Origin of the sequence: Apibacter sp. B3706, from assembly GCF_011082725.1 — a bacterium.
GTDB lineage: Bacteria > Bacteroidota > Bacteroidia > Flavobacteriales > Weeksellaceae > Apibacter.
In genome coordinates, this window is the sequence record NZ_CP049715.1 from 1787812 (window position 1) to 2249184 (window position 461373).

The following is a 461373-nucleotide window of genomic DNA, read 5'->3' on the forward strand; positions in this document are numbered from 1 at the left end:
AAAAAACACATAAAAAGGATGCTTTACCACTTATTTGATTATTTAAATGTAAATTATTATATACCCGGAAGCGGTTTATATAGATATATTACATTCCGAGCCTTAGCAGCGGTATTTACATCTCTATTTATCTCTTTAATTATTGGTAAAAAAATTATCAATTTCCTTCGTAGAAAACAATTAGGTGAAACAGTAAGAGAACTGGGACTTAGCGGACAAAAAGAAAAAGAAGGTACTCCGACTATGGGAGGAATTATTATCATCTTGGCAACGTTGATTCCGGTACTTTTATTTTGTAAATTAAACAACATCTATATTATTATATTGGTCATATCAACCATTTGGATGGGAATTATTGGCTTTTTAGACGATTTTTTAAAAATTCATAAAAAAAATAAAGTCGGATTAAAAGGTAAATTCAAAGTTTTAGGTCAGATAAGTCTCGGTATTTTTGTGGGAGTAGTTTTGTATACGAATAAAGATATTGTAATCAAAGAAAAAATTGAAGGCTCACATAATATAGAATTCGCAAAAGATTTCTATCCCAGAGAAAAAACATTTAAAACTACTATTCCATTTTTTAAAAACAATCAATTTGATTACGGAAAAGTTCTCAAATGGATAGGAATGGATGAAAAAGAATCAGAAGATTTAGTATGGATCATTTTAATTCCGGTAGTTATAACTATCGTTACTGCAGTTTCTAACGGAGCCAACCTCACCGATGGAATTGACGGATTAGCAGCTGGAAGTTCTGCAATTATTGTTACCACTCTAGCTTTATTTGCTTATGTATCCGGAAATATAATGATGGCGGATTACTTAAATTTGATGTATATCCCTAATTCGGGCGAAATAGTAATATTTTCGGCAGCCTTTGCCGGTGCTTTGATCGGCTTTTTATGGTATAACACGTATCCGGCTCAAATATTTATGGGAGATACGGGAAGTCTTACTATCGGAGGCGTTATCGCAGTTTTAGCTATAGTTTTAAGAAAAGAATTACTAATCCCTGTATTGTGTGGAATATTTTTAATTGAAAATCTTTCTGTAATACTCCAGGTAATTTATTTTAAATATACTAAGAAAAAATACGGAGAAGGAAAAAGAATATTTTTAATGTCTCCCCTTCATCACCATTTTCAAAAATTAGGATATCACGAAAGTAAAATAGTAACCCGTTTTTGGATTATTGGAATTATGCTGGCCATATTCTGTATCATAACCCTAAAAGTAAGATAAAAAGAAATGAAAAGGCTAGTTATATTAGGAGGTGGAGAAAGTGGCGTAGGTGCAGCCATATTAGGAAAAAAAGTTGGATTTGAAGTTTTTCTTTCCGATATGGGTTCTATGAAGGATGAATATAAAGCGATTTTATCTGAAAAGGAAATTCCATTTGAAGAAAAACAACATACAGAGGCATTAATACTCAATGCTGATTGGATCATAAAAAGCCCGGGGATCCCTAAAAAATCACCCATAATTCAACAAATTAATGAAAGACAAATTCTTATTTCATCAGAAATTGAATTTGCCTCGCAATATACCGATGCTACACTTATTGCAATTACCGGTTCAAATGGTAAAACAACCACTACCTCATTAACCTATCATATGTATAAAAAAGCAGGTTATTCAGTTGGATTGGCAGGAAATATCGGTAAAAGCTTTGCTTGGCAGGTAGCTGAAGAAAATTTTGATTATTATATACTTGAAATTAGCAGTTTTCAGTTAGATGACATTCAAAACTTCAAACCCCATATAGCCATGGTCTTGAATTTAAGCCCTGACCATCTCGATCGATATGAATACACCTATCAAAAGTATATCGATGCAAAATTTACAATAACTAAAAATCAAGATACTAAGGATTATTTTATATATAATGAGGATGATCCAATGACTACTAATTGGTTTCAAAATCACAATACCAAAGCGCAAAAGCTTCCTTTTTCTTTACATATGAAAATTGAAAACGGAGCTTTCAGCGATCATGAAAATATAAACTTCCACATTAACTCAGATACTTTTAAAATGAAAATCAACGAATTAGCACTTACAGGAAAACACAATATTGCCAATTCCATGGCAGCAGGAATTGCCGGAAAACTATCTAAAATTAAAAATGATTTCATAAAACAAAGTTTAATGGATTTTGAAGCGGTAGAACACCGTTTGGAATTTGTTTTAAAAATTAATGGAATTAATTTTATCAACGACAGTAAGGCGACCAATGTAAATTCTGTTTATTATGCTTTAGAAAGTATGAAAACACCTGTGGTATGGATTGTGGGAGGAACCGATAAAGGAAATGATTACAGTGAACTTATTCCATTTGTTCAAAGAAAAGTCAAAGCCATAGTTTGTTTAGGTGTTGATAATAAAAAGATAATTGATACTTTTCAGGATATAGTTTCAAACATTGTTGAAACTAAATGTATGAAAGATGCCGTAAATGCAGCCTATAGTTTAGGCTCAAAAGGAGATTCTGTTCTTCTTTCACCCGCTTGTGCAAGTTTCGATCTATTTAAAAATTATGAAGATCGAGGAAATCAGTTTAAGGAGGAAGTTAGAAAACTTTAATAAATGAGAAAATTAAAACAATACTTTAAGGGAGATATAACTCTTTGGGCAGCGATATTACTGATTTCGTTAGCTTCCTTCTTACCCGTATATTCTGCCAGTTCGAATTTGCAATATGTAGTCGGACAAGGATCTGTTTTGGGACATTTTGCCAAACATGCCGGGTTTATCATAGTCGGAATAGGTATTGTTTTTATTTTTCAAAAAATTGATTATAAATATTTTGGCGGATTTTCCAAATTATTATTACCGGTAGTTATTTTTTTATTGATACTTACTTTAATGCAAGGAAAAAGTATTGATGGAGCGAATGCTTCTCGTTGGTTGAAACTTCCGGGGGTTCCGTTTGCCTTTCAAACCTCTGTTTTTGCTGCATTAGTATTAAATATATATGTTGCCCGATATCTTGATAGAAATAAAGATAAAGAAATAACTTTCAATAATAGTTTTATACCCATTTTACTACCTATTTTTATGGTAGTCGGACTTATATTTCCTGCAAACGGATCAACGGGAATTTTAATTTTTTTGATGGTTTTAGCTTTATTGTTTATCGGGGGATATCCTATCAAAATATTACTTTCAATTATCGGGGTTGGTATAATTGTGGCTATTCTTTTTATAACAATCGTGTTGGAATATCCGGATATGTTTCCCGGCCACAGGGTACATACTTGGAAGAGCAGAATTGAAAACTTTGCAGGAGAAGATGGAGAAGAAAGTTACCAGGTACAACAAGCTAAAGCAGCTATAGTTCAGGGCGGTATTATACCCAGAGGACCGGGAAAAAGCGCTTTTAAGCAATCTTTACCTCAATCTTCTTCGGATTTTATATTTGCTATTATAGTAGAGGAATACGGTTATGCAGGTGTGTTTTTATGTTTTTTCCTTTATTTACTTATACTTTGGAGAATCATTGTTATAGCCACTAAGGTAGAAAATATATTCGGTACTTTATTAGTGGTGGGTATTGGTTTACCGGTTATATTTCAGGCATTTTCCAATATGGCTGTAGCCGTAAATTTAATTCCGGTTACCGGACAGCCTCTACCCATATTAAGTTACGGAGGAACTTCCATGTGGGTAACTTATATGGCTTTAGGGATTATTATTAGTGTAAGTCGTGATATTGTTTCAAATGAAAACACAGTTAAAGAAAATAATAAAGGAGATATGAATTATGAGATCGCCTAGATTTATAATAAGCGGAGGTGGAACCGGTGGACATATTTTTCCTGCAATTGCCATTGCAGATGAAATAAAACATCGTATTCCTAATGCAGAATTTCTGTTTATTGGTTCGGAAAATAAAATGGAAATGGAAAAAGTACCTCAAGCCGGTTATGCTATTGAAGGATTATGGATCTCAGGAATTTCACGATCGTCCATGCTATCTAATTTTAAATTTCCTTTTAAAATTATTTCGAGCCTGGTAAAATCACGGAAAATTATTAAATCTTTCCAACCAAATGCAGCGATAGGTACCGGCGGATATGCATCCGGGCCTGCTTTATATGTTGCGGCTCAAGCAAACATTCCCACTTTTATACAGGAACAAAATTCGTTTCCCGGTATTACCAATAGAAAACTTGGAACTAAAGCCAAAGGAATTTTTGTTGCTTATGAAGGCATGGAAAACTATTTCCCAAAAGATAACTTATATGTTACGGGAAATCCTGTTAGGAAATCTTTATTTGGAACTATAACTCAAGAACAAGCAAAAAAAGAATTAGGACTCGATCCATCGAAATTGGCAATTTTATCTATAGGAGGGTCTTTAGGTTCGAGAACTATCAATAATTTTTGGAAGGAAAATTCCAAGATAATTGCTGATACCAATATTCAAATCATATGGCAAACCGGAAAATTGGATTATTCTGACATTAAAGCCAATAACAACTTAAAACACAACAATATATTTATTTTTGAGTTTATAAAAGATATGTCCGTTGCTTACGCTGCCGCTGATATCATTATATCTAGAGCCGGAGCAATAGCCATATCGGAATTAACCTTAGCCGGAAAGCCAACAATACTTATACCTTTCCCCTTTGCTGCAGAAGATCATCAAACTAAAAATGCCCGGCAATTAGTTAACGCAAACGCTGCAAAAATGGTAAAGGATTCAGAGGTTTCTCAAAAATTATTAAGCGAGATACAAAATCTTTGTAACGATAAAAAAGAAAGAGAACTATTGTCTGAAAATATTGTTAAATTGGCTAAGCCCAATGCAACTGAAGAAATTGTAACTCATATATTAAATGAATTGAAAATTTACTAGTCTATGAAAGATATTCATACATATAAAAATTATTACTTTATAGGAATTGGAGGAATAGGAATGAGTGCTTTGGCTCGTTATTTCAAATTTTCCAATGCAACTGTGTATGGATATGATAAGACTCCTACTAAACTGACTCATAACCTGGAAAAGGAAAATATATCCATTATTTATGAGGATACGATTTCATTACTTCCGAAAAATATTTCCAAAGAGGATACGGTAGTAATTTATACACCTGCTATACCTGAAAATTTAAAAATTAAACACTATTTTATTGAAAAAGGATTTACACTTTTCAAACGATCCCAAGTTTTAGGTGAAATCACTAAAAGTACTCTGTGTTTAGCTATTGCAGGAACTCATGGAAAGACGACAACTTCAACCTTATTAGGACATATTTGTAAGTATGCAAATTTACCTGCTACTGCTTTCTTAGGCGGTATTTCTGCCAATTATAATTCTAACTTCATTTACAATGGGGCCAAGATTTCCATTGTTGAAGCTGATGAATTTGATCGGTCCTTCTTGTCTCTTTCTCCAAACATGGCAGCTATAACATCTACAGATTCAGATCACTTGGATATTTATGGAAATCATGAAAATATTATTGAATCTTTTAATCAATTTGCAAACTTAATTCCCGAAAACGGATTTTTAATAGTTAAAAAAGGGTTACCCATCAATGCAAAACACCTTACTTATTCAGCTTATGAAAAGGCAGATTATTATGCTGAAAATATACAGATAATCAATGGGCAATTCCATTTTGATTTAGTAACGCCTCATCAAATTATAAAAGATTTTATTGTACCCATACCCGGAAAACACAATGTTGAAAATGCAATAGCCGCTTTAACAATCAGCTTACAACTGGGTATTGAAGCCGATATACTTCGTAAGGCTTTAATTGATTTTAAAGGGGTTTTACGAAGATTTAATAAACATATATTTGAAAATAATAAAATTTACATCGATGATTATGCCCATCATCCAACTGAAATCAATGCTGTTATCGATACAATTAGAAATTTGTATCCTACCAAAAAATTACTGACAGTATTTCAGCCTCACTTATATTCAAGGACCGCTGACTTTGCAGAGGATTTTGCTAAAAGTCTCAGCAAAACAGATACGCTTATTTTATTGGACATCTACCCGGCCAGAGAAACTCCTATCGAAGGAATAACTTCGGAATGGTTGGCAGATAAAATACAACTTGACGACAAGGAAGTATGCTCGATTGATAATGTTTTAAAAAGTATTAAGACAAAAGATTTTGATGTGCTCTTAACCATAGGAGCCGGTAATATTGATACCTTATATGATCCCATTATAAATTGGCTTAATGAAATTAAAATATAGATTAATTAAAATTTTTTTATTACTAATAGTACTAGGATTTTTGATGAACTTTGCAGTTCGAAGACATAATGATAAAAGTATAGATAACGTCAGTATTCTAATTGATAATTCTGATTATATACATTTTATCACCAATGCCATGGTTTATGACATTGTCAATCGATCATCAAAAAATGAAAAGAAAGCAAGTAAAATAAAAGATATTGATATTTCAAAAACCGAAGAAAATTTGGATACCATACCGTTTATTTCAAACAGTAATGTTTATATAGACTTAAATGGTTCCCTAAATATACATGTGAGTCAAAAAATTCCAATTGTTCGAATTAAGACTCCTAATGATGAATTTTATTTGGATCAAAACGGTACGAAATTTCCTTTGTCCCAAAACTTTTCATTGCCTTGTTTACTTGTAAGTGGTGATATTAAAGCAGAGGAATATAAAAAATTAGTAAAATTATCTCAATTAATAAGTGAAGATAAGATATTAAAAAATCACATTATAAGCATTGATAAAGACAAAAAAAATAGTTATAATTTACTTTTAAATGTAGCCGGAGTATATATAGAATATGGTGATCTTAAAAACAATCATCAGAAACTTACAAATCTAAAAGAATTTTACAAACAATATCTAGATTATGTAGGTTTTGGCGTTTATAAGAAAATAAGTTTAAAATATGACAATCAAATAGTTGCAACAAAGAGATAAATATGGACAACAACAACAATATTGCAGTAGGTTTGGATATAGGCACAACAAAGATTGTTGCTATAGTTGGGCAAAGGAATGAACATGGAAAATTGGTTATTCTGGGAATGGGAAGAGCTAAAAGTTTAGGCGTTCATCGGGGTGTAGTAAATAATATTACTCAGACTATTGATTCAATAAAAAAAGCAATTTCTGAGGCTGAAAAAGCAGCAAATTACAAAATTACCGATGTTACTGTTGGAATTGCAGGACAACATATTAGAAGTCTTCAACACAGCGATTATATTTCCAGACCTAACTTTGAAGATGTTATTGACGATACGGATATTGAAAAGTTAAAAGAACAAGTACATAAACTAGTCATGCTTCCGGGAGAAGAAATTATACATGTTCTTCCTCAAGAATACAAGGTTGATTCTCAATCTGAAATTATTGAACCGAGAGGTTTCCACGGTAGCAGATTGGAAGCTAATTTTCATGTAGTAGTTGGTCAAATTTCTTTAATTAGAAATATTGCCAGATGTGTTAAAGAAGCTGGGTTAAATTTAGTAGGTATAACATTGGAACCCCTTGCCTCTTCGGATGCGGTTTTGAGTCAAGAAGAAAAAGAAGCCGGAGTTGCTTTGATCGATGTAGGAGGAGGTACAACCGATATTGCCGTTTTTAAAGATAATATTATTCGTCATACAGCGGTAATACCTTTCGGTGGAAATGTGATTACTGATGATATCAAATCAGGTTGTTCAATTATTGAAAGACAAGCAGAAATTTTAAAAGTTAAATATGGTTCTGCCTGGCCATCTGAAAATAAAGAGATTGAAGTTATCAGTATACCTGGATTGCACGGAAGAGAACCCAAAGAAATTACCGTTAAGAAATTATCTCAAATTATACATGCAAGGGTTGAAGAAATTATTTCCTTAGCTTATTTAGAATTAAAAAATTACGGATGTGAGGAGCAAAAGAAAAAGTTGATTGCAGGAATCGTAATGACGGGAGGAGGCTCTAAGTTAAAGCATTTAAGGCAATTAACAGAATATACCACAGGTATGGATGTTCGCATTGGTTATTGTAATGAACATTTAGCCGGAGGACAGCCTGAAGAATTAGCCAGTCCTGAATATGCTACTGCCATAGGATTATTAATGACAGGGCTCAATAATCTTGAACTAAAGAAAAATAAAATTCAACAGGAAACTAAAAATATAAAGAAACCTGAAGTTTCTTCAGATATTCCGACTGAAAATTCTAATACAACTACCCTAAATATTGAGCAAAAAACTTTGAAAGAAGAAAAGAAGAAAAGTAAAGAAAAGAAAAAATCTATATTCGCTTCTTTTCAAGAAAAATTTATTAAATATATTAACGATACAGAATAAACAGATAGAATACAATGGATAATACAGAGAACAATAAGCTATTTTTTGAGCTGCCCAAAAATAAAACTTCAGCCATCAAGGTAATTGGTGTCGGAGGTGGAGGAAATAATGCTGTTGGTTATATGTATGATCAAGGCATTACCGGTGTAGATTTTATAATTTGCAATACGGATGCACAGGCATTAATCAATAATCCTATCCCAAATAAAATTCAGTTGGGAAATACCATTACGGAAGGTTTAGGTGCCGGAGCTAATCCTGAAATCGGAGAACAGGCTGCTTTAGAGAGTATAGATGACATTAAAAATGCTTTAGGTGATCAAACTAAAATGGTTTTCATTACCGCAGGAATGGGAGGAGGAACCGGTACAGGAGCAGCGCCTATTATTTCGGGTATTGCAAAAGAAATGGGTATTCTAACTGTTGGTATTGTCACTATTCCTTTTTCTTTTGAAGGTAAATCGCGATTGGAACAAGCAGAAAAAGGTCTTGAAAAAATCAGGAAAAACGTTGACTCTTTAATTGTCGTAAAAAACGATAAGTTGAGAGAATTGTATGGAAACTTGGGTTATAAATCCGGATTCTCAAAATCCAATGAGGTGCTAAGCACAGCTGCTAAAGGAATTGCTGAAGTTATTACCAAAAATTACTCCATTAATATAGATTTACGTGATGCTAAAACCGTTCTGGCAGATAGCGGAACTGCCATCATGGGATCTGCTGTTTCTTCCGGACCTAACAAAGCCCAGGATGCTATCATGGCTGCCTTGGATTCTCCTTTGCTTAATGATAATAAAATTACGGGGGCTAAGAATGTATTATTGTTAATCGTATCCGGCGATGATGAGATAACAGTAGACGAAATAGGTATCATTAACGATTATATTCAATCTGAGGCCGGTAATAGTACAAATATTATTATGGGTATCGGTGAGGATGAAAGTTTAGGAGATAGTATCAGAGTAACTGTCATTGCAACCGGTTTTCCTGTAGACGATGAAAGAAACAGCGGTAAAGAAAAAGAGAAGATCGTACATACGTTAACTGATGATTTTCCAACTTCTAATCCCTTGAATTTAGGAAATGCAAAAGCTGCAAATTTCAATAGTCATAAAGATAATAGATCTGATGAACCACAAATAATTTCTTCAGTTAATAAAGGAAATTATGTTCAGGAAAAAAACGAAGAAAAAACGATTCAAAAAATAATAACTCTAGAAGATGAAGAAGAGGTAACCACTTTTGGAATCTCTAACAGAAAAGATCCGATTGTTCCCTCTTTTCCTATTGATGAGGAAATAAATATTATTAAAAAGGATGTATATCCTCCCCAAAATAATGAAACAACTTTATTTTCTAATACAGAAAATACATTTAAGGAAATCAAAGAAGATAAACTTCCCGAGCCTCCTGTAAACCAATCAACTATATTCACTTTAGATGAAGCTGAGGATTTTACTCAAAAAGTAAATTTTCAAACGGAAACCGAAGAATTTAGTTCTTATAATAACAAGTTTCAGCTTCCTGAAGAAAAAAAGGAAATTTTCACAGAAGATCAAACCGTTTCTGAAGATAAAAATTATTCTTCAGAATCCTTGAATGAGCTTATGGAGAAAAAAATCCAAGAAAGAAGAGAACGATTGAAAAAACTGAACAGCAAATTTCAAGGATTATCTAAACAAAATGTTGATGAAGTAGAAAAAGTTCCTGCTTATAAAAGACAAGGCATTAATTTAGATGAAAATATAGATTCTAATAAAAGTTCGGATATGTACTTTAACAAAAATTCTAATGAAGTTCAAATCCGACCGAATAATTTTTTCCATGATAATGTTGATTAGTCCCTAACTAAAACAAATAATTATGAGCTTAGAAACTAAAATAATGGAAGCGATGAAAGTCGCCATGAAAGATAAAGATAAAGTAGCATTGGAATCATTACGAGCTATTAAATCTCAATTATTATTACTTAAAACAGATGGTAAGACGGAAGATATTTCTCCGGACCAGGAAATTGCTTTATTACAAAGATTGGTTAAGCAAAGAAAAGAGGCTTATGAACAATTTTTAGCTAACAACAGGAATGAATTGGCTGAAAATGAATTAGCACAAGCAAAAGTCATTGAGCAATTCCTTCCGACACAACTTACTCCTGAAGAATTAGAAAAAGAACTTCGAGAGATTATAGCCGAAACCGGTGCTCAAGATATCAAAGATCTGGGAAAGGTTATGGGCATAGCTTCAAAAAAATTACAAGGAAAATCCGAAGGAAAAACAATATCAGAAACTGTTAGGAAGTTGTTGTCCTAATTTATCTTTTGTATGTAAGCCGATAATATCAGTCGGCTTTTTTAAATTAAAAAAGACATTCGTAAATGAATGTCTTTTCTATTTTGTATTGTTTATAAGCAAACTCTTTATCGATCTGATTCATTGTAATTCCTTAACATAATCCAACCGGTAAATTCTCTCCCGTCGGCAATTGTAATTATGTACCAATAGGAAGATGTCGGCAGATTTCTGCCTAAATGTTTTCCGTCCCATACAAAACATGTATTAGAGGTTTCTTCAAAAACTTGTTTACCGTATCGGTCAAAGATTTTAACTTGAGAATTTTCGCCTTTAAACAAATCTAATCCGCATACTCTCCATGCATCGTTATAATTATCACCGTTGGGAGTTATCACATTATTAATTCCGAAAATTATTCCTTTGGATGTTATAGCATCACAAGAATTGGCAACAGAACGTACATAGAATGTATAAATTCCTTGTTTTAAATTAGTAAATGTGTTACTTCTTTGCCAATTTATCTTATCGATGGAATATTCCAACGGAGCCGGTCCATTTGCTATTACGGTTATATAATCTTTTCCTTGCTGTAATTCAACAATAATCGGTTCTTCCAATAATTTAACTTCTATTTGATGCGTAGTAGTACAGCTGATATTATAATTTAAAATTTTAGTATGTTCAACCGTATAAATACCTATGTCTCTAACATTTTCCAGATATTGACCGGTCCCAACTAATTTTCCTTTGAAATACCATCGGATTTGATCGTATCCATCATCTCCTGCGTCTAGTGTTGCAGCATATCTTGGACAGATATAAACTATTTCATTAGGAGGCGTTGGAGAAACATAAGGAATCAACTCTACTTTTGCTACCGATGGACAAAAATCATCATCTATATTATCCACACGAACATATACATATCCTTTATTACTTTTATAATTAGATAATTCGGGTTCTTGTATTTGTTTTGAAGGTTTACCCATTGCTTCATCTTTCAAGGCATTATTTGCATCCCTTTCGGTTCTATAAAAACGAATTGTTGAATTGGGTTGATTTTTAAATAAATGTTCAACTAACGGAAGTTGAAAATACGCGTATCCGTCTTTATCTCCATCACAAGCATATAGGGTAGCATCATTAAGTTCTACAGGATCATTGGTTTCAAATTCTATTTTTGTAATGCCGATACATTCGGTTTGAATATTTTTAATTCTACAATAAATTGAATCGGATAAATTAAAATATTTGTTTTTATCTAATACCCCTGTTCCGTTCAATGCTTTTTTATATCCTTCATGATAGGTAATTTCATATACGCGTTGATCTAAATAATTATGTCCTGATTTATCTTTAATTTTAGGATCAAGGTCTTTGAGTAACAGGTCATCATATTTTCCATTATTGTCTCCATCACATACAAATTGAGGTATCAGTTGTGGACGTGGCGTTTCTTTTTGGGTGATTATAATCGTTCCTTCATTTCCACATCCATTCTCTTTGTTTTCGAATTTGACTTTTATTTCTACTTTGTTTTCTCCTACAGGGGGTTCGTAATCGGTTAAAGCATTAGGTATTGCTCCTGATGTGTCTTCTACTCTGCCAATCTCTACTCCTTTGCTGTCTTGGAAAATTATTCGCATATCTTGTAAGAAGCTTTTTATTCTTGCTTCTTCTCCATTGGATGATAACATTGGATAAATCGAACTCCATAAATCTACTCGGGTTTTAATGCCTTGCGGTTCGTATTCACAAATGATCGGTTCGTCTTTTGCTACTTTTAAATATGGATATACGTAGAGTTTTACTTTCGATACTTCATCACAATAATTGCCTTCTTCGTCTTTTACTCTTACATAGATTTCATCTACTAGGTATAATCCTTCTTTATATAATTCTCTATTGGTATAGTTACTTATTTCAGGTTCGGTCAGGTGTGTATATATCCCTTTTGCTTCATTTTTAAAGGCTTCTTTGGCATCTGATTCATTTCTGTAATAACGATAATTGCTTGTCGGATAATTGCCCAGTAATTGTTCTGATTCATGTAGATTAAATATTTCTTTTGAATCGTCTTGGGAATCATCGCATTTTATTGATAAGCGTACTTCTTTGGGGATCGGTACATGGTTGGGATTTTTCTTAAACCATACTTCATTTATGCCTATACAACCACTCTCTTGGTTTAGTACTCGTACGTATAACGGGTTCAGGAAGTCCACAGTAAAGTACGTTTGTTTGTCTATCGGAATTATCATCGGATCATTTACTGCTAAGGCTTCGGACTGAGTGCGGTAATAGGTAATTTCTTGTTTCGCTGACGGGGCAATTACCAGATTATCTAAATCTTTTAGTAATACGTCATTATATTCTCCGTCTAAGTCTTCATCACACAGGGTATAGGTTACCTTATTGGGACGTGGCGTTTCTTTTTGGGTGATTATAATCGTTCCTTCATTTCCACAGCCGTTCTCTTTGTTTTCGAATTTGACTTTTATTTCTACTTTGTTTTCTCCTACAGGGGGTTCGTAATCGGTTAAAGCATTAGGTATTGCTCCTGATGTGTCTTCTACTCTGCCAATCTCTACTCCTTTGCTGTCTTGGAAAATTATTCGCATATCTTGTAAGAAGCTTTTTATTCTTGCTTCTTCTCCATTGGATGATAACATTGGATAAATCGAACTCCATAAATCTACTCGGGTTTTAATGCCTTGCGGTTCGTATTCACAAATGATCGGTTCGTCTTTTGCTACTTTTAAATATGGATATACGTAGAGTTTTACTTTCGATACTTCATCACAATAATTGCCTTCTTCGTCTTTTACTCTTACATAGATTTCATCTACTAGGTATAATCCTTCTTTATATAATTCTCTATTGGTATAGTTACTTATTTCAGGTTCGGTCAGGTGTGTATATATCCCTTTTGCTTCATTTTTAAAGGCTTCTTTGGCATCTGATTCATTTCTGTAATAACGATAATTGCTTGTCGGATAATTGCCCAGTAATTGTTCTGATTCATGTAGATTAAATATTTCTTTTGAATCGTCTTGGGAATCATCGCATTTTATTGATAAGCGTACTTCTTTGGGGATCGGTACATGGTTGGGATTTTTCTTAAACCATACTTCATTTATGCCTATACAACCACTCTCTTGGTTTAGTACTCGTACGTATAACGGGTTCAGGAAGTCCACAGTAAAGTACGTTTGTTTGTCTATCGGAATTATCGTCGGATCATTTACTGCTAAGGCTTCGGACTGAGTGCGGTAATAGGTAATTTCTTGTTTCGCTGACGGGGTAATTACCAGGTTATCTAAATCTTTTAGTAATACGTCATTATACTCTCCGTCTAAGTCTTCATCACACAGGGTATAGGTTACCTTATTGGGACGTGGTGTTTCTTTTTGGGTGATTATAATCGTTCCTTCATTTCCACATCCGTTCTCTTTGTTTTCAAATTTGACTTTTATTTCTACTTTGTTTTCTCCTACAGGGGGTTCGTAATCGGTTAAAGCATTAGGTATTTGACCTGATGTGTCTTCTACTCTGCCAATCTCTACTCCTTTGCTGTCTTGGAAAATTATTCGCATATCTTGTAAGAAGCTTTTTATTCTTGCTTCTTCTCCATTGGATGATAACATTGGATAAATCGAACTCCATAAATCTACTCGGGTTTTACTGCCTTGCGGTTCGTATTCACAGATGATCGGTTCGTCTTTTGCTACTTTTAAATATGGATATACATAGAGTTTTACTTTCGATACTTCATCACAATAGTTGCCTTCTTCGTCTTTTACTCTTACATAAATTTCATCTACTAGGTATAATCCTTCTTTATATAATTCTCTATTGGTATAGTTACTTATTTCCGGTTCGGTCAGGTGTGTATAAATCCCTTTTGCTTCATTTTTAAAGGCTTCTTTGGCATCTGATTCATTTCTGTAATAACGATAATTGCTTGTCGGATAATTGCCCAGTAATTGTTCTGATTCATGTAGATTAAATATTTCTTTTGAATCGTCTTGGGAATCATCGCATTTTATTGATAAGCGTACTTCTTTTGGGATCGGTACATGGTTGGGATTTTTCTTAAACCATACTTCATTTATGCCTATACAACCACTCTCTTGGTTTAGTACTCGTACGTATAACGGATTCAAAAAGTCTACAGTAAAGTACGTTTGTTTGTCTATCGGAATTATAGTCGGATCATTTACTGCTAAGGCTTCGGACTGAGTGCGGTAATACGTAATTTCGAGTTTCGCTGCCGGGGCAATTATCAGATTATCTAAATCTTTTAGTAATACGTCATTATATTCTCCGTCTAAGTCTTCATCACACAGGGTATAGGTTACCTTATTGGGACGTGGCGTTTCTTTTTGGGTGATTATAATCGTTCCTTCATTTCCACATCCATTCTCTTTGTTTTCGAATTTGACTTTTATTTCTACTTTGTTTTCTCCTACAGGGGGTTCGTAATCGGTTAAAGCATTAGGTATTTGACCTGATGTGTCTTCTACTCTGCCAATCTCTACTCCTTTGCTGTCTTGGTAGATAATTCGTAAAGAATTGAACATTCTATTTAAACGTGTTGGATCAGGAATGCCATTTGATTCAAGCATTGACCGGGATAATTCCCAAAGATTAATTTTTGATTTTGTAGCATCCGGTTCGTATTCGCAAATATCAACGGATTGATTTTCTACTTTTATATAAGGATATACTTTTATTTTAATCTTTGCTATACTATCGCATTGAATTCCTTTGCTATCCTTTACTCTGACAAATACTTCATCAAATGTATAAAATCCATCTGTAGTTATCACTCCGGTTTGGTAAGCATTTGGATTTGCAACAGCATTACTGATCTCTCCTTTTCGTGCTTGATTTTCATCTTTATAATATTCAAATTGAACATCGGAAGAACTACTAATCCGGTTAGAAACAGAAGTTAGGTCAACGAAGGATTTATCCTGACCGTCCATACATCCTATTATTTCAACTTCCTGTTTATCCAGCGATAGGCGTGGATTTACATTTACCGAAATAGCAGTAATGGTCGGACAAGTTTTATCTTTTTTATCTATTCTGACATATATTGTATAAAAGGGATTGTCTGGAGGAACACTGGTAAATTCATTATGTTTGATGGTAAAGTTTACAGGCGATACCTCATTCTTATGTTCTTCTGCATCTTGTTTCGTTCTATAGTAAGTAAAATCATATTCCGAATTGATAAAGGACAAAGATTCTCCGGTAATAATATTAGTTTTGTAATCATCTAAATTGCTGATTACATACTTGCCGTCTATGGTTCCATCGGTTTCATCACAAATATCTATAAAGTGTACATTGGCTTTAGGAACTAAAGAAATTAAAAATTCTACTTTACGGATAATTAAACACCCTGTTTTATGGTAAATAAACTTAACCCAAACTTCATCTCCTCCTGAAACTTCATATTCTTCTAAATTTGCCTCAGGTATATCTATCCCATAAATTGCGTTGTACTTACTTGCATGATAGGAAACAGTAAAATCACTCAATGTATATGAACTTCCAATCATTTGAGATGGATAATCCTTTAAGTTAACTTTTACCTTTTTTTCTTCATTACATAATAAGGTAGCAAAATGATTTACCTCTAATTCAGGATATGCTTCAACTTCTATAGGGGCAATTGAAAAACAGTTACTTTTTATATTTCTTACTCTAACCCAAAAAGTGGTTGGAAATCGGGTAACCGAAGCACTCCCCCAAATACGATTTTGATTTTTAAGTGCATCATCCTCGCTAGTAAAATAAATAAATTCAAAATCCTTACTATTTATGTTGGAATCAAGAAAAAGGCTATTATAATTTCCCAATTGAATATTTTCATAGATGCTGTCTTGATCATTTTTTGTGTTATTATTGCATATGGTAACACTTACATTTTGCTTTAAAATGGGAGATTCAATTAATGAAAAATTTAACATAAAATAATCAGAACAATCTTTGGTTTTAATCTTTACCCAAATTTTTGTGGAGTTGGTTACATCAAATTCACTAACCGGATTAGTCCCATTTTTTGCATCATTTTCTGTTACATAATATTCATAATCCATTTGATTCGTCAACTTTGAATTATTGGATATAAGTGGGGCCGTTACCAGTTGATATAAATTTGATGAATTGATTTTTTCTGTTCCGTTATTTCCAAAATCACATATATAGATGTTTGGATTACTAACTGTCGGTACAGGAATTAAGTTTATTGTAACTCGAATAATCTTAAAACACTTAGTTACCGGATCCTCCACTCTCATGCATATCTCATTATTGGTAATATTTGTTGTCGTATTTACCAGATACTTTATTGGAGTATTGCTATTCGTATACGTTCCTAACAATTCACCGGGAGCATCTATTTCATATTCCGCATCGTATATCAACCGATAAAATTGAATGGTTGTCCCTTTTGAATCAAGTATGATTTTAGACAAATCTACTTCTTCTTTATAGTCATCCCCTATGTCACAAATCTCTAAGTCTGTATATTCAGGCAATTGTACGGAGGGCACTAAATTAAATTTAATCTCTACAATAATGGGACATTGGTTTTTAAATTCTAATTTGACAAATGCCGAAAAAATTCCTTGTCCAATTTGAAATTTAGCAGGATTTGTAATCGTTGCTTTACCCCCGTCGTGTGCTTCATTTTTGGTTTTATAATACCTTAAATTTTTTATATCTTTTATAGGAGTTTTTAAACTTGATAACTGATCTTGAGTAAGAAGTTCTTCCAGCTTGTTTGGATCAGTCTTTTTAGAACCTTTTATAAATTCTAATATATTAACAACCTCAATTCCATCATCATTAAAATCACAAATAGTATGCGGACCCAATACTTTTTCTTCAATTGTTATCAAATTGAATTTCAAATCATAAGCATAGCTGCATCGATTATATCGGACTGCAGGATATATTATTTTTGGATTTTCAGCCGAAGTTAGATCAAAACTCTTTTTAATCATTCCTTTTTCATGTTTAGGATCTGCCAAATACATATCCCGATCGTGCTGATTGTCAAAAAATACAATTTTATCATCTGAATCATTTCCAAAGGATGGATGTGAATATGAATAAGTATAAAGATCTTTAAGTAAATCTTCGTAATCTTTTAAGTATATTTTCTCGACACGATCATTGTATGTGTCGCATATATCAAATTCCCTCTTATATAATGTTTGATTTTTAGATACGAAGATAGTTATTGAGCTTACTGCTATAATTCCGCTTTTTTTAATCTTATATTTTAAATAAATAGTTGGTTTAGCCGGTGCCTCTACACTATAGATATAGCCGGGTGATGATTCCTTTAATTTAAGTTTATCCGTACATGCCAAATCTTTATAAAAACCTTCAATCTCAATATCTTGAGGAGTTAATGAAGTACCGGACAAAAAGTTAGGAAGATACGATTCTAAATTTACTTCTTCAGTATCATTGGCATTACATATAGTTGGATAAGGCAATCCATCTCCGATGCCGCCGCCACCGCCGCCGCCGCTATCGCTACAATCTCCGATGGCTCTTAAAACCAATTTTGTTTTTACTTCTCCACAAAAATCCGGATGAGTCGCTTTGATGTAAATAGTGTTATTTAATCTCAACATACAATTATCCGGATTTACAATTTCGTTGCTGTAATAGGAATCTTTATAGTATTTCCATTTTACGGTAGTATGTGAAGGATTGATCGGAGAATTTGTTAGTAAGTTAGAGTTATATTTAGTTAGATCCAACATCACGGATTGACCTTCTCTAACATTGCAAATTTCAGCTAAATACTCTTCTAACTCTAATTTTTTAACCAATTTTACAGTAAATGCGATTAAGGTATAACACGACTTATCCCTTATGGATTTATTCCATGCTTTAAGGTAAAACTTTACGCTATCATCGTCAGTTCCTGATAAATCAATCGGGTAATTACGTATAACAACATCGGGCAATTCTCTCATCTGATCATCCAGTATTATATACTCTGTAGTCCGTTTATTTATTCCGTAATTAAAATTATTCAGGTTCACATTCTCTATGTCGTCATTTCCTTCATCGCAAACAATGAATTGCTGGTTATCTTTTAAATCAGGCCTCTTATTTAATTTAAGATTTATCTCTGTAGAAACAAAACAAACTCCGCTTTTCAATACTTTTACATAGACCGTCATATCATCAGAAAAAGTAAAGGATTTTGCTTCTTCATCTGAAATCTGATTAGTTAAATTTTTATACCTGTAATAGGTAAATTTTAAAGTTGGATCCGGGTTTATCAGTTGCTGATATGAGGTTAAATCAACTGTATAACTTTCTCCTTTATTAATACAAAAAGGTGGGGGTGATTGTTTTACTGCCGTAGGATATTCTTTGCTAAACTTCACCTGTAGGGTATCCGTAAGTGAAAAACTATTACATCCATTATAAGTAACCTTTGCTATAAAGTAATTGTTGGTGGTGGATTTGACTACCCAAGTATCACCCCAATTACTTGGACTTGAAGAATTTCCTTCATACCAAGTAACAGAAATATCCGTATTTCCATTCGGTGTAAATCTCCATGCTTCTTTTTTTGCTTCCCAATCTCCCCTATTTCTTCCCGGGGGAGAAACTCCAATGTATCCATTGGAATTGATGATCCCTATTAAAGCGTTTTTATCTTTAGTGGTCCTGGGGTTTTTACTTTTATTTCCAACATATATATCTATGATATTAAAAGTTTCATACAAAACAATTTGTGAAGATGAATAAATCCGATCCGGTCCGTATTGTTTTAAATTATCAAAATTAATAATGAATTTTCTATAGGGAGCTTTCCCTTCATAAGCAACTTTTACCTTGCTCGGTGTGGTATTATTCATGTCGTGATAAACACCAAATATTGAATTTTTAGGTAATCCGGAATTTGGATTATTACCTGAAATAATATACGGGCATTCTTTATTTTTTTGCGACAGGTCAAAGCTGACTACTCCATTATCACTGACAATAATTTGATTATAACTTTTTCCATAAAAACAAAAATTAAAACCTATATCGATGATATCGTTACCAAAAACATCATCGTTTTTACCATTGGAGTTACCGGTTGATACCGGAGTACCCTTGGTAAAATCTACATTTGAAGGATATTGAATGGAAGAAACTTCATATTTATTGGTTTGTTTGATTATAGGATAATCTACACTTAGTTTAATGTTTTTATTTCTAAAAAACTTATAATCACAGTCAACATACACAGTATCTGAATTTCCATTATGATCTTTGATCGAGATCTTGGGTTCTTTAAAATCCTGTGAAAAAATTTTACCAATAAAAAATATTAAAATAACGAACGAATAAAGGTTTTTCATTTTTTAATTTTATTTATATTATTTAACTAAATAATACCCTATTAAATCAGATTTTATGATAAATACGGATAATGAATGGATAAAGATATTAATTCTTATTTTTTTTTACTACTATTAGAGCAATAATTATATAATTTAAAAGTTTTGAAGTGTTTTATATTTATATATACTTTTTATTTTATGTGATAAAAATATAGTATATGTATTTTAAAAAATTAAAATAATTATATAATCTATAATAGAACCTATATTTTTATCCAAAGATCTTTTATTAACCTTTTAATCAATTTAATCAATCATAGATAATTGTATTCTCTTTCGTTCCTTATCTATATCGATTATTTTTACTTCTACATGTTGATGAAGATGCACGACTGTGCTAATGTCTGTTATGAAATCATTGCATACTTTAGAAAGATGAACTAATCCATTCTCTTTAATTCCTATATCTACAAAACAACCGAAATTAGTGATATTATTGATTATTCCGGGAACTTTCATTCCAGGTTTTAAATCATCGATGGTTTTTAAAGAAGGATCGAAAGTAAACATTTTTACTTGTGTTCTTGGGTCTAGACCGGGTTTTTCCAATTCTTTACAAATATCTTCCAAAGTTAAAATCCCTACTTCTTCGTTTACGTAATTGTTTAAATTTATTTTTTGAATTAGTTCTTTATTTCGGATTAAATCTCCCAATTTTACTCCTAAATCTTTCGCCATTTTCATAACTAGTGAATAGCTTTCGGGATGAACAGCGGAATTGTCTAAAGGATTTTCAGATGTCGGAATTCTTAAGAATCCGGATGCTTGTTGAAATACTTTTTCACCAAGTCTGGGAACTTTTTTCAGATCTTGTCTGGTTGAAAATGCTCCCATTTCCGAACGGTACTGAACAATATTTTCTGCCATCTTTTCTCCTATCCCCGAAACATAAGACAATAAGGATTTACTGGCTGTATTAAGGTTAACCCCTACACTGTTTACGCAAGATATAACAACTGCATCCAGTTCTTTTTTCAATAATGATTGATCTACATCGTGTTGATATTGTCCCACTCCTATGGCTTTAGGTTCTATTTTTACCAATTCGGCAAGTGGATCTGACAACCTTCTTCCTATGGAAACTGCTCCTCTTACCGTAACGTCATAGGATGGAAATTCTTCCCGAGCCAATTTAGATGCAGAATATACGGACGCCCCGGCTTCATTTACTACAAAAACTTTTAGGGTACGATCAAAAGCTATGGATTGTATTAATCGTTCTGTTTCTCGGGAGGCTGTACCATTACCTATGGATATGGCTTCAATTTTATAGGCATTAATTAAAGATTTAATTTTTTTTATTGATTCTTTGGTTTCTTTTTGGGGAGGATGAGGATATATGGTATCATTGTGTAATAAATTACCATTTTCATCTAAACAAACCAACTTACAACCTGATTTATATCCGGGATCAATTGCCAGTATCCTTTTTTCCCCCAAAGGAGATTGCAGTAATAATTGTTTTAAATTGGATGAAAACACTTGAATGGCTATTTGGTCGGCTGACTCTTTGGCTTTCTGGAAAACTTCATTACTTAGCGCCGGTTCTAATAAGCGTGAAAAAGAATCTTTTATTGCTAAAAGTAGTTGATCTTTAATTATTTTTTCATGAGTTTTAATTATATATTTGCTTATTATATGTAAGGCTTCCTCTGAGTCAACTTTAACTTTAACGCGTAGAATTCCTTCCTTTTCCCCTCGTAAGATTGCTAAAAACCGATGTGATGGCGAACGTTTTAAATTTTCAGAAAATTCAAAATAATTTGAAAATTTTTGTGCTTCTTTTTCCTCCTCTTTTCCTTTAATCAGCTTAGATTCCAATACGGCATTTTGTTGAAAAAAACGTCTTAAATTTGAACGTACATAATTATTTTCGTTAATCCATTCCGCAATAATATATCCGGCACCTTGAAGAGCATCATCTACTGACAATACCTCATCTGAGGTGTATTTTGAAGCTAATAGGGTTAAATCTGAAATCGGTTTTTGCGCCATTAAGATTTTTGCTAAAGGTTCTAAACCGTTTTCAATTGCAACAGACGCCTTTGTTTTTCTTTTCTTTTTATAGGGTAAGTAATAATCTTCTAAAAGAGTAAGTTCGAAACAATTTTCTATTTTTTTCTTAAATTCTTCGGTTAATGCTCCTTGTTCGTCAATACTTTTTAAAATAAATTCCTTACGTTTTTGAATTTCTTCAAAATCTGTTTTTAACTTAGATATATTGAATAATTGAACTTCATCCAGATTTCCGGTCATTTCCTTTCTATAACGGGCAATAAAGGGTATGGTATGATCTTCGTTTAATAATTTTACCGTATTTTCTATGCTTTTTTGAGAGATATCAATTCGTTTCTGAATGAAGGAAATCATATTTATAGTAATTATTTTATATTTAAGTAGTGTAGGTTCGTTTTTTATTTTATAAAAATAGGTAATATAAATTAATTGTCGAATCAAAAATAACTTGCTTTCAAAATAAATTATAATTTATATTAATAGCATTCCAATTAAATTTTATCTTTACCATCTGATCTTTATAAATTTTGTTTAATGACTTTAAAAAGTCTTCTTCTTACTCTTAAACCCTTATTTTTGTTGTAATAAAAGCAAATGTCTATTATAAAATAGAGTCTTATATTATTAAAACTTATATTTTTGTATATCTATTAATACCCATGACAAACTTAATACAAAAGTATTTTCCGGAGATAACTGAAAAACAATTGCATAGTTTCGAAAAACTCCCTGATTTGTATTCAAATTGGAATGAAAAAATCAATGTTATATCAAGGAAAGATATAGATTCTTTACTTGAAAAACATGTCCTTCATTCTTTGGGAATAGCAAAAGTAATGCAGTTCGCTCCTTCGACCAAAGTTTTGGATATTGGTACAGGTGGCGGATTTCCGGGGATACCTTTAGCTATACTTTTTCCGGAATCTCAATTTACTTTGGCCGACTCCATTGGAAAAAAAATTAGGGTTGTTAATGAAATTGCACAAGAATTACAGTTAGAAAATGTCATTGGTATTCATACACGAGCCGAAAAAATTAAAGAGAAATTTGATTTTGTAGTAAGCCGAGCGGTTACCCAAATGCCTGTTTTTATGTCTTGGGTTAAAGGAAAATTTACATCTAAGAATATCAATAGTTTACAAAATGGCGTTTTATATTTAAAAGGAGGAGATCTAACTGAAGAATTGAAAAATTTTCCCGAGGCTACACTCTATGAGTTAAAAGATTATTTTGAAGAGGAATTTTTTAAAACTAAAAAAGTCGTTTATATTAAAAATATGCACTAAAGTTATGCGAAAAAAAATCCAATGGCTTATCCCATTATTAGGAGCAAATTTATTTGTGAATGCTCAATTATCTGAAATTTATTATAACAATTACCAGATAAGCAACGCAAAGGAATTATATGAAAATGAAGCCTATAGAGGAACTCAATATATAATTAATGATTTAATTAACTTTTCTAATCTGAGATCTTATCAATTGGAAATTGCCAATTTTTACGATGCTCTGATAAGCCTCATCTTACAAGATGAAGAAGCAGAAAAGAAATTTGATGCTTTTACCAATAAATATCCGCAAAGCGTATTAACTGAAAGAGCTCACCTCCAATTGGGAAATTACTATTTAATACATCAGGATTATTTTCGCGCAGCAGAAGAACTCTCTAAAGTAGCTATAGATAAACTTCCTCCTAATAAAAGAGCCAATCAATACATCAAACTCGGGTATGCTCAATTTATGAATCAGGATTTTGAAAATGCTGAAAAAAACTTGGAAAAAGGATCCTATAGCAACCAATACAAAAATCAAATAGACTTTTTGTTAGGTCATATAGCTTATGCTAACGGTGAGCATATTGAAGCTAAGAAAAAATTCACATCCTTATTAAATCAACCGGAATTTACCGAAAAAATCAAGCCTTATATGGTTCAGATTTATTTTAATGACGGTGAATATGATTCTGCCATATCAACCGGTAAAACTTTATTAGCTTCTAATCAATATCCTGAGTTAAAAAACGAGATAATAAAAATTATAGGAGAAAGCTATTTCAAATTAAAAAAGTATGCCGAAGCCGAACCCTATCTTTCATCTTATATAAAAAATAGTGCTTCTCCAACTTTGAGCGATTATTATCAAATGGGATATGTTTTGTATCAAGCCAAAAAATATGAAGAAGCAGTTACTTATTTTAATAAAATAACTGTTGGAGATATTTCTCCCATTTCGCAAAATGCATATTACCAATTGGGAAATTCATACCTGAAAACAAATAAAAAGAAAGAAGCTTTAACGGCTTTCAAAGCTGCTTCTGAAATGGATTTTGACAAAAAAATTCAAGAAAATGCCTATTTAAATTATGCGAAATTGAGCTATGAAGTAGGTAATCCTTATAAGCCTGTTTCCAAAGTTTTAAATACCTATTTAAAAAGATATCCTGCTTCCAAGCATCAATCGGAAATCAATGAATTGTTGGTTAAATCATATATTAATTCCGGAAATTTCTCAGAAGCCTCTCAACTTCTATCTTCCATACCCAATAAATCTTCGGAGTTGAAACTTAAAGAGCAAGAAGTTGCTTATGCCTACGGAGTACAATTATACAATCAGGGCAAAATAGAATCGGCTTCTCAAGAATTCGAAAAAGCCATACTTTTAAAAAATAATTCTCAATTTTATGCTCGTTCACTCTATTGGTATAGCGATTGTCAATACCAATTAGGAAATTATCAAAATGCTATTGATAAATTACAACTTTTGCAAAATTCCGGAATTACCATACCGGAAAGTTCGCAAGTGATGTATCAAAAAGGATATTCTTATTTAAAATTGAAGAATTTCGATTTGGCAGCAGTTTCATTTCAAGAATATCTTAAAAATCCAAAGCAAGAATTTAAAGCAGATGCAGAATTACGTCTTGCCGATGCATTATTAGGCAGCAATCAGCTTAACCAAGCAATTCAAATGTATGATCAAGCGTATACCTCTTCTATCGAAGACAGAGAATATTCTCAATATCAAAAAGCTATTGTATATGGTCTGCAAAAAGATTATAAAAATAAAATTGTTGAACTTGAAAAGTTCATTAAAGCATATCCAAAATCGGAAAAAATTAACGATGCTTATTTTGAATTAGGTACAGCGTACGCTGAAACTGAAAATTACCAGAATTCTAATAATTATTTTCAGAAAGTTATCAGTTCTTCCAAAAATAATGACTTAGTGGTTATGTCATATCTCGGTATTGCTGATAATTTGACCAGTTTAAAAGAATATCAAAAAGCTATTGTAAATTATGGAACTATTGCCGATAATTATCCTAAAACCGATTATGCCCTCCAAGCTATTACCGGAGCTAAAACTGCATTTATTGAAAGCGGTAAAGAAAATGAATATATTGACTGGGCATATAGAAAAGGCTATAATATGGACCGTGCGGAAGCTGAAGAATTATCTTTTATGTCTGCTCAAAAGAAATTTTTATCTAAAGATTACTCTGCAGCCTCTCAAGAATTTGCGACTTTTTTAACTAAGTTTCCAACTACAAATCGTAAAATAACCTCTCTCTATTATTTAGGAGAAAGTTATTTTCAGCTAACTAATTATAATCAAGCGTTAGAGGCATTAAAAGAAGTTTCAGAATCATCCAATGAATTCCAGGAAGATGCTTTGGTTAGACTTTCTCAAATTTATATAAAACAAGAAAAAGACGAAGCTGCTCAAAATTCACTAGAATCTTTGTATAAAATTACTTCCAATCAGAACTATAAATCTTTCGCCGAATTAGAATTGATGTATATCTATTCCGATCATAAAGAATATACTAAGGCTAATGAAATGGCTATAAAAGTAATGAATAATTCCAAAAATCCTTCTACTGTAAAAGAACAAGCCACTTTGATAAAAGCACGCAGTTTATACAATTCGGGAAAAATAAATGACGCAAAATCAGTATTTACAACTCTTGAACAATCTAAAAACAATGCGGTAAAAGCTGAGGCCTTATACTATAATGCATTATTTAAAAATAAAGATAAAAAATACGATGTTAGTAATTCCGTAATATTTAATTTAACATCTAAATATTCTGATCAGCAGTATTGGGGAGCTAAAGCTCTTCTTATAATGAGCAACAATTATCTAAACCTTAAAGATAATTATCAGGCTACTTATATATTGGAGCAAATTATAGAAAATTATAAAGAGTTTCCGGATGTTGTTCAAGATGCCCAAACTCAACTTAACCATATTAAATAATTATATCTCGTTTTGAAGTTTATGAATACTCAATATAAAATACTGATTTTAATTTTAATAGCAACTATTTCAACCACATCAGGATATTCTCAAATTAAAGAAGAAATATTAACCATTGGAAAAAAGAAAAATCCGAATGTTAATGTAAAAAATATTGAGAAAAAGAAAACAGATCCGGATAAATATCCACCGTCTAATGAAAAAAACTCAGTAAAAAAAGATTCACTGAATTATACAATTATTGATGTTCCTGCTGTTTCTGAATTTCAAACGTCTCAACTGCCTCCCCAATCCTTAAACACTGATTTTACTAATTCATATTATGACAATCATGCTAAGTTAGGTTATGGAACCAGAAATACAGTACTGGGGGATTTATATTTTAATTATCCGATAAATAATAATTTGACCGGTATCAAATTGTCTGCACTTTCTACCGATGGTCCTAAAAACAAATACGATTGGAAAACTTCTTCTTCAACAATTGATGCAGAAGCTTTTTACATTTTTAAATTAAAAACGGGAAAATTACATTTTGCGGGAAATTATACCTATAATGGAACTAATTATTACGGTCTTAACACACCGGAAATACATGCAACTCCCCACATGAATTTAAGGCAAAATACCAATCAACTTACCTTTAAATCCGATTATGACATGTATAGTAATAATTATTTAGACAAAGCTTCTTTAAAAGCCGGATATATGTGGGACAAATTTGATTCAAATGAAACTTTTGTAGACTTAAAAGCAAAGCTGGCTAAGAGTTCCGAAAATGCAAATCTTATGCTTCCCGGTTTAAATTTTGGCGTGGAAGCAGATGTATTATTTAATTATACTTATACGCATTTTGGATTGGACACAAAAGATAAATATTCATTTTTAACTGCCGGATTTTCTCCTGTGTTACGAATTTCCAGTCAAGGTTCTTATTTAAAAGTGGGTGCTAATATTGCCTATAATGGCGAATTGGAAGGTAATAATACAAAAATTTTCTTCCATCCCAAAGCTGAATTTTTATTCAATGCTGCCAGAGAAATTAATGTATATGCCGGTATTGATGGCGGTTTAAAACTTAATAATATGTCCGACTTATTTTCGGAAAATCCGTATTTATACTCCAATCAATTGTTAAGACCTACCAATATATTATATAAAGTTTATGGAGGGGTTAAAGGGGATATAGATGAAAGCATTAAGTACGAAGCGGAAGGATCATTCAGTAAAGCCGAAAACCTTTATTTTTTCATGAGAAATCCTTATGACCTTACCTTGCCTTCTGTATTAAAGGCCTATAACCGATTAAATACCTTTAATGCTGTGTACGATGATGGTAATATTATTACTGTTAAAGGTGCTTTACAATATTTTTGGACCGGAGATTTGACTATTGGATTGGAAGGAGAATATCATAATTACAATCTGGATGAGCTTAAACATGCTTATAATTTACCAAATTTTAAAGTAGGGTTAGATAGTAATTATAAAACTTTAGAAGATAAATTAAAATTAGAAGCAAAATTATTTTTTACCGGTGAGCGTAAGAGTAATTATTTTTATTACGATCCTGCTTCTTCATCTGTTAGGGAGGGAATAACTACTTTAGACAGTTATGTAGACCTTAATCTTTCGGCTTCATATAAATTATATAAGAATTTTTCACTATTTGTTAATGGAACTAATTTATTCAGTAAAAATTACGAACGCTTTCAAGGTTATAAAGTCTTAGGAGCTCAAGTATTGGGAGGTATTTTGGTTCAATTTTAGCGAATTGATAATAGTAATTAAAAAATTGTAATTTTTTACTTTAGATGAATTAATTTAATAAATACTTTTTTATGATAGAAAAATTACGCACCCTATTTGAAGCAAACGGATTTGAAGTAATTTCACGTGTATCGGAAAAATTCGGAGTACGGGCGTCTAAATTAAGACTTTTATTTATCTACTTGTCATTTATTACTTTAGGTGGAATTTTTGCTTTATATCTTACCGGAGCATTTTTTCTATGGATTAAAGACAGCATTATCACTAAACGACCTTCGGTTTTTGATCTATAGTTTCTCTTGATTTTTCAAAGAATCTATTTCATCTTCGTGATGGACATTGTCTGTTTTATTTATCTCTGAAGTCGGATCAGATTTCGAAGGGTCTTCTTCATGAAAATATTCAGGATATTCCAATTGATATTTTTCCCAAAGTTTTTCATCATCAGAATGATCATATTCATCCTTATCCCATTGAGGTTTCTCTCTTTTTTTGCCTATTCTTCTCAACATATAAGCTAATATAAACCCGGTTACTGCTCCCGACAGATGACTTTCCCAGGAAATAGGCCGATCATCGTATATGCCTAAAAGTTCTCTGGGAAATATTCCCCAAACTAAACTCCCATATAAAAAAACGACAATCAATGAAACTGCCAGTAAGGTTTTTTCATGCCTGAAAATTCCACTAAAAAAAAGAAATGAAGCCAAAACATAGATAATACCGCTGGCTCCTACATGGCAAGATAAAACGGAAGAATTTAATAAAGAAAAATTAGGTAGTAACCAAACCACAAAACCGGATATAATCCATCCATTTAGTAAAACGAAATATGCCAATTTTTCATAAAACTGAAAAGTAAAAAATGTTAATACAAATAAAGGAATAGTATTACTGAGTATATGGGTAAGGTTTCCATGAAATAACGGTGATAGTAGTACTCCTCTCAACCCTTTTAGATTAAGAGGTATGATTCCATAACATTCTTTGAAAACCAATAAATTTTGCAATAGAAATACCAACCATATGGCACCGACTAATACGATCGGAATAATAATAGCTTCTTTATGGATCGGAAATTTATGCATTTACCTTATTTATAAATACAAATTTGAACAGATTGTAAAATCCAAAAAATTTATCTTCTATAAATTATATACTACTAAAAAACGGTAAGAAATCTCTTACCGTTCTGATTTTTTTTTAACATTAATATTTTATAATATTTTTTTCCATTCTTTAATAGATTCGTTATTTAATCTAATGTAATCTTTATTACCTTCTTTTTGAGCTCCATCTAAAGATTTCTCAGCTGAATCTATTGCCCCTTTTATATCTCCTAACTTAGCTTGAATTTGCGATTTAACTCTGTAATACCAATAAGGGGATTCTCCTTGCTTTAAATCAATGGCTCTATTGATCCAATTTAAAGCTTTCTTCATATCTCCATTAGATTGTAAATAATAATTGGCTGAAGCATAATAGGCATTAGCATCTGCTCTTGGGTTGGATAATATACCGTCAATACTTGCATTTGCTATTTTTTGTGTCGGTACATGGAAAGTTACATCTACCAAAACCTGATCCCACATAAATTGTAAATGTGCGGAATTATCTGAAAGATTATTTATTCCTATAGTAAATGATTCCACTGATTCTGCCAATTTTTTAACCGGTACCGTTGTTTTTAAAACCACTTTTTTATCGTCCCATTTTTCAGGTGTTCCCCAATTTTCTGAATCGGAATAAAAAATTACATCCCAGCTATCTTCACGGGGGATTGTATATATTGCATATTTACCTTTAGGAATAGTTTTTCCATCAATCTCAACATCATCCCCAAACTTAATGGTTGTATTTTCATTAGCCCCTGTTCTCCAAACTTGGCCGTAAGGTACCAATCCGCCAAAAATTACCCTTCCTTTTTTATTAGGTCGAGAATATTCATATTCAACATCTGTTAAACCTACCATTTGTTCAACCTCCGCTTTTAAACTTGCTGCCGGAGTTTTTACTTGTTGAGCTTCACTGAAAAGTGAAAAAGAAGAAAGAGCAATTAAAAAGATTATTTTTTTCATAATTTAAAACTTTATTTATTAGCGATTTTCGCCCAGGTATCTTTTAATGTTACAGTTCTGTTAAAAATTAGATGATTTTCTGTTGAATCGTCATCGACTGCAAAATACCCAAGTCTTTGGAATTGATATTTTGTTCCAATTTTTGTACCATTTAAGCCGGGTTCTGCAAAACCATGAATAGTTTTTAAAGAATCCGGATTTAAAAAATTTAAAAAGTCACCTTCTTGTGTATCCGGAGATTCTTCTTTAAATAATCGATCATAGATTCTCACTTCTATAGGTAATGCGTGTTTAACGGATACCCAATGCAAAGTACCTTTCACTTTTCGCATGCTTTCTTCTGTTCCGCTTCCGCTCTTACTTTTATCGTCATACGTGCAATAAATGGTTTGTATTACACCGTTTTCGTCTTTTTCTACAGATTCTGCTTTAATTATATAAGCTCCTTTTAATCGGACTTCTCCTCCTAAGGTCAATCGGAAAAATTTCTTAGGAGCTTCTTCCATAAAATCTTCTCTTTCTATATATATTTCTCTTGAGAAAGGAACTTCTCTTTCTCCTGCTTCCCTATTCTCCGGATTGTTTTCAATAGTAACATTTTCTTCTGAGTTTTCCGGATAATTAGTGATTACAACTTTCACCGGATTGACCACAGCCATGACTCTTGGAGCAATCTTATTAAGATGATCTCTTACCGTGAATTCTAATAAAGCAAAATCAATAATGTTGTCTCTTTTAGCCACTCCTACTCGTTCCATAAAATCTTTAATAGCTTCAGGAGTATATCCTCTTCTTCTCATACCCGATACGGTAGGCATTCGCGGGTCATCCCAACCGGATACATAATTTCCTTCTACTAAACGCAATAATTTTCGTTTACTCGTAATCGTATAACTTAAATTTAATCTTGCAAATTCACGCTGCTTACTTTTAACTTTTGATGGATCGTATACTTGATCCAAAAACCATTCATATAAAGGTCGGTGATTTTCAAATTCAAGAGAACATAAAGAATGAGAAACCTGCTCTATGTAATCTGATTCTCCATGTGTCCAATCGTATAAAGGATATATACACCATTCGTTACCGGTTCTTTGATGATGTTTTTTTAAAATACGATACATTACCGGATCCCTCATATTCATATTCGGGGATTTCATGTCTATTTTTGCGCGAAGTACACAACTTCCTTCCTCAAATTCTCCTTCTTTCATTCTTTGGAAAAGATCAAGGTTTTCTTCGATACTCCTGTTTCTGTAAGGACTTTCGATACCTTCTTCAAAAGGATTTTTTTTCTGCACATTCATCTCTTCCGAAGTCTGATTATCAACATATGCTTTTCCTTCTTTAATTAATTTTATAGCCCAATCATATAACTGTTGAAAATAATCAGAAGCATAACATTCCTTATCCCAAGTATATCCCAGCCATTCTACATCCTTTCTAATCGCGTCAACATATTCTTGATCTTCTTTAACCGGATTAGTGTCATCAAATCGTAAATTAACGGGTACATTATATTTCTGACCCAATCCGAAATTTATCCAAATGGCTTTGATATGGCCTACATGAAGATAGCCGTTAGGCTCAGGTGGAAATCTAAACCTTAATTTCTCTTTAGGAAAACCATTTTCTAAATCTTCTTCAATTATCTGCTCTAAAAAATTTAAAGATTTTTTTTCTTCTTGGTGCATAATATAATATAGTTATAGACGTACAAATTTAAATCATTTTTAAAATTATTCTCCATATAATATTTTAAACGTACTAAATATTTCTTTAGCTTTATTTTTAATCAGATAAGATTTTAAAAATATTGAAAATTTTCGATATGTCTTAAATTTCATCGGTTAAAATGATTAATTTTGTACTATGAAGGAACGTTTCATCCCTATTTTATCGGGATTAATGACCATTTCCCTTATAGTTTTTGTGGGATTGCAGATTTTTTGGCTGAAACAAGCTATAGATGCAGGTGAACAGGATTTTTCATCTCGTGTATACAAAGCACTAAATAATTCTTCCAAAAAAATTAATACTATAGAGATTAATAAGTTTTACAAACCGTTTACTAATTTCTATCAAGACATTAATAATCAAAAAGATTCCAGCACCATCCAAACAGCCATGAGTGTTATTGACTCACAGTCTGTTAAATACATCATTTATAAAAAAACAATCGTCAATAAAAAGCCTCTTATCATTCCTTTTTCAAAAAAAGATACTTTAAAAATCACCAATTTACTAACGGATGAAGGCGTATTAAAAATTAAAAAAGATTCTCTTCAAACCAATATTAGACCGATTGAAAAAAATATTGAAAATAGTTTTGTAAGCCCTAAATTTACCTTGGACGAATTTGCAAGATTGAGTGTAAACCAGATGAGTTTGGAATCCAGGATTAACATGCAGTTAATAGATTCAGTGGTTAACTTAGAGCTTAAAAAGCACAATATTAATACTGAATTTAAATGCGGAGTGCTCAACAATAAACTTAAATTAACTAAAATCCATAGTGATGACTTTATCTTAAGTAATAAGTTTACTCAAAATTACAATGTAGTTTTATTTTCTGACGGAAAAGATAATACCCAATATTATTTATCCGTTTATTTCCCTTCTAAACAATATTCCGTACTAAATCCTATTTTGGGAGCTATTGGAGTAACCATAGCCTCTACTTTGGTTATTATTGCTATATATATTGCTTCCATATATTATATGTCCCAGCAAAAAAAGATTTCTGAAATAAAAACTGATTTCATAAATAATATGTCTCATGAATTTAAAACTCCTATAGCAACCATTAATATTGCTACGGATGCGCTAAATTCGGAGAAAGTTCAATCAGAACCGGAAAAGATGAAATTCTATACTTCTTTAATCAAGCAAGAAAATGATAGAATGAAAAAACAGGTAGAGATGGTTTTGAGAATGTCGAAACTTGAACGAAATGCACTTCAACTGATCCGAAAAGAAACAGATATTCGACAAATCCTGAAAAACAGCATTAAAACTGTTCGGGTACAAGTGGAACAACGAGGGGGAACAATTAAAGAAGAGTATTTAGCAGATAAATATATTGGAAATGTGGATGGATTTCATCTCACCAATGCTTTTGTTAACATATTAGACAACGCGAACAAATATTCATTAGAAAAACCTGAAATCTCGGTAAAAACTTACAACGATAAAAATGATTACGTAGTTGAAATTTCAGATAAAGGAAAGGGTATGTCTGAAAACGTTATAAAAAAAATATTTGAAAAATTTTATCGGGAAGAAACCGGAAACATACATAATGTAAAAGGTCACGGATTAGGCTTGACCTACGTAAAAAATATCATTAAGTTACATAATGGTGGTATTAAAGTTGTTAGTAAATTACATAAAGGAACCACTTTTATTGTACGTATTCCTCTAAATTAAAAATATCATGGATAAAAAAGTAAAGCTATTATTAGTAGAAGATGATCCAAGTTTTGGTGCTGTTTTAAAAGATTACCTCTCTATTCACGATTACGATGTAACCCTATCTGTTGATGGTGAGGATGGGTTAGAAAAATTTAAAGCAGACAATTTTGATATTTGTCTCTCCGATGTAATGATGCCGAAAAAAGACGGCTTTACATTAGCTAAAGAAATTATTGACATTAATCCGGATGTTCCGATTATCTTTTTAACAGCTAAAAATATGCGTGAGGATATTCTTACCGGATATAAACTTGGCGCTAATGATTATATAACTAAACCATTTGATTCTGAAGTTTTATTGTATAAAATTAATGCCGTTCTTCAAAGGAATTCCAATTCTTCCGTTAATTCTGAAAATGAAGACAAAGAAATTTATGAAATTTCCAATTTTAAATTTAACACCAAATTACGTCAATTAGAGGTTAACGGTAAAATGCATAAATTATCTCCTAAAGAGAATGAGCTGTTAAAACTTCTTTGCAAGTATAAAAATGATCTTATGCCAAGAGAAGAAGCCTTAACTAAAATTTGGCATAATGATAATTATTTCACTTCTCGCAGTATGGATGTTTACATTGCTAAAATCAGAAAATTACTTAAAGATGACGACAATGTAGAAATCGTAAATATTCATGGAGAAGGTTTTCGCTTATTAGTGAAAGATTAATCTTTCTCAAAAACTATATGGAATAGATTATTAATCTTCATAAAAAAGATTAATAACCTATTCTTTTCCTTTACTTAACTAACTATTTATTAAAAAACAGACGATCTTAATTATTACGAATGGAGGCTATAGATAAATCTCAAAACATCTCAGAGCTGGAGAATGAAAAACCCGGCAAACTTATTTGGAAATATGCCGTTCCGGCTATTATAGGAACTATAGTAATTGCTTTATACAATATCATTGACAGTATTTACATAGGTCATGGAGAAAATTTGGGAGATCATGCTATAGGAGGACTGGGAGTTCTTCTTCCCATAATGAACCTTATCTCAGGAATAGGTATGCTGGTTGGAGCCGGTGCGTCTACACGTACCTCAATTTTTCTAGGCCAAAAAGATATGAAATCTGCCAATATTGTATTGGGAAATTCCATCTTATTAGCTACCGCATTAACTTTCTTGTTAATCATAGGTATGTATGCCTACATGGATCCGATACTTATTGGTATTGGAGCTACTCCTCAAACATTCCCATTTGCAAAAGAATTTTTACTCTATTATCTTCCGGGAAATATATTTTTAACGGTTAATTATGCTCTCAACAGTATCATGCGAGCATCAGGATATCCTAAAAAAGCCATGTATATGATGCTTATAGGAGTTGTCGCCAATATTATTTTGGCTCCCATCTTTATATTTGTATTGAAATGGGGAATGAAAGGTGCTGCCATAGCAACCAATATTTCCATGGCGATAGGCTTGGGTGTCGTTTTAAAACATTTTTTTAATTCTAGTTCCATTGTATATTTTCACTGGAAAAGTTTAAAACCCAATTATAAGATCATTTGGTCCATAATTAATGTGGGGTTTGCTCCTTTTTTCATGTTAATTGCTGCATCTGTTGTTGTTTTATTCATAAATAACAGGCTTAATGTTTACGGAGGCAGCACAGCCATAGAAGCTTATACCATAGCCAATCGCCTAATCATGGTATTTATAATGGTATTAGTAGGTTTAACTCAAGGAATGCAGCCTATTATAGGTTATAATTTCGGTGCTGAAAATATGAATAGAGTTAAGGACACGTTAACTTACAGCCTTAAAACCGGATTTTTTATTGGATGTCTAGGATTTTTATTCGGTTTTTTATTCCCTGGACTTGTTGTTCAACCTTTTAATCCTTCCCCAAAATTAGCAAAAGAAGCATCTTTAGCTTTACAAATAATGACCATTACATTACCATTAAGCGGCATACAAATGGTTATTTCGAATTTTTTTCAATGTATTGGAAAAGCTGTTATTGCTTTTATTTTAAGTATGAGCAGACAATTCTTACTACTTGTACCCTCATTATTTATTCTACCTAACTACTTAAAATTAAACGGAGTGTGGTACTCCATTCCATTATCCGATACAATCTCTACTATTTTAGCTATAATCATCTTTATTTGGCAGGTTCGCAAGATCAAAAACTTAATATAAATTAATATTAACAAAATGTTAAAATTATTTTTTTTTGATTATATTTGCGATTCGATTTCCCCCCTTTAATAACACGGGGAATATGTTTAGTTAATACTATATGATCCTAGATTATCTTAAGTAGTAAAAAACATTGATAAGTTAAATATTTACTAAATACAATTTTTTTAAGCCATGCAAGAAAAAAAAGAGTTATTTGTTCTTTCTCCTTTTGAATTACCTGACGTTGATCTAGCCTTAAAAACTATTAAAACCGGGGCTTTTCCAATTCTACATTTAGGAAGAGATAAAAACAAAGCTATTCAAAGTTTAAATGAACTTTCTGAAAAAACAAGAGAATCATTTGGTGTATGTTTTGTGTCAGAATCAATGGCTGACCTTACACTTCCTGAAAATGTAACAAAAATATTTATTCCTTTTAATTTTAAAATTTCTGTTAAAAAAAATATAGAAATTTTTCATCAAGTTCACTCATTGGATGAAGCAGAAGAAGCCATCAAAAAAGGGGTAGAATCAATTATATTAAAAGGAAATGAAGGAGCAGGAAAAGTGGCTTATGAATCCTCATACGTTCTTTTTCAAGGAATCAAAAACAAGCACAAAAAATTAAAAACTAAAATTTACATACAAGGAGGAATGGGTATTCATACCTCTGCTGCTGCCTTAGCAATGGGGGCACAAGGTATCATATTGGATAGTCAAATCGCTCTTTTTCCAGAATGTAGTATATCTAAAGATTTAAAAAATATTTTTAACAAGCTGAGTGGAAGCGAAACTGTTATTATCGACAATTTCAGAATTTTACTTAGAAAAAATTCACCGGAATTACCAATACAAGCAAAATATGAAGATATTTTACCTTTTTTAGGCGGCCTGGATCTTTCTCAAAATATAATTCCTATGGGACAGGATATTTGCTTATCCGTGGATTTTGTAGAACGATACAAAAAGCTTGAAAATTTAATTATAGCTTTTCAAGAAGCTGCCTATGGGCATTTATTGCAAGCTAAAAATTTAAATATAATCGGAGAGAACAGCCCTCTTGCGAAAGAATTAGGAACCAGATTTCCAATCGCTCAAGGTCCTATGGCTCGAGTTAGTGACGTACCTGAATTTGCTGAAAAGATTGCCAATGAAGGTGGGGTTCCATTTATTGCAATGAGCTTAATGATTGGACAAGCAGCTAAAGATGCTGTTGAAAAAACACATGCACTATTAAAAGATAAGGCTTGGGGAGTAGGTATCTTAGGTTTTGCTCCGGCGCCATTGCGTGAAGAGCAAATGAAATACATCCTCGAAAATAAACCTCCTTTTATTATCATTGCAGGTGGAAGACCTTCATTAGCTAAACCTTATGAAAAGGAAGGTATCAAAGCATTTTTACATGTACCATCTGTATCATTACTGGACATGTTCTTAAAAGAAGGTGCCAGAAATTTCATTTTTGAAGGAAGAGAAAGCGGTGGACATGTTGGCCCTTTACCTAGTATGGTTCTTTGGGAAAAACAAATCTATCGTTTATTAAAAGACGACCAACCAAGTACATTAAATATATTCTTTGCAGGAGGAATTCACGATGCATTTTCTTCCGCATTTATCTCTATTATGTCTGCATCCTTAGCAGCAAAAGGAGCTAAAATTGGTATACTGATGGGAACTTCTTACTTATTTACAAAAGAAGCTGTTGAAACGGGTGCTATTTCAGATGAATATCAAAAACAATCCGTAGCACATGATAAAACCGTTTTACTAGAAGCGGCTCCAGGTCAAGAAACCAGAGCTCTACCTACCCCTTTTACCAAATTATTCGATCAAGAAAAACAACGATTATTTGCGGAAGGTTTAGATTCCAAAGAAGTTTGGTTGAAACTTGAAGAAATGAACTTGGGACGTCAAAGAATTGCTGCAAAAGGAATTGAAAGACAGGGTAAAGAACTTATCAAACTATCCAATGAAGACCAGTTAAATAAAGGGGTATTTATGATTGGACAGGTTGGTGCTTTAAGAGGCAATTCAACTACCATAAAAGAACTCCACAAAGACGTAGCAATAGAAAACAATAAAGTTCTTTCAAAATTAGATAATCTTACAGAACCAACTAAAGAACCTAGTGGTTCTAAATTGGCAATTGTAGGTATGGCAGGTATTTTTCCTCAAGCCCAAACGTTAGAGGAATACTGGAAAAATATTTTGTCCGGTAAAGATTGTGTTACCGAAGTTCCTGATGACCGATGGAATAAAGAACTTTTCTATAATCCCGACACCAGAGATACTGATTTCGTTTCCTCTAAGTGGGGTGGTTTTATACCAACCATAGATTTTGACCCGTTAGAATTTGGTATCCCTCCTCAATCATTAGCTTCCATAGAACCGGTGCAGTTATTAAGCCTTTTAGTAGCTAAAAGAGCATTGGAAGATGCCGGTTATGACATGAAAACTTTCGATGGAGAAAATACATCTGTTATTATCGGTGCAGAAGGAGCAACCGAATTAGCTTCAAGTTATGGATTCAGAGGATATGCAAAACAAGTTTTCGGAGATCTTCCTGAGGAACTTAAAAATATGCTTCCTAAACTTAATGAAGATTCCTTCCCGGGGGTTTTATCCAATGTGGTGGCAGGTAGAATTACCAACAGGTTAAATTTAGGGGGTACCAACTATACTGTTGATGCTGCCTGTGGTGCATCTCTTGCAGCAGTAGATATAGGATGCCAAGAATTACAAAATTATAGAACAGACATTGCCATCATAGGGGGAGCAGATTTACATAATGGTTTAAATGACTTTTTAATGTTCTCTGCAACACATGCCTTATCAAGAAAAGGAAAATGTGCTTCCTTCGATGCTAATTCTGATGGAATTGCTTTAGGAGAAGGAATTGGAATGATTGTGGTTAAAAGACTGGAAGATGCAGAACGCGATGGAGACAGAATCTATGCCGTAATAAGAGGAACAGGTGCCAGCAGTGACGGTAAAAGCTTAGGTATGACCGCTCCAAATAAAAGAGGTCAGATGAAAGCTCTACAAAGAGCCTATAAACATGCAGGTGTTTTGCCTTCAGAAGTTGAATTAATTGAAGCTCATGGAACAGGAACTGTTGTAGGTGATAAAACAGAATTAAGCGCATTGACTGAAATGTTTTTAGAGTCCGGAGCTTTAGTGGGACAAACTCATTTAGGGTCTGTAAAAACTCAAATCGGACATACTAAATGTGCTGCCGGTATGGCCGGATTGATTAAAACGGCTTTAGCAACCTATTACGGTATTCAACCGCCGACCATCAATTTAACTAATCCGAATGCTTTTTATAACAAAGAAAGCAGTCCGTTTAAATTTAATACTAAAGCGGGAATCTGGAGCAGTGAAAGAAGAATATCCGGAGTAAGTGCGTTTGGTTTTGGTGGAACCAATTTCCATGTTGTAATGGAAAATTATAAATCAGAAATTCCTACTACAAGCAGCTTAACTTCTTGGCCTTCCGAATTATTTGTTTTCAAAGGGGATAACTTACAAGAAGCCAAACAAATTGCTCAAAAAGTTAAAAATTTAATTGAAATAAACAGTTCTCTAAACTTAAAAGATATAGCTTATAGTTTAGCAACTGATAACAATAAAAATATTCAAGCTTCTATAGTAGCTTCCAATACTATTGAATTAAAAGATAAAATTGAATCTCTTCTTTCCAATAAAGAAGAAGCGGGGATTTATCTAAGGGATCCTAAGGAAGGTAAAGTTGCCTTTTTATTTTCAGGACAAGGAAGTCAAAGAATTAATATGGCTCGTGATCTTTTTGTGGCATTTCCTACTATGAGATCCTTATTAATTCAAAATAAAGAGGTTGAAAAAATATTATTCCCTCATGCGGTTTTTGATGATGAGAGTAAGAAATTACAGCAAACTACCATCACAAAAACTCAAAATGCCCAGCCATCATTAGGTATCGTTGATTATGCGATCGCCAGTTTTTTACGATCTTTAGAAATTGAACCGGATATGGTTGCGGGACACAGCTATGGAGAACTTCCTGCGCTTTGTTTTGCAGGAGTATTCAAACCTGAAGAATTAGTCTCTTTAAGTAGAAAAAGAGCCCATGCAATTTTAGATGCTGTTGGACAAGATAAGGGTAAAATGATTGCATTAAATCTACCGGAAGTAGAAATAAAATCATTACTCGAAGGAGAAAAAGAAGTTTGGGCCGTAAACTTCAATTCTATCAAACAAACCATTCTTGCCGGTTCTACTGCTGCAATGACTGAGTTTATGAAGAAACTTACGGATAAGAAAATCACTTACAGAGAATTGGCCGTAGATTGTGCTTTCCACAGTCCACTATTGAATAAATCTACAGATTTATATTTGAAAGAGCTTTCTTCTGTTGATTTTACTTCTCCGACGTTGTCCATATGGTCTAATACAACTGCAGAATTATACCCTTCCAAACCTGAAGAAATTAAAAATCGTTTAGCTGAGCATTTAATTAATCCTGTATACTTTACCAAAGAGGTTACGAATATGTATGCAGAAGGTGCGCGAATATTCATTGAAACCGGTCCGGGTAAAGTTCTCATAAATCTTGTTCAATCTACTTTAGGTGCTCAAGAAATTACTACAATTCAAACCGAAGAAAAAGAAAAAGAAGGAATTACCTTTTTACTTAATGCATTAGCTAAATATATTGCTACCGGAAGAAATATAAATCTTGAAAAACTATTTGAAGGTAGAAAAGTTACTTCTATAAATTTTGATGAACCGGAAAAATATAAAAAGAGAGCTACAAACTGGCTTATCAATGGCCATTATGCTATTCCTTCCGTAGGAAGCCTTCCTCCTAACGGAGCACTTCCAATTAGCAAACCGATAAATTTAAATTTTGGAGCTATTTCCGATACTTATACCATGAATAACAATCTTACACAAGCGGATCATGTTATCCTTGAATATTTAGGAAACATGAGATCTATGATACAAAACCAAAGAGACGTCATGTTAGGATACTTTGGTCAAAATCCAACAACTATTGCTGCTCCTCAAGCAACAACAACTATTCAAGTGCCTACTCAAAGCAATCAAATTGCTACTCCTCAACCAACGGTGGTTGTTCCGGCTCAAGTCGCCGTACCGGTACATACAGTTGCTCAAAGTTCAGCTCCTGCATTATCAATTCAAGTAATCAAAGACACTTTGCTTGATACAGTAAGTGAAAAAACCGGATATCCTATTGATATGCTAGGTTTAGACATGGATCTGGAGGCCGACTTAAGTATAGATTCCATTAAAAGAATGGAAATAATTGGAGCTTTAAAAGAAAAATTAAAAATCAATGCTGATTTTGAAGAATCTGAAGATGCTATCGAAAAAATGGCTTCTATTAAAACACTTAGCGGGGTTATCGGATGGGTTGAAGAATTAGTAAAATCAGATCAACCCGTATCTCAAGAAGTTACTGTAGCTACAAATATATTACCTGCAGCAACTCCAAGTGCTAAGAAAGAAGCCCTTTCTTTGGAAGTGATTAAAGATGCTCTCCTTAATACCGTAAGTGAAAAAACAGGATATCCAATTGATATGTTAGGTTTGGATTTAGATTTAGAAGCTGATTTAAGTATCGATTCCATTAAAAGAATGGAAATAATTGGAGCATTACGAGAAAGATTAAATATTACTTCTGATTTTGAGGAATCTGAAGATGCTATCGAAAAAATGGCCTCTATAAAAACATTAAACGGGGTTATCGGATGGATTGAAGATTTAGCAAATGGGGATTCTTCAGAAAAAACAGACAAGCAAATTGCAGCTTCACCGGCTGTAAATGAAATATCTTTTGATGCTGAATCAATTTCAGAATTAGAAAAAAACCTTGATTCAGCTAAAGACGAACCTCTTTTAAGAACTCGTTTTGAACTTGAAAAATATCCAATTAATGGATCAGATAAAATACAAATAGAAGGCAAAAAATTTGCAATTACTGATGATGGAAAATCTATGGCTAAAGATCTTAAAAAAGCTTTAGAAGCAAAAGGAGCTACAGTAGATATCATTTCAGACAGTAATACAAATCTTTCAAACTACGACGGTCTTCTTATTCTAGAGGTTTCAGAATCATCTAGGCATTATACTATTAAAGATGCTTTTACTCTTATAAAAAGTGCTGATATGGATCGTATTCAATGGATCTATAGCTTCAGTGACCTGATGGGTGATTTAGAAGGTAAAAAAGATATCAAAGAATTAAAGAAAATTCAAGGTTTTCCGGGATTAATCAAAAGTTTAGCTCGTGAATATTCTAAAATAAATTGTAGAGCTATTATATCTAATACTGTATTTACTTCTAAAAATTTAACGGAAATAGTTTTAAATGAAATACAAGCAAAAGACATTTCTGCTGAAGTCATTTATAAAGATACCGAACGTTTTCGTCTTAATTTAGTACCTGAAGCTCTTGCTGTAAATGGAAGCTCTAAATTAGACCTGGATAAAGAATCTGTAGTACTTGTTTTAGGAGGTGCTCAAGGAATTACCGCTGAATTAACTAATCAACTTTCTTCTGAATATCCTTGTCATTATATTTTGGTAGGACGTTCCGCTAAACCTACTGAGGAAGATAAAAAATACATTTCATTAAAAGATAAAAATGAAATCCGTAAATATCTTATCAATGAAGAGCAAATGAAAACTCCTACTGAAATAGAGAAGAAAGCTCAAAAAATTGATAAAACCAATCAAATTATACAAACCATAGCCCAAATTGAAAAGTCAGGTTCTAAAGTAACATATGTTTCTTTAGATGTAACAGATGAAAAAGGACTAAGGAAATTTATAAAAGATACGTACAAACAATACGGTAGAATTGACGGATGCATTCATGCAGCAGGACTTTTAGTTGATAAGTTATTTACACATAAAACCCTTGAAGCATTCGAACAAGTTTATTCTACTAAAATAAATCCTTTACACGTACTGTTAGACGAACTTCATAGTGATATTAAATTCATTATTTTCTTCAGCAGCATCGCTTCTGTATACGGTAACAGAGGACAAACTGATTATGCTGCAGCCAACAGCGTGTTTGACATGATTTCGTGGGCTATCCAGGGAAAAACCAACGCCAGAGTTTTAGCTATTAATTGGGGACCTTGGAAAGGAGCAGGAATGGTATCCAGCTCTTTGGAAAATGAATTTAATAAAAGAGGTGTTGCTATGATTCCTTTAAAACAAGGAGCTCGTGAATTCGTTAACGAATTAAAATATGGTAATGATAACCAAGTTTTAATTATGGGAGGAAGTGATCAAGGAGTTAAACAATTTTTCGGAATCTGAGTATAACTATGAAAGATACAGATATTGCAATTGTAGGAATGTCTTGTTTCCTTCCAGGAGCAAATAATATCAATGATTTTTGGAACAATTTATTGAAAGGAACTTCTTCCATAACTGATGTTCCTGAAGAAAAAATTGATTCAATCTACTTTAAAAATAATTTAAATAAATTAGATCATATTTATTGTAATAAAGGAGGATTTATTCCTCCTATTACAATTGATCCATCTAAAATAGGAATAACACCGGAACAGGTACAGCACTTAGACCCTACACAACTTTTAGTAATAAAATTAGTCTATCAAGCATTAGAGGATGCTTCTGTATTTGAAAAAAATATTTCTTTAAAGAAATCTTCGATTATAATCGGAAAAGAAAATTACATTAGTTCCAATGACTTAAAATGGATCGATATTGTTCGTACCAGCGAGCAACTTGCTTTAGCCATTAAAAATATACTTCCGTCCATTTCCGATCAAGACATTGAAAAAGTTAAAGAGGCTTTTCAAAAGGATAAAGGGGCTCAAGAAAATAAATTACAACTTGAACATACGACAAAGTCAATTGCGGGAATAGTTTCCTCTCATTTTAATACTGAAGGTACTGCCTATACCATCGATGCATCCGAAGTAAGTTCATTACTTGCTGTTGAACAATCAATACAGGAATTACTTGCTAATAAGGTCGAAATTGCAATCGCAGGAGGTATGCAATTTAGCCAAAACTCTCCTTATTGGAGTATGTTTTCAAAATCGGGTTTATTATCTCATAAACAAGAAATTAAACCTTTTAATGAAGATGCTGACGGTATTTTATTAAGTGAAGGAGCCGGATTTATTGTACTAAAAAAATTAAGTAAAGCTCTTTCCGATAATGATCGTATTTATGCTGTAATTAAAGGGGTGGGAATTGCTTCCAATAGAAATAATTTTTCAAACGGACAAAAAACTGCTATTCAGGAGGCTTGGAAAAATGCAAAAGTTAAATCTGAAAATATCGGATATATAGAGGCTAACGGCACAGCTATTAAAAACGATGATAAAATTGAGATTGATGTGCTTTCTGAACTATTCAAAGATGGAAAAGTTTTAATCGGATCGGTAAAATCAAATATCGGACATACTCTTTCTGCGTCCGGTATGGCCGGTTTAATTAAAACTGCACTTTCTTTATATAATAAGAAAATTCCTGTAACTCTGAATTGTGAAAATCCTAATAATTCACTTAAAAATACACAAATTACACCCGTTACCGAAATAATCGATTGGAATGAAAAAGAAATTCCATTACATGCAGGGGTTAGCGCATTTGGTATTGACGGAATGAGTGCACACGTTGTTTTACAGGCACATAGTCATTCCGAGGAAAACAACTCTTCAATTCCGGTTTTTGACAACGAAGCGATAGCTATTTCCGCTTCATCTAAAGAGGCGTTAATTAAAGCTTTAGATAAAAGAAATTTTTCCTTATCTGATCCAAACGGTACTTATCGATTAGTTCTTTTTAATCCGACATCGGATCGTATTGAAAAAGCTAAAAAATTAATTTCAAAAGATAAGCCTTGGAAAGGAAGACAAGATATTTGGTTCTCAAACAAACCACTTTTAAGAAATAATGAAAAAATAGCTTTCTTATTTCCGGGATTCGATCCTTCATCTAATCCGGAAGTAGAAAGTATTGCAAAATATTTTGGGTATAAAATACCTAAAGAAAGAATTACAGGTAATTTATTACTTGACCAGTCTTTTAAACAATTTCACGGAGGTGAAATTATAGACGGAGCGTTAAAAAAAATGGGTATAATACCCGATTTAACTGCAGGGCATAGTTTAGGAGAATGGTTCGCAGCAAAATCAGGTGGTCTGGTTTCTGATGAATCCGTTGAAAATTTATTAAATTCAATGGATCCGGAAAAATACAATATGGACGATGTGTATTTTATCGCCGTAGGCGCCGGTACAGAAACAGTAAATCCCATTTTAGATGGAATCCAGGATCTTTACCTGTCTAATGATAATTGTCCCAACCAAGTTCTTTTGTGTGGAACAGAAACAGCAAAAGATCAATTAATACAAATCTTAAAATCTAAAAGTATATTTTATCAAGTTTTAGATTTTAAATCGGGCTTTCATTCACCATTCCTAAAAAAGAAGCTTTATTTACTGGACGATCTTAATTACATTAAGATTGAAAAAAATGACATTCCGGTTTGGTCGGCCACTACCCTAGATGTTTACCCGCATGATTTTGAATCTTTCAAAGAATTAACCATGCAACATCTAACTCAAGCCGTTCTTTTTCGTGAATTAATTGAAAAATTATATGAAAAAGAAAATGTTAGATTTTTTATACAAATAGGAAGTGGAAGTTTAATTGGTTTTGTGGATGATATTCTTAAAAATAAAGAATATGCTGCAATATCGGCTACAGTTCCTAAACTTTCAACTTTGGAACAATTGAGAAGGGTACTTTCTTTATTATTCATTGAAGGTAAAGAAATTAATACTTCTTTCATAGGTCTTAAAAATAAGGAAACTTCTTCTATCGAAGAGATTCAAGTTTTTGAAAACCAATCTTTAGTAAAAAACTTTCCTTTATTACAGGAATTATCCAATAAATATAAAATTCATACTACCGAATCAGATTCTATAAATTCTCTTTTCATTAAATCCAATCATCCGGTTATTCAAGCGATGAATGAGTATACCCAAGAACTTATTCTCATGCAAAAGGAATTTACTGAAATGGTTGAAACAAGAAAAGCATTTGCATCAAATTCTGATTATTTAGTTACTGATTTTGTACCCTTAAAAGAATATGCTCCTCAACCAATTATTCCAAATACGGTTACTCAAGAGATAAAAGTTGGAAGTTCTTTTGAAGAAAAATTAGATATCGACTTAAAGAATTATCCTTATATAATAGATCATTCTTTATTCAGACAACCTAAAAATTGGAAAGTTGTTGAAGATATGTGTCCGGTTATACCTATGACCATGACTTTTGAACTATTAATAGAAGCAGCTCATAAACAAAACTTAAATAAAAAGGTTCTTCGTTTGGGTCCTGTAAGTGTTTTCCAATGGATGAAAGTATATAAACCTTTCCAACATACCATTGAAGGAACTTGGAAAACTGAAAATGTAGTTTCTTTGAAAATCAAAAATTTCGCAAATGGAGATGTAACTTTAGGCGATGCATATCCAAGTGCAGACCCTGCTTATCTTGAAAATATTGATTTTGGAGAAAATGCGGTAGCTCTCCCTACTCCGGAAATTATTTATAAAGATCATATGTTCCATGGTCCCGGATATCAAGGTATTTTAGAAGTTACAAACATTTCTAAAAAAGGATTAAGAGCCATTGTTAAGAAATCCTTTGGTAAAGGTTCTTTAATGGATACTATTGGTCAACTTTATGGCTTATATCTTCAATTGATGTTAGAGGGAGAATCTAAAGTTAGTTTTCCGGTAAAAATTGAAGAAATTAATTTCTATCAAGATGTAGAAGATCAAGAAGGAATTTTTGAATGTATTTGTCTTCCTACCTCCTATGTAGATAAATTGGCAACTGCCGATATTATCATGAAACGCGACGGAAAAATTTGGTGTATAATTAAAAATTGGAAAAATCAAATATTTGAAGGTTTTGACACCAGGCTATGGAATACGAATATGAGTCCGGCGGATCATATTTTGGCAAATGAAATAGCACCGAATGTTTATTTCTTCGATGACCGATATAAAAAAGCTGTTAATCAAGATTTCTTGATGCATATATATTTAAACACTGAAGAAAAACGTCGATATGATTCTTTAATGTTAAATAAGAAAAAAGATTTCTTAATCAGTCGTGTATGTGTAAAGGATAGTGTTAGAGATTACATCAATAACCAAAATGGTATAAAATATTTCCCTATAGAATTTTCTATTCAGCATGACGAAAAAAATAAGCCATCCATACACGGGGTTCCGGAAACTAAGTCATTAGAAATTTCAATTGCTCATAAAGGAAGCAATACGGTAAGTATGGTATCTAATAAGCCGGTAGGGATTGATATAGAAACCATTGAGGAACGTGACAAAGGCTTTTTAGATATTGCATTCACAGATAAAGAACTTACTCTTATTAAATCAAAAGAAAATATAGCAGAATGGAGCACTCGTTTTTGGGTAGCTAAAGAAGCCTATGGAAAAATGCTTGGTGTTGGATTAAACGGAAATCCTAAGCAATATGAAGTAACATCTATTGATGGTGAAAATTTAACTATCAATGAAACTATAATAAAAACAATTAAACATAATAATAAATTCATAATCGGATGGACTCTATAGAAAAACAAAAAGAAACTATTTTTGAATCACTTAAAAAATTTATTACTGAAGTAATTGGCGAAGACGTAGCGGAAGAATTAACTATTGAACCGGAAAGTGTTTTTACCAGAGATTTGGAAATGGACAGTATTGAAATTGTTTCATTTGCGGAGAAAGTAAAAGCTACCTATGGTGACAATATAGATTTTAATGGCTGGTTATCAGGTATGGATATGGATCAATTAATCAATTTATCAATCAACGATGTTGTTAATTATATTGTAGATGCCAATAATTCAGATAAATAACAGAAAAACTCACATCTTAGAACTCAATCCGGAAGCTTCCGAAACAATTGTAATGGTTCATGGTATGTTTACCAATTTATCCATATTTTATTTTAATATAGCTCCGGAACTTGCTAAAAAATATCACGTGGTTATGTATGATTTACGTAGCCACGGCCTTAGCGGCAAAATTGATAATGGGTATGATTTAGAAACTCTTTCTAATGATTTGATGGATCTTTTAAATCATTTAAATTTATCAAAAGTTGATCTTGTAGGCTATAGTTTTGGTGGTTTAATAGCTTTATATACTGCAATTCACCATCAGGATAAAATAAAAAAACTTGCTATTATCGATTCTCCTATTACAGATAAAAATGGAGATACAGAGCAAATTCTTGAAAAATATGGTAATGAGTATATCGAACACTATATGAAAAATTATAGTATTTCAACAAATATTACTCCTAATAACAAACAGCTTGAAAAAAGTAAAAAATTATTTGATTTTCTACTTCATGAAACTTCGATGCCTCAAGATTTAATAAAGGATAAGAATTTTTCAACAGAAAAAAATATGAGTCTCATAAAAAATAAAACATTATTACTTTATGGGAATGAATCGGATTGTTTACCGGATGGGAAGTTATTAAATACCTATATTCCTGATTCAACCTTATTTTCAGGAACAGGAGATCATAACATTCCAATTCAAAACCCTGAATGGATTAACGAAAAACTGAGTGAATTTTTTACTTAATAAATTAATTACTAGATGGCAAAATTTACTTTCATAGTTCCTCCCCTTACAGGTCATATTAATCCAACATTAAGCCTTGGAAATGAACTTTTAAATAGAAACCATGAAGTTACCTGGTATAGTTTAGATGCTAATTTAAAAGCTCAATTGCCTGAAAAAGGCCAATTAGTTGTTCTTCCTTTAGAAATGGATGAAATGGCAAAAAAAAAGCTTTTTGAACATGCTCAAGAGCTTCAAAAAAAGAAAGTATATGGAATAGACAGTCTTAAATTTTTATATGAAGAAGTTCTCACTCCCATGAATTCATTAATGATGAATGGGATTGAAAATGCATTAGATGAATATAAACCGGATGTGGTGATTTCCGATCATCAAATTTTTGCCGGAGCTGTTGCTTCATTCAAAAAAAATATTCCTTATGCTACTTCCGTTACTGCACCGGCATCAATTAAAGTTAATCCTTCGTTTCCAAAAATTCATGAATGGGAAGGTGAACAGGTTATAGCTTTTCAAAATAAATACGGTGTTTCCGGATATGATCGTCTTGATTGTTCTAAATTATTAACTTTGGTATACACCTCAAGAGAATTTTTCGGTGAAACCGATTTGCCATCCAATTACAAATTTATAGGACCTGTACTATCACCACGCACTCAAAAAATTAATTTTGATTGGGAAAAACTAGAAAAAATGGGTCAAGATCGTCCCAAGATTTTAGTAAGTATAGGAACCACATTTGATCATACACAAAAGAAACAATTTTTCAGTAAAGTTGTTGAGGCTTTTGGGGGAGAAAATATTACTGTTATTGTAGTATCCGATCCTGATTTATTTGAAAATATTCCAGATAATTTTATTATCCAAAAGAATATACCCCAACTTGAAATAATTCAACAGATGCAAGCAGTGGTATGTCATGGAGGAAATAATACGGTCTGTGAATCTCTGTCTTACGGTATTCCTTTAGTAGTTATTCCCATTGCTTACGACCAATCTTTTGTATCCAGTTGCGTTACAGATAGTGGTGCAGGTATACGTTTAAATTTTAATCGTTTTAAAACTTCTCATCTAAAAGAAGCTGTTGAATCACTATTAAATCAGAAATCATTTAGTGAAAATGCAAAAATGATTCAAAGTTCATTTGAAAAAGCAGGAGGAGTGAGTAAAGGAGCAGACTATTTACAAACATTAGTAAAAAATTAAACATTATGTCAAAATTCTTATTTGTTGTCCCTCCTTTTTTTGGGCATATCAATCCCAGTCTAAGTATAGGTAGAACTTTATTAGAAAACGGTCATGAAGTCGCATGGGCCGGATTAACCGAAATAAAACCTGAAACTATACCCGCAGGCGGTACTTTTTTTATATTAAAAGAATCATATCAAGAAAATAAAGAAGAAATACAAGATATTATTAAACTACAAGACAGAGGGGCTAAATTACCTGCTTTGGAAGCATTAAAATTGGGACTTCAGGGTACTTATATTCCTTTTGCCAGAATAATGTATGCCGAGCTTTCTAAGTTAGTAGATACTTATAAACCGGATGTTATAATCAATGACTGTATTACATTTGCGGGAGCATTTGTAGCTCATGTTAAAAAAATTCCATTGGCTACGATCACTCCTGTTACCCCAAATACACTTCATGATCCGGGGACAGCACCAAAAGTAACTCAATGGGTGCATGATTCAATCATAAATTTGCAAAAATCCTTAGGTATATCGGGTGATGAAGAATTAATTTCTTCTAAAGAAGTTAATATGTTTTATACCTCTCAAAAATTTGCAGGATATAATGATGGAGAATATCCTTCGTATATGAAATTTATCGGAGCTTTAACCGGTCGCCCGGATAATACTCCTTTTGATTGGGACAGATTGAATAAAGATAAAAATCCTAAAATATATATATCTTTAGGTACTGTCCTGGTAGATATCAGAAAAGAGTTTTTCACTAAAATGATTGAGGCTCTTAAAGATAAAAACGTAACTGTTGTTGCGGCAACAGACCCTTCTATTATAGAAAAATGGCCGGATAATTTTATTGTACAAAGTTATGTGCCACAACTTGAACTTTTAAAGCATATTGATGTAGTAATTGGTCATGGAGGATTAAATACCGTTTGTGATACTTATATGAATGGTATTCCAATGCTCATAATACCTATAGCTTTTGACCAATCTCATACAGCCACTTTAATTGAGCAATACGGATGCGGCATACGGCTAAAATACAAACGTATGAGAATTATTGATATAGAACATGCGGTTGACGAATTATTATATAATGAAAAATATAAAAAAGCAGCAAAAGAAATTCAAGAATCTTTCATTGAAGCCGGAGGAAATAAAAAAGCTGCAGAGCTCATCGAAAATCTAGTTATTAAGAATAAGATATAAGTAAAATATTTAATTTTTATAAAATGGAAAAAACTTCTGAAAGAAATATTTACTTTTTGCTATTTATATATGTATTAAGTGTTTTATTCATATGCTCAAAGATGTCCCCTCTTTATACTACAAATGAATGGGCAGATCCTAACATTTATTTTAATGTTGCAAAAGGAATGGTTAATGGAAGGGCTTTATATACTGAAATTTTCGATCATAAAGGGCCTTTCATATTTTTTATTTATGCAGCCGGATATATAATTTCCAATGAAAATTTTTTCGGGATGTTTTTAATTGAATTAGCCTCCTGGTTTATTTTAGCATTGTCTTTATATTCTTCTTCTAGATTATTCTTAGGTAAATTCATTTCTTTTGTAATTACCACCGCATTCTTTATTTTTATAATTAAAATTATGAAAGCGGGAGGTTCTGCTGAAGAATTTATTTTATGTATGGAAGGGGTCACCTTATACTTATTTTTTAAATATTTTAAATCTGACAATCCTATTCACAAGCCTATATATATGTTTATTAATGGTTTGTTAGTAACTGCTGTGTTATATACTAAAATAAATCTTATAGCATTTTGGATTTTCCCACTTTCAGCGATATTTATTAATATTTTATACCATAAAGAATATAAAAACTTTTTATACAATATTTTAGCATTTATTTTAGGGTTTTTATTCATTAGTATTCCTGTTATTGGATATCTATACACACATAATTGTTTAGAAGAGGCTTATAAAATATATATTGAGTTGAATAGTGCTTATGCAAAATTAGGAACTCCTAAGGATATTGTTTTAAGACTATTGGCAAGAATTCTTTATTTATTTTTAGAACCCACCTGTTTGTTTTTACTTGCTTTTATGGGAATATTTTTATTTCCATTCAAGCACATTAAAAATATATTTGCTAAACTTGGAATAGTATTTTCCGGATTTATTTTGTATTCGGTAATATTTATGGGTAAATTTCAATATTATTATCCTATACCTTTTTTAATTTTCGGGTTTATAGGTTTTATATATGTTGGAGCCATATTCCAAAAATGTTTTGGCTCATTTTATATAAACTCAAGTAAAACATTATTTTTTACTATGTTGGTATTCGTATTTACCTGTGCGGGCATGTCAGGACTTGATAATACGCGCATAGAAGAATGGATATTAACGGATGAAAATTATGACCGAAAAGCTTTAATGACCATGAGGTTAAAAAAAGAAATTATGAAAGAAAATAATCCTACTTTATTAAATTTAGGATTTGGTCTGGCAAATAATCTTTTTACTACATGTAATATAGTACCTAATATTAAGTATTTTGTTACTCCTAATCTTTCTCATAAATTTTATCCTCAATTAAGAGACGAACAATTTCAATATTTAAAAGATAAAAAAACGGATTTTGTTATCATACAACAATACATTCCTAGTAATGGATATTATGATAAAATGGATTCTATTGATACGCCGTATAGTTTAAAACGAAATCCATTCTTATTGGAAAATTATAAATTAATTCTTACCGATACGATCATTAATACAATTGATGAAAGATCAGTTGATATTTATTTTCTATATAAGAAAAAACCCTAAATATAATTTTAGGGTACAACAAAAAAGAGTTCAGTTTATAACTGAACTCTTTTTTATGGTAAAAATTTAAATATGTTAAATTTGGGTAAGGCGTAATGTGTTTGTCAAACTATTCGCAAAAGAAGGCATTGCATTTAGGTTAATTACAAAATCACCTGATTTAATATACCCTTTTTGCTTAATATTATTGTTAACCTCAACAACTGTTTCATCTGTACTGTTCGCTCCTTCATATAAATACGCTTTAACGCCCCATAGTAAGCTTAGCATATTGATTATTCGTTTATTGGATGTATAAACTATAATGTTAGCTAGTGGACGATGAGATGATATTTGAAATGCTGTATATCCTGATTGAGTTAAAGTAATAATAGCTTTCGCTCCTACTTGTCCAACCATAACTGCAGCATTGTAGCAAATCATATCAGTTATATAACGCTCACTGCCTTTTTTTGGATAATGCAAAGGTATTTGAATACGGTGATCATCCTCTACGCTTAAAATAATTTTAGACATGTTCTCAATTACTTCAACCGGATGCTTACCTACGGAGGTTTCTCCACTTAACATAACCGCGTCAGCGCCATCTAGTACAGAATTAGCCACGTCATTAACTTCCGCTCTAGTAGGTGTTAACCCGTCAATCATGCTTTCCATCATTTGAGTTGCTATGATCACAGGTTTACAGTGAGTTTTACATATGCTAACCAAATTCTTTTGAATTAAAGGAACTTTTTCCATCGGAATTTCAATTCCTAAATCTCCTCTGGCTACCATGATTCCATCGACAACATGAACTATTTCTTCAATGTTAGTTATAGCTTCCGGTTTTTCAATTTTTGCAATAATTGGGATTTTATGATCACAATGTTTCTTAATTAAATTTTGTAAATCTATAACATCCTCTTTATGTCTAACAAAGGAAAGCGCAATCCAATCAAATTCGTATTTAATTGCAGTTATCGCATCTTTAATATCCTTTTCAGTTAAAGCAGGTAAAGAAATTTGAGTATTCGGTAAGTTAACTCCTTTTTTAGATTTTAAAGGACCTCCTTGAATAACTTTTGCTACTACTTTATCTGTTAAATTAGTTTCTAAAACTTCAAAAATTAATTTTCCGTCATCCAAAAGTATTCTTTCTCCCACTTTGACATCTTTAGCAAATTGGGGGTAACTCATATAGACCTGTTTTGCGTCGCCTTCTATATTTTCATTGGTAAACGTAATTGTATCTCCAGCATTAACAATTGTTCCTTCTTTAACAATACCTACTCTAAGTTTAGGCCCTTGTAAATCGGCTAATAAGGCTACGCTAAAGCCATGTTCTTCATTAAGGTCTCTAACTGTACGTACCCATTTTTCAACAACTTCTTCTTCTGCATGAGAGAAATTCACTCTAATTACATTTACGCCTGCTTGGAACATCTTTAATAATGTATTCTTATCTTCAGATGCAGGACCAATAGTAGCTACTATCTTCGTTTTTTTTCTAAATCCACTCATTATGTAGGTAATATCAAATTTTCTAAATTTTTTATTTTAATTTTATCTATATTTATTTCACTAAATTTATAAATATTTTTAAGATTTCCCAAATTTATATAGAATTCTTCATCTAATATGACATCTGATTTTAAGAAATAATTGTAATATTTATATTCAGGGATTAAAATTTTAACTTTTTCGATCTGGTCAAAAAAACTTTCGTTTTCATGTATGGTTTGAGGAAAGGAGAAGTTACTTATTAATTCTAATTTTTGTTTAGTCTTTTCGTGGAAAAACCTATAAATTGAGAAAATATAAGTAATCCCATCTTCTATTATTTGCTGGTCATTGACTCGCTTAAAATTAAGGTTACAATTCTTATTTAAATAGAATACAAAATCATAATCTTTATTAATACAGGTTTTAAATCCTAATAAATTAAAATCAAATATTGGATCATTTACTTCCCAATCTAAAGAATATGTTTTTAGTATACTCATTTATTTTGCAGAGAATTATAATACTTGCTAAGACTATGATAGGCTCTTCTGGAAGCGCTCTCTTCGGCTTTTTTCTTAGAAGTAGCTCTTCCTTTAGCAATAATCTTATTATCCAGTTGAATTATAGAATTAAAGATTAATGATTCTTCTGCATTTTCTTCTTGAAAAGTATTAAAAATAATTTCGAGTTTATTTTTTTGAGCCCATTCAATAATCAGACTTTTGTAACTTGCAATTCTTTTTTCAAGCTGTTCAAAGTTTTCTTGCTTAATGAGTGTTTCTTTAATAAAATTTCGACAAAATTCAAATCCACTATCTATATAAATTGCACCAACTAACGCTTCATATAAATTTCCATTTATATTTTCGCCCAAACTTGTATTTTGCCTCTTTTGAAGAAAAGAGGTTAATTTTAAATCTGCTCCTAAAACATTTAAGGATTTTCGACTTACCAGTTTGGATCGCATCTGAGTAAGATAACCTTCTTTTTTATCAGGTGCTTGATGGTATAAATAGTCAGATACTATACTTGATAATATGGAATCTCCTAGAAATTCTAATCTTTCGAAATTCTTATTATCATTTGTATTAATTGAGGAATGAGTAAAGCACTCATAGAAAATCGACAGGTTGGATGGTTTATATCCAATAAGATTTTCAATTTTCTTATTAAAAGTTATTTCCTCTTTTTTTTTAGAATTTTGTTTAAATAAATATGAACATAAAAGTATTTTTTTCCAAATACTCATTTGTTAGTAATCTCTTATTTTAAAATTTCTTTAAAATAACACATGCATTATGACCTCCAAAACCAAAAGTATTACTCATTGCATAATTTACTTGTTTTTCTTTTGCTACATTAAAAGTAAAATCTAATCTTTTATCAAACTCTTCATCGTCAGTAAAGTGATTGATTGTAGGCGGAACTTTATTTTCTCTGATAGCCACAATACAAGCCAAGGCTTCAATAGCACCTGCAGCACCCAATAAATGACCGGTCATTGATTTGGTTGAATTGATCTGGATGTTATACGCATGTTCACCAAATAATTTTAGGATAGCTTTTGATTCAGCTAAATCTCCCAATGGTGTTGAAGTCCCATGGACATTAATATGGTTGATATCTGTTAATTCTATTCCGGCATCCTCAATAGCATTTTTCATAACATTATATGCTCCTAATCCTTCAGGATGCGGGGCTGTCATATGATAGGCGTCGGAACTTAATCCTCCCCCAACTACTTCGGCATAAATAGTAGCCCCTCTTTTTACTGCATGTTCGTATTCTTCTAGAATAAGGGTTCCTGCTCCTTCTCCAAGAACAAATCCATCTCTATCCTTATCAAAAGGTCTAGAGGCAGTTTTAGGATCATCATTACGAGTAGACATAGCGTGTAAAGCGTTAAAACCACCAACACCACTTGCTACTATCCCGGCTTCGGAACCTCCTGTTATAATTACATCTGCCTTACCTAATCTTAATAGCATTAAAGCATCAATTATAGAATTGGAAGAAGAAGCACAAGCTGAAACAGTTGCATAATTCGGCCCTCTAAATCCATATTCGATTGAAATAAGACCTGCGGTCATATCTGCAATCATTTTTGGAATGAAGAATGGATTAAATCTAGGGGTTCCATTTCCTAAAGCATAAGCGGTAATTTCTTGCTCAAAAGTGTTTAAACCACCTATTCCGGATCCCCATACAACTCCTACTCTATCTTTATTTAAATCAGAATATTCTAATATTTTACTATCGATTACTGCTTCTTTGGTAGAAATTAACCCAAATTGAGCACATCGATCATATTTGCGAATATCTTTTTTTTCAAAATAATCCTCTGGATTATAATTCTTTACTTCGCAAGCGAATTTTGTTTTAAAATTTGTTGCGTCAAATAGAGTAATTGGACTAGCCCCACTAACTCCGCTTAATAAAGCTTTACAGTATTCTTTAAAATTATTTCCGATTGGAGTTATTGCACCCAGTCCAGTTACTACTACTCGTTTTAAAGCCATACTTGAATGTGTCTTTGTGTAAATTATTGTTTGTTTACTTCTTCAATATAAGAAATGGCTTGACCAACTGTTGAAATCTTTTCTGCTTGATCATCAGGTATTTGAATATCAAATTCCTTTTCAAACTCCATGATTAATTCTACTGTGTCTAATGAATCTGCCCCCAAGTCATTTGTAAAACTTGCTTCTGGTGTAACTTCGCTTTCATCTACTCCTAGTTTATCTACGATGATAGCTTTTACTCTTGATGTAATGTCAGACATAACCTTTTATTTTTTTATTATAGTTCAGTCGGCAAATATAAAAATTTTTTTACTATAATAATATTTTTTAATACTTTTTGATTGAAATGCTCATTCTTCAAAGAATTTATTGCAATTTTATTAACCTTAAAATCAACACATTAAAATGCATTTAAATAGTACTTTAAATTATTAATAATTTTTATGTTTTTCTGTCATATTTTATTAAATTATAGTTAACAATTACAATAAAGTATCATTTAAAAAATTTTCTTTCAATGTAATTTAGCGAATCATAAACTCCTTTTCCATACTTATATGAAGAAATATAATGTGCTTTTTCTTGTAAAGATTTTACCGCATTGTTTACTGCACATCCAAAAAAAGAATTTGTAATCATTTCCAAATCATTATAAGAATCGCCAAATGAAAAAATTCTACTTTCCATATTTTTTACTACCTCTTCTACTGCTAAATATTTATTTATATTTGAAGAAAATATTTCTATGTAAGAATTTGATGAAGTAGTTATGTGAACCCCTTTAAGATTGTTTTTTAAATCTTCGGTTACTTCTTTTAAATTTTTTTCTTCAACAATTAATATTTTTAATACCTCTTGAAAATTATAATCTTTTAAAGGCAATGCCTGATGATTAACTCCTTTTACTTCTTTGCAGTAAACTTCTGTTTCTAAAGATGATGCATACCAAGCTTCTTCTGTGTAAAACCATAAGTTTAAATATTTCTGCTTGACTTGCAAAAAATATTTTATGATATCAAGAGATATGGGATAGGTTTTAAATGTCTTGTTTTTATATAAAATATGTGCTCCGTTTAATGCAATTATATAATCAATGATAAGGTCTTCCGGTGAATACATGCTTATAATTCCTTGAAAAGGGCGGCCGGATGCTAATATAACTTCACCTAATTTTAAAGCTTTTTGTAAAGCTTTAATTCCATAAGCATCTAAGCTAGGTTTGCATGGGGCAGTTAATGTTCCGTCAATATCTGTAACAAATATATTTTTCATAATATTTTACTATTTCTTAAATTTAATCAATATTATCTGAATTATAAGTTTTGATTACCTTTGAGATATTAAATATTTAGTATGTTATCTTCTATACCCTTAAAACAAATTTTATTTCTTGATTTGGAAACCGTTCCTCAACATGAAAATTGGAACGAATTATCTGAAAGAACTAAAGTTTTATGGGAGAAAAAAACTCAATTTCAAAGGAAAGAAAATGTTTCCCCGGAAGAGTATTATTATGAAAGAGCAGGAATACTTTCTGAATTTGGTAAAATTATATGTTTATCTTGTGGATTAATTATCGAGGATAAAAAAATTCGTATTAAAAGTTTTTATGGTGATTACGAAGAAAAAATATTAATCGAATTTAATGAATTATTAAAATCAAATTATTTTAAATCCAATTTGATTTTATGTGCTCATAACGGTAAAGAATTTGATTTTCCTTATCTCGCCCGGCGAATGATGATTCATCAAATAGAGCTGCCTAAAATTTTAAGATTTCACGGTAAAAAACCATGGGAAATTCAACATCTTGATACTATGGATTTGTGGAAATTCGGAGATTATAAACACTATACATCCCTGGATTTATTATCTCATGTTTTTGGATTGCCTTCTCCTAAAGATGACATGAATGGCAGTGAGGTATCTGATGTATATTATAAAGATAAAAATCTAGAACGTATAAAAACATATTGTGAAAATGATGTGATAACGCTTATAAATGTATTTCGTAAAATGAGATATGAATCCGTTCTTGAAAGAGAATAAATTTGTTTATTTATTTTCAACCCGCAATTTATTGTTTTCCAAAAAATAGAAACATGTCTGATAATTAGCTATTGCTTCATCAGCTACAGAAGTATCAATGGATTTTGATTTTTTCATTTGAGTTCCTTCTATCACATTATATTGTTCAATTTTTTGGTTAGGTGATAAAACAATTAATTTATTATCTTTTAAATATCCTAATTTCTGATAGGTTGCGATTAATGCTCGTGGTTGATAAGTAGAGTCAAATACATCTTGCCCATAAAAACGTGATGAATAGGAAAAATGTAATTTTCCAAAAAGTGTAGGCATAAGATCAATTTGGGAAACCAGCTTAGAAAACTTTTCCGGTTTAATAAATCCAGGAGAATATATAATTGCAGGTATTTTGTATTTATCCAAAGGTATATCTTCTTTACCGGCACTTGAGGCACAGTGATCTGCTACAAACACGAATACTGTATTGGGAAACCAAGGACGTTTTTTTGCTTCTTCGATAAATCTACCAATAGCATAATCCGTATATTTTACTCCTCCTTCTCTGGATTTACTGGTATTAGATATATCTATTTTCCCTGAGGGATAGGTAAATGGCCTGTGATTACTTACTGTCATAATGTGTCCGAAAAAGGGAGACTTATGTTTACTATTTTCATCAAATACATGGATTGCTTTCATAAACATATCTTCGTCACATACTCCCCATATATTAGCAAAAGTTATCTCATCTTTTTTAAAAGAACTTCTATCTATAACATTATATCCATTTCCTTCAAAAAAAGTATTCATATTATCAAAATATCCATATCCACCATAAAAATATTGAACCGTATATCCTCTGCGTTTGAATAAATACCCCGTAGAAAACATATGATCATTGTTATTTCTTTTTATTAAACTTTCACCGGGTGATGGCGGGATACATAGGGTAACAGATTCTAAACCTCTAACGGTTCTATTTCCGGTAGCATACATATCAGTAAAAAAAAGTCCTTCTTTTGCCAATTTATCTAAGTTTGGTGTCAAATGTTGAGTATTTCCAAATTCCTTTAGAAAACCGGCACTCATACTTTCTATGGTTACAAGAATAACGTTTTTATGAAGTTCCGGGAGAGTATCCTTTATAATTTTGGTATTATTATTTGCAGACCATTCATTATCATAAATTTTATTGATTAGTGAAAATGCTTTTTGTAAGGGCAATTTTGCATAAAATTTATCATAGTTTAAGGAACTGTCGCTATATGCATTACAAAATCGAACTAATCCGTTTGCTTGTAATTCATTTACAAAGGCATTATCTGAATTTTCATACTTTTCATTTACTTTTAAAAGAAAAATTGCACCTACAAATAGTATTATATAAACTATACTGTTTATTAATTTTGTTTTAAAATTAGGTAAATCTTCAAAATAATTTTTGGATTTTTTGAGATAAAATATAGTAATCAATACTGAGATTACTATTAATGCAGAAAACATGGGAATAATGGGATAGGATTCTAAAATATTCCCGATTACCTCATTGGTATATATTAAATAGTCAACAGCTATAAAATTATATCTTACCCCGAATTCATTCCAAAATAAAAATTCACTGATTACATTGAAATTAATTAAAAAAATGTATAAAAAGAAAATAAAAAAGTATATGCAATAACGCCATGTTTGCCTTATTTTAGGGATCAATAGTAATATTATATATGATGAGGCTTTTATTAACACAAATGTTTTTATTATTTTAGGAACAGCACTTCCATAATCATCAAAAACCGTTTTAAAAAGAAACAAATAACCAATTAAAATCAAAAAAAGACATAATATAATGTATTTTAAAGGTGATTTAAATTTTGAATCGGTAATGAAGATTAGATGTATCCAAAAAAAAACAAAAATTAAAATTGATACACAAAAATCATTAAGTAGACCAACAGAAAATATTTTTAAATAGTCAATAAATGAAAAATTTGAATCAGTAACAGGTGAAAAGAGGAGAACAATTCTTAAGATTAAACCAACTATTATGTAAAAACTTGAAATCTTTATAAATGGCGCTACTAACTTTTTCATTAATTATTTATCGTATTTTCTTTAGTTTATTTGTTATTTATTAAATGAAACGTATTAATTTTTTTTATACTATTTAAAATAACGAAAAAAAATTATCAATAGTATAATCAACTAATAATTATTATTTTTTCTCAATTATTGTAAATAATCAAATATATAAAATTATTATAATTCACAACTTGTTTGAAAAATAATTATGGAATTTTTAAATTTTAATTTAAGCATTGCTTGAATTATTTATTTAATTATTAAGCTTATTTTTAAAAATATCTTTTTAAGACTTTTTTCTTTACTGATTAATATTCTCTATTATTATAATTATAAACTTCTTTAAATAAAAAAGGGTAAATTAATTTACCCTTTTTTATCAATTAAATTTATCCATTTTATGGATTAGTAAATGATTTATTCTTCTATTCTAAAAAGAAATCTAAAGAATGAAAAAAATTTAATTCTTATTGTATGAAAATTTATTTAGCATTTATCCACAAAAATTTTCTTTTACTTCCAATAATTCCATTGTAAACCATCAAAAATCGCTATACATTGACTTGCAGTATCATAACAAATCATTCCCGGATGTGGACTTTTTACATTTAAATGAGGATCGGAAATTTTTGGCAAAATTAAAGCTTTATCGGCCGCCTCTAAGACTAATACTCCTTCGGGTGTTGAACTCGTATAATCTCCGATGACAACCCCATTTCCTTTTTCAACTGAATCATTAAACTTTACATTAGAAACATTACCTGTTCCGGTTAAATCCATCCAACTATCATTTATTTTCACCTTAACTACTGCATCTTCTTTATCCATTATAAAAGTTCCATCAACCGCTTTCTCCGGTAACGTTTCAACGATAGGCAATAGTATACCTTTAGTAGTCCCTTGACTAAAATCTAAAATTCCACCTTTATCCACCTTCTTTTTACCAATAGCAACTTGCGCGTTTGAAGTTACTGTCAGAAGCAATATAAATAAGATCAATATTTTATTTTTCATATCATTTTTCATTTTTGTGAGTTATTTTCAATTTTGCTCGTCAAAAAATTATTGAGGACAAGTTCTTTCTATACAATGCCACTCCTCACCATTATACAATTTAATACATTTATCCGTAGTATCGTATATAACCATCCCCTCTACTAATTTTTCCTGAGGAATTAAATCAGAACTTGTTCTTGTAATTACAAAACCTTTATTTTTTGATTCCAAAACTATAAATCCATTGTAGATATTAAAAGGCCATCCTTTCAACTCTTTTTCAAGAGTGGTAATTCCTATTTTAGAAACTTCAGTTGAAGGTTCCAGGTTAGGATCTAATGTACAAAATGGAACAGGTGTACAGAATGAAACCAAAACAAAGTTGTTGCCGTCTATATCAATGGAGGCACAATCAATTTCGGAAGATGTCGTCATATCTATATTTATTTCCATTTCCGTAAAATTATTAGGCAGAATTTCAGGCGCTTTAATTTTAAAGCTTAACGTATGATTTCCATTCGGTAAGCTAAAGTCTTCTATTTCGAACTCATTATCTTCAATATCTTCTGTGTTAATTGTACCGTCCGTCATAATAAATGAAGATTTTAAACTTCCTTTAACATATTTGAAACCTTCACTAAATGATGCATTTAAGGTTACATTATCCAATAAAGAATTAGGATTGTTTATATCCATTGTAACTAAAATGGTATCGTCTTCTGCAATACAAGTTTTATCAACTCTAAGATCGCTTATTATAACCGGACTAGGCAAACCTGCTGCAACTGCATTTACAGTGGTATTACCACAACCATCTATAACATCACAACTTTCATAGGATACATTTTCATTATTACGATTTAAATATTTTATAGAAGCCCTTGTGAAATAGGATGTTGTTTTATCTTCTGTAAATTTTGCTCTTGCCGTAATAATAGTTGTAGTCCCACCGGGAACTTTTATTCCTTTTATTGAAAGCAAATCACTGTCTCCATATTCTTTAGTTTCAGTAGTAAACTCTCCGTCTTCAATATTTAAAGATTCTTTCACCCACTGCATACCTTGCGGTAGTTGATCCGTTAATTCTATTATTTTGGATTCGCAATTGGTATTCATGATTTTAAATATAAAAGGCACCTCTTCACAGGTAAGGGTGGATTCAGCAACTTTAAGCGTAAATGCTAGACCATCTTCATTAACTTCCACCGGCTTTGGACAATATAGCTTTATAGCTCCAATACCTATCATTTGTGATCCCGTCGCAGGACGTCTATTATAATGAACTTTATACTCAATAACTATCTTCTCGACAGCTACGGAAAAATCTACTAAAACTTTTCCTCTGGCAGCAGTATATCCTGAAGATCTATAACCACCCGTAGCTTTTGCTGTTGCTATATTTTTATCAATAGTATAAGAACTTTTCTTTTTAGGTGCTACGTGCATAAGCTTTGGTTTAACAATTCCTCCTCCGCAAATTCCGTAAACATTAATTTCATCTGACCTGTACGCTTGGGTATCAATATCAAATATTTCAAACATTGCAGCAGCGGCTCCTCCGTTAAATGAAATGGTAGTAGTGATAGGTTCTTTATCTTTATCAAAATTTCCATATCGGTAAAATTGCAAGGTTTTACCACTTCTTCTCGGGTACTTATATCGTAGAACTTTGCCCGGATCTGAAATATTAATATTGGCAGAGAAATCATCTCCTAAATCAACCGTTTTATCTAGCTGACCATTATTTGCCGCTCCCTTCCAAATTTGCGGTAGATCAATGGTTTTATATCCGCTGAAGCTGCAATTCGTACAAACTCCATCTGACTTAACAGCCCCAAAGGTAAAATAGGTAGTATCTTCTGTAAATTTATAATTAAATTGAACTTTGTTATCTACCCATTCGCCGGGTATAGTATAAGCCCAATTTTCATTTTTAATATCATCATCAGAATTAGCAATTAATAAATAAACTCTATAATTTTGATTAAAAACAAATTCATCTGCAGACTCATCAGCTGATAAAATAACCGATTGTTCATCTAAATTGGTTTTATTTACTAACCATATTCGATTCATTCTTCTGTCTAATCCTCCACAAATAGATTGTGAAAGCTCACTTAAATCTGTAGTTCCCGTATCTCCGTTATGTCCCCAAAATAATCCACTTAGATCATTTTTTAATACAGACTTTTGTCCTTGTCCGCATTCCGTACTTTCACCGGCTTGAATAGTTACAATTGACTGAACATCAGTAGATCGAGCTTTGTTAACATATATATTTGAATTATCATCACGTACCAAACCGGCTACATTTCTATGATAGTCAGAATAAGGCCGTGTTGATCCTTTCCAAACTTTAGTTTTAATGTCTGATAATATGTAATCAGTCGGTTGTTTTTGTAATTGCACTGTTTCCTCACCCATAGTTATATACTTAGTTGTATATAAAGTAATAGCATATTTCATTGCTAAATAGGTTTGTATACGAACTTTTTCATCTTTACTTAACTTTCTTTCATAAAAAAACAATTCGGAAATTAATCCATCAAAAAGCCCGGAATTCAAACTGGCTGCACCTATAGTTCCTCCACTAGCCATTAAGAAATCCGAACCAAAGTTAGATTCCGGCCTAGATAATGTATCAACAATACCTCCAAAATCATGTTCGATTAAAGGAAATTTCGGATCTATACCTTTATAAGCTTTACTAAGCCTGGTCATATGCAAGGCTGTAGCTCCAAATTCGAATCCTTGTACTGTACCTTGAGTTACAGCTATGGAAGTTGCTATTCTTCCTGTTCCATGATTTGGATTGAAACCTACCGCCGGGTGTCTGGATTTTACCGTAACTGGATCCACTCCACCAAAGCCGTGGGTGTAGGTTCTAACTGATGATGGAGACGCGAAGCTATTATAAATGATGAAAGAAGTGGTATGTTCCGGCGCATTAGTACTCATAGGCCCCTTATTTATAGCAAGTGCAGAATTTTGACTAAAATATATGCTTGGAAAGAAATTCATTTTACTATTACATGAATCATACACCGGCTCTATTTTATTTTTATTATCCACTAATGAAAAATAATAATCGTTTTCATTAACGGTTTGGTCTTTCCAAATCAATAATTTAGAACTTTCCCCATCAAACACTAAACTATTCTTATCATCTGCTTTTAACCACAATCTTAATCCATTCAATACTCCCCCCGGAGCAAATCCGTATAAAGCATAACTTATATAATCTCCATCATTAATTTCAACATTTTTGGCAACTTTATTTTCCACCACATAAAATCTGGTATTTTTGGGCTCAAATTTTCCATCAGGAGAAACTAACATGATCTTTGCCGTCAAACTTGGTTGTATATTTACTACGTAGGAACCGGATCCTGATGTCTGTGCTTTTAAAGTCACCTGATTCCTATAATCGATTCTAAATGGCAATTTACCGTTCGCATAAGCAGTGCCTTCAAGATAATTATAATCTAATAAATAATCTTCTAACCCATTAGAACCTAACATCAAATAATCTTTGTTTTTCAAGGTTCCGTTACCTAACTTATTCATATCTGCGACTTCATTACCAACAAAAATGGTCATAAGGTCTCTATCGTAACTTACAGATTGCTTTTGATATAAATCAGAACTATCATCTCTGGCTATACCAAAAATATCATGATTAAATCCTGCATTTATTTTACCATCCCAAACTTTGTTCCCATAAGAGTCATAATAATTCGGTTCAGATTCACTATGTAATGTAATTCCATATTTAATCGCTAAATAAGAATTAATTCTATTAAAGTCTTTGGAATCTATGGGGGTTCCTTTATTTCCAGAAAGAACAATTATTTCCTGAACATTTCCTACAAAAGGATTGAAATTATTTAAAGTTTTAGTATAGAGTTGTCGAGCTCCGATAAGACTTATCGCCGGAATTTTATTTTCCATATCATATCCGTAAAATGTATTGGAAATACCATTGAATATAATTCTTTGTTCAACATATTTATCATTGGTTCGTTCAACTGCTACTACTCCATACGTTTTATTTATACTATTGTAATGTGTTTGAACAGTATTAGACGGATTATACCCATTGGTTAATGCGGGATTTCCAAAATACCATCCTTGGTTATTATCATTATTGGTATTACTATAATTACTGTTTAAAGCATATAATACAGATAATCCGCTAGTATTTATTTCGGATACATAGAATATGTAGTAAGATTTATCTGAACTAAAAAAACTTGGAGCTGTCAATACCGGAATTGTAGAATTTGACTGACCGGTATTAGTAAATTGCAAATGTGAATGATAATTCATTAATCCTTTTTGATTACGAATAATAGGTCCTGTAAACTCTTTAGCATCAGTAATGACCGAGTGGTCTCGTTTATATACTGAAATATCTTGCCAAGTACTAATTTCAGTACTATCTTCTTCAGTGCTTGGTATATCATCAGCTCGTAACCAAAGTTCTGTTAGTAAATTTACACCTCCCGGATTAGGTCGTCCACTGGTAAAAGAAACGTAATCATCATTCTCTATCTCAACTCCTTTAACGATTCCGTCATTAACAGGATAAATACGAGTTTTTGAAGGATCAAACGTTTCAACAGAACTAACTATAACATATTTAGCATCAACATTTAATTTCATGTTGACAGTTAGACTTTTAGTTCCTGTAACCTTCGTTTTTAAGGTTCTTTTTAATTTAAAAAATATATCTTCACTCAATATGCTGTTAGAATATTTTTCTCCTTGCAAATGTTCATACCGTTCTACACCAATCTCATCATTAGATCCAAACATCAAAAAAGTGTTATTGGTTAAAGTTCCATTATTGTTATCATTTAATTCTGTTAATTCATCTCCAACATAAGCGGTTAAAGTTGATAAATCAAAATTAGTTGATTGTTTTTGATATAAACCGTATTGATCATCTCTTCCTAAACCAAATACATGGTTTTGATAGGACATGAAATTTTCTCCGTCCCAAATTTTTTCACCTTTTGAATTAACATAATTTGGAAATGATATCTCGTCAGCTGATTCTAAAGAAATACCATATTTAACGGATAAGTAAGAATGAATTTTTTGTAAATCCATATCTGTTAAATAGGTATTTTGAGGGGCAGATAATACAATTATTTCTTGTATTTCACCTTCAAAAGAATTTAGATTTTTTACATTTCCAGCTCCCACCACACTCTGTCCATCTCCCAGCTTTATTGAATAGGATCTAAATGTGTTTTCGGGAATAGAGTTGAAATAGAGCATCTGGGTTAAAGTTGTACTATTAGGACGAATTATCCCGACTATACCATAATTTTTACCTTGACTGATTTTACTTCTATAAGTTCCGCCCGCTGTAGTAAAATATGGAAACCCGGTAGACCAACCCGAATAATTATTTCTCGCAGAATTTAATGAATAAACGTAATGTATACCTGTAGGTTTATCTAATATTGATACATAAAATACATAATACGCTTTACTTGCAGATATTTTTAAATCCGGCCCCGCTAAAAAAGCTTTAGATCTTGGTTCAAAATACATAGACGGTTGAAAATTCATTAAATCTCCGGTTTTTTTATACACCGGCAAATTTTCATTAACTTTCTTATGATCTCTTCCATTACCGGATACATCCTTCCATAAATCCACCGGTTGATTATCCATCAATGAGCCGACTCCCCCTTCTTGAGGCCGGTCTGCTTTTAACCATAACTCTACATTGCTATCAAACCCACCGGGACTTTGTCCCAACAAAAGCACGGGTATTACAAAATAAAATAAAAATGAATAATAAGTAATTGATCCATAACTAGCTTTTCTTTTCATATAATTTAGTTTTTTATACAGTTATAATTCTATTGATTTAGATAGAATTTTAGCCATACATCAATTCATTATAGTAATATATTTTAAAAAATTATTTAGGGCTTAATTTATCTTCTATAATAAACAATGATTTATTATTTATTATCTGCAAAGAATAAAAATGATATTAACAATATATTATCTAATCAATTATAATGTATGTTTTTTAACCTGCAAATGTAACAAAGTATTAACAAAGAAAATAAGCATTATACACATTAAATGTACATTATATCTCATTTAAAATTATAAGTAGTTAATTTTAAATACCTTAGTTTTTAACGCTTATTTAATATTTTATTAAAATAATTTTAAAATATGAGATATATAAATTTTTATTCTGCTTTAGAAACATATTTATTTTAAATAAATAAAAATTTAAATTGCACAATCAAAAAAAACAACTTATCTTTGTAGGATTTTAAAAAAATCGATTTAATAAAAAAGTTTGTATAATCACACTAATTAAATCTTTTGAATAACTCTGAATCATTACCTAAAACAATAAACAAAAAAGGAAGAATTCCTTTTAACAAAAAGTTTATCCCTCTACTATTCCAGATTCAGGGCAAGAAATCATCTTTAGAAGATACCGGAAATATTTTTTTTAAATATTCATTTAAAACATCTTATTATATAAGATGTTTTTTTTTATTTTTAAAAAGCAATAATAAAAATTACACTATTATAACACCAATTAAACTAATATATAAATAATGAATCATTTTATCACTTTAGAAAATCTTGATCTAAGTTTGATTGAGGAATTAGTGGATGATGCGATAAGCTTTAAAAAGAAAAAAGCTTTTCCAAATCTGTCTAATCATTATATATCCAACCTTTTTTTCGAGAACAGTACTCGAACCAAACTCAGCTTTGAAATGGCTGAGAAAAAAACAGGAATGGAAATTATATATTTTGATGCAGAGAGTTCAAGTGTTAAAAAAGGTGAAACTCTTTATGATACAGTTAAAACTTTAAATTCCATAGGGGTTGAATGTTTTGTTATAAGACATATGCAAGATAGATTTTATGATGATTTAATTACAAAAATAGAGGTGCCCATCATTAATGCCGGTGATGGTTGCGGAGACCACCCTACCCAATCTTTATTAGATTTAGTAACCATATATGAGGAATTCGGTACTTTTAGAGATCTGAATATAGTAATTGTTGGCGATGTGATACATAGCAGAGTAGCTCATTCAGATGCTAAAATTTTAAAAAGACTGGGATCTTCTATAACATTTGCGACTCCGGAATTTTGGAGAGATTCCAGCATGACTATGGGAACCTATGCTTCTCTTGATTCAGTAATACAAGAAGCAGACGTTGTGATGTTATTAAGGAATCAAAACGAAAGACATGCGAAACAATATGACGAAAAAAATTTTTTAGAATTATATGGATTAACAAAACAGAGAGCCGATAAAATGAAATCCTCGGCAATCATTATGCATCCGGCACCTATTAACCGTAATGTTGAGATTGATGAGAATCTTATCGAATCTTCAAAATCAAGAATATTTACGCAGATGACGAATGGAGTTTTTGCCAGAATTGCTGTGCTTAACTATGTTTTTAATTCATAACCATATTCAAACCACTATAATAAATTAACAACCCTTGAAAAGAAAATTAGTATTAGAAAACGGATTAGTATTTAATGGCGAAGGCTTTGGGAGCGACCAATTCACAATCGGTGAAGTTGTTTTTACCACAGGTATGACCGGTTACCAAGAAACCTTATCAGATCCTTCCTTCCACAAGCAAATTATTGTTTTCACCTATCCATTAATAGGGAATTATGGAATTAATTCCAGCGATTTTGAATCCCTTAATTCTTTTGTAGGTGGAATTATCGTTCATGAATACGCTGAAACAGAATCTCACTGGAAAAGCCAAATGAACATCGATTCTTTTTTGAAAAAACAAAATATTCCCGGTTTAAGCGGTATTGATACCCGCGCCTTGGTAAAAACCATACGAACCAAAGGCAGTATGAAAGGTAAATTCTGTGATGAAAATGAAAACATTGATGAAGTAATTAAATCTCTACAAGAGACCAAGTTAGGACATCACGTTCCCGAAGTTTCTACACCAAGAGCCTATAGTGCTCCAGCAGAAGGACACAGAATTGTATTGATAGATTATGGAATGAAAAAAAGCATTTTAAAAGAATTATGCTTACGAAATTGTGATGTAGTGGTAGTACCTTATAATACAGATTCAAGCTCTATATTAGAATTAAACCCCGATGGAATTATGCTCTCCAATGGTCCCGGTAATCCGGAAGAATTAACCGAATCTATAAACACTATAAAAGAATTGAGCGGAAAAGCCCCGATATTCGGAATTTGCTTAGGTCACCAATTATATGCCCTTGCACACGGAGCTAAAACTTTTAAAATGTTATTCGGACACAGAGGTGCAAATCATCCGGTAAAAGAACTTGCCACTAACAGAGTGTATATAACTTCTCAAAATCACGGATATGTAGTTGATGAAGAATCTTTACAAAACACAACTTTAGAAGTAACGCATCGAGCTTTAAATGACGGAACTATAGAAGGATTACAGGATAAAAAGAATTGGGCATTTACTGTCCAATACCATCCCGAATCCAGTCCGGGCCCTCATGATAACGAATATTTATTTAACCGCTTTATGTCTATGGTAGAAGAATTTAAAAATAAATAATAAAATTCTTTATATCCGAATAGTTAAGCACTATCGAATTATTACTAGGTTAAAAAGGATTAATGTAAAAGAATTAGTAAAAATTCATATAAACTGAAGTCACTACTTCAAACTAAAAATTAAAAAAACAACATGCCAAAACGCACAGATATAAATAAAATTCTTGTAATAGGTTCAGGACCTATCATTATCGGACAAGCTGCTGAATTCGATTATGCGGGAACCCAGGCTTGTCTGGCTCTTAAGGAAGAAGGATACAAAGTCGTTCTTGTTAATTCGAATCCTGCAACGATCATGACCGATAAAGAAATTGCCGATAAGGTATACATGGAACCGTTAACATTAGATTTTCTTCAACAAATTATTGCATTAGAGCGTCCCGATGCGTTGTTACCATCTTTGGGAGGACAGACCGGACTTAATCTTGCCGTTGAATTAGCTAAAGCAGGTACGCTAGCCCAATATGATGTTGAAATTATCGGAACCAAATTATCTTCCATTGAGCAGGCCGAAGACAGAGATTTGTTCAAACAATTAATGGAAAACATTAATGAACCTATTGCAGAAAGTATAATTGTTAATGACGTGGAGTCATCGGTGGAATTCGCTAATCAAATTGGTTATCCGATAATTGTTAGACCTGCTTTTACTCTGGGAGGCACCGGAGGTGGAATAGCAGAAAATGAAACCGAACTAAGGGAAATTACTGATTCCGGATTAAAATACAGTCCGGTTCATCAATGTCTTATAGAGAAAAGTATTGCCGGATATAAGGAAATTGAGTATGAAGTAATGAGGGATGCCAATGACAATGCCATAGTAGTTTGTAATATGGAAAATTTTGATCCGGTTGGAATACATACCGGAGATTCCATTGTTTTCGCTCCTAGTCAAACATTAGCAGATCAAGAATATCAATTACTTAGAAATTCTGCATTAAAAATAATCCGCGCTTTAAAAATTGAAGGAGGTTGTAATGTTCAATTTGCTTTAGATCCTTCTAGTAGAGATTATATAGTCATCGAAGTAAACCCAAGAGTTAGCCGTTCGTCTGCATTGGCCTCTAAAGCTACCGGATATCCGATTGCAAAATTGGCGGCTAAAATTGCGGTAGGATTAACTCTGGACGAAATGAAAAATCCGGTAACTAATACTACTTATGCTTGTTTTGAACCTTCGCTGGATTATGTTGTTGCCAAAATCCCTCGATGGCCTTTTGATAAATTTCAAAGTGCCAACAGGCATCTAGGAACTCAGATGAAAGCCACCGGTGAAGTTATGGCTATAGGAACTTCAATTGAAGAATCATTATTAAAGGCTGTACAATCTTTGGAAATAGGTTGTTTGCATTTAACTAAAAAAGATATGACGCCGTATGATTCTACGACATTGGAAAAGAGACTTAAAAATGCCGATGATGAACGTCTGTTTTTAATTGCCGAAGCTTTACGAAACGGTGTAAGTATTCAAAAAATACATGAAATAACCAAGATAGACCTATTCTTCCTGGCTAAAATATTACATATCATCAATATTGAAAATGAAGTAAAAGAAAAACCAAAAAATATTGAGGTTTTAGCAAAAGCCAAAAAATACGGATTTTCTGATTGGGAAATTGCCCAATTATGGAGCATGGAAGAAAAGCAAGTGTATTCTTTGAGAAAGGAAAACTCTATTATTCCGGTGTATAAAATGGTCGATACGTGTGCTGCTGAATTTATATCCACAACCCCATATTTTTACAGTACTTACGGTATTGAAAATGAATCGGTACGTTCTGATAAGAAAAAAGTGATTGTATTAGGTTCCGGACCTATACGAATCGGACAAGGGGTGGAATTTGATTATGCTACCGTACACAGTGTTTTAGCCCTTAAAGAGTCAGGATATGAAGCTATTATCATCAACAGCAATCCGGAAACCGTTTCTACAGATTTCAGCATTTCTGATAAACTTTATTTTGAACCTCTAACCAGAGAATCCATCACTTCTATTATAGATTTAGAAAAACCGGACGGTGTTTTAGTTCAATTTGGTGGTCAAACGGCCATTAACTTGGCTCAAGCTGCCATAGATGCCGGAGCAAAAATATTGGGTACTACGCTGGAAGATATAGATCGAGCTGAAGACCGTAAAAAATTCGAAGAACAATTAAACGAATTAAATATCGCTCGTCCTAAAGGCGATACAGTATTTACGTTAGAAGAAGCCTTACATGTAGCTAATTCCATTGGGTATCCGGTTGTTATTCGTCCTTCTTATGTTTTAGGAGGAAGAGCCATGCAAATTGTATATCAAGATTCTGAATTGGAACGATATATGAAAGAAGCGATCAATGTTCATGAGAAACAACCTATTCTAATTGATAAATACTTAATTGGAAAAGAAATTGAAGTAGATGCAATTTCCGATGGCGAAAATGTTTTTGTTCCCGGAATTATGGAACACATTGAAAAAGCCGGAGTTCATTCCGGAGATTCTATTGCTGTATATCCTTCCCAAACATTAACAAAAGAAGAAAAAGAAGAAATTATCAGACAAACCCAAGCATTAGCCAGAGGATTTAAAATCATTGGATTAATGAATATACAGTTTGTTTTAATGAGCGGAAAAATATACGTTCTGGAAGTTAATCCGCGTTCCAGCCGAACCATTCCATTCATGAGCAAAGTAACCGGTATTCCTTTAGCAAAAATAGCAACAAAAGCTGTTTTAGGCCAATCTTTGAAAGAGCAAGGGTATGCTATGGATTGTTATTCGGAACCTCGCAATATATACATTAAAGCTCCTGTTTTTTCATTTGCTAAATTACGTTCTGTAGATATTACGTTAGGCCCTGAAATGAAATCGACCGGTGAGGTTATTGGAAAAGATACTACTTATGAAAGAGCTCTTTATAAAGCTTTAAGAGCGGGTCAAATCAATATACCTATTTTAGGAAATGCCATATTTACAGTAGCAGACAAGGATAAAGCCGAGGCTCTCCCATTAGCGAAGAGATTCTATGATATAGGTTATACAATTATGGCTACCGAAGGAACTGCCAAGTATTTCCGAGATTATAACATTCCTGTTGTTGAAATTAACAAGATTGAAAGTGAGGACAACAATATTGTTAAAATTATGCAACAAGGAAAAGCTCAATTTGTTATTAATACACTTTCTAATGACGGTACGGCTCAAGAAGACGGCTTTTTAATTCGACGAAATGCTGTTGAAAACAGTGTGGCTTGTTTTACTTCTTTGGATACTACCGCCGCCGTAATTCAAGTATTAGAATCAATAGTATTTGATATTAAACCTTTTTAAATTTAAATTTTATAAAATATTCATACAAAAAAGCCCTGTAAAAACAGGGCTTTTTTGCATTTATAGTTTTTCGATGTTTGTTTTTATTTCTTTAATAGTATCTTTTCATATCTGATTACGACTAATATAAATACACAATATGGTAAAAGTATCGCTTATTCAAGCTCTATTTTTATCTAGTAAAATACATTTTATACCACTTAATTACGTTTATCGTAAAACTTATTGTAATACATTTTTTACTATAATAAATTTGATTTTATTTACAAAAGATACAGAATTTATGAAATAAAAAATTTATTTTTGATCAAATTTACATTATAATTATGGCTAAAGAATTGAATTCTGATCTTGGAAAACTCCTATTACGTGTTTCAATAGGCGGATTAATGGTCTTCCATGGAATATCTAAATTATATCATGGACACGATTTTATAAAAGGAATGCTTACTTCAAAAAATTTGCCTGAATATCTCTGGCTTGGTGTTCCTTTAGGGGAAGTCTTTGCTCCTATTTGTATCTTATTAGGGGTTTTTACAAGGATTTCATCCCTTTTAGTAGCATTTACTATGCTTATGACTTTTTATTTGGTGCATGGGATGGAAGGTTTTTCACTATCACAAACCGGAGGTTTAAAAGTTGAACTTAACCTATTTTATTTATTAACCTCATTAGCGCTTTTCTTCTTAGGTTCAGGAAAATATAGCGTATATAAAGGAAACAAAGGAATTATGATATAAATGATTTCTTTCAAATTTTTGTTCATTATTTTTTTTACTACTATATTAATCCATACATGAATTTTGAAAAAATATTTGCCCACAATGAAACATGGATAGCAGAAAAGTTATCTATCGATAAGGAGTATTTCCATAAGCTATCAGAAGGACAGAATCCTGAAGTTCTTTATATTGGTTGTTCTGATAGTCGGGTAGCAACAGAAGAGTTACTTGGAGCTAAACCCGGAGAAGTTTTTGTCCATAGAAATTTAGCCAATATGGTTATTAGCACAGATTTTAATGTTCAATCTGTAATAACATATGCTATCGATCATTTAAAAGTTAAACAAATCATTGTTTGTGGACATTATTATTGTGGCGGAGTTAAAGAGGCTATGGAGGCTAAAGACCTGGGACTTTTAAATCCGTGGTTGCGAAATATCAGGGACGTTTATAGAATTCATAAAGATGAATTAAATTTAATTACCGATTCAGAGGAAAAATACAATCGGCTTATTGAATTGAATGTGGAAGAACAATGCATTAATTTAATTAAAACCGCTGCTGTACAAAAAGCTATTATAGAAAGTAATCTAAAGGTTCATGGCTGGATTTTCGACATACGATCCGGAAAATTAATTGACATGAAAATTAATTTCAAAAAGATTCTAAAAGAGATTATGGAAATATATAATCTTTATGAAGGGAAAAGTTTATTTTAATATATGAAAACAAACCAACGGGTCAATTACCTTTCTCTACTAAATTAAAATGTAATTTTATTTCCAATAAAAACATTTATAAAAATAATGGGAGAGTTAACTATTTGCTAATCTCTCCCAAAATAAAAATAATAAAGTAATTGTTTATATTTTAGTCCATTCGATACCAAAAACCAAATAAGCGATAATTAAGGTAAATACAACATTAAAAGTTTGTGCTCCTAAAAATACTAAAGTAGCTTTTCTGTTTTCTTTATTAATTAACGTTTTAAAATTAGTTTCTAATCCTATGGAGGTAAACCCTAAGGCAAACCATAATCCTTGAAATTTCTTCAATACACCAAGAACCGGTTTATATTGCTCAGTTGGAATAACAAATGAGAACAACAAAGAAGCTAAGATAAAACCTATAACAAATTTAGGAAATCGATCCCAAATTACTTTTAGATTAGGTTTATCAGCAAACTCATTCCCTTCTTTTTTAGTATAACTCCAATAAACAGCTATTAAAAAGGCAGCAATACCTAACAATACATTTTGTGAGAACTTAACTATTGTACTAATTTTAAGTGCTTCTTCTCCATAAACGGCTCCGGTTGCAGCAACTGCTCCGGTGGTATCAATTGTTCCACCAATCCATGCACCGGCCATTACTTCTCCTAATCCTAATAATTTAGCTAATGCCGGCATAATGATAATCATAGGTACAGCGACTACTAAAACTAGTGATACTACATAAGATAATTTTTTAGAATCTCCTTTTATTGCCCCTGCCGTTGCTATAGCAGCTGAAACTCCACAAATGGATACCGCACTGGAAAGCATCATAGACATTTCCTTATCTATATTAAATTTTTTGCACAGCCAGAAAGAAAAATACCATACAGAGAAAACTACTACTACCGATTGTATTAATCCCAAAGCACCCGCCTGCATAATATCTTGAAAAATAATGGTTGAGCCTAGAAAGATCAATCCTATTTTCACATACATTTCAGAAGATAAACATCCTTTCATCCACTGCGGAGTACCTATAAAGTTATTAATAACTAATCCTATAAGCAAACAAAATATTACGGTTTCAAATCCCCAATAATTCATTACCGAGTTTCCGCCAATTACCATGGCAACTATAGTAAGAATAAACAGTAAGGGAAACCCTTTTGCTGAACTCATAGGTTTTCCTTGTAACAGATCTGCCAATAGTAATAAAACATAAGAAACAATAAAAATGATAAAAATATTTATAAAATTTTTACCTGTTAAAACATTGGACAATAAATCGTCACCGGTGCTCCATTTAAATGTAGGCCAACTTAGTGTATACCCGAATGAAGAATATAAAATAATACCTAATACTATGACCAATCCACCAATAATTGTGGCTGTCCAATCCTCTGTTAAACTCAGTTTTTTCATTTCTTATTTTTGATGTTCTTTAAAAAAGTTTTTTAGTTTTATTTTAGATCAAAACTCCGCAAATGTAATAATTCCTATCGAAATAATAGGAATTCAACTAAAATTTTTTACCCAGATTCGCAGTTTGTAGCAAATACACCCTTATATTGTTTATAAAAAATGTATTTTTGCACTATTGTAGAAAATATGAAGAACATAAGAAATTTTTGCATTATTGCCCATATAGATCATGGCAAAAGCACTTTAGCAGACAGACTTTTACAACAAACCAAAACTATTTCTGATCGCGAACTGCAAGAACAGACCTTAGATGATATGGACTTAGAACGCGAACGGGGTATTACTATAAAGAGTCATGCTATTCAAATGGAGTATGAATATAAAGGGGAAAAATATGTTTTGAATTTGATCGATACTCCCGGGCATGTTGATTTTTCTTATGAAGTTTCTCGTTCTATTGCTGCCTGTGAAGGTGCCTTATTAATTGTTGATGCAGCACAAAGTATTCAGGCACAAACCATATCCAATCTTTATTTAGCGTTAGAACACGACTTGGAAATTATTCCAGTTTTAAATAAAATTGACCTACCTTCTGCAAATCCTGAAGAAGTTACCGATGAAATTGTAAATCTTCTCGGTTGCAAACCTGAAGACGTTTTACGCGCCAGTGGAAAGACCGGAGCGGGGGTTGAAGAATTGTTGGAGCAAATTGTGGAAAGAATCCCGGCACCATCCGGAGATCCTAATGCTCCATTACAAGCCTTGATTTTTGATTCTGTTTTTAATCCTTTTCGAGGAATAGAGGCCTTTTTCAAGGTTGCAAACGGCAGCATATCTAAAGGTCAAAAAGTGAAATTTATGGCTACCGGTAAGAGCTATGATGCCGATGAAATAGGAACTTTAAAACTAAATCAAGTTCCAAAAAATGTTATACATTGCGGTGATGTGGGATATATTATAAGTGGTATTAAAGAAGCTCGTGAAGTTAAGGTAGGTGACACCATCACATCGGTTGAACGCCCTGCATCTGAAGCTATTGCCGGATTTGAAGAAGTAAAACCAATGGTGTTTGCCGGAATATATCCGGTGGACACAGAAGAATATGAATTGTTGCGCTCTGCATTGGAAAAGCTTCAACTTAATGATGCTTCTCTTGTTTTTGAACCGGAATCATCCGCTGCTTTAGGATTTGGCTTCCGTTGCGGATTTTTAGGTATGCTTCACATGGAAATCATTCAAGAGCGTTTGGAACGAGAATTTAAAATGACTGTAGTTACTACCGTTCCCAATGTATCTTATAATGCCTATTTAAATAAGGATCCTGAAAAAGCGATTGTAGTACATAATCCTTCGGAACTTCCGGAACCTACGTCTTTAAATCGTGTGGAAGAACCTTATATCAAAGCTTCAATCATCACCAAATCAGATTTTATTGGTTCTGTAATGAACCTTTGTATTGATAAAAGGGGCGAACTGACTAACCAATCGTATTTAACTACAGACCGAGTAGAGCTATTTTTTGAAATGCCTTTAGCTGAGGTGGTTTTTGACTTTTATGATAGACTCAAAACTATTTCCAAGGGATACGCTTCTTTTGATTATTCACCTTGCGGAATGAGAACTTCCAAGCTGGTAAAAGTTGACATCCTTATAAATGGTGAACCTGTGGATGCTTTATCTGCTTTGATTCATCAAGATAATGCCTATACTATAGGTAAAAAAATGTGTGAAAAGTTAAAAGAATTAATTCCAAGACAACAATTTGACATTCCTATTCAAGCAGCACTTGGTGCTAAGATTATCGCTAGAGAAACTATTAAAGCTTTACGAAAAGACGTTACTGCCAAATGTTACGGAGGGGATATATCTCGTAAAAGAAAATTACTGGAAAAACAAAAAGAAGGTAAGAAACGAATGCGACAAATTGGTCGAGTGGAAGTCCCGCAATCTGCATTTTTAGCGGTATTGAAACTGGATTAAAATTGTTTACTATTGAAAGATTATAGGCTATAATTTATGCTTATTGTATTTTTTTATAGGAGTATCATATTACGATAATTGATTGGATTATTGATTTATTTACCTTCTATAATTATTTTGTACCTTAATAAGTTATAGTATATATACTTGCATATATTTTTTCTAGAAGGTAAACACATTTATTTCCTAGCTGTTATCTTTTTTATATAAATTAAACTTCTAATTATTATTATTTTATATTCATTATTTAGTACTTTTATCTATAAAAATAATTTGAACACTACTTTTTATGTTTTTATATCTATTTAAACATTTATTAAAGTTATATTCTAAGAGTTTTTAAATAATTTATATAGTATTTATAATCTAATTATATTTAATTTTTATGTAAAATTCGAATTCCATTAAATTTTAAATAGACAAACAAATTGTTTATTATTTTTGCATAATTTTTTTATAGATTAATTTTCGTAACCAATCCTAATAATATACTACAAATAGTAAAAAGGGATTCAGTGTTCTTTACCATTTAATACAGTTAAGACAATGTATTTATAAAATTTTAACATCGGTTATATTATTGTTTTCTATCTCTATTAAAAAAATAGTGAGGAGAATTCTTACCAAGTAGCATAATTTCATAAATAACATTCTTACAATTAAATGGATATTGTATTACATATTTTAAAAATTTTTACATAGCGATTTAAAAACTCTTATATACTATGATTTTTGAAAAAATATTGGAAGAAATAAACGATGTAGTGCCTATTTCCAGAGAGGAAAAAGAGTATCTAAAGTCTATTTTAAAATTTAAAAAGTTAAACAAAAGAGATTCTCTTTTGCATCAAGAAGAGGTTGAAGATAATTATTATTATGTACTTTCCGGTTGTTTACGAAGTTATATTAACGACAAAAAAGGATTGGAGCAGGTTCTTCAATTTTCATCTAAAGGTTGGTGGATTGCAGATAATGAAAGTATTATATACAATCAACCTGCTAAATTCAATATTGTTGCAGATTTAGATACTGAAATACTTATTTTATCTAAAAAAGCAAAAGAAGAATCCGTTAAAAGGTTTCCAAAATTAGAACTTTATTATAATGAAAGTTTAATCCGTTCTGTAATTTTCTTACGTAATCGTTTATATGAAATATTAAGTTTATCTGCAGAAGAACGGTATAGAAATTTTTGTATTATGTTTCCTGAATTAAAAAATTCAATATCTCAAAAACATATCGCCTCATACATTGGTATTACTCCTGAATTTTTTAGCGCTATGAAAAAAAAATTAAAAGACAAGCAAACATGCGTTGAGGAATTTTAATTATATATTCTTAAGTTATTTAAATTTGTGAAAATATATTTCAGCTTTAAAAAAGGAGATAAAGATAGTTGATAAATAATGTATTTATTTTAAATTTACTTTATGGACCTAATAAAATATTGCATACTATTATTACAAGAAACCAATCAAGTTACTTTACCTTCTTTTGGAAAATTTGAATTAAAATTTAATTCGGTGAGAGAGGATCAGGAAACTAATCAACTACTCCCCCCCTCCTATTCCCTTTCTTTTACTCAGCAACATAACCTCAATGATATCGCTTTAGCCAGTGTAATTGCTGAATTGAATTCAATAGATGTTAAGAGAGCTAAAGATTTTGTTTATCAGACAATTAAGGAGTGGAAAAAAAATTTAAAATCGGAAACATATTTAACCATTGAAAATTTAGGAACATTTACAGCTGAAAAAGAAAAAATTATTTTCAGTTTGAGTGAAAAGAGTTTTGTTACTTACAAAAATTTTGGTCTACTTCCTCTATAATTGAATTGAAATTCATGAAAGCTAAAACTCCCTCTGATTCAAGAACCATAATGACCACCATTGTGCTAACGAATGAAACCAATGCTTATAATAATATGTTTGGTGGGGATTTACTTTCTTTAATGGATCGAGCATGTGCCATAGCCGCTCAAAGACATGCGGAAGCTAAAGTTGTGACTGCTTCTGTTAATCATGTTTCCTTTTCAACACCTATTCCATTAGGAAGCACCGTAGAAGTCATAGCTAAGGTTTCTAGAGCTTTTGGATCTTCTATGGAAGTATTTGTCGATATATGGGTGGATGATGCAATAAATCATACAAAGACCAAATCCAATGAAGGGATATATACTTTTGTAGCTTTAGATGAATTTATGAAACCTAAAAAAATACCTGACTTAGTACCTGAAACTGAAGAAGAAATAGTTAGATATAACTCAGCCCTTCACAGAAGGGAATTATCTTTGCTGCTATCCGGAAGAATTACACCGTCAGAAGCTGTTGAATTAAGAAAAATATTTACGATGGATAAATAAAATTAAACTGTTTCTGTAAAAGTCTGTAAATGCAAATGATCTCCATCGAAAACGGCATAGGTATAATACGAAATCCAATCCCCTAAATTTACATAGTGGCTGTTTTTATCTTCACCAATTAATAAATCCATAGGTAAATGACGATGCCCGTAAATAAAGTAATCATAATGTTTTTCATTCAATTTTTCTTTAGAAAAGACAATCAGCCATTCATTATCTTCCCCTAAGAATTTAATATCTTCCTCCCCGCTAATTAATTTATTTTTTCTTGATAAATAAGTACCTAAGGCTATTCCTACATCCGGATGCAACCATCTGAAAAACCATCGAGCAACAGGATTCGTAAAAAGTTTTTTCATTCTTTTATACCCTCGATCTCCCGGTCCCAATCCATCTCCATGAGCAATAAAAAAACTTTTGTTGTTGATGATAAATGTTTGTTCCTCATTAAAAACTGTTATTGCTAATTCTTTTTGAAGATAATCTCTCATCCATAAATCATGATTTCCGGTAAAAAAATATATTTTAACCCCTGAATCTGAAAGTTCAGCTAATTTTCCTAATATTCGAACAAATCCTTTGGGTACAACGGTTTTATATTCATGCCAAAAATCAAATAAATCCCCTAATAGGAATAATACTTGAACATCAGGTTTAATTTGTTCTAAAAATTTTACGAAAATCTTTTCTCTTTTTCTGGATGAAACTTCATCAGGTGCTCCTAAATGCTGATCTGAGGCAAAATAAACTTTTTTGCCTGCCATAAGATTAATTTCTATTGGTCTTCCCTTATCCATTCACCATATGACGTTTCGGTTTCATATAATTTAAGCTTCGCTAATAAAATATTTTCAGGAAGCTCTGATTGTATCTTTTCGGCAAAATCCATCAACATATTCTCACATGTGGGCTGATAATTCATAAAAATAACTTTATGCCCTTGATTTTGCAATTGCTCTCCTAATTGTTTATGTTCTGTTTGAGCGTTTAAAATAATGGCATGATCTAAAGGATTTATAATTAATTTTTTTACAATAGATTTTAACTCTCCAAAATCCATAACCATTCCATTTTTAACATGGTGAATATCATTACACGGCTCTCCTTTTACAGTAACATACAATTTATAAGAATGCCCATGAATGTTTTTACATTTACCATCATATCCCCACAGAGCATGTGCTGTTTCAAATGTAAATATTTTAGTCAGCCTTATCACAATAAATAAATTTGTTTATATTACGCAAAGATAATTGAAAAATACTCATGTGGCAAGAAATACTCTCTACCCTGTTTCCTAATAGATGTATTGGTTGTGAAACAATTATTTCTTCATCACAACACTATGTATGCGAAAGGTGTAAAGCTCATTTACCTTTTACTTATATTCCTTTTGACAACGCAAATTCAATTCACAGCCAACTTAACAATTCTGCGAAAATAGAATTTACATCTTCCTTATTATTTTTCTCAAAAGAAAATATTACACAACAATTAATTCATCATTTAAAATATAAAAATAAACCGGAAATCGGTTCATGGTTAGCTGAGATTTGGTTTATGCAAAATGAGAACAATCCTTGTTTAAAAGAAGTAAAAACCATTGTTCCGGTCCCTATTCATTCGAAAAGATATAAAAAAAGAAACTATAATCAAATTTTGCTCTGTTGCAAAAAATTAGCAACTTTAATGAATTGCAATTTCGACGAGCATGTTCTCCGACGAATTTCTCATACGAAATCTCAAACCCAGTCCAACAGAGAAGAACGTATAAAGAAAATGGAAAACGCTTTTATAAGAAATTCAAATTGTTCGAATCACTATCTATTGGTTGATGATGTCTTAACAACGGGTGCTACCTTAATTGCATGCACTCAAGAACTGTTAAAAACCAATGATTCTCAAGTAAGTATATTTACTTTGGCAACAACAATATAAATATAAAATATAGAATAATTCAGAAAAAAGCCCTTAAGACAAAACTATTGAAGATAAGATAATTGAATATTATCTTTATTCCCAAATAAAAATAAAAATAATTTAATGAAAAGTTGTAAAGAATATTTTTTTTTTATAATTTTATACATTAATTTTAAGTACATAAAACTATCATTTTATCAAGGAAATTTTCATAATTTTTAGATATAAATTGCTTATGAAGAAATTTTTATTTTTTATTACGTTGCTTTTTTCAATTAACCTGGTTACTGCAAAAGATTTTCCGGCTAATATTTTAATGAACTTTTATTTACAAGAGCAACCTTATACTAAATCAAAATTATATCCTAACCCGGCAGTAAATTTTATACTTGTTAAGAATTCAAGTTCTTATAAAATCGATAATATTTCTGTTTTATCCATGGTCGGTACCAATTTAATCGATAAAGATATAATTGACTCCAATCTTAATCAGGAAATTAATATTTCAAAACTTCCTACAGGAAGATATTTTGTTAAAGTTACTTATTCCGATGGAAGCAGAGAAATTCTAACCCTTATCAAGTTATAATTCTAAGCTTTATTAGCAATTATAGTAATTTTTTATTTGGCATATTAATTGACCTTAGTACACGTACAAACTTTGGAGGATACGGCATTTCTAATTAATAATCAATACTATACCCATTTAAGATTTAAAAAAAGCAGTTTTCTTTTTTTAGATATCTGAAAGTTTGTCATTAAATCTTTAATACGAAACATTATGAAGTTTGACATATTGTCATTAGATCAAGTTATGCAAAATGATAGTGAATTTATTCCTTTATTAAGCCAGGATGAAGAAGATAAAATGATGAATGAAACTTTTCCTACAGTTTTACCCTTACTTCCGGTAAAAAATGTAGTTTTATTTCCCGGGGTTGTTATACCAATTACTGCCGGAAGAAATAAATCCATCAATTTATTACAAGATGCTCAACAAAACGATAAGATAATAGCAGTCATTACACAAAAAGATGTAAATGCAGATAATCCGACTATAAATGATATGTACTCAGTAGGTACTATAGGTAAAATATTAAAATTACTTAAAATGCCTGATGGAAGTACCATGGTAATTATTCAGGGGATACGTAAATTTTCTATTAATAATATACTTGAGGAGGAGCCTTATTTAAAAGCAGAAATTACATTATTGGAAGACAAAAGAAAGGTTTCCAATAAAAATAAAGAACATTTTAATGTTTTATTGGAAAGCCTTCGTGAAACAGCCATTAAAATTATTAATGAAAATCCGGCTATCCCTTCAGACGCTTCTTTTGCTATTAAAAATATTGAAGGCAGCTCCTTGTTGGTAAATTTTGTTGCTTCCAATCTTGATTTGCCGTTAGTAAAAAAGCAGGAATTACTGGAAGTTAATAGTTTGTTAGATCGTGCTTCCAAAACGTTAAAGTACCTGAACGTTGAGCTTCAAAAAATATCTTTAAAAAATTCCATTCAGGATAAGGTTAACTCTGACCTCAGCAAACAACAACGTGAATATTTCCTACACCAGCAAATGAAAACCATTCAGGAAGAGTTGGGAGGCGTTTCTTATGAAGCTGAAGTTCAAGAAATGAAAGAAAAAGCTTCGAAAAAAAAATGGAGCAAGTCTATAAATGAACACTTTGAAAAAGAACTTAATCGCTTAGTTCGCATGAACCCGCAAACACCCGATTATGGTGTTCAAAGGAATTATTTAGAATTAATGTTGGATTTGCCTTGGGAAAAATATTCTAAGGATAATTTTGATATTAATCATGCCGAAAGAGTTTTAAATAAAGACCATTTTGGTTTAGAAGATGTTAAGGAACGAATCTTAGAGTATCTCGCAGTCCTAAAACTTAAAGGAGATATGAAATCTCCCATCATTTGTTTATACGGTCCTCCCGGAGTCGGTAAAACTTCATTGGGTAAATCCATTGCTTCTGCTTTAGGAAGAAAATACGTTCGTATATCATTGGGAGGGTTGCATGATGAATCGGAAATTAGAGGACATCGTAAAACTTATATTGGGGCTATGCCGGGGAGAATTATTCAATCCATAAAAAAGGTTGGAACATCTAATCCCGTTATTGTTTTAGACGAAATAGACAAAATTAGCACCAGTGGACACGGTGACCCGTCATCTGCTTTACTTGAAGTTTTAGACCCCGAACAAAACAGTACTTTCCATGATAATTTCCTGGATGTAGATTACGACTTATCTAAAGTATTGTTTATTGCTACCGCCAACAATTTAGCCACCATACAACCGGCGTTGTTGGACAGAATGGAAATTATTGATATTTCCGGATATACTATTGAGGAAAAAGTAGAAATAGCTAATAAATATCTTTTACCAAAGCAAATCCTCGAACATGGACTTACCAAAAAAGATATTTCAATAAGTAAGAAAGAATTGGAATTTATTATCCAAGCATATACTCGAGAATCCGGTGTTAGAGGCTTAGAAAGGAAGATATCAAAAATTGTAAGGAATATTGCTTTACAAATTGCTCGCAATACTGAATACAATAAAAAATTGAGTCAAAATAAAATTATCGAAATCTTAGGTCCGCCTATGATGCCTGAAATGTCTGAAACTAATAAAGTTCCAGGAGTTGTTACAGGATTAGCCTGGACTCAAGTAGGAGGAGATATTCTTTTTATTGAAAGTATTCTTTCTAAAGGCAAAGGAAACTTAAGCATGACCGGAAATTTAGGTAATGTAATGAAAGAATCGGCTACTATTGCTTTGGAATACATAAAATCTAATTATAAAGAATTCGGTATCGATCCGCAAAAAATTGAAGAAAGTAATATACACATTCACGTTCCTGAAGGTGCAACCCCTAAAGACGGACCATCTGCCGGTATAGCTATGCTTACTTCTCTTGTTTCCTCTTTTACCGGTAAAAAGGTTAAGTCTAAATGGGCAATGACCGGTGAAATTACGTTACGGGGAAAAGTTCTTCCGGTAGGCGGCATTAAAGAAAAAATATTAGCTGCGAAACGGGCCGGTATAACCGATGTTATATTATGTGAAGAGAATAGAAAAGATATTGAAAAAATCAATCCCGATTATATTAAAGGCTTAAAAATACATTATGTAACTCAAATGTCTGAAGTGATTGATTTAGCTCTATAATAAAATTATAATAATTATAAGCCTGATTTTCATCAGGCTTTTTTATTTCTAATTATAATATATTTAAAATGCTACATTTATCAAATAATAAAATTTAATTTTTTTTGCTTACTGTTAAAATTTGAAAGTAAAGTACTATTAGATATATATAGACTTTAAAATTAGCTATTTTATTTTGTTTACCTTTGATATCATGAAAATAAAAGATATTGAACATTCATACCGTTCTCTTATTAATAAAGAGATTTCAACGGTACAATCACTTAAAAAAAAGATATTTATTATTGCTGCTTTAAGATTATCAGTAGTTCTTATTGCTGCTTTACTTTGTATTTTTACTTGGAAAAACAGCTACCTTACCGGCGGTATCATCTTTGTATCTTTTTCAATATTTATCTTGTTATTAAAGTTACATCAAAAACTGTTTTATAAAAAAAATTATTCAGATTCATTAATAACTTTAGCAGAAAATGAATGTAAAGCTCTTAATTACGATTTTTCATCTTTTGATGGAGGCCCAGAATATATCTCGACTGAACACAGCTTCAGCTACGATTTAGATTTATTTGGAGATCGATCGCTTTTTCAGGCTATTAATCGAACATGCACCTATCAAGGTAAAAAATTTCTTGCCTATCTGTTCCTTACTCCCTATTTAGACAAAAAAACAATTGTGGAAAATCAGGAAAGCATCCAAGAATTAACTTCAAAACAAGGTTGGGTAAACCATTTCCGAGTTTTAGGGTCTTTAAACGGAAAATTAGAAAATAAAGAAAATTTTGATTCAAATACATTTCCGGAAACATTTTTATTGCATAAAAATAAATTCTGGGAAATAATGATAAATATTATTCCCTGCTTGTATTTAATCTTACTTGTACTTACAGCTTTTAATTGGGTATCTGCATTATATTTTATTCCTTTATGGATCATAACTTATGCAATTAATGCCTTTGCGAGTAAGCATGTAAATAATATAGTAAATAACATAGATAAAAAAACAGATGTTTTAAACACCTATACCTCACTTTTTAATGCCATAGAAGAGCAAAACTTTGATAGTTATTTGTTAGAAAAAAATCGTAAAATCCTTATCAAGAAAACTTCTGCATCAAAAGCTATCTATAAATTGAATAGATATTGTTCTCAATTAAATATGAGTATGGCTTATCCGATGATTTTATTTTTCAATCCGGTCTTATGTTGGAGTGTACGTTATGCTATTAAGATAGAAAAATGGTTAGATATCTATAAAAAGTATCTACCGAATTGGTTTGATTCTCTTTCTCATTTTGATGCTTGGTGCTCCCTGTCAACATATGCATATACTCACCCGGGATATTCATATCCTAAAATAAATACTGAACATTTTATATTTGATGGGAAAGAATTGGGCCACCCTCTACTTAACCGTTCCTCTTGTGTAACCAATGATGTTAAAATTTCAAAAGAAAATTATTTTTTAGTAATAACGGGAGCTAATATGGCAGGTAAAAGTACGTATTTAAGAACTATAGGGGTTAACCACGTGTTAGCCTGTATTGGTGCTCCGGTATACGCTAAGTCATTAGAAATATTCCCTGGAAATTTGGTAACTAATTTAAGAACTACAGATTCCTTAGTTGATCATGAATCTTATTTTTTCTCTGAATTAAAACGATTGAAAATGATTATTGATAGACTTCATTCCGGAGAACATTTATTTATCATTTTAGACGAAATTTTAAAAGGTACCAACTCTGAAGATAAGCAAAAAGGATCTTTAGCGCTTATGAAACAACTTATTTCGTTAAAAGGAAATGGCATTATTGCTACACATGATTTAGTACTAGGCAACTTGGAAGCAAATTATCCCGAAAATATAAAGAACTATCGTTTTGAAGCAGAAATTGCTCAGGATGAATTAGTGTTTGATTATAAATTAAAAGAAGGTGTAGCTCAAAATATGAATGCCACTTTTTTAATGAGAAAAATGGGAATTACTGGTATTGAATAAAAAAATACCTGCCTATTCGGCAGGTATTTATATAGTTAAATTTACATTTTCTTAAAAAGAATTTTCATCAATATCTAAACGAATAGCAAAGAAATAAACTCCTACTTCAAGATTGCCACCATTATTACCTGAACCACGTAATGCTGATCTGGTTTCCAATACTTGATCACCATTTAAACTGGTACTAAAAGTTAATGCAATTTCATGCTCATATCCCGGATCACCCGGTCTTAGTTTTTTACCTGGATTTAATGGATCGTCAGATTTAATTACAGCTATATAATTGACATATGGAGTGGTATATCCTTGGCTTTTTGCTTCAGGATAAGTTCCTACCACAGTCATTGCATATTTTGAAGGGTTTCCACCTAGTCCGTTACTTGCTAAATACCAATTTAAATTGTAGCCACCACCATTACAATTATTTTCAGGAAGGGCTCCATCAATTAGACAAGGTTTACGCTTATCACGTAGATGATTATTATCTACGGGTAAAGTGGTAAGATCATCTAAATCATGCAAATAGGTCCAAAACAAATTACCTCTATCATCCCCATTATTATAAACCATATATTTAGCCATAATCATCCAAATGCCCGGAGTTAATTTTAAACCTTGTCCGGTTATGGAAATTTCTCTATGGTCATTTGCGTTTCTTTTGAAGGGAACGCTCATATTAAAATCTTTCCTAAGTTCTGCTTGTTTTATGGTGAAAGGTTTGGGAACCCAGTTAACTATTCCCGTATTATCCTGAAACATAAGCATACTTCCTTTTCCTTCCGATTGATCACTGATACGGATTCCATTCGTTGATCCATCCGTTTTAATATGAACTTTAGCCGTTGGTGCTATGGTTCCTACTCCTAAATTTCCGTTATTATCAACTATTACATCATCGGACGTATTTGAAGATCCGTTGGTATCTCCCTTTGCATCTACATGAAAAGGTCCTTGCGGGTTAGTTGTATTTACTCCAACTGACGGAGCTGTTTGTGCAAAAGATTTAGTAAAACCTACACCTCCCGCTATAATTATATATAATAAAAATAATTTTTTCATATAATAAATTTAAAATTCATATGTATTAATTTAATTGTCTAAAAGTTCTGCATCTAATCGAACGGCGTAGAAATAAGATCCTTGAAAGTCGTCATTTGTTGTAGTATATGCGAATTCTTTATTACTTGTACTTCCAAATACTCTATATTCAAAAGTTTGTCCTTTAGGTATATTAACAAGAGCTGCTAATTGTGGCGTCCCAACTTTAGCTCCCGCTTGTTCTACCGGTATCCCCAAAATAGTATTATAAACTTTATCGCTAACTAATGGGTGCTTAGTAACATTTTTTAAATATATCCATACATTATTTCGAGGTTTTAAATCGTCGTTAACATGTTGGGTAGCTTTAACTACAAATTTAGAAAGAATCAACCATCTTCCTTGGGTAAGATGTAAAGGTTTTACTGTTAAATCTATAGCACTTTCATCTTGTGGCAACTGTATACCACTTCCAATTTCTCCGTTTTGAATATATGGTCTGGCAGGAGCTATCCATTGGGCATTTCCGAGTGAATCTGTACTAACTAATATATTATTATTAACTTGAGTTCCATCTTCTAATCGTATGTTCCCATTAACATCTAAGCCCGTATCCGGATTAACTTTTCCAACACCTAAATGACCATAGAGCTTTGCAGTCGGATCTGAGGCATTATTTGTACCGGGTTTGAAAATTACATCATCTGATGTATTTACTGGGACAGATATATTCCCATTATCTTTTTTAGCATCTATATGAAAAATAGCTTTAGGATTATCTGTGTTAACTCCTACTTGTGATAAACTAATTCCAATTGCTAATACACAAAAATTTATTGATAATATTATTTTTTTCATGACATGATTTTAAATATAAAAATTATAAGAATAATAAAGATCTTAATTTCACCCTCATTAATTAAAACTATCTATACGAATAGCTCTAAAATATGGTTTACCGGTGGTAAATGAATCATAATCACCATCTACAAATACTACTGTATTATGCCATATACTGGTACTTGCATAGGCACTAACTGTCATAGTTTGTCCCGTATCAACTTTTACGACATGAGTTAACTGAGGTGTACAAGCACAAGCTCCATCGCGTTCCGTAGCAAAACCAACAGTGGTTAATACAGCTTTTTTGAAGTCTGGCTCATTTTCATTATATAGTAACGTCCAAATATATTGATCAAAGCCATTTTCCTTTCCACAAAATTCTTGAAAATTAGATCCATTTCCTCTTGTTGTACGGGTGGTGTATTTAAGCTGAATCAGCCATGTACCTTCAGTCAGCTCTAATGACTTATCTGAAATTTTTACAGCAGGTTTTTTTCCGGCAGGTAAACTTGGATCACCGGGAATAATTGGATTGGAATCTATCAAATTAGGGGCTGTAGTTGAAGTTGCATCAAGTCTTGTATGAATTTGAATGATTGAACCTTCTCTTAGTTCCGGCATAGGTCTGGTAGAGACTACAAAATTACCATCTGCATCAGATGCAATAATTTTTCCTTTATCTATAGATCCCGGAGGAGTTACCCGCAATCCTTTACCTTTAGTACCTATAATTTCTAGCTTTGATTTAGGAGTTCGAGTACCTATACCCACATTTCCATTTGCATCTACAATAAAGTCATCTTGACTTAAATCTTTATTGGTTCCATTAATATGGAAAACTCCTTGAGGATCTTCCGTATTAATTCCCACTCTTTGGCTTTGAGAGAAAGAACAAACGGAAATCACTCCGAGTAATGAACATAATAAAATTCTCTTTTTCATAATGAATTATTAATTAACTTATTAACACTTAATTGATTTTCTATTTTTTTTATTTTAAAAAATCTATTCTATTTTTAATGATCTCCTCTCTTATTTCATTATAAAAATTTTATTGCTACAATGGCATTAAAAATAGATGAACACTTAATTTTTTAAATTTTAAAACACTTAAACACTAACTTTATGGCGGTAAAGATAAACAAAAAAAAATTACAATCATAAAGTTTATATAACATTAATTGCCTTTATCTTCTTACATTATCTCAAGGCTCCTAAACAAGATTTATAACATATAATGTTGGTTATTTTTATTTTTTCAGAATAAATTAGCCATCCATTTATATATATAAAACATTTATATAATTTCAATAAATTCTTGAACTATTAATTTAAAAAATCAATATTCTTATTTAAAATTAATTTAGCAACAATAAAGTTTACCTTTAAAAATATATAGATCAATAATTTTTAAATTTTACAGGATTAATTAGATACAGAGTATTTAAGCCAAGAAATTTAACTAGTATCATTAATTTTTTAAAATAGGAATTTTATTTTAAACTGCAGGTTATGATTTAAATTATGATCAACAATGAAATATTTTGTATTAAGATTATTATAATCATTTATTTAATAAGGCAACTCTCAATGAAGATAGTAATTTTCATTAATTCATAAGGAATAACTCTTATCCTTTTCATAGTGAAAAATTCAGATTTAAGAAATTAAGTTGATTAGCCTGAAATTTTCTTATGGTACTCTTTTATAAACCTTTCCCTATTACTAATTATTGCTTTTAACGCTTCTATTGCATCCATCTTTTCTCGTGAAAAACGAGCTCTTACATTTTCAGGGGTTATATTTAATAATTTCGATGCCAAAATATAATCTCCCACTTCAATTTTTCTTTTTATTTGTTCTACTGTCATAACAATAATGTATTTTTTGATATCTTTGTTTTATCTCAACACAAATATATATACATTTTGTTTATTTTAAAATTATTTTACACAAAATGTATATTTTTTATATTGAACATGGATAAAACTATCATTCTAAACGAAATTAAAAAATACTATGGTTTTACTAAAGATTCTCAATTAGTGAAACATTTAGGCATAACCTCACAAATATTGTATAATTGGAAAAGAAGGAATTCGTTCAATATTAAACTTATTTATACAAAATGTGAAATTTTTAATTATGAATGGTTGTTAACCGGAAAAGGTCCTATGTTGAAAAAAGATAATATCGGACAATCTAATATTATTTCAATAGCAGAAGAATCTGGATATAGTTCCTATAAAGGCAAAAAAAATCATATCCCTTTATATAATATAGATCGAAATGGTGGATTGAAAAATATATTTAGCAAAAAACATCATCAAGAAAATATTATAGATTTTATAAAAATGCCGGATCTGGCTGATTGCGACGGTGCTGCTTATGTAAAAGGGAATTCCATGTTACCAACTATACAAAATGGAGACATAATTATTTTTAAAACTATTTCTCTTAAAGACCTGTTTTGGGGTGAGCTTTATTTAATTGAGATATGTATGAATGATGATTCTTATTATATGTTAATTAAATATATTCAAAAATCTGAAAAAGGAGAACAATTTATTAAACTATTAGGACAAGACAACACAAACGCACCTCAAGATATTCCGGTTTCTAAAATTAATGCTATGGCTCTAATACGCGGAAGTATTCGAACCTTTTAAATTTTTATTTCATCAATTACTAATTCTTATCTCCTATATAATTTATATTATTCTATTCTTTATATTGTTTTTACGGTAATAATATAACATTGTTGTGACAATATAATAATTTTTAGTATATTTGTCTAATTATCAAATAGATATATAAACATACTGTTTATATAAAATTTATTTGAGTTTTAATTTTTATAACTACAATCTATGGAAAAAACTACCATATTGAATAAAATAAAGTTATTTTATGGATTCAAAAAAGATTCTGAATTAGCCAGATATCTTGGTATTTCTCCCCAAACCTTTTCGAATTGGAAAAAAAGAAACAGCTATGATTCTTTATTGATCCATACCAAATGTCCCGAAATAAATTTAGAATGGCTTCTCACTTATGAAGGCCCCATGTTAAAATCCCCAATTTTAGATAAAGATTTTCCAATGTCTGTATTGGAGGACCCCATGTTTAAATTACAAGAAAAAAATAATACCCATATCCCTCTTTATAATTTAGATTCTAATGGTGGATTAAAAAATATTGTTCATAAAAAATCAGAAAATACATTCATTTCAGGTTTTTTAAAAATACCTAATTTATCAGACTGTGATGGAGCTATTTATATAAAAGGAGAATCTATGCTTCCTCTTTTAAAAAATGGTGATATTGTTATTTTTAAAAATGCATCCATAGATAATATATTTTGGGGAGAATTATATATAATTGAAATTGCCTTATCTGAAGATTCCAATCATACCTTTGTTAGACACATCCAAAAATCCAGTTTAGGTAACGATTACATAAAATTAGTCAGCGCTAATTCTATGTTTGAATCTAAAGATGTTTCTTTAGATTCCATAAATGCTATCGGCATGATACGTGCAAGTATCCGATATCATTAAATATTACATAAAATCTATAATTTATTTATATCATATTATACATCTGTAATTTTTTAAATTATATATGAATTTCATGTAATTTATTTTAAAGATGTAGTAATCAAAAAGACAATCCAATCTTTTAATGAGCAAACAACCATGACATTGTGTCATTAATTTTAGTTACAACAATACAAAATAATGTCATATTGTCTCGTTTTATTCATTTATTCCCTTACATATTGATTATAAAAACCTATCCATGATTTTGGTTTATATTTTGCTGAGAAAAAATGTAAGAGATTAAATAAAATGGATTTTAATAAATTAACCATCAAATCACAAGAAGCCTTGCAACAATCTCAAGTGATTGCACAAGGATTAGAAAATCAGGCTATTGAACCTGCACACCTACTTAAAGCTTTATTGGAAAGCGAAGCCAGTGTGATTACTTTCATATTGAAAAAACAAAACTCAAATTTAGCATATATTAACTCCGAACTTGATTCTATACTAAATTCTTTACCTAAAGTTAGCGGCGGACAAATTTATTTGTCCCAAAATTCTAATAAAGCTTTAAATGAAGCCCAATTAGAATCAACTAAGATGAAAGATGAATTTATAAGTTTAGAGCATATTTTCTTAGGACTGCTTTCCGTAAACGACAAAACCTCGCAACTATTAAAAAATCAAGGGGTCACCAAAGAAGGCGTAATTAAAGCGATCGAAGAAATCAGAAAAGGAGAACGAGTAACTTCTCAATCTGCAGAAGATACCTATAATTCATTAAACAAGTATGCCAAAAACCTTAATGAATTAGCTCAAAACGGTAAACTAGACCCTGTAATAGGAAGAGATGACGAAATCAGAAGAGTTTTGCAAATTCTTTCTCGAAGAACAAAAAACAATCCCATATTAATTGGAGAGCCCGGTGTCGGAAAAACTGCAATTGCCGAAGGAATCGCTCATAGAATCATTAACGGGGATGTTCCTGAAAATTTAAAGGATAAAACTATTTTTTCTTTAGATATGGGAGCTTTAATTGCAGGAGCAAAATATAAGGGTGAATTTGAAGAACGTCTAAAAGCAGTAGTTAAAGAAGTAACCGCTTCTAACGGAAATATTATTTTATTTATTGATGAAATTCACACATTAGTTGGTGCCGGAGGAGGAGAAGGAGCCATGGATGCTGCGAACATTTTAAAACCGGCATTGGCACGTGGCGAACTTCGTTCAATTGGAGCAACAACATTAAATGAATATCAAAAATATTTTGAAAAGGACAAAGCGTTGGAAAGACGTTTTCAAAAGGTGATGGTTGAAGAACCCGATGTGGATGATGCCATAGCTATATTACGTGGAATTAGAGAAAAGTATGAAGCCCATCACAAAGTACGTATTAAAGATGAAGCCGTAATTGCATCAGTTGAACTTTCCAATCGTTATATTTCCGACCGATTTTTACCGGACAAAGCCATAGACTTAATGGATGAAGCATCGGCAAAACTTCGTATGGAAATGAATTCCAAGCCTGAAGAACTGGATGCCTTAGACCGTAAAAAAATGCAGCTTGAAATTGAATTAGAGGCGGTTAAACGAGAAGCGGAAAGTCCTACTTCCAATGAAAGCATTAAACAAGCTAATGAGAAAAGGTTAGAAAATGTTAAAGAAGAATTAGCACAACTTAATGAAAAAAGAAATGAGCTAAGCGCTTCCTGGAAAGCAGAAAAAGAAAGAGCGGATAAAGTTCAAGAAATCCGTAAAAATATTGAAGAATTTAAGATTGAAGCTGAAAAAGCAGAAAGATCCGGTGATTATGGTAAAGTTGCTGAATTACGTTACGGAAAAATAAAAGAACAAGAGGCTGAACTTGCTAAAGCTGAAGCCGAACTTTCTGATGATCGACCTAAATTAATCAAGGAAGAAGTTGATTCTGAAGACATTGCTGATGTAGTAGCCAAATGGACCGGTATTCCGGTTACTAAACTGGTACAAAGTGAACGAGAAAAGTTATTAAATCTGGAATCTGTTCTTCACAAAAGGGTTGTCGGACAAGAAGAAGCAATTGAAGCAGTAGCAGATGCTATACGCAGAAACCGCGCGGGATTAAACGATGAAAGAAAGCCTATCGGATCATTCTTATTCTTAGGAACAACAGGTGTCGGTAAAACCGAATTAGCAAAAGCCTTAGCCGAATTTTTATTTGATGATGAAAATTCAATGACCCGAATTGACATGAGTGAATATCAAGAAAAACATTCTGTTAGCAGATTGGTAGGTGCGCCTCCGGGATATGTGGGTTACGATGAGGGTGGTCAGTTAACCGAAGCCGTTAGAAGAAGACCTTATTCTGTTATCTTATTGGATGAAATCGAAAAAGCTCATCCGGATGTTTTTAATATTTTATTACAAGTATTGGATGATGGTAGGCTTACAGATAATAAAGGAAGAACCGTTAATTTTAAAAATGCGATTATAGTTATGACATCCAATTTGGGATCTCATTTAATTCAAGAAAATTTTGAAAAACTGGAAGGAAATAATTACAAAGAAATTTTAGAATTGACCAAAGAGCAGGTTATGGGACTGTTAAGGAAAACCCTTCGTCCTGAGTTTTTAAACCGTATCGATGAAACTATTGTATTTAAGCCTTTAAATAAGAATGAAATAAGAAGTATAATAGATATCCAGTTAGATTCTCTTAATAAAATATTAGATAAAAAAGGAATTCGCATGAGCATGACCGATGAGGCTAAAGATTATATAATGAGCAAAGGCTATGATCCTACTTTTGGCGCAAGACCTTTAAAAAGATTGATTCAACATGAAATTTTAAATCAATTATCTAAGGAAATTTTAGGTGGAAAAATTAATGACAATGATACCATCGTTGCAGATTATTTTCCTGAAACCGGTCTAGTTTTTAGAAAAGAAAATTAATAAGAATACATAAATCATAATACATTATAAAATTAAAAACAGGGTATAATAATTTATACCCTGTTTTTGTTTCAATTAATAAAAGCACTTCATATTATTTTTATTTTATATTTACTTCTTATATTTAGTATTCAACACTTACTATCTTAATTAATAATACATAAATTTAAAGATGATGATATCATTTAGAATTAATTAGTTTATTATCATATTTGACGATAGATCTATAATTAAAACCTGATAAAAAATGTTTTTAGATAAGTTTGTAACAAAATAAATAATTATTCTACTTATAATACTGAAAATTCATTTACATAAGAATGAAACTAAACAACAGTATAATCGCTTTTTTCATAGTCGGATTTATTTCAGCGCAAAAAGTATGGTCTTTCAATGATTGTTTATCTTACGCCAGAGAAAACAATTTGCAAGTACTTGCTTCTAAACTAAATGAACAAGTTCAAGAAAGTAATTTAAAAATTGCTAAAAAAGAAAAACTACCCGATCTTAAAGGTACTATAACTAACGGTATAACTTTTGGTCCATTGGCTACACAAAAGGTCACCCAAGATGGTGTAACAGATTTTGCCATTGACTCCTATTATAAATATACAGAAGGATATCAGAACAATCTTGCTCTTGAATCCTCCATGATACTTTATAACAACAGACGTTTACGATTAACCGAGGAAAAAAACTCTTTTTTGGTTCAACAAAATCAATATACCACTGAAAAAATCAAAAATGATATCTCACTACAATTAGTAGGAAATTATTTAACCGTTCTATTGAATAAAGAGCTTTTAGGAGTTCAATTAAATTCCATGGATACTCAAGCAAAAGATAAAGACAGGAATGAAAAATTATATAATGCCGGTAGTATACCTTTAAGCACTTTATATGAATCAAAATCCAATCTTGCGAATGCTAAACAAACGTATGAAAATGCTAAAATTGAAGTAGATCGTTCACTAATGGTTTTAGCCATGTTACTTCAAAAAGATTATCGAGACTTTCAGATAGAGGATGTTAAAGTTTCCGATGATATAGGAATGCCTCTTATCAATTTGGATGATATCATCAATTATGCTTTTAATAATCAACCGGTTATTAAATCTGCCGAATTAGGGGTTGAATCAGCAAAGAAAGATATTGATATTGCTAAAACCGCTTTTTACCCTTCAATTACCGGCGGATATAAAGTAAGTACTTTTTATCAGGATTATTTCGATCGTTCCAGTAAATCTATAGACGACCAATGGTATGACAATCACTCTCAAATGGTATCTGTAGGGGTTAACATTCCCATATTTAGTAAAGGAACAAATAAAATAAAAGTTCAACAATCTCGAATTAATCAATTGATTCAAGAAAACCAGCTCGACCAAGAAAAATTAAATTTAAAGCAAAATATACAAACTTCTTATTTTGACGTAAATTCTGCTTATCAAACATTTACCTCTGCAAAAGAATTGGTAGAATCCACCGAATTATCTTATGAATTTGCACAAAAGAGTTTCACTGCAGGAAAAATTAATATATACGATTTAAATACTGCAAGAAATAATTATTTCAACGCATTATCTCAAATGCTTCAAGCTAAATATTCATTTTTATTCAGATTAAAAATTCTTGATTTCTATATTGGTAAACCGTTAGAAATATCTTCTGATGAAAATACTAATTATAATAATTTAACTCCTGGTAAAGAAACGGTACAGGCAATAAATGATTTAACTTCAACTGATGTGGAAATTAAAAAACCGGAAGTTATAAAATCAAATAATATTATTCAGGAAAGAAAAAATGCAAATCTTTCAACCCCAAAAACAACCGTTATAAAACCTGAAAATATTAGCAATGCTAAACCTAAGCCTTCTGTAAAATCTAAAGATGAAGTAAAAACTAGTACCGTTCCTGTTACGGCTCCTGTTAAAAATAATAATGCATCTCAACCCATAAAAACAGAAACGGTGAATAGTAAAAATATTCCGGTTAAATCATCAAATGAAAATTCGACAGTAAAACCATCAACTAAAAATGATGCTGATGCTAAACGGGAAGCATTAATTAAAGAAAGAAGATTAAAATATAGTCAAGGCGCCAAACCTAAATTCCAGAATGATGCTCAAAGAGAAGCCTTAATTAAGGAAAGACGAGCTAAGCTGAGTAAAGGAATATATGACTAACTACTATGAAATAAAAAGACCTTTGCCAATTGGTAAAGGTCTTTTATTTTGAATTAAGTTTTTTTTTACTTATATAAACCATACAATTTCTGTATATACTTACCAATAATATCAAATTCTAAATTTACTTTATCTCCAATTTTCAGATATTTAAAATTTGTATGATCCCATGTATACGGAATAATTGCAACTGAAAACTCATTATCCTTACTATCTACCACCGTTAAACTCACTCCATTCACAGTGATTGAACCTTTTTCCACGGTGATTTGTTTATCTGCATAGGTAAAAGTTAATAAAAAACTTCCTTCTTGATTTTCTATCGATTTCAATTCCCCTACTTGATCTACATGTCCCTGTACAATATGTCCGTCTAATCTATCTGATACTTTAACACATCTTTCCAGATTAATATGATCACCAATGGTAAGAGTTGAAAAATGAGTTTTTTTTAATGTTTCAGCAATAGCTGTTACCGTATAAAATTCCGGATTTATATCTACAACTGTTAGACATGTTCCATTATGAGCTATACTTTGATCTATTTTTAATTCATCAATAAATGAAGCAGATATTGATATGGAGAGATTTTCATCTATTTTTTCCATATTAACTATCTTTCCCATTTCTTCTACAATACCTGTAAACATATTCAATTTTTATTCAAAAGTACCATTTTATAATTTTTTTTAAATAGTCTATTGGCAATATTTAAACTCTCTAATATTTTGTTTTTAATTTATAATTATTGTTGATTTATAAATTAAAAAGCTTTATTTAATATAGCAATATTTCTATTTTATTAAATTATTATAAATTAAGTATATATTTTTTTCTACTTTTGTTATAATAAATTTCACAGTTCATATATGAGCGTTAAAAATAATAAGCTAAAAATAGGAATTAGTATAGGAGACCCTAACGGTATAGGAATTGAAGTAATATTGAAAACCCTTCAAAATAAAGAAATCTTGGATTTCTTTACACCGGTTATTTTTGCATCTACTAAATTATTATCCTATCAAAAAAATATTTTCGGATTAAATTCTATCTATTTTCAAGGTATATTTAAAGCTGAAGAAGCTATTCAAGGAAAAATAAACGTTGTGAATTTATGGAAAGAAAATGTTTCTATTAGTTTTGGCAATTCAACCGAAGAAGGTGCCAAAATAGCTAAAACTTCTTTATTAGCTGCTGTTGACGCTTTAAAACAAGGTTCCGTGGATGTTTTGGTTACTGCTCCTCTAAATTGGGAAAGCATGCAAACCCAAGGATTAAATTTTTTAAATCATACGGAATATCTTGAAAATACTCTTAAGGAGAAAGCCCATTTACTTTTAGAAAACAACGATTTAAGGATTGCATTTGCTACGTTTAATACTCCAATATCCAAAGTCTCTGAACTATTAAGTAAAGAGTTAATTAAAAAGCAAATTAAAGCTTTACATACCACTTTAATTCAAGACTTCTGTATTGAAAAACCTAAAATTGCGGTTTTAGGATTAAATCCACATGCTGGAGAAAATGGTCTATTGGGAAGAGAAGAAATTAATTGTATTGAGCCGGCGGTTAAAGATTCTTTTGATCGAGGCATTCTCTCCTTTGGTCCTTACTCTGCTGATAGTTTTTTCTCGCCTTGTATTTATACTTCTTTTGATGGAATATTAGCAATGTATCACGATCAAGGGCTTATTCCTTTTAAAACTCTAGCTTATGAATACGGCGTAAATTTTACCGGTGGATTATCTGTAGTTCATACTGAACCCAATCATGGAACAGCTTATTCGATAGCCGGACAAGGAATTGCGGATGCAAAATCATTTGAACAGGCAATTTTTGATGCCATAAAAATTTATAAAACTAGAAGAGAATATGTGAAATTAAAATCAAATGCCCTTCAAAAAACAAAAATTGAGGGTATTGATATTACTGTTGATGAAGATCTTCCCGAAGAAGGAGATGTATAATCGGATTGAAGTATAAATTTGAATATTGTTATAATCTAAAATAAAAAAAACTTTAAAATTAATTTTAAAGTTTTTTATTTTTATCTATTAAGTAAACAGTCTACCTGGCTATATTAACAGCTCTCGTTTCTCGAATAACAGTTACTTTAACCTGTCCCGGATATGTTAATTCATTTTGAATTTTTTCACTTATTTCAAAAGACAATTGTGATGCTTTCTGATCGTCTATTTTTTCACTTTGAACCATTACGCGTAATTCTCTACCGGCTTGAATTGCATAAGCTGTATTAACGCCATCAAAACTTAATGCTACATTTTCTAGGTCTCTAAGTCTTTGAATATATGATTCTACTACTTGTCTCCTTGCTCCCGGTCTTGCACCGCTAATTGCATCCGCTACTTGAATAATAGGCGCAATCAAACTCTTCATTTCAATTTCATCATGGTGGGCACCGATGGCATTAACAACGGTTTGATTTTCTCCATATTTTTCCGCCCATTGCATCCCTAATATTGCATGAGGATACTCGGATTCTTCTTCAGGAACTTTTCCAATATCATGCAATAATCCGGCACGCTTTGCGATTTTTGGATTAAGCCCAAGTTCGGAAGCTAAAATTCCTGCTATATTAGCAACCTCTCTTGAATGCTGTAAAAGGTTTTGTCCGTAGGAAGAACGATATTTCATTCTACCGACCATTTTTACTAATTCAGGATGTAATCCATGAATTCCTAAGTCGATAATGGTCTTTTTACCGATCTCTATAATTTCTTCTTCTATCTGTTGCTGGGTTTTAGCTACAATTTCTTCAATTCTTGCCGGATGGATTCTTCCGTCGGTTACCAGTCTATGTAAAGATAATCTGGCTACTTCTCTCCTAACCGGATCAAAACAAGAAAGTAATATTGCTTCAGGAGTATCATCAACAATAATTTCAACCCCTGTAACTGCTTCTAAGGCCCGAATATTACGCCCTTCTCTTCCTATAATCCTACCTTTTATTTCATCTGATTCTATATTAAAAACAGATACCGAGTTTTCAATTGCTTGTTCAGTACCTACCCTCTGAATGGTTTGTACAATAATTTTTTTGGCTTCCGCCTTTGCATTTAACTGCGCTTCTTCAACAATGGCTTGAATTTGAGCTTGAGCTCTGGATCTTGCTTCCTGCTTTAGCGCTTCCACCAATTCAGCTTTTGCATCTTCAGCAGAATATCCTGAAATTTTTTCTAATATTTCTACCTGCTGTTCATGCATTTGATTTAATTCAGCTTGTTTTTTGGTTAGCGTTTCCGCTTTAATCTGATTATCATTTATGGCTTGATCTAATTGCTTTTTCTGAATATTATTCTGATGCAATTCGTCATTCAGCTTCGTTTCTTTGTCTTTAATTCTTTTTTCCACTTCAAGCATTTTCTTTTCTCTTTGATTAATTTGCTCTTCGTGTTGTAATTTTAATTCTAAGAATTTTTCTTTTGCTTGAAGCATTTTTTCCTGCTTAATGTTTTCGGCCTTAAGCTCTCCTTCCTTTAAGATCGCAGCAGCTTTGTCTTCTGCTTCTTTTAATTTATTTTCTCTATATTTATTTAGAGAACTTTTCGATAAGAAGTATCCTATAAATCCCCCAATAAAAAGGGTGGCGATTAACTCAAATATTATCGTTACATTCATACAATTAATTTATATAAAAAAACCTACATCAATCCTATTAAACTTTGATTTAAGTAAACTCCAATAAACAGGATTCAAGCTATGCTTTTTTCTCTGTAATCTGCTGTTGATATTGCTATCAAATCATCTGAAAAGATGAGAGGCAGCCCGCCATTAAAAAAAACAATCACTCAGTCAGTCAATTCGTGTTGAGTTTACTAAATTGAGTTAGAATCAATGTAGGTTATATCTTTGTTCTACATTTAATTTTAAATTCTATGATCTATTTGGAAATGCGTTACTTTATCTATAACAATTTTTTTATTTTCTTTATTTTAAGCAAAATTTCATTTTGTTCTTGAGATTTTTCCCTTAAAATGTTTTCTAATTCTGAAGCTAGTTGTAAAGCCGCCATAGCTAAAGCATCTTGTTTTTCAGAAATGTTATAGTTTTTTTCAAAAGTATTAATGTATTTTTCTATTTTTTTTGCAGCAATTCGTAATATCTCTTCTTCCTCACTTTGTACTACTAAGGGGTAATTTCTTCCCGCTACTCGTATATTTACTTTTTGAGACATTTTTATTTATGAATTCTGCAATTCTGAAATACATGCATCTATTTCTTTAATCATTCTATTCATCTGCAATTTCATCAACTTCTTATATTCTCCACTTCCCGAAATTGCATTAATAACTTTCAATCTTTTATTAAGCTCTTCAAGTTCTTTATATTGTTTTTCTTTCTGAATAAATTTATCTTCATTTTTTAAAAGAGAATTTTCTAGATATTCATTTTTTCTTTTCAATTCTTCATTTTCCTTCTTTAATTCGAGAATCTTATTTTCCAAATCATTAATTCCCTGAATAATCTCTTCCATATTAGAATGAAAAATTTACTATTCTAACTCTCTTGCAAATATATGAAATTCTTTTTTAAAAAAGTTAATATCCTAATATAATAGTTTATCCAACAAAATTTCATCAACATTGTTTTAATTAACAAATCCCTGCAGTAAAATTTAAAATTTTATATGATGTTTTTAAGTTAATTATACTGAATTATTTCAACAAGTTGTTGATAAATTGAAATAACTCCATTTTAACTTTTAATTTATTATATGCCGATAAATTAGCAGAAAAAAAGAATCGGCAGACCAAAATAGCTAAAATTTTAAATAATTAATAACAACAAAAAACGGTATAAAAAAAGATTTAAAAATGATTATTCGAATTTAATTGAAAAGACGACAGCTCTGGTATGTATCGACTTTAATGCACCTGCCCAGTACGGAGGAGTTCCCGGATTATCTGCAACTAATTCATTATTGAAAAAGAATATTCCCCTTACTGAAGGAGTCATTTTAAATCGCTTAAAGTAAAGCTCTATACCGGCTTCTAATTGATAAGAAAAGTTATTAGTTTTCATTCGGAAGATTTGATCGGTATTATCCTTTTCTTTTTTCTCATTACTTTGTAAGTTTATTAACCAACTTAAACCGGCCTGTACATAAGGTCTGGAATTATACCATCGGTCCCCGTGAAAATTTAAAAATAACGGAAAATCTAAATATGTAGATTTTACATTTCGTTTGACATCTTGTTCTGTGTAAGTAGTTTCCAGACCATTGGCAATTTCTTCATCGATGATCTTTTGAACATTATTAAAAATTAAATCGCGTTGTGTGAAGTGCATAGCCGGTTCCAACCTCAAATCAACGTAGTCATGAACTTTCATTTTACCAATTAAGCCTACAGTAAATCCTCCTTTAGAATCCACATCAACTAAATATCTGCCGGTATGTTCTAAACCTTCTTTGTTGGGATGAATTTTTAAATCAAAATAATTCATTGCTAAATAATACCCCCAGGAAAATTCCTGATCATCAAAATCAGTATACCTTTCCATAACGTCTCTTGAACGGAACTGCGCATTAACTCCACAATGTATTACTATTAATAATAAAACTATGACTAATTTCTTCATAGTAGAGAAAACGATTTTTTTATTTATTTATTTTATTCCCTCATAGACAGTGGCTACTCCAAATGTCAATCTTCTAAAGCTTGCCTCCTTAAATCCATTTTTAAGGATCAAGTTTTTCATATTTTCCCCATAGGGCATAGCATCAACGGAATTGGGTAAATATGTATACGCTCGTGAATCTCCTGAAATTATTTTTCCTATGCCGGGTAATATATTTTTAAAATAGAACATAAAAAAAGGAGCAAAAAAACCACTAGGTTTTGAAAATTCTAAGATTAACAATTTTCCTCCCTTTTTAAGTACTCTTCCCATTTCAGAAATACCTTTTTCTAAATTTTCGAAATTACGAACTCCGAAGGATACTGTTACAATATCAAATTCTCCTTCTTGAAAAGGTAAATTTTCAGCGTCTCCTTTAACTAATTTTATTCTGTCTTTCAGCCCTTTTTTATTTATTTTAGCTTGACCGTAATCCAACATTTTTTGGGACAAGTCTAAACCGGTAATTGAAGCTTTTGTTTTTTTAGCATGTTCAATTGCCAAATCAGCCGTTCCTGTAGCAACATCTAATATTTTTTCGGGGTTATATGCCACCACTTTTTTTTCTAATTGATTCCGCCAATAAACATCAATGTTAAAAGATAACAATCTGTTTAAGAAGTCATAATTTTCAGATATATTATCAAACATCTGTTCAACCTGTTTCTTTTTACTTTCTGTTTCGTTATATGGCTTTACAATATTTGGCATATTATTAATTTGCTGTTCTCAACTTACAAAAGTAACTGTTTTATTCAAATGTAGACCGATAAAACTCTAAAAATTGGTTTTTTCTGAATAATTTAATCCTTGATTCTATGGAATCTACTTTATTAATTATTTTAGGAAAATTTTGATTAATATTATAATAGAAATCTTGTATTACTAATTGGTTGTATTCGCCAATTTCACCTATAAACTCTTTTCCATTGATATTTTTTCGATGGGCTCGATATATGGAGTCTCTGTTTTTTATATGACCATAATATCTTCTAAAAGTGAAATAGGTTGCTAAAGAAGGATTAATAAGCCCCCTTTTATTTTTAGTTATTACAAAAAAAGTATCTTTTAAAATAATATTCCCCTGTTTATTTTGACATGAAATTGTATTCTTACCCGAATTAACAGGAATTGACAGAGATTGTCCTCCCGCGAGTAAATAACTTTTTCCATTTAAAAATACTTTAATTTCTTCCTTGTTGGGATTATCCAACAAAAATTCATCATTCTTTTCAATATAAAACTTGTATATAAAAAATGAAATTAATCCTATAAATAACGCTATCAATAATCCTTGTAAGGAATTTTTATTCAGCATATAACCTTACTTTGATGCACAAAGGTAACAATATAATAGATTTTTTAGTAATTATTACATAAATTTGTCAAATTATTATCAAGAATAATATCACAAATTTAATATGTTGCAAAGTATTATAACTGGCTCTGGATCGTACTTACCTAAGAAAGTCGTTCCAAATAGCAATTTTGAAGGAATTACTTTTTATGATGAAAACAGGGAACCCATAACGAAACCGACTCCAGAAATTATTAAAAAATTTGCAGATATCACTGAAATAACTGAAAGACGTTACGTTGACGATGACAATGTGATGAATTCTGATTTGGCAGCTGAAGTAGGTAGATTAGCAATTGAAAACGCAGGAATAAATAAGGAAGAACTCGATTATGTTATCGTAGCTCACAATTTTGGAGATATCGATGCTAATGAAAGACAAGTAAGAATTATGCCTTCCATAGCCGCTTTAACCAAGAAAAAGATTGGTATCAAAAATATTTTGTGTAAGCCCTATGATATGAACTTTGGATGTCCGGGATGGAATGAAGGGATGATTTTAGCCGACCAATTATTAAAAGCAAAAGTGGCAAAGAAAATATTGGTTATAGGTTCTGAAACTCTATCCAGAACTGTTGATCCTTATGACAGAAATTGTATGATTTTTTCTGATGGAGCAGCAGGTGTAATACTTGAATCCAGAGAAACCGATAAACCGGTAGGTATTCTTCATCATTATACCAGAAGCGATAATGGAGAAGAAGTATCTTATATTGCTACAGACTCCTCTTTAAATCCTAATTATGTCGGATCGAAAGCTAACATCCGAATGAAAGGAAGAAAAGTATATGAATATGCCCTAACTTACGTTCCTCAAGTCGTAAAAAAAGTGATCGATGATGCCGGATACACCATATCCGATATAAATAAGGTACTTATCCATCAAGCGAATGCAAAAATGGATCATGCTATATTAGAAAGAGTTTTTAAATTATATAAATTAAAGGTAACCGATATTCCGGAAGGAATTGCTCCCATGACTATACAAAAATTCGGTAATTCTTCTGTAGCAACCATACCCACGATGTATGACATGATGGTTAAAGGTAACTTTTTAAACCAAACTTTGAAATCCAATGATTTGGTCATATTTGCCTCAGTAGGTGCAGGGATGAATATCAATGCAATTTTGTATAGAATGCCATAAAATTTAATTACTGAAAATTCAAAAATACATTGGGCTCTATAATAGGAATATTATTTATTGTATCATTAATTGTTGAATATTATTGCTATCAAGCTATTAAAGTATTGACAACTAATAAACTTTTTAGAAAATACTGGTTAGGTTTTTCAATTAGTGCTTTATTGATTATTCTTATTTGGTCCATTTTTATTGATAGAAATAACAAAGGGCAAGTTCATTTTTTATTAGGTTTTTTTATGATTGTTTTCGTTCCGAAATTTGTTTTGGCAATAACGATCATTTTTGAGGACCTCATAAGAATGCTGACTTTTTTAGTTAGAAAAGTTACATCAAAACCATCTGCAAATGACGCATATTTACCTGAAAGAAGAAAGGCTATAAGTGCTATTGGTTTAGGACTTGCAAGTATTCCTTTTTTATCTATTATTGAAGGTATTGTTTGGGGTAAATTTGATTTTAGAGTAAGAAAAGTTACCATAAAATTTCCTGATCTACCCGAAAATTTTGACGGGTATAGAATTGCTCAACTTTCAGACATTCATTTGGGAAGTTTTAACACTAAGGATTATGATAAGGTTGCCAGAGGAATAAAACTTCTAAATGACCAAAATGCAGATTTGTTTGTCTTTACTGGGGATTCTGTTAATAATCTGGCGGATGAAATGGAACCGTGGCTTCCTTTGTTAAAAACCATAAAAGCAAAAGACGGCAAATATTCTATTTTGGGTAATCATGATTATGGGGTTTATGTTTTTGGAAAGAATGAAATTGCTCAACAAAAAAATATTGATCAATTAAACGAATATCATAAATCCATTGATTGGAAATTATTAAGAAATGAATCTATAAGACTTTATAAAGATAACCAATTCATTAACATTGTAGGAGTTAAAAATTGGGGAGCAGGACATTTTCCTAAAGATGGAGATATAGAAATTGCTTCTCAAAACATTAAAGATGGTGAATTCAATATTTTATTATCACATGATCCCTCCCATTTTGATGCTATTGTAAAAAATTTCTCAAAGAAAATGCATCTTACCTTATCAGGCCATACTCACGGAATGCAGTTTGGAATAGAAATTCCCGGCGTTATAAAATGGTCTCCTATCAAATATAGATACCCTAAATGGGCGGATTTATATCAAGAAAAGGATAAATACCTTTATGTAAACCGTGGATTTGGTTTTATAGGATTTCCGGGAAGAGTAGGAATTTGGCCGGAAATAACTATAATTGAATTAAAAAAAGGTTAATTTTGCAGTTCTTTTAATTGCAAACTACATTTAAATTAACTACGCTTAGTTATAACCATATTTTTATTAACTATGTTACAATCAATGACTGGCTATGGTAAGTCAGAAGTCAATACAGAAAATTTAAAAATTTCAATTGAAATTAAAACCCTTAACAGTAAATCACTTGATTTATTTGTAAGGATATCGCCTAGATATAGAAATAAAGAGCTGGAATTAAGAAAAATTATCAGAAATAAATTAGTAAGAGGAAAAATAGATTTTTCTATAGTTATTGAAAATTTAGGTGCAGAAAATAATTCTCGAATCAATGTAAATGCTGTTAAAAATTATATTTCCAATTTGGAAGAATTACAAATAGAAGGCACACCCTTGGATTTCCTTAAGATGGCTATAAGAATGCCTGAAGTATTTACTAATCAAGAAATCGAAATTAGTGATGATGAATGGATTTTGGTTTTAGAATGTCTAAACGCTTCTATTGAAAAAGTAAACGATTTTAGAGCTGAAGAAGGAAAGTCTTTAGAAAACGTTTTAAAAAAATACACTCAAAATATTCTCATTTCATTATCTGAAATTGAAAAATACGAACAAGAAAGAGTGGATTCCGTAAGGCAGAAATTAGAAAAACTATTATCTGAATTGAAAGTCCAATTTGATGAACAGCGTTTTCACCAAGAACTTGTATATTATATTGAGAAATTAGATATTAATGAAGAAAAAGTACGCTTAAAACAACATTGTGAATATTTTTTTAAAGTAATTGAAGAAGAAGATCAAGCCGGAAAAAAATTAGGTTTTATTGCCCAAGAAATGGGAAGAGAGATCAATACTATTGGTTCTAAAGCCAATCATTCTGAAATTCAAAAATTAGTCGTACTAATGAAAGACGAACTTGAAAAAATAAAAGAACAAACTAATAACGTTTTATAATTAATTCATGGGGTTAATCTATCAAAAACCGGGAAATGATACGTTTCAACTAAAAGAATTGCTTCCGGGAAAGCCTATGGAAGGCAAATTAATTATTTTTTCAGCTCCTTCCGGTGCCGGAAAAACAACCATTGTTCAATATCTTTTATCCATATTTCCTGAAATTTCATTCTCTATTTCCTGTACAACACGTCCTAAAAGAGAAAATGAAGTTGATGGAAAAGATTATTATTTTCTTACTGAAGAACAATTTCAGGAAAAAATAAAAAATAATGAATTTATTGAATATGAAGAGGTTTATAAAGGACGATATTACGGGACTCTTCATTCAGAGATAGAAAGATTATGGAACCAAGGGAAGCATGTTATTTTCGATATTGATGTAAGGGGTGGACTTAATCTTAAAAAACAATTTAAAGATAGAGCATTGGCAATTTTTATAGCGCCTCCTTCTTTAAAAGATCTTGAAGAACGTTTGAAAAATAGAAATACTGAAAATTTAGAATCCTTATTAACCAGAATTCAAAAAGCGGATGAAGAGCTTTCTTTTGCCAAAGATTTTGACGCTGTTATTATTAATGATAATTTGGAAAAAGCTCAAAATAAAGCTAAAACGTTAGTAAAGAATTTTCTCGATATAAAAGAATAAACTAATTACTTTCTTCCACCTCGAAAAATAATGCCATTATCATTCCGCTAATTATACATATTGTTTAAAAAATAGTATCATAAAACTATAGGGTTTAAAAATATGAATTTTTAAGAGTTTAATTTACTTAAAAAATTTCTTGGGAAAGCACAATTTACCTAGACATTTTTTTTAATTCATGTAGCATTTTTTAAATTTGAATAATCTTATTTCAAATGAACTAAATAATTCATAATTAACCAACTACTATTTTTTTTATATTTTCATGAAAGGAAGAATAAACAAGAAAAACAGTAAAAAGGAAATTCCCTATAAACTCTATTATTGGCTAACGGGTATAATTATTTTTTTATCTGTTCTTTTCTTTTTTAGAACTTCACTCATTATGTATTATTACATTATAAAAGAAAAATTAGCTATCGGTGAATTCGGAAATGTAAATTTCCAAAAGAGCATTAAAATATCTGAAGCCGAAAAGATTCAGGCTGTTTTTAAAAAATATAAAAATTATGCTTTCGGGTTGGATATAAGTCAACATCAAGGTAAAATTCTTTGGGATAGCGTTCAAGACATTCATAAAGATATTCCTGTCTCCTTTGTTTTTGTTAGAGCAACCCGAGGTGCTTTTACTCAGGATGCTTTTTTCAAAAAAAATTGGAAAAATCTTACGAAAAAAAAAATACTCAAAGGCGCATATCATTATTATGATGTGAACAGAAATTCTACCCTACAAGCAGAAAACTTTATTAAAACCGTAACTTTGGATAAAGGTGATTTGCCTCCTGTACTTGACGTGGAAGATCTGCCCAAAAATCAATCGTTGGAATTATTGAAATCAGGACTTATCAATTGGTTGAACTTAGTTGAAAAAAACTATAATGTAAAGCCCATTATTTATTCTAATGATTCATATTTTATCTATCATATTTCGGATCTTGATTTAAGTGAATACATTATATGGACAGCAAACTATAACCCTATAGAAAGTCCTTTGCACCAAAAATGGATTTTTTGGCAATTTACTGAAAAGGGGATTGTCAAAGGATTTACACAAAATTTTGTAGACATCAATGTATTTAATGGAAGCATAGAAGAGTTACAAAGACTTACTCTTTAAAAAAATAAGGGTAGAAATATTTCCACCCTTATTGCTCTAACTAAGTATAAATTTATTTGAAAGAAATTTACTTTAAAAAAAATTAATTTACTTTTAAATTATATGATACCAATAAAATCTAGAAATATTATTCTATCATGACTAAATAATTAACATTTACTATTTTATCAATAAAACTTATAATTTAAGTTAATATTTTCAAAAAACTTGCCAAAAAGTCCTTTAGATAAAGAGCATACATAAATAAATACTTGACTTTAGGGGTATGCTTATTGTATATTTGTAATCTAAACATAATTTTAATAATGAAAACTTCAGATTTTGATTTTAAATTACCTCCTGAACTTCTTGCGGATAGACCTTCCAAAAACAGAGATGAGGCAAGGCTAATGGTGGTACATAAAAATACAGGAGAAATAGAACATAAATTATTTAAAGATGTCATTGATTATTTTGATGAAGGAGATGTATTTATTTTAAATAATACAAAAGTATTTCCGGCTCGTTTATATGGTAACAAAGAAAAAACAGGAGCTCAAATAGAAGTTTTTTTATTAAGAGAGCTGGATGCAGAGTCAAGAATTTGGGATGTATTGGTAGATCCTGCAAGAAAAATAAGAATTGGAAATAAATTATTTTTTACAGAAGATGACAGTCTTGTAGCTGAAGTTGTAGATAATACTACTTCTCGAGGAAGAACCTTACGTTTTTTATTTGACGGATCTTATGAAGAATTCAGAAGAAAATTAAAAGAATTAGGAGAAACTCCTCTTCCAAAATATATTAAAAGAAAACCTGATTCAGAAGATGCTGAAAGATATCAAACTATCTATGCAAAAGAAGAAGGTGCAGTTGCTGCTCCAACGGCAGGTCTACATTTTTCAAAACATCTGTTAAAAAGATTGGAAATTAAAGGTATTGAATTTGCTGAAATTACTTTACATGTAGGATTAGGTACTTTTGCTTCAGTAGAAGTTGAAGATCTTTCCAAACATAAAATGGAAAGTGAACAAATTTCCATTTCTGAAAAAACTTGCAAAATAGTAAATCATGCCATTGAGACCAAACACCGTGTATGTGCTGTGGGTACAACTTCCATGAGAGCTATTGAAACTTCAGTTTCTGCTAATAAGCGATTAAATCCATACGAAGGATGGACCAATAAATTTATTTTCCCTTCTTACGATTTTGGTATTGCTGATTCCATGATTACCAACTTTCACACTCCTAAATCAACTTTAATGATGATGGTTTCAGCTTTTGCCGGATATGATTTAATTATGAAAGCTTACAAAGAAGCTATTAAAGAAAATTATAAATTCTACTCCTATGGAGATGCCATGTTAATCATTTAATTATAGCATTATAGTAACTTTGAATCAAAATAAGAAAGATATAAGAGCCTTAAGTTTACAAGAACTTGAGGCTTATTTTTCCTCAATAGGAGAAAAACCTTTTCGAGCCAAACAGGTTTATGAATGGCTCTGGAATAAAAATGCTCATTCTCTTTCAGAGATGACCAATCTTTCCAAATCTTTACGTGAAAATTTAGAAAATCATTTCTCGATCAAGCCGGCAGAGATCCACGTCATGCAAAGATCTATCGACGGAACTATTAAAAATGCCGTAAAATTACACGACGGAAATGTTGTGGAATCGGTTCTGATTCCTACCACTAAACGGACTACGGCTTGTGTTTCTTCGCAAGTTGGATGCAGTTTGGATTGCACTTTTTGCGCTACGGCACAATTAACACGAATGAGAAATTTAACTGCCGCAGAAATCGTAGATCAGGTAACCTTAATTGATAAACAAAGCAGAGAATATCATCAAAAGCCTCTTTCCAATATAGTATTTATGGGAATGGGAGAACCTTTACTCAATTATTCTTCTGTAACGGATGCAATCCGAAAGATCACGGAGGACAAAGGATTAGGAATGTCTCCCAGAAGAATTACCGTTTCTACTTCCGGAATTCCTAAACTGATTGAAAAACTAGCAGATGAAAATTTAAAAGTTAAATTAGCCTTATCCTTACATTCAGCCATTGAGGAAAAACGCAATCAATTAATGCCATTTAGTGTTAAATTTCCTCTAACAAGTATAATGGAATCCCTATCCTATTGGTATCAGAAAACTAAAAGTAGAATTACACTGGAATACATTATTTGGAAAGGAATTAATGACGGCAATGAAGATATAAGAGCATTAATAAAATTCTGTAAATCAATACCGTCAAAAGTTAATTTAATACAATACAATTCCATAGAAGGTGGAAAATATTCTCAAGCCAATTCAAACATAATTCAAAACTATGTAACTGCTTTGGAACAAGAAAATATCATTGTTAAAATAAGAAAAAGTAGAGGGGATGATATTGATGCAGCCTGTGGACAACTCGCTAACAAGCATTAATATATAATTAAGTTTTGAAGAAAGTTTAACTTAAATACGAAGTTTACTTACCTAATAATTATTTTTTTAATCTGCTGCATTATTTATCAGAATTGGTATACCATTTATATATTCCTACTAGCGCATTTATTTCATATAATATGGATTGAACAGCAAAAATATAATTATGCGAAATCAGATTTAATGATAACCAAACTAAATTACTAACACTCCACAAAACCCAGGAAAAAGGTTGTCTCATGATCATAGTAAATTGATCAGACACTCCTATCATAAAAGCAATACAATTAAGTAAAAGTATGTAAGGAGAAGAATCTTTTTTAAAAAAATAATCACCCAAGAAAAACATAAGAATTATTCCTATTATACAGAATAAGATCGTACATATTAAGGCTTTTTGATTCATTTTTGATACTTTGATTTTTCCTTCTTGATCTTGATTTTTTTTCTTAGTCCATAGAATCAGCCCGAAAATATGAGTTATAAAATAATATAGATTGCTACATGCCATACCAACATTTCCAAATAACAGATGGGTATATATCTCGCCAATATTTGCCGACATTCCCAATAAATTGGATATTATCGGCGATCTATATACCAATACATTAACACAAACATAACCAAGCAAAGCGGTTACGGTAAAAATTAGTATATGGGAAAGTGTTTCTGCATTGTCTTTCCACATAGCATATCCCAAGTATATGGTTAAAAAAAACGCAACAATAAACCAGGTAATTCTAAGTATTTTTTCAAATTTCTTTGTAAACATTTTACTTAATTATTATATTTTAATTTTGTTTTTCTTTTAATTGTTACTCCGTTCTCTGATACATACACCCCCGATAAAATACATACGGTACCTAGAAAAGTAATCATCGTTATACGTTCCTTTAAAATAATTGATGCCGAAATGATTGCTATCAACGGTACTAAGTAGATATAATTGGTTGTTTTAATAATTCCAATTTTCTTTATTGATAAATTCCAGGTAAAAAAACATACCATAGATGCTATAATTCCTAAAAATAAAAGATTAAAAATTACCGTAGGAGTTAGCAATAAATCTTTTTGAAATTTGAAAGGAGCTATTAAAATAAAAGGTATTATAGTTACTATTCCATAAAAAAATAATTTACGGGTTATAAAAAGTATGGAATAAGTATTACTGAGCTTATTTAAAATCAAAGTATAGATTGTCCAAGAAAGTACTGCCGTTAAAGCCAATAAATCCCCCCAAAAGTTTATCTCGAGTATGAAACTACCATTAAATATTACTAAAAAAACTCCAAATAAAGCTAATAAAGAACCATATACTAAATTTTTGGTTACTTTTTCTTTTTTATTTATTAGTATAGTAAAAAAAGCGGTTACTATGGGATTAGTAGACAATATTAATGATACATTAGAAGTTAAAGATAACTTCAAAGCTATATTTTCTGTTATAAAGTATATTGTTCCTCCAAATAATCCGATTAACAAGAACAGAAATTCATCTTTATAATTTTTTGAAAAAATTACCTTCGGAGAAAAAAACCATATACATATATAAGCTAATAAAAAACGGTATAAAAAGATCTCTACCGGACTTAATCCGTCATTCATTAATACTTTGGTTGAAATAAAGGTAGTACCCCATATACAAATCGTTATTATAGCTAAAATATGATATTTTAAATTTTTATTTTTCATACATTTAGTTAGTATTACAATAAAAAAGAACTGATAGCTTTATAAAACTATCAGTTTATTCCAAGATTAAAAAATATACTAGTTTCTTAAAAATTCATCTATATGCCTAGCCGTTTTTCTTCCGGAAGCGATGCTTGTTACCACCAAAGATTGACCGCTCACACAATCACCTGCTGCAAAAATTTTATCCACATTGGTTTTTCTAGTTTCATCGGTATGAATATTTTTTCTTTCATTCATGATGATCTCCATTTCTTCTAAAAAACCTTCTTGAATGGGATTGACAAATCCAAGCGCCAAAAAAGCCAAGTCAATTTTTAATATTTCGGGTTCTCCCACTTCTTTCATAGTAAATTTTCCTGATGAATCTTTTTCCCATTCAACTTCTACTACTTCCACTCCGGTTAATTTCCCCTCTTCTCCGATAAATCTTTTGGTATGTAATGACCATCTTCGCTCACATCCTTCTAAATGTGAAGAAGAAGTTTTTAAATAGACCGGAAAAGGTACGGGCCATCGGTTTTCAACTTCTTTTAACTCTTTAGGCTTAGATAGTATTTCAATTTGTATAATATTAGCAGCTCCTTGTCGATTAGCCGTTCCTATACAATCGGAACCGGTATCTCCTCCTCCGATTACCAAAACATTTTTTCCTTTTGCATTAATAAATTCTTCTTCGGAAATGGTTTCTTTAGCAACAATCTTGTTTTGCATTTTTAAATATTCCATTGCGTAATGAACTCCTTTGAGTTCCCTTCCCTCAATTTTCAAATCTCTGGGCGACTGAGACCCGATGGCTATACAAACGGCATCGTAATTTTTTAAAATCTCTCTTCCTTTTATATCTTTGCCTACTTCAGTGTTGACTATAAATTCAATGCCCTCCTCCTTCATCAAATCAACACGTCTTTGAACTACATTTTTGTTTAATTTAAAATCGGGAATACCATAACGAAGCAATCCGCCGATACTGGTATCTTTTTCATAAACTGTTACAGTATGTCCTTTTTTATTGAGTTGATTGGCTACTGCCATTCCTGCAGGACCGGATCCAATAACTGCTACTTTTTTTCCTGTTCGTGCAGTTGGAATTTGTGGCTTCATGAATCCCTCGGAATAGGCGTGTTCCATCACGGCTGCCTCATTTTCTCTAATGGTAATAGGCGAATCTTCAATCGCCAATACACAAGTTTTTTCGCAAGGTGCCGGACATACTCTGCCTGTAAATTCAGGAAAATCGTTGGTAGATTGTAAACTTCGAGCAGCTCTTTTCCAATTTCTTTTATAAATTAGATCTTGCCATTCAGGCATTTTATTTCCTAATGGACAACCGTATTGACAAAATGGAACTCCGCAGTCCATACATCTAGATGCTTGTAAAAATCTATCTTCTGTATTTAATGTCTGCTCTACTTCTCCATAATCCGAAATTCTTTCATGTCTAGGGCGATACCCTGCCTCTTTTCTGTTTATTGTTAAAAATGCTTTAGGATTTCCCATTTTATACTTTATAATATCTTAATAATCGTATTCTAGTTTTGAAATTTTCTCATTTATTGCGCGAATTTTTTCTTCTTGCAAAACTCTTTTATATTCTATTGGAGTAACTTTAATAAAAGAATTTACTTCGTTTATCCAATTATCCAATAACCTTTTAGCTAATGGGCTTGAAGTGTGTTTGTAATGATTGCTAATAAGATCATTTAATTCACGTATATCGCTAATATCTTCAATTAAGGAAAGTTCAACCATTTCCATATTGCAATAGTAATCGAAATCGCCATCTGGATTGTATACATATGCTATACCGCCACTCATGCCGGCAGCAAAATTTCTTCCTGTTTTACCCAGCACTACCGTTCTTCCTCCGGTCATATATTCACAACAATGATCTCCTGCTCCTTCAACTACCGCAAGAGCTCCACTATTTCTTACACAAAAACGCTCTCCTACCTGACCGTTAATATATACTTCGCCTGAGGTCGCACCATATAAAAGTGTATTTCCCGCTATAATGTTGTTTTCAGGCATAAAGTTAGATGAATCGGGAGGCAACAAAACAATCTTACCGCCTGACAATCCTTTTCCCAAATAGTCATTTGCATCCCCTTTTAATGTAAAAGTGATTCCTTTGGATAAAAAAGCTGCGAAACTTTGACCTGCCGATCCTTTAAATGTGCAATGAATGGTATTATCCGGTAATCCGTTGTTACCGTATTTTTTTGCCACTTCTCCTGACAGCATCGCTCCCACTGCTCTATCCGTATTTTGAATCGTACGTTTCAATGATACGGGCATGGATTGATCTATGGCATTGCGACAAGTGTTTATTAATTCTCTATCTAAAACTTTATCTATTTTATGATCTTGAAGTTTATTGTGTTTTAAAGAATTTTTATTTTTTTCGGGATAATATAATATTCTGCTTAAATCTAATTTTTCAAATCTAGGATTTTGAAGAGAGGATTTGGACTTTAACAGATCTGTTCTTCCCACAATATCGTCTAATTTGGTAAATCCCAGTGAGGCTAAATGTTCTCGTACTTCTTCTGCTAAGAAAGTAAAGAAATTTATAAGATAATCACTTTTGCCGCTAAATTTTCCCCTTAATTGCTCATTTTGGGTTGCTACTCCTACCGGACAAGTATTCAAATGACATTTTCTCATCATAACGCAACCCAAAATAATCAAAGCACTGGTTGCAAAACCAAATTCTTCGGCTCCCAGCATTGCGGCTATGACAATATCCCTGCCTGTTTTTAATTGTCCGTCTGTTTGAAGGCGAATGTTACCTCTAAGATTATTTAACACCAATGTTTGTTGGGTTTCAGCTAATCCGATTTCCAGCGGTAATCCGGCATGTTTAATAGAGCTTAACGGACTGGCACCCGTTCCTCCGTCGCACCCGCTGATTAAAATTAAATCTGCCTTTGCTTTTGCCACACCGGCAGCTATGGTTCCTACACCACTTTCTGAAACCAATTTTACGCTAATTATAGCTTTCGGATTTACATTTTTTAAATCATAGATTAATTGTGCCAAATCTTCAATAGAATATATATCGTGATGAGGTGGAGGGGAAATCAATGAAATACCGGGTATGGAATGTCTTGTTTTGGCTATAATTGTATCAACTTTAAATCCGGGCAATTGTCCTCCTTCTCCCGGCTTTGCTCCTTGAGCTACTTTAATTTGAATTTCATCTGCATTTACTAAATATTCCGTTGTAACTCCAAATCTTCCAGAAGCTACTTGTTTGATCGCTGATCTAGCATTAGTTGAAAAACGTTCTTTTAGTTCTCCTCCTTCTCCTGTATTACTTTTTCCCCCAATTGTATTCATAGCAACCGCTATGGCTTCATGTGCTTCTTTACTGATTGATCCGAACGACATAGCACCTGTAACAAAACGCTTCATAATTTCTGATGCAGGCTCGACTAAATCTATATCAATGGGTTGGGAAGTATAATCGATAAAATCTCTTATAAATATTTTATCTTCTTTGTTATCTACTTCTTGTGTAAATTCTTTAAATTTATTGTAATCTCCGGTTCGTGTGGCAATCTGAAGTTTTGCGATGGTTTCCGGATTCCAAGCATGGGCTTCTCTTCCTTTTCTCCATGCATACATTCCTAAATTGTCGTATATGGTTGAATCATGTACCCCTTCGAATGCTTCTTTAAACGATTGGATGGTATCGTATGCTATGTCTTCTAAATCTATACCTTCTATTTTTGAAATGGTGTGACCAAAATAATCGGATAATACTTTTGAACTTATTCCGATCGCCTCAAATACTTGAGCTCCTATATAACTTTTAAGGGTAGATATTCCCATTTTTGAAAGAACTTTCAATAATCCTTTATGTATGGATTTCATGTAATTTCTTTCCGCTGTTGAAAATACCATTTGTATTTCTCCTTTTTCAACCAAATCATTCAACATGGCAAATGACAGGTATGGATTTACTGCATTGGCTCCGTATCCAAATAATAAGGCAAAATGCATAACCTCTCTCGGTTCTGCTGATTCTACCACCAAATCAATTTGCATACGTTTTCTCTTTTTGATCAAATAATGATGGACAGAAGAAACTGCTAATAATGAGGGAATAGCGATATGGTCCAGGTCAGCTTTTCTATCACTTAAAATAATATAATTGCTTCCTTTGTCCACTGCTTCTTCCGCAGTTTTACAAAGTTCTTCAATACCTTTTCTCAAACCGTAAGCATATTCATCCGGTTGATACATAAAGGTTATAGGAATCACTGTCGATTTAAATCCTTTATAATCTAAATTTTCGAGCAGATCCAATTCTTTATTGGTTATAATGGGATAGGCCAGTCCGACCATTTTACAGTGTTCGGGCATAGGCTCTAATATATTTTTATGTAAAGAACCTATGTATCCGGCTAGGGACATTACTAATTCTTCTCTTATGGGATCAATGGGTGGATTGGTTACCTGCGCAAAATGTTGCCTGAAATAGGAAAATAAACGATTGGGTTCTTTGGATAATATGGCCAAAGGGGTATCGTTTCCCATAGAGCCCACCGGTTCTTTACCGTCTATAGCCATCGGAATTAAGAGTTTCTCTATATCTTCACGATAATATCCATATGCTGATAACATGACATCCAAATTCGGAACTTTATATTTCACGCTTCTTCCCGAAGATATATCATCTAAAGAAATTCTGTTTTTATCTAACCATTGTTTATACGGATAAGCATTTGCCAATTCTTCTTTTAATTCTTTATCATACTGAACAGTACCATTTACAGTATCAATTAATACCATTTTTCCCGGTTTTAATCTTCCTTTTTCCCTGATTTCTGAAGGATCAAAGGTAACTACTCCTGTTTCCGAAGCTACTACCATCATATCATGATGGGTAATGAGATATCGTGCGGGACGTAATCCATTTCTATCCAACAATCCCCCGGCATACCGCCCGTCACTGAATAAAATGGTCGCCGGTCCATCCCACGGTTCCATAAGAATGCTGTGGTATTCATAGAAGGCTTTCAGTTCGGATGAGATCGGGTTTTTATCATTCCATGATTCCGGAACCATCATGGCCAATGCATGAGGCAATGACTTGCCCGACATTACTAAAAATTCTAATACATTATCAAAAGATGAACTGTCGCTCATACCCTGCTGCACAATCGGCCATATATCTTCTATATTTCCTATTTTTTCTGATTTTAAAACGCTTTCACGTGCTTCCATCCATAACCTGTTTCCTTTAATGGTGTTGATTTCTCCGTTATGCCCGACTAAACGAAAAGGCTGAGCTAAGTCCCAGGTTGGAAAAGTATTGGTACTGAATCTTGAATGAACCAAAGCAATGGCGCTGGTAAAATTAGGATGTAATAAATCAGGAAAATAATGTCTTAGTTGTAAAGATGTCAACATTCCTTTATATACAATGGTTTTGGTTGACAAACTTACTATGTAGCATCCGCGCTTATTTTTTATATCTGATTCTAATAGTGCTTTTTCAAATTTTTTTCTAAGTAAATACAGTTTTAATTCTAATACTTCTTGTGAATATTCTTCTCCTTTTATGAATATCTGCTTTATAATCGGCTCATTTGCCATTGATATTTCTCCAAGTATATCACTATTAACAGGTACATCCCTCAAGGCTAAAAAACTTAATCCTTCTTTTTTGATTAATTCGGACAGTAATTCAAATGCCTTTTTTTCTTCTTCTTTTTCTTTAGGAAAAAATAACAACCCGCTCCCATATCTGCCCTTTTCCGGAACTGCTATTCCTTGAAGAAGAACAAATTCATGAGGTATTTGCACCATAATTCCGGCTCCATCTCCGGTTTTATTATCGGCGCTTTCAGCTCCTCTGTGGGTCATATTTTCTAAAACTTGAAGTCCGTTTTCAACAATTGAATGGGATCTGACACCTTTGGTGTGGACTATCATACCTACTCCACACGCGTCATGCTCAAATTCCGGATCATATAATCCTTTTTTACAGTATTCACTTTTCCACATAATTTTTACTCAGAATTTTTTAAGTTATAAAAGTAATAATTATAAATATAAATTATTGCATAAATTGCATTATAATTTAATATTAATAAATTATAAACATAAATTATCTAGTATTTTATACCTTAAAACGCATAGGAAGATTCGATATTATCAATTGATTTTTGAAAAATTAATATCTATCGGAGTTTTTAACTGAAAATAAGATATATTAATATTTTTATATTTTACAATTAATTTAACATTAATTTAAAAATAAGACAACTTTCATGTACTATATTTGCGTTATAAATTCAATTAACACAATTTTATTAAGATAATCGTAAAACAATCACTATGTCATTTAAAGCGAAATTAGAAGTAGAAGGGAAATCATATAATGTTTTGAATATTAATTACTCTTTAGCTCAAGAAACAGATCCAACCGGTCGACCGTCTTCTCAAACCAGAGGGGGAAGGATTGAAGTTTCAATTGAATCTACCGGTGAAACTGACATTTTTGAGTGGATGACAAATAGCTTTGAAAGAAAAGATGGTAAAATAGTATTCATTAAAAGAGACAACAATTCTACTTTAAAAGAATTATATTTTTTTGATGGATATGTTGTGAAATATAAAGAAAATTTTGATTCTTACGGTAAATCTCCTCTAACGGAAACTTTTACTATTTCTGCTAAGAGTATTAAAATGGGAACCGGAGAGCATATTAATGAATGGATTTAAGATTAAAAATCTTTTAATTGGAATTAATTAAATTAAATTTACGCGTATTGTATGGTATTTTTATTTAATTAAGAAATTCTAATATCCTTTTTGATAAGATTTGTAAGTGCTTTCGGATTTAAAATTTCTAATTTTTAAAAATATTTATTTCTTATAAAAAATAAAACGATGAATTTCAAGAAATTCATCGTTTTTTTATGAGTGTTATAATTAATAACTATTTTACATATTATTGTTCCGCCAATTTTTCTTTAATGCGGGTTTCAATTTCCTCTAATAGTTCCGGATTATCTTTTAATAACTGCTTAACAGAATCTCTTCCTTGTCCAAGCTTCGTATCTTGATAGCTGAACCAAGATCCGGATTTTCCGACAATTCCCATTTCAACTCCTAAATCCAGGACTTCTCCTACTTTGGAAATTCCTTCTCCGTACATAATATCGAATTCTGTTTGACGGAACGGTGGAGCTACTTTATTCTTAACGACTTTCACTTTCACTCTGCTTCCTATTGCATTATCACCATCCTTGATCGGTGAGCCTGATTTACGTATATCAATTCGTACTGAAGCATAGAATTTTAATGCATTTCCTCCGGTAGTTGTTTCCGGGTTTCCAAACATTACTCCAATTTTTTCTCTAAGCTGATTGATAAATATTACGGTACATTTAGTTTTACTAATGGTAGCGGTTAGTTTTCTAAGAGCCTGAGACATTAGTCGTGCATGAAGACCCATTTTAGAATCTCCCATTTCTCCTTCTATTTCTGCTCGAGGAGTTAATGCTGCTACTGAATCGATAACTACAATGTCAATAGCACCTGATCGAATCAGATTATCGGCGATTTCCAATGCTTGTTCTCCATCGTCCGGCTGAGAAATAATCAGATCGTCCAAATTGATTCCCAGACGTTGAGCATAGGTTGGATCGAATGCGTGTTCTGCATCAATGAAGGCTGCTATTCCTCCTTTTTTCTGAGCTTCTGCTATTGCGTGTAACGTAAGTGTTGTTTTACCCGATGATTCCGGACCAAATATTTCAATAATTCTTCCTCGTGGATAACCTCCGACCCCTAAAGCCAAATCCAAACCGAAAGATCCGGTAGGAATTGTGTCTACTTCTTCAACAGGCTTATCTCCCATTCGCATGACTGATCCTTTACCATAGGTCTTGTCTAATTTGTCTAAAATTAGATTCAACGCCTTCTTCTTTGCTTCTGAATTGTTTGCGTCTTTGCTTTCTTTTTCTGCCATTATTTGTTTTACTTTTTATATATATTTAATTTTTCAATTGTTTTTAATCCTTTAAAATATTCGTCGTTTACGAAATATCTAAGTTAACTAATGTTTATCTTAAAGATTCATAGTTTTAAGGATTTGTTCTGCATGATTCTTTGTTTTTACTTTGGTAATAATATTTTTAATTATTCCATTTTCATCAACTATATAGGTATATCGTAAGATGCCTTCATATTCTTTTCCCATAAATTTTTTCTTACCCCATGCTCCAAATGATTCTATTATTTTTTTATCAACGTCTGCTATAAGCGGAAAAGGAAATGAATATTTATCATGAAATGATTTTTGTTTATCTACTGAATCTTTACTTATTCCTATGATTTGATAGCCTTCTTTTTGAAGAGTTGCATAATTATCTCTAAGATTACATCCTTCAGCTGAACAACCCGGAGTATTTGCTTTGGGATAAAAATATATGATAAGTTTTTTTCCTTTAAAATCTGAATATTTAATTATTTTTCCTTCTTGGTCAAGTCCTTCAAAATCAGGAATCTTATCCCCTATTTTTAACATCGTTTTGGGTTTAAACTTTTGGTTATGTAAAGATATTCATAAAAAATATAAGTATCAATTTTTTCAAAACTCTAAATTATATATCCTTACCAACTACCAACCTAAGCAATTATATATCAAACCATTAAGCATCCAAATAATTCTCAGCTATAAATTTTCCATTTCTTTCAATTAAGTGTAAGTAAATATCATGAAATACTGAAATTTTAAATGCTATAGTATAAGATCCTTGTAATTTTTGATTACTTCATATCCTTTGTTTTTGAAATAGGTTTCCGAACATTCTAATTTTTCAGCCATAATAAAATCTCCTCCCCAAGCTCCCAGACTCTTAACAAACCCCGGATAATCACTGAATAAAACTTTTTTTACTGTATCTATATTGATAAACTCTGAAATCAATTGTTCATGTTCTGAAATAAGAATCCTAAATTGATTAAAGGTAATTTTTGGGTCAATAATTTCTCGGGTTATATTTGAAATGGCATCTATGAGATGTTCCGACTTCGTTTTTTGTTTATAATGCTGTATTCCTTCTCTTGAATTTTGTTTTTGATTCAAATAAATAAATAAAAGATTTTCCGTTATTGCGGAAGATATTTCTACCTTTTCAATTTTCTTTACTTCATTTTCTTTTAGTTGATAGGTAATAGGCGTATGGGCTTCGGCACAGGCTATATCATAACCGCTTCCTCCAAAAGTTTTTTCTAATAATTTATAGGGATTTACTTTTGTCCATTGTGCTACATTATTGATTAAGGTTGAACTGGTTCCCAAGCCCCAATTTTCGGGAAAGTCCAACCGAGTTATACATTCGTATCCAACTTTATTTTCAAATTTCGTGCTTCCTAATTTTTGTACTTCTTGGAAAATATGGAGTAATTGTTTTGAAAAATTTAAATTCGTCGTTTCATCGATTTTATTGCTGTTAATATCTAAAACGGTTTTAAACCATAATTTTCCATCACTTTTATAGGCAGTCCATACCAATTTATTAGAAAATTCTTGAGTTTGGTGTATTTGAAGAGATTGTCCTAATCGAGTGGGTACGGCTAAACTTACGGCACCATCCAGTACCGTATATTCTCCGGTTAAAAGTAATTTACCGTTACTTTTAAATTTTTGTAAAATACTCAAATTATGAGAGTTTATTCTGTTTATTTTTGAAGGTATTTAGCAAATGATTCATCTAATAGCGCCGGCATACTTACACGTCCATTGACTACACTTACTACTTCTGCTTTTGCTTCAGAACATACTTTGTTGTCGGACTTGCGTATAATTTTTTGATTAAATATATAACGGATTCCTTCTTTTTCCAATGAATCTATGGTACATAAAAATTTTTCTCCTCCTTTTAGTGAACTCATATAGCGTACATGAATGCTTATTAATACTAAATCGATTCCTTTTTGGTGTAAATCATAGAAATCTAGCCCATTATGTTCTAGAAATTCATGACGGCCTACTTCATAATAGTGTTGATAATTTGCATTGTTCACGATGCCTTGTGCATCACATTCATAATCTCGTACTTTTAAATCGATTTCAAAAAGAGGAGTATTCATAATTTAATTTTTTATACGTAATAGTAAACTCTAATTTATGAAAAATTTCGCTTATAAAAAAGGAATTGTAAGATTTTTATTCATGGTTTTTAGGTGAATATATACCAGAGTATTCCTATATTTAAACGAAAATCTGTATATGGATTGAGTGGTGAACTGTAGAATTTGTAACCACTAAAACTGGAGTTGAAATGTTGCCCTTCCAGTATAATCAACATTCTTTTGACTTTAAAATGCAGAAATAAATCTAATACGGGATATTCTCCGATATTATAATTTTCTGTTTTTGATTGTAATCTAAACTCGTTGGTTACCGGTAAAAAGAGTCTGGATTGGAATTTATTAAAGTAATAAGCATTTAATCCTAATTGGAATTCTGCATTATTTTTAAATGCTTTTGATTGGTAATAAATGGTAGCTCTACCAATGAAATCCGGCAAGGGTAAGAGTTGTTTATTACTGGTAACATTTTGATATGCTAAATTAGTTTCCAAATGGAATTTTTTATATTGAAAACTGTTTTTCAAACCTACTTGTACTATATCAACCGAAGAACCGGCTTGTTTAGGAAGATAATCACTATCTAAATAGGTATAATTTTTTATATTATAAAATTGTGTAAAAACTCTTGTATTATAAGGTTTTGTATGTAATTCTCCTCCCGCTTGAACTGTTCTTTCTTTTTTAGGGTCATCCATAAAATAATTCATGGATTTATAAAAACTTTGATTATACAGCAAGTTTAATGACGGTATCTGAGATTTAACTCCTACATTAGCTTCTAAATAATAATCTTTTAAAGGACTGACTATTAAATGATTGTCTAAGTAATACGAATTTTTAAATTCATCTCCCGTCATTGCCTCTCCTTGTGATTTTAAAACAATTTCTTTCTTCCAGTTAAATGCAAGCTTTCCGGCTATTCCCACTCGATTGTCTTTGAGATTTTTGGGAAAGGAAATACTTGGATCAACTATTCGGTCAAAATTAAATTCTAAATGTTCATATTTAAGTCCTGTTTCCAAATGTAATTTATCGCTCCAATCAAAAACTGCCATGGATTGATTGGTAATCTTTCTAAGTTTTTTTGTATTGTAATGACTTTTCAAATTGTCTACATCAAAAATACCTTGTTTATCTGAAAAATAGGTATTTAGATTTTTAAATTCTTCATAGGTAAAGTGGGAAGATTCTGCCGAAAAAATATTTTTTATAGATAACGGATAGGTGTTATGTCCCGAATTAAGAATTCCTAATTGTTGACCGACATAAAATCTTCTTCTTCCATATTTTGATTGCGCTCCTGTAAGGTTTACTTCCATTCGGTCCCGATCTTTAAATCGGCTGTCTCCATCTTCGAAATTTTTTGGAAATTGAATTCCTCCGTTTTCTTCATCGTCTACATTAGCTGTTATATAGTGAGTCCACAAATTATATTTTTGATTTTTGGTATGATAAGCAAGTGTGAATAAAAGTGAATTATTGGAAGCTAATTGTTCTAAATATTTTCCTTCTGAACGTAATCCTCTGTATTGTATGGAATAATTTAGTCTTGAATTGATATTATGTGTAAATAAACTTGATAATGAATGGCCTTGTTTATATCCATTGTTGTATTGGAATTCGGTCATCGGGGTCTGAACATCAAAATATCTTACTTCATCTGCTTCTATTAGGTTAAAAGATTTTCCCGTAGGAATTAAATCTATTCCCGAGTTAATTTTAGTTGAAAATAATAAAGGATTAAAAGTATGTCCAATATTGGAAAACGGCATGGCGCCAAAACTATCTTTGTGATTGTACATTTTATTGCTATAGTATTTATCTATAGTTAAAACGGTATCAAAGATTTTTTTCGCATGGTCTTCCGTCCAATATTTATAGGATTGTATGGTTGGGTTATAAATTTTAATTGAATCAGAAGAGATAGTTTTACTGTTTGTTACAGGCATTTCGTTTGTTTTCCCTTCTGAAACCTGAGCAAAAGAAAATATTGAAACTATGCTTGAAAATAAACAGATAAAAAATATTCTAATTCTACTCATGTATGTAAACAATATGCAAATATAAAAATAAAAAAACGGCAAAAAAACCGACTGTTTATTCTATATGTTATATTATTCTTAATATCTGTTAAAATAATGCCGAATATCATTATTTACGTTCTGTATTTAAAATTATTTTAGTGTTTAATAAAAAGCTATTTATAAAAAAACCACCTTAAATAAGGTGGTTTTTTGTGTATATAATCTATTAATACCCTTTATTTTGTTGATCTTTGTTCATTCCTGCATTATTATCAATTTCGGATTGCGGTATCGGAAAAGCTAATCTGAAGTCTCCAACAGGGAAAGTAATATCTTGTTCTCCTGTTAAGTCTATTCTTGTTAAGGTTTTATTCCATCTTAACAAATCCCAAACCCTGAATCCTTCTCCTACTAATTCTTTTCTTCTCTCTTCTTTTACATCATCCATGGTTATTGTTGTTAATGGAGTAATTCCTCTTTGGGCTCTAATGCCGTTTACTAATTCTAAGGCTTCAGCAGTAGAACCTCCTCCTCCCATTAATATGGCTTCTGCCTGATTTAAGGCTATTTCTTCATATCTTACTAACTTTTGATTGGATTCTCCTGTTAATAACGGATATTTACCTTCAATATAGGTTGCATTTTTGGAAGAATTTTGACGCAACATTCCGGTTTTGTCTTTACTATCTTTTTTGATTTTAGCTCTGATATCTTCAGGGTCGTATGCTGCAACTAAACTTGGGTTTAATCGGGTATTGGCATATCCTTCTGATGAAAAAATATAACCTACACTTGAAGTACCAATAGCCCCTGCAACGCCATAAGCTAATTCAAATATTGAGTTAAGCCCTTCTATTCTCCAACTGGTTACATATAAACCTTTGTCAATAGGTGCATATTGAGCCGTAACTTCACCGGCATATTTATATACATTAGTATAGTCTTCTTTGTATAAATAGTATCTCGACATTAATCCGGCTATCGCTCCTTTAGTTAATTTTTGTTTAACATCAATGTTATATACTGATTTTTCATAGGCTTGTTGAAAATCAGATTCGATTTGAGCATAACATTCATCTAAGGTTGCTCTTGATACAGCGAATGTTGCCGGATTGGTTGTATTGTCTAAAATTAAGGGAACACCTAAATTTTTATCTTGTGTATATTTTTGTCCAAACAATTTTATGAGATCGAAATATGCCCAAGCTCGGATTGCATAGGCTTGTGATTTAATTTCGTCAATTTTTTCTTCCGAAGTTCCATCTGTTATAGTTGCGTTTATGACAATATTTGCATTGGATATTACTCGATAGATTCTTTTCCATGTTTCACTTGCATAACTGTCGGTTGCATTCATGGTAAATTGAGAAACTGTCTGATATCTTCCGGAAGAACCTGTTGAGAACATTTCATCACTTCCTCTAACTTCTCCGAAAACTACATAATTACATCCGTAATAATATTGGGATCTCATTAAGGCATAAGTTCCGTTCATAAATGTTTCCAGCTGACCCAAAGTAGTAATGGGCGTTTCATCTATTACATCGGTTTGTTGCAATTGTGGGTCTGTAAAATCATCTGAGCATGATACGGTTGAAATTAATGATGATAAAACAGTTGCTAATAATATAATCTTTTTCATGGTTATCTTCTTAATTTTTAAAATCCAACATTAACTCCAACAGTAAATGTTTTTAATATAGGTTGTTCAAAGTTACTTCCTCCTCCATTGACATTTTGTTCAGGTTCTATTTTCAGATGCCTTACTTTACTGTCAAAACAATAGGTCCAAATATTGGTTCCTCGTAGATATATTTTAAGGTTAGTTAATCCTATATCATCCAATACTGATTTTGAAAAAGTATATCCGATGGTTAAGTCTCTTAATCTGATGAAATCGCCATCATATAAAAATCTGGTTGATGAATAGTTGGATTTTGAAGAATTGGTAAGTATTGGTTTTGGATTTGAAGCATGAGGATTATCCGGCGTCCAGAAATCGCCTTGTTCTTCATATCCTCCATATATATGTATATATTGTCCGTCACTCGTAGTGTAATTTCTCCATCCATCATATATTTTATGTCCGAAATTACCACTGAAGGTTGCAGATAAAGATATTCTTTTATAAGATAGATCTGTTGAAATCCCTGCCATGTATTTTGGAAGTGTAGTTCCTTGAACGGCTCTTTCTGCTTTATTATAATCGGTAGTTACTTCTCCTCCTTTTCCATTTACATACCATTGTCCTTCTCCTGTAGTAGGGTTAACTCCCGCCCATTTCCTCATATACCAACTTTTTACGGCTTCTCCTTTTCTAACAATATTTACCCCTGTAATAGATTCACCTAACGGAAGATTTGTTACTTCATTTTTTACGTAAGTGAAATTACCGGATAGATACCAGTTGAACCCGTCAGGGGTATCTGATTTGATTATTGTTCCCCCTAAATCTAATTCAATCCCTTTGTTTACCATATCTCCGGCATTAACTAATACGGTAGAGAATCCTGTGGTTAATGATATACCTTTAGGGAATATTAAATCTTTTGTCTTTTTGTGAAAGTATGAAGCTGAAAAATTCAATCTGTGATTAAAAAATTCAGTTTCGAAACCTGCATCAAACTGTCTGATTTTTTCCCAAGTGAAATCTTTATATCCTAATTGATAGATATATCCTCCCGCAGCATCATTATAATTTAAATCATATCCATATTGTGCAAATGAATTTAAATCGTCATATAGTAATTGATTTCCTAATTCTCCATATGATGCTTTGATTTTTAACAAATCAATGGATGATCCGATTAAAAATCTTTCATTGGAAATATCATAAGCCGCTCCTACAGACCAGAATGTCCCCCATTTATTACCTGAACCAAAGTTATTTAATGCTTCTCTTCTTATCGTTCCATCCAGAAAATACTTTTTACTGTAATCGTAACTTACATTCGCTGCATATGCATTTCTAGTAGCGATATAGCCATTTCCGGTTGTTTCTTCATTTTTAACAAAATTATCTGTAGAATATAACCCCAGTCTTCCTAATGTAGTATTTGAAGTGCTTAAGTATTTATAGTCTTTTTTATAAGCTTCTTGTATAATTCGTGTATCAAAGTGATGGTTTTCTCCTACTGTGAAAAAGTAATTTAAAATATTCTGAACATTCCAGTTAAAATATCGCACTCTTTCATTAATCATTCTTCCGTTTGTATTTGCTCCGTCTCCATGAATTGGATTATCATATTTATCTCTTTCCATGTTTATATACTCCGGTGCAAAATTTATTACATATCTTAAATTATTAATAATCTTGTACTCACCTTGTATATTAGCAAAAACTCTGGCTGTTTTAGTGGTTATGTAGTTATTTTCCAATAAATACGCGGCATTAAACATACCGTTAAACATTCTTCCGCCTTCTCCTAAATTGTAACTTCCATCCGGATTTTTAGCAGGGTCAGTTGGCAGCATAAAGTATTTAGTTAATAATGGATTTGAAAAATATCCTCCGTTTAAAACACTATTTTGTTTGGTATAAGCCGCATTGATATCTGTACGGATGGTTAATTGATCTGTAGCTTTATAATCAGTTGCTAATCTCCCACTTACTCTATCAAAGTCTGTACTTCTTACAGTACCTTCTTGTGAGAAATAATTAAGAGACGAAGCATATTTTAATTTATCTGAACCTCCGGTTACTCCAATATTTAGACTGTTTTGAGAGGTATAATCTCTTTCCACAAGTTTAGTCCAATCAGGAACCTCAGTTTTACCATCCCATAACGGCAAAGTGGTTTCTTTTGGAGCCAATTCATTGTTTATATAATCGATGGCTTCTTGTTCTGTTAAATTTCTTTTATTTTTAACCGCTTCTGTTAAAACTCTGTTCCATGTTCCCGGAGTGATTGATTTTGGGCCTTTTACCGCTTTTTTTCCAAAACCTCTTTCCAAGTCAACTGAAAATTTAGCTTTCCCGTTTTTTCCTTTTTTGGTAGTTATCACAATAACCCCAGCTCCTGCATCAGCACCATACAAAGAGGTAGCTGCTGCATCTTTTAAGACCGTATAAGATTCTATATCATTGGGATTTATAGTTGCTAAAACATTCGTTGAAGGGTCTGTTTCGGATTTGTTACGGTTATTGGTTAAATTACCTGAAGAAATTCTTACCCCGTCAATGATGTAAATCGGATTGTTATTTCCGTTCACAGAGGTAACTCCTCTCAATCTTATTTGTGCAAGTCCACCCGGCTGACCTGTAGAGGAGTTTACTGATAAACCTGAAACTCTTCCTGCTAAGGCTTTATCAAATGATGCAATCGGGGCATTTGATATGTCAGATCCTTTTACCACAGATGCTGTTCCTACCACATCTTTAGCATCTCTTATTCTACCGAATCCTAAAACAACTACTTCTTCAATTTCCTTTTCGTCTTTTTTCTCGATTTTTTTAGAAAATTTAAATGCTAAATCATCTTTTGCTATTACTTCTTCAGATTCTTCTTCTAAATTCGTAATTACTAAAACATCCCCAACTTTTCCTGCTGATAATTCAAAATTACCGTCATCATCGGTTCTTGTAAAAGTATTCGTTCCCTTAATTTCGACCTTTGCTCCTATGGCAGGTTCACCATCAGCCTCTTGTACATTTCCTTTAATTTGCCCAAAAGCAAATTGACCGGATAAGCACAATCCTAGCACACTTAAAATTTTAAGTTCTTTCCTCATACAATAATATATACTTAGTTAAACAACAAAATTCTAACATTTTTTTAATATATCCAAAAATAATATTAAATTATCTTAAAATAATAGCTATTTGTTATAAATATAGTTAAATTATTACATATATATTAAATAATGAAAAAATTATACTTAATTCTTTGAAAGAACACTATAATATAAGATGGTTGGGAAATAAAAAAAGCTGTATGAAATTTTCATACAGCTTTTATATTAGTTAAATTTAATTTTAAATTTAAATCTTCAATTTTTTCTTAACTTCTACTTCTTCGTATACTTCCAATAAATCTCCTATCTGAATATCATTATAATTCTTAATATTCAATCCACATTCGTATCCTTTGCTTACTTCTTTTACATCATCTTTAAATCTTTTTAAGCTTTCAAGCTCACCGGTATATACTACTATGCCTTCTCTAATGATACGTATTTTAGAGTTTCTGTTAATAGTTCCATCTAAAACCATACATCCGGCAATAGTACCCACTTTGGAAATTTTAAAGGTTTCTCTGATTTCAACATTTCCAATAATTTGTTCTCTGATTTCAGGAGAAAGCATACCTTCCATAGCTTCTTTAACATCGTTAATTACGTCATAGATAATGGAATAGGTTCTAATTTCGATTTCTTCTCTTTCTGCTAATTCTCTGGCACTTTGGTTTGGACGAATGTTAAATCCAATTAATATGGCATCTGAAGCTGCCGCTAATAAGATATCAGACTCTGTAATCTGTCCAACTCCTTTATGGATGATATTGATTTGTATCTGATCATTAGATAATTTTTGTAAAGAATCTGTTAATGCTTCTACTGAACCATCTACATCTCCTTTCAGGATAATGTTTAATTCTTTAAAATCACCTAAGGCAATTCTTCTTCCAATTTCATCTAAGGTGATATGTTTTTGAGTTCTTATGGATTGTTCTCTGATTAATTGCTCTCGCTTGTTAGCAATTTGTTTTGCTTCTTTCTCATCCTCAAATACCCTAAATTTATCCCCTGCAGTTGGCGCTCCATCTAAACCTAAAACCGTAACGGGAACTGATGGACCGGCTTCTTTCATCGGTTTTCCTCTTTCATCCATCATGGCTCTTACTTTCCCGTGATTTTTTCCCGCCAAAATGTAGTCTCCAACACGTAAAGTCCCATTTTGTACTAATATGGTTGATACATAACCTCTTCCTTTATCTAAGGCTGCTTCAATAACCACTCCATTAGATAAACGGTTAGGATTGGCTTTTAAATCCAATATTTCAGCTTCTAATAATACTTTTTCAAGTAGAATATCAACATTGGTTCCAAACTTAGCGGAAATTTCTTGGGATTGAATATTACCTCCCCAATCTTCTACTAATAAGTTCATTTGCGATAATTCTTCCTTGATTTTATCAGGGTTGGAATTAGGCTTATCAATTTTATTAATTGCAAATATCATAGGAACTCCCGCTGCTTGAGCGTGACTGATCGCTTCTTTGGTTTGAGGCATCACATTATCATCTGCTGCAACTACGATAATTGCTAAATCGGTTACTTGAGCACCCCTTGCACGCATGGCGGTAAAGGCTTCGTGTCCGGGTGTATCTAAAAATGTGATTTTTTGCCCATTGGAAAGCTTAACATTATAAGCCCCTATATGTTGTGTAATCCCTCCGGATTCACCGGCAATTACATTGGTATTTCTTATATAATCCAGCAAAGAAGTTTTTCCGTGGTCCACATGTCCCATCACTGTAACGATTGGAGCTCTTGTAACCAAATCTTCTTCTTTATCTTGTTCTTCTTCAATAGCAGAATCATCTACTTCAGAATCGGTAAATTCAATTTTATAACCAAACTCATCGGCTACCAATACCATGGTATCAGCATCTAACCGTTGATTCATGGTTACCATAACACCTAAAGAAAAACATGCAGAAATAATTTCAGTTGCTGCAACATTCATTAGACTCGCCAACTCGTTAACAGTGATAAACTCAGTTACTTTTAGGGTGTTATCTTTTCTTTCTTGTTCGTGTAATTCAGCTTCTTGCTCTCTTCTTTGAATTCTTTTATCTCTTCTGAATTTTGAACTTTTAGATTTTCCTCCTTTGGAGGTTAATTTTTCTAAGGTTTCTTTTATTTGATTTTTTACTTGTTCATCCGTTAATTCTGCAGGACGAACATTTCTGTTTCCTCCGCCTGAATTTGGACGTCTGTTTCCTCCGCCTTTTTTAAAGTTTTTATTTTGTCCTTGACCTGATCCGCCTTTTTTATCTCCGTTGTTGTTTATTGATTTAGCAACCGCATTTACATCAACTTTAGAGTCTTTAACAATTCTTTTTCTTTTCTTTTTCTCAGAATTTGAATTTTCTTTATTGACTTTTTTAGGTTTTTGAAATTGTGTTAAATCAATCTTTTGACCTGTAATTTTAGGTCCGTCCAACTTTTGGTATTGGGTTTCTAACTTTTCAGGTTCGTCGTCTTGTGATTTTTTTTCATTCTCTTCAACTACCGGTGGAGAAGAAACGACCTGTGGTTTTTCTGATTTTTTTTCTTCTTTAATTTCCTGTTTCGGCTGCTCTTCTGCATTTTTCTCTTTCTGTTTTTTAACCGGATGTGTAGGTTCCTTAGCTCTTTGCAGGTCTTCAGGAGATATTTTTCCAACTATTTTAATACCCGATTTTTTTTCTTCTACAGGTTTAGCTTCTTTTTGCTCAACATTTTGAGAGGAAGTTACTTTTTCTTCTTCTTTTTCTTTCTCTTTTCTAAAATCTTTTTTAGTCTTTCTATGAGCATCTAGGTCTATTTTACCTATTGTTTTAGGTGCAGCTATTTCATCGGCTTTAACCTTAAATATTTCCGGTTGCTCCACCTTCTCTTCCTTTCTTCTTTCCGGAATTTTGTTTATGACCACATCTAAAGACGCATCTTTTTTCATTTTATCTTCTGAGAATTCAGTAACTAAGAGCTGATACGCTTTTTGATCTAACTTTACGTTAGGGTTTTTCTCAATCCCGACATTTTGAGAATGTAAATATTCTACTGCTCTGTCAAGAGAGATATTAAGGTCTTTTAATACTTTACTTAATCGAATACCCGACATATTATACTTTGTTGTTATTCTATTTTTTTTACAAATATGATAATTTATTGAAAGAAATTTACATTATTCTTCAAATTCTTCTTTTAAAATACGGATCACATCTATAATGGTTTCTTCTTCTAAATCCGTAAGTTCTAATAAATCATTTACATCTTTTTCTAATACAGATCGTGCTGTATCTAATCCTACTTTTTTCAATTCTTCAATAATCCAGCTTTCTATTTCATCGGAAAATTCTGTCAATTCAATATCTTCTTCTTCCGGCTCATCTCTTCGTACATCAATCTCATATCCTGTTAACCAACTAGCCAATTTAATATTTTGTCCACCTTTACCTATCGCTTTAGACACTTCTTCCGGTCTTAAGAAAACTACTGCATGTTTGTTTTCTTCGTCTAATTCCATGGAAGATACTTTTGCGGGACTTAAAGCTCTTTGGATAAATAATTGCTGATTGTTGGTATAACTGATTACATCTATATTTTCATTTCTCAATTCTCTTACAATTGAATGGATTCTAGATCCTTTCATACCGACACATGCTCCTACCGGATCTATTCTGTCATCATAGGATTCTACTGCTACTTTGGCTTTTTCTCCCGGTATACGAACTGTTTTCTTAATGGTTATTAATCCATCATATATTTCAGGAATCTCAAATTCAAACAGTTTTTCCAAAAATTTAGGTGAAGTTCTTGAAAGGATAATTAATGGTTTTCCTCCTTTAAAGCCTACTTCTTCTACCACGGCTTTTACGGTTTCTCCTTTTCTGAAGAAATCGGATGGTATTTGATTTTCTTTGGGAAGTATCATGTCATTTTGATCTTCATCCATTAAGATAACCTGCTTATGACGAATATAATGGACTTCACCGCTTACAATTTCTCCTTCTATTGATTTGAATTTTTCATATAAATTAGAGTTATCGTATTCGGCTATTTTTGTGTTCAATACTTGTTTGAATGCAAGAATATTTCTTCTTCCTAATTCGTTTAATTCAATCTTTTGGGTATATTCTTCTCCTACTTCAAAACTTGGATCAATTTTTCTAACTTCACTGATTTCTATTTCTAACAAATCATCTTCAGACATTTCATCTTCAACGATTTTTCTATTTAAATATATCTCCAAGTCCCCTTTATCCGGGTTAACAATAACATCAAAATGATCATCTGAACCATATCTCTTTCTTAAAACGGTTTTCATTGATTCTTCAACGATTGCCATTAAAGTAATTCTATCTATATTTTTCTCGTCTTTAAAATCTGCAAATGATTCTATTAACTCTATACTATCCATCGGTCCGTTCTAATTTAAATTAAAATTTTATATTAATTGTTGCTCTTTTTATATTGCTGTAAAATATTTCTTCTTTGACTTCTATAGTTACTTTTCCTTTACCTACTTCTTTAGCCCTTCTTTCCTTCCATGTAAGAACTACTTTTTCTTCGTCTGCATCAACTATAGTTCCATTTAGCTCTCTATTTTCTATAGTAATAATCTGTAGATCCCTTCCCTTATTTTTCACATACTGTCTTGGATATAATAAAGGATTGGTTATACCGTAAGAATAGACTGACAATTCAAAATCTTCTTCTTCTCTGTCTAAGTTATTTTCAATTGCTCTACTGCAATCTAAACAATCTTGCACAGAAACTCCTTCGTCTCCGTCTATGGTAACTTCTATTTTATTAGTTTGAGAAACTTTACAAGATATTAAAAACAAATCTGCTCTAGTTTGAAGAAATTCTTCTAATAATACATTTACTTTCTCTTCCAATGCCATAATAACACCCTCTAATAAACAACTAAATCTTAACAATAATTTACTATACTATTTTTTCTAAGAATAAAGTACAAAAAAAAGCCCTTGTAGATAGGCTTTTAATAATCTTTTAAATCCCAAAAACTTTACAAATGTAATACTTATTTTCTAAATAATAAAATTATACTCTCTATGTATAAGATAATTACAGTTTTATATTTTATAAGATTATTTAATAAACTCAGCCATATCGATTTTAACTGAAAATATATTAGAATATAATGCGACTGAAGAATTTCCGATATTAGTTAGTGCATAATCTACCGTTACTCCTTTATAACGAAACCCTATACCTGCATTGGGCTGAATTGTTAATTTTCTTGAATCGTCAAAACGGGTTTCATATTGCATATTATTTAAACCCGCTCGTACAAAAACCACATGATCATAATCTAATTCTATCCCTAAAGATGGGGACATACTTAACGCTTCTGATGAAAGCCAATCATTATTTTTATCAAATTCAAAATTTAAATCTAACTCAGCCAACAGCCCGAATTTATCATTTAAATCGAATTTTTTGGCTGCGCCTAATTTTAATTTAGGCATGGTTAACTCTATTTTATCTTTAGGCGCTTCATTAAGTGTTTCTCCGTCTAATTCTAATTTATTTAATTTTTTTTCATTTACGGACCAAGCATTAAAAGTGGTTGTTATATCTCTAGCCATAATTCCAAAATAAAATTGGTCTTGGGTTCGATATTGTAATCCCGCGTCTAATCCAAAACCGAATGCATTGGCAAATTTACCGATATGCCTATATACTATTTTTGCATTTGCTCCTATTGAAAGATTAGGGTCATTGAATAAATTACCGGCATAGGAGGCCATAAAAGCATAATCTGCCGTTGAAAATCGACTTATTTTATTGTAATCTATATTCCCTTGATTATCGATCAATTGAGTAGTATTCATAATATCATCAACCGCAAATCGGTAGAGTGAAAAACCAAACGTTCCTTCCGTTCCACTGTTTAAAGGAATTGCTGCCGCAGCATATTCATATTTGGCGATGGATTGAAAATATTCTGCATGCATCAAAGCTCCTTGCCAAGCATCTCTGACTTCCGTCAACCCTGCCGGATTCCAATATCCTGCATTTACATCCGATACACTAGCTATCACTGAATTTCCCATCCCAAATGCACGAGCATCTGCTCCTATATTTAGAAATTCATTTGAATACTTTCTAAATGCTTGCGCATGAAGATTTATATTAAAATGAACAGCCCAAATGATGAAGCTTAAAGTAATTTTTTTTAAAATTTTCCCTTTCAACAAATAGTATTTTTTTGTATAAACAAACTATCGTATAAACGTTGAAAACCGTTATTTATTACTTGCGCTGCCTCGGATTTTTAAAAATAATTATTACTTTTATAACTTAATTTGCTTTGTATTTAACAATACATTATTCATAAATACCTGAGAAAATGAAATATCTTCCTAATACACTAACTCTTGCTAATTTACTTTGTGGTAGCATTGCGTGTATTTTAACTATAATAAAAGCTCCCATTGAATATATTTTAATCCTGCTTTTATGTTCTTTGATTTTTGATTTTTTCGATGGTTTTGCCGCCCGTCTTGCAAAGGTTTCCGGACCTTTTGGTAAGGAACTTGATAGTTTGGCAGATATTGTAACGTTTGGCGTATTGCCCGGCTTATTTATGTTTACCATGTTGGGAGGAGATGATTTTTATTCTCGTATAAGTACGTTTTCAAACGGATTTATACATAATAAATACATCGTTTTATTTCCATTTTTTGGATTGTTGATTACTTTATTTTCCGCTCTGCGTCTTGCTAAATTTAATTTAGATGAGGAACAAAGTTATTATTTTAAAGGATTGCCTACTCCTGCAAATACTATCTTGATATTTTCATTATACTATTTACATCAAAATCATACGTATTTATTATTGGATAATTCTTGGTTTCTATTATTCATTACTGCCTTATCAAGTTATTTACTGGTTGCCAATATTCCCTTATTGGCTTTTAAATTTAAAAACTTAACCTGGAAAGATAATTCTCTTGTATACTCTTTCCTTATAATTTGCATAGTATTATTAATTTTCCTTAAAATATCAGCTATACCAATACTTATATTAATTTACTTAATTTTATCAATTATATTTCGAAAAAAAATTATTTCAAATGGAACTAAAACTACATAAATCAATCTGCTTTTTCGATCTTGAAACTACCGGAATAAATATCAGCAAAGACCGGATAGTTGAAATTAGTATATTTAAAGTAAACCCTGACCAATCAAAAGAGAGTAAAACTTGGAGAGTTAATCCTGAAATTCCAATTCCAAAAGAATCGTCTTTAATTCATGGAATTTATGATAAAGATATTGTCGATGCTCCTACTTTTAAAGAAATTGCTCCTCAGGTTCTCGAAATGATTAAAGATTCTGATCTTTCAGGATATAATTCCAACCGATTCGATATCCCATTACTTGCGGAAGAACTTTTGCGAAACGGGTTTGAATTTGACATAAAAAAACACCGCCCGATTGATGTTCAAGTAATCTTTCATAAAATGGAGCCCAGGAATCTTTCCGCAGCTTATAAATTTTATTGCGATAAGAATTTAGAAAATGCTCATTCTGCTTCTGCAGATACTTATGCTACGTATGAAATATTAAAGGCTCAACTTGAAAAATATGAGGATATTCAAAACGATGTGAAATTCCTTCATGAGTTTACCATGCAAAATAAAAATGCTGATTTGGCAGGATTTGTTGGAATAGATAAGGATGAAGACGAGGTTTTCAATTTTGGAAAATATAAAGGTAAAAAATTGAAAAATGTGTTTTTAAGTGATTTAGGATATTATTCCTGGTTAATGAATGCTGATTTTCCTTTATATTCGAAAAAAATTTTTACAAGAGCAAAATTAAAAAGTGTTTTATGAAATTTATCTGTGTAGGAAGAAATTATAGCAATCACGCGAAAGAATTAAACAATGAAATACCTAAAGATCCGGTTTTATTTATTAAACCGGATACCGCTTTAGCCAGACCCGGTGATGATTGGTATATTCCAGAATTCACTGAAAACCTTCAGCATGAAGTAGAGGTTCTTATAAAAATTTCTAAAGTTGGGAAATACATTCAACCGGAATTTGCCGGAAATTATTACTCTGAAATTGGACTTGGCATTGATTTTACTGCTAGAGATTTACAAGATCGATTAAAAGAAAAAGGGCTTCCCTGGGAAAAATCCAAGGCTTTCGATCGATCTGCTTTAATTGGAAATTTTGTAAGTAAAGAGAAGTTTAATTTAGATAATTTGAATTTTTCTTTAGTGAAAAACGGCAATATTCAGCAAAAAGGAAATACTTCAGAAATGATTTTTTCATTTGATTACCTCATCTCATATATTTCTCAATATTTCACTTTAAAAATGGGCGATATTATTTTTACCGGAACGCCATCGGGAGTTTCAAAGCTTAATGAAAATGATTTTTTGGAAGGTTTTATTGAAAATGAGAAGTTTTTTGAGATTAAAATCAGGTAATAGTTTTAATCATTAACCTTCAATTTATAATCTTGACTTTTTGGTACAATAAAAAATTTATTCGGAGACCACTGTGCAATGAAAATTTTAGATACATCATCATATCCTTGTTTTCGTAATTCATTTTTTAGCCAATCTTCTGTTTTATCAATTCCTTCTAAATAGACATGGTTAATTTTGCCATCAATAACCAGTAAGACTGCGTATTTATCATAATCATCTGTAAATGCGGTAATGGAACCGTCTTGTTCCATTTGAGCAAAATATACTTTAGATATATCGTATATACCATTATTTTTTAGTACACTGGCATAAGTCATTATATCAATCTTTGCTTTTTTAAATCCTTCTATATTAAATTTTCCTTTTAATACTAAAGGTATAATAGGACCTTCTACTAACCCTCTTAAACGACTATATTTTTTTGTGAGAAATGCTATTAAATATACAATGAATGTCCAAATAAACAACACTAAGGCAAATTCCATAATAGAAATATTCGGATTATATATAATTCCACCTACCAAGCCCCCTAAGACTATATTCTGAATTAGATCAATTCCGGAAACTTGGTTTAAAATGGTTCTTCCTACTAATTTAATGTAAATTAAAACGGCGATAAATGCTACTACTAATTTTATCGATATAAATATGTTATCATATATATTGAAGCTTCCGAAAACTGCATTTTTTAAATCCATGATATTCTATATTTGTAATTTAGTGTTATATACAAAAATATAAATTAATTTAATACATTAATGTATAATTATCAAAATGTTTCTTATTTTATTTTAAAGAAATATATACATATAATATTATAATAAAATGAAAATAAGCTGAAAGCTTAATGCTTTCAGCTTATTCCTAACACATAAAATGTATAATCAACTTTTGTTTCTTATCCTATTTTAGCTATTTAAAATTAAAATATTACTTAGACAATTATGATTTTCTTTTAATAAATCAATTTTAAGTTTTAATTTATCGAACTCTAATATCTATTAAATTTTCAAAACATTCTAACCCTTTGTTTAAAAAACTTTTGAGAAGTTACGATCATATTTAAAACATTTATACGTATTATACCGACCGATACTAAAAAGATCGTTTAGTATTGTTCTCGCATTTCTGTTGCTGCTCCTACCATTTCGATTAATGCTTTTTCTGTTTCTTCCCATCCTCTTGTCTTTAGTCCGCAATCCGGGTTAATCCACAATTGCTCTACCGGTATACTTTTAATTGCTTTTTTCAATAAGGAAACCATTTCATTTTTGGACGGTATTCTCGGAGAGTGTATATCATAAACACCCGGACCAATATCGTTAGGGTATTTAAATTCTGAAAAAATGTTTAACAACTTCATATCTGACTTAGAGCATTCTATGGTAATTACATCCGCATCCATATCTGCTATGTTTTGAATGATATCATTAAATTCAGAATAACACATATGAGTATGAATTTGTGTTTGATCTTTTACCCCACAGGATGCAATTCTAAATGCTTTTATAGCCCACTCTAAATAGGTTTGCCAATCTTTTTTTCGTAACGGCAGCCCTTCTCTTATGGCCGGTTCATCTATTTGAATAATTCGTATTCCCGCTTTTTCCAAGTCTACTACTTCTTCTCTAATGGCTAATGCAATTTGGAAACAGGTATCTTTTCTCGGTTGATCGTCTCGTACAAAACTCCATTGCAATATAGTTACCGGTCCGGTCAACATACCTTTTACATTTTTATTTGTTAACGATTGTGCATAGGAAGACCATTTCACAGTCATAGGATTAGGCCTGAATATATCGCCATAAATGATGGGTGGTTTCACACAACGGCTTCCATAACTTTGTACCCATCCGTTTTTGGAAAATGCAACTCCTTCTAATTGTTCTCCAAAATATTCCACCATGTCGTTTCGTTCAAACTCCCCGTGAACCAATACATCTATACCTATTTTTTCTTGGAATCGTATTGTTTTTTCAATTTCCTTTTTAATCAGCTCTTCATATTCTAAAGGTGTTATCAATCCTTTTTTTAGTTTAGATCTCCAACTTCTGACTTCGGATGTTTGAGGAAATGAGCCGATCGTAGTTGTTGCAAATAAAGGCAACTGCAAGGCTTCAGATTGTTTTTTCTTTCGTTCTGAAAATACGGAATTTCTTTTATCTTCTACTTTTTCAATATTCCTTATTTTTTCTTTTACTTTTTCGTTATGTATTAAAGCTGATGTTTTTCTGCTGGTTGCAGCCGCTATATTTTCCTGTAATTTTTTTTGTAAATCCGGGGAATCTTCTTTAGACGCAAGCTTTTTTAAGGTTACTACTTCATCGATTTTCTGTTTTGCAAAAGCCAACCAATTTTTAATTTCCGATGAAAGGGCTTTTGTATCTGTTTCCAATTCCAAGTCAACCGGACTATGAAGAAGTGAACAAGAAGGAGCTATTAAAATTCGGTCTTTACCAATTTTGGAAACAGCTTTTTGAATAAGTTTCAAAGATTTTTCAAAATCATTTTTCCATATATTTCTTCCATCAACGATCCCTAAAGAAAGGATAAGTTTTTCCGGAATTTTATCTAAAACTTCATCTAATTGTTCCGGACAACGTACCAAATCTATATGTAATGCTTGTACGGGTAGATTAAAAGCAAGTGCTAAATTGTCTTTCAATCCGTCAAAATAGGTAGTTAGTATTTTATTTATATAAGGAAATTGTTTATGTATTTCTTTATAGGCATATTGGAAGGAGTCTTTCGCTTTTTCATCCAAATCCAAAGTTAAGAAAGGCTCATCAAACTGCACCCATTCAACACCTTCTGCCTTTAATTTATTTAGGATTTCTATATAGACAGGAAGAATATTTTTTAGTAAATCCAGCTTATTGAAGTTTTCCTCTTTTTCTTTTCCCAACAACAAATAAGATACAGGGCCTATTATAACCGGCTTTGTATGGATTCCCGCATTTTTAGCTTCTAAATATTCATCAATAATTTTTGTTGAAAACAAGGAAAATTTCTGATTACTTTCAAATTCAGGGACAATGTAATGATAATTGGTATCTAACCATTTGGTCATTTCCATGGCTTTTATATCAATGCCTTCTTTTTGATGTCCTCTGGCCATGGCAAAATATAAGTCTAATTCTGTATTTGATTTATCCAGTATTACCTTATTATATCTTTTAGGGATAGCTCCGACCATTAGTGACATATCAAGTACCTGATCGTAATAAGAAAAATCATTAGATGGGATCCAATCAATCCCTAATTTTTGTTGAGTTACCCAGTTTTGGTGCCGGATATCTTTACTTGTTATCATCAGTTCTTCGACTGACGCTTTACCTGCCCAATATTTTTCACAGGCTTTTTTAAGTTCTCTGTCACTACCAATACGCGGATAGCCAAGATTGTGTGTTTGCATTTTTATAACTTTTTAAACGATTATATTATAAAAAGCTCTTATTGCTAAACTTCACAATGCTCTCTTTCTTTGTTAAATAAAATCAAATTTCAAAACAATTTTTGACATACAAGTAAACTAATTATTCTAATGATCTTAAAGTTTCTTGTAGTCAAATTATATTTTTTGTGATCTTGCTTTTACTCGCGAAAGCATTGTCAATTAAGAATAGGCAGGTCTCCTGGCTTATAACATTTTATCTACCTTCTCACCGTTTAAATCGGCAATGGTTTTTATTGATAAAATTTTTTTTAGGTTACTTACAGTTGCGCGTCAGCTCATGATTCACACATGATTCCCTATTAAGTCGTTTTTACACAGCACCTTATTCTTGTTGATAAAGAAATTAAGTAAAGAACTTATATATACAAAGATAAAAAACCTTTGCTTTTATTTCTTTATTAAAATAAATAAAAATTAAAACTTGGTTTTTGTTTTTATTTTACTACTATTTTATGTTTTTATTAGTATAATTCTTTAAGTTGATCTTTAGAAAATCCTTTAAATTCAGATAAGTTTCCATTTTTAATTTTTAATACCCATTCAGGATCTGCAAGTAACGCTCTTCCTACTGCTATTAAATCAAATTCGCCTGCATCTAATCTTCTATTTAATTCGTTAAGAAAATTATCAGAAGCCTCAAAACTTTGTCCTTTGAATGCGCCTAAGAAATCTCCGGTGAGCCCCACAGATCCAACACTTATGGAAGGTTTGCCCGTTATTTTTTTTGCCCATCCTGCAAAATTTAAATCAGAATTTTCAAATTCGGGTTCCCAAAATCTTCGTTGTGAGCAATGAAAAATATCAACTCCGGCATCTGATAACGGTAGTAACCATTCTTCCATTTCTTCCGGTGTCTTTGCCAATTTAGCGGAATAATCTTGTTGTTTCCATTGTGATAAGCGTAAAATTATAGGAAAATCTTCTCCTACCGCATTTCGAACCGCTTTTACAACTTCAATGGCAAAACGACTCCTTTCGGCCAGGGTAGCTCCTCCCCATATATCATTTCTTTTATTGAGCTTATCCCAAAAAAATTGATCGATCAAATATCCGTGCGCTCCATGCAGTTCCAGGGCATCAAAACCAATTTTTTTGGTTTGGTAAGCTGCTTCTGCAAAAGCCTCAATTGTATTTTCAATATCATTTTCGCTCATTTCTTTTCCGGCTTTTGTTTCCGGATTTAATAGCCCGGATGGTCCCTCAAAAGGCTCTGATGGTTTCCAGTTTTTATGGGCCGGTATTATTCCCATATGCCAAAGTTGCGGAGCTATTTTACCACCTTTAGCATGAACTTCTTCAACCACCTTTTTCCAACCTTCTAAGGCTTGTTCTCCATAAAATACAGGTATATTGGGGTCATTGGAAGATGCCGCCCTGCGAACAACGGTTCCTTCTGTTATAATTAAGCCCACTTCGGCCTGTGCTCTTCTTTGATAATAATCAGCTATTTGTTTTCCGGGTATTCCATCATAAGCAAATGATCGGGTCATAGGCGCCATGACTATTCTGTTTTTTAATGACAGTTTTTTTGATGTAAACGGTTGAAATAATTTATGTACCATTTTAATTTATATCGTAGTTATTATTTAATTTCATATTCTAAACGAATGGTAATGCTTGCTGTTTTTTTCTTGGATGATACATTAAATGCTCCTCCCCAAGAGTAATCATCTTCAGATGAATTTTGAGCAGTTATTTGAAAAACCCCTTGATTGGCATTCTTTAATTTGCCTAATTTACAACCGGCGTTAATTGCTATTTCTTCTGCTCTTTTTTTTGCATCTTTGGTTGCATCTGAAATCATCTGTATTTTTAAATCAGATAATTTAGTATAGTAATATAAAGGCGATCGGGAATAGAGTTCTACTCCGTTATTAATCAATTCTGTAATTTGACGGGAAAGATCTTCTACTTTTTTCACATTTTTAGATTCTATGGTTATGGTTTGATTTAATTCATACCCTGTAAATATATTTTGATTTATTCCTTCTTTGTATCTACTATCATATTGTTTACTTATTTCTACTGAGGAAAAAACTATTTCTTTATCGGAAAATCCTTTGGAAATCAGATATTCTCTTACTTTTTTTCTATCTGCATCTAATTCGGCATAGGCTTGTTTTAAATCGAGATTTTTCTTTGAAAAATCGGCTTTCCATACTATTAAATCAGATTCAAAATCTTTTGTGCCTAATCCTTTTACTGTTATTGTATTGGATTGATTTCTTTTTTGGTAAGAATTACCTAAAAAATATGCAGCAAGAACGATTGAAATGGACGCTAGTAATGTTGATACTATTAGATAATTTTTCATACTCTCTTTTTTCCAAATATACAAAAAAAGCACCTCAAATAAAGGTGCTTTCATTTTTTATAAATAAAATTTATATTTTTTTACTATAATGTATTGATATTATTTAAATCTTCAAAAGCTTTTTCCAATCTTTTTGAGAATCCTTCTTCACATTTTCTCATCCAAACTCTTGGATCATAGAATTTCTTATTAGGTGCTTCATCTCCGGTTGGATTTCCTACTTGAGTTCTTAAATAATCAATATTTTTTTCTACATAATCTCTAGCCCCTTCGGTATAAGCAAATTGTAAATCTGTATCAATATTCATTTTAACTACTCCGTAGCTTATGGCTTCTCTTATATCTAACAAGGAAGAACCTGATCCTCCATGAAATACAAAATTAATCGGTTTTGAAGGTCCGCCCACTTGTTTTTGAACGTATTCTTGTGAGTTGTGAAGTATTTTAGGCTCTAATTTAACATTTCCCGGTTTATATACTCCATGTACATTACCAAATGCTGCTGCAATAGTAAAATTAGGACTTATTGCGCTTAATGCTTTATACGTTTTATAAACATCCTCAGGTTGTGTATATAATTTTGAGCTTTCTATATCTGAATTGTCAACTCCGTCTTCTTCTCCACCTGTTATCCCTATTTCAACTTCTAGGGTCATTCCTAATTTTGCCATTCTTTCAAAATATTTAGAAGAGATTGCTAAATTTTCATCTAAGGGCTCTTCTGAAAGATCTAGCATGTGTGAAGAGTATAGTGTTTTTCCTTCTTTTTTATGGAATTCTTCACAAGCATCTAATAAACCGTCAACCCAAGGTAATAATTTTTTTGCACAGTGATCTGTATGTAATATTACAGTTGCCCCATAGGCTTCTGCCAACGTATGGACATGTTTTGCTCCAGCTATAGCCCCTAAAACATCTGCTCTAAGGGAAGAGTTTTTATATCCTTTGCCTGCATTAAATTGAGATCCTCCGTTTGAAAATTGTATAATTAATGGAGCATTTACTCTAACAGCTGTTTCAAGAGCTGCATTTACATTGCTAGACCCTATAACGTTACATGCCGGTAAAGCAAACTGATTTTCTTTAGCATAATCGAATATTTCTTTTACTAGCGAACCGGTTGCTACTCCTGCTGGAAATTTTCTGCTCATGATTTTATAATTTTTTTTGTTATACTTTTTTTAAATTGTAAATGTAAAAACTATTTATATCTCAAAGAGTTATTTTATGTTGAAATTTCTCATGTTTTATTTTTTTTAACAAAAAGTTATAATTTTATTGAAATTATCGGTTTAATTTCTCATTATACATTTAACGTTTTATAAAAACTTTAGTACTTTTTTAGAATTTACCATATTTTTTTTAAAATATAAATTTTGGTTACTATTTCAACAGTTAGTACCTTTATTTACTTTACATAGAATTCAAAAAATTAATATTCTCAATTATCATACTAATCTTTCATTTTGAGAAATTAGATAAAAATATAAATGCCTCATATTTGAAAAATACAAGGCATTTCTTTTTCTTGATAAATTTTTTATTTTAATATAGCTGTTACTTTTTCATAATTAGGCTCATGAGTAGTTTCAGCTATTTGTTCTTCATAAATAATTTCTCCTGACTCATTAAGAACAAGTACTGCTCTGCTAAGTAATCCTTTTAACGAGCCATCAGCAAATTCTAAATTATATACCTTACCAAAATCTGAACGAAAGGCAGAAAGCGGGATAACATTATCTAAACCTTCTGCGGCACAAAAACGTTTTTGAGCAAAAGGAAGGTCTTTTGAAATACATAAAACCACAGTGTTTTTCATTTCAGATACTTTTTCATTAAATTCTCTGACAGACATAGCGCATGTGTCTGTATCCACACTTGGAAATATGTTTAAAACAACTCTTTTTCCTGTATAATCCGATAATTTTTTTTCTGATAAATCCGTATCCACTAATATAAAATCTGGAGCCTTACTTCCTATTGATGGTAGGTTTCCCAATGTATGGACTTCATTTCCTTTTAATGTTATTGTTGCCATTGTATTATTTTTATTTACGGTTAATTATTACTATGAAAGATTTACAAAGACTAATGTATGAAATAATATTAATTTTGATAATTTGTAAAATATTATATTATATAATTCTTTTATTAATAATTTCTATTTAAATGTTACTATTTATTTTGAAAAGAATTTTCTATTATTTTCATATAAAATAGTTTTCGATAACTATATTTTTAAAATACTTAATTAAATTTGGGTATTAAAACTTATGTGATATGCAACCCATTTTCAAATTCTGCCCAAATTGTAAAAGTGATCATTTAGAATATCCGCATGGATCAAAAATTGTATGTTTAGATTGTAATTTTGAATACTATCACAATACAGCCGGAGCAACCGCTGTGGTTATTCAGAAAAATGACGAAATATTATTTACTATTAGAAACAAAGAACCTAAAAAAGGCTTTTTAGATCTGGCAGGAGGATTTATTGAAGCCGAAGAAACCGCTGAACATGGAAGCTTTAGGGAATTACAAGAAGAATTAAATATATCGATTGATTTATCTAAATTAGAATATATATGTTCCCATCCTAATACTTATTTGTACAAAAACATCCTATACAATACCATTGATTTATTCTTTCTTTATAAAGATGAGAATTTATCTATCGGAGATTATGATCCGATTGAATTAAAAGGATATGTATGGAAAAAATTATCCGATATAGATCTTAATGAAATTGCTTTCGACAGTCACAAGAAAACGCTAACCCTCTTGAAAAATAATTTAAAGGGATCTTAAGTATACTTGTTTTTTTGTAATTTATGAAAGCGTATAGGTATTTTGATTATTAATTTTATATTAAATTTTAAACCACTATAATTTAAAAACAAGTCTAAAAAAGAAATGATTCTAATTAAATTAGAATCATTTCTTTATTTTTACTTTCAAATTTAATAAAAAACAATAATTATTTATAGAAAGTAAAAATCTCAAATTCTCATTTTTTTTGATATGTTTGAAGCCTAAACTTCCTGTTCTGCTAATTTAATAAATTATATTTTATATATAAAATTTAAAGCAAATAATTTAATAATAATCAATAAATTTTATTCTTTACTTGTAAATTTACTAATAGAAGAACACAAAACGTATTATCTTTTTTTCTTACTTTTCAGTACTCAAAATGTTTTAAAAAAATTTAGTTGCAACGCATTTTATTTGCTTACACTAGTTAATTATTGAAAATTATTTTTTTCATTTATTCCATGGAATCTACCAATTTTTATGAAAGGGTATATGAAATTGTACGAAAAATACCTTACGGTAAAGTAACCACTTACGGACATATTGCTGCTTATTTGGGAGTTAAAAGTTCCTCCCGAATGGTAGGTTATGCCATGAATTCTTCCCATTCAATATCAGACATTCCAGCTCACAGAGTTGTAAACCGAAACGGAATGTTAACCGGAAAGTTTCATTTTCCCACTCCAACACTTATGGAAGAACTTTTAGAAAATGAAGGAATCCCAATTAAAAACGATAAGATCATTAATTTTAAAGATTATTTATGGATACCTGAAAATGATTGATATTAAATTTTACAATGCAAAAATTTTATTTAAATTTGCAAATATTAGAAAAGCCTAACAATTGAGTAAGAAATCTCTTCAAGAAGTTCATGAAAGTATTAATACCGAAAATCCAAAAAGATGGAAAAGAATACTTTCTTTTTTCGGGCCGGCTTACCTAGTAGCCGTTGGATATCTTGATCCCGGAAACTGGGCAACTGACATTGCCGGGGGCAGCAAATTTGGATATGCTTTAATCTGGGTTCTATTAATGAGCAATATTATGGCATTATTGCTTCAAGCATTAAGTGCTCGTTTAGGTATTGTTCGCGGATTAGATTTAGCTCAAACTAACAGGGAGTATTATCCGAAATGGATGAACTATATTCTATATGGTTTTGCTGAAATAGCGATAGCTGCAACAGACTTAGCCGAAGTTTTAGGAATGGCCATTGGTTTACAGCTTCTTTTCGGACTTGATCTTATTTGGGGTGTTTGGTTGGCTGCGTTGGACACATTGCTGTTACTTGTTTTACAACGGTTTGGTATACGAAAAATGGAAGCGTTTATCATCGCTTTGGTGGCTATTATAGGAGGTTGTTTTCTTATTGAAATGTTTTTAGCTAAGCCTGATCTTATTGCAGTTTCTAAAGGATTTAAACCTACTCTTCCCAATACTGAGGCTTTATATATTGCAATTGGAATTATTGGGGCAACTGTTATGCCGCATAATTTGTATCTTCATTCCGCTTTGGTTCAAACCAGAAAAATTAAACGAGATTATGAATCCATAAAACGAGCCATTAAATATAATTTTTTTGACAGTCTCATCGCATTAAACATGGCTTTTTTTGTAAATGCTGCCATTTTAGTGCTTGCTGCTTCAACTTTTTATAGTGCCGGATTACATGATATAGAAGGATTACATGATGCATATAAAATGCTATCCAATTTATTAGGTCCTCTTTCTCCTGTTCTTTTTGCTATTGCTTTAATTGCTGCCGGTCAAAGCTCTACCGTAACCGGAACGCTTGCCGGTCAAATTGTTATGGAAGGGTACTTGCACTTTAGAATGAATCCTGCTTTACGAAGGTTATTAACACGTATTATAGCTATTATACCGGCTGTGATTGTAATAAGTCTACTGGGGGAAAGTTCCGTTGATGAAATGCTTATTTTTAGTCAAGTGCTTTTAAGTATGCAATTAGGTTTTGCCGTAATCCCTCTAATCCATTTTGTTAGTGATAAAGAAAAAATGGGAAAATTTGCTATTAAATTACCTTTAAAAATTATATCTTGGATTGTATGTACAATCATTATCCTGTTAAATATCAAGTTAATTTACGATGAAGAAATTAATGTTTACTACAATGAGGATATAATTTTAAGTGTAAAAATTATTTTGGGAATTATATCTTTAGGCTTATTATTATTCTTGATTTGTATTGTTTTATATCCTTGGATAAAAAAGTCCCAAAAAATAAATTTTGGTATTCACCAATTACCTTCTGAAAAGAGTATAGATAAATTGCATCCATTTAAAGTTATTGGCATAGCATTGGATTTTACTAAAGGCGATCAGCGGGTTTTGAATTACTTACCAATTTTCGCTGATATTAATTCACGTATCGTATTGTTTCATGTTACTGAAAGTGCTTCTGCGAACTATAACGGAAAATTAGCGAATGATTACGAAGTGAAGTTTGATCAAAATAAATTGGATGATTATAAAAATTTTCTACTTAAGGAAGGATATATGAATGTCGAGACTAAATTAGGATTTGGTAATCCTACTATTTCACTTCCTAAATTAATTAATGATACTAAAGTTGATGTCTTACTAATGGCAAAACATGAATATAAAGGAATCCCTGATTTTACGTTTGGTATAATGTCTAATCGATTAAGCAATAAAACAAACGTTCCTATTTTAGTAGTATAAATTTGAATTTAGATTATTTTTACTTCTATATTTAGCTTTATAATGATCATTTCAAACATCAAAATACATGGTTTTACAATTATTTAAATCAATTGTAAAATGAACTCTAACTTTTCATCCTACCTTATAAAATTTATACACGAGTTAATCTTTAATAAATTTACTATTCATGAGAATATTTTTTAATTTAATACTTATTTTTTTGGTGTTTTTCAGTATTGGTACAGAAACCTATAATTACGTCTACGGTGAAATACATCCATCGATCTTAAATGAAAAATCCAAATTCAATCGATTGATTTATTATTACAGCTATTTTACTGTTCAATCTAATATTGCGGTTGGTATTAGCTCTTTATTCTTGCTTTTCAAACCTGATTATTCTAAAAAATGGTTTCGCATTTTAAGAATAGACGGTATTATTTGTATAGTTATTACATGCATCGTTTATAATTTAATGCTCAGGCATGATCATAATGTAAAAGGTATTATGCGATTTACCAATGAAGCTTTGCATGTATTCATACCTTTTTTGGCTGTATTGTATTGGTTATTATACGGTCCTAGAAAATTATTAGATAAAAAAACTACTTTTTTTGCAATTATTCCTCCTTTAATTTATGTTATATATATTTTTATAAGAGGTCATTTCACCAATATGTATCCTTATCCATTTTTGGACGCCGATGAAATAGGCTTACTACAAGCTTTATTGAATACCGGGACTATTGTGTTGTTATTTTTATTTCTAGAATTTATCCTTATTTATATAGATAATTTATTGATAAAAAAGGATCAATCTTAAATTAAAGTTTTACATTTTAGAATTGTGGAAGGTACTTATTTAAAATAAAAAAGACTGCATAATGCAGTCTTTTTTATATATACTATTTTGAAATTATAATCGTATAAATCCGGTTATTTTAACTTCAGGATCAATTGATTTTACATAATCTTCAACTGAAGTTTTTTCACCCATAATATAATCTTGTTTTAACAAAGTGTTATCTTTAAAGAACTTGTTAAGTTTTCCTTTGGCTATATTTTCAAGCATAGCTTCCGGTTTTCCTTCTTGACGTAATTGATCTTTAGCAATTTCAAGTTCTTTTTCAATTACACTTGAATCCACCTGAGTTTCATCTAATGCAATAGGATTCATAGCTGCAACTTGCATAGAAATATTTTTAGCTACTTCTGCTGCCTGATCAAAAGACTTTGATAAACCAACTGCTGAAGCTATTTTATTTCCCGCATGTATATAGGAACCTACAAATGGAGCTTCCAAAGTTTTAAATCCGGATATTTCAATTTTTTCACCGATTACACCTGTTTGTTCTATAAGCTTTTCACTTACAGGAATACCATTGAAATCGGCAGCTAATAATTCTTCTTTTGTATTGAAATTTAAAGCAAGATTTGCAAAATCCTTAGCTAATTTAACAAAATCTTCGTTTTTTGCAACAAAGTCAGTTTCACAACTTAATTTTATTACAACAGCTTTTGTATTGGATTCGTTAACTGCAGCTATTACAGCTCCTTCAAGATTTTCTCTATCAGCTCTGTTTGCAGCAACTTTTTGTCCTTTTTTTCTTAATAAGTCAACCGCTTTGTCGAAATCTCCTTCAGCTTCAACTAAAGCTTTTTTTGAGTCCATCATTCCTGCTCCTGTAGCATTTCTTAGTTTTGCTACATCAGCTGCTTTTGGTGAATATGACATCTTTATTTTTATTTAAATTTAACTTTATTCTGCGTTATTTTCTTCTTGATTATCAGAAACTTCAGAATCATTAGTGTCTTGTACTAAAACATCTTCTTCTTCTGCAGCACCTTCTTCTTTAGCTTTCGCTTTTTCTGCTTTTCTTACACTTAACCCTTCTTTAATAGAGTTAGTAACAGTTTCTAAAATCAAATCAATTGATTTAGATGCATCATCATTTCCGGGAATTGGGAAATCAACCAATTGAGGATCTGAATTCGTATCAACGATTGCAAAAACAGGAATACCTAATTTTTTTGCTTCTGTTACAGCGATATGTTCTCTTAGTATATCTACTACGAAAAGAGCAGATGGTAAACGAGTCATATCAGCAATAGATCCTAAGTTTTTTTCAAGTTTAGCTCTTTGACGATCTACTTGTAATTTTTCTTTTTTAGATAGAGTTTCAAAAGTACCGTCTTTTTTCATTCTATCGATAGAATTCATTTTTTTAACAGCTTTTCGGATGGTAACAAAGTTTGTTAACATTCCTCCCGGCCATCTTTCTGTAATATAAGGCATATTTACAGATTCTGCATGTTTTGCAACAATGTCTTTTGCTTGTTTTTTGGTTGCAACAAACAAGATTTTTCTTCCTGATGTAGCAATTTTTCCTAAAGCGTTTGATGCCTCATCTAATTTTACAGAGGTTTTGTGCAAATCAATAATGTGGATTCCATTTTTCTCCATAAAAATGTAAGGAGCCATATGTGGATTCCATTTTCTGGTAAGGTGACCAAAATGCACTCCGGCATTTAAAAGGTCTTTTACATCTACTTTTGCCATACTTTTTTTAGTTTACGTTCCGCAGTTTTTGCAATCAACTTAAAGTTTAACTTTAAAGTTTGGATGCTAAACTAAACGGCAAGTTTAAATTATTTATAAAATTGTTATTTTTTAATATAAAATAACCACTACAAAATAGTGGTTATAAGTATCGTTATTAGTCAGATTAACGTTTAGAGAATTGGAATCTTTTACGTGCTTTTTTCTGACCGAATTTCTTTCTTTCAACCATTCTAGGATCTCTAGTTAGAAGACCTTCTGGTTTTAAAACTGTTCTGTTTTCTTCATTTAAAGAAACTAAAGCTCTAGATATTGCTAATCTGATAGCCTCAGCTTGTCCTGTTACTCCTCCTCCATATACATTTACTTTAATATCATACTGACCTAAAGTTTCAGTTAATTGGAAAGGTTGTGCAATTTTGTATTGTAATACTTCTGTAGGAAAGTAAACTTTATAGTCTTTTCCGTTTATGGTAAACTCTCCTTTTCCTTCAGAAAGATATACTCTTGCAACAGATGTTTTTCTTCTTCCTATTTTATGTGTAACTGCCATTATTTTTTAGATGAAAGCGTTAATATCAAATGTTTTAGGTTGTTGAGCTGCTTGTTCATGCTCTACTCCTTCATATAAGTATAAATTTTTAAGTACTTTTCTTCCTAATTTATTTTTAGGAAGCATACCTTTCACTGCATACTCCAACAATCTTCTAGAATCCTTTACCTTAACTTCGGCAACACTTGAAAATTTTTGTCCACCGGGATATCCTGTATGTCTTACATATTCTTTTTGATCTGTTTTATCTCCGGATAAAACAACTTTTCCTGCATTGATAACAACAATATTATCACCACAATCTGCATGTGGAGTAAAATTTGTTTTGTGTTTCCCTCGCAAAATTTTAGCTATTTTAGAAGCTAAACGACCTAATTTTTGTCCTTCTGCATCAATAAGTAACCACTCTTTATTTGCAGTCTCTTTATTTGCCGATATGGTTTTGTAACTTAGTGTATTCACTTTTCTTATTTTTCCTTTATTAAAAAATCGCCCTAAATAGGGTTGCAAATTTAAAAAATATTTTTAATTTAACAAATATCTCCTGAACATTTTATCGTTTTATTTAAGTTATTGTATATACCTCTAGATCAATGAGTCTTCAACTCCTCTAATTTTCCCGCTTTATAAAGTAAATATCTTAAAATTTTAATTATGTAAAATTCTGTTTTAATTTAAAATAATCTTAATTTTATTTTCTAACTTATTATAATGCACAAAAATAATTGTTATTTTTCAAGGTTGATTCTTTTCAATTTAAATTATTATTTATTACTCCTATTGTTTCATGAAATTTTACTGATTTGAAATTTCTAAAATTCAAAGATTATAATTCAATTTTATTTTTAAATAAAATAAATCTGTTATGAGATATTTTTCCCATAAATCTATTAATTTTACAAGCATTACATATAATTTCTATGAAAAAGCTTAGTTTTTTAATTTTATTAATTTTTACCGGTCTTTGCAATAGTCAAAATACCAGATGGAAAGATTATTTTTCTTATTTTAATATTAAAGCTATTCAAAAAGTTGACAATCTTATTTTCAGTGCAACTCAAAACGGTTTGTACTCTTATAATGAATCAACCGGGGAAATTAAGAAATTTTCAAAAGCTAATGGTCTTCACAAAGTTAATATTACTGCTTTCGCTTATAATTCCGATAATAAAGCTTTACTCGTTGGTTATAAATCCGGTAAATTGGACATAGTAAAGCAAGACATGATCCATTTAATTGTGGATATTCCTTTTGATCGAAATTATCAAGGAAATAAAAGAATTAATCATATATATACTGAAGGTGATTATGCGGTACTTTCCATGGACTTTGGAATTACTTTATTCGATTTAAAGAAGCTTGAATTTAAAGAAACTTGTTATTTTAAACAAGGTCTTAACTATTATAAAGTACAGGAAAGCGTAATTGTTAATAATAAAATATTTGCCGCTTCAACTAATGGGATTTATTCTCATCCTATAGATCATTTAATTCCAAATTTTACTGCTTGGAATCTTACCAATTCCGGAAATAATTTTAATCAAATAATTAAAAATAATACAACTTTACTTATAAGCTCCAACCAAACCATTTATAAAAGTGATGATGAAGGGATTAGTTGGCAAAATAAAGGCAATTACATTGATTTAAAAGATATTATTTCTATTGATGAGGGCTTTTTATTGATTCAAAAAAATAAATTGGTTGTATTAAATGAATCTTTTCAAGTTTTAAAATCTATGAAATTTTCAGATGACCTTACTACCGGTTTTTACTCTAATGGAATTTTTTATGCAGGAACTCAATTAAAAGGCCTTATTAGAAATAACGCATACCTGGTTCCGGACGGCCCGTTTAATAACCGTTCTTATTCATTAACTATCTATGATAATCAATTATGGGTAGCACCAGGAGGAAGAAATATTGATAATTATTTCGAATTGAATCCCAACTCTTATGGTTTTTATCATTTTAACGGTCAAAAATGGAATCATATAGATTCTAAGAGTATTAACGATGAAAGTTATATTATGAAAGTTATACCTAATATTAACAATATTCATGAAGTTTTCATTATTTCCTATAGTAATGGGTTGATAAAAATGGTAAATGATCAGATGAAAATTATTTATAATCGGACCAATTCACCTATAATTGAATACGAGCGATTAGTTGGCGGTGACTTTGATTCCAATGGTAACTTAATTATGGTTCAATCATTTGCTGCGGAATCTAACAACGGTTTTAATAATGCCATTATCATAAAAACGCCTAATGATCAATTTAAATTTTTAAGTCTTTTACCTAAAAGATTTAACTTGGCCGGAGGAGCTATGAATCCTTATATAGATTCCCAAGGATATATATGGGTTCCTTCTCCAAGAAATAATGGATTGGTTGTATATAAATATAACCGAACTCCGCTTACTACGTCTGATGATAAAATTTATTTATTAGATTCCAATAAAAATAGCGGGAACTTACCTTCTAATAATATATTATGCGTAGAATTAGATAAATTCGGAACTGCTTGGATAGGAACCGACAGCGGTCTTCGTATTTTTAGAAATCCTTATCAATCATTAGAATCAGGAAATTATAATACCGAAAGAATTATTATTACTCAAAATGGTTTAGGTGAAGAAGTTTTACGAGAAACTAAGATTACGGCAATAAAAACCGACGGTGCTAACAGAAAATGGATTGGTACACATAGTTCAGGTGTTTTTTACTTATCGGAAGACGGAACAACTCTTTTAAATAGGTTTACGGAAGAAAATTCTCCTTTACCTTCAAATCTTATTACGGATATACAAATCGATAAGACCGGTGAAGTTTATTTTGTTACTCCTTCAGGTATTGTTTCTTACAGAGGAGACATTATTGATTCTGGAGATGATTTTGGAGAAATTGTAGCCTATCCTAATCCGGTTAGACCCGGTTATACAGGAAATATCACGATACGCGGATTAGCCCATGATGCTTTTGTTAAAATTACTGATGTAGCGGGTAACCTGGTATATGAAACTAAAGCACCCGGAGGTGTTGCAACCTGGAATGGAGCTAATTTTAATGGAAAACCTGTTGCTTCAGGGATTTATTTAGTTTTAATGAGCAATTCTGAAGGAAAAAAACATGCTACAACCAAAATTGCAATTATTCGTTAAGTTTAAAAGAAATGATTGAAACTACTAAAGCTATCGTATTGTCTTTTTTAAAATATGGAGATTCTTCCCTTATTGTAAAATGCTATACCGAAAATTTTGGTTATAAAAGTTTTATTTTAAAAAATTCTTTTTCTAAAAAAAATAGAAAAAGCCATTTTATCTTTTTATTTAATGAAATTGAAGTTACTTTTTATTCTAAAAAAAACCATTCTTTAGAATTGATTAAAGAAATTCATCAAGCTCATATTTTCAATACTATTCATACAAATATTATCAAGTCTTCGATAATAACGTTTATTGGAGAAATGGTGAACCAAACGCTAAAAAACGAGGAAGCACAGGACACATCTTTATATAATTTTATTAAAAGCAGTTTAATTAATTTAGATACAAAAGACAGTTACTTTTCTGATTTCCATCTTTATTTTTTACTGCATTTTTCGAAATATATTGGGTTTTATCCCTTAGAAAATGATTCAGAATTTCCTTATTTTAATATTAAAGAGGGTATTTTTTCTTTAAAAGCTGATACTGTTTCAAGGGAAGAAAATGCTCATTTATGGAAGCAATTACTTTCTTATGATTTTAACTCTTTAAAAAATTGCTTTACTAATTCAGAGCGTAAACAGATGCTTTCAGAAATAATAACTTATTTTGAAATGCATTTGTCTAATTTTAAAAAACCTATTTCTTTAGATATTTTAAAATTAATTTTTGATTAAATATTACTAATTAAAATCAAGAGATTACTCCGCTTCCGATTAATTCATCTTCAACATACCAAGCCGCAAATTGCCCTCGGGTAATTGCTGATTGCAAATTTTCAAATTCAATGAAAATTCCTTCTTCAAATTGATACAAAACTGCCTCTTGCAAAGATTGTCTATACCTTATCCTGACTCGAACTCTCATCGTTTCTCCTATCTTCATTTGTAGGTCATCTCTAACCCAATGCACTTCTTTTTGATCTATAAATAGAGCTTTTCTAAATAATCCGGGATGATTTTTACCTTCACCTACATAGATTGTATTGTTTTGTACATCGGTATCTAATACAAAGCATGGCTCGATATGCCCTCCTATTCCTAAACCTTTTCTTTGACCGATGGTATAATAATGCGCTCCTGAATGTTCACCGATCACTTTGCCATCCTCTATAGTATATTGAAAAGGAGTTGACAAATAAATCAATTCTTCTTTTTTAGTTGAAAATGATTGTTCTTCTTTTTTATATATAGGATTATCTGAAAAAATTTCAACCAACTTTCCTTTTTTAGGTTTTAATTTTTGTTGTAAAAAGTCAGGTAATCTTATTTTCCCAATAAAGCATAATCCTTGAGAATCCTTTTTATTTGCAGTAACTAAACCAATTTCACTTGCAATTTTCCTTACTTCCGGCTTGGTTAAATTTCCTATAGGAAATAAGGTTTTGGAAAGTTGGTATTGATTAAGTTGACATAAAAAATAGGATTGGTCTTTGTTGGAATCTATACCTGCTAAAAGCTGATAAATTGTTTGGCCTTCGTTATTCAATGATTGAACACGGGCATAATGACCGGTTGCTACTTTATCTGCTCCTAAAGATAAAGCCGTTTTAAGAAATATATCAAACTTGATTTCTCTGTTGCATAATACATCCGGATTAGGGGTACGTCCTGATTCGTATTCATGAAACATGTAATCAACAATTCTTTCTTTATATATTTCAGAAAGGTCTATGACTTGATAGGGAATATTAAGTTTTTGAGCTATTAGCAATGCATCATTGCTATCTTCTACCCATGGACATTCATCTTCCAGTGTAAATTCAGAATCGTTCCAATTCTTCATGAATAGACCTATAACATCATGACCTTGTTGTTGCAATAAATATGCTGCAACACTTGAATCTACTCCTCCCGATAAACCTACTACTACTTTCATTTTATATAATTAAAAAGCATATTCTATATACCATAGAATATGCCTTATGATTTATTTATAATCGTTTATTTCTTTGCAGGTGCATTTTCCGGATATCTCGCTATAGACAATTCTCTGGAAATTGCTGATTTTTCGATTTTTATTTTTCCCGCCATAGTTTCAATAATAAGTCCATCATCCATTATTTCCGCAACTTTTCCATGAATACCGGAAGTGGTAACTATTCTTGTTCCTTTAGCTATATTATCTTGAAAATTCTTTTCTTGTTTTTGTCTTTTTGTTTGCGGCCTAATAAAAAAGAAGTAAAACACCACAAATAGAAGGACTAGGGGAAGGAATGCTCCTGCTTGTTCCATAAAACCTCCTTTTGCTTGTAAAATTATTGTTAACATTTTTATTTAAATTTATTTTTAATTAACTTTTGCTTGAAATTTAATTACTTTAGTTTCAAAATTTCCTGAAACAGCTATTGTTTTAAGTACTTCTCCTTCAAAATTTGAAGAATCAAAAGTAACTGTAATTTCACCTTTCTTGCCCGGATATACGGGTTCTTTAGTATATTTTGGAGTGGTACACCCACAGGAAGGACGTACTTCTGAAATTAATAAAGGACGTTTTCCAACATTGGTAAATTTAAAAACATGGGAAACTTCTTGCCCTCTTTTTATATCCTTAAAATCATACGTATCTTCATTAAATTTTATAATAGATTCTTCGGTTATTTTGGATACCCCATGAGTATTTTTAGTATTCGTATTATCCTGTACGGTACTTTTGATTTGCTTTTGAGAAGAATTATCTTTTTTGCAACCGATGGTGAATAACATACCTATTAATAAAAATATTACTGCTGACTTTTTCATTTTTCAGGATGTTTAAACTTTATTCATATCTCTAGCATATCTGTCTAAAATACCATTAATAAATACATTACTTTTAGCGCTAGAATAAACTTTTGCTAATTCAATACATTCATTAATAACAACTTTAGCCGGAACTTGAGGGAAATAATTAAGTTCTGTAAATCCCATTGCCAATATGATTTTATCTATTTCCGCAATTCTATCCAACTCCCAGTTATTTGATCTTTTTTCAATTAATTTTAAACTTTCCGGATAGTGTTTAACCGTGGTCCTGAATAAATTTTTTGCAAATAAAATACCCTCATCCGATTTTAAAACTTGAATTAATGTATCAAAGGGTGCTCCTTCCTCAATAGACTTGATAGTCTTCAGGGTCATATTATTGGCAATATGAACATCATCTGCCCAAGAAAGTTTTAATTCCTCAAACCATTCATACATGATGTCATTATCTGCTATATGCTTTAAAAACAGTTTAAGCAATACTTTTTTTTCCGACTCAAAATCTGTTTCTTTACTTTGCATATACTCTAAATAACTTCGCGATGTTTGAAATTTTTTAAAGATAATTGCCGGATAATTATTATTTAAATGCCACGATAATTCTAAATGTTTGTCCGAATACTCTTTTCTAGCTTTGTTTTTCTCTAACAGCTCAAATATCTTATTATTAACAAACTTAAGATTAGGATTTTTTTCCTCATCTGTGGCAAAACGTTTTTGCTTTTTCCTTTCTATTACTTCAAGAGCATAATCTCTCACAGCCAATAGAAGATTTAGTTGATATATATATAAATCATATATCTCATCTATAGACTGGAACATTCTATTTTCAACATATTCTAACTCATTCCCACTTATATTATACGCATACAGAACCTGTAGAATTTTTTCTCTAATTTGCCTTCTTCCTAACACAACAATAAATTTTTAAGAACTTTGTTAATACTATATTTTTAGTGTTAATTATTACAAGTATATTTTACTTAACGTTAGTTTTAGGCAAAGCCTGTTCTTGTTGAGGGGTTGAAGACTGTTTTGAGTTTTGGGTTGGAGTTGATGTATATATAGTTGGCTTTGCAATCAATACCGATGCAAAAATTGACAATACTACTATTACTCCTCCTAAGGTCCAAGTTGCCTTCTCCATAAAATCATTTGTTTTCTGAACACCGAACATTTGTGTTCCACTACCTCCGAAAGTTGAACTTAAACCTCCTCCTTTTGGATTTTGCGACAAAACAACTAATATTAGCAAAACGCATGCGATAATGATAAATATCATTAGTATTCCATATACTGCTGTCATATTATTTTGAATTTTTTATCTTTTTTATTCTTCTTATTTCCGAGGCAAAATAACTACTTTTTTCTGGATATTTCAAACTTAATATCTTAAAAGCTGTTAATGCTGTATCATATTTACCTTGCTCTACATATAATTGAGCTAAGGTAATAGTCATTAAATTTGCAATGTCCTGAATTTCTTCTTTTTTAAATTCTACGTCTTTACTATATTTCGTGTCTTTTGCAACCGGTTTTATCTTGGGATTATTTTCAATAAAATTTGAAATAATGCTATTTTGTTTTTCTTGTTGTGGTATTACTTTTTCAGATTTTAAAGCTTTTTTTTGCTTGGAAAGTGAGATCCATTGATTAAAAGTTAATTTGTCCGATTCCAAAGTAATTTCCTCTTGTTTGTTTTCAATACTTGGTTCGCTTAACTGAATTTCATTGATTTCATTACCAACCAAATCTTCCTTTACTTCTTCTTCAATTTCCGAATGTTCAATTTCAGTACTTTCTTCTTTATTCTCGAAATTTTCTTCATTTTCTTTTTCTAAGCTTGAAGTAAATAAATGTGATATTCCTAACTTTTCTATATTGGTATAGGATACATCATTGTTTAAAAAGATTTTCTTATTATCCTTATCATCTCCATTAGTTAAAAGTAATTGAATTTTAGAATGATCTTCTATACGTTCAATTTCTATATTGTTGTTATTTACTAAGTCTTCGGATATTTTTTGTTCTTTTATAATTTCAGAATTTGAATCTATTGCTTTCAAATGGGTTAAACTGCTATCCTCTTCCATAAATTCATTACTAACAATATTTTCAAAAACTATAGTTTCTTCAAATTTATTATTATCTGCTTGTAAAATTTCATCTTCTTTTTTATCGATCAATTCCTCTGCTGTAATTGGTTCTACTAACTTCTTGTTAGTATCAATGGATTTTTTTATTAATTCTCGATAATTCGTATAAATTGAAACCTTTTTAATATCTTCATTAGTTAACGGTTCTGATACATATCTATTTTTCCAATTTAAATAAATTAAATGAAGCGATTGAGAAAATGGATAGTGAGTTATTAAATCTTCCACATAATTCTTATCGGAAAATTTAAGTTTTTCAGGGTTTTCTATTAACTGTATAATTCTACTATTATCCATAATTTACCAATCGGCTACTATCGCTAAAAATATTTGATCAATAATTCTTTGATTGATTTTCTGGGCAAGATCATCTTGAACGTTAATCAATAATTCTTTGCTAGAATAATCTTCATAATCGGAAAAAGTTTTTTCGAAACTCTTTTCCGGCTGCTTTTTATTTTCGTATCTAACAGAAACGCTTATCGTCAATCTGTTTTGCGTTGCTTCGTCGGAATTACTTTGTATATTTACCGGACTGGTTGAAAAATTTGTTATTTCACCTTCTAAAATGATATCCGGATCTATATTAGTCTCTACAAGCTTCGTTCTTTGATTAAATCTACTTTGTAAGGCGGTAGTAAAATCTACACTTAAATTCGGGCTTTGATAAGCTGAATAATTAGGAAATGATTTTATTTCTATAGTTTTTATATCGGGATCCAAAGAAGCCCCTGTGAATGAATAACATCCGGACAAAGATATAAAAAAAATTCCTATTAAGAGTAATATGATTTTATTCTTCAATATCATATTGTTTTATTTTTCTATATAATGTTCTTTCCGAAATTCCCAACTCTTTTGCTGCTAATTTACGTTTTCCATTATACTTTTCTAAAGCTTTTTTAATAAGTTCCTCTTCCTTTCTTTGTAAAGATAAAGATTCCGAATTGTTGGACACATCTTCATATTCGTAGTCATCCAAAATTTCGTGATAATCATTAACTGATGAAGGAACAGTCGGTATGACGGGTTTTTCATCATAGTAAACAAGAGAATCTCCCGATTTAGGAATATCATAATCTTTATATACTCGTTGGAAAAGATCCTGATCATTTGAGTTTAGCATCAAATCGCCTTTATTTTTAATGAGTTCTAAAGTCAACGCTTTCAAATCGTTGAGATCTTTTTTCATATCAAATAAAAACTTATATAATATTTCCCTTTCACTGGAAAAATCGGAATGATTTTCATTTTGCTTTGAAAAGTTTACTAAAGACGTGGTTTGTGGAATATCTTTTAAATATTCTTTTACCTTATCTATAGACAAATTTCTGTTGGTTTCCACCACCGTAATTTGTTCGGTAAAATTTCTTAATTGACGGATATTTCCCGGCCAATAATAATTTTGAATATAGGACATGGCTTCTTCCGATAAACTCACTGAAGGCATTCTATATTTTTCTGAAAAGTCAACTGCAAATTTTCTGAAGAGTAAAGGAATATCATCCTTCCTTTCCCTTAAAGCAGGTATATCAATTTGTACTGTATTTAACCTGTAATATAAATCTTCTCTGAATCTGCCTTTTTTAATTGCTTCTAATAAATTAACATTAGTCGCAGCTACAATTCTTATATTTGTTTTTTGAATAGTAGATGATCCGACTTTCATAAATTCACCACTTTCCAACACTCTTAATAAACGAACTTGCGTTTGCAAAGGCAATTCTCCTACTTCATCTAAAAAAATGGTTCCTCCATCTGCTACTTCAAAATATCCTTTACGAACTTTATCTGCTCCCGTAAAAGCTCCTTTTTCGTGACCAAAAAGTTCTGAATCTATGGTCCCTTCAGGAATTGCTCCACAATTAACAGCAATATATTGTTTATGTTTTCTTGGTGAAAGATTATGAATTATTTTAGGAATAAACTCTTTTCCTACCCCACTTTCTCCAATTACCAAAACAGAAATATCTGTAGGTGCTACTTGCGTAGCTTTTTCTAAAGCCCTGTTAAGTGCAAGGTTATTTCCAATTATTCCGAATCTTTGTTTTATTGCCTGTAATGAATCCATAATATTTATGTTACGCGATCTCTCCTATCAAGGTAGCTGAAGTGCAATCATTTACCAATACATTAACAAAATCTCCAACTTTTGTTTGATCTGTTTTAGTAAAAACCACCACTGCATTTTGAGAAATCCTTCCGTACCATTGATCTTTACTTTTTTTACTGGTTCCCTCTATCAAAACTTCGTGTACTTTGTTAGTATACGTTTTCATTCTTTCTAATGAAAGTTCTTGTTGAAGATTTATAATTTCTTTAAGTCTTCTTGACTTTATTTCCGCAGGCACATCGTCTTTCATTTTTTTATGAGCTAACGTACCGGGACGTTCTGAATAAGCAAACATGTATCCGAAATCGTATTTTGCATATTTCATTAGAGATAAGGTTTCTAGATGCTCTTCTTCCGTTTCCCCACAAAAACCTGCTATGATATCATGTGAAATCGCGCAGTCAGGTACGATTTCCCTTATTTTATCCACCAAATTAATATATTCTTCACGTGTATGTTGACGATTCATTCGCTGCAAAACTGTAGTGCTCCCACTTTGAACAGGTAAATGGATGTATTTGCAAATGTTATCATGTTTAGCCATTACGTGCAATACTTCTTCATGCATGTCTTGCGGATTAGACGTTGAAAATCGTATTCTAATTTCAGGACAAGCTTCAGCTACCATGTTCAATAATTGTGCAAAATTTATCGCTGTTGCCCTTTGCAATTCACTAGCTTTTAAGAAATCTTTTTTAGGACCTCCTCCATACCATAAGTAACTATCTATATTTTGTCCTAAAAGTGTAATTTCTTTATATCCGTTTTCTCTCAACTCTTTACATTCTTTAAGAATTGAATGTGGATCTCTACTGCGTTCTCTTCCTCTTGTAAAAGGAACCACACAGAATGTACACATATTATCACATCCTCGGGTTATGGACACAAAAGCTGTAACTCCATTTCCGCCTAAGCGTATCGGACTTATATCTGCATAGGTCTCTTCTTTTGATAAAAGTACATTAATGGCATTTCTTCCATCATCCGTATTTTTCAATAAGTTCGGAAGATCTCTGTATGCATCGGGACCTACCACTAGATCAACCAAATGCTCTTCTTCCAAAAACTTTGTTTTTAATCTTTCTGCCATGCAGCCGAGAACGCCTATAACCAGATCCGGCTTTTTTCTTTTTATTGCATTAAATTGAGAAAGTCTTTTTCTAACCGTTTGCTCCGCTTTTTCACGAATAGAGCAAGTGTTGAGAAGAACTAAATCTGCTTCTTCCAGTTGAGAGGTGGTATTATATCCTTCGTTACTAAGTATTGAAGCAACTATTTCACTATCGGAAAAATTCATTTGACAACCATAGCTTTCTAAAAACATTTTTTTGTTGTTTTTAATAGAACTTTCTTGTATTAAGATTTCTCCTTGTCTTCCTTCTATAATTTCTTTTTCCATATTTAAACATTCCCTACGAAAAAAAGTACCGGGATATTACTAAATCAAAATAAAAATAGTCTGCAAAGATAAAACTTTATATGCCAAGTTGACAGATTATTGTTTTAAATATTTCTTAAAATATATGTTAAGTAAATATAATTTTATTTATCTGCTTGTTAAGACCATCTCAAAATACCCCGTAAAATTTTGCAAAAATAACACCCAAGCCATGATTACTACAGTTCCTACTATTGCGGCATAAAAACCTCCAAAATAAAAGTCTGATTGTTTAAGCATTCCTGTACTGTATACTATTGCATTGGGAGGTGTTGACACGGGCAGGAATAATCCGCATGAAGCACAAAGACCAATTACTAAACCGATCGGCAGTATTTGTTCCGGAGGAAGTACCACCGCAGCAATATTTATGACGATGGTTGCTGTAGCCGTACTACTCATTATGTTAGAAAAAATCACAGTCACTATAGCAAAAATCATCATCATTAAATATTCATTAAACGATGCATCTCCCAATAATTCGGAATAATAGGGCGCCAGCAATTCCTTTATTGCAATCCCTAGTGATAATCCACCGGCGACCAACATTAAGGTATCCCACGGAAGCTTTCTTATATCTTCAGCCGTTATAATCCCTAACATAGGAAGGAAAACAATGGGAATTCCTGAAGTGGCTGCACTTGGGATTTTCAATTTTGAACCCATCATCCAAAAAAAAACGGTTATAAATAAAATTAGTATCACAAAAAACCTTTGTAATCTAATCTTTTTGGGAATTGGGGCTAATTCTTCTAAGAAATTTAAATTAATTTTTTCAACTTTAGAAGTATATTTTTGCTTAAGCAAAATCCAAAAAAACAATAACAAAACTATAGCTACGGGCAAACCCAAGATCATCCAATCAAAAAAAGAAACTTCAATGCCTTTGGATTTTAAAACATCTACCACAATCAAATTTGGAGGAGAAGATATTAAGCTGCCCATTCCTGCAAAAGTTGCCGAAGCCGGTATACTTATTAATATTGCTTTTGTCATGGGCGAATCTTTACCTTCTCTGTCTAAAAAAGGCATAACTGCTGCCAAAATCATGGCTGATGTTGCCGTATTGGATATAATTAATGATAAACAGGAAGTAGTTAGCATAATTCCTAACAACATATGCGAGGGCTTACTACCAAAAATAGATATGGTACCCCTAAATAAAGAAATATCTATTCCTGTTTTTCTCATACTTTCACTAAGAAAAAAACCGCCCAAGAAAATCCATATAACACTATCAGACCATGTATTAGAAATAGTTTTCGGATCAATTGTTGATCCTTCTATATTCCCCATGGTATAAATGAGAAAACCTGTGATCAGTATCCCTACGGCAAAGGGAGGGATTGCTTCTGTAACCCATAAAAATATTGAAAACATCAGAATGAACAGGGTGTATTCTTGAGCTTTAGTAAATTCTTGAGGAGAAAGAAAATAAGTACCTAATAAAGCAATACCTAATGAAAAAAAGAATAAACCAACTTTAGTTTTTATATTCCAAACATCTAAAGATTTTTCTATAAGAAGATCACTATAGACTCTAATATTCGTATTAATCTTTTTAAAATCTTTATTAATTCTATGAAAATCAAAATCCATATATATAGCCCTAAATTAAATTTTATCTACTCTTGAAAACTTTGCTTACCTTAATGACACATAGCAAAACTCTTTATAAATTTACTATTTATTTCTAATAGTTTACCCTTAATTGAGAAATTAATTTTTAAATTTGTATCCTAATTCTCACATTAATAATACAGGTAAAGTTTACCTCTAACATAAATTATGAATAATTTTTCTAAGCTCTGGGTTTTTCAATCTAGAAGATTTCTTACCCTTGAAGAAATTCAAGATATCACCAAAATTCTTACTGATTTTTTGAAAACATGGGCGGCACATGGTGCTGATTTAAAATCTGAGCTTACGATTATTAAAAATAAATTCATAATTATAGCGGTTGATGAAAATCAAGCGAAAGCCACCGGATGTTCTATCGATAAATTGAATCAATGCATTAGACAAATCGATCAAAAATATCAATTAGAACTTTTAAACCGATTATGGGTAAGCTATGAAGACAATAAAGGGGAAATTACTACTGTTCCTATGAATTCTTTCAAGGAAAAAATCAAATCCGCTCAAATTTCTCCTGAAACCTATATTTATAACCTTGCTATAAGTACTTCTAAAGAATTCGATGAAAAATTTAGACTTCCTCTTAAAGAAAGCTGGGCAAGAATATTTATGTAATTTTTATTTATAAAAGGTTTTCATTTTATTAAAACGCGATATTAGTTGCTTCTCAATAAATAATTTCTCTTTTTAAAATAATTTAAGATTCCACAAACCTTATTTTTAATAAACAAACTAATTTTATCTTATAAAATTAAATACTTTCATTTATTGACTTCATTATGTTATTTATCTTGATAATTTTGTTTTATACTATAAATCAAAAACCCTGTTTTTCATTTCATCTCTTTTTTAAAAACTGTTAATAGTAAAATTATAATTTATAATTTTATAGTTAATAATCATAAATAAACATCAATATTATTGCTTATTAATTTATAATGTATATTTTTGTTTTTATAATAACATAAAAAAATAGAAATACATGAAAATTTTCTTATTAATTATTAGTGTTTTTATGTTCAGTATTCCTCTTTCAGCACAAAATTATTGGAAGAGAACAAGCTTAACAGGTAAGAAGATAAAAAGTGAAAATATCAATTTACCCATTGAAGAGCTATATACCGTTGATTTTTATTCTTTGAAAAAACAATTAAATTCGGCCGCATTAAGAGGAACTAACCATACTCCTATCATAGTATACGTTCCAACATCCGAAGGAAAAATAGAAAGATTTTCGGTTTATCATGCTCCTGTAATGGATGAAGAAATTGAAAATACATACGAATTGTATTCATACGCAGGAATCGGTATAGATGATACGAACAAATATATTCGATTTAGTATTTCTCCCAATCAATTCAATTCAATGATTATGGATAATACGGGTATCATTCAGCTCATTGATCCTTATACAACCGATGGAGAAGTTTATTCAGTTCGTATTAGAAAGGAAAATATATTTAATGATTTTAATTGTAATACGGTTGATGAAATTAATTCGGAAGAATCAAGTTCCTATAAAATTATATCGAGTGATCGAAAATTTCGCACATATAGATTAGCTCTTTCAGTAACCGGTGAATATACTCAACATTTTGGTAGCGTAACCGGAGCTTTACAACAAATAAATATCACCTTAACCCGAGTGAATGGTATTTTGGAAAAAGATCTAGCTGTAAATCTTAAAATGATTAATAATATTTCTCTTATTTATGAAGATCCAAATACGGACCCTTATTCCGATTCTTCTTTAATGGATATCTGGAATATTGAACTTCAAAGAACATTAACAGCTGTGGTTGGAGAAAATAACTATGATATTGGCCATCTTTTTGGCGGTAATGGTGGAGGAGGAAATGCCGGGTGCATAGGGTGTATTTGTGTCAGTCCTTTGATGGATCAAAATGGAATTCCCACTTCTTTAGGAAAAGGTAGTGGGATAACTTCTCCCTCAAATAACAATCCGTCAGGAGATCATTTTGATATTGATTACGTAGCTCATGAAATGGGACATCAGCTGGGAGCTAATCATACTTTTTCGTGTTGGCTTGAAAATAAAGGGGTTAATATTGAACCGGGAAGCGGAAGTACAATAATGGGATATGCCGGTATTACATCTGCCAATGTACAATTAAGTTCGGATGCTTATTTTCATTCTGCAAGTATTCAGCAAATTAATAGAAATCTACAGCGTAAAATCTGTGGAACAATCAATCAAATTCCTAATCACCCCCCCGTAGTAAATGTAGGTCCCTCTAGTGTGACCATTCCTATAGGGACACGGTTTTACTTGGATGCAGAAGGAACAACAGATCCTGACGGGGATGAGCTGACTTTTTGTTGGGAACAAATTGATAATGCTCGTAAAAATGTTATTCGAGTCGATTCTTCACAAAGATCCGGTCCTATATTCAGATCTTTTATACCGACATCATCTACCAGAAGATATTTTCCCGCTTTAACTACCAATAGTTACTCTCCAAATACTTGGGAGACTGTTTCTAACGTCAAAAGAGTCCTAAATTTTACTGTAACCGTGCGTGATAATAATCTTAATAAACCTCAGACTAAGATTGTTACTAAAGAAGTTATGGTTTCTGATAGCGGGGGGCCATTTATCGCAACATTTCCTACCGCTGATTATATTGCTAAGAAAGGAAGTTCAATTAAAGTAGCATGGAATGTTGCTAATACAACAGCACAGCCATTTAATACACAATATGTGAATATTTCATTAGTTACGGATGAGGGGCAAACTATTACTCCTCTGGCTGATCATATTCCTAATTCGGGAAATGCAACTGTGGATTTACCTGTTGATCTTGTTGCTAAAAAAGCAAAATTAATGATTGAGGCTAGTAATAATATTTATTTTGCCTTAACCGAATATTTTTCAATAGGGTATGAATCGGAAGTAATTTGTAAAAAATATATGCCAAACTTTTCTCCGATTCCGATTCCTGACGGAAATGGTGATCATTTAAATTCTGATTTTGCTACCATGGGAATTATTATTCCTGAAAATGAGAATTATGATGAATTAATTAATTTACAGGTATCTGTTGATATAGATCATCCAAATATTAATGATTTATACATCGTTTTACAAGACCCCGGTCCGGATTATAAATCAACTGTTTTATGGAATCATTCATGTGAATATTATTCAGATTTAAAAGTTACTTTTGATGATAACGGAGCTGCCGTAAACTGTTCTTCTCCTACTACAGGTACGATTAAACCTCGTAATGCAATTCATTCACTTTATAAGAAAAAATATAGCGGTGAATGGCTATTAGGAGTAGCAGATCATTATGCTAACGATGTTGGTACATTAAATTCTTTTTCTTTGAATTTATGCAGTTTGAATTATAAGCAACTCCAAACCGATGAAAATTTTTCAGAAACCTCAACATTTAAAGTTTTCCCTAATCCTTCTGAAGGAGTTTTTACTATCGATTTAGGTGTTATTCAATTTAGAGGAAATACAAGTCATGTTAAAGTTTATAATTTGGCCGGTAGCTTATTATTTTCAAAAGTTGAAAAAAATAAGCTTTTTTCTATAGATCTTACTAATTATCCTGCGGGTATATATACCATAAATATTACGGGGAATGGTAATTCTATATCCAAAAATGTAATTAAGAAGTAATCCTTTAAGCTAAAATAAATAAAGCACTCTTTTATATATTTATGAGAGTGCTTTAAATTTTTCTTTATTCTTAAAATTTAAATTCTTTTTCAGGAATGATCTTGTTAATTTCAAGCGATTTAAATACAAGAATAAATTCTGAGTCATCCTCCTTGTTTTTAACAACCAAACGATACGGAAAGATTAGTCCGGAGACTAATTTAAAGTTTGAATATAATTTACTTTCATTTGAAGTATCTTCTCTAACTAATTGATAGCTGGTTTTATCAAAGTAATAAATTTCTGATTCTCTGTTATTAGTTAGTTTAATTTTATAACAATTCTTATTATCAATACGTTCTTCTCCGAGAAATATAGGAAGAAACCCTTTTGCAGAATAATCAATTAAATCTGATTCAAATGCTTCAGGAACGTAATTATTATCTTCTTCAAGGGAATTCGTTTGAAAGTTATATTGTATAGCTTTCTTTCCGTTGTAAGCATTTAAAATAATTTTTTTTCCTTGTATTTCTATACAAGTTTTATTAAGATTCGGTCTCTGCTGATAAATTTCTATAGGATATGACTCATTTAATCCTAAAATTATATCTCCTTTAATTATTATTGAATTCAATTCTTTCCAATGATCTGTTCCTCCGGTAACTTCCAAATGCTTTTTAATTATTTCTTCTACCGTCTGAGAATAACATATGTTCAAAAGGAATATCAGCAAAACAAAAAAAAGTTTCTTCATATAAAAATTAAAATGGGTTGACTGTAAAAAAATTCCAGGCAACTATAAAGTTATCCTGGAATTACATTTTTCTTCAATTTATATCTTTGCATTAATTGAATTATTATCTTTCGAGTAATGGTATTACATTTCTTCGTAAAGTGCTCTTAATTTTTCTTTAGTCATTATTTTCTGCCAATCTTTACCTAATGCATTTTCCCAAAGCGGAGCCATTCCATAAGAAACATTAATCATGGTATTGAATTGTTCATCAGATAATCCTTTGCATACACCTTGTGGAATTTCAATCTGATTTTTTTCAACCATATATTTAAATTCCTTAACTCCTTCAGGATAATACTCTTCTAATCGGTCAAAAACAATGCAATTACCTACTCCATGATGAGTTCCTAGTAAATAAGAAAGTCCGTAACTCACCGCATGAGCAATTCCTACTTGTGAATAAGCGATGCTCATTCCTCCATGCCAAGATGCCATCATTAAATCTTCATCAGACTCATCATCCCATTCAGATTTATGAACATATACTTTTTGGCAAAGTTCTAATGCTTTTTCTCCATAACTTTTGCTGAAAGCATTAAGATATGTTCCTGTTAAAGACTCAATGCAATGAATATAACAATCCATACCGGTAAAAAAAGCTTGATTTTTTTCTACTCCTTTTACTAAAGAAGGATCCAATATGACTTGATCAAAAGGGGTAAAGTCTGAATTAATACCTAATTTTCTTTCCGGTCCGGTTAATATACAAGTTCTGGAAACTTCTGCGCCTGTACCACTAATTGTTGGTATACCTACATGATATACAGCCGGATTTTTCACTAAATCCCACCCTTGATATTGCGAAGAAGACCCTTCACTATTCATCATGATTGCAACAGCTTTTGCCGAATCCATTACACTTCCTCCCCCTATACCAATAACTCCGGAAACAGTTCCATATTCCTCTTTTAATGAATCTCTAATCGCATCAATTCCTTTGGTTTTGGGTTCATCAGTAGTATCTATAAATATAATTTTATCTTTTCCTTTTAAGGGAATTCTTTTTTCTAATTCTTTTCCTTCAAACACTTTATCTACTAAAAAAATAAATGGATAATCTTTATTTCTTTTTTCTTCAATAATTTCTGAAGTTTGATCAAAGCTTCCACGTCCATAAATTACACGGGGAACCATTGGGAAATTTCTGAATTTCATATTTTTAATTTTTCTCGTTTATCTGTTTTTTTAATATTTCATTTGCTTTTTCCAAATCCTCCGGAGTGTCTATTTCAACTCCTACAAAATCAGTCTCTATTACTTTAATTTTCATGCCATATTCTAAATATCGTATGCACTCAACCTTTTCTGCTTGTTCGTTTTGTAACATCGGTAATTTTGCAAAATCTAGTAAGGCTTGTTTACGAAAAGCATATACGCCTACATGCTCATAGTAATCCGCCTGAAATGATTTTTCTCGAGGATATGGTATAACTGAACGCGAAAAATATAGTGCAAAGTCATTTTGGTCTTTAACTACTTTTACATAATTAGAATCTTCAATTAAATTCCAATCGTCCATTTTACGAATCAAGGTAGCAACATCTATTTTATTTTCTTGATCTTTCTTAAATACTTCAATTAGCCTTGCTAACGGTTCGGTTTTTACAAAAGGTTCATCTCCTTGTATGTTTATGATGATATCGCAGTCTAAATTTTCAACAGCTTCTGCAATTCGATCACTTCCTGTCTCATGTTCCTTTTTACTCATAATGGCTTTACCTCCGTTTCTGGTAATTTCATTATGAATGATTTCGGAATCAGTTACTACAAATACATCTGAAAAAAGATTGGTTTTGATTGCATTTTCATAGGTTGACCGAATGACTGTTTTTTCCCCTAACATACCCATCAGCTTTGCAGGGAAACGAGAGGCTGCATATCTTGCAGGAATAACTGCTATTATTTTCACGTTATTTATAATTTAATTACAAAGTTAACTAAAATAGATTTTGTTAACCGGTATTATCCCTATTAAAAAAACATTTTAAATGAGCTTATTTTTTATCTTTAAAATATCTTTAACAGCTATTATTTTTTTATAAATCATTTTAAATGTTTGTATAATTCTATAAAGCATTTATAAGTAATTAATAAAAAAAGTCATCCAAGATTTGGATGACTTTTTTATTATAAAAGTTTGTTTAGTAAATTATCTTCTTCTGTGACTAGGAGTTTTTACTTTAACTTCTTCTGTAATTGATACTTTTGAACCGGTTTGATCTAAGATCACAACTCTTCTGTTTTCTCTATCACAAGTTTCTTGATCCGGATAAAGAATATTTCCTTTATCGTCTTTCTTAGCATTGATATCATGTTGTTTACATAACAATTCTGATTTACCGAATCCTCTTGCTATCAATCTATCTTTGCTTACTCCATTTTTAACTAATTCGTTAACTACAGATTGTGCTCTTTGTTTTGATATTCTATTGTTTACGGCTACAGATCCTACTCTGTCGGTATGTCCGTCTACAAAGAATTTTTTACCATCAAAACTTCCGTCATTTAACATTTTTGCAGCATCGTTAACTAATGGTAAAGATTCTGCTGTTAATTTAGAGCTGTTAAATTCAAAGTTGATATTTTTTAATTTGAATGTAACGTCTTTAGTTTCCCAAGGACAACCATTATTATCTACTGGTCCTTTTACTGTTGGACAATTATCATCAATATCAGGGATACCGTCTCCATCTGTGTCAGGACATCCTTGGAATTGTGCAGGTCCTGCTGCATTCGGACATCTGTCTTGATCGTCCGGAATACCGTCTCCATCTGTATCAGGACATCCTTGGAATTGTGGTAATCCAGGTGTATCCGGACATCTGTCTTGATCATCTGGTATACCGTCTCCATCTCTATCGCTCGGTGCTACCGGAGGTGGTGGTAATGGTTGTTCTTTCTTAGCTCCAAATTTAAATATTAAAGATGCTGAGTGTTGAAAGAAGTCAGAATAATCTTTTGATTGATTAGTTACCCAGTTATATTGAGATTCTATGTTTAAACCAAAGTTTCTGGTAAACCAAAAGTTAATACCTACACCACCGTTTAACACAAACATATCATCTTTTCCTGTAAATTTACCTCCTAACTTATAATTTTTATCTGAGTTATAATCATCATCATAAGCGTCTAAGTGAGTAGATGGGTCATCCTCAACAATTTTAATTCCTTTATAAGAATATTTGTGATAGTTTGCACCTACTCTCACATATGGGTCTAGCCATCTTAATGATTTTGACTCACTAAGTGGAGTAAATCTAAGACCTAAACCTGCTAAAACAAAAAATTCGTCTTTTATTTTTAATCTTTTGTTATCCATATCACTTATTGAAGCTTGTAAATCAACTGCAAAGTTTTTACCAATACTTCTTGCTACAGTTAATTTTGATAATGGAAAAGAAAAACTATAATCATCGGTATCAAAATATCCGTCAAAGATACCACGCACTGACGTATGGTCAGTAGCATGCATCCCTATCCCTACATACCACTTTTCTGTAGTATTTTGAGCTTTAGTTACAATGGCCATTATAACAGCTCCTATTGTAATCAATAATTTAAATTTTTTCATATTAATTTCTTACTACTATGATTTATTTTATTCTACTAAACAAATTCTATTCCAATATATAAAAAAACCATCCTAATAAGGATGGTTTTTTTATTTGTAGATCAATTATTTCTTAATTTTCACTTCTTTTGTTACGGAAACTTTATCTCCTGCTTGATCTAAAACTACCACTCTTCTATTAGATCTGTCACAAGATTCTTGGTCAGGATATAGTATATTTCCTTCTTCGTCTTTTTTAGTATTGATATCTGCTTGTTTACATAATAATTCTGTTTTTCCAAAGCCTCTAGCTATCAATCTATCTTTTTCTACACCTTCATTAACTAATTCGTTAACTACGGATTGTGCTCTTTGTTTTGATATTCTATTGTTTACGGCTACAGATCCTACTCTGTCGGTATGTCCGTCTACAAAGAATTTTTTACCATCAAAACTTTCATCTTTTAATAATTTAGCTGCATCTTTTACTAATGGTAAAGATTCTGCTGTTAATTTAGAACTGTTAAATTCAAAGTTGATATTTTTTAGTCTGAAAGTAACGTCTTTAGTTTCCCATGGACAACCGTTGTTTTCAATTGGTCCTTTTACGGTTGGACAACCATCGTCTACGTCAGGGATACCGTCGCCGTCTGTATCAGGACATCCTTGGAATTGTGCTGGTCCTGCTGCATTCGGACATCTGTCTTGATCGTCCGGAATACCGTCTCCGTCTGTATCAGGACATCCTTGGAATTGTGGTAATCCCGGTGTATCCGGACATCTGTCTTGATCGTCAGGGATACCGTCCCCATCTCTATCACTTGGTGCTTCAACAGGTGGAGGCGGCGGAAGTGGTTCTTCTTTTTTTGCTCCAAATTTGAATATGATTGAAGCTGAATGTTGGAAGAAATCAGAATAATCTTTTGACTGATTGGTTACCCAGTTATATTGTGACTCAATGTTTAGACCAAAGTTTTTAGTTAACCAAAAGTTAATACCAACACCACCGTTTAACACAAACATATCATCTTTTCCTGTAAATTTACCTCCAAGTTTATAATTTTTCTTTGGATTATAATCATCATCGTAAGCGTCTAAGTGAGTAGTTGGATCGTTTTCAACGATTTTAATTCCTTTATAAGAATATTTGTGGTAATTTGCTCCTACTCTAACGTATGGATCTAACCATTTTAAAGATTTGGATTCACTTAATGGGGTATATCTAATACCTAATCCTGCTAAAACAAAGAATTCATCTTTAATTTTTAATCTTTTATTGTCTATTTCTCCAATTGAAGCTTGCAAGTCAACTGCAAAGTTTTTAGCTATGCTTCTAGCTACTGTTAATTTAGACAACGGTGGTACAATACTATAATCATCGGTATCAAAATATCCGTCAAAGATACCACGAACAGAAGTATAGTCTACCGCATGAGCTCCAATCCCGATATACCACTTATCCGAAATGTTTTGAGCAAATACAGTAGTTGCTAACGTTGTAGCCAATCCTGTAAGTAACAAATTGAACTTTTTCATATATAAAAATCTAATTTTTAGGTTGCAAAGTAACATTTTTATTATCTAACTCCCAAGAAAAAATTAATATTTCTTTACCATTCTGTTAATATTTCGTTTGGATTCTCTTTCTTTTATCGCTTCTCTTTTGTCATATAATTTTTTCCCTTTCGCTAGATATACTTGGATCTTCGCGATTCCTTTTTCATTGATATACAATTTTGTAGGAACAATCGTTAATCCTGTTTCTTTAGTTTTTCTTAACAGTTTGTTAATTTCCTTTTTATGTAATAACAGTTTTCTTTCCCTTTTTATTGTATGATTATAACGAGTTCCGTAATAATATTCGTCAATGGTCATATTTATTACATATAATTCACCATTAATAATCTGACAAAAACTCTCTGCAATACTTGCTTTCCCTAATCTAATAGATTTTATCTCAGTACCATGTAAAACTATTCCTGCCTCATATTTATCTAATAATTCATAGTTAAATCTAGCTTTTCTATTCAGTATATTTACTTTATTTTCAAATTTCATAATCAAAGTTTTTCTTACTACTTTTGTACAAATTTATTAAAGTATATGCTTACAGTATCAAATTTATCTTTACAATTTGGAAAAAGAGTACTCTTTGATGAGGTTAATGTAAAATTTACGAAAGGAAACTGTTATGGAATTATTGGAGCTAATGGAGCAGGAAAATCTACATTTTTGAAAATTCTATCCGGCGATGTTGAACCGACTACAGGAAGTGTAAGCCTTGAAACAGATAAAAGGATGTCTGTATTGGAACAAAATCACTTTGCTTATGATGCATATCCTGTACTGGAAACGGTTATTAAAGGGAATCAGAAGCTTTTCCACATAAAGGAGGAAATGGATGCTTTATATGCCAAACCTGATTTTTCTGATGAAGATGGAGTTAAAGCGGGAGAACTAGGTATTATTTATGAAGAAATGGGGGGATGGAATGCTGAGTCTGACGCAGGAACTTTATTATCTAATCTTGGAATAAAAGACGATGCACATTATAAAATGATGTCTGAATTGGAAAATGCTGACAAAGTAAGAGTATTACTTGCTCAAGCTTTATTCGGAAATCCTGATGTTCTTATTCTTGATGAGCCTACGAATGATTTAGACATTGAAACCATATCTTGGTTAGAAGATTTCTTGGCGGGATATGAAAATACTGTAATTGTTGTTTCGCACGACCGTCACTTTTTGGATGCAGTTTGTACTCATACCTGCGATTTGGATTTCGGAAAATTAAATTTATATACCGGTAACTATTCTTTTTGGTATGAGGCCAGTCAATTAGCTGCCCGTCAAAGAGCTCAACAAAACAAAAAGGCTGAGGAAAAAAAGAAAGAACTTCAAGAGTTTATTTCCAGGTTTAGTTCTAATGTTGCTAAAGCTAAACAAGCCACGGCTCGTAAAAAAATGATCGAAAAATTAAACATTGAAGATATCAAGCCGTCTTCTAGAAGATATCCGGCAATTATTTTTGAACAAGAACGTGAAGCAGGGGATCAAATATTGGACGTTAAAGGATTGGAAAAAACTAAAGATGGTGAATTGTTATTCAGCAATATTGACTTGAACCTAAAAAAGGGGGATAAAGTTGCCGTTCTATCCAGAAATTCTTTGGCTATTACTGAATTTTTTCAAATATTATCCGGAGAGTCAGAACCCGATAAAGGGAGTTATTCTTGGGGTATAACTACTAAGCAAAGTTACCTTCCTTTAGATAATACTAAATATTTTCAATCGGACGATAACCTTGTAGATTGGCTTCGTCAGTATGTGAATACAGATGAGGAAAGGCATGAAGAATATATCCGAGGATTTTTAGGTAAAATGCTTTTCAGTGGTGATGAAGCTTTAAAATCTTGCAAAGTTCTTTCGGGAGGTGAAAAAATGCGTTGTATGTTTTCAAGAATGATGTTATTTAAAGCTAATGTTTTACTTCTTGATGAGCCTACCAACCATTTAGACTTGGAAAGTATTACGGCTCTTAACAACTCGTTAACCAATTTTAAGGGTACTATTTTACTTTCTTCTCATGATCATGAATTATTATCTACTGTTTGTAACAGAATCATTGAATTAACCCCTAAAGGTATCATTGACCGCTATATGAGCTATGATGAGTACTTATCTGACGCAAAAGTTAAAGAACTTAAAGCGCAATATTATAGCTAAGAAATTATTGGGCGAAATTTAAATCGTAAAGATTTTTATTTCACCAAAATGATAATACTATAAAACCTTTTAATCTTTAAGATGATTAAAAGGTTTTTTTATATAATAAACTTCGAATTATCCGGCTGGCAAGCGTGTTATTCTAAACAATATTTTTACTTTAACTTAAAGAATCCTTTGTGCTTTTTTAAATTTATTTTTCCAATAAGTTTCTTCGAGAGAACTAATTATAACCCCTTTAGATGTTGAGGCATGTATGAATGTTATTTCGCCTGAACCGGATATGTTATAGACTATACCTACATGATTTATTGAGCTCCCCCCTGTATTAAAAAACAATAAATCGCCTTCTTTTATTCGAGAGATACTTACATCTTTTCCTGCATTAGACATATCTATGGAACGTCTTGGTAATTTTACATCTATTCTTTGGTAAGCATTGCAAACTAAACCGGAACAATCTATGCCACTGAAAGTATTTCCTCCATATTTATAAGGAGTCCCTTTATATTTTTCTGCTTCTTTCAAAACCAAAATAACATCCGTAGATTTTATATTTTTATGAACTCCGTATTTTTTTGATTCTGAATTCGAATCTTTCTTTATCGGTTTGGAAATATGGGGTGATTTATGCGATGGTTTTGAGTTTGAAATATGTTTATTTGTTTTATTGGAATTATAAGTATATCTTTTCGAATGAGAATGTTTTGGTTTTTTATATGAAGAAGTTGCCTCGTAAGATACACAAGATGTTATAAATGAAAAAAACATCAATCCGAACACATAGATTACCATTTTACTTTTCATATATCTTATTTTTTAATAATCTTTGTGCTAATTTATTAAATTATGAACATTTTTTTAACACGTTATTTACTAATTTATTAACAAATTATTTTTCTAACGGTTAGACTATTTAATTAAAAAATATTATTGTTATCTGATATAAGATTTTCATACCCTATATCAATGGACAGATTTTCTCCTTTAGCTGCAGCAGTTGCCAACTGATCCGCCTTTTCATTGTAAAAATGCCCATGATGACCCTTTACCCAGTGGAAAGTTACTTTATGTTTTCTGTATATTTTAATAAATCGAATCCATAGATCTGGATTTTTAACTTTTTCAAATCTTTTTTTCTCCCAACCATAAATCCATTTATTATTAACGGCATCGACTACATATTTTGAATCAGAATATATTTCAACTTCTTGATCGGGTTTATTAATTTTTTCCAAAGCAATAATCACAGCCAATAATTCCATTCTATTGTTGGTAGTTAAGCGAAATCCTTCTGAAAAGTTTTTTTCATATGAAGTTCCTTTCAGCTTCATTATAATGCCATACCCTCCTTTTCCCGGATTTCCGGAAGAAGCTCCGTCTGTATAAACCTCAATCATAATATCTATTTAAAAGATATTTTTTAATTCTAACAAATTTTCAATTATGGGAATTTCTGCACTTTTATGATGCTCTTCTTTTTTGTAATTAAAATAGACCGGATGCATCCCTATTTTTTGAGAACCTAATACATCTGCCTCCCAATCATCTCCGATAAACGCGGATTCATTCACTAATGCATGGGCTTTTTTAAGACCTAATTCAAATACTTCTTTAGCCGGCTTTCTTTTATTTATTTCTTCTCCGCTGGTTAGGGTGGTTATATAATCTTTAATACAAGTTTCTTGAACTTTTTGTTCGGTTTGTTGTATAAAGCCATTGGAAACAACATGTAATTGGTAACCATTTGTTTTTAGATATTTCAAAATTTCCTCTGCATACTCAATTAAATTATTGTTTTCCATGATCTGAGTTAAAAAATTGGCATTAAAATAATCCCAAATTTCAGGATCATTTATACGAAATTCCAAAAACGTATCCTTAAATCTTTTTTCCAGTATATCTGCCTTGCTTACCTTATCTTGCCTATATAAGGACCATAGATTTTCATTCCTGTTGTAATAACTTGTATAAAAATCTGAAAATTGTAATTGATACTTTTCTTCAATTTTTAAATTTTCATAAATATTTTTAAGAGTTAACTTTGAATTTTTATCCGTATCCCAAAGTGTATTATCAAGATCAAAGAATATGTGTTTTATGTTATTTTTCATGTATAGTTTTTTTTAAAGACTTAATCCCATTCCAAAGAAAACGGAAAAACATAAGGCTAACAATGCTGTAGGTTTTAAGTATAAATCTAAATCTTTGGGGTTTTGGGTGTAAAGAATTTTTCTGCGTACTATAGTATTCGGAATAAATAGTATAAAGAATAAAAATGGTTTTAATGATGACCAACTATCTAATTTTATAACAAATTCTTTCTGATGTATTAACAGGAAAATGAGACAAAGTATAAAAGGAAGATTCATTAGTACCATTTGATAATACTTAGCATTTTGAAATCCTAATCGTAATGCCAGCGTTTTTTTATGACTGATTCTATCCGATTCAATGTCTCTCATATTATTTAGATTCAAAACGGCTACACTAAATAAGCCAATTGCAGAGGCGGGAAGCAAATTATCCCAAGTAAAAGACTTTGTATAAAGAAATTCACTTCCTAAAACAGAAACCCATCCAAAAAAAATAAAAACAAAAAAATCCCCTAATCCCATATATCCGTAGGGCTTTTTTCCCATAGTATAAAATATAGCTGCCAATACACAAGCAATTCCCAAACCAATGAATATAAAAAATTCACTTTTATAATTGGGGATAAAAGCATACCAAAGAAGAACTACCGAAGAAAGTAGGGACAGAAATACAGTAATTAAAATTGCACGAAACATGGATTGTTGCGTAATAGCTCCCGATTGAATAGCACGGACCGGACCAACTCGTAACTCATTATCGGTTCCTTTGGTTCCATCTCCATAATCATTGGCAAAATTGGACAAGATTTGAAATAATATGGTTGTAAGACAAGAAAGTCCAAAAATAATTCCATCAAAATTTCCTTTCCATTTGGCAAGTAATCCTCCTAAAATAATTCCACTTAATGAAAGCGGTAACGTTCTTAATCTAGCGGCCTCAATCCAATTTTTCATCTGTTTTTCTTCTATTTTTTAACTTTTTACAAAAATACACTAATTATATGATAGATTTAACGCATCTTGAATTGGATAATAATTGCGTCAAAATATACAGAATTATACCTTTCTTTAAGATCCCCGATTTATCAATATATTAAGGAAAGAAATTCATCAAGTGTGATTTTCCCAAAATATGCTGATAGATCAATATCTTTTAATGAATCGGCAACGGAAGCTTTTGTGTATTTTTTTCCTAATAATCTGTTCTCTATATCTTCAAGGTCTCCCACTCCGAAGAAATCTCCGTATATTTTAATTGCAGTAATGTTTCCTTCTTCTACATTTAATTTTAAATCGATGGAACCTATTGAAAACCGTTGACTTCTTTCCATATAAAATTTGGGAGAACGTCCATAATTCCAATCCCAATTTGAATACCTTTGATGTGAAATTTTATTTATTTGTTCCCAATCTGTTTCCGTCAATTCATATTTATTGACATCTTCTGTTTTATCTACATTAAAAATTGAAAGTAGTAATTTATCTCTAAATTCTTCTATGGTTAAATCTGTTGTGACAAAATCAGATATATTGGCTACTCTGCTTCTGATTGATTTAATTCCTTTCGATTCAATTTTATCTTTTCTTACCTTTAAAGAGTTAACAACTTCATCCATGTTGCTGTTGAATAATAGTGTTCCATGGGTAAACATTCTTTTGTTAGTGGCAAATTGAGCATTTCCGCTTATTTTCTTTCCTTCCACTACTATGTCATTCCTTCCCTTAATTTCCGCATTGACTCCCATTTGCTTCAACGCTTCTAGTACCGGATGTAAATATTTTTGATAATTTGAAAAACTATTACCATCATTTTTGGTAATAAAACTAAAATTTAAATTACCTCTATCGTGATACACAGCTCCTCCTCCCGATAACCTCCTAACTACTTTTATGTTTTTTTCTTCTACATATTCATTATTGATTTCTTCTATAGTGTTTTGGTGTTTTCCTATGATTATGGAAGGATCATTTATATAGAAAAGAAGATATGAATCTTCCTCAATTGGCAAGTTCATTACAAGATACTCTTCAATAGCTAAATTAATTTCGGGATTGTAATTGTTTTTATTATCTACAAATAACATTCTCATTTTTTTTTGGATCAAAAATACAATAAATAGTTTTTACGCCTTCTTTGCTGAATATACAGCGGCTCATGAATATTCATTATAAGTAAATCAATGTGATATTAAATATTATAATATATATTTAATTTGTTTAGTTAAAACCGTAAAAAAAGTATAATTTATGCTTATAAATGGAACATATTCATCGAAAAATTATAAATTTGCCTGTTGAAAAATCTAACATATGAATTCTTTTATTGAAGAGTTAACTTGGAGGGGATTAATTCATAATATAATCCCGGGAACAGAAGAACAATTAAATAAGGAAATGACGCTGGGTTATATTGGTTTTGATCCGACTGCAGATTCTCTTCATGTAGGAAGCCTGGTGCCTATCTTACTTTTAGTTCATTTTCAAAGACATGGTCATAAGCCTGTTGCTTTAGTGGGTGGTTCCACAGGTATGATCGGTGATCCATCCGGAAAAAGCACAGAGCGCAATTTACTGGATAGTGAAACTTTACAAAAGCACATTTTAGGAATAAAATCTCAATTAGAACGATTTTTAGACTTTGACAGTAACAAGTCAAATTCTGCCATACTGGTTAATAATTATGACTGGATGAAGGATGTTACTTTTTTAGACTTTGCGCGTGATATTGGAAAGCACATAACTGTTAATTACATGATGGCTAAAGATTCCGTCAAAAAAAGATTAAACGGTGAATATCAAGAGGGTATGTCTTTTACAGAATTTACATATCAACTTTTACAAGGTTTTGATTTTTATCATTTATACAAAGAAAAAGGGGTTAAACTTCAAATGGGAGGTTCCGACCAATGGGGAAATTTGACTACAGGAACTGAGCTCATTAGAAAAAAAATCGGTGAAGAAGCTTTTGCTTTAACTTGTCCACTAACTACAAAGTCTAATGGTACTAAATTCGGTAAAAGTGAGGGAGGTGAAAATGTTTGGTTAGATGTAAATAGAACTTCCGTTTTTAAATTTTATCAATTCTGGTTAAATATAACAGATATTGATGCTGAAAAATATATAAAAATTTATACATTCCTCTCCAAGGATGAAATTGAATCATTAATTAGAAATCATAATGAAAACCCATCCCTTAGGATTTTACAAAAAAAATTAGCTGAAGAGGTCACCCGTTGGGTTCATGGTAAGGAAGAAACGGATAAGGTCATAAAAGCTTCCTCTATTTTGTTTGGAAAATCAACTAAGGAAGATTTCCTATCTTTAGATGAAACTACTTTTTTATCTTTATTTGAAGGGGTTCCGCAAAAAGAAGTTTCTTTAAATATTCTTAAAAACGGAATTTCAATTCTTGATGCATTATCAGAAATAAGCGGTTTTTTATCTTCAAAAAATGAAGCTAAAAGAGCTCTAAAGGAAAAATCAATTTCTATTAATCAAGAAAAAGTTAACGATGATTTTATTATTAATGAATCAAATTTAATTCAAGGAAAATACGTTTTACTTCAACGAGGAAAAAAATCATATTTTATCCTTAAAGGAATTGAATAAAATAGTTTTTATTTTAAGTAAATAAATTTTATAAAATAACACAATATATATTTTTGCAACACGTTATATAACAAATAGATGAAAGGGCTTATTAAGTTTTATCATCCTGATGAAACCTTAGTGTATCACATCAGGAAATGTTTTTGTAAGGTTGTTTTTCTTAACAAGAAAAATACATTAGTAGTTGAAATAGAATCAGATGATGATTTAGATCACGTAGAAGAAGACTCATATCAAAATGAATACCCGCAAGTGTCTTTTTCCATTGAAGACTTCGAAATTCCAGTAAAAACTATACAGCAACTTTGCGGAAAATCATTTCAAATACCTTCGTATGAAGAAAAAGAAAATGAAAATGGCGAAGTAGAAGAATTATACTATACAAATCTGAATTTAAATGATGAAGAGGATTTGGAAACTGACAATAATGAATTGAAATTCGGTAAAGATGAACAGGGTAATTTAAAACTTATATGGCAAGGCTATTGTGAAGATTTTATTACTCAAGAAGAACCCTTACGATTTAAAGTATCTTGCTCATTTATCAACGATATCTTAGAAATAGACGAATAACCTGAACCATATATAATGAAAAAATTAATAGTACTTTTTTATTTTTTAGGGCTGATTTCCTTTACCCATGCTCAGAGTTTTAGAGGTATAGGAGATCAAAAAGTACAGTTAGGAATTAATGCGTTCGGATATGGAACCGGAATTACTGCTACTTATGATTACGGAGTAATGGATTGGATTTCCATTGGTGGGGGTACCGATTTTTATTGGAGCGCCGATGATGATAATTTTTTTATTTATGGACGGGCTAATTTTCATTTAAATGACCTATTAGACCTTCCTCATACTATGGACTTATATCCCGGAATAAATATAGGAGGAAGAAATGACGGTTTTGGTATAGGTGCACATATTGGGTATCGTTATTTCTTCGATGATAAATTTGGTGCATTTGCAGAGCTAGGCAGCCATGGTTCTATTGGAGTTACTATAAACTTATAAAAATATTCAGCATATCGGATTAAATCAGGAATTGTACTAATAGATTTTTTTTCTGAACTTTCTACATTTTTATTCAAAATGACGATAAAAAGGATCTGTCGCAAGTTCTAACATATTTTTATCTCCTTTACTATCTCCAAATGCGTATATTTTGGAATAATGGGCTAATTGTATTTCACTAATTATTCTAACTACTTTCTGTTTATAATTACAATTAGGTGTAGCAAATTTACCGGTAAATACTCCATCAATATATTCTGCCTCTGTAGAGATCAAACGTAATCCTAAATATTTTGCGAAAGGTTTAACCCATAGATCTAAGGAAGCTGTGACGATATATTTATTGGGTTCTCTTGATAACGCTCTTATGTATTCCAATGCCTTGGGGCTGATAATAGTATTTTTCCTACTTTCAAAATAACATTGAGCTAATTCTTCTAATTCTGAACGTGTTTTACCTTTTAAAAATTGAGAGATAAATTTTTGCTTAATTTTTCCTGCATCGAATATCTTAAATCTTACCAATATAAATAAAGGAATAAATTTAATAAAGACTTTTTTGTATTTATGAGGAAAAGAAAAATGTAAAAAATCAAATAAAGTATCTTTGTTTGTTAACGTTCCATCAAAGTCAAAAAGATATAATTTTTTTTCATCCATTGAAAATATGATTTGTTTAGCATTTGTTTTAAAAGTGTATTATATTACATCTTTAATTTTTTAAATATAAATTCCGGAATATTCCTTACAACTAGCATTATATATCTCCAGATGCCCGTTATATATATTTTATTTTTTTTCTTCTTATATGCTTTATAGATAATGTCTGCGGCTTGTTGCGGTGAAGCGGTTAGGAGTTTGGGTAATGCCATTCCCAAAGTCATTTTGGTATCCATAAATCCGGGAAGAACGGTCATAACATGAACATTTTTATGATAAAGATAATTACGCAAACCGTCTAAATAAACCATAAATCCGGCTTTCGAACTTCCGTAAATAAAATTACTTTGCCTACCCCGTAGTCCGGCAACAGATGATAATCCGATGATAGTTCCTGATTTTTTATTTTCAAATTTTTGAGCAAAATAATTTACTAATGGTACAAGTTTAGAATAATTTATTTCAAGAATCCTTTGTGTATTATATTCATCATATAATCCCGCTTCTGTATTTTTTCCTAAAAAACCTGTCGCACAAAATAATAAATCTGAATCAATAGAATCAAATACAGAATAATCAACATCTTTAGTTAAATCAAAATTTATAATTTCGGAATCTTGTTTAAACTTAATTAAAATATGCTTTGATAATCGTTGGGTTTCTTCCGGGTTTGACGTTATTAAATATATTTTGGGATATCTGTTTATATTGTCAGATAATAATTTATTAATAAATGCTTGAGAGATATCTGAAGTTGCTCCTAGAATTATCATTTTATTTCAGAATTGTATAATATTAAACTTTTATTCGTAATTGAATTATCTTTTTGAATGGTTTGGATATCAGGATTAATTGATCTTACAATATTAGAATTTATATAACCTGATTGTAAATAAGGATGAAAGTATTCAAATTTTTTATTAAGTAATGGAATTTTATATATGGAAACATGATCTTTACCCGTATCATTTAAAAAATATTTTAGATTTTTTCTTTCTTTTAAAATTTTTATCACTTTTGATCTATTAGAAAGGTAATTTACAGGCGATTTCAGTTGATATATTATATTTATTGCTAACGATAAAATACTTAACATAAAAATATAATGCAATTTGCTGGGATAAGTTTTAAAAAATAATATTAAAAATGAAAAACAAAAACAAAAAGATGCCGGAGCCAACATTCTTGTGTTTAATGATTCTATTCCTTGTGTAAATTCTGACATAAACATTAAAATGAGATATACACATCCTATAGTCAGTAATAATTGATGAAATGTGGTAACCTTACCTTTAAAAGGCATTCGATAAAACCATATATAGGATAGTAGGAAGAATAAATCTATTAACAATATACCTATCATTAAAAAAATTAATACCGTCGTCGGTTCCAGTATTTTAATTGAAAATATAGGATTAACAACATTTAGTACACCTAACAAATTATCTAATGTATGTTTCCATAGGCTATCTAAAGAGGGAGCTGATCTTATATGCTCACCAAAAAAACTTCCAAATTCCAAGTAATTATAGATTAAATATATACCGATTCCTAAAGATGAAAATAACAAATAATAAAAATAATTTTTATAAATAAGTTTATCGAAGAGATTATATTTAATTGTATAACATATAAAGTATATTGTTATTGCTATAAAAATATATAAGCCTGTATATCGTACTAAAGTTAAAAATACAGTTAAGATAACTGCCGGATAAATAATTTTAAATTTTAACTTGTTTTCTGTCAAAAATTTATTTAAATAAAAGATTAAAATATAAAAAAATGTTAAGAAAATACTTTCAGAAATAGAAAGAATATAGAGAGAAATAATAAATTTAAAAGTAACCAGTAAAGCCGTCTCCTTAAAATAAAATTTTTTAAAATATGAGAAGCTAATTATAACAGCAAAACTTAGGCAACTAATAATTCGAGAACTAAAATAAAACTCATTTGTAATAAAATATCCAATTCTTAAAACTATTGGATATCCGATAGGAAACAAATTACTTTTACCATTGGGTATATCCTTTGCAATCTTAAAATAAGACAATGAATCAGGTGTAATACCACCAAAAGGCAAAAACAAAGGTAATAAAGCAATACTTATTAATGTAATTATGATGAGAATCCAATATTTAACTTTCTTATAATCCACCATTATCAAGATAAATAATTGGTAATTCTTTTTCTTTGTAAGGAATCAAATTTACCTGTTTCAGGAACTTTGACATAGTCTATAAGTGATTTTTTGGACATGGAATCTTTGGCTAAATAAATCCTTCCCCCATAATGTTCCACTATTTCATCTAATTCCTTAACTAAAAATGGTAATTTTTTATTGATTTTAAAATCCAATGCTAAACTGTATCCGTCAATAGGAAACGAATTATGAGCATTTATATTTCCTTTTTTATATAATTTTAAAACTGCAAGGAATGAACCTTGGCCACTTTTTGCTATGGTTTTTAAAATCTCCGTCATTCCCTCTTTACCAACCTTTTTAGGTATTATAAATTGATATTGTATAAACCCATTTTTACCATAAATTCTGTTCCAATTGTTGATCGCATCTAAAGGGTAGAAAAATGTATCATAGTCTACTACATTACTTATGATTTTTTTTCTTTGTTTCAAATAATATAAAAAATTAAAAGCCTTAACAGACCATGTATTCAACACAAATGACGGAAAATCAAAAGGAACATTTAAATTTAATTTTTTCTTAGTTTGTAATGGATTTTCTTTCCATTGAGTGGGTAATTCAGACAACTTCGCATGTTCTCCCACCATTAATATTGATCTCCCCATTTGGTTGCCTTTTTGTAGGCAATCAATCCATGCTACACTATACGTCCAGTTTTCACATTCCTCGAAAAATTTAAAAATTTCCTCAAGGTTTTCAGCCTTTAAAACTTTTTGTTTAATATAAGCCGTCTGTATTCTTTTTAAAGTAAATTTAGCTGAAATGATTATACCTGTTAATCCCATACCTCCAATGGTATTCCAAAATAAATCGGAATTTTCCTCACGGGAGCATTTTTTTATTTCTCCATCTTGGGTGATTATTCTGAAATCAATCAAATAATCTCCAAAACAACCTTCTGAATGATTATTTTTTCCATGAACATCAGATCCTATAGCTCCTCCAACCGTAATTAATTTAGTACCCGGAGTTACAGGTAAAAAATAACCTTCGGGAACAATTACATCAAGAATATCAGACAAAATAACTCCGGATTCACATTCAAAAATACCATTTTCTCTATCAAAGGATAAAAATTTATTTAATCGCAGAGTAGATAAAATATGATCGCTGTTTAACGAATTATCGCCATAAGACCTTCCGTTTCCCCTTGCAATAATTGAAGTACTATTTTTTATTATATTTACTATTTCTTTTACGTCAGATGTTATATGAAAATTAGTTTTAACTACCGGATATTTCCCCCAATTAGTTATATTTATTTTATTTTCAATTTCACTCATCTTTTTAATTTAAATATTTTAGTATAAAAATCATCACGATCCAAATTGCTAAGTCTATTTGGAGAAATAGGTCTCTGTAAATCATCTTGGTAGGAGATTCTGTTTTATTATATACAAAAGTTAATTGTAAATATCTTAGAATACCAATTACTGCAAACAAAGAAGTATACACAATGTAATAATGGAAGTTCATTTTTATTACAGGGTCTAAGGTATACATAATATAGCAAACGACAAAAGAGGTAGAAACCATCGTAATTGCAATATCTATAAATTGTAGATTATATCCGTCTAAAGCTTTCCTAGTTTGACCTGTCAATTGAACGTTAATTAATTCACCTCTTCTTTTTCCAAGAGCCATTACTAATGCCAAGAAAAATGTAATTAATACAGCCCAAACTGATATGGGTAAATTAGTTGCAAATCCCCCCATATAAATTCTCAGTAAAAAACCTATAGCAATAATTGATACATCAATAATGGCGATATGTTTTAAATTAAAGCTATAAGCTAAATTCATTATAAAGTAAACAGAAATTATTAAAATTACCCCCCAAGAATGAGTAAAATAACCAAAAAAATAGGATGCAATGACTAGAAATAGAAATACTATAATTGCATGATTAATTGGTATCTTGCCGGCTGCTAGAGGTCTATTTTTTTTTTCAGGATGCATCCTATCTTTTTCGATATCTGTATAATCATTAATTATATAAATAGAACTTGCTATAAATGAAAACGAAAAAAAGGCGATTATTGAATTTAACAATAAATTCAAATCTAATATTTTACCTGCAAAAAATATAGGAAGAAATACAAAAACATTTTTTAGCCATTGCTTGACCCTTATTAATCTTAAATAACCCACTTTTATTTTATCCCATTGATTTTATAAGTCGTAAAGATATAACATTTATGTTAATTATATATTCACAGGAATTAGCTAATAATTTTCTAATTCAGAAATTTAAGGATAATTGTTCGTCTAACAGTTTAAAAGTCTTTCTATGAAGATAAGTAATTCCATAATTTTTTATTGCTTGTCTATGAGCAGTCGTTGGGTATCCCTTGTTCTTTTTCCATAAATAATCAGGAAATTCTTCATGGAATTTATCCATTAAAAAATCTCTGTGATTTTTAGCCAAGATAGATGCAGCAGCTATATTCATATAATTAGCATCACCCTTTATAGCACAAAAATGCGGTATTTCTTTATATTTATGGAACCTATTTCCATCAACTAATAAAAATTCCGGTTGAATTTTTAATTTATCCACAGCTAAATGCATAGCTAAAAAGCTGGCATTTAAAATATTAATTTCATCAATTTTTTGTGGGGAAACTTCTGCAATTGCATAATCAATTGCATTTTGTCTAATAATACTATCTAATTCTTTTCTTTTCCTTTCACTTAGCTGTTTGGAATCATTGATTTCTTCATTAAAAAAGTCTTCAGGAAAAACGACTGCTGCTGCAACTACAGGACCTGCCAAACAGCCCCTCCCTACTTCATCCAGTGCAACTTCAAATTTATATTTTGAATATTTTAATTTCATTTAGAATATTCTTCTGATAAAACGCAACTGATGCGTATGTTTATTAAGATCTGAATTAAAAATTCCTGTATAATCTAAATTGTCAATGCGTACTTTTCCGTGGGCATGTAGAATTTTCTGATCAGGAAGTATAAACCCAACATGTATAATTTTTCCATCCTGATTTTCAAAAAAAGCAAGATCTCCCGGTTCTGCTTCTTCTATAAAACTTAATACTTGCCCTTCTAATGCTTGTTGACCGGCATCTCTTGGTAATTTATACCCGGCTAATTTATAAACCATTTGAACCAAGCCACTGCAATCAATACCATAGGTTGTTTTCCCCCCCCACAAATAGGGAGTATTTATGTATTTAAAAGCCAATTCTAAAATTTGATCTTTTTTTTGTTTTCCTTTTAACAAAGTTTCATCAATAAAAAAATGTTTATCGGGAGCTAATTTAAAAACGCTATTTTCAATAGCACCGTGAACCTCTGCACCAATAGTAACCGGAAAAGGTTGATTATTTAAAATTAATAGGCTGAAAGGCTCTGATATATATGAATGATCTTGAGAAAAATTAGCAAATTCTATCTCACTGAGAATGGAAACCTGTTTATAATCTACCCATCCTTCATAGCCATCAAAATAGATTTTAATTTTAACCCATTGTTGTTTCACTTCTAAAATCTCACATAGCTCACCAAACAACAATTGAGTAACCATTTCTGAAGAATCAGACGGTTCTTTTCGTACTGGGGCAACACTTACCTGACAAATAGATTTACTCATAAATGCAAATTTATTTTTTTCTAACAATACTTATACCATCTCTAATAGGTAAAATTAGCACTTCTAGTGATGAATCCGATCTTATAAAAGAATTGAATTCCCTTATACATTCCGTTTTTTTGTCTTTAAAATCTTGAACTACCTTTCCCTTCCATAAAATATTATCTGCTATTATTATTCCCCCTGAACGCAACTTTGGCTTAACTATCTCAACATACTTACTATAATTCTTTTTATCGGCATCCAGAAAAATCATATCAATTTCCTGATTAATTTCTTGTAAAACATTTATAGCATCATCCAAAATAAAATTAATTTTTTGGGAGTATTCTGATTTTAAAAAGTATTTTTTAGGTATATATGCCGTTTCGCGATTATTATCTACTGTTATTATTTTACCGGACTCTGAAAGTCCTTCAGCTAAACATAATGTTGAATATCCGGTAAAAGTTCCTATTTCAACAATTAAATGGGGAGAAATTAATTTCGAAATCATACTTAACAGTCTTCCTTGCAACAAACCGGACAACATATGTGGTTGTGTCGTTTTTAAAAACGTTTCTCTCCTTAATTCTTTTAATAAAGTCGGTTCTTCTGTACTGTTTTTTTCTATATAATCTTCAAGTAAAGGGGTTATCTCCATTATTTTATATTATTCTTTACAAATATAATTCGTTTCTAAAAATTCGTTACCATTAAATGGCAGTATATCTAACTAATAATTAGGATATTTAAACATAATAACATTTATATTCTATTATATAAAATGCCTTATATAAAGCAAATTATAAACAAAATTCTTTTATCAAAAATTTAATTACACATATTTTTAATGAATTTAATAACATAAATTATAATAACTTTTTAACAGTATAACATAATTTAGAAAAAACAATATTTTTATACACACAAAAGTTACAAAGAAAAAATATAACCATTAAGTATATATAAGATAAACTAAAATCATATAAAATTGCATGCAACTGGTGAAAAATGCAAAAATGTCAGTATACAATTTTGTGTACATCATTGTAAAAATTATCTTAAAAAATGTTAAAATTTAAATTATAAATTTTATTCAAAATAAGCTACAATCCTTTATTTTAGCCTATCCTATGAAATTATCACATTTTTTATCTATTGTTAAAAAATACAGAATAGTTTTGTTTATAAAATAATGGCATGATTTTTTCCTACCTTATGCCATATTAACACTAAATAGTATAACAATATGTTTGAAATTTTCAAAGACAAAGAAGGAGCTTTTTTCTTTAGATTAAAAGAAAAAAATGGTCAAATTATTCTTGAAAGTGATGGATATACACAAAAAACAAATTGTCAAAAAGGAATCAGTTCAGTAAAAAGAAATTCCAAAAATGAAGATCGTTTTGAAGTGAAACAAGCTTCCAATAAAAAATGGATGTTTAGTTTAAAATCCGGAAACGGACAATTAGTAGGGACCAGTTCTTATTTTGATTCTGAAACCGATGCTAAAAACGGTATAAGAACAGTAATGAAAACTGCACCTGTATCCGAAACAGTTGACTTGTCAAAATAATAGATTCCATAAATTGTTATCAAAAAATGAAAAAACCATCCGGTGGATGGTTTTTTTTTATAATTAATACGATACTAATTACATTTTTAAAAAATTATTTATTTCCCTACCTTTGTATATACTATATTTATAGTAAAATAGCGTTACTTTTCAATTTAGCTAATCAAATACAAACTTTTGAAAACAAATAATAAAATTAAAACACATCCAGATCAAGATGTGGTTTTCATAAAAAATGCACATCTTCATAATCTTAGAAATATAGATGTTTCCATTCCCAAAAATAAATTAACCATAATAACAGGTGTATCCGGAAGTGGAAAATCTACCCTGGCTTTTGATACCTTATACGCAGAAGGTCAAAGACGATATGTGGAAAGCTTAAGCTCTTATGCGCGGCAATTTTTAGGAAAATTAGAGAAACCTCAAGTAGATGACATTAAGGGACTTGCTCCGGCAATTGCCATTCAACAAAAGGTTATTTCAGGAAACCCTAGATCAACCGTAGGAACTTCTACTGAAATTTATGATTATTTAAGACTATTGTTTTCTCGTGTAGGTAAAACCTATTCGCCCGTATCAGGACAAGAAGTAAAAAAAGATGAGGTTACAGATGTTATTGATTATATACTCTCTTTAGCGGAAGGTGGTAAATACATCTTATCTGCTCCGATTACTACAGTAGATAAAGATTTTAAAGTATTTTTAAATACTTTGAAAGGCCAAGGATATGTCAGGTTGGAAGTTGGTGGAAATATTGCTACTATTGAGGATTTGGAAAGTTTTGGATTTGTACCGGATAGCAATACCCCTATAAATTTAGTTATTGAACGTTTTTCCGTTGAACATAATGAGGAATTCTTACAAAGATTTGCTGATAGTGTTCAAATAGCTTTTTACGAAGGCAAAGGCTCTTGTTCCATTAAAAATGTTGACACCCAAGAAATTAAAACCTTTTCTAATGCATTTGAACTGGACGGAATTAAGTTTTTGGAGCCTACCATACATTTTTTTAGTTTTAATAATCCTTATGGAGCTTGTCCGGTTTGTGAAGGATATGGAAAAATTTTAGGTATTGATGAAGACCTGGTAATTCCTAACAAAAATTTATCAATCTATGAAGATGCTGTTGTTGCTTGGAGAGGAGAAAAAATGAGTGAATGGAAAGATGATTTTATTAAAAAATCATCTAAACTCAACTTTCCCATTCACAAACCGTATTTTGAATTAACAGATAAACAAAAAGATATTTTATGGAAAGGTACAGGGGATCATAGTTTTCCCAGCCTGAACCATTTCTTCAAAATGGTTGAAGAAAATACGTATAAAATTCAATACAGGGTTATGCTTTCCAGATATAGAGGCAAAACTATTTGCCCAGAATGCAAAGGAAAACGTTTACGACCTGAAACCAATTACGTTAAAATCAATGGATATTCGATTAACGATTGGATTGATTTACCTATTGACCAGTTACACGGTATAATAAAAAATTTAACGCTTAATGAATATCAACAAAAAATTGCTAAACGATTACTTTTTGAAATTAATAGCAGAATTGAATTTCTTTTAGACGTTGGCTTGGGATATTTAACTTTAAATCGAGCTTCTAATACCCTCTCAGGCGGAGAATCTCAACGAATTAATTTAGCAACTTCATTAGGAAGCAGTTTAGTAGGATCTATTTATATTTTAGATGAACCTAGTATCGGACTACATGGAAGAGATACCAACCGCTTAATCACTGTTCTGGAAAAATTAAGAGATCTGGGAAATACCGTGGTTGTAGTTGAACATGATGAGGATATTATGAAAGCTGCCGATTATTTGGTTGATATTGGACCAAAAGCCGGTAGTCTGGGAGGAAATGTCGTATTTTCTGGCACTTATTCGGAAATGATGCAAACCCATACATTAACCGCCGAATATTTAAATGGTGAAAAGAAAATTGAAATACCTAAAACTCGAAGAAAAACTAAAGAATTTATTGAAATAACAGGAGCCAGACAAAATAATTTAAAAGGGATTAATGTTAAATTACCTTTACACTGCTTAACGGTTATAACCGGAGTAAGCGGTTCAGGTAAAAGTACTTTAATGAAAAATATCTTAACTCCTGCATTACAAAGAAAATTGGGAATAAACGGTGATAAGCCCGGTAATTTTTCTGAATTAAAGGGAAATTGGAAGGAAATTAAACATCTAGAACTGATTGACCAAAATCCAATTGGAAAATCTTCTCGATCCAACCCGGCCACCTATGTTAAGGCTTTTGACGATATACGCGATTTATTTTCCAAGCAAAAACTAAGTAAGCTTAACAATTTTAAACCGAAACATTTTTCATTCAATGTAGAGGGCGGACGTTGTGAAACTTGTTTAGGAGAAGGATTTATAACTGTTGAAATGCAGTTTATGGCAGATATTGAATTAGAATGCGAAACCTGTCATGGCAAAAGATTTAAGCAAGATGTTTTGGAAGTAAAATATGAAGGTAAAAATATTGCTGACGTCTTAGAAATGACCATTGACGAGGCCATAACCTTTTTTAATGAACACAATCAGGATAAAATTGCAATTAAATTGCAACCCTTACAAGATGTGGGCTTAGGTTATTTGGAATTAGGACAATCATCCGGTACACTATCCGGAGGAGAAGCTCAACGAATTAAATTAGCTTCATTTTTAGTAAAAGGTAATTCTTCCGAAAATACCTTATTTATTTTTGATGAACCAAGTACCGGCTTGCATTTTGATGACATAAATAAATTACTAAAATCATTTAATGCATTAATTGAGAAAGGCCACAGTGTTATGGTTATTGAACATCATCCGGATATTATAAAATGTGCAGATTATCTGGTTGATATCGGACCGGATGCCGGAATTAACGGAGGAAATATTGTCTTTCAAGGTACTCCTGAAGAAATTATTAAATGCAAAGAATCTTATACCGGACAATTTTTAAAAGAAAAGTTTAACTAATAATGATACGTACACCTTGTTTACACGTTTAAATGTTTATTTAAAAATGACAAAATTTCAGTAATCAATCATTATATTATTAAAAAAAAAAACACCGGAATAAACCGGTGTTTTTTTATGATTGTTTTTTTATTTTTTATTAAATCTTACCCTCATTTTTCTTAATTAAATTTAATGCTGAACCTGCTTTAAACCATTCGATTTGTCCATTATTATAAGTATGATTAGCTATGATATTTTCTCTAGTTCCATCAGAATGAACTAATTCAATAGTAATAGGTTTTCCGGGAGAAAATTGATCTAAATCTAAAAAATTAAATAGATCATCTTCCTGAATTTTATCGTAATCTTCGGGGTTAGCAAAAGTTAAAGCTAACATCCCCTGCTTTTTTAAATTTGTTTCATGTATTCTTGCAAAGGATTTAACCAAAACGGCTCTTACTCCTAAATGACGAGGCTGCATAGCAGCATGTTCTCTTGATGATCCTTCTCCATAATTATAATCTCCTACCACTATAGTAGGAACTCCATCTGCTTTATATTTTCTTGCCGAATCAGGAACAGCCATATATTCTCCTGTATCTTCATTCTTAACTTTATTAGTTTCCATGTTAAAAGCATTTACAGCACCAATCAAAGTATTATTTGAAATATTGTCTAAATGCCCTCTGTATTTTAACCAAGGTCCGGCCATAGAAATATGGTCTGTAGTACATTTTCCATAAGCTTTAATCAGCAATCTCATTCCGGTAATATTTTTACCGTCCCATGCAGGGAAGCTTTCTAACAACTGTAATCTTTCTGAAGTAGGTGAAACTTGAACCTGTATTTCGGAACCATCTTCGGCAGGTTTTTGATATCCCGGATCATCTACTTCAAATCCTCTCGGTGGAAGCTCAAATCCTTGCGGTTCGTCCAACATAACCTCTTCTCCTTGATCGTTTATCAATTTATCTTTTCTAGGATCAAAACTTAGATCTCCTGCAATAGCCAATGCAGTAACTAATTCCGGAGAAGCTACAAATGCATATGTATTAGGATTTCCATCTGCTCTTTTGGCAAAATTTCTATTGAAAGAATGTACAATAGTATTCTTTTGTTGTTTTTCTGCCCCTTCTCTAGCCCATTGTCCAATACATGGTCCACATGCATTTGCAAAGACTTTGCCTCCAATTTTATCGAAAACAGCTAAATATCCGTCTCTTTCTACGGTATAACGTACCAATTCCGATCCCGGTGTTATGGTATATTCTGCTTTAGGACTAATCTTTTTATCTGCTGCTTGTTTCGCTATCGAGGCTGCTCTTGAAATATCTTCATAAGAAGAATTGGTACAAGAACCTATCAATCCGACATCTACTTTTAAAGGCCATCCATTTTTTTCAGCTACTTCTTTAATTCGAGATATAGGTGTTGCTATATCCGGAGAAAATGGACCATTGAGATGAGGCTCTAAAGAAGTTAAATCAATTTCAAAAACTTGGTCATAATATTTTTCCGGGTTCTCATAAACTTCTTTATCGGAACGAAGTTCCTCTTTAATTTTATCTGCCATGTCTGCAACTTCAGTACGTCCGGTAGCTTTTAGATACTTTGACATATTTTCGTCGTAAGCAAATATTGAAGTAGTTGCTCCTACTTCCGCTCCCATGTTACAAATAGTTCCTTTTCCGGTAGCCGATAATGATTCTGCTCCTTCTCCGAAGTATTCTATGATACATCCGGTACCTCCTTTTACGGTCAAAAGACCTGTTACTTCCAATATGATATCTTTAGGTGCAGTCCAGCCATTGAGTTTACCTTTAAGATGAATTCCAATTAATTTTGGAAATTTTAATTCCCAAGACATTCCCGCCATAACGTCGACCGCATCAGCTCCTCCAACTCCAATGGCAACCATTCCTAAACCACCTGCATTCGGAGTATGGGAATCAGTTCCTATCATCATTCCTCCCGGAAATGCATAATTTTCAAGAATTACCTGATGTATAATTCCCGCTCCGGGTTTCCAAAATCCTATATTGTATTTGTTGGAAACAGACGATAGAAAATTATATACTTCATTATTTTTATTGATTGCCTCTTGCAAGTCTTTATCGGCTCCAACTCTGGCCTGAATTAAATGATCGGCATGAACGGTAGAAGGCACCGCTACCTTTTTCTTACCGGCTTGCATAAATTGTAATAAGGCCATTTGCGCAGTAGCATCCTGCATAGCTACTCTATCCGGTGCAAAATCTACATAAGATTCTCCTCTTTTATATGCTTCAGATGGATTTCCATCAAACAAATGTGAATATAATATTTTTTCAGAATATGTCAGAGGCCTCCCCACTACTTTTCGCGCCATTCCAACCTTTAACTGAAAGCGATTATATACCGCTTTTATCATATCTAAATCAAAAATCATATAGTAAATTTATTTTTTGCTTTGTTAATTTTATGTAACATTTAAATTTTACTTTACTATTGCTGTTTAATGACAGCCTTTTAATAAAACAAGTATTTTTAAAGGAAAATTTATCTGCTAGGTTTTTAAATATACAATTTTAAAATCAATATATACGATGTTTTAATTTTTTGACAGATATTTATAAAGATTCTAAATAATTTTAAGATATATTACAGGTATTATATTAAATAAAGCACTTTATATATAAATTTATTTGATATAAGAATTTATTTTTTTTATTCAATTTATACACATTTATTAATATTTAAATATAACTAATTAAATATATTGTAAAACTATTTATAATTTAAAGAAAAGAGGCTGTTATTAACATATGTTTAAAATTATTCAAGTGTTATAAACGGAATTATTTGCCTATAAATTTAAAGCTTTAAACAAAGAATGAGAATATAAATTTAATCGATTAAATTTTAAATGGATTATCAATTAAAAGCTCCCTTTTTTAAAAAAAAAGAGAGCTTTAACTACACTAATTAGTTGTTTACATATAACAATAGGTGCTTAATAATATTATAAAATTTGTACGAGGCAAAGATATTCTATTATTGTAACATTAAATTGAGGAATCCCGTAATTATAATTTTTTTTATAATAAAATTTTTAAAAATTAAAATTTATGAATCTCTAATAAATTATAATATCTTCTTAAAACTCCTTATAATGCTTAAATAATTCATCATAAATTTATTTTACAAGTATATATTTACAGATAAAAAATATATTTTTATGAAATAAATCATATCTAAAAAATCTCAATAAATATGTAAAGAGATATGGATTTTAGTTAATTACTTATGTATAAATACGATTTTTCTTACTATTCGATAATTAAAAATACAACAAAAATGAATAATATTATATTTAGATAAATATATTATTTTTAAAAAACAATTATCATATAATTTTATAATATTTACATATATTGCAAATTATATTACCATATATTTTTGTAATTGCTATTACAATTATATTAAAAATTGAGATTATATATTTATTTAAACGGTTAAACTTGTCTCTGGTTTTTCATCTTTATAAATATTATTTCAATTCTGACAATTATTTATAATTTAACTTTATTTTTTCATTTATATAGATTTTATATTTCAGATGTTTTTATGATTATAAAAAATTTTATTTTTAAGATTGAAATAATATTTTACCTTATATATAACTAATAATAATGATTGTTTACTATTTTTTTACTATATGATCGTTTTGTCTTTTTTAAAATCTTTTTATGAAAACAGATGTAATAATATTATTCGACGCATATAATTGTTACCTTATTTAGGCTGCAAAATGAAAAATTTAAATTTATTATCCTGAACTTGATGATATTCTTTTTGTATAGGATTTAATTTATTCGAATATTTTAACAACTAGCAGCAGTATATATTATCGATAAAATGGAATAGAATATAAAATATTACCTTTTAAATTAAAAATCCCCGCTAAAATATTCTTTATCGGTAACCGGATGAAGCCACACAGCCCCGCCTAAATTGCTATTAGTTCCAATGGCAACATGTGTCATGGACTGATCTTTTGAAGCTCCATGCCAATGCTCAATATCACGCGTACATTTTATTACGTCTCCTTTTTTAATAATTTCAACGGGCTTACCTTTTTCTTGATACCATCCTTCCCCTTCAGTTATCAATAATATTTGGCCTCCAGGGTGATAATGCCAATGAGTTCTTGCTCCCGGCTCAAAACTTACAGAACCAATTACAACATTATAAACGCTATCGGATGGAGCTAAATATGTTAACCATACGTTTCCTGTAAAATGCTCATTGGAAACCTTAGTTCCTTTAGGAAAAATCGCCGACACTTCCCGTGCTTCCAATCTATTACTTTGTTGGGTACTCCTACACGCAATTAATAATAAAGTACATAAAAGTATTCCTTGAAAAAATGAGCTCCTAATTTGATTCATGGTTTATTAAATTTTAAAAAAAACTCGATGATTTATCCACTAATTTTTAAAGATTTTTCTTATAAAATTCAACTAATTTATTTACTGCTTGAGATACATATTCAGGCTTCCAATAGGTTTGTATATGAGTTGCCCCTTCTATTTGGAATAACTCCTTATTTTTTGCATTAATAGCCTTAGAAAAAGCTTCTTCGGTCATGTATTTGGTATCTGCTTTACTTCCTGCAATCATTACTAATGGCTGATTAAGTAATTCTATTTGATCGGTTGCATCCCACGCCATTAAATACATAAGGCTACTAGTAGTATAAAGAAAAGTTGAATTGGGATGTGCATGAGTTCTATAATAATATACATATCCTTCACGATATAAATCCGTAGAAGTTTTATTAATCTCTTCATCCGTAACACTAGCTACTCCCGAATACAAAATTTTTCCTCCGGATGCTTCTTGGGCTCGAGCCTCGGATGCTTGTTTTAAACGTTCTTGAATCGTACTGACTTGTGAGTTTTGGAATCCATTGCGTCGTACTTCTCCCGAATTAAACATACTAAGAGTGGCTATAGCTTTTAATCTTTTATCTGTTTGAGCCGCCTTAAGTGTATACCCACCACCCCCGCAAATTCCCAGAGCTCCGATACGATTGGCGTCAACTCCGGGGTATTGAGAAATGTAGTCTGCCATGCCATGAATATCTTCGGTGCGATAGGCCGGATTATCCGTATGACGAGGCTCTCCCCCACTGGCTCCTTGATAGGCAGCATCGGCAGCTATGGTAATATAACCTGCTTCTGCCAATTTTTGCGCATAAAGTCCGGCAGTTTGTTCTTTCACTCCCCCGTTAGGATGGGCTACAACTACAGCCGGATATTTTTTTGATGAATTGTAATGGGCCGGAGTATAAACATTAGCCGCTATTTCAATTCCATGTAATTTATAGGTAACCGGATGTATATTTACTTTTCCCGGTTCATTTTTTTGGATCGCACCTTCATAAACTAAGGTAAACTGATTTTGTTGATCGTTTTTATGAGACGATTGTGCTTGTATTGCATCAGCCCCTACTAATGATGTTGCAATAGCTAATATTGAGGTTAATTTATTCATGATTAAAATGTTATGTATTTTTTTCTTGCTGTTCAACTATTTCATTTACAATTTTTCGCACAGAGGAAGCTTCTTTTCTTTTTAAAGTTGTTTTTATTATAGATGTAAATTGTTGAAGTTGTCGGGGAGACCATCCTACATTAAGACAGATATTTAAATGGGAACGAAGCATAGGTTCTGCTTTTCCTATTGCACTAATAGCTGAAATGGTTACTAATTCCCTTTCAGCATAAGTAATAATATCTCTTTCAAAAATATCGGCAAATAAATGTTCTTTCAAAAAGGTATCAATTATCGGAGCAAATGCTGAATAACCACTAAGTTTTTCAGGTTGTTGGGTTTTAGTCAATTCTTCCAGTATCTTTTTTCCTCTTTCATATTTGTTTTCGTTCCTTTTAAGGGGAGAAATATCTTTTCCATCTATATCTTTTATGCCTTGATTTTTACGATCCTCAATCACTTCCATAAAGGTTTGTAATCCCCGAATACTGCGCGGAAATCCACAATAAGCATATAAATGTACCAAGATCTCTTTGATTTCATTTACTGTCAAACCGGAGTTAAGCCCATTATTTAACGCTTTTTTAAGTTGAGATAAGTCTCCTTTAGCTGTATAGCTCGATATAATTATTATACTCTGCTGCCTGGAATTCAAAAGAGGATCCTGTATTTTATTGTTATATTGTGATTTAAGATGGCTAACCATACCAATGACAATAAATAAAAACAGTATGGTTTTATGATATATTATTTTCATCATTTAAATACATGCAGTTGTTAACATGGATCTTTTAAAATTTAATTATTTCATCTCTACCCATACTATAATTGCAATGATTATACCTTTATAAATTTTTAAATCGTTGATAAAGACACCGATGGTATTCTTTAAACTGTTTTTAAATTATTTTAATAATAATCATGTTTATTAACATTGATAGAGCTAATGTAAATTTCTGATTTTAAACCACGTTAATTTGTATATCTATTACCTTTATTTCTACCAATATAACTGATTTTTAAATGGATTGATTTTCAAAAGAGAGGAGGTAATTACTTATAATAGATGTAGAAATAAGAGTTATTAAAAAATAAAAGCACCGAATTATTTTTTTGGTGCTTGTTTAAATTTATTTCCTTTATTGTGGAGCTGATGGGGCTCGAACCCACGACCTTTAGACTGCCAGTCTAACACTCTAGCCAGCTGAGCTACAGCCCCGAATTTTCGATCACAAAGATAACTTATTTTTCTTTTTTGCCAAACTTGCTAAGGTTGTTTTTCTATATATTTCTAAGGTTGCATCTCGAACTTCTATAAATACATCGCGTATAGTACAAGTATCTTCTGTTGTACAAGTATCACACGGCTGATGATACATAATCGACACACAAGGCAATAAAGCTATCGGCCCATCCATTAATCGAATCACTTCTATCAAGGTTACTTTTTCGGGGTCTTTATTCAATCGATACCCTCCTTTTGCTCCTCTTCTACTGGTTAAAAATTGTGCATTCTTAAGGTCTCTTAAAATATTCTCCAAAAACTTTTTGGGAATATTTTCATCATTAGAGATTTCTGTCGACAATATACTTTTATCCTTATCTTGTCTTGCTATATAAATCAAAGCTTTTAAAGCGTATTTACACCGGTTGGAAATCATAAATCTAAAGATACTTATTTTCCTTCAATTAGTAAAACTATTTCCCCTTTCAAAGGCTTTTCTTTGCATATTTTTACTATTTCGCCTACCCTGCCACGCAACGTTTCTTCATACATTTTGGTAAGTTCCCTGCTTATGCTAACTCTTCGATCTTCTCCGAAGATTTCAGAGATTTGTTCCAAAGTAGTATTTATTTTATGGGGGCTTTCATATAAAATAATAGTTCTGCTCTCTTGAGATAGCTCTTTAAGTTTTGTTTGCCTTCCTTTTTTGGCCGGTAAAAAGCCTACAAAAATAAATTCATGAGAAGGAAGACCTGAGATAGCCAGGGCAGGAACAAAAGCCGTTGCTCCCGGAAGGCATTCTACCGATATATTTTTTTCGATGCACGATTTTACAAGCATATATCCGGGATCCGAGATTCCCGGCGTTCCGGCATCGGTGATTAAAGCAATGACACGTCCTTCAGAAATTTGCTGAGTATACCCCGCTGTTTTTTGATGTTCATTAAACATATGATATGATTGCATAGGCGTTTGGATATCGTAATGCTTTAAAAGCTTACCGGAAGTACGAGTATCTTCAGCCAAAATTAAGTCTACTTCCTTTAAAAGCCGTAAAGCCCGCAGGGTTATATCTTCCAGATTTCCAATAGGAGTTGGAATTAAATATAGCTTTCCACTCATATACTTTTATACTTTATAAACTTTTAAGAATCAAACCTGTGAACTATTAAACCGGATAGACGTTCCACATATTCTTCTTTGTTTTTCCAATTGTATTTTACGAACATTTCTTCCATCCATCTTTTTGCTTCTTCTATGGTTTGGGTTTGGTTTAACTGAGCAAATTCAGCATCCATATCTGATTTGCTGCCATTAAACAATTGACTGATAAATGCTATGGAATCATTAAAATCTAAATTAATTGGTCGCACAATTCTATTCTTTTCTTGAGGTTTTATTTCTGCAATTTGGATATTCAGAGAATCCATTTTTTTTAAATTTTCTTCCTCTGATTTTCTCATCTCTTCAGTTGTATCAACTGCTTCTACAAAAGGATCCTCAACTTTTTGTTCTTCTGTGATTACATTGTTTTCAACCTTATCATTTTTTGTTGAGTTTATAGGATCAGACACTTCACATACTTCCTCTTTGTCCGTTTCATAAAAATCTCTAACCTCTACTTTTTTTTCCTGAACTTTTCCATTACTTTCTAAATTTTCAAGAATCTGCTGATATTTAGAAGTAGATAATTGTTTTAAAAAAATAAATTTTTCGTATAAATTTTGAATTTTCTGCTGATGCGACAAAAGACCTGAAAAGCTTTGCACACGGCTAATTTCTCCGGCAATGGATTTTATTTCCTCTAGAACTTCCTTTTGAAATATTTCTTTAGCATTCATAATTTGCTTTTTAATATGTTCGTTAATTTCTACTTTTGTAAAAATTTTTATTAAAGACCCGAAATTTACAAATGTTTCTTGAAAATACAACAAATAGCACTCAACAAACTGGCTGGATTGAAGTAATTTGCGGTTCCATGTTCTCCGGTAAAACAGAAGAACTTATACGCAGACTTAAACGTGCAGAATTTGCAAAACAAAAGGTTGAAATTTTCAAACCTGCCATGGATGTAAGATATGATGAAACATTGGTGGTTTCCCATGATCAAACTTCTTATCCCAGCACTCCTATTGATAATCCTTTAGAAATTCCTCTTTTGGCAGCCGATTGCGATGTTGTAGGAATCGATGAAGCGCAGTTTTTTAGCGATACTATAGTGGAAGTTTGCAATCTACTTGCCAATCAAGGCAAAAGAGTTATAGTTGCAGGTTTGGATATGGATTTTAAAGGCAGACCTTTTGGACCGATGCCCTTTTTAATGGCTACCGCCGAATACGTAACAAAAGTACATGCTGTTTGCGTAAAAACCGGAAATTTAGCTAATTATTCCCATAGAATTTCATCCGGTGAGAACTTGGTGGAATTAGGAGAAAAGGACAAATATGAACCTCTAAGCAGGCAAGCTTTTTGGGAGATAATGAATAAGGAAAAAGTACAGAAAAAGGATGAAATTTAACTAGAGATTCTACGATGAAATATTCCGCATCTCAACTGGCCCGAATTATCGATGCCCAACTCATCGGCAATCCTGATAGAATAATTAAACATGTTTTCTATGACAGCCGAAATATAGTATCTCCTGCCGATGGTACTTTTATTGCATTTAAAGGAGTTCGTGACGGACATACTTATATGGAAGATGCCTATAATAAATCGGTTCGAATTTTTATAACGTCACATATTCCCTCAATGCATCACGATGCTACATATTTGATAGTAGATGATACGGTTTCTGCATTGCAAAAATGGGCTCGTCATCACGCAACTTCTTTTCCTAATCTTCTAACCATAGGCATTACCGGAAGTAATGGTAAAACCATACTAAAAGAATGGCTTGACCATTGTTTATGGGATGAATTTTCAATAATAAAAAGTCCTAAGAGTTTTAATTCTCAAATTGGACTTCCCTTATCTCTATTACAAATTACTTCTAAACACAATTTAGGAATTTTTGAAGTCGGAATTTCCAAACCCGGTGAAATGGATAAACAGGAAGATGTTTTGCACCCTTCGATTGGAGTTCTCACAAATGTACTGGCGGCTCATTCCGAATATTTTAAAGATCGGGAAGAGCAAATTGTAGAAAAAATTAAACTTTTTAAACACTCACGGGTGATTATTTATCCAAGTGATCCGTTTATTTCAAAAATAATTCAAAAAACGTATTCCAATAAAAAATTAATTTCTTTCGGAAAGGAAAATTCAGACATCCAATTAATAGATTTTTCTCTTACCGGTAATACAACAGAATTGAACGTCTCCATTTGGGGGGAAAAGAGAAAATATACTATCCCATTTACTGATAATGCCTCTATTCAAAATGTATTATGTTTAGTAGCCGTACTTTCTGAATTGGGCTGTAAATACGATTTTATACAAGAAAAAATTTTTCATTTGCAACCGGTATCGATGCGTTTAGAACAAGTATCGGGAATTAACAATTGTACTATCATAAACGACACCTTCAACTCGGATTATCAATCTTTGGAAATAGCCTTACAGTATCTTTTTCAGCAAAATAAACCTAAAAAAGTATTGGTACTATCAGATATTTTCCAATCTCGTCTTCCTGAAGCTGCATTGTATAAAAAAATTGCTGACTTAGTTAATTCTTTTCCTTTACATCATGTCCTTTTAGTAGGAGAAAAAATGCACCAATATCAAAGCTTATTTAATGCTATGTTAAAAAGCTTTTTGTCCACGGCAGAAGTTATTAAGTTTTTAGAAAGTCGATCTATAAAAGATGCTGCCCTATTAATTAAAGGGGCCCGTGCATTTGAATTGGAAAAAGTTGCTCAATTACTGCAAGTTCAATCTCATGATACCATACTGGAAGTTAATCTGAATTCACTTTTGAATAATGTAAATTATTTCAAAAGTAAATTAAAACCGAAAACTAAAATTATTGCCATGGTTAAGGCTTTTTCTTACGGTTTGGGAAATTTTGAAATTGCAGAAGTTTTACAATATTATCATATAGATTATCTGGCAGTAGCTTATGCGGATGAAGGTATTAATTTAAGAGACCGGGGGATTTATTTACCTATTATGGTTATGAATCCTGAAATCAGCAGTTATAATCGTGTCATTGAATATAACTTGGAGCCGGAAATATACAGTTTTAGGGAACTTGATTTATTTACACAAAAATTAAAAGAAAAAAGCGTATCGGATTATCCTATACATATTAAAATAGATACCGGAATGCATCGCTTAGGCTTCCAACCCGATGAAGCTCAAAAATTAGGTGACTTATTAAAAGATAATATTTATGTAAAGGTAAAATCGGTTTTCAGTCATTTTGCAGTGTCCGATGTGTTAGAGCAAGAAGAATTTACCAGATTACAAGCGACGAGACTGAAATATTCATTTGATCTATTAGTTAAAATATTAGGTTATCGACCTCTTCTTCATATAGCAAATTCAAACGGTATTCTTAATTATCCCGAATATCAATTTGACGCCGTTCGTTTAGGTATTGGTATGTATGGATATATTGATAACGAAAAGGCTTTAAAAATGCTGGAAAATGTAATTACTTTAAAAACTGTTATCTCTAATATTCACAATCTTAAACCCGGAGAAACAGTCGGATATGGCCGACATTATGTTGTTGAAAAAAATTCTTCTATTGCAACTTTACCTATTGGCTATGCAGATGGTATTCGTAGAATCATAGGAAATGGTAAAGGATATGTAACGATACATGGAATGAAAGCTCCTATCATTGGAAATATTTGTATGGATATGATGATGATTGATGTAACGGGGATTGCTTGCAAAGAAGGAGATCCAGTCATTATAATTGGTGAAAATCCTAGTTTGAAAGAATATGCTGACTGGTATCAAACAATTCCTTATGAAGTCTTAACCTCTATTTCGCCCAGAGTAAAGCGCATCTATTACAGGGATTAATATATTCTTTCCTAATATATTTGTGGATCATCTATATTCTTATATAATTTTGAATTAATAAGCCTATAATTACTATTGGCAACAATAATATTTATTTATAAAAAATTTATAATATCTACAGGTTTAAAAAAACGGTTAAAGTAAAAAAAGTTACTTTATGAAGTTTACAAATAAATTTTACTTAACCGTATAAAATCTCAAACGTATTAAATATTGTAATTTAATTATGCAACCGTATACTTGCTCGTATTAAAGCAATAGCATTTATATGCTCCATTAACATATCTTTAGGCTGATGATGTTGATTCTGTGAAACCAGCTTTATATAATTGTCTCCTAATTCGGATTTTTGGACAAACTTAACGGTAATATATTCACTCCAGTCATCAATTTTTATAGATAGTAAATACATTTCTCCCCAAAAAATTTTATCTAAAGTTATTTCTTTATATAATACTATATCACCACTTTTCAGTAATGGATACATGGAATCTCCTTTCACATATACTCCTCCATCGCAATTAGCTATACCCGGTATACGAATTCGATCCAGAACCGCTTCACTGGAAGTCCCCTTAAAAAGCTCAACCAAACCGGCTGTAGCTTCTAAATCATATAATGGGACATCTTGTATTTCTCTAACAGGATCCGCCGTTTTACGGTGCACATTTATCGGAACAGTAATAATTTCTTTTCCTCTCGGAAATACTGATCCTCTTTTTAACATAGATTCTCTTCCGGTAAGAAGCCAATTTACATTTATTTCATCAAACTTATTGGCAATATCTTCTAATATGTCATAAGAAGGTTTAGTTCCTTCCCTTTTTAATCGGTTTAATTTTTCCGAAGAACTATATCCCAACCCATTAATTGCAAAATCATGAACACTTCTAAATCCTTTATATTTAATGATCTCAGCTATTCTTTCAAAGAAATTTGTGTTATTTTTCATATTTTATTTATTTTTTGCAAATATGTTTGTATGTTTGCTTTGTATTATAACGTAAATATACATTAATTTTTTAAAAACCCATATAATTACCAGAAAATTAATTTATTAGATATCGAAACTTTTATTTCGATTTACAAACAAACAAGAAAGATGTTAACTAAACAGGAACTAATAAATGATTATATGAATATTAAGAACAAAATACCATTTTTAAGATTGATTCCACGAATTATAACGGTTTAGTTAAATATAGTTCGCGAATTTAGAATGATCCAATTATTAATATTCAATTATAACCCGATTTATCCTGATCTTAATTAGCAATTAAAAAGAATTAATTTACCAATTAATACACCATACCATGAGAAAAAGAAAATTAAACATCCATGATTTAAGAACCTGTTTAAGCTATGATTCTGAAGTTCGAAAATTTCTTAGTTTAAAGGAAAGATGTATCATCCATCATAATCAAATTAAAATTTTAGAGTGGTCCTACCCTTTAGAAATACCCGTCGACCTCATTGATAAAATTGAAGATAAATTAGATGAAATACGTCGAAAAAGATGGAAACGACCTGAGTTTCATTTTGAAAGAGAAAGCAACCATATTACGAGAATACAAATAAAATGAAAGAAAATATTCTTTTTTTATGATTTATCTATTGATATGTTACCGATTTCATTTTGTAAGAATTTCCTTTTTTTATTCTTTTTTATTGAAAGCTTCTTTATTATTAGCTTTTCTTATCCCTTAATTTTCAAGAAGTAATAAGCTAATAATTTTTGTTATCGAAACTAGACACTTTAAAAATTAATATTTTATATGATATAATTAAAGTGTATTTCATATTAAAACCTTAAATAACAACCTTTAAAAAGCCCATATGATATCTTATTGTAAAGAAATTAACGAAACACTATTTGATTTTTTTATCCAAAACAAAGGTTTGATCTTTGTTACTGTGATTAGTATGATCGCTCGTTCCTTATATAAAGGAACTTCTGTATGCAGACTTCTTATTAAAACACCCATTTCCATAATAATAGGAATTTCCATGGGGATACTGATGCAAGAATTTACCGATGTATCCCACAATACTATATACGTATTATGTATGCTTACCGGTGCATATACGGGAGAAATTTTAGATGGCATTGAACAACTTTTAAAGTGGATTCCATCGGCTTTAAAGAAAATTATAAGTAAAAAACTGGATATTGACGATAAAGACCCTTAATTTAAAGAAAATCAACATCAATTGAATTCATTGAATTTATTAAAACATACTTTTTTAAATAAGAAGTATTTTAAAATGAGAGATTTTCTGTGAAATATTCCATTTAATAGGAAACCTTTGCATTAGTAAGTCTTTGAAAAATATTTATTTAAATAATGTTAATCAATTTTGAAATCAATAAAATTTATAACCTATTTTTTACAGCAGTTATAAAGGTAGTATATTTGTTTTTGAATAAGTTTAAGATAATATACGATAAAAATGCTTTCAATAAAAAATTTGCACGCAAGAATAGGAGAAAAAGAAATACTTAAAGGAATAAATCTTGAAATTAATAAAGGAGAAGTACATGCGATTATGGGTCCTAATGGAGGGGGAAAAAGTACGCTTTCCAATGTAATTACCGGAAGAGAAGATTATGAAGTTACCAAAGGTTCTATTCTTTTAGATGGAAAAAATTTGTTAGACCTTGCTCCTGAAGAAAGAGCCAATGCCGGTATATTTATGTCTTTTCAATATCCCGTGGAAATTCCGGGTGTTAGCGTTTCCAACTTTTTAAAGGCAGCCATAAATGCTAATCGCAAAGCTCGAGGACAGGAAGATATTTCGGCACAGGAATTTTTACAAAAAGTTAAAGAAAAATCTGAAATGCTTGAAATTAGAAAAGATTTTCTTTCCCGATCTCTTAATGAAGGATTTTCAGGAGGTGAAAAGAAAAGAAATGAAATTTTCCAAATGGCTATGTTAGAACCTAAATTATCCATTTTGGATGAAACGGATTCAGGGCTTGATATTGATGCATTACGTATTGTTTCTAACGGGGTTAATAAATTAAAAAATAAAGATAATGCCGTTTTAGTTATTACTCATTACCAACGCTTATTGGATTATATCGTTCCTGACTTCGTACATGTTTTAATGAACGGAAAAATTATAAAATCGGGAACTAAAGAATTAGCATTGGAATTAGAAGAAAAAGGTTACGATTGGTTATAATTTTCAAATACGCCAATCAGTCATCCTCTTAACTAAAATTAGTAAAATGAATATTCCACAACATACAGAATTAGTAAAAATTATAAAACAAGCTCAACAAACATTAGAAAATAGCAGTCTTCCAACCTCAAAAAATGAAGATTGGAAATTTTCAAAAATAGCAGATTTTAATCCGGAAACCTATGAAGCTGCAAAAAATAATCCTGTTTCTAAAGAGATTATAGAGAGTATTTTAGGTAATGAATCGAATTCTTTTAAAATAGTTTTGATTGATGGAATCATTTCACCAATGTATTCCAATTACCCACAGGATTCATGGAAAGTGCTTCCTTTTTCTGAAGCTTTAAAAAATGAAACATATCAAACAATTATTCTCTCTAAGCTAAATTCCATTTCTAATAATGAGAATTATTTTAACGTATTAAATACGGCATCATATCAAGAAGGAACTTTTATTTATGTACCTAAACAAACAATAGAGAATCAGTTAATTGAATTAATCTATATAAGCTCAAAACAAGAATATAAGGCCATTAGCAACCTTCGTAATTTATTTGTCATTGAAGATCAGTCTCAAATTCAAATTTCTGAAAGAATTCATACGCTTTCTGAATTGGACATCTTTCATAATATAGTTACAGAAATTTTTGTTGGAAAAAATACGAATTTCAGCCTTTATAAAATTCAGGATGATAAACATTCCTCTTGTTTAATAGACTCTACCTATATTGAACAAGAAAAAGACAGCAACGCTTTTGTGCATACTTTTTCTTTTGGCGGCAAAACGGTTCGTAATGAATTATCTTTTGATCACAAAGGAGAAAATATCAATTCAACGTTAAAAGGTGTTACTCTTATAGGAGAAGGACAAGAAGTGGGAAATCATACACTAGTCAAACATAACCAACCTAATTGTGAAAGCCATGAACTTTATAGAGGTATATATCAAGATTCTGCACATGGCGTATTTAACGGAAAAATCAAAGTAAATAAAATAGCTCAGAAAACGAATGCTTTCCAGCAAAATAATAATATTTTGTTGTCTGAAAACTCAAGCATCGATACGAAACCTCAGTTAGAAATTTTTGCAGACGATGTGAAATGTTCCCATGGATGTACCGTAGGGCAACTCGATGATGATGCCTTGTTTTATATGAAACAAAGGGGAATTCATGAGAAAGAAGCTAAAGCTTTACTTATGTTCGCATTCTGTGCGGATGTAATGGAATCTGTTTCCATTCCTTATTTGAAAAATAAAATAAACAAGATTATTGCTCAAAAATTAGATGTAAATTCTGATTTTGAAATATAAAAAATATATATAATTTTTTTCAAAGGTTAGGATTAATTCCTAACCTTTCGTATTTAAATAAGTTAAATTCAACGTTTAAACATCAATCTTTTTTAATAACTTAGCTACATCGCTAATAAATTTTAAATGAAAATACTTCTTTCTCCGGCAAAAATTATGAGTTTGGAAACCAATTCAAGCTGGAATCAACACACTCAACCCGAATTCATTGATTATAGTAAAAAATTACAACTTGTTTTAAAGGAATATTCTCCATCTGAATTAGAAAATTTATTGAATATTTCATCAAAATTGTCCGAAGAAAATTGGGAAAGAATTCATAAATGGACTCCCAATCCTGTAAAAAAGGAGTGCGTACAGGCTATTTTTGCATTTAAAGGAGAAGTTTACAGAGGGCTAGATGCCGAATCCTTATCTAAATCCGCCTTAGATTATTTACAAAAAAATTTATTAATTCTTTCAGGCCTTTACGGTTTGCTTCATCCTTCAGATGATATTATGTTATATCGATTAGAAATGGGTAAAAAACTTAAAACCGAACGAGCCAACGATTTATATGGGTTTTGGAAAGATATATTGACTACTTATTTGAATAATTTACTTGAAAATGATGAACCTATACTAAACCTTGCGAGTAAAGAATATTTTAAAGTAATTGACTTAAAAAAGTTGAAAGGTCAAGTTATGGATATTGAATTTAAAGATTATAAAAATGGATCTTTAAAAAGCATTATGATGTATTTTAAAAATGCCCGTGGAAAGATGACTCGTTGGTGCGCTGAAAACTCTATAACCCATTGGGAGGATATCAAGACGTATAATGAGGACGGATATGAATATTCAGATCAATTATCTACAGAAAAAAGTTTAGTATTTGTTAGGTAATTAAAGTAAATTTTTTTAAGATAAAAGCTTACGTGCTCTCATCAAGCTTACTTTTACATTAGCTAAAGATAAACCGGTTTCTTCAACTATATCTTTAAGCTTTTTTCCCTCTACATATCGAGAATAAATTAATTTTCGATAATTTTCAGGAAGATTATTTAATCTTTTTTCAAATGCTTCTAAATTTTGTTTATCAATAAACAACTGCTCAGGCGATGGTTCCCAATCTCTTGGTTGTTGATAGTCATCATCTAAAAATTTATTTTTATCCTTATTTTTTTTTCTTAAAAAATCTATGGCTGAATTATGTGCAATGGAAGTAACCCAAGTTCTAAAATCAAAATCAGAATTGTATAAATTTAACTTGTTTAGAACTTTTGTAAAGGTTTCAACAGTGAGCTCTTCTGAATAATTTTCATCTTTCACTAAAGAAAAAATATAGGATTTAATATCACTCCAAAATAAATTTACTATTTTACTTTGAGCCTGTTGCCTGGAATTTTTTGCTTCTTCGATTAGCTGTAATAGATCTAATTTATTTTTCAATTTGAAATTATTCTCTTTTTTAGTTGACAATCTACAATAATAATACCTAATTAAAAAAATAAAAATTTAATAGTTACACTTATTATATGGACACTTACCAACCTTTATTTCATTTGTATATAACAATTTCATGGCATTATTTTTGAAATTATCTTATCCTAATAATTACATAAAATTTATATGAAATCTTTTATAAAAAATTGGTGGATTATGCTCCTTTTAGGCATATTGTTCATTTTAGCAGGTATTATAGTAATGGTGTCTCCTACTCCATCACTAATTTTCTTAACAACATTTTTTTCTGTCTCTTTTCTGGTTTTTGGTATTTTCGAAATTGTTTTTTCATTAAGTAATACTCATACCAGCAATTGGGGATGGTATTTGGCCGGTGGTATTTTAGACTTATTGGTAGGGATTATATTAATATCCTCCAATATATTTACTCAAATGGGAATCTTATCTTTCTTTATTGGCTTCTGGCTGTTATTTAAAGGAGTTAGTTTAATTGGCCACTCGTTTGATATTAAGAATATGGGGTTAAGTAATTGGGGATGGCTATTAACTTTAGGCATACTGGAAGTTATCCTTTCTTTTGTCATAGTGGTATTCCCTCCAATCGGATTAGCCGCTTTGCTAATATGGGTTAGCATATCTATGTTGTTTTTAGGCATTTACTACATCAGTTTATCTTTTAGTGTTAAAAAAATAAAAAATAATATAGTTTAATTTTAAATTATCTATACTTCATTATAGACCTTTGATATTTTTATTTTATCAAAGGTTTTTTCATTTATACATAACATTTTTAAACGTATTTCAAACTTATAGCATTGTATTACAAATACTTATTTATAAAAATAAATACCCCACTTAAACAATATATATAAGTCATCTGACACCTTGACGCGTTTACTTTCTTTTTGTCATAAAACTTTTATTTGGCATATTTTTAGAAAAAAGAAAAGGGTATTACCAATTAGTTTAAAAAAATAATATAAAAATTAAAAATAATAGATATGTCAGAACTATCAATTAAACCATTGGCTGACCGTGTAGTAGTAGAGCCGGCAGCTGCTGAAACAAAAACAGCTTCAGGAATCATTATCCCTGATAGTGCTAAAGAAAAACCACAAGAAGGGGTTATAGTTGCAGTAGGAGCCGGAAAAAAAGACGAACCGTTAACTGTTAAAGTTGGTGATAAAGTTTTATATGGAAAATATTCCGGAACTGAACTAAAACTTAATGGAAAGGATTATCTTATAATGAGAGAGTCTGATATTTTAGCAATTGTTTAATTAAACCAAATACTCAAATCTTAAAAAAATTAAAATGGCAAAAGATATAAAATTTAATATTGAATCTAGAGATGCCCTTAAAAAAGGGGTAGATGCTTTAGCTGATGCTGTTAAAGTTACTTTAGGACCTAAAGGAAGAAATGTAGTTATACAAAAATCTTTCGGAGCTCCTCATGTAACTAAAGACGGTGTTACTGTTGCAAAAGAAATTGAATTAGAAGAGCCTATTGAAAATTTAGGAGCTCAAATGGTTAAAGAAGTTGCTTCTAAAACCAATGATGTTGCCGGTGATGGAACAACTACAGCAACTGTATTGGCACAAGCTATTGTAAGAGAAGGATTAAAAAATGTAGCTGCGGGTGCAAATCCAATGGATTTAAAAAGAGGGATCGATAAAGCTGTAGCTGCTGTTGTTGAAGAATTAAAAAAACAATCTCAAGAAGTTGGTTCTGATTCAGAAAAGATCAAACAAGTTGCATCAATTTCTGCAAATAACGATGATACTATCGGTTCACTTATTGCTGAAGCTTTCGGTAAAGTAGGAAAAGAAGGTGTTATCACTGTGGAAGAAGCAAAAGGTACTGATACTTACGTAGACGTAGTAGAAGGTATGCAATTTGACAGAGGATACCAATCTCCTTACTTTGTGACTAATACAGATAAAATGATCACTGAGCTGGAAAATCCATATATTTTATTATGCGATAAAAAAATATCCAGCATGAAAGATTTACTTCCAGTGTTAGAACCAGTTGCACAACATGGTAAATCTTTACTTATTATTTCTGAAGAAGTAGATGGTGAAGCATTGGCTACTTTAGTAGTAAATAAGTTAAGAGGGTCTTTAAAAATTGCTGCTGTTAAAGCTCCGGGATTTGGAGACAGAAGAAAAGCAATGTTGGAAGATATCGCTATTTTAACAGGTGGAACTGTTATTTCTGAAGAAGCCGGATTAACTCTTGAAGGAGCTACATTAGAAATGTTAGGTACTGCTGAAAAAGTATCTATCGATAAAGATAACACGACTATTGTTAATGGTGCAGGAAGTGATGAAAACATCAAACAAAGAGTAGCTCAAATTAAAGCTCAAATTGAAAATACTACTTCTGATTACGATAAAGAAAAACTTCAAGAGAGACTTGCTAAATTAGCGGGAGGAGTTGCTGTTTTATATGTAGGTGCTGCTTCAGAAGTTGAAATGAAAGAGAAAAAAGACCGAGTAGATGATGCATTACATGCAACTCGTGCTGCTGTTGAGGAAGGTTTTGTTGCCGGAGGTGGTGTCGCTTTAGTTCGCGCAATTAACGGAATTGAATCTCTTAAAGGTATTAATCAAGATGAAGAAACCGGTATCAAAATCGTTAGAAGAGCTATTGAAGAACCACTTCGTCAAATTGTTGCTAATGCCGGTGGTGAAGGTTCTGTTGTAGTTAATAAAGTTAAAGAAGGAAAAGATGATTTCGGTTACAATGCCAAATCTGAACAATACGAAAATATGTTCAGTGCTGGAATTATTGACCCTACTAAAGTAACTCGTGTTGCATTAGAAAATGCGGCTTCTGTTGCCGGAATGTTATTAACTACTGAATGTGTAATTACTGATATTAAAAAAGATGAACCTGCAATGCCTCCAATGGGTGGAGGAATGCCGGGAATGATGTAATAATCACATTTTTTCTTTATAAAAATAAAAAAATCCCGGAATTCCGGGATTTTTTTATTTTATTTTAAATTATTCAATTAATTTTTAGAATATTCTTTTCTTTATATTTATACCGTTATTTATTGAATTTATTTTCCCCCATACATTACAACTAGTTAACTTCTTATTTAAAAAACCGCCTACAACAGGTTAACTTACTAATTAGGTGATTAATAGCAATTACATCCAAACCTAAAAAACTAATGATACGTATGCAATATCCCAAAATTTGTATATAAATTAAGTTAATGTTTTAATCTCTGAAAAAATTAATGCCAACTTTTTCATTATCAGCATGAATATTTTGTTTTTATATCCATTGGATTTAAATAGTTTTTAAAATTAGAAACTTTCAAAGGTTTATAAAAATATTAGTTAAATTTTAATTACAAAATTAATATAATGTGTAAATTTGTAATGTTTTTTGAAGAATATATAAAATATGAAGCATCCTTTATTTTATGCAAAAATTTTACTCTTTGGAGAATATGGAATTATTGAAAATTCAAGAGGGTTAACCCTACCCTACAATGCCTATAAAGGAACTTTACAGTTTTCTTCAAAACTTAATAAAATTGAATCAAAATCAAATAAATCATTGCATAAATTTGCAGATTATTTGAAAACTTTATCATTACCTGAAAAATTTTCGATTAATATTTCTCAGCTTGAAAAAGATATTGAAAAAGGAATGTTCTTTGATTCTAATATTCCTCAAGGATATGGGGTTGGTAGCTCCGGTGCTCTGGTAGCTGCTATCTTCGATAAATATTCTGTAAATAAAATTTCATCTGATAAGATTCTAAAAACTGATTTAAAAGATTTAAAAAACGTTTTAGGACAAATGGAATCTTTTTTTCACGGAAAAAGTTCAGGTATTGACCCTCTTATCTGTTATATGAATATCCCGTTATTAATTCAGCCTAATGCAGATGTTGACAAAATAGGATTAACTGAGAGTAAAGATGGAAAAGGAGCTGTTTTTTTAATTAATTCCGGTATGCCCGGTGAAACAGAACCTATGGTTCAGATTTTTTTCGAAAAACTTAAAAATGAAGGTTTTAGAAAAACTTTAAAAGAAGAATTTATAAAATATAATAACAATTGTATAGATTCTTTCCTCAATAGGGACATGGGATCCTTTTTTCAAAACTTGAAACATCTTTCTCTGTGGGCCTTAGATCATTTTACCCCCATGATCCCTCGAAAATTTTTAAAAATTTGGAAAAAGGGTATTGATACTAATACCTATTATTTGAAACTTTGCGGATCGGGAGGAGGCGGATATATATTAGGTTTTACCCAGGATTATGAAGCTACTGAAAAAATGTTAAAAAATTATAAAAAAGAAATCGTATATCGTTTTTAATTATAAATCCCATAATTTTTTTTGTATTTTTACCTGATTAATATCCTTAATGGATGTACTCTTCAGGAAAAAAAATATTTTTAATTAACCTTTCTTTTTTGGTTAGAGTTAGAATTTTTAATGTAATTATGCTAATTCTAGCCATGTATATTTCTGCTATCTATTTATTTGGTGATGAAAAAAATATTGTCGAAAATTTAAAAAATATAAAGCTTCATGGTATTATCTTATCCTCCTCACTAAGTGCCATGGCTGGTTATATTATAAATTTTTTTTACGATCAGGAAAAAGATATGATATATAGACCGATAACTTCTATATTGCAACGATTTATCAGTAATGGAATAGCTTTACGATTTTACATTTTTTTCAATTTCGTATCTTTAACTATTGCCATAGTGTTATCTTATCGTATTTTTATTTTTTTTCTAATTTATCAATTTATCATTTGGTTTTACAGCCATAAACTTAGTCGAATAGTTTTTATCAATAATTTGACTAATTCTGCAATCATGCTTTTTCCTTTTTTAGCGCTGTTTTTATTTTATGAAAATTTTTCTTCTTACATTTTATATCTTTCTGGATTTTTATTCTTTATCATATTCATAAAAGATATTTGTAAAGATCTTCTCTCCTATAAATATGATCATCTATTTAACTACCATACTTTGCCTAATACTTTAGGTATTATACCTACCAAAATTATATTAAATATATTATTTTGTTTATTATTAGGTATTTCCTTTCAATTAAGTTGCGAACCTCATCTTTATGAAATACGACTTTATTATTTACTAACCATACTATTATGCGTTTGTTCGATTGTGGTTATCTGGTTAAGTAAACCTCAATATATTCAGATATTAATATTTATGATCAAATTTTGGATTTTTTTAGGCACTATTTCTCTAGTATTTATTGATGGGAATCCCTTAACTTTGCACTTTTAATGAAGTTTGTTTAAAAATAGCTTTCTACCCATTTATATTCACATATATCATAAAGGTATATTAACATAGATTTGTAACAGATGAAAAATAATAAATCATACGACAGAAGAGGCTCTGGAAGAAATGAAAAGTCTCATAAAAAAGAATATTTCAAAGCCAATGATAAAAAGGAAAATAAACCCGGTAAAAAAAATAAATTCGAGGATAAAAAACGATTTGCATCAACTGCTCCATTTAGAAAAAGATTACCTAAAACTCCTAAAGAAAATGACGGAACAAGACTTAATAAATATATAGCAAATTCAGGAGTTTGCAGCAGAAGAGAAGCGGATATATTTATTCAAAATGGAGTTGTTGAAGTTAACGGAAAAATTATTACAGAATTTGGGTATAAAGTACAACCGGGCGATGAAGTATTTTTTGACGGGAGATATATTCGTCCTGAGAAAAATGTATACGTACTTTTGAATAAACCCAAAGGTTATATTTCAACCACTAAGGATGAAAAGGCCAGAAAGACCGTATTAGATCTAGTTGCCAACGCTTCTCCTTATCGTTTGTATCCTGTTGGCCGATTGGATAGGCAAACCACCGGTGTACTTCTTTTAACCAATGATGGAGATCTTACTAAAAAATTAACCCATCCTTCCCATGAAGTTAAAAAGATTTATCATGTCACATTAAATAAAAAAGTTTCGGTTGAAGATTTTGGAAAATTGTTGGATGGTTTACGATTTGAAGAGGGTATAGCTAAGGTTGACAAGATATCCTATATTGAAGGAGCTCCAAAAAACGAAGTAGGGGTTGAAATCCATATCGGGTGGAACCGTATAATTCGAAGAATGTTTGAAAGGTTAGGATATGAGGTAGAAAAGCTCGATCGGGTTATGTTTGCCGGACTAACTAAAAAAGCATTAAAACGAGGTTACTGGAGAATTCTCACAGACCTCGAAGTTAATACTTTAAAAATGCTTTAATTATTATAATATTAAACTTTCCTATTGGAAAGTTTTTTTCTTTATAGCTATCTTATTAACAATATTGTCAACTAATTTTTGCCAAATATACGCCAAAATAATTGTTACAATAAATGCGCAAATATCTTGAATATTTGAAGGCAAAAACAGATAAAATAAGAATAAGATTTTTTCGTGGAAAATAAATAAGGTAAGACTGTGAATTCCAAAAAAAGTGAGAATAGGAAATTTATACGACTTAAATAAAGAAAAGAAATAACATAAGAACATACACAATGGGAATGTTATAAGAATAAAAGGAGCCACATAAATTCCATATTGTTCAAAATAGGGAGTATAATAATAAAAATAATAAAGAAAGCTTACTCCTGCTATTAGACTTAATGCACATAAAACTATTGTAAATTTGTTTAATTCATATTCCTTATTTCTAATTAAGAAATCGGCTAACCAAAATCCTATTACATAATGAGGAATTCTAAAAGTTAAATTATAAAGATAATCATAATTCCCATTAGTAGAATAGCTAAAAACATATGCTGCTATAATAGCAAATATAGTAGTAACATTCTTGTTAATTTTAAAAAATTTATAATATAATGGCGTTACCAAATATAAAAATATAAGTGCCGGTATATACCAATCGTATATTTTTCCTAAACCCACATTTCTCCAGTAGCCTAAGGTAGTTAAATTATAAAATAATGAATCTGTATTCCAAATTCCCAATTTTATCGCTATAATAGTTACTATTATAACAATTGGATAGTAATAAGGTAATATACGTAACGCTCTTTTTTTATAAAAATGTCTTATTGAATCATCATTATGGATTGAAAAATAGACTCCAAAACCGGATACTAATATAAAAATATCCACCCCTCCATAACCTATACGCTTAAAGAATTCAAAAAATGTTGATGTACCTACCTGCACATGCGAATGGAAAAACATGACCCATAAAATGGCAACACCCATCAATAAAGTTCTATACTTACTAAGCAAATTTAATTTCATAATATTTATTTTAGTTTATTTTGATTGAGTTTAACCATTCTATATATGCTTTTGCATTTTTCATATGTTCTTCCGGTTTTGAAGTAAAGGCATGTCTGCCGGTATTTCTAATAGCGCACATATATAAATATTCAGTTTTAGCCGGATTTAAAACGGCATCGATTACAAAATCATTAGGAATACAAATAGGTAAAGGAGGTAAGCCTTTATACTTATAGGTATTATATGGAGAATCAATAGATACATTTTTTACTCTCTTGATTTGAACCTTAAAACCATATACCTTTCTTTCTGCATACTGAACGGTAGGATCCGATTGTAATTTCATATTTTCTTTTAAACGATTAAGATATAAGCTGGCAATGATGGGCAATTCTTCTTTATTTACATATTCCCTTTGAACTATGGAAGCTAAGGTATAAACTTCTAAAATAGACAACCCTAAGTTATCGGCTTCTGCCTTTCTTTTTTCATTCCAAAAACGGTTATGAATAGTTTCAAATCTTGAAAATAATAGTTCCGGCGAAGTATTCCAGTCCATATAATAGGTTTCCGGAGTGAAATATATTTTCAGTTCTTCTACATCATTATATCCTTTTAATGATGCTTGTTTTTTAAAATAATTTATAAAATGTAAAGAATCGTCCTCTAAATTTTTACCTAAGTCGGAAGCCAATTCATAAATGTCATCATATGATTTAATTCTTAAATGAACTTCATCTTGTTTGCCCAATAATAAACGTCTGATTAAATCTTTATTATTTTCTCCTACATTTAATTTATATCTCCCGGCTTTTATTTTATTCGGATATTTTTCGGCATAAGCTACTTTGTCAAAAGATTCAATGTCTTTAAGATAAGGAGCGATCATTTTTTTTACCTGATGGTAACTAGCTCGAGTTGGAATATATATAAGCTTTTCCTGTATAACATTTGAGCTGTAATATTTTTTGTAATAAGGAACGCCTACAATAATTAATCCCAACGAAAATAATAAAAACAAAATTATTATGACAATAATTATTTTTTTCATATTCGATTACTTGGTTCGATAAACATCCAATATGGATTGAACGCTGCAAAAATACATATCTTTATTTAATTTGTATAATATAAACTCGGGTTTTTATATATTTGTTAGTAACTTCAAGTTTAAAAAAATATGATTTTAGGTTTATTAGGAAAAAATATTTCTTATTCTTTTTCCAAAAATTATTTCACGGAAAAATTTAAACTACAGGGATTAAAAGATTTTTCCTATAAAATATTTGATATTCCTTCCAAAAATGATATTTCAAAACTTTTTAACACGCCAGATTTACTCGGTTTTAATGTTACCATTCCTTATAAAAAAGATATACTAGATTTTCTAGATGAATTAAGTCCTGAGGCTGAAAAAATTGGGGCTGTTAATACGGTTAAAATTAAAGGTAAAAAAAGGATTGGTTATAATACCGATGCAATCGGTTTTAAAAACTCATTAGTTCATTTATTAAAACCTCATCACCAATCGGCTTTAATTCTCGGTAACGGTGGAGCTTCACAAGCGGTCGCTTATATTTTACACCATCTTTCCATACCTTATACAATCATCTCCCGAAACGGAATAAATACTTATAGCTCATTAACCCAAGAAATAATTTCATCTCACAATTTAATTATAAATACAACACCGGTAGGAACTTATCCTAATATAGATGATTGTCCCCCTGTACCCACTCATTTTTTTACCCCTGAACATTTAATTTATGATTTGATATACAATCCGGAAGAAACTAAATTGTTACAACTGGGAAAAAAAGCAGGTTCACAAACTAAAAATGGATTGGAAATGCTCCATTTACAAGCTGATCATGCCTGGAATATCTGGTATGAAAATAAGTAACTAAAAAATTATTTTCTGTCAAATAACGTTCCGGAAGCTTGAGCTTTCGGAAATATGGTCACATCCGCAATTTGTACATGATCAGGTCTTGATACTGCATAATAGATAGCGTCCGCTATATCTTCTGCGACTAAAGGCTCAAATCCCTGATATACAGCATCTGCCCTTTTTTGGTCTCCTTTAAATCGAACCAAGGAAAATTCAGTTTCAACAGCACCCGGAGCAATATTGGTAACCTTTATCCCTTGAGTTAACAAATCCATTCTCATTCCTTTACTGATTGCTTCCACGGCATGTTTGGTAGCACAATATACCGTTCCTTTTGGATAAGTTTCCTTTCCTGCAATAGAACTTATGTTTATTATATGTCCTCTTTTGTTGGCAACTAAAATAGGAACGACGGCTTTGGATACATACAGAAGTCCTTTAACATTCGAATCGATCATCGAATCAAAATCATCAATTGAAGAATCCAAAAATGTGTCTAATCCATGGGCATTTCCTGCACAATTTACTAATATATTTATATCTTTCTTATTTTGATCCGACAAACTTTCTATTGCAGAAAATACCGCTTCTCTATTTCCAACATCAAATGAAAGAGTGGTTATTTTCACTTTATCTTCCAATGCTTTTTTTATATCGTCCAATCTACTTTTTCTTCTTCCACAGAGTATAAGATTGATTCCATTTTCAGCGAATATTTTCGCCGTAGCTTGACCTATACCTGAAGTAGCCCCTGTAATTAAAGCTGTTTTTTGCATATACTATTTTTAAAGAATTTACCTACTAAATATACAAAATTATTCCAATTAAAATAGTTTATAAAAAACAGTTTGTATATTATTTGACTTTATTCAAAATTCGGAAAATTCTCAACCAATTCAATATCATCAACTCTAAAACCTCTATCATTACTTGCCGCTTCACTAATCAATTCTAAGGTTGAAATTTCTTTTAAAATTTCATCCGGAATTCTGATCATTACGCCTTTATATTTGTTTCTATTGTTGAAGGCATTGAGTTCAATATCGGGTAATGTCAGCTCTTTCTCATTAAATCTAATCCTTAGCTTGTTTGTATTAGAAATTTCATCTGAGTTATAAATGTTTGCATTGAAATTATATCTCAAGGCTATATTTTTTCGGTTTCCTAATGGAATATGACTTATGATTAAAGACGATTCTTTGTTTGCCGGGAACCATATAAAAAATTCTTTCTTGGCAATTTCACTGGTCCCGTTTAATTTTCTTATATCAGCCAGTTTAAATGAATCCGAATAAACTGCTCCTACTGCTTCTCCATCAAAATTAGTAACCGCAGATATTTTAGGCCATGGACTTGAAATAATTAATCCTCCCTTGACTTTAGTTACCTTATTAAAAGTTTCTTTAAAAAATCCGCTTGGAGGAATTGGGGGCGTTGAGTAGTCATCATTATCAACACAGGAGATAAGAAATCCCTTAACCACTAATCCAATTATTATAAGTGAATATATGTATTTTAATTTCATCATTTCAATAATTAATCTTCCAATTGTATCGTATCAATCCTAATTCCTTTTTTATTTTTACTTGCTGATCCAAAAAATTCAATTTTTTGAGTATCATCCGGAATAGGAATTCGCACAGTATAAAATGTATTTTTATTATTGCTTTTATCTAAAGCAATATGGGGCAGCTCTACTTCAAAATCATTACATTTAACTATTAGATCATCCACAAAGCCGATATCCAATGAATCAAAAATGCCTACATTAAGTTTAAAGGATAAAATCATTTGTTTATGACCTGATGTATTGATATGGTCTATAATTAATGAAGCATTAGTATTTGCCGGAAACCAAACTAAAGGGGAAGGAAATGAAGTTCCAGAAGTCCTAATATCTGCTTTTCCATAAGGATCACTATAGGTGACCGATTGAGAATTATCAAAACCGATTGCATTATTTATTTTAGGTCTTACGGATACATTTGAAACCTTATTAAAAGTTTCAATAAAAAAAGGTTGAGTAAGTGGAAAATTTTTGACATCTTCTATAGTTCTCAGGTTCAATCTATAGGTTTTATACATCCCATCATATCGGGTCATAATTCCTCTCAATTTACCCTCTCCATAGGGAATTTTATATCCCGCAAAAGAAGCATAATTACTTATAGGTACAGTAAAATAATTGAGATTTATATTATTTACCTGATTGTCAGTGCTTGAATTGTTTCTTACAAATGTCTTACCCGGTTCATTAAATTCTACTCTGCTAATTTCAACCAAGGTACACAAATATGTTTCGTTATTATTGACCTCTTTAGCCGTTAATAATTTACCGGCTGAATTTCTTTTAATAACCAATTCTTCTTCATTTTTTTGATCTTTACCCAACATAATATTCGATTTCATAATTGAAGGAGATATTTGATCGACGATATATTTTTCCGGCTGTGTAGGAAGCATACCAATCTGAACCATACCGTTTTGCTTTCCATAATAAAGATTATCTAATTTAATGTATAGTTTAGACCCAAGCGGATAATAAGTATATAAGCTGGATTTATTAATGCTGAGTACAATCCCTTGAGTTCCGTCTTCAGTAACTAAAAATAAATTTTTATAAATATTTCCGGCATGATCTGATGAAATAACATAGCCCTCTAAAATTTCGCCATTTGTAAAAGCCTGTGCTTCTATACCATTTTTTCCGGTAAATACAGGAGCTGTTTTTAAAAGATCGGAAATGTATACAGTTGCTTGCATTAGCCGACCTTGATTTACTGAAGGATTTTTATAATCATCATCATGTACACAAGCCAAGAGAAACCAAGATATAAATATAAATAGTACACTATTTTTAATCATTTTTTCAATTTTAAAATTTATCGTTTATTTCAGCATTAATTTAAAATCTAAAAGAAACGTTTATGAAATACGATCTGCCTCTATCGTAAAAAAGCTTATTGCCAAAAAGCGGATAGGCCAACGATTTATCTTTTTCCAATTGTTCATAACTGGAATATCTTCCTTGCTCAAATGATCCGGTAACATAACCTCTTTCATTTAAAATATTATTTACCGAAGCACTTAAACTCAAGGAATACTTACCCATTTTAAGAGATTTACCCAAAGAAGCATTTAACATAAAAACATCTTGAAATTGCTTCTGTTTTACTATAGATTTAACATTTTCTTGAGTAGCTCCCTCATAAGGAAAAGCATCATCTTTCATTATAAAATTTTTGGTTCTTGATAGAGAAGATATATTCGAATAATTATCTTGTAAGAAATTACCACTAACTCCTACCCACCAATAGTTAGGCGAATCATATTTAATACCAACTACATATGCTTTTTGTGGAGTTCCGGAAATCTTATAATTTTTAATGAAAGAAGATCCGTAATCATGTACACCCGGTGAATTATCACTAAGTATGTACAAATTAGGATTATTTTTATATGTAAATTGCCCTACAGATGCTATTCCGGAGAGGATTAAAGATGGTGTTAATTTCCATTCCAATCCTATTTCAGAACCCAAATATTCTTTTTCAACACCTGCTAAAACTTCTGAAACAAACGCGTCTTCACTTTCATCTAAACTAACTCCTTTAGCATAATAACGTGTTATTTCTACCGCATCTTTTATCTTTGTATAGTATCCGGTAATCCTGGCTTTCACAGAAGGAGACTTTAAAATATATGTTAAATCATTAGTATTTATTCTTTGATTAGATATATGAGGTGTTATATCATTATTTAATCGGGAATTCACAAAAATTTCATTTAAAGTTGGTGAAGACTCAAAATAGGCGGAGTTTACTATAACGAAATTTCTTCCATTAATCTTATAAGTTATTCCTGTTCTAAGACCCAATTCTGTAAAATTGGCTTTATTAGATTTTCCGCACGAATTATTCGGATATAATCCGTGTTTAAATTTTCCGTTTCTATAGGCTTCATCCCAGCCGAATAATAATGATACTGCCATCTCCCAATGGCTTAACGTTACTCTTGAGGTAGCATTTCCCGTTATTTCCTGCCTGAACATTCGGTAATCATATTCCGTTTTCTCGCCTTTCCTTGCTACACTACCCGGTTTTAAGCTGTTATAATCATCGGTAGATGAACCGGAACCATCACCCTTTATAAATGAACTTTTATTTACGACAAAATCTGCTCCCAATAAATCATTTACCTCTCTATAATTATCTGAAACTAAATTTTGATAATTTAAATTGAGAAATAATTTCCAATTATCGCTCAAAAAAGTCTGCAAATGAGTGGCAGCATTAAAGGTTTTATCTTTATAAACATCATCCACCAGGAAATAGGAAGCCCTTCTGCCTATTTGCCCGCTGTAGGGATCTTGATATGTTGGAGCATGATAATTTGTATTATATAAATATCCCCAATCGAGTTGAGTCACGTTGAGATCATTAGTCTTCCAAGCATGAAGAAAATTTTCATATTCCGTCATATTTTCCTGACTAAGCCAGTAACTAGGTAAATTTTTATAATAAGTTGGAGTTGGATTATCAGCTTCATACCTATTTAGACGGGAACTTTTATTATATCCAAATTGATATGAGGCTGTAGTTGTTATCTTTGATTTATCGCTTAAATTCCAGTAATGAGTTAACATAAATATCGGCTCAAAAATTCTTTTTACCCTTTCATTTCTTTTATCTCCATCTTGCCAGCCCCAATATGAATTATAATTCTTACCTCTTAGGTCATATACTTCTTGTGTATTAGGACTCATTCCTGTTTTTCTTGTAGGAGCACCGAATGCAGTAAGATTTAGTCTGTGGTTATCATTAATTTTTTTCTCAAGAGATGCGAAGTACGCATATGAATTGTTATAGGTCCCATCAATTACTCCTTCTTCCATCCATCTTCTGGAACCTGAAAAAGTGAAAGCCCATCCCGATGGTAGCATTCCCGAGGAATACGTTGTCATGATTCTATGTTGATACGTACGATTTGAAAAAGAATAGGTTAGCTGAAATCCTTTCCTGTAAGAAGAAGAACGTGTATCGTAATAAGTTGTTCCTCCCAAATTGCTGAAAGAATAATCAGAGATGGTATTATTTTCCGCTAATTCGTAAGGATATTTAACAACATTATTTAAACCACCCCAATTTCCAAAATCAGGTTTTCCTGTATGATTTTTAGACATCGGAATACCATTAAACATAATATTTGCATAACTGTTATCAATTCCCCTTACTTTGAACCAGTAAGATCCTAATTCAAAAGAGGCGGTTTTAGAAAATACATCTTTAGATGATTGTAATAACCCAATTCCGCTCATAGATTGAGAACTCTCTTCATCCGGCGAAAAATCATCTTCCATCAAAGTCAATAAACCTTCATCCTCTTGAGAAGGATTATATTCTAATTTTATTACTCCTAAATCTTTCCTCGTTTCTTTAGGAAAAACTTTTACCGTTAGAGTTAAAGGCACATAGCCTACTTTATTAATGATGATTAGATAAGTTCCTGCAGCTACATCTTTAAATTGAAAATATCCTACCCTATCGGATTTGGATTGTATCAAACGATCTTCACCTAAGCTAACGACAGCCTGGTCTAAAGGTTTATCTTGACCTCCTTTGAGATAACCATAGATCATAGTTTGCGCAAATATTACCTGATTTACAAAAAGTATCCAATACAATAACTTAAATTTCATCATCTTTTAGTAATTTCAAGAAGCCTATTGAAGCAAATATAATTATTTATTTTTAGTTTTGTTAATATAAAAAAAACGGATCTATGCGTATATTTTTAAAAAATATATTTGTTTTTATTTTTTTATTACTTGATAATACCCCCATTGAAGCACAAATACGATATAAATCAGCAACCGTCATGTTTTATAACGTAGAAAATCTCTATGACACCATTCCATCTGCTGATCTTATTAACGGCACCCTGGATCCTAACGATCCAAAGTATCAAATAAGCGTATCCGAAGATGAAGCTTTACAATCCGGATATGAGGTGTACCGAGATGAACTATCCTTCAATAAACTAAAAGGAAAAAAAGTAGTCAGAAAGCATATTTTAACCGATGAATTCCATTATAAAGGACCAAAACGCTGGAATACAAAAAAATATAAAGAAAAAATCAATAACATCAGCCGAGTTATATCCGAAACCGGAAAAGCAGAAACTCAATCTATGCCGGTAATTATCGGTTTATGTGAAATTGAAAATGAGCATGTATTGAATGATCTATGCGAAGCCATCAATAAAAGAGGAGGAATTTATGAATTTATTCATCTCAATTCTTTCGATGAAAGAGGCATAGATGTTGGCTTATTATATAACAAAACAAGGTTTATCCCCCTAAATAAACAAAAGCTGTTAATAAATTTACCCAGACAAGAAGGTTATAAAAATTATACACGCGATATACTACTGGTAGAAGGTCTGTTAGAAGGTGAAAAAATGTATTTTTTGGTCAATCATTGGCCTTCCCGACGAGGAGGTGAACAAAGAAGCCTTCCCAAAAGGATGGCGGCTGCCAAAGTCTTAAAACAAGCAATGGACAGCCTCATAAGCATCAACCCAAAGGCAAAAATAGTAGCTATGGGTGATTTTAATGATGATTGTACCAGCCCCAGTATTAAAAAAGGATTAAATACGGTATCTAAAAAGGAAAACGTAATAACCGGTTCTTATTATAATCCCGCAGAGAACTTATTTAAAAAAGGATTAGGAACAATTGCCTATCAAGATTCATTTAGCTTTTTCGATCAACAAATTATGTCTCCTGCCCTTATTATAGATAAGGAAGGCTATCACTATTACAAAATGAATGTGTTTGCCCCTATTTATTTAGTTACTCAAGAAGGTCCTTACAAAGGCTATCCTTTCCGTACTTTTTCTAATGATAATTATACCGGAGGATATAGTGACCATTTTCCGGTTTATACTATTCTTATTAAAGAAATTAAATAAATGTAATTTAAAATAAATTATTCTATATAATTATCCTTATAAAATACCATCTACTATAACAGCATAAAATTGCCTAGACACCAATAAAAAAAGCGAGATAATTCCCGCCTTTAATGTTTTCACAACGGAATAATCCTTATTGTGAATTGCTTTCAAATTTTATTCGCTTCAAATATAATTAATAAATTAAACTAATTCATCATAAATATACATTTTTTTTATTTCTAATTAGTTTATACTTTTATTGAATAATTACTAAAACCAAATAGATCATTATGTCTTTTAAGAAAATTCTTGGCCTGAACGTAGGAATATCTTCTATTGGCTGGGCTGTTGTCCATGAAAATGAAGAAAATCCAAATTTAAATACTATTACCAAATTAGGGGTGCGGGTGATTCCTATAACCAAAGATGAAAAAAATAATTTTGAGAAAGGATTGTCTGTAACACCCAATGCAGAAAGATCTTCAGCAAGAAGCGCTAGAAGAAATCTTCAACGTTTTAAGCTGAGAAGAAATAACTTAATCGCATTGCTACTTCAAAACCAAATTATTTCATCCAACTCTTCTTTGACAGAAAAAGGTAAATTTACCTCTTTCGAAACTTTAAAAAATCGAGCAAAAGCAACAAAAGAAAGAATAGAGCCGGAAGAATTAGCCAGGGTTTTACTTCATATAAACAAAAAGAGAGGGTATAAAAGCAGTCGAAAAGTAAAAAACAATGAGGATGGGAAGGCAATAGACGGAATGGAGATTGCTAAGCTTTTATATGAAAAAAAGTTAACTCCCGGACAATATACTTACCAACTTATTAGAAAAGGGAAAAAACAAACTCCGGACTTTTACCGCTCTGATTTAGAAAAGGAACGGTCAGTATTATGGGATTTTCAAAAAAAATATTATCCCGATATTTTGACCGAAGATTTTAAAAAAGAGCTGGAAGGAAAAGGACAAAGAGCAACTGCCGCTTTATTTTTAAAAAAATATGGAATCAGAGTCGCCATAAATAAAGGGAAAAGAGATGATAAAAAGTTACAAGCCTTTAAATGGAGAAACCAAGCAATCTCGGAAAAAATAACCCTTGAAGAAATAGCCTATGTTTTGGCTGATATAAATAACCATATTGCTAATTCCAGCGGATATTTAGGCGCAATTAGTGATCGAAGTAAAGAGCTTTATTTCAACCAACAGACAATAGGCGAAAATCTTTTTTCCCAAGTAGAAAAAAATATTCACACCAAATTAAAAAATCAAGTATTTTTGAGACAAGACTATCTTGATGAGTTTGAGCAAATATGGGAAACTCAAGCGCAATTCCACCCTCAACTTACTCCTGAGCTAAAAAAAAAGATTCGAGATTCCGTTATCTTTTACCAACGTAAACTTCGTTCCCAAAAAAGATTAATTAGTCTTTGTGAATTTGAAAACCAAGAAATTGAAATAAATAAAAACGGAAAAAAGAAAAAGAAAAAAATCGGTTTGAAGGTTGCCCCTAAGTCCTCCCCTCTTTTCCAACAGTTCAAAATATGGCAAAGCCTTGGTAATGTACTCATCAAAAGGGAAGGAAACGATCGTCCGTTGACGTTAAAAGAAAAAGAATTACTATTTACAGAACTGAATATTAAAGGAAACCTATCCGGACCAAAGGCTTTATCCCTATTAAAATTGCCCTCTAAAGAAACTAAAATCAATTTTACAATCCTGGAAGGAAATCGAACTCAAGAACAGCTTTACCGAATTTATCTTAAAATTTTAGATATGGAAGGATATAATGTTTTTGAACTTTTAGATATATCGGAAGACCAAGAAGAATTAAAACCGGGAGACAGTAAAATCCCTGCTTCCGAAATCAAAGAAATAGTAAAATCTGTTTTTGAAACATGTTCTATTTCTACGTCTATATTAGATTTTGACCCGTTGCTTCCAAATCCTGAATTTGAGAATCAAAGCGCATATCAGCTTTGGCATCTAATATATTCTTATGAAGGGGACAATTCTACCTCGGGAAATGATAAATTGTTGGAACTGTTAACTACTAAATTCGGATTTAAAAAGGAATATGCACAACTGTTTGCTTCTATCTCATATGATTCAGAATATGGTAATTTAAGTAGTAAGGCAATGCGAAAAATTTTCCCCTATTGTAAAGAAAATACTTTTAGTGAGGCTTGCATATTGGCGGGATATCAACATTATTCTAAACATTACCTATCTCGTGAGGACAGTAATAACCGCAAATTAAAAGATCGACTCGAAATTTTACCTAAAAATTCTTTGAGAAGTCCTGTAGTGGAAAAAGTCATAAACCAATTAATTAATCTGGTAAATTCATTAATGGATGAATATGGTGCTTTTGATGAAATACGCCTTGAATCAGCAAAAGAGCTCAAAAAAAACGCTAAAGAGCGAGAGAAAATTTCAAAAAATAGGGATGCTGCTAAAATTCGATATCAAAAATATGCAGAAATACTAAAAAAAGAATTTAATATTTCGAGCCCCTCTAAGAACGATATAATTCGCTATCGATTATATTTAGAATTGGAAGCGAATGGTTTTAACGATTTATATACTCATAACCCGATAAATAAAGATTATCTTTTTACAAACAACTATGACGTTGACCATATCATCCCGCAATCCAAAATATTTGATGACAGCTTTTCCAATAAAGTACTGGTACCCAGACAAGCAAATCTTGACAAAAGTAATTTAACTGCTTTCGATTACTTATCAAATCAAGGAAAAGAGAAAGAAGAACGCTTTCAATATGTAATTTCAGAATTATATAAGAAAGGTGCTATTTCCGAAACCAAATATAAAAACTTACGTAAAAAAGGATCTGAAATAGGAGAAAGTTTTATCTACAGAGAGCTGAAGGATACACCATATATTGCCGGAAAAATTAAGGAAATCCTCTTTGAAATTACTCCCGATGTGGTTACTACTAGTAGTAATATTACTTCTAAATTACGTAAAGATTGGAACTTAACTGGTCTTATGAAAGAGTTGAATATTGAAAAATTCCGTAATGCCGGACTTACAAAGTTGGTTGAAAATTCAAGAGGTGAAAAAAAAGAAATGATCATCGATTGGGACAAAGGAAATGACCATCGTCATCAAGCTCTCGATGCTATACTTGTTGCTTTTACATCCCGAAATCATATTCACTATTTAAATTATATAAATGCTCGAGACGATGAAAAACATAAACGACATGCAGCTATTATTGCTATTGAAAAGAAAATCAAATACAAATACAACAAAATTAATGAAAATGAAAGCAGCCCCTCTCGATTTACTTTTCCAACTCAAAATTTTCGACAAGAAGTCGAAAAGCAATTAAAAGAAATTTTGGTTTCATACAAAACTAAAAATACGGTAGCCACTGTAAACTTAAATAAACCTAAGAAAAAAGGCGGATATTCGCCCAAGCTTGAACTTACGCCAAGAGGCCCTTTACATAAAGAAACCATTTATGGGATGTCAAAAATTTCCCGGACTAAAGAAATAATGATTTCTTCAAAATGTAACTATGAGACGGTATCAATGATTCAAAATCCTATATACAAAAATGCTCTATTAAAACGATTGAATGATTATTTCAATGATCCTAAAAAAGCTTTTTCCGGTAAAAATTCAGTAACTAAAAAACCTATTTTCTTAAATGCTTATTCAACCGATACTATTCCTGAAAAAGTTACCATCCAATGGTTTGAAAAAGTTTATACTATAAGAAAAGCTATTACCCCCGAAAATTTTAAAAATGAAAAAACTATTGAAAAAGTGTTGGATCCTACCATCCAAAATATACTAAAAAATCGATTAAAAATAGCACATGGAAATGCTAAAGAAGCCTTTTCAGATTTGGAAAAAAAACCAATCTGGCTAAACAAAGAAAAGGGAATCTGCATCAAAACAGTTACTATAACCGGAGTTAATATTGTGGAATCGCTACATACTAAAAAAGACCATTTCGGAAATGAACTTTTAGATATAAACGGCAAACCTATTCCGGTAGACTTTGTAAGTACGGGAAATAACCATCATGTAGCTATTTATGAAGATGCAGAAGGAAACCTACAGGAAAAAATTGTCAGTTTTTTTGAGGCGGTCGAAAAAGTAAATCAAGGACTTCCAGTAATTGACAAGTTTTATAAGGGAAATCAAGGTTGGAAATACCTTTTTACCATGAAACAAAACGAGATGTTTTTATTTCCTTCAGAAGATTTCAATCCGAATGATATTGATATCAATGATGAAAAAAACTTAAATCTAATTTCCCAACATCTATTCAGAGTCCAAAAATTAGCTTCTAAAGACTATTATTTTAGACATCATTTGGAAACCGGCATTGAAATTAATGATGCAAATTTAAAAAGAATAACCTGGAGGAGGGAAAGACCTAGTGGGGTTAGGAATATCGTTAAAGTTCGTTTGAATCATATAGGTAAAATTGTTCATATAGGTGAATGAAAAGAATTATGAAGACTCATTCCCTTTATTTCGTTTTATCTCATACTTAAAGATTTATTTACATCCTAAAAGTAAGACCGCTATTTAAGGAAACGGATCGTGTACGTCTTTAATTGAATTGGTGAATAATTGTATAAAATAGTTAAGCGGTCCTACAATTATTCTCGTGATAGCTAAATATCTCCGACATTAAAAAGCAGTTTTACTAATTTATTAGAATAAAAACAGATATACTATGGAGTAAAATTACAATAATATTTTAATAATTAGCAAAAGCTTTAAATAATAATAAAGATAATTTTAAATTAGATACTTGTGCTCAAAAAGCTCATTTTTTAGCACCATCTCGATAAGAATCAGGCTTAGATTTAAAAGGAGCCTTAGAAGTTGAAAGTTTAAATTATGTTGCAAAAATTATCATTATACTTGAGATAGTTCAGGCTGGGCATAGGAAGTTTTTAAATGAGTTCCAAAATAAAAAAATAATTTTATTAATTAGAAACTACTAAAATAAGTTAAAAAATAAAAAACACAGGATTGACTACATTACACATAAATGTAAACCGAATCTGATGGATGAATTAATTGAAAGCTAAATTGACCTATAAGGGTACTATTCAATCAGTTTTGAGAACAATAAAAAAAAATAAAATACCCGTTTAAAAGTCAATACTATATTTCTATATCTAATAAAATTTGAAATCAATTCACAACATTACATATTTTCCAACCCTTAGGGGTACTTGCGATTTGATTTATACCATTATGATTTAAATTACCTAAAAGCAGTTCACAACATTCTCACATCAAGTTGTTCACTAGTTGTTATTATGAAAACTCGGTATATCTAATCTAATAAAATTTGAAACAATTCACAACACTAAGTATACTTCATTGTAATAATTAAAGTTGTGAATGATCGATCACTAAAACATCATATTAAAAAAGCTTTATCAGCATGACATCATCAATCTTTTAAATGAAAAATGATTACATTTTTACAAATATATAAAAATTATCATTCTTTATCCAAGAATACTCTATTTAATTAAATATCAAACCCAACATTTAAAAAGCAAAATAGTCAAAATTAACAGGTTATCTTAAATGTTAAAAAACATCCTTTTTTAGAATATTTTTTAAATCAGTTTATATATTTGCATTTATGTTTTTTAGTAGTAACGTTAAAGATAAAAATTCTAAAGCAAGAGCAGGTATTCTGCAAACCGATCATGGAAAAGTAGAAACCCCTATTTTTATGCCGGTAGGAACGGTTGGATCAGTAAAATCAGTACATCAGAGAGAACTAAAAGAAGATATTAAAGCCCAAATCATTTTAGGAAATACTTATCATCTATATCTTAGACCGGGTACCGATATATTATACAAGGCCGGAGGGTTACATAAATTTATCCATTGGGATCGTCCTATCCTTACAGATAGTGGAGGTTATCAAGTATTTTCTCTTTCTCAAACTCGTAAAATCCAAGAAGAAGGAGTAAAATTTAAATCGCACATTGACGGATCGTATCATTTTTTTACACCTGAAAAATCTATGGAAATCCAACGATATATCGGAGGGGATATCTTTATGGCGTTTGATGAATGTACCCCCTATCCTTGCGATTATTCCTATGCTAAAAATTCATTGGAAATTACGCATAAATGGCTTAAACGTTGTGTGAAATGGTGTGATGAAAATCCGGAATTTTATAATTATAAACAACATTTATTCCCTATTGTACAAGGAAGTACCTTCGATGATTTACGCAAATTTTCAGCAGAATTTATTTCCTCTGTCAATGCGGATGGTAATGCTATTGGTGGGTTAAGCGTTGGAGAACCGGAAGAAGAAATGTATCGTATCACCGATTTGGTAACCGATATTTTGCCTCTTGAAAAACCGAGATATTTAATGGGTGTAGGTACTCCATGGAATATTTTGGAATCCATTTCTTTAGGTATTGATATGATGGACTGTGTAATGCCTACTCGAAATGCCCGAAACGGTATGCTATTTACCTGGGATGGCGTTATTAATATTAAAAACAAAAAATGGGCGGATGATTTTTCCGAACTGGACCCTAAAGGTACTGCTTTTGTTGACCATGATTACTCCAAAGCCTATCTAAGGCATTTGTTTTCTGCTAATGAATTTTTAGGAAAACAAATTGCTTCTGTACATAATCTTGCTTTTTATTTAGACTTGGTTAAAACCGCTCGTAAACATATTGTAGAAGGTGATTTTACAAGTTGGAAAAAATCGGTCATTCCGCAGCTAAGAAACAGATTATGATTACTATTTTAGACCGGTATATTATTCGAAACTTTCTGGGAACCTTGTTTTTCATGCTGCTTCTTTTAATTGCTGTTTTTGTGATTATTGATATTCAAAGTCATTATCAGGAATTCAGCGAAAACGGATTTTCCGTATTGGATACCCTAAAATTATATTATCCGTTTTATGTTATTTGGGCAGTAAATGTTTTTGCATCCATACTGGTTTTTATTTCAGTAATTTATTTTACCTCTCGAATGGCAAATAATACGGAAATTGTTGCCATAACCAGCTCAGGGACCAGTTTTTTCAGATTTTCACGACCCTATTTTATCGTGGGAATCATGATTGCGTTAGGTTCTTTTATGACCAATCATTTTCTTCTTCCTTGGGCAAACATTAAAAAGAATGAGTTTAATGTAAAAATTCTTACCGGAAACAAAAAAGATGCCTATATGGCCAATCAAAATATATCTGCACAAATATCTCCTACAGAATATATTTTCGTTAACAGTTATAATCGTCAAATGAAGAGAGGAACGGGATTTTTATATCAGAAATTTAATGAAAAAAGAATATTGCTGCATGAATTACGTTCTGCTGAAATTTATTGGTCTGAAGAAGACAATACTTATGTCTTAGGCAACTATTACGAAAAGGAAATGTCTTCTAATGGAAATATAGTATCTTTAAAAAACGGAAATACGTTAAAAAAACATTTTAATTTTACTCCTGATGAATTACTGCCTGAAGCCTTTGTAGCAGAAACTATGAATACTCCTGAATTAAGAGAATTTATAAAAAAAGAAAAGATGAGAGGTGCTAATAATGTAAATATCTATCTTAATGAGCTTCATCAAAGAACCAGCTCATCTGTAGCTGTAGTTATTCTTACCTTCCTTGCCTTATCTCTTTCTTCAACCAAAAAAAGAGGCGGATTAGGAATAAATTTGGCGATTGGTATATCCTGTGCTTTTTTATATATATTTTCTTTCCAAGCCTTACAAGTATTCTCTTCCAAAGGAATTTTACCTTCTTGGTTTGCAGTATGGCTCCCTAATATTATTTTTGGTATAATTACTTTAGTCTTGTATGTAAAACGCGCATACGCATAAAAAAATAAGTAAAACTACTATTACGATGAAAAAAAAGATTGCAAATTTTATAGCATTTATAATTGGTATTTATTTTATTATCCGTTCGTTTTTCTGGTATAACCGCTCGCAAGGTGATCCCTCACAAAATAATTTTTTTGCGATCGTTTATTTTTGCATTGGAATAGTTGCCATTATCATTCAATTAGTTGTAAATTACCGTAAGAAAAAGAAAAAACAGTAATGGCAATCAACATTCTTCATATAGAAACCTCTTCAAAAAACTGTTCGGTAGCGATTGGAACTGACGGTAAAATAAATTCATATTGTGAAGAAATATCCCAAGATTATAAACATAGCGAAAATCTTCATTTATTTATTCAATGGGCTCTTGAAGGTGCAGAATTAGCACTTTCAGATATCCACGCCGTCTCTGTAGGAAAAGGCCCCGGATCTTATACGGGTTTACGTATAGGATTAGCATCAGCCAAAGGGTTTTGTTTTGGAAATGATATCCCACTAATCTCCATAAACTCTTTATATATTTTAGCCGTTCCCTATTTAAATTCCGAGTATGATTATATTATCCCTGTTATTGATGCGAGAAGGATGGAAATTTACACGTCAGTCCTAAATAAAAAAGGTGAATATCTAATTAAGACTCATGCTCATGTTTTAAATGAAAAATCTTTTGAACAAATAAGTTCAAAGAAAGTACTCTTTGTTGGAGATGCTGTTGAAAAAACTGAAAATTTCTTGAAAGAAACTTCATTTCCTTTGGAAAACGCTACCTTTATTAATGCTTATCCTCAAGCAAAAAATATGGTTGATCTCTCATATAAAAAATTCCAACAAACTATATTTGAAGATGTTGCCTATTTCGATCCTTTGTATTTAAAAGATTGGAAATAGTTTTCTCAAATTACTATTCCAAACTAGATCTTTATACTTTTAAAGTAAAGTTGATTGTAATAACTTATCTAATTACATTTACTCTATACTAATATAGCCCAATAATTTATAAAATGTGATTTTAATTTTAAAATTATTTCTACAATAAGATTAAAAATTATTTTTTTATAAAATTGTTTTTATAAAATATAATCTATTATATAATTCTTATATTTTTAGTTTATATCTATTAACAATTATTCATCTAATTATAATTAATTTTATTATATAAAAAGTAATTTTATACAAAAATTAAGATAAACACCTTAATAACAATATAGAAATATTTGTATTTTTGCAAAATTGTGTGTGTGTAATTAGTTTTAGTTTATGTTGTTTAAATAGTTTTTTAATATAATTTTATTGCATTTTTCCATATAATTCTATTTAAATATTATTTATTAATAAGATTACTTCATCCACTTTGATAATTTAATTAATTATTTAATTTTTTTGATCAATAGTTGATTTATGAAACATCTATATTTTGTTCTTATTTTACTGCAAACTATAGGCATTGGGTCCTTTTATTCGCAAGAAAAAAATTCAATACTTACAGAATCTTCTCAAACACTAAAAGAGAGAACCTACCAACACCTAATTATGTATGGACAAAGTTTGTCCACCGGAGCTCAATCGTATCCCGCTCTATCTACCGAAAATATTGAGGGAAACTATATGATAGGAGATCAAGTCTGGATCGAGCAAGGAAATACCAATTTCACAGAATTTAATCCGCTGAAAGCTTCCACTGCCATAATGTACCAAAATTATCCTAAAAACAGAGCATCCATTACTTTAGCGGAAACTCCTTTAGTTGGCCTGGTAAACCATTTACAATTAAAGCAACCCAAAGCAGGGATTAAATATCTGGCTTCATCCGATGGAGAAAATGGAAAAAGCATTGAAGCTTTATCTAAAAAAGGGTATTTTAAAACTAATTATTATAACAATTATTTTTTAAAATCAGTTGAATCTGCTGCAAATATTGCCCGATCTAATGGTTATAAAATGGTCACTCCGGCTATTTTTTGGCTTCAAGGAGAATACAATTATTTTACTCTTCATGATGATAATACTAGTGGTGCTACTCTTGACAAATACGGTTATAAAAAACTTCTGGTTGAATTAAAAAATGATATGCAGAAAGATATCATGAATGCTTATGGGCAAACTAAAAAACCGGTATTTATTACCTATCAAGTAGGATCGTTACGAAATGATGATAATCTCAATATTGGACTCGCTCAATTAGAATTATCAAATACATATGATGACATTATAAATGCCGGCCCAATTTATCATTTGCCACACAGAGGAATTCATATGGATGCCAACGGATACAGATGGTATGGTGAAATGTTGGCAAAAGTGTATTATAAAACCCAAGTACTAGGCGAAGATTTTAAACCTCTACAACCTAAACAGATCTATCGTATATCTTCGAATTCAGTGGGGATTATATTTCATGTACCTCAACCACCTCTGGTATTTGATACCAATCTTGTGCAAGCACTTCCCAATTATGGATTTAAAATAAAGAATAACGGGGTGGAACAAAATATATCTGAGGTAAAAATCGATTCGAATAATAATACGATAATTATTTCTTGTACAAATGCTATTACCGGAAATGTAGAGGTCATATACGGACAGCAAAATATATATCTTAATAATAAATTATTGATTAAAGCCGGAAATCTAAGGGATAGTGATAACTATCCTGCTTTTTTTACTTATGTAGATTTGGATGCTAAAAAGGATGGCGAATATATCTATCCAAGAGAAAAATCAGAAACAACCTTAAGACCGGACAATGAACCTAAAGATAAGGACGGGAGTTTTTTACATGGCAAACCTTATCCGTTGTATAATTTTAGTGTAGCTTTCAGTTACACTCTGGATGCTAATAGAAATTCAGTTTTTATGCCCGGTTTCAGATCCAAACAAGACATTTTATATGTTAAAAAAGGTAGTAATGGAGATGGAAGTTCTTGGGAAAATGCTTTGGGAGAATTAGCTGATGCTTTAAAAATTGCCGAAGAGCAGAATATGGGTAATGAGATACAGGTTAACCAAATATGGGTTGCTAAAGGTTCTTATTCTCCATTATATACTGCAGGTGATGGAGGAAATGCTAATGATCGTTCATTTGTATTACCAAAAAATGTAGAAATTTATGGTGGATTTACTGGAACAGAAACATCCGTTAGTCAAAGAGATTGGAAAAATAATAGTACTACGCTCCAAGGGGATAATGTTTACCATGTTGTTATTTCATCAGGAGATGCCGGAAAAACAGTTCTTGACGGTTTCACTATAAAAGGAGGTAATGCAAGTCTAGCTACTAAAGCATGTAATAAATGGCCATTTAATACCCTTTGTCACATTATGCTTAATAATAGTTGGATTTTTACAGGATACGGAGGAGGAGTTTATCTTTCCAATTCATCGCCCAAACTAAAAAATTTGATTATTGAAGAAAACAAAGCAGCGGATGCCGGAGCCGGTTTAATAATTGATGTATCTAGCCCTTTATTAAGCAATGTTACAATAAAAGATAATATATTAAAAGGTAATGAGGTAATTGGTGGTGGCGGCGTTTATAATTATAAATCATCACCTAACCTAGTTAATGTTACCATTAATAATAATAAAATTGAAGCAACTAATAGCACTGTTGGTGGCGGAATATATAATCATGAATCAATACAACCCAAACTAACTAATGTACTAATTGCTGATAATTCAATTACTATTTATTCCAAAAATAAAAATGTAATTGGTAGAGGTGGAGGTATTTTTAATAAAAACTCCGGTTTATTATTAACTAACTCTTTAATTGTTAGAAATAAATCCCACGTAGGTGGAGGTATTTATATGGAAGGAACAGATGGATCTAAATTTACAAATGTTACTGTTTCAGACAATGAAGTTTTGGCTAATAGAGGAAGTGGTTTATATTGTAATTCTGCTGACCCAATAATTTACAATAGTATTATTTGGGGCAACAAACCCAATACAACCTTTAATGATGAAGGTCAAAAACCTATTTTTAATTATAGTTTAGTTCAATATAATTTTTCCACCGATAATTTTAATTTAAGCGGTCAAACAGATCCTTTATTCGAAGACGGATATAAATTAAATCTAAACAGTCCGGTTATAAATAAGGGCAATAATGAGTATATAACTGCAACGAATAAAGACTTAGACAACAACCCTCGAATTGTTAACAAAACCGTAGATATAGGTGCTTATGAATATCAAAATGAAGCTTTATGTAACAGCTTTAATGATATTACGATTAAAGACACAGAAGTAACTTATGATGGAACACCTAAAGAAATTATTTTAAATGATCTTCCGGATCATATAAGTGCAGAAATCAAATATAAAGGTATCGGGAATACTTCTTATAATGAAAGTTCTGACGCTCCTATTGATGCCGGAACTTATTTAGTAATCGTTCAATTAAAAAATAATTCTGAATCAACTGATTGCGAAACAACTCTTACAGCAAATTTGACTATCAATAAAGCTATAACTGAAATTGTTTCGGATGATTTATATACCTACATTTACGATGGAAAAGAAAAGAAAGTATTCGCTTCCCATAATCATACTGATTCTTCAATTACTTATGAACCCCAACAAGAATATGTAAATGCCGGTGGGTATACCATAACAGCAAAATCTGCTGAAACAAAAAATTACCTTGCCGCAAAAAAAGATATTATATTAGTTATAGAAAAAGCAAACTTTACTAATATTTCATTACCTGAAATAAGTGTTACTTATGATGGTTTAGAAAAATCTGTTGAGATTACCGGAACTGTACCGGCAGAAACCGATATAGTGTATGAATACGAAGGCATTAATGCAACATCCTATCCTAAACAAAAAAATAAACCTGTAAATAGTGGTACTTACCTTGTAACGGCAACAGTAAGTAACCCTAATTATAATACCCTGTTGATACAAGGTAAATTAATAATTAATAAGGCAAATTTTAACGGTATTAAACTTAATGAGAAAGTTACTACTTACAATGGTGATAAACATAATAATGTTATCACTGTTTCAGATAAACTCCCCAACAATACCGAAATAAAATATGAATACGAAGGAGTTAAACATACTTCATATCCTAAAAATACAGAAGAACCGATCAATTCCGGTACATACAAGGTGACAGCCACTATAACAAACAGTAATTATAATACACTGATTCTAAACAACAACCTTATAATAAACAAAGCTGAAGCAATTATTATAGCTGAAGACGAACAAAGTTTTATTTATGATGGTAATGAGAAAAATATAAGTGCCACTCTTAATCATTCGGAAAGCCAACTTCAATATTTACCTAACAATACATATATTAATGCAGGAGACTATGAAATAAAAATTGAAGCTCCGGAATCAGATAATTACCAAAAGGCCAGTAAGAAAGTAATATTAAAAATTAAAAGGGCAAAAACTGTAATTACAGCCCAAAGTATACAAATATATACATATGATGGCAAGGAAAAAACTGTTACCGGCTCTATTAATCATAAGGAAACCACCATTGATTTTCATCCCCAAAAAGGATATATTAATGCCGGAGAATATTCAATAACATTAAAAACAAGACAAACCAATAATTATGAAGCAGCATCATTAGATGTAAAATTGATTATTGAAAAAGCACAATCCATAATTTCTGCTGATGATATACAAACATTTTTCTATAATGGTAAACAAAGAAACATTTCTGCAACTTTAAACCATAATGAGGCAGATTTAACCTTTAGCCCTCAAAAAGGCTTTACTGAATCAGGTTCTTATGATATTGTTATAAATGCACCCGCTTCAACAAATTATGAATCCGGTTCAAAGAAAGTTAAACTTATTATTAAAAAAGCGGAGGCTTTAATCACCGGTAACGAAATTCAAACATATACTTTTGATGGGACAGTAAAAAATGTAGTTGCTCAATTAAACCATGACGAAGCCACACTTACCTATTCTCCACAAAGAGGATATACAGATGCCGGCTCCTATAAAATTATCGTTAGTGCTCCTTCTACTTCTAATTATGAAGCTGTTACTAAATCCATTACTTTAAATATTAATAAAGCTGTTTCTTATCCATCAACGATTAAATTAGAAAGTAAAACATTTACTTATGATGGAAATCCACATAGTTTATTTGTTGAAGATTATCCGGAAGGCACACAAATTAATTATGAAAATAATGATAAAATTAAAAGTGGAACATATACAGTTACCGCCACTTTAATACATAAAAATTACAAAGACGTTCAATTATTCGCTCAATTAATCATTAATAAAGCTCCTTCAATTATATCCGCTGAAGATTTACAAAATTTCACTTATGATGGTAAAGAAAAAGTTGTAACGGCTTCTCTAAATCATAATGAGACATCCTTATCTTATTTTCCACAACAAGGATACAGTCAGGCGGGTAAATATACAATTACCGCTAAAGCTGCAGAGTCTAATAATTATAAACATTCTTCAAAACATATTGTTTTAAACATTGAAAAAGCTAATGCTGAAATTACGGCCGATGAGGTACAAACATTTACTTATGATGGAAATTTAAAAAAGATATCAGCTACACTTAATCATAATGAAACCGAATTAACCTTTTCACCGGTAAATGGATTTACAAATGCCGGAGAATATACAATTACCATTTCCGCTAAAGCAACTAATAATTATAAATCTGTTACTAAAACTGTAATTTTAAGAATTGAAAAAGCAGAGGCTTCCATTATTGCTGATGATACGCAAATATTTACATATGATGGTTCTGTTAAAAATGTAAAGGCTATTTTAAATCATAAAGAAGCTCATGTAACATATAGTCCTAAACAAGGATATACTGAGGTAGGATCCTATGCTATTACAGCTAATGCTCCTGAAACATCTAATTATAAAAAAGTTTCTAAGGAAATTACACTGAAAATTAATTATCCTAACAAATTCCCGACTTCTGTGAAGTTGGAAAATAAATCTTTCACATACAACGGAGAACCTCATAGATTAGTAATTTCCGGATTACCGGAATCTACCCAAGTTTCATATCTAAATAATGAACATATAAAGGCGGGTACATACTTGGTTACAGCGATATTAACTCATCCTAATTATGGTAAAGCAGAGTATACCGCAACCCTAACCATTGATAAGGCTAAGGCAATTATTTCCGCTGATGATGTACAATCATTTATCTATGATGGTTTAGTTAAGAATGTGACAGCTACCCTTAATCATACGGAAACTGATTTAATTTATCCACAAGGTTACATTAATGCCGGGGAATATACTATAACAGTGAGTGCGCCTGAATCTGATAATTATAAAGAAGCTTCTAAAATAATCACTTTAAAAATTGAAAAAGCTACTACATTAATTTCAGCCGAAGAGATACAAACTGCCACCTATGATGGAACAGTTAAAAAAGTTAATGCTTACCTAAATCACAACGAAACAGCAATCAATTTTGTCCCTAATGAAGGGGGCTATATCAATGCAGGAACTTATAAAATTACCATTGAAGCTCCAGCCACTCAAAATTATAAGGCAGCATCCAAAACTGTAACATTAAAAATTAATAAGGCTGATGCTGAAATTATGGCTCCAGAATTCCAAACATATGATTATGATGGAACCGTGAAAAAAGTTACTGCCAGACTTAATCATGACGAAGCTGTAATTTCCTATGAACCTCAACAAGGATATACAGATATAGGAATTTATATAATTACGGCCAGTGCTCCTGAAACTACTAATTACAATAAAGTTTCAAAAGATATTAAATTAAAAATTGTTGCAACTAATTCATTTCCGGCTTCTGTCTTATTGGAAAGTAAATCATTTATATATGATGGCAAACCACATAGTTTATCGGTTACAGGTATACCGGAATCAACTCAAGTTTCTTATGAAAACAATGGTCATACAAATGCCGGTTCTTACTTAGTTAAAGCTAAATTAAATCACCCTAATTACGGTTCTGCGGAATATACGGCTACTCTCACCATCGATAAGGCTCCGTCCATTATTTCCGGTTCTGATACGCAAACATTAACTTATGATGGTTCTGTAAAAAATGTGACAGCTACCCTGAACCATACAGAATCAAATTTAATTTATAGTCCACAAGAAATTAGAAATGCAGGAGAATATGTTATTACCGTTTTTGCTCCGGGGTCCAAAAATTACAAAGAGGCCTCCAAACAAATAACTCTAATAATTAAAAAGGCAGTGGCAAACATTTCTGCTGATGAAACTCAAAAATTTACATATGACGGTTCTGTAAAAAATGTAACAGCTACTTTGAATCATACGGAAACTAATTTAATTTATACGCCACAGAGCTTTATTAATGCAGGTATACATAAAGTAACCGTAAGTGCTCCTGAAACTCAAAATTATTTGGAAGTATCTAAACAAATATCTTTAATAATTGAAAAGGCTAAGTCTGTTATTTCTGCTGATGACACACAAACTTTCATTTATGACGGTTCGGTGAAAAATGTTCAAGCCAATTTAAATCATACAGAAACTAATTTAATTTATTCTCCTCAACAAGGATATATTGAAGAAGGTTCTTATGATATTATCATTATAGCTAATGAAAGTTCAAATTATTTAGCTTCATCTAAAAATGTAAAACTAGTTATAAATAAAAATTCACTGGGAGTAGATGATATTACGGTAGAAAATAAAGAAATCAAAATAGCACCGAATCCGGTTTCAACTATTTTAAAAATAGCTTTCTCAAAACCACTGGTTAAAAAAGAAGTAATAAGCATCTATGATCTAATGGGTAGATTAATTATGAAAACCACCATTGCTCCGGGAGAAAAAATTAAAGAAGTCGATTTTAACGGTTATTATTCCGGTGTTTATATTTTAAAATATAAAAACAAAGTATTCAAAATCGTTAAAGAGTAAAATAGTTTTCAAATAATTACAAAAAAAGGATTCCTAAATTAGGAATCCTTTTTTAATTCTTCAACTATCAGTTTAGCCGTTCGAGAAGAAGCTCCGGAATCTCCCAACTTATGCCTGAGCTCTATATAGTTCTTTTTAATTTCTGCTGCATTTTCGGGCTCCAATATTTTAGTTAATTCACTCTTTAAATTATTGTAATTTAAATCATCTTGGATAAGCTCGGTTACTACTTTTCGATCCATGATTAGATTAACTAAAGAAATATACTGTATATGCTTAATTAATCTTTTGGCTATTTCATAAGAAATTCTACTGCCTTTATAACAAACCACTTCAGGCACGTTCAGTAAAGCAGTTTCCAGGGTAGCTGTTCCGGAGGTAACTAAAGCAGCTTGAGAGATCCTCAATAAATTATACGTTTGATTGGAAACGATCTTTACATGTGAATTCAAAAATTGTTGATAAAACTCTATTTCAATAGAGGGTGCACCTGCAATGACAAACTCATAAGATAAAAAATCTTTTTCCACCGATAACATTTGAGATAACATCTTTTTAATCTCTTGTTTTCTACTACCCGGTAGTAATGCTATTATAGGCTTATCCGAGAGACCATGCTCTTTTCTGAACTTATTTTGATCTAGTTCAGGTAATGAATTTAAAGCATCTAATAAAGGATGTCCCACAAAATCCACCGGATAATTATATTTAGCATAAAAATCTTTCTCAAAAGGAAGAATTACAAACATTCGATCAATATATTTTTTAATAATCTTTACCCTTCCGGATTTCCATGCCCATAATTGAGGAGATATATAATAAAATGTTTTTATCCCTAATTTTTTCACACTTTTACAAATGCGAAGATTGAATCCGGGATAATCAATAAAGATCACACAATCCGGTTTATATGCAGTAATATCTTTTTTACACAAGTTAATATTACCCAGTATAGTACCTAAATTAGCCACTACTTCAAGAAATCCCATAAAAGATAAATCCTTATAATGTTTAACCATTATTCCCCCTTGAGCTTGCATTAAATCTCCTCCCCAGAAACGAAATTCTGCGTTTTGATCCTCTTTTTTAATTTCTTTCATGAGGTTAGAACCATGTAAATCTCCTGAGGCCTCTCCCGCAATTATGTAGTATTTCATATTATTTAAAATTTAAGGTAGAAAATGTTCGATCCATCCTTCTTACTCTTGTAAAGATACGTTCTTCCCCCTTTCCAATAATCAATCTGTCTCCAACGTATATTAAATTTCTCTTATACTAACTTTTATAATCCTTAGATTAGAATGTACGTGTTAACAATTTCTTCTTATAACTTAAAAGCGGATAAAATCTTTATAAATTAAGACTGAAGAAAAGTGCTTACAGTTTCATAAAAAACTGTAGGATTATCTACTTGAACCCAATGCCCTGCATGGGGGATAACAACCGTTTTTTCATTTGGAAATTGTTGACGTATCGAAAATTCATCTTCCTTTAAAATATAATTAGACTTTTCTCCGGCAATAAATAAAGTAGGACCTTCATATTTTCCAAAAGAAATTGTATTATTTATTAACTGATTGTATTTCTCTTTTAAGGTTTTTAAATTAAAACGAAAGTCGAAACGGTTATCTTCCGTTCTGTAAACATTTTTCATTAAAAACATTAGTATTCCGGCATCACTTATATGCTGAGATAACATATTTTCAACATCTTTTTTTTGATTTGCCTTTGAAAAATCAACGCTTTCCAATGCCTTGAAAATTTGCTGATGATGTGGAGGATACGCTTTAGGTGCCATATCAACAACTATTAATTTTTCAACAAGATCAGGGTGTTTAATAGCGCATTCCATTACAGCCTTTCCTCCTAAAGAATGCCCTAATAAAATGGCTTTATCTAATGAATAATGTTTCATGTAATTAACAATATCATCAGACATGGTTGTGTAGCTCATTTCATCTGAATGAAAACTCCTACCGTGATTACGTAAATCGATAAGGTGTACTTCATTGGTTTCAGAAAATTTTTTTCCTAAAGTCCCCCAATTGTCCAACATTCCAAATAAACCGTGAAAAATCAATAAGGGCATTTTTCCGGGTTTTTCAAATATTTTTGAATTTAAGACACGATTTTCCATTGAATTATCTTTTTTACAAAAATATGGATATTCTTAAATATACTTATTTTTTAAATAGAAACACAAATAGGTTTTAATTTATATGTGAAACTTCATAAAAAAATGTAATTTTATACTATATTTTATCAACAAAACAATTAATTATTACATAACTAAGAAAAAAATTGAACACATGAATAATTCCAACAATCAGTTAAAAAGGAGTTTAACTAACAGACACATACAGCTCATTGCTATTGGAGGAGCTATCGGAACGGGATTATTTATGGGTTCGGGAAAAACCATAAACTTGGCCGGTCCATCAATTTTATTGGTGTATACCATTATAGGTTTTATTTTGTTCTTTGTCATGAGAGCCATGGGCGAATTGCTCCTTTCCAATCTTAACTATAAATCTTTTGTCGATTTTACTACCGATTTATTAGGCCCTATGGCTGGTTTTTTTATGGGATGGACATATTGGTTTTGCTGGATAGTTACCGGAAGTGCTGATTTAATCGCTATTTCCGGATATGTAGAATATCTTTTTCCGAATATGGTTGCACCCTGGATTCCAGCCTTAGCTTGTATAATATTATTCTTATGCTTAAATCTGTTAACGGTTAAGCTTTTTGGAGAAACAGAATTTTGGTTTGCCATAATTAAAATTATTGCCATAATCTCCCTTATTGCAATCGGTATACTATTCATAATTAATCATTTCAAATCTCCATCCGGAGTAACTACCTCGCTTTCCAATATATGGAACGATGGCGGATTTTTCCCTACCGGTTTTACCGGATTTGTTGCGGGATTTCAAATCGCCGCTTTTGCATTTGTTGGAGTAGAATTGGTAGGAACGACAGCTGCTGAAACTAAAGATCCGGAAAAAACTCTTCCCAGAGCCATTAATGCCATTCCTGTTCGAGTTATTCTATTTTATGTACTTTCTTTAGCCGTAATCATGTCGGTAATGCCTTGGAGAACTATAGACCCCGACAAAAGTCCTTTTGTTGTTTTATTTTCTTTTGCCGGAATAACTGCTGCATTCAGTATAACTTATTTTGTAGTACTTACTTCCGCTGCTTCTTCTGCTAACAGCGGGATATTTTCAACCAGTAGAATGTTATACGGTCTTTCGTTAAGTAAAAAAGCACCTGTTTATTTCCGAAAACTTTCCAAAGCTTCAGTTCCTTCCTATGGATTAACGTTCTCCTGCATCTGTTTGCTCCCTGCCGTACTAATCCTTTGCTATGGAAACGAAAATATAATGTATGCTTTTACATTGGTAACTACAGTTGCTACCGTACTTTTTATTTTTATTTGGTCTATGATCCTCATATCCTATATTTCATTCCGAAAGAGAAAACCCGAACTTCACCAAAAATCAAATTATAAAGTTCCCGGAGGTCTTCTATCCATTTATTTATCCTTATTGTTTTTCTTATTTCTCATTGTGGCTTTTTGGTTTAAAGAAGACACAAGACAGGCTCTCATTTTTACTCCTTTATGGTTTATATTATTGGGAATTTGCTACTCAATAATTCCAAAACAAATAAAAAACCAGTGGAAAGCACATTTTTAGAATTTTATACCTTTTATCAAGTAAAAAGATTTTCTAAAATCAATTAGTTCAAACAAAAAGTGATCTTTACTAATCATTTAAGATTTTAAATTGTTTGTAGAGTTAAATTAAAAAGCGTTGTCCGTTATCCTCAAAATTGCCATAGTTTGGTGGTAAAACACAAGCAGTCTTAGTACTCATACTTTTATAATAGGTATTAAATACCTAAATTTGAAAAATATCAACGAAAATAAATCTAATACAATATGGCTAGAAATTGGGAAACCATAAAAGAATACTCTGATATTTTATTTGAATACTGGAACGGAATTGCAAAAATAACTATTAACCGACCGGAAGTTTATAATGCTTTCCGACCGGAAACCAATTTTCAAATGATTGAAGCAATGGAATATTGTCGAGAGCATCCCGAAATTGATGTAATTATTCTAACCGGAGCGGGAGATAAAGCCTTTTGCAGCGGAGGTGATCAAAATGTGAAAGGTGTTGGCGGCTACGTAGGAGAAGATGGAGTGCCTAGATTAAATGTATTGGAATTACATAAAAAAATAAGGGAAATTCCTAAACCGGTAATTGCTATGGTAAACGGATATGCTATCGGAGGAGGACATGTGCTTCATGTCGTTTGTGATTTAACAATAGCTTCCGAAAACGCTAGATTTGGACAAACCGGTCCGAAAGTTGGAAGCTTTGACGGTGGTTTTGGTTCATCGTACCTTGCCAGAAGTATTGGTCAAAAAAAGACAAGAGAAATTTGGTTCCTATGCCAACAATATACCGCTGAAGAAGCTAGAGAAATGGGAATGGTAAATAAAGTTGTTCCTTTGGAACAACTTGAAGACACCACCATAGAATGGTGTGAAATTATGCAGCAACGAAGTCCAATGGCATTACGTATGATAAAACGTTGTTTAAATGCTGAACTCGATGGGCAGCATGGTCTAATGCAATTAGCCGGAGATGCTACCCTTATGTATTATTTAATGGATGAAGCCCAAGAAGGTAAAAAAGCTTTCTTGGAAAAACGTAAACCCGATTTTAAAAAATTCCCTAAATTTCCTTAATAATATTAAAAAAGTTCCTTAATCAAGGAACTTTTTTATTTGAATATGAAAATACTTCGTTTTATATCGTTCATACAAAACAATGTCATTTTAAAACTTCAACAATAATTTTTAACTATTAGCAACCTTATTTTAAATGATGAAATAATTTCATTGATTATCAAGTCTCTTAGTTCTATATACTCTATCTTTCATTTTATAATTGGTAAAGATAGTATACAAAAAAATACAAGTCCATTAAATCTATTTTATTTTCCATTATTAAAAAAATCACTATTTCTCCCTTATAAAATTTTACCATTACTTACGTTTTAAAACCGCTTTTTCAGATAAAAACAAAAGTAATAGTAGACCCTATTAGAAAATTTTTCTAAAAATTTTCATCATAATAATTTGTAAATAAATTTTAATTAATTAAAACTTTTACAATTAATTAAGTAATAATTAATCTAATTCATCAATCATATATTGATAAAAAAAATTATCTTATCTGTTTTTAAAAAAAATGATTAATATCAGAATAGTAACTCCATATTGTTTCGTTTTCTTTCGTAATTTTGCTACTAAAATAAAACCAAACATTTGTGAAAACAGAATTATCTAATTCTAGTAAAACTAACACTTGGGATGTAATTGTTATCGGAGGAGGTGCGACCGGTGCCGGAACTGCCCGAGATTGTGCAAGGAGAGGATTGCGTACGCTTATGTTAGAGCGTCACGATATAGCTACAGGAGCTACGGGAAGAAATCACGGATTACTACATAGCGGCAGCCGTTATGCAGTTACTGATAGAGAATCCGCTGAAGAATGTATCAAAGAAAATATGATCTTAAAACGTATCGCCAGCCATTGTGTTGAAAAAACAGACGGTCTTTTTTTAACCTTACCGGAAGACGATATTGCTTTTCAATCTAAATTTATAGAGGCTTGCCATACTGCAGGAATTGATGCTAAAGCCATCGACCCTAAAGAGGCATTACATTTAGAGCCTTCTGCGAATCCTTCTATAATCGGTGCAGTAGTTGTACCGGATGGAACTGTAGATCCGTTCCGTTTAACTCTTTCTAATATAGTAGATGCTAAACAACATGGAGCAACCATTGAAACCTACCATGAAGTTTTAGGATTAATTAAAGAGCAGAACAGAGTTATCGGAGTAAAAGTTTATGATCATATAACTAAACAGGAAAAAAATTTATATGCTTCTGTAGTAGTAAATGCCGGAGGAATATGGGGTCAAAAAATTGCGGAGTATGCTGATTTAAAAATAAAAATGTTTCCTGCTAAAGGATCGCTTCTTATTTTTGGACACAGAGTTAACAATATGGTATTAAACCGTTGTCGTAAACCTGCGGACTCTGATATCCTCGTACCCGGAGACACCATTTGTTTAATAGGTACAACTTCCACCCATGTCCCTTACGAAGAAATTGACAACATGTATGTTACTCCTGAAGAAGTAGACATCTTAATCCGTGAAGGTGGAAAACTATCCCCTACCCTGCTTCAAACCCGAATATTACGTGGGTATGCAGGAGTGCGACCATTAGTAGCTTCCGATGATGATCCTACAGGACGTAATGTTAGCCGAGGTATCGTTTTATTAGACCATGCTACAAGAGATGGCCTGGAAGGTTTTATCACCATTACCGGTGGTAAATTAATGACGTACCGATTAATGGCTGAATGGGCTACAGACTTAGTATGTAAAAAATTAAACAATACAACTCCTTGTACAACCGCTGAATCCAATCTTCCGGGATCTCAACAAAGTACTGAAGAAATAAATCAAAAAATGACTTCAGTACCAACTACCATACGTAAATCTGCCATTTATAGATTGGGAGATATGGCAGAGAATTTAAAAGCAAAAAAGGTTACGGAAAATAGTTTAGTTTGTGAATGTGAGGAAGTATCAGTCGGAGAAGTCGAATATGCTATTAATGAATTACATGTCAACAATCTAATTGATCTTCGTAGAAGAACTCGTGTTGGCATGGGAACCTGTCAAGGAGAACTTTGTGCCTGTAGAGCAGCCGGATTAATGAACCATTATCAAGTTTTAAGCCCGGATAAATCTAAAGAAGATTTAACCATTTTCCTTAATGAAAGATGGAAAGGTATACGTCCTATTGCCTGGGGAGATACTTTAAGAGAAAGTGAATTTACCAGTTGGGTTTATGAAGGAGTATGCGGATTAGATATGACACAAGAACAAATTAAAAAAGCAAAAGATGAAATTTGATACAGTAATAGTAGGAGGTGGTTTAACCGGATTGGTTAGTGGAATTAGATTAATGCAGAAAGGGCAAAAATGTGCTATTATCTCTTCCGGACAAAGTGCTTTACATTTTTTTTCAGGTTCCTTCGATTTGTTAAACAATCTTCCGGACGGAACGCCTGTTAATAACCCGGAAGCTTCCCTATTAGAACTTTCTAAACAAGCGCCGAATCATCCATATACCAAAATGGGCGAATCTAAATTTAAAGAATTAGCCCAAGAAGCTAAAAATTTTCTAAATGAAATTGGAATAAAAATCCAAGGGTCTTCAACTAAAAATCATTATCGAATTACCCCTATGGGTATGATAAAACCCACTTGGTTAACCATGCCAAATTTTGCTTTTTTTGAAGATGGAAAATTTCCGATTAAAAAAGCAGCAATTATAAATGTTGAGGGATTTTTAGATTTTAATCCTGATTTTATTTCCGAAGCATTTGAAAAAATAGGTGTGGAAACTACCATCAACTATTTCAACTTACCGGAATTAAATACAATCAGAAAAAATCCGAGCGAATTTAGATCTACTAACCTCTCCTTTGTATTTGACAAAGAAGATAACCAAGATCTTCTGGCTAAAATTCTCACTGAAAAAAGTCAAGGATGCGATGCTATTATTTTCCCTGATTGTATTGGCTTTAGAAATTCGGATGTATTACCTAAACTCATTCAAAAGGTAGGAAAACCTATATATTTAATACCGACCTTCCCTCCTTCCCTAGTAGGTGTTAGTACTCAATTATATCTAAAAGATTATTTCACAAAATTGGGCGGTATTTTTATGCTGGGAGACAGCGTAACCCATGCCAACATTGAAGGAAATCAAGTTACCGAATTATATACACTTAACCACGGAAATATTCCAATTTCTGCCAAAAACGTAATACTTTCTTCCGGAAGCTTTTTTAGTCAAGGATTATTAGCTGATAGTAAACAAGTTTATGAACCTGTATTTGACCTCGATACGGATTATTTACAAGATCGAGCAGATTGGTATAATCGTAATTTATTTGAAAAGCAAAATTATCAACAGTTTGGTGTTAAAACTGACAAAAATTTTCACGGTATAAAAAACGATATGCCTATCGATAATCTATATGTGGCAGGTGCCATTCTTAGTGGATTCAATCCATTAAAAGAAGGATGCGGTGCAGGTGTTTCCTTTTTATCCGCATTATATGTAGCTGAACAAATTTTAATCAAAGAAAAGACCTATGAACCTATTGCTCAATAAAAGTGAAAATAATTTCGAACAATGCATTAAATGTACGATCTGTACGGTGTATTGTCCCGTATCCAAAGTAAATCCCGATTATCCGGGACCAAAACATTCCGGCCCTGATGGAGAAAGATTACGTTTAAAAGACCCTGAATTTTATGACGAATCTTTAAAATATTGTATTAACTGCAAAAGATGTGAAGTTGCTTGTCCATCTAACGTTAAGATTGGTGATATAATCCAGATAGCTCGCATTAAATACAGCAAGAAAAAACCTATTTTAAGAGATGTAATTCTTGCTCACACGGACTTTATGGGTACACTGGCTACTCCATTTGCTCCTATTGTGAATGCAATGACTTCTTTTAAACCGGTTAAAAGCTTAATTGAACCTATCTTAAAAATAGATAAGAGAAGAAGCCTTCCCAAATATTCATTCGGTACGTTCAGAAGTTGGTACAAAAATGTTGCTGAAGAACAAAAAAAATATCCAACACAAGTATCTTATTTTCACGGTTGTTACGTAAATTATAATAATCCGCAGCTTGGAAAGGATATGATCAAAGTTCTTAACTCATTGAACATAGGGATTCAACTTCTTGAAAAAGAAAGATGTTGTGGTATTGCTTTAATATCAAACGGTTTTATAGATAAAGCTAAGAAAAACGCGACTATCGATGAAGCAGAAATTCGCAAATCCGTAATAGACAAAAAACTTCCGGTAATCACTACTTCTTCTTCCTGTACGTTTACTGTACGTGATGAACATTCTCATCTTTTGGGAGTAGATAATAGTTCCGTTAAAGATCAAGTAGAATTAGCTACTCGATACATTTACCGATTACTGAGTTCTTCTGACACTAAACTTAAGTTTAAAAATAAACCTTTAAAAATTGCGTATCATACCCCTTGTCACATGGCAAAATTAGGATGGACGTATTATTCCGTTGAATTGTTAAAACTTATACCAAATGTAGAAGTAACCGTTTTGGAATCTAATTGTTGCGGAATTGCCGGAACTTTTGGATTTAAAAAAGAAAATCACGAAGTTTCTAAAAAAATTGGTGATCCATTATTTAATCAAATAGAAACGGGAGGTTTTGATCTTGTTGCAACCGATTGCGAAACTTGTAAATGGCAAATCGAAATGTTTACCACTAAAAAATGTGAACATCCCCTTAGTATAATTGCCAATGCATTAGAGGATTGATATTATATTTTCAGTAAAAAACCCTTATGAAAAATCATAAGGGCTTTTTTTATAAACAAATCAAAATTTATTTGGCTACAATTACTTCTATTCCATTATCTTCTAAAGTGGTAAGATCTTTTTCCGTAATATCATTATCTGTAATCAAAACATCTACTTTATCCAGAGAACAAATCTGACCAAACCCTCTTTTATTTATTTTAGTTGAATCTGCCAAAACAATGACTTTCTCCGATTGCTCTATCATTACTTTATTAAGATGGGCTTCTGTTGAATTGGAGGTTGAAAGACCAAAGTCCAGGTCTATGCCATCTATTCCCAAAAACAATTTATTACATGAAAATTTTTTTAATTCGGACTCTGCTAAAGATCCTATTACGGAAATGGAGCTTTTCCTTAGATTTCCCCCCAGCTGAATTACATCAATAAAAGAATCCTTACTCAACTCCATAGATACACTTAACGAAGAGGTAATGATCGTTAATTTTTCATATCCTGAAATGATTTTTGCTAAATAATATACAGTAGTTCCTGAAGCTAAAATAATAAAATCCTGATCGTTAACGAACTTAAGTGCAGCTTTCGCTATTTTTTGTTTTTGCATTACTTGCACAAATTCTTTTTCGTTAATATTTTTTTCGAAAGCATAGAGAGGCTGCTTACTTGCTCCACCATGTGTTCTATATAAAAGACCGGTATTTTCCAAATATTGAAGATCCTTTCTGATAGTAACCGCCGAAACATTTAATTTTTCACAAAGCTCATTAACTTTAGTGAAATTATGCTCATCTAATTCATCGATAATAAGTTGCTGCCTTCTATTAAGCTTAATCATGATCAGGAATTTTTGAAAGTTTAAAGTTAAGAATAAAATCTAAATCTTTATTGCATTTTATCAATATGTCAATTAAATTATCATTAACAACTATACAGCCAATAAATTATTTTATTTTTATTCCATTAATTAACAGCCTGCACCTTTATTTTATCAAATTTTTAACTAAAATTTATAGGAATTTCAACAGAAAATTGTATATTAAAAAATTTCATACTGTTTCGTATTGTTTTTTTTGTAATTTTACCGACAACAGAAAAGAAGCAAAAAACAATTAAATTAAAACAAAATGAAACGAAGTGATCAATTATCAAAACTAAATACAAATTCTGAATGGGATGTAATTATAATTGGTGGCGGTTCAAGTGGTTTGGGAGCAGCTGTAGATGCAGCAACAAGAGGATATAAAACCGTTTTATTTGAAGCTCATGATTTTGCAAAAGCAACATCAAGTCGTTCTACAAAATTACTTCATGGAGGTGTTCGATATTTAGCACAAGGAGATATTGCCTTAGTAAAAGAGGCACTAAGAGAAAGAGGTCTTTTGGAAAGAAATGCCAGTCACCTTGCGAAAAAACAAGTTTTTGTTATACCTAACTATAAATGGATTGATGGTCCTTTTTACACCATTGGGCTAAAAATATATGATATGCTTTCGAAAAAACTTAGCTTAGGAAAATCCGAGCATATCAGTAAAAGCAAAGCGCTGGAAATGCTACCTACTGTAGAACCTAACGGTCTACATGGAGGGGTAATATATTATGATGGACAGTTTGACGATTCTCGTATGGCTGTAAATCTTGCCCAAACTGCTGTAGAAAATGGGGGAGCCATCTTAAACTATATGAAAGTAACCGGTTTAATCAAAGATGATAAAAACCAAATTACAGGTGTAAAAGTTAAAGACGAAATTAACGGTACCGAATACGAAGTAAAAGGAAAGGTAGTATTAAATGCCACCGGTGTATTTACTAATGATATTCTTAATATGAATGACCCTAACCATAAAAAAACAGTTGTTCCAAGTCAAGGGATCCACTTAGTATTAGACAAATCATTCTTACCGGGAGATAATGCTTTGATGATTCCTAAAACCAGCGACGGAAGGGTATTATTTGCCGTTCCATGGCATAACAGACTAGTGGTAGGTACCACAGATGTATTAGTTGATCACCCAAGTTTAGAGCCTAGAGCTTTGGAACAAGAAATTGAATTTGTACTTAATACAGCATCTCAATATCTTATTAAAAAACCTACTCGAAAAGACGTATTATCCATCTTTGCGGGACAAAGACCATTAGCGGCTCCTGACAAAGAAGGAGGAAGCACTAAAGAAGTATCTAGAAATCATAAAATTTTAGTTTCAGAAACCGGATTATTAAGTATAATCGGTGGAAAATGGACAACCTTCCGACAAATGGCAGAAGACTTTATAGATAAAGCCATAGAGACCGGAAAAATTGATCGTAAACCTTGTAAAACAGTTAATCTTTCCATTCACGGGAATATGCCGGCAGATCAAGTTGACAGAACCAATCATTTATATGTTTATGGTTCGGATATACCGGCTATCAAAAAACTTCAGCAAGAAAATCCTGAATATGCAGAAAAAATCCATCCAAACCATGACTATACAAAAGCTGAAATTGTATGGGCTGTTAGACAAGAGATGGCGCAAAAAGTTGAAGATATATTAGCCCGAAGAGTTCGACTATTATTTGTTGATGCGCGCGCTGCTATAGATGCAGCTGAATCGGTAGCAAAAATTATAGCTAACGAATTAGGATATGATGACAATTGGGTTGCTAAAGAAACTAAAGAGTTCCAAGATTTAGCCAAAGGATATTTATTAGTTAATTACTAAAATAAGTTGTCTATCATTTTTTCATTAAAAAAATAATTAACTCTATTATAAATTTAAAAAAATGTCAAATTTTTTAGCTCCACCTAAGCCTATTGAACGTAAGCCGGAATCGGAAGTTAAATCTTCCTATACGCAATTGAGGCTTCAGGTCTTCATAGGAATATTTATAGGATATGCCGCCTATTATCTTGTTAGAAAAAACTTTTCATTGGCTATGCCTTATTTAGTTGAAATGGGTTTTTCTAAATCAGACCTCGGAATTGCCTTTTCATTCAATGCTACTGCGTATGGTTTATCTAAGTTCATTATGGGTGGTATTTCAGATAGAAGTAATGCAAGAAAATTCCTTCCTTTAGGATTAATTTTAGCTGCGGTTTCAACCATTATAGCAGGAACTTCCATAGGAATGTATAATATTACCGTAATGGCCGTTTTCCAATTTTTAGTGGGTTGGTTCGGGGGTATGGGTTGGCCTCCCTGCGGACGTGTGATGACTCATTGGTTTTCTGTTAAAGAAAGGGGAACAAAAATGGCTATATGGAATTTAGCTCACAATGTTGGTGGTGGATTATTAGGTCAGGTAACCAAATGGGGAATTCTTTTCGCTTCATCTCTTAGTATGAGTGTTCTAAGCTGGAAAGTAGGAATGTTTTGGTTTCCTGCAGGAATTGCCATCCTAATCGCTATAATTTCTTATATTCTTATTCGTGACAATCCTCAAGCATGCGGCTTGCCGAGCATTGAAGAATATAAAAATGATTTCCCTCCTAATTATTCTAAAGATTCCGAAAAAGTATTATCGACTAAAGAAATATTTTTCAAATACGTTTTAAATAACAAAATGCTTTGGTTCGTTGCATTCGCTAACGCCTTTGTTTACTTTATCCGATACGGAGTACAAGACTGGGCTCCAACTTATCTTTCAGAAGTAAAAGGATATTCCCAAAGTGATATCAGCAATGCCTATACCTATTATGAATTGGCTGCTATACCGGGAACCTTATTATGTGGTTGGGTTAGTGATAAGATATTTAAAGGGAAAAGAGCCATGACTACCATTATATTTATGTTATTGGTAATTGTATCAATAGTTGTGTATTGGCAAAATCCGGACAGTAAATTAGTTGATTTAATCGCATTAACTTCAATTGGATTCTTTATCTATGGTCCGGTGATGTTAATAGGTGTTCAAGCATTAGATTTAGCTCCTAAAAATGCTGCAGGAACTGCTGCAGGTCTTACCGGTTTCTTCGGTTATTTTATCGGTACTTCATTACTTGCTAATATAGTTATGGGAAAAGTAGTTGAATCCCTTGGATGGTCGGCAAGCTTCCAATTGTTAATTGGCAGCGGCATTTTATCCATTATATTTATGGCTTTCACTTACAAAAAAGAACAAGAATTGGATAAAAATAAATAACAATATAAAAATACATTCTTTTTCTGTTTTTAATAAGTTTTGATTGTGATAAAATTTTTTGGAATGAATTACAAATGGATGTATAAATCCATTACTGAATAAAAGCTCTGATTTAATTGAAAATTATTTGAAAAAATAATGATTGATAAAAGATAAAACTTGAGTTATAAAATAAGAGTTAAAAATTCTGTTTTAGATATGATGTAAATAGAGCCACCAATAAAATTTTTCACAATCAAAACCTATTAGCATTTAAAAGAAATACCATCAAGTAGCAAGATATCTCAAAAATTAAATTCAAACTAAATTCACTTTTTTATAATAGTTATATGAGAAATAATAAGCTGGTTACATTAGCATGTTTAAGTATGATAGCTTTATCATGTAGTAGCGATGATAACGCATCCACAAACAGTAAAGAAGAAGTTCTTCATTTATCTCCTGAAATGCAAAAAGTAAGGGATTACGTTCCTGAAAATGCCGTAATAGGTCACAGAGGAACCTCTTATTGGGCACCGGAGTCTACAGAGTCCGCATATAGATGGGCACGAAATATGGGAGCAGATTATTTGGAAGCTGATCTTCAAATTACCAAAGACAGCGTAATTTTAGTAGTGCATGACAATGTACTGACCCGAACGTCCAACATTAAAGATATCTATCCGGACAGAGCAACTCAACCTGCCTCTACCTTTACTTATGAAGAATTATTAAAGTTGGATGCCGGTACTTGGTTTAACCATGATAAAAATACATCACCCGACAGAGCTAGACCAAGCTTCTCCTCTCAAAAACAATATATCAGCACCTTGGAAGACTTACTAATGTTTGCACAAGGAAAACGTTTAAAAAGAGATGCTAACGGAGAAAGAATTTGGAAAAAAACAAACGGAAAATATACTTTTGAATATGAAAATGATCCGGCAGATAATGGAAACAGACCCGGAATTTATATTGAAACTAAAGAGCCCAGTTTAAATCCCGGAATAGAGCATGCTTTAGTAAAGGAATTGAATCGACATGGATGGAACATTATTGAAAAACCGGCTACAGAAACCGCCCATTTCAAAAATGGTAAAGTAAATGTCGGAAATACCAATGGAAAAGTTGTATTACAGACTTTTTCTCATAATAGCTTACTGATTTTAAAAGATTTATTTAAAGGAAAAATTCCAACCGCTTTATTATTTTGGAAAGGTACCGGTCCGGATGATATACATGATGACCAACAAGCCACTTATATAAAGCATATTAATTTCGGAATTGAAAATTTAGCACAGTTTATTGGTCCTTCTATTGCCGGAGGAACTCCACCCGACAATTGGCCGGAATTATTAAATCCTTGGCAAGCAGAATTAATACACCAATCAGGCATGAAAATACATCCTTACTCTTTCGATAATGAGGGACAAATGATTAAATATTTTTCTTTTTATGATGGAATGTTTACCAATCAATCGGATCTAACAATTCGTTTCTATCATGAAAAGCAACTCAGAGAAGGAGGACCGGCTTATCAAGATGCTAAAACTATATTGACAGATTTAGGCTACTAAACAAAAAAATTATAGGTTATTTTCAATTTTATTACTTCGATATAGTTTAAATGTTGTTTTCTTAAGAAGTTTAACAAAATTGAAAATAACCCTTTCATCAAACAGTAAAAAACTACTTATCAAAATTTCACCTAATTAAAATTTTAAAATTAGATACGCGTCAATTGTTTACTATTACATTTCATTTTTTAATTAGATCCTACTAATAAAAATAATCTTATAAAAAAACACGAAGTAAAAAATCTAGCCATTAGTTAATCAATAAAAAATAAATAAGTCAAAATAAAAAATAAAATAAATATTAACATTACAAAAAAAAGATCATGAAAAAACTAATACTTGCACTATTAGTAGTTGGATTCACTTCCATGAATGCTCAAAAATTAGCAAAATCAGGGAGTAGCTACAAACTAAAAAAAGTTATTCCTGTTGAAGGAAGACAAGGTATTGCTATAGACAAAGATTACTACTATGTATCAAGCAGCACAGCTTTATTCAAATACGATAAAAATGGGAATCTAATTACAAAAAACGATAAACCATTTACCAAATTTGAAAAACAAGTAAATCATTTCGGAGATATCGATATTTATAATGGAGAAGTTTATACCGGAGTTGAATTTTTTGATTCAGGAGTTGTACGCAACATTCAAATTGCCGTTTACGATGCTGAAACTTTAGATTATAAATATTCTATAGACTTTGGAGAAATTGAACAACCGGAAGTTAGTGGTATTACCATTGACAGAAAGAACAACATTGCATGGATGTCTGATTGGACTTCCGGATGGTATGTATACAAATATGATTTAAAAACTAGAAAATATATTGGTAAAGTTCATTTACAACCCTCTCCACAATGGCAACAAGGGGTTTATCATATTGATGGAAAACTTTTAATAACTTCTGATGACGGGGATTCCGATATTCCGGAAGCAGATAATGTTTATATTGCTGACGTAAGCGATCCGAACCAAACTCGTGCGGAAGTTTCTTTATTTAGATCAATTCCTGAATTTAAAAGAGCCGGAGAAATTGAAGGTCTTTCAATTGATCCTGTAACCAATGACCTTGTTATCCTTAATAATAGAGGAGCAATCATTAAAATGGGTATGCCGTCCGGATTCTACCCGGGCTATGACAGAGAAATTCACGAATTGTATATTTTTGAAAAAACTAAAAAATAATTCTCTTTCGTTCCACTTATTAACAGAATAAGATAAGGCAAAGCATTAAATACTAAATCTTTGCCTTATTTCAACAACTACATTACGAAACCAATTAATTACTAAACAAAAACAACTAACATGAAATTTAAACGCAGTTTATCTCTTTTCTTTACGGCAGCATTTATTTTAGGCTATGGCCAAAAAGCCTCCCTGGATAAATTCCAACAAGACAGCGATTCTATTAAAAAAAGACCTTCACTTGTGGAACGTATGAACAGCGATAGCTCCCAGCTTTCTCAAGGTATTAAGTTAAATTTTATTAAAGAATTAACGGGAGGAGATGAAAATAGCTTTACTCCTACTCTGAAATACGGAATCGGTATGGTTCTGGAAACTATTTACCAACAAGTTCCTAGTGAAAAAGGACCTCATAAAGAAGCAAATTCAAGCTATAATTTTCAACCGGCTGCATTCAAAATAGGATTCTTACATACAGATATGGCTATATCTACTAAATTGAGCGCCAGCATAACTTGGAACCTACACGCAAGCAAAATTTCTGATGCTTTCATTAAATATAACTTCCATCCGTTGCTTAATTTACAGTTAGGACGTTTTAAAGGAGCCGGAAACAGAGCTGCTAATGAAACATCTGCTTATGACTTAGATTTAGCCGACTTTACTTATACATCTGAAAATCAAAGTGCAGCTCAAGGAGCTCCTGATTTAAGACATTATGGTATTAACGTTTCAGGTAACGTTAAAAATTTTGTACGATATGCCTTCTTTTTGCATAATAGCGACAGCAATCGAGACAGATATTGGTCTTCATTCAACGATGGTCCATCGGAAGGACAAGGAAACCACGGTTTAGAATTTAAAAGCTGGGATGCATCCCTACGTTTTTTCCCTGTAAAAAATGTCGAATTCGGTGGTCATATGGGTGCTGTTAATCTTCCGGGAATGGGCTTTAAACAAGCTTGGGCTTATTCAGGGTTTTTATATTATATAAATCCTAACAAATACAAATTTAAATTTGATTATGGTACTTACAAAAATGTACGATTTACAAGCGTTGATGAAAATGGAAATACTATATTTGTAACCCCTAACAATATGGATTATACTAAACATGATTTTGTTAAGGTTAATAAGTTAGGTTACTCTTTATTAGCAGGATTTAATATTACTCCAAAAATTGAACCTGTTGCAAGATTTGAATATTTCAATCAAGGAAATAAAGATATTTCCGGATTTGACTATGAAAAGCTTTACTTATATACTGCCGGGGTAAATTTCTATTTATACCCTAACAGTCCAAGAATGGCAAAAATAACAGCGTTCTATCAGCATAGAGCGGAAACCGGTGGACCAAGCATTGCTAATGATTGGTTCGGGTTGAGTTACCAAATCGTATTATACAATAATACGAAAGGAGTTTTTTAACATAATAAAAAACATATAAAATTTAAAATACATTTAAAAAAAGATCTTTAAATTACTAATCATCCTATTTTAAATGTATTTTTTGTTTTATTTTATACGGACAAATTAAATAACTAAAATCAATAAAGATGAAAGAAAAATTCATTTTAGCTTTAGATCAGGGAACTACATCTTCCAGAGCTATTTTATTTAATCATGGAGGAGAAATAGTATCGGTTGCACAAAAAGATTATACCCAATACTTTCCAAAACCGGGATTAGTGGAACATCACCCTGAAGAAATTTGGTCTTCGCAAATGTCTGTTGCTGCCGAAGCAATAGCTAAAAAAGGTATATCCGGATTGGATATAGCTGCGATTGGTATTACCAACCAAAGGGAAACCACAATTGTATGGGACAGAGAAACCAGTGAAACCATTTACAATGCTATCGTTTGGCAAGACAGAAGAACTTCCAAATATTGTGATGAACTTAAAGAACAAGGTTTAACTGATATGATCCGAGAAAAAACCGGTTTAATACTGGATGCGTATTTCTCAGGTACAAAATTAAAATGGATATTGGACAACGTTCCGGGAGCAAGAGAAAAGGCTGAGCAAGGAAAACTTTGTTTTGGTACAGTAGATACTTGGTTGGTATGGAAACTTACCAGAGGAAAAATGCACGTTACCGACGTTTCTAATGCTTCTCGTACCTTATTGTTTAATATTCATACTTTGGAATGGGATGAAGATTTATTAAAATTATTCAACATTCCTAAATCTATGCTTCCTGAAGTAAAACAAAGCAGTGAAGTGTATGGTGAAACCTCCACTACTCTATTCTCAACAAAAATTCCTATTTCAGGTATTGCCGGAGATCAACAAGCTGCTTTATTCGGTCAATTGTGTACAAATAAAGGAATGGCGAAGAATACATACGGTACAGGGTGTTTCTTATTAATGAATACAGGTGAAAAACCGGTTTTATCTAAAAATAATTTATTAACTACTATTGCGTGGAAAATTAATGGTAAAACTTATTATGCGCTTGAAGGTAGCGTTTTCGTTGGTGGAGCGGTAGTACAGTGGTTAAGAGACGGAGCTAAAATTGTTAAAACCTCTGCTGACACTGAAAATTTAGCTAAAACTGTTTCTGATAATGGTGGGGTATATTTTATTCCTGCATTAACGGGCTTAGGTGCTCCGTACTGGGATCCCTATGCTCGTGGAGGAATTTTAGGAATTACTAGAGGAACTACCGATGGACACATTGCCAGAGCTACTTTAGAAGGTATTGCATACCAAGTGTATGATTTAATAAAAGCTATGGAAGCTGACTCCGGCGTTCATGAAATTGAACTTCGAGTTGACGGGGGTGCTTGTGCTAACAATTTAATGATGCAATTCCAATCTGATATTTTCGGATTTAATGTAATTAGACCTAAAACATTGGAAACAACTGCTCTAGGTGCTGCCTATTTGGCCGGATTAGCTGTTGGTTATTGGAAAAGCATTGATGAACTTCAAGCTCAACGATCTGTAGACCGTGTATTTACACCTGAAATGGATAAAGATAAAGCCGAACATTATTTAAAAGGTTGGAAAAGAGCGGTAAGCAGAGTACTTAATTGGGTTGATGATGAAGACAAATAAAGTTTTCACGCAAAGACTTTCATTTACTATAAAAATTATATAAAGCAAATTAAAGAAGTAATTAATTAATTGCTTCAACAAGTCAAGTTCTTAGCGTTGGTTTTTGTGATTTTTTGTAAAACTAATTACAATTAGAAACAGTAACTAACAATATAGTTTCTATGGATTGATTAATCATACCCGTAGCATATTTATAGATGGTTTTACTGATGCTAATTCTGAACCTAAATTTCAAATTTTTGCAGAATTCGGCATCTGTAAATCTATCTATAAAATATATTATAAAATTTAGACAAGATAATTATCAGCTTTATAATAATCTCTAAAATATTTGTACTAAATATCCTATTTTTTTAATCTAATTGATACAAAAGTTTCAATATGTTTCCGAATAATTAGCAAGAAATTATATATTCCGATAGAATATTTATATTTTTACACTCAAATTTCAATGCTGATTTAAAATAAAAAACAAACTAAAATCCATTAATATGAAAAAAATTCTTATTTTACTTACACTTCTTATATCTTCTATTTCATTATATAGTCAAGAAATAGAAAGATTAGATTTCAATCTTAGTTTACGATCCAACCACTTTTGGAGAGGTATAACTGTAACAGACGGTGCAATGGCCGACGTAGACATAAATTATGCTTTAGATCATAAAAAATATCTAAAATTGGGAGTTTGGGGCGGTATAGGTCTCGGGGATACAAACGGACAACACTATCATGAAATTAATTACTATCTACACTATAGTACGGGAAAATGGGGTGTCGGTGTATGGGATGTATTCAATTCTACCGGAAGATTAAAAGATGCTAAGGATAATGACATTTGGAATTATGATCACAAAACAACCGGACATCGATTTGATTTCAGAGGATATTTTGTTTTCTGTGACAGCTTTCCTTTAAAACTGGATTATGGAACTTCTTTTTACGGAGCAGACAGAAATGAAAAAGGAGATCAAAGATGGTCTACTTATACCGGACTAAATTATCCTATTATAAAAGGTAAAGTGGTGGATCTAGATATATTCTGCGGTGCTGCTTTTGGTCTTGCAGGAAAATCTAGCTTTTACGGTAATGAAAAACACGATTTCGACATTGTAAATGCCGGAATTACAGCTTCTAAAGATGTTACGGTTCTCGGATATAAATTACCTGTTTCTGCCACAGCCATGTGGAATCCTTCTCGCAAAGAAGCAAGAGTCCAAATCGCCACTTCATTATTTTAAAAAAAATTTTTAATTCAGATATAAAAAAAGCCGGTTTATAATAAATCGGCTTTTTTAGTTATTAAAATACTTTAAACCATTTTCGTATAAAAAATAATTTTATAAATTTACGTTTTCAGTACAAGCTAAAAATTCGGATTTTTTAATCAATTGAAGCAAAAAAGATTATTTCTATAAATGCAAACATCTATAAGAAGCTACTTAGTTCTATTATTTTTTCTCTTTTTTTCTCTACATCTTTTCTGTCAAATACACATTAAAATTGTAAATATTGAAACCAATCTACCTGTTGAAAAAGCTTTTATTTACAATGAATCAAATAGCCTGTTAGGATTTACCAATGCAGAAGGAATGATTACTTTAGATAGTAATATAAATAAAATAATCATTCGTGTTGATGGTTACTTGCCTAAAATAGAAATGATCGGCAAACTGGATAAAACTATTTATTTATTTAAAAAAATTAAAAAAAAGAGTGATCCAAAGGCTGTATCTATACTAAAAAAAGTATGGGAAAAGAGCAGTAAAAATAATGCTGATCATCTCAATGCGTATAAGTTTGATTCGTATGTAAAATTTACTTTAGACATGCCTTCTGATTCCGTTACTTATATTAATCATCCTAAAAGAAAACTGGATACTTTAAACAATAAATTAAAAGGATTTTTAGAAAAAAGCATGGTTTTCATTGGTGAAAGAACTATGCTTTATGAATATGATAAAAAATATGGTAAAAAAGCCATTGTAACAGCTTATAAAGCAGGAGGATTTAGTAATCCACAATTTTTTAATTTTTCCATTGCAAAATCAATGGTCAATGATTATCCTGAAATGCTTAAGCCCAGGGAAACGCAGGGAACTATATCCCGATTGGTAGACAGTGTCTATATTAACAACAGAAAAACATATGTTATCTATACCTATTCTCATGGAAAAAGTGAAGCTCAATTTTACAAAAATCTAACAGTTTTTGTAGATTCTGAATCGTATGCGCTCGTAAAATTAATTGGCAATAATTCGAAAATCTCCAATATATATTACGAAATAACTTATGCTCCCTATGAAGGAATTTGGTATACAGAAGATGAATATATGAAGACAGAAATTTTAAGCAGTAATTTCATCAAAAAAATAAATAAACTACTGCCTAAGGGATTGCATTCTATAACTCGATTAACTACTACGGCAACCATAGATTCTCATGTAACCAATTTCACTAACGATGTTTCTTATACTGCTAATGACTTCAAAGGATATGAATATGTTATCTCAAAAGAAGTTTCCCACAATGCAGATGAAAAAATTTCAGCACTGCGAGACGATTCTTTAACTCATCGCGAAGCTACTACTTATAATGAATTATACCGAATATCAAAAGAATACAAACTGGAACCTAAATTACGATTTTTAAGAAAACTTACCGAGGGGGATCTGGAATTGGGATTTTTTAATTTTGATATATACAGTATATTTAGTCATAACCTGTATGAATCTTTCCGTTATCAACTAGGAGGGCATACAAACCATAAATTCAGTAAAAATACTCGTATTGGAGGGTATATAGCTAAAGGAACCCGAGATGAGGAAGTTAAAGGAGGTGCAGATGTAACATTTTTTGTTAATAAGCACCAAGGTGGAGAATTATCTATAAAAGCAGAAACCGATGTGCTGCCGGTGGGAAGAACCAAAATTAAGTATTTAACTCCAAAAGATGAGCTTACGGCTAAAACCAATAATATTTACAACGGTGATTATTTTAGCTATAGGAAAGTAGAATTATCGTATCAACAAGATTTTTTAAAAAATATTGATATTACTTTTGCGGTTGATTTCCAAAGACAACGGGTGAATTTTCATTATAAATTTAAAGATTACGATGAAAGTACTTGGTTTAACTATGTTAATACTGCCATACGTTTACGATATGCTCCCAATGTAAAATATATCGAATCAAATAACGGAAAATATACATTACAAGATAAGCCTCCTTATTATTATTTTACTTACGCTAAATCTTGGAAATTATTTGAAAACAGTACAGGTATTCATCGTTTATACCTCTCGGCTTTATATACTTTTTTGTCCAAATTAGGTAAAACTGAAATTATCGGGAATATAGGAGCCACTTTCGGAGATACTCCAATTATAAATTCTTTCGAGGGCAACGGGGTTGCGAAGCACGGAAACAGTATTTGGGGAAGATTTGCTTTTAAAGGCTTTCAAAGTTTTGAAACTATGAGACCTTCCTCCTTTTTTTCAGATAGATTTATTTCTTTCCAATTTACCCACCATTTCCGTCCTTTACGCGTAAGTGAATTTAAATCTCTACATTTTGCCGTATTATACAATGGTCTTATAGGATGGATGCCGAATAAAGATATTCATTCGCTTTTTGAATTCGATGTTCCTAAAGATTATTACCAGGAAGTTGGTTTTGAAGCAAATAAGCTATTATTAGGCCTGGTAGGTGTTGGCGTATATGCTCGTTTAGGCGCTTATAAAGTTGGGAATTTAGATCAAAATATGTCTATTAAGTTAACTATGGAATTATAATTTTCAAATAAACACATATTGATTTTACAAGCTCATACATTACTATAAATCAATATAATATTTTAATTATTTATATACTTCGGGATTAACGACACAAGGTAATTTTTCTCCTTTTAAACCGGCAATAATATTTTTAGCACACAAAGCCGACATCGCATTTCGCGCTTCTATAGTTGCTGATCCGATATGAGGCGTAACCGCAACATTTTCCATGCTTAATAAAGGGTTATCTGCTTTCATGGGTTCGGGATCTGTTACATCTAAACCGGCTCCCCAGATTTGACCTTCTTGGATGGCCTGTATTAAATCTTTTTCATTAACCATGGGACCTCTGGCCGTATTTATTAAAATAGATGTTTTCTTCATTTTTTTAAACGCCGTGGCATTAAAAATACCTTTATTTTCATCTGTTAAAGGCGCATGTAAACTTATTACATCCGATTGTTCCAATAATTCTTCAAAAGAAACATAATGCGCTCCTAATTCTTTTTCGGCATCTTCTTGTTTATGCCTATTATTATAAAGTATATTCATCCCATATGCATTTTTACATTTTTGAGCCATTTTGATTCCTATACGTCCCATACCAAATATGCCTAAGGTCTTTCCATTTAATTCTTGCCCTAAATATTCTACTGATAAAAAACCGGGCTTCCAATTTCCTTCGATTATCCTTCGATAATTAAAAAAAGCTTTTCTGGAAACATTCAACAGTAACAAGAAAGCAATGTCTGCCGTTGCATTACTGAGAACATCCGGGGTATTTCCCACTGGTATGCCCAAACGTGTGGCTGCTTGGATATCGATATGATTATAACCAACCGAAAATGTGGAAATAACTTTCAAATTTGTAACTTCTTTAAAAAAACTTTCCGGCACAGGAGACATCACATTTATATATGCGTCGGATTGTTTACATTTATCTATTAATTCTGCAAGGGTAATAGGTTCCGAATTTGTCCACATTTCGACCTCATAACCTGCCTTTTTCAGCATGTCTACTCCTACTTCCGGTATTTTGCCGGATATAAATACTTTCATATATTTTAAATGTTAAAATAATAAAGTCCGGTATATTAGCCGGACTTTATCTATGGGTTTATAATTTTAAGGATTGGTTGACCATAAAGATGCATTTGCCAACAAGGCTCGTTTATTTAACTTAAGAATATCAACCACTAATTCTGCAAAATCTTCCGGCTGTAAAACTTTTTCCGGATTTCCATCCGTAATTTTTAATAATTTTACAGACATGTCTGATGCAATGGTACTTGGTGTAAGAGTTGTAACTCTTATGTTGTGCTTCCTCATCTCATACATCAATGATTCCGACAAGGATATTAAACCGGCTTTTGAAACACTATAGGCTGAAGTGTTTGCGCCCCCTTTTAATCCAGCCGTGGATGAAACATTAATGATATCTCCTCCTTTTTTTTCAATCATTGCAGGCAAAACTGCTCTTGACATGAAATAAGGTCCGAAAAGATTGGTTTGTACAATATTTTGCCACTGATCAACAGGCATATCCAAAAAACTTTGAAATGCTGAAATTCCCGCATTGTTGATCAAAATATCAAAGGATCCGAAACTGTTTTGTAATTTTTCCATTTCCGTTTCAACTTCTTTTTGATTGGAAACATCAAAAATTGAATATGCAGCTTGTATTCCTTTTCCTTCTAATTCCTTTACAGTTTCCTTAACTGTTTTTTCATCTCTTCCTGTAATAGCTACATCTACCCCTTCAGCAGCCAGAGCTAAAGCCACTGCTTTTCCTAATCCTCTGTTTCCACCTGTAACTATTGCTTTTTTACCTGTCAGTTTTTCCATAATAATTCTTTATATGATTTTATAATTTTGCTAATTCCGAATCGATAAAATCCATTTGTTCTTTGCTGATTTTTACTTCAGCAGCTTTTGCATTTTGTTTTGCTTGTTCTGCATTTCTTGCTCCGGCCAAGGCTATGGTAATACCCGGTTGTTCAGCAGTCCATTTTAGTACTAACTGAGCCAGTGTTGCTCCTTGATCATCTGCAATATGTTTAATTTTAGCCAAGAAATCATCAATTCTTTTAATACTATCCGGTTGGTACATCTTCATATCCCTTCGGGCATCACCTTCTTCAAATTTATGATCCGGTTTAATTTTGCCGGTTAATAATCCTCTTTCCATTGGACTATAAGCTAAGATAGACTTTTTATTTTTAATACAGTAAGGAACTATATCTTTTTCTATTTTACGATTTAACATGCTATAAGGAACCTGATCGGAAAGTATTTTGCATGCTTTATTTGCTGCTTCAATTTGTGAAGTGGAGCAATTACAAACGGATGCATGACGTACTTTTCCTTGCTCGATTAATTTTGCAACTGCTTCAAACGTTTCTTCAATGGGTGTAACGGTTTCCGGCCAGTGCAGTTGATATAGATCTATATAATCGGTTCCTAAACGTTTTAAACTTTGTTCGCATTCATGGATAACACTTTCCTTTCCAGCATATTTATATATATCGATATCTTTTCCTGAATTGTCTTTACTGTGCATGGCTAAATCTCCTTTAGCTAAATCCCAACGCATTCCAAATTTAGTTAAAATTTGGACTTTATCTCTAGGAATTCCTTTTATAGCTTCTCCTACTATAGATTCACTGGTTCCTTGTCCATATATAGGAGCTGTATCGATAGATGTTATTCCTGCATCGTGAGCTGATTTGATTGCTTCAACGGCAACTTTTCTTTCTGTTCCTCCCCACATCCAGCCTCCGGCAGCCCAAGCTCCAAAAGTTATTACCGATAAAGATAAATCTGAATCGCCTATTTTTCTATGTTCCATGTTTTTTAGGTTTTTGATTAATTTTAATTATTGTTGTTATTTTTATCTTTTTAATCTTATCTTTTATAAGATTTATTTAAAATTATTAATGAAAATATTATACCAACGCAAGATTTTATAAACAAAAATTTTACAATTATCCAGTTTTTATAATTATTTTAAATATTCTATCTTTTCAATTCTGTTTCTCTAATTTTATTTCATATAAAAACCGTATTAAAATATTTTATCCACAATACAGTGAAAAATTTATCCATTCGTAACATATTACAAGTTAAATATTTATTCATAAATTATTTTTCTTTCTTTTATTATTCTTAATAGAGCCCGATAAATAATAAATGAATATAAAATAATTTATTTTTTTTATACATTTTGTTTTTATGACATTCTCATATTAAAATACTTATTACTTGTTTATTTTATTTTATTTATTAAAATTGAAGTTTTTTTTTGATAATATGTTAAGAATTCAATGAATGATTTTTAATAAAATTCTTTTAATTGTGTGTAAAAAATAAGGGTTATTTGATTTATTTTAATATTATAATTATATTTACCCTCTAAAAAAAATACCTTTTATGTCAACATTACGTTTTTATGCTTTAAAAAGGCTTCCTTATTTACAGCCTAAACATATAGAAATTCCAAAAAAATTATCTGAGCTATATTGCGAAAATGTCTTTTCAGAATCCACTATGCGCGAATATCTGACTAAAGAAGCTTATCAAAGCATTTTAGATGCGATAAAATATGGAAAGAAAATCACAAGAGAGATTGCAGATCAGGTTGCTGTTTCCATGAAAGAATGGGCTATGTCTAAAGGTGCTACCCATTATACTCACTGGTTTCAACCTTTAACGGGAGAGACAGCTGAAAAGCATGATTCTTTTTTTAATCCAATTGGAGAAGGTCGAGCCATTGAAAGATTCAGCGGTTCTTTATTAATTCAGCAAGAACCGGATGCTTCCAGCTTCCCTAATGGTGGAATACGTAATACATTCGAAGCAAGAGGTTATACCGCCTGGGATCCAACTTCACCTGCTTTCATTATTGATACAACCTTATGTATTCCTTCTATTTTTGTTTCTTATACCGGTGAGACTTTAGATTATAAAACTCCACTATTACGAGCATTACAATCGGTAGATGAAGCCGCTACTGAAGTGTGTCAAGCCTATTTTGATAAAAATGTTAGCAAAGTTTATTCTACTTTGGGTTGGGAACAAGAATATTTTTTAGTGGATTCTTCTCTTTTTCAAACTCGTCCGGATTTGGTTTTAACGGGAAGAACTCTTCTAGGTCACGCCCCTGCTAAAGGACAGCAACTCGAAGACCATTATTTCGGCTCTATTCCAACTCGCGTAAGAAATTTTATGAAAGAGTTGGAAATTGACTGTATGAGATTGGGTATACCTGTAACAACCAGACATAATGAAGTTGCTCCGAATCAATTTGAATTAGCTCCATTATTTGAAGAAGCAAATTTAGCGGTAGATCACAATTCATTATTAATGGATGTCATGAAAAAAGTAAGCCGCAGACACGGTTTAAGCATTTTATTTCATGAAAAGCCCTTTGATGGTGTTAACGGAAGCGGAAAACATAATAACTGGTCGCTTTCAACAGATACCGGAGAAAACTTATTGAGTCCCGGAAAGAACCCTAAGAAAAATCTCCAGTTCCTTACTTTTTTCATCAATACTATTAAGGCTGTACATGACTATGGTGACTTATTGCGTTCTTCAATTGCATCGGCTGGTAATGATCACAGGTTAGGTGCTAATGAAGCTCCACCTGCTATTATTTCTATATTTATTGGATCTCAGTTAACCGCTGTTTTAGATGAGTTGGAAAAAGTTACTAAAGGAAAACTTTCCCCGGATGAAAAGACTGATTTAAAATTAAATATTGTCGGAAAAATCCCTGAACTATTACTTGACAATACAGACCGTAACAGAACTTCGCCTTTTGCATTTACCGGAAATAAATTCGAATTCAGAGCTGTCGGATCTCAAGCTAATTGTGGTGAGCCTATGACCGTTTTAAACACTATAATGGCTTATCAATTACAAAAATTCAAAAAAGAGGTTGATGAATTGATTGCTAAAGGACTTAAAAAAGATGAAGCAATATTTAATATTCTTCGTGACTATATTACTGAATCAAGATCTATATTATTTGAAGGAGACGGTTATAGTGAAGATTGGGTTAAAGAAGCGGAAAAAAGAGGATTGGAAAATAAAAAAACTACTCCTGAGGCATTAAAATTTGAATTAAACAAAAAATATATTGAGCCATTTGAAAAGCTAAATATTTTATCTCATAAGGAAATTGAAGCCAGAAATGAAATCAAATTGGAAAAATATTCTAAAATGATCTCAATTGAAGCAAAGGTATTAGGAGATATGGCTCGTAATCACATTGTTCCTGTGGCTGTTGATTATCAAACTAAATTGATTGAAAATGCAAAAGGCTTAAAAGATATTTTTGGTGAAAATGAAATGAAGTCCATGTGTAAAGAGCAATTGGATCTTATTAAAAATATCTCTTCTCATATTACAGAAATTAAAAGCGGAGTAGATATATTGTTTAAAGAAAGAGACAAGGCCATCGCTATTTCAGATCCTGCTAAACAAGCTGAAACTTTTTGTAATAAAGTTAAGCCTTTATTTGATAAAATCAGAGAACATTCTGATGCATTGGAAATGCTGATAGACAACGAAATGTGGCCATTAACAAAATATAGAGAATTACTTTTTACGTTAAGATAGGCTAAATTGATTTAATTTTCAATAAATATTTATTATAGAGAGGGTTGAAGAATTATCAACCCTCTTTTTTTAATCTTTTTCTAAATATTTCTCTTATAAAATTATAAATATAAACCACTATTGAAAAAAATGTTTTTTCTTTATTTATAATGATTATAAATTTCGTACTAGTCTTTAAAAGCGGTAAATGTCATGTTTTATAAATCTATTAATCTATAATTTTAGCGCTGTTAAATTTATAAAACTAGGCTTACTATATGGCAACACCGGATTTTAAGTATCAAGAAACTTTTGAACAAGGAAAAGATCTTACAGAATACTATTTACTAACTAAAGATTATATCTCAACCTCTACATTTGAAGGAAAAGAAATTCTTAAAATAGAACCGGAAGGTTTAACTTTGCTGGCTCAACATGCATTTCATAATGTTGAATTTTTACTTCGTCCGGAACATCAAAAACAAGTAGCAAGTATACTATCAGATCCGAGCGCCAGTGAAAACGACAAGTTTGTGGCTCTTACTTTTTTACGAAATTCTGAAATCTCAGCTAAAGGAATTCTTCCTTTTTGTCAAGATACCGGAACAGCGATTATTATGGGAAAGAAGGGCCAACTGGTATGGACCGGTGGAAATGATGAAGAAGCTTTATCTAAGGGAGTATACAATACTTTTACATCTGATAATCTGCGTTATTCTCAAAATGCTCCTTTAGACCTATATAAAGAGGTGAATACAGGAACCAATCTTCCCGCTCAAATTGATTTATATGCAGTAAACGGACAGGAATATAAATTTTTATTTGTTGCAAAGGGAGGAGGTTCGGCAAATAAAACTTATTTATATCAAGAGACTAAAGCATTATTAAATCCCGATAAATTATTTCCTTTTTTAGTAGAAAAAATGAAATCGTTGGGTACTGCTGCTTGTCCTCCTTATCATATTGCTTTTGTAATTGGAGGAACATCGGCTGAAACTAACTTGAAAACAGTTAAGCTTGCTTCTACTAAATATTATGATAACTTGGCAACATCAGGAAATGAAGGCGGGCGTGCTTTTCGGGATCTTGAAATGGAAAATAAGCTATTGAATGCCGCTCGTGAATTAGGGTTAGGCGCACAATTCGGGGGTAAATTTTTTGCACATGATATCAGGGTTATACGACTACCAAGACACGGAGCATCTTGTCCGGTTGGAATGGGCGTTTCTTGTTCTGCCGATCGAAATATTAAAGCAAAAATAAATAAAGACGGTATTTGGATTGAAAAATTGGAAGATAATCCAGCCCGATTAATTCCGGAACAATATCAAAAGGCGGGAGAAGCCGGAGGTGTTAGGATTGATTTAAATCGGCCGATGAAAGAGATTCTTTCCGAATTGTCCCAATATCCTGTTTCTACTCGGCTATCTTTAACCGGAACTATTATTGTAGGACGGGATATCGCTCATGCGAAACTGCAAGAAAAATTGGATAATGGAGAAGAGTTACCGCAATATATAAAAGATCATCCTATTTATTATGCCGGACCGGCTAAAACACCTGCCGGGTATGCTTCGGGATCTATGGGGCCCACTACTGCCGGAAGAATGGATTCTTATGTGGATTCTTTCCAATCCCATGGAGGCAGCTTAATTATGATTGCAAAAGGAAACAGAAGCCAACAAGTTACAGACGCTTGTCATAAATACGGCGGTTTTTATTTAGGAAGTATAGGGGGACCTGCTGCAATTCTTGCACAAACTAATATTAAACATTTAGAATGTTTGGAGTATCCCGAACTGGGAATGGAAGCTATTTGGAAAATAGAGGTTGAGAACTTTCCTGCTTTTATTCTCGTAGATGACAAGGGTAATGATTTCTTTCAACAGATAAAAAATACTTCGTGTAACTGCTAATTAATTTTATCTTTATATTTAAAAAGCAGCTTAATAATATAAGCTGCTTTTTATCTATATAGAGATAAGATTAGTGTATGCTAATTGATTGTTTGATCTTCTATAAAAGTGTTACTGTTTATCGATTTGTCCTGTTTGAATTTTTGAAATTCTTCTAAATCATATACCGGACATGCTCCTATGTGATTGGTTATAAACGCCCCCAAAGCTATTGCTTCTTTCATAGCATCTAAATTTGAGAACCCTTGAGCTCTTTTAGCTAAAAATCCGGCCAGAAAAGAATCACCACTACCGACTGTATCTTTTATTTCAACTTGTATGGCTTCTGAATATATATATTGATATTGATCACAATATACCGCTCCTTTACTTCCTTTGGTTACAATTAGTCCATCTAAAGAGAATGTTTTACGAATATATTTTACGGCATCTTCTTCAGATGTATATTCTTTCCCCACCCATTCTAACAAAAGCCTTAATTCTGCCTTATTCATCTTTACTAAATCAGCTTTTTTCATAAAATCGATAATCGATTCTTGAGAAATATATGGAGGTCGTAGATTGATGTCAAAAACTTTATATGGCGCAACTTCAATTAATTTTGACAAAGTGTTTTTGGATAAATTATTTCTGCTTCCTAAACTTCCAAATACAAATCCTTGTGAATTCTTTACTAAATTTTCATATTCATCTTTCCATTCTATAAAATCCCAAGCTACGGGTTCTACAATGGTATAATGAGCTTCGTTATTTTTATCTATTTCTGCTATTACAGTCCCTGTGTTGTATTTATCGCTTATCTGGCATTCTTCTGTCGGAATCGCTGCTTCTTGTACTTTGTTAAGCAATTCTCTGCCTAATTCATCATTTCCAACACAACTAATCATTCTTCCATCAACACCCATTTTATTAAGATGATATGCAACATTAAATGGAGCTCCTCCTATTTTCTTTCCTGATGGGAATATATCCCATAATATTTCTCCAAAACAAATGATGGGCTTCGTATTCATATTATTTTTCATTATGTATCTTATTAAGAAGATTGTTTTATTATTAATTTGGAGTTGTACACTCTCGGTTTGAATTTTAAATTTTTATCTTCAATCATGCCGGTAATTATTTCTACAGCTTCTTTGGATATTTCATACAAAGGTTGTTTTATATGACTTACCGGTACTTTAAAAATGTCAAAGGCTTCTGATTCATCAAAAGTAATTAGTGCTAATTCTTCGGGTATTTTTATGTTTAAAGTCATTAGTTTTTTAAGTCCTGCCAATGCTAATTTATTTGTTGCAAAAAATAAGGCATCAATGGGTTCTTCTTTTGATAGTAATTCATCTATAGCATGGGAAACTTCTATATCTATTTTCGCTTCATTAATGTATTTTATATTTTCTGATTTAATAGTTAAACCTCTATCCAACACAGCTCTTTTATAACCATTTACTCTTTCATTTATATGAATTAATTCCGTTTGAAATGATAGTATACCTATGTTCTTTTTTCCTTTTTTTATTAAATGTTCTGTGGCTTGATAGGATGCTCCGTAATTATTAGTAGTAATTACGGGTATTTCCATATTATTATTAAAATATCTGTCTATTAAAACTATCGGAGCATTGGTTTTAGCTAAATCCAATATATACTTTTCTGAGCCTTCTACCGGTAGAATTATAAAACCATCTACCTGTCTGGTAAGAAAAATATCTATTAATTGCTGCAATTTTTCTGCGTTTTCATCGGAACTTCCAATTAATATTACATATCCTTTGCTGCTTATCTCATCTTCAATAATCCTTGCTATTTGAGAAGCAAACGGGTTGGCAATATCTGCAACCAACAAGGCAATGGTATGAGTTTTTTTGGCTTTGAGACTTCGCGCTATGCTATTGGGTCGGTAATTCAGTTCTTTAGCTGCATTTTTTATTTTTTCTGCTGTTAGTTTACTTATTCTATCGGTATGACGACCGTTCAAAACATATGAAACCAACGCAGTCGAAACCCCTGCTTTTAAAGCAACATCTTTAATTGAAACTCTTTTCATAGTAATTGTATTTTATAGCTTAGTCAATAAGCCCTAATTCTTTTTCAATTTGTTCTAAAGATTTTCCTTTGGTTTCCGGAATCCAAAATTTAACAAAAATAAAGGCAATTACAGTAAATATTCCAAAAATTCCAAATAATGCACTGTCTCCTAAATTTGCTCGTATAATTGGTGCAAAATATACAGTTAAAAATGTACAACCCCAGCTAACAGCAGTTGAAAAAGACATTGCTAATCCTTTAATTCTATTAGGATAAATTTCGGATATAATTACCCACATTACCGGAGCAAAGGATGCAGCAAAAAAGGAGATATATCCTAATAAGGCTATTAAAACTCCCATACTATTTTTTTCAGGTTGTAAGAAAGCATATGTCAAATATCCTAAAGAAACAGCCATTCCAAAAGCTCCCCATAATAAAAGAGTTTTACGACCTTTAGAATCAACTAATTTCAAGGCAACTATAGTCATTAATACATTTACAATTCCCACGATCATGGATTGAAGTAAAGCTGTATCACCACCTACTCCGGCAGAACGGAAAATATCCGGTGCAAATATTAATACAGCATTTATACCGGTAATCTGCTGGAATGCTGCTATAAGGGTTCCTATTGCAACTATTTTGCCAGTCTTTCCGTTAAATAATTCTTTACTGCTGGCTTTTTCTTTGTTCTTTTCAGCATTTATGGATTTTTCCATTTCAGGAAGTTCGTTTTTAACATAACTATCTCCTCCTATTTTATTAAGAATTTCTACGGCTTCGTCTTTTTTCCCCTTAGCTAAGAGCCAGCGCGGACTTTCCGGAAATGAGAATACTAAATATAGTAAAAAAATGATCCCGAATAGGGCTGGGACTCCCAACATATACCTCCAACTTTCTTGACCTAAATTAATCAAGAAATAATCAAAAACATAGGCTAAAAAGATACCGATGGTTATTGCAAATTGATTGAATGATACCAACGTTCCTCTTTTATTGGCCGGGGAGATTTCTGAAATATACATGGGGCCCACTACTGAAGTAGCTCCTACAGCGAAGCCGGAAAGAACCCTAAAAATAGTTAATCCTATAAAGCTGGTTGCAAAAGCACAACCTAAAGATGAAATTATATATATAATTGCTGTAATGATCATAACATTTTTACGGCCATATTTTTCAGCTATACTACCTGTAAAAAATGCTCCAATTAAGCAACCTATCATTAAAAAACTGGCAACCGTACCTAATCCGCTATCGCTTAAACTGAAATCTTGCTTTATGAGATCATTGGCTCCGGCAATTCCTGCCATATTTAAACCGAATAATAGACCTCCGTTTACAGCAACGAAAGTAATCCAATATAGATATTTTGTATTCATATTACATTTATGTTTGTGGTTTCATGCAGTAAAATTATATCATTTAATCGATTAAATGATTTTATTTGAAATGAGTTATATCATATTAAAAAATGATAATATTTTTATAGGTGTGGAGATTGATAGTATGAAATTATATTTCTTATTTTTTCAAATGATTCAAAAATAATTTTATTAAATGTAAACGAAAATGAATTCTTAAATTTAAATATTGTTAGGTTGAAAAAAATGATTCATTAACTTTAAAAAGATTTTTAGTTTAAAAAATATAAATCTTTTATCTTTCTAAATTTATTGTTTAAACGTTTAAACATGTTTTAAAATTCTTATATGTAAAAGCATCATACAAACTTATTTAAGAAAGCAATATAATCTTTACTTAATAATTCTTTATACTAATCATAGATATAAATATAGGGGTTTATATCATTAAATTCAAACTAATTGTAATAGTTCGTTTTGCTTGGTTTGGATTTTCTAATTTTCTTAGGCGGATATTTCTTAAACAACAAATTAATTGATGAATTATAAAAGGAAGCTCTAGAAGCGGTAGAGGTATTAAAAGGTTTAGAATCTACAACTTTTGATGTCCAAACTAAATTCTTGGTTTTTGCATCATCAAAATCGACTTTAAACGAATAATTAACAATTTTACTATTATTTTTTATGGGTATATCTACATTAGTACCTAATCCAAACCAACCACTTCCTCCTCCAATTCCTAAATTGACCGAACTATTGGCAGGGTGTGTAAGTTGGGTATAAACTTCCACGGCTACATAAACATCGGGGTTATCAACATCTTTTGTTAAACCTTTGGAAAGCAACACCGCATCCAGGTTTTTCATAAAATTTGTACTGTCTATTTTATTATTAAGTTTTACTTTATTATCTGCATAATAATTATAGGTTTTTACTGTAGAAAAATTATATCCTGAATCATAATCTACTGATAGATTATTGGTTTGACATGAAACCAATGTAATTAATAAAATAAATAGCAGCCAATGAGATTTCATATATTTATATAATTTACATTCAACATAAGTAACAAATTTACTAATATTTTAGTCATATTTTACTTGCCTATCTAAATTATGTCCCTTTTATGTGATTGTTATCAGGTTTACGTTATTTTATCTCAAAACTCTACTTCCTTGTTATAATTTTACACCTGTTAATTAATACTTCTTTATGACTGATACTTCAATTGAAATAAAATTTGTAAGCGAAGTTATTTCAGATATTGCTATAAGCCTTATCATGAATGGTGCTAATACTTCGCGAACATTAAAAAATACGCAAAGAATAGCCGGGGCTCTTGGTTATGAAGCTGATTTATTTTTTTCGTTATCAGGCGTTGTACTTAGTGTGAGAGATAAGAAAACTCATGTTATGCATACTATAGTTCGTGCTATACCTCATATTGGAGTAAATTTTGAAATTGTTTCTGAAATCAGCATATTATCATGGAGAGTGATTCATGAACAAATGGATGTGAATGCCGTAAATGAACAATTTAATTCTATAAAGAAAATTAATCATTACCCGAAACCCGCCATTTGGTTTTTTGTAGGTCTTGCCGGAGCCAGTTTATGCAGGATTCTTAATGGTAGTTGGATTGAGTTTTTTATTACTTTCCTTGCGACTGTTTTTGGAATCCTTTCCAGACAATTTTTAACTCAAAAAAAATTCAACATTTTTATAATTTTTACTATTGCTTCTTTTACTGCCGTATCTGTTGTGAATATTTTTAGATTAATCACCGGCCTTGATCTTAAAAGTGCTTTTGCTGCCAGTGTTTTATTTTTAATACCGGGTGTGCCTTTAATTAATTCTTTCATAGATATTTTAGAAGGATATGTTACACAAGGTATTGCCAGGGGAATACACGGATCAATGTTAATTTTTGTTATCGCTATGGGCCTATTTTTATCATTATTTTTATTTGGATATGGATTTAATTAATTTTTTTACCGTTTGTGAGAATGTAACTATTTGGGAAAAAATATTTTGGTCTATGTGGGTATCCATAGGCTTTGCCGTTATATTTAGAACGCCTTACCGTTCGATGTGGGTGGTAGCTTTGTTAGGAGCTATGGGATTTAGCTGCCGAGCTGTTTTATTACATTATTTTGTAAATCAAATCGTATTTTCAAGTTTTGCCGCTGCCAGCTTAGTAGGTATATCAGGCGTTTATTTCGCTCATAGAGTACACACCCCTCCTATTGTATTTACGATTCCCGCTGTCATTAATATTATTCCCGGTAAAATGGGCTATGAGTTTATGATTTCTTTGATCGAGGTTATGACTTTAAAAGAAGGGGAACCACTGCAATTTAATTATTTAGTAGAAATGCTTGAAAAAGCTACTCGTACGGGGTTTACTTTATTATCACTCGCATTTGGCGTTGTTTTTCCTTTATTAATTTTTAAAACCAGATCAGTTAAACAAACTAATCTTAATCAATTATTATTTAATAAACTGGTTCATATTAAAAAGAAAAATGAATAAATGATTTGTTAAACATATTGATAGTCTTATGATAAAATAAATTATTTAACTGATTATATTTAATTTATCTCCATATACTTAATTGAGCATAAAGAATGTCAAATTCACCCATTTAATTTTTTAATTAATTATTTTTCAATTAGTTTTTGTTAGTTTATACTATTAAGTAAAAAAAACAATCATATAGTTTTATATGATTGTTTTTTCGATAATAACTTTTATTTATTAATTATCTTTTTATTTTTTGAAAAAATCATTTCAATTAATTTCAACGGATTCATTATTAATTGAATAATTTTTAGCTTAGTTAAAAACAAACATACTAAAGTAATTGTTATAGCAGCTAAAATATCAATTATAAGTGGTATATGACTGAAATGTTTTGTAACTATCCCCCAATATATTGGATATACAATCATAATATGTAACAAAAGGATGCCCAAACTAGCGGAACCAAATTTATAGAAGGTATCCGGAATAATATTAAAAAATGCTGCAGAACTGAATATGGCAAAAACAAGAAAAATCAACCTTTGAATCAATCCATCGGTAATAGTAGGAAATACACTATAGGAGTATCCACCAAATGTGGTGAATGCATGATAGCTTGTTCCGTATAAACAAACCCAGATACCAAAAATCGTAAAAAATAATACGGAATATATTTTTTTAATATTTTTTATTCTAGACCAGATATCTTGTGGGGCATAATATCCTACAAAAAAATGGGGTATAAAAACCAAGATTCTTAGTGCAGAAACATAATCAGGATGCAATATAGGATCTATCTTTATAAATCCAACAGATAACGAAATAACCGTTGAAATTAGTAAGCTTGCCCATGCCGGTATATTAAACTTTTTTATTAGTATTATAAAATATCTCCAAAGTATTAATCCCGCAAGATACCAGAGAGGACCTATGGGTAATAGTATATATCGTACGATATTGAAATGCCCGGCAGCCATGGAGGGGATTGAATAAAAAAGTTGAAATAAATAATATACTAAAACAAAGCCTAAGAAGAATTTTTTAAACTTATCCCATGTTAAATTTTTTGAGAAATAACCTGAAATGATTATAAATAAGGGTATTGTAAAGGTTGAAGAAAAAATGTAAATCAAAAGTTTGATTTTAGATGTAAATAAATCATATTCACAGGTATGTGCTAATACAACAAAAAATATTAAAATGAACTTAGCGGAATCTAAAGATTTATTCCTTTCCATAAAAAAATAAAATTATTTAATAATAAACTATTTGTATAATAAATGCAATTTAAAATATAATGATCTGTTTATAAACATATAGATCCGACTGTTAATTATAAATTTAAATGTTCTTAAAATTTATAAAAATCTCCAACTTCATATAAATAAAAATTTAACTTTATTTACCAGCATTCCCAAAGGTTAAAAGCATCTATACTTTTATAAAAATTGGTCAAATATACACATAAAATGTTAATACAATTCATATAATAATCATGAGTGAAAAGTAATGATAAAAATCACATTAACAAATAAAAATCAAAAAAAAGTTTATTTTATATTAATAATATATATTTTTAAATAAAATTTAAAACTGATCATACTATGAATTATATTTATTTTTATATAAGATCAACACCATTTGTTGTTTATTTTTTTTTATTTCTTTTTCCCTCAACTCCTATCTTTTCTCAAAAAATACAGCGGCAACAAAGTATTGGTGGAAACCAAATTAATTATACCGATATTGAACCTATTGAAATGGTAGGTAATAATTACTTTTTACCGGGTTATATATCCGGTGCATACCTTAATGCAGTAGCAAGTGGTCAATATGGAAGATATAGCCCTAATAAGCCGGATGCATTTAGTTTCAGCTAGGGATTTTCTTTTCAAGGAATCTTTGGAGAAGCAAGCTTAAGTATTGGAATTGCAGTAGCCAACGGTGATGCGGCTTTAGTTGTGGGAACTGGAGGTGGTCTGGGAATAAAACCGAGCAAACCGGGGGTAAAAACCGGGGCTCAATTTGCTTTTCATGATAACTATGGGGATAATAAAGATGTTTTAAAAGGTCTTTCCGGAACGGATGTTAGCTGGGGAGGCTCCTTTTTGGTAGGAGGTGTTTATTCAACGTCTGTATTTAATGAAGATGGTAAACTTAAATATGATCCAAGCGGAGTACGAACTATTGGAATAAATGCCGGATTGGGGTTCGGAGCGGGTGTTGCTGTTTCTAAATCCGAAACTTTTAGATTAAGCAATGGTATTCGTCAGTTAAGTAATTGGTTTAACAATAAATAAAAAGATAATGAAAAAGATAATTATTTTATTATTGGGAATTAGTTTATTACGTTCTTGTTTAAAAATTGATTGTGAAAAAAATGCTGATTTACATAGAGATGAAGAATGTATTATGATCTTAGAGAAAGAGCCCTCAACAAGTCAAGCTTATTTAGATTTATATGGAGTGGATATGAATATGGGAAAACCCTGTCATTGTAAAGCTAACAGTCGTTGGTGGTTAACATTTAGGGATGATATGTCTGTAGGAGATACGTTAATTAAACGAAAAGGGGAATTAATTTTTTATATCCATAAAAAAGATACTATTGTAAGTTTTCCTTGGGAATGTGAGGGTAAAGTGTATCAATAAATTTTATTACTTCTATTTTAAAAGAATGTGCTACTGTTTTTTGCTGATGATGAAACTTTAAAGGTGTAAACATAACAAAAAATATCAGTGAATGTTTTATTGTTCAGAAAATCGAAAGTATTTTAAATAAAAAACCCTCATAATTCTATATGAGGGTTATAATTTTGTAGCGAGGAGCAGACTTGAACTGCCGACCTTTGGGTTATGAATCCAACGCTCTAACCACCTGAGCTACCTCGCCAATTAATTCGAGGTGCAAATATAACGGGATTTCATTAATTTACAAAATTATTTAATAGTAAAAGCCGATTTTTAACTTTCTGCTTTAGGTAAAAATATTTCTGCTAACATACATCGTACGCCACCGCCGCCATATTTTTCAATTGTGGGAATATCAAATACCAATATTTGACTGTATTTATTTATGGCATTTATTTGACCTGCATTCAAGGATTGATAGGCTGTATTGGACATTACTAAAAATCTTTCTTTTTTATCGTTTTCCAGTTGTAAGGTATTTCCTAAAAAATGATTCATTTGTTCTTCTGAAATGATAATTACCTCCTTTTTCGTAGTTTGTAAAAAGTCTATTACTAGTTTTCTTTCTTTTACATCTTGGATAGATTCTTTACAAATTATGGCGAAATCTTCTGCCACGCTCATCATTACATTGGTATGATACACCGGGTATCTTTTACCATTTTTTTCTTGTGTAGAATGAAAAACTACAGGTGAGAATTCCAAATCTTCACAAAACTCTATAAAAAGTTCTTCGTTGGTTCTTTCTGAAATGGCAGCATAGGCGATTTCATTAGTACGATCCAATACCATGCTTCCGGTTCCTTCTAAAAAAATATCTTCCTCTTCAGCCCGGCTGTAATCTATTATTTCATTAATTATAAATCCTTCCTTCTCTATACTATCCAATATATCTTCTCTTCTTTCTACTCTTCTATTTTCAGCATACATAGGATAAAGCACTACTTTACCGTCTGAATGAAAAGAAATCCAGTTATTTGGAAAAATTGAATCCGGTGTATGCGGTTGCTCCGTATCTTTAACAACCAAAACATTTATTCCGAATTTTCTAAGTTTTTCAACCATATTTCTGAATTCTTCCTTTGCTTTTTCTTGAATAGATTCTACGGAAACCGAATCGTTTTGTTGGAAGAAATTATTTTTTGCTGTTTGATAATTATACCCAAAGGAAACGGGTTCTATCATCAATACGGTATTTGTTATCTGCTTATTACTCATTTGTACGTATTAAAGGTAAAGTGGAACATCTTAGAAGGCCTCCCATTTTTGATATTTCATGGTAAGGAACTTTTTCTACTTTTATATTCCATTCGTTTTCCATAAAATTATTAAGCCTTTCAAATTTATTTTCCGAAATAACCACTTCCGGTGAAATGGAAAATACATTAGTGTTCATGTAATACAATTCTTCGTCCGTTACTTCAAAGACATTATTTGTGCCAAAAAAATCAAGTAAGAAATGATAATCTTTTTCATTTGCAAAACCTCCTTTGTAAAGAATAGCTTTATCTTTTCCAACAGGCATAAAGGTGCAATCGAGATGTAAAATTCCGTTTCTCGGATTTTTATCATCTTTTTTTAACGGTAAATTTATAAAGGTTTTATTAGGAAATAAATCTTTTAAGTAATCTATAGCATATTGGTTTGTTCTCGCTGTTTTAATATTCGCAAAGTCTTTTCCTTCATAAGCTCCGCAAAAAACAACATCGTTGTGAGGTATAATATCCCCTCCTTCAACTTTTGCTTTTTTAGGAAGATTATAAATATTCTGAAAATATATGGATTTGAATATTTCTTTATAAGCATAGAGTTCTTCTGCTCGATCTGCAATCATATTAGATATAATGATCTTATCTTCTATAACAAAGGCTACATCTCTTGCAAATACTTGGTTATAATCTTTTAAAATTTCGGGAGATAAAACCGTAACATCATATTTTTGAAGAGCATTTTTAAATTCCTTCATTTCATGTATTACGTCTTCTTCTATAGGGTAACTGTTGTTTTTTACATTTTCATAAGACTTTGCATCATAAGTTTCATTTAGTTCCGGTGTTTTTCCCATAGAACAGGGTTGACCTAGAACAACCACTTTCAGCTTTGATGTTTCATTTTTTATGTTGAGCTGCATAATATTTCATCTAGTTAATTGATTAAAAAAAATCAAAGTTAGTTCAAATTTACAGAAAATTTATTTTTAAGGAGTTTTACTTTATGTTAACGGGCTTTATTCGCCTAATTTAGTTTTTATTAGCTTCCAAAATTTTTTCATATTGGTGTATGATCTTATCTTTTGAAAATCTATTTTTTATGGAATTTTTTATACGATTTTTATCGTATTTTTTACTTAATGTTATTTTTATCTCCTCTGCAAAATTTTTATGATCTTCAATGGAAATAATTCTTCCGTTGATGTTTTCTTCAATTATTTCATTGATTCCCCCTTTACAATTATTTGCTAATGAAAATGTTCCGGTAGCTCCTGCTTCTAACAATACATTGGGAAAACCTTCATATCTGGAAGAGAGGATAAATAAATCTGCATTTTTTAAATATGGATAGGGATTAGTTATTTTTCCTAAAAATTTTACATTCTTAATTTGTAAAGAATCTTTTAATTCTATCAATTTTTCTTTATCGTCACCCTCTCCTATGATATATAAAAATATATTTTCATTTTTTAGGTATGAAAAAACTTTTAATAGATTGTCAAAGCCTTTACGATAAGAAAGATTGCCGATAGCCACTACATTTTTAAAGCCTTCGAAAAATGGAAAATTCATAGATTCGAGTGATTTTGCTTCAACTGCATCTACATCCACCGGATTATTGATTTTTATAATCTTTTTCTCACGTATTTTCAGGTTGTTTATGAGGTCATTTTTCATATCATCACTCTGTGCAATGACGGTATCAAAATTATTGTAAAAACGATAAAAAAATCTTATTTCCGGCCGGGTTACATGTTGGGAAACTATATTGGTTTCTCTTGCTATAAAACGTATTTTCGGAAAAAAGGGTATTATGGGTGCTAAATAGGCCGATACTTCACCCCATCCGCCAAAAACAATATCAGGTTTTAATGTTCTAAGTACCTTAATTATGGGAAAAAATGCATTTCTTATTCGAGATGTTTTTATATCTATAATTTCAATATTTTTATCTAAAAGCTCAAGATAATATCCTTCTTTCCTCATTAGAAGGAGCTTTGGAGTAAATTTATTTTTATCCAAATTATTTATAAGCAAAGTAATTATTCTTTCTGCCCCGCCCATATTTAAATCCGGAAGTATAAATAGTATAGTTTTCATTTACACTTTATTGTTAATATATCCTTCGGTTGCTTTTTCATTGGGTTGTATTTGAGCTACATTTCCAATTACAATTGAATTATCGGGAATATCTTCCGTAACATAGGCATTGGGCGCGATCAAAACATTATTTCCTATTTTTATATTGCCTACAAGTACTGCATTAGTACCTATCCATACTTCATCTCCTATAACAGGTACTCCTGCTTTTTTGCCTCTGTTCGTTTTTCCTATGGTAACTCCGGGAGCTATATTGCAGTTTTTGCCAATTTTTACTTTGGGATTTATGATAACTGTTCCCCAATGACCGAGGTAAAAGCCTTCTCCAATTTGTGTTTCCGGATATATCTGAAATCCATATTTAGTTTGGTAATGATATAAAATCAATCGATATAAAGTTCCTAATATCGATTTTTTTGGATATACGGATGCTTTTCTTAAAAAATATATATACCGAAAATTGGGATTTATTAGAGCTTTGCCTAAAAATTTCCCCGGCCATTTTCCGTATATTCTGAAATAATCTTTTTGTATTAAAGAGTTTGACATTTTATAAATTGTCTAAAATAGTTGTTAATCGGGATACAGCATTCTCTAATGTAAAGGGTAATTCCTTGTCGTTCATTTCTTGTACATATTTTTGGGTGATCTCGGGTTGTGTTAAAAATTGTTTCATTCCGGTATAAATCCCTTCTTTAGAATTTTCAACGATTTTTCCTAATTTACCCTCTTGTAATATTTCGCTGACTCCGGAAACATCCGTAGCTATTATCGGCTTTTTCAACGTTAGTGCTTCAAATAAAACGGTTGGATATCCTTCATATCGTGAAGATAAAATAAAATAATCAGCATTTTTAAAAAATGGATAGGGATTTTCTTGATAACCTACCATTTTTACTGTATCATCCAAATTCAATGATTTAACCAAAGTATGGATATTTTTAAAATCATACCCGTCTCCTACTATATAAATTTTATGCTTATATCCTTCTTGTAAAAGCCTTTTATGCATTTTTATAAGTCGGTCAAAACCTTTCTGTGGAAAAACTGTACCAACAGCTACAAAAATTTTTTCATTCTTTTCTTTTGTAAAAGTAAAGTTAATATCTTCTTCTGATTTATTTATAATTTCTTGAGAATCAATTGGATTATAAATTCTAATTAGTTTTTCTTTGTCCTCTCGGGTTGTGGCTAGTTTTTCGAATCCGGATTTAATTTTTTCAGATATTACCCATATTTTATCTGCTTTAAAAAAATTACTTAATTTTTTGGTTGTATATTCTGATATGCTAAACAAATCATTATGAACCCAAACTACCTTTTTTGAAGTTTTTATTGGACTTTTTAAAACTTCTTCTAACAGTCTGTGATTGGCAATAAGCTCTATATCATAATGCTGTTTTTTTAAAATAAATTTATAAAGCGCTTTAGGAAATAATTTCAACAGTTCTTCATAGGATCTTCTAAAAGCTTTAACGGGTATTTCCCAAGGTTTGTTTGTTGTTATCATTTCTCCTTTATGTAGATGATATACTGAGACCCAAGAGGGAACGTCTTTTAAATATTTTCCTGATTTAAGATTTAATAACAGATCTATTTCATATTTATTTTCGGGTAAATTTTTTAAAAATGTTACTAAAACTTTTTCAGCTCCTCCATGACGTAAGGATCCTATTCTAATAAGTATTTTCTTTTTTTTCATCTTAACTTTAAAAAATTTTTTAATTCATTTGAAAGTTTTTTTTCAATTAGATGATAAAGTATATATGAAAATAATATTATGCTTAACATCATTAAAATGTAGAAAAAATAATTTAATAAATCAATTTTAAATATTCCCGGAAAAATATCAAAATGCTCCTTCAATAAATTTGGAATAAATGGATGAAATAAATATAAAGAATACGATATATTTCCTAAGAAATAAAGCGCATTTAGATTTATTTTTATTTGAGAAAAATCAAAATTAATTACGCTATATACGATGAATGTAAAAAAAAGTAATAATCCTATTTTATTATTTATTTTAACATAATTGAATAAAAATAAAATCAATATAAACATTGATACAACAATTAATACCAATGAAATATGAAAATTAGTTATTATAATTTTATTTCTAAATAACCCTAATAATACTCCTACCAAAAAGTAATTTAGCTGAAAGCTTGAAATCATATTTAGATAACTATTTTGATATTTAAAGTGTTGTAAACTTATAAATATCATAAAAAATATAAGCAAAACTTTATATTTATAATGCCCAAATAATAAGCTTATTGCAAATATCAAGTAAAAAAACATTTCATAGTTTAAAGACCATCCTAAATATAAAATAGGGAATTCATTATACGGAATAAACATTATGGATTTTATAATTTTAATAAATACATTCCAGTTAAAAGAATCAATAAATATGATATACCAAACTATTGTTAATATAGTATACAAAGGAGCAATTCTAATTATTCTTTTCTTTATAAATAATTTTGAATACTTATATTGACTTTGTAAAAAATTATCTTTTGTGGTATATATCATTATAAATCCACTAATGATAAAAAATAATTCTACTCCATACAAACCTTTTGCAAATAAAAAATCTCCTAACTTACTACTATCATTTAAATTAATCCAATAACGTGTATGAAATCCACATACAAGCAATGATGCTAAACCTCTTAAACATTGAACATAGTATAATAATTTCTTATTTTCCATTTTTAACTTTAGTTAATTTTTATCTAAAAGAATTTTCCATGTTGAAATAATGTTTTCCTTTTTCCATTTTTTAGATTCTTCATAAGAAGATATATTTAATTTTTTTAACAACTCTTCATCAGTTATTAATAATTGAAGCTTATTTGTAAAATCTTCTTTATCATGATGCTTTATTAGAAAACCATTTTTATTATTTACTATTGAAGCAGGACCAAATTCACAATCATAAGAAATCAAAATATTGCTACAAAACATAGATTCAACCAGTACCAGACCAAAAGCCTCAGATTCTGATGCTAGTACTAAAATTTTACTTTTCATCATATAGTTACACACCTCTTCTTTTGTCTTATTTCCCAATATCTCTATATGTGAATGAGGATGATCTTTTACATAATTTTCTAAATAACTTTTTTCAGGTCCTTCTCCGATTATTTTAAAATTCCACCCTTCTTTTTCTTTTAAATTAGAATATATTTCCACTAGTTGCCTTATATTTTTTTCAGGATGAAGCCTTCCGACAAATAAAATGGTATTTTCTTTTTCTTCACAACATATAAATGACATATTCTCAAAAGGATCACCTATGAGGTTATAAATTAAATAGCTGTTAGGATTTATCTTTTTATAATGTTCTTCGGATTCTTTATTTATATAAATAATTCCTTTTAAATTCTTGTAATACGGTCGCATAAGGGTATACCAAAATAAACCTCCCATCTTATAGTTTATGTGTTCCCACGCCCATGTTTTCTTATTTATTCCTTTCATGGTGGACAACATGCTTGAAAGAGTATATCTGCAAGAAACTATGGTATCATAATTCTGATGGTTTTTTTTTAACCATTTTTTTAAAAGGCAATATACTCCGTATTGATAAATATAATTTTTAATGTTTTGTTTCTTTGGCAACCACGAAAAGTATTTGTTAATTAGTACCATTGCCTGAAATGATTTTGTATTTCCAAAAGAATTTAAAACCACTGACTTAATTTTAGGGTTTAAATCGTATAGAAATACCTCATTTCCATCCAAACATAAAACCGTTATATCGAACTTAGTACATAGTTCATTCATTAAATTAGTTAAAACGGTTTGTACTCCTCCGGATTTACCTAGTGAATAGGTTATAAACAATAACTTTTTCATTTTTTTATTACAGCTATCTTTTATTTATAAAATAATATATATAGCTAAATGGCAATGTTAAAACACTCATAGTCTTAATTAAAGGATTATTAATGTCTGTGATATTTGACGCTAAAGATTTTTTATTTAAAAAGGAATAAAATTGAAATCCTATTAAATTTCTAAGCAAAGTTTTAGGATATGAAAATAACTGATAGCTATAATTGTTTAGCATGGCTTTATATCCCTCTCTTAATCCGAAAATATTTTTCCCCTTCCAACGAGTATTGGAAACTGATTCTGAATCGTTATCGTCTTTATGATATGTACGAATTATCTTATTAATAAATTTTGTTTTTAACCCTTTTGCATCGTAAATGGTAAAGAAAACACTTTGAGGAATATAGCCTTTATTTTCATAAATTAAATAATCAAATTTATCCAATTCTCTTTGATAACTCTTTGTTATAAAAATACCATTTTTATCTCCCTTTACTTTGTACTTATACCGCATTTCTAAAATTGAACCTATAAATCCGTTTTCAGGGAAATAACTTCCTACTAAATTTCCTTCCGTATCTGCTGAATGTCCAATTACTCCAATATATTGATCTTGGTTTTCAATGCTGCAAACTTCATCATACAATATTTCAAATGAATTCTCAGGCCAACTATCATCTGAATCAATAATTACAAAATAAGGCGTTTTTACCTTCTTAATTCCTTCAAATACGGTAATAAATTTATGACGATTTTTTCCTTTATAGTATTCAATAGGAATACTATTTTCATCTATATATTTTTGTACCAACTGACTGGTCGAATCCGTAGAACCATCATCCATAATTATCCACATAAATTGTTTAAATGATTGTTTTTTTAGTGATTCATAGACTCTATCGAGCGTATGAGCCCTATTATAAGTGGGTGTTATTACTGTTATTACGGAATTTTTTTCCATTCATTGATTTTTTTACTTTGTTAACAGCTTTTCTATTTCTTTATATATAGGAACTGGTGAGAAAATTTCTTTACAATTTTTATTATTTTCGATAAAGAATTGCACTTTTTTTGGGTCATACAACAGGGTTTTCATTGCTTCATATAGGGCTGGTTCATTCTTACTTGGAATGAATATACCGTTTTCTTGGTCTACCATCATTTCTCTAATTCCTCCAACATCGGTAGTTATAATCGGCTTTTCCAATATAAGGCTTTCCGCAATAACTAAAGGATACGCTTCTGAAAATGAAGGAAGGATAAAATAATCTGCTTCTTTAATCAACGGGTAGGGATTACTATATTCTCCCAGAAATATAAATGTTTCTTCTATACGAAATTCTTTTACCTTTTTTAGTAATTCTTCTTTATATTCTCCTTCTCCAACGATATATATTTTATGATATAATCCATCATCAATTAGCTTTTTATGAGCTTCAATTAAAAGTTGATAGCCTTTACCCGGTTTTATTCTTCCAACTGATATAAATGATTGTATTGAATCATTTTTAAGTGAACTGATTTTTATAATTGGTTTCAGCTTGGATTTAGCTATGATATCATCAACCTCTATTGGATTATAAATAATCTTAGCATTTGCAGCTATCTGATCATTAAAACTTTTTGCACTTTCCATAGTTTGTTGTGAAACATAAACCATGGTATTAAATCTCAAAAATTTCGCTACAAATTTCTCTTTATTTCCATTTATGGTAATATTTTTTATATCACCATGCATCCAACCTATTTTTTTGGATTTTAGATTAGGACTGTTTAAAACATCATCGTAATTATAATGGAAAAAAGCTATTTCAACATCTTGATCATAGAGTTTTAGGTTTTTATATAATAATCGTGGAAATTTTGAATACAATTTTAATTTTGCAGCCCTAGTGATTAATTGAAATTTTTTTATAAAAGAATTTGAATTCATAAATTCTCTTCCTTTTCCTATATATTGAACTTTAATGGATTCCGGTATTTCTTTGATTAGTTCTCCTTGATATAGATTCAACAATAAAGTAACATCAAAAATATTCTTATCTAAATGATTTAAAATATTTAGTAAGACTTTTTGAACACCTCCGGTTTCCATGGATCGGATTCTAAAAAGAATTTTAATTTTCTTTATTTCTTCCATTTATATAAGTAAAATATATATAGTTAAATCTATTTTTAATATTTTTTAATTATTTATTTTAATCGCTATATCTCAATTAATAGTTATAAATTTTAAATTCATTTTTATGAATAGTACCATCTTTCCTTTTAAAATAGATTTTAAAAATAAATGTAATACTAAGTATATTTTTAAGTAAATCTAAAAAAAACTTACCAATTCTTTCTATTTTATTATTACTTATATAAATTACATGTTTTTAATATATTTGCTATTATGAAATTTTGTAAAAAATACTTATTATTTTTTATTTTACTAATAGGAAATTTATTTTACGGTATAAATAGAGATTCAACTTTTATATCAATTCAGGATTCTTTAAATCGTAGACCCAAAGTAGGCTTAGTTCTTAGTGGCGGAGGTGCTAAAGGGTTCGCTCATGTAGAAGTTATAGAAGCTATTGAAAAAGCAGGAATTAAAATTGACTACATAAGCGGAACCAGTATGGGTGCCATAGTGGGTTCGTTGTATGCTGCAGGATATTCTCCTAAAGAAATGAGAAATATCATTAAAAGCATTGATTTTAACGAACTTTTTTTACAGGACAGAAATCGTAATTTTATTCCTTTTTTTGATAAATCTTACAGAGAAAAATATATTTTAACTTTACCCATCTCCAATTTTAAAGTAGTTTTTCCATCAGCTTTAAGTAAGGGACAAGGACCTTTAATGCTTTTAACTAATTTATTGTACAATGTTCATGATATTCATGATTATTCTAAACTACCGATACCTTTCTTATGCATAGCAACTAATTTAGAAACCGGTGACGAAGAGCAAATGGAAAAAGGTTTTCTTCCTCTCAGTGTTTTGGCCAGTGGTGCTTATCCTTCTCTTATAGAACCGGTTAAAATTGATGATAAAACTTTAATTGACGGTGGAATTGTTAATAATTTTCCTTCTCGAGCGTTACGAGATAAAGGCATGGATATCATAATTGGAGTTGATTTAGGCAATGGTTTACAAAAAGCGAATGAAATCAAATCAATATTAAATATCATTAGTCAAATTATTAGCTATCGTATCAATATCAAAACGGATTTTGAACGAAGTTATGTAGATTTACTAATTCGACCTGATGTAAAGAATTATGAGGTAACCGATTTTGATAAAAAGGATTCCATTTTGTATAAAGGAAAACTAGCCGGAGAAAAGGCGTTTCCTGAACTATTAAAAATTGCTAAATTACAAGGGTTTGATACTATCAATAGACCGAGAATACAGGAACTACCTTCCGAAAAAAATTTATTTATTACCAAACTTTCCATTATTGGTAATTCTTCTAAAGATTCTGTTTATATAAAAAGAAAATTAGGTTTGAAATTACCTCAAAATACCTCTATTACCAAATTAGATAAAGGAATTTCTGCTTTATATTCTACGGGAAATTATAATCGGGTTTTTTATGAGCTAACTTCTGAAAACTTTAATGAAAATCAACAAGTTAACTTATATCTGGATAAAAAAGATAACAATTCCATAAAATTTGGAATCCATTACGATGATGTATATAAAACTTCTCTTTTAGCTAATGTTACTTTAAACAAACTCATATTAAATAATTCCAATTTATCTATTGATGTAATTTTCGGAAATAATTTCAGAACTAATATAAATTATTATATTGATAATGGAATATTACCAAGTATTGGATCTAATACGACGTTTAATTCTTTTAATTTTAATTATTCCGATATAAAAAGAAGTGAATATTCGTTTAATCGTATTCGATACTTTAATCAACAACTTTATCTACAATCTACCTTAAATGAAAAATATGCCGTTGGTACCGGTATAGAATATAGTTATATGCGCATCTCACCCTTTTCCTATGATCGAATTAATGAAGTAGATCACAAAAATTTTAATAAGGACGAGAGTTTTTTTTATAATCCTTATTTTTATATAAAGGCTGATACGAGAGATAACTCTAACTTTCCTTTTAAAGGTTTTAAACTAGATGCCTCTGCTAAATATATATTTTATTCTAATGCTCCTAATTTTGAAAAATTTTCCACAATTAAAACACAATTAAGTTATTCAATCCCTTTCGGACATCGATTAGCTTTAGAAAATCAACATTTTTTAGGAGTATCTTTTAATACGCCTTCTTTACAATACAAATATTTTAACGGTGGTTATTTTGAACAAGATTTCTTAAATTTCAGTAAATTTTTAGGATTACCATTTGCCTATAAATCCGGGGATCAACTATTCTCATTATATTCTTCTTTAAACTATAAAATCTTAAAAAATCATTATGTGAAAATTTATGCAGACATGGCTAATGTTGAAGATGAATTTAACGATATAAGATATTTTAAATACAAATATTTTAGTTATGGAGTGGGATATGGATATGACAGTCCTTTTGGACCTATTAACTTATTATACACATTTTCTACCAATCAAAACAAAGGTGTATTTAGTGTTGGTTTAGGATATTGGTTTTAACAAAATAGTTACCTATCATTTTTTTCAAGCCTATTTATGTAAAATTACTTTATTTAAAAAACTTTTATTCATTATAAACATTTTCTCTTAATTTATACAGAGAGTATACTTGGTATTAAATGTAAAAGTTATTATAAAATTTAATAGTATTAGTAAATAATATGAAGAATTTTATTATATTAAAATTTCAGAATTTAAATATTAATTTAGCTAAGTAGAAATTAACAAAAAATGATAAATTATTTTTCAAATAATGATTTTATTTTAAAAAATAAATTAAAAAGAAAAAAGTGGTTAAAAGAAGTTATACAACAAGAAGCCTGCCGTGTAGGGGATATAAATTATATTTTTTGCTCTGATGAACAATTATTAGAAATTAATATTCAATATTTAAATCATGATTATTACACGGATATAATTACGTTTGATTATAAAGAAAACCAATTAATTTCGGGTGATATATTCATTTCCACAGACAGAGTTAAAGAAAATGCAGTAATTAATAATGAAAATTTTGATTATGAATTAAATCGTGTTTTAGTTCATGGAGTTCTGCATATCATCGGGTACAAAGATAAATTGGAAAAGGATATTGAACTTATGAGAAAAAAGGAAAACACTTATATAGACTTATATAAAAATTATTAAAAATTAATTATAAAAAAATTTTGTTTCACGTGAAACATCTGTTAAAATGATATTAGAAAAATACGATGTTATTGTTGTAGGTGGTGGACATGCAGGTTCAGAAGCTGCCGCTGCTGCTGCCAATTTAGGTTCAAAAACACTACTAATTACCATGAATCTTCAGACTATTGGTCAAATGTCTTGCAATCCGGCTATGGGAGGTATTGCAAAAGGACAAATAGTTAGAGAAATCGATGCTTTGGGCGGATTATCAGGTATCGTTACTGATAAAACTATGATTCAATTTAAGATGCTTAATTTATCTAAGGGACCTGCCATGTGGAGTCCAAGAGCGCAATCCGATCGAATGAGATTTTCGGAAGAATGGCGATTACAATTAGAAAGCATTCCAAATCTTGATTTCTTTCAAGACATGGTTGTTGAGCTATTAACAGAAAATGATCAAATTATTGGTGTTAAAACCTATATGGGAGCTGTTATTTATTCAAAAGCTGTAATATTAACTAATGGAACTTTTCTAAATGGGCTAATCCATATTGGAAACAAACAGTTCGGAGGTGGTAGAATGGGTGAAAAAGCAGCATTTGGAATCACTGAAAATCTAGTTAAATTAGGATTTGAGGCCGGTAGAATGAAAACAGGAACACCTCCCAGGGTAGATGGTAGAAGCATTGATTTCTCAAAAATGGAAGAACAAAAAGGAGATACTAAACCACAAAAATTTTCCTATACTAATACACCTAAACTCGACAAACAAAGAAGTTGTTATATTACCTATACTAATGTAAAAGTTCATGAAGTTTTACGTGAAGGATTTGAAAGATCTCCTTTATTTAATGGAACAATTAAAAGTACAGGTCCAAGATATTGTCCTTCGATTGAAGACAAAATTAACAGATTTGCAGATAGAGAAAGACATCAAATATTTGCTGAACCGGAAGGTTGGCAAACTGTTGAATTTTACATCAACGGATTTAGTACATCTTTACCGGATGATATTCAAATTAAAGCTTTACAACTAATCCCCGGATTTGAAAAAGCTAAATTTTTCAGACCGGGTTACGCTATTGAATATGATTACTTCCCTCCTACTCAATTAAAAAATACATTAGAAACAAAAAATATTAATCATTTATATTTTGCGGGACAAATTAATGGTACAACGGGTTATGAAGAGGCAGCAGCTCAAGGATTGATGGCCGGTATTAATGCTTCACTTAAAATTCAAAATAAAGAGCCGTTGGTTCTTAAGAGGAATGAAGCGTATATAGGAGTATTAATTGATGATCTTATCACCAAAGGAACCGAAGAACCTTATCGAATGTTTACCTCACGTGCAGAATATAGAATGAGTTTAAGACAGGATAATGCCGATGAACGATTAACACCATTAAGTTATACACTTGGTTTAGCATCATCTGAAAGAATGCAAAATTTAGATAAGAAAATCAAGCAAACGAATAATTGTATAGATTTTATAAAATCAACATCCATAACCAAAGAAGAAACTAATCCAATTTTACTACAAAAAAATTCTACACCTATTTCTCAAACTGTAAAAGCTGACAGTATTTTGGTTAGACCTAATATATACTTAAAAGACTTGGAAAACATATCCTCTATAAATGATTATATCAAATCAAATCATTTTTCGGATGAGGTACTTGAACAAGTAGAAATTAAAATTAAATATAAGGGATATATTGACAAAGAACTTGAAAATGTTGAAAAATTAAATAGATTAGAAAATATAAAAATTCCTTCAAATTTTGACTATTCAAAATTAAATAGTATTTCTACTGAAGCTAAACAAAAATTAATGAAATTCAAACCTGAGACTATAGGTCAAGCTAGTAGAATAAGTGGCGTATCTCCATCCGATATAAATGTTTTATTAATTTACATGGGTAGATAATATAAAGTTATAAATAAATGTTCCACGTGGAACATTTATTTATAATCCTAAATATTTTACTATATGATATTATATATATACAAAATTGAAAATGAAAATTAAAGATCACTTCTTATCTAATGAAATTTTTGAAATTCAAAAATCTGAATATACCGGTATTTTAAAAACTACCCAAATACCTGAAGATCTTTCAAAATATTATGAAAGTGAAAAATATTTATCCCATTCGAAAGATCAGTCTTTAAAATCAAAAATATATTTATTAATTCAAAAATTGAATGAAAAATATAAATTAAAGATTATTAATAAATACAAAACGTCCGGAACATTATTAGACTATGGTTGTGGAGATGGAACGTTCTTAAAATTCATAAAAGATAAAAATTTTTCAATACTTGGTTTTGAACCAAATATAAAAGCAGCAGAAACTGCTAAATCTAAAATTGGTAAAAATCATATAACTACTTCTTTAGATTCTGTTGAAAATAATTCTTTAGATGTCATTACACTTTGGCATGTATTAGAACACATCTCTAATCCGGAAGAAATCCTATCAAAATTAAGATTAAAATTAAAAAATGATGGATATATAGTAATAGCAGTTCCAAATTACAAATCTTTTGATGCCAAATTTTATAGAGAATTTTGGGCTGCCTGGGATGTACCTCGGCATATATTTCATTATTCTAAAAAAGGTGCCATCAATTTTTTTAATAATCATAAGTTTGAAGTAATTCATACCTATACCCTACCCTTTGATAGTTTCTATATTTCTTTAATCAGTGAAAATTATATGAATAATCCTTTTGGAATTTTTAGATTTCCATTCATTGCTGCCTTATCAAACTTAAAAGGAATGAATGACGGTAATTATTCATCTGTTATTTATATTTTGAAAAAATAAAATTTTCACAAAATTCTTATTATTAAATTAACAAGTATGCTAAGTTTAAAGGAAAATAATTTTTAATAATAGATATTTAAAAGTTTAAATATTAATTAAATAAATCTATAAAATAGTATTTTAGATATAAATAACTATATATTCTATTTTATATTATTAAAAATATAAACTTATTTATACATAAAAATATGTTTTTTTTTAAGATTTTATGTACTAAAATTTTATTAGATCTCTAATAAAATTAAAGTTACTTTGAATAGTTACTAACATATAAAAAAAGAAGCTTGAAATATCAAGCTTCTTAATATGTATTGTATATTGTGCTAGATTTTAATACTAATCGTTTAAAATAGCTGCTACTCCGGGTAATTCTCTACCTTCTAATGATTCAAGCATTGCTCCTCCCCCGGTAGAAACGTAACTAACTTTGTCAGTATAATTATTTTGTTTAACAAATGCTACACTGTCACCTCCTCCAACTAAAGAGAAAGCTCCATTCTTAGTGGCTTCACCAATAGCATCTCCAATAGCTTTGGTACCAACGGCAAAATTTGGCATTTCAAATACTCCTAAAGGTCCGTTCCATAATATGGTTTTTGAAGCTAAAATAACATCAGAAAATGTTTTAATAGTTTTAGGTCCAACATCCAAACCTTCCCATCCGTCAGGAATATCATTAGTATCAACTACTTTTCTATTTGCATCATTTGAAAAGTCATCACCTATAACAGAATCTTCCGGAAGATATACTTTTACACCTTTTTCTTTAGCTTTTTTAAGTATATCAAGCGCCAATTCTTGTTTATCATCTTCACAGATAGAGTTTCCAATCTTACCTCCTTGAGCTTTAATAAAAGTATAGGTCATTCCTCCTCCGATTATTAAGTTATCAACCACCGGAAGGATGTTTTCTATAATAGTAATTTTAGAAGAAACTTTAGAACCTCCTAATATAGCTGTTACAGGTTTTTCGCCTGTTTTAAGGACTTTTTGAATAGCATCAAGCTCTTTGGCCATCAAAAGACCAAAACATTTGTTAGAAGGGAAGAATTTAGCAATAATAGCAGTAGATGCATGAGCACGATGTGCAGTTCCGAATGCATCGTTTACATAAATATCACCTAACTTGGCTAATTCTTTAGCAAATCCTTCATCTCCTTTCTCCTCTTCATTGTGAAAACGTAAATTTTCTAACAATAAAACTTCACCGGGTTTTAAATCTGCTGCAGCTTTTTCGGCTTTAGGCCCTACACATTCATCAACGAACTTAACAGGAACACCTAAAACTTTTGATACCTCATCAACAATATGTTTTAAAGAATATTTATCTGTAACCTGACCTTTAGGTCTGCCTAAATGCGTCATTAATATTACAGAACCTCCATCTTTCAATATTTTATCTATAGTTGGCTTAGCAGAAACAATTCTTGTATTATCAGTAACCTTAAGATTTTCATCTTGAGGAACATTAAAATCAACTCTAATTAATGCTTTTTTTCCGTTGAAATTGAAATCATTAACTGTTTTCATAATTTTTACTTATTTTTCTTACAAATATACCTTCATAAAAACGAAAAGAGAAATTTTGAAACCTGAATTTTTTCCACAATTAATCATTATTTATATATCTTTTTTTAATTAATTAAATAAAATTTAAAGTAATAGTAATAATAGACCTGTTAATATGTTAATAACTTTGAAATAGTGAGTTATTAATATTTCTAAATATGATATTAACAAAATTTATTGAAAATAAATAAGTATAAATCAATAAACTAAATCACTTATCAACAATTTTTAGAAGTTATTAATAAAGTGACTGTTTAAAAAGTAACTGTTATTAAACTTATCAAAAGGAAGGTAAAATTCATTTTTAAAAAGTTTTATAAATATTTGCAAAAATCTTAAATCTTTATAAATGGAAATTGTAACTCTTGAAGCAAAATTTTTTGTTTAAAAATGTTAACAATAATTTATTTAAATTGTTAATATTGTTTTAACTTATTGAAAATTTATGAGTTAATAAAAATAATTTTTAATAATAATTATATAATTTTATTGATTTACAGTCAATTATATAATTGAAGGAATTTTTGAAATAAATTAAGTTATTAACATATTTATTAATTAATTCATAATTAATTACTTATATATGTATTATTTTGTAAAATATTGATAGTTAATATATTATATTAGGTTAAAATTTATAAGTATAGTTTAGAAGTTTAAAACATTTCTGTAGTTAAAAAATTATATTTTAAAATTATAAATTATAAACAGCTCTAACATTAATTATATTTATTTATTTAAATAAAATCAAATTAATAATGTAAAAATTTATTTTTACATTATTAATGCTTAGTTTTACATACAACCAATAAGCATTTTATGATAATATGATATAACTATTCTAATTTTAATTTATGGTATTTTCAATTTATGAACAGTTATCTATTGGGATAATTATTATAAAAGAAAACATAGAAAAAGCCTTTAAATAAGCTTGTAGACAGGCTCAATATTAGTAAAGGATGGAAGAATGTGAAATAATCCTAGTATAGAAATAAAAAAAGGTAAATAATAGCTATTTACCTTTTTAAAATAGTAGATTAAATTTTTATAAAAAGTTCAACATTAGTAAGGTGTTGAAAATCTAAGTATAGAGTACTTTAATAAAAGCAATTAGTAATCTTGTTTCAATTGAATAGTTATAAACTTGTTAACAATTGTTTATTTTTCTTCCTTTTGGTTTTTTTTGTCCATAGAATCTAACTCCTCTAACACCGGATTAATAGTACTATCCGGAATATCACTTATTCTAATATACATCAATCCGTCAATGGCATCATTAAACTTAGGATCGACGTTAAAAGCAATAACACGGGCGTTTTGTTTTAAATATTTTTTGATCAATACGGGAAGTCTTAAATCGGGCTCAAGTTCATCTATTAACTTGTCAAATTTATTAAGATCATTATCCGCAGCATCAAAGAATAAATCTTTTTCATTAGATTTCAGATGAACTTTAAATTCATTTTTTGAATGTACATATTGAGCAACATAAGAATCAAAATAATGAGAACGCATAAATTCAACCATTATCGATTTTGAAAAGTTGGAAAATTGATTGCTTATACTTACACCTCCCACCAGGTATTTATAATGTGGATTTCTTAAGCAAACATGTACAATCCCTCTCCATAAAAGTAATAAGGGCATAGGTTTTTTTTGATATTCACTGGAAATAAACGCCCTACCCATCTCAATGATTTTTTTAAAGAAAGGATGTACTTCCGAATCATATTCGAAAAGAGAAGCAGTATAAAAACCTTTTATTCCGTATTTTTCATAAATCTCTTTTCCCATTCCCATTCGATAAGCACCCGCGATAAGTTTATTTTCTTTATCCCATAAAAATAAGTGATGATAAATTTGATCGAATTCATCCAGATCAAAAGGTTCATTGGTTCCCTCTCCCACTTCGCGAAAACAAATTTCTCTTAAACGGCCAATTTCACGTAAGATATTAGGTATTTTTTCAGGTTTAGCTAAATAGACTTCATATTGAGAATTGGAAAATAGTTCACAATCAATTTCTTTTAAAAGCTCAACTTCTTTTAAGATTAATTCATGAGGTGTCTCTTTAATAATAGGCTTAACTTCATTGGAATTAGCAGACTTAGTCATTGCTGATACTGAAAGAAACTTTATATTTTTAAATGGATTCTTAACGGTAGTATAGAATGATTTAAGCATATATACCTTATTCCTTAAAAAATTACCGTAAGACTTGATATCTGTATATTCATCTTGCTGTTTAACTGAAATAGGTTTACCGATTCGTATTTTAATAGGCGCTTTTCTTTTTCTAACCAATTCTCTAGGCAGCATCGCAGTCTGTAAATCCGGATGAATATTATACATTTTATAAAACAACTTACTGTTTCTCGCATGAAAATATACAGGAATTACGGGTACTTTAGCTTTTTTCAAAAGTTTTAAGGCACTTTCTACCCATTCTCTGTCTTGATATTCTTTGGTATCCGGGTAATAATGAGAAACTTCACCGGCCGGGAAAATGATAACACAATGATTATCTTTCAAGATACGCAAGGTTTCAATAAAACCTTTTTTACTGTCAAAAGTATCTTTTCTGGTTTCAAAAGGATTAACAGGAATAATAACTTTTTTTAAAGGTTCAATTTTTTGCAATAAAAAATTAGTCATTATTTTAAAATCCGGACGAATTTCTGAAACAATTTTCATTAAAATTATGCCATCTAATCCTCCTAGAGGGTGATTGGAAACGATTATAAAAGGTCCTTTTTCAGGAATTCTTTTTAAATCTTCCTCATGAATTTCGTAGTTAATTTTTAAATGTTTTAAAACTGCAGTAAGAAATTCATTGGTAGGTAAATCTTTATTTTCAGTACAGAATTTATTTATATGACCAAGTTTTGAAACATTCATAAGGGTCCATGCTATACCCTTTCCAATAAAACCAAATTTCTTTAGGTTTAAAGTATTTTGTATATCCTCTAAGGTGACTAAACTCATATTGTTATTCTTTTACAATTGCTTGGTAAGTTTGTTTTACCAATTGTTCTAATAAAACTGTTTTTCCTTTTTTAAAATTATTTCGTATTTTTTGTGAACTATTCGTTATCGTAAATAGACGCACATTTTCTTCTAATGTTACATTAAAAGAATTTGCGAGTATATTCAGTAAAATGTTAATTGAATTAAATTTGTCTTCAATAACCAGTGAAACTGAACAAGCAGAAACCTTGATCATGTTAGTTTTAATATTCAGTTCAGTAAGTTGTTTGAAGAGTATACAAAGAGTATCTTCCAGATTATAAGTAAAATAAATGGAAGAAATAGTAAGCAAATGTACATTTAATTTTCGTATGAAACAAGAGACGCTGGGATCTCCCTTAACTCCTTTCGTAATATAAGTTCCATGATTTTCAAGTTCTAAAAAAGAACGAATGTTCAGTGGAATCTCACCTTTATACAAAGGAAAAATGGTTTTCGGATGAAGGATGGATGCTCCAAAAAATGACATATCCATAGCCTCTTCATAGGAAAGAGATTTTAATAATTGAGCGTTTTCATAGTAGTCAGGATCTCCGGTCATAATTCCCGGAACATCTTTCCAAATGGTAACACCTTCAGCATGTAAACAATAGGCAATTATGGCAGCAGAATAATCTGAACCTTCCCTTCCCAGAGTTACAGTAAAATTGCCGGAATTCGAAGCTAAAAAACCTTGAGTAACATATGTTTGAGAAGTATCAAAATTTTCAAATTGTTTTTGCGTACGTTCCCAATCTATAGTCCCTTCTCTATAATTATCATCAGTTTTTAAATAATTTCTACTATCAATCCAAGTATTGGTAATTCCTGAATAATTTAAAAAAGAGCTTAAAATTCTAGATGAAATAATTTCACCAAAACTTACCGTTTGATCGTATAAGAAATTAAAATTATCGGATGTATTGTTAGTTAGTAAAGATCGCAAATTTTTAAAAATATTCTTAATATCGTTATAAACTTCCGTATAATTAGAAAATAATTTTTTAACTATTTCTAAATGCTCCTCCTCTATTCTGTCTATTAATAGTTTATAAGTATCATTATTATGAAAGTATGCTTGAATAACATCTTCTAATGCGTTAGTCGTTTTACCCATGGCCGAGACAACAATAATGGTTGATTTGTATCCGGTTTGGTTTAAAACTTTTAAAATAGCACGTACATTTTTTTCATTTTGTACTGAAACACCTCCAAATTTATAAACTTTCATAAATGATAGTTATATATTTTCAATATATAAAAAACACATTTTCCCGTAAATAAATCTTGTGAAAAAAGAATTTTTACACATCGGGAATTCACGTATTAATAGACTTAAAATTTATATTATAATGATAAACAGTACAATAAGTATTTTAAATATTAAAAGACCTTCAGCAAATATATGACAAATCTGCATATTACTTATAAAGTACAACCAAAAATCAATATATTTGGAACATTCAAAAAACTAAATATATAAAATATGAAATCGAAGAGCTCACAGACTTTAGGCGAATTTATAATTGATAAACAGGCAGATTTTAAATATTCTTCAGGAGAGTTGTCACGCCTTTTAGGAGCAATAAGATTAGCCAGTAAAGTTGTTAATCAGCAAGTTAATAAAGCTGGGCTCGTTGATATTATTGGAGCAATTGGAAATCAGAATATACAAGGTGAAGAGCAACAAAAATTAGATGTGTTTGCCAATGATGTATTTATTGGAGCCTTAAAAAATAGAGAGGTAGTTTGTGGAATTGCTTCCGAAGAAAATGAAGACTTCATCAGTATAAATTCTAAAGATAATTCACATAATAGTAAATATGTGGTATTAATTGATCCATTAGACGGATCTTCCAATATCGATGTAAATGTTAATGTAGGAACTATTTTTTCTATTTATAGAAGAATATCGGAAGATGGACCGGTAACATTGGAAGATTTTTTACAACCGGGAAATAAACAGGTAGCAGCCGGATATATAGTGTACGGTTCATCAACAATGTTAGTATATACAACAGGTAACGGTGTAAATGGTTTTACTTTAGATCCGGCTTTGGGAGTGTTTTATCTTTCACATCCTAATATTAAAATACCTGAAGATGGAAAAATATATTCCGTAAATGAAGGAAATTATCTTAAATTTCCTCAAGGAATTAAGAATTATATAAAATATTGTCAAGAAGAAAAAGAAAATAGACCGTATACTTCCCGTTATATCGGATCTTTAGTTTCCGATTTTCATAGAAATATGTTGAAAGGAGGCATTTACCTATATCCTTCCTATTCACAAGCCCCTAAAGGCAAATTACGATTGTTATATGAATGTAATCCTATGGCATTCCTTGCGGAACAAGCAGGAGGAAGTGCCAGTGATGGTTTTACACGAATATTAGATTTAAATCCTGTTGAATTGCATGAAAGAACACCATTTGTTTGTGGATCAAAAAAAATGGTTGAAAAAGTAGAAAAATTTATGAAAGATGCCCAAGAGTAGCACTCATCCCTATGATTATGTTTTAAAAAAATTTGATCAACTTACTTTAGACGAATTGTATAACTTATTACGATTAAGAAATGAAGTATTTATAGTCGAGCAAAAATGTTCATACCAGGATTTGGACTATAAAGATTATAAAGCGCATCATTTATTAGTGTATAAAGGGGAACAATTAGTTGCTTATTCCAGGATTTTTCCTGAAAAAGTTTCCTTTAATGAAGCTTCCATTGGAAGAATTATAGTTTGTAAGGAATATCGTTCTACCGGTTTAGGAAAAATTTTAATGGAAAAATCCATAGAGTCATTATTTACACTTCATGGTAAACAACCGATAAGAATCGGTGCTCAATATTATGCAGTTCCATTTTATAAAAAATTTGGATTTGAAACTGAAGGAGAGATTTATTTTGAAGATCATATTGAGCATATTGAGATGGTAAAGAAAGAAGACTAATATTCATATAAAAAAAGTAAAAATTAAAGGCTGATAATATTTAAATTATCAGCCTTTATTGATTTATATAAAATTGAGTATTTATTTTAACGGACCGGAAGGTAACAATTTGTTAGAATTTGAATTAGTATCTTCTTCAATAATTGTATTTTCCTTTTTAATATTACGGTTTTTATCAAAACTGTAAGATAGTTTAATATAGAACAATTGATCGCTGTCTCTACTGTAATAATTGGTTCTTAAATTAAAGTTATTAATATCAGAATTAAACTTAGTAGGACCCAATATATTTTGAATACCTAAAGAAGCCTTAATAGTTTTGTTACTAAAGGATCTTGAAAGTTCTATATTAGAATAACGGAAAGGTTTATAGGATTTGTAAATTTCAAAATATCCCTTATCTGTACTAGATAAAAAGAAAGTGGTTAATTTAAAATCTTTTGGAAGGATTAATTGAGCATATATTACATAAAACCACATAGGTTTTACTTTATCTAAATATGGATAATCGTTTACTTTGTAGTAATTATACATCCCGTAAAGGTAAATGAAATTCATTTTATCCATATTCATAGGCTCGTCAAAGAATTTTTTACCCATGGTAACCAATTTAAATGGAATAGGAATACCAACCCATACGTTATAGTTTTTCATGCCGTGAAATGTACGAGTAGTTTGATTTACGGTTAATGAATTGTCTTCAGTCTCGTAATACAGCATATTTATATTTTTAGAATACGTATAGTTGAAAGAGATTTTCAAATATCTCCATGCACTTAAAGAAACTTCATAGTTATCGTAATAATCCGGTTTAAGATGTAAGTTTCCTTCCGAAGTATTGAATTCGTCAAAATAGTTGGTTAAATTCGGATCCATATTAGAATAGGAAGGAGGCATCATACTCTTTCTGTAGGTAGCATTAAAATCCAGCGTAGGATTAAATTTATATAGTAAACTAAAAGATGGGAAAAACTTTTCAAACGTATATTTAATACTTTGATCAGTAGTTTTTACTTTATTTTTAAATTCTAAATTTTCATAACGAACCCCTGCAGTCAAATCCAACTTTTCAAATTTTTTGCTTAGCTCTCCATATAAAGCATATTGATTTTCATCGTATATAAAATCCCTGAATGAATTATAATCCGGATTTTCCAGTATAGAAGAAGAAGTATTTAAAAGATTATATTTTCCGTTACTGGTATATTTAGTATGAGAATACTTTCCACCGGTATTCATTTTTATTCCTACCTTATTAAAAGAAAATTCAAAATTAGGATTCACTTGAAAATAATCGGATTTATAATCAATATCATTTACAGAATATTTATAAACACCCTCATTATTTTGAATACTGTTATTTGTTGAATTTTTGTTAAAGTGTTTATAAGATGCCGTTATATCAAACAAGTTTCCTAACGTATCTAATTTAACCTTATATTTTGTGGTTAATTCATGATTGGTGTTATCTTCCGAATATTTTGAATTATTTAAAAGATTAATTGGTTCAATATCGTTAGAGCTCAAAGATTCACCTGTATAATGATTACTGTTATCAGTATAACTTAAGTTATAATTGATCAATAAATTACTGTTTTTGTTAAGGCGAATATTTGAAGAAGGTCTGAAATAATAAAAACGATTATATTTATTTTCAATATTCTTTTGATCAAAAATAATGGAAGGAGTGAAAGAAGTAAATTCCCTTTTATAATAGGTAGTTTTATCGTTTTCCCTATAATTATAACCACTATTTAATTGTAAGGATACACTTTTTAAACGACTATTTAAACTAATGGAAGGAGATACGCGGTTGTTCTTGTTAAATTGGTAATTTAAAGAAGCAGATCCGTTTATTCCTCGCAATGCCCGACCATTCGTAATAATATTTATAATACCACCCCCTGTTTTAGCATCGTAAGAAGCTCCCGGGTTAGATATAATTTCAATTTTTTCAATAGCATTTGATGGTAAACTTTGTAATAAATTTTCTAAGTCTCCACCCGATAGACCTGTCGGGATATCATCAATATAAATAGTCATGGACTTACCATTTACGGTAAGATTTCCACCATATCCCTTGATTACCCCCGGAAGTTTTGTTAAAGTTTCTTGTGCACTTCCGCCGGAAAGTAAATCATTATCCTTTATCGTATAAGTTGTCTTGTTAGCTTCTAATTTAATAAATTTCTTACGTGCCCCGGTCACTGTTACTCCCTCAATTTCTTTTTCAGCAGATTGGGAAGGTTTCTGAATTTCTTCACTAATTTCGGGATACGTACGTGTTAGATAAACCTCACCTAAATATAGGGTATCTTTACTTTGTTTGGTAATAGTGAAATCAAGATATTGTGATTCATATTCAGGTACTGAAATATAAATTCGAAAATTACCAGAAATTTTAGTTATTGCATAACTATTAAAACACTTTGTAGAAACTAAACTTTTTAGGTCTTTATAACCGGAACTATTTTCATATTGGAATGTAAAGTTTTTCTTTACGTTAACATCAACACAGGAATTTTTTTCTTTATCTATAACTTTAAAAGCTACTACAACTTTTGATTGAGCAACACCTAATAAAGGGAGCATCATTAAAGATAAACGAATAACAGATCTTATCATATACTGAATTTGGCAGAATAATTTTTAAACATTAGTATCATTTGATATTAATTATGTTACGTTAAATACTGTAAAATATTTAATCGTAATCAAAAAATTTGCCTAAATGTAACAACAAAATTCGTTATTTTAAATCAGCATATAGAGTATCATTAATATATTATGATTTAAATAATAATATTAATATTAGTTAATATTTATAAATTTAATAATTATTTAGGAAAAAAATAAATTAAATTGAAGAAATATTCAGGCGAGTATTATTAGAATTGCTAAAGATTAAATTTTAAAATTTTTTGAATTTTACTGTATAAAAGGGACGCTAAGTCTATATATTATTACTTAGTGGAAAACATAAAAACAAATCATCTAGTAAATTCAATAACTTCTAAATTCTGTATAGTTTCCTGATTTATTTCAAATCGTAACATAGTCCTTACTTTATGAAATCCATAGATTCCTATAGCACCCGGATTCATATGAAGTAAATGTAGTTTTTTATCATTCATAACTTTTAAAATATGTGAATGACCGCAAATAAAAAGTTTAGGAGGATTCAATTTTATTTCTTCGCGTATGATTGGTGCATATTTACCCGGATAACCGCCAATATGGGTCATCCATACATCCACTTTCTCACAAAAAAAACGTAGATTAAGAGGGAATTCTTTACGAATTTCTGTTCCATCAATATTTCCATAGACCGCTTTAAATACCGGAACCGTTTTTTTTAAAGTTTCGGAAACCTTTATATCACCAATATCACCTGCATGCCAAACCTCGTCTGCTTGGGAAGCATATTCCAATATACGATCATCAATATAAGAATGGGTATCGGAAAGCAATAATATTTTTCTCACTATTTTTGTAGTAAATTTACAATAAAATTGCGTTATTTCATTCAATTTTCATACGATGGTACTCAGTATTACGGGTATCAGAGACAGCCAAAACATATATCAGTACAAGAAAAATTAGAATCGGCATTAAGTCGATTACTTAGAAAAGAAATAAAAACAATTGGAGCAGGAAGAACCGATACGGGAGTTCATGCAGCTGAAATGTATGCTCATTTTGATTGGGAAAAAGAATTGCCGGATCAATTGGTGAGAAAACTAAATTCTTTATTGCCTTCGGATATTTCCATAAAAGCAATATTCCGAGTTAAAGACTCAGCACATGCACGTTTCGATGCAACGGAAAGAATTTATAAGTATAGAATTTCTACCCTGAAAAATCCTTTTAAACAGCAATTCCATGCTCAATTTCTTTTCTATCAGTTTGATGTAGATAAAATGAACAAAGCTGCAAAAGTATTATTTGAATATAAAGATTTTACCAGTTTTTCAAAACTACATTCGGATAATAAAACGAATGATTGCTATATTTACCAAGCAGAATGGCAACAATATGAAGATGAATTAGTATTTACCATCGCTGCCAATAGATTTTTGAGAAATATGGTTAGAGCAATTGCAGGAACTCTCATGGATGTTGGCAGAGGAAAAATTGATGAAAAGGAATTTAGAAACATAATTGAAAAAAAAGACCGTAAATTTGCTTCCACTTCAGCACCTGCTAAAGGTCTTACTTTAGTGAAAGTTAACTATCCTCAGGACATATATTATGAAACATAAAAAAGAAAAAAACGTAAAAGCAGGTCAAGCACTTTCTCGATTAATGGAATTGGGAAGTAAATATCCTGTATGGTTTTATTCTACAATTTTTATAGCATTAGCGTTAGCATATGTTTCCTCTTTCCGTCCGGTTGTAATAAGTCATGCAATAGATGTTGATATTATTAAAAATAAAAATTTTTCAAATTTATATCATTCCCTTTTGCTTATTTTTTTATTAATGTTGACTGAAGTTGTTTTACAATTTTTTTTAGTTTATGCTTCTAACTTTGTTGCTCAAAATGTAATTCGTAGCTTACGTATAAAATTATACAAAAAGCTCATTTATTTTAAATCTTCTTTTTTCGATAAAACGCCTTTAGGAGTGTTAGTCACTCGCTCTGTATCCGATATCGAAACTATTTCAACTATTTATACCGATGGAATTTTAATGGTTTTAGGAGATATTCTTCGTATAATTTTTGTGGTAGTAACGATGTATTGGATTAATTGGGAATTAGCAACCATAGCATTGTTCATCTTCCCGATAATGACTATTATAACTCGAATATTTCAAAAAGCCATAAAAAAAGCTTTTTCAGAAGAAAGAAATCAAACAGCCAATCAAAACAGCTTTGTTCAAGAGAGGCTGTCAGGAATGACCATCGTTCAAGTATTTAATCAACAGAAAAAAGAATATAAAAAGTTTTTTCAAATTAATCAAAAATTAGAAAAAGCCTATCTTAAAACAGTTTTCTATTTTTCACTTTTCTTTCCTGCTGTTGATATTATTACTGGTATTGCCATTGGTGTCATGATATGGTATGCAGGTTATAATGCATTAACGGCACACAATATATCACCGGGTGTAGTTATAGCTTTTACTACTTCCTATGTGAACATGCTGGTAAGGCCCATGAGGCAAATAGCAGATCGCTTTAATACCATTCAAAGAGGTATTGTTGGAGCGGAACGAGTTTTTACCGTTTTGGATTCCAATCATGAAATATCAAATAAAGGAACTGTAAAAAAAGACAACATTAAAGGAGATATCATTTTTGACCATGTGTCATTTTCATACGTAAAAGGAGAAAGTGTTCTTAAAGATCTTTCATTTACGGTTTCCGGTGGAGAAAAAGTAGCAATTGTTGGAGCTACCGGAGCAGGAAAATCAACTATTATAAATTTATTAAGCCGTTTTTATGAAATTTCGGGAGGACATATATATATAGACGGAACGGATATAAAATCATATGAATTGCACAATTTACGGTCGCACATCGCTGTTGTATTACAAGATGTATTTTTATTTAATGATACCATTTTAGAAAATATCACTTTTGGAAATAAAGATATAACCTTAGAAGAAGTACGGAAAGCTGCAAAAGAAATTCAAATAGATGATTTTATAATGAGCCTTCCCAATGGTTACGGCTATGAAGTAAGTGAACGGGGAGCTTCCATCTCTTTAGGTCAACGACAATTGATTTCCTTTTTACGGGCTTATTTATATAACCCTTCTATTCTGGTGTTAGATGAAGCAACTTCTTCTATAGACACTAAATCAGAGGAATTAATACAAAAAGCCACCGATAAGATTACTAAAAATCGTACTTCCATTATTATTGCTCATCGTTTAGCTACCATACAGAATGCGGACAAAATTATTGTGTTAGATCATGGGAAAATAGTTGAAATGGGAAACCATAATTCCTTGTTACAACAAAAAGGGTACTATAGAAAACTTTACGAAGCCCAATTTTCCCAAACTTAAAATTAATACCCATTATAAATTTTTAATATTTACCGGCTAATTATGTTTATACATTACTATTTGTTTTAATAAAAATGAATAAAATTTAGCTAATACTAATTTTTACCTTTACTATATTTCTAAAATATGTGTGTATACATGTAAATAAACGTAAAAAACAATTATAAAAATTGTTAAATTTGTTGTATAAACAAAAAATATGAAAGATTTACAACAAACTATTGAAAAAGTTTGGAATGACCGTGCATTATTATCGGATAAAGAATATCAAAAAGCAATTCGAGAAGTAATTGAATTGTTAGACTCAGGAAAATTAAGAGTAGCACAGCCGTTAGAAGATGGAAAATGGCAAGTAAATGAGTGGGTTAAAAAAGCGGTAGTATTATATTTCCCTATACAAAAAATGGAAACCTATGAAGTAGGTATTTTTGAGTATCATGATAAAATTCCTTTAAAAACAGGATATGCTGAAAAAGGAGTTCGTGTAGTACCTCATGCAGTTGCAAGAAAAGGAGCATATATTTCCAGCGGAGCGATCTTAATGCCTTCTTATGTTAATATAGGTGCTTATGTAGATGAAGGTACTATGGTAGATACTTGGGCAACCGTAGGAAGTTGTGCACAGATTGGTAAAAATGTACATTTAAGCGGAGGTGTTGGTATTGGCGGTGTTTTAGAACCTTTACAAGCGGCACCGGTTATTATTGGAAATAATTGCTTTATTGGTTCACGTTGTATTGTTGTAGAGGGTGTACATGTTGATGATGAAGCGGTTTTAGGAGCAAACGTTACCTTAACTTCTTCTACTAAAATAATTGATGTTTCAGGAAGCGAACCTAAAGAATACAGAGGATATGTGCCTCCACGTTCAGTAGTAATTCCCGGGTCTATAACTAAAAAATTCCCTGCAGGAGAATATAACGTAAATTGTGCCTTAATTATAGGAACTAGAAAAGAAAGTACAGACAAGAAAACATCGTTAAATGATGCTCTTAGAGAGCATAACGTATCTGTTTAGATATTAATCATATAGTGAAAGCGCTATTAATACAATATAACAATGTGGGAGAAGTATTACTCTCCAGTGTAATTCCTAATAATCTAAAGAAAATCTATCCGGATATTAAGATAGATTTTCTTTGTTATAAAAAATATATTGGAGTTATACAGAGAAATCCTAATATTGACCGTATAATAGCTATAGATACGGAGCATATACGTTCCGTACTTTTCGTTTATAAATATATCCAGTTAGTAAGAAGTGAAAAATACGACATACTTATTGATATGTCGCAGAATTTTAACAGTATCCTGCTAACCCTATTTTCAAAAGCAAAGAAAAAATACAGTTTTTCCAATCCTTTATTGGATAAATTTTATGATAAAACCGTATCTAAAGTAGAAGAACCAATTACTCAAACGTGTACTTTATTGGAAGATCGTTTAGTAATCTTACAAGAATTTCTAAAAGATAACCCTATACCTATCGATCCGTTAGCTAAAATATATCTAGCTGAAGATGAAATTGAGGACGCTAAAGAAAAAATGATAAATGCAGGCATACATTTTAAACGACCGGTAATTATGTTGGGTGTTTTGGGTTCAAACATACATAATACTTGGACGATGGGTAATATGGCAAAACTTATAGATTTTATATGGGCAAATTATAGAGCCGATTTATTATTTACCTATTTGCCATCGCAGTATAAACAAGTAAACGAACTGCTATCTTTACTAAATTCCAATACCAAAGTATTTGTTCAGCCGGTAGGAAAAACGATACGTGAGTATGCCGCTTTTATGCAAAATTCCACTTTATTTATTGGAAATAGCAGTAGATTTGTAATTACGGCAAAAGCCCTGCAAAAACCTACTTTCACCATTTATCCTCCTTATATTAGTAGAAAAGATATTGCTTGTTATGAAAATACTAACTTACACCAAAGTGTTCATTTACACGACTTTTCTCCCAGGCTATACGAAGACTTTTATCAAAATGAATTAAAAAATGACTCGTCTAAATTTTACTTGATGTTGTCATATGAATTTGTAATAGTAAAAGTTAGAACGTTTTTAAAAGAGCATTTAATTACTTTTAATAAAATAAAATAATAAACAAGCCCATCCTATGATCATAAATGTTCCTCCAATGGGAGTTACAGGGCCTAAAAAACGTAAATTGATATCCCAATAATCAGAAAAAGCTAATAGATAAATACTAAAAGAAAATAGAAATGTACCTATAATCATTCCCCATCCGGCCCATTTTTCCAAACCCGAACTAAACGAAAGAGAAAATCCAATAATTAAAAGAGCCAATGCATGATACATTTGATATTTAACACCCGTATCAAAGCTTACTAATTTTTCAGCTGAAAGTATTTTTTTAAAAGCATGAGCACCGAATGCTCCTAAAATAATGGAAATTAAACCATATAAAGCCCCTGCAACAAGAACAATATTTTTCATAATTTTAATTAACTAATTTTCTAATAAATATTTGGTTATATAATCTTTTTCTAGATTCCAGCCTCTAGCCGGTGAATATTCCCGACCGTAAAAAATAATTTGAATGTGTAAGATATTCCATAATTCTTTAGGAAATAACCGTTTAGCATCTTTTTCTGTTTGTTCAACATTTTTTCCGTTGGTTAATTTCCATAATTTCATAAGTCTGTGAATGTGTGTATCAACAGGAAATGCCGGGTGTCCAAAACCTTGACTCATGACAACGGAAGCGGTTTTATGACCCACGCCGGGTAAGGCTTCTAACTCCTCAAAACTTTCCGGAACTTCTCCGTTATATTTTTCTACCAAAATAGTAGAAAGTTTATGAATATTTTTGGATTTAGTATTTGATAAGCCAATTTCTTTTATGTATTCTTTGATTTCCCATTCAGGCAATTCAGCCATTTTAAAAGCATTGGGAGCAACTTTGTAGAGAGCAGGTGTAACTTCATTAACCTTCTTATCCGTTGTTTGAGCAGAAAGTAATACGGAAATTAATAAAGTAAATACATCTTGATAGACTAATGGAGCAACAGGGTTTGGATAGAGCTTGTTTAACTCCGTTATTATGTACTCTACTTTTTCCTTTTGTTTCATTAAAGCATATAAATTATAATCTAAAAATACTAAATTTTAAATTAGGTTGATGTTATAGAGAAATAAAATTTCTATTTGTTTTGAAAATGCAAATAAAAATAAGTCTTATAAGTATATAGTAATTTATTATGTATTTGGATTGAATTATTTGGAGAAAATTTAAATTATCGTCACATATAAAAATCGTGATTACGATTTGTTAGAAAAAATTTATATCCAAATAAAGAGAAAAAAATTTTAAAATAAACGTGTATACCAGTTATGAAAATATTGTTATTTCATCATCCATTGCTTGGGAGTAATTCCATATTTTTTCTTAAAAGCCTCTATAAAATGACTGGGATTTTCATATCCTAAATCATAAGCGATTTCCTTCACCTGTTTAACTTTCAAGTTTAATTTTTCTTTACCGATTTCTAATTTTGTATCCAGTATAAAATGAGAAATAGATTTTCCGTATATTTTTTTAAAACCTTCTTTAATTTTATACTCACTTAAATTAGTAGTTTCAGAAAGTTTTTTTAAAGTAGGTGGAGAAGCTATATTCTCCATTAAGACCTCTTTTATTTCATAAATCTTACGAATGAATTTCTCATCTTTTATAGGTAAATGGTATGAAGAAGTAGAGGTATTTGAAGAAAAATAATAAAGTAAGAATTCATGTAATTTCAATGTCAAATAATGATTTTCAAATTCTTGATCCAAGGTAAAATCTTCCAGTTGTGAAATAATTAACTTTTCTTGAATGCTTAAAGGTTTTTCATGATAAAATTTTGTGTAATTGTTTTGAATGAGTAAAGAAAGTTTATCTTTATGTTTGGAAAAAATATCTTCCAGTTTTTGAATAGCTATTACAAAAATGACCAGCTTTGATTTTTTTGATAAACTGATATTAATAGGAATATCTATTTCAGGATGAAAAAGAAGTAAGGAATTCCCTTCATTCATAACACGTAAAGATTCATTTTTAAAATGAAAAGAGGCTCTTCCTTTAGTACATAAATAAAATTGCACAAACCGTTTGCCTACTGGTTTGGAAATGGTATCAGTCAGAATAGTATAATTATCTATCTGAGCCATATAAATATCCGAACCAATTTTATTTTCTCTAATTCTACTTTTAAAGGTATTTTTTAAATCCATTAACAAATTCTTTATCTATCAATTTACAACCACAAAATCATGATATTTATCATGTTAATTAACTATTTAGATTAGTTCTAAAATTGTAAAAATTTACTTTTAGAGGTATTTTTTTATAAATATAGGTATTTTCTCCATACATGTACTCATAAATTTGCTTGAACAAAATATATGAAAAAGCTTCAGCCTAATAATATTAAAAACTTTTATGCAATAAGTTTGAGCTTTGTAAAGGCAGATACAGAAATTAGAGGAAAGTTTAGTTTTTTTCCTGAATTTGTGGAAGAGTTTTCCAACAAAATTAACTCCCTGTCGAATACTCATATTTTCATACTATCCACATGTAACCGTACAGAATTATATTTTCAAACAGAAAACCCGGATTATGTAATTGATATATTTTGCAAGCAAATAAAAGTAGATTCTACTGAATTTATAAAGTATATAACGGTTTATAGAAGAGAAGAAGCCATTAAACATTTTTTAAGAGTTTCAGCCGGTTTAGAAAGTCAAATTATAGGTGATTTTGAAATCATATCTCAAATAAAAACATGGTTTAAAAGATTTAAAAAACATAATTGCACTAATGCTTTTTTGGAAAGATTACTAAACACAGGCATTCAAACCTCAAAAAAAATTAAATATACAACTTCAATAAGTACAGGAATTACGTCTATGTCTTATGCAGCAGTGCATTATATTTTAACTCATTTCAATCAACTATCTGAGAAAAAAATTACCTTGTTGGGTACAGGAAAAATTGGTAAAAACACTTGTGAAAATTTAATAAAACATATCAATAATCCTAACATAACAGTCCTTAACAGAACCTTTTCTAAAGCGCAAGAAGTAGCCCTAACATTCAATCTAAAGGTGGTAAACTATGAGCAAATGCAGGAACAGGTTATTAATTCAGATATTGTTATTGTAGCGACCGGGGCATCGAAACCTATAATTACAAAAAAAGATTTACACTCTAATCAACCCATAACTTTAATTGATTTATCTATCCCTTCCAATGTTTGTTTATCTGTAAAAGAATACAATCATATAACTTTAATAAATGTTGATGATTTGTCCCAAAAAATCAACGAAACACTGGAACTAAGAAATAAAGAAATTCCTATAGCAGAAGGGATTATAGATGAAATGATAAATGAATTTATAATTTGGTCTGAAAATAGAAAATATGCGCCGATCATTCACGCTTTCAAATCAGATTTAGAGAAAATTAAAGAAAATCAATTGAAAACACTAAAAAAAGATCAGATGGTAGTTTCAGAAGAACAAACAGAATTATCAAATCGTTTAGTACAAAAAATTACCGACAGACTAGCTAACTATCTTATTACTAACCCTGAAAAAGCAGATGACACCATAAATTTATTTACGGAAATGTTTCAACTGCAAGAATATAAATTATAAAATATTTATGAGCCCTATTCGTATTGGCACACGAAACAGCCCATTAGCAATGTGGCAAGCGTTAAAAGTGCAAAAGAAAATTAAGGAATTAGGTTTCCAAGCTGTAATTGTAGCCATTACTTCACATGGAGATAAGGATCTCACACAACCTTTGTATCAAATGGATATTATTGGTGTTTTTACAAGAGATTTGGATATTGCACTTTTAAATGATAAGATAGATGTTGCTGTACACAGTCTAAAGGATGTACCCACCTTATTACCGGAAGGAATACATTTATCAGCGGTTCTAGAAAGGGATTATGAAGCAGATGTATTAGTTAGAAATCCGAATAAAATAGAAAAACTAAATTCTTATGAAAATTTATATTTAGGAACAGGCAGTTTAAGAAGGAGAGCCTTTTGGAAAGCAAAATATCCAGAAGTAACATTTGGAAATATACGCGGAAATGTACAAACCAGATTATCAAAATTAGATTCAGAAGGTTTTGATGGAACTATTTTTTCACTTGCAGGAATAAAGAGATTGGGTTTACCTTTGGATTATGAAGTATTGGATTTTATTATTCCGGCTCCTGCACAAGGTGTAGTTGGCATTACCTCTTTAGAAAAAAACAGAGAATTAACAGAATTGGTAAGAAAAATTAATCATAAGGACACTCAAATCTGTATAAATATTGAAAGGGATTTTTTAAATAGCATTGAAGGAGGCTGTACAGCGCCCATAGGAGCTTTAGCCAAAATTAAAAATGACCAAGTATATTTTAAGGCAGGAATAGTTTCTTTAGACGGGACTAAAAAAGTACTTCTAGATGAAAGTTTTCCAATTTCAGAATCATTTGAAAAAGGAAGAATACTTGCCTTGAAAGCTAAAAAAATGGGCGCTGAAGAGATAATAAACGAAATTAAAGCCTATAGAGAATAAGTAATAAAATTACTTATTCTTTAACTCAGCCATTCGTACTGCAACTACTCCGGCTTCTACCCCTTTATTTCCTAATTTTCCACCACTACGATCTAAAGACTGTTGTACATGATCATCCGTAAGTACGCAAAATACCACAGGTGTATCCATGTGTGTATTTAAATACGTAACACCATCCGTAACAGTTTTACATACATAATCAAAATGAGCCGTTTCGCCTCTTATAACGCATCCTATTACAATAACTGCATCATAAAGCTTTGTGTTACATAGTTTGGTTGCCCCGTATACTAATTCAACAGATCCGGGTACGAATATAGAATCAATATCAGATTCTTTAGCACCTAAATCAAGTAAAGTATCAACAGCTCCTTTGTGTAAGTTATAAGTAACTTCAGAATTCCAATCTGAAATAACAATACCGAAACGATAGGCTCCGGCATTGGGTAAATTTTCTTTATTATAGATAGATAAGTTTGTTGTTGCCATTATTGTTTTCCTGTTGCGTATTTAAGTCTTTCGATATATGCGTCTACTTCTCCTGAAGCATCTACATCCGGAAATTTATCTTTAATATTTTGAAAAAATTCTAAGGCTTTTTCGTTTTGGTTTAAAGACATAGCCAATATACCGGCTTTTTTACTGAATTGATAAACAGTGGCTGCATTTGAACTTTCATTAGCAGCTTTAGTCATATAATTTAGTGCTTCATCTGTGTTATTAAGTTCGGCATAAGTATCAGCAATAGCGCCATATTTAACGGCTTTTAAATCTTTGTCAGAAGTATCAAATTGGTTAAAATGGTCCAATGCATTTTGATAGTTTCCTTTTTTAAATTCGGCTATTCCGGCATATAAATGAGCAAATTTTCCTGCTTTTGTAGATCCATATTCTTCAGCTATGTCAATAAAGCCGGAAACTCCGCTGGATTTTCCACCTAATGCCTGATCTGTTTTTCCTTCATCATATAAATTTTGAGCGTCTACCAGTAAATCGGAGGCCTCAATATTTTTTGGAGTTACTACATAATTATCATAAATAACATATCCTAAGACTGCGATAATTACAATAGCAAAAAAAATACCTATCGGTTTTGCATACTTTTGTAAGAATTTTTCACCATCTAAGGCAGAAGTATTTAAAGAATCTAAAATTTCTTTAGTTGCGTAATTGTGCTTTCCTTTATGTTTTGACATGTGTCTGAATATGTTTTTAGTGCGCTAAAATAGGCATTTATAAATTGAAATCCAAATTTTTAATGGCCTCGCATTCTAAGTAGGTTTTGAATTTTTCCCGTGATATTTCAACGGCTCCAAGTTGTTCCAAATAAGAAGAATAAATTTGACAATCAATAATTTTATATTGATGGGAATATTTTTGGGTAAAATAGCTAAATCCGCATTTTGAAGCATTACTAATTTTTGAAAACATACTTTCTCCGCAAAATACGGTATGTAAATCTATACCGTAAAATCCTCCCACCAAATCATGGTTTTTCCAAACCTCAACACTTTTTGCCAATCCCCTTTCATGCAAGTTACAATAAGCATGGAACATTTCTTCGGTAATCCAAGTTCCTGCTTGACCTATTCTTTTAATGGAAGCACATTGTTTAATTACTTCCGGAAAACATTGGTTTTCTGTATATTCAAAATACCCCTGATTCAGTAATTTCTTAGTTGATTTAGAAATTTTTAAATTTTTTGGATAGAGTACAAATCTGGGATCCGGAGACCACCATTGTATAATTTCCTTGGGATTATACCAAGGAAAAATCCCCGATTTGTATGCCAGAAGTAATCTTTCCGGTGTTAAATCTCCACCTATGGCAAGAAGTCCGCTTTCATCAGCCAAATAGATATCGGGAAATTCTAATTTTTGTGTTAACAAGTACATACGTATAAAAAAAGCACCTTTTTTAGAGGTGCTTGAATAATTTTAAAATATATGAGTATTTCATTTAAAACGGTAAATCATCATCCTCTTCTTCTTGCATACTTGGAGCAGACGGTGCAGGAGATATATGTGCGGAAGGAGGAACCATAGGATTATCTTGTCCCATTCCGGAAGAAACAGGCATTAATTTTTCAATTCTCCAGCCGGTTATACTGTTGAAATATTTAGTTTCACCTTGTGGATTAACCCATTCACGGCCTCTGATATTAATTGATACTCTTACATCATCTCCTACATTAAAAGAATTAATGATATCTACCCGATCTCCTAAAAGCTCTATTAATATATGCTGAGGATATTGTTCTTCCGTAGTTAACACTACTTCTCTTTTTCTGAATCCGCTATCAAATGTTTGAATATCAGATATTAATTTTATTCTTCCTGCTATTTCCATATCTACTGTTTTTAGTTTAGAATACAAAATTAAAAAATAATTTTCAGCGAAAAAAAAAGATATTATCGGGTTTTTAATAAAAAGAAAAGGATCCCAAAAGGGATCCTCGTTTATTGTAAATCAAAGAAAAATATTTATTTTACTTTTTGATCCATTAATTGCATAAATTGATCTAGTTTAGGAAGAATTACAATTTCAGTTCTTCTGTTAACTGCTTTATTTTCAGGATTTGTGTTAGGAACTTTTGGTTGATATTCTCCGTGACCTCCGGCAAGTAATCTGGCAGGATCCACTCCAAATTTAGTTTGTAACATTTTAACAACTGAGGTTGCTCTCATGGCGCTCAAATCCCAATTATCTCTTATACAACCTGCAGCTGAATTTTTAAATTGATCATTGTCAGTATATCCTTGAACTTGAACATCATAATCTTTGTAATCATTGATAATTTTAGCTACCTTTTCCAAAACATTTTCTGCGGTTGGAAGCACATCATAACTACCGGATTTATAAAGCATTTTATCTGATAATGAAATGAATACCACTCCTTTTTGAACTTGAACGTCTACATCGCTGTCATTTAAATTATCTAAAGAACGTTTTAATTTATTAGATAAAGCAAGATTTAAAGAATCATTTTTTGCACGAGCTTCTGTCAAACGTTTAATATACGCATTAGATTCATTAATTTGACTAATTAATTTGTCTATATTAACAGTTCCGGCTTTTCCGGTAGCCATACAGTCGGCTAAATTTTGTTGTAATACGTCATTTTGTTTACGTATCAAATTCATTTGTTCTTCCAAAGATTTGTTTCTCTCTTTTAAAGATGTGATCGAACGATCTTTTTCAACATTTCTTTCTAGACAAGATTCATAATTAGCTTTTGCCTGTTCAAATTCTTTTCTACTTACACAAGACATTGCTAATAAGCCAACTGAAGATAGCAATGCTAATTTAATAATTTTCATATTTTTTATATTATATATATTTTATTAAAAAATCTGTAAAAACAATCAATCAAAAGTAGATCATTAAAGGCTACTCAGGATAATTTTAATGGTAAAAATAGTAAATTAAAATTAAAAATGGTATAAATACTGTTATAAAAATTGAAAACAAAGGATTCTTAAGTTGATTTGTAAAAAATTGTACTTTTGTATTTATTAATGCTTATAACAGTATGCTATACTACAGAGATAAAGGAAAAGGTAAAGTTATAGTTTTTTTACACGGTTTCTTAGAAAATTCAAGAATGTGGAGATTTTTTCAAAATAATTTATCCAAGAAATACAGAGTTATAACCATTGATTTACCTGGTCATGGAAGATCTTCTAAAAAAACAAATGAAGTCAACAGAATGGAAGATATGTCCAAAAAAGTAAACAATGTTTTGGAGCATTTGAAAATAGATGATGTAATAATTATAGGCCATTCGATGGGAGGATATGTAGCATTAGCCTTTGCAGATTTATATAAGTATAAAGTTTCCGGATTGGGTTTATTTTATTCTACCTCATTACCGGATGATGAAATAAAAAAAGAACAAAGATTAAAAGCTGCCGAAGTAGTAGTTAAAAATCCTAAAGAATTTTTCCGTTTATCAATTCCTAATTTATTTGCTCCTGATAATGTGCCCCTTATGCAATCAGAAATAAAAACAGCAATTTCTTGGGCTAAACACGCTTCTTTAACAGGGATTTCAGCTGCTTTAAAAGGCATGAGGTTACGTAAAGATAGGACGGATGTTTTAAGAAATTTAGACAAACCCATCTTACTCATTTTGGGTAAATATGATACTGCAATTAAAAATTCCGAATTAATAAATAAATTAGAAGGAACTGATCATCTTTCTATTTTTGAGATTTCAACCGGACATATGGGAGCATTAGAAGCACCTGAAGAATGCTTAGAAATTATGGAATTCTGGTTAAATCAAAATTTTAATTGATATCATTATTACAATTACTTATATGTAGTGTAAAATGATTAAGAATTATTATTTGTAATTTTGTATTAGTGTAAACCTATTTATTTGTTTAATAGTATGATAAAGGTATCGCAAGAAGCAGAAAAAAAAATCATTGAATTGATGAAAGAAAGTGGTTTTGACAGTACTAAAGATTTCGTAAGAGTAGGAGTAGCAAGCGGGGGATGTTCGGGATTGTCATATAAGCTGAATTTCGATCACAATCAAAACCCTGAAGATAAAGTCTTTGAAGATAAAGGAATTAAGATACTGGTTGATAAAAAATCCTTTCTTTATTTAGTAGGAACTACGTTAGAGTACTCCGGAGGTTTAAATGGAAAAGGTTTTGTTTTTAACAATCCCAATGCTCAAAGAACCTGTGGGTGCGGTGAAAGTTTTGCTGTTTAAAAGAATAAAAAAGTATAGAAAAACCCTTCTTTTTATAAAGAAGGTTTTTTTATAGCTATTAATTACTACCCTTATTTTTTCATTACTTCAGCAGCCATACTATCTAACTTTCTTACGAAATCATTAAATTTATTTAATTCTTTAGGGTTTGAAGATAATTCTTCACTTATAATTTTTCTAGTAATAATTAATTTTTGATTTTTCTTGGTCAGCTCTGTTAATTTATTAATATCTTTTGCATCGGCAGCATTAATATATTGATCAATATATGCTTTATAATCTACTAAAAACTTTTGTATTTTAGCGTCTGAAAATTTAGGAATGTCTTGGTTTAAAATTTCACTTACTGTGTCTGTAGATATGTCAATAGGTTCTTCCTTTATTATATTTGAATTGGATTCCGTTATTTGTTGATTTTCAGTTGTTTTTTTGGTCGTTTTTTGGTCGTTTTTACAAGATTGAAAAGTAATTGTATTAACAATAAATAAAGATAAAATTATTTTCTTCATATAAAAATTTATTTTCGGCTAATGTATAAAAAAATGATTCAAAATTTATAAAAAGATACTTATTAGAAGTTTTATGAAATATTTATTATAATTTACTATATATTTATTTTAAATAATTTATAATTACTCTTATACATGCTTAATTTATAATTTTAATTCTAAATATTTATATTTTTATTAAATATTTTTTTAAATTAATATAGCTTAATAAAATACTTGATTTTATTCTATTATTAAAAATCCATCTCTAGTTTAAAATTTAAAATTCCATTATTTAAAAAATCTATCAATGTGTATTTATAATGTTTGATAAACTCAGTATTTTTGCACATAGAACCAATCTAAGTTTAATAAAGATAGCTGAGCTGTCTTCGAATCAAATCAATTGATAAAATGAGCAGAGCAAAATATACAGAAGAAGAATTACGGTTAGACCTTGAACAAAAAGATTATGAATATGGTTGGACCACGGATTTGGAATATGAAGATTTCCCTACCGGATTAAATGAAGATATAGTTCGTGAAATTTCCAAAAGAAAGAATGAACCGGAATGGATGTTGGAATGGAGATTAGACTCTTTTAAATTATGGAAAGAAATGAAAGCTCCTCATTGGGCTAATGTTACTTTTAAAGAGCCTGATTTCAATAGTATAAGATATTATGCGGCACCTAAAAAGAAAAAAGAATTAACGAGTTTAGAAGAAGTAGACCCGGAATTATTGAATACTTTTGACAAACTAGGCATTCCGTTAGAAGAACAAAAAAGATTAACAGGAGTAGCAGTAGATGCGGTAATAGATAGTGTTTCAGTTAAAACAACCTTCACAGAAACATTGGCTGAAAAAGGAATTATTTTTTGTTCTATTAGCGAAGCCATTCAAAATCATCCGGATTTAGTTAGAAAATATTTAGGAAAAGTAGTGCCTAAAAGCGATAATTTTTATTCTGCTTTAAATTCGGCAGTTTTTTCAGATGGTTCGTTTTGCTATATACCAAAAGGAGTGAAATGTCCGATGGAACTTTCAACCTATTTTAGAATTAATCAATCCGGAACCGGTCAATTTGAAAGAACACTTCTAATAGCCGATGAAGGAAGCTATGTTTCCTATTTGGAAGGATGTACAGCACCTCAAAGAGACGAAAATCAATTACATGCAGCCGTGGTTGAATTAATCGCTTTAGACGGAGCAGAAATAAAATATTCGACTGTACAAAATTGGTATCCGGGAGATAAGGAAGGTAAAGGAGGTATTTATAACTTCGTAACCAAAAGAGCTCTTTGCGAAAAAAATGCTAAAATTTCTTGGACACAAGTTGAAACGGGTTCTGCTGTAACATGGAAATATCCATCCTGTATTTTAAAAGGAGATAATTCAATTGGAGAATTTTATTCAATAGCAGTAACTAATAATTTTCAACAGGCAGATACAGGAACAAAAATGATCCATATTGGAAAAAATACACGATCAACAATTATATCAAAAGGAATTTCTGCAGGTAAATCACAAAACAGCTATCGAGGATTAGTTAAAGTTTTACCTCAAGCAGATAATGCAAGAAATTTCTCTCAATGTGATTCTTTGCTGATGGGTAATGATTGTGGAGCTCATACCTTTCCCTATATTGAAATAAAAAATAAATCTGCCCAAATGGAACATGAAGCCACAACCTCCAAAATAGGTGAAGATCAGATTTTTTATTGCAACCAGCGAGGTATTGATACTGAAACTGCAATAGCTTTAATTGTTAATGGATTTAGTAGAGAAGTACTTGATAAGCTTCCTATGGAATTTGCAGTAGAAGCAAAAAAATTATTGGAAATTTCTTTAGAAGGTAGTGTTGGATAAAAGCGTTGGATAAATATATTGTTCAGTAAAAAAAACTTTCTATACCATAGAAAGTTTTTTTTGGTTATTTCAACTATTTTTAAAAATTGATTTTATACGTGCCGGTTACCGATCGAGTACCTGCATTACCTTTAACGTATTGTTTAATCCATTTAATGCCTGTATTCAATAAACAAGTATTATTTATCCCTGACTTTCGACTAACAGAAATAACATTTCCATTTTTATCAAGAGTATAGGAAAAAATAATAGTTCCGGAACCATTGCAACTATGTTCGGGAACTTTTCCGCCTCTTCCCATAGTACCCGGAATGAAGCTGACTAATTTTCTTCCGTTTCCAATTCCCTCTCCACCGCTTCCGTTTCCTCCTGTTTCTACTCCTTGGTTTTGACCCGGTCTTCCTCCGGTCCCTTCACCGGTGGAAAATGTTCCTGTTCCTTTACCTTTTATTAAATTTCCTAGAGCGGCATTTCCTTTGGGATTACCTCCTGTAGAACTCTTATTTCCTACACCTGCTACTGTTTTGGATTTAGTTTTATTTGGGATAGTTTTTGAGTTAATTTTGGATACAGGTTTGGTTTTATCCTTTTTCTTAGTTACCGTTTTTTTAGCAGGTTCGGGAACAATATCTTTGGTTTCGTTCTGATTGGCTAAAATAGGTTTTTTTTCTTCTTCTTGTTTTGAATCTTGGGAAGATTTATCTTCAAGATTTGTTACTGATTGTACTTCTCCACCTTCACCCGATAAAACATCTTGATCAATAGGCTCTTCATCCCCTAAACCCACTTCATCAGTTCCAAAATTAGCACCCATATCATCCATATCAAAGTTTATATCAATATAAGCAGGGGGAGTCATAGTTAAAAAAACGGTTTTATAAGTTAAAATAAATGATAATATGGCGACTGAAATTATTAGAGTAATAATACCGCTAATTAACTTCTCCTTTTTATTATCATAATACTTAATTTTATAACTATCACTCATAGCTTATTTTTCCTCTTGGGTATGCGGATTCGTCGCAATTAAAACTTTGTATTTATTTCTATTGGCAATATCCATTAAAAAAACAACATCTTTGTGTAAAGCCTCTTCATCTGCTGCAATAACAAAAGTAGGAGATGGATTGGCGTTAAATATTGTTTTTAAGGTGGGCTCGATTTCGTTTTTAGCTATTAATTTTTTATTTAAAAAATATTTTCCATCCATAGAAACCCCTATATAAACTCTTTCAGCGGGCATTTCCTGTCCTTTGGCAGTTGGCAATTTTATATTTAAAGCAGACTGATTTGCAGATGCAGTAAGCATAAAAAATGTAAGTAATAAAAATATTACATCTGTTATGGATGCCATGCTGAATTCCGGAGTAACTCTATTTCTACTTCGTAATTTCATAAATTAATGAGTAACAGGTTTGTTTAATATATCCAGAAAATCAATAGCGGTAAGCTGTAAAGCATGTACACTTCTATCGATACGAATTACCAAAATGTTATAGAATAAATACGCCAATAAACCAACAATTAATCCCGCAGCAGTATTTGCCATTGCAGAATAAATACCACCGGCTAACATTTGAGCGCTGGCTTGATCTTGTGCGCTGGTAGCAAAAAAAGCTATAATCATTCCGATTACCGTACCCAAAAAACCTAGCATGGGAGCGGCTCCTGAAATAGTACCTAAAACACCTACATTTTTTTCCAATTCAAAGATTTCCAACTGAGCTGTGTTCTCTATAGCATCACTAATATCCCGGGTAGGTTTACCAATTCTCATTAATCCTTTATAAAGCATTCTACCTTCAGGGGTATGAGTTCTTTTGCATAAATCTAAGGCAGCGTTGATATTACCCTGATGAATAAGATCTTTAATATCGTTAAGAATGGAAGAATTTTTATTGGAAAACTTTTTTAAGGTTAGAAAACGTTCAAAGAAAATATAAAGAGAAAGCATGAAAAGCAAAAAAAGGCAGATCATCACAAATATACCTATAGGCCCCCCGTGTGTAAACATTTCTAAAAGGGAAAATTGTTTTTCATTAATTTCTCCACTTTGTGCAAGTATTTTTTCTGCGGTCTTTAAAGAATCATTCATATAAATCCTTTTTTGTATAAAAGTTTTTTAAATTATTTGTGCAAAGGTAGGAATTATTGTTAGTCTTTTCTTAAATATAATCATATAAGATTAGAAGTAAAATAGTATCTTCGCATTGTTAATTCTTAAAATGAATGAGAGATACTAACACTAGTAAAGAAAAAGAATTTATAGCTGTCATTCAGGATAATAAAACAGGCAAGGTTTTAACATCCGGTCTAAGCACCTATGCCTTGCTAAAAAAAACTCAGGCAGAAAAAAAAATTTATTTAGTTGGTGATTCTTTTGATGATTTATACACAGCAGAGGAATTTTTATGGAACAAAGATAAGACCGTGATATTAATCAAAGTTAAAACCAACAAAGATTCAGATAAATATTTACAAACGACGGATTTCTTGGAGGAAAATAGAAATTCCTATTCCTATTTAAGTATTTTAGAAAAAAAAATAGGAAAAAGCATTAAAGGAGAAAAGCAAAATACACATATTACTACTGTTTTAAAAAAAGGTAAATCCAAAATTGCGCAAAAATTTGGAGAAGAAGCAGTAGAGTTGGTAATTGAAGCAGCTAAGGAAAACGATAAATTATTTAAAGATGAAGCCGCAGATGTTTTTTATTATTATCTGATATTGCTGCAGGAAAGAGGATTTTTACTAGACGATATTTTAAAGCAATTAAAGCTACAACGAAGAAAAATTTAAAGTTCTTCCTCCTTAATCTGTTCAATTTCGATTCCTGCCTCCCTTAAAAAATCAATTCCACTCGTATCAGAATATTCATTGATATATACCAAACGCTTAATACCTGCCTGATGAATTAATTTGCTGCATTCGCGACAAGGAGAAAGAGTAACATAAAGAGTAGCTCCTATACAGGATTGTGTAGATGCAGCTACTTTAAGGATGGCATTGGCTTCAGCATGCAAAACATACCATTTCGTAGTTCCCGTTTCGTCCTCGCATATATTTTCAAAACCCGTAGGAGTACCATTATATCCGTCAGAAATAATCATACGGTTTTTTACAATTAAAGCTCCCACCTTCTTTCTTTCACAATAAGATAATTTACCCCATTCTTGAGCCATGCGTAAATAAGCAATATCATATTTTGTTTTCATAAGCTAAAAATACATTTTTTTACTAAAAGGCTTGACTTATTTATTGATACTTTTTTATTTTTTTAACAGTTATTAAAAAGGGAAATACATATATATAAAAAAAGTATTTATGAATAATTTAAATTATTTGGAATAATTATTGTCATAAACAAAAGATAAAATATGTTATAATTAAATAATAATACATTTAACACGGAAAAATTTTGTTATGGAAAATCTATTAGATTCATTAAAGAAAATTATTACACCCGAAGCTGTTTCTAATATATCTTCAGAATTGGGAGAAGATATAGGAAAAGTTACATCAGCAATAAAAACAGCCGTTTCCAGTTTATTCGGTGCAGTTCTAGAAAAAGGTAATGATAATAAGTTAGAAAATATATTGAAACAAGCGGGAAATATTCCTTCCATTTCTAATGTAAAAGGATTGTTTTCCGGACAAGCAGATGCTGAAACACAAAAATTAAGTTCGGGCTTTTTAAATAATCTTTTTGGAGATAAATTAGGAAACTTTTCTTCTCTGATATCTTCTTCATCAGGCTTAAAAAGTGAAAGTACTACCAAACTAATGGGAGTTATATCACCATTAGTAGCAGGATTTTTAGGACAAAAATTATTAGCAGGAGGAAATTTCAAAGGCTTATTAGGACAGATAAATTCAGAAAAAAATGGTTTTTTATCATCAATACCTTCAGGTTTAGCCGGTATTTTAGGAGTTTCTTCACTATCAGGATTAGGAGATTCTTTTCTTAACAAAGTTTCATCTCAAACTAAAGAAACTGCAGAAAACGTAAAAGAAAAAGTAGAAGATACCTATCATGAATATAAAGATAAAATGGAAAAACATTCCGGTGGCGGTTGGTTAAAATGGCTTATCATATTTTTACTTGCGGGTATTTTAATCATTTGGTTATTTTCTAAAAATGGATGTTCTAAAGGGAAAGGTACTACAGCTTCGGTAAACGATTCCATTCAAAAAGTAGAGCCTAATGCAAATAATAGAGACACAGTTTCAGCTAATAGTACTAATCCAACAGATCATAAAATAAAAGAATTACTTCCTATTACGTTGCCAAGCGGAACAGTTATCAATGCTTTTCCCGGAGGAATAGAAGACAAAATGGTCAATTTTTTGCAATCCGATGAATATAAAAATGCTACTAACGACGATTTAAAAAATAAATGGTTTGATTTTGATGCCATCAATTTTGAATTTGGAAGCGGAACAAAATTAACGCCTGAATCGGAAACACAAGCAAAAAATATTGGAATTATACTTAAAGAATTTCCTGATGCAAAAGTTAAAATTGGAGCTTATACCGATAAAAAAGGAAATGACCAAGATAATTTAAAATTATCACAAGAAAGAGCAAATACTGTAAAGGAAATATTTATTAAAAATGGATTTGGAGATAGAGTTGACGGTGCTGAAGGATATGGTTCCAAATTTGCAACAGTTGATGCAAACGCTTCCGATGAAGAAAGAGCTAAAGACAGAAGAATTTCTTTACGTTTTGAAAAATAAAATTTAGACAATTAATTTAAAAAAACTATTATACTGTAACAATAGGATAAATATGTAAGAATCTAAGAAATAAAAGTAAAACCTTAAGAATTCTATTCGTAACCCATTCTTTATTTTATATAAATGAATGGGTTTTTTTATTTCTTATAATTTAAGAATAATATCTAGTATCTGTAAGCTCAGCGCATAGTTAAATATTCAATTTAAATGCAGAGCAAAAAATAGAATAGATAAAGTAAAGCACGCTATTTATCACGCTCATAATTAAATAATAATCTAAATATAAATTAAAGAAAAACATAAAATCGGCTGAAATATTTTGTATTATAAAAAGATAATTAGTATTTTTGTTAAAATAATTAAGTAAAGTGAAAACAATATTTTTAAATAATATATCTTGGTGGTGGTGCTCTCAGCTTCAATAGCCGTGGGCAGTAAGGTATATTATTTTAAATAAAATAGTAAAAGAATAAGAAAAACCTACCGTGTTCACGGTAGGTTTTTTTGTTTTTTGAAATGATTAATTACATAAAATGAAAAAAATGAAGCATACATATAGTGTAAACCAAGAAGGTTACTATGGAGAATTTGGAGGAGCTTATATTCCTGAAATTCTTTATGAAAATGTGGAGATTCTAAAAAACAATTATTTAAAAGTATTAAATGACCCAAAATTTCAAAAAGATTACCACGATTTACTAAGAGATTATGTAGGAAGGCCTTCACCTTTATATTTGGCAAAAAGACTGTCTCACAAATACGGATGTAAAATCTACTTAAAAAGAGAAGATTTAAATCATACCGGAGCGCACAAAATCAACAATACAATAGGTCAAATATTATTGGCGCAAAGAATGGGTAAGACCCGAATCATAGCTGAAACCGGAGCGGGTCAACATGGAGTTGCCACGGCTACAGTTTGTGCACTAATGAATATGAAATGCGTCATTTATATGGGAAAAGTGGATGTGGAAAGACAAAAGTTGAATGTTGAAAAAATGCAAATGTTAGGAGCAGAAGTACTACCCGTAACGAGTGGAAATATGACCTTAAAAGATGCTACTAATGAAGCAATTCGCGATTGGTGTTCAAATCCGAAAGACACGTATTATATTATAGGTTCCACCGTAGGACCTCATCCTTATCCGGATATGGTTGCTCGTTTACAATCAGTCATCAGTGAAGAAATTCGCAAACAACTTTTAGAAAAAGAACAAAGAGAAACCCCCGACTATTTAATAGCATGTGTAGGAGGAGGAAGCAATGCTGCCGGAACCATCTATCATTTTTTAAATGAACCTTCGGTAAAGATTGTCTTAGCTGAAGCAGCAGGAAAAGGATTAAACTCCGGAGAATCTGCTGCGACTATCCATTTAGGAAGATTAGGAATCATTCACGGAAGCAAAACATTACTCATGCAATCAGAAGATGGACAAATAGAAGAACCGTATTCTATATCTGCCGGATTGGATTATCCGGGAGTAGGTCCTCTTCATGCCCATTTGTCAAAAACCAAACGTTCTGAAGTTCTGGCAATCACAGATGAGGAAGCTCTAGATGCAGCCTTTGAATTAACAAGATTAGAAGGTATAATTCCCGCCATTGAGTCGGCACATGCCTTAGGGGTATTGAAGAAAAAGAAATTTAAAAAAGAAGATATTATTGTGATCTGTCTATCGGGAAGAGGAGATAAAGATATGGAAACATACATAAAAGTTCAGAAAAAACGAAACGAATAAGATATGAAAATACAGGTAAAAACAAAGAAATTATTAGCAGACCTACAAACTCCGGTAGGAATATATTTAAAAATAAGGGATGCTTTTCCTGAATCTGCTTTACTCGAAAGTTCTGATTTTCATGGAGGAGAAGACAGCTCGTCTTTTATTGCGATGGATCCTTTAGCTAAATTTAAAGTAAAAAATTATGAAATTACAACGGAAATAAACGGGCAAACAAAAATCAAAAATTTAGAACAACCCTTAGTCAATGAATTGGATGATTTTATTAAAAGCTTTCAATTTCAGGGAGAGAATCCTGCTAAAATTAATGGTTTTTTTGGATATACTTCCTATGATAGTATTCAATATTTTGAATCGGTTGATCCTAAAAATAAAAAATATGAAAATGCGGATATTCCTGAATTATTTTACATTTTTTACCGATTTATATTAGTTATTAATCATTTAAAGAATGAATTAACCATAGTTGAAAATATTCCCCAAGGAGAAAAATCAGATATTCATCAACTAGAAGCCTTATTGCAAAATAATAATTTTGCTTCCTATAATTTTAAGATCAAAGGAGATGAAAAAAGTTTTATTTCCGATGAAGAATTTATAGAGTCTGTAAAAAAAGGGATTGCACATTGTAAAAGAGGAGATGTCTTTCAGATTGTTCCTTCACGGTGTTATTCACAAGCATTTACCGGCGATGATTTTAAAGTATATCGAGCGTTACGATCTATTAATCCGTCTCCCTATCTTTTTTATTTCGATTTTGGTTCTTTTCGAATATTCGGATCATCCCCCGAAACGCATTGTAAAATAAATAAAGGACGAGCATACATTGATCCTATAGCCGGAACTTATAAAAGAACCGGAGATGATGAAAAAGACAGAAAACTTTCAGAAAAACTCTTACAAGATGAAAAAGAAAATGCAGAACATGTTATGTTGGTAGATTTAGCAAGAAATGATCTGAGCCGAAATTGCCATGAGGTCCAATTAGAATTTTTTAAACGAGTACAGTATTTTTCACATGTAATACATTTAGTTTCTCGTGTGAGTGGAATTGTGGATGAAAATAAAAACAGTATTTCTGTATTTGCAGATACATTTCCTGCAGGAACCTTATCCGGAGCACCCAAAGTTAGAGCCATGCAATTGCTGCACGATATAGAAAAGCATATGCGAGGAATATATGGAGGATGTATCGGATATATTGGTTTAGACGGAAATTTAAATCAAGCAATTACCATCCGGTCATTTTTAAGCAAAAATAATGTATTGTATTATCAAGCAGGAGCGGGCGTTGTATCCAAGTCAAATCCCGAAGAAGAGTTGAAAGAAGTAAATAACAAGTTAGGAGCACTTAAAAAAGCAATTGATCTGGCAGAAATTTTAAAAAATTAATTATATATGAAGGCTTTACTTATTATCGATATTCAAAATGACTATTTTGAAGGAGGAAAAAATCCTCTAAATAATTCTATACAAGCTTGTGAACAAGCAAAAAACATTTTAGAAAAGTTCAGAAAAGAACAATGGCCGGTAGTCCATATACAACATGTATCTTCACGGTCGGATGCTACTTTTTTCCTTCCTCATACTCAAGGGGTAGAAATACATTCCCATGTTAAGCCGAAAGACGAAGAAAAAGTCATCATCAAGAATTTTCCAAATAGCTTTATAAATACAGATCTTCAAGATACTTTAAAGAAACTTAAAGTTGATGAACTTGTAATTTGCGGAATGATGACCCATATGTGTGTGGATGCAACTACTAGAGCAGCAAAAGACTTAGGCTATACATGTACTTTAATAGGCGATGCTTGTGCAACCCGAGATCTTGAAATTAAGGGAGAAAAAATACAAGCTAAAGAAGTTCAAAATTCATTTTTAGCAGCCTTAAGTTATTACTATGCCGATGTACAAACGGCTAACTATTTCTTAAATTCATGTTTTAAGTAAATATACAATGAAACTATTGGTTTTAGATAATTATGATTCATTTACCTATAATTTGGTTCACTTAATCAAAGAATTGAATTATACGGAAGTAAATGTATTTAGAAACGATCAAATCACGGTATCGGAAGTAGCAGACTATGATAAAATAATATTATCACCGGGCCCGGGAATACCTTCCGAATCAGGAATATTGCTCTCATTAATCAAACAATATGCTCCCACTCATTCCATTCTGGGGGTGTGCTTAGGAGAACAAGCTATAGGAGAAGCTTTTGGTGCTAAATTGACCAATTTGGAAGATGTGTATCATGGAGTAGCAACGAAAATAAGAATAATAGATGAAGACTATATATTCAAAGGCATTTCTGAAGAAATGGAAGTTGGGAGATACCATTCGTGGATTGTAGATAACCAAAATTTTCCGGATGAACTTCAAATTACGGCTGTCGATCATGATAATCAAATTATGGCTATAAAACATAAGCATTATGATGTCCACGGAGTTCAGTTTCATCCTGAATCCATACTTACCCCGAAGGGCAAAAACATTATAAAAAATTTTTTAGAAAATTAAGTTGATATGAAACAACTATTAAACAGACTCTTTGAGCATCAATATTTAAACCGAGAAGAAGCGAAAGAAGTATTGACTAAAATGGCCGCGAAAGAATATAATGAATCTCAGATTGCCGCTTTTATAAGCGTTTTTCTTATGAGAAATATTAGCATCGATGAATTTTTCGGTTTTAGGGATGCTCTTATGGATTTATGTTCGGATGTTTCATCATTAGCCGCATATGATCCTATAGATATCGTAGGTACGGGAGGGGATAATAAAAATACGTTTAATATTTCTACTCTTTCTTGTTTTGTGGTAGCCGGTGCCGGATATAAAGTTGCAAAGCATGGAAATTATGGCGCAACTTCTGTTAGCGGAGCTTCCAATGTGATGGAACAACACGGAGTTAAATTTACTGCAGATATCGGTAAACTTGAACGATCATTAGATCAATCCAATCTGGCCTTTTTACATGCTCCTTTATTCAATGATGCCATGAAGGTGGTAACACCCATAAGAAAAGCATTAGGAGTTCGTACATTCTTTAATATGCTGGGACCTGTAGTAAATCCAATAAAGCCTAAAAGAAATGTATTAGGAGTCTTTAACCTTAAAATGTCTCGTTTATATTATTATATTTATCAAAATACCGATTGTAATTATACGGTCGTGCATAGTTTAGACGGATATGATGAAATATCCTTAACCGATAATTTTAAAGTGGTTACCCATTTAGGGGAACATATCTATTCTCCCGAAGATATCGGTTTGGAAAGATGTACGCAACCGGAGTTGGACGGAGGAAAAACACCTGAAGAAGCTTCAAAAATTTTTGATAATGTATTAAATAATCAAGCAACCAAAGCCCAAAAAAATGCTGTAATAGCTAATTCGGCATTTGCCATACACAATATAAATCCCAAATTAACTATTGAAGAATGCATCAATCAAGCGAGAGAATCTTTGGAAAGCGAAAAAGCGAAACAAACTTTTCAAAAATTTTTAAGCCTGAATAATTAGGTTTAATAAAAATAAAAAAGATGAAAAAATTAGTACTTATAACATTTATCTTGTGGAATCTAGTATCCTATTCTCAAATAAAAGAAAGAGATCAAAACTTAATTGGATTTTGGCAAGGTACAGAAAAAGGAACTCGAGAAGGAGGAATACGTAACTATTGGATTAAGCAACGGAATATTGACGGAACTTTTCTTTTGTTGAAAATTCAATTGTTGGGAGGAACTGAAGAAAGAGCGATTGTAGATAAAGGGGAATGGTGGACGGAAAAAGGTAATTATTATGAACTTCATTTTACTAGTAAAACAATTGATACCTATTTTTATTATTTTCCTGATCAACAACAAGTTCAGTTTAGAAGAGGACAAATAAACGGAGATTCTGTTGATTTAGATGATGAATTTGTAGAAAAAAAAGTAGTTGATGAGGATAATCACTCATTCATTGAACCATAAAAGAAAAATATGCCTACTATTTTAGATAAAATTATTGATTGTAAAAGGATTGAAATTGAAAAATCAAAAAGGAAAATTTCAATTAAAGATCTGGAAAATAAAATACAAAATGTAAAGAAAAGACAATCGTTTAAAGAATCCATACAAAGATCTTCAACCGGTATAATTGCAGAATTTAAACGTCGATCTCCCTCGAGGGATTGGATTTTTAAAGATGCAAAAATAGAACAAATTATACCTTGTTATTCTGAAAACGGAGCAAGTGCTATATCCATTCTCACCGATACTGATTTTTTTGGAGGTAATTTGCAGGATTTGATTAATGCACAAGCCATTACACAAACTCCCCTTCTTCGTAAAGATTTTATGATTGATGAATATCAACTTTTTGAAGCTAAGGCTTACGGTGCAAGTGCAATATTGTTGATAGCCGCTGCTTTAACTGTTGAAAAAACTAAAGAATTGGCAAAACAAGCTAAAAATCTTGGATTGGATGTGTTGTTGGAATTGCATTATGAAAAGGAATTAGATTATATTAATGAATGGGTAGATGTAGTAGGAATTAATAATCGTAATTTAAAAACCTTCGTTACGGATGTACAAGTTTCATTTGACATGGTTAATAAAATACCCCCTGAGTTTTTGAAAATTTCTGAAAGTGGAATATCTTCTTCTCAAACTGTAAAAGACTTAATGCTAGCCGGATATAAAGGATTTTTAATGGGTGAAAATTTTATGAAAACGAATAATCCCGGTAAAGCTTTACAAGATTTTATTGAAGAACTTACATAATCATACCAATTAATAGATGAAAATTAAAGTTTGTGGGATGAAATATCCTGATAATATTGAGCATCTTTCTCTAATACCTATAGATTATATGGGATTTATATTTTACCCGAAATCCTTACGTTATATAGATAAGATACTCCCCGAAACCATTCTTTCACAAACTAAAGATATTTTGAGGGTTGGGGTCTTTGTTAATGAAAAAATAGAATCGCTATTCAATAGGATTGAAAAATATAAGTTGGATGTTATCCAACTTCATGGATCGGAACATCCAAAATATTGTTCAGATCTCATAAAAAGTTTTCCTAATATAAAAATAATTAAGGCTTTTAATGTATCATCTCCTAATGATTTGCACAGTACAAAAGAATATAATTCAGTTTGTGACTTCTTTCTGTTTGATACTAAAAGCACACAATATGGTGGCTCAGGGAAAAAGTTCGATTGGTCATTGATGGATTTTTATACAGGTGAACTTCCTTTTTTTTTAAGTGGAGGTATTTCAATGGAAGATGTAGGTAAAATTAAAGAAATAAAGCATCCGAAATTATATGGTTTGGACTTAAACAGTAAGTTTGAACTAGAACCGGGAAGAAAAAATATTGAATTAATAAAAGAATTTATAGAAGAAATAAACTATGAATAGAATAAAGCAATTATTTAATAAAAAACAGAAAGACATTCTTTCCATTTATTTTACGGCCGGATATCCAAATCTTGCCGATACAGGTAAGATCATAAAAGAGCTTGAAAAAAACGGCATAGATTTAATAGAAGTGGGTATACCCTTTTCAGACCCTATGGCAGATGGACCGACCATTCAGGAAAGCGGCACGTTGGCCTTGAAGAATGGAATGAATTTAAAATTGCTTTTCGAACAAATTAAAGAAGTGAGAAAAGAAGTTGAATTGCCGTTACTATTAATGGGATATCTAAATCCTATTATGCAATACGGAATTGAAAATTTTTGTAAAAAATGTAAAGAAGTCGGTGTAGATGGAGCAATTATACCTGATTTGCCTTTTAATGATTATAGTACAAAATATAAATCGATTTTTGAAACTTATGATATAAAAGTTATAATGCTTATAACTCCCGAAACATCAGAAGAAAGAATTCGCTTGATTGATGAAAATACGGATGGATTTATATATATGGTTTCATCTGCCTCAACAACGGGAGCGCAAAAAAGTTTTGATGATAAAAAAGTAGAATATTTTCAAAAAATTAATTCCATGAAATTGCGTAATCCTCGTTTAATAGGGTTTGGTATTTCTAATAAAGCTACTTTAGAAGTCGCACAATCTTATGCTAACGGCGCTATCATTGGAAGTAAGTTCATTACCTTGTTAAAAGATAATAAAACAATAGAAAAAGCGGTTCAAGAATTAAAAAATACTTTAAAAACTTGATGGGTTTTTTAGTTTTTAAGTGTTTGGTTAATACCCTTTATCTTTTCATGGAAAAAATATATGTTCATTTTTCGGTTGCAGTACAATCTTCGCCTGAACTAATTTTAACGAAAAATTATTTTAAAATAATTTTTTAAATAGTAAGTGTATTTCTTTTTATCCTTATAATAAAGGGATTTACAGAGAAAACGGGTAGATTAAAAAATACTTTTTCCATGGATCAAAAAAAAATATTTTACAAAGCCTTATTAGAAAGGGATAGTTCATTTGAAGGAACTTTTATTGTTGGTGTTAAAACTACCGGTATATTTTGCCGTCCTACTTGTTCAGCACGAAAACCTAAATTTGAGAATGTTGAATTTTTTCTTCAACTAAAGAAGCTTTAAGTAAAGGATATAGAGCTTGTAAAATATGTCATCCTATGGAAAGGAATGGTGAAACGCCGGAATATATTCATAAATTATTACAACATTTGGAAGACAACCCCAATATTAAATTAAAAGACTTTGATATAAGGAATTTTGGAATTGAGCCAATAAAAGTTAGAAGGTGGTTTCTTAAAAATCATGGAATTACTTTTCATATGTATCAAAGAATGTATAGAATAAATGAGGCATTTAAAAAATGTAAAGAAGGAAAGAATATTACACATATTGCCTATGACTCAGGATTTGAATCGTTGAGCGGATTTAATGAAACTTTTAAAAAAATAACAGGAATTACACCTAAAATGAGTAAAGAAAAACAATTAATTAATCTTACCCGCTTGGCAACCCCTTTAGGTACTATGATTGCTTGTGCCTCAGAGAAAGGCATATGTTTATTGGAATTTTCGGATCGTAAAATGTTAGAAAGAGAACTACAATTAATATCAAAGCGTTTTAATGCTTCTATTGTGCCAAGTGAAAATAGTTTATTTAAACAATTAAGGCAGCAATTAGACTCATACTTTGAAGGTACTTTAAAAGAATTTACAGTTCCTTTAGACTGGATTGGTTCTGATTTTCAAAAAGAGGTATGGAAGGTCCTTCTTCAAATACCTTACGGAAAGACTTCAACTTATGCCATTCAAGCAAAACGTATCGGTAAGCCCTCTTCTGTTCGAGCGGTTGCAAATGCTAATGGTATGAATATGATTTCAATACTGGTTCCTTGTCATAGGGTGATTGGTTCGGATGGATCTTTAACAGGTTATGGAGGAGGACTGTGGAGAAAGAAAAAATTATTAGAGTTAGAAGCAAAAGGTTCGTTACAATTAAAATTGTTTTGATATTAGCAATATAACAGACTATATAGTATAATTGGTTAGTAATTTATTTTTATCAATTCTCAATAAGTTCAAAATCTAATTGTTTCTTTTCAAGATTAGCTTTTATAACTTTAATAAATACAGTATCTCCCAACTGATATTGATTGCCGGTTCTTTGTCCTATAATAGAATAGGTCTTTTCATCATAGCGATATTCATCATCCCGTATATCTCTTGTTTTGATCATTCCTTCGGTTCCGAATTCTTTAATTTCTACATAAATACCATATTCGGTTATTCCGGTGATTACTCCCTCAAAAGATTCACCTAAGTGTTTTTCCATAAATTTAACCTGCATGTATTTAATACTGTCTCTTTCAGCATCAGCGGCTAATTTTTCCATATTGCTGCAATGTTTTGCCATATTCTCGATGATTTCTTTGTTTGCAGACGGTTTTTTGTCTAGAAAATCTTGTAAGAGACGATGGGCAATTACATCAGGATATCGGCGTATGGGAGAAGTAAAATGACTGTAATAATCGAAAGCTAAACCATAGTGACCGACATTTTCGGTTGAATATTTTGCTTTTGACATAGTACGGATGGTTAGCGTTTCAATCATATTTTCTTCGCCTTTGCCTTTTACGTCGGCAAGTAATTTATTGATGGATTGATAGGTTTTATTTTTATTGGTTATATTTATATCATATCCCAAAGTATTTACAAATTGTTTAAGAGAGAGTAATTTTATCGGATCCGGGTCGTCATGAATTCTATAAATAAAAGTTCGATCGGTTGGATTCCCTTTTTTATTGGTACTAACATATTCGGAAACTTTTTTATTGGCCAGAAGCATAAATTCTTCAATTAAATGATTGCTGTCTTTTCCAATTTTAAAATAAACTCCTACGGGATTTTTATTTTCATCTAAGTTAAATTTTACCTCTATTTTGTCAAAAGAGATTGCACCTTTGTTCATTCGGTCCTCTCTAAGTAGCTTTGCCAAATTATTAAGGGTGTGTATTTCTTCTTCAAAATCGCCCTTTTTTCCCTCAATAATCTCTTGGGCTTCTTCATAAGTGAATCTTCTGTCCGAATGAATAACCGTTCGTCCAAACCACTGTTTTTTTACTTGTGCTTTCTCATCCAATTCAAATACGGCGGAAAAAGTATATTTATCTTCTTTAGGACGTAAGGAACAAACATTATTGCTTAAAACTTCAGGAAGCATTGGAACAACTCTATCGACTAAATACACGGAAGTTCCTCTTAAATAGGCTTCTTTATCTAATAGGGTTCCCGGTTTTACATAATGGGAAACATCTGCGATATGAATTCCGATTTCCCAGTTGCCGTTGTCTAACTTTTCGATAGAAAGTGCATCATCAAAATCCTTAGCATCCACAGGGTCAATGGTAAATGTAGTGACAGTACGCATATCTCTTCTTTTAGATATTTCATCCTCTGATATGCGTATATCAAGTTTTTCCGCTTCTTTTTCAACTTCATAAGGAAATGTATAAGGTAACCCATATTCACTTAAAATAGCATGAATTTCGGTTTCATTTTCTCCCGGATCTCCTAATACTTCAACGATAGATCCCGTAGGACTATCTTCTTTATCTTGCCAATCGAGGAGTTGAACCACTACCAGTTGACCGTTTTTTGCGCCGTTGAATTTATCTTTTGGTATAAAAAAATCAGTGTGAACAGAAGGTTTATTAACTACTGCAAATCCAAAATTTTTGTTCGGAGAATATTCAAATTTTGCAACAAATTTTGTTTTGTAACGTTCCAGGATTTCAATAACTTCTCCTTCCGGTTTTCTGTTTTTAAATTGATGGACTATAGCTTTTACCATGTCATTTTGTAAAGCTTTTCCTGTTTTTCCTTTCGGTATAAAAATATCTTTTTCAAGACCGTCAACAATTAAATAGGCATTACCATTCTGACTGAAATCAATTTTTCCGGTAACGGATTCTTTTATGGAATTGATTTGATATTTTCCGGTTTTTATTTCTGTTAGTTGTTTCTCAGAAACCAAACTTAAAAGTCCTTGTATTACAAATTCCCTTTGTCTGGGATTTTTGTAATCCAGTATTGTGGATATTTGTTTATAATTGTATTGTTTATTCGGGTTTTTTATAAAGATGTTAAGTATATTTCTTTTTAAATTTCGTAGTTTCTCTTTATGTTTAGTAGAAATTATTCTCTTTTTCTTAGTCATAATATATTTTAAAATTTATTTAAATATTCGCCTATTTCATAAAAACTTATCAGATAAATTTATGTTAATAAGTAATTATTTATTGTTACAAAAAGTTAACCACAACGAATATTTATCCAATCGAATTTAATAGTTGGATTAAATACGGAGTTACTATAGGAGCAAATATAGCAGTTAATACACCATTTAAAGCCATTCCAAGTGCTCCGTAAGCGCCAAATTTTTCGCCATTTTTAACAATTTCCGCCGTACCTATAGCATGAGAAGCAGAACCCACAGCTATTCCGATTGCTTTGTGATCTTTAATTCCTAATTTAGTTAGGAATCCCCATCCGAAAAGGGCACCTACAAATCCGGTAATAAAAACTATCGCAATAGTAAGAGACGGAATACCTCCCAGTCCTTTAGATACCTCCATTGCAATAGGCGTTGTTACAGATTTTGGAGATAATGAATAAGCTATAATGTCTGAAGCGCCTAGAATTTTTGCTATAACAACCACGGAAATAATTCCCGCAAGACTTCCCGCTATCATAGCGATAAAAACTCGTATATAACTGCCTTTTAAATGTTTTATATACAAATAAAGCGGTAGACCCAAAGTTACCACGGATGGTCCCAGCCAAAAAGAAATTAAAGAGGTATTATTGTTATAATCTTCATACGAAGTATGTGTCACTTTTAAATAGACAATCAATAGGATTATAGAGGTTATACCCGGATGAAGTATTTTATATTTGAATTTAGTAAACAACAGATTACATAACCAAAAAACCAGTAAGGTTAACGTTATATGAAAAAGAGGAGTATCTAAAAATTCCTTCATTCTTTTTTCTTTCTAATAAGTAAACTTACAGTTAATAACACGATAAAGGTACTAAGTATAATGGATATTAAAATTGCTAACCATTCCTTAGATATTAGGTCCCATTGGGAAGCTAATCCAACCCCTAAAGGTATAAATAAAATTAGCATATTATTTAAAAAGAAAGTAGCTACTTCTTTTATATCCTCCACTTTTATGATATTCAATTGTAAAGACACAAGTAATAACAGCATGCCTATTATGCTTCCCGGTATCTTAATTTGCAGGATGAAAACTATTAATTCACCAATAAAATACAACAGTAATATAATTCCTAATTGTGAAATTAATTTCATATAGCAAAATTACTATATTAAATATAAATCAAATATTATTTTTCATAAGATATTTAATCAAAAAAATAATTTTTAAGTAAAAATTTAGATTTTGATTTGTATTTTGATAAAATTACGATTAAATATTTTATATATTGGAAATAATTATTCCATCACTAGTTTATAAATAAGCCAATTTGTTTAGGCTAAATAGCTAGACGCTTTATCAATAAAATCAATAGTTTCAATCGAATTTTCAGCATCTAAATGAGATGAGGTTGAATTTTTTAACGAATGTACTATTTCTTTATATAACAATTTATGAAGCGGTTCTTTGGGTAAATCAATACCTTCAAAAAAGCTCTCTTTTACATTATAATGTACTAGTTGATCCAAATATTGGCCACCAATTTTTATTGTTCCTTTTTCTGCAATGATAGTAATTGATGATTCAAAGTTTTTTTCATAGGTAGAGATGGTGTAACACATACTTCCCAGTGTCTTTCCCGATTTAAATTGTAAAATTCCACTATCGGGGAATTCAATTACGTTTTGATGCGTATAATTGGCAGTTAAATTGCTTATTAATTCAATTTTTCCCAACAAATAATGTATTATGTCTATGAAATGAGAAAATTGCGTAAACAGTATTCCTCCATCTAACTGCTTTGTTCCACGCCATGAATTTTTTTTATAATAGCGGTTATTTCTGTTCCAAAAACATTCAATATTTATAAGAAAAATTTCACCTAAATAATCATTGTCAATTAAATTTTTGACATGATTTATTATATGTGAAAAACGTAATTGCAAAGAGGTAAATAATCGAACATTATTATTCTTTGCAATAGTAATTAATTCTTCAATCTGGAATTTATGGAATGTAATGGGTTTTTCCACCAACACATTTTTAGATAATTCCAGGATTTCTTTCGTTTGTTTATAATGGTAACCGTTGGGTGTTGCAACTATATACAAATCAATATCAGGGAAAATAATATGGCATTCTGATATACTTTGAAAAATAGGGATATTTTTATTTTCCAAAATAAAATTATCCGTATCTATCAAAGCAACTACATTTAAATTTTCATTATGTGATATATTTTCAAAGTGTATTTTTCCTATATGGCCGTATCCTATAATAGCTATTTTAAGAATGTTTTTTTTCAAATTTATTTAAATATTTTACAAATTGAATTAATAAAATTACAGCAATTGAAAATATTAGACCTGCTAATGCGAAAGTAAGAGTATCACGTTTATAAAATAAAGATTTACTATTTACTAATTGTGGCTCAGAAATTAATGATATTACTTGAGATTCTTGAACTTTTTCAACTTCAATTTCAGCTAATGATTTGGTTATTTCTAAGGATTTATTAAGTAAGTCTTGTTCAACGTTTGTCTTTGATTCTCCATTTAATGATATGGAAGAGGAAACTTTAGTTTTGTCTCCTTTAGCTATAGATAATAATAAGGTATCAATTACTTTTAAATCTTTTTTATATAGATTGCTTTTAATATCCAGAGAATTTAAATTAGCATCTTTAATTTTTTTATAAAAGATATCATTTTCAATGGGATCTATAATTTTACTTTTGATTTCATCAGGTGAAAGTTTTTTTAAAGATGTAATGTATACAATATGATTAGGATAATCTGTATCTACCAAAAGTTTTCTGAAATCCTCTATTTTAAATTGTCTTGAAAAAATAGTATCATTTTTATAAAAATCTGAATTTTTTTGTACATAACGGTAGAAAATATCTAGTTCGCTTGTAAAAGTTTTTATGGGACTGATCGAAATTGATTTTAAATCCTTGAAAAATGCATTATCCAATTTTCCGCATGATTGATTATATGAATTAATTTGTTGGTAAAGTTTGGACGCACTTTTAAAATTAGGAGCTAAAATCATTTCATAATTATAATAGCTTGGTAAAACTCTTTTATTGAAATATCCTACTAAGCCAAATATTATAACAGTAATTACTATTATGAAAAAATATCTTTTTAATAAAATAAAAAACCATAAAAGAGGTGTTATAATATTCTTCCAGAAAAAATTAAGAGTAGAAGAAATAAAATTTTTAAAGATGTTTTTAAAATAATCTAAGAGACTTATAAAATCAAGATCTGGATTTAAATTTTTATTATTTTCCAAATTTAAATTTTTATTTTCGTTATCCATTTATTTTATATAATTAATTCTTAATAGTTAAAATTTGCTCTAATATTTTTTGAGTGATCAAATACGTAGGTTTTACACCGGTTAAACCCAATCCTCCGGAGGCTAATGTACTTCCAGTTTCTAATGGATTATCTGAAGCATAATAAGCATATCTTAATTTTACGTTTTCACCTATATGATGACGTATTTTAGATGCCACTTGAATAGCTTTTTGATAATGTGCTCCCTCCATTTCTAAACCGATGGCTTTCCAAGATGTTTGCATAAAATAAGTCAAAACATTTTTATTTTGTAAAGAAGTACCTAATACGGTAATCATGGCTCCTTTATAAGCGTTAATATTATATCCCTCAAAATCTTTTAAAGAAAGTTGGTTATGAAAAGGGTAGTTATCTGCTGTCCCTTCAAATATATGAGCAGTTGGAATCATAATATCGCCTTTATTTCCAACTAAAATTCCGGCTTTACCTAAGATAGATATTGAGTCAACATTTAGCTTTAATTTTTCTTTCGCATTATTTATAGGCCTTAATAATTCATCCATTATCTCAAAAGCTTGTTCTCCGAATGCATAATCAAAAACAATTAAAATGTCTTCTTTGTTTATGTTTTTAATATTTTTAAAAGGGGTGTTTTTAAAATTAATCTTAGATAGATCGAAGATTTGAACGTCAATATTTGATCCGCTGGTATCTTTACTGTATATCATGCCATTTTTTTGAGCATAACTTTTTACAGAATCAACTAAATCTAAATTTTTACTTAAATCTTCATACATTTTTAATTCTTCATCTGCATGAAAAGTCTTATTTAAAGAATCAAAAGCATACAACATATTTTTCACACTATGCATATTGGAGCTTATAATGTGAATTTTTTTATTTATTAACTTATTTTTAATTAATGTTTTTTTAACATTTTCCGCCCATTTTTCACCAAATAAATGATGACCTACTCTTTCCTTCAAAATGGAGCTGAAAAATATTTCTCTTCTTCGAATTCCTATTTCGTCTTCTTTACTTACTCTTCCTAAATTGTAAATAATCTTTATAAAACGATCAGGATCATTTGTTTCTTGAAAGTTTTTATAAGCAGTAATTACTTCATCAAAACTTCTGCCCAGCATGGTGGCTATATGAGCTAAAATTACCTCTCTTTCTTTTCTTTTTAAAGGTTCAGAGCTTAAGGCTGCATTTTCAACAGATATCCAAATTCTTCCCACTTTTCCGTTAAAATCATGAGTTCTTTTTCTGATTTTGTCTGCTTCATTATATAAAAACGTAAGGTGGGTTAATATATCATAAATTTCAGATCTTCCTAATAATACTTCAATGTTCATTTGGTGCTCATCCACCCGATAACAAGTTCTCCTTCTTTTTTTAGGATAGATAGGGGTAAATGATGATTTGTCTAATCCTTCATTGGAGGTTAAAAATATAAATGAACATTCTTCAATACCTTGGGGGAGCCTATCTAAAACATAGTTGAGCCCATTAAGTTCCACTTTATCCGGATCGGCTATTGATCCATATATTTCCGGATTTAATTTTAATAAATAGTTTCTTAATTCAAGTCCTGAAGTACCCGTTGGTTTGAAGCCACCTCGGTTAAAAAGATGACGCATGGTAATATATAATCTTTCAATTACATCTGTCGATTCTCTGGCTTTATATATTGTCATCTTGATAATTTTTTAAACAAAGATAATACATTCTTTTATTTGGTATAGGGATTAATAATTGGACGTAACCCTTTATGGAAAAAAGATTTCCGTATTAGTTATAATATAAATTAGAATAAATATTTAAATAAGTTGTGTGTATTAATATAATAATATTAAAATAACTAATGTATCAGAAAATAAAATTCAATCATATTGCTCTTTTGTTGGTTTAAAAATTTATATTAAAAAAAAATATTAAATAATTAGTATAAAGGAAAAATTAATAAGAGGTATAAAGTATAAATTATTTTATTTTATCACAAAAATAAAGCCAAAGTATATTTTGCGTATCTTTTTTGAATATTTTAGCTAAAATTTATAAATTATATTGTCTCGTCATAAAAACTGTAATTACAGCATTATAATTGATTTTATTTATTTGTAATTAAATCTTTGAATTTCTTAATATGGATTAATAAATTATATTTTGCCCTTAAGCTCATAAGATAAGGAGTAGTAAATTTTCTTTATTGTTCTTGTGAAATTTTATTTGATGCAATAAGAAGAGAAACTACAAACATATATGTATCAGTAGTAAAAGTTAATATATAAAAATTCCTACAGATTTGATTTAACGTAACTAGTCATTTTTTGATATAAATGATATCGAGTATTTCCGCCATAAATTCCATGATCTTTATCAGGATAAATAGCTGTATCAAATTGTTTTCCATTTTCAATAAGAGCTTTGATCATTGCTGCAGAATTTTGAAAATGTACATTGTCATCTGCCGTTCCATGAATAATTAAAAATTTACCCTGTAAATCTTTTGCAAAGTTTATAGGTGAATTTTCGTCATATCCTGTTGGATTTTCTTGTGGAGTTTGTAAAAATCGTTCGGTATAAATAGTATCATAGAATCTCCAATTGGTTACCGGCGCAACAGCTATTCCCATTTTAAATAATCCATTAGACTTTGTCATACATAGAGAAGTTAAATAACCACCAAAGCTCCAGCCCCATATCCCAATTCTGTTAGAATCGATAAAAGATTGGGTTTGCAACCACTTTGCAGCAGCAATTTGATCTTCAAGTTCAAGTTTACCTAGCTGTTTATATGTTGATTTTTTAAAGTATTCCCCTCTTCCTCCGGTTCCTCTTCCATCAACGGAAACAATTATATATCCTTCTTGCGCAAGCATTTGGTGCCACCAATAATTGAATGAATCCCAAGAATTGGTTACCGTTTGAGATCCGGGGCCTCCGTATACATACATTAAAACAGGATATTTTTTATCAGGATTGAAATTTATAGGTTTAATCATGTATGATTTCAACTTAATCCCATTTTTAGCTGGAATTTCAATAAATTCTAATTTTTGAATTTCTTTCTTATTGGCATAAGATACTAAGGACGAATTATCTTCCAGAGTTTTTAATATAGATCCGTTATTGTTCCTCAATGTAAATACAGGAGGTGTATTTGCTGTACTAAATTGATCGATGAAATAAGAAAAATCAGTACTAAATGAAGCATTATGGGTTCCTATTTCATTTGTTAAAATTTTCTGTTTACCGGTTTTAATGTTAACGGAGGTAACTATCCTATTGTTAGATCCTTTTTCATTGGATTGAAAGTATAAGAGGGAATTTTTATTATCTATTCCATAAATTCGAATTACGTCCCAATTCCCTTTAGTAATAGGTTTTATTATTTGTCCTTTAGCATTATAAAGATATAAGTGATTGTAGCCGTTTTTTTCGGAGTTTAAAACAAAACTTCCATCGGCTAATAAATTAATATAAAGTTTGTCAGTGTCAATCCAAGTAGTGGATGTTTCCGTTACTAATAATTGAGTGTTAAGATTTGCCGGGTTTATTTTTAAAACAGTAATTTTATTTTGAAAACGATTGGAAGTTATTGCGAATAAATCTCCATTGGGTGAGAATTTACTATTTATAATATAATAATTTTCGTAATTAGATAAAGAAACCGTATTAATTTCTTTTTTATCTAAATTATATAACTTTAAGCTAACAATAGAATTGTCTTCTCCAGCTTTTGGATATTTATAAATGAAATGATTGGGATACAAAAAGTTTTCATATAATGGAATATCAATTTCTTTAACATGAGATTCATCAAAATGTATAAAGGCAATATTCTTTCCGTCCGGCGACCATTCAAAGTTTCTTACATGAGCAAACTCTTCTTCATAAACCCAATCTGAAATTCCATTTATGATTTTATTCTTTTTTCCATCATGCGTAACTTGTGTTATTTGCAATGAGGGAAATTCTTGATAATAGATATTATTTTCATAAACAAATGCTATTTTAGAACCATCAGGAGAAAAAATAGGTTCTTGTATGGGTTTTTTGTTGAAAACCTCAAAAAATGATTGGGTTTTTATGTTATACAGAGTATAAATTCCCGATTTTGAGCGTCGATATATTGGAAACGATTCATTTTCTAAAAGTAAATAATTTTCATCGTTATTAAATAAATAATCGGAATAAGTACCCGAAATGATCGTATTTATTTTATCAAAGGCATCATAGGAATATTTTTCAATACCATTTTTAGTTAGAATAGTATATTCTTTACCATTTTTTAAAGATTTTATTCCTGAAATGGTTTTTGGATAAAATTTACCGCTCCATATTTCTTCTAGTGTTATTTTTTGAGCATTAATATTTACTACGAATATGCATAAAATTATAGATAACAATATACTTTTATCAAATCTCATAAAGATCATTTTTAAAATTTAGAATAATAAATAATAGCTTTTATTAGCTAACATACGCTTTTAATAACAAACGAAAGTACCTTCAATTAATTATTGAAATTGGGATCAACGGCTTTTGGAGACCAATCATTTAAAAATTTTTCAACTTTTTTAACGTCATATCCTGAATTGTTGTCTTCTAAAAAATCAGATTGCTGCGTATGAATTCTTTCACCTTTTTCATTTAAGATTACGAATACTGGAAAACCAAAACGTTGAGGATAGCCTAACTTAGCTAAAATAGACTCATTTTTATTTTCTTTTGAATAATTTAAATGATATACAATATAATTTTCCGTTAAAATATTCTTTATAGCATCGTTATTTTGAGTTAGAGTATTGAATCGAATACACCAGATACACCAATTTCCACCGATTTGAAGCAAAATAAATTTTTTTTCTTTTTTAGCTTCACTAATACAAGAATCAATTTTTTGTTGAGCATGATCTTCAGGATTATATATTTTTTTATCTTGTGAAAATACCATTGAGACAAAAAATATACATAGAACTAAAAATTTGATTTTCATTTTTATCAAGGGTTTTCGGGTGATTCTTCTTCTTTTAATTGTTGTTGCTGATCTTTAGTTAATTTACTTTTAAGATTATCAATAACTTTATCATATATATGCTGTAAAGCATTTACATCTGTATAGTAATATATGTAACTGTTTTGAAAAATTTCTTTAGTGGTATGATGAGCCTTAAATATAGAAACGTATGTATCAAAAGCAGTTTCTTGATCCAATGGAAGATTGGTTGGAGTTTGTTTATATAAATATATGTCACTTAAAATAGCAATCATATCCTTTTTAGAGAGCAGATGTTCAGGTTTTTCAAGCGGGTGTTGGCATGAAAAAAGCACTAAAGACAGACTAATAAATATATAAAAATAAAGCCTCATAATCTTCCTAATAAAGACATAAATTTCATTTTAATTACTCCGAAAACAGCTTCACTGATGATGGCTCCACTCATCTTCGATTTTCCTTTAGTTCGGTCTGTAAATATAATAGGAATTTCTACAATTTTAAATTTTTTGCAATACGCTCTAAATTTCATTTCAATTTGAAAGCCATATCCTACTAATTCCACTTGATCTAGAGGTAATTCCTCCAATACTTTTCGAGTGAAACATACAAAACCGGCAGTAGAATCGTTAATGGGCAATCCGGTAATCAAACGCACATATTTAGAGGCAAAAAAAGAAAGTAGCACCCGATTCATCGGCCAATTAACTACATTAACACCCTGGCAATAACGAGAACCAACAGCTAAATCTGCTCCATTTTTACAAGCCCGATACAGTTTAATTAAATCATTAGGATTATGTGAAAAGTCAGCATCCATTTCAAAAATATAATCATATCCCTTTTGCAATGCCCATTTAAAACCATGAATATAGGCTCTTCCCAAGCCATTTTTAGTACTTCGAACTTCTAAAAAAAGACGATTGGAATATGTTGGAATTAAGTCGGCAACCGTCTCTCCTGTGCCATCAGGAGAAGAATCATCTACAATCAATATATCGAAATCCTCTTCCAGGCTAAACACACATGAAATGATATCTTCAATGTTTTCAATTTCATTGTATGTAGGAATTATGACTAGTTTTTTATCGGACACAGTATATTGTTTTTAATAAAGTAAATTTATGTTTCTAGCAACATTAGCAACAAAGGTAATCCAAAATTATAAGTTAGTTGGATAAAAAATAAGAAAACAAGAGTTCTCTATCAGTTTCTTTTTCAGCTTCTTCAAATAAGGTAATTAATTGTTTAAACTTTTGGAGTTTATCTAAATCTAAGTTTTGGAAATTAATTTTTACAGGCAACTCAATAATACCGGTAAGCGTATCCCAAAGTCCGTCCAAATTATTGGCCGTATGAGAATCAAGGCCGAATTTTTTTTGAAAAACTCGGTAAAATTTAGGTAAAGAAGAAATAGATTGGAAATCAAAAGAAACTGTTTTCATCTTTGTTGAAAAGTCTTATAATGGTCATAAGTTACAAAAATTAGTCCATCATTCGAAAAAATAACACGATCGGCACCTCTCATACCGCATTTATAATTTAAATCGGCTTCCGTCCATTTTCTTCCCTTTTTCGATGGAATCTTATTTTCTCTATTTTTAAATATATCCCCGCCAATTATTTTACCCGGGAGTATTTGACATAAATTACCTTTTTCGGGTTTCCAACCGGCTTTACGCGCATCTAATCTTTTAATATAATAATTTGGTAAGGAATGATGTATTTTTATATAATTTATAACAATATCTTCTGAACTTAGCTGTTCTATATTAAATTGCCCAACATTTAATTTTTTAGTTGAAAGGTTATAACTAAGGATTAAGGAAATTATTATTAAAACACTAAAGAAAAGACTATAAAAAAAGGGTTGTTTTTTAATTTTCATGCTAATAATTCAAATATAAGTAATAAAATTATCTAAATAATGAATAAGTTTTTTTACTTTTGCCAAATTTCTTTTATATCATGTATATAGAAAGTAATAAAAATCCAAAAATAAAGAATTTAGTAAAATTATTAGAAAAAAGTAAAGAAAGGAAAAGTCAAAGGAAATTCATTGTTGAAGGCAAAAACGAAAATTTTTTCGCCTTAAAAAATGGTTTTGTTCCTATTGAATTTTACATACAACCACATATTTTTCAAGATTCTATAACACTTCCTTCTTCCGCTATAAAATATGAAGTATCACAATCTGTTTATGATAAGATCGCTTATAGGAAACTATCTGAAGGCATACTGGGGGTTTATGAATATAAGACCTATGAATTAGACCAAATAAAATTACCGAATCGCCCATTTATCCTGGTTATTGAATCAATTGAAAAACCGGGTAATCTTGGGGCAATATGCAGGTCAGCAGATGCGTTTGGTGTAGATATGGTTGTAGTATGTGAAGAAAAAGCAGATCTGTATAATCCCAATGTACTACGGTCATCGGTAGGAAGTTTTTTTAATATTCCTATTATATCAACAAATAATGCAAATATATATGATTTTCTTATAAAAATGGGTGTGCCAATTTATGCTACTTATATGACTGAAACCTCAAAAATTATACAAAATGTTGATTTTACCCAATCAGCTGCAGTCATATTTGGAACAGAGCATTCCGGTATTTCTGATTTTTGGAAAGATAAAATAAAAGAAAATATACTAATTCCTATGAAAGGACAAATAGATTCATTAAATGTAAGCAATGCAGTTGCAATTGTTTGTTATGAAGTGGAAAGACAAAAAATCATGTTAAACAAGCACTTATGAAAATAATATTTGCAAACTTTATGTGTATTATGTCATAAAAATATATTATTCTTGTTCTTTATTAATTAGAACTTATATCTTTGTATGAAATTGTTTAGAAAAAGAGAACATTGTTACTCTATTATTTGTTGAAAAAAACAAGAATATTGTAATATAGTTGGATAAATAACACTAAAAAGCTTAATAAAGTAAGACTAAAATTTGTACAACTATGTTTGAAATTTTTAAAGACAAATCAGGTGCTTTTCGATTTAGACTGAAAGCAAAAAACGGGCAAATTATCCTGGCAAGTGAAGGATACACCCAAAAAACAAATTGTCAAAAAGGTGTTAGTTCTGTAAAAAGAAATTCTAAAAACGAAGATCGTTTTGAATTGAAACAGTCCACTAACAAAAAATGGTTCTTTAACTTAAAAGCCGGTAACGGACAAATAGTAGGAACCAGCGAGCTTTATGACAATGAAACTAATGCTAAGAATGGTGTAAAATCAGTAATGAACAATGCCCCGACAGCAGAAACGGTTGATTTATCTAAATAGAAAAATTTACCGGAGCCTATAAATTAGGTTTGAATATTTACTAAAAATAAAAGCTGTGAATTTTCACAGCTTTTATTTTTTATAACTAAGAAATGATTTTTTTACGATAGGGTATTTTTAATTCTTTTTAAAGCTTCAATAAGATCTTTTTCAGAAGCCGCATACGATAATCGTATGCAATTACTGTCTCCAAAACATACACCACCCACTGTTGCTACATGTGCTTTTTCTAATAATAATAAAGCAAAATCGTCGGAATTTGTAATCTTATGTCCTTGAATAGTCTTTCCAAAATAAAAAGATACATCAGGAAAGAAATAAAATGCTCCGGCCGGTTTATTAACTTTAAATCCCGGAATTTCGTGCAATAAATTGTATATAAGCTCCCTTCTCTTTTTAAAACCGTCAATCATATAATTAATAACTGAAGGATCAGCTTCAATAGCTGTTATAGATGCCATTTGAGCAATACAATTTGCTCCTGAGGTCATTTGTCCTTGAATTTTATCACAAGCATCAGTAAGCCATTTTGGGCCTCCTAAATATCCAATTCTCCAACCTGTCATGGCATACGATTTGGAAACGCCGTTAATTGTTACAGTCTGATTAAAAACTTCAGGAAATTGAGCTATACTTTCGTGTTTTCCTTCGTAATTTATATATTCATATATTTCATCAGAAATAATAATTACGTTAGGATGCTTTTCCAATACCTTAGCTAAGGCATATAATTCCTCTTTAGTATAGACGGTTCCCGAAGGATTACATGGAGAGCTGAATAAAAACGCTTTGGTTTTTGGAGTTATAGCATTCTCAAGCTGTTCGGGTGTGATTTTAAAATCAGTGTCAATGGTAGTAGTTACCACAATATTTTCCCCTCCGGCAAGTTTAACCATTTCATAATAGCTTACCCAATAAGGAGCAGGAACGATTACTTCATCTCCATCATTAATGATTGAAAGCAATACATTAATAATAGACTGTTTTCCTCCGTTCGAAACTACTATTTGATCAGGTTTATATTCTAAATTATTGTCTCTTTTAAATTTATTAGCAATAGCTTTTCTTAATTCAAGATATCCGGGAACGGGTGTGTAGGATTTAACACCATCATTAATCGCTTTGATGGCAGATTCCCTTACAAATTCAGGAATTTCAAAATCAGGCTCTCCCAAAGTTAAGCTAATAACATTGATTCCTTGAGCTTTTAATTCTCGAGCTTTGTTAGACATAACAAAGGTTTGAGAATAGCTAAGACGATTAACGCGATCGGATAATAAATTCATTTTGGACTAATTAATTTTTATTGTTTTTCAAAACTCAAAAATACAGTATTTTTTTAGATTAAAATAGTTTTATAAGATAAAAATATGAAGAGTATTCAGTTCAAAATCAGTAAATATAAACTCTTTTTATAGAATACATTTTTTGTGTATTTTTGTAATCTTATTTTATATTCTGTAATTTGAGAAGAAAAAAAAATATACTAATTCCCAATTTAGAGCTTACTACTGCCGGAGCTAAAGGGGTTGCGATAGGAAAAACTGAAGAAGGAAAAACAGTATTAGTAGGATATGCCGTACCGGGGGATGTAGTTAATGCCCAGGTAATTAAGTCTAAAAAAAATTATTACGAAGCTAAAGTTTTAGATTTTATTAAATATTCTTCTGATCGAGTGGATCCCGAATGTATGCATTTTGGAATATGCGGAGGTTGTAAATGGCAAAATCTTTCTTATGAAAAACAATTAGAATATAAAGAGAAAGAGGTTTACAATAATATAAAAAGAATTGGAAAAATTGATAATTTTCAAGAATTAACCATTGTCCCTTCAACGGATAAGTATTTCTACAGAAATAAAATGGAATTTTCCTTTTCTAATGCTCGATGGTTGACATCTGAGGAAATACAATCCGATATAGATATTGAAGATAAAAATGCGTTGGGTTTTCACATACCTCAACAATGGAATAAAGTATTAGACATTAAAGAATGTTTTTTACAACAAGAACCTTCAAATAAAATCAGAAATTCAATTAAAGAGTTTGCTTTAAAGCATAAGATGGAATTTTATGATTTTAAAGAACAAAGCGGATTTCTTAGAACATTAATGATTCGTTCTAATTCTAAAAATGATCTAATGGTTTTGTTACAGTTTTTTAGAGAGGATGAGCAAAATATTGGCAAAATATTGAACTATATTCGTGAAGAATTTCCTGAAGTAAAAACGATTCTTTATGCAATAAATTCTAAAGGAAATGACAGCTTATATGATTTGGATGTTAAAATATTCCATGGAAATGGTTTTTTAACGGAGGAGATAGAAGGACTAAAATTTAAAATTGGACCCAAATCATTTTTTCAAACTAATTATAAACAAGCCGTAAAATTATACGAAATAGCAAGAGATTTTGCAGATTTAAAAGGCGATGAAGTAGTGTATGATCTTTATACAGGAACAGGAACCATAGCGCAATTTATTTCTCGTAAAGCAAAAACGGTGGTCGGTGTAGAAGCGGTACCCGAGGCAATAAAAGCTGCGAAAGAAAATGCAGAGTATAATAATATTAAAAATTGTCGTTTTTATTGTGGAGATATGAAAGATATTTTCACGGAAGAATTTATTCATGAAAACGGTCATCCGGATATTATTGTTACCGATCCGCCGAGAGAAGGAATGCATAAAAATGTAGTAGACACTATATTACGCATAGCCCCCCAAAAAATAGTTTATGTAAGTTGTAATTCAGCAACACAAGCTAGGGATCTGGAGTTGATGAAAGAAAAATATGAGGTTGTAAAAGTTCAAGCTGTAGATATGTTTCCACAGACTTATCATGTTGAAAGTGTTGCGCTTCTTAAACTAAAATAAAAATGTTTCAAAAAAAAATAAATATACTATTCGTCCTATTCTTTATAGGTTTACTTGTTTTTTCCTGTGTAGATGATGATGTTTGCGACAAAGTTACTACACCAAGATTGACTATAGAATTGGATAGTTTAGGTAATAAATATAAGAAAACCCGATTATATGTTGACAGGAAAATGCCGGATGGTTCTGTACATTCGGAAGGTGTCTTTCTTGGGAAAGACAGTATTCAATTACCATTAAATTCTTTATCCGATGAAACTGTTTTTTATTTATATGATACACTGCATACTCCGGATTCAAGTAAAAATATTATTACAATAAAATACCTGACTGATCAGCAATTTGTTTCAAAGGCATGTGGATTCAAGATAATATTTAATGAGGTAACTTATGATGCAACTGCGCTTACAACTATAAAATCCTTAACAGGTCAAACTAATCAAATTTATAATGAATCCTCTACGAATTTACGTATTGCTTATTAGTGTATTTCTGGGTATATATGCTCATTCCCAAACTAAAAGCAACGATTCTGTCCCGGTAAAAAATCCAAAGCATCAACTATTTATAGGAGTGGATTTATTAAATCCGGTTGCTGGTTTTTTTGCAGATAAAAAAAATTATAGTAGTTTTATTGCTTATAAAATTAAAAATAGGTGGTTGGCTATTGCCGAAGTAGGGTATGAAAAAAATATTTATAATAAAAATAACTGGAATATTGATGCAAAAGGAGTTTTTGGAGAAATAGGAATAAATTATATTTTAACTAACAACTATGAAAAATCAGGCGAAGGGTTTTATATAGGAGGAAGATTTGGTTATTCCCCTTTCAAGCAAAATGTAAAAAAATATCCTCTTAAGGGAATGAATCCCGAAGGGCAAATACAAATAATTGGAGAAGGTTCTTTACCGGAAGCAAATGTAAGTTCCGGCTGGTTAGAAGCAGTGACAGGAGCTAAAGTTCAAATTGGAAACTCACCGTTTTATATTGATTTCATGGTTCGTCCGAAATTTCTATTGTTTTCCAGCAAACAGAAAAATGTAGACAATTTAGTTATTCCCGGGTATGGAAAAGATAAGGGATCGGCAAATATATCTCTTTTCTGGGGGATATCTTATAAATTATTTTAATCCTATTAAAACCTATTGTATTACTAATAGATAAAATAATTAATAAAATATAAATTATATTTTTGTAAAATATTTAAATATATGAATATTACAATTGTTGGGACAGGATATGTAGGACTGGTTTCAGGAACATGCCTTGCAGATTTGGGACATAGTGTACATTGTGTTGATATAAATGAAGAAAAAGTTACCTTGATGAAAAGTGGGCAAGTACCCATTTATGAACCACAATTAGAAGAAGTATTTCTGAGAAATATAAAAGGAGGTCGTTTGTTTTTTACCACGGATTTGAGTGAAGCAATGCGAGTTTCAAATGTAATATTTTTAGCCTTGCCAACTCCTCCTGGAGAAGATGGTTCAGCGGATCTGTCTTACGTACTGGAAGTTGCCGGTCAAATAGGAGATCTAATGACTGAATATACCTTAATTGTAAATAAAAGTACGGTTCCGGTAGGTACAGCAGAAAAAGTCAAAAACCTGATAAAATCAAAAACACAAGTACCTTTCGATGTAGTTTCAAATCCGGAATTTTTACGAGAAGGATACGCTGTGGAAGATTTTATGAATCCTGAAAGAGTAATTGTGGGAGCTGGTTCACAAAAAGCATTTGAAATAATGGATAAAATTTATTTGTCCTTAACTAATGCCGGTGCTAAAATGATAAAGATGGATGAAAAATCTTCTGAGTTAACAAAATATGCTTCCAATTCTTTCTTAGCCACCAAAATCACCTTTATGAATGAAGTAGCTAATTACTGCGAAAAGGTAGGAGCAGATGTTGATAAAGTACGATTAGGTATGGGGTCGGATGAAAGAATCGGGAATCGATTTTTATTTCCGGGTGTAGGATATGGAGGGAGTTGTTTTCCCAAGGATGTAAAAGCTTTAATTAAAAGCGGAAAAGAAGTTGGATATACTTTTGAAATTTTAGAATCTGTAGAAGAGGTAAATCAAAGACAAAAAACCATATTAGTGCCTGAAGTCGAAAAATATTTAGGTGATTTAAAAAATAAACAAATAGCAATTTGGGGGTTAGCTTTCAAAGAAAATACGGATGATATTCGGGAAGCTTCCTCACTTGAAATAATTAACATGCTTCTGGATAAAGAAGCGAAAGTAAAAGCATACGATTCGATTGCTGTCAATAATGTAAAAAAAATATTAGGCAATAAAATAGAATATGCCAACAATATGTATGAATGTGTAGAAGGAGCAGACGCTTTAATTATTGTAACAGAATGGGGTGAATTTAGACATCCCCATTTTGATATTTTAGAAAAAAAGATGAATAATAAAGCTATTTTTGATGGAAGAAATCTTTATAATGTAGATGAATTAGAAATTCATGGCTTTTATTATAAAAGTATTGGTAGGAAATTAATAAATGGATAGATAATTTTAAATAAATGAAAAAATTAATAATTACAGGAGGAGCCGGATTTATCGGATCTCATGTAGTCAGAAGATTTGTAAATCAGTATCCGGAATATAAAATTTTAAATTTAGATGCATTAACTTATGCAGGTAATTTAGAAAATTTAAAAGATATAGAAAATAAGCCTAATTACCAATTTTTAAAAGCCGATATAACTAACGAAGAACAAATAAAAGAAATATTTTCAGAATTTCAACCGGATGGAGTAATACACTTAGCCGCAGAATCTCATGTAGACAGGTCCATAACCACACCTTTGGAATTTGTAAAATCTAATGTTATAGGCACGGTTATTCTTTTAGATGCTGCAAAAAAAGTATGGAATAATAATTATGAAGGTAAAAGATTTCATCATGTATCAACAGATGAAGTGTATGGTACATTAGGTGAAACCGGTTTTTTTACTGAAGAAACAAAATACAATCCTCACTCCCCTTACTCGGCTTCGAAAGCCTCATCAGATCATTTTGTAAGAGCATATACAGATACCTATGATTTACCGGTGGTAATTACCAATTGTTCTAATAACTACGGACCTAATCATTTTCCGGAAAAATTTATCCCGTTGTTAATTCATAATATTATTAATAATAACCCATTACCTGTATATGGTGATGGAAATTATACCCGTGACTGGTTGTATGTAATTGACCATGCCATAGCTATTGACCAGGTTTTTCATAAAGGAAAAAACAAAGAAAATTATAATATAGGAGGTTTTAACGAATGGAAAAATATTGATTTAGTTCACTTATTATGTAAATTGATGGATAAGAAATTAGGAAGAAAAGAAGGAGAAAGTGCTAAATTAATAACTTTTGTTAAAGATCGTCCCGGACATGATTTACGTTATGCTATTGATGCTACTAAAATAAACAAAGAGCTAGGATGGAAACCTTCCGTAAATTTTGAGGAAGGATTAACTAAGACTATTGATTGGTATATGGATAATCAAGATTGGTTAAACCACGTAACCAGTGGCTCATATCGAAAATATTATGATGAACAATATGATTTAACGTAATACCTATCATGAGTAAAATAAGTGTATTTATTTTTTCGTTGTTATTTATAATAAATTCTTGTACACAAAGTAAGGAAAGTAAAAAACAAACAACTAATACCTATCAAAAAGAAGGATTATCTATTAATTTACCTTTACATTGGAAAGTTAAAAACGATTATTTCAAAGAAGGAGTTAGATATCTTGAATTAGACAAATACACTAATTACAAAATAGAAAGTACCATAGCGATTAGCATTTTTAATAAGAAATTATCTGCCGACTCTATAGTAAGTGATCAAATCAATCAACTTCAATTTTTTTATCAAAAAGTAAATTTTAAAGTTACAAGCAAAAATAAATCAACCCATCTTGGTAAGTTTAATTGGATAACTACCTATTACGAAGCCGATGATACCAGAGACAAAGTTTACGGTGAAGTTGGGGCTATGCACTATGAAGATAAAACAATTACTTTACAAATAGTTGAAGATAAAAATAATACTGATAGGTCGGATTATAATGTTATGTTTAATACATTTATAATAAAATAATTATATGAAAGGAATTATATTAGCTGGAGGATCCGGAACACGATTATACCCACTTACCATTGCAGTAAGTAAACAACTTATGCCTGTTTATGATAAGCCTATGATCTATTATCCATTATCGGTTTTAATGGATGCAGAAATTAAAGATATATTAATTATTACCACACCTCATGATCAAGAGGCATTCAAAAAATTGTTAGGAGATGGTTCAGATTTCGGATGTAACTTAACTTATGAAATCCAACATACGCCGAACGGTTTAGCTCAAGCTTTTGTTATAGGTGAAAAATTTATAGGAGATGATTCGGTGGCATTAATATTAGGAGATAATATTTTTTATGGAGCAGGTTTAAGCCAATTATTGAGATCCAAAACCAATCCAAAAGGAGCTATAGTTTTTGCTTACCATGTAAATGATCCGGAAAGATATGGGGTAGTTGAATTTAATGAAGATATGAAAGCTATATCCATAGAAGAAAAGCCATTAAATCCAAAATCAAACTATGCAGTACCGGGATTATATTTTTACGATAATAAAGTAGTAGAAATAGCAAAAGAATTAAAGCCGTCAGCTAGAGGAGAGTATGAAATTACAGATGTAAACAAAGTATATTTAGAAAACGAAGAGTTGGAAGTTGGAGTTATGGACAGAGGTACAGCTTGGCTGGATACTGGAACTTTTGATTCTCTTCATGATGCTACGGAATATATACGTGTAATTGAAAAACGACAAGGTATAAAAATTGGATGTATTGAAGAAACTGCTTATAAGAGAGGATTTATTTCTATTGAAAAATTATATAAGATTGCTAATAAATATGGAAAAAGCGGGTATGGAGAATATCTTAAAAATATTACCTATTATAAACGTTAGTGCTTATTATTAAATGGAAGAAACTCAGAAATGGACTGAAAATATAAGTGCAAAGCATTCTTTATTAGATTTTAAGCTTAAAGAAATTTGGGATTATAGGGACTTATTAGTTCTTATGGTAAGGAGAAATTTTGTTGCTAACTATAAGCAAACCATTCTAGGTCCCCTTTGGTTTTTTATAAATCCAATTATAACTTCTTTAATGTTTACGGTTGTTTTTGGGGGGATTGCCGGTATAAAAACAGATGGAATACCGGGTATTTTATTTTATTTATCGGGTTTAACTCTTTGGAATTATTTTCAAGATTGCTTAACAGGAACTTCATCAGTATTCAGAGATAATGCAAGTATTTTTGGAAAAGTATATTTCCCTCGCTTAATCATGCCTTTGTCAATAGTTATCGGTAATTTATTGAAATTTTTAATTCAATTTATTTTATTTCTGATATTTTTGTTTTATTATATATTTAAAGGAGTTCATCTTCAAACAAATATATATGCTATTTTACTTCCTATTTTACTTGTTCTTATGGCAGGTATAGGACTAGGTTTAGGTATGATTATTAGTTCCATGACAACTAAATACAGAGATTTATCCTATTTATTGTCATTTGGAGTGTCATTACTTATGTATGCTACTCCAATCATTTATCCTATATCCATGATTTATAACAAACTTCCCGAAAATTTTCATTGGTTAGCTATGATTAATCCTATTTCACCGATTATAGAAGCCTTTAAATACGGCTTTCTAGGAGAAGGAGTTTTGAGTTGGGGAGGCTTATTATATAGTACTCTATTTGCTTTTTTTAGCATATTTTTTGGTATTATAATTTTTAACAAAGTGGAAAGAAGCTTTATGGATACTGTTTAATTGATGCATAAATTATTATATTTATCCAAAAATTTATAAAAAGTATATTCATTATTTTCCAATATGAATCTAGCAATAAAAATAGAAAATATTTCAAAACTATATAGATTAGGTCAGGTAGGTACCGGAACTTTGCAGCAGGATTTTAAACGATGGTGGTGGAAAACAATAGGCAAGGGTGATCCTTTCGCTAAAATAGGAGAAACGAATGATAGAACGACAAAAGGTTCTTCAGATTTTGTGTGGGCATTGAAAGAAGTTAGTTTCGACGTTAAGCAGGGTGAAGTCTTAGGCATTATAGGAAGAAACGGAGCAGGAAAATCAACCTTATTAAAAATACTATCTAAAACTACATCTCCTACATCAGGATGTATTAAAATTAATGGTAGAATAGCCTCTTTATTGGAAGTGGGAACCGGGTTCCATCCGGAATTAACAGGCAGAGAAAATATTTTTTTAAACGGGGCTATTTTAGGAATGACTAAAAGAGAAATTCGATCCAAATTTGATGAAATCGTAAATTTTTCAGGTGTTGAAAGATATATAGATACTCCGGTAAAAAGGTATTCCTCCGGCATGTATGTACGATTGGCATTTGCTGTTGCAGCCCATCTAGAGCCGGAAATATTAGTTGTAGATGAAGTATTAGCTGTAGGTGATGCGGAGTTTCAAAAAAAATGCCTAGGAAAAATGAAAGATGTAAGTGTTAATGATGGAAGGACCGTACTATTTGTAAGCCATAATATGGCAGCAATAAAAACACTATGCAACCAGGGGGTGGTTATGCAACATGGTGGCGTATCTTATATGGGAGGGGCTTTGGAATCCGTTGAATATTATCAAAAATTAAATAATGTTCCATCATCTCTTGAACATAATGGAGATATTGATTCCGCACCGGGAAATGAAAATATAAAGATATTAAAGTTTACTACTCAACCTGTGAAAGGTAATTATTTAACAATTTCTTCAGGATTAGAATTTGAATTAGTATTTTTTAATTATAAACAAGGCATAAATTTAGATGTTACTTTTGAATTAAGAAATTCTGATGAGATCGTTATTTTTCATACAGGAGAGTTAGTGACAGTGAATAAAGATTCCAAAAAAGGAATTTATATAGTTAAAGGCCATATAGAACCCAATTTATTAAATGCCGGAGTTTATAAATTTAACTTAATATTTGGGGAAGATCAGAAATACCCATTATATATTCAAAACGAGGTAATTCAATTTGAAATATTAAATGAATCATTGGGCTCAAATAACAATTTACTACCGGGAGTAATTCGTCCGGACCTTAACTTTTCGAATAAGTTTTATGGATAAAAATGAAAAACCGAATATTATATAATGAATAAGCCGCATATTATAGAATTATCAAAAATAGGATCTTCAGCTTTAGGATATATCACAGTTGCTGAAGAAAATTTAAATATTCCTTTTAAAATTAAAAGAGTATATTGGACTTATTTTACCCCTCAAGATGTGCAGAGGGGAGGTCATGCTCATAAAGAACTTGAGCAATTAATATTTGCTGTTTCAGGAACAATTGAAATTACTACTGAAGATATATATGGAAATATAGATACATTCCTCTTAGATTCTCCTGAAAAAGGATTGTATATTCCCATTAAAGTTTGGGGTGATATTAAATTTTCACATAATGCGGTCTTATTATGCTTGGCATCTGACTATTATAAGGAACAAGATTATATTAGAGATTATGAAGATTTTAAAAAATTAACAAAATGATTAAAATTCATCCAACATCGGATGTACAAACTCATAATATCGGGGATAATACTTTCATTTGGCAGTTTTGTGTTATATTAAAAAACGCAATCATCGGTAATAATTGTAATATTAATTTTAATGTTTTTATAGAAAACGATGTTACAATTGGAAATAATGTAACCATCAAATCGGGTGTTCAGATTTGGGACGGAGTCACTATAGAAGATGATGTTTTTATTGGTCCCAATGTTACCTTTACTAATGATTTAATACCCCGTTCAAAGCAATATCCTAGTGAATTCCAAAAAACAATTATAAAAAAAGGAGCATCTATAGGGGCAAATTCAACCATAATTGCAGGACATAGTATTGGAGAATATAGCCTAATTGGAGCAGGAAGTGTGATAACGAAAGATATTCCCCCCTATACGGTTTGGTATGGCAATCCCGCAATTCAACAAGGCATAATATCAAAAGAAGGTAAGATTCAAAAATTATGATAAAATTTTTAGACTTGAAAAAAATCAATCTTCAATTTCAAAAAGAAATCGAAGATGAAATTATAAAAGTATATCGATCAGGATGGTATCTTTTAGGAGAAAAAGTTAAAGAATTTGAAAATAATTTGGCAAAATATATTGGAGTAAATGAAGCAATAGGAGTTGCCAATGGATTGGATTCTTTACGATTAATAATTAAAGGTTATAAAGAATTAGGAGTAATAAATGAAGGGGATGAAGTAATCGTTCCTGCCAATACATACATAGCTTCGGTTTTAGCTGTTTCAGAAAATGGATTGATTCCAATTTTTGTAGAACCTGATGAACAAACCTTTAACATAGATATATCAAAAATTGAAGAAAAGATAACCCCTAAGACTAAAGCAATTATGATTGTCCATTTATATGGACAAGCCGTGTTTTCCAATGAATTAAAATTATTGGCACAAAATTATAATTTAAAAATTATTGAAGATAATGCTCAAGCAATTGGAGCAGAATGGGAAGGTATTAAAACAGGAAACTTAGGAGATGCTTCAGGCTTTAGCTTTTATCCGGGAAAGAATTTAGGAGCTTTAGGAGATGCGGGAGCAGTATGTACCAATGATACAGAATTAGCGCAAACCATAAGAACTTTGGCTAATTATGGATCACAGAAAAAATATGTGAATAAGTTTCAAGGATTAAATAGTAGGTTAGATGAAATACAAGCTACAGTTCTTAACCTAAAATTGAAATATAATGATCAAGAAAATCAGAAAAGGAGAGAGGTTGCTAATTATTATTTAAACCATATAAGAAATCCTAAGATTGAATTACCTAAAATTGAAAATTGTCTTCAAAACCATGGGCATGTTTGGCATATATTTGTAATTAAATGCAAACAAAGAGATGAATTACAAGAATATTTATCAAAAAATAATATTCAAACTTTAATTCATTATCCTATACCACCTCATAAACAGGAAGCATATTCAAATTATAATCATTTACTATTACCAATAACAGAAAAATTAAGTAAAGAAATTTTAAGCATTCCCATTTCACCTGTTTTAACTCAAGATGAAATAAAAAAAGTAGTTGATCAAATAAATCAATTTTAAGTTATAAGCTTATTGTGGATAAAGAATTACCTTTAGTTAGTATAGTAGCTATCAATTATAATAATAGCAAGCATCTAGTAGAAACTTTAGATAGTATTGATCAGCAAACGTATAAGAACATTGAACTAATAATTGTTGATGATTGTTCCACAGATGATAGCGTAAAAAAAATAGATCAGTGGTTGCTCACTTATAATAAACCATTTCAATTTATAAAGCATATTGAAAATAAGGGAATTTGTAAAACTATTAATGACGGATATAAAGTTGCCAAAGGGAAATATATTTCATCGATAGCAACAGATGATCTCATGTTGCCTAAAAAAACCGAAATCCAAGTTCAATTATTAGAGAATACAGATGATCGTATAGGAATGGTTTTTTCTGATGTTTATCTTATGGATGAAGACTCTAATCCTATAGAAGGTAAATTTATTGAAAAATATAAATCAAATGTATTTCATATAAATTCCGAAAATATATATGAAGAATTATTAAAAGGAAATTTTATACCGGCTATGTCCATAATGCTTAAAAGTGATATTTTATCTAAAATTGGCTATTTTGATGAAAACTTAAATTATGAAGATCTTGATATGTGGTTAAGAATAGCTGAAAAATATAAAATACAATATTCAGAATATATTTCAGCTAAATATAGAATTCATAAAAATAGTATTACACAAAAGTTATCTAGAGATAGATGGGCTGTGGATGATATTAAAATATATAATAAACATAAAAATAATTCCCCAATTGCTAAATATTTTCTTAATAAATTAATATATGATTCATTCATTAAAGATAATTATGATGTATATAAGTTTTTGAAAAATAATAAAATAAACAAACAGATAACTTGTATGAGTAAAATATGGGGAATGAATTATCTATCACATAGAAAAAAAATAGATTTGTATAATAAAACAATGAGTATATATAAATATTATTATAAGCTCATTGCTTTTATGAAATATCAAAAGTGTCTCATTTAAATTGGCTCGTTATTAATTTGAAAATAATTCATTAATAAAATAAATTCCATAAGTTTATCAAGTGTAAAAATTTTTTTCTTAACTATCTATAAAATAAAATCAAGAATTACTTATTTAAAAATTAATTATATCTTCAATAATAAATTCAAATCCAAGACTTAAATACATATATATAAATTAAATTAGAAAGATAAAGTTATACCAATATGGTAAAATAATTTTTTCAATTCAATTTGAAAAAAATTTAATAAACCTTTATTTATAATTAATAAAAATTTCATACATATATGATAAACGAAAATTACGAATGATATCAATAATAGTTTCCTCATATAATAATAAATGGTTTCAATCATTTAGTAAAAGTGTTAATGAAACTATTGGAGATAATATTATCTATGAGATTATAAATATTTGGAATCCAAAATTAATGGGAATATGTTGTGCATACAATCAAGGAGCTCAACAGGCTAAATATGAAAATTTACTTTTTATTCATGAAGATACCATATTTATAACCAAAAATTGGGGAAATAAGTTACTGAACTTATTGTCAGATAAAAACATTGGAGTTGTTGGAGTTGCAGGTTCTACTTATGTGCCCAATGTTCCGGCTTTTTGGTGGGGAATAAAAGAAGTTTGTTTTTTTAATTTAATACAATCAGATGCAAACGATGAGAATGTGTTAACTTACAGATTAGATGACAAATACGGAAATAGCAAAAAAGTTTATTCGTTAGATGGGGTTTTTTTGGCTTGCAGAAGGGATGTATATTCAGAATTTCCATTTAATGATAAAATAAAAGGATTTCATGGTTATGATATAGATTTTTCATTGAGAGTTGCTTCAAAATATATTAATATTGTTACAGGAGAAATATTAATTAAACATTTTTCATATGGTAATTTGTCTAAAGAATGGTTTACAGAACTAATAAATATTCGGTCAAATTATTCAATACCTAAGGAACAAAAAAATAATAAAGAATATGAATTAAATAAATATTATGTATTTATAAGTTATTTATATAAATACAAAACACCTTTTTTTTGGTCATTAAATAAACAAATAAAATATTTAAACTTACAAAAGTTGGGAGTAAAAGGTTATATGAAAGTAATTTTCAAAATTATGAAATATGTTAAATTCTCTTTAATTAGAAATTTTAAATTAACAAAATCTAGTTAAGAAATGCCTATTTCATAATTATTGAAAATTTTATATTAAAAATTTTTCATGCATAATAAAATTAAAATGAATAAAAATATTTTTGCTATAGTTGTTATTTTTAATGGAATGCAAAAAAAATGGATTCAAAAATGTTTTGATTCATTACTAAAATCCACTTTAAAAATAAATATTATAGCCATTGACAATGTATCGACAGATGGAAGTGTTGAATTCATTAAGAAAAATTATCCATCTGTTGAACTTATTGAAAATTATTCAAATGAAGGTTTTGGGAAAGCTAATAATATGGGAATTAAAAGAGCATATGAACAGGGAGCTGATTACTATTTCTTATTAAATCAAGATGCATGGGTTGAAGAAAGCACAATTGAAATTTTGATTAATAATTGTATAAAATATCCGGATTATGGAATTTTAAGTCCAATGCATATGAATGGAGAAGGAAATTTGATTGATAAAGGGTTCTTTAATTGTATAAATCCTTTAAAAAGCAGATATCTTTATTCAGCATTAAGCACACCTAGAATAAATAATGAATTAATTTATAATTTCGATTTTGTACCGGCAGCCTGTTGGCTGCTTCCCAAAAAAACTATAGAAAAAATTGGAGGTTTTAGTCCAACTTTTTATCACTATGCGGAAGATGATAATTACGTTCACAGAGTACGTTATTTTTCAATGAAAGTGGGTGTAGTGCCTTCAGTTAAAGTTTATCATGATAGGGAAGAAAGATCTCCTCATGTATATTTTGATGCATTACTAACAAAATATAAAAGAAAAGTTTTATTAGATATTTCAAATCCATTGTTAAAAGGAAATAGAAAGTTTGTTGAATACAGATTACTTTTAGCAGACCTATTTAGAGCATTTCTTTTCTTTGATAAGAAATCAATCAGACTAATATTTGATAAGTTTAAAGTTGTAATAAAAATAAAAGAGAAAGAGATATTAAAAAATAAAAAAGTTTCAGAAAAAGAAGGAATGAATTTTTTGTAATAATTTTACATTTCTATAGTATAAAGCTAAAAAAAATCGGGTTATTAACCCGATTTTTTTGTCCTAATAATTAATTTTTTATAATTTTTTTAGTTATTACTGTTTGATTTGAAATAACGTTAACAATATAAATACCGGAAGGCTGAGTTTGTATGTCCACATAAATTTCGTTTATTCCATTGAATTTTTTAGAATAAATAATACCTCCGTTTATATTAGAAATTTCAATAGACCCTTCGGATATATTTCCTAAATTAATACTAAATAAGCCATTGTTTGGATTGGGATATACATTAATCTGAGGTTCTGTAGTTAAATAATTATTAAAAGCAAAGTTTGCTTTTTTACCACAAGCAACCAAATCTGCATTCTTAATAAAATCTTTCCACTGATCAGCTTCTGCGTAAGCACATGTATTTGCAATTAATCTTGTACTAGTTGTGTTAACAGATTTAAATACTTCTTTTCCTAATCTTGGCGGAGTTGGGTTATTGCTAATTATTTTTTCAAAAGTAGTATTTCCCATAAAAGCTGAATTACCAATATAATTAACAGTTGAAGGGATCACAATTTCTTTCATTTTGGCATAAATAAATGCTTTATCTTCAATAGTTTCCAAAGCTGGAGGTAGAGTTACACTACCCGTAAATTGTGAAAACGTTAGAGTGGAGATTTGTTTTAGGTGCTGAGGTAAAATCACGTTTCCTGTAAAAAGGGTAAAACTTCCAGAGTTTGTTCCTGGATTAGATGAAAATGTATTTAATTGACAATTTTTAGAAAAATCTAAAGTTTTATTTTCAGTTAGATTTAATTTTTCGAATGCTCTCTCCTTTATTTCTGTTAATATAATTGATTTACAAAAATCAAGTCTATCTATATTAGCATAATAGAAAGTTCTATTATCAATAACTCTTAAAGCTACAGGAAGGCATACACTTCCGTTAAACTTAGAAAACATATAACTATAAATTCTAGTCAAATTTATTGGTAATATGACATGCCCGGAATAATTTGAGAAAGCTCCTGAAGCAGAATTATGATGAGAAGGAAAAGACTTTAATTTAAGATTTTTAACAAAGTTTAATGTTTTATCTGTTGTAATTTGTAGGCCTTCAAAAGCATTATCTTTAATTGTATTTAAATTAGGGGTACTGAAAAAATCCAGTTTATCGACTTTAGCAAATAAAAAAGCTCTGTTCTCAATAGTTTCCAAAGCTGCAGGTAACGTAACACTACCGGTAAATTGAGAAAACATAAGATTAGGAATTTCTTTAAGGTTAGGGGGTAAAATAACGTTTCCATTAAAAGGAGTAAAAGCTCCGGAATTTGTACCGGGATTAGAAATGAAAGATGTTAACTTTAAATTAGTTGAAAAATCTAAAGTATTATTATTGGAAGTAATTTGTAAAGATTCAAAAGCTCTGTTTTTAATTGTATTTAAATTAGGAGTATTGGAAAAATCAAGTTTATCGATTTTAGCAAATAAGAAAGCCCTGTGCTCAATAGTTTCTAAGGAAGAAGGTAACGTAACGCTACCGGTAAATTGAGAAAACATAAGATTAGGAATTTCTTTAAGGTTAGGGGGTAAAATAACGTTTCCATTAAAAGGAGTAAAAGCTCCAGAATTTGTGCCGGGATTGGATATGAAAGAAGTTAATTTCAAATTTTTGGAGAAATCTAAGGTATTATTATTGGAAGTAATTTCTAAAGCTTCAAAAGCTCGGTCTTTAATTGTACTTAAATTAGGAGAATTAGAAAAATCAAGTTTATCAATTTTAGAGTACATAAAAGCCTTGTGCTCAATAGTTTCTAAGGCATAAGGTAAAATAACGCTACCCGTAAATTGAGAAAACATAAGATTTGAAATTTCTTTAAGATTAGTTGGTAAAATTACGTTTCCAACAAACCCTGTAAATGGACCAGCGACAGCGTTACCATAAGGCAGAAAAGAATTTAATTTTAAATTTTTAGAAAAATCTAAAGTATTGTTGGTTTTAGTTAAAGTAAGTCTTTCGAATGCAGAGTAATTAATAGTATTTAAATTAGGAGAATTAGAAAAATCAAGTTTATCAATTTTAGAGTATATAAAAGCTTTGTGCTCAATAGTTTCTAGAGCTGCAGGTAAAGTAATGCTACCGGTAAATTGAGCAAACATTAGATTTGATATTTTTTTAAGGTTAGTCGGTAAAATTACGTTTCCTACAAATCCAGTAAAAGGACCTGCAACAGAACTACCATATGGCAAAAAAGAATTTAATTTTAAATTTTTAGAAAAATCTAAAGTATTATTGGTTGTTGTTAAAGTTAGCCCTTCAAATGCAGAATAATCAATCGTATGTAAATTAGGAATATTAGAAAAATCTAGTTTATCGATTTTAGCAGCTAAGAAAGCCTTATGTTCAATAGTTTCTAATGCAGAAGGTAAAGTAATACTTCCTGAATATGAAATGAAAGTGTTGGAAGGTATTACTTTAAGAGTTGCAGGTAATGATATATGGCCTTTGAAATTAGAAAAAGCCCCTTTTGGTAGATTGTTGTCTGATAATTTTACTTTAGTTAAATCCAAATTATTAAGAGCAGACATTTCCCGTATCGTTTTAATGTCTTCATTACTTATAGAACCTGTTAATTTAAGGTGAGTTATTTTACTTTTATCAGAAGTAACTAATTGGGATAAGGTTCCGGGTGATTTAACATCTAACTCTTTATAAACTTGTGCATGGCAAACTGCTCCTATTAAGAAAATAGAAAGCATAAAAAAAATAAATTTTTTCATAATAATTAATTTTATTAAAATGTATTTGAATACTTTTTTATTTGATTATGATAATATTATAATCATAAGAGGATACCCATTATTAAATTGTTAATGGGTGTAAAAAGATATTGATATGTATTAGCATAATATTTCATTTGTGTTAGTTTTAGTTAAATAAATCAGTAAATTATTAATGTGCACATATAATAATTACATTAGTATATGAAACAAAATTAATAAAAATATTTATACTTTAATCTCAAAAATAAATATAAATTTATATTTAAAACGTAAACAAATTGTTTATATGCATACACTTATAATAATTAAAATACTTGTAATCAATAATTTAAAAGTTTGGATAAAAATATTAGCAATGAAAACATTAATTAATAAATATAAAATAAAATTAAGCATAAGAAGCTAATATTAATTAGTTGTATTTAAATTTAGAGTTTTTATTTATTAGCTATAGAAGATAAAACTTAATTTAAAAAAATTAAAAATGCAATAAATGCAATTCATATTTTGAAATAAATGATTTTAGAGAAGAGATAGTTACTAAAACTATTGTCTATACTAAGACAATAAAAACATAAATTTGAATTTTTCTAATTTTGTATGATTAAATACTAATAATTTTTTATAATCCTTTAAATAATTATAACAAAGAATTTAGAATATTTGTTTCAATATTCATCGAAATAAATTAATTTTAATTACTCATGTGCCAACCTTTAGTATCAATAATAATTCCCACTTACAATGTTGAAAGATATATTGAGCAAGCAATAGATAGTATATTAAATCAAACCTATTCAAATTTGGAAATACTTGTTATTGATGATTGTTCTACAGACAATACAGTACAAATGGTGAAGAGTAAATATTCTAAAAATCAAAAAATTAGATTATATGAAAAGTCACAAAATTTAGGTCCATCAAATTCTCGAAATATTGGAATTAAACAAGCAAAAGGAAAATATATAGCTTTGTTAGATGGAGATGATTACTACATTCAAGATAAAATAGAAAAGCAGGTTCGGGTACTGGAAAGAAATCAAGATTTAGCTCTTTGTTCTACTTTTTTGAAATGCATTGGATTAAAAAACAATGTAATAAAATTTAAAATTAATCACTCAGATATAAAAGATCAACAATTGCTAGGCTGTCCCATTGCTCATGCAGCTGTTATGTTCAGGGCAACTTTTTTAAAAGAAAATAATTTATTTTATAATGAAAATTTAAGATTTTCAGAAGATTATGAATTATTTATCAGGATGATTGAAAAAGGAGGCAAATTTTTAACAATTCCTGAAGCCCTCTATGTATATAGAATTACAGGAAACCAAGCATCATTTAAAAAATCAGATGATAAGATTTTAAAAAATGAAAAGCAATGGGAAATTTCTAAAAACTTACATTATCAAGTCTTAAGCAAATTAATAGATGAAAATTCAGAATTGTATGATAAAAAATTTGTAGACGCTTTATTAATGCATCAAGTGATAAGAAATTATGATGATCTGAAGCTATTTATAGATTGGGCAAAAAAATTAATTGAATATAATGAAAGTATAGAATGTCCATTTAGTTCAAAATTTTTAGAAAACACATATAAAAATAGTGTACTAGGATATTTTCTTGCTCAAAAGAGATTATCCTGGAATATTTTATACCAATATATATCAGTTTATCCGTATTGTGCTAAATTGGATCTAACCTATCAATTTAAATATATTATAAAATGTCTTTTATTTCTAAAACATTAAAAAAAATTATTTTCGTTCAAATCTCCATTTAAATAATTTATATCCAATATTAACCGGTAAGTTTTGAAAAAGATTTTTCTTTTTTTGATCTAATGAATAAAAAGAAGAAAAGTAATCTAGAAAAGATAATGAAGGTGCTTTTTTTAATCTTTTATAATTCTGTTTCCAATAAGCAATATCCTTTTTCATACATTTCCATTGCATGGTAAGAGTAATTTCTTTAAATGAGATAATATGCTTAAGCATATATTTTTTCCTTATTGGATTAGCTTCTTTAAAAGCTCTTGTAAAATATTCAACTATAGTTTGATGATTTTCAAAATTTCTTTTAGTTTTATTAAAAATAATAGATTCATTGTGAAGATAATAAAAATAGGTTGATTTATGTAAAAAACAAATACTGTCTAGCTTCAATGCCGTATGAAAAGACCATAACTCGTCCTGAGAAAATAAATCTTTTACAAAATAAATTTTATGTTTTCTAAAAAAGTCAACTTCAATAAGTTTATTACAAGCACTTACTGACCAAGAACCATTACAAAAATATTCAAAGATACTATCGTTTCCTTTAAGGGAAGTAAGGGAGTGATTAAAAGGAAATATTTTATATTGAGTTTTTTTGAATGTATTAATTGCGGATATTTCACCTACTGCAACAGTAGACTTCGTTTTAATAATCAACGTTACTAATTCCTCAATACACTCGGGAACAATTTCATCATCACCATCCAAAAAAAATAAATATTTACCCCTTGCATGATCTATACCTGTGTTTCTAACTATGGAAAGCCCCTGATTGGTTTTGTGTTCTATAATTCTTATTTTTTCAGGGTGTTGAGATTGAATCTTTTTAATAACATTTAAACTATTATCTTTTCCTTTATCATCCACCAATAGTATTTCTATATTAGGATAGGTTTGATTCAATACAGAATTAATGCTGCGACCAATATATTTTTCACAATTGTAAACGGGAATAGAGACAGTAACTAATGGATATGGCATAAAAATTAATTATAATCGAGCATCAACAATTTTTTTGTCTAAAAAAGATTTGCAATCGTAAATTACAGCATTATCTTTACAATACTTCTTAATATTCATTTCTTTAAATTCTTGGTGTGGTACGGCAAGAATTATTGTGTCGAATTTCATGGAATTCGGAATTTCATTAAATATATCTAAGCCATATTCATGCTTAACCTCTTTAGGGTTTGCTAAAGGATCGCAAATAGTTATATTCAAATCATATTCATCCAAACATTTAACTATATTAACCACTTTAGTATTTCTAACATCCGGACAATTTTCTTTAAATGTAATACCTAAAATTAAGATATCTGAATTGTTTATAATAATATCCTTTTTAATCATTAACTTAATTACTTCGGAAGCGATATAATAAGGCATCGAATCATTTAATCTTCTTCCTGCGAGAATAATCTCGGAATGATATCCTAATTCCATGGCTTTTTGGGCCAAATAATAGGGGTCAACGCCAATGCAATGCCCACCTACCAGGCCGGGTTTAAACGGTAAAAAATTCCATTTAGTTCCGGCAGCCTCTAACACTTCCGTCGTATCAACACCTAATAAATTAAAAATTTTTGCTAATTCATTAACAAAAGCAATATTAATATCCCGTTGTGAATTTTCAATTACTTTTGCTGATTCGGCAACTTTAATACTGCTTGTCTGATAGGTACCTGCGGTTATAATGGAAGAATATAAATTATTTACAAATTCTGCAACCTGAGGAGTAGACCCGGAGGTCACTTTTTTAATATTTGTGAGAGTATTAATCTTATCACCGGGATTGATTCTTTCAGGAGAATATCCTGCAAAAAAATCACGATTGTATGTTAGCCCTGAAATTTTTTCAATAATAGGTACACATTCTTCTTCCGTGCATCCCGGATAAGTCGTAGATTCGTAAATAACAACACCTCCTTTTTTAATTACTTTCCCTACGGTGGTACTAGCAGAATGTAAAGGGGTTAAATCAGGTCTGTTGGATGAATCTACAGGAGTAGGTACGGTCACGATGTAAATCGTTGAATTTTTTATGTCATCCAAATCCGAAGTAGGATAAAATCCGTTTTGGTTTTCTAAATCTTTTGCGGATTTAACTATAACATTTGAAATTTGTTCAGAAGATACCTCTCGAGTAATATCTTTAGATTCAATTAATTGTTTTATTCTTTCGGTTGAAATGTCAAATCCTGTTACCTTATATTTTTTTGCAAATTCCAAAGCTAAAGGAAGTCCGACATATCCGAGACCTATTATACTTATTTTAATATTTTGAGGGGAAAAAAGCATTTTGTCGATTTTTAATTTAAATTGAATAAAAATTTCTATACCATTCAATGAAATTTTTAATTCCTTCCTTTACGGATACTTGAGGTTTATAATTAAAATTTTCAATTAAATCAGTAACATCAGCATAGGTAGCAGGAACATCTCCGGGCTGAATAGGCAATAAATTGATTATTGCTTTTTTACCCAATTCTTCTTCTATAGTTTTAACAAAGGACATAAGTTCCACAGGTTTACTATTTCCTATATTATAAATTTTATAAGGAGCAGATGAAGACGAAGGGTCCGGATTAACAGGGTCCCAGTTTGAGTTGCCTATTGGCGGATTGTCATTAACCTTTATAATTCCTTGAACAATATCTGAAATATAGGTAAAATCACGTTGCATTTTTCCATAATTATAGACATCAATAGGTTTATTTTCTAAAATGGATTTAGTAAAGATAAATAAGGCCATATCGGGTCTACCCCACGGACCGTAAACGGTAAAAAAACGCAATCCGGTGGTTGGGATTTTAAATAAGTGGCTATAGGTATGTGCCATCAGTTCATTGCATTTTTTACTTGAGGCATATAAACTTACCGGATGATCAACATTATCTTTAGTTGAAAAAGGCTGTTTTTCATTCAGGCCATATACGCTGGAACTACTGGCATAAGTTAAATGCTTGATAGAAAAATTCCTGCAACATTCTAATATAGTAAGGAATCCGGTTATATTTGAATCAATATAAGCTTGAGGATTGACTAAAGAATATCTAACCCCGGCTTGAGCAGCAAGATTAATTACTTTATCGAATTTTTCTTCTTTAAATAAATTTTCTAAATTATTTTTATCTTCAAGACCTAGTTTGATGAATGAAAGATTGGAATATTTGGAACTCTTAATCAGTTTATTATATTCAATATCGGATTTATCAAATCCACAATTTTTTAATCTTCCATATTTAATAGAGACGTCATAATAATCATTGATAATATCGAGACCAATTATCTCATCATCTCTGTTTATTAAAGACATTACTAAGTGATAACCGATAAATCCGGCAATTCCTGTAACAAGGATTTTCATTCAGATTTTTTTTATAACAAAATACAAATTTAAAAATTTTTATTTTGATAGTTTGAGTGACTCATTAACTTTGAGTGGATAGTATAGAAAAAATTAATAAGATATACCTTACAACAGATCATGCTCTCAAGTAATTCAGTACTAAAAAAAATTTTTAATCTCATGGAATTCTTAAAATAAAGGGATATACATATTTGGTATATAGTAGTTTAATGCTTAAGATTGTTTGTCACTGATGATAAGTTTATAGTAATGCACATGCAGTTGACGAAATAAATGCAAAAGATTAAAGTTTAAGATCCTTTTTACAACGAAGAAAATTTGATTGAAAAGATGCAAAAAAAGAAAGCTTGGAAATGGAATTATAAATAAAATTTTACTGAATTCATTGCAGGTTAAATAAAATTTATCTAACTTTCAATTAGTTCGATGAAAAGGTTATGAAAGCAATAAGACATATATTCTTATTAAGTTTTATATTACTAATATTGATACATTGTAAAACAAATAAGGTAAAAGAAGTACACCAAATACATCTTAATAAAAAGATTACTGATTCAATTAAATCGGATTCACAAATTATCAATTTCATTTATCCATATAAAAAACAATTAGATTCAATAATGAATCAACCCATTAGTTATGCCAATGTAGACTTCACCAAAGCAGGATACTCCAGCAACGAAGGAAATTTATTAGCAGACTTAGTATTGGAATATGCTAAAAAATATGCTAAAACAAACAATAAACCTGAACCCGATTTTTGTTTGTTAAACAGCGGCGGAATCAGAACTATAATTCCTAAAGGAATAGTTACTGTTGAAAATATATTTGAAGTATCGCCCTTTGAAAATGAAATGGTTCTTTTACGATTGGATGGATCTCGAATGAAAGAAATGTTTGATTATTTAAGAATTGAAAAAAAAGGGCATCCGTTGGCAGGAATAAAATTAGTATATAAGAAAGATAAATTGATTTCTGCACAAATTGAAGGTAAAAATTTTGATCCAACAAAAAAATATTGGGTTGTTACCATAGATTATCTAATGAATGGCGGAGATAGAATGAATTTTTTCATGAAATCGGATGCCCAAGAAATCACTCATTTAAAATTACGAGATATTCTATTAGAACAGGTAAAAAATTACAAAATATTGCCGGACATTAAAGATCAAAGATTAGTTTTTGAAGATTAAATAAATTCAAATGAAAAGAAGAGATTTTATCAAAACAGCTGCTTTAGCAGGAGGAGCTTTAAGTTTTCCCTCCCTATCATTTGCTTCCCGTGTTTTACAATCAGACAAAAAAATAACCATAGTACACACCAATGATCAACACAGTAGAATAGACCCTTTTCCGGCGACTTATACCAAAAATCCCAATCAAGGAGGTTTTGCTAGAAGAGCAACTTTAATAGATGCTATACGAAAACAAGAGTCACAGGTATTATTATTAGATTCGGGTGATGTTTTTCAAGGAACTCCTTACTTCAATTTTTTCGGAGGTGAACTGGAGTTTAAATTAATGTCAACCATGGGATATGAAGCTTCAACTATGGGAAATCATGAATTTGATAATGGATTGGAGGGATTTAAAAAACAACTGCCACATGCTAAATTTGATTTTCTTTGTTCAAACTATGATTTTAGCAATACGCTGTTGGATGGATTAACCAAAGATTATAAAATCATAAAAAAGGGAGGCATTAAAATAGGATTATTTGGGTTAGGCGTTGAATTAGCCGGATTGGTTGAAAAAAAGAATTATTTAGAAACTAAATATCTGGATCCTATTGAAATTGCACAAGATCGAGCAAGAATGCTAAAAAAAGAAAAAAAGTGCGATCTAGTAGTTTGCCTTTCCCATATAGGATATAAATATCCTAATTTTCCCGATAAAATTTGCGATGTAAAATTGTGTCAGCAAACATCCAATATAGATTTAATACTCGGAGGCCATACACATACCTTTTTTAAAGAACCGGAAAAATATCTAAACAAAGAAGGCAAAGTAGTATTGCTCAATCAAGTGGGATGGGCCGGTTTATTATTAGGCAGAATTGATTTTCTCTTTACCCAAGATAATACGTTAAAAGAAATAGCTTATCAAACAATTCCCGTAAAAAATTACACCGTATAATTTCGCTTTCCAAATAATTTAGATCCAATTCTAACCATATTACTTCCGCACTTTATGGCAATTAGATAATCATCCGACATGCCCATGGATAAAATCGATAGACCATATTCATTTTGATGGGTTATATAAAAATCGTGAAGAGAAGAAAATTCTTTTTCAATTTGAGAAGTATTATCAGTAAATGAAGCCATACCCATAAGACCAAGAATAGTAACATGTGGAAACATTCCATCCTTTTTAAGCTTAAGTATTTCAAGAGCCGAATCGAAAGTTAATCCATATTTAGATTCTTCTTGAGCTATTTTTATTTGTAATAAAACAGAAATCAGACGATTATTTTTTACCGCCTCTTTTTCAATAGTATCAAGCAATTCCAAACGATCCACAGAATGTATTAGGTGAACAAAAGGAGCAATATATTTTACTTTATTCTTTTGTAAATGCCCAATTTGATGCCAGCGAATATTTTTAGGCAATTGATTATATTTTTCAACTAATTCTTGAACTTTATTCTCACCGAAATCGATCTGTCCACATTGATACATTTCTTCAATTTCCTTTGCAGGATGAGTTTTTGAAACGGCTATTAATTGAACATTAGAGGGTAGAGTTTCTAAAGTTGATTGTAATGAATCTGCTATAGACATGGATTGAAAATATATTTTTACGAAGGTTAAAAGTACTAATAAATTTTTTGATAAAATAATGGGAGAAACATAGTATATAAAAAAGAGCGGAAAATATTTTATTTTCCGCTCTGTTAAATTAATATGACTTTAAAAATGATGGATTATGATTTATCTATTAGATTTTAAATCTTGAAAATTAAGATCATTATTTAACACATTGTTTACTTTTTCAACAATTAACTTATTTGGTAATGAAAAATTAGATACTTGCTTAGTGTTGGTAAGAGATGAGTTAAACTCAATTTTATAGATTCCAGCATCGGCAATCCATGCGGAAGCCAAAGGATTAAAAGAAGCTAAGTCTTTGGGTTGAAGTTCGAAAAAGACTACTTGAGTTTCTCCCGGTTTCAATACTCTGGTCTTAACAAATCCCTTTAATTCTTTTGATGGTTTATCTATATTCCCTTTAGGAGTTGAAAGATACAATTGAACAACTTCTTTACCTGCAACACTTCCGGTATTTTTAACTTTAAGAGAGATCAAAAGTTTTTGATTAAATTCAGCGGAACTCAATACAGGTTCAGAATAGTCGAACTTTGTATAAGAAAGGCCATACCCAAATTCATAAGATGGAATAACATTAAAAGTGTTAAAATATCTGTATCCCACATATATGCCTTCCTTATAAGATACATCAGTTGGTTTTTCTGCCGGAACTCCGTCAAAATTAGAAGAAGAAGAAACATCTGTATATTTAACAGGTAGGGTTTGAGTTAATTTTCCGGATGGATTCACAGCTCCTGAAAGTACATCGGTTATAGCATAGCCACCTTCCTGACCGGGAAGACTTGCCCAAACTATAGCATCTACTTTATCTTTCCAACTGGAAGTTTCAATAGCGCTTCCTGAATTTATAATCACAACCACTTTTTTATTTTGTTGATGAAATGCTTTTGATACTTCAGAAATTAAATTTTGTTCTTTTTCGGAAAGATCAAAATCATCAGGAATTTTTCTGTCTCCGGATTCACCCGCTTCTCTTCCAATAGTAATGATTGCAATATCATTTTCTTTAGCACTGTTTTGTATCGCTTTTTCCTTAATGGTCGGCTGAGTTAAAGTTGGTAAGATAGCGAGTAATTTTTTCTTTAATTCCTCAGTTTTAGCTAATTCCTCCTTAACAAATTGAGAATAGGTTTGATTTAAATTTTTATCAATCACATAACCGTTATCTTCCAATCCTTTAGGTAAAGAAATTACATATGCTTTATTTACATTTCCACTTCCTGTTCCTCCTGCTATAATATTATATGAACCACTTCCAAATAAGGCTATTTTACTTCCTTTATTTAAAGGTAAAGCCCCTTGCTCATTTTTTAATAAAACCATACCTTCTGAAGCTGCTTTTCTGCTTAAAAGTGCATGGGATTTCAAATCCGGATTATTAGTTGGTACATAACCGGCTACCCGTGGAGATTTATAGATCATTTCCAATACATTTCTCAAGCAATTATTTACATCTTCTATAGAAAGACGTTTAGTTTCAATGTATTTTTTAAGGGTTTCAAATTGTACTTGTGTACCCGGCATTAATAAATCATTTCCTGCATGTAATTGCTTTGCAAATATGTTTTCATCATAAGAATCTTTACTTATTCCATCATGGCTGGTATCGCTTACAGCAGATACATTGGCATATCCGCCAAACCAGTCTGTAATTACTGCTCCTTTGAAGCCCCATTCGTGACGTAAAATGGTAGTTAATAAGTCATAACTTGCCGAAGTGTAAGTCCCGTTAATTTTATTGTAAGAAGACATAATGGTTGCCGGATTAGATTCTTTAACAGCAATTTCAAATCCGCGTAGGTAAATTTCTCGTAACGCTCTTTGAGATAGATGAACATCTAAGTCCATTCGATTGTTTTCACTATTGTTTGCGGCAAAATGTTTTAAAGAAACACCCACACCGTTTTTTTGAATTCCTTGTGTGATCGCTGAAGCGAATTTACCGGCTATTAAAGGATCTTCTGAGAAATACTCGAAATTACGCCCACACAAAGGGTTGCGAATGATGTTTAATGCCGGAGCCAATTGAATATCCGAGCCATATTTTAAGGCTTCATCTCCAATAGCATTTCCAACTTCTTTTGCTAATTCTGTATCCCAAGTGGTCGAAATAAGGGCCCCTACAGGAAACCCTGTGGCATAATAAGTTCTTGTTTCTCCTTTTCTTTTATAAGAAATGCGGACACCTGCAGGACCATCGGTAAATATTACTGCAGGAACGCCCCATTTGTCAATGGGTGTAGTTGAACCTGCTGATCCGGGAATAAGATAGCTTGGTATTGTGACTCCTTTAGGGTCTATAGCTTCAAACCCTTTCAACATTTCAAATCCAACCATTCCCGTACCCAAGAGTAAATGTATTTTATCATCAACAGATAAACGAGAAATTAAATCATTAATTCTTTCATAATCCGACAGTCGAGTATCTTCATAAGGTTGTAGTTTTCCATCTTTGTTCCAATCAGAAAATCTTTGATTATTTACAACGATTTGAGGATAGGTTTGCGCCTTACTGAGGTTAAATGCGCAAAAACCGGCTAATGCATATAATACAAATCTTTTTTTCATCATATTATTTTTTTTTCTCATAAGGTACAAATTATTTATTATATATTAACATAGACATGATATAAATTAGGTGTTAAGTGTCTTGCTATTGCTATATAATATTCAATAATTGATATACAATAAGATATCTATTCTGATTTTATATAATAAAAAAGATGAAATAGATCTAAAGATGTATTCACATACAGTAATATATAAATAATAAGATAATACGAACCATTTATGTAAATGCGAAAATTATCTTGATAATTGATTATTTTTGTACAAGTAAAGGTAAGCAAATGAATAAAAAAAAGGTAGAAAAATATTTTAATTTAGCTTGTTATGCAGAATGCATAAGTTGTTTCTTACTTTTTCTAGTAGCCATGCCCTTAAAATATTTTTTTCATTATACCTTATTTATGATTCCGACGGGTATGATACACGGTTTATTTTTTACCGCATATATTATATTGGCGATTTTAGTAAGAAAGCATTATAAATGGGATGATGAAGATTTTGTATTTGTATTAATGTCAGCCTTTTTCCCGTTCGCAACGCTATGGGTCGAAAAAAAATTAGCTAAGATCAATCGAACATAAATTAACCAATTTTAGATTTCCGGTTGTAAAAATCAACTAATAATTTAAAATTGTTTAAGTTATTGCTTAATGATTTAACAGGAATACGATAGATATAAAAAAATAAAAAGCTTCTTATAAGCATAAGAAACTTTCTATTTTTTATATATGTAAAAAATTCTAATTTACAGCGTTTTGCAATTCTTCAGTAATTTCCATATTATGAAATACTTGTTGAACATCATCATCGTCTTCAAATTTTTCAAGCATTTTCAAAATAGTTTGTGCCTGTTCTAACGGAAGAGCTTTTGTATTGTTAGGCAACCTTTGTAATTCTGCACTCTTAGGCTCTATACCCAATTCTTCAAATTTATGGTTTATAGAACCAAAATCTTCAAAAGAAGAGGTTATAATCACTTCATTTTCATCTTCTTCAATTTCTTCGGCTCCTGCGTCAATCATTTCCAATTCAAAACTGTCCCAATCCATAGTAAGATTTGACTTATCTAAAGTAAAAATCCCCTTTCGATCAAAAATAAATGTAAGTTCTCCATTTTTGCCCAGATTTCCTTCAAATTTGTTAAATATAGCACGAACATTGGCTACAGTTCGGGTAGGATTATTAGTAGTACATTCTAAAAAAATGGCAATTCCTCCCGGTCCATATCCTTCATAGGTTATTTCATCGTATTGTTCTGCATCTGCCCCTGAAGCCTTTTTAATCGCTCTTTCTACATTGTCTTTAGGCATATTTACACCTTTCGCATTAAGTAAACAACGACGAAGTGCAGGGTTAGATTCAGGGTTAGGGCCACCGGCTTTTACAGCAATTGCAATTTCTTTACCAATACGGCTGAACTGTTTTGCCATTTTGTCCCATCTGGCTAATTTTGAAGCTTTTCTATATTCAAATGCGCGTCCCATAATCAAGTTTAATTTCTAAAACAAAAATAATAATTGAATGAGTTATAGAAAAATAAATTATTAATTTTTAAATCTTTTTTACATGTTTAAATATTCGATCGTTTGTTCTTTTTTTACAACTAATATATAGATGAACTAAGAAAAATTAATAATTATAGTAACCGTGTAGTTAAACAGTATCCTTAACAAAGGTTAATCAAGTAATTCTTTAGGAATTTTACAAACCGGAATAGGATTAATTTTATGTTGAGCAAGTCGGTTTAATCGATCATAAATTTCGAAAACTTCACGTTCTCTTCCTGTAAAATCAGAAGCCTTATGATTTTCATGAACATTCATTGCCCATTCCAGTTCCGGATAGGAAGCTCCAATTTGGTCTTCATCAGATCGGTCATCGGTCCAAAGACCATCGGTAGGTTTCGCTTTCTGAATAGATTCAGAAACATGTAATTCTTTGGCTATTTCAAATACCTGGCTTTTTAAAAGGTCGGCAATAGGGCTGATATCAACTCCTCCATCTCCATATTTAGTAAAAAAGCCGATACCAAAATCCTCTATTTTATTACCTGTTCCACAAACCAAGAAATTATTGAGTCCTGCATAATAATATAAGGCAGTCATACGAAGACGAGACCGAGTATTGGCTAAAGATAAATTGTTTTTTTCATGAGATTCATCCGCTTCTAAATCAGATTTTAAAGCCTCAAAAGTGTTGGTCAGATTTATAGTTTTTCCGGTAACATTTGTATAGTGTTCAGTGAGATATTTTATATGTTCTCTGGCTCGAGTAACTTGGTCTTCCGGTTGATGAATAGGCATTTCTAAAACTAAAACGGGTTTACCGGTTTGAGCAGCTAATGTAGAAACTACAGCGGAATCTATTCCTCCGGATACACCTACAACAAATCCTTTTGCTCTACTATTTTTGAGATAATCGTTTAACCAATTAACAATATAGGAAATTACTCTGGTTGTTTTCATAATATTGTATCTTTGCGCGTAATATTATATATTTAAAAATCAAGTGTAAAGATAATGAAGATTATTAAATATCTTACAGTATTGTTATTAGTAATAAGCTGCACTCATAAAAGCAATAAAGATGATTTGAATAAGAGGTGGAAAGTAGAGGTTAGCGAGATACAAGAATCTGTTGAAATTAATGATATAGCAAAAGATTTTTACAATTTAGATATTTCAATACCGGATTTCAGAAAAAAATATCCTTTTTATTTGAGTCAGAATACCCCGGATTCCCGATTTGAAAAAGATCGAAGGGATAGTACAGAACTCAATATATATTCTGAAATAAAGAAAAAAGTTTCTAACGATAGAATTAAAACAGAATTAGAGAACCTATTTAAGCATATCAAGTATTATTATCCGGAATTTAAATCTCCCGAAGTATATTTATATTCATCATTTACCTCAGATTATTTGAATCCGATTACATATATTCCACAAAATAATTATTTACTTATTGCTACAGATTGCTTTTTAGGTTTTGATAATAAATACTATAATATGATGAATATAGATAAATATATCCAGAGAACAATGAGCATGGAATATTTTTCATCAAAAACGGCAAAAGAAATAATTAAAGGAATGGCAATAGTCCCGCGAGAGATGAACAGCCAATCTTTTGTTTCACAAATGATTTATCAAGGCAAAATTTTAGTTTTGGAAGATGCCTTTTTGCCTGAAGTAAAAGATTGTTATAAAATAGGATATACCCAAGACCAGATAAATTGGGCGAAAACTAACGAATATGAAATATGGAATTTCTTTATTGAAAGTAATTATGTGTTTAGTGATGATATTTCTTTATCTGATCGGTTTTTATCGTTAGCGCCTTTTTCTAAATTTTATACGGAGGTAGACTCTCAAAGTCCGGGGAGAATAGGTTGTTGGACCGGATGGCAGATTTGTAGAAAATACTTACTTGAAAATCCTCAAATAAGCCTACAAGACTTTATTAAAAATCCTAACCACGAGCAAATATTTGCCAAGTCCAAATATAAGCCCCATCCTGAGATAGATACACACTAATATTTAAAGATACAAAACAACGTAATATTTTAATAGGAGCTAATGAAAGAAACTGAAATAAATTTTAATGTACAATTAGATGAAAACCATATACCCGAAAAAATTGTATGGGCAGCCCCGGACGGAGGAGTAATTGGAGCAGAAAGTAAAGCCATTTTATTATCCGTTTGGGATGATAAAGTTAAAGAAGCTTTAAGGATTGATTTATGGACCAAAGAAATGCCTGTTGATGATATGAAGCGGTTTTTTCATCAAGTATTGCATTCTTTAGGAGATTCTTATCAGAGAGCCACAGATGAGGAAGAAATAGCAGAAGAAATAAGAAAATTTGCAGAATATTTTGCAGATAGGAGTGGTATAAAAATGTAATATTATTTTTAAACTGAATAAGATTTTATTTATCTTATGGGTCTATACCAAATTCTTTTAAATTATACCTTTTTAAGGTCAACTATTAACACGAAATAACAAAAAATGATACTATATAATAGAAATAGAAGATTAAGATCAACTCAAGCCGTAAGAGATTTAGTAAGAGAAACGATTTTAACTACCGATGATTTTATCATGCCGATATTTATTGCAGAAGGAGAAAATATAAAAGAAGAAATTTCTTCTATGCCGGGAATATATCGACAATCATTGGATTTAACAATTAAAGAGGTTAAAGAATTATGGTCTTTAGGAGTTAAAGCGGTGAATATTTATGTAAAAATCAATGAAAATTTAAAAGATAATACAGGCAAAGAAGCATGGAATAAAAACGGCTTAATGCAAAAATCAATCAAAGCTATTAAAGATGCTGTACCCGAAATGGTAATTATGCCGGACGTCGCTCTTGATCCTTATTCAATTTACGGACATGACGGAATTGTTGAAAACGGTAAAATTGTAAATGATGCAACCGTGGATGCATTGGTAAAAATGAGCCTAAGCCATGCAGAAGCAGGAGCAGATTTTATTGCGCCAAGCGATATGATGGATGGAAGAGTTGCAGCAATTAGAGAAGCATTAGAAGAAAATGGATTTGATGAAGTAGGTATTATGAGTTATGCAGCGAAATATGCCAGTTCGTATTACGGTCCTTTTAGAGATGCTCTGGACAGTGCTCCCGGTTTTGGAGATAAAAAAACCTACCAAATGGATTACGGTAACAGTAAAGAAGCCATCAATGAAGCATTGAAAGATATTGAAGAAGGCGCAGATATTGTTATGGTAAAGCCGGGCCTTTCTTATTTAGATATAGTCTCTAAATTAAATGAAATAATAGATGTGCCTATTTCGGTATTTCAGGTTAGTGGTGAATATGCCATGATTAAAGCGGCTGCAAAAAATGGATGGTTAGATAATGATAAAATTATTATTGAAAGCTTAACATGTATAAAAAGAGCAGGTGCCGGTCTTATTTCTACCTATTTTGCCAAAGAAGCTGCTAAACTATTGAATCGATAAATTGTAAGTAATAAATATTTTTATAAGAAGCCTCTTTTATTTCAATAAGAGAGGTTTTTTTATTTAAATTACTAAAATAAGTAGCTCTAAAATTATTTGAAAATAGTATCACTAAAAACAAAAAAGCATACTTAATTATAAGTATGCTTTTTTTAATATTTATTGTCTAAATTATTTTTGTTGTTGATTTAACAAGATACCTCTATAATCGGTAATATCTGACTCTTGAACTAATGATCTTAAAAGTAAAGAAGGCATTTGTTGAGCATATTGACTCATTAAAGAGGTTTTAAGCTGTTTTTTGTCTCCAACTTGTCCTTTAGTAATCGATTTAGTTACAATTACATAAACTCCGCTTTTTCCTTCAATAGCTTTTGAGGTAACTCCTTGTTTTAACCCAAATGCAGCACCCCCCACCTTAGGCTCAAATTCTCCGTTTACTGATGGATTGTCAAAACTTATTGAAGCATTGCTTTTTGTAGTTTTAAATTCAGTTGCTAAGTTGTCAAGTGATTTGTTTCCTGAATTTACTTTTTCAGCAATTATCTTACCCAGCTTTTCATTCCTTACCTCAGTTTCAATTTCATCTCTAACTAAAGAAGGATCTGCCAACCCTTTGCTAAATAAAGATGAAACTCTGGCTACAATATAACTTTGGTCACCGGTAGTGAATACTTCAGTATCACCAAGTTTTCTTTTAGAATCAAACGCCCAAGCAATAATATCAGAATCTTTATCTGTGTGTAATCCGTTCAACATAGAACCAAAACGTACTATGCCTCGTTGTTGTTGAGGTTTATAGTTAGATTTTTTAGCGAAATCAATAAATTCTCTTGATGACTTTCCTTGAATGGATTGTATGAAATTGGTTGATTGTTTACGGGCAGTCTCGATAGTTTCCTCAGAAGGTTTAATTTCTTTCGCAAGATCTGCTAGTTTATAAACAATTTCATCCGGTTTCCTTTGAGATATCATTAATACCAAATATCCCTGAGGAGTTTCAATAACTTCTGCTTTATTTGTAGGAGAAGTTTCTAAAAAACGTTGTAATTTTTTATAAGGAGCAGGGAAATCTTGAGCAGTTGTTAACTTCATTTCACCATTATTTGAGGAAGCCGTCGGATCGTCTGAATATTGAGAAGCTAATTTTGCAAAATCACTAGGATTAGCATTTAATTTTGCTGCTAGTTCATCCGCTTGTTTTTTTGCCTGATCCTTATTTCTGGCGGTTTTAGGCTGTATTTGCTGAGCTCCGGTGTAACTTATTAATATATTTTTAGCAGTTACTGAATCCGTATTTTTTTTAGCTATTAATTTAGATAATACATAGTAACCATTATCTTTATAAGCATTAGAAATTTGTCCGATAGAAGCATTTTTTACCCAATTTTGTATGTTTTGAGGCAATTGCTTTTCGCTTCTGTATTGAGAGATAAAAGGTTTATCTGCAATTTGTGCGGTATTTAATTCGCTGATATATAGTGAATCATTTTTAACCGAACCAAATGCTTGAATGGTATCCCCTTCAATAATGGATTGAGACAATAAGGCATTTAAAGAATGTAATGTGTTATTTTCATCGGAAGGAGTAGGTTTTGCAGAAAAATATACAAAATCTAATGTTCTGTTTTCGTCTATTTTAAATAATGATTTATGTTTTTCAATATAAGCTTTTAAATCTTCATCTGTGACTTTAACAGGGTTTGATTTTTGGTATGCAATGTAATCGATTTTAACGTATTCAATATCTGCAATATTGGATTGATTTTGTGCTAAAAGTTCAATTTCCTTGTTATTGGTTAACATTCCGGAACCGTAAGTACCTAAATATTGTTTACCCATTGCTTGATAACCAAAATTCTTTTTTAAAGTCATCATAGTTTGGAAATATTCTCTGTATTGCGGAGAAGCATTTTGGCTTTCTTCCATTTTTTGGAATTCATCCTGAATCAATTTGGTATTAATATTTCCGCTTTTATCTTTGAATTGAGGATTGTTAAACAAAGGAGAGGATTTGGCCATATTCCAAATCATTTTATCAGTTAAAATTAATCCTGAGGCATTAAATTTTTGCTCAATTAATTTTTGTTCAATTAACGAATTCCAAACTTGTCCTTCCAGTAAATTTTCCGGATATTGCCCTTGGTACTGAGAAGAAAGAAGACTAAGTTGACTATAATATTCCTGGCGAGAGATCGCTTCTTTGTTTACTTTTCCCAAAACATTCGGATCTTTCTTGCCAATTCTGCTCCAATCAATTCCACCTAATAAAAATAATAATAATGCTACAGCAACAAAACCTATTAATAACCCGTTTCTTTTTCTTATTTGTCCAAGAATAGCCATTTATTCGTAATTTAATTTATTTTAATTTACGAAATTACGGTTTCGACATGAAATATGAAAATAATATTTACCTTAATAGTCATTTTTAAAAATAAAAAAAACCTCGCAAGAAAAATCTTGCAAGGCTTTTAAAAATTAAATTTAAAAGTATAGACTATTTATCTATTGACCCGAGGACACGTTTCATAAATGCATTTAAAGCATTTTTTTCATCCATACCCTCTCTCATTAGCTTATTAACTTCAATAGCTCCGTACATATTAGAGAGCACTTCTCCTAAAACATCTAATTCTTCATCTTTCAAACCCGGAGCTTCCGTTAAGTTCTCTAAGGTTTCAATTGTTTCATTGATATAATCTTCATCATTATTTTCAATGAATTGAGTTAAATGTTTAATTATGGGTAACTTCATTTACTAATTCTTGTAAAGGTTCTATTTTATTTGTTTGTATTTGATTAACCAGCTTTCCATCTTTAAAAGAAGCAAAAGTCGGTAAGTTGGTCACATTTGCTAATTTTCTGGATTCAGGAAATTTTTCCGCATCGACAATTAAAAAAGGTATGGTGCTGTTTTCTTCGCCAATTTTTTTAAATTTCGGCTTCATAATTTTACAGTTTCCACACCATGAAGCAGCATACTGAACGAGAACGATCGGAGATTCTTTGATAATTTCACTTAAATTATCTTCTTGTAATTCTTGTACCATTTTTTTGTTTTTTTAATTATGATTAATGAGAAGATAAATAATCCGATACTCCTTTACGATTGGCATTCATCGCATCTTTTCCTTCTTCCCAGTTAGCCGGACATACTTCACCGAATTTTTGAACATGAGTATAGGCATCTATAAGGCGTAAATATTCTTGAACATTTCTTCCTAATGGCATGTCATTAATACTTTCATGGAAAACTTTTCCCTCTTCATCAATTAAAAAGGTTGCTCTGTATGCAACATTGGATCCTTTCAATATCACAGTTTCATAATCTTCATCATATTCGGAAGATTCAATATCTAAAATTCCTAAAATATTAGAAAGATTACGTGTTGTATCTGCTAAGATTGGATAAGTAACTCCTTCTATACCGCCATTATCTTTAGGGGTATTTAACCAGGCAAAGTGTACTTCGTTAGTATCACATGAAGCTCCTATAACTATAGTATTTCTTTTTTCAAATTCAGGTAGTGCTTGTTGAAAAGCATGAAGTTCCGTAGGACAAACGAAAGTAAAATCTTTAGGATACCAAAATAATAAAACCTTTTTATTTTTTTTAGTTGCCTCCTCAAAAATATTGATCTTTAAATCATCCCCCATGTGATCCATGGCATCTATTGAAATGTTTGGAAATTTTTTACCTACTATTGACATAATTTTATTGTTTTGTTTATCAAAATATTATTTCATTTTTTACATTTCAAAATTAGTCAATAAAACAAGAACCTTACGTTGTGTAAGCATAATTCTTTTTTATTGAAGAATAAAAAAAAACTATATACATAAAAAAATTTCACGATAACTTCCCGGATTTTTTAATAAGATAGTAAAAAAAATTAATTTATCCTATTAAATGATATAAACACAAAAGGATGAATTAATTAAAAGATATTAAAATCTGATAGTAATCGGTTATAAAGACATGATTCTGCTAATTCTAATAAAGATTAAAGGCATAAAAACTAAAAAATGAAGGCAGAAGGGGGAAAGGAAATAGGATTAGACTTTATCAATTGCTGTTATTAAGGAATGTTTAAATATTTATGAGTTTGTAAAGAAACTTGCCATTTAGGGTTTTTCATCACATAATCAATGATTTTTGGAGTAACTTTATTCCTATTACTCCACTCAGGTTGTAAATATAAAATGGCATTATCATTTACTTTAGAAGCCTGTTCTTCCGCAAAAATAAAGTCATGATTATTATAAACAATTACTTTTAATTCGTTTGCTTTTGCATACACACTTTCGAGAGGAAGGGCTGTTTTTTTAGGAGACAAACAGATCCAATCAATATGTCCCGATAGAGGATAAGCTCCCGAAGTTTCGATATGTATTCGGCAACCTAAATTTTTTAGTCTGGACGTTAAGGGCTCTAAATTCCACATTAAAGGTTCCCCTCCGGTTAAAACAATGGTTTTCGATTGGGAAGCAGCTGTTTCGGCAATTTTATCTACAGAGCTAACCGGATGAATAGAAGGATTCCAACTTTCTTTTACATCACACCAATGACATCCTACATCACAACCGCCTATTCTTATAAAGTATGCAGCCGTACCGGTATATCTACCTTCCCCTTGAATGGTGTAAAAATGCTCCATAATAGGTAATGATAGACCGGATTCTAAATCCATAGTTATACTATCTTCCATTTACTTATAATTTTTTAGCAAAAACAACTTGCAAAATTACAAAAAAGTAATTATTTATAAAGATTGCTGCCATCAATATAATGGTAGACTTCCGGAGGAAGCATGGGACGAACATTTTTATGTTCTTTAATCATGGAGCGTATTAAGGTAGAAGAAATTTCAATGATAGGAGCGGAAATTTTATGAATATGTGGATGGTCCATAGTTTGTTCCTTCTGAATACTGTTAATTCGAGGATAAACAAATAATGAATGATATTTTAAAATTTGATCATAATTTTTCCATTTATGAAATGAATTCAAATTATCTTCTCCCATTAGTAAAACAAAATCATAGGATGGATATTTTTCTTTAAGTACAACCAACGTATCAATGGTATAGGAAGGTTTGGGTAAAGTAAATTCAACTGAAGAAGATCTGAAATGAGGGTATTTTTCAATGGCAAGGTTTACCATTTCCAATCTGTGATGATCTTTTAACAGAGTAGATTTATTTTTGAAAGGGTTTTGCGGAGTTACAACAAACCAGATTTGGGTAAGGTTTGAATTTTCAATGATATAATTTGCAATGATTAAATGTCCTATATGAATAGGATTAAATGATCCGAAAAATAAACCAACTTTCATTCAACAAAGTTACAAATCCTCATAAAATTTAACATCTTTAATTTGAAGTTGATAAAAAGTTTTGCCTTGCCAATAATTTTCATATAAAGTGAAAACCATATCAAAAGGATATTTTTCAAATTTAGGCAAAAGATGACCCATTTTAAAGGCGATAGCTTCAAATGAATTTTTAATGGAATCTTGGAAAACAATAATTTTTAAATGGGAACGATCCTTACCCATAAGCGTATAATCGCCTCCAAAATGTACATTTTTGGCTAAAAATACAGGACGCAAATTAGCCGGACCAAATGGAGCAAAATAACTGATAAGTTTGAAAAAACGTTTATTTATTACGGATAGAGATATTTCTTCGTCTATTTCAATAGTTGGCGTTCTTTGACTTTCCTTAATCGTTTCTTTAACAACAGATTCAAATTTTTCTTTAAAGGGTAAAAAATTCTCTTTTTTTATCGAGAGCCCTGCAGCATACATATGACCTCCAAATTGTTCCAAATACTCAGAGGTTTTTTCCAGAGTTTTATAAATATCAAAACCGGTAACACTTCGAGCAGAAGCAACCAGGTCTTTATTTTTTCCTTCTGTAAAGACTAAAGTAGGCCTGTAATATTCTTCAATTAATCGGGAAGCTACAATTCCAATGACCCCTTTGTGCCATTTGCGATTAAAAACAATGGTGGAATAAGTACTGGTTTGACCTGTTTTTATAATTTCTTGAATGGCTTCGGAAGTGATATTGGCATCAAGCTCTCGACGTTCGTTATTAAGCTCATTAATTTGAGTATAGATCTTTCGAGCTTCAATGTCATTAGTTGTAATAAGTAGCTTTACAGCATTGCTTGCATGGCTGATTCTTCCTGCAGCATTTATTTTAGGAGCTATTCCAAATACAATATTATTAATTGAAAAAGCTTCACGAGTTTCTTTGGGTAAAAAAACCTTTAAACCTACTCTGGGTTTTTCCAACAATTGTTTCAAACCAAATGCAGCTAAAATTCGATTTTCACCGGTTATCGGTACAATATCGGCAGCGATACTGATAGCTACTAAGTCTAAGTAGGGAAATATATCTTCCTGTGGAATTTGTTTTTGAGAGGATAAAGCTTGAATAAGCTTAAAGCCAACTCCACATCCGCTTAAAAATTTATAGGGATACTTGCAATCTGATCTTTGCGGATCTAAAATAGCAACCGCTTCCGGAAGAACTTCATCCGGCAAATGATGATCGCATACGATAAAATCAATGTTTTTATCTTTTGCATAAGAAATCTTATCTTTTTCTTTAATTCCGCAATCTAATGCAATTATTAAAGAAAAACCATTAGCAGCGGCAAAATCGATGCCCTGATAGGAGATGCCATATCCTTCTTCATATCTATCCGGTATATAATAATCGATATGCTTATAAAAAGAATTAAGAAAAAGATACATCATTGCCACAGAAGTAGTACCATCCACATCGTAATCTCCATAAATAAGTATTTTTTCATTAGTATTTATGGCCTTTTCGATTCTTTCTACAGCAATGTTCATGTCCTTTAGAAGAAAAGGGTCATGAAGTTGATCAAGCGAAGGTTTAAAAAAAGTTTTAGTTTCATCAAATGTAGAAACACCTCGTTTTAAAAGAAGGCTGGTAATTTCCACAGGGAATCCCAGTTCTTCAGCTAGTTTTTGGGCTTTATTTGGATCAGGTTGAGGTAAAATTAACCAACGATTTCGCATAGTTTACAAATGTATATAATTTTAGTAAATATGAGTACTTTGATTTTATCTTTTATAATTATAGAAGATTGGCTAAAAAAAGATTGAATGTTTTTATATATTTGATTAAAAATAAAATATAATGGAAAAATTAAGAATTTTATTCTTTTATGTATGGCTGTTTAGCTTATACTCTTGTAATCCGGGACCCGGAAAATTTAATGACAATTTAATGGAAAATTTAAATAGAGCAGACAGGGAATATACCACCTTTTATGCTATGGTTGAACAGCACCCTGATACCGGTGACTTTGTTTCCGTCACCAAAAAAGGAAAAGTTGCTTCTGAAGAATTGGAAAAATTGATTAACAAAATTAACGGCTATGAAGTACCCAAAGATGGGGAAGATTTAAAAAACTTATGTGAAGAGTATATCCATAATATGATTACATCGATAAAAGGATTTACTTCAAAAGAAAAATTAACAAAAGATCAATTTGAAAAAGCATTAGAAGACATGGATGTAAATGAAGTTAAATTAAATGAAATTGACGGTAAAATTGTAGAAGCCCAAAAATCATTTGCCAACAAAAGAGGGTTTGAGTTAAAGGATTCATCATCAAATAAAAGATAAATATGGATAAATTTTATTATTGTTACCAAAGTGTTAAATAGTTAAGGAATTTAATTTCTCTTAGTTTTTTACAAACACTTAAATTTATTAATTTATTACCTTTGCTTAAATCAAAAGAAAGATGATTAACAAAGAAAAATTTTTACTCAAATCTTATGAACTGGGAATAATAAAATTTGGTGAATTCACTTTAAAAAGTGGGATTCTTTCTCCTTTTTACGTTGATTTACGACCATTAGCCTCCAGTCCGGAATTACTAAGCGAATTGTCACAACTTTTATTGGCTATGCTAAAAGATTGTAGGCACGAACTTATTTGCGGTGTTCCCTATGCGGCTTTACCTATGGCTACGGCGATGTCTTTAGAATCTAAAGTGCCATTAATTATAAAAAGAAAAGAGAGTAAAAATTACGGGACGAAAAAAATGTTGGAAGGGATCTTTAAAGAAGGACAACGTTGCGTACTCGTGGAAGATGTAATAACAAGTGGGAAAAGTTTGCTTGAAACGATAGAAGAGGTAGAAAAAGAAGGACTAAAAGTAAAAGATATTGTTGTAGTATTAGATAGGCAACAAGGGGGTAAAGAATTATTGGAAAGCAAAGGATATCATGTTCACACTTTATTCAGTATTGAAAATGTAATTGATATTCTGTACAATCATGAATTTTTAAATCAATCACAGGTTGTTAAAATCAAAGACTTTCTTAAAGAAAAACCAACGGTACAATTAAGTGCTCCTCGATTAACCTATGAGGAAAAATTAGAATTACAGAATCATTCGGTTTCTAAGAAGCTGATCGAAATTGCATTATCAAAAAAAACCAACTTAATTGCTTCCTTAGATACCCATAAATCTGCAGAAATTTTAAAATTAGCGCATCAAATAGGAGATTCCATTGTGGCTGTTAAATTGCATTCAGATATAATTTCAGACTTTACTGAAAATTTTATACACGAATTGAAAGAGATTGCAGCAGCTAAAAACTTTTTATTATTCGAGGACAGAAAATTTGGAGATATTGGTAATACACAACATATGCAGTTTACCGGAGGAATTTATAAAATCTCAGAATGGGCAGATTTAATAACTTCTCATGTTATAGCCGGAGAAGAAAGCTTACAAGTATTTGGTGAAAAAACCGGAGTAGTAACTATTGCAGAAATGTCGTCAAAAGGAACTTTAACAGATGAAAACTATAAGTCGAAAGCGATCGAAATTTCAAGTAAAGTTTCCAATGTAATAGGATGTGTTGCCCAATCCAAACTACCTTCTGCTTTATTGTTATTCACTCCGGGGGTGAATTTAACTGAATCAGGAGATTCCAAAGGACAGCAATTCAATACCCCTGAAAAAGTATTCTCCGACTATCATACAGATTTTATTATTGTCGGCAGAGGCATTTACGGAGCTAAGAATCCGGAAGAAGCTGCCAAGAAATATAAAGAAGAAGGCTGGAAAGCATATTTAAAGAATTGTTAATATTACATTATTAAAACATTTTGACGGAAAGAATAATAATAGGAATCGATCCCGGAACGAATGTTATGGGATTTGGGATTATTAGTGTAGTGGGTAATAAAATGAAGCTGTTGTGCATTGATGAGCTAATTCTTAAAAAGGTTGAATCTCATGCATTAAAGCTTAAAAAAATATTTGATAAAACCTTATCGCTGATTGATACCTATCATCCGGATGAATTGGCAATTGAAGAACCCTTTTACGCTAAAAATGTGCAGTCTATGTTAAAATTAGGCAGAGCACAAGGTGTTGCTATGGCTGCCGGCTTACTAAGAGAAATTCCTATTACAGAATATTTTCCTAAAAAAGTTAAAATGTCAATAACAGGAAACGGTAATGCATCCAAAGAACAAGTTGCAGGAATGTTAAAAACTTTATTGAATTTAAAAGATTTTCCTACTCGATATTTGGATGCTTCCGATGGACTGGCTCTGGCAGTGTGCCACTTTTTAAACAGTAGAGTTTCCTCATCCGCAAATACTTCAAAATCATATTCGGGGTGGGATTCCTTTGTGAAAAATAATCCAAAAAGAGTGGGCAGTTGATAAGGTCGTGAAATGAAAAAATCGATTGAAAGGTTTTTAATTAAAACTCAATTGTGGGTTTCTTTCATGATTTCATTATTATGTCTATTTTTTGGAAGTTTAAATCACTCCGTAAATTACAACAGAATTGCAATAATTTTTTTTTCTGCCTTAGCTGCTTATAATTTTATTTGCTTTCAAAATACTTGGTCGCGAAATATCTTAAAAAAACTTTCTTTTCATATTTCAATCATCAGTTTAATACTTGTGGCTTTTATAGTATGTAAGGAAAAAGATTTACTACAATTTTTTCATATTGCATTTATTGGAAGTATTGTAATCATGTATAATTCGGATTTTATAAAGATTCCATTTAGAAACATTCCTTTATTAAAAATTTTTATTATATCATTTGCATGGGCCTATGCGATTCTATATATAGGAAATTCGGGTAATCGTAATACGTTTGCAGAATTTTTAATTCTGTATTTTTTTATCATAGGTATAACTCTGCCTTTTGATATTTGCGACATGAAAAAAGATGTTATTTGTACAATACCCAACTATTTAGGAATACGAAAAAGCAAAGGTATTGCTTGTATATGTTTATTTCTATCTGCACTAGTTTTTGCTTTGACTTTTTATAAGCAAGGCGATTTAATCTATGTGACAGCATGGGAAGTGGTGTGTATAATCAGTATGGGTATGGTAGTATTTATGGGAAAAACACATCAATTTTTTTACACCCGTTTTTGGATGGAAGCTTGTTCTGCATTACCCATAATTATTATATGGTTGCAAAAAATAAGAGTCGTTTTATAAAATAAAACGACTCTTGCACTCATTAAAAGTTGTTATGAGTTTTAACGGAATCTGTCTACAGATTTTATGAGCTTTTCATCCTTATTGATGTACTTATTTGCCATGGCAAGCAGAATAATCAGCAGGACCGGGACGAGTAGCTCAACACCTTTCTCAGGAAGTATAGTACTTCCTCCAGATGAATTTAGCAAATCATAAACCATAAAACCGATCAACAATACGTTTATAATTATATTTATATAATTAATTTTTCTTTGAACATTTCTGCTTTTAAAGCAGAATAGGGAAATAAAAGCTAACAATCCGATGAGGAACAAAAGGAACATATCTGTTAAATCATTAGGAATGAAATCGGTTATATAACCGACAGCAAATCCTAGTATACCGGCTAATGATAGATAAATACTTTGAATTCTTTGGATCAAAATTTCGCTTTTTTGAACAGCAAATGTATAAAAAATTAGCGTTTTAATAAAATATTTTGTAATATTGCTGAATAATCTACTAAAGATTAGTGCATTATTTTTCATAAAGTTACCACTTTATTCTTTTATAAAATAATCAAAATCAATATTTTACGTAATTTTCGAGTAATTTTAAAATCATACTAAACATAACTTATGTTTGAGGAACAAAAGCTTAAAGCAATGAAAGTGGCTGATTTGCAGTCTATTGCTAATGAATTAAAAATTAAAAGTTCAGGATTAAAAAAATCAGAATTAATTGAATTAATTTTAGCTCATCAAAACAAACAAACACACCATAATGAGTCGGAAAAATCAACCGATGAAGAGCCTATAATAACGGAAAAAAGACAAAGAAAAAGAATACCTGCTAAACAACAGCAGAGAGATACTTTATTTTCTAAAGAAGAAGTGGTTGAAAATAAAAGTTCCCAAGATGATGACTCACTAATAGATGATGACGTTCAAAAAGAAGTTTCGGAAAATGATGAAGATTTTAAAATTGATATCCCGGTTTACAGAAAGCCGCAAGTTATATTAAGAAAAAGTGCAGACAGCACTCATTTTCAAAAAACTACAGTTTCTAAGGATGATAAAAAGCTTTTTGATGAAGAGCCTAAAACCAATTATCAAAGCCCGAAGAAAAACAATATTAAGGAATATGCTAACAGACCGCATACCAATGGTAATAAATATCGTTCCTCCGATTATGAATTTGAGGGTATTATAAAAACAGAAGGAGTTTTAGAGATCACTCAGGACGGATATGGTTTTTTACGTTCTTCTGACTTTAATTACCTTTCATCTCCCGATGATGTATATGTTTCTCCTTCCCAAATTAAGCTTTTCGGACTTAAGACCGGAGATACTGTTACCGGAGAAGTTCGTCCACCGAAAGAAGGTGAAAAATTTTTCCCTTTAGTTAAGATTATCGAAATAAACGGAAGAGATCCTTTATTTGTTAGAGATCGAGTATCATTCGAGCATTTAACTCCCTTATTTCCTGAAGAAAAATTTAAATTAGCAGGTAAAGGAGCTACTTTGTCAACTCGTGTAGTAGATTTATTCTCTCCTATTGGAAAAGGACAAAGAGGGATGATCGTTGCTCAGCCTAAAACAGGTAAAACAATTTTACTTAAAGATATTGCCAATGTAATTTCCATAAATCATCCGGAAGTTTACATGATTGTATTATTGATAGACGAACGTCCGGAGGAGGTAACCGACATGCAAAGAAGCGTCAAAGGAGAAGTAATTGCTTCAACTTTTGATGAATCAGCCGAAAAACATGTAAAAGTTGCCAATATTGTTCTGTCTAAAGCACAAAGAATGGTGGAATGTGGACACGATGTAGTAATATTGTTAGATTCCATTACCCGTTTGGCTCGTGCTTATAATACGGTTTCTCCGGCATCCGGTAAAGTACTTTCCGGAGGGGTAGATGCCAATGCACTTCATAAACCTAAACGTTTCTTTGGAGCAGCAAGAAATATTGAAGGAGGAGGTTCTCTTACTATTATTGCAACGGCATTGATAGATACCGGATCTAAAATGGATGAAGTAATTTTTGAGGAATTTAAAGGTACCGGTAATATGGAGCTTCAACTGGATCGAAAAATTGCCAATAAACGTATTTATCCGGCTATTGATTTGGTTTCGTCTTCAACACGTCGTGACGATTTATTATTAGACCCGGTTTCTCAACAAAGAATGTGGATATTAAGGAATCATTTGGCAGATATGAATCCATTGGAAGCTATGGAGTTCTTAAAAATGAGATTAGACCGATCTCTTTCCAATGAAGAATTCTTATTAACGATGAATCAATAAAATAGCTAATAAAAATATATAGTATAGATAAAAAGGCTGTTAATTTAACAGCCTTTTTTATTGATAAAAATCTAAAACTAGGATATTTATATTTGAAATTTGAAAAAGTTTTTTTAAATGAAATGTGTGATACAAATATAAGCTAAAATTAATTATTTCATGAATTTGGAACGACTTCTCATTTGAGGGTTGATCATATTGCTTCTCGAAACATTTACTCTTTTCATTTGTTCTTTCATCATTTTAATTTGATCTCCCAGCATGTTGGAAGTATCTAATTTTTTAGCTTCAGTTAAAAAACGTTCTGCCTCATTTTTATTACCTCTCATCATAGCTCCTGCCGCCAAATTTAGTGTAGCCAATGCGCGATCGTGTTTAAAGCTTAAACCGTAATCCAAAGCTGTTTTCATATACGATTCGGCCTTAGCAGCATTGCCTTGAGCCTCAGTAATCCCCATAAGATAGTTATAATATCCGTATTGTTTTCTTACTAATTGACTTTTCACATTAGTAATTTTGTCCAACCAGGAACGAGCACCTACAAGATCTTGTTTTCTCAGTTTCCAAAAAGCTAATAAAATATATTCGTTTCTGAAAAATAATAAAATAGGCAGGGCAGAAAGAATAACCAATAGAATTCCTAATCCTATTTGACGATTAAACATCAGATAAATGCCCAATCCGATTATGAGGGCTGCAATAACAAGTTTTATATATTTATTCATGGTAAAGTCTTCAAATTTCGACAAAGGTAACAATAAGTGTTGAAAAAATAAGGATTAATAAAAATGTGAAAAGTACTTTTAATGAAAATAGCACAAAAAAATAAGTTAACCTGTCAACCAGTTATTTAATCTTATTTATTTGTATATCCGAAATTTTTTAAATCCCGATCATTGGATCTCCAATCTTTTTTTACTTTGACATAAAGGTTGAGGAAAATCTTTTTATTAAAAAATTTTTCTAAGTCTAGCCGAGCTTCCGTCCCTACTTTTTGAATTTTTTGTCCTTTATGACCGATAAGAATGCCTTTTTGTGTGTTTCTTTCTACATAAATAGTCGATTCAATACGGATAATATGATCTTCTTCTTTAAAGCTTTCGGTAACGACTTCTACAGAATAAGGAATCTCTTTTTGATAATTAAGCAATATTTTTTCCCGAACAGTCTCGTTCACAAAAAAACGTTCCGATAAGGTGGTAAATTGTTCTTTATCATAATAAGGAGGCATTTCCGGCAATAAACTTTTAATTTTTGGAAGAATTAATTCGGTATTGAGAGAATGTAAGGCAGATATAGGAAGAATTTCTGCATTTGGTAATTGGTTATGCCAAAATGCAACGCTTTCTGATATAGTTGAAGCATCTTTAGCTTTATCAACTTTATTTAGTAATACAATAACAGGTATTTTTACCGAATTTAATTTTTTAACTAAAAATTCTGAAGGATTTTTTTCTTCGCCAAATTCTGTGATAAATAAAATCAAATCAGCATCTTCAAAAGACTCTTTTACAAAATCATTCATTTTTTCCTGCAACTCATAAGCAGGATTTTGTATGATTCCGGGGGTATCGGAAAATATAATTTGTGTATTTTCATCGTTCCAAATTCCATATACTCGATGACGGGTAGTTTGTACTTTTGGAGTTACGATGGATAGCTTTTCTCCTATTAATTGATTTATCAAAGTGGATTTTCCTACATTGGGTTTACCTACAATGCTGACAAATCCTGAGTGGTGTGACATGAAATTAATTTTTTGATAAAATTATAAAGTTATTTAGTATTGGAACGATATTTTTTATTCAAGGCTTGTAAAATAGCCCAAGTTTCAGCATCTACATTGCCATCAGCTTTTTCAGGTCTGAAATGCCATTGAAATGCACGGATAGTTAGAAATGTATTTTTGTCCCATTCTCCGGTTAAATCTATTTTATAACCGTATTTTTTAAGTGCTTTCTGAAATTCCAACGGAGAACTGTAAGGGTAGGTATCCGGAATATATTGAGTCAAATAATACTCTTTGTCATACTCCTCATACCAAGCTCCAATTCCATACTGAGTATATAACTCTTTCCAAGGAAACATAGGCCCGGGATCTTGTTTTCTTAACGGGGCTATATCGCTGTGCCCCACAACATTCACAGGGTCAATCTCGTAACGATTAATAATGTTTTTGGATAAAGTCGCAACTTTCTTAATCTGATATTTTGGAAAATAAGTAAATATTAATGAATCTTTTATTTTAGTGTATCCTTTATTTACTATTTCAATACCTATGGAGGTATCATTTAAATTCTCTGTTCCATTCCATGAGCTCACTCCCGCATGCCAGGCTCTTTTGTCCTCACTAACTAAGATATCAATGGTATCGTTCGGCTGGTCTGTGATTAAATAATGAGCGCTTACTTGCCCTTTTTTAGCCAATATCTTAACAGAGGTTGGATAATCTGAAACTGTATAGTGCAAAACCAAAAATTTAATTCTTTCATTAAATGCAACGGAAGGGAAATTTTTTTGAGAAATAACATATTCCGGAAGGTTGGCTTCGGTTATGATGTGATATTTAGGATTAGCATGGGTTATATATACAGTATCTCTAATAACCTTGCTATCAACGATAATCTTTTTTTGTGATCCACAGCTTACTAAGAAGAAGAGTGTACAACACAAAATGTTGAATTTTATTATTTGTATCATTTATTTTATTATATAATAACAAAGTTAAAAAACAGTAAAATAATTATAAGTCAAAAATTTTAAAAAAATACTTGCATAAGTAAAATCTTACACTTACTTTTGCACTCCAAATTAGTTGGAATTCGGACTAAATTTGGAGAGTTGCCGGAGTGGTTAACGGAGCAGTTTGCTAAACTGTCGACAGGAAACTGTCGCGTGGGTTCGAATCCCACACTCTCCGCATTAACACACAAGGTATATTCGGGGTGTAGCGCAGGTGGTAGCGCATCTGGTTTGGGACCAGAGGGTCGCAGGTTCGAGTCCTGTCACCCCGACTTGATAAATCAGAAAGGGGTCGCGTAGCTCAGCTGGATAGAGCATCTGCCTTCTAAGCAGACGGTCAAAGGTTCGAATCCTTTCGCGATCACAATATAGTTATAAAGACTTTCAATTTTTTGAAAGTCTTTTTTATTTTCTACAAAGTACTTAATGAAACTCTCTTTTTTTAGTTTGTTTTTTGTTTTTTGCTTTTCAATTATTATTATATAGTCAGAAAATAGAAGAAATAATTGTTTTAATTTCCTCCAAAATCCAATTCCTTTGTTTATTAATTAATAGGCATGCTTTTTATCTTAAAAAGAGATATATTTTTTAAGAAAAAAATAATCATGAAAATAAATGATTAACTTATACTGGATAACTTTTTAGATTAGTGAAATCTAAAATTATAAGTTTTTCCAACGTAAATCTAAAAGGAGATTAAATGAGTTTGTGCACAAGATAAAAAATGAATCAAAATATGTATATTTGAACTCGCTCATTTATATTAATCAAATATGTCTAATAAAAATCATTTTTCAGAAACCTTTGATGATGGAACTAAGGCAAAATTAGAAATCTTTCGCAATTATTTTAATGAATGGCTACCTGTATTCATTTCGTCAGAAAAAAATAATTATTGGAAAAATATTTTTATATATGATTTTTTTTCGGGTGAAGGAATGGATTGTGATAATAACTATGGGAGCCCTTTAATAATTTTAGATGTATTGAATCGATCTGATAATGTACTTAAAACATCTGTCAAAATAAATGTTATTCTAAATGATATGAAAAAGAAAAGATATAACATTTTAGAGAAAAATGTTAGTAACTTTAAATATGATAAAGAAAAAATAAAGGTTAGAATATTTAATAAATCGTTTAAGGATTTATTTTTAGAATTATATCCAAAAATGATTAAAAATAAAGAATTGCCTAGATTAATGTTTTTAGACCAGTTTGGGATTAAGGAAATTACTGAAGATATATTTAAAAAATTAGTAAGCTTTAAAAGAACTGATTTTATATTTTTTATTTCATCATCATTTATTAATAGGTTTAGTGGTCAAAATGAATTTCAAAATTACATTAAAATTACAAAGAAGGAATTTGAAAAATCTAAACCTTTCCATTGTCATAAGGTAGTTTTTGAATATTATAAATCTTTAATTGACACAGATTATATGTTAGCTCCTTTTTCAATAAAAAAAGGAAAAAATATTTATGGATTAATTTTTGGTTCTAACCATTCATATGGCATTGAAAAATTTTTAAAGGTCGCATGGAAGATTAATCCTAATACTGGAGATGCTAATTTTAATATAGACGAAGAAAAAATAATAGATGGACAATTTTCAATGTTTGAGGAAGATAATACAATAAAAAAATTAGGATTATTAGAAAAAGAAATAAAAAAAGAAATTTTTGTTAATAAAGAAAAATCATTACATAGAATATATTTAAAAACTTTAGAATTTGGCTGTCTGCCTAAACATTGTAATGAAATATTAAGAAAACTAGTAAAAGAAAATAAAATTGAACCAGTTAAGACTGTTAGAGAAAAAATACATAAATTAATTAATAAACCGATAGAAATCAAAAAAAAAATAAAGTGAAGCGGTCAAAAATAGAATGGACAGATGCCACTTGGAATCCTTCAACGGGATGTAATAAAATAACAGCAGGTTGTAAATTCTGCTATGCTGAAGTAATGGCAAAAAGGTTACAAGCTATGGGAACACCAGGTTATGAAGATGGTTTTAAATTTACATTAATGCCTGAAAGGCTGGAAGTACCCAAAAATATAAAAAAGCCCACTAAATTTTTTGTAAATTCTATGAGTGATTTATTTCATGAAAAAATGACCATAGAATTTTTGGATAAAGTTTTTAAAGTAATTGACGAAACGCCTCAACATCAATATCAGATTCTAACTAAAAGAGAAAAGAGATTAGAGGAATATTTTAAGGATAAAAAAGTCCCTGATAATGTTTGGCTTGGAGTTACAGTTGAATACGCTAAGACTAAACATAGAATAGATGTTCTAAGAAAAATTGATGCAAAAATTAGATTTTTATCAATAGAACCATTGATTGGGGCGATGGGAGATTTAGATTTGACTGGAATTCATTGGGTTATTGTTGGAGGAGAAAGTGGGGTAAAAGCTAGACCCATGAAGCCTATGTGGGCTATAGATATTCAGAATCAATGTGATAATCAAAATGTTGCTTTCTTTTTTAAACAATGGGGTACTTGGGGGGAAGATGGAATAAGAAGAAGTAAAAAAGCTAATGGTAGAATTTTACTAGGAAAAGAGTGGAATGAAGAGCCTGAATATGAAATTAAAGATTTTGATATACTAAAAAATAAATTAATATAATATTTATCAGAATTTCTGATATTAAAGATTAAAACTTTTAAGGTAAAATAATTTTTTTAATGAAATAAGAGTAATTTATGGTTAATTACTGGAAATCAGAATGTATTCCCCATAAGTATTAGACTTACGAAATATATTATCTCTATTATTAAAGATCTGTTCAAACATGCAATGTAATTTACAACAAATTTAGTTTTTAAAATTTAAAAATTCATCTATACTTTATCGTATTTTTTATAAATGTATTTGAGAGTAACAAATTACTTAAATTTAAGCTAAATTAAATAGTATATGTAGCCTAAAATAGTTAAGAATAACTTGAACAAAAAAATCATTTCTTAGATTATCTTAATTAAAATATGAATGTAAATTTACCTTCTTAATAAAGAATACTTTGAGTTAATTTTTTTACATTAAATAATTAATATGAATAAAAATTTATATAAATCCCTGGTAAACTTTTTAGGAGCTTTAACAATTGTTTGTACTATAACAAGTTGTGAATGTGATAGAGATAAAAAAGAAGAACTAATAAAACAACAGGCAGAAAAAGAAAAATTAGAAAAAGAACAATCGGTTGAAGTGGATAAAATTGGTACAGTCATTCAAGGTACTTTAGATCCTGCAACAGGAAATTTTATATATGAAACCGGGGATATATTTACCATAAAACTTCCGAACGGAGAAGAAATTTTCGAAATAGGAAACAATTCAACCGAGGCTAAATTGTTTAATTATCTAAAAGATTCAACTCTAAATATAAGTGAAGACAAAACCAAAGGCTGGATTACATTAGATCGAGTATATTTTGATACAGGTAAAACCACTTTAACTACAGAATCAGGAAAACAAATAAAAAATTTAGCACAAATTTTAAAAGCATTTCCTAAAGCTAAAGTTAAAATTGGAGGATATACTGATACTACCGGATCAGAAGAAACTAATAAAAAAGTTTCAGAAGATAGAGCAAAAATCGTTCAAGAAGAATTAATCAAATCAGGAGTACAAAAAGAAAGAATATCATCTGAAGGATATGGATTACAGCATCCGGTTTGTGAAGCTAATGATACACCTGAATGTAGGGCACAAAACAGAAGAGTAGATATACGCGTACTTGAAAAATAGAATTCAATTACTCACAGTATTGTTTATTTATATCCCTAAGTCGCTTCGTACAAATTTAATTTCGTCGTAAGAAACGTCATCTCCCAATGATTCCTTAATAAGTTTTAATTCTTTAGTATTTAACTCAGCTAATTTTTTTTCAATCAAAACATACTTTTCCTCAGAGATGAAATCATATGCAGATACTTTATTTTTAGAAATCAATTTAGCTACATGATTGCTAATGGTAGAAACCGTCAAATTTCTAACTTTGGCTACCTCTGTAAGATTTTTTCCTTCTTGCAAAAGCTGTAAAGTTAAATCAACCGTGTCTTCTTTTTTATTGGCTTTTGAAAAAGTTTCGGAATCAGAAGTAAAAACATATTCTTTATATGTAATTCGTTGATCAATAAGATTCGTGGAAAGTATATATTTTGTTTTAATTTTGATATCATTTTCAAATTCACAAATGAATTTTAAATATTGAGAAATTCTTGATTTATTTTTATAATCAAGATAATGAGTTTGCAAAGGTTTCCAAACTCTAAGAAAAAGCTCATCAGCAAAATATTCAACAGCGTCTTTAGCTCTCATTTCGATAGTTCGCCATATTTCCTCCTTATTGGTAATAGTTGATGAATTAAAACGAGAAAGAATATTTCGTTGAAATTTTTGATTGATTAACAAAAGAGAATGTAAGCACTCATCAATAGAAGTAATTAAATCCAAAACCTGTTGTTTTTCAGGAATAGATTTTTCAATAGTCATTTTGCGCCAATCCTGAATCCTATGAGTTAAAGAGAGAACCGATAAAGATTTAAAAAGAGTTTCAAGTCCAAAATTATACTTCTCTTCATTAAGAGTATTTTCTAACTCATGCACATTCCACATTTGATTTTGAAATTCATTTATCTTAGAATCTTGAATAATATTATGATTTCTTATAATAGATTTTAAAATAATTCCTTCCAAAGTTCGGCACCTGCTTAAGGCAACATAAACCTGGCCGGAAGCAAAAGATTTTCCTGCATCAACAATTACTTTATCAAAAGTTAGCCCTTGACTTTTATGGATGGTTACAGCCCAAGCAAGTCGAATGGGAAATTGAGAAAATGATCCCAAAACTTCTTCCGTAATCTTGCCCGTTTCAGGATCAACAGTATATTTTATATTTTTCCAAACTTCATGTTCCAATAAAAAGGATTCTTTTTGATTTTCAAATCGAACATAAATTTCAAAATCCTCAATTTTTTCAATAATACCGATTTTTCCGTTGAAATACCTTCTGTTGCCGGAGCTGTCATTTCGAATGAACATGATTTGAGTGCCCTCTTTTAATACCAATTCCATATCAGTGGGATATGAGGTTTCAGGAAATACACCATCTACAATAGCCTCAAAAAACTTAATAGGTTTATTGAGTTTTCTTAATTCATTCTCATTAATGGAAGTAGCAATAGAATTATGAGTTGTCAAAGTTATATAACCTGATTCCTTCGGAATAAAATCAGGATCATATTTTTCATGAAGTAATTCAAAATCAATAGAATCAAAATCCTGGTATCGAATAGCATTCAATAAATTTATAAAAACAGGATCATCTTGCCTGTATACTTTTTTGAATTCAATACATACCGGAGGATTATTTTGCAAAACTAATGCATCAAAGAAAAAAAGGCTTTTATAATAATTCTTTAAAAGATTCCATTGTTCTTCTTTTATTACAGGAGGTAATTGATACATGTCTCCAATCATAAGTATTTGTACACCTCCAAAAGGAGCAGCATTATTTCTTGTGTATTGCAAAGACCAGTTAATAGCATCAAGAATATCCGCACGTAACATGGAAACTTCATCGATAATTAATAATTCAACCTCCGAAAATAGTTTTCTCTTATCCTTATTATACCTAAAATGTTGATGAAGTTCTAATTTAGTGATAGCAATATTCCGATCAATCCATCCGTCATTAACAGGAATAAAACTTGTAAGAGGAAACCCGAATAAAGAATGTATAGTAACCCCTCCCGCATTAATAGCTGCTACTCCCGTGGGAGCAACGATAATAGTGTTTTTTCTAGTAGAATTTTTCAATTCCTTTAAAAAAGTGGTTTTACCCGTACCCGCCTTTCCGGTTATAAAAATGTTTTTGTTAGTATAGTTGGCTAAATCAAAAGCTAATTTCTGTTCAATATTGATTGCAGTGGATGGGTTTTCCATTTACTTTTAGGTTTTAATACAAATATATACTAAAAGATTAAAAAAATAAATATAAAAAAGTAAACAAAATAGAGGATTTTAATTCTAAAATTAAAAAATAATTTAAAAAGAGTAAAATGTATAAAAAAATATTCAAAAAAATATAATTTGATTACTTATACTATATATAAAAGATTGTTCATCTAAGAATGTTACTAAACTATAGTATTTAAAAACAAAATGTCATGAACAATAAATGTAAATAATTACGATATATAATTATATATTTTACTTTTGTTAAAGACTTAATCAAGTAATAAGATGAAAAGTAAAATTATTGAAGGGTTTTCAAAACTAAACAAAGAACAAAAAATTAACTGGCTAAACCAACAATACGGAGGAGGTTCAGGAGATTTAAAAAATATATTAGAACAGTATTGGAATCATAACGCTGATTTGCAAAAACTACATGACGAATTTACAGAAAACACTATAAGCAATTTTTACCTTCCCTATGGTATAGCTCCCAATTTTTTAATAAATGATGAAATATATGCCTTGCCCATGGCTATAGAAGAAAGCTCAGTAGTAGCGGCTGCTTCCAAATCGGCTAAATTTTGGCTAGATAAAGGAGGTTTTAAAACGAAACTTTTAGGAAACACTAAATTAGGACATATACACTTCATATATAAAGGAGAAGGGAGTAAATTATTACAATGGTTTAACACCCATTTAAAAGAAGAACTCATTAAACAATCGAAGGATCTTACTAAGAATATGCAAATGAGAGGAGGAGGAATTATGAATATAGAGTTAATAGATAAATCGAAAGAGCTTGAAAACTACTATCAGATAAAAGGTTCTTTTAATACACAAGATAGTATGGGAGCAAACTTTATAAATTCATGCCTCGAACAATTTTCAAAAACATTTAAAACAGAATTTCAAAAATCCAATATATTTAATAAAGAAGAAAAGAACAGCTTGCAGATTATTATGTCTATACTTTCCAATTATACACCCGATTGTATGGCGAGAGCGGAAGTAAGCTGTAAAATAAAAGACTTAAAGGACGACAGCGGAATGCCTCCGGAGGAATTTGCCTGGAAGTTTAAACAAGCAGTTGAAATAGCAGAAGTAGAACCTTATAGAGCAGCTACTCACAATAAAGGAATTATGAATGGAGTTGATTCTGTAGTAATAGCCACAGGAAATGATTTTAGAGCAGTTGAGGCATGTGCACATACCTTTGCCTCACATAAAGGAAAATACACCAGTTTAACTCATTGTGAAATTAAAAACGATCAATTTCGTTTTTGGCTTGATCTGCCTATATCCTTAGGAATAGTTGGAGGCTTAACGAAGCTTCATCCATTAGTGATAGCATCCTTACAAATATTAAATAATCCCTCAGCAGAAAAACTTATGCAAATTGTAGCAGTTGCTGGACTGGCTCAAAATTTTGCTGCAATACGATCATTAATTACAACAGGAATTCAAAAAGGACATATGAAAATGCATCTTACCAATATAATAAATCAATTAGGAGCAACGGAAAAAGAAAAGAAGGAGATACTCAATATATTTAAAGAAAAAACAATATCACATCATTTAGTGGCTGCAGAACTGGAAAAACTCCGTAAAGAACAATAATGTTAAATAAAAGATACATTAAAAAATATTAATAGTAAAGTGTACTGTCTACTATATATAAAAAAGTACTTGAATAAAAACATTAGAGGAAAGGAATTCAAAACTATCAATTAGAGAATACAACCTATAAAGTTTATAAAATAGAAAAGAAAAAGAACGAGCCCATAAGGTCCAATACGAATGATCAGGAGAGGAGCAGGAATAAATAGAAAAAAAATTAAAAATTTTTTTTGGAGGTTAAATAGGTGATATGCAGCATATTATGGTTTGGTAGGTAAAAAAGATTAAAAAAAGATTACAAAAAAACTTGCGGGGAAAGAAAAAGTAGCTATCTTTGCACCCGCAAGTCAGGAACAACGAAAGAGAAAAACAGAAGATGAGAGGGACCTGAGTAGCGCAAAAGATCGTTGAAATAAAAAGTTTTTTAAACAAAGCTTACGAAAGATAAAAAGTAGCAAAACACAACCTGGAAGAAAAGAGATTCTTTTGAGTTAGGGAAAAAGCCTTGAAATTGATAATAACAAAGAAATTACAATGGAGAGTTTGATCCTGGCTCAGGATGAACGCTAGCGGGAGGCCTAACACATGCAAGCCGAGGGGTATTTTGGAGCTTGCTTCAAGAGAGACCGGCGTACGGGTGCGTAACGCGTATGCAACTTACCTGTATCACTGGGATAGCCCGGGGAAACCCGGATTAATACCGGATAACATATCAGCCAGCATTGGCAGATATTAAAAGATTTATCGGATATAGATAGGCATGCGTAGGATTAGTTAGTTGGTAAGGTAACGGCTTACCAAGACGATGATCCTTAGGGGGCCTGAGAGGGTGAACCCCCACACTGGAACTGAGATACGGACCAGACTCCTACGGGAGGCAGCAGTGAGGAATATTGGACAATGGGTGAGAGCCTGATCCAGCCATCCCGCGTGAAGGACGACAGCCCTATGGGTTTTAAACTTCTTTTGTATGGGAATAAACCACATTACGTGTAATGTTCTGAAGGTACCATACGAATAAGCATCGGCTAACTCCGTGCCAGCAGCCGCGGTAATACGGAGGATGCGAGCGTTATCCGGATTTATTGGGTTTAAAGGGTCCGTAGGCGGGTTGATAAGTCAGCGGTGAAAACCTGCAGCTTAACTGTAGAACTGCCGTTGATACTGTTAATCTTGAATAGTATTGAAGTAGCTGGAATGTGTAGTGTAGCGGTGAAATGCATAGATATTACACAGAACCCCGATTGCGAAGGCAGGTTACTAAATACCGATTGACGCTGATGGACGAAAGCGTGGGGAGCGAACAGGATTAGATACCCTGGTAGTCCACGCCGTAAACGATGGATACTCGTTGTTGGGGGTTAGCCCTCAGTGACTAAGCGAAAGTAATAAGTATCCCACCTGGGGAGTACGACCGCAAGGTTGAAACTCAAAGGAATTGACGGGGGCCCGCACAAGCGGTGGAGCATGTGGTTTAATTCGATGATACGCGAGGAACCTTACCAGGGCTTAAATGGGAATTGACGTACTTAGAAATAAGTATTTCTACGGACAATTTTCAAGGTGCTGCATGGTTGTCGTCAGCTCGTGCCGTGAGGTGTCAGGTTAAGTCCTATAACGAGCGCAACCCTTATCATTAGTTGCCAGCGATTAAAGTCGGGAACTCTAATGAGACTGCCGGTGCAAACCGCGAGGAAGGTGGGGATGACGTCAAATCATCACGGCCCTTACGCCCTGGGCCACACACGTGCTACAATGGCCGGTACAGAGGGCAGCTACTGGGCAACCAGATGCGAATCTCAAAAGCCGGTCTCAGTTCGGATTGGAGTCTGCAACTCGACTCTATGAAGCTGGAATCGCTAGTAATCGCAGATCAGCCATGCTGCGGTGAATACGTTCCCGGGCCTTGTACACACCGCCCGTCAAGCCATGGAAGCTGGGGGTACCTGAAGTCGGTGACCGTAAAAGGAGCTGCCTAGGGTAAAACTAGTGACTGGGGCTAAGTCGTAACAAGGTAGCCGTACCGGAAGGTGCGGCTGGAACATCTCTTTTTTAGAGCAAAAAGTCAAAACAAGGAATAACAACCCCCAAAAGAAGCTGACAACTTCCAGGTGTTTCCTACTTAAACAAATAAAAGAGTAAGTAAAAAGTTAAAAAAACACAAGATATATAACACCCCTGAAAAGCCCCTGTAAGGAAAAGGTAAGACAATAGAAGAAGAGTAAAAGGAGCAACGAGGAAAATAAAAATCAATCAGTCTCATAGCTCAGCCGGTTAGAGCGCTACACTGATAATGTAGAGGTCGGCAGTTCGAGTCTGCCTGAGACTACAAAGGGAAACAAGGGGAATTAGCTCAGCTGGCTAGAGCGCCTGCCTTGCACGCAGGAGGTCAAGGGTTCGACTCCCTTATTCTCCACAAGGTTCGAAAAACGAAAGAAAGAAGTAGTAAAAAGAACCAGTGTTATATACGGATCATTGACATTATTGGGATTTTATATAAAAAAATAAACCGAGCGGCCAATATAATTGGCTAAGGAAAAGAAATCGTTAAGGGCGTATGGCGGATGCCTAGGCTTCAAGAGGCGAAGAAAGACGTGGTAAGCTGCGAAAAGCTGCGGGGATTGGCACACACGAATAGATCCGCAGATATCTGAATGGGGCAACCCACTATACAAGAGTATAGTATTCCCGCAAGGGAAGGCAAACCTTCCGAACTGAAACATCTAAGTAGGAAGAGGAAAAGAAATCAACCGAGATTCCGAGAGTAGTGGCGAGCGAAATCGGAAGAGCCCAAAAGTATGTAATTAGATAGCAGAATGTTTTGGAAAGAACAACCGAAGAAGGTGAAAGTCCTGTAAGTGAAATCTGGTTATTTATGAAAAAGAGTAGGGCGGGACACGTGAAATCCTGTCTGAACATGGGGGGACCATCCTCCAAGGCTAAATACTCCTTGAAGACCGATAGCGAACAAGTACCGTGAGGGAAAGGTGAAAAGTATTTCGAAAAGAAAGATGAAAGAGACCCTGAAACCATACGCCTACAAGCGGTCGGAGCATCGTAAGATGTGACGGCGTGCCTTTTGCATAATGAGCCTACGAGTTAATTTCACTAGCGAGGTTAAGTAGTTCAGCTACGGAGCCGCAGCGAAAGCGAGTCTGAATAGGGCGTTGAGTTAGTGGGATTAGACGCGAAACCTTGTGATCTATCCATGGGCAGGTTGAAGCTTTGGTAACACAAAGTGGAGGACCGAACCGGTTGACGTTGAAAAGTCTTCGGATGACCTGTGGATAGGGGTGAAAGGCTAATCAAACTGGGAGATAGCTCGTACTCCCCGAAATGCATTTAGGTGCAGCGTTAAGAAAGAGTATACTAGAGGTAGAGCTACTGATTGGATGCGGGGGTTTCACCGCCTACCAAATCCTGACAAACTCCGAATGCTATTATATGTTTCTTAGCAGTGAGGGCATGGGTGCTAAGGTCCATGTCCGAGAGGGAAAGAACCCAGAGCAACAGCTAAGGTCCCGAAATGTATACTAAGTTGAACAAACGAGGTCAGACTGCCCAGACAGCTAGGATGTTGGCTTGGAAGCAGCCATTCATTTAAAGAGTGCGTAACAGCTCACTAGTCGAGCGGTTTGGCATGGATAATACTCGGGCATAAGTATACTACCGAAGCTATGCGAAATGAAAATTTCGGTAGGGGAGCATTCTATATGCGCAGAATCAGTAAGGTGACTTATTGTGGAGCGTATAGAAAAGAAAATGTAGGCATAAGTAACGATAATGAAGGTGAGAAACCTTCACGCCGAAAATCCAAGGTTTCCTCAGCTATGCTAATCAGCTGAGGGTAAGTCGGGACCTAAGGTGAATCCGAGAGGAGCAATCGATGGGAAATCGGTTAATATTCCGATACCGGCTGTAAATTCGATGGAGTGACAGAGTAATGACACTACCGCGTACTGACGGAATAGTACGTTAAAGCATGTAGGTAAATCAGCAATAGTAAAATGCGTTGCCGATGCCGAAAGTGAAAGTACCAGGAAGCTACGGTGGAATGGATAGTGTAGGTAAGAGCTCTCAAGAAAAACTTCTAAGGCAAGTTTACAGCGCCCGTACCAAAACCGACACAGGTGGATGAGGAGAGTATCCTAAGGCGCTCGAGTGAATCATGGTTAAGGAACTAGGCAAAATAGACCTGTAACTTCGGGAGAAAGGTCGCTCCCCATAAAAAGGGAGCCGCAGTGAAAAGGCCCAGGCGACTGTTTATCAAAAACACAGGACTCTGCAAAATCGCAAGATGACGTATAGGGTCTGACACCTGCCCGGTGCTGGAAGGTTAAGGAAGGAGGTTAGCGTAAGCGAAGCCTTTGACTGAAGCCCCAGTAAACGGCGGCCGTAACTATAACGGTCCTAAGGTAGCGAAATTCCTTGTCGGGTAAGTTCCGACCTGCACGAATGGTGTAACGATCTGGGCACTGTCTCAACCATGAGCTCGGTGAAATTGTAGTATCGGTGAAGATGCCGATTACCCGCAATGGGACGAAAAGACCCTGTGAACCTTTACTATAGCTTCGTATTGACTTCGGGTAAATGATGTGTAGGATAGGTGGGAAACTAAGAATCGGCTTCGCCAGGAGTCGAGGAGTTGACGTTGAAATACCACCCTTTATTTATCTGGAGCCTAACTTCTGAACAGAAGGACATTGCGTGGTGGGTAGTTTGACTGGGGTGGTCGCCTCCAAAAGAGTAACGGAGGCTTTCAAAGGTACCCTCAGCACGCTTGGCAACCGTGCGCAGAGTGTAATGGCATAAGGGTGCTTGACTGCAAGACCGACAAGTCGAGCAGGTGCGAAAGCAGGACATAGTGATCCGGTGGTTCCGCATGGAAGGGCCATCGCTCATAGGATAAAAGGTACTCCGGGGATAACAGGCTAGTCTCCCCCAAGAGCTCACATCGACGGGGAGGTTCGGCACCTCGATGTCGGCTCGTCACATCCTGGGGCTGGAGAAGGTCCCAAGGGTTGGGCTGTTCGCCCATTAAAGTGGCACGCGAGCTGGGTTCAGAACGTCGTGAGACAGTTCGGTCTCTATCTATTGCGGGCGTAGAATTTTGCGTGGAGTTGACTCTAGTACGAGAGGACCGAGTTGAACAAACCTCTGGTGTATCAGTTGTGCCGCCAGGTTCACCGCTGAGTAGCTAAGTTTGGAAGAGATAAGCACTGAAAGCATATAAGTGCGAAACTCGCCACAAGATAAGAATTCGATATAGGGTCGTGGGAGAATACCACGTTGATAGGCTACAGGTGTAAAGGCAGTGATGTCATAGCCGAGTAGTACTAATTACCCGGAGATTTCGTCCAAAATAAAAAATAAAAGTTAATAGAATTGGCCGTAAGCGTTTAAAAATTTATATAAAATCCCATTAAGATATTTAGGGTGGTTATAGCGGTAGGGCTCACCTGTTCCCATTTCGAACACAGAAGTTAAGCCTACTTGCGCTGATGGTACTGCAAACGCGGGAGAGTAGGTAGCCGCCGGTTTTTTAAAAAAGAAAGCTTTGTATAGGTAATATACAAGGCTTTTTTTGTTTTGGAGTGGAGTGGTTTTTGGTTATTTTTTTCTTGTACTTTATCATCTAACTGAAGCAGTAGGTTTAGTTGATTTAGGTTTTTAAATATCTCCTTTTTAATGTATTTAAATGTCTATGATGATATATTTACTATACATATTCTTCAATGTTATTAAAATAATCTCAATCTCGATAAAGAACTTCTTATTTAGAAATAGTAAATCTAAATAGTTTTTGAAATCTTATAATTTGAAGAAATAGGTTTTATTGATTTTTATTTCTTTAGTAACTCTTTTTTGATAGGTTTTTTAGCTAAGGGAATTTAAATTTCATAATATAATAACTATTAAAAAGTAATTATTTGATGAATTAAAAAATTAATAATAAATTAAACTAATTAGAAAATTATTTTACATGATAGTTTATAGTAAATATTTATACCAATTAGTTTAAAAAATCCATAAAAATATAAGTCTTTATATTTATTGTTAGTAATAATAGCTTAAAATTATTTCATTATTAAGTAAAAAAAAATTAGATAATAAAATAAATATGCTTTATTTTTTATTCATAAATTATATTATTTTTGAGATTATTGCTTATACTTCTATTTGATTTTAGGAATTTTTAGTATTTTTGATAGTAAAAAATCAATTAAAAAAAATTAAATAATTGATTTTTAAGCATTTATGAATTTAAAACGATTAATACTACTAACAGTGATAATAATATGAATGACAATATCCAAAAAAATAAAGAACTTACTCTAGAAGAAATTCATAATTTTCGCGGAAAATATCCAAAACAGCTAATATATCTATTTTTGATTGAAATGTGGGAACGTTTCTGCTTCTATGGTATGAGAGGAGTTCTTACAATTTTTATGGTGGGTCAATTAGGAGTTACTGATAAAGATTCTAACCTTAAATATGGAGCGATACAAGCATTTATTTACGCTTTTACTTTTATTGGGGGGATTTTGGCAGATAAAATATTAGGATTTAAAAAATCTCTTTTCATTGGAGGTTTAACCATGGTTTTAGGTAATTTAATTATCGCTTATTCTCCACATGATTTTTTTTATTTTGGAATAACATTATCAATAATTGGAACCGGATTTTTTAAGCCTAACATTTCTACTATGGTTGGAGATTTATACAGTGAAAAAGATCCACGAAGAGATGCAGGATTTGGGTTGTTTTATTCGGGTATAAATTTAGGAGCCTTGTTTGGTGGTGTTTTATGTGTTTATTTAGGAAAATATCATTCCTGGAATTTATGCTTTTTAGCCGCAGCGATAGTAATGCTAATAGGTATTTTAATCTTCCTAGCAACCAAAAAATATTTAGGTCCTATTGGTGACTCACCATTGATAGATATGAAACCTTCAACCAGGAGAACACGTGAGATGTTTGTGTACTTAGGAGTATTGTTATGCGTACCTATTATTTATGCCATGATACATAATACTCGATATACCGATTATTTTATGTATACCATTGGTCCGTTGGCAATAGCTTTGTTTATTATAGAACTTATTAAAATAAAAAGCGCACAAATAAGAAAAAAACTTGTTGCAGCGATGATTTTAATTATTTTTTCAATACTATTTTTTGCATTTTTTGAACAAAGTGGAGGAGCTCTGGCTATTTTTGCCGAAGGAAACCTAAGTCATAAATTACTGTTTTTTAATATTGACCCCAATATTGTAAATAATAGCTCCAATGCTTTATTTGTAATAATCTTAAGTCCTTTGTTTGGATTATTATGGCTATGGTTGGCAAAAATAAAATTAGAACCCAATACGGTAATAAAATTTGGATTGGGATTTTTATTTCTTTCCGGCTCTTTTTATATTTTATATAGTACAAGATATTTTGCTGACTCGAACGGAATGACATCTTTAAATATCTTTACAATAGCCTATTTGGTTATGACGTTCGCAGAACTTTGTTTATCTCCGGTAGGCTTATCTATAGTTACCAAATTATCTCCCAAAAATTTATCAGGAATGATGATGGGAATGTGGTTCTTAGCCAGTTCTTATGCACAATATGTAGCAGGTCTTTTAGGGGCAGAAATGTCTTCTCCGGATGAAAATGCATCTTTAGTAACTAAATTATATTCATATACTACAGGATTCGGACAATTGGCCAATTATGCATTAATTACCGGTATTGCTTTAATTCTATTTTCTCCTTTGATAAGGAAATTAATGCAAGAAGTTAAATAATAATAATAAGTAAAACTAAGTATAAATTATATTATGACAGAAACTCAAGTTAAAAAAGGGCATCCTAAAGGGTTATACCTACTGTTTTTAACAGAAATGTGGGAACGATTTTCGTATTATGGGATGAGAGGAATTTTAATACTATATCTTACAAAATCTTATTTAGAAGGAGGTTTAGGTATAGATGCTCAAACAGCCAGCTTAATATATGGTTTCTTTACAGGGTTTGTTTATTTTACTCCATTAATTGGAGGTTGGTTGGCAGATAAATATTTAGGACAAAGACATTCCATTACAATAGGGGGAATTATAATGATGTGTGGGCAACTGGCATTATTTTCATTAAATACCCAAAGTGGACTGTATGTAGGGTTATTCCTTCTAATTATAGGAAATGGATTTTTTAAACCCAATATATCAACTTTGGTAGGTGGTTTATATGCAGATGGCGATCCTAAAAGAGACTCAGCATTCTCTATTTTTTATATGGGCATAAATTTAGGAGCATTGATTGCTCCCATTATTGTAGGAATATTGACCGATGATATTTTCTCTACAAGAGATGCCGCAGGAAAAATAATATCGTATGGGTATAAATATGGTTTCCTCGCCGCTGCAGTCGGAATGTTTTTTGGGCAAATTACCTATAATACGTTGGCGAAAAAATATTTAGGAGATCTAGGGTTAAAACCTCAAGGAAAAGTCACCAAAAACGATACAAATAGTGATGTTGATCCAAACGTTCCTTTAACTAAAAATGAAAAACAAAGAGTTGCTGTTATATTTATTTATTTCTTTTTTGCTATTTTCTTTTTTGCAGGATTTGAGCAAGCCGGTTCATCTTTATCATTGTATACAGATAAATTTATTGACAGAAATGTAAATTTGCCTTTTATTGGAGAATACAATATACCCACTTCATTATTCCAATCGGTAAATCCATTTTTTATAGTTGTTTTAGCTCCGATCTTTGCGTATTTTTGGAATAGTAAATTAGGACAGAAACTAACAACTCCGTTAAAAATGGGATTAGGAATGATAATTTTAGGAGTTGGATTTTTCTTTATGTTAGGAGCAGTTGCAGAACGAGGGGGCGATATAGCCGATGTTACCATTAAAGCGAGTATATGGTGGTTAATTTTAACGTATCTTGTTCATACCATAGGGGAATTATGTTTGTCGCCTGTCGGGCTTTCCGTAGTAACAAAATTGGCACCTCCTAAATTAGCATCTCTATTAATGGGAGTATGGTTAATGGCATCCTTTATTGCAAATATAGTAGGAGGTTTTTTAGCTTCTACAGTCGAAACCTTAGGAGCAGGTAAAATATTTTTATATATTTCATTATTTGTAATCATTTGTGGAGTATTAATGATCGCATTAAATAAAGTACTAGTAAAAATGATGCATGGAGTAAGATAAGATTAAAAATAATTAAAAAGTTATATCACTAAAGCATATTCTTTATTTAAATTAGTATAAATGAATATGCTTTAGTTGTTTATGGAATGTTTATTAAATCATTAGATATAATTCATATAAAAATAAATTCATGAAAATAAAATGAATGTACCTATACAAACTTTTCAATTTCCGGGCTTACAAACAGATCAAGTTCTTCATATAAAGAGAGAAGATCTGATTCATCCCGTCATTTCAGGAAATAAATTTTGGAAATTAAAATATAATATTCAAAAAGCTAAAGAATTAGGAAAGAAAATATTGGTAACTTTCGGCGGAGCAATGTCTAACCATATTGTAGCCTGTGCGGCAGCAGCTAATGAAAATGGTTTCCAATCTATAGGTATAATTCGAGGTGAAGAAATTGTTGATAAATGGAAAGATAATTTAACTCTAACAGAAGCTTCCACTTATGGCATGGAATTTATTTTTGCACCCAGGCATGAATATAGATTAAAAGAACAGTCGAGTTATATACAAAATATACTTAATACTATTCCTAATCATTATTTAGTACCTGAGGGCGGAACAAATTCATTGGCTGTAAAAGGAGCAGCAGAAATACTATCAGAAAAAACCTTTTCTTATGACATAATTACTTCTGCAATGGGTACCGGAGGAACTGTTTCTGGATTATCTGTAGGAGCATTTCCTCATCAACAAGTAATCGGATTTCCGGTATTAAAAAACGCTCATTTTTTAGTTAAAGAATTATTAAAACATACTAGCAAAGAAAATTTTATAGTAAATTTGGAGTACCACTTTGGAGGATACGCTAAAATTACGAATGAATTAATCGATTTTATTAACGAATTTTATAATCTCAATCATATTCCCCTTGATCCCATATATACAGGAAAAATGATGTTCGGATTAAGAGACATGATAAAAAAGGGGCAAATCCATAAGGACAAAAAAATTTTAGCAATACACACAGGAGGTTTACAAGGGATTAAAGAAATGAATAAGTACTTAAAGAAGAAAAATAAACCTATAATTGTAACATGAAAAAATTTGGAATATTTCTAATAGCGATAGTTTTAGGAAATTTCATTCTGGCTCAAGAATCTGTAAAAAAAGATGAATTATACATTCAAACCTATGCTAAAGTTGCAGTAGAGGAAATGGAAATGTATCAAATTCCTGCAAGTATTACCTTAGCACAAGGAATTTTAGAAACAGGTAACGGGCAGAGTATTTTAGCACAGGTAGGAAATAATCATTTTGGCATTAAATGTAAAAATGATTGGACCGGAGGGAGAATGTATCATGATGATGATGCCAGAGGAGAATGTTTTAGAAAATATACCTCCGCAAAAGAATCTTACAGAGACCATTCTTTGTTTTTAGCAGAAAGACCCTATTATAAAAAACTGTTTCAATTAGATAGAAAAGATTATAAAGCATGGGCACATGGTTTAAGAAAAGCAGGGTATGCTACTAATCCTAAGTACGCATATATGTTAATCAATTTAATTGAAAGATATAAATTATACCAGTTTGATTCTTTAACCTCTGATAATGTAGATAAAAAGTTAGCAGAGTTATATCCGGATACATATAAATCCAATAATAGTATTGAAAAGGTAGATGAATCATCAATTTTGTTGGCAGATGCTAATACAAAAACAGTAAAAATTGATATTCCCAAAAAAACAACTCCGGTTAAAGTAACGGATAAAAAAGTAGAAAATGTAAAGAAAATAGCAGCCGTTAAGACCAATAATTTTGAATTCCCCAGCTCTAGAATTAGAATTCATCCCAATGGGAAAGTAAGATATATTATATTAAGGAAAGGAGATACGTTGGAAGATATTTCAAAAGCCTATCACATCTCATTAAATCAATTAAAATCTTATAATGATTTACTCTTTCAAGATAGTTTAGTAATTAACCAAAAAATCTTTTTAGATCCAAAAAAGAAAAAAGGAATCAACAAAGAACATATTGTAAAAGAAGGAGAGAAGATGTACGATATAGCCCAAGAAAATGGTATTTCATTAATTGAATTATACAAAAGAAATTTAATGTTTCCGGGAGATGAGCCTAAACAAGGAGATAGAATTTTATTAAAAGGGAGAAAAAGTTAAAATAGGGTTGGTAGATGTTATTTAAAAGAAGTAAGGCTTTATTTCAAGAGGCGCAACAATATATACCCGGAGGGGTAAATTCGCCCGTTAGAGCATTTAAATCTGTCGGAGGAGTTCCGGTTTTTATGAAATCGGCAAAAGGTGCATATCTTACAGATGAAGACGGAAACACATATATAGATTATATAAACTCATGGGGCCCCATGATTCTAGGTCATAATCATCCCCAAGTAGTAGAAGCAGTAAAAGAGCAAATGAAAAATGGGTTTTCATTTGGAACTCCTACGGAATTAGAAACAGAAATCGCTAAATTGATTATCTCTTCTGTTCCTTCTATTGATAAAATAAGAATGGTTAATTCAGGTACGGAAGCCTGTATGTCTGCAATTCGATTAGCAAGAGGTTTTACATCAAGAAATAAATTTATTAAGTTTGAAGGGTGCTATCATGGACATTCTGACTCCTTTCTTATAAAAGCCGGAAGTGGTGCTGTTACCTTTGGAAATCCTAATAGTCCGGGGGTAACGGAAGGAACGGCAAAGGATACTTTGTTGGCTAAATATAACGATATCGAATCTGTAAAATCTGTTTTCGAAAAGAATAAGGGCGAGATTGCAGCAGTTATACTAGAACCTATAGCAGGTAATATGGGATGTATATCTCCTAAAGGAGATTTTCTTGTTAAGTTAAAGCAACTATGTGAAGAAAATCAGTCATTACTGATTTTTGACGAAGTCATGACAGGTTTTCGAGCAAAGATGGGTGGAGCTCAAGAGTTTTTTAACATTCAGGCAGATATAGTAACTTATGGTAAAATTATTGGAGGTGGAATGCCCGTTGGAGCATTTGCCGCTCGAAAGGAAATAATGGATTGTTTATCTCCGGTTGGTAAGGTTTACCAAGCGGGAACTTTATCCGGAAATCCAATTGCTATGAGGGCCGGATATACAACCTTATCCATACTGAAAGATGATTTAGATATTTTCAATAGAATTACGCAGACTACAAAAATCCTATCCGATGAATTAAGAACTATTTTTAAAAACGCCGGTATACCCGTGTGTATTAATCAATGTTCATCGATGATGACCGTATTTTTTGGTATATCAGAAGTTTCAAACTTTGATGATGCAACAAAAGCTGATCATGAAATGTTTAATAAATATTTTCATTATCTACTTAACCACGGAATATATTTGCCGCCCTCAGGTTATGAAACATGGTTTATTTCTGATTGCATAAAAGATATTGAAATTGAAAAAACATTAGATTATACAAAAAAATTTATATTATCTCTTTGATTGGAAGATAATAAATTACTTAGTATAGTATATTTTCTTTTTATATAGAAGAAATGGCAAATTAAAATTCGAAACTTTCAAGTAGCTCTAATTCAGTTTTAAAAGGCAAGACTCGAGTTCCAAACTTATGAAATAATAATTGAGCAAATCGATCGGAATGGTTTTTATAAAAGTCTTCTAAAACTTTTTTGTTAGCGGCATAATATTGGAGGGAATAGGTACATCCTGATTCATCCGGATGAGAAATAACTTTTGAAAATATAACCTTAGTGAATATTTGAATTTCATACATTTCAGGGATTAAAGTATTTTTAACCCAATCGATCCATTCCTTTTCTAAAGGATATTCAACGTGAAAACTTTCTGAATATATAATCATTTCATTAAAATATTAATTAATAGCATAATCCACTGAGTACCCGAACATACCCTTTTCTTTAATCATATCGGCAACTTCATTGGGCATATTAATTTCCCAACCGTTTTTACCGGAAGCAATCTGAGTAAGAATTTGCTTTCCATAAATTCTGAGATAGGATTCATTATAATCTTTAATATCTACAATCCTCTTATTTTTTTTGAAATACTTGTATAAATCTTTAAGGCTTTCATTAACTTTTAAATTTTCAGAATTGAGAAACTCTCCTGTTTCTTGATCAACATATGGATAAAGATAAATTCGCATATGCTGCTTAAACAGCTTTCCAAAAGCTTCCATAATACCACCGCTTAAGTGGTTATAATATCCTTCTTTAAAAATGTCCAATAAATTATTAACACCCATTGAAATACCGATTCGTTCCGTAGTAAATCTGCTGAAATAATCTACTAAGCGATAATATTCGGAAAAATTAGAAATTAAAACAGTATATCCTAATTTTCCTAAAACATCTGCCCGATCTAAAAAATCTTGTTCATTGATCTCACCGGAAGCAAGCAGGTTGGATAAAGTAATCTCAAATAGTACCTTAGTATTTTCTTTAGTAACCTTTTTTTCATTCATAAACATTTTCAAACCTTGATTACACATATCAATGTTTACATGGGTAACCGGACGGAAACTTCCTCTTAATGCGAAAATATTTTTATTATATAATTCATCCGCGGGAAGAACATTTTTTCCGTTAGGCTCAAAAACAGCTGCATCTGCCATTCCGTTTTTAACTAACTGTAAGCTCATTAAACGATTGTCCACAGCAGCATAATCCGGTCCGCTGAAATTAATCATATCAATTTCAATCTGATCGGTGCTGAGTTCATCATAAAGAGATGAAATTATTTTTTTGGGATTATCACTGTAAAAAAAAGAACCATAGATTAAATTGACTCCTAAAATGCCTAAGGTTTCCTGTTGTAATTTAGTGTCGTTTTCATGGAAACGAACATGTAAAATAATTTCATTATACGGTTCTAATTCGTGTAATTGAAATCGGATTCCAACCCAACCATGCCCTTTAAAAGTTTTATTAAAATTGATGGTAGTAACTGTGTTGGCATAAGAAAAAAATTTTCTGCCTGAACAATTGCTTCTATCGATTCGTTTCTCAATTAATTCAATTTCATGGTCAAGCATTTTATGCAATCGTGCTTGAGAAACATATCTATTATCCGGTTCTTTTCCATAAATAGAATCACTTACTTCTTTATCATAGGCAGAAATTGCTTTGGCAATAGTTTTAGAAGCTGCGCCCGCTCTAAAAAAATAGCGTACGGTTTCCTGACCTGCTCCTATTTCAGAAAAAGTCCCATAAATATCTTTATTTAAATTAATCTGAAGAGCTTTTTGCCTAGGGGTTAGTACTTGTTTATGAGAGAGCATATTTTCAACTTTTGTTCGTAAATTTACAAAAATTATGGTACTACAAAAAAGTAATATAACATTCTTAGGGACAGGAACTTCTCAAGGAATTCCGGTAATAGGTTCAAATGATCCGGTATGTAAGTCTCAAGATGAAAAAGATAAAAGATTACGAACTTCTGCATTGGTTCAATATAAAGGTTTGGATTTATTAATTGACTGCGGTCCTGATTTCAGACAGCAAATGTTGCGAGAAAATAAATCCAATGTAGATGCCGTATTAATAACGCATGAACACACAGACCATATTGGAGGATTAGATGATTTGCGTCCCATCAATTTTTTAAAAGGACAAGATATTCCTATTTTTGGAAAGGAAAGGGTATTAGAAGATATAAAAAGAAGATTTTCTTATGCTTTTGCAGAAGTAAAATATCCGGGTGCTCCCGGTTTTGAATTACATTCAGTGAATGGTGATATCTCTTTTCAAAATGTTTCTATTCAACCCATATATATTTTACACGGTAAGTTGCCCATTTTAGGATATAAAATAGGGGGATTATCATATATCACTGATGCTTCCTTTATTTCTGAAGAAGAAATAGAAAAAATTAAATTTTCAGAAGTATTAGTTATCAATGCTTTAAGAAAGGAAGCTCATGCTTCCCATTTTACTTTGTTTGAGGCATTGGAAATCATTGAGAAAGTTAAACCTAAAAAGGCTTATTTAACACACATCAGCTATCAACTAGGGTTTCATGAAGAGGTAGAAAAAACATTGCCTAATCATGTTTTTTTAGCTTATGACGGATTGAAAGTTGAATTTTAATAAGAATGCATATTTTTTTACTAAAAATCATATTTTATAATAAATAAAAGGCATTATTTAGATATATTTTAATTTATAAATTTAATTAAATGTATATTCCTCAATTTTGTACTTTTGCAATACTTACAATTATAATATTAAATGAACAATAGATCAGTATATGTAGCGGCTACATGTCCTTATAGCGGAAAATCTTTGATTAGCTTGGGGATATTGCAAATGGTAATGAGAAGAACACCGAATATTGGTTATTTTCGTCCTATTATTGATGATTTAGATGATGGGATAAAAGACAACCATATTGAAACTATGATTTCTTATTTTAATCTTAATCAGAGTTATGAAGATGCATACGCTTTTACTAAAAGTGAAATTATTGATCTTCAAAATAGTGGCAGATTAAATGAGGCATACGATAGTATTATTCAAAAGTATAAAGCATTAGAAGATAGATTTGACTTTGTACTAATCGATGGTACTGATATATCAGCAGGTAGTACTTCGTTAGAATATGATTTGAATGTTATCATTGCTAAATCTTTAAATATTCCGGTCGTTCTTGTTGTAAAAGATTCATTTAAAAATTCGCACGATTTAGCTAAAAATATAAGTCTGGAATTAAACAATTTTTTAAAGAAGGATAATAAAGTTATTGCGGTAATTGTTAATAAATGTGATAAAGATATAGAAGAAGTTATTACTAAAAGTAAGAAACGCATTGGTGATTCCGTTTTATTATCTATAATTCCTAACGATAAACCTTTAAGCTTTCCTACACTAAAAGAAGTTGCAGATGTTTTAGGAGCTAAAGTACTTCATGGAAGTGAAAATTTAAATCGATCCATCACTAAGTTTATGATTGGAGGTATGTTACTATCTCAATTCATTAACTATGTTGAAGAAGATTGCGTTGTTATACTTCCCGGTGATCGATCCGATTTAATCGTTGGAACTTTACTTTCCAACTTATCTAATTTTAAAAGAATTTCAGGAATAATACTAACTGCCGGAATAGGTCCTGATGCTTCAATCATGAAAATGATTGACGGATCGAGTGTAAACATGCCTATTATGCTTGTTGATATGGGAACATTTGAAGCAGCAACAGCTATTGACAATATAAAATCAACAATTTATCCTGAAAACACGGCAAAAATTAAACGTAATATTGACCTGTTTGAACAATATGTGGATGTGCCGGAGCTTGATAAGAGGATTTCTTCATTTAAAATTGAAGGAATTACCCCTAGAATGTTCCAGTATAATTTGTTGAAAGAAGCTAAAGCAGCCCACAAACATATAGTTCTACCGGAAGGTGGAGATGAGAGAATTTTACGCGCCGCTTCCATGTTAGCGGATGATGAAATTGTAAAGATCACAATTTTAGGTAAACCGGATGAAATTATACAAAAAGTTAACCAACTGGGACTAAGTTGGAATACGGATCTGATTTCTGTTTTAGATAATACAGAAAACGATAAGTTAAATGATTATGTTGATACCTTATATGAACTTAGAAAAGATAAGGGTATGGAACATGCTCAGGCTAAAGATTTAATGTTGGATGCTTCCTATTTTGGGACAATGATGGTGTATAAAGGAGATGCAGATGGAATGGTTTCGGGAGCTCAAAATACTACGGCTCACACGATACGCCCTGCATTACAATTTGTTAAAACTAAACCGGGAATTAAAACCGTTTCTTCCGTATTTTTCATGCTCTTGCAAGATAGGGTACTAGTTTACGGTGATTGTGCTATTGTTCCTAATCCTACTTACGAACAGTTGGCAGATATAGCAATTTCTGCTGCAGGAACTGCAAAAGAATTTGGAATTGAGCCGAAAATAGCCATGCTTTCTTATTCATCCGGATATTCAGGAGCGGGAGTAGATGTGGATAAAGTTAGAAAAGCAACAGAGCTGGTAAAATCTTTGCGTCCTGACTTACTAATTGAAGGACCGATTCAATATGATGCTGCGGTGGTTCCAAGTGTAGGTAGCAGTAAAATGCCGGGGTCTTTAGTTGCAGGTAAGGCAAATGTATTGATTTTCCCGGATTTAAATACCGGTAATAATACATATAAAGCGGTGCAAAGGGAATCCGGAGGACTAGCGCTGGGACCTGTACTTCAAGGATTGAGAAAACCTATCAATGACTTAAGTAGAGGCGCAAAAATAGAAGATATTTACAATACGGTTGTAATTACAGCTATCCAAGCAGCCAACGACAATTAAAAAAATAGTATTTAAAGAAGAAAAAAAACTCTATCATTGAATACGATTGATAGAGTTTTTTATTTTCCAAAAATATCCAGAAAGCTAAACGTTTGATCAAGCCTGATTCCTTTTTCTGTTTTTTTAACTGTACACAATTCATGAACGGCATCATGTTCAAAAAAGAAAAAATAATTTTGAGATTCGGCAAGATTTAAAATTTGTTCCTTTTCGGGTATAGTGAGTAGGGGGCGGGTATCATATCCCGCAATATAAGAAATTGGAATATGTCCAGTAGTAGGTAACAAATCAGCAGCGTAAATTATTGTTTTTCCCTCATAAATTATTACGGGTAACATTTGCTTATCTGTATGTCCATTAACAAAATATATATCAAAGCCTAAAGGTGAATTTTTCAGGAAATTATCTTTAGGAATGGATATAAATTGTAATTGACCACTTTCTTTAATGGGAAGAATGTTTTCTTTTAAAAAAGAAGCTTTTTCTCTTAAATTAGGTTGGACGGCCCAATTCCAATGATCTTCATTGCTCCAATAAATAGCATTTTTGAATGTTGGTTTATAACCCGATTTACTTTTATTCCATTTAATGGCTCCCCCGCAATGATCTAAATGTAAATGAGTAAGAAAAACATCAGTAATATCATCACAGGTAAAGCCATATCGTGCTAAGGATTTTTCTAAAGAAAAATCGCCCCATAAATAATAATATCCAAAAAATTTTTTATTTTGTTTGTTTCCAATACCCGTATCAATTAATATTAGTCTTTTGCCATCTTCTATAAGAAGACATCTCATAGCTAAATCGACCATATTATTAGAATCTGCAGGATGTGTTTTTTGCCAGATAGATTTAGGTACAATGCCGAACATAGCGCCTCCATCGAGTTTAAAATTTCCGGTTTCAATCGGATATAATTTCATAAAGTATTGTATTTGATACTTTAAATATAAAGTTTATTTATCAATTAACGCTAAAATAAGTAAAGGTAAGATGGATAATAAAAATGGTCATCATGATTCCGCATATAATTATATTAACGCCCATACAAAGAAAATAACTAAGTAAAGCACCCAAAGAGGCTTTCAAAGCCCCTCTTTTATTCATAAAATCATAAATCAATTCTCCAACGAAGGCTCCTAAAAAAGGTCCGTACAGAAAACCATAGGGTACGATAAAACCTATCAATGTTCCTATAGTAGCCCCGATAGCGCCGTATTTGGAACCACCAAATTTTTTAACAGTAAGAATAGGCATAAAATAGTTAATGACCATTCCTAATATGGTTAAAATCGCACAAAAAGAAATCCACCACCAACTTAAATTTTCGCCAAGAGGGCATAACTTATAAACTAATAAACCTATAAATGCTATAGGTGTTCCCGGTAATGCAGGTAAAACGGAGCCTATAATTCCAATAAGTATGAGAATAAATATTAAAATTATCCAAATTAAATCAGGCATAAAATATGATACATTAAAAGTAATTATAAAGATACTTAATAAATTATAAACTTTTCTCTTTATCTCTAATAAATTGATATAAACTTAACGGATTAATGAATGAGGCAACTACATTAAGGCAAAAAAACCAAAATACGATAATCGATCAGTTGGATCGCTATATTTCGAATCATTTTCCCGATGAAGTGGTTTTAATCACTCAAATTGCAAGTAAAGTTTTAATAATACTGGTTATTTTTTTGATTTTAGATTTTTTACAGCGTAAAGTATTATTAAAAATTGTATTGAAAATTGTTCCGAATACAAAAAATATATGGATGAATACCTTTATTGAAAAAAATGTATTTACCAGTTTCTTTCGTCTCTTGCCTTTGGGGATATGCTATTTATTAGTGCCCGTTATTTTTTACCCTCATCCTCAGAGTTTCCATATTTTAGATTTAGCATTCAGTATATTTTTAATAACGTTTATTGCTAAATTTCTAATTAGTGTTATCAATTCTTATGCTCAAGTAAAAAATAGAGACAGAAGCTATGTTACCGTTGGATTAAATACGTTTTTGGAACTTCTTAAAATGTTAATTATAGTATTATCCAGCTTTATAATTATCTCAATTGTATTTGATTTAACAAGTTCTAATATTTTTACCTTTATAGGGGCTACCATGGCTGTTATAATTCTAGTATTCAAAGATCCTATATTAGGATTTGTGGCAGGAATTAATATTTCTAACTCCAAACAATTAAAATCGGGCGACTATATTTCTATCTCCAAATATAATTTAGAAGGAAGCATAGTGGACATTAATTTAATTACCACTAAAATTTTAAATAAAGACAAAACCGTGTCTACCATACCCACTTATGATTTAATATCCACAGAAGTTAGAAACTATGACCCCATGAAAACTTCGCATACTCGAAGAATAAAAAGGTCAATTGTTTTCAATAGCCAATCCATTGAATTTTTAGGAAAAAAAGAATTTGAAGAGCTGAAAAATAGTAGCCTTCTCAAAGAATATTTTACCACTATTACATTGGATGAAGGCATAAGTCATACAAATATGGGAATATTTAGAAAGTATGTACAAGCTTATCTTAAAAAAAACTTGCGCATATCTCAAAAAGATACAATTTTGATACGGCTGTTAGATCCGACGATTTACGGAATTCCTTTAGAGGTTTATTGTTTTACCAATACTTCTGATTTGAATGAATATGAAGAAGTTCAAGCAGAGGTCTTTGAGCATATCATTTCCATTTCATCTTTTTTCGGACTTAAAACTGTTTCGGTAATTCCTTCTTAATTTTTAGAAATATATTTTTCAAGTTCTTTACAACCTTTTTTGGTAGCAATTGAACGTATTAATAACTCTATAAAATATTTTTTCACAACGTTATCATTTACGTTAACTTCAGAAAGTTTATCATCAATAGCTATAATCTTTTCAATCAGGTAAAAATATTCAACCGTTAATTTTTTATTGATTTTAGATCTGTATAATCCTTCCTCAATACCTAAAATAATATTTGTTTTAATTAACGTTTTTAAAGAATCGTTTTGTAAAGAAATCATTTCGGTATATATATCCGGATAAAAACTCTTTAGTTGAAATAAGGTTTGGTTTTCTTTAAAAAAAATAAAATGGCTGCTGTCTTCAAGAATAATAAATTTTTGTTGAATGATATTCGGGCAATTTTTAATTTTATTTTCAAGTTCTTGAATAGCAGCGGTGATGCATTTACTGAATGTATTTTTTATTAAATCTTCTTTGCTGGAAAAATGTTCATAGATAGTTTTTTTGGACATACATAAATCTTTACTGATCATGTCCATGGTGACCACTTTAACTCCTATTTGAGTAAACAGCTCAATTGATTTATTAATAATTTGATCTTTAATTACATCCATAATGTTAATGCTATTCAAACAAATATAATAAAAATAGAGTAAAATAATTACTATTTTACTCTACTATTTATTGTAATTATCAAGTAATTACAAAAGTATTTTAGAATTTAATTACGTATGAATTTGATCCAAATAATCAAACATAATATCTTATGAGTATGTAGGATTATTTATGGTTAACTTATCAACTAAAAATTGTAGGTAACACCGAAATTCCAAGTTCTTCCGTTGCCGAAATAGACCTGATTCGCGGTATCGATTCCTTTAAATTTCACGTTTTCTGCTCCTTTATCACCGGATTTTATATTGGTTTTAGAATAGGTCATAAATACATCATTTAATGCATTGTTGACATTGGCTCTAAAACGTAATGAGGCTTTGTCGAAATATATAGTATATGAAGCTCCCATATCCAACGTAAAATAATCGGGTAGTTCAATTAAGTCGATTTTTGTATTTGTAGCCGCCCGGGTTACATCAAAATCCGAATATAATTTTTCATATCTGTTTAAGTCAGCATCAAAAGTGAAATTTTTAAATGCTTTATACACTAAACCAACTCCATAACTGAATTGGGGAGCGTTTGAAGTTTTTACATCATCCAATAAAATATCCTTTTCACTTAAAATATTGGACAAATTATTGGAATCGTACGTTGTAGAATGCGCATTACCATTATATTTCCAATTGCCTAAAGATAAATGCCCTTTAAAATGTAATTTTCTAATAGGCTTGGCAAGAAATTCCACTTCTATACCCTGATGGAGTTCATCGATGCCTGATCGATTTTCAATTTGATTGATGCTTTCGTTTGAAATAGTTTCTACTCTGTTATTCCAACTGGTTCTGTATAAATTTATACTTAAATCCAAAAAGTTATAGTGAAGTTCATATCCGATTTCAAAACCAATAATTTCCTCATTATCAGCCAGCGGATTCACATCATTTTTCCAATTTAAAAATAAATTATTCTGAAAAGGCTGTCTGGAATAATATCCGGCATTTCCGAAAATATTGTGATTTTCATTAATTTTAAAATTTACTCCTCCTTTGATATTGTAACCGGTATTATTTAGCGTTTTAGATTTTTGATGGTTGGGAGTGTAATTAAATCGATCTTTTCTGGAATTATATTGTTCGGAAATTACCCCTTGTATAAAGGCGCTCATAAATGGATTAACATATTCAAATTGTCCGAATGCTCCAATATATTGAATGGTTTCATCGTAATCAAAACTCAACCTTTGCCCCCTACTTACATTTCTAAATAAGGAACTCCAAGGATTAATATTATAGTTTTTAGTTGCAGTATGGGTACCGTTTACATTGGTTGAGATATTGTCGGTTATTCCGGATAATCCTAAAAAGTTATTGGCTTGTTGAAAATGAGTACCCGTATAAGCTCTCCCATCAATTCCGACATTAAATTCAAAATGTTTTTTAAATTTATGATTAAAGTTGGATACCAGCCCGTACCATTGATGATTGTTTACCGAAGATCGTATGATGAAATTATCACTACCTGTTCCTATTCCATCGCTATTATGTGTAGAATTATAATCGAAAATTGCATCCCAACTGATGGTTCCATTTTCCTGATTTCTGCTTCCGGGTATAGTGTTGGGATTTTGCGGAGTCGAAATATTTTGAGTTTCAATGTATTTAGAGCCATATCCCCCGGTTCCTCCACCTCTTCCCAAAGAGCCGTAGAACACGGTAGACAAAGTACTTTTTTCATTGATTTTCCAGTCCCAATTTAAATTGGCTACTGATTTATGATAGTAATTGGTTCGTAATAAAAGTTCTTTTCCGTGTAACCAACCTTGATTTACATTATATCGGTAACCATATCTTTTAAAATCAGATATTTTTGTATAATAATTTTGATCATGATTTTGAGGTGCTCCAAAAATTATAAAATTGAAATTATGCTTTTCATTGGGTTGAAAGCCAATTGATAAAAAGTAATTTTGACCATAACCTTTAGTTCCTCTGTTGTACCCGTCGCCTCTCCACGTAGAAGTTGAAAAAGATACTCCCCATTTTCCCTGTAAACCGCTGTTGTATTCATAGGTAGTTCTCCAAAAACCGTCATTTCCCGTTAAAAATCGAGCCGTTGAACCGGCTTTTTTGTCAGTGGCTTTAGTTACAATATTTATGGTGCCGCCAACGGAAGATATAGCAAGTTTAGAAGACCCAAGACCTCTTTGTACTTGGATGGTGTTGGCAATGTCTATTAATCCGGTCCAATTGGTCCAATACACACTTCCGCTTTCCATTCCATTAACAGGCTGACCATTTATCAAAACAGCAGTATTGGATTGATTAAATCCTCTTGTAATCATTTTTGAATCCCCATATCCGGTGGCATCATTAACATAAATGGAAGGTGCATTTTTCATAAGTGCAGGAAATTCCTGATTTCCTCCTTTATCCCTGATTTCTTGTTTTTTAATAATAGAGACAGCAATAGGGGTTTCTCTTTCTTTTACAACATCAATAACTCCTTTTCCAATGACTACAACATCGTCAATTTCTTTTTCTGAAATTTGAGTTGAATCCGGAGATATGTTTTGTGCAAAACCAATAGCCGTTGGAGCCATAATGCTTAAAAAGCAAAATAGATCTAATGCTTTATACTTTAGATTCATAAATATTAATTTAATTAGTTTGTTTTTGTATTCTTTTACAGTAGTAAATATAATAGTATTAAATAAAATACTAAAATCTATATTGAAAAAAAATGCAACAAAATGTAGAATTTTATATACTTTCAACTTTAAATTTTTTATTTTTAGCTAAATAAACTTCTATGAATTTTTCAAAAAATCCTTATGTATATTATTTTTTGGCTTTGATAATGGGGATTTTTTTATGTGATCTCATTTTCATTCCGATTCTTTATATATTAATTTTATTGGGGTTACTTTTAGTGCTCTTAGGATTTATTATAAATAAAGCTGATTACAAAGGCATATTTTCAATTTTAACTTTAGTAAGCTGGAGTTTACTTGGAATGGTTGTGGTTGATTTAAATAATAGTCTATTAGATGATCACTATATAAATTATAAGGAAAATGGAAAAGCTCAAGTGCTAACAGTTGTATTAAAAGAGCAAAACAATTCAACTAAAAATTTCCGAAAATATACTGCAGAGGTTACAAGTATTATATATAAAAACAAACAGTTTCAAACCAAAGGATCAATTATGCTCTTTGTTGATAAACAAAAATATAATTCGGTTTTAACTCTAGGCAATGAATATATTTTGAAGCTTACAATTACTGATCCGACAGGGGCTTTGAATCCTCATCAATTTGATTATTCGAATTATCTAAAAAGAAATTATATTTTGCAGACGGGCAGAGTAGATGAAATTATTTCAGAATCGCCGCATACATCACTAATTTATTCGATTAAAAATTTTAATCAGTATTTAGTTAAAAAAATTGAAAGTTCAACATTAGGAGAAGATTCAAAAGAATTTTTAAAAGCATATTTATTGGGTGATCGGTCGGAAATGAAAAAAGAATCTATTGATGTTTATTCTAAATCCGGAATTATGCATTTAATAGCTATATCAGGAATGCATATTGCTCTGCTATTTGGTATTATTTTCAACCTATTAACCCTAATGATGAAAAGTGGAAACAGAAAAACCATCATTATCATTTCATTACTGTTTGTATGGTTTTTTGGCTGTTTGGTTGGACTTACCTCTTCTGTTTTCCGATCATGTTTAATGATAACGATTTATTATTGTTTTGAATTGTTGAAACGTACCGGTTCTATCTATCACAGTATGTCCTTATCTGCTTTCATTATTCTTTTATGCGATCCGAATGAAATATATTCCGTGGGTTTTCAATTAAGTTATATAGCCGTATTTTTTATTGTCTGGTTGTCCCCCATCTTGATTTGTCATATGAAAAGTAAGAATAAAAAAATTAATAAATGGATCGTAAATCCATTAGCGGTTACTTTAGCTGCACAGGTAGGAACGCTTCCTTTTGTATTATTTTATTTTCATCAATTTTCATTGTTATCGATTCCTATCAATATTTTAATAATACCTTATACATTTATAATTACTTATTCATCAATAGTAGAGTTATTTTTGGTTTTCTTACCGTGGGAGTATCAGGAATATTTTTCATTTATTTATGATTTTTTAGTTAAGCTTTTGGTAGATTCTACCTACTATATATCTTCGGTTGAACCACTAATGCTAAAAAATATTCCATTGAGTTTATGGGAATTGTTTTTGATCTCATTTTCTCTGATTTTTTTAAAAAATTATCTTTCAGGATTAAAAATGAACTATCTAATTCCGCCTTTATTATGCATAATTCTCTTTCAGTTGAGTATTTTATATAATGATTATCATTTATCCGGAAAGAAAAATTTTATAGTATTCAATCATAAAAATTCTTTATTTGGATTCAGGGATGGCAAGAAATTGCTAGTCGTAGGAGATTCAACTGAAAATTGGGAACTAGTAAAGCGATATATTATAGATCCTTACAGCATAGGAGAAAGAATCAATGAGATACAAATAATACTTTCTAAGGAAGATAAAATTTATAAATGGAAAGGTAAAAAAATTCGAATATTAAATAAATCTTCAAAAGATAGTAAGGATTCCGTTGATTATCTGATTGTAAATAATCCATTAATTGAATGTGAAATAGTTTCAGACGGTACAATTATAATTACAGGAAACAATAATAAGCATAGGCGTTACAACAATAATTCTTCAAAATGTTGGTATACCTCAAGGCAAGGTGCTTTTATTAGTTGTCTTTGACTAAATTTTTGTCTAATTGAGATTTTACATTTTTTATAGTATTCAAGAACTCTTCGGGCTGCATAAATCCTGAAATTACTGAAACTGTTTCTCCTCTTTCATTTATTAATACCATGGAAGGATATCTTAAATTACCCCCTAATGCATAATAAGCCCAAGATTGTATTCCGGCTTGTCCGTTTGTAATGTAATCGAACGTATTTCCTTTAAAAGTTATGGATTCTTTAGATTCTGCATTAAATTTAACCGGGATAAAATTCTCATTAATATAAGAGGCTACTTCCTGATTTTGGAATGTATACTTATCTAAAAATTTACAAGGACCGCACCAGTCAGTAAAAATATCTACAAACAACAACCTATTATCTCCATGCACTTGAAGGCTGTCACCTTCTGACAAATTTTTCCACTGAATAAATTTTTTATCTTGAGCAGATAAGTTTATAATCGATAAGGCAAAAAATAAAATAAACAGATTTTTCATATTAAATCTTTAATACAAAAATATATATTTAAATAGAATCAGTCAACTAAAATAAACTTTTTATCCGAGGTTTTCACAAAAGCATATAGTTAGAATTTAAAGCTGATGCCTGTTAAAAAATTAAATCCGGCTTGAGGATAATAAATAGGAGTATTATCATAATAATATCCGTTGTTTTCATATTTAGTATTGAAAATATTATTTAAGGCAAGTTTCAAATTAAAAGATTTCATTGAAAAAAGTGATGGAGAAAATTCAAATATCATGTCAGAAATAAAATAACTGTCCAATTTTCCATTTTTAGGCTCTTCGTTGGTAAGATATTGACTGCTAACGTATTGGTTCATCCATTTGCAATTTAAATTTTTTATAGGCTTCCATTCTGCTATAACATTTCCAATATACGAGGGAGAGAAAGCGATCGTGGTATTTCCTAGTTTTTTTATATCTGAATCAGTTTCCTTTTTAAAATTTATATTTTTATTAATGCTTAAGGTTGAATTAGCAGAAAGTGAAAATTGAGTTGAAAATTGATAGGCTGCCGAAAGTTCAATTCCGGTTCGATAACTTTTACCGCTGTTTTCTCGTATAAAACTTCCTACATCATTTATTTTACCGCTTAATACTAATTGGTTAATATAATACATTCCGTACCAGTTTGCAGAATATGAAAATTCACGGAAATTTTGTTGGATTCCTAACTCCACATTATGAAGAAGTTCTGCTTTTACATTTTTGTTTTCCAATATATCGTTTCGGCTGGGTTCTCGTTGAGCTAATCCATAGGTGACATAGATAGAACCTTTAACAATTTTATACGATGTTCCTATTTTGGGATTAATAAAATTATAGTTTTTATCAAATTTTATAGGTCCACCATTCTTATAAACACTTTCTCCACCCGGGAGGTCATGACCTTTATATTGTATGGATCGATATTGAATATCTCCAAATAAGTCTAAGTTGGATGTAAGAGTTACTATTGCTTTAAAAAAGCCTGAATATTCGTCTTTATCGGCTTTATTTCTGTAATATTCATGATCTTTCAAGCCATTTGAAAAATATTGAGCCCAAATAACATTTCCGTAATGATATCCTTTATATGTATTTGCACCCATTCCAATTTCAAGATTCCAATTATTAATCGTTCCGGTTACACGATTTAATATTCCGTAAAAATTATTATCCAGCCATTGTCTTCGAATCAAATCTGAACGCGAAATGGTTTCATTACCTATTATAAGATCCTTTAATTTATAGTTGGATAATTTGGAATCTTGTTTATACTCTTCATAATATCCTTTACCACGAGTATAAAAAAGCGTGGAATTTAATACCCAAGAATTAGTAAACCTTTGTTTAAAATATAAATGATAATGATCTTGATTATAATTATCGGTTTCATTAGTATAATATCGGATAATATTTCCATCTTGATCATAAATGGCTCCGCATGAATTAAAAGTTCTTCTTTTCTTCATCATTTCTTCATTAACACCATTCCAAGCTTGATAGGTTTTTTCTTGTCCGCCAAATGTCATTAACCCGATAGATGTCTTATTTTTTTCGTATAGACCGTGGACATAATAAGAGAAAAGATCAGAAAACGCACGGTCTATATATCCATCAGACTTTATAAAAGATACTTTGGTATCTAAAGAAAGTGTCTCATTAAAAAATTTGCCCGTACCAAGTCCAAAAGTGTGCTTATGAGTTTTAAGCGAACCCACAGATTGATCTGATTGGAAATAAGGAGTTTTAGACGGTGTTTGAGTTTTAGCATTAATACTAGCACCGAAAGATCCCGTTCCTTCCGTTGACGTACCTACTCCCCGTTGTATGGTAAGGTTAGATAATGAAGAGGCAATATCGGGCATATTTACCCAAAAAGGACCTTGAGATTCTGCATTGTTGATAGGGACTCCATTTAAAGTAACATTTATTCGTGTTTGGTCACTGCCTCTTATTCTTAAACTGGTATAACCCACTCCCGCTCCAGCATCTGAAGTGGAAACTACCGAAAGATTATTTTTTAACAAGTAGGGGATATCTTGGCCTAAATTTTTGGCTTCCAGTTGTTTTGAGGTAATACGTTCTTTAGTAATGGGAGCATTGCCTGAAACAATAATTTCTTTCAATTCAATTAAAGAATCTTTCTTAATCTGTCCTTGTAGGCTTAAACTAAAAAGAGCGATAACTAATAAATAAAACCAATCCCTTTTTTTCATAATAAATAAATTTCAGGGATATGTTACAGGACTAAAAAAAATAAGATTTCAAAAATTTGAAATATTTATCTAAGATTTCCCTTGACAACATTACTTGTCCAGGTTCTTAGGGTATAATCTCAGCCGTTATAAACAGCACCCCTTCATAGTGTTAAAATTAATTTTTATACAGAAGCTTTAGCTAGACTAGTATCATTTTGAGCTTCTTCATGTATTTTTTGAATGTCTATATCAGAATCTAAAATTCTTTTACCTGTTCTAAATTTCGCGCTCCAATAAGCAGTATCAAGAGAAGAAATAGTTACTCCCTTGGACGAAGACGCATGAATAAAAAATATTTCCCCGGTTGGGCTTACGCTTTCAACAATACCTACATGAGAAATTCTGCTTTTAGGAGTATGAGCAAAGAAAATAAGGTCTCCTTTTTTTAGATTATGTTTAGAAACAAAAGTTCCTCTATGCGATTGTTCAATTGATGTACGAGGCAAAGAAATGTTTAATGCAGCAAACACATGCTGAACAAAAGAAGAGCAATCTATACCCCTTCTAGTAGTTCCTCCGTATTTATAAGGAGTTCCTAAATAAGTTCTGGCTTCACTTAGTAAATTATAAGCTCTTTTTGAAAATCTGCTTTCGGCATAGATATTGCTGTTTTCTAGTAAAGCAGCATCTTTTCTTAATGTTGTAGAATAATTTTCATCACTAACCGATGCCGTACTGTAAAGTTTAACAGTTTTAGGATGATAAACCAACATTTCGTTAGTGGAAGGATATTTATAGGTATCGTTATTACTTGCTACGTAATTAGATACACACGAGGTAGCAGAAGTTGAAATTACTATAATTACAGAGAGTATTTTTATTAAAGACTTCATATATTCAAAGATGATACAACTAATTTATGTTGATCAAAAATAAGAATCATATAGATATTTATGCGATCAATTTAACTTTTTTTATATATATTTAACACAATGTTTAGAATATGTTAAATAAAAGTTAATGAAATAGGTGCAATAAAAAACAGATATTTTCAAGATAAATATCTGCTTTTTTATATGGTATAAATTTAGATTTTTAAAAAATGCTATCTAAATGTCATCGAATTCAACGTTAGTATAATTTGAAATATTTGCTGAATTTGCATTGTCTTTATTTTCTTCGGATTGAAGATGAAAATCGTCTCTATGTCTTTCGGAAATAACTTTTTCTCCGGTTTCTTTAATAATGAAAGCGGTAGTTTCTTCAAAGATGTCTTTGAAATTTTTAAAATCTTCTTTATATAAATAGATTTTAAATTTCTTGAAACCTAAAGCGCCTTCTTCGGAAATATTCTTTTTGCTCTCAGTAATTGTTAGATAATAATCACCTGCTTTAGTTTCTCTTACATCGAAAAAATAAGTTCTTTTTCCTGCTCTTAATACTTTAGAGAAAATTTCATTTTCTTTCTTCTCTACATTTTCAAAATCATTCATCATATATGTGTTTTGTTTTTTATTGCCTTAAATAATATCTTTTAAGGGATAATAAAATTTAATTTTTTTTGTTTAAACAGAGCAAAAATATAAAAAATACTCTTAATATTACAATTGTTTTTATGATAGTTTTTGCGTAATTTGTTTTTTATATAATTCAGAATAAAAACCTTGATTTAAAATAAGATCTGCATGAGTTCCTATCTCATTTATTTGCCCTTGATCCAGCACAATGATTTTATCTGAATGTTTAGCGGATGAAACGCGGTGAGTAATAATTACTGTTGTTTTAATATCAATGTCATTTTCAATATTAGATAATATTTTTTCTTCTGTTTCAGTATCGACAGCAGATAAACTGTCATCAAATAAAAATATGGTAGGATCTTTAATCAATGCTCTTGAAATCGATATACGCTGTTTTTGACCTCCCGATAGGGTTACCCCTCGTTCACCTACTTCCGTTTGATATTTATCTTTAAATTCCATAATATTGGAATGAATTTCTGCTTTTTTAGCATATTTTTCAACTTGTTCCAATGTCGCGTTTTCAACCCCGTAAGAAATGTTGTTAAAAATGGTATCCGAAAAAAGAAAACTTTCCTGAGGTACGTACCCGATTTTATCTCGTATTACATTTAAATTATGTTGGGACAAAGGTTCATCATCTATAAAAATTGCTCCTGAATCCGGCTCAATAAGACGTTCCAATAACAGAGCAATAGTTGTTTTTCCCGATCCGGTCTTTCCCATAAACACGATCGTTTCCCCGGGTTGTATTTCAAAAGATACACGGTTAAGAGCTTTTATTCCTGTATTCGGATAGGTGTAAGAAACATTTTCAAATCTGATTTTACCCTTTATAGGATAAACATTAAAATTGGTATTTTTAACCTCTTCTTTAACGTTTAAGAAATCATTAATTCTTTCCATGGAGGCTTCAGCTCTTCGGACCATAGATATAACCCATCCTAAAGCTGTAAATGGCCAAATTAAAACATTAAGGTAAAGAAAAAAATCTGTAATAGTCCCGACGTTTATTTTACCGTTTATATATCTTTGGCCCCCAATATAGAGTATAAATAAGTTGCTTAATCCGATGATTAAAACCATTAAAGGAGAAAAAATGGCCTCTGTGGTTGAAAGCGAAAGGGATTCATTTCTATATTGATTCGATTGATTTATATATTTTGATATGATATAGTCTTCTTTAGTGAACGATTTAATAACTCTTATCCCGGAAAAGGAGTCTTGAACAAATGAAGAAAGTTCCGATTGTTTGCCTTGTACAATTTTAGTTTTCTTATTAATAATGGTACTTTGTTTGTATATAAAATAAGAAAGAAACGGTAAGGGTAGAATAGCATAAAAAGTCATCACCGGATCAGAAGCCAGCATATATCCGAGAATCAATATAAGCATTATAAATAAGTTGGCGCTATACATAATTCCTGGGCCTAAATATTGACGAACATTTACCACATCTTCGCTGATGCGATTCATTAGGTCTCCTATTTTAGATTTTTTATAAAAACTGAAAGAAAGCGTTTGATAATGTTTATATATATTATTTTTAAGTTCAAATTCGATTCTTCTGGAAGCAACGATTATGGTTTGCCTCATATAAAACTTCATGATTCCGGAAGTAATTGGAGCCAGTACGATAATTCCTCCATAAAGAAGAAGCTGCTTCATTAATTGCTTTTTATCTAGTGAATCTGAATGGGTAAGAGATTGAGCAATAATATTAATGGCCTTTCCAATAAATTTTACAGGGTAAATAGTTAAAAAATTGGAAAGTATAATAAATACAACTCCATACAGAAGGAGTTTTTTGTGTTTTAAAAAATATGGATTTAAAGTTTTTAAGGCACTCATAAAAGCAAAGTTACAAAACTTGTAGTTTTTATTTCGTATAAACTAAAAAAGTGTATCTGATTGGATTAAATCGGATACACTTTATCATATATGGTATAGATTGCGATTTATCTTTTTTTATGTTTAATCAAATATTCTGCAATTTGAACAGCATTTAAAGCAGCACCTTTACGTATTTGATCACTTACACTCCAGAAAGCAATACCTTTAGGATTGGTAAGGTCTTTTCTGATTCTTCCTACAAAAACTTCATCTCTTCCTGATAAGAATAAAGGCATAGGATATTTTTTTTCTGAAGGATTATCATCAACAATTATCCCATTGAATTTTTCAAAAGCGTTTCTAACTTGTTCAACAGTTAATTCGTCCTCAGTTTCCACCCATATGCTTTCAGAATGTGCGCGCATAACAGGAACACGAACGCAGGTTGCAGATACCTGTATATCGGAATGCATAATTTTACGAGTTTCATTATACATTTTCATTTCTTCTTTAGTATATCCATTTTCTGTAAACACATCAATATGAGGGATTAAATTAAAAGCCAATTGATGAGCAAATTTTTCAACTAAGACCTCCTCACCGGCAGTTGATTGTTTTGCTTGTTCAACCAATTCTTTCATTGCAGAAGCACCCGCTCCGGATGCTGATTGATATGAAGAAACATGTACCCTTTTTATATGTGATAATTGTTCAATTGGTTTTAAAGATACCACCATTTGAATAGTTGTACAATTGGGATTTGCAATAATATTTTTTGGAGTATTCAATGCATCTTCCGCATTTACTTCCGGTACTACTAAGGGTACATCATCATCCATTCTAAACGCAGATGAATTATCAATCATGATCGCACCATATTTAGTGATGGTTTCCGCAAAATTCAACGAAGTACCTCCTCCTGCAGAAACTAAAGCAATATCTACCCCTTTAAAATCGTCATTATGTTGAAGTTCCTTGACTGTATATTCCTTGTCCTTGAATTTATAAATTTGTCCTGCACTTCTCTTGGATCCGAAAAGTACTAATTCAGTTAAAGGAAAATTTCTTTGGTCTAAAACTTTGAGAAGCTCTTGCCCAACAGCTCCGCTTACTCCAACAATTGCAATTTTCATAAATATATACTTTAATGATTTTTAATTATTTATCTTTTAGGGTAATAAACTGTTCCAAAATGCTCTAGGTATCATACCAAGTACTAAAGCAAGTGAGACGACAGACATAAGAAGTGTCCAAACTGAAATTTTAGGTGCTTTTTTAATTTTTGCATTTACAATTGTAATTAAAACTCCAACCAAAACCATAGAGAAAGGATGTTCTATATAATTTCTTCGTATTGCAGCAATTCCCATAATATCTTTCATGCCGGCATTTTGAAAGATAGGAGAGCTGAAAAATAATAGTATTCCAAGGAGAATCTGTGTATGTGTGAATATCAAAGTTATAAGAGAGATTCTTTTCACATGACCACTGACAGGTCTTTCCTGTAAATAGTAAATAAACGATACAACAGTAAGTAATAAAACAAAAACGAGGGTAATCATACCTACATAATGGTGTATGTTTTTAAAAAGGATATACATAAATTTGATTCTATTTCATTTTAATATGTAACAAAAATAGTAAACCTATTGAAATATAAGGGTATTTTAATCATTTTTATTGAAATTTTAAATACCGCATAACTAGATAAGAATTATAATCTGTTGGCTCTAATTTCTCCGTAGCCTATAAGTGCATCATAAGTGCCACCAAAAGGAGTATAATATAACAAACCTTGATATAGGTTTTCTGTTTGCCAAAATGAACCGGGAATTTCTGAAATGCTAAAATGGTTGTTTTTTTTGTCAACGGTTGCAATAGTGTAATTATAATACCCTTGTTTTAATAGCATTGTTTTTACGTATAAACCTTGATTTTCATCGTAAATCATCCGATTAGAATCGGAAAGTTCATAATTATTGAATAATCCTACAACATACAAATCTTTATTTTCTAAAGGCTGTTTAAGTTCCAAAGAAAAAGTTACCGGAGTATAATCGCCTTCTGTTCGGGCATCCCTTTCCTGGTTAAGATCAAATCTCCTGAAATAATAAGCACCGTTGACATCAGGATTATAGGCATAGTCAAGCGGATACGGAGCAATGGAATATAAATAGGTAAGATAAAGCGGGTTATTTTCTTCCGATTTAAATACTCCGTAACCCGGGATGGAAATATTTTTGGTATCGAATGTATAAAATTCATTACCTCCTTCAAAAGCATTGGTAAGTTGTCCGAACGTGAAAGAATTACCGTTTACAAACTGTGGTTCTATATTAAAGATCGCAGTTTGCCAATTGTTATTTTGAAGTAAACATAAAGAAAGTTGTCGGGTGGAGATTGAATTTATTCCCGAAACGACAGCTTGTGCTTTTACTCGCTGTGTTATGTTCGGGTTTTTAGATGTAGAATACCTCTCATATCCGACATTAATATGAGCAAAATCATCGTAAAATGCAATTCTCTTACTGAATAAAGGTTTGTGGTTATCAGTAAAAACAGTTAGGAGATAATTTCCTGAAACCTTAGGTTGCATGTCTTTATTTGGGAATTCTAAGGTATAATGAGTGTAATTTTGTCTCGTATTAAAGGAAGGTTGATAATCGTATATTTGAGGTAAGGTATATCCGTCGATATATTCTGATTCAAAAAGATGATCTTCATTCCAATTTCTGTCGTAATGCTTAATAGTATAGTAAATTTTTTCGTAGCCTCTATCTAACAGGTCAAAAGTAAGAACAAACATACCTTTGTTCATGGAGATAAAAGGAGTTTCATCATTCGTATCGGGATTGAATAATTGTATACCATTGACGGATGAGCTGTACACTTTTTCTAAAGCCTGCTGAGAAAAACAGAGCTGAGAAAGTAAGCAGAAGAAGAGAATCTTTTTGAGCATTTTTAGTTTTTTTTAAGTTATGTATACTACAGAAATTTTACAGAGCCTTGTAAATTAGACATTTGCCGCATGATCCATAGTTTTCTTTTTTGAATGAACTTTCCATTAATTTTTTTTCCATATTCTCGGGGATTGGGTAAAAGAGCAGCTAAAGTTGCAGCCTCGCTTTTTGTGAGCTGAGAAGCCGATTTGTGAAAATAATGTTGAGAAGCGGCTTCTATCCCATAAATTCCATTACCGAATTCTATTACATTTAAATAGACTTCCAATATTCTTTTTTTACCCCAAATCCACTCAATGAGACAAGTGAAATATACTTCCAGACCCTTTCTAACATAATTTCTACCCTCCCATAAAAAAACATTTTTTGCGGTTTGTTGTGAAATGGTGCTTCCTCCTCTTTTGGGAGATCCTTGTTTTTCAATTATTTTTTGAATCTCTTTAAAATCAAATCCGCCGTGTTTAAAATAATTTTGATCTTCACTGGAAATTACCGCAAGTTTTATGGAATTATTCATACTTTCTATCGGAATCCATTTTTTTTCAATGCTTGAGCCATTCACAAAAAATCTTTTTAACATAAGTTCTGTGTATGGAACAGGCAACCATTTGTATACAAAAACCATTACAATAGAAAGTACCCATAAACCAATAAAAATCCATTTAATCCATCTAAAAATCTTCATTAAAATTTGATTGATTAAAAACGGATGAATTACCAGCCTTTAACAGCTCCTCCCTTAAATTCTCGATCGGTAGTTTCTGCAACTTCATCCGATTGATAAGCTTTAACAAATGTTTTTACATTTTCAGCATCTTTATTATCTTCTCTTGAAACGATTACATTCATATAAGGGGAATCTTTGTCTTCAACAAAAAGACCATCTTTTAATGTAAAACCGTCTTTAGCTGCAAATGTATTATTGATAATGGCAACAGCTACTTTATCATCATTTAGAATTTCAGTTAAAATAGCAGGATCCATATCGACTATCTTTAAATTTTTAGGATTTTCAATTATATCAGAAGCGCTGGAAATAAGGCTTTTTGGATCTTTTAATTTGATTAATCCTTCTTTTTGAAGAAGCAGTAATGCTCTTCCTCTGTTGGTGGCATCATTTGGAATTCCAATAGTACTGCCGGGTTGTAATTGATCAAGCGATTTTATTTTTTTAGAATATCCGGCCAATGGATAAATAAAAGTATTTCCTACTATGGCAAGTTTATATCCTCTTTGTTTGATGATATTATCCAAAAATGGTTTATGTTGAATAATATTAATATCAATATCCCCATCATTAAGTGCCGTATTCGGTAAAATATAATCATTGAATTCTACCAATTCAACATCTAAGCCGTATTTTTCTTTAGCAACCTTTTGAGCGGTTTGGGCAACCACAAACTCCGGCCCCGATTCAACTCCAACCTTAATATAATTAGGATTATTTGCCCGGTCATTCTTGCAAGAACTTAGAAAAAAAACAGAAGCAAGTACGGTAAAGACTATTAGTTTTCTCATTATCATATTATTTTAGACTTATTTTAACTTTTTAACGATGATCCACTTTTTTTGAAAGATAATCTCCGATGAATTGGATCGCAAAAACAAGTAAAACTAATAATAATAAAACAAAATTCATAATTTCCATATTCTTGTTTACGTATCCTTCTTGATATCCAATTTTTCCCAATCCTCCGGCTCCAACAGTTCCTCCCATAGCCGAATAACCGACTAAAGTAATTAAAGAAATGGTTGCGCAATTAATTAATGAAGGCAATGCTTCGGGTAACAATACTTTTTTAATAATTTGAAAAGGAGTTGCTCCCATAGCTTTAGAAGCTTCAACTAAACCGTTCGGTACTTCCAACAGGCTGTTTTCAACCATTCTGGCGATAAACGGGGCAATTCCCAAGCTTAGAGGAACTAAGGCTGCAGGTACTCCTATGGAAGTTCCAACAATCATCCGTGTAAAAGGAATCATCCAAACAATTAAAATAATAAAAGGAATGGCGCGGAATATATTTACTAGGGTGGAAACCGTTTGATTGAAAACAAGACTTTCTTTAAATTGACCTTTGCGGGTGATAAATAGAAGGATTCCGACAGGCAATCCTATCAAATAACCGAAAAAGCCGGAGACAAAAGTCATGACTATGGTTTCCCAAGTTCCTTTTGCTAAGAGATCAATAATTGAATTAGACATATCCTAATAAAGTTACTTTAATGTTTTTACTTTTTAAATACTCAATGGCAGCCATTTCTTTAGAAATCGTACCGATAATTTCCGTTAGCATGACCCCGAATTTAACTCCTCCCGCATAGTCCATTTGAGCACTTATAATATTGTTGTTAATATCAAATAATCTGGAAATTTCGGATAATACCGGTTCATCGACCGTATTACCAGATATCTGTAGTTTTAGTAAGGGATGTTTTCCTTCTTCCGGCATATGGGTAATGCGTTTTTGATAATCTACCGGTATCTCTAAATGTAAGGATGAAGATATAAAACGCTGAGCTAATTCCGTTTTAGGATTTGAAAAAATTTCAGAAACACTTCCTTGCTCAATTAATTTTCCACCGTTCATGACAGCTATATCATCACAAATTTGTTTTACCACATCCATTTCATGAGTAATCAATAAAATAGTGATTCCCAACTCTTTATTTAAATCTTTGAGTAGAGATAAAATGGAGCGAGTAGTGGAGGGGTCTAAAGCACTGGTTGCTTCATCGGATAATAAAACTTTAGGGTTGTTGGCCAACGTTCTGGCAATAGCAACTCTCTGTTTTTGTCCTCCGGAAAGGTTCGCCGGATAACTGTCTAATTTATCCGTAAGTCCTACGAGCTCAACCAATTCATAAACTCTATTTTTTATTTTAGTCTTGGGAGTATGATTTAATTCCAAAGGAAAAGCAATGTTATCAAATACAGTTCGGGAGGAAAGAAGATTGAAATGCTGAAAAATCATTCCTATATTTCTACGGGCAGAGGTTAATTTGGAAGGAGATAATTCCATCAAATTTTGACCATCAATCCAAACCTCTCCGGAATTAGGCCTTTCCAGTAAATTAACACATCTTATCAGTGTACTTTTTCCTGCACCGGATTCGCCAATAACACCAACTATTTTTCCTTCGGAAACCGAAAGAGAAATATTGGAAAGGGCTATGTTTTTTTTGCCTTTATGTTCGAATGTTTTAGTAATATTTTTTAACTCAATCATTTAATTGATTAAATTTTTTAAGTCTTTATACGATTAGGATTTGTGCAAAGGTACAAATAGTATATAGAAACTCATATTAAATTACAACATTTACTGCTAGGAGAACATTTTAAATCATCCGAACCATTATAGGTTTATAATAAATTAGTTTTTTGGGAGGTGTAAATTCTATAAAATGAAATAGTATATAATTAAACCAAGTAAGAATTCTTGAAAATAAATTTATTAATAAAATAAACTAAAAAACTTGCATATTAATTGTGTGCAATTTAATTTTACTCAATCTAAAAACAATATGGAAAGTTTACAATTAAAAGATCAATTATGTTTTCCCATCTATGCGTTGTCCCGACTGATTACAACGCTTTATAGACCACATTTAGAAAAATTAGGGATAACCTATCCTCAGTATTTAGTGATGTTAGTTTTATGGGAAAATGAAGAAATATGCGTGAGAGATATAGGAGAAATGTTGTGGTTAGATAGTGGAACCTTAACTCCACTGCTTAAAAGAATGGAGGAAAACGGACTTATAAAGAGATGTCGGTCTACTAGAGATGAAAGACATATGTTGATTCATCTTTCAGATCAAGGAAGGAAAATGAAAGAAGAAGCATGGATAATTCCTCATACTCTTAAGACGGAATTGGAAATGGAGGAAAATGAGTTATCAGAACTTCAGAAAGAATTTTATAAGTTATTATCTATTGTTACGGCAAAATGTAAGAATAAATGCAAGGATAAATCAGAATCAAAATAATATTATTTAAAATTAATTATATGGAATTAATAGACTCACTTAAATGGAGGTATGCAACTAAAAAATTCGATGCCTCAAAAAAAGTTGAACAATCGTTGGTAGATCAAATCATTGAAGCAGCTTGGTTAGCTCCCACTTCTTCCGGATTACAACCGTTTAAGGTTATTGAAATTACTAATCAGAAATTAAAGCAAAAGATGGTTTCCCTGTCTAAGGATCAAAAACAAGTGGAAGATTGTTCACATATTTTAGTTTTTGCTGCTTGGGATAATTATACAGAAGAAAGAATCGATACCATTTACGGACATATAACAAGAGAACGCAATCAGCCATCTGATGCTTATCAAAGCTATACCGATCGTATTAAAGGAGTATATCTGAATTCAGCCGCTGAAAATAATTTTGAACATGCAGCACGTCAAGCGTACATAGCTTTTGGATTATCGATTGCTGCTGCTGCAGAATTAAAAGTTGATACTACTCCGATGGAGGGATTCGATAATCAGGCTATAGACGAACTTTTACAATTACGCGAACTGGGTTTAAGAAGTGTTGTCATGCTTCCTTTGGGTTACCGAGATGAAGAGAATGATTGGTTAGTTAATTATCCAAAAGTTAGACACCCTAAAAAAGATTTTTTAATTAAAATAGTTTAGAGAAGAACCTATTTTACACAAAATTTTAATCATTAAAACAATAAGAGGCTTTATTATTAAAGTTCTCTTATTTTTTTTGCATGAGTTTGAAAATCAAAAAATTGCAAATAAGCAGTTAAAAAGTAATAAAATAGACATCGGAAACTAATTAGGGGTAAGAGGGTATGCCCGGAGGATAAGTTATACCTATTGTTTCCGATGTATACCTTCGTTGTTAACTAAGTATTGAATGTATAGGAACTTAACGGATACACAATTTACGATATATGTTAATAATCCCTAAAAAATAATCGGAACTTTAAGTAAAACTGTTTATATATCTAAAAATGTTTTAAGGTATTTAGAAAGTAAAATATATGGTAGACAAAAAAAATAAAGATTAAAAAAATTTATTTCAATCAAGACAAATTTTTAACTTTATTATCTGAAAAAACTAATATATTATGATTTCTAAAATACATATCCCTAAAGGGACCTTGCCTTATATTTTCGGCTCAGATCATGAGGCGTTAACACTAAATCTGGTTAATGAGGCGATGGATACAGATTTAAATTATATTGAAAATAAAAATTCATCAGGTTCAAAAAAAGAGCCTAAGTACATTTCAAATTTTTGGGGAGAAAATATTCAATCGGTATCCGCTATTGTAGGAAATAATGGTGCGGGTAAATCTACTTTGCTAAAAGCCATAAGAGATGGTAACTGCCAATTTATAGGAACTGATGGGGAAGAAATACCCCATAATTCTAAATTAATATTCTATTATAATTCAATTCTTGGATATGATGATACTCCAAGTGTCAGTTTAAACACCAAAAATGTTTTAACACTTTCAAAGTTTTCGTTATTAAAAGAGGGTAGTGAGCATTTAAATTCAGATTTTTCAAGGTTGTTGAAAGTTCATAATAATGCAATGTTTGAAAAAATTTTAAGTTTAATTCAAAATCAAAAAGTATATAATAAATTATTGGAACTGGGACTGCCCTCGATAAACAATATAAAAATTAAACTAAATTTTTTCAGTAGAATCACTTATCATATACCGGATAAATATAAAGCGTTTTTTGATTATTTTAATTATGATTTACGCAGAGGTAGTAAAGAACTAGAAAAAATATTTAAGAAATCAGATAAATTAATTAATAAAGATAAAGAAATTTTAAAAGAAAGATTTATTATAACTGTAATAACTAGATTGCTTTCAATTTTTGAAAATGAGGATAACATAAATATACAAGAAGGTTTTATAAGAGGAGGTAAAACAGTGGAATTTTTAAAAACTAAAAATATATATGGACTTAAAGAAGATTTTTATTGGTTTTTAGATAATGCCTATATCAAAGTTGATAATCAAGAATTTAAATTACCTGTACAAGAAATAAAAAAATTAATTGAAGTTTTGTTATCAACAGTTGAAAAATCAACAATTGAAAAAACAAATGATTCTGCTTGGTTTAATAGTTTTAATGCTAATTATTTAGATGCAAAAAAAATCATAGATGCTTATAAGGATTTTACAAATGAATTAAAAAAATATTTTAAAATTAATATTAGACGACCTTTATTTAATTTTTTTACAGATCGAGAGCTAAGCAGTGGTGAAAAATTGATGTTCGAACAATTTTCAATTTTTAATGAACAAGTTTATCGCATTGAAAATGAAATAGAGGTAAAGAATAATACAGATGAATATTTAATTTTACTGGATGAAGCAGATGTATGCTTTCACCCTTTGTGGAAGAAGAAATACATTAACATGCTTTTAGAAGTTCTACCATTAATTTTTGTTAATAAAAAGCTTCAAATCATTTTCACCACCCATGACCCTCTAACTCTTTCAGATATACCTCATCAAAATATCCTTTTTTTGGGAAAAGGTGAAAATTATACGAAAGTATTAACAAACAAAAGAAAAACTTTTGGCGCTAATATTTCAAATTTATTGGCAGATTCCTTTTTTTTAGAAGATGGATTAGTGGGAGATTTTGCTAAAAAGAAAATTGAAGAAGTGATTCATGTTTTGAATAAGATGATTGAAAATAAAAACAATAATCAACACATTTACATTTCAGAAGAAGAACAACAAAGGATTAGAAATTTAATCCGTATGGTTGACGAACATATAATCCAAAGTAAGCTCATTAAAATGTATAATGAAGTTTTTGAGCCATCCATAGACAATGAAATACAAGAATTGGAAGAAAGATTAAATTATCTTAAAAATCTTAAAAACAAAACTCATGATTAGTATACGAGAATGTATTTCAGAATCTGATCTGTTAACTGCCAGAGATCAACACATTGCATTTATTTCTGAAGAAGTTAAAAAAAGAAATAAATTTTATATAAATTTATTTGAAACGATACAATTAATTCATCAAGGAAAAATAGAAGACGATGATGTTGAGAATAATATAAAAAAAATTAGGTTGCATCATTCACAATATGATTCTTTTATTAAAGTAATCTTTAAAGACAATAAAAGTGTTGATAAAAAATATAAAAAATTAAAAAATAAATCCTTATTCCGTGAAGAACTTAAAGATTTCAAAAAGGTTTTAAAGATACTTAATGATTTACATACTAATTGTCTTCGTATTTTAGGTTTGGATTTAAGTTCAAATGAAGAAGACATCGTTCTATATAAAAAATATGAAGAAAAATATAGGAATTATAAAATTTTGCTAAATAAGATTTTTGATTATGAAAACTGGTTTCAGAAAATTACACCGGAAAAAGAATGGGGGCCCTATCAACTGACTAAAAAACTAGGAATACAAGTATGTTGCTATTGCAATCGCCAATATACGTTTACTTTATCTAAAGGAGTAAAAAAAATAACCAGGCCCGAACTTGATCATTTCTTGCCCAAAAGTAAACATCCTTTATTAGCACTAAATTTTTTTAATTTGATTCCTTCATGTAGTGTTTGCAATAGAGACTGTAAAGGAACTGTTGATTTTTCTTATGAAAAATATTTGTCACCCTATGAATCCAATCCTAAGCACCAATTAATAAAATATGATTACAAACCGGAAACCTATTTGGGTGCTATTGGCAAAACTGATGAAATAAAGGTTTTCACTAAGATAAATGAGGGAAATGAAGATCAACGTTTACAAGAAAAAGTAAAGGGAAATATCAAAGTTTTTGAATATAATAAAATAGCAAATGAACACAGAGATATTGTACAAGAGATTATAAAGAAAAGATGTATATTTAATGATAAATATATAGAAACCTTACAGCAAGCATTTCCCGATATTCATCTGACCTTAGAAGAGGCCTATCAATTAGCTTACGGCAACTTTTATGATGAAAAAGAATTTACTAAAAGACCCTTAGCTAAATTAACCAAAGATATTGCTGTTGCAACGGGAGTAATAAAAAATAAAATTAGCTAATTTTAAAGAAATTCGATAAAAATCAGTGAGATCGAAAAAATAGTAAAAACCAGGCGGTAAAGCTAGGGGTTGCTAAAAAGGTTTAGGTAAAAGTTAAAGAAATCAAATAGGTATATTATATAAAAAAATCACAACTGTTTATAAATAAACATGTTGCGATTTACGTGTACCCAGGGCGGGAATCGAACCCGCACGATATTGCTACCACTGGATTTTGAGTCCAGCGCGTCTACCAATTCCGCCACCTGGGCATTTTTTTCAGGTGTGCAAATATACTTAAATATTCTTTTTCGCCAAAATTTATGTTTTTATTTCATTCATTCTTCCTTATATTCGTAAAAAAAGATTATGAAAATATTAATTATAAATGGTCCTAATTTAAACCTGCTTGGACAAAGAGAAACAGATATTTACGGTCATTATTCTTTTGAAGATTATTTTAAACATTTGCAAAAAAAATTTATTGATGTGGAATTAGAATACTATCAAACCAACCATGAGGGCTCGATTATTGATAAGATTCATGAAAAAGGTTTTAAATGTGAAGGTATTGTAATTAATCCGGGAGCATATACCCATTATTCCTATGCAATACACGATGCTATAAAATCAGTAACCGCACCGGCTATTGAAGTTCATATTTCCGATATTGAAAAAAGAGAAGAATTTAGAAAAATTTCAGTCATTAAAGATGCTTGTGTTCATCAGATTAAAGGCAAAGGATTACCCGGTTATGAAGAAGCTATTGAATATTTAATAAAAATGAAACAACCTTAACTAGCGAGTATAAATAATAAGTAATTGATAGTATAAATGAATGAAAAAATAAGTGGAAAAGTAATACATCAGATATTGTTTTTGATTATAATAATATCTCTTTTTATTCTTATTATAAGTCAGTTGGCTATATTTCTTCCCAGCTTTTTAGGAGCAATTACATTATATGCCTTATCCAAAGATTTTTTCTTATATCTGACAGAAAAAAAGGGATTGAAAAAATGGATATCAATTAGTATAGTTTTTCTTCTTGCCTTATTGATCATTTCGATTCCTGTTTATTTTATTATTGAATTAACCTATTCTCAGGTACATACGGCTATAACTTATTTTGATAAAATAAATAATTCACTGGTCAGTATTGTAAATGATTTACAAACAAAATACGGACTAAATATACTTAGCAAAGACAATATCATTCAAGCGACCACCTGGGTAGGCAGGGTCGTGCCTAAAATATTAAATTCAACGGTAAATTCTGTAGTTGTTTTTTTCTTTTCTTTTGTTTTATTCTATTTTATGATTATGAATATCAGGAAAATTGAAAGCACCTTTTTAAAATGGTCTCCTTTAAAAAAACAAAATACCGAAAGGCTAGGACAAAGGTTGAAAAAAATGATTCAATCCAATGCCATCGGCATCCCATTAGTTGCTGTTGTTCAAGGAATGGTAGGAGCTGTCGGCTATGCCATTGTAGGATTGGATAATTTATGGTTTTGGTTTGCGGTTACAACATTTACATCCATGTTGCCTATCGTAGGTTCTGCATTGGCCTATGTTCCGGTTGCCATTTTATTGTTCACCTCCGGAGAAACCTGGCAATCTGTATTTATTTTATTGTACGGCATTATAATTATTGGAACATCGGACAATATCGTGAGGTTTACATTACTTAAAAAACTGGACGATGTTCATCCTTTAATTACCATCTTTGGTGTAATATTAGGAATGAATATTTTTGGATTTATCGGATTAATTTTCGGTCCTATATTATTATCCAGCTTTTTCCTGCTTTTAGATGTTTACAATAACGAATTTAGCGATAATCCTTAAGAAAATGTAGTTCTACTATTGGAATGAATTTTGTTTTTTACCATGAATAAATTTAATAAACTGTTTCAGTCGGCAGGTAGTATAGGTTTGGGATTACTCATACTATCTTGCATTTCTAAAGACAGATTAGAAGTAACCAAAAAAGAAACAAAAATGAAGGTAACAAAATCAGAAGAAGAGTGGAAAAAACAGCTTTCTCCCGAAGAATATTACATTTTGAGAGAAAAAGGAACAGAGGCTCCTTACAGTGGAAAATTCAATATGCATTTTGAAAAAGGAGTGTATACTTGTAAAGCTTGTGGTGCGGTTCTGTTTGATAGTGATTCTAAATTTGATTCGCATTGCGGATGGCCCAGCTTTGATCATGAAATAGCCAAAGGCCGAATTATCGAAAAATTAGATACTTCTCATGGTATGACCCGAATGGAAATCCTTTGTGCTAATTGCGGGAGTCATTTAGGACATGTGTTTAATGATGGCCCTACAAAAACCGGATTGAGATATTGTGTTAATTCTGCTTCACTGGATTTTGTAAAAGAATAATACATTGTTTACCAATTGTAAGAATTAACATTATGGCTAAAACCCTAAGAATTTATCCGGAAAATCCTTCAGAAAAAGCAATTAATGAAATAGTTGAGGTATTAAAAAAGGGAGGAATTATTGTTTATCCTACCGATACGGTTTATGGATTGGGTTGTGATATCTTTAATCACAAAGCCATGGAAAAGCTTTCCAGAATTAAAAATGTTAAACTGGAAAAAACAAACTTTTCCTTTGTTTGTAATGATTTACGGAATTTATCTCAGTATACTAAGCCCATTGAAACGAATCTATTTAAACTTCTGAAAAGAACTTTGCCGGGGCCTTTTACTTATATTCTTGCAGCTTCCAATACGCTGCCCTCTTATTATAAGAATAAAAAAACAGTAGGAATTAGAATTCCCGATCATAGTATTCCTAGAATTATCGTTGAAAAATTAGGCAATCCCATAGCATCCACTTCAACACATGATGATGACGAGATTTTAGAATATATTACAGATCCCGAATTAATAGCCGAGAAATATGATAAATTAGTAGATATTGTTATTGATAGCGGTGCGGGAGGTTATACTCCTTCTACGGTTGTTGATTTAACTTCCGGGAGTCCGGAAATACTCCGCCGGGGAAAAGGTGATTTAGATCTGTATATTTAATTTCCATTTACATTTACTATTTCTGATCGAAAAAGTCAGTTTATATAAAAAGTAAAAAAGAACCGAATATAATTATTCGGTTCTTTTCTTATAAAATTTGAAAATTTTCTTTTTTAATAGGATATTAATTTAAACAATTCATGTAGAATAAGATGTATTAATAATTAAATAATTCATCAATAGACAATTCATGAACAGTTCCTAATTTTTTAACCGAATTCCAATTAAGATTTTCCTTTTTTCCAATTAAAGATACATTATAGGTTTTTCCCTTGATTTCACGATTAAAAAAATCTTTAAGATCCTTAAGTTGCAATGTTTGTATTTGAGAATACATATCTTTTCTTAAATCGTAATCAATTCCTCTTTTTTTGGCGGAAAGATAGGACCAATAAATTGCTGATTTAGTGATACGGTCTGAAGCAATTTGTTTCAAAGCACTTTTTTTAGCATTGTCAAATTGTTTAGCAATTTCAGGCATATTGTTCATTAAATCTTTCATTGCATCAACTGCTTGTGGTAATTTATTGGCTTGAGTTCCAATATAGGAAGAAACATAATCGTATTTATCCTTATCAGAAGCGATGGTATAACTGGCATAAGCAGAATAAGCTAATGATTTACTTTCTCGAATTTCTTGAAAAACAATGGAAGACAGACCTCTGCCGAAATACTCACCAAATACTTTTGCATAAGGCATTTTAGCTATATCAAATTTATTTCCTCTTGATTGGAAAAGTATTTCGGCTTGTACCATATCGTAAGGAGCAAAAAACAAGCTGCCGTCAGATGCAAGTTCCTTATAAGTTATAGGGGAATTATACTCTTTTCCGCTTCCGAAATTATGATATTTTTGAACCGCTTTTTTAATAACAGATTCATTCGGTCCATAGTAAAATATTTCATGTTTGTAATCGAATAAACTTTTACATATCTTAACTAAGTCCGCAGGTTTTTTGTTTAATAAATCCGCTTCAGAAATAGTATTTCTTAACCTGTTATTTTCTCCATAACGGGCATACAAAGCTAAAGCATTCAGTATTGCCTGTTTATTTAATTTAGAATTTTTTCTGGCTTTAAGTATAGTTTGTACATATTTTTGATATGTTTCTGAATCAGGATTAGCATTTTGCAAAAAATGTTCAAATAATTCTATACCTTTTGGGATATTTTTTTCTAAACCTTGCAGGTTTAGGAATATTTGTTCATTTTGAACCTGAATAGAATAACTGATTCCTATTTTATAGAACTCTTTTTCAAGATTGGATTTTGTATACTTATCAGTGCCCAGAAGGGAAAGATAATTTAAGGCCAGATCCAATTCTTCATTGTTATCTGATCCAAAGTCAAATATATAATATAGATTTCCTAATTCGTTATTTGAATTTTTAATATAGGAAAGAGGAATATTTTTTACATGATCAAAAGTTATTAATTTTTTATAGTCTATAAATTGAGGTTGAATTTCTTTTTCGGGAAGTTGGGAGAATTTTTTATAAAAATCTGATTGTTCCGTACGATTTAAAGTTATAGGAGTTATTCCCGGATTTTCAACTCGTACCAGTTTATCATTGGTTCCTTTTTCTTTATAAACCACAACATAATTATCCTTATAAAATTCATTGGCAAATTTTACAATACTCTCTTTATTCATTTTATCCAACTCATTAAATTCATCTAAAATTTGTTGCCAAGATAAATTTTGGATAAAAGC

The 461373-nt window shown here is 31.0% G+C and carries 374 protein-coding genes, 8 tRNA genes, 3 rRNA genes and 2 riboswitches (2 of these 387 cut by a window edge); of the genes, 195 read left to right on the top strand and 190 right to left on the bottom strand.

What is annotated here, in order from left to right; genetic code table 11:
• The 10 genes in view from G8C41_RS07915 to G8C41_RS07960 are tightly spaced (at most 22 nt apart) and all read left to right on the top strand, a layout consistent with a single transcriptional unit that may run on beyond the window.
• On the top strand, nucleotides 1–13 hold the final stretch of the coding sequence (locus tag G8C41_RS07915; protein WP_166007128.1) for a UDP-N-acetylmuramoyl-L-alanyl-D-glutamate--2,6-diaminopimelate ligase. 1445 nt of this gene lie to the left of the window's left edge; 13 of the gene's 1458 nt are visible here — the last part of the coding sequence; its start codon lies off the left edge, out of view; it ends in the stop codon at nucleotides 11–13.
• A gap of 5 nt (nucleotides 14–18) precedes the next feature.
• Nucleotides 19–1242 (top strand): phospho-N-acetylmuramoyl-pentapeptide-transferase, encoded by a 1224-nt coding sequence (mraY, locus tag G8C41_RS07920; RefSeq protein WP_105297100.1) that lies wholly within the window; start codon nucleotides 19–21, stop codon nucleotides 1240–1242.
• Nucleotides 1243–1248: 6 nt separating this feature from the next.
• A complete protein-coding gene (gene murD, locus G8C41_RS07925; protein WP_166007130.1) occupies nucleotides 1249–2583 on the top strand; it encodes a UDP-N-acetylmuramoyl-L-alanine--D-glutamate ligase in 1335 nt (444 codons plus the stop codon).
• A gap of 3 nt (nucleotides 2584–2586) precedes the next feature.
• Entirely contained in the window at nucleotides 2587–3777 is a 1191-nt protein-coding gene (locus G8C41_RS07930) for an FtsW/RodA/SpoVE family cell cycle protein (RefSeq protein ID WP_166007132.1), read from the top strand.
• Nucleotides 3764–4864 (top strand): undecaprenyldiphospho-muramoylpentapeptide beta-N-acetylglucosaminyltransferase, encoded by a 1101-nt coding sequence (murG, locus tag G8C41_RS07935; RefSeq protein WP_166007134.1) that lies wholly within the window; start codon nucleotides 3764–3766, stop codon nucleotides 4862–4864. The genes G8C41_RS07930 and murG overlap by 14 nt, the downstream gene beginning before the upstream one ends.
• A gap of 3 nt (nucleotides 4865–4867) precedes the next feature.
• Nucleotides 4868–6229, top strand: coding sequence for a UDP-N-acetylmuramate--L-alanine ligase (gene murC, locus G8C41_RS07940; protein ID WP_166007137.1), 1362 nt, complete (start codon nucleotides 4868–4870; stop codon nucleotides 6227–6229).
• Nucleotides 6213–6941 carry a cell division protein FtsQ/DivIB gene (locus G8C41_RS07945; RefSeq protein WP_166007139.1) on the top strand — a complete coding sequence of 243 codons (729 nt, stop codon included), beginning with the start codon at nucleotides 6213–6215 and terminating at the stop codon, nucleotides 6939–6941. The genes murC and G8C41_RS07945 overlap by 17 nt, the downstream gene beginning before the upstream one ends.
• A gap of 2 nt (nucleotides 6942–6943) precedes the next feature.
• Nucleotides 6944–8320, top strand: coding sequence for a cell division protein FtsA (gene ftsA / locus G8C41_RS07950; protein ID WP_160557536.1), 1377 nt, complete (start codon nucleotides 6944–6946; stop codon nucleotides 8318–8320).
• A 14-nt stretch (nucleotides 8321–8334) separates the two neighbouring features.
• Complete coding sequence (gene ftsZ, locus G8C41_RS07955) at nucleotides 8335–10161, top strand: cell division protein FtsZ (RefSeq protein ID WP_166007141.1); 1827 nt, start codon at nucleotides 8335–8337, stop codon at nucleotides 10159–10161.
• Between the two features lie 22 nt (nucleotides 10162–10183).
• Nucleotides 10184–10630 (top strand): GatB/YqeY domain-containing protein, encoded by a 447-nt coding sequence (locus tag G8C41_RS07960; RefSeq protein WP_166007143.1) that lies wholly within the window; start codon nucleotides 10184–10186, stop codon nucleotides 10628–10630.
• 107 nt (nucleotides 10631–10737) lie between these two features.
• Here the strand turns inward: G8C41_RS07960 and G8C41_RS07965 are convergent, their stop codons facing one another.
• Complete coding sequence (locus tag G8C41_RS07965; protein WP_166007145.1) at nucleotides 10738–20013, bottom strand: T9SS type B sorting domain-containing protein; 9276 nt, start codon at nucleotides 20011–20013, stop codon at nucleotides 10738–10740.
• 288 nt (nucleotides 20014–20301) lie between these two features.
• The gene (locus G8C41_RS07970) at nucleotides 20302–22425 is read right to left on the bottom strand and encodes a Tex family protein (protein ID WP_166007147.1); all 2124 of its coding nucleotides are present in this window, start codon (nucleotides 22423–22425) and stop codon (nucleotides 20302–20304) included.
• A 305-nt stretch (nucleotides 22426–22730) separates the two neighbouring features.
• On the opposite strand from G8C41_RS07970, the gene rsmG reads away from it, so the two are divergent.
• The 4 genes from rsmG to G8C41_RS07990 all read left to right on the top strand — a co-directional run bounded on the left by rsmG (nucleotide 22731) and on the right by G8C41_RS07990 (nucleotide 28394).
• On the top strand, nucleotides 22731–23357 hold the full coding sequence (gene rsmG / locus G8C41_RS07975; protein WP_166007149.1) for a 16S rRNA (guanine(527)-N(7))-methyltransferase RsmG: 627 nt from the start codon (nucleotides 22731–22733) through the stop codon (nucleotides 23355–23357).
• Between the two features lie 4 nt (nucleotides 23358–23361).
• Complete coding sequence (locus G8C41_RS07980; protein WP_166007151.1) at nucleotides 23362–26331, top strand: tetratricopeptide repeat protein; 2970 nt, start codon at nucleotides 23362–23364, stop codon at nucleotides 26329–26331.
• 21 nt (nucleotides 26332–26352) lie between these two features.
• Nucleotides 26353–28101: a hypothetical protein gene (locus tag G8C41_RS07985; protein WP_160565869.1), complete on the top strand. Its 1749-nt coding sequence runs from the start codon at nucleotides 26353–26355 to the stop codon at nucleotides 28099–28101.
• Between the two features lie 71 nt (nucleotides 28102–28172).
• Entirely contained in the window at nucleotides 28173–28394 is a 222-nt protein-coding gene (locus G8C41_RS07990) for a PspC family transcriptional regulator (RefSeq protein WP_105296274.1), read from the top strand.
• Here the strand turns inward: G8C41_RS07990 and G8C41_RS07995 are convergent.
• From G8C41_RS07995 to G8C41_RS08005, 3 genes are all read right to left on the bottom strand, one after another.
• Nucleotides 28389–29189, bottom strand: coding sequence for a rhomboid family intramembrane serine protease (locus tag G8C41_RS07995; protein ID WP_166007153.1), 801 nt, complete (start codon nucleotides 29187–29189; stop codon nucleotides 28389–28391). The genes G8C41_RS07990 and G8C41_RS07995 overlap by 6 nt on opposite strands.
• Before the next feature lie 129 nt (nucleotides 29190–29318).
• A complete protein-coding gene (locus G8C41_RS08000; RefSeq protein WP_166007155.1) occupies nucleotides 29319–30179 on the bottom strand; it encodes a DUF2911 domain-containing protein in 861 nt (286 codons plus the stop codon).
• Between the two features lie 11 nt (nucleotides 30180–30190).
• Nucleotides 30191–31873, bottom strand: coding sequence for a glutamine--tRNA ligase/YqeY domain fusion protein (locus G8C41_RS08005; RefSeq protein WP_166007156.1), 1683 nt, complete (start codon nucleotides 31871–31873; stop codon nucleotides 30191–30193).
• A gap of 178 nt (nucleotides 31874–32051) precedes the next feature.
• On the opposite strand from G8C41_RS08005, the gene G8C41_RS08010 reads away from it, so the two are divergent.
• The 10 genes from G8C41_RS08010 to G8C41_RS08055 all read left to right on the top strand — a co-directional run bounded on the left by G8C41_RS08010 (nucleotide 32052) and on the right by G8C41_RS08055 (nucleotide 52475).
• Nucleotides 32052–33608 (top strand): sensor histidine kinase, encoded by a 1557-nt coding sequence (locus tag G8C41_RS08010; protein ID WP_166007158.1) that lies wholly within the window; start codon nucleotides 32052–32054, stop codon nucleotides 33606–33608.
• Between the two features lie 7 nt (nucleotides 33609–33615).
• On the top strand, nucleotides 33616–34320 hold the full coding sequence (locus G8C41_RS08015; protein ID WP_105296279.1) for a response regulator transcription factor: 705 nt from the start codon (nucleotides 33616–33618) through the stop codon (nucleotides 34318–34320).
• A gap of 119 nt (nucleotides 34321–34439) precedes the next feature.
• Nucleotides 34440–35804 (top strand): MATE family efflux transporter, encoded by a 1365-nt coding sequence (locus tag G8C41_RS08020; protein ID WP_221411723.1) that lies wholly within the window; start codon nucleotides 34440–34442, stop codon nucleotides 35802–35804.
• A 174-nt stretch (nucleotides 35805–35978) separates the two neighbouring features.
• Nucleotides 35979–43121 carry a type I polyketide synthase gene (locus tag G8C41_RS08025; protein ID WP_166007160.1) on the top strand — a complete coding sequence of 2381 codons (7143 nt, stop codon included), beginning with the start codon at nucleotides 35979–35981 and terminating at the stop codon, nucleotides 43119–43121.
• 8 nt (nucleotides 43122–43129) lie between these two features.
• Nucleotides 43130–47455 carry a type I polyketide synthase gene (locus tag G8C41_RS08030; RefSeq protein ID WP_166007162.1) on the top strand — a complete coding sequence of 1442 codons (4326 nt, stop codon included), beginning with the start codon at nucleotides 43130–43132 and terminating at the stop codon, nucleotides 47453–47455.
• On the top strand, nucleotides 47443–47742 hold the full coding sequence (locus tag G8C41_RS08035) for an acyl carrier protein (protein ID WP_105296282.1): 300 nt from the start codon (nucleotides 47443–47445) through the stop codon (nucleotides 47740–47742). The genes G8C41_RS08030 and G8C41_RS08035 overlap by 13 nt, the downstream gene beginning before the upstream one ends.
• Nucleotides 47720–48481, top strand: a complete 762-nt coding sequence (locus tag G8C41_RS08040; protein ID WP_166007164.1) for an alpha/beta fold hydrolase — start codon at nucleotides 47720–47722, stop codon at nucleotides 48479–48481. The genes G8C41_RS08035 and G8C41_RS08040 overlap by 23 nt, the downstream gene beginning before the upstream one ends.
• A 15-nt stretch (nucleotides 48482–48496) precedes the next feature.
• Complete coding sequence (locus G8C41_RS10175) at nucleotides 48497–49684, top strand: glycosyltransferase (RefSeq protein ID WP_166007166.1); 1188 nt, start codon at nucleotides 48497–48499, stop codon at nucleotides 49682–49684.
• 5 nt (nucleotides 49685–49689) lie between these two features.
• Nucleotides 49690–50883: a glycosyltransferase gene (locus G8C41_RS10180; protein WP_166007168.1), complete on the top strand. Its 1194-nt coding sequence runs from the start codon at nucleotides 49690–49692 to the stop codon at nucleotides 50881–50883.
• Between the two features lie 101 nt (nucleotides 50884–50984).
• Entirely contained in the window at nucleotides 50985–52475 is a 1491-nt protein-coding gene (locus G8C41_RS08055) for a hypothetical protein (protein ID WP_166007170.1), read from the top strand.
• 75 nt (nucleotides 52476–52550) lie between these two features.
• Here the strand turns inward: G8C41_RS08055 and pyk are convergent, their stop codons facing one another.
• From pyk to G8C41_RS08085, 6 genes are all read right to left on the bottom strand, one after another.
• Nucleotides 52551–53978: a pyruvate kinase gene (gene pyk, locus G8C41_RS08060; RefSeq protein WP_160568143.1), complete on the bottom strand. Its 1428-nt coding sequence runs from the start codon at nucleotides 53976–53978 to the stop codon at nucleotides 52551–52553.
• Nucleotides 53978–54460 (bottom strand): IPExxxVDY family protein, encoded by a 483-nt coding sequence (locus tag G8C41_RS08065; protein ID WP_105296288.1) that lies wholly within the window; start codon nucleotides 54458–54460, stop codon nucleotides 53978–53980. Before G8C41_RS08065 ends, pyk begins: the two co-directional genes overlap by 1 nt.
• Complete coding sequence (gene rnc / locus G8C41_RS08070; RefSeq protein WP_105296289.1) at nucleotides 54457–55209, bottom strand: ribonuclease III; 753 nt, start codon at nucleotides 55207–55209, stop codon at nucleotides 54457–54459. Before rnc ends, G8C41_RS08065 begins: the two co-directional genes overlap by 4 nt.
• A gap of 19 nt (nucleotides 55210–55228) precedes the next feature.
• Nucleotides 55229–56479, bottom strand: coding sequence for a beta-ketoacyl-ACP synthase II (gene fabF, locus G8C41_RS08075; RefSeq protein ID WP_105296290.1), 1251 nt, complete (start codon nucleotides 56477–56479; stop codon nucleotides 55229–55231).
• Between the two features lie 23 nt (nucleotides 56480–56502).
• The gene (locus G8C41_RS08080; RefSeq protein WP_055424989.1) at nucleotides 56503–56742 is read right to left on the bottom strand and encodes an acyl carrier protein; all 240 of its coding nucleotides are present in this window, start codon (nucleotides 56740–56742) and stop codon (nucleotides 56503–56505) included.
• A 235-nt stretch (nucleotides 56743–56977) separates the two neighbouring features.
• Nucleotides 56978–57754 (bottom strand): HAD-IIB family hydrolase, encoded by a 777-nt coding sequence (locus G8C41_RS08085; protein WP_160568145.1) that lies wholly within the window; start codon nucleotides 57752–57754, stop codon nucleotides 56978–56980.
• 81 nt (nucleotides 57755–57835) lie between these two features.
• Here G8C41_RS08085 and G8C41_RS08090 point away from each other — a divergent pair, with 81 nt between their 5' ends.
• Complete coding sequence (locus tag G8C41_RS08090) at nucleotides 57836–58531, top strand: 3'-5' exonuclease (protein WP_160568147.1); 696 nt, start codon at nucleotides 57836–57838, stop codon at nucleotides 58529–58531.
• A gap of 6 nt (nucleotides 58532–58537) precedes the next feature.
• On the opposite strand, the gene G8C41_RS08095 is transcribed toward G8C41_RS08090, so the two are convergent.
• From G8C41_RS08095 to G8C41_RS08105, 3 genes are all read right to left on the bottom strand, one after another.
• A complete protein-coding gene (locus G8C41_RS08095) occupies nucleotides 58538–60322 on the bottom strand; it encodes an LTA synthase family protein (protein WP_255466931.1) in 1785 nt (594 codons plus the stop codon).
• A 780-nt stretch (nucleotides 60323–61102) separates the two neighbouring features.
• Nucleotides 61103–61603, bottom strand: coding sequence for a hypothetical protein (locus G8C41_RS08100; RefSeq protein WP_166007173.1), 501 nt, complete (start codon nucleotides 61601–61603; stop codon nucleotides 61103–61105).
• Between the two features lie 48 nt (nucleotides 61604–61651).
• Nucleotides 61652–67435, bottom strand: a complete 5784-nt coding sequence (locus G8C41_RS08105; protein ID WP_166007175.1) for a hypothetical protein — start codon at nucleotides 67433–67435, stop codon at nucleotides 61652–61654.
• Nucleotides 67436–68190: 755 nt separating this feature from the next.
• Between G8C41_RS08105 and G8C41_RS08110 the strand changes: the two genes are divergently transcribed.
• From G8C41_RS08110 to G8C41_RS08130, 5 genes are all read left to right on the top strand, one after another.
• Nucleotides 68191–69066, top strand: a complete 876-nt coding sequence (locus tag G8C41_RS08110; protein ID WP_166007177.1) for an aspartate carbamoyltransferase catalytic subunit — start codon at nucleotides 68191–68193, stop codon at nucleotides 69064–69066.
• 34 nt (nucleotides 69067–69100) lie between these two features.
• On the top strand, nucleotides 69101–70174 hold the full coding sequence (locus tag G8C41_RS08115; RefSeq protein ID WP_160557562.1) for a carbamoyl phosphate synthase small subunit: 1074 nt from the start codon (nucleotides 69101–69103) through the stop codon (nucleotides 70172–70174).
• A 132-nt stretch (nucleotides 70175–70306) separates the two neighbouring features.
• Nucleotides 70307–73483, top strand: coding sequence for a carbamoyl-phosphate synthase large subunit (carB, locus tag G8C41_RS08120; protein WP_166007179.1), 3177 nt, complete (start codon nucleotides 70307–70309; stop codon nucleotides 73481–73483).
• Between the two features lie 326 nt (nucleotides 73484–73809).
• A complete protein-coding gene (locus tag G8C41_RS08125) occupies nucleotides 73810–74223 on the top strand; it encodes a DoxX family protein (RefSeq protein WP_185116728.1) in 414 nt (137 codons plus the stop codon).
• 56 nt (nucleotides 74224–74279) lie between these two features.
• Nucleotides 74280–74924 carry a carbonic anhydrase gene (locus G8C41_RS08130; protein ID WP_105296299.1) on the top strand — a complete coding sequence of 215 codons (645 nt, stop codon included), beginning with the start codon at nucleotides 74280–74282 and terminating at the stop codon, nucleotides 74922–74924.
• A gap of 144 nt (nucleotides 74925–75068) precedes the next feature.
• On the opposite strand, the gene G8C41_RS08135 is transcribed toward G8C41_RS08130, so the two are convergent.
• Complete coding sequence (locus G8C41_RS08135; protein ID WP_160568159.1) at nucleotides 75069–76343, bottom strand: YeiH family protein; 1275 nt, start codon at nucleotides 76341–76343, stop codon at nucleotides 75069–75071.
• A 186-nt stretch (nucleotides 76344–76529) separates the two neighbouring features.
• On the opposite strand from G8C41_RS08135, the gene lepA reads away from it, so the two are divergent.
• The 4 genes from lepA to G8C41_RS08155 all read left to right on the top strand — a co-directional run bounded on the left by lepA (nucleotide 76530) and on the right by G8C41_RS08155 (nucleotide 80685).
• The gene (gene lepA, locus G8C41_RS08140; RefSeq protein ID WP_166007181.1) at nucleotides 76530–78323 is read left to right on the top strand and encodes a translation elongation factor 4; all 1794 of its coding nucleotides are present in this window, start codon (nucleotides 76530–76532) and stop codon (nucleotides 78321–78323) included.
• 725 nt (nucleotides 78324–79048) lie between these two features.
• Nucleotides 79049–79651 carry a Crp/Fnr family transcriptional regulator gene (locus G8C41_RS08145; RefSeq protein ID WP_105296301.1) on the top strand — a complete coding sequence of 201 codons (603 nt, stop codon included), beginning with the start codon at nucleotides 79049–79051 and terminating at the stop codon, nucleotides 79649–79651.
• Nucleotides 79652–79753: 102 nt separating this feature from the next.
• Nucleotides 79754–80152, top strand: a complete 399-nt coding sequence (locus G8C41_RS08150; RefSeq protein ID WP_160568161.1) for a hypothetical protein — start codon at nucleotides 79754–79756, stop codon at nucleotides 80150–80152.
• Between the two features lie 14 nt (nucleotides 80153–80166).
• The gene (locus G8C41_RS08155; protein WP_166007183.1) at nucleotides 80167–80685 is read left to right on the top strand and encodes an acyl-CoA thioesterase; all 519 of its coding nucleotides are present in this window, start codon (nucleotides 80167–80169) and stop codon (nucleotides 80683–80685) included.
• 2 nt (nucleotides 80686–80687) lie between these two features.
• On the opposite strand, the gene G8C41_RS08160 is transcribed toward G8C41_RS08155, so the two are convergent.
• A complete protein-coding gene (locus G8C41_RS08160) occupies nucleotides 80688–81482 on the bottom strand; it encodes a UDP-2,3-diacylglucosamine diphosphatase (RefSeq protein WP_185152296.1) in 795 nt (264 codons plus the stop codon).
• Nucleotides 81461–81904 carry a 6-pyruvoyl trahydropterin synthase family protein gene (locus tag G8C41_RS08165; RefSeq protein ID WP_160568163.1) on the bottom strand — a complete coding sequence of 148 codons (444 nt, stop codon included), beginning with the start codon at nucleotides 81902–81904 and terminating at the stop codon, nucleotides 81461–81463. Before G8C41_RS08165 ends, G8C41_RS08160 begins: the two co-directional genes overlap by 22 nt.
• A 47-nt stretch (nucleotides 81905–81951) precedes the next feature.
• Here G8C41_RS08165 and G8C41_RS08170 point away from each other — a divergent pair, with 47 nt between their 5' ends.
• The 4 genes from G8C41_RS08170 to G8C41_RS08185 all read left to right on the top strand — a co-directional run bounded on the left by G8C41_RS08170 (nucleotide 81952) and on the right by G8C41_RS08185 (nucleotide 87788).
• Entirely contained in the window at nucleotides 81952–82623 is a 672-nt protein-coding gene (locus G8C41_RS08170; protein WP_166007185.1) for a ComF family protein, read from the top strand.
• A 217-nt stretch (nucleotides 82624–82840) separates the two neighbouring features.
• Nucleotides 82841–83194 carry a T9SS type A sorting domain-containing protein gene (locus tag G8C41_RS08175; protein ID WP_105296307.1) on the top strand — a complete coding sequence of 118 codons (354 nt, stop codon included), beginning with the start codon at nucleotides 82841–82843 and terminating at the stop codon, nucleotides 83192–83194.
• A gap of 192 nt (nucleotides 83195–83386) precedes the next feature.
• Entirely contained in the window at nucleotides 83387–85792 is a 2406-nt protein-coding gene (gene lon, locus G8C41_RS08180) for an endopeptidase La (protein WP_166007187.1), read from the top strand.
• A 193-nt stretch (nucleotides 85793–85985) separates the two neighbouring features.
• Nucleotides 85986–87788, top strand: a complete 1803-nt coding sequence (locus tag G8C41_RS08185; protein WP_166007189.1) for a MutS-related protein — start codon at nucleotides 85986–85988, stop codon at nucleotides 87786–87788.
• A 51-nt stretch (nucleotides 87789–87839) separates the two neighbouring features.
• Here G8C41_RS08185 and G8C41_RS08190 read toward each other — a convergent pair whose 3' ends face one another.
• The 4 genes from G8C41_RS08190 to G8C41_RS08205 form a co-directional block, all read right to left on the bottom strand.
• On the bottom strand, nucleotides 87840–88847 hold the full coding sequence (locus tag G8C41_RS08190) for a hypothetical protein (protein ID WP_166007191.1): 1008 nt from the start codon (nucleotides 88845–88847) through the stop codon (nucleotides 87840–87842).
• 30 nt (nucleotides 88848–88877) lie between these two features.
• A complete protein-coding gene (locus tag G8C41_RS08195) occupies nucleotides 88878–89684 on the bottom strand; it encodes a hypothetical protein (RefSeq protein ID WP_105296311.1) in 807 nt (268 codons plus the stop codon).
• Between the two features lie 57 nt (nucleotides 89685–89741).
• Nucleotides 89742–90611: a hypothetical protein gene (locus G8C41_RS08200; RefSeq protein WP_105296312.1), complete on the bottom strand. Its 870-nt coding sequence runs from the start codon at nucleotides 90609–90611 to the stop codon at nucleotides 89742–89744.
• Between the two features lie 734 nt (nucleotides 90612–91345).
• The gene (locus G8C41_RS08205; protein ID WP_105296313.1) at nucleotides 91346–91540 is read right to left on the bottom strand and encodes a hypothetical protein; all 195 of its coding nucleotides are present in this window, start codon (nucleotides 91538–91540) and stop codon (nucleotides 91346–91348) included.
• Nucleotides 91541–91648: 108 nt separating this feature from the next.
• Between G8C41_RS08205 and G8C41_RS08210 the strand changes: the two genes are divergently transcribed.
• The 4 genes from G8C41_RS08210 (at nucleotide 91649) to G8C41_RS08225 (ending at nucleotide 98337) form a co-directional block, all read left to right on the top strand.
• Complete coding sequence (locus G8C41_RS08210; protein WP_105296314.1) at nucleotides 91649–92338, top strand: helix-turn-helix domain-containing protein; 690 nt, start codon at nucleotides 91649–91651, stop codon at nucleotides 92336–92338.
• 201 nt (nucleotides 92339–92539) lie between these two features.
• Complete coding sequence (locus tag G8C41_RS08215; protein WP_160568173.1) at nucleotides 92540–93229, top strand: helix-turn-helix domain-containing protein; 690 nt, start codon at nucleotides 92540–92542, stop codon at nucleotides 93227–93229.
• 291 nt (nucleotides 93230–93520) lie between these two features.
• A complete protein-coding gene (clpB, locus tag G8C41_RS08220; protein WP_166007193.1) occupies nucleotides 93521–96148 on the top strand; it encodes an ATP-dependent chaperone ClpB in 2628 nt (875 codons plus the stop codon).
• A 320-nt stretch (nucleotides 96149–96468) separates the two neighbouring features.
• Entirely contained in the window at nucleotides 96469–98337 is a 1869-nt protein-coding gene (locus G8C41_RS08225; protein ID WP_166007195.1) for a TolC family protein, read from the top strand.
• A 65-nt stretch (nucleotides 98338–98402) separates the two neighbouring features.
• On the opposite strand, the gene G8C41_RS08230 is transcribed toward G8C41_RS08225, so the two are convergent.
• Complete coding sequence (locus G8C41_RS08230) at nucleotides 98403–98987, bottom strand: riboflavin synthase (RefSeq protein ID WP_166007197.1); 585 nt, start codon at nucleotides 98985–98987, stop codon at nucleotides 98403–98405.
• A 219-nt stretch (nucleotides 98988–99206) separates the two neighbouring features.
• On the opposite strand from G8C41_RS08230, the gene pdxA reads away from it, so the two are divergent.
• A complete protein-coding gene (gene pdxA / locus G8C41_RS08235) occupies nucleotides 99207–100304 on the top strand; it encodes a 4-hydroxythreonine-4-phosphate dehydrogenase PdxA (protein WP_166007199.1) in 1098 nt (365 codons plus the stop codon).
• 100 nt (nucleotides 100305–100404) lie between these two features.
• On the opposite strand, the gene rny is transcribed toward pdxA, so the two are convergent.
• From rny to G8C41_RS08265, 6 genes are all read right to left on the bottom strand, one after another.
• On the bottom strand, nucleotides 100405–101976 hold the full coding sequence (gene rny / locus G8C41_RS08240) for a ribonuclease Y (protein ID WP_105296320.1): 1572 nt from the start codon (nucleotides 101974–101976) through the stop codon (nucleotides 100405–100407).
• 286 nt (nucleotides 101977–102262) lie between these two features.
• On the bottom strand, nucleotides 102263–102532 hold the full coding sequence (locus tag G8C41_RS08245; RefSeq protein WP_105296321.1) for a cell division protein ZapA: 270 nt from the start codon (nucleotides 102530–102532) through the stop codon (nucleotides 102263–102265).
• Nucleotides 102533–102538: 6 nt separating this feature from the next.
• Entirely contained in the window at nucleotides 102539–102832 is a 294-nt protein-coding gene (locus tag G8C41_RS08250) for a hypothetical protein (RefSeq protein ID WP_105296322.1), read from the bottom strand.
• A gap of 344 nt (nucleotides 102833–103176) precedes the next feature.
• Nucleotides 103177–103938: a porin family protein gene (locus tag G8C41_RS08255; RefSeq protein WP_160542495.1), complete on the bottom strand. Its 762-nt coding sequence runs from the start codon at nucleotides 103936–103938 to the stop codon at nucleotides 103177–103179.
• 27 nt (nucleotides 103939–103965) lie between these two features.
• On the bottom strand, nucleotides 103966–104688 hold the full coding sequence (gene ubiE, locus G8C41_RS08260; RefSeq protein WP_160568561.1) for a bifunctional demethylmenaquinone methyltransferase/2-methoxy-6-polyprenyl-1,4-benzoquinol methylase UbiE: 723 nt from the start codon (nucleotides 104686–104688) through the stop codon (nucleotides 103966–103968).
• Nucleotides 104689–104728: 40 nt separating this feature from the next.
• A complete protein-coding gene (locus G8C41_RS08265) occupies nucleotides 104729–105295 on the bottom strand; it encodes a hypothetical protein (RefSeq protein WP_166007201.1) in 567 nt (188 codons plus the stop codon).
• Between the two features lie 103 nt (nucleotides 105296–105398).
• Between G8C41_RS08265 and G8C41_RS08270 the strand changes: the two genes are divergently transcribed.
• The 7 genes from G8C41_RS08270 (at nucleotide 105399) to rlmN (ending at nucleotide 112851) form a co-directional block, all read left to right on the top strand.
• The gene (locus G8C41_RS08270) at nucleotides 105399–106481 is read left to right on the top strand and encodes a 3-oxoacyl-ACP synthase III family protein (RefSeq protein ID WP_105296326.1); all 1083 of its coding nucleotides are present in this window, start codon (nucleotides 105399–105401) and stop codon (nucleotides 106479–106481) included.
• A 29-nt stretch (nucleotides 106482–106510) separates the two neighbouring features.
• Nucleotides 106511–107737, top strand: a complete 1227-nt coding sequence (locus G8C41_RS08275) for a metallophosphoesterase (RefSeq protein WP_166007202.1) — start codon at nucleotides 106511–106513, stop codon at nucleotides 107735–107737.
• 72 nt (nucleotides 107738–107809) lie between these two features.
• A complete protein-coding gene (locus G8C41_RS08280) occupies nucleotides 107810–108670 on the top strand; it encodes a YicC family protein (RefSeq protein WP_166007205.1) in 861 nt (286 codons plus the stop codon).
• Between the two features lie 7 nt (nucleotides 108671–108677).
• Nucleotides 108678–109319, top strand: coding sequence for a guanylate kinase (gene gmk, locus G8C41_RS08285; protein ID WP_317164154.1), 642 nt, complete (start codon nucleotides 108678–108680; stop codon nucleotides 109317–109319).
• 265 nt (nucleotides 109320–109584) lie between these two features.
• Nucleotides 109585–110436: a glycoside hydrolase family 25 protein gene (locus G8C41_RS08290; RefSeq protein ID WP_166007207.1), complete on the top strand. Its 852-nt coding sequence runs from the start codon at nucleotides 109585–109587 to the stop codon at nucleotides 110434–110436.
• Between the two features lie 305 nt (nucleotides 110437–110741).
• Nucleotides 110742–111791 carry a tRNA preQ1(34) S-adenosylmethionine ribosyltransferase-isomerase QueA gene (queA, locus tag G8C41_RS08295; protein ID WP_105296330.1) on the top strand — a complete coding sequence of 350 codons (1050 nt, stop codon included), beginning with the start codon at nucleotides 110742–110744 and terminating at the stop codon, nucleotides 111789–111791.
• 19 nt (nucleotides 111792–111810) lie between these two features.
• Nucleotides 111811–112851, top strand: coding sequence for a 23S rRNA (adenine(2503)-C(2))-methyltransferase RlmN (gene rlmN, locus G8C41_RS08300; RefSeq protein WP_166005227.1), 1041 nt, complete (start codon nucleotides 111811–111813; stop codon nucleotides 112849–112851).
• A 79-nt stretch (nucleotides 112852–112930) separates the two neighbouring features.
• On the opposite strand, the gene pnuC is transcribed toward rlmN, so the two are convergent.
• From pnuC to gltB, 4 genes are all read right to left on the bottom strand, one after another.
• Nucleotides 112931–113623 (bottom strand): nicotinamide riboside transporter PnuC, encoded by a 693-nt coding sequence (gene pnuC, locus G8C41_RS08305; protein WP_166007209.1) that lies wholly within the window; start codon nucleotides 113621–113623, stop codon nucleotides 112931–112933.
• A gap of 5 nt (nucleotides 113624–113628) precedes the next feature.
• Nucleotides 113629–114543: a DMT family transporter gene (locus G8C41_RS08310; protein WP_166007211.1), complete on the bottom strand. Its 915-nt coding sequence runs from the start codon at nucleotides 114541–114543 to the stop codon at nucleotides 113629–113631.
• Nucleotides 114544–114621: 78 nt separating this feature from the next.
• On the bottom strand, nucleotides 114622–116043 hold the full coding sequence (locus G8C41_RS08315) for a glutamate synthase subunit beta (protein WP_166007213.1): 1422 nt from the start codon (nucleotides 116041–116043) through the stop codon (nucleotides 114622–114624).
• Between the two features lie 18 nt (nucleotides 116044–116061).
• On the bottom strand, nucleotides 116062–120561 hold the full coding sequence (gene gltB / locus G8C41_RS08320; protein WP_166007215.1) for a glutamate synthase large subunit: 4500 nt from the start codon (nucleotides 120559–120561) through the stop codon (nucleotides 116062–116064).
• A 333-nt stretch (nucleotides 120562–120894) separates the two neighbouring features.
• Here gltB and tssD point away from each other — a divergent pair, with 333 nt between their 5' ends.
• Complete coding sequence (tssD, locus tag G8C41_RS08325) at nucleotides 120895–121281, top strand: type VI secretion system tube protein TssD (RefSeq protein WP_105296336.1); 387 nt, start codon at nucleotides 120895–120897, stop codon at nucleotides 121279–121281.
• Between the two features lie 229 nt (nucleotides 121282–121510).
• On the opposite strand, the gene recA is transcribed toward tssD, so the two are convergent.
• The 11 genes from recA to G8C41_RS08380 form a co-directional block, all read right to left on the bottom strand.
• The gene (gene recA, locus G8C41_RS08330; protein ID WP_160542507.1) at nucleotides 121511–122533 is read right to left on the bottom strand and encodes a recombinase RecA; all 1023 of its coding nucleotides are present in this window, start codon (nucleotides 122531–122533) and stop codon (nucleotides 121511–121513) included.
• Between the two features lie 99 nt (nucleotides 122534–122632).
• On the bottom strand, nucleotides 122633–123091 hold the full coding sequence (gene bcp / locus G8C41_RS08335) for a thioredoxin-dependent thiol peroxidase (RefSeq protein WP_166007217.1): 459 nt from the start codon (nucleotides 123089–123091) through the stop codon (nucleotides 122633–122635).
• A gap of 213 nt (nucleotides 123092–123304) precedes the next feature.
• Nucleotides 123305–124228 carry a GYDIA family GHMP kinase gene (locus G8C41_RS08340; protein WP_166007219.1) on the bottom strand — a complete coding sequence of 308 codons (924 nt, stop codon included), beginning with the start codon at nucleotides 124226–124228 and terminating at the stop codon, nucleotides 123305–123307.
• Between the two features lie 20 nt (nucleotides 124229–124248).
• Complete coding sequence (locus G8C41_RS08345) at nucleotides 124249–124659, bottom strand: acyl-CoA thioesterase (RefSeq protein ID WP_105296340.1); 411 nt, start codon at nucleotides 124657–124659, stop codon at nucleotides 124249–124251.
• A gap of 89 nt (nucleotides 124660–124748) precedes the next feature.
• On the bottom strand, nucleotides 124749–126704 hold the full coding sequence (locus G8C41_RS08350) for a putative porin (protein ID WP_166007221.1): 1956 nt from the start codon (nucleotides 126702–126704) through the stop codon (nucleotides 124749–124751).
• 208 nt (nucleotides 126705–126912) lie between these two features.
• The gene (locus G8C41_RS08355; RefSeq protein WP_166007223.1) at nucleotides 126913–128328 is read right to left on the bottom strand and encodes a RagB/SusD family nutrient uptake outer membrane protein; all 1416 of its coding nucleotides are present in this window, start codon (nucleotides 128326–128328) and stop codon (nucleotides 126913–126915) included.
• Between the two features lie 17 nt (nucleotides 128329–128345).
• A complete protein-coding gene (locus G8C41_RS08360; RefSeq protein WP_166007225.1) occupies nucleotides 128346–131417 on the bottom strand; it encodes a SusC/RagA family TonB-linked outer membrane protein in 3072 nt (1023 codons plus the stop codon).
• 250 nt (nucleotides 131418–131667) lie between these two features.
• Nucleotides 131668–134514 carry a translation initiation factor IF-2 gene (gene infB, locus G8C41_RS08365; protein WP_166007227.1) on the bottom strand — a complete coding sequence of 949 codons (2847 nt, stop codon included), beginning with the start codon at nucleotides 134512–134514 and terminating at the stop codon, nucleotides 131668–131670.
• Nucleotides 134515–134577: 63 nt separating this feature from the next.
• Nucleotides 134578–135813 carry a transcription termination factor NusA gene (gene nusA / locus G8C41_RS08370; protein WP_166007229.1) on the bottom strand — a complete coding sequence of 412 codons (1236 nt, stop codon included), beginning with the start codon at nucleotides 135811–135813 and terminating at the stop codon, nucleotides 134578–134580.
• Between the two features lie 19 nt (nucleotides 135814–135832).
• Nucleotides 135833–136300 (bottom strand): ribosome assembly cofactor RimP, encoded by a 468-nt coding sequence (gene rimP / locus G8C41_RS08375; RefSeq protein WP_160542514.1) that lies wholly within the window; start codon nucleotides 136298–136300, stop codon nucleotides 135833–135835.
• Between the two features lie 207 nt (nucleotides 136301–136507).
• Nucleotides 136508–137617, bottom strand: a complete 1110-nt coding sequence (locus G8C41_RS08380) for a PorV/PorQ family protein (protein WP_185152297.1) — start codon at nucleotides 137615–137617, stop codon at nucleotides 136508–136510.
• Nucleotides 137618–137772: 155 nt separating this feature from the next.
• Here G8C41_RS08380 and G8C41_RS08385 point away from each other — a divergent pair, with 155 nt between their 5' ends.
• From G8C41_RS08385 to G8C41_RS08395, 3 genes are read left to right on the top strand one after another with little or no spacing between them, the layout of a single operon-like run.
• Complete coding sequence (locus G8C41_RS08385) at nucleotides 137773–138519, top strand: CDP-alcohol phosphatidyltransferase family protein (RefSeq protein ID WP_160542515.1); 747 nt, start codon at nucleotides 137773–137775, stop codon at nucleotides 138517–138519.
• Nucleotides 138500–139264, top strand: a complete 765-nt coding sequence (locus G8C41_RS08390) for a 3'-5' exonuclease (RefSeq protein WP_160542516.1) — start codon at nucleotides 138500–138502, stop codon at nucleotides 139262–139264. Before G8C41_RS08385 ends, G8C41_RS08390 begins: the two co-directional genes overlap by 20 nt.
• Entirely contained in the window at nucleotides 139261–139869 is a 609-nt protein-coding gene (locus G8C41_RS08395; protein WP_166007233.1) for a fumarylacetoacetate hydrolase family protein, read from the top strand. Before G8C41_RS08390 ends, G8C41_RS08395 begins: the two co-directional genes overlap by 4 nt.
• A 5-nt stretch (nucleotides 139870–139874) precedes the next feature.
• Here G8C41_RS08395 and G8C41_RS08400 read toward each other — a convergent pair whose 3' ends face one another.
• The 6 genes from G8C41_RS08400 to tpx form a co-directional block, all read right to left on the bottom strand.
• On the bottom strand, nucleotides 139875–140570 hold the full coding sequence (locus tag G8C41_RS08400) for a DUF421 domain-containing protein (RefSeq protein WP_160542518.1): 696 nt from the start codon (nucleotides 140568–140570) through the stop codon (nucleotides 139875–139877).
• 410 nt (nucleotides 140571–140980) lie between these two features.
• A complete protein-coding gene (metE, locus tag G8C41_RS08405) occupies nucleotides 140981–143287 on the bottom strand; it encodes a 5-methyltetrahydropteroyltriglutamate--homocysteine S-methyltransferase (protein WP_166007235.1) in 2307 nt (768 codons plus the stop codon).
• A gap of 192 nt (nucleotides 143288–143479) precedes the next feature.
• A riboswitch (cobalamin riboswitch) is annotated at nucleotides 143480–143669 on the bottom strand.
• Nucleotides 143670–143790: 121 nt separating this feature from the next.
• Nucleotides 143791–144891: an NADH:flavin oxidoreductase gene (locus tag G8C41_RS08410; protein ID WP_166007237.1), complete on the bottom strand. Its 1101-nt coding sequence runs from the start codon at nucleotides 144889–144891 to the stop codon at nucleotides 143791–143793.
• 20 nt (nucleotides 144892–144911) lie between these two features.
• Nucleotides 144912–145643: an SIMPL domain-containing protein gene (locus G8C41_RS08415; protein ID WP_166007239.1), complete on the bottom strand. Its 732-nt coding sequence runs from the start codon at nucleotides 145641–145643 to the stop codon at nucleotides 144912–144914.
• Between the two features lie 83 nt (nucleotides 145644–145726).
• Nucleotides 145727–146794 (bottom strand): class II fructose-bisphosphate aldolase, encoded by a 1068-nt coding sequence (fbaA, locus tag G8C41_RS08420; RefSeq protein WP_105296353.1) that lies wholly within the window; start codon nucleotides 146792–146794, stop codon nucleotides 145727–145729.
• Nucleotides 146795–147183: 389 nt separating this feature from the next.
• Nucleotides 147184–147681, bottom strand: a complete 498-nt coding sequence (gene tpx / locus G8C41_RS08425; protein ID WP_166007241.1) for a thiol peroxidase — start codon at nucleotides 147679–147681, stop codon at nucleotides 147184–147186.
• A 242-nt stretch (nucleotides 147682–147923) separates the two neighbouring features.
• Here tpx and G8C41_RS08430 point away from each other — a divergent pair, with 242 nt between their 5' ends.
• From G8C41_RS08430 to G8C41_RS08445, 4 genes are all read left to right on the top strand, one after another.
• Nucleotides 147924–148451: an NUDIX hydrolase gene (locus G8C41_RS08430; RefSeq protein WP_105296355.1), complete on the top strand. Its 528-nt coding sequence runs from the start codon at nucleotides 147924–147926 to the stop codon at nucleotides 148449–148451.
• 467 nt (nucleotides 148452–148918) lie between these two features.
• Nucleotides 148919–149242 (top strand): MGMT family protein, encoded by a 324-nt coding sequence (locus G8C41_RS08435; protein WP_105296595.1) that lies wholly within the window; start codon nucleotides 148919–148921, stop codon nucleotides 149240–149242.
• Nucleotides 149243–149303: 61 nt separating this feature from the next.
• Complete coding sequence (locus tag G8C41_RS08440) at nucleotides 149304–151163, top strand: Nramp family divalent metal transporter (RefSeq protein ID WP_166007243.1); 1860 nt, start codon at nucleotides 149304–149306, stop codon at nucleotides 151161–151163.
• 169 nt (nucleotides 151164–151332) lie between these two features.
• The gene (locus G8C41_RS08445; protein ID WP_166007245.1) at nucleotides 151333–151968 is read left to right on the top strand and encodes a Pr6Pr family membrane protein; all 636 of its coding nucleotides are present in this window, start codon (nucleotides 151333–151335) and stop codon (nucleotides 151966–151968) included.
• A gap of 93 nt (nucleotides 151969–152061) precedes the next feature.
• Here G8C41_RS08445 and tsf read toward each other — a convergent pair whose 3' ends face one another.
• The 4 genes from tsf to rplM form a co-directional block, all read right to left on the bottom strand.
• The gene (tsf, locus tag G8C41_RS08450) at nucleotides 152062–152880 is read right to left on the bottom strand and encodes a translation elongation factor Ts (protein WP_105296358.1); all 819 of its coding nucleotides are present in this window, start codon (nucleotides 152878–152880) and stop codon (nucleotides 152062–152064) included.
• 24 nt (nucleotides 152881–152904) lie between these two features.
• Entirely contained in the window at nucleotides 152905–153705 is an 801-nt protein-coding gene (rpsB, locus tag G8C41_RS08455; RefSeq protein WP_105296359.1) for a 30S ribosomal protein S2, read from the bottom strand.
• A 166-nt stretch (nucleotides 153706–153871) separates the two neighbouring features.
• Nucleotides 153872–154258, bottom strand: a complete 387-nt coding sequence (gene rpsI, locus G8C41_RS08460) for a 30S ribosomal protein S9 (protein WP_105296360.1) — start codon at nucleotides 154256–154258, stop codon at nucleotides 153872–153874.
• Nucleotides 154259–154264: 6 nt separating this feature from the next.
• On the bottom strand, nucleotides 154265–154720 hold the full coding sequence (gene rplM, locus G8C41_RS08465) for a 50S ribosomal protein L13 (protein ID WP_160542527.1): 456 nt from the start codon (nucleotides 154718–154720) through the stop codon (nucleotides 154265–154267).
• Nucleotides 154721–155178: 458 nt separating this feature from the next.
• On the opposite strand from rplM, the gene G8C41_RS08470 reads away from it, so the two are divergent.
• Nucleotides 155179–157425: a two-component regulator propeller domain-containing protein gene (locus G8C41_RS08470; protein ID WP_166007247.1), complete on the top strand. Its 2247-nt coding sequence runs from the start codon at nucleotides 155179–155181 to the stop codon at nucleotides 157423–157425.
• Nucleotides 157426–157436: 11 nt separating this feature from the next.
• On the top strand, nucleotides 157437–158147 hold the full coding sequence (gene recO, locus G8C41_RS08475; RefSeq protein ID WP_160568605.1) for a DNA repair protein RecO: 711 nt from the start codon (nucleotides 157437–157439) through the stop codon (nucleotides 158145–158147).
• Nucleotides 158148–158163: 16 nt separating this feature from the next.
• Here recO and mnmA read toward each other — a convergent pair whose 3' ends face one another.
• The 10 genes from mnmA to G8C41_RS08525 form a co-directional block, all read right to left on the bottom strand.
• A complete protein-coding gene (mnmA, locus tag G8C41_RS08480; protein WP_166007249.1) occupies nucleotides 158164–159348 on the bottom strand; it encodes a tRNA 2-thiouridine(34) synthase MnmA in 1185 nt (394 codons plus the stop codon).
• Nucleotides 159349–159413: 65 nt separating this feature from the next.
• On the bottom strand, nucleotides 159414–159740 hold the full coding sequence (gene yajC, locus G8C41_RS08485; protein WP_105296364.1) for a preprotein translocase subunit YajC: 327 nt from the start codon (nucleotides 159738–159740) through the stop codon (nucleotides 159414–159416).
• Between the two features lie 18 nt (nucleotides 159741–159758).
• Nucleotides 159759–160211, bottom strand: a complete 453-nt coding sequence (locus G8C41_RS08490) for a DUF1573 domain-containing protein (protein ID WP_166007251.1) — start codon at nucleotides 160209–160211, stop codon at nucleotides 159759–159761.
• A 12-nt stretch (nucleotides 160212–160223) separates the two neighbouring features.
• The gene (gene nusB, locus G8C41_RS08495) at nucleotides 160224–161129 is read right to left on the bottom strand and encodes a transcription antitermination factor NusB (protein WP_105296366.1); all 906 of its coding nucleotides are present in this window, start codon (nucleotides 161127–161129) and stop codon (nucleotides 160224–160226) included.
• A gap of 64 nt (nucleotides 161130–161193) precedes the next feature.
• Nucleotides 161194–161520 (bottom strand): preprotein translocase subunit SecG, encoded by a 327-nt coding sequence (secG, locus tag G8C41_RS08500; RefSeq protein WP_105296367.1) that lies wholly within the window; start codon nucleotides 161518–161520, stop codon nucleotides 161194–161196.
• Nucleotide 161521: 1 nt separating this feature from the next.
• Nucleotides 161522–162667 (bottom strand): hypothetical protein, encoded by a 1146-nt coding sequence (locus G8C41_RS08505; RefSeq protein WP_166007253.1) that lies wholly within the window; start codon nucleotides 162665–162667, stop codon nucleotides 161522–161524.
• A 3-nt stretch (nucleotides 162668–162670) separates the two neighbouring features.
• Complete coding sequence (locus G8C41_RS08510) at nucleotides 162671–163180, bottom strand: LptE family protein (RefSeq protein ID WP_160557612.1); 510 nt, start codon at nucleotides 163178–163180, stop codon at nucleotides 162671–162673.
• Nucleotides 163164–164441 carry a sigma-54 interaction domain-containing protein gene (locus G8C41_RS08515; protein ID WP_166007255.1) on the bottom strand — a complete coding sequence of 426 codons (1278 nt, stop codon included), beginning with the start codon at nucleotides 164439–164441 and terminating at the stop codon, nucleotides 163164–163166. Before G8C41_RS08515 ends, G8C41_RS08510 begins: the two co-directional genes overlap by 17 nt.
• Before the next feature lie 10 nt (nucleotides 164442–164451).
• Nucleotides 164452–165882, bottom strand: a complete 1431-nt coding sequence (gene miaB / locus G8C41_RS08520) for a tRNA (N6-isopentenyl adenosine(37)-C2)-methylthiotransferase MiaB (RefSeq protein WP_160568612.1) — start codon at nucleotides 165880–165882, stop codon at nucleotides 164452–164454.
• Nucleotides 165883–166029: 147 nt separating this feature from the next.
• A complete protein-coding gene (locus G8C41_RS08525) occupies nucleotides 166030–167520 on the bottom strand; it encodes an SLC13 family permease (protein WP_166007257.1) in 1491 nt (496 codons plus the stop codon).
• 189 nt (nucleotides 167521–167709) lie between these two features.
• Here G8C41_RS08525 and G8C41_RS08530 point away from each other — a divergent pair, with 189 nt between their 5' ends.
• Nucleotides 167710–168174, top strand: coding sequence for a hypothetical protein (locus G8C41_RS08530; protein ID WP_160568616.1), 465 nt, complete (start codon nucleotides 167710–167712; stop codon nucleotides 168172–168174).
• A 367-nt stretch (nucleotides 168175–168541) separates the two neighbouring features.
• On the top strand, nucleotides 168542–171211 hold the full coding sequence (locus tag G8C41_RS08535) for a reprolysin-like metallopeptidase (protein WP_166007259.1): 2670 nt from the start codon (nucleotides 168542–168544) through the stop codon (nucleotides 171209–171211).
• Between the two features lie 70 nt (nucleotides 171212–171281).
• Here G8C41_RS08535 and G8C41_RS08540 read toward each other — a convergent pair whose 3' ends face one another.
• From G8C41_RS08540 to smpB, 6 genes are all read right to left on the bottom strand, one after another.
• Nucleotides 171282–171944 carry a histidine kinase gene (locus G8C41_RS08540; protein ID WP_160568620.1) on the bottom strand — a complete coding sequence of 221 codons (663 nt, stop codon included), beginning with the start codon at nucleotides 171942–171944 and terminating at the stop codon, nucleotides 171282–171284.
• A gap of 123 nt (nucleotides 171945–172067) precedes the next feature.
• Nucleotides 172068–173141 carry an iron-containing alcohol dehydrogenase family protein gene (locus tag G8C41_RS08545; RefSeq protein ID WP_160542538.1) on the bottom strand — a complete coding sequence of 358 codons (1074 nt, stop codon included), beginning with the start codon at nucleotides 173139–173141 and terminating at the stop codon, nucleotides 172068–172070.
• 4 nt (nucleotides 173142–173145) lie between these two features.
• Nucleotides 173146–173895 carry a 3-deoxy-manno-octulosonate cytidylyltransferase gene (gene kdsB / locus G8C41_RS08550; RefSeq protein WP_105296377.1) on the bottom strand — a complete coding sequence of 250 codons (750 nt, stop codon included), beginning with the start codon at nucleotides 173893–173895 and terminating at the stop codon, nucleotides 173146–173148.
• Nucleotides 173896–174135: 240 nt separating this feature from the next.
• Nucleotides 174136–175557, bottom strand: a complete 1422-nt coding sequence (locus G8C41_RS08555) for an OmpA family protein (protein ID WP_105296378.1) — start codon at nucleotides 175555–175557, stop codon at nucleotides 174136–174138.
• A 105-nt stretch (nucleotides 175558–175662) separates the two neighbouring features.
• On the bottom strand, nucleotides 175663–177072 hold the full coding sequence (locus G8C41_RS08560) for an OmpA family protein (RefSeq protein ID WP_105296379.1): 1410 nt from the start codon (nucleotides 177070–177072) through the stop codon (nucleotides 175663–175665).
• A 63-nt stretch (nucleotides 177073–177135) separates the two neighbouring features.
• Nucleotides 177136–177594 (bottom strand): SsrA-binding protein SmpB, encoded by a 459-nt coding sequence (gene smpB, locus G8C41_RS08565; RefSeq protein WP_105296380.1) that lies wholly within the window; start codon nucleotides 177592–177594, stop codon nucleotides 177136–177138.
• A 45-nt stretch (nucleotides 177595–177639) separates the two neighbouring features.
• On the opposite strand from smpB, the gene G8C41_RS08570 reads away from it, so the two are divergent.
• Entirely contained in the window at nucleotides 177640–179262 is a 1623-nt protein-coding gene (locus G8C41_RS08570) for an ABC-F family ATP-binding cassette domain-containing protein (protein ID WP_160542542.1), read from the top strand.
• Between the two features lie 165 nt (nucleotides 179263–179427).
• On the opposite strand, the gene G8C41_RS08575 is transcribed toward G8C41_RS08570, so the two are convergent.
• The 5 genes from G8C41_RS08575 to G8C41_RS08595 form a co-directional block, all read right to left on the bottom strand.
• A complete protein-coding gene (locus G8C41_RS08575; RefSeq protein ID WP_166007261.1) occupies nucleotides 179428–180069 on the bottom strand; it encodes a C40 family peptidase in 642 nt (213 codons plus the stop codon).
• A 113-nt stretch (nucleotides 180070–180182) separates the two neighbouring features.
• Nucleotides 180183–180665 (bottom strand): ribonuclease HI, encoded by a 483-nt coding sequence (gene rnhA / locus G8C41_RS08580; RefSeq protein WP_166007721.1) that lies wholly within the window; start codon nucleotides 180663–180665, stop codon nucleotides 180183–180185.
• 6 nt (nucleotides 180666–180671) lie between these two features.
• Nucleotides 180672–181376, bottom strand: a complete 705-nt coding sequence (locus G8C41_RS08585; protein WP_160568626.1) for an HAD family hydrolase — start codon at nucleotides 181374–181376, stop codon at nucleotides 180672–180674.
• A 12-nt stretch (nucleotides 181377–181388) separates the two neighbouring features.
• Nucleotides 181389–182312 (bottom strand): 1,4-dihydroxy-2-naphthoate octaprenyltransferase, encoded by a 924-nt coding sequence (gene menA, locus G8C41_RS08590; RefSeq protein WP_160557621.1) that lies wholly within the window; start codon nucleotides 182310–182312, stop codon nucleotides 181389–181391.
• A gap of 131 nt (nucleotides 182313–182443) precedes the next feature.
• Nucleotides 182444–183448: a lipoate--protein ligase gene (locus G8C41_RS08595; protein WP_317164251.1), complete on the bottom strand. Its 1005-nt coding sequence runs from the start codon at nucleotides 183446–183448 to the stop codon at nucleotides 182444–182446.
• A 220-nt stretch (nucleotides 183449–183668) separates the two neighbouring features.
• Here G8C41_RS08595 and tyrS point away from each other — a divergent pair, with 220 nt between their 5' ends.
• The 3 genes from tyrS to G8C41_RS08610 all read left to right on the top strand — a co-directional run bounded on the left by tyrS (nucleotide 183669) and on the right by G8C41_RS08610 (nucleotide 185981).
• Nucleotides 183669–184967, top strand: coding sequence for a tyrosine--tRNA ligase (tyrS, locus tag G8C41_RS08600; protein WP_166007263.1), 1299 nt, complete (start codon nucleotides 183669–183671; stop codon nucleotides 184965–184967).
• A 78-nt stretch (nucleotides 184968–185045) separates the two neighbouring features.
• Complete coding sequence (locus G8C41_RS08605; RefSeq protein ID WP_160542547.1) at nucleotides 185046–185540, top strand: hypothetical protein; 495 nt, start codon at nucleotides 185046–185048, stop codon at nucleotides 185538–185540.
• Nucleotides 185541–185555: 15 nt separating this feature from the next.
• Nucleotides 185556–185981: a DUF6646 family protein gene (locus tag G8C41_RS08610; protein WP_166007283.1), complete on the top strand. Its 426-nt coding sequence runs from the start codon at nucleotides 185556–185558 to the stop codon at nucleotides 185979–185981.
• 69 nt (nucleotides 185982–186050) lie between these two features.
• Here G8C41_RS08610 and G8C41_RS08615 read toward each other — a convergent pair whose 3' ends face one another.
• From G8C41_RS08615 to G8C41_RS08650, 8 genes are all read right to left on the bottom strand, one after another.
• The gene (locus tag G8C41_RS08615; protein WP_166007285.1) at nucleotides 186051–186641 is read right to left on the bottom strand and encodes an HAD-IB family hydrolase; all 591 of its coding nucleotides are present in this window, start codon (nucleotides 186639–186641) and stop codon (nucleotides 186051–186053) included.
• Between the two features lie 44 nt (nucleotides 186642–186685).
• Complete coding sequence (locus G8C41_RS08620; RefSeq protein WP_166007287.1) at nucleotides 186686–187414, bottom strand: SDR family NAD(P)-dependent oxidoreductase; 729 nt, start codon at nucleotides 187412–187414, stop codon at nucleotides 186686–186688.
• Nucleotides 187411–188211 (bottom strand): hypothetical protein, encoded by an 801-nt coding sequence (locus G8C41_RS08625; RefSeq protein ID WP_166007290.1) that lies wholly within the window; start codon nucleotides 188209–188211, stop codon nucleotides 187411–187413. The genes G8C41_RS08620 and G8C41_RS08625 overlap by 4 nt, the downstream gene beginning before the upstream one ends.
• Nucleotides 188212–188804: 593 nt before the next feature.
• On the bottom strand, nucleotides 188805–190130 hold the full coding sequence (locus tag G8C41_RS08630) for an FAD-dependent oxidoreductase (RefSeq protein WP_166007292.1): 1326 nt from the start codon (nucleotides 190128–190130) through the stop codon (nucleotides 188805–188807).
• Between the two features lie 4 nt (nucleotides 190131–190134).
• Nucleotides 190135–190998, bottom strand: coding sequence for a decaprenyl-phosphate phosphoribosyltransferase (locus tag G8C41_RS08635; RefSeq protein WP_166007293.1), 864 nt, complete (start codon nucleotides 190996–190998; stop codon nucleotides 190135–190137).
• A gap of 91 nt (nucleotides 190999–191089) precedes the next feature.
• The gene (locus G8C41_RS08640; RefSeq protein ID WP_160568651.1) at nucleotides 191090–191686 is read right to left on the bottom strand and encodes a ribonuclease HII; all 597 of its coding nucleotides are present in this window, start codon (nucleotides 191684–191686) and stop codon (nucleotides 191090–191092) included.
• On the bottom strand, nucleotides 191687–192457 hold the full coding sequence (locus G8C41_RS08645; RefSeq protein ID WP_160568654.1) for a C40 family peptidase: 771 nt from the start codon (nucleotides 192455–192457) through the stop codon (nucleotides 191687–191689).
• A gap of 10 nt (nucleotides 192458–192467) precedes the next feature.
• Nucleotides 192468–193100, bottom strand: a complete 633-nt coding sequence (locus tag G8C41_RS08650) for an O-methyltransferase (protein WP_166007295.1) — start codon at nucleotides 193098–193100, stop codon at nucleotides 192468–192470.
• 588 nt (nucleotides 193101–193688) lie between these two features.
• On the opposite strand from G8C41_RS08650, the gene G8C41_RS08655 reads away from it, so the two are divergent.
• Complete coding sequence (locus G8C41_RS08655; RefSeq protein WP_105296398.1) at nucleotides 193689–194015, top strand: YegP family protein; 327 nt, start codon at nucleotides 193689–193691, stop codon at nucleotides 194013–194015.
• 177 nt (nucleotides 194016–194192) lie between these two features.
• On the top strand, nucleotides 194193–197000 hold the full coding sequence (gene uvrA / locus G8C41_RS08660) for an excinuclease ABC subunit UvrA (protein ID WP_255466934.1): 2808 nt from the start codon (nucleotides 194193–194195) through the stop codon (nucleotides 196998–197000).
• A 139-nt stretch (nucleotides 197001–197139) separates the two neighbouring features.
• Here the strand turns inward: uvrA and G8C41_RS08665 are convergent, their stop codons facing one another.
• From G8C41_RS08665 to G8C41_RS08700, 8 genes are all read right to left on the bottom strand, one after another.
• A complete protein-coding gene (locus G8C41_RS08665; RefSeq protein WP_166007297.1) occupies nucleotides 197140–199410 on the bottom strand; it encodes an aconitate hydratase in 2271 nt (756 codons plus the stop codon).
• Nucleotides 199411–200911: 1501 nt separating this feature from the next.
• On the bottom strand, nucleotides 200912–201412 hold the full coding sequence (locus tag G8C41_RS08670; protein ID WP_221411724.1) for a cupin domain-containing protein: 501 nt from the start codon (nucleotides 201410–201412) through the stop codon (nucleotides 200912–200914).
• Nucleotides 201413–201458: 46 nt separating this feature from the next.
• Nucleotides 201459–202520, bottom strand: a complete 1062-nt coding sequence (locus G8C41_RS08675) for an alpha/beta hydrolase (protein ID WP_166007300.1) — start codon at nucleotides 202518–202520, stop codon at nucleotides 201459–201461.
• 10 nt (nucleotides 202521–202530) lie between these two features.
• On the bottom strand, nucleotides 202531–203280 hold the full coding sequence (locus G8C41_RS08680) for a carboxymuconolactone decarboxylase family protein (RefSeq protein WP_221411725.1): 750 nt from the start codon (nucleotides 203278–203280) through the stop codon (nucleotides 202531–202533).
• Between the two features lie 385 nt (nucleotides 203281–203665).
• Nucleotides 203666–203739: transfer RNA gene (locus G8C41_RS08685), tRNA-Ala, on the bottom strand.
• Nucleotides 203740–203749: 10 nt separating this feature from the next.
• On the bottom strand, nucleotides 203750–204181 hold the full coding sequence (locus G8C41_RS08690; protein ID WP_105296402.1) for an RrF2 family transcriptional regulator: 432 nt from the start codon (nucleotides 204179–204181) through the stop codon (nucleotides 203750–203752).
• 14 nt (nucleotides 204182–204195) lie between these two features.
• Nucleotides 204196–204867, bottom strand: coding sequence for a 16S rRNA (cytidine(1402)-2'-O)-methyltransferase (gene rsmI / locus G8C41_RS08695; RefSeq protein ID WP_166007302.1), 672 nt, complete (start codon nucleotides 204865–204867; stop codon nucleotides 204196–204198).
• Between the two features lie 23 nt (nucleotides 204868–204890).
• Nucleotides 204891–205586: a hypothetical protein gene (locus G8C41_RS08700; RefSeq protein ID WP_166007304.1), complete on the bottom strand. Its 696-nt coding sequence runs from the start codon at nucleotides 205584–205586 to the stop codon at nucleotides 204891–204893.
• A 71-nt stretch (nucleotides 205587–205657) separates the two neighbouring features.
• Here G8C41_RS08700 and G8C41_RS08705 point away from each other — a divergent pair, with 71 nt between their 5' ends.
• Together G8C41_RS08705 and G8C41_RS08710 are read left to right on the top strand one after the other, a co-directional pair.
• Entirely contained in the window at nucleotides 205658–206263 is a 606-nt protein-coding gene (locus G8C41_RS08705; RefSeq protein ID WP_160557642.1) for a thymidine kinase, read from the top strand.
• A gap of 14 nt (nucleotides 206264–206277) precedes the next feature.
• Nucleotides 206278–208722 (top strand): bifunctional UDP-N-acetylmuramoyl-tripeptide:D-alanyl-D-alanine ligase/alanine racemase, encoded by a 2445-nt coding sequence (locus G8C41_RS08710; protein ID WP_166007306.1) that lies wholly within the window; start codon nucleotides 206278–206280, stop codon nucleotides 208720–208722.
• Between the two features lie 220 nt (nucleotides 208723–208942).
• Here the strand turns inward: G8C41_RS08710 and G8C41_RS08715 are convergent, their stop codons facing one another.
• Nucleotides 208943–209674 carry a S24 family peptidase gene (locus G8C41_RS08715; RefSeq protein ID WP_166007308.1) on the bottom strand — a complete coding sequence of 244 codons (732 nt, stop codon included), beginning with the start codon at nucleotides 209672–209674 and terminating at the stop codon, nucleotides 208943–208945.
• A gap of 361 nt (nucleotides 209675–210035) precedes the next feature.
• On the opposite strand from G8C41_RS08715, the gene G8C41_RS08720 reads away from it, so the two are divergent.
• From G8C41_RS08720 to yaaA, 5 genes are all read left to right on the top strand, one after another.
• Nucleotides 210036–210305, top strand: coding sequence for a hypothetical protein (locus G8C41_RS08720; protein WP_105296408.1), 270 nt, complete (start codon nucleotides 210036–210038; stop codon nucleotides 210303–210305).
• A gap of 253 nt (nucleotides 210306–210558) precedes the next feature.
• Nucleotides 210559–210912: a hypothetical protein gene (locus G8C41_RS08725; protein ID WP_166007310.1), complete on the top strand. Its 354-nt coding sequence runs from the start codon at nucleotides 210559–210561 to the stop codon at nucleotides 210910–210912.
• Between the two features lie 261 nt (nucleotides 210913–211173).
• A complete protein-coding gene (gene sufC / locus G8C41_RS08730; RefSeq protein WP_166007312.1) occupies nucleotides 211174–211908 on the top strand; it encodes a Fe-S cluster assembly ATPase SufC in 735 nt (244 codons plus the stop codon).
• A gap of 46 nt (nucleotides 211909–211954) precedes the next feature.
• A complete protein-coding gene (gene sufD / locus G8C41_RS08735) occupies nucleotides 211955–213220 on the top strand; it encodes a Fe-S cluster assembly protein SufD (RefSeq protein WP_166007314.1) in 1266 nt (421 codons plus the stop codon).
• A 126-nt stretch (nucleotides 213221–213346) separates the two neighbouring features.
• A complete protein-coding gene (gene yaaA, locus G8C41_RS08740) occupies nucleotides 213347–214105 on the top strand; it encodes a peroxide stress protein YaaA (protein WP_166007316.1) in 759 nt (252 codons plus the stop codon).
• A 15-nt stretch (nucleotides 214106–214120) separates the two neighbouring features.
• Here yaaA and G8C41_RS08745 read toward each other — a convergent pair whose 3' ends face one another.
• Entirely contained in the window at nucleotides 214121–214651 is a 531-nt protein-coding gene (locus G8C41_RS08745) for an RNA polymerase sigma factor (RefSeq protein WP_166007318.1), read from the bottom strand.
• Nucleotides 214652–214831: 180 nt separating this feature from the next.
• On the opposite strand from G8C41_RS08745, the gene G8C41_RS08750 reads away from it, so the two are divergent.
• The 6 genes from G8C41_RS08750 (at nucleotide 214832) to G8C41_RS08775 (ending at nucleotide 220944) form a co-directional block, all read left to right on the top strand.
• Nucleotides 214832–215377 carry an HdeD family acid-resistance protein gene (locus G8C41_RS08750; RefSeq protein WP_105296414.1) on the top strand — a complete coding sequence of 182 codons (546 nt, stop codon included), beginning with the start codon at nucleotides 214832–214834 and terminating at the stop codon, nucleotides 215375–215377.
• 290 nt (nucleotides 215378–215667) lie between these two features.
• Nucleotides 215668–215946 (top strand): co-chaperone GroES, encoded by a 279-nt coding sequence (gene groES, locus G8C41_RS08755; RefSeq protein ID WP_055426187.1) that lies wholly within the window; start codon nucleotides 215668–215670, stop codon nucleotides 215944–215946.
• A 34-nt stretch (nucleotides 215947–215980) separates the two neighbouring features.
• Nucleotides 215981–217609, top strand: a complete 1629-nt coding sequence (gene groL / locus G8C41_RS08760) for a chaperonin GroEL (protein WP_105296415.1) — start codon at nucleotides 215981–215983, stop codon at nucleotides 217607–217609.
• Between the two features lie 481 nt (nucleotides 217610–218090).
• Nucleotides 218091–219017: a mevalonate kinase gene (locus G8C41_RS08765; RefSeq protein ID WP_166007319.1), complete on the top strand. Its 927-nt coding sequence runs from the start codon at nucleotides 218091–218093 to the stop codon at nucleotides 219015–219017.
• Nucleotides 219018–219070: 53 nt separating this feature from the next.
• Nucleotides 219071–219967 carry a UbiA family prenyltransferase gene (locus G8C41_RS08770; protein WP_105296417.1) on the top strand — a complete coding sequence of 299 codons (897 nt, stop codon included), beginning with the start codon at nucleotides 219071–219073 and terminating at the stop codon, nucleotides 219965–219967.
• A gap of 80 nt (nucleotides 219968–220047) precedes the next feature.
• Nucleotides 220048–220944 (top strand): pseudouridine synthase, encoded by an 897-nt coding sequence (locus G8C41_RS08775; RefSeq protein ID WP_160568691.1) that lies wholly within the window; start codon nucleotides 220048–220050, stop codon nucleotides 220942–220944.
• Between the two features lie 21 nt (nucleotides 220945–220965).
• Here G8C41_RS08775 and G8C41_RS08780 read toward each other — a convergent pair whose 3' ends face one another.
• Nucleotides 220966–221961, bottom strand: coding sequence for an acyltransferase family protein (locus tag G8C41_RS08780; protein WP_166007321.1), 996 nt, complete (start codon nucleotides 221959–221961; stop codon nucleotides 220966–220968).
• A gap of 10 nt (nucleotides 221962–221971) precedes the next feature.
• Entirely contained in the window at nucleotides 221972–222994 is a 1023-nt protein-coding gene (mltG, locus tag G8C41_RS08785; RefSeq protein ID WP_166007322.1) for an endolytic transglycosylase MltG, read from the bottom strand.
• Nucleotides 222995–223123: 129 nt separating this feature from the next.
• Here mltG and G8C41_RS08790 point away from each other — a divergent pair, with 129 nt between their 5' ends.
• Entirely contained in the window at nucleotides 223124–223846 is a 723-nt protein-coding gene (locus G8C41_RS08790) for a shikimate dehydrogenase family protein (RefSeq protein WP_166007324.1), read from the top strand.
• An 8-nt stretch (nucleotides 223847–223854) separates the two neighbouring features.
• Here G8C41_RS08790 and G8C41_RS08795 read toward each other — a convergent pair whose 3' ends face one another.
• The 4 genes from G8C41_RS08795 to G8C41_RS08810 form a co-directional block, all read right to left on the bottom strand.
• Nucleotides 223855–224610, bottom strand: coding sequence for an SDR family NAD(P)-dependent oxidoreductase (locus tag G8C41_RS08795; protein WP_166007325.1), 756 nt, complete (start codon nucleotides 224608–224610; stop codon nucleotides 223855–223857).
• A gap of 89 nt (nucleotides 224611–224699) precedes the next feature.
• Nucleotides 224700–225362: a hypothetical protein gene (locus G8C41_RS08800; RefSeq protein WP_166007327.1), complete on the bottom strand. Its 663-nt coding sequence runs from the start codon at nucleotides 225360–225362 to the stop codon at nucleotides 224700–224702.
• Between the two features lie 8 nt (nucleotides 225363–225370).
• Nucleotides 225371–226699, bottom strand: a complete 1329-nt coding sequence (locus G8C41_RS08805; protein ID WP_166007329.1) for a DUF5689 domain-containing protein — start codon at nucleotides 226697–226699, stop codon at nucleotides 225371–225373.
• A gap of 40 nt (nucleotides 226700–226739) precedes the next feature.
• Nucleotides 226740–229535 (bottom strand): TonB-dependent receptor, encoded by a 2796-nt coding sequence (locus G8C41_RS08810; RefSeq protein WP_166007331.1) that lies wholly within the window; start codon nucleotides 229533–229535, stop codon nucleotides 226740–226742.
• An 80-nt stretch (nucleotides 229536–229615) separates the two neighbouring features.
• On the opposite strand from G8C41_RS08810, the gene G8C41_RS08815 reads away from it, so the two are divergent.
• The 7 genes from G8C41_RS08815 to G8C41_RS08845 all read left to right on the top strand — a co-directional run bounded on the left by G8C41_RS08815 (nucleotide 229616) and on the right by G8C41_RS08845 (nucleotide 247575).
• Nucleotides 229616–230806, top strand: a complete 1191-nt coding sequence (locus G8C41_RS08815) for an endonuclease (RefSeq protein ID WP_166007333.1) — start codon at nucleotides 229616–229618, stop codon at nucleotides 230804–230806.
• Nucleotides 230807–231081: 275 nt separating this feature from the next.
• Nucleotides 231082–235278 carry a type II CRISPR RNA-guided endonuclease Cas9 gene (gene cas9 / locus G8C41_RS08820; RefSeq protein WP_166007335.1) on the top strand — a complete coding sequence of 1399 codons (4197 nt, stop codon included), beginning with the start codon at nucleotides 231082–231084 and terminating at the stop codon, nucleotides 235276–235278.
• A 1165-nt stretch (nucleotides 235279–236443) separates the two neighbouring features.
• A complete protein-coding gene (gene tgt, locus G8C41_RS08825; protein WP_166007337.1) occupies nucleotides 236444–237574 on the top strand; it encodes a tRNA guanosine(34) transglycosylase Tgt in 1131 nt (376 codons plus the stop codon).
• Nucleotides 237532–238671, top strand: a complete 1140-nt coding sequence (locus G8C41_RS08830; protein ID WP_255466935.1) for an LptF/LptG family permease — start codon at nucleotides 237532–237534, stop codon at nucleotides 238669–238671. Before tgt ends, G8C41_RS08830 begins: the two co-directional genes overlap by 43 nt.
• A gap of 25 nt (nucleotides 238672–238696) precedes the next feature.
• Entirely contained in the window at nucleotides 238697–238894 is a 198-nt protein-coding gene (locus G8C41_RS08835; RefSeq protein WP_146105538.1) for a hypothetical protein, read from the top strand.
• Between the two features lie 5 nt (nucleotides 238895–238899).
• Nucleotides 238900–239562 carry a tRNA (adenosine(37)-N6)-threonylcarbamoyltransferase complex dimerization subunit type 1 TsaB gene (gene tsaB / locus G8C41_RS08840; protein WP_166007731.1) on the top strand — a complete coding sequence of 221 codons (663 nt, stop codon included), beginning with the start codon at nucleotides 238900–238902 and terminating at the stop codon, nucleotides 239560–239562.
• A 510-nt stretch (nucleotides 239563–240072) separates the two neighbouring features.
• Nucleotides 240073–247575: an MBG domain-containing protein gene (locus G8C41_RS08845; RefSeq protein ID WP_166007339.1), complete on the top strand. Its 7503-nt coding sequence runs from the start codon at nucleotides 240073–240075 to the stop codon at nucleotides 247573–247575.
• 38 nt (nucleotides 247576–247613) lie between these two features.
• Here the strand turns inward: G8C41_RS08845 and lpxB are convergent, their stop codons facing one another.
• Nucleotides 247614–248732 carry a lipid-A-disaccharide synthase gene (gene lpxB / locus G8C41_RS08850; RefSeq protein ID WP_160568713.1) on the bottom strand — a complete coding sequence of 373 codons (1119 nt, stop codon included), beginning with the start codon at nucleotides 248730–248732 and terminating at the stop codon, nucleotides 247614–247616.
• A gap of 200 nt (nucleotides 248733–248932) precedes the next feature.
• The gene (locus G8C41_RS08855) at nucleotides 248933–249712 is read right to left on the bottom strand and encodes an alpha/beta fold hydrolase (protein ID WP_166007341.1); all 780 of its coding nucleotides are present in this window, start codon (nucleotides 249710–249712) and stop codon (nucleotides 248933–248935) included.
• Nucleotides 249713–249875: 163 nt separating this feature from the next.
• On the opposite strand from G8C41_RS08855, the gene cycA reads away from it, so the two are divergent.
• The 5 genes from cycA (at nucleotide 249876) to glpC (ending at nucleotide 257051) form a co-directional block, all read left to right on the top strand.
• Nucleotides 249876–251276 (top strand): D-serine/D-alanine/glycine transporter, encoded by a 1401-nt coding sequence (gene cycA, locus G8C41_RS08860; RefSeq protein ID WP_255467090.1) that lies wholly within the window; start codon nucleotides 249876–249878, stop codon nucleotides 251274–251276.
• 245 nt (nucleotides 251277–251521) lie between these two features.
• The gene (gene menB, locus G8C41_RS08865) at nucleotides 251522–252340 is read left to right on the top strand and encodes a 1,4-dihydroxy-2-naphthoyl-CoA synthase (protein WP_166007345.1); all 819 of its coding nucleotides are present in this window, start codon (nucleotides 251522–251524) and stop codon (nucleotides 252338–252340) included.
• 584 nt (nucleotides 252341–252924) lie between these two features.
• Nucleotides 252925–254586 carry an anaerobic glycerol-3-phosphate dehydrogenase subunit A gene (gene glpA, locus G8C41_RS08870; RefSeq protein WP_166007347.1) on the top strand — a complete coding sequence of 554 codons (1662 nt, stop codon included), beginning with the start codon at nucleotides 252925–252927 and terminating at the stop codon, nucleotides 254584–254586.
• The gene (gene glpB, locus G8C41_RS08875; RefSeq protein WP_166007349.1) at nucleotides 254576–255856 is read left to right on the top strand and encodes a glycerol-3-phosphate dehydrogenase subunit GlpB; all 1281 of its coding nucleotides are present in this window, start codon (nucleotides 254576–254578) and stop codon (nucleotides 255854–255856) included. Before glpA ends, glpB begins: the two co-directional genes overlap by 11 nt.
• Nucleotides 255837–257051, top strand: coding sequence for an anaerobic glycerol-3-phosphate dehydrogenase subunit GlpC (glpC, locus tag G8C41_RS08880; protein WP_166007351.1), 1215 nt, complete (start codon nucleotides 255837–255839; stop codon nucleotides 257049–257051). Before glpB ends, glpC begins: the two co-directional genes overlap by 20 nt.
• Before the next feature lie 67 nt (nucleotides 257052–257118).
• Here glpC and G8C41_RS08885 read toward each other — a convergent pair whose 3' ends face one another.
• Entirely contained in the window at nucleotides 257119–257886 is a 768-nt protein-coding gene (locus G8C41_RS08885; RefSeq protein ID WP_105296437.1) for a DeoR/GlpR family DNA-binding transcription regulator, read from the bottom strand.
• Nucleotides 257887–258175: 289 nt separating this feature from the next.
• Here G8C41_RS08885 and G8C41_RS08890 point away from each other — a divergent pair, with 289 nt between their 5' ends.
• From G8C41_RS08890 to G8C41_RS08925, 8 genes are all read left to right on the top strand, one after another.
• A complete protein-coding gene (locus tag G8C41_RS08890; protein WP_166007353.1) occupies nucleotides 258176–259750 on the top strand; it encodes a glycerol-3-phosphate dehydrogenase/oxidase in 1575 nt (524 codons plus the stop codon).
• A gap of 61 nt (nucleotides 259751–259811) precedes the next feature.
• Nucleotides 259812–261170 carry a phosphoglycerate transporter protein PgtP gene (gene pgtP / locus G8C41_RS08895; RefSeq protein ID WP_160542972.1) on the top strand — a complete coding sequence of 453 codons (1359 nt, stop codon included), beginning with the start codon at nucleotides 259812–259814 and terminating at the stop codon, nucleotides 261168–261170.
• Between the two features lie 329 nt (nucleotides 261171–261499).
• Nucleotides 261500–262726 carry a glycerophosphodiester phosphodiesterase family protein gene (locus G8C41_RS08900; RefSeq protein WP_166007355.1) on the top strand — a complete coding sequence of 409 codons (1227 nt, stop codon included), beginning with the start codon at nucleotides 261500–261502 and terminating at the stop codon, nucleotides 262724–262726.
• A 323-nt stretch (nucleotides 262727–263049) separates the two neighbouring features.
• Nucleotides 263050–263913, top strand: coding sequence for a hypothetical protein (locus G8C41_RS08905; protein ID WP_160542970.1), 864 nt, complete (start codon nucleotides 263050–263052; stop codon nucleotides 263911–263913).
• 120 nt (nucleotides 263914–264033) lie between these two features.
• A complete protein-coding gene (locus tag G8C41_RS08910; protein WP_166007357.1) occupies nucleotides 264034–265341 on the top strand; it encodes a hypothetical protein in 1308 nt (435 codons plus the stop codon).
• A gap of 128 nt (nucleotides 265342–265469) precedes the next feature.
• On the top strand, nucleotides 265470–266975 hold the full coding sequence (gene glpK / locus G8C41_RS08915; protein WP_160568730.1) for a glycerol kinase GlpK: 1506 nt from the start codon (nucleotides 265470–265472) through the stop codon (nucleotides 266973–266975).
• A 491-nt stretch (nucleotides 266976–267466) separates the two neighbouring features.
• Nucleotides 267467–268216: a hypothetical protein gene (locus G8C41_RS08920; protein ID WP_105296444.1), complete on the top strand. Its 750-nt coding sequence runs from the start codon at nucleotides 267467–267469 to the stop codon at nucleotides 268214–268216.
• Nucleotides 268217–268393: 177 nt separating this feature from the next.
• Nucleotides 268394–270769: a hypothetical protein gene (locus tag G8C41_RS08925; RefSeq protein WP_166007359.1), complete on the top strand. Its 2376-nt coding sequence runs from the start codon at nucleotides 268394–268396 to the stop codon at nucleotides 270767–270769.
• 66 nt (nucleotides 270770–270835) lie between these two features.
• Here G8C41_RS08925 and G8C41_RS08930 read toward each other — a convergent pair whose 3' ends face one another.
• From G8C41_RS08930 to G8C41_RS08940, 3 genes are all read right to left on the bottom strand, one after another.
• Entirely contained in the window at nucleotides 270836–271810 is a 975-nt protein-coding gene (locus G8C41_RS08930) for a 2-hydroxyacid dehydrogenase (protein ID WP_166007361.1), read from the bottom strand.
• Nucleotides 271811–271876: 66 nt separating this feature from the next.
• Entirely contained in the window at nucleotides 271877–272596 is a 720-nt protein-coding gene (locus G8C41_RS08935) for a 3-ketoacyl-ACP reductase (protein ID WP_160566127.1), read from the bottom strand.
• A 19-nt stretch (nucleotides 272597–272615) separates the two neighbouring features.
• Nucleotides 272616–273599: an aldo/keto reductase gene (locus G8C41_RS08940; protein WP_160568736.1), complete on the bottom strand. Its 984-nt coding sequence runs from the start codon at nucleotides 273597–273599 to the stop codon at nucleotides 272616–272618.
• 581 nt (nucleotides 273600–274180) lie between these two features.
• Between G8C41_RS08940 and G8C41_RS08945 the strand changes: the two genes are divergently transcribed.
• Both G8C41_RS08945 and G8C41_RS08950 read left to right on the top strand, forming a co-directional pair.
• Nucleotides 274181–276373 (top strand): glutamine synthetase III, encoded by a 2193-nt coding sequence (locus G8C41_RS08945; RefSeq protein WP_166007363.1) that lies wholly within the window; start codon nucleotides 274181–274183, stop codon nucleotides 276371–276373.
• Nucleotides 276374–276630: 257 nt separating this feature from the next.
• Complete coding sequence (locus G8C41_RS08950) at nucleotides 276631–278268, top strand: fumarate hydratase (protein WP_166007365.1); 1638 nt, start codon at nucleotides 276631–276633, stop codon at nucleotides 278266–278268.
• An 80-nt stretch (nucleotides 278269–278348) separates the two neighbouring features.
• Here the strand turns inward: G8C41_RS08950 and G8C41_RS08955 are convergent, their stop codons facing one another.
• The 4 genes from G8C41_RS08955 to G8C41_RS08970 all read right to left on the bottom strand — a co-directional run bounded on the left by G8C41_RS08955 (nucleotide 278349) and on the right by G8C41_RS08970 (nucleotide 282697).
• Nucleotides 278349–279293: a carbohydrate kinase family protein gene (locus G8C41_RS08955; RefSeq protein ID WP_160567722.1), complete on the bottom strand. Its 945-nt coding sequence runs from the start codon at nucleotides 279291–279293 to the stop codon at nucleotides 278349–278351.
• An 11-nt stretch (nucleotides 279294–279304) separates the two neighbouring features.
• The gene (locus G8C41_RS08960) at nucleotides 279305–280315 is read right to left on the bottom strand and encodes a LacI family DNA-binding transcriptional regulator (protein WP_166007367.1); all 1011 of its coding nucleotides are present in this window, start codon (nucleotides 280313–280315) and stop codon (nucleotides 279305–279307) included.
• Nucleotides 280316–280334: 19 nt separating this feature from the next.
• Complete coding sequence (locus G8C41_RS08965) at nucleotides 280335–281678, bottom strand: sugar porter family MFS transporter (protein ID WP_166005052.1); 1344 nt, start codon at nucleotides 281676–281678, stop codon at nucleotides 280335–280337.
• 440 nt (nucleotides 281679–282118) lie between these two features.
• On the bottom strand, nucleotides 282119–282697 hold the full coding sequence (locus G8C41_RS08970) for a DUF4136 domain-containing protein (RefSeq protein WP_166007369.1): 579 nt from the start codon (nucleotides 282695–282697) through the stop codon (nucleotides 282119–282121).
• Nucleotides 282698–282872: 175 nt separating this feature from the next.
• On the opposite strand from G8C41_RS08970, the gene G8C41_RS08975 reads away from it, so the two are divergent.
• Nucleotides 282873–283646, top strand: a complete 774-nt coding sequence (locus G8C41_RS08975; protein ID WP_166007371.1) for a threonine/serine exporter ThrE family protein — start codon at nucleotides 282873–282875, stop codon at nucleotides 283644–283646.
• Complete coding sequence (locus G8C41_RS08980; protein ID WP_105296456.1) at nucleotides 283633–284193, top strand: threonine/serine exporter family protein; 561 nt, start codon at nucleotides 283633–283635, stop codon at nucleotides 284191–284193. Before G8C41_RS08975 ends, G8C41_RS08980 begins: the two co-directional genes overlap by 14 nt.
• Before the next feature lie 218 nt (nucleotides 284194–284411).
• Here G8C41_RS08980 and G8C41_RS08985 read toward each other — a convergent pair whose 3' ends face one another.
• Nucleotides 284412–285422 carry an acyltransferase family protein gene (locus tag G8C41_RS08985; protein ID WP_166007373.1) on the bottom strand — a complete coding sequence of 337 codons (1011 nt, stop codon included), beginning with the start codon at nucleotides 285420–285422 and terminating at the stop codon, nucleotides 284412–284414.
• Nucleotides 285423–285788: 366 nt separating this feature from the next.
• On the opposite strand from G8C41_RS08985, the gene G8C41_RS08990 reads away from it, so the two are divergent.
• From G8C41_RS08990 to G8C41_RS09000, 3 genes are all read left to right on the top strand, one after another.
• Nucleotides 285789–286064: a hypothetical protein gene (locus G8C41_RS08990; RefSeq protein ID WP_166007375.1), complete on the top strand. Its 276-nt coding sequence runs from the start codon at nucleotides 285789–285791 to the stop codon at nucleotides 286062–286064.
• Between the two features lie 81 nt (nucleotides 286065–286145).
• The gene (locus G8C41_RS08995; protein ID WP_166007377.1) at nucleotides 286146–286484 is read left to right on the top strand and encodes a hypothetical protein; all 339 of its coding nucleotides are present in this window, start codon (nucleotides 286146–286148) and stop codon (nucleotides 286482–286484) included.
• A 7-nt stretch (nucleotides 286485–286491) separates the two neighbouring features.
• A complete protein-coding gene (locus G8C41_RS09000; RefSeq protein ID WP_166007379.1) occupies nucleotides 286492–286836 on the top strand; it encodes a hypothetical protein in 345 nt (114 codons plus the stop codon).
• A gap of 167 nt (nucleotides 286837–287003) precedes the next feature.
• Here G8C41_RS09000 and G8C41_RS09005 read toward each other — a convergent pair.
• The 10 genes from G8C41_RS09005 to G8C41_RS09050 form a co-directional block, all read right to left on the bottom strand.
• Nucleotides 287004–287077: transfer RNA gene (locus G8C41_RS09005), tRNA-Met, on the bottom strand.
• Nucleotides 287078–287148: 71 nt separating this feature from the next.
• Nucleotides 287149–288093, bottom strand: a complete 945-nt coding sequence (ctlX, locus tag G8C41_RS09010; RefSeq protein WP_221404041.1) for a citrulline utilization hydrolase CtlX — start codon at nucleotides 288091–288093, stop codon at nucleotides 287149–287151.
• Complete coding sequence (locus G8C41_RS09015) at nucleotides 288086–289006, bottom strand: dimethylarginine dimethylaminohydrolase family protein (RefSeq protein ID WP_166007382.1); 921 nt, start codon at nucleotides 289004–289006, stop codon at nucleotides 288086–288088. The genes ctlX and G8C41_RS09015 overlap by 8 nt, the downstream gene beginning before the upstream one ends.
• Nucleotides 289007–289115: 109 nt before the next feature.
• Nucleotides 289116–290186 carry a glycosyltransferase gene (locus G8C41_RS09020; protein ID WP_166007384.1) on the bottom strand — a complete coding sequence of 357 codons (1071 nt, stop codon included), beginning with the start codon at nucleotides 290184–290186 and terminating at the stop codon, nucleotides 289116–289118.
• Entirely contained in the window at nucleotides 290187–290735 is a 549-nt protein-coding gene (locus G8C41_RS09025) for a serine acetyltransferase (protein WP_105296464.1), read from the bottom strand.
• Nucleotide 290736: 1 nt separating this feature from the next.
• On the bottom strand, nucleotides 290737–291888 hold the full coding sequence (locus tag G8C41_RS09030; protein WP_166007386.1) for a glycosyltransferase: 1152 nt from the start codon (nucleotides 291886–291888) through the stop codon (nucleotides 290737–290739).
• The gene (locus G8C41_RS10230; protein WP_105296466.1) at nucleotides 291885–292907 is read right to left on the bottom strand and encodes an acyltransferase family protein; all 1023 of its coding nucleotides are present in this window, start codon (nucleotides 292905–292907) and stop codon (nucleotides 291885–291887) included. The genes G8C41_RS09030 and G8C41_RS10230 overlap by 4 nt, the downstream gene beginning before the upstream one ends.
• Nucleotides 292908–292919: 12 nt before the next feature.
• Nucleotides 292920–294056 carry a glycosyltransferase gene (locus tag G8C41_RS09040; RefSeq protein WP_166007388.1) on the bottom strand — a complete coding sequence of 379 codons (1137 nt, stop codon included), beginning with the start codon at nucleotides 294054–294056 and terminating at the stop codon, nucleotides 292920–292922.
• A gap of 13 nt (nucleotides 294057–294069) precedes the next feature.
• Entirely contained in the window at nucleotides 294070–294996 is a 927-nt protein-coding gene (locus G8C41_RS09045; RefSeq protein WP_166007390.1) for a glycosyltransferase family A protein, read from the bottom strand.
• 12 nt (nucleotides 294997–295008) lie between these two features.
• On the bottom strand, nucleotides 295009–296175 hold the full coding sequence (locus tag G8C41_RS09050; protein WP_166007392.1) for a glycosyltransferase: 1167 nt from the start codon (nucleotides 296173–296175) through the stop codon (nucleotides 295009–295011).
• 255 nt (nucleotides 296176–296430) lie between these two features.
• On the opposite strand from G8C41_RS09050, the gene G8C41_RS09055 reads away from it, so the two are divergent.
• The 4 genes from G8C41_RS09055 (at nucleotide 296431) to G8C41_RS09070 (ending at nucleotide 302135) form a co-directional block, all read left to right on the top strand.
• Nucleotides 296431–298668: a patatin-like phospholipase family protein gene (locus tag G8C41_RS09055; protein WP_166007394.1), complete on the top strand. Its 2238-nt coding sequence runs from the start codon at nucleotides 296431–296433 to the stop codon at nucleotides 298666–298668.
• Between the two features lie 231 nt (nucleotides 298669–298899).
• Entirely contained in the window at nucleotides 298900–299316 is a 417-nt protein-coding gene (gene ybeY, locus G8C41_RS09060; protein ID WP_166007396.1) for an rRNA maturation RNase YbeY, read from the top strand.
• 46 nt (nucleotides 299317–299362) lie between these two features.
• On the top strand, nucleotides 299363–301231 hold the full coding sequence (gene mnmG, locus G8C41_RS09065; protein ID WP_166007398.1) for a tRNA uridine-5-carboxymethylaminomethyl(34) synthesis enzyme MnmG: 1869 nt from the start codon (nucleotides 299363–299365) through the stop codon (nucleotides 301229–301231).
• 91 nt (nucleotides 301232–301322) lie between these two features.
• On the top strand, nucleotides 301323–302135 hold the full coding sequence (locus G8C41_RS09070; protein ID WP_166007400.1) for a class I SAM-dependent methyltransferase: 813 nt from the start codon (nucleotides 301323–301325) through the stop codon (nucleotides 302133–302135).
• A 336-nt stretch (nucleotides 302136–302471) separates the two neighbouring features.
• Here G8C41_RS09070 and G8C41_RS09075 read toward each other — a convergent pair whose 3' ends face one another.
• The 3 genes from G8C41_RS09075 to G8C41_RS09085 form a co-directional block, all read right to left on the bottom strand.
• The gene (locus G8C41_RS09075) at nucleotides 302472–303665 is read right to left on the bottom strand and encodes a phosphoglycerate kinase (RefSeq protein WP_166007402.1); all 1194 of its coding nucleotides are present in this window, start codon (nucleotides 303663–303665) and stop codon (nucleotides 302472–302474) included.
• Nucleotides 303666–304865: 1200 nt separating this feature from the next.
• Nucleotides 304866–306692: a lysophospholipid acyltransferase family protein gene (locus tag G8C41_RS09080; protein ID WP_160567763.1), complete on the bottom strand. Its 1827-nt coding sequence runs from the start codon at nucleotides 306690–306692 to the stop codon at nucleotides 304866–304868.
• A 4-nt stretch (nucleotides 306693–306696) separates the two neighbouring features.
• Nucleotides 306697–307944, bottom strand: a complete 1248-nt coding sequence (locus tag G8C41_RS09085) for an aspartate kinase (protein ID WP_160567765.1) — start codon at nucleotides 307942–307944, stop codon at nucleotides 306697–306699.
• Between the two features lie 255 nt (nucleotides 307945–308199).
• On the opposite strand from G8C41_RS09085, the gene fbp reads away from it, so the two are divergent.
• Nucleotides 308200–309210, top strand: coding sequence for a class 1 fructose-bisphosphatase (fbp, locus tag G8C41_RS09090; protein WP_105296477.1), 1011 nt, complete (start codon nucleotides 308200–308202; stop codon nucleotides 309208–309210).
• Nucleotides 309197–309667, top strand: a complete 471-nt coding sequence (locus G8C41_RS09095) for a GNAT family N-acetyltransferase (protein WP_166007404.1) — start codon at nucleotides 309197–309199, stop codon at nucleotides 309665–309667. The genes fbp and G8C41_RS09095 overlap by 14 nt, the downstream gene beginning before the upstream one ends.
• 81 nt (nucleotides 309668–309748) lie before the next feature.
• Here G8C41_RS09095 and G8C41_RS09100 read toward each other — a convergent pair whose 3' ends face one another.
• Both G8C41_RS09100 and G8C41_RS09105 read right to left on the bottom strand, forming a co-directional pair.
• Nucleotides 309749–312292, bottom strand: coding sequence for a TonB-dependent receptor domain-containing protein (locus G8C41_RS09100; RefSeq protein WP_166007406.1), 2544 nt, complete (start codon nucleotides 312290–312292; stop codon nucleotides 309749–309751).
• 365 nt (nucleotides 312293–312657) lie between these two features.
• Nucleotides 312658–313152 (bottom strand): metallophosphoesterase family protein, encoded by a 495-nt coding sequence (locus G8C41_RS09105; protein ID WP_105296480.1) that lies wholly within the window; start codon nucleotides 313150–313152, stop codon nucleotides 312658–312660.
• A gap of 27 nt (nucleotides 313153–313179) precedes the next feature.
• Between G8C41_RS09105 and truA the strand changes: the two genes are divergently transcribed.
• The 4 genes from truA to G8C41_RS09125 all read left to right on the top strand — a co-directional run bounded on the left by truA (nucleotide 313180) and on the right by G8C41_RS09125 (nucleotide 317797).
• Entirely contained in the window at nucleotides 313180–313929 is a 750-nt protein-coding gene (gene truA, locus G8C41_RS09110) for a tRNA pseudouridine(38-40) synthase TruA (protein ID WP_160567770.1), read from the top strand.
• Nucleotides 313919–315682 carry an ABC transporter ATP-binding protein gene (locus tag G8C41_RS09115; RefSeq protein WP_185152298.1) on the top strand — a complete coding sequence of 588 codons (1764 nt, stop codon included), beginning with the start codon at nucleotides 313919–313921 and terminating at the stop codon, nucleotides 315680–315682. Before truA ends, G8C41_RS09115 begins: the two co-directional genes overlap by 11 nt.
• Before the next feature lie 199 nt (nucleotides 315683–315881).
• Nucleotides 315882–316700: a 2,3,4,5-tetrahydropyridine-2,6-dicarboxylate N-succinyltransferase gene (locus G8C41_RS09120; RefSeq protein ID WP_160542934.1), complete on the top strand. Its 819-nt coding sequence runs from the start codon at nucleotides 315882–315884 to the stop codon at nucleotides 316698–316700.
• 14 nt (nucleotides 316701–316714) lie between these two features.
• The gene (locus G8C41_RS09125; protein ID WP_160542933.1) at nucleotides 316715–317797 is read left to right on the top strand and encodes a glycosyltransferase family 9 protein; all 1083 of its coding nucleotides are present in this window, start codon (nucleotides 316715–316717) and stop codon (nucleotides 317795–317797) included.
• Here G8C41_RS09125 and G8C41_RS09130 read toward each other — a convergent pair.
• From G8C41_RS09130 to G8C41_RS09140, 3 genes are all read right to left on the bottom strand, one after another.
• Nucleotides 317771–318154, bottom strand: coding sequence for a DUF423 domain-containing protein (locus tag G8C41_RS09130; protein WP_160557757.1), 384 nt, complete (start codon nucleotides 318152–318154; stop codon nucleotides 317771–317773). The genes G8C41_RS09125 and G8C41_RS09130 overlap by 27 nt on opposite strands.
• Before the next feature lie 12 nt (nucleotides 318155–318166).
• The gene (nth, locus tag G8C41_RS09135) at nucleotides 318167–318790 is read right to left on the bottom strand and encodes an endonuclease III (protein WP_166007408.1); all 624 of its coding nucleotides are present in this window, start codon (nucleotides 318788–318790) and stop codon (nucleotides 318167–318169) included.
• A 273-nt stretch (nucleotides 318791–319063) separates the two neighbouring features.
• Nucleotides 319064–319933: a helix-turn-helix domain-containing protein gene (locus G8C41_RS09140; protein ID WP_166007410.1), complete on the bottom strand. Its 870-nt coding sequence runs from the start codon at nucleotides 319931–319933 to the stop codon at nucleotides 319064–319066.
• 171 nt (nucleotides 319934–320104) lie between these two features.
• Between G8C41_RS09140 and hemA the strand changes: the two genes are divergently transcribed.
• Both hemA and hemC read left to right on the top strand, forming a co-directional pair.
• Nucleotides 320105–321358, top strand: a complete 1254-nt coding sequence (gene hemA / locus G8C41_RS09145) for a glutamyl-tRNA reductase (RefSeq protein WP_166007412.1) — start codon at nucleotides 320105–320107, stop codon at nucleotides 321356–321358.
• A 7-nt stretch (nucleotides 321359–321365) separates the two neighbouring features.
• The gene (gene hemC / locus G8C41_RS09150; protein ID WP_166007414.1) at nucleotides 321366–322283 is read left to right on the top strand and encodes a hydroxymethylbilane synthase; all 918 of its coding nucleotides are present in this window, start codon (nucleotides 321366–321368) and stop codon (nucleotides 322281–322283) included.
• 9 nt (nucleotides 322284–322292) lie between these two features.
• On the opposite strand, the gene ribH is transcribed toward hemC, so the two are convergent.
• From ribH to G8C41_RS09175, 5 genes are all read right to left on the bottom strand, one after another.
• The gene (gene ribH / locus G8C41_RS09155; protein WP_105296489.1) at nucleotides 322293–322772 is read right to left on the bottom strand and encodes a 6,7-dimethyl-8-ribityllumazine synthase; all 480 of its coding nucleotides are present in this window, start codon (nucleotides 322770–322772) and stop codon (nucleotides 322293–322295) included.
• Nucleotides 322772–323479: a tetratricopeptide repeat protein gene (locus tag G8C41_RS09160; protein WP_105296490.1), complete on the bottom strand. Its 708-nt coding sequence runs from the start codon at nucleotides 323477–323479 to the stop codon at nucleotides 322772–322774. The genes ribH and G8C41_RS09160 overlap by 1 nt, the downstream gene beginning before the upstream one ends.
• A gap of 37 nt (nucleotides 323480–323516) precedes the next feature.
• Complete coding sequence (gene aat, locus G8C41_RS09165) at nucleotides 323517–324179, bottom strand: leucyl/phenylalanyl-tRNA--protein transferase (RefSeq protein ID WP_166007416.1); 663 nt, start codon at nucleotides 324177–324179, stop codon at nucleotides 323517–323519.
• Between the two features lie 64 nt (nucleotides 324180–324243).
• Complete coding sequence (locus tag G8C41_RS09170) at nucleotides 324244–324633, bottom strand: DUF3127 domain-containing protein (RefSeq protein ID WP_105296492.1); 390 nt, start codon at nucleotides 324631–324633, stop codon at nucleotides 324244–324246.
• 134 nt (nucleotides 324634–324767) lie between these two features.
• On the bottom strand, nucleotides 324768–325604 hold the full coding sequence (locus G8C41_RS09175; RefSeq protein ID WP_166007418.1) for a flagellar motor protein MotB: 837 nt from the start codon (nucleotides 325602–325604) through the stop codon (nucleotides 324768–324770).
• Nucleotides 325605–325816: 212 nt separating this feature from the next.
• Between G8C41_RS09175 and G8C41_RS09180 the strand changes: the two genes are divergently transcribed.
• Nucleotides 325817–326584 carry an alpha/beta fold hydrolase gene (locus tag G8C41_RS09180; RefSeq protein WP_166007420.1) on the top strand — a complete coding sequence of 256 codons (768 nt, stop codon included), beginning with the start codon at nucleotides 325817–325819 and terminating at the stop codon, nucleotides 326582–326584.
• A 96-nt stretch (nucleotides 326585–326680) separates the two neighbouring features.
• Nucleotides 326681–327010, top strand: coding sequence for a HesB/IscA family protein (locus G8C41_RS09185; RefSeq protein WP_105296495.1), 330 nt, complete (start codon nucleotides 326681–326683; stop codon nucleotides 327008–327010).
• A gap of 71 nt (nucleotides 327011–327081) precedes the next feature.
• Here the strand turns inward: G8C41_RS09185 and G8C41_RS09190 are convergent, their stop codons facing one another.
• Complete coding sequence (locus G8C41_RS09190) at nucleotides 327082–327519, bottom strand: hypothetical protein (RefSeq protein ID WP_166007422.1); 438 nt, start codon at nucleotides 327517–327519, stop codon at nucleotides 327082–327084.
• Between the two features lie 393 nt (nucleotides 327520–327912).
• Here G8C41_RS09190 and sufB point away from each other — a divergent pair, with 393 nt between their 5' ends.
• Complete coding sequence (gene sufB / locus G8C41_RS09195; RefSeq protein ID WP_166007424.1) at nucleotides 327913–329367, top strand: Fe-S cluster assembly protein SufB; 1455 nt, start codon at nucleotides 327913–327915, stop codon at nucleotides 329365–329367.
• A gap of 79 nt (nucleotides 329368–329446) precedes the next feature.
• Here sufB and G8C41_RS09200 read toward each other — a convergent pair whose 3' ends face one another.
• From G8C41_RS09200 to G8C41_RS09210, 3 genes are read right to left on the bottom strand one after another with little or no spacing between them, the layout of a single operon-like run.
• Nucleotides 329447–330355 carry a ferric siderophore ABC transporter substrate-binding protein gene (locus tag G8C41_RS09200; protein WP_166007426.1) on the bottom strand — a complete coding sequence of 303 codons (909 nt, stop codon included), beginning with the start codon at nucleotides 330353–330355 and terminating at the stop codon, nucleotides 329447–329449.
• A gap of 3 nt (nucleotides 330356–330358) precedes the next feature.
• Nucleotides 330359–330763 carry an ExbD/TolR family protein gene (locus G8C41_RS09205; RefSeq protein ID WP_160566225.1) on the bottom strand — a complete coding sequence of 135 codons (405 nt, stop codon included), beginning with the start codon at nucleotides 330761–330763 and terminating at the stop codon, nucleotides 330359–330361.
• Between the two features lie 3 nt (nucleotides 330764–330766).
• Nucleotides 330767–331462: a MotA/TolQ/ExbB proton channel family protein gene (locus G8C41_RS09210; RefSeq protein ID WP_160542919.1), complete on the bottom strand. Its 696-nt coding sequence runs from the start codon at nucleotides 331460–331462 to the stop codon at nucleotides 330767–330769.
• 134 nt (nucleotides 331463–331596) lie between these two features.
• Here G8C41_RS09210 and hisE point away from each other — a divergent pair, with 134 nt between their 5' ends.
• Nucleotides 331597–332166, top strand: coding sequence for a phosphoribosyl-ATP diphosphatase (gene hisE / locus G8C41_RS09215; protein WP_105296501.1), 570 nt, complete (start codon nucleotides 331597–331599; stop codon nucleotides 332164–332166).
• On the opposite strand, the gene G8C41_RS09220 is transcribed toward hisE, so the two are convergent.
• Nucleotides 332163–332582: a deoxycytidylate deaminase gene (locus G8C41_RS09220; RefSeq protein ID WP_105296502.1), complete on the bottom strand. Its 420-nt coding sequence runs from the start codon at nucleotides 332580–332582 to the stop codon at nucleotides 332163–332165. The genes hisE and G8C41_RS09220 overlap by 4 nt on opposite strands.
• A 208-nt stretch (nucleotides 332583–332790) precedes the next feature.
• Between G8C41_RS09220 and G8C41_RS09225 the strand changes: the two genes are divergently transcribed.
• From G8C41_RS09225 to G8C41_RS10205, 12 genes are all read left to right on the top strand, one after another.
• Nucleotides 332791–334107 (top strand): DUF937 domain-containing protein, encoded by a 1317-nt coding sequence (locus tag G8C41_RS09225; protein WP_166007428.1) that lies wholly within the window; start codon nucleotides 332791–332793, stop codon nucleotides 334105–334107.
• A gap of 542 nt (nucleotides 334108–334649) precedes the next feature.
• Nucleotides 334650–335846, top strand: coding sequence for a tryptophan synthase subunit beta (gene trpB, locus G8C41_RS09230; RefSeq protein ID WP_166007430.1), 1197 nt, complete (start codon nucleotides 334650–334652; stop codon nucleotides 335844–335846).
• Nucleotides 335847–335849: 3 nt separating this feature from the next.
• Nucleotides 335850–337241 (top strand): anthranilate synthase component I family protein, encoded by a 1392-nt coding sequence (locus tag G8C41_RS09235; protein WP_166007432.1) that lies wholly within the window; start codon nucleotides 335850–335852, stop codon nucleotides 337239–337241.
• Between the two features lie 6 nt (nucleotides 337242–337247).
• The gene (locus G8C41_RS09240) at nucleotides 337248–337799 is read left to right on the top strand and encodes a cysteine hydrolase family protein (RefSeq protein ID WP_166007434.1); all 552 of its coding nucleotides are present in this window, start codon (nucleotides 337248–337250) and stop codon (nucleotides 337797–337799) included.
• Nucleotides 337800–337806: 7 nt separating this feature from the next.
• Complete coding sequence (locus G8C41_RS09245) at nucleotides 337807–338373, top strand: anthranilate synthase component II (RefSeq protein WP_166007436.1); 567 nt, start codon at nucleotides 337807–337809, stop codon at nucleotides 338371–338373.
• Nucleotides 338374–338379: 6 nt separating this feature from the next.
• Complete coding sequence (trpD, locus tag G8C41_RS09250; protein WP_166007438.1) at nucleotides 338380–339378, top strand: anthranilate phosphoribosyltransferase; 999 nt, start codon at nucleotides 338380–338382, stop codon at nucleotides 339376–339378.
• Between the two features lie 20 nt (nucleotides 339379–339398).
• Nucleotides 339399–339830 carry a hypothetical protein gene (locus G8C41_RS09255; RefSeq protein ID WP_166007440.1) on the top strand — a complete coding sequence of 144 codons (432 nt, stop codon included), beginning with the start codon at nucleotides 339399–339401 and terminating at the stop codon, nucleotides 339828–339830.
• 9 nt (nucleotides 339831–339839) lie between these two features.
• Complete coding sequence (trpC, locus tag G8C41_RS09260) at nucleotides 339840–340622, top strand: indole-3-glycerol phosphate synthase TrpC (RefSeq protein ID WP_166007442.1); 783 nt, start codon at nucleotides 339840–339842, stop codon at nucleotides 340620–340622.
• A 16-nt stretch (nucleotides 340623–340638) separates the two neighbouring features.
• Entirely contained in the window at nucleotides 340639–341268 is a 630-nt protein-coding gene (locus G8C41_RS09265) for a phosphoribosylanthranilate isomerase (RefSeq protein WP_166007444.1), read from the top strand.
• Nucleotides 341261–342034: a tryptophan synthase subunit alpha gene (gene trpA, locus G8C41_RS09270; protein ID WP_166004963.1), complete on the top strand. Its 774-nt coding sequence runs from the start codon at nucleotides 341261–341263 to the stop codon at nucleotides 342032–342034. Before G8C41_RS09265 ends, trpA begins: the two co-directional genes overlap by 8 nt.
• Nucleotides 342035–342249: 215 nt before the next feature.
• Nucleotides 342250–342420 (top strand): Ada metal-binding domain-containing protein, encoded by a 171-nt coding sequence (locus G8C41_RS10090; RefSeq protein ID WP_185152299.1) that lies wholly within the window; start codon nucleotides 342250–342252, stop codon nucleotides 342418–342420.
• Between the two features lie 35 nt (nucleotides 342421–342455).
• On the top strand, nucleotides 342456–343304 hold the full coding sequence (locus G8C41_RS10205) for a bifunctional transcriptional activator/DNA repair enzyme AdaA (RefSeq protein ID WP_185152300.1): 849 nt from the start codon (nucleotides 342456–342458) through the stop codon (nucleotides 343302–343304).
• A gap of 52 nt (nucleotides 343305–343356) precedes the next feature.
• Here the strand turns inward: G8C41_RS10205 and rnr are convergent, their stop codons facing one another.
• The 12 genes from rnr to G8C41_RS09335 all read right to left on the bottom strand — a co-directional run bounded on the left by rnr (nucleotide 343357) and on the right by G8C41_RS09335 (nucleotide 355718).
• Nucleotides 343357–345510, bottom strand: a complete 2154-nt coding sequence (gene rnr, locus G8C41_RS09280; RefSeq protein WP_166007446.1) for a ribonuclease R — start codon at nucleotides 345508–345510, stop codon at nucleotides 343357–343359.
• A gap of 112 nt (nucleotides 345511–345622) precedes the next feature.
• Complete coding sequence (locus G8C41_RS09285) at nucleotides 345623–346336, bottom strand: LrgB family protein (RefSeq protein WP_166007448.1); 714 nt, start codon at nucleotides 346334–346336, stop codon at nucleotides 345623–345625.
• Complete coding sequence (locus tag G8C41_RS09290) at nucleotides 346333–346671, bottom strand: CidA/LrgA family protein (protein WP_105296516.1); 339 nt, start codon at nucleotides 346669–346671, stop codon at nucleotides 346333–346335. Before G8C41_RS09290 ends, G8C41_RS09285 begins: the two co-directional genes overlap by 4 nt.
• A gap of 180 nt (nucleotides 346672–346851) precedes the next feature.
• Complete coding sequence (locus tag G8C41_RS09295) at nucleotides 346852–347823, bottom strand: Gfo/Idh/MocA family protein (protein WP_166007450.1); 972 nt, start codon at nucleotides 347821–347823, stop codon at nucleotides 346852–346854.
• Nucleotides 347804–348844, bottom strand: coding sequence for a hypothetical protein (locus G8C41_RS09300; RefSeq protein WP_166007452.1), 1041 nt, complete (start codon nucleotides 348842–348844; stop codon nucleotides 347804–347806). Before G8C41_RS09300 ends, G8C41_RS09295 begins: the two co-directional genes overlap by 20 nt.
• A 13-nt stretch (nucleotides 348845–348857) precedes the next feature.
• Nucleotides 348858–350525, bottom strand: a complete 1668-nt coding sequence (locus G8C41_RS09305) for a DUF6909 family protein (protein ID WP_160567880.1) — start codon at nucleotides 350523–350525, stop codon at nucleotides 348858–348860.
• Between the two features lie 600 nt (nucleotides 350526–351125).
• Nucleotides 351126–353261, bottom strand: coding sequence for a S9 family peptidase (locus G8C41_RS09310; protein ID WP_166007454.1), 2136 nt, complete (start codon nucleotides 353259–353261; stop codon nucleotides 351126–351128).
• An 86-nt stretch (nucleotides 353262–353347) separates the two neighbouring features.
• Nucleotides 353348–353830: a thioredoxin family protein gene (locus G8C41_RS09315; RefSeq protein ID WP_166007456.1), complete on the bottom strand. Its 483-nt coding sequence runs from the start codon at nucleotides 353828–353830 to the stop codon at nucleotides 353348–353350.
• Between the two features lie 5 nt (nucleotides 353831–353835).
• Complete coding sequence (locus G8C41_RS09320; RefSeq protein WP_166007458.1) at nucleotides 353836–354204, bottom strand: DUF4296 domain-containing protein; 369 nt, start codon at nucleotides 354202–354204, stop codon at nucleotides 353836–353838.
• Nucleotides 354201–354926, bottom strand: a complete 726-nt coding sequence (locus G8C41_RS09325) for a polyprenol monophosphomannose synthase (protein WP_160542898.1) — start codon at nucleotides 354924–354926, stop codon at nucleotides 354201–354203. The genes G8C41_RS09320 and G8C41_RS09325 overlap by 4 nt, the downstream gene beginning before the upstream one ends.
• Nucleotides 354927–354999: 73 nt before the next feature.
• Nucleotides 355000–355275: a barstar family protein gene (locus G8C41_RS09330; protein ID WP_166007459.1), complete on the bottom strand. Its 276-nt coding sequence runs from the start codon at nucleotides 355273–355275 to the stop codon at nucleotides 355000–355002.
• Nucleotides 355272–355718: a ribonuclease domain-containing protein gene (locus tag G8C41_RS09335; RefSeq protein WP_166007461.1), complete on the bottom strand. Its 447-nt coding sequence runs from the start codon at nucleotides 355716–355718 to the stop codon at nucleotides 355272–355274. Before G8C41_RS09335 ends, G8C41_RS09330 begins: the two co-directional genes overlap by 4 nt.
• An 80-nt stretch (nucleotides 355719–355798) precedes the next feature.
• Here G8C41_RS09335 and G8C41_RS09340 point away from each other — a divergent pair, with 80 nt between their 5' ends.
• Together G8C41_RS09340 and G8C41_RS09345 are read left to right on the top strand one after the other, a co-directional pair.
• Nucleotides 355799–356593, top strand: a complete 795-nt coding sequence (locus G8C41_RS09340; protein WP_166007463.1) for a TrmH family RNA methyltransferase — start codon at nucleotides 355799–355801, stop codon at nucleotides 356591–356593.
• Nucleotides 356594–356804: 211 nt separating this feature from the next.
• Nucleotides 356805–357131 (top strand): YegP family protein, encoded by a 327-nt coding sequence (locus tag G8C41_RS09345; RefSeq protein WP_055425503.1) that lies wholly within the window; start codon nucleotides 356805–356807, stop codon nucleotides 357129–357131.
• Between the two features lie 101 nt (nucleotides 357132–357232).
• Here G8C41_RS09345 and G8C41_RS09350 read toward each other — a convergent pair whose 3' ends face one another.
• The gene (locus G8C41_RS09350) at nucleotides 357233–358417 is read right to left on the bottom strand and encodes a pyridoxal phosphate-dependent aminotransferase (protein WP_166007465.1); all 1185 of its coding nucleotides are present in this window, start codon (nucleotides 358415–358417) and stop codon (nucleotides 357233–357235) included.
• Between the two features lie 179 nt (nucleotides 358418–358596).
• Here G8C41_RS09350 and rlmD point away from each other — a divergent pair, with 179 nt between their 5' ends.
• From rlmD to G8C41_RS09425, 15 genes are all read left to right on the top strand, one after another.
• Nucleotides 358597–360003 (top strand): 23S rRNA (uracil(1939)-C(5))-methyltransferase RlmD, encoded by a 1407-nt coding sequence (gene rlmD, locus G8C41_RS09355; RefSeq protein ID WP_166007467.1) that lies wholly within the window; start codon nucleotides 358597–358599, stop codon nucleotides 360001–360003.
• Nucleotides 360004–360005: 2 nt separating this feature from the next.
• The gene (locus tag G8C41_RS09360) at nucleotides 360006–360488 is read left to right on the top strand and encodes a DUF6452 family protein (protein WP_166007469.1); all 483 of its coding nucleotides are present in this window, start codon (nucleotides 360006–360008) and stop codon (nucleotides 360486–360488) included.
• A complete protein-coding gene (locus G8C41_RS09365; RefSeq protein WP_166007471.1) occupies nucleotides 360454–361134 on the top strand; it encodes a DUF6048 family protein in 681 nt (226 codons plus the stop codon). Before G8C41_RS09360 ends, G8C41_RS09365 begins: the two co-directional genes overlap by 35 nt.
• Nucleotides 361135–361215: 81 nt before the next feature.
• Complete coding sequence (locus tag G8C41_RS09370) at nucleotides 361216–362526, top strand: UDP-glucose dehydrogenase family protein (protein ID WP_166007473.1); 1311 nt, start codon at nucleotides 361216–361218, stop codon at nucleotides 362524–362526.
• A gap of 14 nt (nucleotides 362527–362540) precedes the next feature.
• On the top strand, nucleotides 362541–363593 hold the full coding sequence (rfbB, locus tag G8C41_RS09375; protein WP_105296532.1) for a dTDP-glucose 4,6-dehydratase: 1053 nt from the start codon (nucleotides 362541–362543) through the stop codon (nucleotides 363591–363593).
• Between the two features lie 8 nt (nucleotides 363594–363601).
• On the top strand, nucleotides 363602–364126 hold the full coding sequence (locus G8C41_RS09380) for a hypothetical protein (protein ID WP_105296533.1): 525 nt from the start codon (nucleotides 363602–363604) through the stop codon (nucleotides 364124–364126).
• A gap of 4 nt (nucleotides 364127–364130) precedes the next feature.
• Nucleotides 364131–365000 (top strand): glucose-1-phosphate thymidylyltransferase RfbA, encoded by an 870-nt coding sequence (gene rfbA, locus G8C41_RS09385; RefSeq protein WP_166007475.1) that lies wholly within the window; start codon nucleotides 364131–364133, stop codon nucleotides 364998–365000.
• 13 nt (nucleotides 365001–365013) lie between these two features.
• The gene (locus G8C41_RS09390; RefSeq protein ID WP_105296535.1) at nucleotides 365014–365874 is read left to right on the top strand and encodes an ABC transporter permease; all 861 of its coding nucleotides are present in this window, start codon (nucleotides 365014–365016) and stop codon (nucleotides 365872–365874) included.
• A gap of 63 nt (nucleotides 365875–365937) precedes the next feature.
• The gene (locus tag G8C41_RS09395) at nucleotides 365938–367203 is read left to right on the top strand and encodes a polysaccharide ABC transporter ATP-binding protein (RefSeq protein ID WP_166007477.1); all 1266 of its coding nucleotides are present in this window, start codon (nucleotides 365938–365940) and stop codon (nucleotides 367201–367203) included.
• A gap of 24 nt (nucleotides 367204–367227) precedes the next feature.
• Nucleotides 367228–367629 (top strand): sugar 3,4-ketoisomerase, encoded by a 402-nt coding sequence (locus tag G8C41_RS09400; RefSeq protein WP_105296537.1) that lies wholly within the window; start codon nucleotides 367228–367230, stop codon nucleotides 367627–367629.
• A complete protein-coding gene (locus G8C41_RS09405; RefSeq protein WP_105296538.1) occupies nucleotides 367626–368111 on the top strand; it encodes an acyltransferase in 486 nt (161 codons plus the stop codon). Before G8C41_RS09400 ends, G8C41_RS09405 begins: the two co-directional genes overlap by 4 nt.
• Complete coding sequence (locus G8C41_RS09410; protein ID WP_166007479.1) at nucleotides 368108–369214, top strand: DegT/DnrJ/EryC1/StrS family aminotransferase; 1107 nt, start codon at nucleotides 368108–368110, stop codon at nucleotides 369212–369214. The genes G8C41_RS09405 and G8C41_RS09410 overlap by 4 nt, the downstream gene beginning before the upstream one ends.
• Nucleotides 369215–369228: 14 nt before the next feature.
• On the top strand, nucleotides 369229–370209 hold the full coding sequence (locus G8C41_RS09415; RefSeq protein ID WP_166007480.1) for a glycosyltransferase: 981 nt from the start codon (nucleotides 369229–369231) through the stop codon (nucleotides 370207–370209).
• Nucleotides 370210–370516: 307 nt separating this feature from the next.
• Nucleotides 370517–371398 (top strand): glycosyltransferase, encoded by an 882-nt coding sequence (locus G8C41_RS09420; protein ID WP_166007482.1) that lies wholly within the window; start codon nucleotides 370517–370519, stop codon nucleotides 371396–371398.
• Nucleotides 371399–371464: 66 nt separating this feature from the next.
• The gene (locus G8C41_RS09425; RefSeq protein WP_166007484.1) at nucleotides 371465–372397 is read left to right on the top strand and encodes a glycosyltransferase family 2 protein; all 933 of its coding nucleotides are present in this window, start codon (nucleotides 371465–371467) and stop codon (nucleotides 372395–372397) included.
• A 70-nt stretch (nucleotides 372398–372467) separates the two neighbouring features.
• Here the strand turns inward: G8C41_RS09425 and G8C41_RS09430 are convergent, their stop codons facing one another.
• Complete coding sequence (locus G8C41_RS09430) at nucleotides 372468–375173, bottom strand: leucine-rich repeat protein (protein ID WP_166004904.1); 2706 nt, start codon at nucleotides 375171–375173, stop codon at nucleotides 372468–372470.
• A 707-nt stretch (nucleotides 375174–375880) separates the two neighbouring features.
• Between G8C41_RS09430 and G8C41_RS09435 the strand changes: the two genes are divergently transcribed.
• Entirely contained in the window at nucleotides 375881–376927 is a 1047-nt protein-coding gene (locus G8C41_RS09435) for a glycosyltransferase family 2 protein (protein ID WP_166007486.1), read from the top strand.
• 6 nt (nucleotides 376928–376933) lie between these two features.
• Here the strand turns inward: G8C41_RS09435 and G8C41_RS09440 are convergent, their stop codons facing one another.
• The 3 genes from G8C41_RS09440 to G8C41_RS09450 are packed head-to-tail and all read right to left on the bottom strand — an operon-like array spanning nucleotide 376934 to nucleotide 380318.
• Nucleotides 376934–377932, bottom strand: a complete 999-nt coding sequence (locus G8C41_RS09440; protein WP_166007488.1) for a glycosyltransferase family 2 protein — start codon at nucleotides 377930–377932, stop codon at nucleotides 376934–376936.
• Between the two features lie 9 nt (nucleotides 377933–377941).
• A complete protein-coding gene (locus G8C41_RS09445; protein ID WP_166007490.1) occupies nucleotides 377942–379249 on the bottom strand; it encodes a nucleotide sugar dehydrogenase in 1308 nt (435 codons plus the stop codon).
• Nucleotides 379250–379265: 16 nt separating this feature from the next.
• The gene (locus tag G8C41_RS09450) at nucleotides 379266–380318 is read right to left on the bottom strand and encodes an NAD-dependent epimerase (protein ID WP_160542872.1); all 1053 of its coding nucleotides are present in this window, start codon (nucleotides 380316–380318) and stop codon (nucleotides 379266–379268) included.
• A 440-nt stretch (nucleotides 380319–380758) separates the two neighbouring features.
• Between G8C41_RS09450 and G8C41_RS09455 the strand changes: the two genes are divergently transcribed.
• Both G8C41_RS09455 and G8C41_RS09460 read left to right on the top strand, forming a co-directional pair.
• Nucleotides 380759–381514: a 5'-nucleotidase C-terminal domain-containing protein gene (locus G8C41_RS09455; protein ID WP_166007492.1), complete on the top strand. Its 756-nt coding sequence runs from the start codon at nucleotides 380759–380761 to the stop codon at nucleotides 381512–381514.
• Nucleotides 381515–381524: 10 nt separating this feature from the next.
• On the top strand, nucleotides 381525–382457 hold the full coding sequence (locus tag G8C41_RS09460; protein ID WP_166007494.1) for a metallophosphoesterase: 933 nt from the start codon (nucleotides 381525–381527) through the stop codon (nucleotides 382455–382457).
• Here the strand turns inward: G8C41_RS09460 and G8C41_RS09465 are convergent.
• Nucleotides 382445–383104 (bottom strand): YggS family pyridoxal phosphate-dependent enzyme, encoded by a 660-nt coding sequence (locus G8C41_RS09465; RefSeq protein WP_166007496.1) that lies wholly within the window; start codon nucleotides 383102–383104, stop codon nucleotides 382445–382447. The two genes, G8C41_RS09460 and G8C41_RS09465, sit on opposite strands and share 13 nt — an antisense overlap.
• A 150-nt stretch (nucleotides 383105–383254) precedes the next feature.
• Nucleotides 383255–385723, bottom strand: coding sequence for a beta-glucosidase (locus tag G8C41_RS09470; RefSeq protein WP_255466937.1), 2469 nt, complete (start codon nucleotides 385721–385723; stop codon nucleotides 383255–383257).
• A 278-nt stretch (nucleotides 385724–386001) separates the two neighbouring features.
• Here G8C41_RS09470 and G8C41_RS09475 point away from each other — a divergent pair, with 278 nt between their 5' ends.
• Nucleotides 386002–386301: a DUF3817 domain-containing protein gene (locus G8C41_RS09475; protein ID WP_160542867.1), complete on the top strand. Its 300-nt coding sequence runs from the start codon at nucleotides 386002–386004 to the stop codon at nucleotides 386299–386301.
• A gap of 159 nt (nucleotides 386302–386460) precedes the next feature.
• On the opposite strand, the gene G8C41_RS09480 is transcribed toward G8C41_RS09475, so the two are convergent.
• Nucleotides 386461–387204 carry a YebC/PmpR family DNA-binding transcriptional regulator gene (locus G8C41_RS09480; RefSeq protein WP_105296552.1) on the bottom strand — a complete coding sequence of 248 codons (744 nt, stop codon included), beginning with the start codon at nucleotides 387202–387204 and terminating at the stop codon, nucleotides 386461–386463.
• Nucleotides 387205–387396: 192 nt separating this feature from the next.
• The gene (nadE, locus tag G8C41_RS09485) at nucleotides 387397–388185 is read right to left on the bottom strand and encodes an NAD(+) synthase (protein ID WP_166007499.1); all 789 of its coding nucleotides are present in this window, start codon (nucleotides 388183–388185) and stop codon (nucleotides 387397–387399) included.
• Between the two features lie 54 nt (nucleotides 388186–388239).
• Between nadE and G8C41_RS09490 the strand changes: the two genes are divergently transcribed.
• The 3 genes from G8C41_RS09490 (at nucleotide 388240) to hemB (ending at nucleotide 390708) form a co-directional block, all read left to right on the top strand.
• Nucleotides 388240–389256, top strand: coding sequence for a gliding motility protein GldB (locus G8C41_RS09490; RefSeq protein WP_166007501.1), 1017 nt, complete (start codon nucleotides 388240–388242; stop codon nucleotides 389254–389256).
• A gap of 42 nt (nucleotides 389257–389298) precedes the next feature.
• Complete coding sequence (gldC, locus tag G8C41_RS09495; protein WP_160542863.1) at nucleotides 389299–389625, top strand: gliding motility protein GldC; 327 nt, start codon at nucleotides 389299–389301, stop codon at nucleotides 389623–389625.
• Between the two features lie 105 nt (nucleotides 389626–389730).
• Complete coding sequence (hemB, locus tag G8C41_RS09500; RefSeq protein ID WP_166007503.1) at nucleotides 389731–390708, top strand: porphobilinogen synthase; 978 nt, start codon at nucleotides 389731–389733, stop codon at nucleotides 390706–390708.
• A 171-nt stretch (nucleotides 390709–390879) separates the two neighbouring features.
• Here hemB and G8C41_RS09505 read toward each other — a convergent pair whose 3' ends face one another.
• From G8C41_RS09505 to recJ, 7 genes are all read right to left on the bottom strand, one after another.
• The gene (locus G8C41_RS09505) at nucleotides 390880–393054 is read right to left on the bottom strand and encodes a SurA N-terminal domain-containing protein (RefSeq protein ID WP_166007505.1); all 2175 of its coding nucleotides are present in this window, start codon (nucleotides 393052–393054) and stop codon (nucleotides 390880–390882) included.
• 154 nt (nucleotides 393055–393208) lie between these two features.
• The gene (locus G8C41_RS09510; RefSeq protein WP_160542860.1) at nucleotides 393209–393466 is read right to left on the bottom strand and encodes a DUF6952 family protein; all 258 of its coding nucleotides are present in this window, start codon (nucleotides 393464–393466) and stop codon (nucleotides 393209–393211) included.
• The gene (locus G8C41_RS09515; protein WP_105296559.1) at nucleotides 393447–393761 is read right to left on the bottom strand and encodes a thioredoxin family protein; all 315 of its coding nucleotides are present in this window, start codon (nucleotides 393759–393761) and stop codon (nucleotides 393447–393449) included. The genes G8C41_RS09510 and G8C41_RS09515 overlap by 20 nt, the downstream gene beginning before the upstream one ends.
• A gap of 22 nt (nucleotides 393762–393783) precedes the next feature.
• Nucleotides 393784–394422: a peroxiredoxin gene (locus G8C41_RS09520; protein WP_160542859.1), complete on the bottom strand. Its 639-nt coding sequence runs from the start codon at nucleotides 394420–394422 to the stop codon at nucleotides 393784–393786.
• A 368-nt stretch (nucleotides 394423–394790) separates the two neighbouring features.
• Entirely contained in the window at nucleotides 394791–395420 is a 630-nt protein-coding gene (locus G8C41_RS09525; protein WP_160542858.1) for a 7-carboxy-7-deazaguanine synthase QueE, read from the bottom strand.
• Nucleotides 395421–395470: 50 nt separating this feature from the next.
• Complete coding sequence (gene nadD / locus G8C41_RS09530; protein WP_166007507.1) at nucleotides 395471–396046, bottom strand: nicotinate (nicotinamide) nucleotide adenylyltransferase; 576 nt, start codon at nucleotides 396044–396046, stop codon at nucleotides 395471–395473.
• Between the two features lie 9 nt (nucleotides 396047–396055).
• Entirely contained in the window at nucleotides 396056–397768 is a 1713-nt protein-coding gene (gene recJ, locus G8C41_RS09535) for a single-stranded-DNA-specific exonuclease RecJ (protein WP_160567816.1), read from the bottom strand.
• A 121-nt stretch (nucleotides 397769–397889) separates the two neighbouring features.
• Between recJ and G8C41_RS09540 the strand changes: the two genes are divergently transcribed.
• The 4 genes from G8C41_RS09540 (at nucleotide 397890) to G8C41_RS09555 (ending at nucleotide 401246) form a co-directional block, all read left to right on the top strand.
• Complete coding sequence (locus G8C41_RS09540; RefSeq protein ID WP_160542855.1) at nucleotides 397890–398381, top strand: hypothetical protein; 492 nt, start codon at nucleotides 397890–397892, stop codon at nucleotides 398379–398381.
• Between the two features lie 121 nt (nucleotides 398382–398502).
• Entirely contained in the window at nucleotides 398503–399861 is a 1359-nt protein-coding gene (gene pyrF / locus G8C41_RS09545; protein WP_160567814.1) for an orotidine-5'-phosphate decarboxylase, read from the top strand.
• 17 nt (nucleotides 399862–399878) lie between these two features.
• Nucleotides 399879–400445 carry a crossover junction endodeoxyribonuclease RuvC gene (gene ruvC / locus G8C41_RS09550; protein WP_166007735.1) on the top strand — a complete coding sequence of 189 codons (567 nt, stop codon included), beginning with the start codon at nucleotides 399879–399881 and terminating at the stop codon, nucleotides 400443–400445.
• Between the two features lie 12 nt (nucleotides 400446–400457).
• Complete coding sequence (locus G8C41_RS09555) at nucleotides 400458–401246, top strand: hypothetical protein (protein ID WP_166007509.1); 789 nt, start codon at nucleotides 400458–400460, stop codon at nucleotides 401244–401246.
• A gap of 41 nt (nucleotides 401247–401287) precedes the next feature.
• Here G8C41_RS09555 and G8C41_RS09560 read toward each other — a convergent pair whose 3' ends face one another.
• Nucleotides 401288–401671: a DUF4293 family protein gene (locus G8C41_RS09560; protein WP_160594144.1), complete on the bottom strand. Its 384-nt coding sequence runs from the start codon at nucleotides 401669–401671 to the stop codon at nucleotides 401288–401290.
• 195 nt (nucleotides 401672–401866) lie between these two features.
• On the opposite strand from G8C41_RS09560, the gene rho reads away from it, so the two are divergent.
• Entirely contained in the window at nucleotides 401867–403540 is a 1674-nt protein-coding gene (gene rho / locus G8C41_RS09565) for a transcription termination factor Rho (RefSeq protein WP_166007511.1), read from the top strand.
• A gap of 152 nt (nucleotides 403541–403692) precedes the next feature.
• Here rho and G8C41_RS09570 read toward each other — a convergent pair whose 3' ends face one another.
• The 3 genes from G8C41_RS09570 to G8C41_RS09580 form a co-directional block, all read right to left on the bottom strand.
• Nucleotides 403693–404265: a DUF2892 domain-containing protein gene (locus G8C41_RS09570; RefSeq protein ID WP_166007513.1), complete on the bottom strand. Its 573-nt coding sequence runs from the start codon at nucleotides 404263–404265 to the stop codon at nucleotides 403693–403695.
• A 131-nt stretch (nucleotides 404266–404396) separates the two neighbouring features.
• Nucleotides 404397–405287, bottom strand: a complete 891-nt coding sequence (era, locus tag G8C41_RS09575; RefSeq protein WP_105296571.1) for a GTPase Era — start codon at nucleotides 405285–405287, stop codon at nucleotides 404397–404399.
• 29 nt (nucleotides 405288–405316) lie between these two features.
• On the bottom strand, nucleotides 405317–406240 hold the full coding sequence (locus G8C41_RS09580) for an N-acetylmuramoyl-L-alanine amidase (RefSeq protein WP_160567807.1): 924 nt from the start codon (nucleotides 406238–406240) through the stop codon (nucleotides 405317–405319).
• Nucleotides 406241–406375: 135 nt separating this feature from the next.
• Here G8C41_RS09580 and G8C41_RS09585 point away from each other — a divergent pair.
• From G8C41_RS09585 to G8C41_RS09610, 6 genes are all read left to right on the top strand, one after another.
• Nucleotides 406376–406460: transfer RNA gene (locus G8C41_RS09585), tRNA-Ser, on the top strand.
• Nucleotides 406461–406481: 21 nt separating this feature from the next.
• Nucleotides 406482–406554, top strand: a tRNA-Pro gene (locus G8C41_RS09590).
• A gap of 18 nt (nucleotides 406555–406572) precedes the next feature.
• Nucleotides 406573–406646, top strand: a tRNA-Arg gene (locus tag G8C41_RS09595).
• Between the two features lie 409 nt (nucleotides 406647–407055).
• The gene (gene tcmP, locus G8C41_RS09600; protein WP_166007515.1) at nucleotides 407056–408156 is read left to right on the top strand and encodes a three-Cys-motif partner protein TcmP; all 1101 of its coding nucleotides are present in this window, start codon (nucleotides 407056–407058) and stop codon (nucleotides 408154–408156) included.
• Entirely contained in the window at nucleotides 408153–408920 is a 768-nt protein-coding gene (locus G8C41_RS09605) for a DUF5131 family protein (protein ID WP_166007517.1), read from the top strand. The genes tcmP and G8C41_RS09605 overlap by 4 nt, the downstream gene beginning before the upstream one ends.
• Before the next feature lie 426 nt (nucleotides 408921–409346).
• A complete protein-coding gene (locus tag G8C41_RS09610; protein ID WP_166007519.1) occupies nucleotides 409347–410045 on the top strand; it encodes an OmpA family protein in 699 nt (232 codons plus the stop codon).
• A gap of 27 nt (nucleotides 410046–410072) precedes the next feature.
• On the opposite strand, the gene G8C41_RS09615 is transcribed toward G8C41_RS09610, so the two are convergent.
• The gene (locus tag G8C41_RS09615) at nucleotides 410073–412244 is read right to left on the bottom strand and encodes a helix-turn-helix domain-containing protein (protein ID WP_166007521.1); all 2172 of its coding nucleotides are present in this window, start codon (nucleotides 412242–412244) and stop codon (nucleotides 410073–410075) included.
• 300 nt (nucleotides 412245–412544) lie between these two features.
• Between G8C41_RS09615 and G8C41_RS09620 the strand changes: the two genes are divergently transcribed.
• The 11 genes from G8C41_RS09620 (at nucleotide 412545) to hemL (ending at nucleotide 426530) form a co-directional block, all read left to right on the top strand.
• Entirely contained in the window at nucleotides 412545–413876 is a 1332-nt protein-coding gene (locus G8C41_RS09620) for a hydroxymethylglutaryl-CoA reductase, degradative (protein WP_166007523.1), read from the top strand.
• A gap of 531 nt (nucleotides 413877–414407) precedes the next feature.
• A 16S ribosomal RNA gene (locus G8C41_RS09625) occupies nucleotides 414408–415928 on the top strand.
• A 203-nt stretch (nucleotides 415929–416131) separates the two neighbouring features.
• Nucleotides 416132–416205: transfer RNA gene (locus G8C41_RS09630), tRNA-Ile, on the top strand.
• A gap of 13 nt (nucleotides 416206–416218) precedes the next feature.
• Nucleotides 416219–416292 (top strand) — tRNA-Ala (locus G8C41_RS09635).
• A 121-nt stretch (nucleotides 416293–416413) separates the two neighbouring features.
• Nucleotides 416414–419236 (top strand): 23S ribosomal RNA (locus G8C41_RS09640).
• 72 nt (nucleotides 419237–419308) lie between these two features.
• Nucleotides 419309–419416, top strand: a 5S ribosomal RNA gene (gene rrf, locus G8C41_RS09645).
• The 16S, 23S and 5S rRNA genes sit together here with 2 tRNA genes alongside, the layout of an rRNA operon.
• 759 nt (nucleotides 419417–420175) lie before the next feature.
• Nucleotides 420176–421678 (top strand): peptide MFS transporter, encoded by a 1503-nt coding sequence (locus G8C41_RS09650; protein WP_105296882.1) that lies wholly within the window; start codon nucleotides 420176–420178, stop codon nucleotides 421676–421678.
• Nucleotides 421679–421711: 33 nt separating this feature from the next.
• Nucleotides 421712–423100, top strand: coding sequence for a peptide MFS transporter (locus G8C41_RS09655; protein ID WP_160564768.1), 1389 nt, complete (start codon nucleotides 421712–421714; stop codon nucleotides 423098–423100).
• Between the two features lie 141 nt (nucleotides 423101–423241).
• Entirely contained in the window at nucleotides 423242–424147 is a 906-nt protein-coding gene (locus tag G8C41_RS09660; RefSeq protein ID WP_166007525.1) for a 1-aminocyclopropane-1-carboxylate deaminase/D-cysteine desulfhydrase, read from the top strand.
• Nucleotides 424144–425229 carry a glucosaminidase domain-containing protein gene (locus tag G8C41_RS09665; protein ID WP_166007527.1) on the top strand — a complete coding sequence of 362 codons (1086 nt, stop codon included), beginning with the start codon at nucleotides 424144–424146 and terminating at the stop codon, nucleotides 425227–425229. The genes G8C41_RS09660 and G8C41_RS09665 overlap by 4 nt, the downstream gene beginning before the upstream one ends.
• A 14-nt stretch (nucleotides 425230–425243) precedes the next feature.
• Nucleotides 425244–426530 (top strand): glutamate-1-semialdehyde 2,1-aminomutase, encoded by a 1287-nt coding sequence (hemL, locus tag G8C41_RS09670; protein ID WP_166007529.1) that lies wholly within the window; start codon nucleotides 425244–425246, stop codon nucleotides 426528–426530.
• 61 nt (nucleotides 426531–426591) lie between these two features.
• Here the strand turns inward: hemL and G8C41_RS09675 are convergent, their stop codons facing one another.
• Together G8C41_RS09675 and G8C41_RS09680 are read right to left on the bottom strand one after the other, a co-directional pair.
• On the bottom strand, nucleotides 426592–426909 hold the full coding sequence (locus G8C41_RS09675) for a DUF4286 family protein (protein ID WP_166007531.1): 318 nt from the start codon (nucleotides 426907–426909) through the stop codon (nucleotides 426592–426594).
• A 12-nt stretch (nucleotides 426910–426921) separates the two neighbouring features.
• Nucleotides 426922–428349: a TonB-dependent receptor gene (locus tag G8C41_RS09680; RefSeq protein ID WP_166004843.1), complete on the bottom strand. Its 1428-nt coding sequence runs from the start codon at nucleotides 428347–428349 to the stop codon at nucleotides 426922–426924.
• Nucleotides 428350–428383: 34 nt separating this feature from the next.
• Between G8C41_RS09680 and G8C41_RS09685 the strand changes: the two genes are divergently transcribed.
• Both G8C41_RS09685 and pta read left to right on the top strand, forming a co-directional pair.
• Nucleotides 428384–429157 carry an MBL fold metallo-hydrolase gene (locus G8C41_RS09685; protein ID WP_166007533.1) on the top strand — a complete coding sequence of 258 codons (774 nt, stop codon included), beginning with the start codon at nucleotides 428384–428386 and terminating at the stop codon, nucleotides 429155–429157.
• Between the two features lie 141 nt (nucleotides 429158–429298).
• On the top strand, nucleotides 429299–431392 hold the full coding sequence (gene pta, locus G8C41_RS09690) for a phosphate acetyltransferase (RefSeq protein ID WP_105296874.1): 2094 nt from the start codon (nucleotides 429299–429301) through the stop codon (nucleotides 431390–431392).
• 59 nt (nucleotides 431393–431451) lie between these two features.
• Here the strand turns inward: pta and G8C41_RS09695 are convergent, their stop codons facing one another.
• Both G8C41_RS09695 and G8C41_RS09700 read right to left on the bottom strand, forming a co-directional pair.
• Nucleotides 431452–432315: an MBL fold metallo-hydrolase gene (locus G8C41_RS09695; protein ID WP_160568768.1), complete on the bottom strand. Its 864-nt coding sequence runs from the start codon at nucleotides 432313–432315 to the stop codon at nucleotides 431452–431454.
• A gap of 40 nt (nucleotides 432316–432355) precedes the next feature.
• Nucleotides 432356–432856, bottom strand: a complete 501-nt coding sequence (locus G8C41_RS09700) for a DUF456 domain-containing protein (RefSeq protein WP_105296872.1) — start codon at nucleotides 432854–432856, stop codon at nucleotides 432356–432358.
• Between the two features lie 95 nt (nucleotides 432857–432951).
• Between G8C41_RS09700 and G8C41_RS09705 the strand changes: the two genes are divergently transcribed.
• A complete protein-coding gene (locus tag G8C41_RS09705) occupies nucleotides 432952–434163 on the top strand; it encodes a mechanosensitive ion channel family protein (protein ID WP_166007535.1) in 1212 nt (403 codons plus the stop codon).
• Here the strand turns inward: G8C41_RS09705 and G8C41_RS09710 are convergent.
• A complete protein-coding gene (locus G8C41_RS09710; RefSeq protein WP_166007537.1) occupies nucleotides 434160–434768 on the bottom strand; it encodes a TetR/AcrR family transcriptional regulator in 609 nt (202 codons plus the stop codon). The two genes, G8C41_RS09705 and G8C41_RS09710, sit on opposite strands and share 4 nt — an antisense overlap.
• A gap of 188 nt (nucleotides 434769–434956) precedes the next feature.
• Nucleotides 434957–437419 (bottom strand): TonB-dependent receptor, encoded by a 2463-nt coding sequence (locus G8C41_RS09715; RefSeq protein ID WP_166007539.1) that lies wholly within the window; start codon nucleotides 437417–437419, stop codon nucleotides 434957–434959.
• Nucleotides 437420–437580: 161 nt separating this feature from the next.
• On the opposite strand from G8C41_RS09715, the gene G8C41_RS09720 reads away from it, so the two are divergent.
• On the top strand, nucleotides 437581–439575 hold the full coding sequence (locus tag G8C41_RS09720; protein WP_166007541.1) for a ComEC/Rec2 family competence protein: 1995 nt from the start codon (nucleotides 437581–437583) through the stop codon (nucleotides 439573–439575).
• Here the strand turns inward: G8C41_RS09720 and G8C41_RS09725 are convergent.
• The 12 genes from G8C41_RS09725 to metN form a co-directional block, all read right to left on the bottom strand.
• The gene (locus G8C41_RS09725; RefSeq protein WP_166007543.1) at nucleotides 439562–440059 is read right to left on the bottom strand and encodes a thioredoxin family protein; all 498 of its coding nucleotides are present in this window, start codon (nucleotides 440057–440059) and stop codon (nucleotides 439562–439564) included. The genes G8C41_RS09720 and G8C41_RS09725 overlap by 14 nt on opposite strands.
• 89 nt (nucleotides 440060–440148) lie before the next feature.
• Complete coding sequence (locus tag G8C41_RS09730) at nucleotides 440149–442287, bottom strand: TonB-dependent receptor (protein WP_166007545.1); 2139 nt, start codon at nucleotides 442285–442287, stop codon at nucleotides 440149–440151.
• Between the two features lie 58 nt (nucleotides 442288–442345).
• Nucleotides 442346–442440: riboswitch (TPP riboswitch) on the bottom strand.
• Between the two features lie 11 nt (nucleotides 442441–442451).
• On the bottom strand, nucleotides 442452–443162 hold the full coding sequence (locus G8C41_RS09735; protein ID WP_166007547.1) for a C40 family peptidase: 711 nt from the start codon (nucleotides 443160–443162) through the stop codon (nucleotides 442452–442454).
• A gap of 216 nt (nucleotides 443163–443378) precedes the next feature.
• Entirely contained in the window at nucleotides 443379–443762 is a 384-nt protein-coding gene (locus G8C41_RS09740) for a DUF3276 family protein (protein ID WP_105296864.1), read from the bottom strand.
• A gap of 120 nt (nucleotides 443763–443882) precedes the next feature.
• Nucleotides 443883–445640 carry an ABC transporter ATP-binding protein gene (locus tag G8C41_RS09745; RefSeq protein WP_166007548.1) on the bottom strand — a complete coding sequence of 586 codons (1758 nt, stop codon included), beginning with the start codon at nucleotides 445638–445640 and terminating at the stop codon, nucleotides 443883–443885.
• Nucleotides 445641–445747: 107 nt separating this feature from the next.
• A complete protein-coding gene (locus G8C41_RS09750; protein WP_166007550.1) occupies nucleotides 445748–446755 on the bottom strand; it encodes an aspartate-semialdehyde dehydrogenase in 1008 nt (335 codons plus the stop codon).
• A 36-nt stretch (nucleotides 446756–446791) separates the two neighbouring features.
• A complete protein-coding gene (locus tag G8C41_RS09755) occupies nucleotides 446792–447223 on the bottom strand; it encodes a hypothetical protein (RefSeq protein WP_166007552.1) in 432 nt (143 codons plus the stop codon).
• 113 nt (nucleotides 447224–447336) lie between these two features.
• Complete coding sequence (locus G8C41_RS09760) at nucleotides 447337–448581, bottom strand: type IX secretion system plug protein domain-containing protein (RefSeq protein WP_166007554.1); 1245 nt, start codon at nucleotides 448579–448581, stop codon at nucleotides 447337–447339.
• A gap of 26 nt (nucleotides 448582–448607) precedes the next feature.
• The gene (gene mtgA, locus G8C41_RS09765; RefSeq protein ID WP_166007556.1) at nucleotides 448608–449267 is read right to left on the bottom strand and encodes a monofunctional biosynthetic peptidoglycan transglycosylase; all 660 of its coding nucleotides are present in this window, start codon (nucleotides 449265–449267) and stop codon (nucleotides 448608–448610) included.
• Between the two features lie 29 nt (nucleotides 449268–449296).
• A complete protein-coding gene (gene metQ / locus G8C41_RS09770) occupies nucleotides 449297–450100 on the bottom strand; it encodes a methionine ABC transporter substrate-binding lipoprotein MetQ (protein ID WP_221411726.1) in 804 nt (267 codons plus the stop codon).
• Between the two features lie 31 nt (nucleotides 450101–450131).
• The gene (metI, locus tag G8C41_RS09775; RefSeq protein ID WP_166007560.1) at nucleotides 450132–450785 is read right to left on the bottom strand and encodes a methionine ABC transporter permease MetI; all 654 of its coding nucleotides are present in this window, start codon (nucleotides 450783–450785) and stop codon (nucleotides 450132–450134) included.
• Nucleotides 450778–451809 carry a methionine ABC transporter ATP-binding protein MetN gene (gene metN / locus G8C41_RS09780; RefSeq protein WP_105296856.1) on the bottom strand — a complete coding sequence of 344 codons (1032 nt, stop codon included), beginning with the start codon at nucleotides 451807–451809 and terminating at the stop codon, nucleotides 450778–450780. Before metN ends, metI begins: the two co-directional genes overlap by 8 nt.
• 295 nt (nucleotides 451810–452104) lie before the next feature.
• On the opposite strand from metN, the gene G8C41_RS09785 reads away from it, so the two are divergent.
• The 4 genes from G8C41_RS09785 to G8C41_RS09800 all read left to right on the top strand — a co-directional run bounded on the left by G8C41_RS09785 (nucleotide 452105) and on the right by G8C41_RS09800 (nucleotide 456630).
• Complete coding sequence (locus G8C41_RS09785; protein WP_166007562.1) at nucleotides 452105–452569, top strand: MarR family winged helix-turn-helix transcriptional regulator; 465 nt, start codon at nucleotides 452105–452107, stop codon at nucleotides 452567–452569.
• Nucleotides 452570–452589: 20 nt separating this feature from the next.
• Nucleotides 452590–453225, top strand: a complete 636-nt coding sequence (locus tag G8C41_RS09790) for an NAD(P)H-dependent oxidoreductase (protein WP_160541640.1) — start codon at nucleotides 452590–452592, stop codon at nucleotides 453223–453225.
• A gap of 443 nt (nucleotides 453226–453668) precedes the next feature.
• Nucleotides 453669–455474, top strand: coding sequence for a hypothetical protein (locus G8C41_RS09795; protein ID WP_166007564.1), 1806 nt, complete (start codon nucleotides 453669–453671; stop codon nucleotides 455472–455474).
• Entirely contained in the window at nucleotides 455467–456630 is a 1164-nt protein-coding gene (locus G8C41_RS09800) for an HNH endonuclease (RefSeq protein ID WP_166007566.1), read from the top strand. The genes G8C41_RS09795 and G8C41_RS09800 overlap by 8 nt, the downstream gene beginning before the upstream one ends.
• Before the next feature lie 167 nt (nucleotides 456631–456797).
• Here the strand turns inward: G8C41_RS09800 and G8C41_RS09805 are convergent.
• Nucleotides 456798–456881: transfer RNA gene (locus G8C41_RS09805), tRNA-Leu, on the bottom strand.
• A gap of 97 nt (nucleotides 456882–456978) precedes the next feature.
• Here G8C41_RS09805 and aroQ point away from each other — a divergent pair.
• From aroQ to G8C41_RS09825, 4 genes are read left to right on the top strand one after another with little or no spacing between them, the layout of a single operon-like run.
• Nucleotides 456979–457407 carry a type II 3-dehydroquinate dehydratase gene (gene aroQ, locus G8C41_RS09810; protein ID WP_105296851.1) on the top strand — a complete coding sequence of 143 codons (429 nt, stop codon included), beginning with the start codon at nucleotides 456979–456981 and terminating at the stop codon, nucleotides 457405–457407.
• Nucleotides 457408–457443: 36 nt separating this feature from the next.
• Nucleotides 457444–458460, top strand: coding sequence for an AI-2E family transporter (locus tag G8C41_RS09815; protein ID WP_166007568.1), 1017 nt, complete (start codon nucleotides 457444–457446; stop codon nucleotides 458458–458460).
• A 42-nt stretch (nucleotides 458461–458502) separates the two neighbouring features.
• Complete coding sequence (gene msrB, locus G8C41_RS09820) at nucleotides 458503–459003, top strand: peptide-methionine (R)-S-oxide reductase MsrB (RefSeq protein WP_166004804.1); 501 nt, start codon at nucleotides 458503–458505, stop codon at nucleotides 459001–459003.
• Nucleotides 459004–459035: 32 nt separating this feature from the next.
• Nucleotides 459036–459659 (top strand): L-threonylcarbamoyladenylate synthase, encoded by a 624-nt coding sequence (locus tag G8C41_RS09825; protein ID WP_166007570.1) that lies wholly within the window; start codon nucleotides 459036–459038, stop codon nucleotides 459657–459659.
• A 157-nt stretch (nucleotides 459660–459816) separates the two neighbouring features.
• On the opposite strand, the gene G8C41_RS09830 is transcribed toward G8C41_RS09825, so the two are convergent.
• On the bottom strand, nucleotides 459817–461373 hold the 3' portion of the coding sequence (locus G8C41_RS09830) for a M16 family metallopeptidase (protein WP_166007572.1). It continues 1359 nt past the right edge of the window; only the last 1557 of its 2916 coding nucleotides appear in the window; its start codon lies off the right edge, out of view; the stop codon is at nucleotides 459817–459819.

What these genes read in the sequence shown, in the direction of transcription:
- tsf (WP_105296358.1), bottom strand. Translation starts at nt 152,880, where the DNA reads ATGTCATATTCACCAAAAGCAGCTGATGTAGCAAAACTAAGAAATGCT.
- clpB (WP_166007193.1), top strand. Translation starts at nt 93,521, where the DNA reads ATGGATTTTAATAAATTAACCATCAAATCACAAGAAGCCTTGCAACAA.
- G8C41_RS08920 (WP_105296444.1), top strand. Translation starts at nt 267,467, where the DNA reads ATGAAAAAAATTCTTATTTTACTTACACTTCTTATATCTTCTATTTCA.
- glpC (WP_166007351.1), top strand. Translation starts at nt 255,837, where the DNA reads ATGAACCTATTGCTCAATAAAAGTGAAAATAATTTCGAACAATGCATT.
- G8C41_RS08750 (WP_105296414.1), top strand. Translation starts at nt 214,832, where the DNA reads ATGAAATCTTTTATAAAAAATTGGTGGATTATGCTCCTTTTAGGCATA.
- recO (WP_160568605.1), top strand. Translation starts at nt 157,437, where the DNA reads ATGATTGAAACTACTAAAGCTATCGTATTGTCTTTTTTAAAATATGGA.
- mraY (WP_105297100.1), top strand. Translation starts at nt 19, where the DNA reads ATGCTTTACCACTTATTTGATTATTTAAATGTAAATTATTATATACCC.
- G8C41_RS09445 (WP_166007490.1), bottom strand. Translation starts at nt 379,249, where the DNA reads ATGCTTTTTTCCCCTCAAAATATTAAAATAAGTATAATAGGTCTCGGA.
- hemC (WP_166007414.1), top strand. Translation starts at nt 321,366, where the DNA reads ATGAGCCCTATTCGTATTGGCACACGAAACAGCCCATTAGCAATGTGG.
- G8C41_RS08025 (WP_166007160.1), top strand. Translation starts at nt 35,979, where the DNA reads ATGCAAGAAAAAAAAGAGTTATTTGTTCTTTCTCCTTTTGAATTACCT.
- G8C41_RS08645 (WP_160568654.1), bottom strand. Translation starts at nt 192,457, where the DNA reads ATGAGTAAATCTATTTGTCAGGTAAGTGTTGCCCCAGTACGAAAAGAA.
- G8C41_RS08725 (WP_166007310.1), top strand. Translation starts at nt 210,559, where the DNA reads ATGATATCTTATTGTAAAGAAATTAACGAAACACTATTTGATTTTTTT.
- G8C41_RS09345 (WP_055425503.1), top strand. Translation starts at nt 356,805, where the DNA reads ATGTTTGAAATTTTTAAAGACAAATCAGGTGCTTTTCGATTTAGACTG.
- pta (WP_105296874.1), top strand. Translation starts at nt 429,299, where the DNA reads ATGAACAATAGATCAGTATATGTAGCGGCTACATGTCCTTATAGCGGA.
- G8C41_RS09370 (WP_166007473.1), top strand. Translation starts at nt 361,216, where the DNA reads ATGAATATTACAATTGTTGGGACAGGATATGTAGGACTGGTTTCAGGA.
- G8C41_RS09655 (WP_160564768.1), top strand. Translation starts at nt 421,712, where the DNA reads ATGACAGAAACTCAAGTTAAAAAAGGGCATCCTAAAGGGTTATACCTA.
- metI (WP_166007560.1), bottom strand. Translation starts at nt 450,785, where the DNA reads ATGTCTAATTCAATTATTGATCTCTTAGCAAAAGGAACTTGGGAAACC.
- G8C41_RS09085 (WP_160567765.1), bottom strand. Translation starts at nt 307,944, where the DNA reads ATGAAAGTTTATAAATTTGGAGGTGTTTCAGTACAAAATGAAAAAAAT.
- G8C41_RS08205 (WP_105296313.1), bottom strand. Translation starts at nt 91,540, where the DNA reads ATGACAGTAGAACAAATAAAAAGAAAAATTGAAGTGGGAGATTATATT.
- G8C41_RS09000 (WP_166007379.1), top strand. Translation starts at nt 286,492, where the DNA reads ATGAAAAAGATAATTATTTTATTATTGGGAATTAGTTTATTACGTTCT.
- G8C41_RS08415 (WP_166007239.1), bottom strand. Translation starts at nt 145,643, where the DNA reads ATGAAAAATTATCTAATAGTATCAACATTACTAGCGTCCATTTCAATC.
- G8C41_RS09650 (WP_105296882.1), top strand. Translation starts at nt 420,176, where the DNA reads ATGAATGACAATATCCAAAAAAATAAAGAACTTACTCTAGAAGAAATT.
- G8C41_RS08575 (WP_166007261.1), bottom strand. Translation starts at nt 180,069, where the DNA reads ATGAAAAGTAAAATGGTAATCTATGTGTTCGGATTGATGTTTTTTTCA.
- G8C41_RS08155 (WP_166007183.1), top strand. Translation starts at nt 80,167, where the DNA reads ATGAAAGCTAAAACTCCCTCTGATTCAAGAACCATAATGACCACCATT.
- G8C41_RS08890 (WP_166007353.1), top strand. Translation starts at nt 258,176, where the DNA reads ATGAAACGAAGTGATCAATTATCAAAACTAAATACAAATTCTGAATGG.
- G8C41_RS09365 (WP_166007471.1), top strand. Translation starts at nt 360,454, where the DNA reads ATGAATCCTCTACGAATTTACGTATTGCTTATTAGTGTATTTCTGGGT.
- G8C41_RS08970 (WP_166007369.1), bottom strand. Translation starts at nt 282,697, where the DNA reads ATGAAATCTCATTGGCTGCTATTTATTTTATTAATTACATTGGTTTCA.
- G8C41_RS08990 (WP_166007375.1), top strand. Translation starts at nt 285,789, where the DNA reads ATGAATTATATTTATTTTTATATAAGATCAACACCATTTGTTGTTTAT.
- rpsI (WP_105296360.1), bottom strand. Translation starts at nt 154,258, where the DNA reads ATGGCAGTTACACATAAAATAGGAAGAAGAAAAACATCTGTTGCAAGA.
- gmk (WP_317164154.1), top strand. Translation starts at nt 108,678, where the DNA reads ATGGGGTTAATCTATCAAAAACCGGGAAATGATACGTTTCAACTAAAA.
- G8C41_RS08510 (WP_160557612.1), bottom strand. Translation starts at nt 163,180, where the DNA reads ATGATATTGAAGAATAAAATCATATTACTCTTAATAGGAATTTTTTTT.
- G8C41_RS08085 (WP_160568145.1), bottom strand. Translation starts at nt 57,754, where the DNA reads ATGAAAAATATATTTGTTACAGATATTGACGGAACATTAACTGCCCCA.
- G8C41_RS08130 (WP_105296299.1), top strand. Translation starts at nt 74,280, where the DNA reads ATGAATTTTGAAAAAATATTTGCCCACAATGAAACATGGATAGCAGAA.
- G8C41_RS10205 (WP_185152300.1), top strand. Translation starts at nt 342,456, where the DNA reads ATGGAAAGGAATGGTGAAACGCCGGAATATATTCATAAATTATTACAA.
- ftsZ (WP_166007141.1), top strand. Translation starts at nt 8,335, where the DNA reads ATGGATAATACAGAGAACAATAAGCTATTTTTTGAGCTGCCCAAAAAT.
- queA (WP_105296330.1), top strand. Translation starts at nt 110,742, where the DNA reads ATGAAAACTTCAGATTTTGATTTTAAATTACCTCCTGAACTTCTTGCG.
- G8C41_RS09725 (WP_166007543.1), bottom strand. Translation starts at nt 440,059, where the DNA reads ATGAAAAATCTGTTTATTTTATTTTTTGCCTTATCGATTATAAACTTA.
- G8C41_RS08090 (WP_160568147.1), top strand. Translation starts at nt 57,836, where the DNA reads ATGTTATCTTCTATACCCTTAAAACAAATTTTATTTCTTGATTTGGAA.
- G8C41_RS08225 (WP_166007195.1), top strand. Translation starts at nt 96,469, where the DNA reads ATGAAACTAAACAACAGTATAATCGCTTTTTTCATAGTCGGATTTATT.
- G8C41_RS09290 (WP_105296516.1), bottom strand. Translation starts at nt 346,671, where the DNA reads ATGAAATTAATTTCACAATTAGGAATTATATTACTGTTGTATTTTATT.
- G8C41_RS08190 (WP_166007191.1), bottom strand. Translation starts at nt 88,847, where the DNA reads ATGAAAAAATTATTTTTATTATATATAATTATAGCGGGAGGTGTAGGT.
- G8C41_RS09455 (WP_166007492.1), top strand. Translation starts at nt 380,759, where the DNA reads ATGAAAGCAATAAGACATATATTCTTATTAAGTTTTATATTACTAATA.
- G8C41_RS09715 (WP_166007539.1), bottom strand. Translation starts at nt 437,419, where the DNA reads ATGAATCTAAAGTATAAAGCATTAGATCTATTTTGCTTTTTAAGCATT.
- G8C41_RS08680 (WP_221411725.1), bottom strand. Translation starts at nt 203,280, where the DNA reads ATGATGAAAATAATATATCATAAAACCATACTGTTTTTATTTATTGTC.
- G8C41_RS08515 (WP_166007255.1), bottom strand. Translation starts at nt 164,441, where the DNA reads ATGGATTCATTACAGGCAATAAAACAAAGATTCGGAATAATTGGAAAT.
- G8C41_RS09310 (WP_166007454.1), bottom strand. Translation starts at nt 353,261, where the DNA reads ATGAGATTTGATAAAAGTATATTGTTATCTATAATTTTATGCATATTC.
- G8C41_RS09735 (WP_166007547.1), bottom strand. Translation starts at nt 443,162, where the DNA reads ATGAAGTCTTTAATAAAAATACTCTCTGTAATTATAGTAATTTCAACT.
- G8C41_RS08650 (WP_166007295.1), bottom strand. Translation starts at nt 193,100, where the DNA reads ATGGAGATAACCCCTTTACTTGAAGATTATATAGAAAAAAACAGTACA.
- G8C41_RS09720 (WP_166007541.1), top strand. Translation starts at nt 437,581, where the DNA reads ATGAATTTTTCAAAAAATCCTTATGTATATTATTTTTTGGCTTTGATA.
- pgtP (WP_160542972.1), top strand. Translation starts at nt 259,812, where the DNA reads ATGTCAAATTTTTTAGCTCCACCTAAGCCTATTGAACGTAAGCCGGAA.
- G8C41_RS09480 (WP_105296552.1), bottom strand. Translation starts at nt 387,204, where the DNA reads ATGGGACGCGCATTTGAATATAGAAAAGCTTCAAAATTAGCCAGATGG.
- G8C41_RS08125 (WP_185116728.1), top strand. Translation starts at nt 73,810, where the DNA reads ATGGCTAAAGAATTGAATTCTGATCTTGGAAAACTCCTATTACGTGTT.
- G8C41_RS08310 (WP_166007211.1), bottom strand. Translation starts at nt 114,543, where the DNA reads ATGAAAAATAAAAATTTAAAATATCATATTTTAGCTATAATAACGATT.
- recJ (WP_160567816.1), bottom strand. Translation starts at nt 397,768, where the DNA reads ATGCGAAATCGTTGGTTAATTTTACCTCAACCTGATCCAAATAAAGCC.
- G8C41_RS08655 (WP_105296398.1), top strand. Translation starts at nt 193,689, where the DNA reads ATGTTTGAAATTTTCAAAGACAAAGAAGGAGCTTTTTTCTTTAGATTA.
- groES (WP_055426187.1), top strand. Translation starts at nt 215,668, where the DNA reads ATGTCAGAACTATCAATTAAACCATTGGCTGACCGTGTAGTAGTAGAG.
- G8C41_RS08525 (WP_166007257.1), bottom strand. Translation starts at nt 167,520, where the DNA reads ATGGATTTTGATTTTCATAGAATTAATAAAGATTTTAAAAAGATTAAT.
- G8C41_RS09040 (WP_166007388.1), bottom strand. Translation starts at nt 294,056, where the DNA reads ATGAAAAAGTTATTGTTTATAACCTATTCACTAGGTAAATCCGGAGGA.
- G8C41_RS08345 (WP_105296340.1), bottom strand. Translation starts at nt 124,659, where the DNA reads ATGAATACTCCTCTTTTTGAAATCGATTTAAAAGTACGAGATTATGAA.
- G8C41_RS09220 (WP_105296502.1), bottom strand. Translation starts at nt 332,582, where the DNA reads ATGAAAACAAAATATGATATTGCTTATTTACGCATGGCTCAAGAATGG.
- mltG (WP_166007322.1), bottom strand. Translation starts at nt 222,994, where the DNA reads ATGAAAAAAATAATTATTGTCATAATAATTTTGTTTTTATTATTTTCG.
- G8C41_RS08210 (WP_105296314.1), top strand. Translation starts at nt 91,649, where the DNA reads ATGGATAAAACTATCATTCTAAACGAAATTAAAAAATACTATGGTTTT.
- G8C41_RS07995 (WP_166007153.1), bottom strand. Translation starts at nt 29,189, where the DNA reads ATGCATAAATTTCCGATCCATAAAGAAGCTATTATTATTCCGATCGTA.
- G8C41_RS09435 (WP_166007486.1), top strand. Translation starts at nt 375,881, where the DNA reads ATGTGCCAACCTTTAGTATCAATAATAATTCCCACTTACAATGTTGAA.
- G8C41_RS08925 (WP_166007359.1), top strand. Translation starts at nt 268,394, where the DNA reads ATGCAAACATCTATAAGAAGCTACTTAGTTCTATTATTTTTTCTCTTT.
- G8C41_RS09610 (WP_166007519.1), top strand. Translation starts at nt 409,347, where the DNA reads ATGAATAAAAATTTATATAAATCCCTGGTAAACTTTTTAGGAGCTTTA.
- rsmG (WP_166007149.1), top strand. Translation starts at nt 22,731, where the DNA reads ATGACAAACTTAATACAAAAGTATTTTCCGGAGATAACTGAAAAACAA.
- G8C41_RS09620 (WP_166007523.1), top strand. Translation starts at nt 412,545, where the DNA reads ATGAAAAGTAAAATTATTGAAGGGTTTTCAAAACTAAACAAAGAACAA.
- carB (WP_166007179.1), top strand. Translation starts at nt 70,307, where the DNA reads ATGCCAAAACGCACAGATATAAATAAAATTCTTGTAATAGGTTCAGGA.
- G8C41_RS09070 (WP_166007400.1), top strand. Translation starts at nt 301,323, where the DNA reads ATGAAAATTAAAGATCACTTCTTATCTAATGAAATTTTTGAAATTCAA.
- cas9 (WP_166007335.1), top strand. Translation starts at nt 231,082, where the DNA reads ATGTCTTTTAAGAAAATTCTTGGCCTGAACGTAGGAATATCTTCTATT.
- G8C41_RS09680 (WP_166004843.1), bottom strand. Translation starts at nt 428,349, where the DNA reads ATGCTCTCTCATAAACAAGTACTAACCCCTAGGCAAAAAGCTCTTCAG.
- G8C41_RS09055 (WP_166007394.1), top strand. Translation starts at nt 296,431, where the DNA reads ATGAAATTTTGTAAAAAATACTTATTATTTTTTATTTTACTAATAGGA.
- G8C41_RS08955 (WP_160567722.1), bottom strand. Translation starts at nt 279,293, where the DNA reads ATGAAAAATAATATGAATACGAAGCCCATCATTTGTTTTGGAGAAATA.
- recA (WP_160542507.1), bottom strand. Translation starts at nt 122,533, where the DNA reads ATGGCAGAAAAAGAAAGCAAAGACGCAAACAATTCAGAAGCAAAGAAG.
- infB (WP_166007227.1), bottom strand. Translation starts at nt 134,514, where the DNA reads ATGTCGGGTATTCGATTAAGTAAAGTATTAAAAGACCTTAATATCTCT.
- G8C41_RS09740 (WP_105296864.1), bottom strand. Translation starts at nt 443,762, where the DNA reads ATGAATGATTTTGAAAATGTAGAGAAGAAAGAAAATGAAATTTTCTCT.
- glpB (WP_166007349.1), top strand. Translation starts at nt 254,576, where the DNA reads ATGAAATTTGATACAGTAATAGTAGGAGGTGGTTTAACCGGATTGGTT.
- G8C41_RS08585 (WP_160568626.1), bottom strand. Translation starts at nt 181,376, where the DNA reads ATGAAAAATAACATAAAACACATATTCTTTGATCTTGATAATACACTT.
- G8C41_RS07930 (WP_166007132.1), top strand. Translation starts at nt 2,587, where the DNA reads ATGAGAAAATTAAAACAATACTTTAAGGGAGATATAACTCTTTGGGCA.
- G8C41_RS08715 (WP_166007308.1), bottom strand. Translation starts at nt 209,674, where the DNA reads ATGAAAAATAACACAAATTTCTTTGAAAGAATAGCTGAGATCATTAAA.
- G8C41_RS09300 (WP_166007452.1), bottom strand. Translation starts at nt 348,844, where the DNA reads ATGGATAACGAAAATAAAAATTTAAATTTGGAAAATAATAAAAATTTA.
- G8C41_RS08435 (WP_105296595.1), top strand. Translation starts at nt 148,919, where the DNA reads ATGGAATCTACCAATTTTTATGAAAGGGTATATGAAATTGTACGAAAA.
- G8C41_RS08055 (WP_166007170.1), top strand. Translation starts at nt 50,985, where the DNA reads ATGTCCCCTCTTTATACTACAAATGAATGGGCAGATCCTAACATTTAT.
- mnmG (WP_166007398.1), top strand. Translation starts at nt 299,363, where the DNA reads ATGATATTAGAAAAATACGATGTTATTGTTGTAGGTGGTGGACATGCA.
- G8C41_RS08385 (WP_160542515.1), top strand. Translation starts at nt 137,773, where the DNA reads ATGAAATATCTTCCTAATACACTAACTCTTGCTAATTTACTTTGTGGT.
- G8C41_RS09660 (WP_166007525.1), top strand. Translation starts at nt 423,242, where the DNA reads ATGAATGTACCTATACAAACTTTTCAATTTCCGGGCTTACAAACAGAT.
- G8C41_RS09505 (WP_166007505.1), bottom strand. Translation starts at nt 393,054, where the DNA reads ATGGCTATTCTTGGACAAATAAGAAAAAGAAACGGGTTATTAATAGGT.
- G8C41_RS09245 (WP_166007436.1), top strand. Translation starts at nt 337,807, where the DNA reads ATGAAACTATTGGTTTTAGATAATTATGATTCATTTACCTATAATTTG.
- G8C41_RS08900 (WP_166007355.1), top strand. Translation starts at nt 261,500, where the DNA reads ATGAGAAATAATAAGCTGGTTACATTAGCATGTTTAAGTATGATAGCT.
- nusA (WP_166007229.1), bottom strand. Translation starts at nt 135,813, where the DNA reads ATGGATAGTATAGAGTTAATAGAATCATTTGCAGATTTTAAAGACGAG.
- rsmI (WP_166007302.1), bottom strand. Translation starts at nt 204,867, where the DNA reads ATGAGTGGAAAGCTATATTTAATTCCAACTCCTATTGGAAATCTGGAA.
- G8C41_RS08945 (WP_166007363.1), top strand. Translation starts at nt 274,181, where the DNA reads ATGTCAACATTACGTTTTTATGCTTTAAAAAGGCTTCCTTATTTACAG.
- glpK (WP_160568730.1), top strand. Translation starts at nt 265,470, where the DNA reads ATGAAAGAAAAATTCATTTTAGCTTTAGATCAGGGAACTACATCTTCC.
- rfbB (WP_105296532.1), top strand. Translation starts at nt 362,541, where the DNA reads ATGAAAAAATTAATAATTACAGGAGGAGCCGGATTTATCGGATCTCAT.
- G8C41_RS08020 (WP_221411723.1), top strand. Translation starts at nt 34,440, where the DNA reads ATGGAGGCTATAGATAAATCTCAAAACATCTCAGAGCTGGAGAATGAA.
- G8C41_RS09465 (WP_166007496.1), bottom strand. Translation starts at nt 383,104, where the DNA reads ATGTCTATAGCAGATTCATTACAATCAACTTTAGAAACTCTACCCTCT.
- rnr (WP_166007446.1), bottom strand. Translation starts at nt 345,510, where the DNA reads ATGACTAAGAAAAAGAGAATAATTTCTACTAAACATAAAGAGAAACTA.
- G8C41_RS09315 (WP_166007456.1), bottom strand. Translation starts at nt 353,830, where the DNA reads ATGAAAATCAAATTTTTAGTTCTATGTATATTTTTTGTCTCAATGGTA.
- hemL (WP_166007529.1), top strand. Translation starts at nt 425,244, where the DNA reads ATGTTATTTAAAAGAAGTAAGGCTTTATTTCAAGAGGCGCAACAATAT.
- G8C41_RS08230 (WP_166007197.1), bottom strand. Translation starts at nt 98,987, where the DNA reads ATGTTTACAGGTATTGTAGAAGAAATGGGAAAGATAGTTAATATGGAA.
- G8C41_RS08965 (WP_166005052.1), bottom strand. Translation starts at nt 281,678, where the DNA reads ATGAATACAAAATATCTATATTGGATTACTTTCGTTGCTGTAAACGGA.
- G8C41_RS08175 (WP_105296307.1), top strand. Translation starts at nt 82,841, where the DNA reads ATGAAGAAATTTTTATTTTTTATTACGTTGCTTTTTTCAATTAACCTG.
- G8C41_RS09400 (WP_105296537.1), top strand. Translation starts at nt 367,228, where the DNA reads ATGAATAAGCCGCATATTATAGAATTATCAAAAATAGGATCTTCAGCT.
- G8C41_RS09050 (WP_166007392.1), bottom strand. Translation starts at nt 296,175, where the DNA reads ATGGAAGAAATAAAGAAAATTAAAATTCTTTTTAGAATCCGATCCATG.
- tgt (WP_166007337.1), top strand. Translation starts at nt 236,444, where the DNA reads ATGTTTTTTAGTAGTAACGTTAAAGATAAAAATTCTAAAGCAAGAGCA.
- G8C41_RS09540 (WP_160542855.1), top strand. Translation starts at nt 397,890, where the DNA reads ATGGAAAAATTAAGAATTTTATTCTTTTATGTATGGCTGTTTAGCTTA.
- G8C41_RS09130 (WP_160557757.1), bottom strand. Translation starts at nt 318,154, where the DNA reads ATGAAAAATATTGTTCTTGTTGCAGGGGCTTTATATGGTTTAATTTCC.
- pyrF (WP_160567814.1), top strand. Translation starts at nt 398,503, where the DNA reads ATGATTAACAAAGAAAAATTTTTACTCAAATCTTATGAACTGGGAATA.
- G8C41_RS09685 (WP_166007533.1), top strand. Translation starts at nt 428,384, where the DNA reads ATGGTACTACAAAAAAGTAATATAACATTCTTAGGGACAGGAACTTCT.
- G8C41_RS08835 (WP_146105538.1), top strand. Translation starts at nt 238,697, where the DNA reads ATGAAAAAAAAGATTGCAAATTTTATAGCATTTATAATTGGTATTTAT.
- fbaA (WP_105296353.1), bottom strand. Translation starts at nt 146,794, where the DNA reads ATGAGCAGAAAATTTCCAGCAGGAGTAGCAACCGGTTCGCTAGTAAAA.
- G8C41_RS08570 (WP_160542542.1), top strand. Translation starts at nt 177,640, where the DNA reads ATGCTTACAGTATCAAATTTATCTTTACAATTTGGAAAAAGAGTACTC.
- lepA (WP_166007181.1), top strand. Translation starts at nt 76,530, where the DNA reads ATGAAGAACATAAGAAATTTTTGCATTATTGCCCATATAGATCATGGC.
- rimP (WP_160542514.1), bottom strand. Translation starts at nt 136,300, where the DNA reads ATGGCATTGGAAGAGAAAGTAAATGTATTATTAGAAGAATTTCTTCAA.
- gltB (WP_166007215.1), bottom strand. Translation starts at nt 120,561, where the DNA reads ATGTGGAAAAGTGAATACTGTAAAAAAGGATTATATGATCCGGAATTT.
- murG (WP_166007134.1), top strand. Translation starts at nt 3,764, where the DNA reads ATGAGATCGCCTAGATTTATAATAAGCGGAGGTGGAACCGGTGGACAT.
- G8C41_RS09430 (WP_166004904.1), bottom strand. Translation starts at nt 375,173, where the DNA reads ATGAAAAAATTTATTTTTTTTATGCTTTCTATTTTCTTAATAGGAGCA.
- G8C41_RS08665 (WP_166007297.1), bottom strand. Translation starts at nt 199,410, where the DNA reads ATGATTTTTGATTTAGATATGATAAAAGCGGTATATAATCGCTTTCAG.
- aat (WP_166007416.1), bottom strand. Translation starts at nt 324,179, where the DNA reads ATGTACTTGTTAACACAAAAATTAGAATTTCCCGATATCTATTTGGCT.
- G8C41_RS09470 (WP_255466937.1), bottom strand. Translation starts at nt 385,723, where the DNA reads ATGATGAAAAAAAGATTTGTATTATATGCATTAGCCGGTTTTTGCGCA.
- trpD (WP_166007438.1), top strand. Translation starts at nt 338,380, where the DNA reads ATGAAACAACTATTAAACAGACTCTTTGAGCATCAATATTTAAACCGA.
- G8C41_RS08960 (WP_166007367.1), bottom strand. Translation starts at nt 280,315, where the DNA reads ATGAAAAGAGTTTCAATTAAAGATGTTGCTTTAAAAGCAGGGGTTTCG.
- G8C41_RS09710 (WP_166007537.1), bottom strand. Translation starts at nt 434,768, where the DNA reads ATGGATGTAATTAAAGATCAAATTATTAATAAATCAATTGAGCTGTTT.
- msrB (WP_166004804.1), top strand. Translation starts at nt 458,503, where the DNA reads ATGAATAAATTTAATAAACTGTTTCAGTCGGCAGGTAGTATAGGTTTG.
- pdxA (WP_166007199.1), top strand. Translation starts at nt 99,207, where the DNA reads ATGAGCGTTAAAAATAATAAGCTAAAAATAGGAATTAGTATAGGAGAC.
- lon (WP_166007187.1), top strand. Translation starts at nt 83,387, where the DNA reads ATGAAGTTTGACATATTGTCATTAGATCAAGTTATGCAAAATGATAGT.
- G8C41_RS09730 (WP_166007545.1), bottom strand. Translation starts at nt 442,287, where the DNA reads ATGAAAAAAAGGGATTGGTTTTATTTATTAGTTATCGCTCTTTTTAGT.
- G8C41_RS09405 (WP_105296538.1), top strand. Translation starts at nt 367,626, where the DNA reads ATGATTAAAATTCATCCAACATCGGATGTACAAACTCATAATATCGGG.
- G8C41_RS09490 (WP_166007501.1), top strand. Translation starts at nt 388,240, where the DNA reads ATGAAGATTATTAAATATCTTACAGTATTGTTATTAGTAATAAGCTGC.
- G8C41_RS09785 (WP_166007562.1), top strand. Translation starts at nt 452,105, where the DNA reads ATGGAAAGTTTACAATTAAAAGATCAATTATGTTTTCCCATCTATGCG.
- G8C41_RS08640 (WP_160568651.1), bottom strand. Translation starts at nt 191,686, where the DNA reads ATGAAATTAAAATATTCAAAATATAAATTTGAAGTTGCACTGGATGAA.
- G8C41_RS09115 (WP_185152298.1), top strand. Translation starts at nt 313,919, where the DNA reads ATGAAACATAAAAAAGAAAAAAACGTAAAAGCAGGTCAAGCACTTTCT.
- metN (WP_105296856.1), bottom strand. Translation starts at nt 451,809, where the DNA reads ATGATTGAGTTAAAAAATATTACTAAAACATTCGAACATAAAGGCAAA.
- G8C41_RS08315 (WP_166007213.1), bottom strand. Translation starts at nt 116,043, where the DNA reads ATGGGAAATCCTAAAGCATTTTTAACAATAAACAGAAAAGAGGCAGGG.
- G8C41_RS09305 (WP_160567880.1), bottom strand. Translation starts at nt 350,525, where the DNA reads ATGACAATATATAAAGCCAGAGAATCGACAGATGTAATTGAAAGATTA.
- G8C41_RS09745 (WP_166007548.1), bottom strand. Translation starts at nt 445,640, where the DNA reads ATGAGTGCCTTAAAAACTTTAAATCCATATTTTTTAAAACACAAAAAA.
- G8C41_RS09825 (WP_166007570.1), top strand. Translation starts at nt 459,036, where the DNA reads ATGGCTAAAACCCTAAGAATTTATCCGGAAAATCCTTCAGAAAAAGCA.
- G8C41_RS09615 (WP_166007521.1), bottom strand. Translation starts at nt 412,244, where the DNA reads ATGGAAAACCCATCCACTGCAATCAATATTGAACAGAAATTAGCTTTT.
- G8C41_RS08250 (WP_105296322.1), bottom strand. Translation starts at nt 102,832, where the DNA reads ATGGAAGAGATTATTCAGGGAATTAATGATTTGGAAAATAAGATTCTC.
- G8C41_RS08270 (WP_105296326.1), top strand. Translation starts at nt 105,399, where the DNA reads ATGTTGCAAAGTATTATAACTGGCTCTGGATCGTACTTACCTAAGAAA.
- G8C41_RS08845 (WP_166007339.1), top strand. Translation starts at nt 240,073, where the DNA reads ATGAAACATCTATATTTTGTTCTTATTTTACTGCAAACTATAGGCATT.
- G8C41_RS09580 (WP_160567807.1), bottom strand. Translation starts at nt 406,240, where the DNA reads ATGATACAAATAATAAAATTCAACATTTTGTGTTGTACACTCTTCTTC.
- mtgA (WP_166007556.1), bottom strand. Translation starts at nt 449,267, where the DNA reads ATGAAGATTTTTAGATGGATTAAATGGATTTTTATTGGTTTATGGGTA.
- fbp (WP_105296477.1), top strand. Translation starts at nt 308,200, where the DNA reads ATGAAATCGAAGAGCTCACAGACTTTAGGCGAATTTATAATTGATAAA.
- G8C41_RS08855 (WP_166007341.1), bottom strand. Translation starts at nt 249,712, where the DNA reads ATGGAAAATCGTGTCTTAAATTCAAAAATATTTGAAAAACCCGGAAAA.
- G8C41_RS08245 (WP_105296321.1), bottom strand. Translation starts at nt 102,532, where the DNA reads ATGTCTCAAAAAGTAAATATACGAGTAGCGGGAAGAAATTACCCCTTA.
- G8C41_RS08670 (WP_221411724.1), bottom strand. Translation starts at nt 201,412, where the DNA reads ATGAATCAAATTAGGAGCTCATTTTTTCAAGGAATACTTTTATGTACT.
- G8C41_RS10175 (WP_166007166.1), top strand. Translation starts at nt 48,497, where the DNA reads ATGGCAAAATTTACTTTCATAGTTCCTCCCCTTACAGGTCATATTAAT.
- G8C41_RS09790 (WP_160541640.1), top strand. Translation starts at nt 452,590, where the DNA reads ATGGAATTAATAGACTCACTTAAATGGAGGTATGCAACTAAAAAATTC.
- G8C41_RS08395 (WP_166007233.1), top strand. Translation starts at nt 139,261, where the DNA reads ATGAAATTTATCTGTGTAGGAAGAAATTATAGCAATCACGCGAAAGAA.
- groL (WP_105296415.1), top strand. Translation starts at nt 215,981, where the DNA reads ATGGCAAAAGATATAAAATTTAATATTGAATCTAGAGATGCCCTTAAA.
- G8C41_RS08355 (WP_166007223.1), bottom strand. Translation starts at nt 128,328, where the DNA reads ATGAAAAAGATTATATTATTAGCAACTGTTTTATCATCATTAATTTCA.
- G8C41_RS09520 (WP_160542859.1), bottom strand. Translation starts at nt 394,422, where the DNA reads ATGTCAATAGTAGGTAAAAAATTTCCAAACATTTCAATAGATGCCATG.
- G8C41_RS08555 (WP_105296378.1), bottom strand. Translation starts at nt 175,557, where the DNA reads ATGAAAAAATTTAAATTATTGATTACAATAGGAGCTGTTATAATGGCC.
- tpx (WP_166007241.1), bottom strand. Translation starts at nt 147,681, where the DNA reads ATGGCAACAATAACATTAAAAGGAAATGAAGTCCATACATTGGGAAAC.
- G8C41_RS08790 (WP_166007324.1), top strand. Translation starts at nt 223,124, where the DNA reads ATGATTTTAGGTTTATTAGGAAAAAATATTTCTTATTCTTTTTCCAAA.
- G8C41_RS08885 (WP_105296437.1), bottom strand. Translation starts at nt 257,886, where the DNA reads ATGATTAAGCTTAATAGAAGGCAGCAACTTATTATCGATGAATTAGAT.
- G8C41_RS07970 (WP_166007147.1), bottom strand. Translation starts at nt 22,425, where the DNA reads ATGATTTCCTTCATTCAGAAACGAATTGATATCTCTCAAAAAAGCATA.
- G8C41_RS08215 (WP_160568173.1), top strand. Translation starts at nt 92,540, where the DNA reads ATGGAAAAAACTACCATATTGAATAAAATAAAGTTATTTTATGGATTC.
- G8C41_RS08905 (WP_160542970.1), top strand. Translation starts at nt 263,050, where the DNA reads ATGAAAAAACTAATACTTGCACTATTAGTAGTTGGATTCACTTCCATG.
- G8C41_RS09175 (WP_166007418.1), bottom strand. Translation starts at nt 325,604, where the DNA reads ATGAAAATTATTAAATTAGCATTGCTATCTTCAGTTGGCTTATTAGCA.
- G8C41_RS08940 (WP_160568736.1), bottom strand. Translation starts at nt 273,599, where the DNA reads ATGGAACATAGAAAAATAGGCGATTCAGATTTATCTTTATCGGTAATA.
- G8C41_RS09100 (WP_166007406.1), bottom strand. Translation starts at nt 312,292, where the DNA reads ATGATAAGATCTGTTATTCGTTTATCTTTAATGATGCTCCCTTTATTA.
- rpsB (WP_105296359.1), bottom strand. Translation starts at nt 153,705, where the DNA reads ATGGCAAAAGTAGATGTAAAAGACCTTTTAAATGCCGGAGTGCATTTT.
- G8C41_RS08010 (WP_166007158.1), top strand. Translation starts at nt 32,052, where the DNA reads ATGAAGGAACGTTTCATCCCTATTTTATCGGGATTAATGACCATTTCC.
- secG (WP_105296367.1), bottom strand. Translation starts at nt 161,520, where the DNA reads ATGACAGCAGTATATGGAATACTAATGATATTTATCATTATCGCATGC.
- G8C41_RS09240 (WP_166007434.1), top strand. Translation starts at nt 337,248, where the DNA reads ATGAAGGCTTTACTTATTATCGATATTCAAAATGACTATTTTGAAGGA.
- G8C41_RS09330 (WP_166007459.1), bottom strand. Translation starts at nt 355,275, where the DNA reads ATGAAAACAGTTTCTTTTGATTTCCAATCTATTTCTTCTTTACCTAAA.
- G8C41_RS07990 (WP_105296274.1), top strand. Translation starts at nt 28,173, where the DNA reads ATGATAGAAAAATTACGCACCCTATTTGAAGCAAACGGATTTGAAGTA.
- G8C41_RS08080 (WP_055424989.1), bottom strand. Translation starts at nt 56,742, where the DNA reads ATGTCTGACATTACATCAAGAGTAAAAGCTATCATCGTAGATAAACTA.
- G8C41_RS08035 (WP_105296282.1), top strand. Translation starts at nt 47,443, where the DNA reads ATGGACTCTATAGAAAAACAAAAAGAAACTATTTTTGAATCACTTAAA.
- pnuC (WP_166007209.1), bottom strand. Translation starts at nt 113,623, where the DNA reads ATGTTTACAAAGAAATTTGAAAAAATACTTAGAATTACCTGGTTTATT.
- tssD (WP_105296336.1), top strand. Translation starts at nt 120,895, where the DNA reads ATGTCATTTAAAGCGAAATTAGAAGTAGAAGGGAAATCATATAATGTT.
- G8C41_RS08630 (WP_166007292.1), bottom strand. Translation starts at nt 190,130, where the DNA reads ATGAGTGAAATTGAAAATAAAATAAATATAACTAATTGGGGGAAATAT.
- G8C41_RS08705 (WP_160557642.1), top strand. Translation starts at nt 205,658, where the DNA reads ATGTTTCTTGAAAATACAACAAATAGCACTCAACAAACTGGCTGGATT.
- G8C41_RS08065 (WP_105296288.1), bottom strand. Translation starts at nt 54,460, where the DNA reads ATGAGTATACTAAAAACATATTCTTTAGATTGGGAAGTAAATGATCCA.
- G8C41_RS09170 (WP_105296492.1), bottom strand. Translation starts at nt 324,633, where the DNA reads ATGGAAATAGCAGGAAGAATAAAATTAATATCTGATATTCAAACATTT.
- G8C41_RS09800 (WP_166007566.1), top strand. Translation starts at nt 455,467, where the DNA reads ATGATTAGTATACGAGAATGTATTTCAGAATCTGATCTGTTAACTGCC.
- G8C41_RS07960 (WP_166007143.1), top strand. Translation starts at nt 10,184, where the DNA reads ATGAGCTTAGAAACTAAAATAATGGAAGCGATGAAAGTCGCCATGAAA.
- tyrS (WP_166007263.1), top strand. Translation starts at nt 183,669, where the DNA reads ATGAATTCTTTTATTGAAGAGTTAACTTGGAGGGGATTAATTCATAAT.
- G8C41_RS07945 (WP_166007139.1), top strand. Translation starts at nt 6,213, where the DNA reads ATGAAATTAAAATATAGATTAATTAAAATTTTTTTATTACTAATAGTA.
- G8C41_RS08185 (WP_166007189.1), top strand. Translation starts at nt 85,986, where the DNA reads ATGAAAATAAAAGATATTGAACATTCATACCGTTCTCTTATTAATAAA.
- G8C41_RS08930 (WP_166007361.1), bottom strand. Translation starts at nt 271,810, where the DNA reads ATGAAAGTATTTATATCCGGCAAAATACCGGAAGTAGGAGTAGACATG.
- G8C41_RS09320 (WP_166007458.1), bottom strand. Translation starts at nt 354,204, where the DNA reads ATGAGGCTTTATTTTTATATATTTATTAGTCTGTCTTTAGTGCTTTTT.
- G8C41_RS09120 (WP_160542934.1), top strand. Translation starts at nt 315,882, where the DNA reads ATGAAAGATTTACAACAAACTATTGAAAAAGTTTGGAATGACCGTGCA.
- G8C41_RS08490 (WP_166007251.1), bottom strand. Translation starts at nt 160,211, where the DNA reads ATGAAAAAGTCAGCAGTAATATTTTTATTAATAGGTATGTTATTCACC.
- G8C41_RS07985 (WP_160565869.1), top strand. Translation starts at nt 26,353, where the DNA reads ATGAATACTCAATATAAAATACTGATTTTAATTTTAATAGCAACTATT.
- G8C41_RS08805 (WP_166007329.1), bottom strand. Translation starts at nt 226,699, where the DNA reads ATGATTAAAAATAGTGTACTATTTATATTTATATCTTGGTTTCTCTTG.
- metQ (WP_221411726.1), bottom strand. Translation starts at nt 450,100, where the DNA reads ATGAGAAAACTAATAGTCTTTACCGTACTTGCTTCTGTTTTTTTTCTA.
- G8C41_RS09080 (WP_160567763.1), bottom strand. Translation starts at nt 306,692, where the DNA reads ATGAGTTTAGTCACCTTAGAGGATATACAAAATACTTTAAACCTAAAG.
- G8C41_RS08605 (WP_160542547.1), top strand. Translation starts at nt 185,046, where the DNA reads ATGAAAGGGCTTATTAAGTTTTATCATCCTGATGAAACCTTAGTGTAT.
- rfbA (WP_166007475.1), top strand. Translation starts at nt 364,131, where the DNA reads ATGAAAGGAATTATATTAGCTGGAGGATCCGGAACACGATTATACCCA.
- G8C41_RS09755 (WP_166007552.1), bottom strand. Translation starts at nt 447,223, where the DNA reads ATGTATATCCTTTTTAAAAACATACACCATTATGTAGGTATGATTACC.
- G8C41_RS09760 (WP_166007554.1), bottom strand. Translation starts at nt 448,581, where the DNA reads ATGCTCAAAAAGATTCTCTTCTTCTGCTTACTTTCTCAGCTCTGTTTT.
- murC (WP_166007137.1), top strand. Translation starts at nt 4,868, where the DNA reads ATGAAAGATATTCATACATATAAAAATTATTACTTTATAGGAATTGGA.
- G8C41_RS09025 (WP_105296464.1), bottom strand. Translation starts at nt 290,735, where the DNA reads ATGTCAAACTCTTTAATACAAAAAGATTATTTCAGAATATACGGAAAA.
- G8C41_RS09235 (WP_166007432.1), top strand. Translation starts at nt 335,850, where the DNA reads ATGAAAATACAGGTAAAAACAAAGAAATTATTAGCAGACCTACAAACT.
- trpC (WP_166007442.1), top strand. Translation starts at nt 339,840, where the DNA reads ATGCCTACTATTTTAGATAAAATTATTGATTGTAAAAGGATTGAAATT.
- G8C41_RS08280 (WP_166007205.1), top strand. Translation starts at nt 107,810, where the DNA reads ATGTTACAATCAATGACTGGCTATGGTAAGTCAGAAGTCAATACAGAA.
- rny (WP_105296320.1), bottom strand. Translation starts at nt 101,976, where the DNA reads ATGAATGTAACGATAATATTTGAGTTAATCGCCACCCTTTTTATTGGG.
- G8C41_RS09450 (WP_160542872.1), bottom strand. Translation starts at nt 380,318, where the DNA reads ATGAAAATCCTTGTTACAGGAATTGCCGGATTTATCGGTTATCACTTA.
- G8C41_RS09015 (WP_166007382.1), bottom strand. Translation starts at nt 289,006, where the DNA reads ATGCAGCTCAACATAAAAAATGAAACATCAAAGCTGAAAGTGGTTGTT.
- trpA (WP_166004963.1), top strand. Translation starts at nt 341,261, where the DNA reads ATGAATAGAATAAAGCAATTATTTAATAAAAAACAGAAAGACATTCTT.
- G8C41_RS09020 (WP_166007384.1), bottom strand. Translation starts at nt 290,186, where the DNA reads ATGAAAACTATACTATTTATACTTCCGGATTTAAATATGGGCGGGGCA.
- G8C41_RS08710 (WP_166007306.1), top strand. Translation starts at nt 206,278, where the DNA reads ATGAAATATTCCGCATCTCAACTGGCCCGAATTATCGATGCCCAACTC.
- era (WP_105296571.1), bottom strand. Translation starts at nt 405,287, where the DNA reads ATGTCACACCACTCAGGATTTGTCAGCATTGTAGGTAAACCCAATGTA.
- G8C41_RS08815 (WP_166007333.1), top strand. Translation starts at nt 229,616, where the DNA reads ATGCGTATATTTTTAAAAAATATATTTGTTTTTATTTTTTTATTACTT.
- G8C41_RS09525 (WP_160542858.1), bottom strand. Translation starts at nt 395,420, where the DNA reads ATGGAAGATAGTATAACTATGGATTTAGAATCCGGTCTATCATTACCT.
- G8C41_RS09395 (WP_166007477.1), top strand. Translation starts at nt 365,938, where the DNA reads ATGAATCTAGCAATAAAAATAGAAAATATTTCAAAACTATATAGATTA.
- G8C41_RS08765 (WP_166007319.1), top strand. Translation starts at nt 218,091, where the DNA reads ATGAAGCATCCTTTATTTTATGCAAAAATTTTACTCTTTGGAGAATAT.
- G8C41_RS09390 (WP_105296535.1), top strand. Translation starts at nt 365,014, where the DNA reads ATGGAAGAAACTCAGAAATGGACTGAAAATATAAGTGCAAAGCATTCT.
- G8C41_RS09285 (WP_166007448.1), bottom strand. Translation starts at nt 346,336, where the DNA reads ATGAAGGAATTTTTAGATACTCCTCTTTTTCATATAACGTTAACCTTA.
- G8C41_RS08350 (WP_166007221.1), bottom strand. Translation starts at nt 126,704, where the DNA reads ATGAGTAGAATTAGAATATTTTTTATCTGTTTATTTTCAAGCATAGTT.
- ybeY (WP_166007396.1), top strand. Translation starts at nt 298,900, where the DNA reads ATGATAAATTATTTTTCAAATAATGATTTTATTTTAAAAAATAAATTA.
- G8C41_RS09045 (WP_166007390.1), bottom strand. Translation starts at nt 294,996, where the DNA reads ATGGAAAAAAATTCCGTAATAACAGTAATAACACCCACTTATAATAGG.
- G8C41_RS08935 (WP_160566127.1), bottom strand. Translation starts at nt 272,596, where the DNA reads ATGGAAAAACTGACAGGTAAAAAAGCAATAGTTACAGGTGGAAACAGA.
- G8C41_RS09030 (WP_166007386.1), bottom strand. Translation starts at nt 291,888, where the DNA reads ATGAAAAAAAAGAAAATACTTATTAGAATAGGATCCTTACGTCATGGA.
- smpB (WP_105296380.1), bottom strand. Translation starts at nt 177,594, where the DNA reads ATGAAATTTGAAAATAAAGTAAATATACTGAATAGAAAAGCTAGATTT.
- nadE (WP_166007499.1), bottom strand. Translation starts at nt 388,185, where the DNA reads ATGAAAACAACCAGAGTAATTTCCTATATTGTTAATTGGTTAAACGAT.
- rho (WP_166007511.1), top strand. Translation starts at nt 401,867, where the DNA reads ATGTTTGAGGAACAAAAGCTTAAAGCAATGAAAGTGGCTGATTTGCAG.
- G8C41_RS08985 (WP_166007373.1), bottom strand. Translation starts at nt 285,422, where the DNA reads ATGGAAAGGAATAAATCTTTAGATTCCGCTAAGTTCATTTTAATATTT.
- G8C41_RS08000 (WP_166007155.1), bottom strand. Translation starts at nt 30,179, where the DNA reads ATGAAAAAAATAATCTTTTTAATTGCTCTTTCTTCTTTTTCACTTTTC.
- hemA (WP_166007412.1), top strand. Translation starts at nt 320,105, where the DNA reads ATGAAAAAGCTTCAGCCTAATAATATTAAAAACTTTTATGCAATAAGT.
- G8C41_RS08410 (WP_166007237.1), bottom strand. Translation starts at nt 144,891, where the DNA reads ATGGTACATAAATTATTTCAACCGTTTACATCAAAAAAACTGTCATTA.
- aroQ (WP_105296851.1), top strand. Translation starts at nt 456,979, where the DNA reads ATGAAAATATTAATTATAAATGGTCCTAATTTAAACCTGCTTGGACAA.
- murD (WP_166007130.1), top strand. Translation starts at nt 1,249, where the DNA reads ATGAAAAGGCTAGTTATATTAGGAGGTGGAGAAAGTGGCGTAGGTGCA.
- G8C41_RS08505 (WP_166007253.1), bottom strand. Translation starts at nt 162,667, where the DNA reads ATGGATAATAGTAGAATTATACAGTTAATAGAAAACCCTGAAAAACTT.
- G8C41_RS09475 (WP_160542867.1), top strand. Translation starts at nt 386,002, where the DNA reads ATGAATAAAAAAAAGGTAGAAAAATATTTTAATTTAGCTTGTTATGCA.
- sufD (WP_166007314.1), top strand. Translation starts at nt 211,955, where the DNA reads ATGAATATTCCACAACATACAGAATTAGTAAAAATTATAAAACAAGCT.
- G8C41_RS08110 (WP_166007177.1), top strand. Translation starts at nt 68,191, where the DNA reads ATGAATCATTTTATCACTTTAGAAAATCTTGATCTAAGTTTGATTGAG.
- G8C41_RS08560 (WP_105296379.1), bottom strand. Translation starts at nt 177,072, where the DNA reads ATGAAAAAGTTCAATTTGTTACTTACAGGATTGGCTACAACGTTAGCA.
- G8C41_RS09795 (WP_166007564.1), top strand. Translation starts at nt 453,669, where the DNA reads ATGATTTCTAAAATACATATCCCTAAAGGGACCTTGCCTTATATTTTC.
- G8C41_RS09425 (WP_166007484.1), top strand. Translation starts at nt 371,465, where the DNA reads ATGAATAAAAATATTTTTGCTATAGTTGTTATTTTTAATGGAATGCAA.
- G8C41_RS08015 (WP_105296279.1), top strand. Translation starts at nt 33,616, where the DNA reads ATGGATAAAAAAGTAAAGCTATTATTAGTAGAAGATGATCCAAGTTTT.
- tcmP (WP_166007515.1), top strand. Translation starts at nt 407,056, where the DNA reads ATGTCTAATAAAAATCATTTTTCAGAAACCTTTGATGATGGAACTAAG.
- G8C41_RS08170 (WP_166007185.1), top strand. Translation starts at nt 81,952, where the DNA reads ATGTGGCAAGAAATACTCTCTACCCTGTTTCCTAATAGATGTATTGGT.
- gldC (WP_160542863.1), top strand. Translation starts at nt 389,299, where the DNA reads ATGAAAGAAACTGAAATAAATTTTAATGTACAATTAGATGAAAACCAT.
- G8C41_RS08770 (WP_105296417.1), top strand. Translation starts at nt 219,071, where the DNA reads ATGTACTCTTCAGGAAAAAAAATATTTTTAATTAACCTTTCTTTTTTG.
- G8C41_RS08910 (WP_166007357.1), top strand. Translation starts at nt 264,034, where the DNA reads ATGAAATTTAAACGCAGTTTATCTCTTTTCTTTACGGCAGCATTTATT.
- G8C41_RS08195 (WP_105296311.1), bottom strand. Translation starts at nt 89,684, where the DNA reads ATGAAAAAAATAATATTATCAATAAATTTTTGTGTATTAGCAATTGGA.
- ubiE (WP_160568561.1), bottom strand. Translation starts at nt 104,688, where the DNA reads ATGCCAAATATTGTAAAGCCATATAACGAAACAGAAAGTAAAAAGAAA.
- G8C41_RS08470 (WP_166007247.1), top strand. Translation starts at nt 155,179, where the DNA reads ATGAAAAAGCTTAGTTTTTTAATTTTATTAATTTTTACCGGTCTTTGC.
- G8C41_RS09700 (WP_105296872.1), bottom strand. Translation starts at nt 432,856, where the DNA reads ATGCCTGATTTAATTTGGATAATTTTAATATTTATTCTCATACTTATT.
- trpB (WP_166007430.1), top strand. Translation starts at nt 334,650, where the DNA reads ATGAAGCATACATATAGTGTAAACCAAGAAGGTTACTATGGAGAATTT.
- G8C41_RS08540 (WP_160568620.1), bottom strand. Translation starts at nt 171,944, where the DNA reads ATGAAGAAACTTTTTTTTGTTTTGCTGATATTCCTTTTGAACATATGT.
- ribH (WP_105296489.1), bottom strand. Translation starts at nt 322,772, where the DNA reads ATGGCAACAACAAACTTATCTATCTATAATAAAGAAAATTTACCCAAT.
- G8C41_RS09750 (WP_166007550.1), bottom strand. Translation starts at nt 446,755, where the DNA reads ATGAAAATTGCAATTGTTGGAGTAAGCGGAGCTGTTGGGCAAGAGCTT.
- G8C41_RS09180 (WP_166007420.1), top strand. Translation starts at nt 325,817, where the DNA reads ATGCTATACTACAGAGATAAAGGAAAAGGTAAAGTTATAGTTTTTTTA.
- G8C41_RS08780 (WP_166007321.1), bottom strand. Translation starts at nt 221,961, where the DNA reads ATGAAATTAAATTTGCTTAGTAAGTATAGAACTTTATTGATGGGTGTT.
- G8C41_RS08030 (WP_166007162.1), top strand. Translation starts at nt 43,130, where the DNA reads ATGAAAGATACAGATATTGCAATTGTAGGAATGTCTTGTTTCCTTCCA.
- G8C41_RS08700 (WP_166007304.1), bottom strand. Translation starts at nt 205,586, where the DNA reads ATGAATGCTAAAGAAATATTTCAAAAGGAAGTTCTAGAGGAAATAAAA.
- sufC (WP_166007312.1), top strand. Translation starts at nt 211,174, where the DNA reads ATGCTTTCAATAAAAAATTTGCACGCAAGAATAGGAGAAAAAGAAATA.
- G8C41_RS10230 (WP_105296466.1), bottom strand. Translation starts at nt 292,907, where the DNA reads ATGGAAAATAAGAAATTATTATACTATGTTCAATGTTTAAGAGGTTTA.
- G8C41_RS08620 (WP_166007287.1), bottom strand. Translation starts at nt 187,414, where the DNA reads ATGATAATTCTAGGAGCAACTTCAGATATCTCTCAAGCATTTATTAAT.
- G8C41_RS08615 (WP_166007285.1), bottom strand. Translation starts at nt 186,641, where the DNA reads ATGGATGAAAAAAAATTATATCTTTTTGACTTTGATGGAACGTTAACA.
- G8C41_RS08950 (WP_166007365.1), top strand. Translation starts at nt 276,631, where the DNA reads ATGGCAACACCGGATTTTAAGTATCAAGAAACTTTTGAACAAGGAAAA.
- G8C41_RS08610 (WP_166007283.1), top strand. Translation starts at nt 185,556, where the DNA reads ATGAAAAAATTAATAGTACTTTTTTATTTTTTAGGGCTGATTTCCTTT.
- nadD (WP_166007507.1), bottom strand. Translation starts at nt 396,046, where the DNA reads ATGAAAGTTGGTTTATTTTTCGGATCATTTAATCCTATTCATATAGGA.
- G8C41_RS08400 (WP_160542518.1), bottom strand. Translation starts at nt 140,570, where the DNA reads ATGGATTTAAAAAATGCAGTTTTCGGAAGCTTCAATATATATGATAAC.
- G8C41_RS08150 (WP_160568161.1), top strand. Translation starts at nt 79,754, where the DNA reads ATGGACCTAATAAAATATTGCATACTATTATTACAAGAAACCAATCAA.
- G8C41_RS08595 (WP_317164251.1), bottom strand. Translation starts at nt 183,448, where the DNA reads ATGAGAATGTTATTTGTAGATAATAAAAACAATTACAATCCCGAAATT.
- yajC (WP_105296364.1), bottom strand. Translation starts at nt 159,740, where the DNA reads ATGTTAACAATAATTTTACAAGCAAAAGGAGGTTTTATGGAACAAGCA.
- G8C41_RS08980 (WP_105296456.1), top strand. Translation starts at nt 283,633, where the DNA reads ATGGATTTAATTAATTTTTTTACCGTTTGTGAGAATGTAACTATTTGG.
- G8C41_RS08040 (WP_166007164.1), top strand. Translation starts at nt 47,720, where the DNA reads ATGCCAATAATTCAGATAAATAACAGAAAAACTCACATCTTAGAACTC.
- G8C41_RS09360 (WP_166007469.1), top strand. Translation starts at nt 360,006, where the DNA reads ATGTTTCAAAAAAAAATAAATATACTATTCGTCCTATTCTTTATAGGT.
- G8C41_RS09210 (WP_160542919.1), bottom strand. Translation starts at nt 331,462, where the DNA reads ATGAATGATTCTTTAAAGACCGCAGAAAAAATACTTGCACAAAGTGGA.
- G8C41_RS08135 (WP_160568159.1), bottom strand. Translation starts at nt 76,343, where the DNA reads ATGAAAAAACTGAGTTTAACAGAGGATTGGACAGCCACAATTATTGGT.
- G8C41_RS09335 (WP_166007461.1), bottom strand. Translation starts at nt 355,718, where the DNA reads ATGAAAATTAAAAAACAACCCTTTTTTTATAGTCTTTTCTTTAGTGTT.
- G8C41_RS09675 (WP_166007531.1), bottom strand. Translation starts at nt 426,909, where the DNA reads ATGATTATATATTCAGAAAGTTTTCACGTTGAATATCCTTTAGAAAAG.
- menB (WP_166007345.1), top strand. Translation starts at nt 251,522, where the DNA reads ATGGCTAGAAATTGGGAAACCATAAAAGAATACTCTGATATTTTATTT.
- sufB (WP_166007424.1), top strand. Translation starts at nt 327,913, where the DNA reads ATGAGCAGAGCAAAATATACAGAAGAAGAATTACGGTTAGACCTTGAA.
- G8C41_RS08800 (WP_166007327.1), bottom strand. Translation starts at nt 225,362, where the DNA reads ATGATGAAATTAAAATACATATATTCACTTATAATAATTGGATTAGTG.
- miaB (WP_160568612.1), bottom strand. Translation starts at nt 165,882, where the DNA reads ATGGAAAAAGAAATTATAGAAGGAAGACAAGGAGAAATCTTAATACAA.
- G8C41_RS08105 (WP_166007175.1), bottom strand. Translation starts at nt 67,435, where the DNA reads ATGAAAAGAAAAGCTAGTTATGGATCAATTACTTATTATTCATTTTTA.
- G8C41_RS09185 (WP_105296495.1), top strand. Translation starts at nt 326,681, where the DNA reads ATGATAAAGGTATCGCAAGAAGCAGAAAAAAAAATCATTGAATTGATG.
- G8C41_RS08445 (WP_166007245.1), top strand. Translation starts at nt 151,333, where the DNA reads ATGAGAATATTTTTTAATTTAATACTTATTTTTTTGGTGTTTTTCAGT.
- G8C41_RS09225 (WP_166007428.1), top strand. Translation starts at nt 332,791, where the DNA reads ATGGAAAATCTATTAGATTCATTAAAGAAAATTATTACACCCGAAGCT.
- G8C41_RS09190 (WP_166007422.1), bottom strand. Translation starts at nt 327,519, where the DNA reads ATGAAGAAAATAATTTTATCTTTATTTATTGTTAATACAATTACTTTT.
- G8C41_RS08810 (WP_166007331.1), bottom strand. Translation starts at nt 229,535, where the DNA reads ATGATGAAATTTAAGTTATTGTATTGGATACTTTTTGTAAATCAGGTA.
- lpxB (WP_160568713.1), bottom strand. Translation starts at nt 248,732, where the DNA reads ATGAAATACTACATAATTGCGGGAGAGGCCTCAGGAGATTTACATGGT.
- mnmA (WP_166007249.1), bottom strand. Translation starts at nt 159,348, where the DNA reads ATGAAAGTAGTAGTAGGTTTATCGGGAGGAGTAGATTCAAGTGTTGCA.
- G8C41_RS08430 (WP_105296355.1), top strand. Translation starts at nt 147,924, where the DNA reads ATGCAACCCATTTTCAAATTCTGCCCAAATTGTAAAAGTGATCATTTA.
- rnc (WP_105296289.1), bottom strand. Translation starts at nt 55,209, where the DNA reads ATGAGTATTTGGAAAAAAATACTTTTATGTTCATATTTATTTAAACAA.
- G8C41_RS09200 (WP_166007426.1), bottom strand. Translation starts at nt 330,355, where the DNA reads ATGAGTGATAGTTATAAAATTAAGTATTATGATAATAAAAAGGAGAAG.
- G8C41_RS09510 (WP_160542860.1), bottom strand. Translation starts at nt 393,466, where the DNA reads ATGAAGTTACCCATAATTAAACATTTAACTCAATTCATTGAAAATAAT.
- G8C41_RS08390 (WP_160542516.1), top strand. Translation starts at nt 138,500, where the DNA reads ATGGAACTAAAACTACATAAATCAATCTGCTTTTTCGATCTTGAAACT.
- G8C41_RS08005 (WP_166007156.1), bottom strand. Translation starts at nt 31,873, where the DNA reads ATGCACCAAGAAGAAAAAAAATCTTTAAATTTTTTAGAGCAGATAATT.
- G8C41_RS09095 (WP_166007404.1), top strand. Translation starts at nt 309,197, where the DNA reads ATGCCCAAGAGTAGCACTCATCCCTATGATTATGTTTTAAAAAAATTT.
- G8C41_RS09665 (WP_166007527.1), top strand. Translation starts at nt 424,144, where the DNA reads ATGAAAAAATTTGGAATATTTCTAATAGCGATAGTTTTAGGAAATTTC.
- G8C41_RS10090 (WP_185152299.1), top strand. Translation starts at nt 342,250, where the DNA reads ATGGATCAAAAAAAAATATTTTACAAAGCCTTATTAGAAAGGGATAGT.
- hemB (WP_166007503.1), top strand. Translation starts at nt 389,731, where the DNA reads ATGATACTATATAATAGAAATAGAAGATTAAGATCAACTCAAGCCGTA.
- G8C41_RS09380 (WP_105296533.1), top strand. Translation starts at nt 363,602, where the DNA reads ATGAGTAAAATAAGTGTATTTATTTTTTCGTTGTTATTTATAATAAAT.
- G8C41_RS09265 (WP_166007444.1), top strand. Translation starts at nt 340,639, where the DNA reads ATGAAAATTAAAGTTTGTGGGATGAAATATCCTGATAATATTGAGCAT.
- G8C41_RS08360 (WP_166007225.1), bottom strand. Translation starts at nt 131,417, where the DNA reads ATGAGGAAAGAACTTAAAATTTTAAGTGTGCTAGGATTGTGCTTATCC.
- fabF (WP_105296290.1), bottom strand. Translation starts at nt 56,479, where the DNA reads ATGGCTTTAAAACGAGTAGTAGTAACTGGACTGGGTGCAATAACTCCA.
- G8C41_RS08535 (WP_166007259.1), top strand. Translation starts at nt 168,542, where the DNA reads ATGAAAATTTTCTTATTAATTATTAGTGTTTTTATGTTCAGTATTCCT.
- G8C41_RS08530 (WP_160568616.1), top strand. Translation starts at nt 167,710, where the DNA reads ATGAATAATTTTTCTAAGCTCTGGGTTTTTCAATCTAGAAGATTTCTT.
- G8C41_RS09555 (WP_166007509.1), top strand. Translation starts at nt 400,458, where the DNA reads ATGAAAAAATCGATTGAAAGGTTTTTAATTAAAACTCAATTGTGGGTT.
- G8C41_RS09140 (WP_166007410.1), bottom strand. Translation starts at nt 319,933, where the DNA reads ATGGATTTAAAAAATACCTTTAAAAGTAGAATTAGAGAAAATAAAATT.
- G8C41_RS07965 (WP_166007145.1), bottom strand. Translation starts at nt 20,013, where the DNA reads ATGAAAAACCTTTATTCGTTCGTTATTTTAATATTTTTTATTGGTAAA.
- G8C41_RS08200 (WP_105296312.1), bottom strand. Translation starts at nt 90,611, where the DNA reads ATGAAAAAGAGAATTTTATTATGTTCATTACTCGGAGTGATTTCCGTT.
- G8C41_RS09815 (WP_166007568.1), top strand. Translation starts at nt 457,444, where the DNA reads ATGAATGAAAAAATAAGTGGAAAAGTAATACATCAGATATTGTTTTTG.
- G8C41_RS09420 (WP_166007482.1), top strand. Translation starts at nt 370,517, where the DNA reads ATGATATCAATAATAGTTTCCTCATATAATAATAAATGGTTTCAATCA.
- yaaA (WP_166007316.1), top strand. Translation starts at nt 213,347, where the DNA reads ATGAAAATACTTCTTTCTCCGGCAAAAATTATGAGTTTGGAAACCAAT.
- metE (WP_166007235.1), bottom strand. Translation starts at nt 143,287, where the DNA reads ATGCAAACACACAATCTTGGCTATCCGCGTATTGGTAGTGACAGAGAA.
- G8C41_RS09160 (WP_105296490.1), bottom strand. Translation starts at nt 323,479, where the DNA reads ATGTCAAAACATAAAGGAAAGCACAATTACGCAACTAAAGAAATTTTA.
- G8C41_RS08255 (WP_160542495.1), bottom strand. Translation starts at nt 103,938, where the DNA reads ATGAAGAAATTAGTCATAGTTTTATTATTAATAGTAATACATTGTGGA.
- G8C41_RS09340 (WP_166007463.1), top strand. Translation starts at nt 355,799, where the DNA reads ATGTATATAGAAAGTAATAAAAATCCAAAAATAAAGAATTTAGTAAAA.
- G8C41_RS09350 (WP_166007465.1), bottom strand. Translation starts at nt 358,417, where the DNA reads ATGAATTTATTATCCGATCGCGTTAATCGTCTTAGCTATTCTCAAACC.
- G8C41_RS08675 (WP_166007300.1), bottom strand. Translation starts at nt 202,520, where the DNA reads ATGAATAAATTAACCTCAATATTAGCTATTGCAACATCATTAGTAGGG.
- G8C41_RS09515 (WP_105296559.1), bottom strand. Translation starts at nt 393,761, where the DNA reads ATGGTACAAGAATTACAAGAAGATAATTTAAGTGAAATTATCAAAGAA.
- ctlX (WP_221404041.1), bottom strand. Translation starts at nt 288,093, where the DNA reads ATGAGTAATAAGCAGATAACAAATACCGTATTGATGATAGAACCCGTT.
- G8C41_RS08775 (WP_160568691.1), top strand. Translation starts at nt 220,048, where the DNA reads ATGAAAAATAATAAATCATACGACAGAAGAGGCTCTGGAAGAAATGAA.
- ftsA (WP_160557536.1), top strand. Translation starts at nt 6,944, where the DNA reads ATGGACAACAACAACAATATTGCAGTAGGTTTGGATATAGGCACAACA.
- G8C41_RS08975 (WP_166007371.1), top strand. Translation starts at nt 282,873, where the DNA reads ATGACTGATACTTCAATTGAAATAAAATTTGTAAGCGAAGTTATTTCA.
- menA (WP_160557621.1), bottom strand. Translation starts at nt 182,312, where the DNA reads ATGAAAAATTGGATTGAGGCCGCTAGATTAAGAACGTTACCGCTTTCA.
- G8C41_RS07980 (WP_166007151.1), top strand. Translation starts at nt 23,362, where the DNA reads ATGCGAAAAAAAATCCAATGGCTTATCCCATTATTAGGAGCAAATTTA.
- G8C41_RS08265 (WP_166007201.1), bottom strand. Translation starts at nt 105,295, where the DNA reads ATGCTGAATAAAAATTCCTTACAAGGATTATTGATAGCGTTATTTATA.
- G8C41_RS09570 (WP_166007513.1), bottom strand. Translation starts at nt 404,265, where the DNA reads ATGAATAAATATATAAAACTTGTTATTGCAGCCCTCATAATCGGATTG.
- G8C41_RS08160 (WP_185152296.1), bottom strand. Translation starts at nt 81,482, where the DNA reads ATGGATAAGGGAAGACCAATAGAAATTAATCTTATGGCAGGCAAAAAA.
- hisE (WP_105296501.1), top strand. Translation starts at nt 331,597, where the DNA reads ATGAGAGATACTAACACTAGTAAAGAAAAAGAATTTATAGCTGTCATT.
- G8C41_RS08690 (WP_105296402.1), bottom strand. Translation starts at nt 204,181, where the DNA reads ATGATTTCCAACCGGTGTAAATACGCTTTAAAAGCTTTGATTTATATA.
- G8C41_RS09205 (WP_160566225.1), bottom strand. Translation starts at nt 330,763, where the DNA reads ATGAAATTACGAAGTAGAAATAGAGTTACTCCGGAATTCAGCATGGCA.
- G8C41_RS08545 (WP_160542538.1), bottom strand. Translation starts at nt 173,141, where the DNA reads ATGAAATTCAGAAATTTCCCAATGGTTCCCCGTGTAATTTATGGACGT.
- G8C41_RS09695 (WP_160568768.1), bottom strand. Translation starts at nt 432,315, where the DNA reads ATGAAATTATATCCGATTGAAACCGGAAATTTTAAACTCGATGGAGGC.
- G8C41_RS08145 (WP_105296301.1), top strand. Translation starts at nt 79,049, where the DNA reads ATGATTTTTGAAAAAATATTGGAAGAAATAAACGATGTAGTGCCTATT.
- G8C41_RS08795 (WP_166007325.1), bottom strand. Translation starts at nt 224,610, where the DNA reads ATGCAAAAAACAGCTTTAATTACAGGGGCTACTTCAGGTATAGGTCAA.
- G8C41_RS09410 (WP_166007479.1), top strand. Translation starts at nt 368,108, where the DNA reads ATGATAAAATTTTTAGACTTGAAAAAAATCAATCTTCAATTTCAAAAA.
- G8C41_RS09460 (WP_166007494.1), top strand. Translation starts at nt 381,525, where the DNA reads ATGAAAAGAAGAGATTTTATCAAAACAGCTGCTTTAGCAGGAGGAGCT.
- G8C41_RS09440 (WP_166007488.1), bottom strand. Translation starts at nt 377,932, where the DNA reads ATGCCATATCCATTAGTTACTGTCTCTATTCCCGTTTACAATTGTGAA.
- G8C41_RS09075 (WP_166007402.1), bottom strand. Translation starts at nt 303,665, where the DNA reads ATGAAAACAGTTAATGATTTCAATTTCAACGGAAAAAAAGCATTAATT.
- G8C41_RS08720 (WP_105296408.1), top strand. Translation starts at nt 210,036, where the DNA reads ATGAGAAAAAGAAAATTAAACATCCATGATTTAAGAACCTGTTTAAGC.
- pyk (WP_160568143.1), bottom strand. Translation starts at nt 53,978, where the DNA reads ATGAGTGGATTTAGAAAAAAAACGAAGATAGTAGCTACTATTGGTCCT.
- nth (WP_166007408.1), bottom strand. Translation starts at nt 318,790, where the DNA reads ATGAAACAAAAGGAAAAAGTAGAGTACATAATAACGGAGTTAAACAAG.
- G8C41_RS09255 (WP_166007440.1), top strand. Translation starts at nt 339,399, where the DNA reads ATGAAAAAATTAGTACTTATAACATTTATCTTGTGGAATCTAGTATCC.
- G8C41_RS08290 (WP_166007207.1), top strand. Translation starts at nt 109,585, where the DNA reads ATGAAAGGAAGAATAAACAAGAAAAACAGTAAAAAGGAAATTCCCTAT.
- G8C41_RS09705 (WP_166007535.1), top strand. Translation starts at nt 432,952, where the DNA reads ATGAATGAGGCAACTACATTAAGGCAAAAAAACCAAAATACGATAATC.
- bcp (WP_166007217.1), bottom strand. Translation starts at nt 123,091, where the DNA reads ATGTTAAAAATAGGGGATAAGATTCCTGATTTTGAAGGACTTGACCAA.
- G8C41_RS08100 (WP_166007173.1), bottom strand. Translation starts at nt 61,603, where the DNA reads ATGAAAAATAAAATATTGATCTTATTTATATTGCTTCTGACAGTAACT.
- G8C41_RS10180 (WP_166007168.1), top strand. Translation starts at nt 49,690, where the DNA reads ATGTCAAAATTCTTATTTGTTGTCCCTCCTTTTTTTGGGCATATCAAT.